Below are 461,373 nucleotides of genomic sequence, written 5' to 3' on the forward strand. Positions count from 1 at the left end.
ATGACCGTACCCTACGCAAGCCCCGAACAGGTGCGCGGGGAAGCCGTGACCACGGCGACGGATGTCTATGCGCTGGGCGTCCTGCTGTATGAGCTGCTCACCGGCTGCCTGCCCTTTCATGTCGAGAAGGTCAGCGAAGGAAAGCCATCGTTGGAGTACCTCATTCAACAGGTCGAGCCGCCGCCGCCCAGCGTGGCGGTGCGGCAGCCGGAGAAGATGCTGAAACCGTCCAGTTCACCAGCCGAGGTCCGGCCAGCGTCCAGCCGGGAACTGGCCGGCGACCTGGATGCCATCGTTATGCGGGCCATGCACAAGGACCCACCGGCGCGGTACGCCTCAGCGGAACAGTTGGCCGCCGACATCGAGCACTATCTGCAGGGATGGCCCGTGCTGGCGCGCGGTGCGTCAGCGCGCTACCGGCTGCGGAAATTCCTGCATCGCCACCGGGTCACAGCCGGACTCACGCTGGTGTTCATCACCGCGCTGGCCGTCACCACCGTCATTTCACTCCGGCAGGCCCATCTGGCCGTGCTGGCCGAGGAGCAGGCCAAACGGCAGTTTCAGGAAACGTGGTCGCTGGTGCGCTCGAACATCTTCGAGCTGCACGATGCCATCGAGCGGCTGCCCGGCTCGACTTTGCCAATATGGGAGAAGACGCAGACCATCCGGCGGAAGCTCTCGCGCAGTGGCAGCGTATCGAAGCCTATCGGCAAAAATTGCAGGAAGTCGGTTCTGTGGCAACGGAAGCTCAGGGGCTTCAGGCGGAAGTGCCCCTCAACCTGGCAAGATTGGCCGTGCAGTGCGATGCGTTGGCTGTCGGCTGGCAGGCGGTCCAACGGCTGGAAGCCATCATCCCCAACCTGCCGGATGACCTCCAGCGGGTGCGGTATTGGCGCACGCTCGTGGAAGCCTACCGACGCCTCGGCAATCCCGGCGCGTCCCTGGCGGCCAAAGCCCGGTTGGCGCAATGGCTGGCGCAGTCCGGGACCGAAGGGGCATCGCCCGCGGTCCTTGGAACGGCGGCTGATCTGTATCTCGATACGTCGCTGGGGCTGACCAATCCCCACCGGGCGCTGACGCTGCTGCGCACTCTGGCAGCATCTGACGCACTAGGGAAAGAAAGCATCCAGCCCTTGTTCATCAAGGCCCTGGAACAGGTTGGAGATGAAGCCGGAGCCAACCGTTACTGCCAGACGTACGCAGAAATCACACGGGCGCTGGTACAGGACGCGCCGTAGCGGGGCGCGCCTCTGCCCCGCGTCGCCCGTCCGGTTCAGCTGGCAGAAACGGCTGACCAGTGCACCGGCAGACTGGACTCTCCGGAAGCAGGAACAGAACACGCGGCCCAGACCCGCCCGGCACAGGTGTGGCCGCTGACGACGGCGCTCTCGATGGTGGCCGGCAGCCCGGTATCCGTCCAGTCACCGGCCAGGTACAGCCCGGCGATACCGGTTTCGTGCGCCGGGCGGAGCCTTTCGGCCGCCGGGGTCGCTGCAAAGGTGGCGTGCTGTTCCTTGATGACCCGCGCGTGCACCAGATGCGCTTTATTGACCTTTGACATAACCCGGTTGAGATCAGATAAAGCCAAATCAATCAAGGCTTTAGATGGCAATTGCGCCGTTTCGCGGGCGGCGCTGATGACGAGCGAAACGTGATAGTAAGGTGAAACCGGCGTCGTCAGCGCGCGTTTGTCGAAAGCCCACTGCATGGTTGTGCCCAGCAGTCCGACGAATGGCGCTTCCAGCACCGGACGGTCAAACCACAGGTTGACCGAAACGATGGGTGAACTGGTCAACTGCGCGGCGGCCGGAATGAGTGTCCCGGCGTACCGGGCGACATCGTGGTAGGGGGCCGTACTGATGCAGGCATCGCCGGGCAACATTTCACCGTTGGCCAGAATGACGCCCCGGAAGCGCCCCTGCTCGACGGCAAGGGCTTTGACGGTGGCCTGGCAGCGTACGCTGCCGCCCCGCGCCTCGATAAAACGCTGCGCCTGCCCCGTGTAGAGTTCACTCAAACCCACCGTCGAGACGGCCAGCCTGGCATCCTCAAAGCTGCCTCCGAAGCCCTGCTGGAGCACCCGCATCAGCAGGACGGCGGCCGCCCGTTCCGGGGTTTCATTGAGTGTGGCCATGATGAGCGGGTCCCAGAAGCGTCTTCGCATGCGCGCCGACTGTCCGCAGTCGTCCAGCCACTCGGCTGCGGTGAGATCGGCCAGGCGCGTCCGGTAGTGGTGTTTGTGGCGGTACAGGTTCCACCCCAGCCGCAGCAGTCCGAGCTTGTCACGCAGCGACAGCCCGCCCAGTCCGAGCAACCCGCCCAACAGGTGCAGCGGCGCCGGAAGCGGCGGGCACCGGAACGACGCCGCGCCTTCCGGCGCAAGGAAGTCCACCCGTGGGGCGTCAAAGGTGCGTACCAGGTGGCGGCTGCCGATGCGTTCCAGAAAGCGCAGCGTTTCGTGGTAGCAGCCCATCATCAGGTGCTGCCCGTTGTCCACGGTGTCGCCGGTCACTTCATCCCGGAACGAATAGGCGCGGCCGCCCAGTCGTGGGCGGCGCTCCAGTACCGTGACGCGCACGCCCCGTTCGGCCAGCGCCGTCGCGGCGCTCAAACCGGCAAAACCCCCGCCAATGACAATGCAGTGAAATGGTCGCATCACCATGTTGCAGGAAAAAGGCGCGCCACATTGCGGAGCGCGCCCTGCCCACGTTCAAGCGGTAAACGTCTCTGCTCAGGGAATCCGAATGACCTGTCCGGGATAGATCAGATCGGGATTTTTGATGGTATCGCGGTTGTGCTCATAAATGTTTTGCCAGGTCGTCCCGTACTGTGCGGCAATCCTGCTCAGCGTGTCGCCGGGCTTGACCGTGTAGGTCTGTCCGCTGCCCTGACCGTCGGCCGTGATGGCAAACACCAGATCGCCTGCACTCAGGGAGGGGTCAATGATCTGCCAGGCCTTGAGCATTTCCTGCTGGACGGCGTCAGTTGTTGAGCCGGAAAGCGTCAGGACGCCATTTTCCTCCGAAGCCGAGAAATTGGCGACGCCGTGCCGGTACGCCATATCAATCAGCGCGCGGTATTTTTCCGTTGCAGACATGATGTGCCCTCCTTGATCCCTTATTGTTCAGTCAGCTCGTCGGAAATGACTTTTTTTGGCTTGGCCGAACCGACGGCGGCCAACGCCTGTGCCTTTTTGCCCTTTGGTACGGTGCCCTTGACCGTCGCCTCACCATTCATGACGGTGACGGTCACGCCCGTAATTTTTGCCTTTTGCAGGGCAGCCTCAATGGCGCTTTGGAGCTGGATGTCTTCGGGAGATGGTTTTGGCGGTTCTGGTGCAGGGGGTGGCGGTTCCGGGGCCTTTTGTTGCGTCGGTGGTGGTGCTTCCGGTTTCTTCTCTTCGGAAGAGCAACCGCTGGACAGCACCAATCCGGCGGCAACAACCAGCCCGAGTGTGGCGGTTGCCAGTCCTGAATGGCGACGAATAAGCATGGGTTCTGCTGGCTCCTGAGGCAGTGATGAGGTAAAGCGGGCGCACGCTAGCATGGCTGTCAGACTTTGCCTAGCGCCGGGGAGAGAAGGTAGGGAATGGTATGAGGAGAGAGGGGCTCAATCTTCTTGGGTTTGCTGTATGGAAGCCACTCAGGTCGGAACCAAAAACTCATCAAAGTCCGCCCCATTCGCCTTCCCAACCCTTACCTCCTCACGCGGAGCTTCGGAGAGGTGATTCTCCACGGCTCCGCATGAGGAAGTCAGTCTGGCGGAGCGGATGGCGTGTCATGACTGTGGTTCAGTAGGGATTCGGGACGCCCGCCACACAGCGCGCCGTGTCGCGGGCAATGAGCAACTCTTCATCGGTCGGGATGACATAGGCCGCCAGACGGCTGCCTTCGCGGCTGATGACGCCTTCCCTGCGGTTCACGAGCGCCTGGTTTTGCGCCGGGTCGAGTTCGAGACCAAACCACTCCAGCCCCTCACAGATGCGTGTGCGGACTTCAGCCGCATTTTCCCCGATGCCACCGGTAAAAACGACGGCATCTGCGCCGCCCATTGCAGCCAGGTAGGCTCCGATGTACTTCCTGGCCCGGTAGCAGAACATTGCCACCGCCAGTTTGGCGCGGCGGTCGTCATGCTCGTGGATTTCATCGAGCAGGTCGCGCATGTCGTTGGTCAGCCCGGAAACACCCAGCAACCCCGACTGTTTGTTGAGCAGCGCCTCGATTTCCCGCGCCGTGAAACCTTCTTTCATTTCAAGGAAATCCACAATCGAGGGGTCAATGTCGCCGGCACGGGTGCCCATCATCAGCCCTTCAAGCGGCGTGTAGCCCATGGAGGTGTCCACTGACGCCCCGGCCTTGATGGCACAGGCAGAACACCCATTGCCCAGATGGAGCGCGACAATGTTGGTTTCTTCTCGTGATTTCCCAGTCAGTTGGCGGTAACGATAGGCCACATAGCGAAAGGAAGTTCCATGGAAACCATACCGCCGCAGCCTGTGCCGCCGATAAAGCTGGTAGGGCAGGGCATAGAGATAGGCCACTTCGTTCAGGGTTTGATGAAAGGCTGTGTCAAAGACGGCCACCTGGGGAAAACCAGGACCGAACACTTCCGCCCCGGCCCGAATGCCCTTCAGATTGGCCGGGTTGTGCAGTGGCGCCAGATCAATGCAGGCCTCGATGCCACGGATGACCTCATCCGTGATGAGCGTCGAGTGGGTAAAGCATTCGCCGCCGTGAACCACCCGGTGGCCGATGGCGTGGATGTCCGCAACGCTCTGGACTTCCGCAATCCCTGATTCGCCGGAACAGGCCCAGCGCAGGATTTGTTCGACAGCCTGGCGATGGTCGCGGACCGGGGCGGTTTGGCGTGAAACCTTGCCGTCCACGCGGAAGGTCAGCACGGCCTCGCCGCCGATGCGTTCGATGATGCCGGAGGCCAGCCGGCGGTCGGCGTTGTGCTCGATGGCGTCCACGTCGGTGGCGATGATTTGAAACTTGACCGACGAACTGCCGCAGTTGAGAACGAGAATGTTCATAGTTCCAGGCCCTTCGGAAGGAGTCTGTCAGAGGAAGATGTCAGAACGTGCAGTATGACCGGCGCCGCCTGGCAGACTGGACGGTTGCCTTCCAAAGTCGCTGTTCTCCAACCGGAGGCGGGAACATAACGGTCGCTTTGGTGCATGGCCCGTGGTGGGTGGCTTCCTGCGCGGTGTCGTTGGGGGGTGCCCATAGCAACCCCTCGTTGCCATTCTGTTTTTCAAGTAGGATTGAAGGCAACGTCTGCCCGCGCAGGCACGTCCACGTACCTGTGTGTCACCGACCTTCACCGAACGACAGTCTCGAAAGCGGCGACAAAGAAAAGCGGCGACAAGCGACGAGGAAACCATCCCATGCGTGCCCTGATCCTGCTTTGCATGACCCTGTGGCTCGGCGCTCCGGCCGTTGCCTTCCCGTCCCTCCCCGGCGCTCAGGGGGCGGCCGCACCGGATGCCCTTGCGGCCTACAACCAGGCCACCCAGGCGCTGTCGGCCGGAAAGTACGAAGAAGCCATCCAGTTGTACACCCAGGCCATCGAGCGGAAGGCAGACTTCCCGGAAGCCTACAACTGGCGCGGATTCGCCTACCGTGCCACCGGACGGCGCGAAGAAGCGCGCCGGGATTTCGACCGCGCCATCCAGTTACGCCCCAACTACGCCAAAGCCTATGAGCTGCGCGCCCTGACGCTCTATGAACTCGGCCAGTACGCCGATGCCGTCAAGGACTACACCGAGGCGTTCAAGCTCGATCCCAAGTCCCAGTCCAATATCGGCTACCGCGGCCTGTGCTATTTCGGGCTGGAGCAGTACGACGAGGCCATCCGTGACTTTGATGCCGCCATCAAGGCCAGCCCCCGTGAAGCGCTCTGGTTTGTCTATCGGGGCCGGGCTTACGAGGCCAAACGCGACAGCAAGCGCGCCCTGTCGGATTATGAGCAGGCGTTGCTTCTCGATCCGAACAACGTCCGGGCGCGGACGGCGCGGGGTGTGGCGCTCTATGTGCAGGGGCAGTACGAACGTGCCATCGCTGATTTCGATGTGGCCCTGCGCGCCGAACCGAACAATCAGGACCTGCTGGCCTACCGCGGCCAGGCCCACATTGAACTCAAACGCTTCGACCGGGCGGTAAAGGACTTCGATGAACTCGTACGGCTCGATCCCAACAACGCGCGCGGCTACGTCGGACGCGGTTTTGCGCGCTACCAAGTCAAGGACTATGCACTGGCGAAAGCGGATTTTGACCGCGCGCTGGAACTTGACCCCAACACGGGCAAGGTCTTTTGCTACCGCGCCATGACGCACCGTGAGATGGGGCAACTTGAAGCCGCCGATGCTGATTTCAGGCAGTGCTTCACGCTCGATGTCGGGCAGAAAACTGTGTACGGCAAGGCTGCTGAGGATGTGGCCACACAGCTTGAGGCGGCCACCCCACCGCCCGACCCACCCCGCCGCCAGCCGCCGGATGACCGTGCCGAACCGCCGGACGACTCTGCCGGGCGGCGTGGGCGTCCACGGCGGGTTGTAACCGGGATGCCTCCCGGCCAGGATACCGAGCCGCTGCCGGATGACCAGCCGGCGCGTCCGGCTTCGCCGGGGCGTTCCACGCCGCGCCCGAACCCCGCCCCAACCGATCCGGACCCGCTGCCGGGCGGCGGGATGACCACCGGTGGCTCATCTGCCGGCATGGTATCAAGCATCGGGAACACTCAGGCATTGGCTTTTCTGCGGGCGATTCGGGACGGCAACGAAGCGCGCGTGCGGCAGATGCTTCAGCAGGGGATGTCGCCCAACGTGGTGGCAGCCAACGGCATGACGGCACTGATGATCGCGGCCGATAGTGGCTACGGGCGGATTGTCCAGGCATTGTTGCAGGCGCAGGCCGATGTCAGCGCGGTGGACAGCCAAGGACGAACGGCGCTCATGTATGCCGCGCGCACCGGCAACATCGAGTGTGTGACGGCGCTGCTCAGTCGGGGTGGCATCGGGGTTGATGCGCAGGATGAAGAAGGGATGACGGCGCTGATGCACGCCGCTGACCGGGGCCACCGGGCGGCCGTACGGGCGATTCTGGCCCGGCGTCCCAACATCAATGTGCGCAGTCGCACCGGGATGACGGCCTACACGCTGGCCGTGCGCAACGGCGACATCGAAATCGTCAACGCCATCCGCGCTGCCGGCGGCCGCTAGTGGCTGCCGGCTCTACGGGGCGGCGGCGGCTTTCCGCGCCGGCTGGGCCGTCAACTCCCGCAGCAGGGCCACAACACCGGGTTTACCTTCGCCGATGAGTCGGGCGCGGCGCGCGCGGTAGTCTTCCAGTACCGCCAACGCCCGGGTGCGCAGGTGTTTTTCCTCGTCGGTTTCCGCGCTTCCTCTGGGAACCGCCCAGGTAAATCCGCCGGTAGCCCGCGTCTGGGTCGGGATGTGCCGGAAATCCCGTTCGACGAACTTGCCGGTTTCCGCCTGAGAGATTCCGGCCGTGACGAAGAAATCCACGGCGGCGTCGGGATAGCCGAAAAGATAGCCGTAGCCCCGCCAGCGGGCGGCCGGCTCCGCCTGCTCAACGGTGTGTACAACGGCCATCGGGTGCGCGTTGGGCGTCAACCCGAAAGAGGCAAAATAGGTCGGATGGGCCCGGATGGCCCGCTCCAGAGCCGCGCGGTTGAAGACCACACCTTCAGCATAGCGCTTCCCGTCATACACGGCCGCAAAGGTGAGCACATCGGCATAAAAGCGGTCGCCGCACCGGAAACGGGCCAGCAGGGCGCGCGTTGTCTCGATGTCGGCCAGTTCCGGCTTGGCAACCTCGAACTGAAAGCGTACGTAGCCACTGCTCATCGGCTTGAGATCGGCGGCAATGGTGTACAGGGCTTCGGAATCCAGCATGGCCAGAAACAAAGCCTCGGCGCGGGCGCGTTGTTCCGGCAGCAGGCCGTCCAGCGAAAAACAGTCGGCCCACGCGGCCGCTTCTTGGGTGCGGGATTGGGCCTGAAAGCCCTGTTGATGTTCCTGAGCGCGGGCCGTGCTGGGGGCTGGCCACGCGCCGAACGACGCCAGCAGCAGTGCCAGCGCTACGCATAGCCAAGTGCGGTGCGGAAAGTGGTCGGAACGGTTCATGAGCATGGGGCAGAACCAGCGGGCGAGGCCGGGTCAGTGTTTGTGCGGCTTTCCGCCTTCGTGGCCTTCCCTGGAGCTTTCTTTGGGACTGTCCTTCTGAACCCAGAGCACGCGCCCGGTGCGGTCAATGTAGGCCGTCCGCTTGTCCACCACGACCTGCGCCACCCCGCCCATGAAGCGGTGCGTGTGGGAAAACTGGGGCGGAATGACCATCTTGCCGGTGCGGTCAATGTAGCCGTAGAGATTGCCGACTTTGACCGCGGCCAGTCCCTCGGAAAAGTCTTCGGCATCGTCAAACTGCGGTGGAATGACCATCTTGCCGGTTTTGTCAATGTAACCGTACTTGCCGTCCTGTTTGACCCACGCCATCCCTTCCCGGAAGGCATAGGTGCTGTCAAAGATGGCTGGAATGACGAGCCTGCCCGTGCGGTCAATGTAGCCGTGCTTGCCGTTGATGCGTACTCCGGCCAGCCCTTCCCGGAAGCCAAAGGTGTTTTCGTACTGGACGGGAATGACGACCTTGCCGGTGTTGTCAATGTAGCCAAATTTGCCGTCTTCCCGAATCCAGTAGAGCATGTCTTCCGTGGATGACGTTGGCGCCGTTTTCTGTTCCGAAGCCGCTTTTGCAGCGGCAGCTTTGGGGGAACGGGGTTTTTCCTGTGCCGTGGCGGCCATTGCCGGCAGCCCGATGAGAATGACCGATGTCAGTACACGATGCAGGAAGTGATGCATGGGACAAAGACCTCACCAGAGACGTATGTTGGTTGTCATTCGCCGGCTGCCCACTATAAAGCCGATGTTTCTGGATGGGAAGTCACAGAAACAGGAAAGATACGAAATACAGCCGCGCTTGTGACCCCCGGGGCAACGTGGCAGACTCCACGACCGCTATGGCAAAGGTGACGGCTGTTCTGGAAAAAGCACTCCGCTTTGAGCCACTGATGCCGGCGGAAGCCCGGTTGTTGCTGGGGACGACGGATTCGGCGGCGCGGCAGGACATTTTTGCGGCCGCGCAGGCGTGCAAGCAGGCGCTTGTGGGGCCGCGTGCGACATACGTTGTCAATCTGAACCTCAACTTCACCAACATCTGCGCCCTGCACTGCACCTTCTGCGCCTTTCGCCGCGAAGCTGACGCCCGCGAAGCCTATGCCCACAGCATTGACGCCGCCGTGGAGAAGGTTGTGTGGTATCGCCGGGAGTACTCCATTACTGAAGTGACGATTCAGGGTGGACTCAACCCGGCCCTTCCGGTCAGCTACTACTTTGACCTGCTGCGTGCGCTCAAACAGACGTGCCCGGACGTGCACCTGCACGCCTATTCGCCGCAGGAAATTGACTTCATCCAGCAGCGGAGCGGCTGGACGCTGGGCCGGATTTTTGATGCCCTGCGCGAGGCCGGGCAGGGCACGCTCTGCGGGACGGCCGCCGAAATCCTCGTCGAACCGACGCGCCATAGAATCTGCCCGGAGAAAATCAGCGGGGCGCGCTGGCTGGAAATCGTCCGGGCGGCGCACCGGGCCGGCACACGCACGACATCCACCATGCTGTTTGGGCACATCGAGTCGCTGGACGACCGGGTGGCGCACTTGGATACCCTGCGCCGGTTGCAGCGCGAGACCGGCGGTTTGACGGAGTTCATCCCGCTGCCGTTCATTGCCGCCAAATCACCCCTGGGGCGCGCCGTGGGTCGCCGTGAAATTGACGACGAAGAAGTGCTGCTTGTGTTGGCAGTGGCCCGGCTGTTCTTCGGATGCGATCTCATGCATCTGCAACTCGGATGGGTCAAACGGGGGCTGGCGCTGGCCCAGCGCAGCCTGCTCTGTGGCGCAGATGACTTGGGCGGCACGTTGCTTGAAGAGGAAATTTCCAACCGCGCCGGATCGCGGTTTGGCGCATACGTCCCGGCCGAACGCCTGGCTGCAACCATTGCTGCGCTGGGGCTGGAGCCGGTTCAGCGGACAACCACCTACGGCCGGGTCAGGTCGTGGTCATCGGCCAGCACCCAGGTGTCTTTGCTGCCGCCGCCCTGTGAGGAGTTGACCACCAGCGAGCCACGGCGCAGCGCCACGCGCGTCAGTCCGCCGGGCAGCACGAAGATGTCTTCGCCATAGAGGATGTACGGGCGCAGGTCCACATGGCACCCCTCGATGCGGTCGCCGACAATCGTTGGGACGCGCGACAGGCGCAGCGCCGGCTGGGCAATGTACTCCTCCGGCCGCGCCAGGATGCGTTCCCGGAAGGCATCGCGTTCCAGCGCCGTCGAAGTCGGGCCGACCAGCATGCCGTACCCGCCTGAGCCGCCGGTCGTTTTGACCACAAGCTGCTCCAGATGATCGAGAACGTAAGCCCGCGCTTCCGGGTCGCGGCACAGGTAGGTCGGCACGTTTGGCAGGATCGGCGTTTCGGACAGGTAATAGCGGATGATGTCGGGAACGTAGGCGTAGATGGCTTTGTCGTCGGCGACGCCCGTACCGGGGGCATTCGCCAGTGCGACCCGGCCGGACCGATAGACCTGCATCAGGCCCGGGACGCCCAGCAGGGAATCCGGGCGGAAGGTTTCGGGATCGAGAAACGTATCGTCAATCCGGCGGTAAATGACATCCACCGGCTTGAGGCCGCGGGTCGTCCGCATCTTGACCAGCCCGCCGTCCACCACAAGATCGCGTCCTTCCACCAGTTCGACACCCATTTGCTGCGCCAGGAAGGAATGCTCGAAGTAGGCAGAGTTCGCCACACCCGGCGTCAGTACGACCACAGTTGGGTCAAGGATGTGCTCCGGTGCCAGCCGCTTGAGCGTTTCAAGCAGCTTGCTGGGGTAGGTTGAAACCGGGCGAATCGTGGCCGCTTCAAAGAGCTGCGGCAGGGTGTACTTCATCACCGAGCGGTTGCCGAGCACATACGACACACCCGACGGACAGCGCAGGTTGTCTTCCAGGACGTAGATTTGCCCGTCGCGGTCGCGGACCAGATCGGTGCCCGTGATGTGGCACCAGATGTCGTGCGGCGGACGCAAGCCACGGCAGGCCTCGAGATACGCCGGATTGGTGAGGACAAGGTCAGAGGGGATGACGCCATCGCGCAGAATCCGCTGTTCGCCGTACACATCGGCAATGAAGGCATTGAGCGCCCGAATCCGCTGCTGGAGACCGGCTTCAATCCAGGCCCATTCACGGGCAGCAATGACACGGGGAATGAGGTCGAAGGGAAAGATTTTCTCGACGCCGTCCGGGCTGCCATAGACGTTGAAGGTGATGCCCAGGTGCAGCAGGGACTGCTCGGCCGTGGCCTGCCGCCGGAGGATTTCCTCATCGCGTAGCAGGGACAGCGTTTGCATGAGGAAGGCCGCTTCCGGGCGCGGCACACCCGGCATCAGGAACATTTCATCATAGAAGTCACCAACATCGTAGTCCTCGAACATGACCGTGACCTGATCGTGCCGGGCGCGCCGTCCAGGCGCGGAACAGGGCGTCCCCTGGGTCGGGGCCGGATTCTGCGCCGACTTGGGGCTGGACGATCTCTCTGCCAAGGGTTGCCGGACAACCATAGCGAACCCGCTGCTTTGTCGTCCAGTCAGCGAACGGAGCTGCCACGGTGGGCTGTCCGCTCAGTTCAGCGGTGGTCGCTCCTGCATACGACGCATGAGATCGTCCATCAGGTCAGGGAAATGGGCATTGACACGCTTTGTGGTCACTTCGCCGCCGAGGTCTATCAGTGTCGGAACGCAGTCGGAAAATTTCTGAAAAGCCGGAAGGCGGGAGAAAACCTTGTACTGTCTGGTTTCCTCCTCATCAAAGAGCTGAAGGTAGTTGGCATCGTTGAGTCGCTCTACGTCAGGCAGATTTTCAAGAGTACTGAACATCTTCTGTCCGGCGCTGGTGTTCACAATGGCCTTGAGCTGAAGCAACTCGCGTTCTGAAAAATTTTCAACCAGATACCGTGCCATCTCTTCGGACATAAGCGATGCTGAAACATGCTGCTGGAAGAAGTCGCGGAAGATATCGGTATAACCACGCATTTCAGGTGTGGTACGTATTTCTTTGAGTAAAACGCTCATCATTTTGCGTTCGCAGATGGTGGGTAGCTTTGTCAGGGCGAGCAGTTCCTGCGCAAGCGGAAGATTCCTGGCACGTTGTTCCGGGGCAGGCTCCGCCGGGGAGGTCGGACGGGGAGGTGCGTCCGGCTGAACAGAGGAGACCGGCGGACGCACCCGGCGCGGCCGGACTTCCTGCTGCGCAGGGATTGTGGCGTACAACAGCCAGACCAGCCCAAAGCTTGCGAGCCACGTCACAGATGCCCTGAAACGACAACCGGAAGACGGAAGCGTAGAAGCTGACATGGGACGCTCCTTTCAGAGGTCGAGCGGGTTGGTAAGGATGTATCTGGCAGTCATCAGGGGGAGCCGCCGGAAGAACATTCGTTGCCGGGCTGAACACTCCCAAAAGGGAAATGTCTATGGTTTTGGCTGTTGTTCCCGAGGCTGGAGGACAAGCTCCTTGACAAAATCTTTTTCCTGAAGCTTGAACTGCTCCTGAAAGCTCTGCATTCCAATCCGAAGCAACATTGAGGTGTAGTCAGAAAATCTCTGAAAGACGGTGAGCCGGTAGAACGTTTGAAACTCTTTTTTCTCCTGTTCATCAAAAAGGTCAAGGTAACTGGCTTTCCGGACCCGATCATCTGTCGGCAGGGTCTCAAAGCTGGTAAACATTTTGCGTCCGGTGCTGGTATCCAGGATAGCTTTGAGTTGGCGTAGTTCCTGCTCGTCGAATCTGTCAGCCAGATACTTGGCCATTTCTTCTGAAATGATTTGTGTCGAGATGCGATCTTCGAGAAAGTCACGAATGATGTTTCCCGCTTCACGCATTTCGGGACGTTTACGTATTTCCTTCCGCAGGATCCTGATAGAGGTCTGCTTGACAAGGGAAGGGAATCCGGTCAGTTCAAGCAGTTCCTGTGCGGCCATAAAGTTGATTTCACCTTGGGTCCGGTTTGGCGTCGCCCGACTATCGGCGGGAAGGCTGGAGACTGGCGCTGGCGAGCCGGTTGGTTGACTGGAGGTGGTCACGGAACGTGTTCTTGACGGCTGGCGGCTTTCCTGTTGGGCTGCAACCGGCAGGGACGGCCAGAACAGACCAAGGAAAACCAGACCGAGGACAGGCTTTGCCGGGGTATGTAGGGACACCATGGCTTCAGTCTCGGGGCAAAGGTTGTTCCTTTTGGTAACGGTACATCTCGTCGAGCATCTGGCGGAACAGTTCATCGCGGTTCGACTCAAGCTTTCCCGTGACGATTTCTGCGCTGATACCAAGCAACATGGCAGACCGGGCAGAAAACTTCTGAAAAGCGGGCATCCGCAGGAACATCTCAAACTGTTTGAGTTCCTGTTCATCAAAGAGACGCAGGTAATCCGGGTCGTTGAGTCGCTCTGCCTGGGGAAGGTTATCAAAGCGATAAAATAGCTTCCGCCCGGCACTGGTCTTCGCAATGGCTTTGAGCTGGAGTAATTCCTGTTCTTCGAAGTTTCGCGCCAGGTAAGCAGCGATTTCTTCGGAGAGCGCTTCATCTCCCGCACACTGTTCGATGAAGTCCATAAAAATGTCGGCTTGCGCCTGGTACTTGGGCGGTTTTTTACGGAGGTACTCCTCAAAGGCATCCAGGATCTTTCGGACACAGATGGTCGGCAATCCCGTTGCAACAACGAATTCACGGGCGGCGATGAGCCTCTTTTCGCGCTGGTCACGGCTGAGTGCGGACGGACTGGCGGCAGGTGAAGTGAAGTCCGGCTGGGAGACTGGGACTGGCTGGCTGGAAGAGACCGGCGGACGCACCCGGCGCGGCCGGGTTTCCTGCTGCGCAAGGTCCGTAGCGTACAACAGGCAGACCATCCCGGCACCAACCAGCCATGTCGCCGCTGGCTGGAAACAACGACCGGAAACCTGAAGCAGGATGGGCGGCACGGGGCTACTCCTTTCCAAAGGGCAACAGGCGCGACTTGAGCAAAAGCGTTGCCGCAATCAGCGCTTTCTGAAGCTTGGACAGACGTGGGCGATGGTGAAAAACATTAAACCGCATCGCCTCCATCTGGTCGAGCAGTTTGAAGTAAATCGTCGCCATGATTTCAGCCGCCACCATGGCGGGCCGGTCTTCACGGCGCAGCGCTGCCAGGGCCTGAAAGCGAAAACGGCGCGCCCGCGCCGCCTGCTGTGCCGCCAACTGGATGAAGGATTCGTCGTAAACCCCGGCCCGCAAAGCTTCTTCCGTCACGCCAAACCGGGCCATTTCATCGAGCGGCAGATAGACCCGCCCCCGGGCCGCATCTTCCGGTACGTCCCGGACGATGTTGATAAGCTGGAGTGCCTTGCCCAGATGGATAGCATAGTCGCGGGCGCTGGCGTGCCGGTAGCCGAAGATTTCAATGCACATCAGCCCAATGACCGAGGCGACGTGATAGCAATACTCATCCAGTTCCGCAAATGTCGCGTAGCGGCGGCGCACCAGGTCCATTTCCATGCCACGGATGAGCGCCAGAAAGTGCTCTTCGGGGATGGGAAAGGTCTGCAGGATGGCTTTGAGTTCGCGGGCTACCGGATGGCGGGGGGTTTGTCCGTTGAAGCAGGCATGGATTTCGCCGCGCCAGCGGTCGAGTTCCCTTTGGGGGTTGGTGGTGTCCACACTGTCGCCATCCACGATGTCGTCCACGATGCGGCAAAACGCATAGACAGTTTCAATGGCACGCCGTTGCGCCCGGGGCAGGATGAGAAACGAGTAGAGGAAGTTAGTACGTGAACGGTGGGTGATGCCTTCCGCAACAGCCGTGACCGAAGGCTGGAGTGTATGGTCCATTGGTGAACATCAATCAGGTTGGTATCTGAAGCGTCGTCGGTGGGGTGGTGGCCGAAAACGTTGCCCGGCGAAAGGCGCCCAGGGCCAGGGACGCCTTGGCGCGCAGGTCAAGCGTCGGTCGCCGCTCAAAAACGTTGAACTCTATGCGGCGCAGCGCCTGCAGAATGTGCATACCACCCAGCCAGATAAGGCGCAGTTCAAACCCGAAGCGCCCAGGGACGAGTCCGCATAAGGGGCGGCCGCGCTCAAACAGCGCCTCGGTGCGCGCCGCCAGGCTGGACATCAGGTTCACAAAGGCCGGTGTGTAGCGCTGTGCCTGCAAATCGGCTTCGCAGTAGCCATGCCGTGTCATCTCCTCCAACGGGAGATACACCCGGTTCTGACGCAGGTCCACGGCCACATCCTGCCAGAAGTTGGTGAGCTGGAGCGCCGTGCAGATGGCATCCGACATCTCGTGCCACACCGGATCGCGGTGGCCGAACAGCAAAAGCATGAGCCGCCCGACCGGATTGGCTGAACACCGGCTGTAGTCCAGCAGGTCCTCGAACGTCGCATGCCGCGCGCGGCGGACATCGAGTTCAAAGGCGTCAAGCAGGTCGTGGAAAAGCTGTTGTGGCAGGTTGTGCGTTTGAATGGTATGGCCCAGGGCCAGAAACACGGGGTGCGTGGGGCGGCCCACGGTGCAGGCTTCGAGCTGGCAGCGCCAGTCGGTCAGGTTGGCGAGCCGCTGGGCGGCCGGCGTTGTCCCCTCGTCGGCAAAGTCATCAGCAGCGCGGGCGAAAGCGTAAATGGCATAGACGTGCGGACGCACGTTCTTGGGCAGGATCAGTGAACCGACAGGGAAGTTTTCGTAATGGCCAAGAGCGACGCGCTGGCAATAGGCATAAGCCGCTTCAAGGGAAGGGGCGCCAGGGGAAAGCTGGAGCGATGAAGATGACACGATGCAACCTGCCGCCTTAATCAGCGATAAGGAACCGTGGGGCCAGTCAGGAGAGCTTGCGGCCAAACCGTTGACCGGCTCTTTCCCCTACCACGGACGATATTTGTTAATGCTGCTTGCCAACGTCAAGTCTGTTTCAGCAGGTCGGTTGTGATCAGAAAGCCACACTGCACTGGCAGACGCAGCGCTAGCCACGCGGCGGAGGGGCAGCGGCATCCGGCTGCAGCGTTTCATCAAAGGCACACTTGGTAGCCGCAAGCACTTCTTCCACAGCCCGGAATTGCTCGGGCCACGTGCTGGTGTCCGGTGTTTTTTCGAGGCGTTTGAGCACCTGTGCCAGTTGGCGTGCGCCAAGCTGGGCGGCACTGCCGTAGAGACGGTGGGCAATGGCGCGCACCTCTTTGGCCTCCTGCCGTTCAATAGCGGCGCGCAATTGCTGCATCTGAGCTGCGGCATCGGCCTGAAACGTAGCGATAATCTGCTGTGCCAGTTGCTGGGCGCCGTGGCTTCCGGGGGTGATGCCGGTGCCAATCCAGAACGCATCCGCATCCAGCAGGGCGGCCTCACTTTCCGCGTTTTCAGTCGGGATTTCTCCGGTGCGGTGTTCCAACTGTGCGGCTGGTGTCGGCTGTGAAGCCGCGCCCAGTACCCGCTGCATCACCTCTTCGAGGTCTTTCATCCTGAAGGGTTTGGCCAGGTAGTCATCCATCCCGGCGGCCAGGCAGCGGTCGCGTTCGCCGGCCAAGGCATTGGCCGTCAGTGCAATGATGGGCACGTGGCGTCCCAGTGTGCGTTCCTGCTCCCGAATGTGCTGCGTGGCGGTGTAGCCGTCCATTTCAGGTAGCTGACAGTCCATAAGAATGGCGTCCGGTGGCTGGGTCTGGAGCCGTTCGAGGGCTTCAAATCCATTGACCGCCACACAAACCTGGTAGCCGAGGATTTCCAGCATGCGGCGCACCACCTGCTGGTTGATGACATTGTCTTCAACCAGCAGGACGGTTTTCGGCTGGCCGCCCTGGGGGGGGGCGCCCCTGGGTTGGGCGACATCGGGCCGGGGTATGCTCGTGGGTGTCGTGATGGTGGGGCGTGGGGTTTCCTGCGAGTTGGTCTTCGTGGCAGGCAGGCGGGTTCGGCCCAACGCCGTCCGAAGCGCTTCCTTGAGTGCCGTCATCCGTACCGGCTTGGCAAGGCAGGCCGCTGCCCCCAGCCGCTGGAGTTCGGCCGGGTCGGGCAATGGCGGCGGTGTGAGCAAAATGCAGTCCAAGGTGTCAAAGGCCTTTTCCGCCCGAATACGCTGTAGCAGCGACAACCCATCTATCGCCGGCAGGTAGGCATCCAGCAGCGCCACCCGGAATGGCTCGCCCTGCGTCACAGCTTCCTGTAGAGCGGCGAGAGCTTCCTCTGGGCTGGCCACGACTTCGCAAAACATGCCAAAGTCGGTCAGCAGTTGCGCCAGCACTGTGCGGTTGGTGGTGTTGTCGTCCACAACCAGCGCCCGCAACCCAAACCACATTTCGTAAGTGGAGAGCGGCTGCCCCGCCTCGGCTTTTTCGAGCGTGGCGGTAAACCAGAACGTTGAACCCTTGCCCACTTCGCTTTCCACGCCTATCTCGCCGCCCATCATCTGGACGAGCCGTTTGGAAATAGCCAGTCCCAGACCCGTCCCGCCGAAACGGCGTGACCGCGAGGCATCCACCTGGGCAAATGCCTCAAAAATGTCTTCCTGAAACTCTTTGGGGATGCCAATCCCGGTGTCGGTTACGGAAAACTTCAGGGTGACGTGGGTTGCGGTTTCAGCCTGCTTTGTCACCCGCACGACGACTTCGCCCCGGTCGGTGAACTTCACAGCATTGCCCACGAGATTGAGCAACACCTGCCGCAGCCGGCCGGCGTCGCCACGAAGCTGTTCGGGCACATCGCGGTACACCAGCGTGACGAGTTCAAGGGATTTCTTGCGGGCCGTGGCGGCCACAGTCTCCACGGCCTGCTCCACAGTGGCCCGCAGGTCGAAGTCGCTCACCTGGAAATCGAGCTTGCCGGCTTCAATCTTCGAGAAATCGAGAATGTCGTTGATGATGACCAGAAGCGACTCGGCGCTGTAGCGGATGGTTTCAGCCAGGTCTTTCTGGTTGGGAGCCAGGGGCGTACGCAGGAGCAGTTCGCTCGTGCCCATGATGCCGTTCATCGGCGTACGGATTTCGTGGCTCATGTTGGCCAGGAAATCGGATTGCCGGCGTGCCAGGGTCAGGGCGGCATCACGGGCGTATTCGAGTTGGGAAAGAAGTGTGCGGCGCTTGTTGAGTTCACGCGCCACGATGAAGTAGGCCACAACGAGCAGGGCTGCGATGATGCCCACGCTCGCCAGGATGAGCCACTCCAGGGCTTCGGCACTGCTGCGCGCCAGCGCCAATGCTTCCCCCAACTGTTTTTGCTCGATCTGCACAATAGCTTCCAGCGGTTGATCCATGCGCTCGGCCAGGGCGTTGCCGGTAGGGCCGGGCACCGCCTCGAACGCTGCTTCACGGTTGGTCCGCCGCAGGGCAATGACCCAATCCAGGTAGTCCTTGCCTTCAAGTATGACCTGTTCGAGTTGCCGGATGTATTCCCGTTGGGAGGGATGATCCCCAACCTTGGCCTGAAGTTGGAGCAGGATGTGCTGAATCTGAAAAATCTGCTGGGTGGCTTCCGCGACGTAGGTTTCTTTGCCGGTGATGACATAGCCGCGGACGTGAAGGCGCGTACGCAACGCGGCTTCACGGGCATCTGCCGTCAGGTGCAGTACTTCCAGACTTCGTGCCACCCGGGCCTCGGCTGCGCGCAACTGTCGCACGAGGTTGGAGCAGGCCACGGCCAGCCCGCCGATGATGAGCACCACAAGGGTAAACCCGGCCATCAGGCGACGGCTTGTAAAGCGAAGGGCTTTTTGAAGTGTTGGCGACATACAAGCTCCGGGTCGAACCGACCCCGTTACCGGTCAATTCAGCCGTGGAATCCTGTCCGCTCCAGCCGGTTGTCAGCCAGACCTGTCATTCATACGGACCAGGAAAGCGTTCGCCGTTGAAATGGATAATGTGACCTGGCGCTTCTGCGACCCAAACCTCCGTCTCCCATGCGATTTCGGAGAGATACCTGGCCATCGCCCGACGGGTAGGGAAGGCGGTGACGGAAACCAGGCCAGCCGGGACCTTTTTGAACAGCTCCCTGAGTTCGTGCTGACGCTTGACGTTGATGGGACCATGACTGGTGACGGCCTCGATGAGAACAAGCCAATGCTTCTTCGGCAAATGAACGATAACGTCTGGCATTTTGCCATGCTCATCAAGCACCGCTCTCCCTGGTGTCAGCCTGCTCAGCCACGGTTCACCACCTCCCTCACCAGGCGGTCAACCTCCGCCTGGTCAGGAAAGGTTGTGCCGATGTGCTGGCCAATCCGCACCAATTTGTCTCTTGCCGGATAGCGCAGTGAGCGGAGGTCAGTGGCGTTGACCTGGGTATGACCGCTGAACTGGCGAAAGTAAGTATCCACGAGGGTCGAATTGAGAAACGCGGCAAGCCCCCTGGCCAGGTTCACCGGCAAACCAGCGCCTCGTACGTGGTAGAAGTTCAGATGGTTCTCGAAGGCGACCTGTTCTGCTGGAGGAAGACGGAGATAGGGAATCAGCCTGGGATCGATCTCAAAGGCTGTAATGGAGATGGCCTGCGGACGGTGCTGCTATCAAGAATGTGCGCAAAAGTGCGCACGGTTCTCTTCCTGCCCCGACGTGTCTTGTTGACCACCGTCGTATCTGACAGGCGTGACTTTCCCGACTGCGGCGGGGACGGTCCCCGCCGCAGCGCCGCCATTGCTGGACGGACTCGCCACGGGTAGGGCAGTTTCGGTTGCCAGCCGTTTCAGGTTCAGCGCCGCATTGAGGTCACGGTCATGGTGCGCACCACATTGAGCACACACCCATGTTCGCTCTCTCAATGTCAGCGCCTCGTTCTTCCAGCCACAGATGGAGCACAGTCGGCTGCCTGGATACCAGCGATCAGCGATGGTAAGCTGAGTACCGTAGCGCCGGGCCTTGTATTCCAACTGCGAGCGCAACATCCCAAAACCCACGTCAGAGATGGCGCGGGCGGGTTTCTCGTTCTGCAGCATCCCTTTGACGTTTAAATCCTCGATCACTAACGCTTGGTTTTCGCGGCAGAGTCGAGTCGTGAGCTTGTGGGTGAAATCCGCCCGGATATTGGCCATGCGGGCATGGAGCCTTGCCAATATCGCAGCGGACTTCTGCCGGTTGTTCGATACCGGCAGGCGCGTTCCTTCAGGCAGGCGGGCAGGGCGTTCAAATCCTGCTGCCTTCCTGGCGGCTTCCAGCTTGCGGCTGAGACGTCGGCTACGGATTTCCAGACGGCGCAGCGCTGCTTTGAGCGGCTTTGGCGCCTCGATGACTTCACCGCTGGAGACCGTTGCGGCAGCCTTGATGCCCAGGTCGATGCCGTTGACCTCGTGCGACGTGCGACGCCGATAAAATTGCGCATCAGGCACCTTGACCTGTATTGCCACAAACCAACGATCCGCGGTGCGAGAAACCGTTGCGCCCAAAATCTTGCCCGCGAAGCGCAGCTCCTTGGTCATGGCGACTTCGCCGATCTTGGGTAGGCGGATCGTCTTACCGACCAGACGGAACTTGTCGTTGGCAACATAAAAGCTGTCGCGGCAACGGCCCTTTTTCTTGAGCCGTGGCTTGTGCGCTTCTTTGCCCTCCTTGGCGAAGAACCGTTCCCATGCTTTGGCGAGATTCCTGAACGGCTGGGCGTGAGCATCCCGGTGAATGTCTTGCAACCAAGGCCGACCGTTCTCATCGAGCCACTGCGGGTCGGTGTACTTGATGGCGTTGAACTGTTTTTTGAGCGCCATGGCGTTTTGCCTGCCGCCTGCTGCGTATTGCCTGTTCCACTCATTGAGCGCCCAGTTCCAAACACGCCGCGCCGTGCCGCAGGCGCACTTGAAGTAGTCCACTTGCTCAGGAGTCGGACAAAGAGCGATCTTGTGGGTTAGTTGCATTGTTGGGCCTTTTTGCTGCAACGTCTTGACTGAGACACCAAGGAGTTTTGCCGCCTTGCCTGTGCTTATAGTGCTTTCCACAAGCATTATTATACACTATCGCATACTATACGGCAAGCCAGAGTCCGGCTTCACCGTCTCCAGGAGACGCTCGTCCACCTGCTGTTCGTCTGGTTTCCAAAGTGTCGCGCTGGCCCTTTGCATCACAGCTTCATGCCTGTAGATTTGGCTTCTGACAACCATCCTGCCCGACCAGTGAACTATGGCAGGTCATCCCCCTGCCACGGATGATATTCCATGCCGTTTATTGTATCTCTGAGATGGATTTCTGGCGGTGGTGTTGAGCCTGTCCGCCGTATTTTGCCACGTCCATGCTGAGCCGGGTTGCCGATTCGATCTTCTGGATGAGCCGCTACATCGAACGGGCGGAAAACATTGCCCGCTTCGTGGATGCCACCATGACGCTGACGCTCGACCTGCCGGCCGATGACACGGCCGCCTGGGTCGAACTCGTCGCCAGTGTGGGCGACCCCGTTGACTTCGCCGCCCGCTACGGCACGCCCACCCCGGCGGCCGTACTGCGCTACCTGACCTTCGATGAACAAAACCCCAACTCCATTCTGACCACGCTGGCGCGGGCGCGGGAAAATGCCCGCTGTGTGCGCGACACCATTTCCTCGGAAATGTGGGAGCAGGCCAACCGGTTCTACCTCGATGTCAAAAGCGCCGCCACCCAGGGGCGGTTCGGTGCCATGCCGCATGCCTTTTTCACCCAGGTGAAAATGTCCAGCCACCTGTTTGTTGGCGTGACGGATTCAACGATGTCCCACGGCGAAGCCTGGCACTTCAACCGGATCGGACGGCTGCTCGAACGCGCCGACAAAACGGCCTGCATTCTGGGGGTTGAGCGCTTCAACGCCACGACCCTCGCCGGCAGCTCCCTCATAGACGATCTGCACTGGTCGGGCCTGCTGCGCGCTGCCAGCGCCCTTGAGATGTATCGCAAACGCTTCGGCCGCATCGAACCACGCCGGGTTTTTGAATTCCTGTTGCTGAGCCGGGAGTTTCCACGGGCGGCGCACTACTGCCTGCTGCGCTGCGTGGAATCCGTCCATGCCATTTCCGGCACATTGCCCGGCACCTACACCAACCTGCCCGAACAACGGCTGGGACGGCTGGCGGCGCAGCTCGACTACGCCGGCGTCGAGGATATTCTTCCGCCGGAGTCACCCCGCGACGCCCGTCCGTTTCTGAACCGCTTCCGGCGTGACCTCTATGCCGCCGGCGATGCCATTGCCGCGACATTTTTTCCCAACTGAAGGATTGTGCCTATGACCTTTTGCCTCGGTATCAAGACGGTGGAAGGGCTGGTTGCCGTCGCCGACACCCGCATTACTTCCGGGACCGAGTGCCGTACCTCGCGCAAGCTGACCATCCACCGCGCGGCTGCCGCGCCGGTCTTCGTCATGACTTCGGGCCTGCGTTCCGCACGCGACAAGGTGGTGACGTATTTTGACGAGTGGCTCCGGGGCGAAACCGTCATCCACCGCCGGCTGTATGAACTCGTCAATGCCTATGGCGAGCAGGTACGGCGGGTCGTGCGCGAAGACCATGCTATGCTGGAGCGCGACGGCCTGCGCTTTGACCTCTTTTCGATTATTGGCGGACGGCTGCCCGACGACGGTGAACACCGGCTGTTTCTGGTCTATCCCCAGGCCAACTGGGTCGAAATCGGCGAGTCATCGCCCTACGCCATTATCGGCAATGCCTTCTACGGCAAGCCCATTCTCGACCGGATGCTGGATTACGGCTGTTCTCTTGAAGCGGCCCTCAAGGCGGCGCTGCTGGCGTTCGACTGTACGTTGACGAGCGCCAGTGATGTGAGCTATCCGCTGGATGTGGCTGTCCTGCGCGCCGGAGCTTCTGATTTCATTGAGCATCGCTTCACTGAGCCGGACATGGCAAGCTATGCTGTCTGGTGGCGCACCAACCTTCGCCGTCTCGTCGCTGACGCTCCTGGAAACTGGCTGAGCTTCCTCAACCTGGAGTCTGGCTTATGAGTTCGCTCAACCCGGAAACCATCGCGGCGCTCAAGGCCCTCGATGACGGCGACGGCTTTTTCGCTGAGATGGTGAACACGTTTCTCGACAACGCCAAAGTGACCTTCGAGCAGCTCTACGCTGCCCAAGCCGCCAATGACATCCGCGCTCTGGAGCGGGCGGCGCACAAGTTACGCGGTGCCGCCAGCACCATTGGAGCGCAGAATCTCATGGCCATGTGCGAAGCCTTGGAAACGTCCGCCCGTGCAGAGCACGTCCCGGATGTGGCTGGCTCGGTGGCCGCCATCGAAACCGAGCTTCAGCAGGTTCGCCTGGCGCTTCAGGCCGAAATGCAAAACTGAACCCCTCCCCACCCACAAGGAGAATCACATGCCCCCCAAGGTGGACATCGGTGAAGTGTTGCAGGGACAAGTGGCGCTTGTGACCGGCGCCAGTTCCGGTATTGGCGCGGCCGTGGCGCGTGAACTGGCCCGGGCCGGCGCGGCCGTGGCCGTCAACTACGCCGGAAACCCGGCCGGCGCGCAGTCGGTGGCCGACGCCATTACGGCGGCTGGCGGTCGGGCCATCATCGTCCGGGCTGATGTCAGCGTCGAAGCCGAAGTGACCACCATGTTTTCCGCCGTGCTCGACGCCTTTGGACGACTTGACATCCTCGTTGGCAACGCCGGCCTGCAACGCGATGCGCCTTTTGTGGAGATGACGCTTGAAGCCTGGGAGCGCGTCATGGCTGTCAACCTGACAGGGCAGTTCCTGTGCACCCGCGCAGCCGTCCGGCAGTTTCTCGCCCAGGAAGCGCGCCCGGAGGTGTCGTCCGCTCTGGGCAAAATCATCTGCATATCCAGCGTTCACGATGTCATTCCCTGGGCCGGGCATGTCAACTACGCTGCCTCGAAAGGCGGTCTGTCGCTGCTCGTAAAATCGCTGGCGCAGGAAGTGGCCGAGAAAAAGATTCGCGTCAATGCCGTCTCGCCCGGCGCCATTCGGACGCCCATCAACCGCGCCGCATGGGAGACGCCCGAAGCCGAGGCAGCGCTGCTCAAACTCATTCCCTATGGCCGGGTGGGCGAGCCGGAAGATATTGCACGCGCCGTTGTCTGGCTGGCGTCGGATGCTTCGGACTACATCACCGGCGCGACACTCTACGTGGACGGCGGCATGACGCTCTACCCGGAGTTTCGTGAAGGCGGCTGATGAACGACTGGACGTTTTCAGAAGCCGAACGGGCGGCCGTCTATCGGGCCATCCACACCCGGCGGGACATTCGCTCCACCTTTCTGCCACAACCCATCCCCGATGCCATCCTGTGGCGGCTGCTCGGCGCGGCCGCTGCGGCGCCATCCGTGGGCTTCATGCAGCCGACAGAGATCATCGTCATTCGGGATGCGGAAGTACGGCGGCAGATTCACGCGCACTTTGAAAGCGTCAACCGGGCTGCGGCTGAAGTTTATACGGACGCCGACCGCCGCGCCTATGATGCCCTCAAGCTGGCGGCCATTATCGAGACACCGCTCAACCTGTGCTTCACCTGCGACACGACGACCCAGCGCGGGCGCGGTCTGGGACGCCAGACCATGCCCGAAACGGCCGTCTTCTCGACGGTCTGCGCCGTGCAGAACGTCTGGCTGGCAGCGCGCGCCGAAAACATCGGCGTCGGCTGGGTCAGCATCCTTGAGCCGGAAACGGTCAAAACCCGGCTCGACATTCCGGCGCACCTGACGCTGGTGGCCTACCTGTGCGTCGGGTATGTCAGCGAATTTCCCGCCCAACCCGAACTTGAAACCAAAGGCTGGGAACATGCGCGTGACCTGACCGAAATGGTGTATTTCGACCGCTACGGCGTTCGCCAACCGTGAACCCTGACTCCCCCCACGACAACCTCTGACACTTTCTGTACAGAACACGACTGACCATGAAACCAAGTTCTCATGCCAGTTCACCGGCGCGCGTCCGGTGGTGGCTCGCCCTGTGGATTGCCGCTCTGTTGACCGCAACACCGCTGGTGCGGGCGCAGCAGACGGCGGCCAAACCGTCCGCCGGTGACAAACCGGAAGCCAAAGCCGAGGCTTATACCCAACTCAAGTACCGCCTGATCGGCCCCTTTCGCGGGGGACGGGTGGATGCTGTGACCGGCGTCCCCGGACAGCCCAACCTGTACTACTTTGGCGCTACCGGCGGCGGTGTGTGGAAAACGACCGATGGTGGCGTCAACTGGCAGCCGCTTGGAGATGGCTCGTTCCGTACCGGCTCGGTCGGTGCCATTGCCGTTGCCCCCAGTGATCCGAATGTCATCTACGTCGGCATGGGCGAACACACCTGGCGCGGCAATGTCTCGCACGGCGACGGCGTTTACAAATCCACGGACGCCGGCCGGACGTGGCGGCGCGTGGGGCTGGAAAACACGCGCCACATTGCCCGGATTCGCATCCATCCGACCAACCCGGAGGTCGTCTATGCGGCTGCCATGGGACACTGTTTTGGGCCGAATCCTGAACGTGGCGTCTATCGTTCGACCGACGGCGGCAAAACCTGGCAGCGCGTGCTCTTTGTCAGCGACCGCGCCGGTTGCGCCGATCTGGCCATGGACCCGACGAACCCGCGCATTCTCTACGCCGGGATGTGGGAGGCACAGCGCGGGCCGTACTTTTTCAGCAGCGGCGGTCCTGGAAGCGGCCTGTGGAAAAGCACCGACGGCGGCGAGACCTGGCAGGAACTGACCCGCAAGCCGGGGCTGCCCACGGGAGTGCTGGGAAAAATCTGTGTCACCGTTTCGCCGGCCAACCCCGACCGGCTGTGGGCCAGCGTTGAAGCTGAAGAAGGCGGTATCTTTCGCAGCGACGACGGCGGCGCCACCTGGACGCGCACCACGGGCGACCGCAACCTGCGCCAGCGCGCCTGGTATTTTTCCCGCCTTCAGGCCGATCCAAAGGATGCCAACGTCGTCTATGTGCTCAACGTGCAGTGGCATCGTTCGAGCGACGGCGGGCGGACGTTTTCCCCCATGCCCACGACCCACGCGGATCATCACGACCTGTGGATTGCGCCCGATGAGCCAAACCGCATGATTCTGGGCAATGACGGCGGCGCGGCCGTCTCCACCGATGGCGGCCGCAGTTGGACGGAAACCGATCAGCCCACGGCCCAGTTCTACCGGGTCGCCCTCGACAGCCGGTTTCCATTTTTCATCTACGGCGCACAGCAGGACAACACCACGGTCGGCATTGCCAGCCGCACAATCCGTGGCTTCGGTATCGGCCTGCGCGACTGGGAAGATGTCGGCGGCGGCGAGTCCGGCTGGATTGCGCCACACCCGGCCAACCCGGACATCATTGTTGCCGGCAGCTACGGCGGCCTGCTGACCCGTTACGACCGGCGTACCGGACAGGTGCGCGACATCACCGTGTATCCTGAAAATCCGATGGGTGCTGGCGCGGAAAGTATGAAGTACCGCTTTCAGTGGAACTTTCCCGTCATCTTTTCCCAGCATCCACCGCATCCGCTGTATGCCGCTGGCAACCGGTTGTTCCGCAGTGATGACGAAGGTGCAAGCTGGAAGCCCATCTCACCCGACCTGACGCGCAACGATCCGACGAAGCTGGGGCCATCGGGCGGCCCCATCACCAGGGACAACACCAGCGTCGAGTATTACTGCACGATTTTCGCCCTGGCTGAATCCCCGAAAGCGGCCGGCCTCATCTGGGCGGGAACGGATGACGGTCTGGTGCACCTGACCCGTGATGGCGGAACAACCTGGGAAAATGTCACGCCCAAGGGACTGCCCGACTGGATTCAGATCAACGCCATCGAAGCCTCACCGCACGAGCCGGGCGCGGCGTACCTGGCGGCGACGATGTACAAGCACAACGACTTTGCGCCCTACCTCTACAAGACGACCGACTACGGCAAAACCTGGACGAAAATCGTCAACGGCATTCCGGCCGATGCCTTCACCCGCGTCATCCGGGAAGACCCCCGGCGGCGGGGACTGCTCTACGCCGGGACGGAAACCGGCATGTACGTTTCCTTTGACGACGGTGCGAACTGGCGGTCACTGCAACTCAACCTGCCGGCCGTGCCGATTACCGATCTGGCCATTCAGCCGCGCGACAACGTGCTTGTGGTGGCCACCCAGGGACGTTCCTTCTGGGCGCTCGACGATCTGACCGTATTGCAGCAGTACGCCGCCCAGCCAACCTCCCAGCCAACGGCTGCGGGCGTCAGGCTGTACGCGCCTGAAAAAACCTACCGGTTGCGCGGGTTTGGGGGCTTTGCGCCGCCGCCTACGGCAACCGTCGGGGCCAACCCGCCGGTGGGGGCGGTAGTCTTTTTCGAGCTGCCCGACAAGCCCTTCAAACAGGTGACGCTCACCTTTGAAGACGCCGCCGGCAAGCCCTTGCGCACGTTCACCGGACGCGCCAAGGCAACCGCCGAAACGACTCCGGCCAGGCCCGGCCGCGACGAAGGGCCGACCGACACCTTCACGTATGAACCAGGCCTCAACCGCTTCGTGTGGGACTTGCGTTTGCCGGGGCCGACGCGCGTACCGGGCATGGTGCTGTGGGCGGCTGACTTGCGCGGCCCACGGGTGCTGCCGGGAACCTATCGCGTCACACTTCGGGCCGATGACGTACGACAGACCCAGACCTTTGATCTCGTCGCCGACCCGCGTGTGGCCGTGCCGCCGGAAGACCTCCAGGCGCAGTTTGACCTGCTGGTGGCCATCCGGGACAAGGTTTCAGAAACGCATCAGGCCATTCTGAACATCCGGGATACCCGGCGGCAGGTGGAAGAGGTCGAAAGCCAGTTGCGCGGACGGGAAGAAGCCAAGCCACTGCTCGAACTGGCAAAGGCCCTCAAGGAAAAGCTCACCGCCGTTGAGGAAACGCTGGTACAGACGAAGATTCAGAGCAGCCAGGACCCACTCAACTATCCCATCCGGCTCAACAACAAGCTGGCGGCGTTGATCGGTGTCGTGGACAGCGCGGACGCGGCTCCGACCGCGCAGGCGCGGGAAGTCTTTGCCGATTTGAGCGCAAAGACAGACGCCGAACTGCAAAAGCTGCGCGAGGTCATGTCGCGCGATCTGGCAGAGTTCAACGCGAAGTTTCAGGCGTTGAACCTGCCGCGCATCGCACCCCGGGCCACGGCGCAGTGATGGACATCAAGCTCTGTGGGAGCCTTCCTGCCTTGTCTCTCGTTGGGACAGGGCAGGAAGGGTTCCGGTTACGTGTCGGCCATCATGGCGTAGCCGTGGCGCTTTCGAGTTCGGAAGGTGGCGGCAGAATCAGCTCGACGCGCCGGTTGGCGGTCCGGCCGCGGGGCGTGGTGTTTGGCTGGCGCGGATTGGTGTTGCCCATGGCAAACGCCTGGACGCGCTCGGTTGGAATGCCGCGCGCCGTCAGGTAGCCCAGCACGAGTTGCCCGCGCTCACGGCAGAAGTCCTGGCGGCTTTGTTCCGTTCCGGTGTTGTCGCTGTAGGCTTCGATGCGGACAGCGGCTTCCGTCAGGCGCAGAAACTCCACCAGCCGGTCGAGTTTGGCCATTGCCGCTGGCGTCAGAGCCATAGGCTGGCGGGGCGTAGTGATGAAATCGCTGTCCGGCAGTACGAGCACCGAGCCGCGCGCTTCAAACCGGGCATCGCCAAAGAGACGGGCCAGTTCTTCCCGCAGGGCTTTGATGCGCGCTTCGCGGGTTGCGGCCTGGGCGCGGTCGAGTTCGCTGCGCAGGCGGCGGATTTCCTCGCGCAAACTGGCTGTATTGGCATCCCCCTGCGTTTTGTCGGCCGCCAGCCGGTTGTAAGCATCGCGCAGGCGCTCCCGGTCGGCCTCGACTTCGCGCCGCAGCCGCCGTTCGTTGTCGAGCTGCGCCTGCAGGGTGGGAATCTGCCCGACCCGATCCTGAAGTTCGGCAATGACATCATCCTTGGCTGCCAGTTCCTGACGGCGGCGTTCGGCAGCGCGGCGCGCCGTGGCAATGCGACGCGCCCGCTCGGCCAGCCGGATGGCCGTATCGGCCGTTTCGGCGGCTTCATCGCGGCGGCCGCGGCGGTAGAGGTCTTCGGCGGCTGCAAAGGCATCGCCGGCGGCGGCCATCAGTTGGGGGGCAAGCTGATCGGCCTCGTAGTAGCGGGCAATGTCGCGGGCGCGCTGCGCCTGAAGCAGCTCCGGCGGATAGCGCGGATCGCGCCCAGCCGCTGGTGGCTCCGGGCTGACGATGCGGTTTTCCACGTCGGCATCGCCGGAGAAGTCAATTTCGTTGTCGGCAACGAAAACCTGTCCGGTACGGACTTCGGCATTGGCTGCCACAACGAGGCGCGAGGGCGACGTGACCAGATAGTGCGGTTCGGCCGTGACGATCAGGCTGAAGTTGCGGTGACGGGTCGTGGTGCTGATTTCCGAGCCGAACCAGCCGTCGAGTGTGTCGCTCTGCCGCTTGCGGTATTCGCCTAGGTTGTCGCAGATGCCTTCGGGCGTCACGGCCCACATGACGTATGTGGCGGCCATCGGCCCGACCGTGGCCGGGCGGGGCAGCCGTTTGAGCGTCAGGGAGATTTTCGTAATGCTGCTGCGCCGTTCGACGACGGCCTCGCCGCTGACATTTGCCCCGAACCGTTCGGTGCCCACCATTGGGATGCGCACTTCGCGGTCGAACGGATAGCGGATGGTGACGGTGCGAAAGGTGACATCGCTGCGCGGCACGGGCGGAAGCTGCTGCGCCGCAGCCGGGCACAGGGCAGCGAGGCTAAGGGCCGCGGCCAGGAACAGCCGGCCTATCCTGTGGTGCATGGTCGGTTCTGTCATGGGGTGTCGTACTCGGAAGTGTATTCGGTTTGGGAAAAGACCCGCAGCCGCCGGTCGCGGGGACGAACCTCCACCGTCCGCCGGGCGGCTGCGCCGGGCGGCCCCGTCGGGCGATAGACGGCAATGTACTGCCCGCTGAGATCGTCCACGATGCGTTTGAAGCTCCGTTCCAGATCGGCTTCGTCAGTCGGGAAGAATGCCTTGCCCCCGGTGGCGGTGCAGAGCTGTTCGAGGGCGTCGCGGTCCACGTCGCCGAACCGGAAGCGGTCGCCGAGACCGAGCGCATAGACGACAATCCCGCGCCGGCGCAGACTGGCCGCCACGCGCCCCGGCGAAAGCTGGCTGGCGGTGTCGCGGCCGTCGGTCAGAACGCAAATGGCCCGGCGAATGGCGCGGCGCGCGCCGCCGCTGCCGATGACCCGCCGGGCGGTGCGTCCTTCAAGGATTTCGCGCCCGGTGATGTCGAGGGCGTCATAGAGCGCCGTGCCGAGGGGCGGTGTGCCGTTGGCTTCATCGCGGAAAAGCTGTTCGCGTTCGATGCGTCCGAGGGCGGTTTTGAGTGATTTGAGGTGGCTGGTCAGTCCGTTGACGAGATGGACTTCGCCGCCAAAGGTCGCCAGCGCGCCGTAGTCTTTGCCGGGGCGGAAAAACGCATCGAAGAACACATCCACAGCGCGTTTTTCGGCCGGCAAAAGCGACGCCTGGCTGTCGCTGGTGTCCAGCAGGACGGCCAGCATCAGCGGCAGTTCGTTGCTTGTGCGAAAAAGGTCAATGGTCTGTCGCTGTCCGTCTTCATAAAGCTCGAAGTCAGAGGCTTGCAGGTTGGAGACGATGCGCCCGCGCTCGTCCACGACACTGAACACAACACCCCGCGAGTCAGCAACGAGGGCGATTTCATCGCCGGGGTCGGGCAGCGGCGGTGTGGCCGGGCGTGGGCGTCCGCCGTCCTGGGCCGGATTGAGCAAGGGAAACAGCAACGTGACCAGAAGCGCCGGAAAAAAGCCAGGCCAGCGTAGGGACATAGGGGGCAACTCACATGATGACGCGCAGGTGACTCCACCCGCCCGTCAGGAGGTCTTCTTCGGAGAGGCCGTCTTCGGGACTGCCCGGCATGACGAACACGGCGTCGGCCAGAATCGTCTCCGGGTTGACGTACAGAATGCCGTTGACGAGCGAGCGCAGGGTTTCACGCTGCCAGTAGCGCCGCTCATCGGTGACGGCCTCACCGGGCGGGTATGGGACGCTCAGCAGCAGCAGAATGGTTGCCGCGACGTAGTCCTTGCGGTTGGAGAGACGGCGCATCTGGTCCACGTCGTCGCCGACTTCTTCATCTTCGGTTGCCGAGGAAGCCGCCAGTTCTGCCGACCATTCCTCGAACATGGTCTGTCCTTCCTCGCCGGTAACATATTCCCAGTAGGCGTGCGTCCAGTAGGGTTCCTGTTCGAGCAGCAGGGCCACAATGCGCTTGAAGTAACGCTGCTTGGCGGCAACATCCTGAAGATCGCCATCCGGGTCGGCCACGACCGTGGCCAGCCGCCGGCGGAGGGTGTCTTCGCCGAAGGCGCGAATGACGAGCTGGACGCCGAAGAAGTAGAGTTCCTCATCCTTGAGGAACAGCCTGGCAAACCACGAACGGCGCGACATCCGTTTGTTTCCTCGTTTCCCGGTACATCAAAAATTCTGGCCCTCAAGGACAGTCCCAGGGCGGGTAGCATGTAGCATATTTTGGCAGTTCCTTGCCGTTGGCCTTCGGGGCTGTCCTGACTTCATATCAGCGCTGCTGGCAGTAAGCACCAGGTATGTCAGGTCAGGTGTGAGGCTCTCAGGGGTGTTTCATTTTTGTATCGTGAGCTGCTGTAAAAGCCCTTTCTGTAACCTCTGGTTTACTTTCCTGTTGGGTGCCTAACTATTTTTCCAGAAAAGACTTAGCCAGACGCAACACGCGCCTGGCCGGGGCGATAACCCCATGTGGAACGCCCCTGTGTGGGGCCACCCGGCGCCGGAGCCGTTACCTGAATTTTTTATTCGCCCCTGTGGTCTTTTTGAAAGGTTTGTCATGTCGCGCATCGGTAATCCCTTCGCTGCCCTTGTCTCCCGTCTGCAACGTGCGCGGGTGGAAGACCAGTCCATTGCTCCCCGGACGCGCTCCCAACCGGCGCCAACCCCCTCCGAAACAACGCCGGCACGCCCGACAACGTTCAGCCCGACTTCGCTCGATGCGGCCCACACAGCACGGGTAGGTTTCAACCAGGCTGACCGACTGCGTGCCAACCTCTTCTCGATGTTCCGTCCGGCTGCTGCGCCTACGGCCGCGCCCACGGCTGCCACGTCTGCGGCTGCCACAGCCGGCAATACCCAGACGGTAACGGCCTCAGCCGCCCCCAACGCCGCCATCCGTGACTTCCAGACAACAACTTCCACGATTGCCATCACCGAGGATTTGAAAACAACCGGCGTGCGCGTGGATGTCAACATCGCGCACAGCTATGCCAGCGATCTGGTGGTCAAGCTGCGCTCGCCCGAAGGGCGCGAAGTGCTGCTGCGCAATCGTGAGGGCGGACGCGGCACCGGTACGGTCAGCTTCACAGCCAACCCCACCGATTTCAACGGGGTTTCAACCAAAGGCAACTGGACGCTGGTGGTCGAAGACCGCGCTGGCGGCGATGTCGGCACACTGCGTAACTGGTCGCTGGCACTGACCGGCATCCGTCCCGCGCCGGAGCCGCCACCGGCAACCGGCGGCCGTACCGTGATGCAAACGGCCACGCCGAATGCGTCCATCCGTGACTTTCAGACAACAACCTCGACGATTGCCATCAATGACGACCTGAAGACAACCGGCGTGCGCGTGGATGTCAACATTGCCCACACCTACGCCAGCGATCTGGTAGTCAGGCTGCGTTCGCCTCAGGGACAGGAAGTGACACTGCGCAACCGTGAAGGCGGGCGGGGCAACGGTACGGTCAGCTTCACGGCCAACCCCTCCGATTTCAACGGAACGGACGCCAAGGGCGAATGGACGCTCATCGTGGAAGACCGCGAGCGGGCCGATGTGGGAACGCTGCGGAGCTGGTCGCTGTCGGTCACGGGCACGGACCGCACGCCGCCGCCGGCGCCCCCGCGCCCGACGCCGCCACCGGACAACAGCCCGCTGCTGCTGGGCAATCCCTCGAATGCCGTCCCGGATGTGCGCCAGGAAAACAACTACCTCATCGTCCGCGATCAGTTCACGGCTTCGTACAACCGGGCCGATGCCAAACCGAACTGGGTGGCCTGGCACACCGACCGGTCACACCTCGGACGCGAAGGGCGCGGCAAGTTCGATGAAAACAGCACCGACAACCAGCTTCCCGAAGGCTGGCGGCGCGTTACGACGTTTGACTACACCGGCAGCGGCTATGACCGCGGGCACCACCTGCCGAGCGCCGACCGTACAGCTTCGCGCGCGGCCAACAACGGCACATTTCTGATGACGAATGTCCTTCCCCAGGCGCCGGACAACAACCAGGGGCCTTGGGAGCGGATGGAGCGGTACGTCCGCGATCAGATTCGCCAGAACGACATGGAAGCCTACACCATCATGGGCAGCTACGGTGAGATTGGCCGGATTCCGGGGCAGGGAGGTGATGCCAACATCGCCATTCCCGAACGGGTCTGGAAAGTGGTGGTGCTCATCCCACGGGGCGACAATGACTTGGAGCGCATCAACCGGGATACGCAGGTCATCGCGGTGGACATGCCCAACCGCCAGGGCATCCGTAACGACAACTGGGAAAACTACCGGGTGTCGGTGGCTGACATTGAGCGTGCCACCAACATGCGGTTCTTCACGAACCTGCCGCCAGAAGTGCAGGCGGCGCTGCGCGAGAAGGGGCGTTAGTTCGGTGATTGGCTAGGCCGCACTATTTGAGCCGCACGGTGAAAAATGAGCCACCGTGCGGCTTTTTCCTATAGTTCTCCTATTCCGGGCTGGAACTCTTCAGAAAGATAGAGACATAGGTAACGTTTGGATCGTAGCGTGAGGCCTCACGTGCGGCTGAAGTAGTGTTGCCCCACGCAAGCAACGGCTTTAGCTCTGACCGAGCAGTCTTTCTGGTAATGCCCCTACATAATCGCACCAAAACTGCTGATCTAAGGTTGGGACTTTTGCTATGTTATCAGTGTAAAAAAACAAATGTACCGTCACAGTTTTGCCGTTCCACATCAACGGGTGCAGTTGTCCTTTCTGCAGAAAGACACCGCTATAGCCGTCAATTTTCCGCCGGTAGTCCACATGCTCTGTGCCTTTAGGATCGACAAAGGCAATCCGGTAGCGTTTATCTTTGCACAGCCAGAAGATAAAGTCGGGCTTGAAGCGCGCTATGCGGTTCGTCTTCGGGTCATAGTAGGGAATGTACACTTCGTCCAGACTCTCGTCCAACTTGCTGAAAAACCACCAGTCAAACTGCTGGAACTCATTGTTGGGTTGGCTGAGGTACGCCTCTAAATCCTTGATAAACTTCACCTCGCTTTCGGTCTTGATGATGTGTCGGATGTAGTCCGCCTTGCCATCTTCACTCAACACGATGGGGAGGTAGTAGTGTCGGGCGATGTGCTTGATCGTGATGCGCTTGCCGTCACGTGTAAACTCCTCCACACGACTGATTTCTCGAGACCGCTGCTCATACTCCTCTGGGGAGACTTTCCCGTACAGTTCCCGAACCTCCTTTACTTGGGTGGGGTAGTCCTTTACCCGCTTCACCTTCGTTTCCAGTTCGCTAATGTCTTCTTTGCTAATGTCCTCCAAGCTCACGGTGATGTGCTTGAAGTGGCGGATTTCGTCTTCCAGTAACTTGAGCCTGTCTACCTCTTCGGGGGTGATGCCGAGATAGTCCACCACACGGCGCAGTAATCGCCGTAGGTCGCCATACTGTCGCCCGTTGTTGGTGAATAGGCTGTTTTGCTGCAGTGCGCCGCGCAAGACCTTCACCTGTTTCGGCTCAGCGTCCGTAAGTGCCAGCAGCACACGGTCATCCGCGCCCTGCACAAACGCTCGAAGTGCATCAAGCTCATCCCGCGCGATCTCGAACTTGGCGATAAGGTTCTGCTGTGCCCGCGGCGCGCTGGCGGGCTTGTAGACGGGAATGAGCAGGCACGCCTTTTCCGCTTCTGGGTTCACCTTGAAGACATCCAGCGTCCGCCACTGCTCTTTGGGGCGCTCCTTCTGCAGGTTTTCCAGAACGGTCTGCAGCGCAGTGCGGTTCGTGCCGAAGATGAACAGCGTCTCCAACGGCTGCACAGCGTCCTTGAGCCTTTGGAACAGATTCTGCTCTACTTCCCCTGCGTTGTAGAGGGGGAGCAGTCGCTTGCGCTTGTTTTTGATTGGCTCAATCCGCACCCCGCGCCCTACCGACTGCAGAATGAACTTCTGGGCGTCCGCGCCTGTGCCGATGTTGATGTAGCAAAGCACATTCGGGCGGTTAGAGTCCCAGCCTTCATAGAAAGAGCGCGAGCCCATCAGGATGTTGATGTCCGAGTCGTCTTCGTTCAGGCGTGCAAAGAGGCTTTCATCATCAAATCGCTCGGCAATCTCGTAACCGGAGAGTTTCTGCTTGAGCCATGCGGAGATGTCGCCAATCTTGATGAGGGCGAAGGGACGGTCAGCCGCCTTGAGCTTGAACGCCATTTCTTGACGGTTGGAGGGACGCAGAAGAACCTCAATCTCCCCCCCGCCGCCAGCGTTGAACACATAGCAACGGATGTCTTCAGGCGAGAGCCCATCCCACACGCTACGGTCAACTTTCACGCGCTCGTCCTCAAAAAGGAACGCAGGCGATTGTTTGAGTTCTTGCCCAAGCTCATCCTTAGCTGACTGCCAGGTGGTTTTATCTACTCTCTGGCGGGCAATTTGTTCCAGTTCGCGGAAGAACAGCTCCAAATCAGCGTCTTGTGTGTTGACGGAGTTGACCAATACCAGCATGAGGGGGCGGTGGTAAAGTCCGTTGCCAGCAGGCACAACCTTCTCTTCACGCATCTTCCGCGCGTACGCCAGCAACATCAGCATCTTCAGTACCAACTTGCGTTTCTCGTCGCCTGTGTAATCTTCTGATTTGTCTTTGAAGGCGCGTAGCTCTTGTTGCAGCACCAACAGATGCTTGCCGTAGCCCCTGCGGATGTACTCCGAAAGATTGAAGTTATAGACCGTAGTGGCAATATCGCGTGGGTCGGTAAAGGTGGCCGAGAAGTTGAACAGAAAGCCATTGCGCGAGAGGATCGAGTAGATGTGTTGGCGCTTGGAGTCTTCGCGGTCGCCTTTGTGGGCCTCGTCCAGCAACACAAACCATTTTCCGTCATTGTCGTAGTTGCAGAAGTCTAAAATCTTTTCCTTCTGCTGGGCGCTGAGGTTGTCAGAACGGTAGTAAAAGACGGTGATCCCCTGTTCCTGGAACAGGGAAGATTGCTCGCGCTTGACCGCGGCGTAGTCTTTCAGCTCATGCAGCACAATCGGCGTGTCACTGTGGCTTGTATTGAACTCCGCCACATGGCGCCTGAGCTGTTCGATGAGGTCGTTGCGGTGGGTGAGAAACAGAATATCGCACGGCGGCACTTCGCCAAGACGCCGCAATCGCCCCAGCAGCTCGATAAGCTTCACGATGACCAGCGTTTTGCCGCTGCCCGTCGCCATCCAGAAGCCCATGCGGTTGATAAACTCTTCGTAGGCGATTTTGGCGATTTTGCCCGTCTGCGCGTCGATATAACCGGCGTAATACTCTCGGAGCAAGTCAGCGAAGGTGGATTTCGGCTCTATGGAAAGGTCTTCCGAAAGCCCGTTGTCGAGATACCATTGCCAAAATTTCTGGTTGAGTGGGCGCGTTGTGTGAATCCCCCCACTCCCTGCACCCTCTCCCCCCTTAGTAAGGGGGGAGAGGGCTGGGGTGAGGGAGGATTCAACGCCCCAGTAATACTTCCACAGCGCTTTGAGCGCGTTGCACAGGGCTTGCTGCTGGTAGTCATACAGGCGTTTCGTGTGGGAGAAAAACGCAAGGTCGTGGTCCGCCCATGCTTCGGGCAGAAGGTCGTCAGGAATGTCCTCTACCATCTGTTGGAGATAGATACGCATCATAGTCACCACCAAATCAGCGGCTTAATCCGACGCCAGTCCAGCGAGCGCAATTCTACCCGCTCGCCGTCAGCGAACTCGACCGCGACAGGCACGCGCGGGTCGTTCGGGTCAGGCTCGATGCGCCGTATCCACTTGCCTGTGAGATTTGAGAGGGTTTCCGGCAGGTCGATGTTCTCGTACAGCTTGCTCAAGTCCAGCTGCACCGTGCCCTGTTCCAGATTTACTTCCAACGCCTCCAGCATCTTCAGGTCGCGCAGGAAGATGTACTGGCAGGGATCTTCGTTTGCAGGTGGGGTAAAGAGGTCGTCCTCCGCATAGCGCGTGCGGCGCAGCGCGTCTTCGAACTGTTCGAGTTCGTAGTATTTCACGAAGTGGCTAATTCCCTTACCGTCGGGCTGCGCCTTGCCGTCTTTCCACTTGTCCGAAAAGACCACCTTTTTGACACGCGGTAGAAGCACTGTGTAGAAGTAATCCGCCATCTCCACCAGAATATACTTCCGCCTACCACCGTCTTCACGATTCAGATTGATAACGGCGTGGGCAGTCGTGCCTGAGCCTGCGAAGAAATCAAGGACATGGGCATTTTTGTCAGAGGTACAGACACGGATACAGTCGCTCACAGCATAAACAGATTTCGGGAAACTAAATGCTTGTGGTTTACCCATAATTTCACGCAGTAAAGAAGTCCCATAAGCGGTTGCATTATAAAGTTTGTTGTCCCAGATGGTTTTCGGTAAAACACCATCACTATCGGGACGAAACTTTATCTCAATTATTACACTCCTATCTTTGCTCGGTTGGCGAACTCGTAGATCGGAGAGCTTCTCTCTCAGGGTTTCGATGCCTAGTCTCCATGTGTATTCAACACCACCGGCATTGGGATAAACAACTTGTTCATCTGGTGCTAGACTATCTTTCATGACCCATGAAGAATTTTGATGATTCCATTCCAAATTAGGTATGCGAATTGTTTTTTTGTTTTTATCAACTACTAATGGATAAAACAATTTTGGACGTGCAGCGCGAAAATCATTTGCCCCACCAGCACGCATAAAATTACGCCACTGATATGGTCCTTTTTTATCTTCCAACTTATATTGTGATTTCTGTTCTTCAGTTCTTGGAAGCATTCCAATCATACTATGCTCTGAGTCACCAACGAAGATAGCGTATTCGTTTGCAACAGAAAATCCCTTGACCGTTGAACGACCCGATGGATTATTTACGATTGATACCAGCCCAAGTACATTGTCCTCCCCAAATATTGCGCTTATGAGACAGCGAGCATTGTGCAGCTCAACATGGTCTATTGTCATGCACAGTAACCCGTTATTGGTTAAGAATTGCCTACCTATTGTAATTCTGTTTTCAATCATCGAAAGCCAAGAAGAACTTTTGAACCTGTTAATATAATCTATCTCTGAAATGCCTGTATTGTACGGCGGGTCTATGTAAATCGTCTGTACCTTCCCCCGAAACTTCGGCAGGATTGTATTCAACGCCTGATAGTTTTCGCCCTTGATGAGCCAGCCGTCGAGTGCCTCGTCGAGATTATCAAAGAGGGCGACAATCGGCAGCTCCAGGTCGGGGAAGTGCTTGGTGTCAATCGGCAGGTAGCGGTAGCGGGGGTGCAGGTGTTTTCCGTCCACCAGATTATGCTCCCAGACATGCTCCTTCTGGAATTTGTCGTCCACCATCCCCAGCTCGCGCCACTCTTGAAGTTGCGTCTCCATATTCGGGTGCGCCCACAGCCGCTCCAGCATCGTCATCCCACCAGGTTGTGCCGCTATCCGATCCAGCGTAATCACATAGTGGCTGTTCAGCACGAACTTCGGCTTGTTCCAGATTTTGACCAGCTCGTCCTCAAAGGCGGCGATGTAGTCAATCACGCGGTAAGCGATGCGCTTGAGGGCTTGCAGCTGCGCAAGACGGCTCTCTGTCCACTTGGTTTGTGGCTCTTCGCCAGGCTTACCCAGCAGGTACTGCCACATCCACAGGTCGAACTGCTCGCGCAGGAAGCTTTTGGCGTCCTTGCACAGAAAGTAGTCCACCTCGCTTTGACGCTCGAAGATTCGGAACGCCCTCTGCAGGGTCTCTTCGGTGGGCACGGCGTCGGTATAGTGTTCCAAGCCCAGCGCGTCGCGAATGGCGCGGCGGATGTCGTCGATCTTGGTCTTCCGTCCCTTCTCGGAGTAGTGAACCGTGAAGACGATGGCGCCATCTTGCTGGCGCTCCTTATAGGCGTAGATGAGTTCGCGCTTCTCGTTGGCGCGTTTATGCTCCAGTTGCGAGACATCGAAGTGGAAGCGGAAGCCGTCCACTTCCACCGTCATGCTCTGGAACAGGCGGTCGGTTTTGACATAGTAGAGGCGGGCGGTCTTCCAGAACAGCACCACATCCTGCTCGTTGGTGTAGACCTGCTCGTAGACGCTTTGGTGGTAGGGGGTGAAGAAGAAGCCGATGGAGCCGCTTTCGGTGAAGTAGCGTCGGAAGAAGGTGTAGAGTTTGTCGAACAGCTCTTCGCGGAAGTCGGGGAAGGGTTTGAGGGCGTTGTCTATCTCTTTTCGCAGGCGTGGCTCCATCACTTTTTCGAAGTAGCGCGCCTTGATGCGCATCAGGTTGATATAGCCTGATTCGCCTTCTACCGGCACACCTATGAATACTTCTCTCAGCTTCTCAAAGAACTTGTTTTCGTTTGTGTTTTGCATGGATTTTTTCCTTGAGCTAATTCGGCTAGCGCTGTATAGACAAGCCTGTATGACTCGTTCAGGCAAACCTGCAATGTGTACTTGTTTGTCGCTCTTGTTTCCTGCCTGTTCTTAGGGCTTCAAATTATCTGACTTATCTTTTTTCTTTGCTACATACCTACCTGACCAGCAGGGTTTCTGCAATGAGAATACTGCATTTCAATACTCAGTCGCCAATACTGCGGCGATTATGCGCAGCTAACAAGCCAGGTAAAGCCTGAGATCGAACGGTTCTAGCTTGGTATATTCCCGTTCAAACACACTGTAATGGCTGAATGCTTTCGGTACGATTGGTTGGCTTGCAATGACAAGCAAGTCCGCAGCAGCATGGAACATAGTGTATTAGGCACGGAAGCCAAAAAATCAGGGTAACTTTGTGCAGGAAAATTCATGCTGTGTCAAGACTTTCCTTCGCCTTTCCCAACAACGCTTCGGCCTCGTTCATACGGTTACACTCTCATGGCGAATATTCATCAGAAACGGGTATTTCGTGTCTGATACTCCTGGGAAAGCACGAGCGCGGTAGAAATAGCCACATCGTAATTGAGACTGATCCGTGCGGCAGCTTCGCGGTTTTCCCAATCAGTGCGCCGTAGTCAAAAAGGAGACGCGGTGCGCACAGGGATGTCAATTCGGACCTTCCTGGGCATCTCGGCACGCATCGGGAAGCCATAGACCACAACAGCTTTCGATGCTTCACCCGGAAGCTTGGCTGGTGATCCCGCTACTCCTAAATGATTGATGCGTCCGATTGGGCTTGACCATCTTGCCTTCTTCAATCCATTCGGAAGCGTGGTTTTGTGCAATATTCCTGAATGCCGCACGCTGCCTGCCGGGTGTTTGTCAGGCTCGAAGAACTCTGCTCAGCCTTGCCCGGCGCGGCCGAACACATCGGGATAACCGGCCAGTGCTTCCCGGATGTCGCAATCATAGCGCACGACGAGCACGCGGTAGCCACAGCGCACGAGTTCCGCGCGTATCTCACGGTCCCACGCAGCCTGGGCTGGCTCGTCGTGCACTGAGCCATCGCAGAACACACAGACATTGGGTTCATAGAAAAAGTCTGCCACACAGGCCGGCTCGGCAATCCGCTTCTGCGCATCGTCAGGTAGCCGGTAGCCGCCTTCGGCAAGCGCGTCAAGCAACCGCCGTTCAAGTTCGGAGCGGGAATCGGTGAGGGACCGCAGCCACGCCAGGTGTTCGTTGCGCGTTTTGCCTCTCACCCGCGGCTCCGTACGGCCGGCGGCCAGGTTGAACAGCAACTCCCGGATGTGGTGCCGGTTGAGTTTGAGCGCTTCATGCTGGTTGGCGAAGCTCAACAGGCACTCGTAGCACGCCGCGCGGCAATCCGGTCGGGTGTCGCTCAGGCCGTCCTCCCGGAGTTCAAAGTGACAAATCTCAAGCGCGGCACGCGCCACCTCAGCCAGCGTGGTTGCCTCTTCCACAAATCTCCGCAGGACACCTGCTCCGCCTTCGGCTGTTTCGTACAGCAGCATGGCCCGGTGCTCCCCGTCGCCGATGGGCTCGGCCGCCAGTTCCGTCTCTTCCAGCTCGAAGGTCTCTTCAATGCCCCGCTTGAGGGCGTAGCGCAGGGTGGCTTCCAGCGTCTGATCCGCGCACTGTTCGGGTTGGGCCGGGCGTACGATCAGGACGTTCTGCGTCATGCGTACCGCCAATCGGATGCGTTCCAGACGGTGCGGACGGGAAGGATGACTCGGCTTGTCAGCCGACGAAATGACCTCGCCACTTTCAAAGTCAACCAGGAAGCCTTTGACTTCTGAGCCGCGCCAGCCGTGATTGACGCGGAGCAGCGTCGCCGACGGGGCATAGACCAGGCGCAGCAGCGGCGTTTGTCCGCTGACCACATCGGCTTCCTGGACACGGTGGCCGGAACCTTCCGGGGCAAACTGGAAAAACGTTTGCAGCTCGTACCCCCGCCGGCGGCGTTCCTCCTCATCGGCCGTAATGCGCGCGCGGCGTTTCATCCGCACGTTGGGCATATCCAGCAAAGGGGCAACCAGACTGTTGGAACCGTCGAACCGGGTGTGGCAGACGGGACAGCCATCGTCGTGCGGGTCGGCAAAAGCGCCACAGGTCAGACATAGTTTCTGGCTGTACCGGCGTTCATCCAGTCCGCCCGGAGGCGTCTGGAAGGCCACTGATTCCCACTGGCGTCCCTCGTGATAGAGAAAGTTGTGGGGCGCAAACTCCCGGATCGCCAGCGACCGCGGCCGGGCAATGAATTCACCTTCACTGCTGCGTGGCACCCAGGCGCGCACCGGCAGCGCCGGAAAGTTGTAGCCGGGCAAAAAACCTTCACTGGCCAGATACCGGTAGGGATAAAAGTCCCCTTCTTCATACCTGGTTCCGATCTGCAGGAGCAGGTTGCGCTGGCGTACGGCTTCCTGCTGGCGGCGATTGGCTTCCTGCTGGTCATCGTTGCTGCGGGCGCGCTCCAGGGCAGCCTGGGCCGCCTGCAACTGGCGGGTGGCCGCCCGGTAGAGTTCCCGCCAGCGGTCAAACGCCCGGTCAAATTCGCGGGGGGCCTCTTCGATGACATGCCGCACCCAGCGGTCGCTGAACCAGCCGCTTCTGGCGAGAACTTCACGGTCGGCCGCGAGCAGGGCGCGCACGCGCTGCCCGATGTGCTGGCGGATCGGTTCAGAAAGCTGAATCTGGGCTTTTACCTCTTCGTGCAGAGGCAGGTCTGTGATCTGTTCGGTATCAATGACGGTTTCAATCGAGTTCTTCAGGGGCAGGCGTACGTGCGCCAGCCAGACCGCATGGATGTGCGCGCGCAGCAGCGACTCGTTGGCCAAATCCAGCCGTGGCGGTCGCACTCGCCCGGCTACCATTTCGGCACGGCGGCGGAAAAAGTACTGGTCATGGCTGTTGAGCGCGCCGCAGTAGGTCACGATCAGCCCGGGTTGTCCCTGCCGTCCGGCACGTCCGCTGCGCTGTGCGTAGTTGGCCGGTGTCGGCGGAACGTTACGCAGATGCACCAGCTCCAGATCGGCAATATCCACGCCCAGTTCCATGGTCGGGGAGCAGACGAGGTAGGGCAGTCGGCGACCCGTCTCCGCCTCTTTTGTCTGGTCCTGCCCCTCCCAACGGAAGCGCCGTTCGCGGCGCTCCCGCTCGCCGGGCCTGACCACCTGCGCCGTGTGTTCTCTGGCTTCGAGCGCCGCCAGGCTGGCGGCCGCCGACTGGTAAAAATGCTGGAAGAAGGCGTTGACAGGACGGGAAGGGACCGCGTAGCCCGCCGCTTCTGCGCGTCGTGAGTAGAGGGGATCGGGAGCTGGCGGCGTCCCCTGTCCCAGACACCAGCGAAGACATGAGGCATCGAGTCGGTAGCACGGCTGGCTGCCTGCCGTTTCGATGGCGAGCAGTCCGTGGCTGACCAGAAGCGCAAGAAGTGCGCCGAGAAACTCGTCGTACGCCTCGGCGTTCAGCCCAAGGCGCTTGATGAGAAAGCGGCCAATGAGACTGCGCGCGCTCAGTCCAAAGCCTGGTCCCTGACGGCTTGACGGACGGTGCCGGACAAAGCGGTTGGCCGGGCGCAGTTCGTCATCCTCCGGGTCAAGTCCCCAGAACTCGTTGAGGTATTGCCCGGCACGCCGGCGCAGGCTTTTCTGGAAATCTTCCTCCAGTGCGCGAACCCGGATGGCCAGTTTGCGCCGGAATTGGTCCAGCACCGCCCGGAGAAGAGTTTTCCGTTCCTCACCAGCGGCCTGCCTGAACCACGGATGAAGGTCAACCAGCTTTTGGCTTTGGCAGAGCGTCTCCAGCCCGTAGTACTCGATGCTGAGCAACCCGACCTGTTCGAGGTTGGGGTGTGTCACCCGCCAGCCCCGCCGCAGGTCATCATAGAGCCGATATTCCGTCAGGTCGGTAAACGTCTGCCAGACTTCCCTGGCCGCCGGGGTTTCCGGGTCAAGGCCCGGATTCTGGGCGATGTCGGCCAGACCAAGCCCCGATGCACGGACGACGGCTTCCGCCACCCGGTCAAAGGCAAGTTCGGGGGATTGGCGTAGTGCCGCATACAGCGCCGCCCGGAGAAGCGCCACGTGGACGAAATCATTGAAGTGTCCGGCCTGCAGTGAGGCGTCCTGGCGGTTGTCCGTAAACGTGAGCAGTTTGTCGCGTGCCGCTCCGGTGCGCGCCGCATGCCGCAGCAGGGAGTTGGCAAGGATCGTCGTGGCGCTGGAGCGTCCTTCGCTTGAGAGTGAGGCAAACTTGACAAAATCGCGCTCCCGCCCGGTGTAGTACTCACCACAGCCAAGGCACAGGGAAAACGGGTGTGGCTGCCACCACATCTTCTGCGCTCCATCCTGCGGGAAGGGGGAATACGCTCCGTCCGGCCGGACCCAGACCGCCTGCGGCACCCGCTCCTTCCAAGTCGGACTCAGTTTGCCGTCAGCCTTGAACCAGTCTTCGGGAAGCTGTTCCCGTGACCAGTCACCCTCGCCGGGGGCCAGCATCAGATACCCAGCCTGCGCGTCGTCCCCATCCGGTTCTGTCCCTACCGGATGGGGCAAAAATCGCTCTTCCTGCTGCACGGCATGGTAATAGTCCTGCCCGCACTGGCGGCAGAATTTGACTGGAAAAAACAGCTTGTCTTCGCCGGCCTGGACCTGCCCTTCAAGTGAAAACCGCCGTGCTTCGTGTGTTTCCACGGTGGCATAGAGCGTCCGACCCTGAGCGATGAACTGATGGAGCTTGAACGCTGGCGCCCGGGTGCGGCCCTCCCGTTGGAGGCGGCTGGCGTGCGCCAGCAGTTTGCGCAGGGCGTCGGTGCAACGCTGGACATCGCCGCCGGTCAGCGCGGCAAGTTGTTCGGCTACTTTGGAAAGCTCGCGTGGCGTACGGCGCTTGAGTGTGCCATCGGGGCTTTGTTCGATGCCGAGTTCATATTCCAGCCAGCGCATGAGGGGGTGGCCGCGCAGCGCGGACATGTCGCCGGGCAGGGGCGTCCCGACGGCAGCTTTCAGTTCTTCCGCGGTCGGCGGGCCGCCTTCGGTGAAAGGCGCAAGGGTTTCTTCGATGACATGCTCCGGCCCGAAATGATGACCGAAGAAGCGCTTGGCAAAATCGGCGACGCTTTGCCGACGCTCTTCGGCGGTGGCATCCGGCCGCGAGATCATGGTGGCGCTGGTGCCGATGTGTAACAGGCCGTCCCCGGCACAACGTTCTTTGAGCCGGCGAACGAGCATGGCCACGTCCGCCCCCTGCCGGCCCCGGTAGGTGTGCAGTTCGTCGAAGACCAGAAAGCGTAAACCCCGGTCGGCGAATGGTGCGTGGCGAATCGCCGGTGGCAGTGTGGCTTCTACCTTGCTCTGCCGTTCGCCATTCGCGATCTGCTCCAGAAACCGCTGATCTTCGGGCCGTACCAGCAGCAGTTCCGCCATGACGTAGTTGGTGAGCAGAATCTGTGGCGGGTTGAGCCGTATCTTCTCGCGCGCGGCTTCAGAAGTTTCTCCCGTGTATTTGGCAAAGTGCACCGGAAAGGGGCGGCCGGAGGTGCGTTCATAACGCTCCTTGAGCGCGTCCAGGGCCTGGAACTGGGAATTGACCAGCGCATTCATCGGGTAGATGACCAGCGCCGCGGCTCGCCCGCCGGTGTCGGGATGGCGGATCAGGCTGTCAATGATGGGCAGAAAGTAGCAGAGACTCTTTCCCGAACCGGTGCCGCTGGTGACGACAAAGCTTTCGCCCCGTGCGGCTTTGTCAATCGCTTCTTCCTGGTGGCGGTGAAGGCGAAAAGGGTGTCCGTCCTCAAGGCGGAAGATACGTGCTGTCTCCCGCGTGATGTGACCGGTGCTGGCCAGTTCATCAACGGTCGGCCCGGAAGCGTAGGCGGGGCTCAACTGCACCAGCGGTTCGGGCCAGAGATAGCCCTCTTCTTCCATTGACCGGTCCACGAATGCCCGCGCCCGGTCATCGGCAATGAGGAAAAACGAGCGGACGAAGTTTTGGTAGTCGTCCAGAACGGCGGAGTGGAGGTCAAAGATGGTGGACATCGGCACTACCCTGCGAAGCCTTTTCTACAGCGACGCCCATGGCCTTGGGATGGGTCCGCCGCGCTATGGTGTCGCAAAGACTTCTTCGAGTGTAGCGGCCGTGGCGGCTTTGGTCAGCAGACGTTCCAGTTCGGCGTCAGTGGCAGCGTCCAGGCGGGACTGGTAGGGCGTCAGGTCGGCTTCTGGAAACCGTACCCGGAGCAGTTGCCGCAACGCCCACAGCTTGCCCTCGTGCTGACCACGATGGACGCCCTGCTGCATGCCCTGTTGTAGCCCCTGCTGCAAGCCCTGCTGCACACCTTCCCGCAACAACGCTTCCGCCCACTTCTGTACGTTCGTCGCCAGCATCGTCCCTTCTCCCGTCTCCAAAGTCTCCTCCACCGCCATCATCGCCCCAGGATGCACCCGCTGCAAGTACCGCTTCACCCACTGCGTCAGCACCCGGTCAATCCGCTCCCGGTTCGGCAACGCCTGCAACGCCTCCCCTATCCGCCTCACCACCGCCAGCGCCTCTTCCTTCCCCTCCGCATTCTCCAACGCAAATATCCCCGCCACCACGTTCCGTACCGCTGCCAGTTCGTGGTCGCTGTACGCCCCCTCGTCCAGCAGGTAGTACCGCAGCCGCGGCTGATACACACGCAACACCGGCGGACACTCAATCACCTCCCCAATGTCCGTCGCCACCCGCCACCGCCGCTCCCCGTTGTACAACACCACCGGCAACACCGGCGGCAGCCGACGCGGGTCAACCCGCTTCTCCTTGATGAGTGAGTCGTACAGCGCCGCCACGTACTGCACCATCCGCACCGGCATCGCCGCGTCGGGCGTGGACTGAAACTCCAGCAGCAGGTACAGGTACAGCATCGTGTCGGCCATCTTCACCCGCCAGACGACATCCTCTTCCCGCGACTGCATCGCCGGGGTGACAAAACTGCCCGCCACCAGTTCCAGCGTGGAGAAGTCGAGGAGTTGGGCGATGTCCGGGGTGACAAAGCCTTCAATCAGTTGCTGGACAAGCTCCGGCAGGCTGAACAGCGCCTTGTAGCCGGTGTCGTGAAAGGGGGCGTCGGTCATCGGCGGGCAGCCGCGTGCGGTTATTCCGTCGCAAAGACCGCATCGGGGGTGGCGGCGGTGGCGGCTTTGGTCAGCAGACGTTCCAGTTCGGCGTCGGTGGCAGCGTCCAGGCGGGACTGGTAGGGCGTCAGGTCGGCTTCTGGAAACCGTACCCGGAGCAGTTGCTGCAACGCCCACAGCTTGCCCTCGTGCTGACCTCTGTGGATGCCCTGCTGCAGCCCCTGCTGCATGCCTTCCTGTATCCCCTGCTGCATGCCCTGCTGTCTGCCTTCCCGCAGCAGCTCTTCCGCCCACTTCTGTACGTTCGTCGCCAGCATCGTCCCTTCTCCCGTCTCCAAAGTCTCCTCCACCGCCATCATCGCCCCAGGATGCAGCCGCTGCAAGTACCGCTTCACCCACTGCGTCAACACCCGGTCGATCCGCTCCCGGTTCGGCAACGCCTTCAGCGCCTCGCTGATGCGCCCCACCACCGCCAGCGCCTCTTCCTTGCCCTCCGCATTCTCCAGCGCAAATATCCCCGCCACCACGTTCCGTACCCCGGCCAGTTCGCGGTCGCTGTACGCCCCCTCGTCCAGCAGATAGTACCGCAGCCGTGGCTGGTACGGACGCAACACCGGCGGACACTCAATCACCTCCCCAACATCCGTCGCCACCCGCCACCGCCGCTCCCCGTTGTACAGCACCACCGGCAGCACCGGCGGCAGCCGACGCGGGTCAACCCGCTTCTCCTTGATGAGTGAGTCGTACAGCGCCGCCACGTACTGCACCATCCGCACCGGCATCGCCGCGTCGGGCGTGGACTGAAACTCCAGCAGCAGATACAGGTACAGCGTCGTGTCGGCCATCTTCACCCGCCAGACGACATCCTCTTCACATGACTGCATTGCCGGAGTGACAAAACTGCCCGCCACCAGTTCCAGTGTGGAGAAGTCCAGCAGTTGGGCAATGTCCGGCGTGACAAACCCTTCAATGAGTTGCTGAACCAGTTCCGGCAGGCTGAACAGCGCCTTGTAGCCGGTGTCGTGAAAGGGCGCGTCGGGCATCGGCAGGAAATCCAGGTGTCAGTGCGATGCACCAGCCGCGCATGCGCATCGGCGATACGGAACATCGTCAGCCATTCCCGCTGCCGGTGAGTCTTGCCCATGCTTCCAACACCAGCCGCCGGGTGCGATACTCGCCAAACTGCCGGATTTCCTTTTCCTTCAGCACCCGGAAGGTTTCGCCGGGGAAGGTGTGGGCGGATGGCGAATGGGAAGTTGGCGAATGGCGAGTGGCGGAAGGAGCGAGTGGCGAATGGCGAGTGGCGAGTGGTTCAGGAGCGAGTGGTGAGTGGCGAGTGGCGAGTGGCTGCTCGCTACTCGCTACTTCGCTATCCGCCCCTCTCTCTTCCCACGGGTCGAGGATGTCTTCCAGTTCGCGTTCCGTCAGGTCAGCCGGATCGAGGATGTACCGCAGTTGCTTGCGTGTCAGGCCGTACAGCCGGGCGTAATACGCATCGAGTTCGGCGCGAATCTGCGCCCGGCGGGCAGCGTTCCAGATGAAGGGGGCGAGTGGTTCAGAGGCGAGTGGTGAGTGGCGAGTGGCGGAATTGGCGAGTGGCGAATGGCGAGTGGCGGAATTGGCGAGTAGTGAGTCGCGAGTAGCGAGTGGTGAATTACTACTCGCCACTCGCTGCTCGCTACTCGCTTCTCTCCCACTCGCTACTCGCCACTCGCCATTCGCTTCCCTGCGGTTGGCTTCCCATTGGGTACGGATGGCGGCACGCAGCGTATCATCGGCTTCCTGCCACACATCGTCGGCAAAGGGCTGCATGTCCCAGGCGGTGTACGTCAGTTCCAGTACGCGCGGGACGATAAAACGCAGGTCTTCCGGGGTGTAGGCCGCAGGCGGCAGGACAGGAAGTTGGCTCACAAGGAAAAAGTTCATGTGTACCCCGGCAATTTTCTGCCGTGTTACGTAATCGAATACCTGAGTATTAAGATTGCATAATAGACAACAGACCAGCACGTGGTTGCTCTCTTGGCACAGGAGTATTGGCAGATTGTTCCCTACCCCAACTCTGGGCAGCAGGCTGAAGATGGCGGTGCGTTCGTTGGTGGCGTTGGTCACATCGCGGAAGCCAAGCAGCCAGCCGCGCTGCCAGTCGCCCAGACGGGCCGCGACTTCTTCCGCCGGCACCCAGTACCACGGCTGCACCACAAACTGCGGGTCGGCATGTTGAGCATCACTTGGAGTTGGTAATTGCGTGCCGGAACGTGAACTTACCCCTTCATACGTGCCGTAGCGATGGTCGTAGTGCCAGATCATCTTGGCTTCGTAGAGGGGAAGATAGGTGTTGGCGAGTGAGGAGTGGCGAGTGGCGGAATTGGCGAGTAGTGAGTCGCGAGTAGCGAGTGGTGAATTACTACTCGCCACTCGCCGCTCGCCACTCGCTTCCTTACAACTCGCTACTCGCTGCTCGCGACTCGCTTTCTCACTACTCGCTACTCGCTGCTCGCCACTCGCTTCCTTCACAAACCGGTTCCCAACCAGCCGGTAGCCCTCTTTTTCCAGTTCCGTGCGGGTGCGGAAGAGGTGCGAGTCGTTGGACATGTCAAACATGCGCAGAAAACGCACGCCCCAGGGATTCGGCTGGGCGGCTGGGCGAATGGCAGATGGCGAATGGCGAGATGGGCGAATAGCAGATGGCGAATGGCGAATGGCTGTTTCGCTATTCGCTACTTCGCTATTCGCTACTTCGCCCTTTTCGCTATTCGCTATTTCGCCATTCACCACTTCGCCACTCACCTCACGCTCATTGATCAGCACCGGGACCCGCTCGTAGATAGCCCGGGTCAGGTCGGCATCCTGCCGGGTACGGAAGACCGGCAGGGTGCGCGTGTTGGGGTTGATGCGGGCGATGTCGGCCGCGGTCAGGCTGAAGACGCGGCGCGGGTCGCGGAGATGTTCGGCGCGGGTGGCGAAAAAAGCGAGTAGTGAGTGGCGAGTGGCGGAATTGGCGAGTGGCGAATGGCGAGTGGCGAGTGGTTGATCGCTACTCGCTACTCGCTGCTCGCTACTCGCTTCACTCGCTACTCGCTGCTCGCTGCTCGCTCCTTGCTCGCTACTCGCTACTCGCCGCTCGCTACTCGCTCCCTGTTCGCTACCCACTTCCTCACTCCCGCCGGTCAGGGTAAGCAGGCAGAACTTGTAACTGCGGTGCACGGCCGGGAAGATGGCTTCCCGGTTTTCAAAATCAAACAGACTGACAAGATGACCTTTTTCCACAAGGTCGGCGAAGAAGGATTTGTTGGTGTCGTCGGTGGCAATGCCGGTCGGCAGGATGATGCCGGCCCGCCCGGCAGATGACAGCAGACACCGGATGCGCTCGGCAAACACGGAATAGGTGTTGATGTCGCCGCGGCCGGTCAGAGGGTACTGTCTGCTCCCGCGCAGGAAGCGGCTGGCGCTTTCCGCCATGTGCAGGGCGCGCTGGTAGGCGTGCCAGAGGTCCGGGTTGGTCGTGGGCAGCCCGGCAATCAGTCGTTTGCGGGCGGCCGCGTTCGGCGCCTGGGCAATCCGGGCGTCGCGCCCGGCAAAGAATTCCTCTTCCTGCAGCTTGATGCGCTCCCATGGCGGATTGGAGAGCACCACATCGAAGCCGGTGGAAGATGCGAGTGGTGAGTGGCGAGTGGCGGAGGGAGCGAGTGGTGAGTGGCGAGTGGCGAGTGGTTGATCACTACTCGCTACTCGCTGCTCGCTACTCGCTTCCCCTGCTACTCGCTGCTCGCTAGTACGGGCAGTTCCCGGAACTACCCCTACGACTCGCTGCCCGCTAGTACGGGCGACCCGCGAGTCGCCCCTACCACTCGCCACTCGCCACTCACCACTCGCTTCTGAACCACTCGCCTCCCCACCACTCGCCACTCGCCATTCGCCACTCGCTTCCCCGCCAAACACCTCCGGGAACTCCAGCGGCCAGTGAAAGAAGTGCTGCTGCACGGCGAGGGCTTCCGCGATGGCCACCGCCTGGGGATGCCGCCGGTCGGCGAGATGGTCCGTGATGACCTGGGTGGTGATGGCGGACGGGGCGGCTCCCGGCTTCAGGCGTTGAAAGAAGGCGGCGGTCCACAGGTGGCACGCTTCAGCCAGCTTCCGGCGCTGCGGGTCCCGGTCATAGTCATCGTAGAGGCTTTTCTTGCGGCGTACGTCGGCGGGCGAGTCATCGGCGATGGCTTCGATCTGCTGGCGCTGCTCCCGCAGCCCGGCCAGCATGTCGGTCGGGTCGAACGGAAGTTGCCCCTGCCTGGTCTCCAGATCGTGACGTTCCTTTTTGTTCTGCTTTTTGAGAGCGGCAGCCGCCGATTTGTCATCGGCGCTGACCGGAGCGAAGGCTTCATCGGGGATGCCCCTTTCCAGAACCGCCAGATCAAGGACACCAACCAGCGAGTCGCCGCACTTGATGTGGTGGTCCAGAAAGGTGAGAGGCTTACCCACACAGTGCGCTTCCAGCCACAGGGCCACGCGGCACAGCTCCACGGCCAACGGGTTTTTGTCCACGCCGTAGAGGCAGCGGGCCACCACGTCGCGGATCGCCTCGCGGACGTGATCGGGATCAGGCTCGTCTTTGCCGGTACGGATTCTGGCCAGTTCCTTGCCCAGCCGCCGCGCCGCCGCCAGCAGGAAATGTCCCGAACCGCAGGCGGGGTCAAGGACGCGGAGGGAGAGCAGGGTGTGTTCGGCGAGGGCTTGGGCGAGTGGTGAGTGGCGAGTGGCGAGTGGCGAGTAGCGAGTGGCGAGTGGTGAGTAGCGAGTGGCGAGTGGGGATGAGGCGAGTGGTGAGTGGCGAGTGGCGAGTGGTTCAGGGGCGGGTGGCGAGTGGGGAACTAACTCCTCCTGAGACTGCGCTGAAGATTCACCATCTGTTTGCTGAGTACATGAATCCAGTCCAGTATCGGCTGGGTTGTCACCGGAGCCGCCAGTCCCACCCGCTGTGCCAGCAAAGTGTAAGTTTCCAGCTCTCTCAGGCTGCCCGCCGCGATGTTGAGAAAATGAAGAAACTCCTTCGTTCCCCGCCGGGCCCACCCCTCCGCGATGTTCGCTGGAACCGAGGCTGCTGCCCGCCGCATCTGGCTCGTCAGCCCGAACAGTTCCTCTCGCGGGAAGCTCGCGGTGAGCTGATACACCTGTTCTGCCAGGTGCATCGCTTTCTGCCAGACTTCCAAGTCTTGATAGGATTGAATTGCCATGGCGTTCTCCAAAGCGTTCGATAATCATCTGACGCACCACTCGCCATTCGCCATTCGCCACTCGCTGTAGCTCATCCGCCATTCGCCTGGCCTCGGCCAGCCGTTCTTCCAGTACCGGTTCGAGCGCCGAACGGATGAGTTCCGCCACGAGTTCCGGCGGGGTGTAGTAGGAACCCGTACTCTTGCGTTCTGACCCGGACGCCAACTCAAAGCGGGGCACCCTTCCCGACATGTCAATCTGCGGGTGGTAGTCGAGCAGGCTCTCATAGACCGAACCGAGTTCTTCGACATCCAGCGCGGCATAGTTCACGCGCCGGGGCGGCGCCGAAAGCTCTTCCCGGTAATACGCCAGATGCCAGAAGGCTTCGAGGAAGTCGCGGTTGCTGATGCTGCACTGGTCGAGGTCGAGAGGCTCGAAAAGCGCCCCGTTGAGGGGGGACATGCCCAGGCACGCGGCAAGGTTGTCGTCGGAAAGTACCTTCCACAGCACCTTGAGGCTGCACCAGATGTCTTCATGGTCGGTGTAGGCGCTGTGCCGGTCGAGCAGCCGCCGCAGCCGCCCTACGCCGTAGTGTTCCTGTAGTAGGGACGGACGGCCATCCGCCCGTACCAGCAACCCCCGGTCTTCGGAAACCAGCAGGAAGAGCAGGCGATAGACCAGACGTAAGAGTTGCCGGTAAAAGTCGTGGGGGGCGAGTGGTGAGTGGTGAGTGGCGAGTGGTTCAGGGGCGAGTGGTGAGTGGTGAGTGGCGAGTGGTTGATCACTACTCGCTACTCGCCATTCGCTACTCGCTTCACTTCCACTCGCTACTCGCCATTCGCTACTCGCTTCTTCCTCCCCTCTCAACCCCGCGTTGGCCGGATGCGCGAGAAAGCCGTTGGCGAGGTGTTTGATACAGGCTTCCACGCCGGCGCGCAGTCCCTCCCGGACGCGCCCGCCCTGTTCTATGGCGTCCCGGTAGTACTGCTCCAGCAGGCAGTCCGGGGCATCTTCGGCCGTGCGCGGCAGGCGGGTGCGGTGCAGCAGCCGGTAGAGAACAGCAAAGTCTCCGAACCGCTGCTCTTCAAGAATCTGGCGCAGGTCGAACTCGACATAGGCCTGCCGGCGCACAAAGGTGCTGTTGCGCAACAGGCGCACCACGAGACCGTTGGTGACAAGTCCCCAGACGTGATCGGTCCGGTTCAGGTATTCCTGCACCAGCGAATGCGGCGCAAGGCGTGACCGGCTGCCCGGGGCCAGCCGCCCCAGTTCCTGCCGTACGCCCACGAGGTGGACCGGCGGAGCATCCTCCGCTTCGCCGGCCCGGTGCGAGATGGCGAACGTCGCGCCGTCTATGTCATGGGCGCGCGCGTTGTAGCGCAGTTCATAGCCCAGCAGGCTCAGAAACGGGATCAACCAGGCATCACGGGTGACGGATGTGGCCGGGTCGTCCTTCGGCAGACGCTCCAGCCGGCGTTGGAAGACCTCCCACTGGGTGCGGGCATCAGCAAAGACGCTGGCTATTTCATCCGTCAGGCTGCGCCGGCCGTCCAGCCCGAAGTCTTGCAGCTTCTGTCCGGGAAGCTCGCCGGCAAGGAGCTTTTCCAGCGTATCGGGGCCCAGAAGCCCCCCTTCAATGCGTACGGCGGAGAGCTGGCTCATCGTGACACCATGGGTTGCAGAACAAGAATTCCCAGAAGATCAGGGGGAAACTGTGGCTTGACCGCAAGCCCGCGTATGCGCAGCGCCACGGCCTGCCGGATGCGCTTGTGGGATTCAGTCAGTTCATTGGCGCGGCGGGCAACGTGCTCCCGGATAGCGCTTTGCAGCGGGTGCGCGGCGCCCCAGCGTTCAGCCGACTCCGCCTGCCATGCGCCCAGATTGTCAAGGATGTGCGTCACCAGCTCCCGTTTCTCCGCCAGAGAGAGGTTGGCGTCGGGTTGGGCTTCCGCCAGCAGCCGGAGGGCATCACTGGTGTCCAGCCAGCGGGTAGTACCGGCTTCCAGTCCGGCGTAGGCCAGGACCAGAACTTCCTCGGAGAGCAGCGCTGGGGCCTGAAGTTGCTCGACCAGATAGCGTACGCGCAGCAGGAGGATGGTCGTCAGTGCCGTCACGGCACGGGTACGGATGGCCCCGCAGCGGGAGACCGTTGCGTTGCCGGGCTGGTTCAGCGCCGCCTCGAAAAGATACCGGGCAAGTGTGGCCACAAAGCGGTGGTTGCGGCCGATGTATTCGGCCCCTTCGGGCGTGGGCGAGTCGAAGCTGATGAGCCACCGTTCGCCCTTGGGGGACGGCAGGGCCAGCCTGATCGGTTCGGGCAGCGTCGCGGTTGCCTGCCGGCTGACACTCACCCGGAAAACGCCCGGCTGTTTTTCCTGGGCAACGGCCAGCCCGAGGCGCTGCGCCGCCGCAAGAAAGAAATGACGCACGGCAGTGGGGTCGCCCAGGACGGCATCCGTGGCCTCGACTTCGCGCTGGACTTCTTCGGGCTTGAGCGCCCGCTGCGCAAACCGGGTGCGGTTGAGCCGCTCGCGTTCGGCATCCTGCTGCCACCGCTGATGAAACGCCTCCACTTCCGGTACGCCAAGATTGAGTGCAAGCTGGCGCTTCAGCGCCCGCGGCCCCTGGCGCAGGAAGAGGGCCTGGAGAACGGCCTGGGTGACGCTTTCGCTTTCTTCGGGCACGGGCACGTGCGTGCCGAGCGTACGATGGATTTCCCGCGCCTTGTCGAGCAGCACCTCCAGCACCACGCCGTCTATGGGGTTGTCCTGCCCGAAGAACCGGATGACCCTGACCCGCCTGGCCCTTTGGCCGTAGCGGTCCACGCGCCCCTCGCGCTGCTCCAGCCGGTTGGGGTTCCACGGCAGGTCGTAGTGGATGACGGCCGTGAACAATTCCTGGAGGTTGACGCCTTCGGAGAGGCAGTCGGTGGCGACGAGTACCCGTGGGCGTTCCGCGTCGAGGTCGGCGATTCTGGCCTGGCGCTCGTCATCGCCCATGCGGCCGGTGACGCACACGACCTGGGCGGCGGTTTCCAACGCCTGGCGCAGGTGGTCGGCAAGGTAGTCGGCCGTGGCGACGTATCGGCACCAGAGGATGGGATGGAAGCCTTCCTGCAGCAGCCGGCGCACGATGGCGATGACCCGCGCCAGCTTGGTGTCGTCGTCCGGGCCGTGGAGTTGTTCGGCCAGCCGGGCGAGTTCGCGCAGCCGGCGGCGGTCGGTCTCCGGCAGGGTCGTGTTGGCGGCCTCAACGGCTGGGGCAGGGGATTCGTCGTCGGTGCGGTCTTCCGCCGACTCGAACACGAGCCGGCCAAAGGCTTCCGCTTCGGCTTCTTCTTCGGGCGGCACGCCGGCGCGGTTGGTCAGCGCCGTGCGGGCGGCCGCCGGGCTGGACATCACACAGCGCAGCAGTGCCAGCGCGCCCCAGTAGCGCACCCGCCGCTGGCGCTTTTCCAGATGCGCGCCGGTACGCACGATTTCTGAGCAGAACGCATAGGTGCGCTCAAACAGCTCACGGTGCCGGTCGGAAAGGGCGTAGGTTTCATCCGTGGATTCCCGCGTGGGGAAACAGGCGGTTTCCTGCCATGTCTGCGCGATGTCGCGCCGGGTGCGCTGGACGAAATGCCGGGCGAGTTCGGTGCGCTGGGTTTCGGTGAGCGTCTGGAGATTCCACGTTCCGAACTTCGGGTGCAGCAGGCCGAGCAGCGAACGGAAGGCGTCTTCGATGCCGCTGTGCGGCGTGGCCGTCAGCAGGATCAGATGCCGGTCGGCTTTTCGGGCGACGGCGCGCAGGAGTTCGTGCCGTTCCTGCTGGTTGGTGCCCGGAGCGGCGGCCGCGCCGTGGACTTCATCGGCAATGACCAGTTCGGGGCAGAACTGCAAAAACTGGCTGCGGTTGCGCTCCGTTTTGACGAAATCAAGGCTGGCCACCTGGATGGGGAAGTGTTCGTAGAGGCTGCGTCCGGCCGGCGTCTGGCGGTCAAGCTGCCCGACGGTTCCCGACCGGATGATGACCGGTTCAAGGTTGAACTTTTCGGTGAGTTCCTGCGCCCATTGTTCGCACAGGTAGGGCGGGCAGAGGACACAGAAGCGCCGGATTTCGCCACGGTCGAGGAGTTCGCGGGCGACGAGCAGGGCTTCGATGGTTTTGCCCACACCCACGTCGTCGGCAATGAACAGCCGCACGGGGTCGAGGCGCAGGGCCATCAGCAGGGGTACGAACTGGTACGTCCGCGGCCGGATGGAGATGCGGCCGAGCGAGCGAAACGGCGTCGCGCCTTCGCGCAGGGTAAGCCGTGCCGCCTGCCAGAGCAGATGGGCGCTGGTGGCGTCGGAAATGTCGTCGGTGGTGGGCAGCGGGAAGGACGCGGGCGTAATGCGCTCAAACGGCAGGGCCCCACCCACGAGGTTCATAAGTTTCCGGTGAATGTGAACCACGTCGTCCGGCGTGCCGGTGAGGGGCCGCAGGACGATGACTTCGTCCGTGTCGGCGGGCATCACGACCCATTCGCGGTTTCGGCAGCGGACAATCGAGCCGGGGTGCATAGGGGGCCTCCGTCAGAAGCTTGCGGGTGGTGAAGGGCATCCTGCCGTCGCATAAAGCTGCGGGGTGGCGGGCATCAAAACACATGACCAGTTGCCGTGGCAGCGCGTACCTGATGCCCGGCCTGATGCCGGGCGGATGCGCGTGTGCTTGGCTGTCCGGGAGTTCTGCGTATTGACTCCAGGTTTACTCCAGGGCGTCACCGCCCAGCGCCTTCAGTAGCATGGCAATCTGTTGTTTGAGGTTGGGAAGGTCATTTTACACTGTCTTCCAGACCTCATGCAGATCAATCGCAAAGTACTCATGAATGAGCAGGTTGCGCATGGCCACAATCCGCGACCAGGGTATCTCAGGGTGAGCCTCGTGAAAGATTCTGCCGAGTCGTGCAGCCGCCTCCCCGATAAGTTGAAAGTGGTACAAAACCCAAGTCTGAATCAGTTCATCCTGCTCAAACGCTTCTTGTCCCCGAACGGTGTAGCGCTCGATGTTGGTAATGGCTTCCAGAATGTCCTTCAGGCGTTCTTCAGGGACTCTCATAGCGGGACAGCCTCGTGCAACACCCGCTCACGGATACGGGCTTTGAGTCCGCGACTGCTCACCACGTCCACTTTGACTCCCAGCCGTTCCTGAAGCTCAAGCCAGAGGCCGGCGTGGTCGAGAAGGCTCCGGTTCGGCTCGAAGTCCACAAGCAGGTCAATATCGCTCTGTTCATCGGCTTCTCCGCGAGCGACTGAGCCAAAGACACGCACGTTGTGGGCGCCGTACCTGGCGCACGTCTGTAAAATCTCTTCCCGCCTGGTTCTCAAGACTTCTTCAGGTGTCATCGCCCACTCCTTTCCCTTCGGGACTGTCTGCGAGGGCGGCGGTGAGCTTCGTCGGGGCTTTCCTTCACCTTTCCCAACAGCGCCCCGGTCCCGTTCATACCCTCACGGCGAACATTCATGAGAAACGGGGTGTTTCGTGTCTGATACTCTTCGGAAAGCACGAACGCGGTAGAAATGGCCACATCGTACTTCAGGCTGATCCGTGCGGCAGCTTCGGCCGTGTTCCTGATCAGTGTGCCGTAGTCAAAAGGGAGACGCATCACGCACAGGATGTCAATGTCAGAACCTTCCTGTGCGTCTTCACGCGCATGGGAGCCGTAGAGCACAACGGCTTCCAACGCTTCACCCAGAATCCTGGTCAGTTGATCCCGGTACTCCCGGATGATCGGTTCGATCCGGTCGGGCTTGACCATCCCGCCTCCTTCAATCCATTCGGAAGAGGGTTTTTTGCATGTCTCCGAATGCCATCCTGAATCAGGCATTATCCATGCGCGGCTACTGGTTCAGAAACAGGCGGATGGGGTCGGCCACCGGCAGTGGCGCGGCGGTGACGAAACCTTCCGCCGCCGCAACGCCAATCAGGCTGCCACGGTGGATGTCTGCTGCGCGCCGCTGGCGGAGAAAATCCGGCGCCGAAAGGTACGTCTGCGGCTCCCGGCTGCCCGGCTGGTGCAGTTGCGAAGCGTAGGCGCTGATGACCTCATACTTGGCCGTGAACTGGGCGCTGATGTCCACGAGAAAGGTCGGCACGACCGCCGGGTTGAGCGGTGGCAAAAAGTGAATCAGCGCGCGCGTCCGCCAGCGCGGCAGGCCGCTTTCGGCGTCATAGTTGGCGAGCCGGGCGTGGTGAACGGCTGCTGCGACGAGCCGGGCCAGACACTGGTGGTCGGGATGTTCTTCCGCCGGATGGTGTGTAAACACGAGCGTCGGCCGCGCCTGGCGGATGACGCGCACCAGCGCGCGGCGGGCAGCGTCATGGTCGGTGAAGTGGCCATCGGGCCAGCCCAGATTGACGCGAAAGCTCGCGCCCAGTTGCGCAGCCGCTTCGGCAGCTTCGGTGGCACGCTGCTCCGGCGTCCCACGGGTGGCCAGTTCGGCGCGGCTGGCATCCACGAGACCCGTGCGATAGCCCTCGGCGACCAACTTCAGCAGTGTGCCGGCCATCGCCAGCTCGATGTCGTCGGGATGTGCACCGATGGCCAGGGCGTCCACGGCACACACCGCGTCCGCAATGGCTGACATCACTTTTCAGCCGGTTTGAAGTCCATGGAAATGGAGTTGATGCAGTAGCGCAGGCCGGTTTTGTCGCGTGGGCCGTCATCAAACACATGGCCCAGATGCGAGCCGCACTGGGCGCACATCACTTCGATCCGGCGCATGCCGTGGCTGAGATCGAGTTCGGTCACAATGGCCTCTGGACTGATCGGCGCCCAGAAGCTCGGCCAGCCTGAGCCGGAGTCATATTTGGTTTCAGAAGAAAAAAGTGGCGCGCCACAAGCCACGCAGTGGTACGTCCCGGTACGCTTTTCGCGGTACAGCTTGCCGCTAAAGGCCCGCTCCGTGCCTTTCAGGCGGGTGACGTAGTACTGTTCGGGTGTCAATTGCGCCTGCCACTCGGCTTCGTTTTTCTGAACGGGAAACGTTTTCATCAAGGAAACCCTCCATGCCACGACATGGCATCGGCGAAATGGCATTGAACGACCCTTCCGCCGCGCCTTGCTTGTCATGTGCGCCGCACATCTTTCATGTTCCGTGGTGTACGCTCAAGCCCGCGTAGCCGACGCCTTTCTGGAGATGCTGTGATGATGTGGAGACCATGGGTTGTCGCCGGGTGGCTGCTGTTCGCCGGTGGTTGGGGCAACGGCCAGTCCGTCCAGGCTTCGGCCCCCCAAGAAGCGCCTGTCAAAGGCGCGCCCGTGAAAGAAGCGCCTGTCAAAGGCGCGCCCGTGAAAGACGCATCCGTGAAGGATGCGTCCGTAAAAGACGCGCCGGTGACGATGCCGGTCGAAACCGGCAGCTTTCGGCCCAGTGAACTCGTGGAGATTGTCCAGCTCGATCCGAGCATCAAGCTCGACATCCGCTATGCCACGGCCAACAACTTCGTCGGGCGTCCGGTGTATGACGAACCGCGCGCCTTTTTGCAGCGTCCGGCAGCGGAAGCCTTGGTCAAGGCGCATCGGTGGCTGAAGGCGCACGGCTACGGTATTGTGGTCTTTGACGGCTACCGGCCGTGGCGGGTGACAAAGCTGTTTTGGGAACTGACACCGCCCGACAAGCGCGACTACGTGGCTGATCCGTCCAAAGGGTCGCTGCACAATCGTGGCTGCGCGGTGGATGTGTCCCTGTACGATCTGAACACCGGCGAACTCGTGACCATGCCGAGCGACTATGACGAAATGAGCGAGCGCGCCCACCCGGATTACACTGGCGGAACGGAAGAACAACGCCGTTTGCGCGACCTGCTGCGCACCGCCATGGAGCTTCATGACTTCAAGGTGTACCGCTACGAGTGGTGGCACTTTGATCACAAGGACTGGCGACAATACCGCGTCCAGGACATTCCCTTTTCTGAAATTCCCGCGTCCGGTTTGCCCGTGCAGCCGGGGGAGCCGCCACCATCCAATCCGCGTCTATGAATCCGCTGAGTCCGGGGACAGTCCTTCAGCAGCGCTATACCATCGTGAAACTGCTCGGCAAGGGCGGTATGGGCGCGGTCTATCAGGCGACGGACAAAAAGTTCGGGAGCACGGTCGCCCTCAAGCAGATGATCGTGACCGGCGAGGCCTTGGTTTCTGCCTTCGAGCGCGAGGCCATCCTGCTCAATGGTCTGCGGCATGCCGCCCTGCCGGTCGTCTTCGATCACTTTGCCGAGGCAGGCGGGCAGTTTCTGGTGATGCAGTTCATTCCCGGCAAGGATTTGGCCGAACTGCTCACGGAGCGCGGTGGTCCCTTTCCGCTGACGCAGGTGGCCAAGTGGGCTGATCAACTCCTTGATGCGCTGGAGTATCTGCACGGACGGACACCACCCATCATTCACCGGGACATCAAGCCACAGAACATCAAGCTGACGCCGGAAGACAGCCTTGTGCTGCTCGACTTTGGTCTGGCCAAGGGGGATTTATCCGGGGATGCCGTCCAGCAGCGCAGCCTGGTGGGGTTTACGCCGGTGTTTGCCTCTTTGGAGCAGATGCGCGGCCTTTCCACAGATCCGCGCAGTGACCTCTACTCGGCGGCGGCCACGATTTACTGCCTGCTCACCGGGCGGCCTCCGGTGGATGCCCTGGCGCGGGCCGATGCTTTGCTGGCAGGCAAGCCTGACCCGCTGCCGCTGGCCAGTGATGTCAATCCCCAGGTGCCACGGGCGGTCGCTGAAGTTGTACGACAGGCGATGACGGTTTCGCGTGACGAGCGGCTGGCTTCCGCCAAAGAGGTGCGGCGGCAGCTCCGGGCGGCGTTCAAAGCTGCGCGGGTCGTGACCGATGACCTTGATGCCACTGTCGTACAGGCCAGTGCCCCACCCCAACTGTCCGTTCCGCCGTCGGCTGCGCCAAGTCAAGTTCCCCCGGCAACACCGAGTCGTTTCTGTGTGGCCTGTGGGGCACCGCTGGCAGCCTCGGCGAAGTTCTGTATGAAGTGCGGGCGGCCCAATCCGGGTTTCGCGCCGCCAGCGCCGCCGCCAGTGCCACCGTCCGCCCTGCCATCGTCAGGGCCGCCGCCTTCCGGCCTGCCCCTGCCCGGCTCGCTTCCGGCCGGGCCTTCAGTGCCGCCGCGCGTCCCGGCCGCCTCGCCGGTGGCTGGCATGGCTCCCTCCCAATTTCCTTCTGGACCACCTTCGGTGGGCGGGCTGGCCGCCAGTGAAATCATCCTGCTGTTTGGAGATTACTTTGCGCCGCCGGCGGTGGGGGCGGACCCATGGGCCAGGCTGCTGCACGTGCCGACGCGGGTAAGCGCCGCGATTCTGGCCCAGGCCATCTGGGCTGCGGCCTTTCTCGACTGTGAGCGTCAGGGAGCCATTACGCTGGTGCCGGTTGGCGCCCAGGGCAATATTGCCGAGATGACCTACACGCTCAAGTCGCCGACCGTCAGTTTGGTGTCCTACAGTCTCGAGGCCAACATCGTCGAGATAGCGCGGCTACGGCTGGATCAGAGTGTGCCGCTGCCGGTCGCCTCCGCTGTGGCGGACATCATCCGTTTTGATTCACGCAACGCCTGGCGGCACACCGTCGGGCTGGTCAAGCTGGGCCTCAACCGCCGGCATCTGCTGATGATGACGCCCAGTTCGCTGCCGGGGCCGTTCCCGTCCGGGCGTTTTGCCCTGACGCCACAGGTCGTTGACCTTGCCCGCCGCACGTCGCCTGAACCCGTGCAACGGTTGATGGCCACGGCGCAGGGGCAGTCGGCGCGCTGGACACTGCTCATCAAGTCCATCAACGCCGGTCTCCAGCGCCGAACCAATCCGATGCTGAATCTGCCAGAACTGGACCAGGATTTCTGACCCCGGACAGAAACCGCAACCATCCTACCGATTTCAGTTTCTGGACATATCTCCGTCACATAGCTCGCCTATACGAAAGTCCCGACGCAGGGAATCACGCCTTATGCCTTGAACCGTCAAGGTTTGTCCGTGTGATTCCGCCTGCCGTCCGGGGTATTGCCGCGTCCCGGACGGCGTGTTGCTGACAGCTTCCGCAACCGAAAGGGACGTATGTCGCACAATACAACGCTGAGCATCGTCAAGCCGGGGAGCGTCTTCCGCCATGGGTTGCGCACCGGCGTGTCACTTCACTGTCACACCAAATTCTCCCGCGAAGTCCTGGATTTCATTCCGCACTATGCCGCAAAGATTCCCCTTGTGGCCGGACGCTTTGCCCGCCTGTGCCAACGCTATGAAGCGCGGCATGGGCGTCCGCTGGATTTCACTCAGGCGTGGTGGACGCCGCCAGTGACGCCCCGCGTGCTGCACGATGCCGAAGTGCGGCACATGGAAGCGACCCTCGGCGTGCGGTGCATCGTCTCCATCACCGACCATGATGAAATCGAAGCCTGCTGCGGCCTGCGCGCCATGGGGGAAGATGTGCCGATTTCGACCGAATGGACGGTGCCGTTTGGCGTGGCCTACTTTCACGTCGGTGTGCACAACCTCCCGCCTGACCATGCCCGCGCCATTGCCGAAGAACTGTTTGCCTTTACCAAAGACCCGGAAGCACGCGCCAGGCCCGATGTTCTGGAAGAACTGTTCGCGATGCTCAACGCGCTTCCGGGCGTGCTGGTGGTGTTGAACCATCCGCTCTGGGACATTGAAAACATTGGCCAGGCGCAGCACATGACCGCCCTCAAGGATTTTCTCGACCGCTACAAACGCTGGCTGCACGCCCTGGAAATCAACGGCTTCCGCTCGTGGCGCGAAAACCTTAGCGTGGCGCGTCTGGCACGTGAGCTGGAGCTGCCATTGGTTTCCGGCGGCGACCGCCACGGGCTTTCCCCGAACACGGTGGTGAACCTGACCGATGCTGAGACCTTCGAGGCCATGGTTGAGGAACTACGGGTGATGCGCCGCAGTCATGTGGTCGTGCTGCCGACGTATCAGGAAAACATGGTGTTGCGCGTGTTCGAGGCCGCCGCGCAAATTCTGGACGATTACCCGGACTATCCCGAAGGACAGCGCCACTGGACCGAGCGCCTGTTTTTTCTCGATGAGCATGGGCAGCCCCAGTCGCTGCGCCAGTGCTGGTCTGATCACAGCCCGCTGTGGGCACGGGTGGCTACGTGGGTCTTCCGGCAACTCGGACGCCGGCATTGGCGCCCGGCACTGGAAAGGGTTCTCCCCAAACCGCAGTTCGAGCTGGGGGAACTGTAAACCAACACCAATGAAAGCCATTGGCATCTGCGCTGCGTGGACGCTTCAGGGCCCGGCCGGTAAGCTGGCTGACTGATGGTTCTCACCCGGAGTCACCATGACCAACTTCCTGCGCGTTGCCTTGTTCCCCGATGCCTACCATGAAGCCAATGGCGTGGCCCGTACCTTTCGGACGCTGGAAGGCGTGGCTCGTCGCCGGGGGCTACCGCTGTTGCTCGTGCGCTGTGCCGCATCTTCCAGCAGCCACCAACCCCAGACCGATGGCTCCGTCACCACCATCGAACTCCAGCGGGGGGGCTGGTCATTTCCCCTGGATACTGACCTGAGTTTTGACCTTTGGCTGTGGCGCTACGCCCGCGAAGTCCGCGAACAGGTGCGTGCTTTCGGCCCGCAGGTCATTCATGTCACCGGCCCCAGCGACATCGGACAGCTCGGCGTCTATGTTGCCAAGTCGCTCCGCCTGCCGTTGGTGATGTCCTGGCACACGAATCTGCACGAGTATGCCGGACGGCGGTGGTTGCGTCTGCTGGACTACGCCTTTATCTCGCCACTGGTGCGGGAGCAGACCAGCCTGTGGGCGGAAGCCCAATCCCTGTGGGCGACGATGAAGTTCTATGAATACGCCGATGTGTGTCTGGCGCCAAACCCGGAACTCGTCGCCCTGGTGGCGCAAAAGACAGGCAAACCCACCTACCTGATGCAGCGGGGCATAGACGCTGAGCAGTTTCATCCCCGTCATCGCACGCGGCCCCGGCTGCCTGCCGTCGTCCGTCTGGGGTTTGTCGGGCGGTTGAGCACCGAGAAAAACGTCCGTTTTCTGGCCGAACTGGAGCGGCAGTTGTTGGCGCAAGGGCTGACAAACATCGAATTTCGGATCGTTGGCGCCGGGAGCGAACGCGACTGGCTGGCCCAGACGATGAAGACGGCCACCTTTGCCGGTGTGCAGCAGGGGGAGCGGCTGGCGCAGGAGTACGCCGACTTTGACATCTTTGTGTTCCCGTCCCGGACGGACACTTACGGCAATGTCGTTCTGGAAGCGGCGGCGTCCGGCGTTCCCTGTGTGGTGACAGGGGAAGGCGGGCCGAAGTTTCTTGTTGATCCCGACGAGTCAGGCGTCGTGGCCCACGATGATGCCGCCTTCGTGGCGGCTGTCGCTGAACTGGTGCGTTCCGCCGAACGCCGCCAGTCCATGGGGGAAGCTGCACGGGCGCGTGCGCAGCGCGCCTCATGGGATGCCGTTCTCGATGAGGTCTGTCTGGCATACCGGGCCGCCTGCACCAGGGGGCACTTGGTGGGTGAGTTTTAGTACGTTTTTTCTGGAGAAAAATCGGGTTTCGGGTGGAAAAAAATCCGGCCTGCTACCGTATTTTCACAGTTTTGTAACCCGGCCCTGTCATACGTCTTGGATGACTCAAAGATGACCGGGTGTAGCGGAAGCCCGGCTTCCCGGCATCGTGATTTGTTTGTAGGGACTGGGTAAAGACCAACATGGCCGTAAAAGATGTCAGAAGTGTGTCAGGTGGCCGTCTGCTGCGGCTGTTTGTTTGTGTGAATTTCCTGGTAATGCCTTTTCTGTTCGGTTCCGGTTCGGCGCCAGCGCAGGAGCGGGCGCTGACCGATAGCGAAATTGTGGCGTCATTACGTGCGTTGCGCAGTGAGATGCTCGATTTGTTGTCGCAGGTGGCCGGAAAGGGGGCGGCGATGACCCGCCCCAGCCGGCGCACCATGGATTATGAGTCGTACCGCCGAACCTTTGAGTCCTACAGCGCCAAGATTGATGACTGCTACCGTCGTCTGGCTGCGTATTACAGTCAGATTGACCGGGTCTATCGGACGGGTTCCAGCACGCCGCTGTACAAGCAGATGGTGCAGACCTACCTGGACACCAAGGGGGTTTTCGACAATTTGAAATCCACCTTCAGCACGCTCGAACCGCCTGAAAAAGTGGTGACAGAAGCCGTGGTTTCCAATGACCAACGCCTCAACGAACGGATTGCGACCTCTGTGCGCACGGCCGCTGTTCCGACAGCACCGCCACAGGCCGCCAAGGAAATCGTGGATGCAGATGACTCCCGCTTCATCGGCACGTTTGACGCCGTTGAGATGTTTCTGCTCGTGCGTGGTGACAGTGCCTGCTACGTGCTGTTCGGTTGGAAGGATGTCGTGGAAGATGAAAACGGCAAGTCGCTGGAGGAATACCACCTGGCCGTTGCCCGGTCGGAGTCGTTTCCGATGACACCGGAAATACGCACTCTGACCCCGGAGCAGCACCTGGAACATGCTTTGAAGCTCAAGATTGCCATGGTCGAGGCGCAGGGCGAGATGATGACCGACCTCAAACAGTTTTTTGCCCGCACGAAATCGTATGCCCGGACCAACTGAACCCTGGGTGGGACCTTGCCCGTCCTTCTGTCCCGGCAGCCTTGTCACCCGGAAGACGCGGAGAGAAAAGGCTGGCTGTGTGAAGTAGGTAACAAGCCGGGTTACATTAATCTTGCTTCAATTCAGGGAAGTGCGGTTTGATAGTGACATAAGTTCAACCGGGTGCTGAATTTTTAGGGTGCAGGCGCGGTGATACCTGGTTCCCGTTCTCTCCCGTGTTGCGTCACGCCAAGTTAATTCATCGATTGGAAGGGTTAGAAGAATGCGACCTCCACTTCGTCAGTTTCGGGATCGGTTCACCTTGCGGTCCTTGGCCGTCTGTCTCCTGTTGGGCCTGGGCTGGGTGTCTGGCGGCACGGATTCGGCCTCGTGCCTGGCCAAGACCCAGGGGCAGGTGATGAGCGATAGCGAAATCATCGGAAACCTGAAAGCACTGCGCAGCGAGATGTTTGACCTGCTTTCGCAGGTGGCCGGCAAGGGGGCCGCTGCCGGACGGCCAAGCCGTCGGACGATGGATTATGAAGCCTACCGCCGGACCTTTGAGGCGTACAGCGCCAAGATTGATGACTGCTACCGTCGCCTGTCGGCTTGCTACGCCCAGATTGACCGGGTTTATCGCACCAATCCCAACTCGCCGTTGTATAAGCCCATGACCCAGGCCTACCTGGATGCCAAGGCGGTCTTCGACAACCTCAAGTCCACCTTCAACACCATCGAGCCGCCGGACACCCTCCGCACGGAAGCGGTTGCCGTTGCCGACCGGCGGCTGAACGAGCGGATTGCCACCTCAGCCCGGACGGCCACACTGCCACCGGCCCCGGCTGAAGCGGCCAAGGACATTATCGAATCGGATGACTCACGCTTCATCGGCAATTTCGATTCGGTGGAGATGTTCCTGCTCGTCAAGGGCGATATGGCCTGCTACGTCATGTTTGGCTGGAAAGAAGTCACCACGGACGATACCGGCAAGTCCAGCGAGCAGTTTCATCTTTCTGTCGTGCGCTCAGAGATGTTTCCGTTCACCCCAGCGGTGCGCGCCTTGTCGCCGGCCCAACACCTGGAAAACGCACTCAAGCTCAAAATCGCTGCCGTGGATGCTCAGGGTGAGGTGCTCAGTGATCTGAGTGAGTTCTTTGCCCGCGCAAAGTCCTACAGCCGCATGAATTGATGCATTGGATACAAGCCTGGAAGGCGCTTGGACGGGGCAGTTCAGTGCGTGAGCTGCCCCGTCAACGTTTTTGACGCACGGATTCCTGTGCGTCAGTCCCTCGGAAAAAGGCTGTTTACAAAGTGACAGCTTTCATGTTTCACTACTTACCCATCAATGATTCCAGTCTGAGTCGTCTTTTTTCCAAGACAAAGGCTTATTTTTCAGGTTGCCCCCAGAGCTTTGCACCCCGTGGTTGAGGTTGCTGTCATGACGCAGTTCGCAAGATGGCTGGCTCGTGGACGGTGTTCAGGTTTTCCCGCAGTTGGCTGGAAGCCCTGTCTTTGTCTGGTGTTCCTCACGATGGCCCTGGCCTCTCCGGGTTGGCTGCACCAGACCGGTTATGCCCAGTCGTCAAGGGTGCTTTCCGAAGCCGAACTGCTGGGGGCGTTACGCGCGTTCAGGGCCGAAATTGAAGAGATGCAGAAGCAACTGGCCGCCTCACCACTGAGCCAGCCGGTGGGGCGGCGGACGCTGCGTTACGACGAATACAGCGCGCTGTATGCCAACTGGAGCAGCCGAGTCCAGGAGCGGTACGGTGTCCTCAACGGGTACTATGAAGAGGTCAACCGCATCTATCGGGCCAATCCCAACTCCCGGCTCTATCTCGACATCAGGAAGGCCTACCTCGACGCCAAAACCACCTTTGACGCACTCAGTACCTCTCTGGCGCAGTGCGCCAAACCGGAAGATACCCGGACGCCGACGATTGTTGTCACTGATGGACGCCTCAACACGCACCTGACCAAAACCGTGGCTACGGTCAAGACCGAGACGACCCCGACGGTGGACATTGGTCAGGCTGATGAGCTGCGCTACATCGGCAAGTTCGATGCCGTCGAGCTATACCTGCTTGTCCATCGCAACCTGGCCTGCTACGTCATGTATGGCCTGCACGAGCGCAAGGTGGATGACTCCGGGCAGGTCGTGGACGAGATTGACCCACGGGTGGTTTTTTCGCGGACATTCGATGTCAGCAAAGTTCAGAAGTTCACGCCACAGGAACACCTCGATTACGTGCTCACGCTCGATTTGACGCCGGTGCAGGCGCAAGTCGAAACCTGGCGGTTCATCACAGAATCCCTGGCGCGCGCCAAAAGCTATGCGCGTGGTGACTGACGGGCGTCAGGTTGTACAAACTGCTCCCTTGGGCGGTGCGGCACCAACCGGGCTGATGCCTTCCGGGTGTGGAATTCTCATTGCTGTGGCACATCTGAATCCTCTACGCTGAGGGCGTCAGTCATTCCCCTTTGCTTTGACTGACTGCGAATGTCCGCCGTCCTCGACGTACTTCCTTGTCAGCTTCCCGTCAACGTTTTATCGCTGCCATTGGATCAACCCCGTTCCTCGGTCGCCTGGCTTCGGCCCTGCGCCAGTCCGGGTTTTTGGTAGGTCCGCTACCGGTGCAAACTCCGCACTGGTGGTTGCAGACGGATGCCATTGTGCTGGATGCACCAGCGGCGGCCACGCGCCCGCTGCCGGACTGGTGGCAAACAGCCCGCGAACAGCAGGTGCCGTTGTTGGTCTGTACCGGGCGTCTGGGTGAACCGGAACTGGCCGGTTGGCTCACGGCCGGGGTGACGGATTGTTTTGATGAGCAGATGCCCTTGCCGCTGGTGCTGCACCGTATCCAGCAGGCCGTAGAGGCCCGGCGTCAGGCAACCGAAGGCCGGCTGCAGGCTGCTTTTCTGGCCAGTCTCTCCGTTTCTGCACCGCTGCGCCTGGCCGTGATGGAGAGCGTCGGCGCAGGGTTTGTCTTTCGGTTTATCAACCGCACATTTGCCGCTGATTTTGGTCGCTCCCCGGAGCAATTGGTTGGGGTGCCGCTGGAAAAACTGGGGCTGACAGAAACCCAGTTGGCCGATGTGGCCGTCTGGCAGCGGTGGTGCCGCGAAGCCCTGCGGTTGGGACGTGCCGTTTCCTTCGTTCACCAGTCGCTGCAGTCTTCCCGCTGGTTCTCGGCAACATTTGAGCCGCTGCGTCAGCCGGGTCTGGTCACGGAGGCTGTATCCATCTATGTCGAAGACATCACCGACCAGCAGGCCGCCAAGCTCCGCTCAGTGGAGAGTGAGGAGCGCTTTTACCGCGTCTTTCAGGTGATTCCGATTGCCACCGCGATTCAAACCATTCCCGATGGGCGCTATCTCGATGTCAATGCTGCCTTCACCAGGCTGTTCGGCTACAGCCGCGCCGAGTTGATTGGCCGTACGGCGCTTGAACTGGGATTGTGGGTCAAGCCTGAAGAACGCGAGCGCTACTATCACGAGCTGGAGGCACATGGCCGGGTCCTGGACTTCCGGGGCAGTTACCGGACACGCGATGGTCGGATTGGGGAAGCTGTGCTCTCGGCCGTGACGCTCGTCATCGGAGACCTGCCCTGCCAACTGGCACTTCTGCAGGATGTGACCGAAGCCCAGCACCTGAACGAACGACTGCGCCAGCGGGAGGAGTGGTTTCATGCCATTCTCAACGCGACCCTGGATGGCATTATCGTCGAAGATGACCAGCGGATCGTCTATGCCAATCAGGCCGTGGCGCGCCTCTATGGCGTGGAAACGCCAGAGGCCCTTGTTGGGCAGGATTTTGCCGTTATGTGCGCGCCGCACGAGGAAGGCCGGTTGCGGGATTACACCCAGCGCCGTATGCGGGGAGAAGTCGCTCCGGCTACCTACGAGTTCACGGCCCAGCGTGCTGACGGAACGACAGTGACCCTCGAAAACTCGGTTTCCGAGTTTTTTTCCGGCGGCAAAAAGTACCTCATCGCCGTCATGCGCGACGTGGAAGAGCGCAAGCGCCTGCAAGCCACGCTCCAGCAAATCCACAAAATGGAAGCTGTGGGACGGCTGGCTGGCGGGATTGCCCATGACTTCAACAACCTGCTCAACAGCATCCTTGGGTTTTCGCGGCTGGCCCACCGCAAGTCCAGCCAGATGAATGACCCGACCCTCGATGAATACTTCCGGGCCATCGAAGATTCCGCTGAGCGCGCGGCACAGTTGGTATCCAAGCTGCTGGCCTTTGGCCGTCAGAAGGAAGCCTCGCGCCAGACGGTGAACCTGAATGCCGTGGTTGAAGACAGCCTGTTTTTCGTACGCAGCCTGTTGCCGCCCAACGTCGAGTTGGTGACGAGCCTGCTGCCGGATTTGCCGCCATTTGAGGGCGATCCCGACCAGATTCAGCAGGTCATTATCAACCTGTGCCGCAACGCCTGCGATGCCATGCCCGACGGAGGAACACTGACTCTGGGCACCCGGGCCGATGTCTTTCCTGTGCAACGCGATGGACGTACCCTCAGCGGCCAGCTTGCCGGACACTGTGTGTGTCTGACCGTGGCCGATACCGGCGTCGGTATGGATGAAACCACCCGCCAGCATATCTTCGACCCGTTTTTCACAACCAAAGACTTGGGCGATGGGGCCGGACTTGGCCTCTCAGTCGTTCACGGGATCGTCACGGCGCACGGTGGAACCGTTGGCGTCAAGAGTGTTCCCGGAAAAGGCAGTTGCTTCGAGGTACGGTTTCCGGCGTTGCGGTCAGGCAGAACCGGCGAGCAGCCGGTGGCGGAAAACCTGCGGCGGACGCCCGGAGGAATCCCTCTCCTGCCGGAAGCCGCAAGGCTTGTCCTGGTCGTCGAGGATGACAACCTGATTGCCCAGCTCTTTACGGAAATCCTGCACGAAGTCGGCTACGACGTGGTTGTGGCCACGGACGGGCAGCAGGGTGTCGCCCGCTTCGCCGAACAGCCTGACGCCTTCGAGTTGGTCATCCTCGATGCCCTGCTGCCCAAGCTCGACGGGTTGGGGTGCCTTCAGTCCATCCGCCAGTACAAGCCACAGATTCCGGTACTGGTCGTGAGCGGTTACAGCGAAGAAGTCACCTCCGGCGAGTTGTCCGCCCAGGCGACCGTGTTTTTGCAAAAGCCCTTTACCCCGGAAGTGCTGCTGTCGGCCGTGGCCCGGGCAGTTGGTTCCACCAAGGTCATGTGACCTGCCTGCCTGCTATCAAGAATGTGCGCAAAAGTGCGCACGGTTCTCTTCCTGCCCCGACGTGTCCTGTTGACCACCGTCGTATCTGACAGGCGTGACTTTCCCGACTACGGCGGGGACGGTCCCCGCCGCAGCGCCGCCATTGCTGGACGGACTCGCCACGGGTAGGGCAGTTTCGGTTGCCAGCCGTTTCAGGTTCAGCGCCGCATTGAGGTCACGGTCATGGTGCGCACCACATTGAGCACACACCCATGTTCGATCTCTCCATGTCAGCGCCTCGTTCTTCCAGCCACAGATGGAGCACAGTCGGCTACTTGGATACCAGCGATCAGCGATGGTAAGCTGAGTACCGTAGCGCCGGGCCTTGTATTCCAACTGCGAGCGCAACATCCCAAAACCCACGTCAGAGATGGCGCGGGCGAGTTTCTCGTTCTGCAGCATCCCTTTGACGTTTAAATCCTCGATCACTAACGCTTGGTTTTCGCGGCAGAGTCGAGTCGTGAGCTTGTGGGTGAAATCCGCTCGGATATTGGCCATGCGGGCATAGAGCCTTGCCAATATCGCAGCGGACTTCTGCCGGTTGTTCGATACCGGCAGGCGCGTTCCTTCAGGCAGGCGGGCATGGCGTTCAAATCCGGCTGCCTTCCTGGCGGCTTCCAGCTTGCGGCTGAGACGTCGGCTACGGATTTCCAGACGGCGCAGCGCTGCTTTGAGCGGCTTTGGCGCCTCGATGACTTCACCGCTGGAGACCGTTGCGGCAGCCTTGATGCCCAGGTCGATGCCGTTGACCTCGTGCGACGTGCGACGCCGATAGAATTGCGCATCAGGCACCTCGACCTGTATTGCCACAAACCAACGATCCGCGGTGCGAGAAACCGTTGCGCCCAAAATCCTGCCCGCGAAGCGCAGTTCCTCGGTCATGGCGACTTCACCGATCCTGGGCAGACGGATCGTCCTGCCTTCCAGGGTGAACTTGTCGTTGGCAACATAAAAGCTGTCGCGGCAACGGCCCTTTTTCTTGAGCCGTGGCTCGTGCGCTTCTTTGCCCTCCTTGAGGTCGGCGAAGAACCGTTCCCAGGCTTTGGCGAGATTCCTGAACGGCTGGGCGTGGGCATCCCGGTGAATGTCTTGCAACCAAGGCCGACCGTTCTCATCGAGCCACTGCGGGTCGGTGTACTTGATGGCGTTGAACTGTTTTTTGAGCGCCATGGCGTTTGGCCTGCCGCCTACTGCGTATTGCCTGTTCCACTCATTGAGCGCCCAGTTCCAAACACGCCGCGCCGTGCCGCAGGCGCGCTTGAAGTAGTCCACTTGCTCAGGAGTCGGACAAAGAGCGATCTTGTGGGTTAGTTGCATTGTTGGGCCTTTTTGACGTCATGTACATCCTGTTTCAGCGCTTCATTCAACTTCTTTCGATAGTTCCTCAAACCGTATAGCCGGGACGAAAAACAGTGCACGATGGTCATTAAGTCCTGCACCATTTCCTGTTCGGGAGACAGCCGTTCCTGGTTCAGTACCAGCACTTCGCAGCCATGGGTTTGGGCGTCATGTTCGAACCACTCAAAGCCGAAACGGGTGAGGCGGTCCCGGTGAGCGAGGATCAGCATCCTGACTTCCCGTCGCCCGATCTCGTCCATAAGGGCCAGAAACCGCTTGCGCCTGAAGTTCAGCCCGCTGCCCACTTCCTCGATAAACTCGACCCCCGCCAATCCCTTCGCCACCACGAACTCTTCCAGCACTTTGCGCTGATTCGCCAGGTCCGGCTTCTGCGCCGCACTCGATACCCGACAGTAGGCGACAAGCTTTGTTGGCGCATGGTTGGCCTGCCGCAAACCGATGAACTCACGGATCTGCGTCTCAGTGTAGAGGCGGCGGTTGCTGTCCGTTCGGGCCACCGGAATCAGCCTTCCTTCGCGTTCCCAACGCTGCAACGTCTTGACCGAGACACCAAGGAGTTTTGCCGCCTTGCCTGTGCTTATAGTGCTTTCCATGAGCATTATTATACACTATCGCGTACTATACGGCAAGCTAGAGTCCGGCTCCTGCGAAGTTGCATGGTCAGTCGGTTGCCGGGACGTGTATAGATGTGTACAGCCTGGTCAGCGGCTTTGCCCCTAGCCTGACTGGGGCCGAAAGCCGATGCTGTGCTGCCAAAAGCTACAGGCCAAAAGCTACAGGTTTGTGAGGTCTTACACTAATGGCTGAAGAAATTCCCTCCCGGCTGTCACCCTACCGCAGTTCATCGGATATTCCCGAAGGACGCAAGTTGTCGCGCAACTTTTATGCAGCCCGGGTTACTTCCCCGCCAGTCATGAATACAACCCCACCGGCGCCAGCAGGTGGCTTTGGACGTGAAATCCCACGGGGGCGAAAACTTCCGGCCGGTTTTTACGCCAGCCGCCGCACTTCCGCCTTTCAGCCGGAGCAGTACACCAAGCCCATCCCACGGAAAACGCCACGGATTACAGGCCGGCCCACGACGGATTGGTACGATCCACGGTAGCCCCGGCCGTTTCCGGCTTTACTCCGGCAACGCGCTGCTTTCCAGCCTGGCCAGCCATTGGCGGACACGCACGACATCGTCGGGGGTGTCCACGCCAATGGCGCGGTGTTTTGTCTCCACGACGCGAATCCGCAGGCCATGGGTCAGCGCGCGGAGTTGTTCCAGTCCTTCGGCCAGTTCGAGTGGCGCTGGCGGAAGCGCCGTCAGGTGCAGCAGTGCCCGGCGGCGGTAAACGTACAGCCCCGTGTGCTTCCGCCACAGGGTCCGGGCGATGTCCGGCTGGCGTGGATAGGGAATCGGGGCGCGTGAAAAATACAGCGCGTTACCCTGGGCATCACACACCACCTTGACCACGTGGGGATTTTCAGCATCCGCCGCCTCCAGCGGCTCGCAAGTCGTTGCCAGGGGCAGGTCCGGCTCGGACTGCACCGGGTGCAGGGCTGCCGTAATGGTTTCGGGTGCGATGAGCGGTTCATCGCCCTGGACGTTGACGATGATTTCGGCATCGAGCGTCGCGGCCACCTCGGCAATGCGGTCAGTGCCGCTGAGGTGATCGGCGCGGGTCATCCGGGCTTCACCGCCAAACTGCACAACGGCATCCGCAATCCGGGGGTCGTCCGTGGCGACGATAACCCGTTCAATCTCCGGTACCTGCCGAACCCGGGCATAGACGCGCTGAATCATCGGCTGCCCAGCGAGGTCAATGAGCGGCTTGCCGGGCAGGCGCGTGGCGTCGTAGCGGGCAGGGATGATAGCCACCGTTGACGGCAAGGCGTTGACTCCGTTTTCGTCCTAAACTTTTTCCGGGGCCGTCGTGCCGAGCAGACCCGTGGGGCGTACGAGCAGCACCGTGACCAGAATGGCAAAGGCCACGGCGTCCTTGTAGGGATTGAGCGCCGCTGGCAGGTAGCCGGTCGCCATCGTTTCCGCCAATCCGATAATGACGCCGCCCAGCACCGCGCCGGTGACGTTGCCAATGCCGCCCAGAACCGCCGCAATGAACGCCTTGAGTCCCGTTGTGATGCCAATCAGCGGGTCGAACTTCGGATAACGCAGGGCCACGAGAATGCCGGCCGCCGCCGCCAGCGCCGAGCCAAGGGCAAAGGTCAGGGCAATGATGCGGTTGGTGTCAATGCCCATCAGCTTGGCCGTGTCCAGGTCATGGGCCACAGCGCGCATGGCGCGTCCGAAAGCCGTCCGGTGGACGAGCTGGTGCAGCCCTACCGTCAGCAGCAGCGATGCGCCCAGAATGGCCAGGTCGGGAGTGGTGATCCGGGCCGCGCCATAGACCGGAAACTGTCCGGGTGGAAGCAGTTGCGGGAAAAACTTGGGGTTGGCGCCAAAGACAATCTGCCCCAGGTTTTCCAGAAACAGCGATACGCCAATCGCCGTGATGAGCGCCGTCAGGCGGGAAGCCTGGCGAATCGGACGGTAGGCCAGCCGCTCAATGGCCAGCCCAACCACGGCGCACAGCAACATAGCCACCAGCAAAACCACGGCTGCCTGCAACCATGACGGGTTGACTTCGGAAAAACCCAGCCGCAGCGCCGTGTAGTAGCCGGCAAACGTCCCCAGCATGTACACGTCTCCGTGGGCAAAGTTGATGAGCCGCAGCACGCCATAGACCATCGTGTAGCCCAAGGCAATGAGCGCGTAAATGCTGCCGAGCGCCAGCCCGTTGATGAGTTGTTGAAGGAAGGTTTCCATACGGCAGAGCAGGTTGGTTTTGGTGGGATAAACCGCTTCAATGCGGCCCGTCTGTCATCCGGCAGAACACACCCCGGCCGGAAACAGCCCCGGCTGTTTCCTGCGCCTTGGCCGCAAGGAGCCGTTCGCCTTTGTCACGTACGCTTGAGACGCTGGTCTTCGACAATACATACACCACCTTGCCGGAAGACTACTACAGCCGGGTGGCACCGACGCCGCTGCGTAGCGCCCGTCTGGTGGCCTTCAACCCGGAAGCCGCCGCCCTGCTGGACCTGGACCCTTCCGAGGCGGCCCGCCCGGACTTTGTGGCGTACTTCAACGGCGAAAAAGCACTGCCCGGCGCCGAGCCGCTGGCGGCGCTCTATGCCGGCCACCAGTTCGGCGTGTATGTGCCGCAGCTTGGCGACGGCCGCGCCCTCCTGCTTGGCGAAGTGCGCAATGCGCGCGGTGAGAGGTGGGACCTGCAAGTCAAGGGCAGTGGCCGTACACCCTATTCCCGCATGGGCGACGGCCGCGCTGTCCTGCGCTCGACGATTCGGGAGTATCTCGGTAGCGAAGCCATGCACGCGCTTGGCATCCCCACGACGCGCGCCCTCTGCATCATCGGCAGCGACGAGCCGGTGTACCGGGAGACGGTCGAGCGGGGGGCGCTGCTGGTTCGGCTGGCCCCGACGCACGTGCGCTTTGGTTCGTTCGAGGTGTTTTTCCATCGCCGTCGCCCGGCGGATGTGGCGCGTCTGGCCGATTACGTCATCGGGCAGTTTTTCCCGGAACTTCAGGCGCTCAGTGAAGAAGACCGCTTCGCCACCTTCCTGCAGGAAGTCGTAAACCGGACGGCGCGGCTGGTTGCCCAGTGGCAGGCTGTCGGGTTTGCCCACGGCGTACTCAATACCGACAACATGTCCATTTTGGGCCTGACGCTCGATTACGGCCCCTTTGGTTTTCTGGATGACTACGACCCGCACTTCATCTGCAACCATTCGGATGTCACCGGGCGCTATGCCTTCAACCAGCAGCCGGGGATTGCCCTGTGGAATCTGCGCTGTCTGGCGCAGACCTTCCTCCCCTGGGTGCCACGCGAGCGGCTGGTGGACAGCCTCAACGCTTTTCGGGACGTGTTTTTTGACGAGTATGAGCGGCTGATGTTCGCCAAACTGGGGTTGCACCACCCGCAACCGGGAGACGCCGAACTGCTGGCCGACTGGTTGGAACTGCTGGCACAGAACCGGGCCGATTACACCCTTGCGTTCCGGCGGCTGGCGGAAACCGTCCCGGAAGACCCGGTGCATCCCGCGAATGCACGCCTGCAGGACCTGTTTGTGGATCGGGAGGCCGTGGCTGCCTGGCTGGCAAAATACGGCCTGCGGCTGGCTCAGGAAGGCGTGCCGTCGCCGGAGCGCCAGGCGCGCATGCGCAGCGTCAACCCGAAGTACATCCTGCGCAACTATCTGGCCCAGATCGCCATTGAACGTGCCGAGGAAGGTGATTTCTCCGAAATCGAGCGGCTGCTGACCGTCCTGCGGCAGCCCTATGCCGAACAGCCGGAGGCGGCCCGGTATGCCGAACCACCGCCGGACTGGGGGCGGCGTCTCAAAATAAGTTGTTCTTCCTGAAGATATTTTGGGGCTGCCGGCAGGCTCCGCAGACCACATCCGGGCTGGACATTCCACCGGGCATCATAGACAATCCGGCTGGAATGTTCTGACAAGGCATAGCGCACCAACCAGGTCAAAGCCCGGAAAGAGAGGAGTCTGGCTCGCATGCTGACGTATGCCGCGGTCTTCTGCGCGTCCCTGGTGGCGGCTTTTCTTCTGACGCCGCTGATTCGCAACTGGGCGCGCCACTGGGAACCGCTTGTGGATACGCCATCGGCGGCACGCCACGTCCACACCCTGCCCATTCCGCGCGTCGGCGGCATTGCCATTTTTCTGGCTTTTCTGGTGGGAGTGACCACAGCGTTCGGATTTGAGGCCGGCGGACAACTCAGCGGCACAGTGGCTCTGTCGGCCAAGTTCCTGTTGCCCACGCTGGCAATGTTCATCCTGGGTCTGGTGGATGACATCTGGCGGTTGCGGGCCGGTGTGAAGTTTGTCATCGAGGTTCTTATTGCCACCTGGTTTCACTTCACCGTTCAGGGCATTACGAGTCTGCCCAATCCCCTGACCGGCACGCCCATCGAACTTGGTATCTGGGGGCTGCCGGTCACGGTGCTGTGGCTGGTCGGCATCAGCAATGCCTTCAACCTTATTGACGGTGTGGATGGGCTGTCGGCCGGCGCGGCGCTGTTTTCGACGCTTACTCTGGCTTACGTGGCGGCGGCCAACGGCAATGTGCCACTGGCGCTGCTGCTGTGCGCGCTGGCCGGCGGTACAGCCGGTTTTCTGAAGTACAACTTCAATCCGGCGACGGTGTTTATGGGTGACTGCGGCAGCCTGTTCATTGGCTTCACGCTGGCCGGGCTGGCGCTGCTATATGCGCAGAAATCCGCCACCACCGTGACCGTGGCCATTCCGCTGCTGGCCTTCGGACTGCCCATCATGGAAATGGCGCTCTCCATCGGGCGGCGGTTCCTGGCCGGCAAGCCCATTTTTGAAGCCGACCGCCGGCACATGCACCATCGGTTGCTGGCGCAGGGCTATTCACACCGCACGACGACCATCTTTCTGTACGGCCTGTCCGCTTTCTTTGCGCTCATGAGTCTGCTGGCGTACAACTCGCCCAACCGCCTGCTGGGGTTGATTCTGCTGACGCTGGGCATTGTCATCTGGATTGCTGTGCAGCACTTCGGCTACCACGAGTTTGGTGAAATCGGGCGGGTCATCCAGCGGTCGCTCAACCAGCGGAGCGTCATTGCCAACAACATCCGCATTCACGAACTGACCGAGTCTCTGCTGGGTTCAGAGAGCTTCGAGGCGTTTTACACCCACCTGAGCAAATGCTTCGAGGCGACCGATTTCACCCAGGTCGAAATTCACCTGCCGCTCAAGTATGCCTGGCACGTCCAGGAACACCCCGGCTTTCGGTTTGCCCGCCGGGGGGGCGCTGGTCATTGCCACCTGGACGGCGGCCACAGCCACCGAGGAGGAGGATTGTCCCGTTGTGAAGCTGGTGATTCCCCTGCGGTTTGAAGATGGTCAGTCGGGATGCCTCGAACTCCACCGTTCCCCCGAACGTCCCCTGCTGTTTGATGTCAACCTTCTCTTTGGCAAGTTGCGGCGGGTCATCGAGCAAACTGTCTCCCGGTTGCCGGTCGAGGCTCCCGATCCCCGGCGGCTGCACGAGAGTTTCTTTGACTCCGGCAGCACCTTGCTTCCCAAAATAACACGTCCGTGACAACCTACCGGTGGCCGCGCGCCTGCGGCCTGTTGTTGCACCCCACCTCGTTGCCCGGGCCGGATGGCATTGGCACGCTGGACGGGCATCTCGAACAATGGCTCGATTTTCTTGCTGCTGCGGGCCAAACCTACTGGCAAATCCTGCCGCTGGTGCCCACCGGCTACGGCGACTCGCCTTACGCCGGCCTGTCGGCCTTTGCCGGAAACCCACTGCTGATTCCATCGGAAACCCTGGTTGAACTGGGTCTCGTGCCGCGCCAACGGCTGCACGAACGTCCGCCTTTCTCCGAACAACGTGTGGATTACGGCGCGGTCATCACCTGGAAGCAGAGGCTTCTGGCGGAAGCCTTTGAGCGTTTCGTGGCTGCCGCCCCGGATGCCTGGCGAGCCGATTTCGAGGCGTTTTGCGCGGCTGAAGCCGACTGGCTGACCGATTATGCGCTCTTCCGGGCGCTCAAGGATGCCCACGGCGGCCGCGCGTGGCATACGTGGCCGCCAGAGTTGCGCGACCGGAAGCCAGCGGCGCTGGAAGCCGCCCGGCGCAACCTGAGTACGGCCGTGGCCTCGCACCAGTTTCAGCAGTGGCTTTTCTTCCGCCAGTGGCAGCGCACCCGTGAAGCCTGTCACCGCCGTGGCATCCGCATCATCGGCGACGCGCCAATTTTTGTCGCCTACGACTCGGCCGATGTCTGGGCCAACCGGGAACTGTTCAAGCTCGATGCCGAGGGGCGGCCCACGCATGTTGCCGGCGTACCGCCGGACTACTTCAGTGCCACGGGACAGCTCTGGGGCAATCCCCTCTACCGGTGGCAGCGCATGGCGGACACTGGTTTTGGCTGGTGGCTGGCCCGGATGCGCCATCTGTTCCGGCTCGTGGATGTCGTGCGGCTGGATCACTTCCGTGGTTTTGCTGCCTGCTGGACCATTCCGGCCGACGCGCCGACGGCGGCTACCGGCAGGTGGGTCAAAACACCCGGACGCAAGCTGTTTACGGCAATGAGACGCACGTTTGGCGTCCTGCCCATCATTGCCGAAGACCTGGGTGTGATTACCCCGGATGTCGTGGCGCTGCGCGATGCCTTCGGTTTTCCCGGCATGCGGGTGTTGCAGTTTGCCTTTGGCGGCGATCCCAACAATCAGGACCTGCCGCATAACTACGTTCCCAATGCCGTGGTTTATACCGGAACGCACGACAACGACACGACGGTTGGCTGGTATGCCAGTCGTCCGGGCGTCGGTTCGACGCGCGACGCCGAAGGGATTGAGCGGGAACGGGCTTTCTGTCGGGCGTATCTCAACACCAATGGCGCTGAGATTCACTGGGATTTCATCCGGGCGGCTTACGCCAGCGTGGCCCATACGGCGATTGTTCCGATGCAGGATGTCCTGGGGCTGGGGAGTGAAGGGCGCATGAACCTGCCAGCCAGTGAACGCGGCAACTGGTCCTGGCGCTGCCGGCGGGAGGACTTTACGGCATCAGCGGCCAAACGCCTGCGCGAGCTGGCCTACCTGTACGGCCGGTTGCCCGGTTCATCCGGCTCGGATTGACGCACCAGCCGGCCCTGGCTGTTTTCCCGATGACACCCGGCGCTGATCGGTACGTCGGACGCGGCACGGTGCTGAAAAAAAGCGGAAAATCTGTGGACATGATGCGCTATTGTGGCCCAAATCACCTGGCTGGCCATTCATCCGGGAATGGCCGCCGCGCTCCGAGGTAATGCGGTATGTCCGTTCGCATCGTCGTTATCAGCGATACCCACGGCAACCACGACTTTCACGTGCCGGAGGGTGACATTCTCATTCATGCCGGCGACTTCACGCGGCGTGGCACCATGGATGAACTCCGCCTTTTCGACGCTTTTCTGCGCCGGCAGCCACATCCGCACAAGTTCGTCGTCTCCGGCAACCACGATCACTGCGCCCAGGAAAACCAGGGAGCACCCCATGCGCTGCTGGAAAACGCCGTCCACCTGCTGGACGCCTCGGCTGTGGCCTGTGGTCTCAAAATCTACGGCAGCCCGTGGCAGCCCTGGTTTATGAACGGGGCCTTCAACCTGTGGAAAAAAACGGCCCTGCGGGAAAAGTGGGATTTGATTCCCGAAGGCATTGACATCCTGATTACCCACACGCCGCCGTATGACATTCTCGACCGCACGCAGTTTGGCTGGCGGGTTGGCTGTGACGAACTGCGCGCGGCCGTGGAGCGGGTTGCCCCCCGGCTGCACGTCTTCGGCCATATTCACGAAGCCTACGGCCGCATGCGGAAGGGAACGACCGAGTTTGTCAACGCGGCGCTGTGCAACCTGCGTTACCGTCTCGTCAATGCCCCGGTTGTGGTTGACCTGGAAGTGTAGCTGTTCATGACGCAGCGGATAGCCATTCTGGGTGGCGGGCAACTGGCGCGCATGTCGGCTGTGGCCGCCTACCGTCTGGGCTGTGAAGTGGGTATCGTGGCGCGTCCGGGCGACGACAGCCCGGCCCTGCGGCTGGCTACGGAACGCTTCGTGGGTGACTGGTCATCCCCGGCGCTGCTCGATGCCGTGGCTGCCTACGCCGACGTCGTGCTGCTCGAAAACGAGTTCATTGCGCCCGACATCCTGCGCTACCTCGAAGCCACCGGCAAGTGTCAGGTTGTACCCTCTTCCCAGACCATTGCCCTTGTGCAGGACAAGTTTTTCCAGAAAACGGCGCTGGCTCAGGCCGGGCTGCCCGTGCCCCGCTTTACGGCCGTGGACACGCCCGATGACGTGCTGGCCGCCAGCCACCGCTTCGGCCTGCCGTTGGTGCTCAAGTGCCGGACAAATGGTTATGACGGCTACGGGAATGAACTCATCCGGGGAACCACCGACATTGCCCCGGCCTTTGAGAAACTGCTCCGGCGCGGCAGCCCCCTGATGGTCGAGGAATTCATCCCGTTCACCAAAGAGCTGGCCGTGATGGCCGTACGCAACCAGCGCGGGGAAGAGGTGATTTACCCGGTGGTGGAAACCATCCAGCATGCCCACGTGTGCCACACGGTACTGGCTCCGGCGGCGGTTTCCGAAACGACGGCGGCGAACGTGACCGCGCTGGCGCGACAGGTGCTCGAAGCCATCCACGGGACGGGCATCTTTGGCATTGAGCTGTTTCTGCTCAACGACGGCGAAGTGCTCATCAATGAAATTGCGCCGCGCCCACACAACTCGGGCCACTACACCATTGAGGCGTGTGAAACCTCGCAGTTTGAAAACCACATCCGGTCCGGGTTGAACCTGCCCCTGGGGTCGCCGCGCATGCGTACGCCCGTGGCCGTGATGGTCAATCTGCTCAGCGGCTTTGAAGCGCCAGCGCAACCGACGGGCCTGGAAACGGCGTTGCAGGTGCCGGGCGTGACGGTGCACCTGTACGGCAAAAAGGCTTCCCGTCCAGGACGCAAAATGGGGCATGTCACGGCCCTGGGCGCTGACCTGGTGGAAACCCGCGAGCGGGCGCTGCGGGCGGCACGGGCCATAGCCATCTAGGAGCCACGTTCGGTCGGTTCCGGGAGCCTGCCGGCGGCCTGCCAGGCGAGCAGCCAGCCGGTGACTTCGCCGTAGTTGGCAATGCCCGACGAGACGCCGTTGGCCTGAAGGTAGGCATGGTTGAGCCGGGCCGAGACGCGCGCCAGCCGACCGGAAGCGTAGCGCGACCAGTAGCGCCGCTGCGCCTGCCAGTCCGCGCGCAGGCCGTCACCGGCTAACGCCATGACAGCCGCATAGCGCTCGGGTGTCCGTGCCAGGTCACGGAGGGCATACCGGGCGGCGCCGGCCCAGCCGCTATACCGGATGTAAGGGTGATCTGACCGCAGGCACACCACGGCGGCGACGAAGTTGGCTTCGCTTTCAAAGGCAAAGCCACGCTGGTGCGCCATTTCGTGCGCCAGCGTGAACGGCAGGCTGCTGGCCGGCTGGTGCGCGTCGTAGTGCGGCTCACCAGTGAAGGGGATGAAAATGCCGGAAATACCGGCGCGCGCCATCAGGCCCGACGCCCAGGGAGCCTTGGGCGGCGCAAAGGGGATGTCGGCCAGATGGGAAAGCTCCGGGCAGCGGCGGAAACTTTCGGTCAGCAGGCTGGCCAGTTGGGCCGGTGACATGGGAAGCCGGCTGCCCTGCTCGGCATCCATCACCGGCGCTGCAGCCGCCAGCTCGGCATTGGCCCGTTCAATGCAGGTGCGGGCAAACTGTTCGAGGGCCACCGGGTCGGGCGGTGGCGGCGTCAGCGCAAAGGTCTGCCGCACGGCCGACCGCGCGTAGTGATAGCCGAACAGAAGCAGAAAAACGTGTGTTCCCAGCCCGACGACGAGCAGGATGACCGGCACGCCGCGCCCCAGCAGGATACCGGGCCGTGGGCGCTCGCGCCGCCCGCGCCACAGCGCCCAGCCCAGCAGACCAAGCCCCCCCAGCCCCAGAAACCCCACGAGGACTTCGGCCAGCGAGAAAGGCACGAGCCGGGCCGGCCACCCTACCCAGGCGGCCAGGAGGGGATACAGCCGCCGGGCATACCATCCTTCCACCCAGTCTGGACAGGCCTCCGCCAGCCGGCGCAGGCCATAGGCGCTGCCGCTCACGACGCCCGCCAGCAGCCACAGGCTCCAGGTCAGGGCAGCGGGGCGATGCATGGCAGAGACCGGCCGGGGCGTGTCCGTTCAGTCCTCGGCATCATCGGCTTGCGCGGGTTTTTTCCGCCGGCTGGCAGCTTTGCGCGGTGCAGCCGGTGGTGGCGGTGGTTCGGGCTGGTGTTCGGCCATTTCTTCGAGGCGCTCCCGGAGCGCTTCAAGCTGGTCAGCAATGGCATCGAGCTGGCGGCTGAGCTGCTTGTAATCGTCGCGCGTCGGAATGTTCATCGTGCGCAGGCTGGCGCCGACGAGTTCCTGTACGCGGTTGGCCAGATTCATGGGCTGTTCGAGCGCCGTGGCCAGCGCTGTGGCAAACTGCGGATTGTGAACCAGTTGCTCCCAGCGTTCGGTGGCCTGCTCAACGACGTTCTCGAAGATGGTCGGTGGGGAGGTTTTGCGTTTGTCCTTGAGTTTGTCGTGTTTGTCGTCTTTTTTGTGTTTGCTCACGGGAAGCGGCCTCAGTCGAAAGAAAGTTGCGCAGCAGATGCGCCGGATGTCGCACGAAACATAGCACGAACGGCAGGGATAGCCGCGAAGGGAATCAGCCCGGAGCTGTTTCCACACCAGCCGGTTTCGTTCCCACCGATTGGGCGAGCCGCCGGGCCAGACGTGTCAGCGGAAGTGCATCGAGTTCATCCGGCGTCACCCAGCGCACTTCGGCATCTGTCGCCGCGCCGGGTGTTTTAACCGCCGCCGGAAACACGTGCAGTATCTGGCGAAAATGGGTGAAGTTGTGGGTGAGGACGGGTCCCGGCAGGCCAGGGCCGGGTGGGAGTCCCAGCCTGTGCCGTCCACTGGCGGCTGTCTCGGCCGGCAACTCGCCTTCCCGGCAGGGAAAGGTGGGAAACTCCCACAGCCCGCCCAGCAGTCCCTTCTGGTGGCGGCGAACGACCAGGTAGCGCCCCTGCCAGGTGACGAGCAGGCACGCGAACATCCGGGTCGGACGTATCCGGCGGGGCGGTCGGAGCGGATAGTGCGCCGTCAGTTTGTAGCGTTGCGCCATGCAGTCGGCCGCCAGCGGACACGTGGCACACTGTGGCGTGCGCGGGCGGCACACCGTTGCGCCTAGCTCCATGAGCGCCTGGTTGACATCACCCGGACGCGCGCCGCCGACGAGCGCCTGGGCTGCCGCCTGCACCACCGCTGCCTGTCGTGCAGGGTCGTCGCCGATGTCCGTCGCGCAGAAGCGCGCCAGAACGCGCCGGACGTTTCCATCAATGGCTGCGACGGGTTCGCCAAAGGCCATCGAGGCCACGGCGGCCGCTGTGTAGTCCCCGACGCCGGGCAGCGTTCGCCATTCGGCAAAGGTTGCCGGAAGCTGTCCCTGCCGAAGGGTGCAAATCTCTTGGGCCGCGCGGTGCAGCCGCCGGGCGCGCTGGTAGTAGCCCAGTCCTTCCCACAGTTTGAGCACCGTGTCGAGGTCGGCGGCAGCCAGATCGGCGACAGTTGGAAAGTGCGCCATGAAGCGGAGGTAATAGGTGGCCGCGCGTGCCGCTTGGGTCTGCTGCGCCAGCGTTTCGGCCACCCACAACCGGTAGGGATCGGTCGTCTGCCGCCAGGGCAGATCGCGCCGGTGGCCGTCAAACCACTCCAGCAGCCGCCGTCGTACGGTCACTGGCGTGGCTTTCATGTGACCGTGCCGCCGTCGAGAATGATGACTTCGCCGTTCATGTAGGCGTTGCGGTCGGAAACCAGAAAGGCCGCCAGTTCGCCGACTTCCTGCGGGTTGCCCAGCCGCCCGACCGAACACCACATCTCATAGATTTCGCGGAAGCGGTCCGGCAGGGTGTGTCCCAAATCCGTGTCGAAAATACCGGCGGCAATGGCGTTGACCAACACGCCGAACGCCGCCCCTTCCCGCGCCAGCATCTTCGTGAAGCCGATGACGGCGGCCTTCGAGGTGGCGTAGTGGACGCTGGTCGGCACGCTGCGAATGCCGGCAATCGAGCTGATGTTGAGAATCCGTCCGTAGCGCCGCCGGGCCATGTGCTTGAAGACCGGTTTGGTGACGTTGAACAGGCCGTTGAGATTGACGCCCATGACCTCATCCCACGCCTTGTCGCTCATGGTGAGGAACATGTCGGGCCGGTTCACGGCCGCGTTGTTGACGAGAATATCAATCCGTTCAAAGTCGGCCAGAACTTCCTGCACGACCCGTTTCATCGCCGGGCGGTCGGCAACCGAGGCCCGGTAGGTGACGACGCGCCGCCCCAGAGCGCGAATGGCCGCAGCCGCTTCTTCGGCCGCCGCATCGTTGGTGTGGTAGTTGAGGGCAATATCGCAGCCTTCACGGGCAAACACTTCGCAGATGCCACGTCCGATGCCGCGCGAGCCGCCGGTGACGAGCGCCACTTTGCCTTCCAGCAGTTTTGACATGGAGTAAGCCGTTGTTGTTTTTCAGGAACTGGCGGGGACAAGTGCTGAAAGTTCGTTCACGATGCGCTGAGTGGCATCGGGGACGCCGAGCGCTGCCGCTGCCTCGCGCATGGCCTTGAGCCGGGACGGCGTATCGAGCAGTTGCCGCAGCGTGGGCACGATGTCCTCGGCCCGGCGCAGCAGCAGGCCGGCATTGTGCTCTTCAAGCAGCACTCCCGTGCCGGCTTCCTGCGGCATTGGCGGCGTCACGGCGTCGGCAATGATGGGCAGCCGGGTGGCGAGCGCCTCGAAGGTCGTCAGCCCGCCCAGCTTCGAGACCATGACATCCGAGGCGCGCATCAGCCGCTCCATGTGGTTGGAAAAGCCCAGCACCTTGACCGGAAACCGCGCCTGCCGGGCCAACGTGCGCGCCTCGTCCGCCAGACGCGCATTTTTTCCGGTCAGAAACACCACCTGCAGGTCGAGGTCCGCCGCCACCAGGGAACGGTAAATCCGTGGAATGTTGCCGCCGCCAATCCAGCCGGCATTGACGAAGACGGTGAACTTCTCCGGGTCAAGACCGAGTTCCTTCCGCAGCATCCCGGGGTCGAGGTTGTTGACCTCCTGAAACTTCGGGTGGATCGGCATGCCGATGACCCGAATCCGATGCTCTTCCACACCGTATTCGAGCAGTTCGGCTTTGGCGCGTTCGTGGGCGACGATGTAGAGGTCCACATACGCATCGCTCCACGCCCGCCAGGAGTTGCCGCAGGGATCGGTGACGACGGTGACGAAGGGAATTTTACCCCGCAGGTTGAGGTCGTGCAGGATGCGCGCGATGGGGTACTGCAACATCGGGTGCACCGACACGATGAGATTCGGGCAGTGCTTGTCGAACAGCCGCTCCAGATAGGGCTTGGCGTAGCGTTCGATGATGACCCACCGCTCCGGGTGATAGCGGTTGATAAAGCGGTGGTAGTACTTGACGTATTTCTGGTGAGACCGCAGCAGAAAGTTATAGACGTTGCCGGCGGCCCGTGTCACCGCACTGCATTCTTCCAGGGCATGGGCTGTATGAACCAGAAAATTGACACCTTCGGCAACCTTGGTCAGTCCCGCTTCGAGCGCGCGGGCGGCGCTGGTGTGACCTCCGCCGGTATCGGAGGTCAGAATAAGAACCTTTTTTTCCACTCGACCCTCACGCGGTGCGGGATGTGACGCTTGCCGGAGCCACACTATAGTGACGCCCCTTGGCTGGAAACAAGCCCCTGACGCAGCGCGTTACCGGGTAGTCTGGTCGGGAACGATGGCAATACATTCAATCTCCACCCGGACATCCTTTGGCAGCCGGGCCACTTCAACGGTCGAACGCGCCGGCGGCGCACTGGGAAAGAACGTGGCATAGACTTCGTTCATCGCCTGAAACTCGTTCATATCCTTGAGGAAAACCGTCGTTTTGACGACGTGGGAGAGGTGGCTGCCAGCGGCCTGCAGGACGGCGGCCAGGTTGGTGAGCACCTGGCGGGTTTGGGTGGCAACATCCTCGCCGACAATGGTCATTGTGGCGGGGTCGAGGGGGATTTGCCCCGAAGTGAAGATGAACGGTCCAACCTGTACCGCCTGGGCATAGGGGCCAATGGCCGCCGGGGCCTGGTCGGTGGCAATGCGTGTGCAGATCATCGGGTGGTCTCCTGGAAAGGCATTTCCGGCGTGGAGGAAGAAGCCAGCTTGGCTTCAAGGTCAGCAAAGTAGCGCCGGGTGTGACGTTTTCCAATGTCGAGGTTGTCCCGGCAGGAGTGCGTGTTGCCCACGGTGCCGGCTGATTCGCTGAAATCCCGCCCCAGTACGCGGGCGGCAGTTTCGGCGTGATGCCGTCGCCAGTCCAGCAACTGACGGTCAAGGGTGACGAGTTCCCGCTCAAGCGCCAGCAACTGGTCGGGCGCAGTGGTGGGTGCAATCCGGTCGTAGTTCTGGCGCAGGTTGCCGGTTTGCCCGACTTCGCGCAGGACCTGTGCCAGAAGGCCATCGGGGCCGCCGTATTGGGCCAGAAAGTCTCGCATGCCCGGGCCGGCGATGAGGTGGTGGTAGAGCTGCTCCGCCGTGCGTCCCACCAACAGTTCGATCACCGTAAGCTGAACGCTTTGCAGTCCCGAAGTGTGCTGAAGCGCACCCCGGAACGCCAGGAAGCTCTCGCGGGTCAGCGTCTTCATCACCTCGAAGCCCTGGGTGGCGAGGGCAAACTCGACGTTGCAGCGGTGCAGCAGGGCTGTGCCTGAAGCAACTTCCGGTGGGGTGAGGCGGAAGCGGCGGATGATTTCCCGCAGATCGCGGATGACTTGGGCAAACCAGAACTCGAAGTGCTGGTGGACAGCGATGAACATCACCTCGTCGTAGCAGTCGGTCTGGCGCCCGGATTGCAGGGACTGAATGGTGTCGAGCTTGACGTAATCCCAGTAGGTGAGCGGTGTGCTGGTCATCAGGGTTGTTTGTCCTGCGGTGAGTCGGTCAGCCCGGCGTGTCAGCCTGAATATAACGTTTCGCCTGTGTTGCTGTCTGTCTTTTTCACGCTTCCCCAGTGGGGGTTGGGAGCGGGAAACCGCGCTGGCGGCCAGGGGTACGAGGGGTTGCCCTGGAAGCGGCGAGGCCTTTTGCCCCGGCCGGGGGACGTTCTATGCTTGTGTTCTGAACGTTGGCGCAATAACGATCTGTACCGGACGAAGTTGCTGTTGGATGCCTATGCCTATGCCTGCGATGTTCACCAAAGACCTGCAAACTGCACTCACCGCCGCTGTCAATGAGGCCATGGCGCGTGGGCATGAGTATCTCACGCTGGAACACGTGCTGTTTGCCCTGCTCGATGACCCGACTTCGGCGGACATCCTGCGCGCCTGCGGCGGCGACCTCGACGCGCTCCGCCGCGACCTGGAGCGGTTTTTTGCCGAGCGCCTGACGCCGGTGAAGCCGCCAGCCGGCAAGCTGCCCAACCCGCCGGAGCAGACAGCGGCGTTTCAGCGCGTGCTGGAACGGGCTTACGCCCAGGCACAAGCTTCCGAACAGCGCAAGATTGACGGCGGCAACATTCTGGCGGCGATGTATGGCGAGGAACACTCCCACGCCGTGTATCTTCTCAAGCGCCAAGGCATCGGGCGGCTGGACGTACTCAACTACATCTCGCATGGCATCTCCAAAGTGACGGAAGAGGAAACCGACGACGCGGAAGGGGATGAAGCTGCTCCCGCCCGGAACCCACTCGATATTTACACGGTCAATCTGGTCAAACGGGCCGCCCAGGGGTTGATTGACCCGCTCATTGGCCGGCAGGCGGAACTCGAACGTACCATCCAGGTGCTCTGCCGGCGGCGCAAAAACAATCCCATCTACATCGGTGACCCCGGCGTGGGCAAAACCGCCATTGCTGAAGGGCTGGCGATGAGGATTCACGCCGGCGACGTGCCGGACCTGCTCAAGGATGCCGAAGTGTATGCCCTCGATATGGGGGCGCTGCTGGCCGGGACACGCTACCGGGGGGACTTTGAGCAGCGCCTCAAGCAGGTCATTGCCGCGCTCAAGAAACGGCCCAACGCCATCCTGTTCATAGACGAAATCCACACCATCGTTGGCGCTGGCGCGGTCAACGGCGGCACGATGGATGCGGCCAACATTCTGAAACCGGCGCTGGCCGCCGGCGAACTGCGGTGCATCGGTTCCACAACGCATCAGGAATACAAGCAGTCCTTTGAGCGTGACCGCGCCCTGGCGCGCCGCTTCCAGAAGATCGAAGTCGGCGAGCCGACCATTGACGAAGCCGAGCAGATTTTGCTTGGTCTCAAGTCGGCTTATGAGCAGCACCATGGTGTGACCTACACGCGGGAGGCGCTGCGGGCCGCCGCCGAACTGGCAGCAAAACACATCACTGACCGCTGCCTGCCCGACAAGGCCATTGACGTGATGGATGAAGCTGGCGCGGCGCTCCGGCTGCTGCCGCCGGATGAGCGTCCCAAGATCGTTGGAACGCATGAGATCGAAACTGTCGTCGCCCGGATGGCGCGGGTGCCGGCCAAATCCGTTTCTGCCGCCGAGCGGGACCGGATACAGACGCTGGAGGCGGACTTGAAAGCCGTCATCTACGGTCAGGACAAAGCCATCGAGCAGGTCGTCAATGCCATCAAGATTTCCCGCGCCGGACTGGGCAGCCCGACCAAGCCGATTGGCTGCTTTCTGTTTTCCGGGCCGACCGGGGTGGGCAAAACCGAACTGGCAAAGCAACTGGCGCTGGCGCTGGGGGTGACGTTCCTGCGCTTCGACATGAGCGAATACATGGAAAAGCACACCGTGTCGCGGCTCATTGGCGCGCCCCCCGGTTACGTGGGCTTCGATCAGGGCGGTCTGCTGACCGATGCTGTGAACAAGCACCCCTACTCGGTCGTCGTCCTGGACGAAATCGAGAAGGCGCACCCTGACGTGTTCAACATCCTGCTCCAGGTCATGGACAGCGCCACGCTGACCGACAACAACGGCAAAAAGGCCGATTTCCGCAACGTCATTCTGATTATGACGACCAACGCTGGCGCAAAGGAAATGAGCGCCGCCGCGATTGGTTTCAAGAAGGAAGCCGGCGGAGGGCGTACCAAACAGGCCGTGGAGCGTACCTTCGCGCCGGAGTTTCGCAATCGCCTGGATGCGTGGATTGTGTTCGAGCCACTCTCATTTGAGCACATCCAGCAGGTTGTCAGGAAGTTTCTCAATGAAGTCCAGGGGCAGTTGGCCGACCGGCAGGTGACGCTGGAGGTCAGCCCGGCGGCAGTCGAATGGCTGGCCAAACGGGGCTTTGATCCGAAGTATGGGGCGCGTCCGATGGGCCGGCTCATTCACGAGAAGATCAAGCAGCCGCTTGCCAACGAGATACTCTTTGGCACGCTGACCAAAGGTGGCCGGGCTGTGGTTGATCTGGCCGGTGAGGACCTCAGCCTCCACTACCACCCGGTTGAGTCTGCACCGTGAAACCGGCAGCGGTCATCATCATCGGGAGTGGCATTGCCGGCACAACCTTTGCTCACCGCTGCGCCCGCGCTGGCATGGAAGTGCTGGTTCTGGAAAAGGACGCCGAACCGGGCGGGGCGCTGCGGTCACACCGCTTTGCCAGAGGTAACGGCTTCTGGACGGAACTGGGTGCGCATACCTGTTACAACAGCTACGGTACGCTGCTTTCCGTCATCGAGGAGTGCGGGTTGCTCCCAGCGCTGCGCCCACGCGCCAAGGTGGGCTTCAAATTCCTGGTGAACAACCAGGTCAAGTCCATTCCCTCCCAACTGCATTTCCTTGAGGCGCTGCGGCATCTCCCCTTCGGCCTGCGGACGCCCAAGGCCGGCCGCAGCGTGGCGGACTACTACACCCAACTGTTGGGCGCAAAGAACTACGCCGATGTTCTCGCGCCAGCGTTCAATGCCGTGATGTGTCAGGCGGCCGGCGGCCTGCCGGCGGAGATGTTGTTCAAAAAGCGTCCCCGCCGCGCCGATGTGCAGCGGACCTACACGCTGCCCGACGGTTTGCAGGGCATCGTCAAGGCTGCTCTGGCACAGCCGGGCATCCATCTGGTGACCAACTGTGAAGTGTTGGCTGTGGAACGTGCCGACGCTGGCTTTGAAGTCACCACGGCCACCGGCGCGACCTATCAGACCAAGCTGCTTGTCGTGGCGACGCCGCCCCACGTGGCGGCCCAACTGTTGCGTCATGCCTTTCCTTCGGTGTCCGAAAAACTGTCCCGGATTCGGGTTGAGACCATCGAGACGGTGGGGGTGCTCGTCCCCCGGGCGGCTGTCAACATTCCTCCAATCGCAGGCTTGATTGCGCGGGATGATGTGTTTTATTCAGCGGTATCACGCGATGTTGTGCCGGACGCAACATGGCGTGGTTTTGCGTTTCATTTCAAGCCGGGCAAACTTGACGCAGAAGGCAGGCTGCGGCGCATTGCGGAGACACTGGGCATTGCTCCGACAGACATCGTTGAGTCAGTTTTTCGGACGAATGTGCTTCCCTCGCCCAAAGTCGGTCATGCCGCCCTCGTCGAAAGCCTGAACGCGACCCTTGCCGGCATGCCACTGTTTCTTGTCGGTAACTATTTTGAAGGCGTCTCGATTGAGGATTGCGCCCTCCGCGCCGTGCAGGAGTTTACCCGGCTGACCTCACTGAAGTGAGCTTTGGGTATGCTCCTGCAAACGCTCGGTAAGTTCCTTGCCTTCGGCGTGGGCGGCGGTGCGCTCGGCGTTGTGGCCGCAGTGGTAGGGGGCTACGCACTGCAAAACTACATCGGGGAAGAGATGCTGCCGCTCCTGTGGCTGATCGGCGGTCTGGGAGGCATGATTGTGGGAGTTTCCCAGGTGCCGTGGCGCAAGCGGCGCCGGAGACGCCGTCGCCGTCGTCCGCAGGTTGTGCTGCCGCCGATGAAACCGGCATCCGGCGGTATTCCGGGCGCGTTGTCCAGCCCGTCATCGGCGAGTGCCGACGGTCAGCCGGAGTTGATTCCCGGAGAACCCGCCAGTCTTTTCCAGCAGGCTACGGGCGCAACAACCGCGGAGTTGGCTAACGTCCGCGTCTGTGACGTGCGTCTTGATAGCGATGGCGAGCCGCTCGGCGTGCGGCTGTCGCAGAACGGCCAGGAGCGCGAGGTGTTTCTCGTCCATGACCACCACCGCGCTGTTGTTGCTGAAGCTCTTGAGGCTGCCCTGCGGCGCGAGCCGGGTAACCGGCGGGCCAGGCTGTTTCCCTGAAAGTCATTTTCCTTTGGCCTGGTTGGTGATAGCTTCCACCGCCACACGGAGCCTGTTCCTGATGCCACCTGGCAGTTGACCCTCTGAACGTCTATGCCTACTGCTGAAGAGTTGCGGCTTGCAGAATCGGCGGCCCGCACGAAACACTGGAAACGCTGGGGCCCTTACGTCAGCGAACGGGCCTGGGGCACCGTCCGGGAGGACTACAGCCCCCACGGCGATGCCTGGAAATACTTTCCTTATGAGCACAGCCGCTCAAAAGCCTATCGCTGGGGCGAAGACGGGCTGGCCGGAATTTGTGACCGGCGGCAAATCCTGTGCTTTGCGCTGGCACTGTGGAACGAACGCGACCCGCACCTGAAAGAACGGCTGTTCGGCCTGACCGGCCCGCAGGGCAACCACGGCGAGGATGTCAAGGAGTATTACTTCTACCTCGACTCGACGCCGACCCACAGCTACATGAAGTGGCTCTACAAGTATCCCCAGGCGCGGTTTCCCTACGAGGAACTGCTCCACTTTGGACGCGCCCGTTCCCGGCGCGAGCCGGAATACGAGCTGCTCGACACCGGAGTGTTTGCCGAACAGCGCTACTTCGATGTCTTTGTCGAATACGCCAAAGCCGACGTGGATGACATCGTCATCCGCATTACGGTCGTCAACCGGGGGCCGGAGCGCGCACCGATTCACATTCTGCCGACGCTCTGGTTTCGGAACACCTGGTCGTGGCAGCCGATGTCCGGCGAAAAGCCCTACATCCGGCAGGCGCCGGACCTGAACCGGACGCGCGTCCTGGCCTGTGATCATCCCACGCTGGGCAATCGCTGGTTGTACTGCCCTGATGCACCTGAATTGCTCTTTACCGAGAATGAAACCAACCTGGAGCGGTTGTACGGCGTTCCGAACCGCACACCTTACGTCAAGGACGGTATCAACGAATACCTCGTCAACGGGCGAACGTATGCTGTCAACCCGGCGCGCACCGGGACGAAAGCCGCCGCCCACTATCACTTCGAGCTGGAAGGTGGCGCGGCGACAACCCTGTGGCTGCGGCTGTGCAACTACGACCCGGACACACTGCGCGGGGAGCCGTTCGGGCCGGCAGCACGGGTGATGGCCGAGCGCCAGGTCGAAGCCGACGAATTCTATGCCACCCGCATTCCCGAAACGCTTTCAGCCGATGCCAGAAACGTCATGCGGCAGGCTTTTGCCGGCCTGCTCTGGACGAAGCAGTTTTACGCCTACGAGGTTGACCGGTGGCTGACGGGCGACCCGCTCCAGCCACCGCCGCCGCCGAGCCGCCTGCGCGGGCGCAACCGCAACTGGAAGCACCTCCACTGTGAGGATGTCATTTCCATGCCGGACAAGTGGGAGTACCCGTGGTTTGCCGCCTGGGATTTGGCCTTCCACTGCGTCCCACTGGCGCTGATTGACAGCGATTTTGCCAAGCAGCAGCTCATTCTTATGCTGCGCGAGTGGTACATGCATCCCAACGGCCAGCTTCCGGCCTACGAGTGGACGTTCGACGATGTCAACCCGCCGGTGCATGCCTGGGCGGCGTGGCGCGTCTATAAGATCGAAAAGAAGCGTACCGGGCAGGGGGACACGGCTTTTCTGGAGCGCGTCTTTCACAAGCTGCTGCTCAACTTCACCTGGTGGATCAACCGCAAGGATGCCGACGGCAGCAATATCTTCGAGGGCGGCTTTCTGGGACTGGACAACATCGGCGTGTTTGACCGGAGCGCCAAACTGCCGACCGGCGGCACGCTGCAACAGTCAGACGCCACGAGCTGGATGGGGATGTACTGCCTCAACATGCTGGCCATGGCGCTCGAACTGGCCCGGTACGACCGGGTGTATGAGGACGTGGCGAGCAAGTTTTACGAGCACTTCCTCTACATTGCCGATGCCCTGAGTCATCGCGTGGGTGTGGAAGGGGATGCGCTCTGGGACGAGCAGGATGGGTTTTACTACGACGCCATTGCCTTTCCCGACGGGCGGCGGCTGAAACTGCGCGTCCGGTCCATGGTGGGACTGATCCCACTCTTTGCCGTACAGATGATGGAAAGCTGGTGGCTGGAGCAGTTGCCCGGCTTTCGCCGGCGCATGGACTGGTTTGTGCGCAACCGCCCTGAACTCGTCAACAGCATCGTTTCGGTGGATGAGCAGGGTAATGTCGTCCAGCAGTTGCTTTCGCTGCCAAACACAGCCCAACTGCGGCGCGTTTTGCGCATTATGCTGGATGAAAACGAGTTTCTTTCACCCTATGGCATCCGGTCGCTATCGCGTTACCATCGGGACCATCCCTACGTGCTGCACGTGAACGGGCAGGAGTACCGGGTGGATTACGACCCGGCTGAATCTTCCATCCCGATGTTCGGGGGCAACTCCAACTGGCGCGGCCCGGTCTGGTTTCCGCTCAACTTTCTCATCATTGAGTCCCTGCAGAAGTTTCACCACTTCTACGGTGACAGCTTCAAGGTCGAGTGCCCAACGGGTTCGGGCAAGCTGATGACCCTGTGGGAAGTGGCTACTGAGTTGTCCCGGCGGTTGTCGCGGATTTTTCTGCGTGACGCCGATGGGAAGCGGCCCGTCTATCGGCATCCAGGGATGGAATGTTTCGACACCGATCCGCACTGGCGCGACCTGGTGTTGTTTTACGAGTACTTTCACGGCGATACTGGCGCGGGCCTGGGCGCGAGTCACCAGACCGGATGGACGGGACTGGTGGCCAAACTGCTGGCCCAGAGCGGCGAAGGGTAAACCATGACTGTGTTGGAGCATCTTGGGGACTGGCAGCGCACGCACCTCAACGGGACGTTGCGCGTCCAGCATGTTGGGCAGACTGTGACCCTGATGGGGTGGGTCGGACGGCGACGCGACCACGCCACGGCAACCTTTGTTGATCTGCGGGATTACAGCGGTTTCGTACAGGTTGTTTTTGACAGCGCCCGGGGCGACGGGGCGGTGTACGCCAAGGCGCGGCCGCTGCGTACCGAATATGTCATTGCTGTCCGGGGCGTCGTCGTACGGCGTGCGCCCGATGCGGTCAACCCCAAGATGGAGACCGGCGAAATTGAAGTCCATGCGGACGAACTGCGCATTCTCAACGATGCCCAGACGCCGCCGCTGCCGCTCGACGAGGAAAAAACCTCGACGCTGGCTGGCGAGGATGTCCGCCTGAAGTATCGCTACCTCGACCTGCGGCGGCCAACGATGCAGGCCAACCTGCGCCTGCGGGCCCAGGTGACGGCAACCATCCGGCGCTGGATGGAAGCCCATGGCTTTCTCGAAGTGGAGACGCCCTTTCTCATTCGCTCCACGCCGGAAGGGGCGCGGGATTTCATTGTTCCCAGCCGGCTGCATCCGGGCAACTTCTTTGCCTTGCCGCAGTCCCCACAGCTTTTCAAGCAGTTGTTGATGATCGGCGGCTGCGACCGCTACTACCAGATTGCCCGCTGCTTCCGGGATGAAGACCTGCGCGCCGACCGCCAGCCGGAGTTCACCCAGCTTGACGTGGAAATGTCCTTTCCCCAGACCGAAGTGTTGTTTGACATCATCGAGGGGCTGATGGTCGAGCTGGCGCAACTGCGCGGCATCCAGGTGGCGCGTCCGTTGCCGCGTCTGACCTACGACGAAGCCATGCGCCGCTTCGGCTCGGACAAGCCTGACATCCGCTTTGGTATGGAGTTGCAGGATATTTCCGAGGTCGTCCGGCCGGCAGATTTTCCTCCGTACCAGGCTGCGCTGGCGGCCGGCGGGTGTGTCAAAGCCATTGTGGCGCGCGGCAAGGCTGACTACAGCCGCAAAACGCTCGACGACTTCACCGACTGGTTGCGCAAGGACCACCGCGCCGGCGGCCTGGGGTACCTGAAAGTGCTGTCCGACGGCGTGCAGTCGCCGCTGGTCAAGTCGCTGGGCGAGGACGTAGCCCGGTCGGTCGTTCGTACGGTGGGCGCCGAAACGGGCGACATGGTGTTCATTGTCGCAGGAAGCCAGCCGGTGGTCGCGGCCAGTCTGGGGGCGCTGCGGGTGGAAATTGCGCGCCGGGAGCGGCTTTTTGACCCGCAACACTTTGCCTTCCTCTGGGTGACAGACTTTCCGATGTTTGAGTTCGACCCTGATGAGCGCCGGTGGTACGCCATGCACCACCCGTTCACTTCGCCGCGCGAGGAAGACCTGCCGCTGCTTGCCGCCGGCCCGGAGCAGTGGGGAAAGGTACGCGCGCAGGCCTATGACCTCGTGCTCAACGGCGTCGAAGTCGGCGGTGGCTCGATTCGTATTCACCGGGCGGACGTGCAGCGCCAGGTCTTTGACGCACTCGGTTTCAGCGCGGAAGCGGCGCGGCAACGTTTTGGGTTCTTCATTGACGCGCTCACCTACGGCACGCCCCCGCACGGCGGGATTGCCCTGGGGCTTGACCGGCTGGTGATGCTGCTGGCCGGGATGGAATCCATCCGCGATGTCATTGCCTTTCCGAAGACGGCACACGCGACCGACCTGATGTGCGACGCGCCGAATGTCGTTGACCCGGTGCAGTTGCGTGAGTTGCGTCTGCGCCTCGACCCGTGACGACGGCTGATGTGACGCTCCCCGACCTGCTGACTGTCCCGACACCGGCGCTGCTGCTCGACCGGCACCGCCTGGAGCGCAACCTGGCGCGGATGAGCGCCCATGTCGCCCGGCTGGGCGCGCGATTGCGACCTCATGTCAAGACGCACAAGTGCCCGCCGATTGCCCGGAAGCAGGTTGCCGGGCAGTTTGGCGGCATCACCATCTCGACGCTCGCCGAAGGCTTTGCCTTTGCCGAAGCCGGCTTTGACGATCTGCTCTATGCCGTGCCGGTGGAGCCGGGCAAATTCGGGCGCATCTGCCAGCTTGCCCGGCAGGTGCGCCGGTTGGCCGTTCTGACCGATGAGCCGACGTTGCCGCCGTTGCTTTCGGCCGCGGCAGAAGCCGCCGGGGTGTCGCTGGATGTTTTCGTCGAAATTGACTGCGGCGACGGACGCACCGGCGTGCCTTTTGACCACCTTGACCGGATTGAGCAGGTGGCGCGTGCGGTGGTGTCCGCCGGACGGCTGACGCTGGCCGGTATTTTGACCCATGCCGGACAGTCGTATGCCGCGCGTACGACGGCCGAGCGGCGGACGGTGGCCGGTCTCGAACGCGACCGCATGGCACAGGTGGCGGCAGCGCTGGAACAAAGGGGATTGGCGGTGCCCTGTATCAGCATTGGCTCGACGCCGACGGTGGTTGCGCTCGATGAGCCGCTGCCGCCCAACTTTGAGGTGCGGCCGGGCAACTACGTTTTTTTCGACGCCTTTCAGGCGCAGTGCGGCGTCTGTGCCTTTGACGATTGTGCCCTGACGGTGTTGACCGCCGTCGTGCACCGCAGTGAAGGGAAGGTCGTGGTGGATGCCGGTGCCATTGCCCTGTCGAAAGACATTGGCGCAGCGGATTTCTTTCCCCACAGCGGTTATGGGTTGGTTGGCGACCTTGCCGGACGGCCGCTGGGCTTGCGGGTGGCGGCGGTGTCGCAGGAACACGGCCGGATTCCGGTGGCTGACCCGGCCCTGCTGGAGCGGCTGCCTGTCGGGACGCGCCTGCGCGTGGTGGTCAACCATTCGTGCCTGACGGCAGCGCAGCATACTCACTACTGGGTGGTTGATGACGGAACCATTGTTGCCCGGTGGCCGATTGTGCAGGGCTGGTAGTCTGGGCTTTGTGTGGCGGAAAACGGTAGGCTGGCGCGGGGCAGGACTAGATTGGCAGGTGCGTCCCCAATATCAAGCTTTTGCGCCGACCGGTCATCCGGTCGCGGTAAGGTTGGCCATGAACTGGAAAGAAATCAGTTGGAAGATGGCGATCATCTACGCCCTGCTGACCTACGTTCCCCTGCTTGTTTTCTGGGTACTGACGGTGGCTTTTGCCGATGCGCTGGGCGGTGTCAGCCATTTCATCCTGATCATGGGAATGATCTTTGCCATCATTGGTGACATCAAGCGCCGTTCGCCGGGCTACTCGATTTAGTGGTGCGCGTTTCCGCCGTTGCCTGAACCGCCCCGAACGTCCGGGGGGCACATCCCGTTTGCGTCGCAGCCGGTATCCGTCACACCCCGCAATGCCTGCCCTGCCGTGTGGTCAAACCACACGGCTTTGTTCTTTTGAGCCGGTTGTACCTTGCGGTGCCATCACGGCTGGCTGGGCTGGATAACAACCAGTCGAGATTTGTCGGGAAAATGTTACCGTTATTTTACGTCCTGTTCAGGTCTCATTAACTTCAACGGCGTTCTTTGTTGCAAAACCTAGCTAAATGAGACTGCTTCTCTTTGCCCGGTGAGAGCAGTGTAAAAGCGAGCGAGGCTACAATGAACCCTGGTGAACAGTTCGGTACACAAACCCCTGAGACCATTGGCAACGGTATTACTAAGTTAAGTGATGGTGTACTTGTCTATATCAATAAGGGCAAACTAGTCATAGAAAGTAGGTATAACTCACTCGTTAGGCCAATTGGCTGCATTTCATTTTTATTATTTTTTTTGCTCGGCTCTATCAGTTCTATCATTCCCATAACTGCTTTTTTTATAATTGCTTTTTCTTTGTCTGTTATTTTATTTGTAATTCTTACACCTTTCTCGAAAAGTTTACCTAAGAATACTATAGATAGAGTAATAATTGATAACAACATAGGCTCCGTTAAATTTGAAAGGGAAAGAGGGAAAAAGTCCAAACTTAAGAAACAGTGTAGCATCTCATCTATCAAAAATGTGAGAGTGGATGTTGATGATTATGATAGAATGGACATATATCTGGATTCCACCACTGAGTCTTTCTGTATTATAGGGTATAGGGAGAGTATCGGCAATACAGAGAAACTTAAGCTTGCCCATCGGATAGCAGAGTTTCTGGGAGTGCCAGTGATCGAAAGGACATAAACCAGCCAGTCTCGGCTTAGTGGAGGTTACGTAATTATTGTCCACCGAATAGCAAAACAAGTGAGAAGAATATTCTGACTGGAGATTGCCTGATGTATAAAAATAACATAACTTATGCTAGGAAACTTGGAGGAAAACGAGTTGTCTACATAGGTGATAAAAAAGTAGTTATAGCATGAAAGACCCTGACAATGAGGGAATGATCAAACTTGCCCATCGGATAGGAGAGCTTCTGCGGGTGCCGGTAATTGAAAAGACATGAACCAAGTGGTTCTGGTTTGAAAGGTGCGTTCCATCAATTGTTCCAAGTCGCAAAAACTGGAGCACTCTGGCTACTGTGGGTAGCAAGCGCTTCCAACACAAGAGAAGCTGCCAGTTTGCCTCTGCCCGTCAAACTACATTTTCTGAACAGCCCCAAGGCATTCGAGTGAGTGCACAACGCGTTTGCGCCCCAGCTGGTATCGGTCACACCCCGCAATGCCTGCCCTGCCGTGTGGTCAAACCACACGGCTTTGTTCTTTGGAGCCGGTGTACTGTGCAGCGCCAGCCTGGCCGGCTGAACCGGATAACAGCCAGGCAGGGCTCATCGGGTGGATGTTACTTTTATTTTACGCCTCGTTCGGGTTCCGTTAACTTCAACAGCGTTTTCCACTGCAAAGCCTACCTGATCAAGGCTGCCCTTCGACAAAACTCGAAGGGCAGGGAAGATTGGCACGAGGTGTGTGATGAGTCAGCAGAGACTGCCAAACATGAGCGATGGAAAAACAAGCAGTAATGCAGCAGGTTCCAGCGCAGAGGGTGATATTGTCAAGATAGACAATGTTTTGGTCTGCACAAATAATAACACAATAGTTATAGAGAGTAAATCCAAGCCGATTGGATGGCTTGCCTTTCTTCTTTTCTTTCTCTTGTTAATTCCTGCTTGGTTCACGGATTTATTACTTATTATGATTTATCCTCTATTATTTATTATGATTTATCCTCTTGCATCAAAGTTAGCCAGTGACGTTATTGACAGAAAAATAATAGACAAAAAGAAAATGATAATTAGATTTGAAAAAGAGAAAAAAGGGAAATTGAAAACAAAAGCCCAGTACAGCACTTCAGTTGTCAAGAATGTAAAAGTGGTTGTTGATGATTACAGTCGTATCTATCTGGATTTCTATCCAGGTTCTGTAACTGAGTCCGTTTACATCATAGGAGAAGAAGTCTGGGATAATGCAAAGAAACTTGAGCTTGCCCACAAGATAGCCGAATTTCTAGGCGTGCCGGTAATCGAAAAGACATAAACATATTGGTTTTGGTTCACTAGGGCGTATGTGGCAGGCGGTGGAAAGTTATCGAAGACCAGTCACCAGAGATGATAAACGCTGCCCAATAGTACGGATGCTGCCAGTTGGCCGGGCGTCCGGTTGTCGGCTTGCCGGACGACAACCCGATGGCGCGCTGGGTTTCTTCCGACCGCGGCCGTATGGCTCCGCGTAACAGCCCCAACCGGGCCGCCCGCAGCGCCGCCATCCGGCTTTCACCCCGGCCCAGCCGCCGGTAAAACTCACCCATCAGGGCGGCCGTCGCTGCATCCGAGACCTTCCACAAACTCATCACCTGCGTCTCCGCTCCGGCCAGCACCAGCGCCCGCCGCAGCCCGTACACCCCTTCCCCCTGGCGCACTTCGCCCAGCCCGGTTTCACAGGCCGAAAGCACCACGAGTTGCGTTCCCCGGAGATCGAGTCCGGCGGCTTCGAGCGCCGTCAGCACGCCATCCTCGCCGGCGCCGCTCCGCCCCTGCTGCACTCCGGCCAGAATCAGACCGGACCGCAGCAGCGGATTCTCCCGGACAGCCGGACGGCTCTCCACAACCAGCCCCAACTCCCGTGATTCCGCCGTGCCCTGTCCGGTTGCGTTTTCGGGGAGGAAGAACCCGTGCGTGCCAATGTGGAGATACAGCGGGGCGTGCACGGACTTGAGCCGCGACTCCGTTGCCGCCTCGCCCAGAACCACCTCGGATTCCTGGAAAGTGCGCTGCAAAAGCTGCGCCTCGCGGCGTGTTCCCGGCAGCGGCGGATACACCACCGTCTGGAAATCCACCGAGCGCATCCCGTTGGCAGGTTGTCCGGCTGGTTGCTGTGCGGCCTGTTCGCCCAGATCGAAGCGTAGGTCGGCAATGACAAGTCCACGCCGACGCTCAGGAGGGCGTTTTGCTTCAAGCCGCACAAGGTCACGGCCGCTGGTCAACAGGGTGATGTCGTAACGCTCCACGAGGTAGCGCCCACGTTCGTCCACCAGCGCCTCGAAGGGAATGAGATTGGCGCTGCCATCCGGTGCAATGAGCAGATGCCTGACCTTGCCCAGCCGTGACCGCACCGGAGCCAGAAGTTGCTCATCCAGCGCCCGCGCCAGCGGCCGCACATTCGACTGCGGATTGCCCAATGCGCGACGGAAAGCCGCCAGGCGTGTTTCAATGGGTTCAAGCTCGCCCAACTCGATGAACTGGGGCGCAGGGTCGCCAGCCCGCAGCAGGTAGGCGGCAAGGTGGCGCTTCGGGGCCAGCCGGTCGGTTTGGGACGGGTCGAACGGGCGGTAGATCACATACTCAATCAGCGCCGCCTGCTTTGGCAGTGCCGCCTGAACATCCTCGAACATCACCGCCCGGAGCTGCGCGCCAAGTTGGGCAAAGCGCTCCCCAAGCTGGCTTTCCAACTGCTCGATGGTACGTTCCAGTTGGGCGCGTTCATCCTGGGCCTCCGGTTTTCCGGCAAGCTGGGTCAACCGGTTGCGGGCGGCTTGCAGGTCATCCAGCACCTGCCGGTCGGCCGCCGTCGCACGGCGACGGAGCGCCGCCGTCTGATTGGCCAACACATCCAGTACCCGTCCCTTGTGGCGCAGGACGGTCAGCAGCGCCAGCCGCGCCGCCGTGGCCTCCGCCGGGAAATACCGGACCTGCCAGGCAACGGTGAGTTCCGCCAGGTGTCCGGCGCGCTGGGCATAGAGGATTTTCTGCCGTTCCGAACCCACCACCAGATTGCGCCGGGCGTCGGCTTCCGAAAGGTCTGTGGCGCGGGCCAGCCACTCACCTGCCGTCTGCGCCTGACGGCGCGCCAGATAGAGCAGGGACAGGTGCATCGCCGAGGCCACCAGGTCGGGATGTCCCGGCCCAAGCACCTGCTGCCGAATGCGGAAGCTGCGCTGGTAAAACGATTCCGCCCCGGCGTCGTCCCCACGTCGTCGGCTGAGATGCCCCAGATGGTTGAGGATGCTCGCCACCAGCGGGTGCGTCGGGCCGACGGCCTGCTCGGCAATGGACAACGCCCGGGTGAAATCCTGCCCGGCCGCAGCCAGATTGCCCAGCGCCAGCTCAACTGCGCCAAGGTTCGTAAGCGTTGAGGCAACGACTGGATGTCCCGCGCCAAGGGCTTTTTCACGAATGCCCAGCGCCCGCTCAAGCAGGGGCTTGGCCTGGTCCGGGCGGTCCTGCATCCGGTACAGCTCGCCCAGATTGTTGAGCGCATTGGCAACGAGCGGATGCTGCGGCCCCAGCGCCTTTTCCCAGATGTCCAGAGCGCGCCGGTACAGCGGCTCGGCCGTTGTGTAATCGCCCCGGTCCCGGTACATGGCGGCGGCGTTGTTCAGCCCGATGGCCAGCTCGGAATGCGCCGGCCCCAGCCTGGCCTCGCGGATGGCAATGGCCCGGCGGTACAGCGGCTCGGCTGCCGTGTAGTCTCCCTGTACGCGGTACAGCTCCGCCAGATTGCTGGCCGCCGTGGCCACTTCGGGGTGCTCCGGGCCGAAAATGCGTTCACGCAGGCTGAGGGCTTCCTGGAAATAGGGTTCCGCGCGCTGGTAATCCCCCCGGTCCTTGTAAAGTAACGCCAGATTGGTCAGCACCGTGGCCACGTAAGGGTGTTCCCTGCCCAGGGTTTTTTCCCAGATGGCGCGGGCGCGTTGGTACAGCGGCTCGGCCGCCGCGTACTTGCCCTGGGTGCGGTAGAGTTCCGCCAGGTTGTTGGCCGTTGCCGCCACATCGGGATGCCCGGCACCGAGCGCCTTTTCCCGAATCTCCAGCGCCCGCCGATACAGCGGCTCGGCCGCCGCATAATCACCCTTGGTCTTGTAAAAAAGCGCCACGTTGTTAAGCACCATCGCCAGTTCGGGATGCTCCGGCCCGCGGACGTTCTCGATGATCTCCAGCGCCCGGCGGTACAGCGGCTCGGCCGCCTGGTAGTTCCCCCGCAGCCGGTAGAACATCGCCAGGTTCGCCAGACTCTGCGCCACTTCAGGATGTTCCGCGCCGAAATGCTGTTCGCGCAGCGACAGGGCGCGCCGCAGTGCGACTTCAGCTTCGGGCATCTGCCTGAAGGCTTGCGCCACGCCAAGGGCATTGTAAGCGCGCGCCACCAGCGCCGGCGGGACACCTTCCCGGCCACCGGACCGGGCTGCTTCACTTGCCGTCACGGCTTCCTGTGCCGTCCGCAGGGCGGCGTCATACTGCCCGGCCTGAATGAGGGCGTCGGCTTTCTGCACCAGGGTTTCAATGGATTGCCCGGTGGGGTCGGAAGGGTTTCTGGGCCGCGGCGGGTGCGGCCACGCTCAGCAGGCCGGTCGCCAGCCAGAAGGCGGTGAGCAGAGTTCGGGCAGACGGGATGCGCATGGGGGGGCCTCCACAGGAAATTGCGGCCTGTGCGATGGGTGACAAGTTCAGATCGGACGCAGCTTTAGTGGCGTACAATGACTTCACACACTGCCGGGTCGGTTTCGGGAGGGACTCTGATCTGGCGTTGTGTGTCTTCAATGATGACCTGGGCCTTTGGCGCGAAGCGTTCGACGAGTGTGGCCAGTTCCCGTTGCTGGGCGGCGGACAGCGCCTGTCCCGGACGCAGTCCGTCAAACACCGTCAGTCTGGCTCCCGACAGCACCAGGGTGAAGCGTGTGGCCGCCGTGCGCGCCAGACCAATCGAGGCATCTTTGGGAAAAACAAGCGGATAGCCCACGGCAGAAGGTTCATCCGGGACACGGAACGCCGACAACTAGCCGTTGGAAGGTGCGAAAAGGTAGAGGTAGCCGGACTGGTGCGGCGTCAGGTGAAAGACGATGTCCTTGCCCGGCGGGACGACCTCCTCCGGGCGCAGGAAGCCGGCACCCTGCTGCGGACTGCCGGGCGTCACGAGTTCGATGTTGCAGGTCAGCGCGCTGGCGGCTGCCGGCGGCGCCGGCAATGGCGGGGCGCTGGCGGCGGCCGTCGCTTTGCCTTTGGTCGGTGCCTCCCACCACCACAGCAGGGCGCTGCCGGCCGCGATCAGCAGCACCAGAACGCCTGCCGTCACGGCCATGCGCTCCAGCGCCCGTTCCCGTGGGGTAAGGGTCCGGCGGCGATGGCTCGGCCGTCGTGGTTGAGGTGGGGATGGCCGGCTCGGCCAACGTAGCGGCCTCACCGCCGGCGGGAGGCAGATTGGAAAGCGAAATGGTCGGTTCCTCTTCCACCGCGCGCAGTGACGCTTCCTGTTTCGCTGAAAGCTCCAGCGCGGGCAGAAAAGCCTGGACGAAATCTTCGGCGCTGGCGTACCGCTGACCGGCATCGTAAGCCAGTGCCTTGCGCAGCACCTGTTCGACTTCTTCATCGAGGTCTGGCCGGCGCTGGCGCAGGTGCTGGCCGAAACCGGCGCGCTGCAGGGTGGTCATGGACTGGATGGCACTGCGCAGGTTGGACTGGGCCGGCTTGTAGGGCCGCTCCCCGGCCAGCAGTTCATAGGCAATGATGCCCAGGGCGTAAATGTCCGTCGCAGCCGAGCACCCGCTGGCAAGGATTTGCTCCGGGGCCATGTAGGGCAACGTGCCCACCAGACCATCCGGGCCGTCCTGTTTCACGGCCGAGTTCGCCACCTTGGCGATGCCGAAGTCAATCAGCTTGACGTGCAGCGCCTCATCGCCGAGGTCTTCGAGCATGACGTTTTCGGGCTTCAGGTCGCGGTGATAGACGCCTTCCCGATGGGCGGCGCTCAACGCCCGGCCAATCTGCGATACAACCCCGGCGACTTCAGACACCGACAGCCTGCGCCGCTGCATCACGGCCCGGAGCGTCTCGCCACGGACGTATTCCATGACGAAATACGACTGCCCGGAAAGCAGCCGGCCGCAGTCCAGAACCTTCACCACCCCCGGATGGGAAATGCGGGCCAGGGCTTCGCTTTCACTCTCGAACAGCCGTTGAGCGAGTGGTTCGCTCTGCTGGTTTTCGAGAAGGACCTTGACGACGACCAGCCGCCCATGGAGTTGCTGGTCACGGGCCAGATAGACGATGCCGTTGCCACCGCGCCCCAGTTCCCGCTCCACCACGTAGCGGTCGCTGACACTCGTGCCGCGCGCCTGCTGTCCCGTGTCCAGATGGAAGAAGGATTGCGTCTGGAGCACGGCCTGCTCGGTGGGCAAATCCTCCAGGTCTTCCAGCCCGGAAGCCCGGAACGGCTCTTCGATAAAGCTTTGCGCCGAAGGGTGTACCCGCAGGAGGGATTCCACTTCCCGGCGCAGGGTGTCGTCGCCGGCGCAGAGCGCCGATAGCAGGCCGGAGTGCTGGTCAGAAGGCGACTCGATGATCTGGTTGAAGATTTCCGTTACCCGTTGATATTGCTCTGGTGTCATGGCCGCTCTCCCCCGCAGGCCGCTTCACGCGCCGGACGCAGCTCCCGATACAGAAACGTCTTGACCATGGCCCACTCCCGCTTGACCGTAATGGCGGAAATACCCAGCGCCTCGGCCGTGGCCTCGACGGTCAATCCACTGAAAAAGCGCAGCTCCACGATGCGGCACTGCCGGGGCGCAAGGGCTTCGAGCTTGCCCAGCGCTTCGTCGAGCGCCAGCACATCCACGGCGCCGCCGGATGGTTCCGGCGCTACCAGGTCCGGCATCCCATCCAGCGTGATGATGACGTGCTCGCGACCGCGCCGTTGCCGTTGCCGCCGCCGGACGTGGTCCACCAGGATGCGCCGCATAAGCTGGGCAGCAATCGCAAAAAAGTGCGTGCGGTTACGCCAGTTGGTGCGTTCCTGCTGGGTGAGTCGCAGGTACGCTTCATTGACGAGCGCCGTCGGCTGAAGCGTATGACCGACGGCTTCCCGGCGCATGGCGCGGACGGCAATGCGCCGCAGTTCTGCATAAACAACCGGCATCAGGCGCGCCAGGGCGCTTTCATCTCCGGCCTGCCAGGCATTGAGAAGTTGCGTGATGTCCCCCATACAAACCTGCCGGTCAGGTCACACGTCGGCGTGGGTTCACCGTGGCTTTCACCCTCTGCCAGCACCCTTCACGTGCATTCACTGTTTGACGAGTTCAAGTCCCACGACCAGGGCATCCGCCGCCGACTCACTCAGATGGATGACCGATGGGGCTGCCACATTGGGGCGCAGGCCGATTTCGCGGGTGATCGCCAGCGCCTCGTCGGGAGACTGGAGGCGTCCCAGTTCCTGCCGCACAATCGTGCGCTTGACCGGCTGTTCCATGGCTGTCTCGACTCGTGCCCAGACGTTGCCCGGAGGCGTCCAGACTTCCTGCCCGGACTGACGTACGGCCTGGATGAGCCGTTCATTGGTTGGCACATCCGGCAGTGGTGACCGCGATAGCACGAAGAAGATTTTTTCGCGTACTTCGCCCGGTGTCAGAAAGGCAAACCACTGGGCTTCGGGGTCAGGTTCCTTGGCTGAGGGAATCTGGTAAGGCACGTGCGCCTGGATGAAGTTGTCGCCGTTTTGCAGCCGCGCGTGCGGATAAATCATCCGCAGTGCGCCTTTGGAATCAGCATTGAAAACGTAGAGGTAAGCATCCTGGTTGGCTTCCACCACGAAGCGGATTTCATCGCCCGTGTTGAAAACCCGCCCGGGATCAACCCGCTCCGGGCGTCCCTGCGGATTCCTGGCATAGAGCGTGTAACCCAGGCCGAGTGGCTCCAGGCTGGCGGGATTGGTTGGGCGCTGTTTCGGTGATTTGTTGCGGGCCACAACCGGGCGTGCCTGCTTGACTGACGTTGGGCGCGTGCGGATGAAGGCATCGCGGACTTGATCATCGCCCCCCGGCCCGGACTGCGCCAACAGGAACCCACCAGCAGACAGGGCCGCCGCGATGAAGAAACCGGCTTTGACAGAGACTTTTGCAACCGACATAGGGATAAGCCTGCCTTTCCAGGGGGAAGTGGTTTGTACCTCATGACGCGATGTTTGTCCGGAAACAGTATCACGGGCTGGCGAAAAACAAGGGGGGGGCTGACCGTTGCGGCCGACGTTTGGCGGTCAATTGACGGAACCGCGTCCGGCCGACTAAGTTACGCCAGCTTCAATCCGGCCTGGCCGCCACAGTTTCGCGCCACACTCCGTAAACCCGATGACGAACCCCCACGCCGCGAAAATGGATGCGATGTATCGGCGGCAGCGATACATCTACGATCTGTCCCGCAAATACTTCCTGTTTGGACGCGATCGGCTGCTGGCCCGGCTGCCGGTGCGCCCGGCCGCCCGCGTCCTTGAAATCGGCTGCGGCACAGCGCGCAATCTGGTGATTCTGGCCGGTCGGCATCCCCAGGCGCAGTTCTACGGCATTGACATCTCGAACGAAATGCTGCGCTCGGCGCGTGCCAACATCCGTCGCCGTCGCGTGGAAAACGTCACCGTGGCGCTGGCCGCGGCCGAAGCGCCGGACCACCACCGATTGTTTGGTCTTGAAGTGCCGTTTGATGTCGCCTTTTTTTCCTATTCGCTCTCGATGATTCCCGACTGGCAGGCGGCGCTGGCAACGGCGTTGGCCAGCGTCCGTCCGGGCGGCTGTCTGGCCGTGGTGGATTTCTGGGACCAGAAAGAATTGCCAATGTGGTTTGAAAAAATCCTGACGGCGTGGGTACGGCGCTTCGATGTGACGCCACGCCCCGAAATTCTCGATGTGCTGGCGGCCCGCCGCGACCGGGGCGAGGGAAAACTCACCGTCGAATCCGTCGGCGGACGCTACGCTTTCATCGCGCTCTTTGAGACGGCCGCTCCCGGCGCAGCCGGAGCGGTTTCCTGATCCTGAAAACGACTTCCCTTGTGAGGCATTCATTCGTGGCAACCGATACGGCCCAACTGCTGCGCGCCGCCGTTCACCAAAGCCCCATCACCTCAAAGCAGGGCCTGCTGGAACGGCTTTTTACGGCGTACTTCGATGCGTTCGTCTATAACCAAATCTGGGAAGACCCACGGGTTGACCTGGCGGCGCTGGAACTCACGCCCGAAAGCCGCATCCTGACGATTTCTTCTGGGGGCTGTAACGTTCTCAACTACCTGATTCACGGCCCGGCGCAAATCACCGCCGTTGATCTGAACCGCTACCACCTGGCACTGCTGCGGTTGAAGCTGGCAGCCGTGCGCCATCTGCCCGACCACGAGACGTTCTTCCGCATGTTTGGGGAAGCCAATGACCCACGCAACGTCACGGCGTACGACACCTATCTGAGCGCGCACCTGGACGAGGCCACGCGGGATTTCTGGGAAGGGCTGACGATGTTTGGCAAGCGGCGCATCCACTTTTTCGCCGACAATCTGTACGACCACGCTCGCAACGGCTTCTATCTGCGCTTCCTTGAAAAACTTGCCCACCTGATGGGCATTTACCCGGACCGCATGGTGCACATCACCGACCCGGACGAACGCGCCCGCGTCTTTGATGCCACTATTGGGCGTTACTTCGACCACTGGCTGGTACGCCTGCTCTCCAAGCTGCCGTTCATCGTCTTTGGCTTGGGGATTCCACCCCGGCAGTACGAAGCCATGCGCCGCGAAACGCCGGAGAACATTCTGGCGATGTACCGCCGGCGCGTCCGGCGCTTCATCTGCGATTTTCCCATCGAGGAAAACTACTTTGCCTGGCAGGCGCTGGCACGGCGCTACGATACCGCACACCGCCGGGCGATTCCCGAATACCTCAGAGCCGAACACTTTGGGACGCTGCGCGCCAACATTGCGCGGGTCACGACCGAGGTGACTTCGCTGACGGACCACCTGCGCCGGCAGCCGGCCGGGGCTTACGACCGGTTTGTGTTTCTCGATGCCCAGGACTGGATGAAAGACGAGGAAATTGCCGCCCTGTGGCGCGAAGTGCTGCGGGTTGCCCCGGCCGGTTCGCGGGTCATCTTCCGTACGGCCCCGGAAACTTCGCCGGTGGAACAGGCGCTTCCGCCGGAGCTGCGGGCGCGCGTGCGCTACGAACGGGAACGCTCGGCTGAGTTGTTCACACAGGACCGCTGCGCCATTTACGGCGGTTTTCACCTGTACGTCGTCAACGAAGCCTGAGCGCCGCCCTTTACCCTCGGGCAGAAGGTTTACGGCGTAGGCGACAACGCGCCGGCAGCCAGCCGGCGCAGGCACCGGATGGCGCGCTCCAGGCTTGTAGCCTGGAGCGCGGCGGCGTCGGGATGCCAGTGTTTGCCGGCATACTCGATGATGCGTGACGTGTAAGCCGGGCCAACCCGCCGGCCGCTCCCCGGTTGTGGAGCCATGTCTTCGCGGATGTCCCGGCGATGTGATCCCGCCGCCAGTTCGACCAGCATTGCTTTGGGATCGGGAACCGACTCCGGGTTGACCGGAATGTTGCTGCGCGCCACGCCCAGAAAACCGGCGAGTGTCTCGGCGTCCGCCATCAGCCACGCTTCGACGGCGTGTACGGCAACGCGGAAGCACAGCCCGGAAGAAGGCTCCGGCAGCCAGGCGTCCCGCAGCGACGGCGCACAGCCGTCGCGGTCCAAATCCACCAGAACCAGCCACAGGGAATGCTGGGCGGCCTGGTTGTAGCCGGCAATCCGCTTTTTGAGGTTGGGCTTGCCTTCCGCCACGTACACCGGCCCCGCTTCAGCCCCGACATGCGCGATGAGCCGCTCAACCACCACCTTGTCGGTTTTCCCTTCAACGGCTGCGTAAATCCTCGCCCGCATGCGCTAGCTCTCCCCAAAGAGCATGAGCTGCTCCGCCTGCCTGGGCGCGGTGTGGGGCAGGACGGCATCGGCGAGGGAGAGCCCACCTTCCAGAAGCTGGCGGATGGTTTCGATGGAGCTGGCCGGCGTGACGGTTGTGCCTTCCAGAGCCGGAAGCAGCAGCAGGACTTCATTCAGGCCAATACCTTCATCACGGAGCAGTTCGGGCGAATGGGTGCTCAGGAAAATCTGCCGTCCGTTCTGGCGCTGGACGCGGGCCAGCATCTGCGGCAGGGCACTGACGATGCCCGGATGCAGGGAAAGTTCCGGCTCCTCCAGCAGAAGCGGCCCTGTGCCGTCTGTCACCGCCCACAGCAGTCCCAACAGCCGCAGGGTGCCATCCGACAACTGTTCCTCGGTCTGCCATGCCCCCTGTGGGCGCCAGTGCTGGTAGCGCCCGCGCAGGTGCGGTGTGCCCCGTGCGTCGCGCCAGAGTTCTATGGCCTGCATCTGGGGCACGGCCACTTGCAGCGCCTCCTGAATGCGTTGCAGCCGGGCTTTCTGCGTCTTGGCAGGTGTCTTGGCCACCTGCTCCAGAAAGTCGCCGCCGAAGGGGTCATGGGCACGTCCCACCGAGCGGTCGGGTTCCCTGACCAGTTGGGGAACGATGTGCAGGTAGCGTATGGAGACAAAAAACGTGGCTATTTCGCGGAATGGCTGATTGACATTGACCTGCTCCAGGTAGGTTTGCGTCAGTCGTTCGGGGTCGCGCCGATCATCGGCCGTGGGGCGGTCGAGGATGACTTCTCCGTTGCGCCAGACCTGTTCCTTGCGCAGGTGCAGGCGGCCCTGCTTCTGGTTGAAAGCCACCTGGTAGGTCCACTGGATGTGATCGGCCAATTCGAGCGTGGCTGTTATCTCAACATCGGGAAAGCGGCGTGCCGCCAGGCAGCGGAGGGCGCTGACCCCCCCGCGCCGGCGCACGGCTTCCTGCAGGCCGCCGCCGGGAATGGCCAGATCGCGCAGGAACCGGAAGGCATCCAGAAAGTTGGACTTGCCCGCAGCATTGGGCCCGACGAGAAAGAGCCGCCGGCCAATCTCCACGTCGCAGTCGGTAAAATTCTTCCAGTTGCGGAGTTGCAGGCGTGTGAACCGGGGGGTTCCACGTTCGCTCATGATGGTTTCTCCCACATCACCCGTGGCTGCCCGATGGCCGTCACGGGACGACGGGTTTTGGCGCCGGTGGGACGGGCAAAAGTAATCCGGTGCTGCCGCCCGCCCGGCCGTTCCTGTGTCTGACTGGTGCTGCGCTCAGGAGTTTTCCCGGAAGGTTTCCAGGATGAGTCCCGGCGTGATGACCTCCGGCAGAACTTTCGGCTCCCTGCCGTTAGCCGGATAAAACACGTAGAGCGGCACGCCACTGCGCCCGAATTCCGCCAGGGTGCGGGTGATTTCCTCGTCGCGGTTCGTCCAGTCAGCCTTAACCATGACGATGCCGCGCTGCTCGATTTCCTGCCGTACGGCTTCGGTCTCCAGCGCCACCTTTTCATTGGCCTTGCAGCTCAGGCACCAGGCAGCCGTGAAATCCACAAAGACCGGCTTGCCGGCCCGGCGCAGTTCTTCGACCCGGGCCGGTGAGAACGGCTCCCACCGGATGCCGCCGGACTTCGTTTCCGTGGGACCGGTCGCCGCATTGGCGGCTGACGGAAGCTGGTGAATCGTCCGCACTCCGAAGACCGTGCTGCCCACGATGATCAACAAAGCCGTGGCCATGGCGATGCGCCGGATGACCGGCGTCCGTGTCAGGCTGCCCCAGCGTCCCCAAATCCAGCCGCCCAGCCCGATGAGGACGAGCATGCCGAGCATCAGTGCCAGCCCGTCCACGCCAACTTCCAGCCCCAGCACCCACAGCAGCCAGACGACCGACCCCATGAGCAGAAAGCCCATGAACTGCTTGAAACTCTCCATCCACGGGCCCGGTCGGGGGACGAAGCGGAGAAGCTGCGGCGCGGCGGCCAGAATCAGGTACGGCGCGGACATCCCCAGCGCCAGCGCCGTGAAGATGAGCAGCGCCACGGCCGTCGGTTGCGCCAACGCCACCCCCAGCGCCGACCCCATGAACGGGGCCGTGCACGGCGTGGCAACCACCGTGGCCAGCACGCCCGTGAAAAATGACCCGGCCAGCCCGCTCCGGTTCATGGCCGCACCGCCAACCGTGGTCAGCGTCAGTCCCACTTCAAAGACGCCAAACAGCACCAGCCCGAAAACAAACAGCACGGCCACGAGAAAGGCGACAAAGGCCGGTTCCTGCAACTGAAAGCCCCAGCCAAGCTGTTGTCCGCCGGCCCGCAGCGCAAGCAGGATGCCGGCCAGCGCCCAGAACGACAGCACGACGCCGGCCGTAAACACCAACCCGTGCTGCCAGGCCTCGCCCCGCCCGGCCTTTGCCTGCTCGACAAAACCCAGCACCTTGATCGAAAGCACCGGCAGCACACAGGGCATCAGGTTCAGAATCAGCCCGCCGAGAAACGCGCCGCCCAGCGTGACGAGCAGCGCCAGCCAGCCCAGCGGTTGACCGCCCGACGATGACCGGTCAGACCGGGTGCCGGCGACTGGTGTCAGCAGATCGCCCAGCGCCGTCAGCGGTTCAATTGGCACTTCCACCGTCAACCCCGGTTCTGTTCCGGCCCCACGCCAGCCGGTAGGCGTGACAATCACCCCGGCCAGTTGGGTCGGCGTCTTTTCAGCGACCTTCGAGCGCGCCAGGCGCAGGGCATACCCACCTTTGACGCGCAGCAGGCGCTGCGGTTCAGCGCCTTCGATGACGAGTTCCTCGAAAGGAAAAAACGTCACTTCCGTCAGCGGTTCGGCCCCCGGCGGCGGCGTCAGCAACAGCACCAGATGGTCGCCGTCCTGTGCCGCGCGCAGCTTCCATTCCGAAGTCGCCAGCGGCAACTGCGCGCAGGCGCGGGAAAATGCCTCCGTCCACGGCGAAGGCTGGGGCACGTCGTTGGTCACGGGCAACGTCAGGGTCAACTCGGCGTCGCCGGGGATACATTCTTCCCGGCACACGAGCCAGCGCACCTTGCCTGCCAGCGTCACCGGCTTGCCGACCGGGAGCTTGTCTGGCGGCGTGATGCGGATCAGGTGCAGGACTTCCTTTTCATAGCCATAGCCAACCAGGCCGCTGACCTCGATGCGTTTGGGAATCGGCCACTGGATGTCGTCGGCTTTGAAACCGGGCGGCAGTTTCCACTTGATGGACGTGGGCTGCCCGGAATCGCCGGGGTTGCGCCAGTATGTGTGCCAGTGCTCTTCCAGCTCAAAGCGGATGGCCACCCAGAACGGCACGCCGGGCCGGATGGCCGTCGTTTCGGCAATCAGTTCGGCTTTGACGTGTGGTTGTTCCACGGGCGCCGCCATTGCCGGGCTGGTCCACAGCCCACCCGGCCAACCAATCGAGAAGAGTCCCAGAGCAACGGCCGCCAACCACAGCCTGCCGTGTTTCCACCTGTGTTGCATCATCAAACCTCAATCCTCATCAGCGCGGAGCTTTTCGAGTACCGAAAAATCCTCCAGCGTGGTGACATCCCCGACGACATTGCCGCTGGCGGCGATTTCGCGCAGCAGGCGGCGCATGATTTTACCGGAGCGCGTCTTGGGCAGTGCATCGGTAAAGCGGATGTCGTCCGGCTTGGCCAGCGCGCCGATTTCCTTCGCCACATGCTCACGCAGGGCGGCCCGGAGGGCATCATCCCCGGCCCGGCCGCCCTGAAGCGTGACAAACGCCACAATCGCTGAGCCTTTGAGTTCATCAGGCCGGCCGACGACCGCCGCCTCGGCCACGGCTTCGTGCGACACCAGCGCGCTTTCGATTTCAGCCGTGCCCAGCCGGTGGCCGCTGACGTTGATGACATCATCCACCCGCCCCATGATCCAGTAGTTGCCATGTTCATCGCGCCGTGCGCCGTCGCCAGCAAAATAGACGCCTTCGATCTCGCTCCAGTATTGCCGGCGGTAGCGTTCGTCGTCGCCCCAGATGGTACGCAGCATCGCGGGCCAGGGCCGCGTCAGAACGAGATAGCCTCCTTCGTTGGCATCAACCGAGCGGCCGTCTCTCAGACGAATATCGGCGCTGATGCCCGGCAGCGGACGGGTGGCCGTACCGGGCGTCGTCGTCGTGGCCCCCGGCAGGGGCGCAATCATCATGCCGCCGGTTTCGGTTTGCCACCAGGTGTCCACGATGGGGCAGCGTCCTTTCCCCACCACCTGGCGATACCACATCCAGGCTTCGGGGTTGATGGGTTCGCCAACCGTACCAAGCAGGCGCAGGCTGTCGAGGCGATGTTTCAGCACCCACTGCTCCCCCCAGCGGATAAACGCCCGGATGGCGGTTGGAGCCGTGTAAAGAATCGTCACGCCGTGGCGGTCCACGATGCGCCAGAAGCGGTCCGGCTCAGGATGGTTGGGCGCACCTTCGTACATCATCACCGTGGCCCCGTTGGCCAGCGGCCCATAGACGACGTAGCTGTGGCCTGTCACCCAGCCGACATCGGCCGTGCACCAGTACACATCATCGTCCTTGAGGTCGAGCACCCACCGGGCCGTGGCCGCCACCTGTGTCAGGTAGCCGCCCGTCGTGTGCAGGATGCCCTTGGGTTTGCCGGTCGTGCCGCTGGTGTAGAGGATGAACAGCGGATGTTCGGCATCGAGCGCTTCCGGCGGACAGTCGTCGCCTACCGTTTCGAGCATTTCGTGCCACCAGTGATCGCGTCCGGGCTGCATGTCCACCTTCGAGCCGGTGCGTCGCAACACGAGACAGGTTTCAACGGTTGGCGTTTGCTCAAGGGCCGCATCCACGGCCGGTTTGAGGCGGACTTCCGTCCCGCGTCGCCAGCAGCCGTCGGCCGTGACGACAAGTTTGCAGCCGGCGTCGTTGATGCGGTCGCGCAGGGCTTCAGCCGAGAAACCGCCGAAAACGACGGAGTGTGTCGCCCCGATGCGGGCGCAGGCCAGCATGGCGATGGCGATTTCCGGCGTCATCGGCATGTAAATGGCCACGCGGTCGCCGGCCCGGACGCCAAACTTCTTCAGAACATTGGCAAACCGGCAGACTTCGCGGTGCAATTCCCAGTACGTCAGCGTCCGGGTGTCGCCCGGCTCGCCTTCCCACACGATGGCCGCTTTCGTGCGCCGCCAGGTTTTCAGGTGACGGTCAAGGCAGTTGGCAGAAATGTTGAGTTTGCCGCCGATGAACCACTTGGCGTGGGGTGGGTTCCACTCCAGAACGTGCGTCCAGGGCGTCATCCAGTCGAGGGCCTCCGCCTGTTTGGCCCAGAAAGCCTCGAAGTCAGCTTCCGCTTCGGCATAGAGTTGGGCGGCGAGTTCCGGCGTGACGTTGGCCTGCCGGGCAAAGTCCGGCGGCGGTGGAAACTGTCTGGTTTCATGCTGGTGAGACTCGATGGCATAGGATTCAGTCATGGCTTGCGTGACTCCAGATTCAGCGAAATGACGGGGGCCGGCCCGACGGCAAGGCGGGTTGTCGGCGGGACAGGTGAAATGTAGCTTGAAAGGTATGGAACGCGCGAATCCTGCACCACTTTCTAGGTCAGCTACCTATGCCCGCTACTGGCTGCAAGCGGTGTTCTTTCTGCTTGCCGGCGTTGAGTTGGCCAACGCGCTCATGGCGCTCTTTTTTCAGGATGCGGCGGCCAGCTTCTACGGCTGGGAGATCAGGGACCCGGCGATGACGCAGCAGTATGGCCTTGCGCTGTGTGTTGTCGCGGCGGCGTACTTCCTCATCGGGCTTGATCCAGTCGCCAATCGCCGCCTGTTGCTGTTGCCGCTGGTCGAAGTCGGCGCGGCCACCTTCTGGACGTTTTTCCTGTCCCGTGGACAGTATGGCGGGCGCGGCACCGTGCTCATGGCGCTCGGCTACTGCCTGTTCATTGTGGCAGCGGTGGTCGTCCCGACAGCAATGTTGCGGACAGCAGCGGAAGGTGTGGACCCGACACCGCCGGCGGCCTGAGCCGGTTGCGGCGTCTCCGGGCGGCCCTTCTCTGGGGTCACAGGTGCAATCCCGGCAAACGCCTGCATGGCGCGGACAGCCTCCCCCTTGGGCAGGGCAAAGGTCGTGTCGTGATTCCCGCTGGGGATGGTGATCTGCACCACCTGCTGATTGCCGCCTTCAAAGGCCGCTTTGGTCAGCGCCTCGGCCATCCAGAGCGGCACAGTCGTGTCGTTTTCGGCATGCAGGATGAGAATCGGCGCGCGCACCTGCCGGATTTTTTCGACGTTCGGGCAGCGGATGCGCGTCAGGTAGTGGCAGGGAAACATCGGGTAGCGCAGGGCGGCAATATCGGGCAGGGAGGTGAAGGTGGCCAGGGTCATCAGTCCGGCCGGCTGCACCCGCGCCGCCAAATCCACGGCCGGCGCGCCGCCCAGTGAATGCCCGACGATGAAAATCCGCTGCGGGTCAACGTCCGGCCGCCGTTTGAGATATTCAAAGGCAGCCAGCGCCGTGTCATACAGCCCCTGTTCGCTTGGCTCTCCGCTGCTGAGTCCCAACCCGATGTATTCCGGCACCAGAACGTTGAACCCGGCCCGGCGGAAGACTTCTATCTGATTGCGGAGAAACGGATAGTTGAGGTATTCGCCGACGCCGTAGAAGAAAAGCAGGGTCGGGCGGCGGGCGGCATCGGGAAGCACCCGGTCGCCGTGTTCGTCGAGCGCCGGGCCGAACAACGCCGTAATGGTCTCGCCCCGCGCCGCTGAAAACGTGACGTAGCTTGCGCCCAGCGGCGCCGCCACCCGCCGCCGGGCCTGTTCCCCACGGGCGACAGGACGGAACACCATGGCATGCTGACGGGTGTAGAAGTAAACGCCTGCGCCGACATAGCCGAGCAGTCCCAAGGTGAACAGCACGAGGCCTACCCGCAGCAGACGCGCTGCGAAGGGATAGCGCCGGGCAAAGGAAGTTTGTGGAGAGGTTGTTGGTTTCAGTCCTGCCATGCGCTTCTGCACCACTCCGTTCAATGGCGGTTGTTCTAGCGCACGTTACCCATGAGCCGGCGGATGAACGGTGTGAGGGCAAACGCCACCACGGAAACCACGATCCCGGTCGCCGCCACCTGGTAAAACAGCGAACCGACGCTTTCCGGGCGGGTTTCGTCGAAGTGACCGGCAATGAGACCACCAATGTAGTTGCCGAAGGTCGGACCCAGAAACCATATCCCCATCACCAGCCCGCTCAGCCGTTCCGGGGCCAGCTTGGTCATCGTACTCAGGCCCACCGGACTCAGGCACAGTTCGCCCACCGTGTGGATGAGATAGACCGCCACCAGCCACCACGGACTCAGCTTGCCGCCGTTGAGAAAGGCCACGCCCACGGCGGCTACAACGAAGCCGACGCCGACCAGCAGGATGCCGACGGAAAACTTGGCCGGGCTGGACGGCTGCCGGTCGCCCCACTGCACCCAGAGCCAGGCGAAGACCGGCGCCAGGAAGATAATGAGGATGGGGTTGAGCGACTGGAAGTAACTCGAAGGAAACGCAAAACCGAAGATGCGGCAGTCCGTCAGCCGGTCGGCATAGAGGTTGAGGCTCGATCCGGCCTGCTCGAAAAGCGCCCAGAACACAATCGAGGCCAGGAAGAAATACACAATGGCCAGCATCCGTTTGAGTTCGTCTTCCGCCAGGGTACGGAGGAAGGAAAACCAGACCAGGGCAATGATGCCGGCAAAAACCAGCGCAATGTAGGCATAGCCGGCCGCATTGCCCAGACGGCCCACAACCAGCCCGTGGAGTTGCTGAAGGCCCGCGACGACGGCAAACAGGGCAAAGGCCACGGCCAGGTATGACGCCAGCCCCTGCCAGACCGGCGTTGTGTTGCCATCTTCGCGCACCGGACGTTCGCCGACGCCTTCCAAGTACTTGAAGCCGACAATGTACTGCACCAGTCCCAGCGTCATCCCGATGCCGGCGGCGGCAAAGCCCCAGTGCCAGCTTGAACTTGGTTGAAAGCCCCAGCCGGCAATGGTGCGTTTCCACGTGTCGGATTGGGCCAGAAAGCCGCAGGCCAGCGGGGCGAGAAAGGCTCCGATGTTGATGCCCATGTAAAAAATCGAGAAACCGGCATCCCGGCGCTGGTCTTCCGGCCGGTAGAGCCGCCCGACAATGGCGCTGATGTTGGGCTTCAAAAGACCCGTGCCGAGCATAATCAGCACGAGACCGGTGTAAAAGGCCTTTTCCGACTCAAAAGCCATGGAAAAGTGACCGGCGGCAATGATGATGCCGCCAATGAAAACGGCGTATTTCAGACCCAGCAGCCGGTCAGCCGCCCAACCGCCGGGCATGGCCAGCAGATAGACGGCGGAGGTGTACGTGCCATAGACCAGCGCCGCCCGCGCGTTGGAATAGCCCAGCCCGCCGTTTTCGTGGCTGGCGGTCATGTACAAAACGAGGAGCGCCCGCATGCCGTAGTAGCTGAAACGCTCCCACAGTTCCGTAAAAAACAGCGTCATCAGGCCAATGGGATGGCCGAAAAACTGCTTTCCTGACATGACGCCTTCCGGCGTCTCTGCAATGGCAGCCGACATGGTGTGAGCTTCCTTGACGGGAATCGAAATGAATTTGGCTGCGCACAATAACGCATTCACGTCGTTCGTACACGGATGAAATGCATGGCGCAAAAACTTTGGCCGCCGGGCCGGTCTGGCCGGCTATGACAGAAAGCTGCCGGCCGCTATCATCGCTTCAACATTGCTGCCGGAACATTTCTGCCGAAGCCGGAGGCTGTGGAAAGGCCATGGAGACCCTGGCGTTACCGAAACTCGACCTGTCACCCTACGTCCGGGCGCTTGACTGGCTGCCGTCGGTGGAAGTCCGGGGGCGCGTGACGGAACTGGTCGGCCTGCTGGTACGGGCATCCGTGCCGGGCGCCCGCGTGGAAGAGCTGTGCCTGATTCGGTCGCCGCACCGGGCGCATGACCTCAAGGCCGAGGTCGTCGGGTTCCGGGGATCGGAAATCATCCTCATGCCCTTGGGCGAGTTGCAGGATGTCGCCATGGGGGCGGAGGTCATCTCGACCGGCGGCTCCCTCAAGGTCCGGGTGGGCGACAGTCTGCTGGGGCGGGTGCTCGACGGCCTGGGCGAGCCGATGGACGGCAAGGGGCCGATTCCGAATGCCGTGGAGGTGTCCGTCACGGCGCGCCCACCGGACCCGATGAAGCGCCAGCGCGTGACCAGGCGGTTTATGACTGGCGTCCGCGCCATAGACGCCACCCTGACGGTTGGCGAAGGCCAGCGTGTCGGCGTCTTTGCGGCGGCTGGCGTGGGGAAATCCACCCTGCTCGGCATGCTGGCGCGCAATACCGAAGCCGAAGTCAACGTCATCGCGCTCATCGGCGAACGTGGCCGTGAAGTGCGCGACTTCCTCGAACATGACCTCGGACCCGAAGGTCTCAAACGCTCGGTCATCGTGGTTGCCACTTCAAACGAGCCATCGCTGGTGCGCCTCAAGGCCGCGCACGTGGCCACGGCCATTGCCGAATACTTCCGCGACCAAGGCAAAAAGGTGCTGCTGATGATGGATTCCGTGACGCGCTTTGCGCGCGCGCTGCGCGAAGTTGGTCTCGCCACGGGGGAGCCGCCGGCACGCGCCGGCTTTCCGCCTTCGGTGTTCAGCGAGTTGCCCAAGCTGCTCGAACGGACGGGCAATTCCCAGCGCGGCTCGATCACGGCGTTTTACACCGTTCTGGTCGAAGGCGATGACATGACGGAACCCATTGCCGACGAAACCCGCTCGATTCTCGACGGGCATATCATTCTCTCGCGGGCGCTGGCGGCGGCCGGGCATTATCCGGCGATTGATGTACGGCACTCGGTGTCGCGCGTCATGACGGCCGTGGCCGACAAGGACCACATCGCCAAGGCCATGAAACTGCGCGACATCCTCGACGCCTACGAGTCGCAGAAGGACCTCATTCTTATCGGGGCCTACAAAAGCGGCAAGGACAAGCGCACCGACTACGCCATTTCCAAAATTGACGCCGTCAACCAGTTTTTGCGCCAGCCCACGAGCGAGAAAGCCGATTTCCAGGACACGCTCAACCGCCTGACAAAGCTGGTTTCCTGACGCAGGAAGGGCGCGCCCGGCCTACGCAACATCGGCCAGAAAGCGGCGCGTTGCGTCCACGACGGCTTCAAACTGGTCGTGGTGAACCCAGTGGCCGGCGTCGGGAATTTCGACGTACTGCATCCGCTCGATCATCTGAAGCTGCGGACTCTGCGCAAGGTTGGCCGCCCAGCTTTTCGCGCCCCGGATGCACAGTACCGGGCATTTCACGGCCGCAAAGAGTTCCCTGGCCAGTTCGGTCGGCAGTCCCAGCGGCGGCAGGTTGCGCAGGTAGGGATCGAACTTCCAGATGAGGCTGCCGTCGGCCGTACGGTTCGTGCCGTAGCGCGTCAGGTGCGCGGCCATGGCGTCGGAAAGATGCGGGTTGGCTTCCTTCATCCGGGCCGTGGCTTCCTCGATGGAGGCATAGCGGCGCGGCGTCCGGCTTTCGGCCGCCAGCACCCGTTCTGCCCAGGTGCGCAGCCGTTCCGTGTAGGTCTTCGTCCTTGTCGCCGGGGGCGGGCCCCAGCCTTCGATGTTGACGACGGCCGAGACCCGTTCGGGAAACGCGCCGGCGTAGTGCATGGCCACGATGCCGCCCAGCGAGTGCCCGACGATGGCCGCCGGAAACCGCTGCACGACACCGCCGAAGGCCACCAGGTCGAGCATGAACTCCGGGAAGGCATACATCGCACCTTCCACCCACGCGCTGTCGCCATGGCCGCGCAGGTCAAGGGCATAAACGTGGTACTCGCGGCGGAACTCCCGCGCAAAGTCATCCCAGCTTCGCGCGTGATCCTGCGTGCCGTGGACGAGAATGAGCGGCAGGCGGTCGTCGGGCCCGCCGTAGTCCCAGTAGTGCAGCTTGAGCCGGTGCGAGTGGAAGTAGTGTGACGATGGGTTCAAAGGTTGTTCCATGGATGTTGCGTCAGCGCTGTTCCGGCTGGCCGGAACGGGTCCCGGCCGGTTTTGTTTCGGCTTCCAGCGGTTTGGCCGCCTTGACGTGCTCTTCCAGCCAGGTGTGCATCTCCCAGAGCATGTGCAGGATGGATTCGCGCGCCCGGTAGCCATGGCGTTCGTGAGGCAGCATCACCAGCCGTACTGTCCCGCCAAGGCCCTTGATGGCCTGAAACAGCCGTTCGCTCTGGATGGGGAAAGTGCCGGAGTTGTCATCGGCTTCGCCGTGGATCAGCAGCAGCGGGTCGCGTATCTGGTCAGCGTAGTTGAATGGCGACATGCGCTGATACACCTCGCGGGCCTGCCAGTAGGTACGCTCTTCGGCCTGAAAGCCAAAGGGCGTGAGCGTCCGGTTGTAAGCGCCGCTGCGGGCAATCCCGGCGCGGAACAGCCGCGAGTGGGCCAGCAGGTTGGCTGTCATGAATGCCCCGTAGGAGTGTCCACCGATGGCGACGCGGTTGGGGTCAGCGACACCGCGCCGGACACACTCATCAATGGCCGCCTTGGCCGAGGCCACGAGTTGTTCAATGTAGGTGTCATTCGGCTCGCGGCCGCCTTCGCCTACGATGGGAAAGGATGGATCGTCGAGGACAGCATACCCCTGTGTGAGCAGGAAAAGCGGCCCCCAGTAGCTGACGCGGACGAACCGGTAGGGCGACCCCTGTACCTGGCTGGCGGCGGCGGCGCTGACGAATTCCTGTGGGTAGGCCCACATCATCAGCGGCAGGGGGCCGTCCCGCTTGGGATCGTAGCCGGGTGGCAGGTACAGCGTGGCCGTCAGATCAACGCCGTCGGCCCGTTTGTAGCGGATTTGCTCTTTCTGGATGCCGATGAGCTGCGGCGTCGGGTGGGGGAAGTCCGTGAGCGCCGTCATCCGGCCTGTCTCCATGTCCCGGATGAAGTAGTTGGGCGGCGCGGTTGGCGACTCGCGCGTGAGCAGAACGCGCGTGGCGGCGGGGTCAAGCAGGGCTACGGGGTTTTCATAGTAGGGCGGTTCTGACCGCCACAGCCGTGTTGTCTGGCCTGTGGCCACCTCGAAGCGATCCAGAAACGGGCGGTCGCCTTCCGGCGAAGCGCCTTCGCCGGTCAGGTAGAGCGTCCTGCCGCCATCAGGCGAAAGCAGGCGGGGTGTGCCGTTGGGTGCTGTAGCTGTAAGAAAGTTGCCGGGGTCGGCATAGCGGTCTTCGGTTGAACGTTCAAACACAAGCGTTGGTGCCGCGTCGGGGGCATCCGGTTGGAATCGCCAGGTACGGCGCAGGCGCGTTTTGCGCCAGCCTTCGTAGGCAATGGCCAACTGTCCGCTGTGCCACTGGACGGCCAGAAAGCGGTAGGCAAAGCCGAGGCTGGGAGTCGGTGTGCCGGCAAATGGCGCGGACAGGAAGAAGAGACGGTCCCGAATGTCGGCTTTGACGGCCGGGTTGCCCTCATCCTGAGCTTCCACCCAGACGAGCGTGGCCGGGGCATCGCTGCGCCACTGTACGTTGCGGGGGCCTTTGGCAACGGCGTCAAAGCTCGTCGGGATGTCATCCCGCAGCGGCAGGTCGGCAACTTCGCGGACAACTTTCCCGTTTTCGTCCCAGACCTGAATCCGGTTGGGGAAATAGCTTGCCGGCAGGGTGTAGGAATAGGGGCGATGCAGTATCTGCACCAGGAAATACTGCCCGTTGGGTGAGGGCACAGCACTCTGGAAAATGGCCGGGGTGCCGATGGGTTTGGTACGGCCGTTCAGGTCAACCCGGACGAGCTGGGACGCAAGATAGTAGTCAAACAGCGTTTCGTCGTAGGGATTGCGCAGCAGGTCCTGGAAGGTACGGGCGGCCGTGACCCGTCCGCGGTTTTCCTGCACGATGGGTCCGTCCGGCGCGGCTGGCGGTGATGGCGGTGCGCCGCGCTTGGCCGGTACGGTTCGGCACAGCAGCGCCTGGCTGTTGGGAAGCCACTGGAAGGGGCGTCCAGCGATGGCGTTGAGCTGGAAATCACCCAGCCGGCGCACGGCGGCCTGTTCGACATCGAGCAGCCACAGTTCGACACGATCAGTCGTGGTGTGGGTCAACGCCAGAAAGCGTTCGTCCGGCGACCAACTGAGGTCACTCAGGCGCGCCGGGTTGGGAAGTCCGGTCACAGGGCGTTTCGTCCCGTCCGTCAGGCGCACCAGGGTGAGTCCGGTCAGGTAGGACGGTTGGCTGGGGCCGTTGGTCTTTGGGTTGAAGCGGATACCGCCCAGGCGGAGTTCGGGCTGGGCGACTTCGGCAATGGGCGGCAGGGTGGGACGGTCGGCCAGCAGCAGCCAGTTCCGTTGCGGACTCAGCAGAGCCACCGGTGGCAGGGGGGCATCCACCAGGTCGGCGATGGCTTTTGGGGGGGTGCGATAGGGGATTTGGGCGGGTGCTGGAAGCAGGAAAATGCTGCTCAGCCAACCGAGCAGGCAGAGCACAGCGGCCCACTTACGACAGGGAAGCGGTTGATGGTAGGAAGGCATAGCCACACTCATCGGTCGGTGTCATCGCCAACTTCAGGGAGTTCGGCGCAGCCAAAGACGGCTTCAGGGTTGGTGTAATGCTTGAACTCCAGCAGGTTGCCCGACGGGTCTTCCAGAAAGAATGTCCGGTGTTCGGTCGGTTCGCCGGGAAAGCGGACTCGTGGTAGGTGACGGAAGCGTAGCCCCTGCGCTTTTGCCCGTGCTGCAACTTCAGCCCAGGCCGTTTCCGTCGGAAACACCATGCCGAAGTGACGCGGGTAGATGCCGGTCTGTGGCGGCGGTGGCTCATAAACAAGATGGGCGACAAGCTGGTGCCCAAAGAAGTTGAGAATCAGCGCCCGCTCTGAGGTTCGGCCCGGAGTGCAGCCAAGTCCGTCAACATAAAAACGGCGGGTCGCCTCAAGGTCGGTCACAGGGAATGCCAAGTGAAAGCAGGGTGCGTTCAACATAAGCCGTGTTTGGAAAGGTTTTGAAAAGTCTCTGCCGCCTTCTGGGATGGCGTTTTCATCCGGCGGCGTGTTCATCTTAAGCCGCGCGCCAGAGGCGAGACAACCGACGACGGCCAGACCGGGCGCAGTCCCAGGTGCATACAAACCCAACAGAACCTTCCGGTTAGATTATCGTGGGCGGCACATTTCCCTGTGAGGAGCCACGGCTTCGGTTGTCACAGGGATTTTTTCGGGTGCGCTCTTGTCCTGGTTGACGGGCAGGGCGTCGGGAGCCGGACTCTAGCTTGCCGTATAGTACGCGATAGTGTATAATAATGCTCTTGGAAAGCACTATAAGCACAGGCAAGGCGGCAAAACTCCCTGGTGTCCCGGTCAAGACGTTGCAGCGTTGGGAACGCGAAGGAAGGCTAATTCCGGTGGCCCGAACGGACAGCAACCGCCGCCTCTACACTGAGACGCAGATCCGTGAGTTCATCGGTTTGCGGCAGGCCAACCATGCGCCAACAAAGCTTGTCGCCTACTGTCGGGTATCGAGTGCGGCGCAGAAGCCGGACCTGGCGAATCAGCGCAAAGTGCTGGAAGCGTTCGTGGTGGCGAAGGGATTGGCGGGGGTCGAGTTTATCGAGGAAGTGGGCAGCGGGCTGGACTTCAGGCGCAAGCGGTTTCTGGCCCTTATGGACGAGATCGGGCGACGTGAAGTCAGGATGCTGATCCTCGCTCACCGGGACCGCCTCACCCGTTTCGGCTTTGAGTGGTTCGAACATGACGCCCAAACCCATGGCTGCGAAGTGCTGGTACTCAACCAGGAACGGCTGTCTCCCGAACAGGAAATGGTGCAAGACTTAATGACCATCGTGCACTGTTTTTCGTCCCGGCTGTACGGTTTGAGGAACTATCGAAAGAAGTTGGATGAAGCGCTGAAACAGGATGCGAATGACGTCAAAAAGGCCCAACAATGCAACTAACCCACAAGATCGCTCTTTGTCCGACTCCTGAGCAAGTGGACTACTTCAAGCGCGCCTGCGGCACGGCGCGGCGTGTTTGGAACTGGGCGCTCAATGAGTGGAACAGGCAATACGCAGCAGGCGGCAGGCCAAACGCCATGGCGCTCAAAAAACAGTTCAACGCCATCAAGTACACCGACCCGCAGTGGCTCGATGAGAACGGTCGGCCTTGGTTGCAAGACATTCACCGGGATGCCCACGCCCAGCCGTTTGCCCATCTCGCCAAAGCCTGGGAAAGATTCTTCACCGACCTCAAGGCTGGCAAAGAGGCACACGCACCGCGCTTCAAGAAAAAGGGGCGCTGCCGCGACAGCTTTTATGTTGCCAACGACAAGTTCACCCTGGAAGGCAAGACGATCCGTCTGCCCAGGATCGGTGAAGTCGCCATGACCGAGGAACTGCGATTCAAAGGAAAGATACTGGGCGCGACGGTCTCGCGCACGGCGGATCGTTGGTTTGTGGCCATACAGGTCGAGGTGCCTGATGCGCAATTCTATCGGCGTCGCACGGTGCACGATGTCAATGGCATCGACTTGGGCATCAAAGCTGCCGCAACGATCTCCAGCGGCGAAGCCATCGAAGCGCCAAAGCCGCTCAAAGCAGCGCTGCGTCGCCTCAAGATTCGCGGTCGGCGTCTCAGCCGCAAGCTGGAAGCCGCCAAAGAGATGGCGGGGTTTGGACGCCATGCCTGCCTGCCCAAAGGAACGCGCCTGCCGGTATCGAACAACCGGCAGAAGTCCGCTGCGATATTGGCAAGGCTTTATGCCCGCATGGCCAATATCCGAGCGGATTTCACCCACAAGCTCACGACTCGACTCTGCCGCGAAAACCAAGCGTTAGTGATCGAGGATTTAAACGTCAAGGGGATGCTGGCGAACGAGAGACTCGCCCGCGCTATCTCTGACGTTGGCTTTGGGATGTTGCGCTCGCAGTTGGAATACAAGGCGAAACGCTACGGCACTCATCTCATCATCGCCGATCGCTGGTATCCAAGCAGCCGACTCTGTTCCGTCTGCGGCTGGAAGAACGAGGCGCTGACATTGAGAGATCGAGAATGGGTGTGTGCCGAGTGTGGTGCGCACCATAACCGTGACCTCAACGCAGCGCTGAACCTGAAACGGCTGGCAACCGTAACTGCCCTACCCGTGGCGAGTCCGACCAGTAATGGCGGCGCTGCGGCGGGGATGGCCCCCGCCGTAGTCGGGGAAGTCACGCCTGTCAGATACGACGATGGTCAACAAGACACGTCGGGGCAGGAAGAGAACTGTGCGCACTTTTGCGCACATTCTTGATAGCAGGTGTCTTGCGCTACAACTGCCCGTCCCAGTTGCCGACAAGCGGTATGTCGCCATCCGCGCCATAGACCAGCAGGAAGTCAGCCGTGCCGGGCAGGTTGGTGTTGCGCAGGAAGAACGTCGGCACGCGATAGACGCCGACCGTATCCACGCCATCGCCGTCGAAGTCCCCGACCACAACCTTGTCATCGGGGTTGCCAAAGTTGAACACCAGATCGGCATCGCCGCCGGTGTTGGCATTGCGCAGCAGGAAGGTGTTGCCGCGCACCACGCCAACCGTCGTCGTGCCGTTGCCGTCCCAGTCGCCGACAATCGGGCGGTCGCCTTCCTCGCCATAGACCACGACGATGTCCGGGTTGCCGGCCGTGTTGGTGTTGCGCAGGAAGAACGTCCGCGTCGCCGGGCGATAGACGCCAATGGTCGTCGTGCCGTTGCCGTCCCAGTCGCCGGCCAGCGGGATGTCCTCCGCGCCGCCATAGGCAAAGGCAATGTCGGCCACGCCGCTGTCGTTGCTGTTGCGCAGGAAGAACGTGCCGTTGCGGAAGACCCCGACGGTGGTGATGCCGTCGCCGTTCCAGTCGCCGGCCAGGGGCACGTCGCCGTCCGCACCAAACGCGAAAGCCAGGTCGGCGTTGCCCGAAGTGTTCGAGTTGCGCAGGAAAAACTGCCCCCGGCGGAAGATGCCCACGGTGTCGCCCTGTTCACCCCGGGCCCCGTAAGCCCCCAGCGCATTGGAGACACCGCCGCTGCCACGTCCGCCCCAGACGACCATCTGCCGGCGGGTGGCGTCCCAGATCGCCGTGTGGCTGGCGGTCAAATCCGGCGCGCCCTCGGTTTCGACCGGCCGCCAGAAGTCGAACGTCGGGTTGTAGCGTCCGCCGGTGGCGCCGGCGTCACCCCAGACGATCATTTCGCGGCCCGTCCAGACGGCTGTGTGGCCGGAACGCGCCGCCGGTACGCCGTTGGCGGAGGTGGCCGCCCAGGTGTCGGCAGCCGGGTTGTACAGCGCCCCGGAGTTGAACGCCCGGGCGGCGGTGGTCGCCCCGCCCCAGACGATCATCCGGTCGCCCGTCCAGATGGCCGTGTGGTCAAAACGGGCATCCGGCGCGCCGTCCGTCCCGCCGGAGCTGGTCGGATCGGTGCGCGTGGGCGTCCAGGTGTTCGTCGTCGGGTTGTAGCGTCCGCCGGTGCGCAGTTCGGAAAAGCGGTTGTCGGCAAAGGTCACGCCGCCCCAGACGATCATTTCGCTGCCCGTCCAGACGGCCGTGTGCCGGGAGCGCGGCCCGGGGCGACCATCCGCTGCCGTCGCCGCCCACGTATCCGTTGCGGGGTTGTACCGCCCGCCGTTGTCAAAGTAGTTGGTCTCATTGTTGGACGGATTCGTGAAACGTCCGCCCCAGACGATCATTTCACTGCCCGTCCACACGGCGGTGTGTTCTTCCCGTGCCGAGGGGGCATTCGTCAGCGAGGTGGGCGTCCAGGTGTTCGTGACGGGGTTGTAGCGCCCGCCGGCGTTGGTCTGTCCGCCCCAGATGATCATTTCGCTGCCTGTCCACACGGCGGTGTGGCCCACGGGCGGCAGGTTGATCGCCGCGCCGGGCGCGCCCTGGGTGGACGTGGGCAGCCACTGGGCCGTGGCGAGGTTGTAGCGCCCGCCGGTCAGCGTCCGCACACCGGCTGATGCACCGCCCCAGATGATCATTTCCACGCCGGTGTTGACCGCTGTGTGGCCTTCGCGGGCGATCGGAACGGGCGTGGTCGCCGTCGGAAGCCAGGTGTTCGTGAGGGGATCGTAGCGGCCGCCGGTGGCGTCGCCGCCCTGTCCGCCCCAGACAATCATGTACTTCGTGGCGTTCTGGTTCGGTTCGGCGTAGGCATCCGTCCAGATGGCCGTGTGGTTTTCACGTCCCGACGGAGCGCCGACCGTTGTGACCGGCGTCCAGGTGTTCGTGGCTGGGTTGTAACGTCCGCCGTCGTTGAAGCGTACGTCGAGCGCCGCCCCGCCCCAGACAATCATTTCCGTGCCGGTCCAGACGGTACTCTGGTTGACGCGGGGCGTCGGCGCGCCAGCCGTGGCAATCGCTGTCCAGGTGTTGTTGGCCGGGTTGTAACGGGCACCGGCCACGGTTGGCGCTGGCGCGCCGGCCACGCTGCCCCAGACGAGAAGTTCCGTTCCCGTCCACACAGCGCTGGGGGTGAACAGTCCGGGGGCATTGGTCGTGCTTGTCGCCGTCCAGGTGTTGTTGCTGGGCGTATAAATGCCGCCGCTGTTGAGGCGGCCGCCGTCGGCGTTGACGCCGCCGAAGACAATCATCGCCGTTCCGGTCGAAACCGCCACGTGGTCGGTCCGCGCCTGTGGTGCGCCCGTCGTGGCCGTGGCGCTCCAGGCGTTGGTTTCGGGGTTATAGACGCCGCCGGTATTGGTTGGGATGGGAACGCTGCCGACAAAGTTGAGGTTGCCGCCCCAGACAACCATCCGCCCAGCCTGCGCCAGCCAGACAGCAACGTGGCTGAACCGGGCGGCCGGTGCGCCGTCGTTGGCCGTGGATGAACTGGGGTCGGTACGGGTCGCCGTCCACTTGTTTTCGACCGGATCGTAGAGTGCGCCGGAGTTGACCGGCGTGCCGCTGACGCCGCCCCAGACAATCATCCGCGTGCCGGTCCACACGGCCGTATGGTTGACCCGTGGCGCTGGCGCGGCATCGGTGGCGCCAATGGCGCTGGGGGCGACGCGCGTCGGCGTCCAGGTGTCGGTAATCGGGTTGTAGCGCCCGCCGGTGTTGAGCGGGCTGCCGCCGCTGAACGTCCCCCGGAAACCGCCCCACACAATCATTTCGACGCCCGTCCAGACTGCCGTATGGCGGAAACGCGCGGACGGGACACCATCGCCGGCATCCTGCGCCCAGCGGTTGTCGTTGCCGGCAATGGCCTTGGGGAGGGCACTTTCCGCCGTGACCGGCAGCCGGAGTTCTGGAAACGACCCGGAGACTGTCGGGATGACGGGGCTGTAGTTGGCCCTGACCTGCGCCCACCAGGTATCGAAGTCCACCTTGCGCCATTCGGCTGTGACAAGCCGCACCCGGTCGCTCTCAATCGCCTGAAGCTGCTGAATGAAAAACCGCTCGTCGTCTTCACACAGGGGCGTCACCATACCGGGCGCCAGTTTGGCCGGGTGGCTTCCGAAGCGTTCTGCAAGCCGGGCCATTTCGTGTTCCCAGTCCGCGCTGGACACCGGCAGGCGGCGTAGGTCGGCAACCGCGAAGGCTTCAGGCCGGTCACGGCGGATGAACTCGACTTCGGTGCAGACCGCGCCCAGCCGGGAGAGCGTCTCAACGGCGGGCGCGATTTCCAGCGCCTGGCGCACCTGGGCTTCGAGCCGGCCGTGAAACCGCCGGTCACGGGCATAGTCCGCCTGCAACCGCTGTCTGACCAGCACCGGCCGCGCCAGGCATTCGGCAATGGCAATGGGGTCGTTGTCCAGCGCCGCAAACAGCTCCTGCAACACTTCCGGTTGTTTGGAGTGGCGCATCATCCGGCTGACTTCGGCGTGGAGTTCGGCGGGCGTTGGCGCGTGATGCCAGAGCAGGTCCAGTGCGTGCTGCTGGCACAGTTCGTCTGCGACAAGGGCGCGGAGTTGCGGCTGGGAAAAGAGACGGTCGAAAGCCGGCTTGGGTGTCGTGGCCTCCCAGCGCCGCCGTTTCCAATAGACCTGTTCAATGGCCCGGCGGTAACGCACCCGCTCGTCGAGCGTGAGCGTGCGCCACTGCGTGGCTCCCTGAAGGGCAAGGGTTGTCGGAGCCGTTCTGGTGTGCGCTGGGGGTTGGGAAGGGCGCAGTGGCCGTGGTGTTCCACCGGACGCCAGCGTGGGCGGGAGAGACAACAGCAACGGATGCAGGCACAACATCAGAACCAGACCGAGACGGGTCAACAGGCGTGAAGACATCAACAAGGTCATCCTTAAGAGCGTCATCCAACGTATTTGGAAGCGATCCCCCACCAGCATTCGCCGTGGCGGCGCGCGAAAACAAGCGCCCATTCTCACCAAGCACCGCTGAAAGGCCAAGTCGAAAGCCAACGTGCCGGTTTCGCCCGGAGCAGGACGTTTCTGACGCTGGCAGGTGGCGTTGCGCAAGCCCGAAGGCAAAAAATTTTGAAAGGCATGTGACGCCCCTGCCGATAGAAGCGTCTGAGTGAGGTGAGAACTTTTTTTGGGAGACTGTCCTGGACTGACAAGCTGGTGCAACACAATTGCAACTCTTTATGGGTATGAAGTGAAACTCACAAAAAAACAACCCGAAAGCTGGAAAAATCTTATGAGCAACCTTGTCAAAAAACTTCCATGTGTGACGCGCCGCATTGCCGACGAAACCCTGTTGATCCCGATTCGCGGGCAGGCGGCTGATCTGGATGCCATCTACGTCCTGAATGACACGGCTGCCTTGCTCTGGTCACAGCTCGATACAACCGGCGATGTGGCAACGCTCAGCGCCGTGCTTTGTGAGGCCTTCGAGGTGTCACCGGAACAGGCCGCGCAGGATGTCGCTGAATTTCTGGCCGCACTTGAGGAAAGCGGGATCATTGAGGTTCCTTGCGCGGCCAGCTCTGCCGCCTGAGAGGGAAGCCATGGAAAGCGTCTCTTACGCGGAACTGAGCCGCCGGTTGCACGGGCGGCTGCTGGCCGGGCGTATCCCGCTGGAAGCCACCTTTGAGGTAAGCCGCCGCTGCCCGCTGGCCTGCCAGCACTGCTACAACAACCTGCCAATGAATGACCACGCCGCCCGGCGGCGCGAGCTTTCGCTGGATGAATACCGGCGGATTTTCGACGAAATTGCCGAAGCCGGAACGCTGTGGGTGCTCTTTACCGGCGGGGAAATTTTTGCGCGCCGGGACTTTCTGGACATCTACACCGAAGCCAGGCGCCGGGGCTTCATCATCACGCTGTTTACCAACGGCACACTGCTGACGCCGCGCATTGCCGACTATCTGGCTGAATGGCGTCCCTTTGCCATCGAGATCACGCTCTACGGCCACACGCGCGAAACCTATGAGCGGCTGACCCGCGTGCCCGGCTCCTACGACCGCTGTCACCAGGGCATCCGCCTGCTGCTTGAACGCCGGCTGCCGCTCAAGCTCAAGACCGTCGGCACAACCATCACCAGAGATGAAATCTTCGCCATGCGCGATTTTGCCGAAAGTCTGGGCGTGCCGTTCAAGTTCGACAGCATGATCAACCCACGGGTTGACTGTTCGCAGTCACCGCTGGAGGTGCGCCTGACGCCCGAAGAAGTCGTCGAGCTGGACCTGCGCGATCCGCGCCGCATGGCCGAGTGGCGCGCGCTCAACGACCGCTACCGGACGGCTGCCGTGGCCCCGTACGTTTCCAACACCGTCTATGACTGCGGCGGCGGTGTCGGTTCTTTTGCCGTGAATCCGTACGGCGAAATGTCCATCTGTGTGCTGTCGCAGGTGGATACCTACGACCTGCGCCAGGGGAGTTTCCGCGAGGGCTGGGAGCAGTTTCTGCGGCGGGTACGCCTTCAGACCCGGACCCGTCCGGCCAAGTGCACAAGCTGTGAAATCCGTCTCATGTGCACGAGCTGTGCGGCCGTCAACGAACTGGAAAACGGCGACAAGGAAGCCGCCGTGGATTTCTTCTGCCGGACAAATCATCTGCGTGCCTATCTGCTTGGGCTTGACCTCAAGCCCAACCCGCTGTGCGAGTACCGTCCGGGAAGCGAGCGTTACGAGGACATCCAGGCTTCTGTAGCGGCCTTGCGCGCCCGGGCGCGGGAACTCGGTGTTGACCTGTCGTTCAAGCCCCGCCGGACCTTGCCAGTGCTTCAGGGACACCCGACGGCGGCATCCCAGACACTGTAACGTTCAGCCTTCTGTTGTTCACCGCGTTCACGTGTATGTGTCCAGCCCCCGCTCTATCCAGACCCCGCAACATTTAGCCTTCTGAATCACACTTTTGGAGAAGCCATGACCGAACCGTATTCATCATCCGCATCGGCGCCGGAGCCGCAGGAAAAGCCGGCGCGGCGTCCCTACACCAAACCATCCATCGTCCGGGTCGAGTTGCGCGCTGAAGAAGCCGTACTGGGGGCCTGCAAGACCGCCAGCAGCAGCGGACCGTTCAGTGGTTTCAGTGGTCAATGTACGACCCTCGCATGTAGCTCCATTGCTTCCTGAACGTCTCTGTTCCCGGCAAATCCGGTTGATGATTGGCGGGCTGCGGCTTGCCGTGGACGCCAGGGGACTCGACTTGCCCATGCACATCAGCGGCCCGACGGCGCGCTTCGTTACGCCTTGGGAGGACGCGCCGGCGGACGCGGCGATCCGCGTTGGCTGGCTGGACGAAGCCGCGCCGCCGCCGGAGCCAACGGAGTTGCTCTTTGCCTCCGGCGGGATGTGGACGCTGTACCGGGCCGCCGGTGGGTATCGCTACGACATTGCCACGCCGGTTTTCGGCCCTGAACCCTACCGCATTGCGTGGTTTGACCCGGCCTACCAGACCGGCCATGTCTGGTATCGCCGCCTGCCGGCCGTCATCGCCGCCATGCAGTCGCCGCTGGAATATCCCGTGGATGAACTGCTGGTGACAAACCTGCTGGCGCGTGGGCAGGGTGTCGAACTCCACGCCTGCGCCGTGGTGGATACGGACGGGCGCGGGTGGCTCTTTGTCGGGCAGTCCGGCGACGGCAAGACCACAACCGCCCGGCTGTGGACTCCGACCGGGGCGACGGTGCTCAGTGATGACCGGGTCATCGTCCGCCAGTGCGATGGGCAGTGGCTGATGTTTGGCACGCCGTGGCACGGGGAAGGCGAGTTTGCCTCGCCGGCTGCCACGCCTCTCAACGCCCTGTTCATTTTGTGCAAGGGCGCCGAAGACGCGGCCCGCCCGCTGACGCCGGGGCTGGCGGCGGCCCGGCTGTTTGCCCGTGCTTTTCCGCCTTTTTATGACGCGGCGGCGCTCGATTTCACGGCTGGTTTTCTGGAACGGCTCGTGACGGCCGTTCCCTGTTACGAACTCGTGTTTCGTCCGACGCCGGCTGTTGTGGACTACGTACGGAGGATGCAGCCATGACCGATGTCTGCTGGACGACGCTGGTCCGAAGTCTTCTGGCGCAGGGCTGTCCGGTGCGGTTCACCGCGCCGGGGCGCAGCATGGCGCCGACCATTGCCGACGGCGAGACGATTACCGTCTGGCCGCTGGGCGCCGATGAGCAGCCGGGGCGTGGGGAAATCGTTCTGGCGCAGGTGGACGGCCGGCTGATTGCGCATCGCATCATCGCAGTTCGTTCCGCTGCTGATGACACGTGGTTTGTACTGCGCGGTGACGCCCAGGGGCAGGCAACCGATGTTGTGCCGCGCCGGGCGATTCTGGGGCGCGTGCTGTTGCCGCCACGTTCCTGCCGCGCGCGGCTTGCCGGGGCCGTCTGGCGGCTCCGGCAGCGGTGTGCCCGGTGGAAACCTTTTTTGAAGCCTGTATTGGAGAAGACGCCATGAAACCGCAGATGAATAGGACTCGTTTTTGGGCCACAGTCAGACCGCTTTACGTGCTGGTGCTGGTTGGGTTACTGGCAGGGGTGGTGCCGCCGGTGGTCAGGCGGCCGGAAGTGCGGGCGGCCAGAACCCCGCTCAACGCGCAGATGATCACCGTCCGCGACAGCGGCGCACCCTTGGCAAATGGTGATTTTGTGGGCTGTTCGGCTTCGCCCGGTCTCAACACGTACTACTCGGTTTTCATCGAGGTGCCGAGCGGCACTTCGCGGCTGACGATTGACATTTACGACGCTGACTACGGCTCGACGGGCGGACCGGCCGGGGTCAATCGCTTTGACTTTCGGGTAGGAAACATATCAACAAACTATTCCCTGTTTGATCCCGCCGGTACGTCCATCTCTCTCAATGCTTCCCTGAGCGATACAGGTCTGAACTTCAACCAGGGTGACAACTCGGCCGTGGGCACGAACGGCCCCGACACCAGAGCCGCCAACGACCAGTGGAAGAACTTCTTCACGAGGGAAAATCCGGCAGCCGGCCACTGGGAGCTGCGCATCATTCAGCCTGGTGGAGGTAATAGCGGCGTCAATCCCTTCGGGGTGGCGGCGCACACGCTCAATCCCGGACCAAACCGGGATCAGAACCTGGGCGGCCCCACGACCGGTCGCGGGCTGAACATGTACTTCGATCCGGGCATCCATCTTGGTCCGCAGAATACTGAGCGCCAACCTCCCATTACGTGGAACTACTATCCCTACATCACCAGCGGTTGTACGTGCCGCGCCAACGAGTTTGACTGGGACGCCCCCGGTGGCACTGGCGCAATCACCTTCGTGAGTCGGACCGGGGGCTACACCCGCAACATTCCTACTGGTACTGAAACATTGTCTCCAAATGGGGAGTGGAGGAGCTTTGTGGTTGGTCCGTGGACGACCGGCGTCAGCGCCGTGGACTACGGTATCTGGAGCAACAACATCACTATCAACGGCTTCGCCAGCAACCACATCACCTACTACATTGGCAACCACAGTGCCCTCACGCCAACCACTTCCGGCAACAACATCACTCTTGCCAACTGGCGGCAGGGGGACAAGTTCCGGGTTTACTTTCCGGGCGATGCGGGGGCCACAACCGCACCACTCAAGCCCTACATGACGCAGCGCCTGTTTCACATTGGCAATCCGGGGAATGGTCCGAACCCACCGTGTAACAGTCCTCAGACGACCTTCTACCGGGTGCGGGTGGACATCGTCAACCCGACCGATCATGACATCGTGCTGGACGGCACGACCATCACCGGTCCGGTCTTCGGCACGCGGACGCGGCGCGTGGTGGCAAACATCCCCACCGTGACGGGAGTTTCCTACGCCAACGAGCCTATCTACGGCGGGGCGCAGGTGACCCAGGGGACGTTTACCCAGCCGGCCGACGGCGCCACTTCGGGGAGCATCACCTGGACGCCCGGCACAATTGCCGCCAACAGCGCCGCTTCGCTGTTCTACGTCATCCGGGTTTCGCCAACCGGAGGCCCACCCTGTGTGATGAATGTCACGGGGACGCCGGGCGGGACACCGGAAGGCACGACCGCCGTCTGGCTGGATGAGACCGGCAACACGACCCAGGAGCGGGCGACCTACACCTTTGGTCCGCTCTGCGAGCTGGCCGTGAACCGGAATGGCGCTTGCGCTGGCTGTACAGACAGTTCGCCACCACCGACCCCCACAAAAGTTGACCTGACCGGTTTCGAGGCGACGCGCTACGCGACCGGCGACGTGCTGGTGCAGTGGGCGACGGGTTACGAAAGCGCGCATTTGGGCTTTCACCTCTGGCGCGAACGCGACGGGCGGCGTGAGCGCCTGACGCCGGAACTCATTGCCGGCAGTGCCCTGCTGACCAGTGATGCCCTGACGGCCGGGCAACACTACACGTGGCGTGATGAAACGGCGCGGCTGGTAAAGGGCAGCGCCATCTACTGGCTGGAAGCTTACGATCTGGATGGTTCGCGGCAGTGGTACGGCCCTGTCACCCTGCGCCAGACGCGCGAGGCTGTGCCGCTGGCGTTGCTGAAGAACTCGCCGTTGCTGGGACACAGCACGTCCCGGCTGGGGCGGCAGATTGAGGATGATGCCGCACCGGCGGGTGCCGAACTGACCGGCAGCAAGGAGGCTTCCCGGTACAAGGCCGGGGCTGGCGTCGGGCTGGAGCCGCCGGGCGATTTGGAGATGCAGCAGTGGCTGGCGGCGCAGCCGGCGGTCAAGCTGCGGGTGACACGGACGGGGTGGCAGCGGGTGACGTTTGGGGCGCTGGCGGCGGCGGGGCTGTCGCCGACGGCTGATCGGGAGCGGCTGCAACTGTATGCCCACGGGCGGCAGGTGCCGCTGCGGGTGACGGCTGAGGGCATCGAGTTTTACGGCGTGGCCGACGACACGCCGGACAGCGGCGAGCGGGTGTATTGGCTGATTGAGGGGCGGACACCGGGCAACCGGGTGGGGCCGGGCGCTGGCGCGCCCATGCTGCGCCCGACATTGCAGCACTTCCGCTCGCGGGTGACGCGCGCCGACAAGACCATCTACTTTGCGGCGCTGCTCAACGGCGACGAGGACAACTTCTTCGGCAGTGTCGTCACCAACAGCCCCGTAGCGCAGGACATCGTGGTACGTGATCCGGCGACGGCGAGCGGCGAGCCGGCGCAGGTGAGCGTCGAGCTGCAGGGCGTCTCGCTCGGCGCGCACACGGTGAACGTCTTGTGGAACGGGCAGCCGCTTGGCGCGGTGACGTACACCGGGCGGAGTGTGGGGCAGGCGACGTGGACCGTGCCGGCCGAACAGGTCATCAACGGTGCGAATACCGTGACGCTTCAGGCGTCGGAAGCCGGGGATGTCAACCTGGTCAAGACGCTGACGGTCGAGTATGCCCGGCAGCTTCAGGCGGCGGATGACCGGCTGCTGGTTCACGTACCACGCACGGGCGGGCGGCACACGCTGCAGGTGACAGGCTTTACGGCTCCGGCTGTTGCCTTTGACATCACGCAGCCGGAGGCGCCGGTGCAGCTTCCGGTGCGGATGATGGGGCAGACGGCGATGCTGGGGGCCGCGGCAGGGCGGGACATCCTGCTGACGACAACGGGGGCGATGTGGTCGCCGCAGGTGGAAGCCAACACACCTTCAGCCTGGCATCGCACGGACGTGGCGGCGGATTTTGTCATTCTCACCCACGGCGCTTTCCGCCCGGCTGCCGAACGGCTGGCCCGGACGCGGCAGGCAGAAGGGCTGCGGACGGTCGTCGTGGACATCACGGATGTCTATGACGAGTGGGGCTATGGCGCGCCCTCTACGGCCGCGGTGCGGGCGTTTCTGGAGACGGCGGCTTTGCGCTGGGCGCGGCCGGCGCGGTATGCGCTGCTGGTGGGGAATGCGACGTTTGACCCGCGCGACTATCTGGGCTTTGGCGGGCACTTCATTCCGACGAAACTGCTGGCGGTCGGCACGCTGGAAACGGCCGTGGACGACTGGTTTGGCGACTTTGGCGGGACGGGACTGGCGCAGTTGGCGATTGGGCGGTTGCCGGTCAGGACGCCGGCCGAAGCGGAAATTGTCATCGGCAAGATACTGACCTATGAGCAGGCCGGTGCGGCCGACTGGAAGCAGCGGGTGGTGGTCGTGGCGGACAATCCTGACGCCGGCGGCGATTTTGACCAGGCGGCGACAGACATCATCGGTCTGGCGCCCGATCCGGCGCAGGTGACGCCCATCCGGCTGAGTATGCTGGGCGCGGCCGGGGCGCGGGCGGCCGTGCTGGCGGGCTTCAACAGCGGAGCCGGGCTGGTCAACTACGTTGGGCACGGTTCAACGCAGAACTGGGCGGCGGAGAACCTTCTGACCAGCGCGGATGCGGCGGCGCTGACGAACACGGGGCAGCCGGCGATTGTCGTCGGGATGACCTGCCTGAACGGTCTTCACCACGACCTGTACACGACCAGCCTGGGCAAGGCGCTGGTGCTGGCGCCGGGCGGGGCGGTGGCGACGTGGACGTCGTCGTCGCTGACGGTCAGCCCTGACCAGCACGGGGCGAATGTGGGGCTGCTCGATGCCCTGTACGGGCTGGAGCCGGCCGCGCGTCTGGGCGATGCCATCCGGCGTGCGAAGCTGGGGACGAACAGCCTGGAAGTCCGGCGGTCGTGGACGCTGTTGGGCGACCCGACGCTGCGCGTGCGGGAGATACCCCGGCGGTAGCACGACCGGCTGTGGCAAGGCTTCCATTGCTTGATTGAGGCTGGTGAGCGCCGTACGATGGGTGCGGCGCTCATCTTTTGAATGGCGCTCAAGTTGCGCCCTGGATGCAGGGCCCGTGAAGGATGAGAAACCATGAAGTCCCTACCGATGCCATTGCTTTCGATTGCCAACGGCGCTGCCCTGATGGCGTTGAGTGTGATTGGTTACGTACTCAAGGACCCGGCCAACAGCGGCAGGACGGCGCTGATACCGGGCGCGTTTGGCGTGCTGCTTGTGCTGTGTGGCGTGCTGGCACAGCGTGAATCGCTCCGCAAACACGCCATGCACGCGGCTTCGGCCGTGGCCCTGCTCGGTACGGTTGGCGGGCTCGTTCCCATCGTCATGAGTTTGATGAATGGCACATTTGGCGCGCGGCCGCTGGCGCTGGCGCTGCAAATCGGCATGCTGCTGATCTGCGGCGAGATGCTTGCCCTGTGCATCAACTCATTCGTGCAGGCGCGGCGGCAGCGCGCGCAGGAAGCCGCCGGATGACCGGCCTCCGGCTGGCGGCTGGCAGGCTGGATGCCTGCCGGTGGGCATTTCTCGCCCGTCTGGGGTCAGAGACGACCCGGCGGGTCTATGCGGCGGCGCTGGTGCAGTTCGATGCCTGGCTCCGGGAGCAGGATAAGGGCTGGCTGGATGCCACACCGGAAGATGTCAACGCCTTTTGTCAGTTTCTGCTGGCGCGGGTATCCCCGCCGACGGTTGGCGTCCGGCTGACGGCACTGCGGAAGTTCTACGCCGAGCTGGCCGCGCACCATCTGGTGGAGCGTAACCCGGCCCGGATTGTGGGGCCCTCCACGCGCGGTCGTCGGGAGACAACAGTTTGCGATGCGCCGATGCTGACGGCGCTTCTGGCGCTGCCGGACAAGCGTACACTGGTTGGGCTGCGCGATGCCTGTGTGCTGCGGCTGCTTGGAGAGTTGGGCTTGCGCGTGTCCGAAATCTGCCTGCTCCGGCAGCAGGATGTGGTGCGCTGTCCCGCTGTGGAAACCGGCCTGGGGCTTCAGGTGGGACGGGGCACCCGCTGGGCGCGTACGGTGGGGCTGTCGCCGGCGGTCAAGGTGGCGCTGGATGATTATCTGCGGCGCGATCTGCCGTTGCGTCGGTTGGCCAAAGGGTTTGGGCCGGAGGCGGCGCTCATTCAGGGCACGGCAGCCAACCGTCCGGTCGGGGGGCGTTCCCTGACGCCCCGTTTCATCTTCAAGCTCGTGCGGCGGTACGGTGAACTGCTTGACTATCCGGCACTCAACCCCCAGATGATACGCCGGGCCGCGCGTGCCAAAGCACCGGAAGAAGGTTCAGTGACAAACGTATGACAGGTGAACATGAGGGATTGACCGCCGGAGCACCGGCTGAAGACCGGCTGCGCCGTTTTGCCTGGGGCGTGGTCGGGTGGAATGTGCTGGTGATCGTCTGGGGGGCTTACGTCCGGGCGTCAAAATCCGGCGACGGCTGCGGCAGTCACTGGCCGCTGTGCAACGGCGAGGTCGTCCCGCCGGCGGGACAGTTCGCCACGTTCGTGGAGTTTATGCACCGGGCCACGAGCGGCATTGCCCTGCTGGGTGTGGTGGCGCTGGTGATCTGGTCGTTCCGGCGCTTTGCGCGCGGGCATTACGTCCGCCGGGCGGCCGGCTGGTCCCTGGCCTTCATCCTCATCGAGGCGCTCATTGGCGCGTTACTTGTCAAGCTGGAACTTGTGGCCGACAACCGCTCGGTGGCGCGGGCGGTCTATATGTCCGTGCATCTGGTGAACACGTTTCTGCTGCTTGGCGCGCTGACCCTGACGGCCTACTGGATCAGCGGTTTTCCGCCGGTGCGGTTGTCCGGTCACGAAAGGACCGTCCGCCATCTGTTGGCGGCCTTCGTGGCGGCGCTGGTGGTCGGCGTCACGGGTGCGATTGCGGCGCTGGGCGACACGCTGTTTCCGGCCACTTCACTGGCGCAGGGGATTGCCGAGGAGTTCTCAAGCCTGGCGCACTTCACAGTCAAACTCCGCTGGCTGCATCCGGTGGCGGCCGTACTGGCGAGCGCCGTCATCGTGATGGCGGCCGCCCGGCTGCGCACGGGCCCCGCAACGGCGCGGATGTCCGCAGTTGTCCTTGCCATCGTGGGCGCGCAGTTCATACTCGGAATCGTCAACGTCTGGTTGCTGGCGCCTATCTGGATGCAGCTTATTCACCTGTTTTTTGCCGATGCCCTGTGGGTGGCGTTGGTGCTGCTGGCTGCGGCGGCGCTGGGTCAGGATGCCGAGACGGTGACACCGGCTACCCTGGGAGCGCGGGCGTCCCGCCCGCAGGATGATTACGCTGCAACAGGAATCTGAAAGATGATTGGCAGTGCCTGGGAGCGCGGACTTCCAGCCCGCTATTACATTACATGACCACTCTGCGGGCGGGACGCCCGCGCTCCCAGGGGAAGTCACGCCATGCAAGCGACATTGTATCCCTTTCATCTGGCTTTTCCGGTCACAGACCTGGCGGCGGCCCGGCGCTTTTACGTCGGGCTGCTGGGCTGTCGGGTGGGACGTGAAAGCGACGACTGGATTGACTTTGACTTCTGGGGACACCAAATCACGGCGCACCGCATTGCCGGCCGCGCGCCGGTGGCGGGCCACAATCCGGTGGACGGCAAATCCATCCCGGTGCCGCACTTTGGTGTGGTGCTTGACTGGGAGACGTTTCACATGCTGGCAGAACGACTCACTCAAGCGGGCGTGACGTTTGTCGTCCCGCCATACATCCGCTTTGCCGGGCAGGTCGGCGAGCAGGCAACGATGTTTTTCTGCGATCCGGCCGGCAACCATCTGGAATTCAAAGCCTTCCGCCATGCCGCCGAACTGTTCGCGCCCCAGGGGACTGCCGGGGAGCAGTGCGCCGGGGGCGAAACCGTCCGATGAATCTGGCGTCCGTGGAAACTTCCTGAGAACTTTGCGGCGGGTGTTGGCGTACCGTGCAACGATCACGCACACCTTCCACTTGATCAAACGAACTTTCTTCACAAAGGAGCTTTCGCATGCTGCGTCGCACCTCGCTGTTGTCCTGCGGGCTTTTGGTATGTGTTCTGGCGCTGGCTTTTGGCAGCGTCCGGGCTGCCGATGAACCGACGCTTGAAGCCGTCGTTGCCCAGATTGTCAAGGCGCAAGGCGGAGAAAAGCTGAAAACTGTCAAATCCATCAAGACAACCGGCAAGCTGGTCTTCGGTGGCGGGCAGGCCGAGGGGCCGCTGGTTGGTTTCGTGGTGCGTCCCGGCAAAGTACGCCAGGAAATCAGTCTGGGTGGAGCCAGGCTCGTGCAGGCCTACGACGGCACCACGGCCTGGCAAATCAATCCCTTTGCCGGTTCTTCCAAACCCGAAAAAATGTCTGAGGATGAGGCCGGCAATTTGATGGATTCCGCCGACCTGGACGGCCCCTTCGTGGATTCGGCCAAGAAGGGCTACAAGCTGGAGCTGGCAGCAGACGAGGAACTCGATGGCACGCCGGTCCACGTCGTCAAAGTGACCAACAAGCGCGGCAAGGTCGAAACCTACTACGTGGATGCCGGGAGCGGTCTCATCCTCAAGGTCCGGGGCAAGGAGAAAATCCAGGGCAATGAGGTCGAAGTCGAGACGCTGCTTTCCAACTACAAGGAAGTCAACGGGATCATGACCGCCCATGCCATTGACCGGTTCATCGGAGGGCAACCGTTCATCCAGATTGTGTTCGAGCGGGTGGAACACAACGTCGAGGTTGAGGACAGTCTGTTCAAGATGCCCGAAGAATAACCTGACCGGTTGACCGGGCCGGTCATCCGGCCGGCCCGGTCGTTACGCCGACGCACTCTGCTGACTGGCGTTCTTCTGGGCAGCTTTCACCTTCAGTTCAACTCCAGCACGCTGTTTTTTCCAAAGCCTATGTACACCCTCAAGCCACTGTTCAGGGCGGCGCTCGCCCTGTGCTGCCTGTTTTCGCCTGGTAGTCTGGCCCAGCAATCTTCCAACCCGACGCCAGCCGTCACCGCCCCGGCCACGGTGGCGCTGGATGCCTCGATGCTCGGAGCTTTCACCGCACGGGCCATCGGCCCGGCAACGATGAGCGGCCGGATTGCCGCCCTTGATGTCGTCAACACCAACCCGAAAACCATCTATGTCGGCGCAGCCAGCGGCGGCGTGTGGAAGTCGGCCGACGGCGGTCTGACCTTCCGCCCGGTCTTTGACAAACACACCCAGTCCATCGGTGCGCTGACCATTGACCAGAGCCGCCCGGAAACTGTTTGGGTGGGCACCGGGGAAGGCTGGACGCGCAACTCGGTTTCGGTCGGCAACGGCGTCTATAAGACGACGGATGGCGGCGAAAACTGGACGCGCGTGGGGCTGGAAAAAACCGAACGGATTGCCCGCATTGTCATTGATCCGCGCCGTCCCGACACGGTTTATGTGGCGGCGCTGGGGCCGTTGTGGTCATCCGGCGAGGAACGCGGGCTGTACAAAACCACCGACGGCGGCAAGACTTGGACGAAAATCCTCTACGTCAATGCCGATACGGGCTGCGCCGACGTTGCCCTCGATCCCCAGGAGCCGGACATCATCTATGCTGCCATGTGGCAGTTCCGCCGTCAGCCATGGACATTTGCTTCCGGCGGCCCCGGAAGTGGGCTGCATAAATCCACCGACGGCGGCAAGACCTGGAAGAAACTGACCGTGGGCCTGCCCGAAGGCGACCTGGGGCGAATTGCCCTCGCTGTTGCGCCGTCACGCCCGAATGTCGTCTATGCCAACGTCGAAAGCCGCAAGACGGCGCTCTATGTGTCGCAGGATTTGGGTGAAAGCTGGACGAAGGTCAACGATGCCAATGCCAGCGTCAGGTCGCGCCCGTTTTATTTCAGCCTGCTGGTGGTTGACCCGAAGGATTACCGGCGGGTGTACAAGCCGGCCACCACGCTGGCCCGCAGTCAGGACGGCGGCAAGACCTTTGAGACCATTGCCGGCAGCACACACAGCGATCACCACGCCCTCTGGATCAATCCAGCCAATACCGACCACCTGCTGCTCGGCACGGATGGCGGCGTGTATGAATCGCTCAACGGCGGCCGGACGTTCCGCCTGCTGCGCGCACTGCCGGTGGCGCAGTTTTACCACGTGACGGCCGACAACGCGCGGCCGTACAACGTCTATGGCGGCTTGCAGGACAATGGCACTTGGATGGGGCCATCGCACAAGCCGGGCGGCATCACGAATGCCGACTGGCGCAACATCGGGTTCGGGGATGGCTTCTGGGCAGTGCCTGACCCAACCGATGCCAACTTTGTCTATCTCGAATCGCAGGGTGGGAACCTGGCGCGGTGGGACCGGCGCACCAACGAGACGAAGTTCATTGCGCCGTCAGCGCCGCCCGGCGAAAAGCTCCGTTTCAACTGGAACAGTCCCATTGCGGTTGGGCGCAAAAATCCGTCCAACCTCTATTTCGGCGCACAGTACCTGTTTCTGTCACGTGACAAGGGTGAGTCTTGGACGCGGATTTCCCCTGACCTCACCACCAACGATCCCAACAAACAGAAACAGGAAGAATCCGGGGGGCTGACCGTAGATAACACCACGGCGGAAAATCACTGCACGATTTTCACCATCAGTGAGTCGCCGCTGGATGAAAAGGTCATCTGGGTTGGAACTGACGACGGCAACTTGCAGGTGACCCGTGATGGCGGCCGGACGTGGACGAATGTCGTGCGCAACATTCCGGGGCTGCCGCCCAACACCTGGTGCAGTTGTGTCGAGGCATCCCGTTTTGCGGCTGGAACGGCCTACGCCACGTTTGACGGCCACCGCACCGGGGATATGGCGACGTACGTCTATCGGACGGATGACTTCGGCCAGACCTGGCAACGCCTGACGCAAGGGGATGCGACCGGCTACGCACACGTCATCCGGGAAGACACGGTTGTTCGCAACCTGCTGTTTCTCGGTACGGAAATGGGCTTTTTCGTCTCCATTGACCGGGGTGAACGGTGGGTGAAGTTTACCGGCGGGCTGCCGAACGGGCTGCCGATCTATGACCTGTTTGTTCACCCACGCGAAGGTGATGTGATTCTGGCGACCCACGGGCGGGGCATCTACATCGTGGACGATATTTCGCCGCTGCGGCGGTTGACGCCGGAAGTGCTTGGGCGCGAGGTGGCGTTCCTGGAAACACGCCCGTCCCTGTTGCGGACGCCGGTCATTTCCCAGAGCTTCTCCGGCGACGATGAGTTTCGCGGCACGCCACTGCCGGACGCCGCCATCATCACCTACTACCTGAAGGAACGGCACGTGGTCGGCGATTTCCGCGTGGAAATCTACAATCCGGTCGGGGAGTTGATTTCGACGCTGCCCGGCGGCAAACGGAAAGGCATCAACCGGGTGGAATGGCCAACCCGGCTCAAGCCGCCCCGGGTGCCGCGCTCGGAAGCTGCGCCGTTCCCACTTCCGGGCCCGACGGTGCTGGAAGGGACCTATACGGTCAAGCTCATCAAAGACAAGCAGGTGTACACCGGCACGATCACGTTGGCAGCCGACCCGACTTCACCCCATCGCCCGGCCGACCGCGAGCTGCGGCAGCGGACACAGCTTGAACTCTACGCCCTGCTGGAGCGTCTGGCTTATGTTGATGCAGCGCTTACTGAAGCCCGTGATGCTGCACGGGCGCGCGCCAAGGGGCTGACGGCCGAGGACGCACTGGGCAAGCAGCTCACGGCCTTTGCTGACCGTTGTCAGGCGTTGCGGGCGACCCTTGTGGCCACCCGCGAAGGCGGTATTACCGGTGAGGAGCAGTTACGTGAAAAGCTGGCCGATCTCTACGGCAAGCTCAGCTACTACAGTGGGCGGCCTTCAGCCTCGCAGTTGGCGCTCGTGGTGCCTTACCGGCAGGCCGTCGAGCAGGCCGAAGCCCAGCTCAGGAAGCTCACAACGGATGAGTTGTCCCCGGTCAATGCCGCACTGAAGGCCCGGAACCTGGCTGTCATTGAACCCCTGACCCGTGAAGCATTCGACCGCCGCCCCTGATCAGGCCCGGCGCTTTCCAGCCAGGGTAAGCCTTGTTGGAGAAAGGCTGCCCAAGTGCGGAAAGCACGCTTGCCGTTGCTGGGTGCTCTTTCTACGATGAAGCAAAACGCATCCGGCTTTTTGCCCCACGAAGCCGGAGCCAGCCCACCAGGGCTTTGCCGGGGTGGGACAACAAATAGAAAGTGGAGACATTCATTACAATGGAAGCCATATCAGGGGAAGGAACGACGGAGAGCCGTCCGGCCTGGACGATTGAGCGGGTGGCTGAAGCGAATCTTCCCACAGAGTTTGGTCTGTTTCGCATTATCGGGTACCGCAGTCTGACGAGTGATGAGGAGTTTGTGGTGTTGCTCAAGGGGGTGCCATCCCCACACGTACCAACGCTGGTCCGCATTCACTCCCAATGCCTGACGGGCGATGTCTTTCATTCCATCAAGTGTGACTGCGGCCCCCAGTTGCAGCGCGCTATGGAAAAAATTGCGGCGGCAGGTCTCGGTGTCATTGTCTATCAGCACCAGGAAGGGCGTGGCATCGGGATTTTGAACAAGATTCGGGCCTATGCCCTGCAGGATCAGGGCGCGGATACCATTGAGGCCAACGTCCGGTTGGGCTTTGACGTGGATGCCCGCGATTACACCCAGTGCGTCGAGATTTTGCAGGAGCTTGGGCTGAAGAAAATCCGTCTGATGTCAAACAACCCGCTCAAACTGGCAGCACTTCAGAATGCCGGGCTGGAGGTCGTTGAGCGCGTGCCTATAGAACTGGCGCCACGGGCGCCTTCGGTCAACTACCTCCGCACGAAAAAGGAAAAAATGGGACACTTGCTGAGCGTCGTCTGACGACGCCGGCTGGTGTGGACGGGAACGGGCCGACCCCCGGCGGCCCTGTACCGTTTCACCTTTTCCACGTTCCCGCCCAACGACGGCCTCTTTCCCTTGTGCTCTGTTCAGGGAAAAGGGGTCTTTTTTTCAGGTGTTCCCGGCTTGCCACCGGGGGCGGAAGTCTTTGTCCACGAGCCGCGCCCGGACGCCCTCAGCGTAATCCGGGTGCCGGATGGCCTGCCGGGCCAACGCAGCTTCCCGGGCAAAGGCTTCCTCAAGGGACGTTGGCGGTTCTGTACTGAGCAGATGCCAGGCGAGCGCCAGGCTGTAGGGCGAGGCGGCCCGCAGTGCCTGGGCCGCTTTCTGTGAGCGTTCGTCGGCGGCAGCTTCGAGCGAGGACCGGATGGCTTCGAGTGAAGGCTGACCAAAGTGCGTGGCTACCCAGTCGTCATGGACGACCGTCGTCCGGTCCGGCTGGCTGAGCACATCCAGCCAGGATGGGTCGGGATTGGCCTGCAGGCGTTCCATCAGTTCAGCGGTTGGCAGCCTGTCCAGGTAGTGGGTTGCCAGACCGAGCGCCTGTGCTGTTGCGCCGTCAATGCTCTCGCCGGTCAGGGCAAGATACCGCCCCCACGCGCCGGGAAGCTGGTTGAGAAACCAACTTGCTCCGACATCCGGGAAAAAGCCGATGTGGACTTCCGGCATGGCCAGGCGGGTGGTTGGCGTGGCGATCCGGTAGCGCGCCCCGATGGCCAGTCCCAGCCCGCCGCCCATCGTGACGCCTTCCATCAGCGCCACGATGGGTTTTGGAAACCGGTGCAACCGCAGGTCAAGGGCGTATTCAACAGCAAAGAACTCATCTCCGCGTTCCGGCTGACCCTCCAGAACGCACTGCCGCAGCCATTTCACATCAGCGCCGGCGCAGAAACCGCGCGCGCCGGCCCCACGGAGTACCAGGGTGTGGAGCTGTTCGTCGGCAGCAACTTCATCGAGGAACGCATCGAGCCGCCGCAGCATGTCCGTCGTCAGGACGTTGATGACCTGTGGCCGGTTGAGCGTCACAACGGCCAGCCCGGCGTGCTTTTCCAGTTGTACGGATTCTTCAGCAAGCATCAGACATCGTGAACAGACAGGGAAGATGGCGTGGCCACGCCCTGGGGTGAACCACAACCGGCAACCGAGCATGACGGATGGGCGGAAGGTTCGTCCAGCCGCAGCTTCCGGTTCCGGTGTTTTGGAGTGAGTGTGTGCCAACGCACAAAGCGCGTGAAAACCCGCCGGGAGTTGCGCTAGGCTCGGCGCGCGGTGGGCTGTGGCTCGCCACATTCATTTTCCCGGTCTGAGGAAGGTCATCATGGGACGCAAAAAGATCACTGTTGTCGGGGCTGGCAACGTTGGCGCGACGGTTGCCGAACTGCTTGTACTCAAGGAGTTGGGGGATGTTGTTCTGGTGGACATCGTCGAGGGGCTGCCCCAGGGGAAAGGGTTGGATTTGAACGAAATGGCGCCGGTTGAAGGCTACGATGCACTTGTGACCGGAACCAATGGCTACGATGAAACCAAGGATTCCGATGTGGTCGTCATCACTTCCGGCGCGCCACGCAAGCCCGGTATGAGCCGCGACGACCTGGTGGAGATCAACCAGAAGATTGTGGCCAGTGTGACGGAACAGGTCGCGCCCCGTTCACCCAACGCCATTCTGGTCGTCGTCGCCAACCCGCTGGACGCCATGTGCACGGTGGCGCATCGGGTGTCAGGGTTTCCACGGGAGCGCGTCGTGGGCATGGCTGGCGTGCTGGATTCAGCCCGGATGCGCTACTTTCTCGCCGACGCGCTTCAGGTTTCGGTGGAAAACATTACGGCCTTTGTGCTGGGCGGCCACGGCGACACCATGGTGCCGCTGCCGCGTTACTCGACCTGCGCCGGGATTCCCATTCCTGAACTGCTCCCGGAAGACACCATTGCGGCGATAGTCGAGCGGACACGCCATGGCGGGGCGGAAATCGTCAAGCTGCTGGGAACGTCAGCCTGGTATGCGCCCGCTTCGGCAACGGTCGAAATGGTCGAGGCTATTATCAAGGACAAGAAAAAAATCCTGCCCTGCGCGGCGCTGCTTCAGGGCGAATATGGGATCGACGGGCTGTTTATCGGCGTTCCGGTCAAGCTCGGCCGGGGTGGAGTCGAGCAGATCATTGAGATCAAGCTGACGGAAGACGAAGCGGCGGCGCTCAAAAAGTCAGCCGCGGCCGTGCAGGAACTCGTCAATCTGCTGAAGTAAGGCCAGCCGCGGCAAAAAGCAACGTCCACCGGTTTTGAACTGTCCCCGCGATGGTGAAGCGGTCAGTCGTCCGAAGTGAACAACGCGGCGGTCCGACTGGCCGCCATCACTTGGCACACGAGTCCAAACACGTCATCCACCGTGGCCGGACGCGATGGTTGGGCATAGAGCAACCGGCTGTGCCGGTGGCGGGGAGCCAGCCAGCCGGAATCTGACGTGCCATCCATGATGACCACGCCGGGCGTTTGAACGGCGGCGGCCAGGTGAACCGGCAGCCGATTGCTCCCCACAATCACTGAGGCTTGCGCCAAAGCGACAGCGAGTAACGCCAGGCTGGGACGGCGCAGAAAGAGGGGCGCAAGCCGGTGCTGTTTCCAGGCGGCGCGTTGCCGCTCGGTCAGCCCGGTTTCCTCTTCGGTCTCGATGACCAGCAGTTGCGCGTCATACTCGGCGGCGAGACGGACGGCCAGAGGCGGAAACTGCTCGCTGGGCCAGACCTGGGGAGCAAAGCCGACGGTCGGGTGCAGGGCAATGGTGAGCCGGTCGTCACGCCAGCCGAGCCGGGCGAGTTTTTGCTGTTCGGTGGCGCGCACGGCTGGCGGGAGCCGCAGATGCGGAACTGGTGCCGTTTTGGGAACGCCAAGCCGGGCAACAAGCTCCGCAGCCGCATCGGTGAAGTGGCGACGGGGGCGCGCGTTACCGGCCTGAAGCACGAGCCGCCGCCGGGCACGCAACAGCATGGCACTGGCATGTTCCAGAAACGCCCCGGTGAGGCTCACCACCGCGTCAAAGGTCTGCTCGCGCAGGGCTGCAATGGCGCGCAGGCTCTTGAAGACCGACGGTTGAGCGATAGTGGAAAGCGCTGGACCCAGCGCCAGGGTCGTGTCGGCACAATCCGCCAGATGCGCCAGTTCACAGGCCCGGTCCGGCGCCGCCAGCCAAATCTGCGTCCCGTCGAAGTGTCGCCGGGCGGCCTGTATTGCCGGTAGCGCCAGCAGAAACTCAACATTCGTGCCGGTGTGCGTAAAAAGCAGGTGCTGCACGGGGGTGATGATGGAAATGTGGTCAGGTGTAGCTTGTCCGCGCACGCCATGTGACGCGCGGGCGGCGCACGGTGACGCGAATCGTGTGCGGCTGCCCGTCGTAGCCCTGCGGCGGGTAAAAGCCCAGCGTATATTGGGCGCGCAGTTCCTCGACGACTTCCTGAAAGCGGATTTCCAGATGCGCGCCGCCGGGAGACCTGATGTAGCGCCCTCCGGTGGCCGCCGCCAGTTCCGCCAGCCATTCCGCGTGTCGCGCCTGTTCGGGAGTCCGCCCCGGAAAGTTGGCATTCTGGAGGTCAACGGCATACACCAGCACGTCCGCCTGAGCCGCCGTGCGCACGACGGCCGGTGCGCGGGTTTCGCTGGCGGTGTCGGCTCCGTCGGAAATGAGCAGAATGGCCCGCCGCTGCTCGGGACGGGCATCGAGTGCCTCAATGACGGCGCGCAGCCCGTCGTAAAGGCGGGTTTTCCCACGCGCGCGCAGGTGCCACACCCGTGGGGTAACGGTCGGTGACGAAGAAAATTCCTGGAGCCGCTCAATGTCGCTGCCAAAGGCATAGATGGCCACGGCGTCATTTGTACGAACCAGGGACTGGAAATGCGCGGCTGCCGCGCAGGCTCTCCGCAGCTTCGTGCGCATGCTGTCGCTGGTGTCAAGCATCACGGCGGCACAGAAGGGAGCGTCATCGGCGCTGAAATGCTCGATGCGCTGCGGAACACCGTCCTGAAGGAGGCTGAAATCCTCCGCGCGCAGTCCACGGACGTACTTCCCCTGACCGTCCATGACGGTGACATTGACAAGAACCAGTTCCGTCGTCAGGCGCAGGGTGTCTTCTTCTTCAGGGGATGTGGGCCGTTGCGCCAGAAGCGGGCGGCCGCCCAGGGCACAACCCAGTCCAACCCCGCAGGCAGCCAGCCAGGTTTGCAGCCAGCGGCGACGTTCCGGGAAGCGGAGACCACGGTCGTTTGACACCTGCACACCTCACTGCATTGGACTTTGGACGGGCTGGAACGTACGGGGACGAACGGGCCGGCTTCAGAGATCGGTTGCGCGCAGCACGCGCGACAGACGCAGGAGGCGCGTCGTTCGCGCGAGGATGCCGACGGAGACCGTATGGCGTGAAACCTGTTCGGATTGCTGCCGAACTTCCGTGCCCAGTTGCGCCAGCAGCGCGATCTGTTCGCTGAAATCACCTGGCAGGGGCGTGGCGTCTTCGCCATCCCCCCGGGCGCCCTGAAGGTCGCGCACGCGCTTGGCCAGTTTCTCGACCTGCTTGAGGTCTTCGAGGTCCTGCTTCGACAGTTGTGGGCGCGTCCCTTTGGGCACGGCATCGAAGCGTTTGGCCAGGCGGCGGGTCAGCGTTTCGAGGGCGCGGCCGGCTTCCCGCAGATCGCGCAGGGAACGTTCCTCGCGGTCAATCTGCTGCCGCGTTTTCATGTCCTCCAAATGTTCGCTAGGGGTCTGTGCCTTGGGGGCCAGTGTCCTTGTCGGCACCGCCGCCGGGCGCCCTGCTGCCTTCCCAGTTGTCCCCAGCACAGTTGGGAACAAAAGCCCAAGCCCCACCCAGTATGTCGGCATTCCTTTGAACAACACGCTGCGCCTCTCCGTTTCTGCCCGCTGAAATACTACGGTCTTTTTGCACCGGCGCAAGTTGCCCGGCATCCGGTTGCCAGCGGCGGATATTTCACGACTGCTCTCCCAGTCGGGTGACATCGGGTGGAAAAAAGATTGACAAGCCGGAGAATCCTTACCTATACAGAGTCACACACAAGATGTTGTGGAGATATACGGCTTGAGCACAATCAAAGTCACTCCACAGCCGGTTGTGGTTGGCTCCCTCCAGCATCCCAATATCAGGAGATTCTCCATGGCAACCAAACGCAAAGCCGCAGCAAGCAACCCGGAACCCGAAGCGCCGGCCAAAAAGACCGCAGCCAAGAAAAAAGAAGCCACGGTTGAAGCTACCGTAGCGACAACAGCCAAAAAGGCCACGGCCAAGAAAGCCACCCCGCCCAAAGAGACGGCCAAGGCCGTCGAGGTGGAAAAAGCCCCGGCCAAAGCCACGCCGAAAAAGACGAAAGCCCCGGCCAGGACTTCAGACGCTACACCTGCACCGAAGGCAGAGGCTGCCGGGAAGAAGACGAAAGCCAAGTCTGCACCGGTGGCGGAAGCCAAGCCGGCTTCGACGGTGACGGCCGACGCTCCAACGACGAAGAAGGCGGCCACCGGGAAGAAGAAGGCTGCGGCGAAGGCGGAGGCGGAGGCACCTGAGCCAGCACCGGCGGCCCCAAAGAAGGCCAAAAAGAAGGAAGCCGAAGCTGAAACGCCCAAAAAGGCAACCAAAAAGGCCAAGTAGTCCACCATTCGGACTGGAAGCGTTCTTCCGGCGAGTTGCCGGCTGGAAGTGTGGCCAAACGAATCGGTATGATGACGGGGCTGGATTTCCCTGCCTGGCCCGGCGCAGCGCGCCTGTCCCTGCATCTGTTGCGTGGTACAAGTCGAAGCCTTGCGCCCGTGCCTGCCGTCTGAGTTGCCATGAAGCTATGCCCCGTTTGTCACACCTGCTATGAGGACCGCGCCCGGTTTTGTGTCCGCGATGGCACGCAGTTGCTCACCGGATTGCCCGGCCCGACGCTGCTGCCCGGCGACCGCTTCCGGTTTTTGCGTCTGCTGTCCACCGGGCGGATGGGGGATGCCTATCTGGCTACGGATGCCGTTGCCAACCACCACGTTCTCATCAAAGCCCTGCCAGCCCACCTGTTTTCCAATGCGGAGAGTTGTCAGCAGTTCACGGCGAATCTCACGCGGCTGACGACGTTGCAGGTGCCCAACCTGGTGGCTTATCAGGCGGTCATCGAGATGGGGCAGGGGCATGTGGCGCTGGTGACGGAGTATGTCGTCGGGCATGACCTGCGCGAGGAATTGGCCGAACACCGGCCGCTGTCACCCCGCCGTGCGGCAACGGTTACTGCCGGGGTTGCGCAGGGGATGGCCGCAGCCCATGCCGTCGGCATTCCACATCTCGACCTCAAGCCGGAGAACATCCTGCTGTTTGCCGATGCCGAAACCCAGGCGCTGCGGGTGAAGGTGGCCGACGTGGGCTTGGCCTGTCTGAAAGAAGGGCTGGCCGGCTCGGTGACGGATGACACGGGTTCGGAAATTGCGCGTCTGCCCTACTACACCTCACCGGAGGCATGCCACGGCGAGGCACTGGACTGGCGAACGGACATCTACAGCCTGGGTGTCATCCTGTACGAGATGCTGGCTGGTCGTCCGCCATTTTACGCCAAGTCACCGGGCCAGGTTTTGGCGATGCAGACAGGCACGCCGCCCAAGCCTCTTTCACTCATCAATCCGTCGCTTCCCGAAGCGCTCGTTCAACTCACGATGCGCATGCTGGCCAAGCAACCGGCGGAGCGTCCCCAGACGATGCAGGAAGTCGGGGATGTCTGCCAGCGCTGGTTGCAAAGTCAGGAGGGTCCCGAAAGCTTCATACCGCCTTCCCCGCCAGATGGCGCTGCGGCCGCGGCTCCGGCGTCGGCGGCTGCTCCGGCTTCATCCGATGCTGCACCGGGTGTGACTCCGCTGCTGACAGCTTCCTATGACCTGCCGTTGCGGCTGACGATCATTGACGCCGACGACGAAGGCAATCGCTCCCGTACCATTCCGGGGCGGGTACAGGAAGCATCACCGCAGGGGATGCGGATTTTGACCGGCACGGTTGAAACCGGACAGCTCAACATCATTCGCGATCACACGGTGGCCTTCAAGAACCGGCTGGCGATTGAAGTTGACCTGCCGGATGGGACCGTGCGGATGAACGGTTATGCCGTGCGCTACCAGCGCGCCCCGGACGGCCGCAACTGGGTGGTGTACATCTACATCAAGGAAATGCCCCGCGACGACCGCCGTCGTTACGAAGCCTTTTTGCGCGAACGCAGCGCGTGACGGACACAGAGCAGGACCGCTGCCCTTGTCGCCGGCAGCCGTCCTGCTCGCTCCGGCGCAGTCTCTAGCGCGGACCGACAATCTGCCACCGCTGGTCGGGCACAGCCGGCAGCGGCACGCTCTGCACCAGTGACAGATTCTGCAGCAGCCAGATGACATTCTGCCCCGTGCGCTCATTGCGCCACACCACGTCCGGCTGCCCGTCGCGGTTGTAGTCGCCCAGCGCCCCCAGCCGCCACTCCGTCCCCGGCACCGGTAGCGGACGACTCCCCACCGCCGTCGCCCCGATGAACGTCACCACTCGCGCCGTTCCGGCCCCCTGCCGGTGCAGCAGCAGACCCAACTGCCCGTTGCCCTCAAAATCCCCGCTCCCCACAATCCGTTCGTCCGCCGTCAGACCGGGGATGACCAGCGGAATGACGGCACTCCGCGTCCGCCCATTCATCAGCCACACCTCCACGGCATCCGTCGCCAGATTGCGCCGTACGATGTCCGGCTGCCCGTCCCGGTTGAAGTCCCCCGTGCAACTGATGAACCAGTTGCGGTCGGTCTGTTCGGGCGTGACGGGAAGCGCCGCCACCGGACGCAGCCCGGCAAAGCTCCACACCGCGTCAAAGCCGGTGATGTCCTGATTGCGCCACAGCAGGTCGGTCGCCCCGTCGCCGTTGAAATCCGCTGTGCCGCCAATGACCCAACAGTCCTCTACAAACGGCAACGCCTCGCTGCGCACAAAGCTTGTCTCCTGCATCACCCAGATGGCGCTTTCGCCCGTCGTCTGGTTGCGCCAGACCACGGTCGAGTTCCCGGTCTGAAAATCGCCCGGCGGGATGACGGGCGGCGTCTTCCAGCGCCCGGCCAGCGGCAGGTCGCCGGTTTGCCCAAAGCCCACCGCCACGTCAGCAAAGCCCGCCGTGTTGGTGTTACGCAGGAAAAACGTCCCCGCCCGGAATACCCCCACCGTCGTCACACCATCGCCGTCCCAGTCGCCGACCACCGGCAGGTCGTTGGCCAGACCATAGAAGAAACTCAGGTCGGCGTTGCCAGAGGTGTTTTCGTTGCGCAGGAAGAAAAAGCCTGTGGACGGTCGAAACGCCCCGACGGTCGTTCTTCCGTCGCCATCCCAGTCGCCGACCAGAGGCAGGTCAGTGGGCAGCCCGTAGTTGATGACGATGTCGGGTGCGCCGGAGGTGTTTGTGTTGCGCAGCAGGAAGACACCACGCCGGAAGACCCCAATACTGTCAAAGCCTTGGCCCGTCCAGTCGCCTGCCACAGGGATGTCGCCCGCTTGCCCGAAGATCACGGTGGTGAGTGGCACACCGACAGCATTCTCGTTGCGCAGTAGAAACTGCCCGGCGCGGAACAACGCGACGGTGGTTTTGCCGTCGCCGTCCCAGTCGCCAACCACGGGCTGGTCGCCGGGCTGACCCAAGGGAACGGCAATGTCGGGCGGACCGGCGGTGTTGGACTGGCGCAGGAGAAAGCCCTGGTTGGGACGCCAGACGCCGATGGTCTGGGGTGGCACACGGGGGATGACGGTGAAGCTGGTGGCGCTGGTGGCGCTGCCGGCCGGGGTGATGACGCGGATGGGGGCGGTCACGGCGCCGACAGGGACGGTGGCGGTGAGTTGGGTGGGGCTGGTGACGGTGAAGGGCGCCGGCAGGTCGCCAAAGGTGACGCTGCTGACGTTGAGGAAGTTCGTGCCGGTGATGGTGACGGAGGTGCCGACCGGACCGGAGGTGGGTGAGAAGCTGGAAATCGTCGGCGGCAGGATGACAACGAAGTTGGTGCCGCTGGTGGCCGTGCCGGCCGGATTGGTGACGGTGATGGGCCCGGTGGTGGCGCCCGCCGGCACCGTCGCCGTGATTTGCGTGTTGCTGTTGACGGTGAAGGTCGCCGCAACGCCGTTGAAGCGGACATCGGTCGTGCCGGTGAAGTTCGTGCCGGTGATGGTGACGGACGTGCCGACAGGACCCGAAGTTGGGGAAAAACTGGTGATGGTCGGCGGCAGGATGACGACGAAGTTGGTGCTGCTGGTGGCTGTGCCGGCCGGATTGGTGACGGTGATGGGGCCGGTGGTCGCGCCCGCCGGCACGGTCGCCGTGATTTGCGTGTTGCTGTTGACGGTGAAGGTCGCCGCAACGCCGTTGAAGCGGACCTCGGACACCTGAACGAAACCGCTACCGAAGATGGTCACGATTGTACCCACAGGGCCGGACGGAGGTGTGAAGTTGCTGATGATGGGTGGCGTCGGCCCCGTGGTGACGACGAAGTCGGTGTCGCTGGTGGCCGTGCCGGCCGGATTGGTGACGGTGATGGGCCCGGTGGTGGCCCCCGCCGGCACTGTCGCCTTAATGACTTCCGGGTCAACGATTTCGAAGATGGCGCTGATGCCGTTGAAGCGGACCTCGGACACCTGAACGAAACCGTCACCGAAGATGGTCACGATTGTACCCACAGGGCCGGATGTAGGCGTGAAGTCGCTGATGATGGGTGGCGTCGACCCCGTGGTGACGACGAAATTGGTGCTGCTGGTGGCCGTGCCGTTTAGCGTGATGACGGTGATGGGCCCGGTGGTGGCCCCCGCCGGCACTGTCGCCTTAATGACTTCCGGGTCAACGATTTCGAAGATGGCGCTGATGCCGTTGAAGCGGACCTCGGACACCTGAACGAAACCGCTACCGAAGATGGTCACGATTGTACCCACAGGGCCGGACGGAGGCGTGAAGTTGCTGATCGTCGGCCCCTCGAACGTCACGGGCCGATTACAGCCGTTGAGCCGCGGCGTGAAGTTGCTGATGATGGGTGGTGTTGGCGCGGAAGCTGTCGTGACGACAAAGGGGACACTGCTTACGGCAAATTCCTCATCATCCCGTTGCACCTTGATCGGCCCGGTGGTGGCACCACTGGGAACCGTAGCCAGAATTTGCGTGTCACTCACCACTTCAAACGCAGCCGGAACGTCATTGAAGCATACCTGCAGGTCAACAACGGGCTCGGGGTTATCCACGGCATTGCCGACGTTTACCGTACTCACGCCTTCATCCGGCTGGAAACCCGTGCCACTGATGGAAAACACCGTTCCTACCGGGCCGCTGGTGGGTGTAAAGCCGGTAATGGTGATCTCCGTTGATGGGGCGAAGGTATGGGCAGGGGAGGACGAGAGGGCTGGAGTCCATGTCCCAGACGCAACACGGGCGGCGTATCCCTGCCCAGGCCAGATGACGCACGTCAAAAAAGTGATGCCACACAGCAGCAGAACCAGTCCCGGTTTGAAGAAACGCCTGCACATAAGCTGAATGTCCATTCTCTGATGAGGGGGTCGCCGCCTGTGGCACTGTCGTTGCTGCGACTGGGAATGTAACCCCGCCTGGTGACAGGCACCCCAACCCAATCAATAAAGGCTTACCAAAAGCCTGTACAGCATAGCTGAGCCGGGATGGTCTGACTATCCCGGAGATTGCTGGACAGATTTCTGCCGGGCTGTGAATCGGCTCTGGAGGACCACCCGCTTCGGATTTTTGGGATGCCGGGGGTACCCGCCGGTTGGCAAGTGAACAAAGTGGCGGTTCAGGAAGGAAGGGTCAGGCTGGGTGGTGGCGTGGGCGCCGACACCACGGTTTTGTCCGGCGTGCCCTGCCACATACGCCGTACGAAATCCTTGGCATAGGACACCTTTTTGCGCTGCATCACCCGGCTCAGGTAGGCATCAAACCGCTCGGCAAAGACTTCCGCCGCATAGCGCAGGGCCGTGGCGGCCGGCACAATGCGGGCAATAAGTTTGAACCCAACCCGCTTGGCAATCGGAACCGCGTCCCGAATGCTGTCAAAGTGATTGTCGAAGCGGATCGCCACGCCTTCGATAAGTGTCGCCATCCGAAACAGATACACCATCTGCCGGGGCATGCGCAGGTGATGCAGGATGCGCGTTTTCTCGAAAAGCTGCTCGACGGCCATCTGAACCTGGCGCTGGTTGGTACGCGCCAGGTGCCGCAGGTTCATGATGGTTTCCGTCACGTAGGTCAGTTGCTCGGCCGGGGTATCCGGGGCCACCATCTCCAGTTCATAGAGCTTGGCCACTACTTCGTCGTACTGATTGGCGTTGGCGGCCAGGATAAGGCCCAGAAACCGGTCGCGCGTCACCGGGTCGAGTTCGTCCACCATGCCGTAGTCGAGCAGGATGATGTCGCCCCGGCGGTTGATGAGAATGTTCCCCGGATGGGGATCGGCATGGAAAAAGCCGTGGACGAGAAGCTGTGAGAAAACGATTTCGAGCAGGGCTTCGACCAAATCGCCCAAATCGAGGCCATAACTGCGGATGGTCTCCACCGCGTCAATCCGCACCCCCTCACAGAACTCCATCACAAGCAGGTCTTCATAGGTCAGTTCGTGCGCAATTTCCGGGATGACCAGCCGGGGATGCCGGGGCTGTTGGGCGCGCAGACGCTCGGCGTTTTGTGCTTCGATGCGGAAGTCCAGTTCGCCAACGACAATCCGCTTATACTCCGTAAACAGAACCTCGAAACCACGGTACAGGTAGTGCTCGCCCAAAAACGGGCGCAGCCACTCCAGCAGCCTGCTCAGGATGGCGTTGTCGAGGGTGATGGTTTCCACCACGTTGGGCCGCCGGACTTTGACGACGACATCAACGCCCTTGTACCGCGCCCGGTGAACTTGCCCGACTGATGCCGAGGCAATGGCGTTGGGATTGAAGTCGGTGAAGATGTCCTCCGGGTTTTTGCCCGTGCGGCGACGGATGACGGCGCTGACGTAGTCCATGCCGGCCGCCGGGGTCTGGTCAAGCAGCCGGGCAAATTCCCGCGCATAAGTTTTGGGAATCAGGTCCTCCCGTACCGCCAGGATTTGCGACAGCTTGATGTAGGACGTTCCCAGCCGGGCAAAGGTATCCACCAGCTTTTTGGCGCGACGGGCATGCTGCTCCTCTGTCAGTGTGCGCGGAGCGCCCCACTTGATCCACCGCCGCCGGTCGCGCAGAAAGCTGACCAGAAACGGCAAAAGCGCGATGGAGACGACAACAAAGCGTCGCAGATGGCGCAGGTTTTCACCAAGTGATAACGCGCGCGAAAGAACCGGAGCGTCGAGCGTCTGCGCGGACATGGCTACCATGAGCGGGCGAAACTGTGTCCGTACACAACCGTTTCGCCGTGGTGAACATGACGTCGGGTGGGTACGTTAGCAGACATAACCAGCCCGTGCATCACTTTCGCGCGGCATGTCCATCGGGGGCTGCAATGTGGAGACACGACACGCGCTTGACACGGGACAATAGTCACCAACCAGGCTTCTGTCGGTTGGTCTGCGTACCGTGTTCCGCAGGCAGCGAGCCAGCCGGGGATGGTTTACTTGGAATGACCACATAGGTAGAAATTATGGGGAAGTCGTACCTGCTTGGGCGAATCAGCAGGTGTGGGCGGCTGATGTGGGCTGGAGACCGGGGCCGCCAGGGATGTCTTGGCGTGATGTACGGCGATTGGGGATACCGGTCAGGGAAAGGAAACCGATGATGCAGGATTGGATCAGCCTGATGGTTGTCGCCGGGGCAGCCGGTTTCTTGCTCCACCGTGCGTGGCAGGCCGTACGGGCGTGGCAGTCGCCAGCGCCAGGCTGCACCTCCGCCTGTGGCTGCCGGCAGGCAGTCCTGCGGTCAGGGAAGGGCCTCGCGGCCACACCTGCGAAGACCACCGGTGACATCCAGTAGGGGGGAGAGTAGCCATGCCGAAGCTGACACCAGACCGCGATGAGGGCGTGCTCGTCAAAGAGCATACGACAACCAAGGAACCGCCGATGTTTCGCGTCCTGCTCCACAACGACGACTACACGACGATGCCCTTCGTCGTGTACGTCCTCCAGCACATTTTCCATCACTCGGAAAGCGAAGCCACGCGCATCATGCTCAACGTGCACCGGCGGGGCATCGGCGTGGCCGGCATCTATCCGTACGAGATTGCCGAAACCAAGATGATGCAGACCATTCAGCTTGCCCGTGCCAATGAGTTTCCGCTGCTGTGTACCATCGAGCCGGCCGAATAGCGGCAGGCACAGCTTGTAAAGCCTGCCGGGTGCTTTCCGCCGCATCACCGGTGCAGGTAAAAAAGACCGGAATTTTTCTGGAACTTTTCCAATACGTCACAGTTCAACCCGCCTTGAGAGTAACGGTAGCCGGCTGGCCTGCCCGGCACTTGCCCGGCAGACGTGGCTACGGTTGCTCGTGGCGTAGTGTACATTCCTCCTCTCTGCTTGCGCGGTGGTTTCCCCCACCGCATTTTTTGTCTGGAGGTCTCTACGCCCGTGCCAACCGACTTCCCTGAACGACGCGCCACATTGCCCACACCGGAGTTTCGTCCGGCGCTGGCCTTTACGGCTCTGACGCCTTGGTTCGATGTCGTGGCCAGGGTGGCCGTGCGGGATGACTTCCTCAAGCGCCGTCTGTCTGAGCTGCTTCCCCTGGTGCCGGGGCAGTCCGTTCTGGACGTGGGCTGCGGTACGGGCACCCTGCTCCTCCGCCTGCACGAGCGGCAACCTGAAGCCCGGTTGTTCGGCGTGGATGCCGACCCGGACGCCTTGGCGCTGGCCGAACAGAAAGGGCGGCAGCAGAGGGTCAACTGGTCGCTGCTGGCAGCCTCGGCCACCCGGCTGCCCTTTCCCGACGGCTGCTTCGACGCTGTCGTGACTTCGCTGGTCTTTCACCATCTGACGACGCCGCAGAAAGAACAGGCACTGGGGGAAATCCGGCGCGTCCTGCGCCCGGAGGGAAGGCTGCTGCTGGCCGATTACGACGCGCCACGTACCTGGCTGGAGCGGCTGGCTTTCCTCCCGGTGCGTCTCTTTGACGGCTTCGATGCCACGGAAGCGCACGTGCAGGGCGCGCTGCCGGGGCTTCTGCAGGCCGCCGGGTTGACGGCCGTCGAAGTCTGCGCCGAGATTCCGACGGCCTTCGGTTACATTACCGCCTGGCAGGCCCGGTCGCCGGCTCAGGAAGCCCAGCTCAGGACGGCTTGACCGCCGTGATGATGGCGTAGCCAAGTTCCCCCCGCTCGATGGCTGCGGCGGCGCTTTGTGTGACCTGCTTGGCCCTGGGGAAATCCACATCCGGCAGTGTGAGCTTTTTCAGGGCCACCATGAGTTCCGCGCCCAGAATTTTCGCCCGGACACCCGCCACCATGTCGGCCAGCGCCGCGTCGTGGTTTTCCACAAGTCCCGGCGCAAACCCGGCTGCACCGAGCAGCGCCACATAGGTTTCCACCGGCTGCGCATCGGCAATGCAGGCCACCCAGGCGAGCAGGGTCTCCAGTTCCGGGGCCAGCGGCCCGCGCCGCGTCAGATCACTGAGGCCAACCTGCCCGCCGGGTTTCAGCACGCGGAAAAACTCCCGCGCCGCCTGGGGCTTGTCCGGGAAGGTGCAGTAGGCGCACTCACACACGATGGCGTCGAAGCTGGCGGCATCGGTGGCGAGCCGTTCGGCGTCGCCGACGACAAACCGAACCCGGTCGGCCAGTCCGCGCACGGCGGCGGCTTCGTTGGCCAGGCGCACGTTTTCAGCGCCGAAATCCACGCCGACCACTTCACAACCAAAGGTTTCCGCCAGATGCAGGGCGCTTGTGCCGCGTCCGGCCGCGACATCGAGTACGCGCGCGCCGGCCCGAAGGCCAAGCACCTGCCCCAGCCGTTCGGTCAGCGCCAGCCCGCCCGGATGAAAAGACTCACCGAACAGAAAGCGCACCACATCGCTTTCATAAAACTGCGCACAACAGGACTTGACCGCCTCCGGGGCGGTGGACTCTCCGGCAACGGTTCCAGCGACGGTGCTCATGCTTTTGGCTCCTGGGGAAAGGAAAAGGTGATGGGGCGGACCTGAAAGGGTTTGCCTTCCTTGCGCGCCAGCTTGCGCTCCCACTCCAGGGCTTCGAGCTGTTCCCGCGCCTGCTGGCGATAGCCGATGGTGTTGTAGGCGCAGAAGGGCACCTGTTTGCCGCCCGGCAGCAGGAACTCCTTGCAGCACTTCATGAGATTTTTCTGGTTGAAGGTGTAGGGGTCCATGAAGTCCTGGAGCATGATCATCTTCATCCGGTCGGCAATTTCGCCGATGCTCAGCGACTCGAAGCCACAGGCCTGACAGGACATCTGAAGGTCGCGGGCCGATTTGGCCGTGCCGGGGGCCGTCGAAGATGACCACAAGCCCTCCAGGGCAATTTTGATCTCGGCGCTGTAGTCCGGCATGACCTTGTTGGTGATGTAATCCAGATAGTCATACACATTGACGATGCGCGGCAGCGGCGTGACCGTGCCATTCTCGACGAAGGCGTACGTCACCGAGTTGCAGGTCGGGAAACAGCATGGCACGGGTACGAAGTCACTTTTGCGGAACAGCCCGTCGGTTTGCGTTTCGATGAGGGACAGGATGTCGGGAATCGTCATCCGCTGGAGCGGATCGTGTTCCAGGTGGCGTCCGGCGTGGAAGGCCGGCTGGAAGTTGACGCCGCGCACCGCCGGGTGCTCCATGGCGAATTTGACGATGCGTCCGACTTCGTGGTCGTTGATGCCGCGCTCAATGGCCGGCACGAGGACGGCCGTCAGCCCTTTGGCTGCCAGACGGTCGAGAGCACGGATTTTTTCTTCGAGAATATCCGGCTCACCCCGGATGATGCGGTAGGTCTCCCGATCAAAACCGTCAAACTGGAAGTACAGCGCCGGCTGAATCTCCGCCAGTTCGTCAAGGAAGGCGTCGTCGCGGGCGATGCGCTTGCCGTTCGTGTTGAGCATGATGAGGTTGATGGGGCGCTTCTGGGCTTCGCGCAGAAAGTCCAGAATCTGCGGATGCACCGTCGGCTCACCGCCGGAAAACTGCACCACCTCGGCGCGGCCTTCCGCCCGGACGAAATCATCCAGAATGGATTGGACTTCTTCGAGCGTGAGGCTGAAGCCCGGCCCGGCCTCGGCAAAGCACAGCGGACAATCCATGTTGCAGACGCTGTTGACTTCGATGATGCCCAGACAGGTGTGCTGCTGGTGGTCAGGGCACAGCCCGCAGTCGTGCGGACAGCCCGCCACGACTTCACTGTTGAAGTGCAGCGGGATGGTGCCGGGCTTGTTGTAGCGTACGTTGGTGATATACGCCTGCGCGTCACTGTAAATCAGCGATTCGTAGAGTTTCCCTCTGGCACGTTCACAGTCGCAGCGTTTGCGCATGAACACCTTGTTGTCGCGGACGATGATGTGGGCATCCACCACCTTGGTGCATTCGGGGCAAATGCTGCGGGTGAGTTCCAGAAACACATAGTTGGCATCCCGCTTGCGCGGCGGTTCTGCAGAAGGCGGGGAAGTGGCCGTGGCAGGTGAACATTCAGGAACGGTCGTGGTGTCGCTCATGGCGGTGATTCTCTCCAGTCAGAGGCATCGGTGAATCCTTCGCCGGGCAGTCAGACAGACCCAACCCGGCGAAACGTATTCCATCGCGGCATCGTCAGGAACGGGCTGGCAGGTCATAGGGCATACGGTGTCCGGGGGCGGCAGGATGCGCCGCCTAGCGCATGATTTTCGACAGGCTCTGGATGACCTTGCCGGCCGTGCCGGTGAGGAAGTTTTCGACCGCTACGCCGGCGGCCAGTTGCTGTGCCGCCGTTGAGTAGGTCGGATAGGCATGGATGGCGTTGGCCACATCCGTCACCTTGAGCCGGTGGTTGAGCGCCAGGGTGAACTCCGTGATGGCTTCTCCGGCGCGCGGGGCAACCATCGTCGCGCCAAGCAGTGTGCCATCGCTGCGCGAGATGACCTTGAGAAAGCCATCCGTATCGGCATCGCACACGGCCCGGTCGGTGCGGCTCATCTCCCACCGGCTGACCTTGAGGGTGTCTCCATACCGGGTGCGGGCCTGGGCTTCGGTCATCCCGACGTGGGCCACTTCCGGGTCGGTGAACGTCACCCAGGGCACAATGTCCGTAAACCCGGTCGTGCTGCCGAGCAGAAGCGCATTGCGTACGGCCAGGAACGCCTGCCAGCCGGCAAAGTGCGTGAACTGGTGTCCGCCCAGCACGTCACCAGCGGCAAAAATGTGTTTGACGTTGGTGCGCAGACTTGTGTCCACCGGAATGCCACGGGCATCGGCCTGAACGCCGGCCCGGTCCAGATCAAGACCCGCGATGTTGGGACGCCGGCCGGTAGCAATGAACAGCAGGTCGCCTTCGGCCGTGCCGGCTTCACTTTCCACGCGGATGGTTCCGTTCTTCCGGCTCGCGGCCCGCGCCCGGCCGGGGATGAACTGCATGCCCTCCCGCTCGAAGACCGTTCTAAGCGTCTGGCTGACTTCGGGTTCTTCTTTCGGTAGCAGCCGTTCTGCAACAAGGATGACCTGCGCGCCCAGCCGCTGGAACGCCTGCGCCATTTCGCAGCCAATCGGGCCGCCGCCAACGACGATCATCCGCCGGGGAAGTTCGTCGAGGTCGAAAATGGTTTCGTAGGTGAGAAATGGCACCTCGTCCAGCCCGGCCAGGTCAGGGCGGACGGGATGCGCGCCGGTGCAGATGAGAAAATACCGGGCCGTCAGGGTGCGCTCGCCGGCCGCCAGGGTTTGGGCGTCCAGAAAGCGCCCCGGCGCCAGAATGACGTCAATCCCGCTGCGCCGCAGCTCATCCGGCGCTTCGTGGGCGTAAATCTCATCAATGACACTCCGCACATAGGCCCGCACCTGCGCCATATCCGTCCGGGGCGGTTCGGCGACAATGCCGTAGTGCCCGGCCTGGCGCACTTCGTGGGCCACTTTGGCCGCTTTGAGCAGAGCTTTGCTCGGAACACAGCCCGTCCAGGTACAGTCTCCGCCGATGCGGTGCTTTTCGACCAGGGCCACCCTGGCGCCAAGCTGCGCCGCAAAGCCGGCCGCGGTCAACCCGCCGGAGCCGGCCCCGATGATGACGATGTCAAAGTGTTCGGTCATGGCTTCCGGTCAGGCGCCAAAGTGTGATGTCCGTACCGGCGTGTGGCGGCAGGTCCGGCGGGTAGGGGTGAAACGGACGCCAGTGTAGTCGAACGTACAAAACTTGGCACGCGGAAATTGTGCTGCCCGACGGATGCGCGGAAGCCACGTTCGGCCGGCGGGGTTTTTCGGCCCCGTGATTTCCCAAGGTTGCGTTGCGCCGGGCACTGTGGGGCGTGTAGTTTCAGATTGCCCGTCAAGCGTTGGCAGCCTGCTTTGTGTCGTCTTTGTGACCTGCTTATGACTGATGTTTCCGCCCAGCTTGAACGCCTGTACCGTGGGGAGCGCCCGCCAGCCGAGGTCTGGCTGGAGGTGATTTACCGCGCGCCGCTCGATGAGTTGTTGTATTGGGCCGACCGCCTGCGGGCTGACTGGCACCCGGATAACGTCGTGACCTATGTCATTGACCGGAATATCAACTACTCGAACATCTGCACGTCGGTGTGCACGTTCTGCGCCTTTTACCGCAAGCCGGGCGACCCGGAAGGGTATGTCCACGACTACGAAACGCTGTTTCGCAAGGTGGAGGAAACACTGGCGCTTGGCGGCAGCGGCATCCTCATGCAGGGCGGCCTGCATCCCGACCTCAAGCTGGAGTGGTACGAAGAACTGCTGCGCCAGTTCAAGGCGCGCTATCCCATTCACCTGCACTGTTTCTCGCCGCCTGAGATTCTGAACTTCGCGCGGGTCAACCGGCTTTCCGTGCGTGAGGTGTTGCAGCGGCTGCGTGCGGCCGGGCTGGATTCGATTCCGGGCGGCGGCGGCGAAATCCTCGTGGACGAAATTCGCATGCGCCGCCGGACGGAGTGCAACAGCCAGGAATGGCTTGCGATTATGGAAACGGCCCACGAGTTGGGCATCCCGACCACGGCCACGATGATGTACGGCATGGGTGAAACCGACGCACACCGGCTGGAGCATCTGCGCAAAATCTATGAACTCCAGGCGCGGACCGGTGGTTTCATCGCCTTCATTCCCTGGACGCTCCAGCCGGATTCCGTGCCCATCGGCAAGGTATTTCCAGACCGCATCGCGCCGGACATCTACCTGCGGTGGTTTGCAGCGGCGCGGCTGTACCTGCGCAACATTCCCAACCTGCAGGTGTCGTGGCTGACGCAGGGGTTTGACGTGGCGCGGCGTGCCCTGCGTGGTGGGGCCAACGACATGGGCAGCATCATGATCGAGGAAAATGTCGTCTCGGCGGCCGGTGCCAAGTATCGCGCCGACGAAGCCCGGCTGGTGCAAATCATCCGGGAAGCCGGTTTCATCCCCTGCAAGCGCAATGCGGCCTACCGCCGGCTGGAGACTCCGGCCGCGGCAGAAGCTGTCGCATAGAGGCTGACACGGCATGATACTGGCTCTGGTCGATCCGCTCTGGACGCGCCTCATCCAGTTCTTTCGTACGTCCTACCTCGAATTGCTCACTGTGCTCGCCTGGGCGGCGCTGGTCTGGGGGCTGGTCCTGCTGCTGACCCACGGCATCCGGGCGCTCGTGCGCCGGGCGGCAGCGGAGCTGGAGCCATCCTACAACGCGCTGCGCCATCCGGTGCGGGCGTTCCTGTGGCTGCTGGTGTTGCCGTTGGGGATGGAGTTCATCGAACTGCCCCGGTCGGTTCAGAACCGCATTGAAGCCGGTTTCAAGGTGACGCTGACACTGGTCGCCCTCTGGCTGGGTTTTGAGCTGGTGGCCGTGGCAACGGAGTTTGCTCTGCAGCGCCTGGCGGCAGCCAACAGCACGGATGAACAACGGCGCCGCTCGGCGGCGACCCGGCTGGCGATTCTGCAGCGGCTTATCCAGGTGGGCATCATCGTCGTCGGCGCGGCGCTGTTTCTGATGCAGTTTCAGGTTGTCCGTACGATTGGGGTTTCGCTGCTGGCCTCGGCCGGTCTCGTGGGTGTTGTGGTCGGTATTGCCGCCCAGAAGACGATTGGGAACTTCGTCGCCGGCATCCAGATTGCCATTACCCAGCCCATCCGGGTCGGCGACACAGTGATCGTCGAAAACGAGTACGGCCAGATCGAGGAACTCACCTTTACGTTCGTTGTCGTCCGGCTGTGGGACAAGCGGCAGCTCATTCTGCCGGTGTCGTACTTTCTCGAACGCCCTTTCCAGAACTGGACGCGCTACACGCCGGAACTCATCGGCGCCGTGTTTGTGCAGGCGGATTTCGGCGTCCCCGTGGACGCCATGCGGGCGGAGTTGCAACGGCTCTGTGAAGCGGACCCGAATTGGAACGGACAGGTCTGCCGGTTGATTGTCAGCGATGTCAACGAGCGTTCCATCGTCGTGCGCGCCACCGTATCCGCTGATGAGCCGGCCAAGCTCTTTGACCTGCGCGTAGCCGTTCGGGAAGGTCTCGTCCGCTGGCTGGCGACAACCGAAGACGGTCGTTACCTGCCGCGCATCCGGCAGGCCGACCTGCTGTAAGTGCCGGCAGGGTTTGGAATCCGTCCGGTCAGGCGGTTTACCTCTGGCTACAACAGCCAGCCAATGTCGGGATGATAGACCCGCCCCAGCGTGCGCCCTTCCAGGCTGCGGTGGCGCTGGTGATCGTGCATGCGCCGGACGCCCGTGTTGGAAGCCTTGAGTCCATAGGACAACGACTGGGGGCGGACGTAGTACGTCCCGAACACGGCCGGAACAAACACGATCAGCCTGTCGTCGCTGGCCAGGTGCAGGAACAGCTCCCAGTCCTCCTCGATGCTGTTGATGACGGGTTCGACCTGAAAGCCGCCGCACTGCCGGAGCTGGGCGGCGTCCCACAGGCTGCACAGGTCAACCTGATTGTTCTGAAAGATGGACGACCGGTAGGCCACGTTGGAGTACAGGCCCGTGATCCGTCCGGCTTCGCGCACAATGAGGTTGCCATAGACAACGGCCGCTCCGGTTTCCCGGATGGCACGGTAAAACAGAAACAGGTTGTTGCCCTGAAGCTCATTGTCGGCATCGAGCCAGCACACATACCGGTAGAGGGCCAGATGCAGGATGCGGTTGCGCACGGCGGCCGGGCCCTGCTGGCTCTGACCAAAGCCAACCCGCAGGGTGATGTCCGTGAGGGTTGCCTGCGCCTGCGCCAGCCATTCCACCGAGCCATCCCGTGAAGCATCATCCACAATGATGAGTTCGCCGGGGACGCCACAGGCGGCCAGACTGTGAAGCGCACGGCGGGCGGAAGCCACGCTGCGCGGCAGAAACAGCCGGTGGTTCCAGTTCGCCATGCCGATAGTGACGCCGTTGGCGTTCCACGGTTGCGTTACAAGTTGCGTCATGCCAGCCATCCAACGTCGGGGTGATACATGCGCCCCAGCAGGCGGCCTTCCCGGCTGCGCAGTTCGTTCTGGTCAAATATCCGGCGCAGCCGCTGGATAAGTGGCTCCGGGGCAAGGGTATGCAGGCCGCCGGGCAGGCGGTGGTAGTACCCCAGCACGGCCGGCACGAACACGATCAGCGCACCGCGCGCCAGCAGGCGCATCATCAACTCCCAGTCTTCCAGCAGGCCGCGCGTCGTCTGGTAGCCGCCGGCCGCCAGCGCCGCCGGGATGTCGAGCAGGGCAAAGTTGTCCACGTAGTTTTGCCGATAGACCCGCGCCTGAAGCGGCTCGTTGGAAAGCACATCGGGTTGGGTATCGCCCAGCACGAACAGGTTGCCGTAGGTCAGCGCCGCTCCGGTTTCCAGCGCAGCGCGGTAAAACAGCCACAGGTTGGCGGGTTCGAGGGCGTTGTCGGCGTCGAGCAGGCAGGCGTGGCGGTAGGCGGCATGGATTAGCCCCGTGTTGCGGGCCGCGCCCAGCCCGAGGTTGCGCGGCAGCCAGACGACCCGTACGGCCACATCGGGGTAGTGCGCCGCAAGGTTGAACAGGTACTTCTGCGAGCCGTCGCGGGAGGCATCATCCACGACGAGCAGCTCGCCGGCGACGCCCTGCGCCTGAAGGCGGCGCAAGCCGTCCAGCGCCGAACGTACAGCGCGGGGCAAAGCGAAACGATGGTTCCAGTTGGGGATGAGAATGGACAACCCGGCACGCTGGACCATGACCGCCCTCACCACAGTGCCGCAAAGGCCGCCCCCAGAGGGGGACGCGCCAGAAGCTGCGCACAGAGCGTTGTGATAAGCCGCGCCGGTGCGTCCGTGGCGGCAAACCGGCGCAGTACGGCCACGTCGGTCAAAACGCAGCCCGGTGCTTCGGGGCCGTCCGCCTGCCGCGCATCGAGTTTGATGGGGCAGGCGCCGGACAGCAGGGCCTCCAGCGCCCGGAACGCCTCGAAGTGGGAGTGCGCGTGGCGCGAAACCCACACGTAAAACCGGGTCTTCGCCAGCAGGCGCGCAAGCTGGGCGCGGCTCAGCCGTCCACGGTCGGGACGACCCTGCCAAGGTTCATCCGCCGGCAAAAAGGCCACGCCATCCGGTTCCCAGTCGGTCAGCTCTGCCACGAGCGCCGCCCGCCCGGCCGTGGCTTTGCCTACCACGGCCCATGGAATCGGGCGCAACGGGAACTGTTCGGCAGCCGTCGCCTGCACCTGCGCCAGCACCGCCCGTTCGGCCCGGGTTGGCGTGTGGTACAGAAACCGGTAGGGCAGGGAAGCCAGCGCCGCCGGCAGGGTTTGGGGGTGCCAGCCGACATCCACCAGGGCTGTCCACTCCGGGCCCTGGAACTGGCGCTGAAACGAGTCCGTGCCGACACACTCGGCGATGAGCAGGATGCGTTCCGCCGCACTATTGACCTTTGACATAAGCACCACAACATCCCGCTGTGACAGGCGTGGGTCATTGACCAGCCCGGCCCAGTTGACCGCGAGCACCCGGCGCGCCGGGGCCGCCGCAAGCCAGTCGGGAACGTCCCACAGCCGCGCCCGTGGCCGCCAGTCGTCCGGCAGGTCAGACCACAGGCGTGTGGCCAGATTGCCGTAAAGCCAGTCCGTGGCGCGGCTGTAGAGGATGTCAAGATCAAACGGGCTGGACATGGTTGGCAGGCGGCTGCCCCGCAACGATGGCGGCAAAAGCGTCTCCAAGGGCCGGCCGGGTGAGCGCGGCGGCATACATGGCCGCCAGCAGGCCGGCCCATCCCGACGTTGCCAGGGCTTCCTTCAGAGCGTCCAGGGACGGAAACACACAGGGTACGGTAGCAAAGCTGTCCGCATGGTTGGGGTCAATCTTGACGGGCAGCGCCCCGCACCGCAAGGCATCGTGGACGCGGAATGTCTCAAAGTAGGGAACCGAATGTTGGGTGCGCCAGATGTAAAGCCGCGCCTGATGCAGCAGCCGCTCCAGTCTGTCGCCTGTCAGGCGGCCGCTGCCGGGGCGCGCCGGGCCGGGTTCGGCCAGAAGAAGCAGGCCGTTTGGCTGCCAGCGGACGAGTTCCCGGGCAAATGCAATGCGCTCCGGCGTCCGCATCCCGACAAAAGCCCAGGGAAGCGGGCGATGGTCGCCCTGCGCCGGAAGTTGCTCCAGAGCCAGGCTGAGCTGCCGGAACTGCTCCTGTTCGGCACGGGTCGCCACCGTGCCAAGGACGTGATAGGGTAGCGCGCCGTATGGCTCCGGTAGTGGATAGCCGAACCATCCGACTTCGATGAAGTCTGTCCAGGCAATGCCCTCGGCGAAGTGCAGTTCAAACCAGGTGGTGCCAACGCATTCTGCCGAAAGCAGTGTGCGCCGGGGGGTATGGGCAACGCGGGCGCACAGTTCGGCAACGCGCGGGCCGAGCCGGGGTTCGCGCACGGCTTCCTCCCAGTTGACGACAACGACGTGGTCGGACGGCTCGCTGTCCAACCACTCGACCACGTTCAGCAGCCGTGCCGTGGCGCGGAGCGGGTCTGGCAGGTCGGCGTGAAGCCGCCGGGCAAAGTCTGCGTGATACCAGTTGTTGGTGTGGCTGTAGATGATGTCCATAGACATGATGGCTGACCGCCGGGTGCGTCTTGGCTGGGCCGTCCTGTGGATGCTGCTGTTGGGTTGCGGCGCAGCAGCCCAGTCAACGCTCGCCCGGCTGACCGGCAGTGTTGTGGATGGCGAGCGTTTGCCGGTCGCCGGCGCAACCGTGGTGGTTCACGATACGCGGCGCAACGTCGTTCGGGAAGTGACAACCGATGCGCAGGGGCGGTACGTCTTCACGGCGCTTGAACCGGCGACGTACCGGGTGGCAGCGCGCCATCCCACGGTGGGGGCGGCCGTCGAGATGCTCATCACCCTGCAACTGGGGGAGCAGCGGGACGCCCTGCTGGTGCTCGTGCCCACGCCGACGTTCGATGCCGAAGTGCGGGCCGACACGACGGCCATCGAGACGACCAGCGCCGGGCAGAGTCGCACCGTGGATGAGCGGAGCATCCAGGCGCTGCCGCTGTCCGGCCGCAACTTCGTGGACCTGGTGAAACTCTCGCCCGGCGTCACGCCCGGCCGCGAAAACGTGGGCGGCGGGCCGTTCAAGGAGCCGGACATCGGCGTTGGCGCGGCCGCCGCGCCGCGCATTGCCTTTGGCGGCCAGACCGAACTCAACACGCTTGTGCAGCTTGATGGACTCGACCACATCCAGACCGTCACGGGCCTGCCACGGGCAACCCCGCCGACCGAGGCCGTTGCGGCCTTTCGGGTAAGCAACGCCACGTTTGAAAGCGAGTACGGACGCTCGCTGGGCGGTTTTGTCAACATCCTGACGAAATCCGGCACCAATGACCTTCACGGCAGCCTTTACGGCTATGGCATCCACGACGCGCTCAGCGCCCGGCCGCTGCTGACCGGCTCGCAGTGGGTGCTGCGCCAGTTCCAGTACGGCGCCACGCTTGGCGGGCCGCTGCGCCGGGACCGCTGGTTTTTCCTGACCAGCTACGAAGGGCAGCGCCGGGCCGAATCGAACCGGTTTTCGCAGGTCATCCTGTCGAATCTCGATGCCATCAATGCCGTCCGGCGGCACTACGGCCTGACGCCGGAAACGTCCAATCAGATACGAACCGGGGACTACGACTTGGGCTTTGGGCGCGTGGACTGGCGGCCGAACGACCGCCATACGCTGGCCGTGCGGCTGAATGCGCTGGCCGGCACGGCGCGCGGTTTTCTGGGCGGCGGCGGCCGGGCGTCACCGGCTTCGACGACCGCCCGCGACAACCGGACGACGGATGTGACCGTCAGCGCCACCTACACGGCGGTGCTGACGCCGACGCGCGTCGGCGAAGTACGCGGGCAGTGGGCGCGCCGTGACTTCACCTTTCGCCCGCGTTTTGCCGAACCGGCGCTGGAGCTGCCCAACCTGATCGTCATGGGCAAAAGCACGTCCGACGTGGATGACTACCGCGAAGACCGGCTTCAACTCGCCGGGGTACTGACGCAGTTGAAGGGCGCGCACACCGTCAAGGTCGGCGGAGACTGGTCGCGGCTGGACGACACCGCGCGGTGGGATTTGTTCTTTCCGGCGCGCATCATTTTTGGCGGACTGCTCCCGGCGTTTCTCAACCGCACGCCCGACGGGCAGCCAAATCCGCAGCCGAGCACCTTCTGGTTTCCCTTCGTGACGGGCGCAACGACGGCGCCGCCAGTGCCCTTTCCCTTTACACGCGCCGTGCCAGAAGCCCTGCGGCCGAATGTCACCACGCAGCTTGTCCACGCGCATTACGGCCTGTTTGGGCAGGATCAGTGGCAGGCCGCGTCGTCGCTGACCGTCACCTTCGGTCTCCGGTACGACGTGGAAACCTATCCCCGCCGGTTTTTTGACCGGCGTGACCGCAACAACTTCCAGCCACGGGTGGGGGTGGCGTGGGCCGTGGGGCGCGGTGTCGTCCGGGCGGGCTACGGGGTGTTCACGGACCGGATAGCGTCCAGTGTCGGGCAGGTCATCTTTGGCGCGGAATGGATTTCACGCGGCGACGTACCCACCGCGCCCCAGGTCTTTGCCGATGTGGCGCGCTTTGCCGGGCGTTTCCGCCAGGCGACGATCAGCGGCCCCTCCTCGGCCACCTCGCCGATTGGGGCTGCGCGGGCAACCGATATTTTTCTGCGCGGAACGGCCAGCGCGCCGGCCGGCTATGGCGTACCGGTCGGGCAGCCATTGCCGCCGGGCACCCTGCCGCTGCCAACAGCGGAAAGCGGTGCTACGGCCAGTTTTGCCGACAACCTCAGCCGCCGGTTGCGCAATCCCTACGCCCAACACCTCACGCTGGGCGCGGAGTATCCGTGGTGGGGGGTGGTGTGGTCGGCGGCGTACCTGCGCGTGCTGGCGCTGAAACTGCCAGGCCACACCGGCAACCTCAATGCCTTTCAGACGGGCATGCTGCCGACGGGCAAGCCCATTCTGGCCGGCCGCCGGTTTGCCGAACTGGGGCACTTTTTTGTGACCGACAACCTTGGCGCAAGTGGCTACCACGGCGGCTTTTTTGTGGCCCGCCGCACCTGGCACCGGGGCTGGTCGTTGTCCGTGGCGCATACGTGGTCGAAAACGCTGACGACGGTGGATGCCGTCAACAATCTGGCCGACTACCCGGAGGGACTGACCCTGGAGCGGTTTTTGTCGCGCCAGCATGCGACGCATCGCCTGGCCGCGACCGTTGCCGGAGAAGCGCCACGCCCGACCGGCTGGCTGGGCGGCTGGCAGGGAGCCGTGGTCATCGCGCTGGAAAGTGGGCGTCCGTTCAACGTTTTTGCTGGGGGAGACTTCAACGGCGATGGCAATCCCAACAGTGACCGTCCGGGGCTGCTTCCGCGTAACAGCTTTCGGGGACCGGGATTCGCCACGGTGGATGTCCGCCTTGGCCGCCGCTTCCGGCTGAGTGAGCACCGCGGATTGGAAGTGACACTCGATGCATTCAACGTGGCGAACCGGGTCAACATCCGCGACCTGAATCTGGCTTATGGAGGAAGCAGTCTCGCTGTGCCGCCGAACCCACTGTTGCAGTTCGGCGCTCCGCGCGATGTGTTTGGGGCACGGCAGCTTCAATTAGGCGTCAAACTACGGTTTTAACCGCGACTTCCCGTGGTGGAAGCCATTTTGGGTGTCTGTTTGTGCAGGTGCTGACTTGCAGACCGGAACAAAATCAACAATCTTTGCCCCACATGCGCCCCGTACATTCAGGGAACGGCTGGTTTCAGGTGGTTTCCGGTCGTCCCGCATGACGTTCGGTTGGGGTGTCAAATCGGTCAGGTTGGTCATCACGGTTTGCAAAGGAGAGAACCGGTTGTGCATTGGCGGTGGAACTGGACAGGCAAGGGCTTCCTCTGGGTGTGGTTACTCGGTGTGGTTGGATTTGCGCCCGTAGTGGCGCTGGCGCAGCAGGATGGCGGCACGCGCCCGATACGGGCGACATCAGTGCACACCCTCGTCGGGGGGCGGGTACGGATACAGTTCACCGATGCTTTCCGTGGCTATCTGCGCCGGGCGCATGTGGCGTACGATACCGTCGGGGCCTCGGCCGCCGATGGCGACGCCGTAACCTTGCCGGTGGCGGACGGCCTGCTTGATCTGGCGTCGGGACGCGGCACGGCCGTATGGCGCGGCGGACTGGCGCTGGAAACGCCCAAAGCCGATGTCGAACTCCGGGGCTTTCGGCTGGATACCGTCGGCAAACTGCCGCTGGTGTGGGCCACTCTGGTGACCGAGGGTGAGCTCGACCGGACGGTGCCCATGTTCACGGCAACACTTCCCTCCGAACAGCTTCCCCTCCGGTTGATCGGCGGTCGTGTGACGACGCTCCGCAATGTCGAACTGCGCCTGACGGCGGAAGGCGCGCTGCTTCTCAACCAGCTTTCCGAACGTGAGATCTTCTCCTCAAACCAGATGGTCGGTCTGGTCAATCTCATTGCCATCGTCGAGTAGCCCTCTGCCCATTGGCGCGCGCCCATGAAGGTTTTTGTCACAGGCGGCACCGGCTTTGTCGGCGCCAGTGTGCTGCGCGAACTGCTCGCCGGTGGGGCTGAAGTCCGGGCGCTGGCGCGACGCAACAGTGACCGGCGCAATCTCGAAGGTCTGAACATCGAAGTTGTCGAAGGCGATCTCGACGATGTGGCGCTGCTGACCCGCGCCATGGCCGACTGTGAGTGGGCCTTTCACGTGGCCGCCCACTACAGCCTGCTGCGGCGTGACCGGGACGCCATCTATCGCGCCAATGTCGAAGGCACGCGCCACGTCCTGCAGGCAGCGCGCGCCGCCGGCATCAAACGCCTTGTCCACACCAGTTCGGTGGCGGCCATCGGCGTACCGCCCGAAGGCGAGGTCGCCGACGAGACGTTTCAGACCACCGTCAGGGAACTCGTCAGCGATTACAAGAAATCCAAGTTTCTGGCGGAACAGCTTGCCCGCGACGCCGCCCGCGAGGGGCTTCCCGTCGTCATCGTCAATCCCAGCACGCCTATTGGGCCGTACGATGTCAAGCCCACACCGACCGGCGACATCGTGTTGCGCTTCCTGCAACGGCGCATGCCGGCCTACGTGGACACGGGGATGAACCTGATTCACGTGCGGGATGTCGCCATCGGGCATATCCGTGCCGCCGAGAAGGGGCGCGTCGGCGAGCGGTACATCCTCGGCCACCGGAACATGACGCTCAAGGAAATTCTGGACACCCTGGCGGCCATTACCGGGCTGCCGGCCCCAACGCGCCGCCTGCCCCACTGGTTGCCTGTTGTCGTTGGCGCAGTGGATGAATTCTTCCTGAGTCGGCTGACGGGAAAGCCGCCGACGGTCGCCTTTGATTCAGCCCGCATGGCAGCGCATCCGATGTATTATGACGCAACGCGCGCCGTGACCTACCTGGGCCTGCCCCAGACGCCCATCGAGACGGCGTTGCAGGAAGCTGTAACCTGGTTTCGGGACCATGGCTACGTCTGAGCGAGACGGTTGCATGAACCTTCTGGAATCCGTACCTGCTGTCGTTCCTGCAGTTCGGGAGTGCGCCGAACCGGCGCTTCCAACCCCATCTGACCTGGCCGTGTGTGTGTGGGGCTGGCTTGATGTTGCCGAATGTGCGCGTCTGGTCGAGGGGGTCTATGCCGCTCGTGACCACTGGGTGGAAGCCTTTGGTGGATTGCAGTTTTCCCTGGGGCGCGCCTGGTACACCGACCTCGAAATGGAACGCGAGGCGGACTACTTTGCCGAAGCCGCCGAACGCAATGCCCTGGTCGAAAGGTATGCCCCGGGCCTGCAGCGCCGGATGCGCCGCCTGCTGCGCGCGGCGGTCAGGCAGCCGGTCATTCAGCGGGAGGGTTGGTGCGGGGCCGGGGTGCACATCTTCCCGGCCGGCGGTTGGGTGGCCCATCAGGGCGGCGAAATCCACTTCGACATCGAAGGGCTGCGGCCCGAACAGCTTGCCGCCCGCGCGCCGGCGCTCACCGTGGTCGTCATGCTTCAGCCGCCACAGTCCGGCGGCGGTCTGCGATTGTGGGACGCCCGTTTCGATGGCGATGAAATCCCGTCGCCAGCGCAGTTGGAGCAGCCCAGTGCGTCCGTTACCTATGGCATCGGCGACGCACTGATCTTCGACAGCTACCGCCTGCACTGGATTGAACCCTTTGACGGCGACCGCGACCGCATCTCCGCAACGGTGCATGCCGTCCGGGTGGGCGCAGTCTGGGAGAGCTGGTTCTGACCGCGCCCGGCGCGGCCCGCCAGGCAGAGTACCGGCCGCGTTACAGTGGCAGGTACTTGCCGATAATGGCCGCCAGCCGCCGGCGCGTTTCGGGAAACACCAGGTCCGGGCGCGTCATAATGGCGTTTTTGAGCGCGGAAGCGTAGGGCGAGGTGGGATTGGTTGCGGCCAGGCGGCGGAGCGTTCCCCGCACGATGCGCTGCGCGGTGGCCACGTTGCGGTTGAGGTAGTCAATGACCATTTCCACCGTCACATCGGCATGACCCGGATGCCAGCAGTCGTAATCCGTGACCATTGCCAGCGTGGCGTAACTCATTTCCGCTTCGCGTGCGAGTTTGGCTTCCTGGAGGTTGGTCATCCCGATGATGTCCATGCCCCATTGCCGGTACACATTCGACTCGGCACGGGTGGAAAACGCCGGACCCTCCATGCACAGGTACGTGCCGCCCCGGTGGACGGTCACACCGTCCAGTTCGCGTCCGGCTGCTTCCAGCGCGTCGCACAACACCGGGCACACGGGGTCAGCAAAGGTGATGTGGGCCACGATGCCTTCGCCGAAGAAGGTGGATTCGGCGGTTCGTCCGCGCGTCCGGTCGAAAAACTGGTCGGGAATGACGACATCGAGCGGCTTGAGTTCCTCCCGCAGTGAGCCGACGGCCGAAATCGAGATGACAAACTCGACGCCCAGCATCTTCAGGGCGTAAATGTTGGCGCGATAGGGCAGTTCGGAAGGCAGCAGGAGATGTCCGCGACCGTGGCGCGGCAAAAAGGCCATGGGCACGCCGTCCAGCCGTCCGGTGATGATGGCGTCGGAGGGTTTTCCAAACGGGGTGTCGAGAAACAGCTCTTCTGTTTCCTCAAAGGCTTCCATGCGGTAAAAACCACTCCCGCCAATGACGGCATACTTGATGGGCGACGAAGGTAAGGTGGTCATACAGGCGTTGTACACTCCACAATGAAATCACCAGGTGAGCCGTACGATAGCATGACTGTAACCGATGGCATTCAGCGCCGCGCCCCGGATGGGAGCGCGTCCGTTGTGTCACCGGAGGCGACCAGACCGGAAACCGGCCCGGCTGCCTGGCATGTGCTTGACCGGCGGATTGCCTACCTGGCGCGCGCCTGTGGGTTGCTCCGGGGGACGTTCGTCCTGCCTGTGCCGGAAACGGCTGACCCGCCGGATACCTCGCCCGAAGCCCTCAACCACTGGCCGGCGAGGTTTTTGACGGCCGTCGCCCAGGAAGACGATGCCGCCTTCGTCCGGCGCTATGCTGCTTTGTTTGCTTCTGAGCCAGCGGCCGAAGCGCCACAGGTTGGGTTGTTTGACCGTTTGGCGGAGGTACCGTCGCTGGCAGCCTACGACGGCATCCTGGGGCGGTGGCTTGACGCGGAGGATGTCATCCACGTCGGCGACCTGATGGCCGTCCGTCGCCAGCAGGGGGGAAGCCCGCTGTTGCTGACCATGGCCGATGTGCATCCGGCGCTGGCGGTGTCCCGCTGGTGTCTGGTGACGGACGTGCAGCACCGGGAACGGTTCGAGCCGTGGCTGCGGCTGTTGCGTACGCTCGGAACGGAAGACTTCGATCCCCTGGCCATGCAGTGCCGGGTGCTGGAGCTGCGCGAGCGTCTGCGGGAAGTCCAACTGGAAGCCGAGCGGAACCTTCAGGCGGAACTTCAGAAAAAAGACCGGGAGGTGGCCGCCGTCTGGCAGGCCAAAGACGAGGAAATTGCCCGCCTGGGGGCGCAGTTGCACAACGTCCAGATGCAGGCGCAGACTCAGGCGGCGCAGCTTGCGGCCCGTCTGGCTGAACTGGAAGCCGCAGTGCAGTCGAAGGAAGAGGAGCTTGTCCAGGCGCACCAGCAGCTTGCCGAAGCCGTGGAAGGACTTCATCGCACCCAACAGCAGGCGGCGCAGCTTGCGGCCCGTCTGGGGGAACTGGAAGCCGCAGTGCAGTCGAAGGAAGAGGAGCTTGTCCAGGCGCACCGGCAGCTTGCCGAAGCCATGGAAGGACTTCATCGCACCCAACAGCAGGCGGCGCAGTTTCAGCACCAACTCCAGGCCATTCTGGCATCGCGTTCGTGGCGGCTTACGGCTCCGCTGCGGCGGTGGTTCGGCCGCGGGACGCCGTGAAATCTCCAAAATGCAACGCAGCCCTGCCCGCCAGAGCCGGTTGCCCCTGTGCTCTGGACTCGCGCGAAGTCGCCCCGGTGTGATATGTCATCGGAAATGTTCTCAAAAATACAAACTGGCGAAAACCTATGGACCTGACGGCACTGACTCAAACCTTTCCCCTTGGCAGCGGTGGTACGGGGCGGCTGGTCTCGCTCCCGGCGCTGGCGGCGGCCGGCTTTGGCGATATTGCCACGCTGCCGGTCTCACTGCGCATCGTGCTGGAATCTGTCGTGCGCAACTGCGACGGAAAACGCATCACCGAAGACGATGTACGCCGTCTGGCGCAGTGGGAGCCGACGGCTGAGCGGACGGCGGAGATTCCCTTCGTCGTTGCGCGGGTACTGCTTCAGGATTTCACCGGCGTGCCGCTGCTGTGCGATCTGGCCGCCATGCGCTCGGCGCTCGAACGCATGGGCCGCGACCCGGCGCTCATCGAGCCGCTCGTGCCCGTGGATTTGGTCATTGACCATTCCGTGCAGGTGGATTTCACCGGGCGCGAACGAAACCTGCCGACCCTGGGCGGCAACGGGCTGGGTGGCAACGGCACGCCGGCCGATCCGCTGACGCTCAACATGCAGTTGGAGTTTGAGCGCAACCGGGAACGCTACGAGTTTCTGAAATGGGGCATGCAGGCGTTCAAGACGTTTCGGGTCATTCCGCCGGGCATCGGCATCTGCCATCAGGTCAATCTGGAATATCTGGCGCAGGGCGTACTTTCCCGCGATGACCTGTACTTCCCGGACACGCTCGTGGGGACGGACTCCCACACAACCATGATCAACGGCCTGGGCATCGTCGGCTGGGGCGTGGGGGGCATCGAAGCCGAAGCCGCCATGCTGGGTCAACCCGTGTCGTTTCTGACCCCGGACGTGGTTGGGGTCAACCTCAAGGGCCGCCTGCGCGAGGGCGTTACGGCCACCGACCTCGTGCTGACCGTTACGGAAATGCTGCGCAAGGCGGGTGTCGTCGGGAAGTTCGTCGAGTTTCACGGGGAAGGGGCGGCGGAGTTGAGCGTTCCCGACCGGGCTACAATCGCCAACATGGCGCCGGAGTACGGCGCGACCATGGGCTTTTTCCCGGTGGATGAAAAAACCTGCGCCTATCTGCTGGCCACGGGCCGCTCGCCGGAGCACGTCGCCACGGTGCGCAACTACTTTGAGGCGCAGGGCATGTTTGGCATCCCGGCCGCGGGGGCCTGCCGCTATTCAACCGTTCTCGAACTGGATTTGGCGACTGTGGAAGCCAGCGTGGCCGGCCCGAAGCGTCCCCAGGACCGGATTGCCGTCGGGCGGTTGGCCCCGGCCTTTGGGGAGAGCCTCCAGAAGCCGGTCAAAGAAGGCGGGTTTGGGATTGCACCCGATGCGGTTGCCACACGTTATGCCGTAAGCGATCCCTACTTTGGCGACCTCGGCCACGGGGATGTCGTCATTGCCGCCATCACCTCCTGCACCAACACATCAAACCCCAGCGTGATGCTGGCGGCCGGCCTGCTGGCACGGAAGGCCGTGGCGCGCGGGCTGCGCGTGCGCCCCACGGTCAAGACTTCGCTGGCCCCCGGCTCACGCGCTGTCACAGCTTACCTGGAAAAAACCGGCCTGCTGCACGACCTGCGGCAGGTGGGCTTTGATGTTGTGGGTTATGGCTGCACGACCTGCATCGGCAACTCAGGTCCGCTCGATCCGGCCATTGAGGAAGCCATCACCACGCACAGCCTGGTGGCCGCCAGTGTGCTTTCCGGCAACCGCAACTTCGAGGCGCGGGTGCATCCCAATGTCAAAGCCAACTTTCTGATGAGTCCGCCGCTGGTCGTTGCCTTTGCCCTGGCCGGGCGGGTGACGCTCGATCTGGCGCAGGAGCCGCTGGGGTATGACGATGCCGGTCAGCCGGTGTATCTGCGTGATATCTGGCCGACGGACGAGGAGATCGGTGCGGTTCTGGCGACGGCTTTTGACCGTGACACCTACCAGCGGCTTTACGCTGATTTCACCTCTGAACATCCGCTGTGGAATGCCATTCCTACCGTCACCGGGCAGGTCTATCGGTGGCAGGCGGATTCGACCTACATCCAGGAGCCGCCGTTTTTTGCCGACTTCAGTCTCGAAACGGGTACGTTTGCCGACATTCATGGCGGGCGGGCGCTGGCGATCTTTGGCGATTCCGTCACGACCGATCACATCTCCCCGGCGGGCAGCATCAAGCCGACCTCCCCGGCCGGGCAATACCTTCAGGCGCGACAGGTGGCCGTGGCCGATTTCAACAGTTACGGCGCGCGCCGGGGCAATCACGAGGTCATGATGCGCGGCACGTTCGCCAATGTCCGCATCAAAAACCTCATGGTGCCGGGGACGGAAGGCGGCATCACGGTGCACCAGCCCAGCGGCGAACGGATGCCCATCTATGACGCCGCCATGCGCTATGCCGAAACCCGGACGCCCCTCTTTGTTTTGGCCGGGAAGGAATACGGCACGGGCAGTTCCCGCGACTGGGCGGCGAAGGGCACGGCGCTGCTGGGCGTACGGGTGGTGGTGGCGGAAAGCTTCGAGCGCATCCACCGCAGCAACCTCGCCGGCATGGGCGTCCTGCCGTGCCAGTTCACCGGCGGCGTCACGGTACAGTCGCTGGCGCTTGACGGCAGCGAAACCTATGCCCTGGAAGGTTTGTCCGGTGGCGTCAGCCCGCGCCAGATGGTGACGCTCGTGATTGAACGGGCTAACGGGACGGTGGAGCGCATCCCGGTGCAGCTCCGCCTCGACACCCCGGTGGAGATTGACTATTACCGCCACGGCGGAATTTTGCCCTACGTGCTCCGGCAAATGCTAACGTAGCGGGCTTGGGTGGAACACCGCCGTCAAACGCTGTGGCGGGCTGAACGACGAAGCCGGAGGAAACACGCTTCTTGCAAGACCTGAAGGACATATCGCGGATGCGCCTGACGATTTTCCGCGATTACGGCTGGCTGCTGTATTCCCTCGTCCTCCGCGATTTGCGCGGGCGGTACAAGGGTTCGGTACTCGGTTTCTTCTGGACGTTCCTCAACCCGCTGCTGCTGATGCTGACCTACAGTATCGTCTTCGGGTACTTCCTGCAGGTCAACGCGCCAGCCTATCCGGTCTTTATCCTCAGCGGCCTGCTCCCGTGGATATGGTTTTCGACGGCCCTGCTGCAAGGTTCGACCTCGATTCTGGAAGGCGCTTCGTACGTCGGTAAGACCATTTTCCCCACGCCGGTGCTGCCGCTCGTGCCGGTGCTGGCCGGGATGGTCAACTACCTGCTGTCGCTGCCGCTGCTGTTGTTGCTCCTGCTCGTGTTTCGGCTGCCGCTGGGGTGGGGACTGGTGTGCTTTCCGGTGTTGCTTCTCATTCAGGCGCTGCTGCTGTCCGGGCTGACAATGGCGCTGTCGGCGCTCAGCGTGACGTTTCGGGATACGCAGCACCTGCTCGGCCACATCGTGACCATTCTCTTCTTTATGATGCCGATTATGTATCCGCTGACGGCGATTCCCGAACGGGCGCGGTGGATTGTCGAGCACAATCCGCTGGTGGGACTTTTTTACGGCTACCAGCAGATATTCTATTATGGCGAAGTCCCTGACCCGCGCCGGTTGCTGTGGCTGTTGGTGCTGGCCGTGGCGGTGTTCTACGGTGGGCAGTTCACATTCAACCGGCAGTCGGAGTCCTTTGCCGAACACATTTAGCGAACGCACGCCAGCGCCGGTTGTGGGGCGCGTGGGAGGCGCACGTTTGGGCATCTTTGCCGGCTGCGCCATTCCGTTTTTCAAGTCCAAGGAGAGTGCCAGCTTATGAGTGCACCGACGCCACAGGCTCGCCCTGTCATCAATCCGATTCGTACCCGGTCTGACTGGCAGGCCCAGCGGGCCGCCTGCCAGCAGGACCCCGGCGCTTTCCACGGCGCCATTGCGCGCCGTGAGCTGCACTGGTTCGACCCCGCACACCGGGCGTGGGTGACGTACGACGAAGCCGCCGCACGCTGGACGGGCTATGACGATGCGACCGGTGCGCCGGTGACGCCCGACCTGCCGCCGGATTTCAGCCCGTGGAAGCGGGCGTTTGACGACTCGGAAGCGCCTTTCTACCGGTGGTTTGCCGGTGCGTGGACAAATGCCTGCTTCAACGAAGTGGACCGCCACGTGCTTGCCGGGCACGGTGAGGAGGTTGCCTTCTACTTCGAGGGCGACCGCTGGGACCAGTCCCTGGATGAGGGCCGGGGCGGCCCCGTCGTCTCCTTTGCCGTTACCCGCAAGCAGCTTCTGCTGGAAACCGTCAAGGCAGCCCTGGTGCTTCAGAAGCTGGGGCTGCGCGCCGGCGACCGCATCGCCATCAACCTGCCCAACATCATGGAGCAAATCTATTTCACTGAAGCGGCCAAGCGGCTGGGGGTCATTTACACGCCGGTGTTTGGCGGTTTTTCGGCCAAAACCCTCAGTGACCGCATCCACGATTCGGGCGCCAGAGTCGTCATCACCTCGGATGGCGGCTACCGGAATGCGCAGATTGTGCCCTACAAGGAAGCCTACACCGACAAGGCGCTGGATGATTACGTTCCGGTGGCGGACGTGCTCGACATCGTTCACGACACGCTGGAACTGCTTACGGAGAAATCCACTTTCGGATGGTCGGGTGAGCATTTCCACGATGCCGTCATCGAGCATATCTGCCGGGCCGTACGGGAAGCCATTGCCGGGGACATCACCGTGGAGCGCGCCGACGCCATGCGCGGCGTCGGTGTGGGGTTGAGTGAACTGCGCCTGCTGTCAGCCAAGGCGAAATCCATGATTCGCACGGCCATTGCCAAGGCGCTTGTGACGACGCCGGCCCGCGTCGAAGCTGTCATCGTGGTCAAACACACGGGACAGGATATTGTCTGGCGTCCTGAACGTGACCACTGGGCGCACGACCTGCTGGCTGCGGCCAGCCGGCAACTGCTCGAAACGGCACGGGCGCGCGGGTTGGCCGTCGAAACCGAAGCCGATTTGCTGGCGCTGCCGACTGCGGATTTCATTGCCGTACTCTACGCGCATTCACGTCCGGTGCCGGTGGACGCCGAGTTTCCGCTGTTTTTCATCTACACCTCCGGCAGCACCGGGAAACCCAAAGGGGTCGTTCATGTTCACGGTGGCTATGTGGCCGGCATTGCCCACACGATGCAAATTGCGTTTGACGCGCGGCCGGGCGATGTCATGTATGTCATCGCCGATCCGGGCTGGATTACCGGGCAGAGCTATCTCATTTCGGCGGCGCTGACCACGCGCGTCACCAGCGTCGTGGCCGAAGGCGCGCCGGTGTTCCCCAATGCCGGGCGCTTCGCCTCCATCATCGAGCGTTACCGGGTCAACATCTTCAAGGCCGGCTCGACCTTCCTCAAGGCCATCATGAGCGATGCCCAGAACCGCGCCGATGTCGAGCGGTATGACGTTTCCTCGCTGCACGTGGCGACGTTCTGCGCCGAGCCGACTTCGCCTGCCGTACAGCAGTTCGGCATGGACCTGCTCTGCCGGCAGTACATCAACTCCTACTGGGCCACGGAGCACGGCGGCATCGTCTGGACGCACTTTTACGCCAACGAGGACTTTCCCCTGCGCCCCGACGCCCACACCTATCCGCTGCCGTGGGTGATGGGGGATGTGTGGGTGGCCGAGGAAACGGATGACGAGGGCGTCGTCCGGCGGCACCGCCCGGCCGAAATTGAGGAAAAAGGGGAAATCGTCATCACGCAGCCCTACCCCTATCTGGCGCGCACCGTCTGGGGCGATGTCGGGAAGTTTGCTGTGACGACGACCCCCGTGGGCAATGGGCGGGAAGCCGTGGCTGTTACGCCCGCCTGGCGCGGCGATTTCGAGCGTTACAAGAAGCTGTACTGGACGAAATGGGCCGGGACACTGGCCTACACCCAGGGCGATTTTGCACGCAAGTACGCCGACGGCAGCTTCAGCCTGCACGGCCGCTCTGACGATGTCATCAACGTGAGCGGGCATCGCCTGGGCACGGAAGAAATCGAGGGCGCCATTTTGCGCGACAAACAGATCAACCCCAACTCTGTTGTCGGCAACGTCATTGTCATCGGTGCGCCCCACCGCGAGAAGGGACAGACGCCGGTGGCCTTCATCCTGACGGCCGCGGGACGCAAGCTGACGACCGAAGACGAACGGCGGCTGTCGGAACTTGTCCGCCAGGAAAAGGGGCTGACGGCTGTTCCGTCGGACTACATCCCGGTCACGGCGTTTCCTGAAACGCGCAGCGGCAAGTACATGCGGCGTTTCCTCAAGAACCTGCTCTTTGGCGAGCCGCTGGGCGACACCACGACGCTGCGCAACCCTGAAGTGCTCGCTGACATTGCGGACAAAATCAAAGCCTGGCGCGAGAAGGCACGCCTGCGCGAAGAAAGCCGCGTGTTTGAGACCTATCGTTACGTGCGTGTGCAGTACTTCGACGTGGTGCCGCCCAAGGCCGGACAACCGGCCCAACGGATTGCGCTGGCCACGATTACCAACCCGCCGGTCAATGCGCTCAACGAACGGGCGCTGGATGAACTCATTACGGTCATCGAGCACCTTGAGCGCCGCGAGGATGTGAAAGTCGTCATCTTCACCGGCGAGGGCACCCGCTCGTTCGTGGCCGGGGCCGATGTCAAGCAGTTGCTTGACTTCAAAACCGTGGCGGAAGCCCTGCCCCTGCCCAACAACGCCCACCTGGCTTTCGGCAAAATCGAGCGGATGCACAAGCCGGTGATTGCAGCCGTCAATGGCGTGGCACTGGGCGGCGGCAATGAGTTTCAGATGGCCTGCCACTACACGGTAAGCGAGCCGACGGCCATCTTTGGGCAGCCCGAAATCCGGCTGCATCTCATCCCCGGCTACGGCGGCACGCAGCGGCTGCCGCGCCTGCTGGCGCTGCGGCGTGGAAACTGATACTGCCGGATGCTGTCAGCGATGCCGTCAGCGCCCGTCCGCATCAAAATCTGCGGTGTCACGTGCCCTGCCGATGCCGAGGCGGCCGTGGCCGCTGGCGCTGACCTGCTGGGGCTGATCTTTGCCCCTTCCAGCGTACGGCGTGTGGAAGTGGAAACCGCGCGCGCCATTGCCGCAGCCGTCCAGGGACGCGCCGAGACCGTCGCCGTGTTTCAGGATGCGCCTGCTGACGCCATCAATGCCGTCGCAACGCACATCGGTTGTGATTTCGTCCAGTTGCACGGGCAGGAAGCCCCGGCGCTGGCAGCCAGGGTCATCCGGCCGGTGATTCGCGCCGTGGTGGTGACGGCCGCCACGGCAGAAACGGAAGTCAGGCTGTGGGCGCAGACAAAGAACGTCGCCCACCTGCTGTTTGACCGCCCCAAGGCGCAACCGGAAGCCGACTGGGAAGCCTGGCTCGACCGCCTCTGGGCGGCGGTCACTTCCGGGACCGACCGCTTTCCGGGGAGTTTTGTCGCCGGCGGGCTTTCTGCCGAGAACGTGCCGGAGATGATTCGGCGGTGGCGTCCCTATGGCGTGGATGTGGCTTCCGGGGTGGAGTCTGCGCCCGGACGAAAAGACGCCCGACGGATGCAGGCCTTTTGCCAGGCCGTCCGGCAGGCGCTGGAACCGGTCTGAGTCCGGTCGTAGCTGCCAAAAACGAACGCCGACCCGGAAGGGGTCGGCGCATCCCTTTGGCTGTGCTTTCCGGTTCTGCCCTAGAAGGCTTCGTCGAAGGCGACTTCTCCGGTGACGCCGACCTGATAGGCCGCCACACGTCGTTCAAAGAAGTTCGTCACTTCCTGCACATCCTGCAGGTCCATGAAGGGAAACGGATTGCGGACGTAGAAGCGTCTTTCGCAGCCGAGTCGCGCCAGGCGCTGGTCGGCCACAAACTCCAGGTACTGCCGCATGTCGGCCAGCGACAACCCGGCCACACCGCCCGAAAGCAGGTCTTCCGCAAACTGCATTTCGCAGTCCACGGCTTCCTCAATCATCTGCACCAGGGCGGCTTCCATCGCGTCGTCGAACAGTTCCGGTTCTTCCTGCCGTACCTGGTCGGCGACGGCAAAGGCAAAGTTCATGTGCAGGCTTTCATCCCGGAAAACCCAGTTCGTCCCCGAAGCCAGCCCGTGCAGCAGCCCCTTGGAGCGCAGAAAATACACATAAGCAAAGGCCGCAAAGAAGAACAGACCCTCGACGCAACTGGCAAAGCACAGCAGGTTGAGCAGGAATTTCCGGCGGTCTTCACGGGTGTGCAGTTCATCGAGCAGGAAGATCGAATCAATCCACCGCTGGCAGAACTGTGCCTTGCGCGCAATGGAGGGAATGTTGTGGACAGCAGCAAAGGCGCGCTCCCGCTCAGCCAGGTCGGGAATGTAGGTGTCGAGCAGCGTCAGGTAGAACTGGACGTGGAGCGCTTCCTCGAAAAGCTGCCGCGAAAGGTACATCCGCGCTTCGGGCGCGTTGATGTGCTTGTAGAGGTTGAGCACCAGGTTGTTGCCCACAATGGAATCGCCGGTGGCAAAAAAGGCCACCAGGCGGTGAATGAGGTGGCGTTCCGCTGGTGTCAACCGGCTGTGCAGGTCAGCCACGTCGGTTGAAAAATCCACTTCCTCAACCGTCCAGGTGTTTTTGACCGCATTGCGGTACATCTCATAAAACAGCGGATACTTCATCGGCCGCAACGTCAGGTTGAAGCCGGGGTCGAGTAACATAATGAGTCCTCCTTACATTTCAGGCGCGCGGCGAACCGGTGCCGCGCCGCCCGAAGTACGAAACATTCTGCCCCTGGCCAGGTATGACGGGGATGGCTGACCGGGGTTACTGGCAGGCTTCACAGCTTTCCGGGTTGGCCAGCGAACAGGCCAGCGCCGCATCGTCCGATGGGGTGGGTTGTGGCGCGCCGGGGCCATTCCCGCCCGTACCGGCCGCGGTCGGCGCGACGGTTGCCTTGGCAATGGTCGTTGCCGGACGCGAGCGCAGGTAGTAGGTCGTTTTGAGGCCCTTCTTCCAGGCGTACATGTACATCGAAGACAGCTTGCCGATGCTGGGCGATTCCATAAACAGGTTGAGTGACTGGGACTGGTCAATGTAGGCCCCACGTGCGGCAGCCATATCAATGAGCGTCCGCATGGGCAGTTCCCAAGCCGTGCGGTACAGCCGCCGGAGGTCTTCGGGAATCGCGGCAATGCCCTGAATGGAGCCATCGGCCAGCTTGATCTGGGTACGGATGTCTTCGTTCCACAGCCCCAGCCGCTTGAGGTCTTCCACAAGGTAGCGGTTGATTTGCAGGAAGTCGCCCGAAAGCGTCTCGCGTTTGAAGAGATTGGACACTTGTGGCTCGATGGCTTCGTAGCAGCCGCAGATTGAGGCAATGGTGGCCGTTGGCGCAATGGCGATGAGCAGGCTGTTGCGCAGTCCCGTCGCCCGAATGCGCTCGCGCAGGGCCTTCCAGCGTTCGGGATCGGGCGGCGTAACGCCCCACAGATCGAATTGCAGAATGCCCTGGGCCGCGCGGGTTTCAGGAAAGGCCGGGTGCGGGCCATGCACTTCGGCCAGGTCACAGGACGCCGCCAGCGCGTGGTAATAGACCTCTTCCTGGATGCGGGTGGAGAGTTCCAGCGCTTCGGGCGAATCAAACGGCAGGCGGAGCTGAAAGAACACATCCTGCAGGCCCATCAGTCCCAATCCGATGGGCCGCCACCGGCGGTTGGATGCGGCGGTGGAGGGGATGGGGTAGAAGTTGATGTCAATGACGCGGTCAAGTTGGCGAACCGCGATGCGGACGTTGCGCGCCAGCTTCTCGAAGTCAAACCGGCCGTCCGTGACATGCCGGGCGAGGTTGAGCGAGCCGAGATTGCACACAGCGGTTTCCGTTGGGGAAGTGACTTCGATGATTTCCGTGCAGAGGTTGGACAGATGCACGACCCGGCCAGGCTGGGCCGTCTGGTTGCACTTGCGGTTGGCCGCGTCCTTGAAGGTCATCCAGCCGTTGCCGGTCTGCGCCAGCGTCCGCATCATCCGCTGGTAGAGGTCACGGGCGCGTATCTGGCGGGTGTAGAGTTTTTCGCTTTCGGCCTTGAGGTACGCCGCCTCAAACTCCTCGCCATAGAGGTCGGGCAGGTGCGGCACGAGCTTGGGGTCAAACAGTGACCACGGGCCGTCTTCCTCAACGCGCTTCATGAAGAGGTCGGGAATCCAGTTGGCCAGATTGAGGTTGTAGGTACGGCGCGCTTCATCCCCCGTGTTGTCACGCAGTTCGAGGAAGTCTTCGATGTCGGCGTGCCAGGGTTCGAGATAGACGCAGCAGGCCCCCTTGCGCTTTCCGCCCTGATTGACGGCTGCGACCGAGGAATCCAACGTTTTGAGCCACGGGACAATGCCGTTGGAGTGCCCGTTCGTGCCCCGGATGAGCGACCCTTTCGACCGGACGCGGTGATAGGCCAGCCCGATGCCGCCGGCAAACTTCGACAGCAGCGCCACATCCGTATATTTCTGGTAAATCGCCGCCAGGTCATCTTCCGGCGAGTCGAGCAGGAAACAGGAAGAAAGCTGCTCGTGGCGCGTGCCGGCATTGAACAGCGTCGGGGTGCTGGCCATGTATTCCAGCGAGGACAGCAACTGATACAGCTCAATGGCTTCGGCCACCGTTTGCGCCAGCCCGCTGGCCACGCGCAGGAAGAAATACTGGGGCGTCTCGATGACCGCGCGCGAGGTGGGATGCTTGAGCAGGTAGCGGTCATAGACGGTGCGCAGACCGAAATATTCAAATGCCTGATCGCGCTCGTCGCAGATGGCTTCGTCGAGCTTGCGCCGGTTCTCGCTGACGAAGTTGCGAACGCGGTCATTGATAAGGCCGAGGTCGTAACCGGCAGTGATGGATTGCGAAAAGGAATAAATGTTCTGGTTGCGGACTTCCTTGTGAATGTAGGTCGCCAGCAACCGGGCTGCGAGGCGCGAATACTCCGGCTCCTCGACGATGAGCGAGGCGGCCGTGTTGATGGAAAGCTGGTCAAGTTCGGCCGTAGTGGCCCCATCGTACAGTCCACCGATGGTTTTGGTCGCCACCCGGTAGGCGTCTATATTCGTCAGCCCGGTACAGCACCGGCCGACGGCGCGGATGATCTTGTTCACATCCACCGGCTCGTAGCTGCCATTGCGTTTTCTGACACGCATGCTCGAAGGGATGGTCTCGGTTTGGCGGGCCGCAGCGGATTCGTTCATGGCAGTGACTTCTTTATAAGCAGGGACAACAAGGGCAGTGAGTGCGTCAACGTGCATGGGCGGAAACGCCGCAGATGTCGTCGTCGGACCCCGGTGCGCCAGCTTGTTCCCGTGAAGGATTACCTGGTTGGTGAGTTATCCGGGCAACCTGCCCGGTGAACGAGCGCGATTGTGGGCTGGAGGCGGCGGATTTGTCAAGGCGTCCGATACAAGATGTTGTGGCTTTTGCCCGTAAACCTACCATCCGTCGTAAGTTAAACCGTGCGCAAGGCCCCGCCGTCGCCCGGAACCCGGGCGAACCCTGGAGGCAAATCCTGGGCTGGACGGACGTCGCCCCACGAGCGCCAAGCTTCAGCGGGTCAGGGCGCGGGCGCGCATGGCCGCATGCAGGGCAAGCACCTGCTGGCGGGTCGGCTCGAAGCCTTCCGAGGTGTCAATCTCGAAGTCGGCGTAGCGCCGTTTTTCTTCCGACGGCATCTGGGCGGCGATGCGCTGGGCGGCTTCTTCACGGCTGAGGCCGTTGCGTGCCATCAGGCGGGTGAGTTGGATTTCGGGGCGGCACCAGACGACCACCACCACGTCAAAGCGCCGGTAGCCGCCGGATTCAATGAGCAGCGCCGCATCCACGACGGCAATGCCCTGTGGGTCACGGGCTTCGACTTCGCGCAGCAGGCGGTCCTGTTCGGCGTGGACGCGCGGATGCACGATGGCATTGAGCCGGGACCGCGCTTCGGCGTCGGCAAACACCAGGCGACCGAGTTTGGCGCGGTCCAGCGTGCCGTCGGCGGCCAGTACGTCCGGGCCAAAGGCGTCCACGATGTCGTTCAACGCCGGCATGCCGGGCTGCACAACGGTGCGGGCAATGTCGTCAGCATCGAAGACATGGCAGCCCAGTTCGCGCAGGAGAGCGGAAACATAGGATTTGCCCACAGCGATGCCGCCTGTAAGTCCGACGCGAAGCATAGGGCCACCTTGCCGGGACGGTTTGCGGGAGGGTTCAGTTGATGCCCATCAGCATGTCGGCGGCCTGCTGGTAGGAGGCAAAGACGCAATCGGCTGCGGCGTTTCCGCCACAGATGAGCGCCACCGGGCACTCGTACTTGCTTATTGGGACGCCGCCATCCAGCAGGGCAGCTACCACGGCGGCCCCAGCCGGCTCGACAATCTGGTTACATTCCGCCCACAGCCACCGCATCGCCTGGACCATCTGGCGGTCATCAATGAGGTGTACCGTATCCACGTACTGGCGTGTAACGCCGAAGGTCAGCTCACTCACGCTGCGGGGGGCCAGCGTATCGGCGATGGTACGCACCTGTTGGACGCCCGTCCGGCAGCCGGCTGCCAGGCTTTTGCTCATCGAAGGCGCGCCGACCGGCTCGACGCCGATGATGGTCACGCCGGGCTTTTTCTGGCGGATGGCTGCCGATGCGCCGGCAATCAGCCCGCCGCCGCCGACGGCCACCAGCAGGCAGTCCATGTCGGGCAGGTCTTCGAGCATCTCCAGTCCGACGGTGCCCTGTCCTTCGACGACCGAAACGCCGTCGAAAGCCGGGACGTACGCCAGACCTTCCGCCGCAGCATGTTCGAGCGCCCTGGCGTTGGCATCGTCCCAGGCTTCGCCGTGCTTGATGACTTTGGCCCCGTAGCGCGCAATCCGCATGACGCGGTCTTCGCTGGCGCGTTCGGGCAGGTACACAATGGCCGGCACGTCGAGACGGTTGGCTGCATACGCCAGCGCCAGCCCGTGATTGCCGCCGGAGGCCGTAATCACGCCGCGCTGACGCTGGGACGGATCGAGCTGGAGCAGGGTGTTGAACACGCCGCGCGCCTTGAACGAGCCGCTGACCTGCATGTTTTCAAGTTTGAAGTGAATGCGTGGGTGCACGTCACGGTGCACCAGGGGCATCGGCAGCATCGGGGTATGGCGGATGTAAGGGGCAATCCGCTCCCGCGCGGCCACGAAGGCTTCGAGGGGAATCGAGTACGACATAAAACGACTTGAGCCAAGGGTAAAATCAGTGCTAACCGCACTCAGTAGTGTCGGGCGTTTGGCCGCGACTGTCCAGTAAAATCTCTCTCCCGAAGACGACCGGGGGAGAAACCGCCGGGCGGCATGTCTGGCGACCACGATGCATGTCACGATGCACGTCAGGCGCGGGTGCGACTGCCTCGCGCCGGAAAGTCAGGAAATGATGTCCAGGCCAGAGAAGAATGGGAAGGTTGCCCAACCGTCACGCTATGCCTATCGGTTGACCATCGAGTACGACGGCTCACGGTATGCCGGATGGCAGGAACAGCGTCAGGTGCGTACGGTTGCCGGAGAGTTGCGCCGGGCATTGAGCGAAGTGCTTGGCGACCCGGCGCTTGACCTGGGCGGGGCCGGGCGGACGGATGCCGGTGTGCATGCGCTGGGGCAGGTTGCCCACCTGCGAACGGTAACGCGCCTGGACCCGGATGAACTGCGTCACCGGGTCAATGACGCGCTACCGAGCGATATTTGCGTTCTTGATGTCGCACCGGCCCCGCTGAGTTTTCACGCGCGGCACGACGCCATTGCGCGCTATTACCTCTACCAGATTGCGTTGCGGCGGATGGCCTTTGCAAAAAAGTACATCTGGTGGGTGCGGGACCGGCTCGATGTGGAAAAGATGCGCGCGGCAGCGGAAGTCCTGCGGGGTTTTCACGACTTCACGGCGTTTTCCCAGAAGGGCCCAGTTAACCACAGCCTGACGCGCGACGAGCGGGCCCGGACGGAATCGAAGCTCGTGGATGTGCATGAGCTGACCGTGAACCTGCGGCCGGGGATGATGGTCGTGCGGATTGGCGCGTCGCACTTTTTATGGCGGATGGTACGCCGGATTGTCGGGGCGCTGGTGGCCGTCGGCGCTGGAAAGCTGACGGTGGAGGACATCCGGCTGGCGCTGCGGCGGGCGCAGCCGAATGAGACCATCGCGCAGTTGACGGCCCCGGCTTCGGGCCTGTTTCTGGAAAAGGTGGAGTATCCGCGTGAGTTGGTTGACCCGCAGCCAGTGGATGTCCTGGCGCGGCTGGGACTGCCGGCCGAGCGGGAAGCAATGGTGCAGAAGTACCGGTCGGAGCCGAAACGCCGTTCACCGCCGCGGCCGGCGCGCCCCGGCCGCCCCTAGCTCCTGTCCGTCTGGTGGACAGCCTTGGCGGCGGTATAGCTGATGTTGAGATTTTTGCACCGATTCGTGCAGACTGAACCTCTTTCCGACCCCGTTGCGCGCCGTTGCCGCCTTCTGTCCCCCCGGAAGATTTGTCGGCAGCGGCGACGAAAATGCCGCGGCCGCAGTAGTGGCTTGTCGCCAGAGCAGAAATCGTTGGAGCTGAACATGAAGGCTACCTTTCCTCCGTGGAAATTGGACGTGCCCACTGCTTTGGCAGCGCTCGTTGCTGGGGGACTGGGTTTTGCTCTCAATGCCTTCCCTTTGCCGATTGGCAGGGACCTGCACCTTATCTTCGGCCCTATCCCTGCGCTCATCGTCGCTTTGACCTTCAGCCCGCTGTACGGGATGGTCGCGGCCCTGCTGGCCGGTCTCGCCACGGTGTGGTTGTGGGGCCACGGGCTGGCGCTGCCTTTTCTGGCGGCTCAGGCGTTTGTTGTCGGGTGGTGTGTCCAGCGCTGGAAGTGGCGGGCGCTCTTTGCAGATGCCGTCTTCTGGGTCGGTATCTCACCCCTGCTTTACTTCCTGCATGTCCGTTCCGGGGTGTACCCGGATGGCCTCGGCCCGGCTGTGGCCTTCAAGTATGTCGTCAATGGGTTGCTGTGCACGACCCTGGCCGATTCATCTCTTGGCTGGCCGGCATTCGGACGTCTGTTGGCACGGTATGGCGCCAGGCTGCCGGAAAACACCATGGCTGCCCGGCTGACACGGGTGCTGACGCTGGTGGCCGTCGTGCCAGCGTGCGCTCTGGCCGCCTGGTATGCCCACGCTGCATCGGACCAGCAGGAGCAGGAAGTACGCGCTGAGCTGACAACACAGACCAGGTTTGTGGCCAATGTGCTCAGTGACAAGCTCCTGGTAGCGCGGCAGGATGTGACCATACTTGCCGAACGGCTGTCCGAGATGCCAGACGACCCAGCCGCCGTCGCGCGCAGGTTGCAGCGTTATCACCAGCACGCTTTTCTGTTCGAGACACTTCTGGTGGCCGACACGGCCGGCAAGGTCATCGCCAGCAGTCCCGTGGTTTCCGAACCGCAGTTGAATGTTGCCGGCCATCCCTACCTGCAGGCGGCACTGTCCGGGCAAAACGTTGTGATTTCAGATGGTTTGCACTGTCCAGTCCCGGCGGGGAAGGACCCCTGCATAGCATTTGCCGCGCCGATTCGGTTGCCGGATGGCAGCGTGCGAGGCGTCGTCGAGGGGCGGATGACGACCACCCAACTCTCACGGCTGCTGTCGGGCAGTGTCGCCCATCGGGGTGAACCGTTCCACCTGGTCGTCCTGGACCGGCAGTCGCAGGTTCTGGCGACAAACCGCCCTGACCTTTTTCCACTGCTGGCCAAAACGAGGCTCTCCGACATCCGGGCGTATGACCGGGCGCTGTGGCTTCCGGTTCCTGCCTCCGGGCAAGAAGCCCGCTTCTGGGTCTGGCAGGAACGGGAGCCGGAGACCGGCTGGCGATGCTATGCCCTGGTCCCCTTCGCGGTTGTCCATCAGCGGGCGGCGACGGTGTTCATCCCGTTCCTGCTGGCTATTCCGTTTGTGTTGTTTGTAGTGGCGTGGGCGTCGGGTGTGACCGTCCGCCGGGTGATGCGGCCGCTGGACGAGTTGACCGCCACAGCGCGGGTGCTTGCCACCGATCCAGAGCGGGCACCAGACATCCTGCCAGACAGCCCGAACGGGCAAACCCTGCCGGCGACGCAACTGCCGGCAGAGATTGCCCACCTGACGGAGGCTTTCCATGCCATGGCCAGACAGGTGGGAAAGACGATGTCCTACCTGCGCGCCACGAACATCGAGTTGGAAATTGCCCGGCAACGTCTGGAGGACGCGCGTGACAACCTGGAGCGTGAGCTGGCGGCGCGGACAGCCGAAATCGAACGCCGTGAAGAAGCGCGTCTGCGGTCGCAAAAGCTGGAGTTGCTGGGGCACCTCACCGGTGGCATCGCCCATAACTTCAACAATCTTCTGACCGTGATTCTCAGCTACAGCTCGCTTGAACTCAGCCGGCGTGCCCCCGATGATCCGGCGTGTAAGGGGCTTCAGTCTATCCGGCGGGCGGCCGAGCGCGGGCGCGATCTCGTCAAGCAGTTGATGGCGTACAGCCGCGCCAGCGAAGCCAGCGCCGCCCTGTGCTTCCCGCTGCACGATGCCCTGCGAACGGTGCAGGGGATGGTGGAACGGCTTTTCAACGAGGAGGTCGAACTGACCACAAACTTCGCCGCTGGCGAAGTCTTCGTGTACGCCATCCCACAGGAACTGGAGCAGGTTTTTCTCAACCTGCTGGTCAATGCCCGCGACGCCATGCCTAACGGAGGCACGATCAGTCTGGAAACCACCCTGGTAGCCGATACTGCGGCGGAAGCCGGCGGCGTGGTCTTTCCGGCCGGAAGCCGCCTGGAGGAGTTGCTGGCGGCGCAGCCGGTCGTCCGCATCTCCGTACGCGACACCGGAACCGGCATCCCGCCGGAAGTCATGGCGCGGCTGTGTGAGCCGTTCTTCACGACGAAGGAACAGCACAAGGGCACCGGACTTGGGCTTTCAACGGCCCTGGGGACGATCACTTCCGCCGGAGGGCTGCTGCGGGTTGAAAGCGAAGTCGGGAAGGGGACAGCCTTCCACGTGTACCTGCCGGTGGCTGAGCAGCCAGCCTCTGGCGTTCCAACCTCTGGCTCACATCGGTTGTCGTTCCTCAAGCCGTCGGCGCAGGCGCAGCGGGTGCTGGTCGTTGAGGATGACCCGGACGTGCGGGCGACCGTGGGGGCAGCGCTTCTGGCGGGTGGTTTTGCCGTTGTCGAAGCCAGAGACGGGCAGGCGGCCTGGAACATAATCCAGCAGCAGGCCGGGCGCTTCGATCTGGTTGTCACCGATGTCCGCATGCCGAACGTCAACGGCGTTCAGTTGGCTTCCTCCATCTGGGAGACTTATCCCGACCTGCCGGTGCTCTTCATTTCGGGCTACGCCGACAGGGATGACACCAGACAGAGCTTTGCCTTCCGGGATAACCTCATTTACAAGCCTTTCACGGCAACTGAAATTGTCGAAAAGGTCAAATCCATGATGGACAAAAACACCGCCGAGCAGCCAACGAAGGTTGGCTAGCTGTGTGCAACAGCTAGTGTGGAAGGGCCCTTTCGGTCTCGGTGGTGGGCATTGCCTGGGGCTGTGGCTTGCGCCGGTAGTCGCCACGGCTGAAATACTTCTCCAGCCAGACGTAACAGCAGATGAAGAAATACCGGCTGCCCATTTCCTTGATCTTGAGCTTGGCCAACCCCGTACGCCGGTTGCGCCAGGTAATGGGAATGACCGTCCAGGTGTAGCCCCGGACAATCGCCTTGAGCGGCAGTTCCACTGTCAGGTTGAAGTGCGGCGACAGAAAAGGCCGGCAGCCCTCGATGACTTCCCGCCGGTACGCCTTGAAAGCATTCGTGGTGTCGTTGAGCCGGATGCCAAACAGCAGCCGCAGAAATGTATTGGCCAGCCGGTTGAGCACCCACTTGATGGGTGGGTAGTCAATCGTTCCCCCGCCTTTGACGAAGCGGCTGCCAAAGACGCACTCATAGCCCCGGTTGAGTTCCCGCCAGTAGCGGACGACATCGCGGCAGTCATCCGATTCATCCGCCATCATGATGACGACCGCATCGCCCGTGACGTGCTCAAAACCAAAGGTGATGGCGCGCCCAAATCCGTGCTCACCCGTGTTCTGCAACGGACGCAGGGTGGGAATGTCGGCACAGGCCGCCTGCAGGACTTCCCACGTGGCGTCCGTACTGCCGTCGTCCACGACGATGATTTCGTGTGGAATCTGGTGCAGCCGCAGTTCAACGTACAGGTGCTCGACGGTCGAACGGATACACCCGGCTTCATCCCGCGCCGGAATGACAACGGACAGGCGCTTCAGGGGCGGCAGGTTCGGGTCGGGTGCAAACATGGCTAGTCCTCGGAAAGCCGCAGCCACTCTGGATGTTGCCGGGCATGCTCTGCAATTTCAGCAAAGATGGCTTCGCGTGTGTACGTCGGCCGCCAATCATAACGGGTCCGGGCCAGACTTGCATCCAGCACCAGCCAGCCGACGTCGAACGGCCGTGGCGTCAGGTCGGCCGTGACCTCGTGCGGGCCGAAGCGGTCGGCACACCAGGCACTAAGTTCCGCCAGAGAAAAGCTGCTGTCCATGCCGCCCCCGACGTTGACGACGCGCGGAAGTCCGGCGTCCTGTCCGGCGTTCATCTGCGCCACCAGCAGCGGAACGAGGTCGGCCGGGTGGAGGCAGTCGCGTACCTGGCGTCCACTGCCGCCAAAACCAATGTAGCGCAGCGGCCGCCGCGCCGCGTAGGCGCGAATCCAGAAGGAAACAATGCCCTGATCAGCCTTGCCGAACTGTTCCGCTCCGGCCATAACCCCACAGCGATTGATGAAGACCGGCAAACCAAACGCCGCGCCGTATTCGAGCGCCAGCACTTCCGACGCCAGCTTGGCGCTCCCATACAGCGACAGCGGTGGCGTCGTCGAAAAGGTTTCCGTAATGCCAGCCGGCGTGAGTCCGTCCGCACCGGCGTTTGGGTCAGGGACAAACCGGTTGGCCTGTTCGCGCAGCGGCAGGGCGCACAGGGCCGCGATGGAATAGACCCGGCTCGTGCCAAGCAGGATGAAGCCGGCGTTCCACCGGCGGGCCAGTTCGAGCAGGTTGAGCGTGCCGACAAGGTTGTGTTCGAGCAGTTGGCGGGCGCCGGTTTTGCCATCCACGCCGGCCAGCACACTGGGGTTGGCGGCCGCATCAATAATCCAGTCACAGGGGGGCAGTCCTTCCAGATCGCTGGGCAGGCGAATGTCGCCGTGCAGGAGTCGAAAGCCGGCCTCGCGCAGCCGTTGCCGGTTGATTTCGCTGCCGGGGCGCACGAGGTTGTCCAGTCCGACCAGTTCCACACCGGTCAGCCACTCGCGGAGCACACGGGCCACGACACTGCCGACAAAGCCGCACATGCCGGTAAGCAGAATCCGCATCAGCAGGTCTCCATTTGAAAATGAGCCGGGTGGCCAATAAGGTTGTGATGACGTGAGAACCATAACACTGAGCGAGGAACCTGCACGTGCCTGCTCCGGTTTGCCTGGTCACCGGCTCTTCGGGACTGATCGGTTCGGAAGTCGTCGAGTACTTTCACCGCCGTGGCTTTGTGGTGCACGGCATTGACAACAACCAGCGCGCCGTATTTTTCGGCCCGGCCGGCGACACCCGCTGGAACCAGCAGCGGTTGATGGCGACGCTGGCGCACTTTCATCACCACGAGCTGGACATCCGCGACCGGGCCGGTGTCGCGGCTCTGATTGCTGAGTTGCGCCCCAACGTCATTATCCACACGGCGGCGCAGCCCTCCCACGACCTGGCCGCGCGGGTGCCCTTTGATGACTTCGACGTGAACGCCGTCGGGACGCTCAACCTGCTCGAAGCAGCACGGCAGCACTGCCCGGAGTCGCCTTTCATCCACATGTCCACCAACAAGGTCTATGGCGATGGGCCGAACCATATCCCGCTGGTCGAACTTGAAACCCGGTGGGACTACGCCGACCCGGCCTACGCCCATGGCATTCCCGAAACGTTTTCCATTGACCACACGCTGCACTCCCTGTTTGGAGCCTCGAAGGTGGCGGCCGATGTGCTGGTGCAGGAATACGGACGCTATTTCGGCATGCCGACGGTCTGCCTGCGCGGCGGCTGCCTGACCGGCCCCAATCACGCCGGCGTCGAACTGCACGGGTTTCTGAGCTACCTCATCAAGTGCAATCTGGAAGAACGGGAATACAAAATCTACGGCTACAAGGGCAAGCAGGTGCGCGACAACATCCACGCCGAAGATGTCGCGGCTTTTATGTTTGCCTTTTACGAGCACCCACGGGCCGGGGCGGTCTATAACCTGGGCGGGGGCAGAGAAAATGCCTGCTCAATTCTGGAAGCCTTCCAGATGGTTGAGGCGCTGACCGGCAAGCCGCAGCGGTACAGCTATGTTGACCAGGCGCGCATTGGCGATCACATCTGCTACTACAGCGATCTGCGGAAGATGAAAGCCGATTATCCGGGCTGGAACATTGAGCATTCACTCGCGGATATTTTCGCCGACATTGTCAAGGCCTGGGAAATACGACTCAAAGCCAACCTGTGACCTCTTGCTCACACAAGGGGGACGAAATCCGGGTATCTCTTTGCGCCAGTGCGGAAGCGCCCACAGGTGTTCGTCGTTTTCGGTTGTGACTGAATCTGCCTTGCGACGGAAGCGCTGGCCGCGTATCAAACCTTGAAGCACAGCCCGTTGCTCCTGGTGGTCACCCATGGATGACATCATCAGCACAGCCAAATCCATTATCACCGAGGAAGTCGCGCGGGCCGGATACCAGGTGGTGCGCATTCTGCTTTTTGGAAGCCGCGCACGCGGCGATGCCCGTCCTGATAGTGACTGGGACTTTTTTGTTATCACCGACCGGGAACCCCTGCGGGAAGAAAAACAGACTATTGTCGCAACGCTCAGCCTTCGGTTTGCCGCACTTGGCTTCTATGCGGATGTTATTCTTCAAGCGGAAGCCTTGGTACAGGCCCGCAAGGCAAATACTGGCTTTCTCGCGTACTACGTGCTCAAAGAGGGACTGCCGATATGAATGAGGATGCCGTGTTGCTCCGGGCTTGGTCCATGCAAATGCCAGCTTTTGCTTCCTCAAAAAGGTGCATTCCAGAGACAAGCCTCTCTCTTCTCGTAGAGCTAGAAGTTGACATTGAAATCAATCCGGTAGAAGCGCCGGTAAACGGCAAAAAAGGTGCCGAACTGGGGCGCACCCGTGTTGGCAAACACGTTGCGCGGATTGAAGTGGTTGGTCACGTTGAAAATGCTGACCGTAAAGCTGGCCGATTCGACGCCAGCCTTTTTGCCAAAAAGCGTCGGCTTGAGCCATTCCGGCACCTTGAAGGTTTTGGTCACAGCCAGATCAAGCGCCACAAAACGCGGGAAACGGGTGTTGTCCGCATTGCGCTGCCCGATGAAGTTCTGATTTTCGTCGGTGACGCTGAACGGGAAGCCGTCCCGCCACTCGAAAATGGGTGCCAGCTTGACCTTCCACGGCAGGGCAAACACCCCACGGGCAAAAAAGCGGTTGGGTGCGTCAATCGCGGCATTGCCGAACTGATCGCGACGAATGACCGGATTGGGAATGTCGCCAAAGTAGCTGATGAAGTCGTTGAGCTGCGCCCGCGTCTTGCTGCGGACGTAGGAAACCGTAAGCGTGTGGTCGCGCGTGAAGCGGATGTCGGTCGTGGACTCAAAGGCCCGGTAGGTGGCCCGCCCGGTGTTGAACAGCCGGATAATGCCGTCCGTCGGGAGGAGGATGGGTTCGACGAACAAATCATTGAACGTCCGGCTGTCGAGGTAGGCCAGCTTGGTCAGGACGTGCTTCGTGATGCGCTGCGCAAATTCCACCCGAAGCGTCCGGTTGAAGGGAATGCGGAAGTCGCCGCCCCGGCCGGGATCGTTCGTCGGGTCGCGCGCCAGGTCATAGATGAAGGCGCGCACCGGCTCGCGCAGACTGCCGTCCGGGTTGAAGGTGGCGACAATCGGCCGCGGCATGCTCCGAAAGGCCAGGGCGTTGAGGGGGAGTTTGTCGTAAAACAGCCCGAAACCGGCCCGCAGCACGGTATCATCCGTGCCCCGTGGTGAATAGGACAGGGCAATGCGCGGGGCCAGGTTGATGCTCGTGGCGGCCTGCTGGGTCTCGATGCGCAGCCCGAAATCGAGTTGCAGATTGGGGCGGATGAGCCACTGATCCTGCGCATAGCCGGAAACTTCGATGTTGTCGGCGCGCAGATCGCCCCGGTTGGCATAGGTGATGCGTTGCAACAGAAGACCGTTCGTGCGGCGCAGTTCAACCGGGCGGCTGGTCATCTCCCCCCGGTTGCGCATGGCGTTGACATCGAAGCCAAACTTGATGCGGTGCCAGCCCATGGCCTCGAACGCCGCCATGGTGTTGGAGAACTGCAATTGGTAGCGTTCCGTCGTGCGGTCGGTCGCCGTGTAGAAACGGCCCAGCCGCCCGACGGGTGTAATCACCATGGTGTCTTCGCCCTTGCCAAAGGTTTCGACGCCAATCCGCTTGTAGTTGAAGTGCGTTTCGAGCGTCGAACCGGCCCCGGTGGCGTAGCGGTGCGTTGCTGCCAGGGCCAGGTCGGTCGTCCGCTGGTTGGGCGACACCGGTACGGGGTTGAAGAAGTCCAGTCCGACGTTGCGTACCAGCCGCCGGGCGACATTGACCGTCGTCGTCAGGGTCTGGCGGTCCGTCAAAAACACATCAAACTGGCTGAAACTGCGGAAGGAATACTTGCGGACTTCGTTATCGGGATTGGGCAGCCCACGCACCACGGCCTTGTCCACGATGACTTCAAACGCCTGGGCGAAGAAAGCCTTGTCGCGGACGATGGGGCCGGAGACATTCACCCGGGGCGAGACATTGGCAAAACCAAACAACTGGCCGCTCCGAAAGCGCGGTTCGGGGAAGAAATCGTTGATGCCAAAGGTCCATTTGTTGCTGCCCGGCCGGGTCTCGATGCGGGTGACGCCGCCGGTGAATTTGCCAAACTCCGGCAGGTAGGGGTTGGTGAACACCTCGGCCTGCTGGACGGCTTCAAGCGGAATCTCGACCTGAAATGTTCCCGTCGCCGGGTCATTGCTGATGTTGCCGTTGACCAGCACGGCGCTCTGGTCTTCCCGTGCGCCCTTGATGCTGGTGCGCCCGTCGTTGGAGCGGATGACGTTCGGCACGGGCGGAAACGAGGTGAGGATGTCGCGTCCCCGCGCCGGCAGGATGCGCACTTCGGCCGGTGTAATCCGGTCGGTCGAAGCACTTCCCTGTTCGACCAGCGGCCGTTCGGCGTCGCCGCGAATCTCCACAACTTCGCCGCCGGTCAGGCTCAGGCCAATCGGCTGCTCGGCAAGAACCCCCGGTTCAACCACGTAGTTGTCGTCGGTCAGGGTGTCGTAGCCGGCAGCTTCGATGTTCAGGGTGTAGGTTCCGCCGGGCACGTCGGCAAAGGTCGCTTTTCCAGCGGCATCCGTCGTCCGGGTGAGGGCGCGTGCGCCGGGTGCCGCGTCCTTGGGGGCAAGGGTGATGGTGGCGCCGGACAGAGGCTTCTGGGAACTGGCGTCCGTGATGGTGAAGACGACCATGCTCGTCTGTTGTCCGTACAGGCTGCTGGCAAACAACCCCAGCCACAGCGCAATGATGAAGCCAAAATATCGTGTGTGCATAACAGCTTGTCAGGACGCTTCAGGAACGCCTTTCAGGATAAATCCGTCAAACAAACGTCGGCCACCTGGCGAAGTTTCAGCAGCGCCTGGCGCAGATGGCGGAGAAAACGCGCTGCGGCAAGCGGATGGAACAGCAGGGTGGCAGACATCTCCAATGGGCGGAGCGCATAGTTCGGGTCGAGTCCGGCGTTGAGATTGGGCAAATCCTGCTGCGCATCATCGCTGATGATCCGCACCAGCAACAACGGGAGTTCAGAACGCTGGGCGGCCCGGGCAATGGCATGGCTTTCCATATCCACAACCAGCGCCGTCGTTTGCGCGTGAAGCCGGCGTTTTTCTGCCGCATGACAAACGACCTGGGGCGTGGTCAGATGGTCGCCCTGATGCACTGTGAAGCCGGCCGCCGTGAGCCGGGCAGCAGTGCGGGCAAGCGTGGCAGGGCAGCCGGGCAACGGGTCGCCTTCCACCAATCGGGTGTGAACGCCCAGCACGACATCCCCAACGGCCAGCGCTGGCGACAGCGCCCCGCCAATGCCGAACACGGCCACCAGCGGACGACATGCCGGCGGCAGTGCCGTCAACGCGCGCTGAGCGGCACAGGCCGCATTTGCCGGCCCGATGCCGGTACACACAACCTGCACGGCCCCCGGCGCTGCGCCCTGGACGGCCCGCTGCTCGCCTGGTGTGGCGACGAACAACAACAAAGTTGGTGGCTGCGGTTGGGCTTGTTTCAGCATAAGCCGCTGATTATAACCTAAAACTTTGTGCGTTGGCTGTCCTGATGTCTGGTGAGGGAGTGCCCGTGTCCTGGTTTCGCCTTGGATTGCAAGCGGTGTTGGGTTTGGCCGCGGCGGGAGGACTGGCTTACATGCTTCTGGCTTTATGGTCGGCGGCCACGTTTCCCTGTCACCGGCTGGCCCGGAAACGGCTCTCCGGGAAGCGGCAACCGCCGGTGTCGTTGCTCAAGCCCCTACGCGGTGCTGAAACCGGGCTTGAAACCTGCCTGGGCAGCTTTTTTCAGTTGAAGTACCCACGGTATGAACTGCTTTTTGCCGTCCGTACGCACGACGACCCGGCCGTGGAGGTCGTCCGTCGCCTGCGCGCCCGTTTTCCGGGGGTGCGCGCCCAACTGCTCGTGACAGGCGAGCCGCCCTACGCCAACGCCAAAGTGTTCAGCCTTGAAGCTCTGGCCAAAGCCGCCGCTTACGACCTGCTGGTGGTGACGGACAGCGACACCAAGGTGGCGCCCGACTATCTCGACAGCATTGCCCTGGCCTTTGCCGAACGCGAGGTCGGTGTTGTGACCCATCCCTACCGTGGCGTCGCTGGCGGCGATCTGTGGTCCCGGCTCGAAGCCCTGGGCATGACAACCGAGTTTATGGCCGGGGTGGTTGTCGCCGAACGGCTGGAGGGGATGAAGTTTGCCCTGGGCCCTTCGATGGCCGTCCGGCGGAGTTGCCTTACGTCCATCGGTGGCTTTGCCGCCATGAAAGATTACCTGGCCGATGACTTTGTGCTGGGCGCGTGGGCGGCGCGCGCTGGCTGGAAAGTGCTCCTGTTGCCCCAGGTCGTCGAGCATCTCGCCACGGCGCAGGGCTTTCTGACGAGCTTCAGACATCGCCTGCGCTGGAACCGGAGCAGTCGGTTTTCGCGTCCGGCGGGCTATATCGGGCAGGGCTTCACCTACGGACTGGTCTGGACGCTGCTGTTTACGGCCGTGGCCCCGTGGCCGCTCAATCTGGCGACGCTGATCGCCGGTTGCGTGCTCCGGGGGAGTTTGGCTCTGGTGCTGGCCTGGCGTCTGAACGACCCGACGGTGAAGCATTACCTATGGCTGATTCCGCTTCAGGACATACTGAGTTGGGTGTCCTGGATAGGCGGTTTTCTGGGCAAAACAATTGAGTGGCGTGGCGAGCGTTACGTGCTGTGCGATGGCGGCCGGTTCGAGCCGCTGTCGCGGCCGGCTGTGATGGGAGAAATGCGTGCTGCCAAGTGAACGTCCGGTGTGGCGCGACGAGCTGGTGGTGCTGGCTGTGGCGTCCATCGTGTTTCTGAGTGCCTGTTTCGCTCCACCACATCTGATGGATGACGTGGATGCAGCCCAGGCGCAGATTGCCCGCACGATGCTGGCAACCGGTGACTGGGTGACGCCCCGGCTCAACGGCATTGCTTACCTGGAAAAGCCGCCTCTCAAGTACTGGCTCATCGCGCTTTCGTTCTGGATATTTGGCGTGTCGGACTGGGCTGCCCGGCTTCCCATTGGGCTGGGCGCGGTAGCGCTGTGCTGGCTCACCTTCCGCATGGGCGTCTGGGCGTTTGGCGCGCGCGCCGGTTTCCACGCCGGCCTCGTACTGGCCACGAGCATCGGGCTGTTTCTCTTCACCCGCATTCTCATTGCCGACGTGCTCCTGACCCTGAGCCTGGCCCTGGCCATGTGGTCCTTTTTGCGGGCGCTCGACCCCGCTGAACGCCATCCCCGGCGCTGGGCCGTGCTGCTGGCCGTGTGTCTGGCGGCCGGGTTTCTGTTCAAGGGCTTCATTGGGCTGGTGTTTCCACTGGCAGCCATGGGGCTATACGCGGTCTGTACCGGACAGTGGCGGCAGCGGGACTTCTGGCAGCGCCTTCCGCCGGTGACATTGGGACTTCTCGTTCTGGGACTGACGTCGCCCTGGTTCATTGCGGCCACGGTGGCCAACCCGCCTTGGTTTGACGTGGCCCTGACCAGTGAGCCGGGCAAGTACCGTGGGTTTTTCTGGTTTTTCGTCTTCAACGAGCATGTGCTGCGCTTTCTGGGCCGCCGCTACCCACGGGATTACAACACTGTGCCGCGCCTGTGGTTTTGGTGTTCACACCTGATCTGGTTCTTTCCCTGGAGCCTGTTTCTGCCCGGCGTGGCGCGGCTGCGGTTGACGCGCCGACCGGACGACCGCGCCAGCCGCATGACCCTGCTGGCCGTCCTCTGGATCGGCTTCGTCATGCTGTTTTTTTCGTTTTCGACCACGCAGGAATACTACTCACTGCCGATTTACCCGGCGGTAGCCGTGCTGCTTGGCGTGGTGCTGACTCATGACGGACGCTTCCAGTCGGTTGCGCGCTGGCTGACCGGTAGTCTGGCGGCGCTGGCGGCGCTGGCGGCCGGCGCGCTCATCGTCCTCAACTGGCAGACGCCGACCCCTGGCGACATTGCCCAGGCGCTGGCCAAAAGCACGGATGTCTATGCCGTGTACACCCTGTCGCTCGGCCACCTGGGCGACCTTACGCTTCAGTCATTTGCCTACCTGCGGCCGCCGCTGGCGCTGGCGACGGCGGCCTTTCTCACCGGAGCTGTGGGCGTGGCCCTGGTCCGGGCCGGTTGGGTCTGGTTGCCGGTGACGGTCATGCTGACTCTGCTTCTCGTGGCCGCCCGCCTTGCCATGGTCACCTTTGACCCCTACCTGGGGTCTTATCCGCTGGCCCAGGCGCTCATTGCGGCCCGGCAGCATCAGCCGGGGCAGGTGGTGGTGGACAATCAATACTATGCCTTCTCATCGGTTTTCTTTTACGCCGACCTGCGCCACGCCTGGCTGCTCAACGGACGGGTGACGAATCTCGAATACGGCTCCTATGCTCCCGGCGCGCCGCAGGTGTTTCTCGACGATGAAGGCTTTGTTGCTCTGTGGCGCGGGGCGGAGCGGGTGTACCTGCTCGTCGAGGATGTTCACCTGCCCCGCATTGAAACGTTGGTTGGAGCGACGGCTTTGCATACGATAGCGTCCAGTGGTGGAAAGTTTTTGCTGTGCAATCAGCCCAAAGTACAGCAAAACCTGGCTTCACCAGCGTACAAAAACCAGCCGAAGGTGCTAGGCTACATGGGCCCTGTCCCAAGCTGTGCGATTGTTCAATGAAAACAACCCTTTTTTCGGTAACGCTCAGGCGACGTGATGTGTGGCACGCGGATGCCGTCCGGTGAAGTATGACAGACGAAGCTTTGCAGCCAGCCATTGAGGATTTCAGGGGGTTTCTGGCAGGGCAGCGCGCACCGGCCCTGGTCGCGGCCTCCCTGGTGACGGTGTTACAGAGCGACATCCGTACCGTAAGCTGGTTGGTGCTCGACTGGGCAGCAAAAATGGCCCAGCAGCAGCCGGGCAGCAATCCGCTGGAGATTGTCCTGGCGGCGCGCAACAAGGTCTTCGACATCTTTTTTTACCGCGTCGTCCGCTTTGACCAGGTGTATCGGTTCTTTCCGCGCTTCGAGGAGCACCTGCTGGAGTTTTGTCCGCCGGCCTACCGCCCCCATCTTCAGGCGTTGTTAGCCCAGTATCCCTGGCAGCAGATCCGCCCGATTGGGGAAATGCGGGAACGGGCAATGTATGCGCTCGAAAAGCGCATGGAAGTACCGGTTCAGGAAGAGGCCTTCAACGAGAACATCTACCGCAACGTCACCCACAACGTGCTGTCGGCTGACCGGCGCTTTGAGTTTGCCGATGAACAAACCAGCGCCGATGTGCTGTCGTACCAAGGCAAAGTCAGCAGTCTGATGGGCGAGGTCGTGGGCCTGGTCACGGACAAGCGGGTGCGCCAGGAAATCATCGCCGCCAACGAAGCCGACAAGGAGGCGGAATACGAAACCAAACGGCGCTTCAATCTGGAGGATTACCTGGCGCAGTCGGTGGATTTGGCCGTGGCCTTCTTCAATGACGACTTCCTGCCGCAGTCCTGTCAGATGATGGACCTGGTGGTGGAACTGGCCCGGGCCCGGGACTTTTCCATCGAGAAAAGCCAGCGCCTGCAAAGCAAGGGAAGTCTGTTCAGCAGCCGCAAGATAGACGAATACTGCGCCTCGAAGCTTTCCCGGTTGCTGGTGGGCGATATTCTCACCAGGTTTGCTGTCTGGGACCCGGAAAAGCTCTTCCAGCAGCTTTTCGAGGAACCCGACCGGCGCATGCGGCGGGTGTTGCTCAGTGTGCTGGAAGCCAATGGGGAACGGATTTACCCCATGCTGTTGCACCAGCTTGAGCACTGTCGGCCCGAAACGCCCTGGTACTACATCCGTAACCTGATTTTCCTTCTGGGGCGCATCGTTTCGCCCAAGCCCGCCGAACGGGCCCGGGCCGTGGTGCTTGTCGGGCAGCATTTCCACCCGCGCACCGTACGGCAGGTCAACAGCCAATGTATTGCCACACTGAGTTTTATCGGCGGAGAGGCGGCGGGCGAATGCCTGCGCGCCAAGCTGGCGGAATTCAAGCGCCTGGACGATCCAGTGTCGCGCGACATCGCCGACAAAATTGCCATGGCTTTGATCGCGCTGGATGATCCCCTGTCCATGGAGGTTTCACTCGACCACGCCCTCAAGCACTGGAGCGATGAGTACGTCGAGCGCTTTGCCCAGACCCTGCTTTCTCCTCCAACCATCAGTTTTCTCATCGGGCGGGTGCGCGCCGAACTGACCAAACTCCGCCGTTCGTTCGCCTTCCTGGGCAATACGGAGGCGGCGACGCGCATCCTGCGCTGCCTGGCCTATCAGTACACGGACGAGGTGCGCGAACTGTGCCAGGAAATTGTGTCGTCACTGACGCCACGCAACGCCCTGCACGTTGCGGCCAAACATCTGCTTGACACGGCGACGCCGGCCCCGCTGCCGATGGCTGTGGACCGGACACTCAACCGGCTCCTCGTGCAGAAGCACCTGCCGGAGGCTTTTGTCTATGCCTGGGAAGCCGGTCTGACTGGGCACTTCCACATCACACTGACGGACAACACCGAGTGTCGGGTGGATTGGTCGCTGGGGCGGGTCGTCCATGCTTCTGTGCCGGCCTGCTTTCTCGAATCGGATAACGCCTTCTACTGGCTGTTCATGCTCGATCCGCGTGAAATTGCGCTGGCGTATTTCGACACCAAAACACCACCGGCCAGCCAGAACATCACGCTCGACACCCCGCTACTGCTGCACGAGGCGTTGTTGCAGCGCAGCGAGCTGAAGCAAATCTCAAGCACGGCCATCAAGCCGGATTCCTCATTTACCCGGCGTTCGATCCATGAGGCGCTGCTCAACCTCAAGGACAGCCCCGATCCCAAAACGTGCCGGATGGTGTGGGACGCGCTGGCCGAGCCGGCCAACATCGAAACGCTTCAGCAGCGCACAAAGCTGGGCAAGTACGACCTTTACAAACAGCTTTTCTATCTCATCCGGCAGAACTACGTCGCCGTGGATGCGCTGCGGGTCGGCACGGATGCCGCCGCTCTGGCGGATGGACTGAAGATGCTCGATGAGAACCTGAAGCGTATCCGGCGCAAGCCCCTGTTGTTTGCGCCGTACAAGGCCGTGGTTGAAATCTGCGCCGAAACGTCCCAGGCCACGCCGGACGAAGCGCTTCAGCTTACCTTTGCGACGCTGGGCAACTACTTCAAAGCCGCCTATGACGAGCGCCGGTTTCTGGTTGCCGCCATGATTGATGCCTGCGAACGGGCGCTGGAACTCGTCAACCAGTACCTGAAAACCAAGCAGGCCGGAGACAAAAAGGCCCTGCTCGACTACATGGGCTTTACCTTCCAGGTCCCGACCGAGGTCACACCGGTCGCGCCAGCGGCGGTTGCCGAAGCCACAACGCTCCAGAAACTCGAAAACATCCAGCTCATCAACGATGCTTTTGATGATGCGGCGGAAGCCCTGTTTGATGAGTCCTCAGTGGATGACCTGTTCGAGAACCTCGACGCCGTACTCACTGCACAGGGCCTGAGCGGGGGCAGCGCCACGATTGACAGCGGACTGACCGAACACGAAGAGTCCATGCTGATGGAACTCTACGACAACATTGCCGTGGCCTACGTCAAACCGCTCAAGGACTTCATGCGTGAAATCCAGCTCAACCAGAAGATCAAACGCCGGACTTCGCTGGAATGGATTGAAATGGTCGAGCCATCGGTCAACCTGCTCTACGGTTCGGCCGAAAAGATGGGCTACCAGAAAATCTGTGCGGCTCTGAAAGACATGCAGCAGGCGCTTCAGTCGCAGAAAAGCGTTCCCGACCAGGCATATTTCACCGAAGCGGCGCTTCAGCAGGTGCAGGCGAGTTACGAACGGCTGGCGCAGATGTTGCCCCGGACGTTTGCGCTCGATTTGTCGGCGTCAGACCTCAACAGCAAGAAGGAAGTGCTCATCGTCAAGTTCATTCTCAAGCAGATTCCAGAAATCAACGAAAAGCTGATGAACCGCATCATCCTGGCGGGGCTGTCCACCTTCGACAAGTTCATGCAGAGTTCGCCGGATGAGATCGCGGCGGTGACAGGGCTTTCCAAGCGGCAGGGCGAGGATGTGTTCATGAAGTTTTACCAGTACCGGCACATCTACTACCGCCACGACGATGAAGCCTACCGCGAGCGGTTTTACAGCATGTTTGATGTCAAGCTCAGTCTTCTGCGCGAGTTGCACCTGGAGATTGAAGCCCTGACCGAAGAACACCGCCGTACCAAGAAAGCTGAGCTGGAAGCCCGCATCGAGAGTCTCCAACAGGACCGGCAGCGTATGCTCTGGGGGCTGTTCATCCTGCTGTGCATCAAGGAAGAGTACGACCTGATCGAGTCGGTACAGCAGTCCATCTACGATGTGCGCATTCAGAAGCTCGAAGACTATCTGGCCAGGCTGGCCAAGCAGGCCGCCTGAAGGTTTTCCGGTCGGCTGCGGCGGCGCCTGAAGCTGTGGCGGCACGGCGCGCCGCTGATGGCTGTGAAAGGATGGAGGTGCCGTGTCAGACCGTCTCCTGATTGCCCTGGGCACTTCCAGCCAGGTGCCCACCCGCGAGCGCAACCACAACGCCTATTTCGTCCGGTGGGACGACGCCGGGTTGCTGTTTGACCCCGGCGAGGGCACACAGCGCCAGATGACGCACTTTGGCGTGGCGGCCTCCGACATCACGGCCATCTTTCTGACGCACCTGCACGGCGATCACTGTCTGGGCCTGCCGGGCGTCATCCAACGCCTGTCGCTGGATGGTGTGGCGCATCCCGTGGATTTGTACTACCCGGCGTCAGGTGCGGAGTACGTTCAGCGTCTGCGCCGGGCCTCCATTTTCACGGAGACGGCCGTCATTCGGGAGCATCCGGTTGATGCCCCCGGCGTCATCTGTGAGACGGCGCGCTTCCGCATCGAGGCACAGCCGCTCGACCATACGGTTGAAAGCTGGGGCTATCGTCTGGTGGAGCCGGACACAGTGACGCTGCTGCCGGAAAAGCTGGAGGCGCTGGGGTTACGCGGCCCGGTGGTAGGGCAGCTCAAGCGGCAGGGCTTCCTTGACCTGCCGAACGGGCATCGCCTTCAGGTGGCTGAAGTGGGGCGTGCCAAACGTGGCGGCTCGTTTGCGTTCGTGATGGACAGCCGACCCTGTGCCGGTGCCCTTGCCCTGGCAGCGGGAGTGGACACCTTGTTGTGTGAGGCGACCTTTCTGGAAAGTGAAGCGGCCGAAGCCGAACGCTACGGCCACATGACGGCCCGCCAGGCAGCGACGGTGGCCCGCGAAGCCGGAGCAGGGTTGCTCGTTCTCACGCATTTTTCGCGGCGCTACCGGCAGACAGACGGCTTTGTACAGGAAGCCGCAGCCGTGCACCCCAACGTCATCGCCCTGTCAGATGGCATGACCGTTCCACTGCGCCACACCGCCCGTCTGGCACGCTCCGGCGTGGCAAACGTGGTTCGGCAGAGAAGTTGATGACCACAACAACAGCCTCACAGCTCTGACCTGTACCTGTTGTCACAGCCGGGTTTGTCTGCGTCCGGGCGGTTTCAACGAGGCGATGGTGCGGCTGTGAGTTGACCCGATTTCCGGTATCGTTTACAAAATCTCCGTTTTATTGACGGTCAGACACGCCAACCCGCAACCTGAACAGAGGTGATCAACCATGGAAACGGCCATTTCACTCCCGCGCATCAACGATCCCGCGCCCGACTTTGAAGCCAAGTCCACGCATGGGGTCATTCGACTTTCGGATTACAAGGGCAAGTGGGTCGTGCTGTTTTCACATCCGGCCGACTTCACCCCGGTCTGCACGACGGAGTTTGTCGCCTTTGCTGAGCGGGCCGCCGACTTCGAGCGGCGACAGGCGCAGCTCATCGGGCTGTCGGTGGATTCCGTCCCGGCGCACATTGCCTGGGTACGCGACATCGAGCGTCACTTTGGCGTCAGGATCACGTTTCCGGTCATTGCCGACCTGGATATGAAAGTCGCCCAGAAGTATGGGCTGATTCATCCCGGCGCATCGGAGACGGCGACGGTGCGGGCCGTCTTCATCATTGACGACAAAGGCATTGTCCGGGCCATTATTTACTATCCGATGAACCTGGGGCGGAACATAGATGAAATCCTCCGGGCGCTGGAGGCCCTGCAGACTGCTGACGCCAACGCCTGCTCGATGCCGGCCAACTGGCGGCCGGGCGATAAGGTCGTCGTCCCGCCACCCCAGACCGTGGCCGATGCCGCCGCGCGGGTGCAGTCCGGTGAATATGAGGTCATAGACTGGTATCTCTCGAAAAAAGCGGTCTGAGGGCAGGGAGCAGGCAACGTGGCTGAATCACCCGGAACCCTGGCGGCAGCGATCGGTAACACGCCGCTCATCCGGCTGCGGCGCGTCACCGCCGGCCTGCCGGAAGGGGTGGAAGTTTACGCCAAAGCGGAACATCTCAACCCTGGCGGTTCGGTCAAAGACCGGGCCGCGCTCAACATGATCCGGGACGGGGAACGGCGCGGGGCGCTTTATCCCGGCAAGACGATTCTGGATGCGACCAGCGGCAACACTGGCATTGCTTACGCCATGCTCGGCGCATCCCTGGGTTACGCCGTCACGTTGTGCCTGCCCAAAAATGCCAGCCTCGAACGCAAGAAAATGCTGCGCATCTACGGCGCGGAGATCATCGAAACCAATCCACTGGAGGCCACGGACGGTGCCCAGCGCCTGGCCAGGCAGCTCGCCGCCGAGTACCCGGACCGGTATTTCTACCCCGACCAGTACAACAACGATGCCAACTGGCAGGCGCACTACCAGACCACGGCCAACGAGATTTGGGCGCAGACCGGGGGCCGTATCACGCATTTCATTGCCGGGTTGGGCACGTCGGGGACATTCATCGGCACATCACGCCGACTCAAGGAACTCAATCCATCGGTTCAGTGCATCTCCATGCAGCCGGACTCGCCGCTGCATGGACTGGAAGGGATGAAGCACATGGCGACGGCGCTCGTACCGGGGATTTATGACCCCCACCTGGCGGATGCCAACGTCGAGGTCGGTACGGAAGCTGCCCAGGCCATGATGCGCCGGCTGGCGCGCGAAGAGGGTTTGTTCGTCGGCGTAAGCGCCGGAGCCAACGTCGTGGCCGCACTCAATCTGGCCCAGACGCTCCCGCCCGGCTCCGTGGTGGTGACGGTGTTGTGTGATTCGGGAACGCGCTACATGAGCGAGGACATCTGGCAGGAAAAACCCCCGGAAGGAAAACACCCCTAGACGATGCTGGTGCTGACGACCGAACAGGAAGCGGCCATCCGCGCCCATGGCGAAGCCGATTACCCTTACGAATGCTGTGGTCTGCTGCTCGGCACTTTTGCTGCCGATGGCCGCAAAACGACGGTGGAGGTGATGCCGATTTCCAATGCGCGGGAGGAGAGCGCCAAGCGCAACCGCTTTCTCATCACGCCACAGGAACTCATGCGTGGCGAACGCTATGCGCGCAGCCGACAGCTCGACATCATCGGCTTTTATCACTCGCATCCCGATCACCCGGCCGTCCCATCGGGTTATGACCTTGACCATGCCCTGCCGGTGTATTCCTATGTCATCGTGTCGGTGGCGCAGGGACGCGCCGGGGAGGTGCAGTCCTGGGAACTGGAAGCTGACCGCAGCCGCTTCAACCCTGAGTCCATCGTGAAAGGATGACATACCATGCCTGTCACTGTGTTGATACCAACGGCGTTACGTGGCTTTGCCGGTGGCAAAGCGGAGATTGAAGTGACGGCCGCAACGGCTGGCGAGGCCCTGCTGGCGCTGGGCAACGCGCATCCCGAACTCAAAAAGCACCTCTTTGACGAGCAGGGTGCCGTACGCAGCTTTGTCAACGTTTACGTGGGCGATGAGGACATCCGCGCGCTCCAGGGGGCGGACACGCCGGTGCAGGACGGCGACACGCTGATGATTGTGCCTTCGATTGCCGGGGGCGCACCGGATGGTGATACGGCCGGGCGTCCGCTGCCTGAACTGACCCCGGAGGAATACACCCGCTATGGGCGCCATCTCATCCTGCCCGAAGTCGGGTTGGAAGGCCAGCGCAAGCTCAAGCAGGCGCGCGTTCTGATGGTGGGGACGGGAGGGCTGGGCGCGCCGTTGGGGATGTATCTGGCGGCGGCCGGCGTCGGGACGCTGGGCATTGTGGATTTTGACGTGGTGGATGCCTCGAACCTGCAACGGCAGATCATTCACGGCACGAAGGACATCGGCCGTCCGAAGGTGGCTTCGGCGCGCGACCGGCTTCAGGACATCAATCCCAACGTCAAACTCGAAATCCACGAAACCCGCTTGACGAGCCGCAACGCACTGGACATCATCCGCGAGTACGACATCGTCGTGGACGGCACGGACAACTTTCCCACCCGCTACCTGGTCAATGACGCCTGCGTGCTGCTCGACAAACCCAACGTCTATGGTTCGATTTTCCGCTTCGAGGGGCAGGCAAGTGTCTTCTGGGGATCGCGTGGCCCGTGCTACCGCTGCCTGTATCCTGAACCGCCGCCGCCCGGACTCGTGCCGTCCTGCGCTGAAGGGGGGGTGTTGGGTGTGCTGCCGGGCATTGTCGGTGCCATTCAGGCCAATGAGACCATCAAGCTGATTCTCGGCGCTGAAGGCGTGCTGCTGGGGCGGCTGCTGCTCTTTGACGCCTGGCGGATGAAATTCCGTGAACTCAAACTGCGCAAACATCCGCAGTGCGCGCTGTGCAGCGACCACCCGACGATTCGGGAACTCATTGACTACGAGCAATTTTGCGGTCTCAAGCCGCCAGCTTCGACGGAGAAACCGGCCATGGAAGAAATCACTGCGGTGGAACTCAAACGCCGTCTCGATCTGGGTGAAGACTTGCAGATCATTGATGTCCGCGAGCCGCACGAGTACGAAATTGCCCGCCTGCCAAACAGCAAGCTCATTCCGTTGGGGGAAATCGTCGCCCGCCGGGATGAGATTGACCCAACACGCACGACGATTGTCCACTGCAAGATGGGTGGACGCAGCGCCCGCGCCATCCAGGCACTGAAAAATGCAGGTTTTCCGGGGGAACTCATCAACCTGGCCGGCGGTATCACGGCCTGGTCGAATGACGTTGACCCCAGCGTGCCAAAATACTGAACCACACCACAGTTGTCCCAGTGCGTATGGGATGCCCACTCAGGTGGCATCAGCACCGGTTTCCTGCCGAAAGTGCTGGTCAGCGCAGGCTGCTGGGAGGCAGGACGTTCCGGTGTGAGGGGCACAAGCCAGGCCGGTTGCCCTTCCGGTCATTCTGGTGCTGTGGGCTGTTGCCTGCTGTCCCGAAGTCTGGCAACCCGTAGGGGGGCAGGCGGGCACGCCAGCGACTTTGGAACGTCCGCTGTCGCCGGTGGTTTGGGCTGGCTGTGGATGAGGTTGCGGGTGACACGCTCATCGTTCACAACATTGGCACCAGCGCATGTCTGCGCAAGTCTGGAAGATGTGCTGTTTGCCTGGCGGGTGATGGGGCCACTACCAGTACTTTCCGTAATCCGGGCAAAACATGGCGTGCTACGTGCTGCCTTGAAATCCTGAAACAAAAGACAAACGCACCCGCCTTGGGAGGCCAACCTCCCAGGGCGGGTGCGAAAAGTATCCCCGGCAACGCGCTGCCTTCCGGCGGCGGGAACCGGGTTTTCCCGTGTCGTTATTGGCCGTTTATTTTCCGTTGGTTGGTCGCCTAGTTGGCAGCAATGTCCTTGGTGTTGGCAACGACAAACTTGATGATGCCCCACAACGCGGCATAACCACCCAGGACGAACAGGCAGGCAAGCAGAATAGCCGTCATGGTCGTGACCCTCCTCTGGATACGTTTCGAGCGGGGAACACGCTTATACGTTCCAGCTTACAAAACCAACATAGCGCATCAGCGTCGGTTTTTGTACGTTGGATAAGGATTTCACTCACCATCATCTCCGGGCTGGCAGGCTGTCGCCCGGCAAAGGAGTTCCCTATGTCAAGTCCGGTTCCAGCGGCCGCCGAACACTCGGCCGATGTGCGTGATGATGCGCTCTATGAGCAGTATTTGCGTGCGTGCGATATGACTTACCGTGGCACGGTGGATATGTTCGTCCTCAAGGCCGCCTATGAGCTTGGCCTGTTCAGTCATCTGGCCGGGGAACCCCAGTCGGTTGAGGCGCTGGCGACCGCTACCGGAAGCCGTCTCAACCGGTTGGTCAAGTTTACGGACATGCTTGTGGAAATGGAGCTGCTCACCAGGGATGCTGAAGGCCGGCTGGCGCTGACGCCCTTTGCCCGCCAGTTTTTCCTGCCGCCCAATCCGGCCAACGAAAACCTGACCATGGAGCCTTTTGTGCGCTACGCCGTCACGATTATGGAGCGGTATCACCTGCATCTGGCCAAGGTCATCCGGGGCGAGATGGACTTCACGGCGCTGACGCCCTGGCCGCCCAGAACCCGCGAAGACAGCGCGTTTTACGAGGAAATCCACCGCAGCAACAACCATTTCGTCCGCAACCTGCTCGTGGAGGAAGCCGATCTCGAAGGCGTCACGCATCTGCTCGATGTCGGCGGCGGCAATGGCGACATTGCGATTGCTCTGGCCAAGCGGTTTCCGTCTATCGAACGCATCACGCTGGTCAACCTGCCGTCGGCGCTGGAAATTGTGCGGGACAACGTGGCCGCGCACGGATTGTCTGACCGCATTGTGCCGGTGGCCCTGGATATGTACCGCGATCCGTACCCGGCCTGCGACGCCGTACTGTTTGCCCGCATTCTCTATCCCTTCAACGCCCAGGTGTGCGCCATGCTGCTGGGGAAAGCGCAGGCGGCGCTGCCGTCGGGTGGGCGCGTCATCGTGGCTGACATGCTGCTGCGCGACGAACGTGGCTTGGCCAACTACGACTATCTGGCGCACTTTCTGACCAGCGTGGGGGTTGATCCAGCGATGATGACCTTCAAGCGGCAGGATGAATACTTCGATGTGTTCGGGCAGCTTGGCTTTGTGGACGCCCGGAAGGTCGCGCGCCACGGTCATGTGCTCTATCAGGCGCGCAAGGGGTGATGTGCGCCGATACACAAACCGCCTCAACCCATGGCCCTAACCCGTGTAGGGACAGGTTCAAAACCTGCCCCTACACGACTGCTCCCACATAACCTGCCTCTATGCATCCACATACATAAGTCGCCCTTATGATGGAGCACCACGGTGGGGCAGGTTCAGGAACAGGGCCGGTTTGCCGCAGGTTTAGCGCAGGGGCAGGTTTGGGAACCTGCCCCCACGTCAATTGTGTTCGGTGGATTCAGGCCGTGGTTGGGGTTTCCTGGGTCAGGGTGCGCTCCTGACTCATCCGCTGCCAGCGTTTGTAGGTCTCCATCACGATGAACACGATGGTTGCCAGTGCCGCCAGTCCAAACCACTTGTCCAGAGACAAGGGTTCAAGGCGCAGGACCGACTGCATCACCGACCAGTTCATTGAAAGGATGTGAACGCTGAGCGCCGTGAGCGCCCCGCCAATGAGTACCGGGTTACGTCGCCAGGAAATGCTGAAGGCTGAAGCCGTTTCTGACCGGCAGGTAAGCACGTAGAAAAACTGAATCAGCACAAAGAATGCCAGCAGAATGTTGCGCGCCGAGTTGACTTCCACACCGCTGTTCATCAGGTACACCCACAGCCCAAAGCACAGCACGGCCATGGTTATGCCGCCGAGCAGCACGTGGGTGATCATGCGCCGGTCGAAGATGCCCTCTTTCGGGTCGCGTGGCGGCTGCCGCATCGCACCCTCCTCGCCGGCCTCGAATGCCAGCGCCACATCCTGAATGCCGTTCGTCACCAGGTTGAGCCACAACCACTGCACGGCCGACAGCGGCATAGGCAGTGCCAGGGCGACCGTGCCGCCGATGAGAATGAGCGAAGCCGCGCCGGTCGAAATGAGAAACCAGGTGACTTTGCGGATGTTGGCGTAGGCGTAACGCCCTTCCTCGATGCCGGCCACAATCGAGGCAAAGTTGTCGTCGGTGATGATGATCTGCGCTGCTTCCTTGGCCACGTCCGTGCCGGAACCCATCGCCACGCCAATGTTGGCCCGGTTGAGCGCCGGAGCGTCGTTGACGCCATCGCCGGTCACGGCCACGATTTCACCGCGTGCCACGAGCGCATCCACGATGGCCAGCTTCTGGTCTGGCGTAACCCGGGCAAACACCCGCACCTGCGGATGGGCATCGAGCCATCGCCGGAGTTGTTCGCCGGTCATTCCGGCCAGTTCCTTTCCGGCAACGGTCTCCTCCTTGCTTTGCGCCAGTCCCAGGTCACGGGCAATGGCCAGCGCGGTCAGTGGATGATCGCCAGTAATCATCAGCACCTTGACGCCAGCACGCCGCGCCTGGGCAACGGCGGCTTTGACCTCCAGGCGCAGCGGGTCAATGAAGCCCACGAGTCCAACGAGGGTGAGTCCTTTGACCTGCGTCAGGTCGGGCAGTGCATCGCCTGCCGCGGCTACCGTGCCGTGGGCGATAGCCAGCACGCGGTAGCCTTCGGCCGCCAGTGCGTCGGACTGCTGCACCACATGGTTGAGGTCCAGCGGGCGTTCGCCGTCGGCGGCCAGCATGGTCTGGCAGAAACCGGCCACGACCTCGACCGCCCCCTTGACGGCCACCTGGATGTGGTCGCCGCTGCGGTAGGCAACAGCCGCATAGCGCCGTTCGGATTCAAACGGGATTTCTTCCAGAAGCGGATGGTTTTTCCGTTCCGTTTCGGGTGTCAGATCGAGTTTGTGGCCCAGGGCCAGCAGGGCCACGTCCATGGCGTCGCCACTGTGCCGCCAGCCCTCGGCAGTGCGTGTCAGCGCCCCTTCATTGCACAGAATGGCCGCCCGTCCCAGGCGGCGCAATACCTCGCGTTGGGCGTCGGTCAGCGGACGACCATCAGCCAGCGTGACTTCACCTTCCCCGCAGTAGCCCTGACCGGTGGCTTCAAAGCGTTGCCCGTCCGGCAGGATGATCACCTGCGCCGTCTGCTCGTTGAGGGTCAGCGTTCCGGTCTTGTCGCTGGCAATGACCGTGCAGCTCCCAAGACTTTCCACGGCCACCAGGCGCCGCGCGATGACCTTGCGGTTGGCCATCCGCGCTGTCGCAATGGAGAGTGCCACGGTGAGCGCCACGGGCAGCCCTTCTGGAATGGCCGCCACGGCCAGCCCAACCATGACGAGAAACACCTCCCGGGCGGGCAAGCCCTGCAACACCGACACCACGCCGAGCAGACAGGAGCAGGCCAGAATGATGATGCCGACCTGATGGGAAAACTGCTCCATGCGCACGAGCAGCGGCGGTTTGGCGCTGGAGACCTCGATGAGTGACTGGGCAATGCGGCCGACTTCCGTGCGGGTGCCGGTTTCGACCACGACCCCCATACCGCGCCCCGTCACGACCAGTGAGCCGGCAAAGACCATGTTCGTCCGGTCGCTGACCGGTGTGGTTTCAGCCAGCGGTGCGACGGACTTGGTGATCGGCATGGATTCGCCTGTCAGCAGTGCCTCATCCACGCCCAGGTTTGACACCTGAACCAGACGCACGTCAGCGGCCACCTTGTCGCCGGATTCAAACAGCACGATGTCGCCCGGCACGAGGTCTTCGGCCGAAACGGTGAGCACTTCGCCTCGCCGCCGGACTCGCGAGCGGATTTCGAGCAGGCTCTGCAAGGCGTAGGCGTTTTGTTCGGCCCGCCATTCCTGATAGGTTCCAATGATGGCATTGAGGATGACGACGCCAAAAATGAAAGCGGCATCCTTGAAGTCGCCGATGGCGAGGGCGACCAGGCCGGCAATGAGCAGAATGTAAATGAGCGAATTCGTGAATTGGTGCAGAATGACGAGCCAGAGCTTGGGCGGCGGCTTGGTGGGGAGCAGGTTCCGTCCATACTGGCGCTGGCGGGCCGCCACGTCGTCGGGAGTGAGACCGTCGGGAGTCGTTTGCAGGCGGGCGTAGATGTCTTGTGCCGAAAGGGCATGCCACGGAGTGGGCGGCAGGGCATTGGTGGCGGCCGAGTCGTCTCGCTGCATGAGGCATTCTCCTTGGTTGGAACATCAGAACATCGCGCCAGGAGCAACCGGATGAACGCGGGCAGGACTTCTGACCCGGCGCGGTCCGCCACGGGAAAGGGCGGAAGTTGGTCGGCGCCAGCGCAACGCGGTGTGGGGCGCCGAGCTTGGGCGTCTATCGTAAGCATTTTGCCAGCGGATGACTACCCGGCGGGGCGTTGCTCCGGGCTGGCGGCCGGTTGGTGTATCGTCCCGCGTCATCCGGGCCGCGCAATGGCAGAGAGACCCTGCCGACGGCTGCGGCCGACTGTCACCTGTGGAGTCTGGTGCTGATGAGTCATCCCGGAAGCCGTGAGACCGTGGCCTACTGGGCCGTGTGCCTGCTGATGCTCGCGGCGCTCGTGGATTCGCAGCTCATCGGGGCCATTGCCCCAAGCATTGCATCTGGAATTGGCGCTTCCAAAACAGCCGTAGCCCAGAGTGCGGCCGTATATTCGCTGGCCAATGCGGCAACGGCCTTCTGGCTTGTCGGGCCCGGCCGCACGTTGCATCCTATCCGCGGCCTGCCGCTGGCGGCGCTGTTGTCCATCGTGGCATCCGTCGTGGCTGCCCTGTCTCCCAACCTGTGGGTGTTTTATCTGGCGCGGATGATGGCTGGCTTTTCGGGCGGTCTTGTCTCCGCTCTGGCCATTGCTGCCTTGGCCAACACTTCGAGCTATGCGGCCCGTGGGGTGCAGATGAGCGGCGTGGCGGTGAGTTACTTTCTGGCGCCGGTCATTGGCGTGCCGCTGGGCGCTTTTCTCGTCGGACGCTTCGGCTGGGCGGCCGCCTTCTGGTTTGCGGCGCTGGCCACGGCTTTTTCCGGGGCGCTGGTGCTCCGGTTTCCGCTTTCGGAACCATTGCCGGTTGCGCCCAACCCGACGCCAAAAGCCGGAGGCATGCGAAGCCTGTGGCAGATGGCCAACCGCTCCCGTTCGACCCGGCTGGCGCTCGTCAGCGCGGCTTTCGTTTCCGGTGGTCTCGTCGCCTTTTCTGCCCTGCTGGGCACGTGGCTGTCCGATGCCTTTCGCGCCGATGAGTTTCGCATCGGGCTGATGTTTGGCCTCACCGGGATTGGGGCGGTCATCGGAGGGGCCGTGGGCGGCAAACTGGCCGACCGCTACGGCAAGCGGCGGGTGGCTGTTCTCGCCAGTGGCTGGATGGCGTTGGGGCTGCTGCTGGTGCCTACCTTTGCCTGGACGTGGGGCCTCTACGTCTCTGTGGCGTTTGCAGCACTGTGCGCGGCGGTGCGCGTAGCGCCCCTTCAGGCGCTCACCAGCGAGTTGGTCGCCCCGCACGAACGCCCGGCTTTCATTGCCCTGCGCAATGGCTGCTCGCAACTGGGCATCGTGGCCACGGTGGCGCTGGCCGGTGTTGCCTACCGTGCCGGTGGCTTTCTGGCCGTGGCGGCCGTCTGCGCTGGCGTCACGGTGGTTGCCTGGGCCTGCCTGCGCGCCCTCGACGATCCACAGGTGGAACGGGTCTCCAGGGACGTGCCCCGGCCGCGGCTCTGGCCGCTTGTCCTGCGGCGCGTCATGGTGTGGGCGCTCATCCTGGGACTGGGACTGCCCTACCTGGTGAGTGTCGCCGTAACCAAGGCGCGGACGCGCCCGGATGAGCGCCGGCGCACGGATACACCAGCGGCGCTCGGTGCACAGTATGAGAATGTGGCTTTCGAGTCGGCCGGGATTCCACTCACGGGATGGTACCTGCCGGCCCGAACCCATCCGGTCACGATTGTCATCACCCACGGGCTTTTCCGCTCCCGGTATGAAACGCTGGAGCGCGGCGTGGCCCTGTGGAAGTTGGGCTATGGGGTGTTGCTCTATGACGTACGCCGCCACGGGCGGAGTCGTGGCGAGTTTTCGACCGTCGGCTACACCGAGCGGCGGGATGTACGGGCGGCTGTGGAGTTTGTCCGCCAGCGTGCGCCCTACGACCGCATTGTGTTGTTGGGCGTTTCAATGGGAGCTGCCGCGAGTCTGCTGGCGGCGGCCGAAACCCCGGAAGTCGCGGCGGTCATCAGTGACAGCAGCTTTCGGTCATTTCAGGATGCAGTGGCCAATGACGTACGCTACCTGGGGCTGCCCCGGTGGCCGCTGGCGCCGGTTTTGACCTACACGACCGCCTGGCGGATGGGATTTGCGCCTGGTGACTTTGACGTTGAACGCGCTGTGCGCCGGCTCACCGTGCCGGTACTGTTCATTGGTGGCCGCCAGGACCGGCGCATGCCGGTGGAAACGACGCTCGAACCGCTGTACCAAGCGGCCCGGCATCCGGCAAAACGCCGGCTCGTCATCGAAGAGGCCGCCCACGGGGAAGCCTACCCGGTCGCTCCGCAGCGTTATATTGAGGCAATTGATGGCTTCATTCAGGAAGCACTCATGCTACCGTAGGGAAGCGTGTGAGGTGTTTGATGAAACGCCTCGAAAAAACTTCAATCCATTCCGAGAGGAAGCAATCCAATGACCGTTGTTCGTACCGGAGCGTTGACCCTGGTGGCCCTGCTGGGCTTGAGTTCTGCCGGAACCTTCCCGCCTGCGGCCCTGGCGCAGCCGGCGGCCCCGGCGCAGATGGGGCAAGGGCAGATGGGGATGGGTGAAAACGATCCCCGCAAGGCGACGACCATTCAGACGACCTCAGCCAGGCTCGGCAACGTGGCCGATGCGGTGATGGTTCGCTATCTGAATCTGCCTTGGGGGCCGCAGACCTTTGGCTACATTGAAAATGGTGGCAACCAGTTCTACAGCACCCGGACCTGGCCCGTGGCCCATCTGACCCTCAAGACCCGCGTCAAGTTTTTCGGTCGGGAATTTGAGCCGGGCGACTATGTTCTGACCATCGTGCCCAAGGGGCTTGCTCCCAAAATGGGGATGCAGGTGCGCAGCTTCCAGCCCAGCGGCGAGGGCGGAACGTTTCTCGTGCCGGGCAACGTCTTTACCGAGACGCCCGATGGTCCCATCGTGGCTTCGCGCCCCATTGAATTCACACCCGGCGCACCCCAGAGCGACGCCATGCGGATTTCGCTTGTGCCCAGGAAGAACATGGTCGAGTTGACCATCAACTACGGCGACCGCTCCTTTACCGAAAAACTGGAACTGGTGAAGACGAAGTAAGGTTCACGGCGGTGAGCCGGCGGGCTTGCCGCCGTTCGCGTCCCGCCGAACCGCCTGCCGGCAGTCGTTTTGTGCGCTGGCGTCACCACGACTGGCTCGCCCGGAGCCAGGCCTACAGGGGAAAGTAACGTTCATGTCTGACACGCAGGAGCCTTTGATTCCGACCGCCGGAAATGCCCCGACCAAGTCCTACTCCATGCTCGAACCGCGCATGAAGAAAGTCTATGGGGCTTACTACAAGGAGTTGTACTACACCCCGGAGCGGCGGGTGCTCGATCCGAAAATCCAGGAACTCATCTCGATTGCGGCTTCGCTGGTGGCCAAGTGCGAAGGCTGTCTGGACGGTCACATGAAGAAAGCCCTCGAACTGGGGGCGACCAAGGAAGAAATCAGCGAAACCATCTGCATTGCGGCCGCCATCAATGCTGCTGCCATGATTGACCTGTCGGATCGCTGCGCCGAGCGCCTCAACCTCAACCACTTTCCCACGACACCGCCTGCCGCTGGCGCGTCCTCGTCAGGCTCCGGTGCGTCATGAAGCCCATCCGAAGCCTGAACCGGCTGTGGTTTCTGGGTTGGCTGTGGCTTCTGGGGTGGGTTGGCCTGTCTGGCACGGCGGCGGTGGGGCAGGCGGTTCAGAGGCCGCCAGAGCCGCTTCCGGGAAAGACGGACGCGATGGACTACGGGGTGTTTCACTCGGCCAGCCTGGGGCGGGAGGTGCCTTATGCGGTGTCGCTGCCACCGTCATACCGCACGTCGCCGGAGCGGCGTTACCCGCTCGTCATTTTTCTGCACGGCCTGTTCAATGACGAGCGTGACTGGGAGCGCCGGGGGGTCCAGGCGGCGCTGGATGCCCTGCGCGCCAAGGGGCAGGTGGGCGAATTCATCGTGGCCATCCCACGCGGTGAAAACAGCTTTTACATCAATGCCAGGCAGGGCGAACGCTACGAGGATGCCATCGTGCAGGACTTCCTGCCGTTCATCGAGCGGCGCTACCGCACGCTCGGCACACGCGCCGGACGCCTGATGGCCGGCATTTCCATGGGTGGCTATGGCGCTTTGCTGATTGCATTCAAGCATCCGCAGCTTTTTGCCGGTGTTGCCGCGCACTGCGCCGCCATCTTTACCGAGGTGCCGCGGCCGCCCCAGGGAGCCGATGACCGCATCGGAACGTGGCGCTACGGACTCGCCACCAAACTGTATGGCGATCCGCCGGACCCGGAGTTTTTTGACCAGCACAGTCCTCTGACGCTGGCGCGCCGGCAGGCTGCGGCCCTGCGCCAGCTCAAAATCTACTTCGACGTTGGCTCGGAAGACCGCTACCGCTTCGATGTGGGCAATCAGCGGCTGCATGAAACCCTGGAGTCCCTTGGCATACCCCACGAGTTTACGCTGGCTTCCGGCGGTCACGGCTGGGCTTTTCTCCTTGCGCGCAGCGAGGCGGCCTTTGGCTTTTGCTGGCGTACGCTGTCACCGTCTGTCCTGCCCCGTCCGGTAAAGGCTCTGAAATGAGGTATTCCGCCATGCGCAAAGGCAGACCTGGTTGGGTGGTGTATGCCCTCATCGGATGGTTCGTGTTGGGAGGCGCGATGTCACAACAAATCCAAGGTCAGGCAACCTCGCCGCCATACCGCATTTACAAGCCGGACGGCCAGCCGGCCACGCTCGATGACATTGTGGCCGCCCTGGCGCGGGTCGAGGTGGTGTTCATTGGTGAGTCCCACGATGACCCCGGCGCGCATGCCCTCCAGCGCGACCTGCTTCAGGCTGCTTACGCGCACTACGGTACGGATGCCGCCGCCGAAAAACGGCAGGTGGTGCTCTCGCTGGAGATGTTCGAGCGGGACGTGCAGCTTGTTCTCGATGAGTATCTGGCCGGTCTCATTCCCGAAACCCAGTTTCTGGCGTGCAGTCGTCCGTGGAACAACTACCAGAGCGACTATCGTCCGTTGGTGGAGTTTGCCAGAGCACAGCACCTGCCGGTCGTGGCGGCCAATCCGCCCCGCCGCTACGTGAACCTCGTCGGACGTGAAGGGCGCGACGCCCTGACCAGGCTTTCCCAGCCGGCCCGGGCGCTGCTGCCGCCGTTGCCCTACGGGGCTGCTTCGGCCGATTACGAAGCCAAATTCCGCAGCCTGATGGCCGGGATGCACGGCGCGGCAGGCGGCGACGGGGAACGCCAGATGCCGAACCTTTCGCGCATGCTCGATGCCCAGTCGCTGTGGGATGCCGGGATGGCCCATGCCATTGCGGAAACCCTCGCCCAGGTGCCACGCGCCCTTGTCATTCACCTCAACGGACGCTTCCACAGTGAAGAAGGTCTGGGGATTCCAGAGCACCTGGCGACCTACCGCAAAGGTACCCGCATGCTCATGGTGACGGTCGTCGCCGATGCCGATGACCCGGAAACGTTTGACGTGGCGCGCTTTGGCAAACTCGGCGACTTCGTGGTGCTCAGTGTCAAACCCAAGCCCTGAAAGGGCTGTAACCAACCGTGGCCCATTCCTGATGAAACCCTGTTCGATACCGCTGTTTTGGAAGCTGGCCGGACGCAGCTTCCTGATCCTGGTCTGCATCGCCGCCCTGTTGCCGCCGCAGACAAAAGGGCAGGTGGCGCGGCAGCCGGTGCGTGCCAGGCGTGCCATGGTGGCCTCGGCCAGCTCGTTTGCCTCGCAGGTCGGGGTGAAAATCTTGCAGGAAGGCGGCAATGCCGTGGATGCCGCCGTAGCCGTCGGGCTGGCGCTGGCCGTGACCTTCCCGGTTGCCGGCAACATCGGCGGCGGCGGCTTCATGCTCATCCGCATGGCAGACGGCCGGACAACGGCCATTGACTACCGGGAAACCGCGCCGGCCCGGGCAAGCCGCGACATGTACCTTGACGCCAACGGCAATCCCATCCCGGAGAAATCAACCCTGGGCTATGCTGCCGTGGGGGTTCCCGGTACGGTGGCCGGTTTCGATCTGGCACTGCGCAAGTACGGGCGGCTGAAATGGGCGCAGGTTGTGGCCCCGGCCCGGCGGCTGGCACAGGAGGGGTTTCCGGTCAGTTACGCTTTCTCCCGCGGCCTGCGTATTGCCGAGCGGTTGGAGAAGTTTCCCGACAGCCGCCGGATTTTCCATCGGGACGGTAACTACTATGAGGAAGGCGAAGTGTTCCGCCAGCCGGAACTGGCGGCCACGCTGGCACGTCTGGAAAAGCGCGGACCACGCGAGTTCTACGAGGGCGAAACCGCCCGGCGGATTGCTGCCGCCATGGCCGCCAATGGTGGTTACATCACCCTCGATGATCTGAAGAACTACCGTCCGGTGGAACGCGAGCCACTCCGGGGGACGTACCGGGGGTACGAGATCATCACCTTCCCGCCACCCAGCTCCGGCGGCATTGTACTGCTCAACGTGCTCAACCAGCTCGAAGGCGACAACCTGGCCGCCCTTGGGGCCGGCTCGTCGGAAGCCAGCCATCTGCTTATCGAGGCGATGCGACGCGCCTTCGCCGACCGCGCCACCCTGATGGGCGATCCCGATTTCGTCACCGTTCCGGTTGCGGAACTCATCTCAAAAGACTACGCCCGGGCGCGCCGCGCGACGATTGATCCGCAGCGCGCCACACCCAGCGCCGACATCCGTCCAGGACTGGACGCGCCAGTTTCGGAAGCCGCCGAGACGACGCACTTCACCGTCGTGGATGCCGAAGGCAACATTGTGACAAATACCTACACGCTCAATGGCCCCTATGGGTCGGGTGTGACCGTCCCGGGGACAGGCATTCTGCTCAACAACGAAATGGATGATTTTGCGGCCAAGCCGGGGGCACCGAACTACTACCAGTTGGTGCAGGGAGAAGCCAACTGCATTGCGCCTGGCAAGCGGCCGCTGTCGTCCATGACGCCGACGATTGTTCTGAAAGAGGGCCGGCCCTGGTTTGCGATTGGCAGTCCCGGCGGGCCGACCATCATTTCCACGGTGTTACAGGTGGTCATCAACATCATTGACCACCGGATGAACCTCCAGCAGGCCATTGATGCGCCGCGTCTGCATCACCAGTGGCTGCCGGATGTGGTGATGTGGGAGCCTTATGGGATGACCGCCGACACCAGACGCGCGCTGGAAGCCAAAGGGCACCGGCTGGACATCGTGCCGCGCTACAACGGTGATGCGGAAGGCGTCATGATTGATGAAACCGGCATCCGGTTGGGCGCCAGTGACCCCCGCAACCCTGACGCCCTCGCGGTTGGCTACTAGCGGCTGGAGCACATCATACGTTTGCCTGGCTTCGTAGGACTGGGTCTGAAACATGTTTGCGCACCGGTACGGTGGTACGCAGCATGTTACTCGTGGCATGGGCAAGCGGCACGCCTGCCGCATCGTGCAACCAGCACTCAACATTGATGATGGTTTTGCCTTGGCGTACGACCTGAGTGGTTGCTGTGATGGTCGCCCCAGCCGGTGCGCTGGCGAGAAAGTCAACGGTCAGGTTGACTGAGGTGTAGAAAAACTCTGTCTCAAGTGTGCCGTGAACCGTTGCTCCAATGACTTCATCTATGATGGCTGCGGCCGCACCCCCGTGCAGGATGCCGGCCGGGTTGGTCATTTCTTCGCGGACGGTAAAGACGAACGTGGCCTTGCCCGGTTCAGCGTGTCTGAGTGTTCCCCCCAGCCAGCGTGCCAGTGGCGAGGGGCTATGTTCAGCCATGGTGGTGTTGATGAGGCGTTGGAAGCGTTCCAGGTTGGTGGGTGGCATACGGTTCCCTGTGGTTGAAAGCATCTGACTTGGGGGGAAGGGAAAGCGTTGGCATGGCATTCCCAAGTTGTGAAGGTCATCAAGTCTTGGCATTCATTTTGAAGTGCCTGGGCTGTGCCCGCAAATGTGGAAATGGAGTGTGACCATGAACCGGAAAGCCGGTTTGGCTCGTATCCTCGTTGTCATTCTGGGGGCGGTGTGCCTCAGTCATTCACTAGCTGGAACGCCCGGTGGGGTGCCGGGGCGTCCGGTGCCGGGAGACCGCATTACGGGGCGCGCCTTTGCGACGCGCTCGGAAGTCATCGCGCGCCACGGCATGGCCTGCACCAGTCAGCCGCTGGCGACGCAGGTGGCCGTCGAAATCCTCAAGCGGGGCGGCACGGCTGTGGATGCCGCCATTGCCGCCAATGCCGTGCTCGGCGTGGTTGAACCGACCGGCTGTGGCATCGGCGGCGACCTGTTTGCGCTGGTCTGGGACCCCAAAACAAAGCGCCTGCACGGACTCAACGCCAGCGGGCGGTCGCCCAAACGCCTGACCCTCGATGAGTTCCGGCGGCGGAACCTGACGCGCATCCCGTCCTACGGACCACTGCCCGTCACCGTGCCGGGCTGTGTGGACGGCTGGTTTGAACTGCACGGGCGTTTTGGCCGGCTGCCGATGAAAGACCTGCTGGCGCCGGCCATCGGTTATGCGCGTGACGGGTTTCCGGTCTCCGAACTCATTGCCTACTACTGGGAGCGCAATGTCGCAGCGCTGGCGCCGTTTCCCAACGTCCGTGACGTGTATGCCCCGAACGGTCGCACCCCACGCAAGGGCGATGTGTTTCGCAATCCCCAACTCGCCGCCACGCTCGAAAAGATTGCCGCCGGGGGGCGGGAAGTCTTCTACCGGGGAGAGATCGCGCGGGTCATCGCCGACTTCATGGCCCGGCAGGGGGGCTTTCTGGATGCCGAAGATTTGGCCGCCCATCGCTCCGACTGGGTGGAACCAATCTCGACCAACTATCGCGGCTACGATGTCTGGGAGTTGCCGCCGAACGGGCAGGGGCTGGCGGCCCTGCAGATGCTGAACCTGCTCGAAGGCTATGACCTGGCGAAGTTCGGCTTCGGCAGCCGCGAGCACATCCACTACTTCGTCGAGGCCAAAAAGCTGGCTTATGAAGACCGCGCCAGGTTTTATGCAGACCCGGACTTTGCCCAGGTTCCGGTTGCAGAACTGCTGTCGAAGTCGTACGCCGCAGAGCGCCGCAAGCTGATTCATCCCGTCCGGGCCGGCGCGCGGTATGAAGCTGGCGAGCCGGCGCTCAAAGCTGGCGACACCATTTACCTCACCACGGCCGACCGGGACGGCATGATGGTTTCACTCATTCAGAGCAACTACCGGGGCATGGGGTCAGGGATGGTGCCCGACGGCCTGGGATTTATGCTGCACGACCGGGGGGAGATGTTTTCGCTCGAAGCCGGTCACGCCAACGTCTATGCCCCCGGCAAGCGTCCGTTTCACACCATCATTCCAGCTTTCGTCACCAAAGACGGGCGTCCGTGGATGAGTTTTGGGGTGATGGGCGGCGGCTTCCAGCCGCTGGGGCACGTTCAGATACTCATCAACATCATTGACTTTGGGATGAATCTTCAGGAAGCGGGCGACGCACCGCGCATAGACCACCAGGGTTCTTCGGAGCCGACCGGCGAGCGCGCCACCGGGGTCGGCATGGTGACGTTGGAAACGGGGTTTTCGTATGAAGTCGTACGGGAACTTGTCCGGTCAGGCCACCGCGTTGGTTTTGCCGTTGGGGACTATGGCGGCTATCAGGCCATCCGGTGGGATGCCGAACAGGGCGTCTATTATGGAGCTTCCGAATCCCGCAAGGACGGACAGGCTGCCGGGTATTAGAGCCGGGTATTAGATCGGTTCCAGCCGGATGGGGTGGGGGCAGCGTTGCGTAACCCTTCCAATCGCCATACAATCGGCTGCACAGCGGCTGTAGCCAGCCGGTACAGTTGAAGGCACAGGTCTGATTGGTTGTGTGCAGCGCCTATTTCCCCGGGGCGCGGTCAAAGACGCCATGCCGTCCACCGAACTGCACGAATTGCTTCGGCAAGCCATTGAGTCGGCCAAGTCTGGCGACAAGGCGCGCGCGCGTGGACTCCTCATCGAAGTGACCGAAGCTGACCCAAACAACGAAGTCGCCTGGATGTGGCGGGCTTCGGTATCGCTGACGCCAAAGGACGCTGCGTGGTGCCTGACCAAGGTGCTGAACATCAACCCGGCCAATCGCCAGGCTCAGGAATGGCTGGATAAAATCCGGCAGTTACAGGACCAGCCGCCAGCCGTGACCAGACCACTCGTGACAGGTTCCCCAGAGCCACCTGGGCGTTCGGGTTCGACCGGTGCGCACCAAGTTACACCCTCCCCGGATTCGCCGACGGTCAGTGAGCTGTCCTCATTTTCGGCACCGCCTTCGGTTTCGCCGGACCGCCCCCCATCGCCCATCCCACCACGGGCGGCAACCACGGTGCAGACGATGCCGGCGGTCACATCTCCGCGTCCGGCACCTCCGCCAGTGCGTTCGGTCTCCGGGAAAACCGGTGAGATGGAAAAAGTCGAGCGCAGCCTCCGGCCCGAACCGCCTCCCGGAGCCAAAGTCATCCTGGCCGTGGATGACAGCCTGACGGTGCGGCGGGTCATCACCCAGGCTTTGGAAAGCCATGGCTATCGGGTCATCACGGCAGTGGATGGCTACGAGGCACTGGCCAAGCTCAAGGACATCACCCCCGATCTCGTGATTCTTGATGCGGCCTTGCCGGGAGGGATGGATGGCTACCAGCTCTGCAAACAGATTCATGCGGAGAAATCACGGCGCGGGATTCCGGTGATCATGCTCTCCAGCCGGGAGAGCCTTCTGGACAAGGTGCAGAGCCGGCTGGCCGGAGCAGCACAGTACCTGCCCAAACCTTTCAAGACGGAAGACCTGCTGCTGGGTGTCCGTCGCCACCTCAAGCAGTGATGCGCCCCAAGCCACTGGCTCTATTGACGTTTGGAGACCCCAAGGAAACACGTGGCTACTTCTGGAAACCTTGCTGACCTGGACCTTCTGACGCTCACCCAGATTCTCTGCCGCGCCGGTCGCCTGGCGGCGCTTGAACTCGTACAGGATGAACAACGCGGCTGGATATACTTTGAAAACGGCCGGGTGGTGCACGCCACACTGAATACGCTGGCCGGCGAGCCAGCGCTCCTTGCCCTGCTCCGCTGGAAGACCGGGCACTTCCGTGTCAGGCCCGGCTTTTATGCTCCTGACCAGACATTGGAGCTGTCCTGGCCCGAACTGACGGCACTCGTCCTGAACCTGCCGTCGGGGAAGTGGAATGTACCGTAAGTAGCGAGTAGCGAGTGGCGAGTGGTGAGTAGCGAGTGGCGAGTAGCGAGTGGTGAGTGGCGAAGCGAGATTACTCCACGCGGGCGTAGCTGCGCGCCTTGAGCAATTCATCCAGGACCAGATTGGTCGTGTTTTCATCCTCTGCCAGAAGGGTGAATTTCTGTTGCAGCACGGCCTCAAAGTGCTGGTCAGTCTGGCGTCCGGCAGTCTGTTTGGATGGGAAGGCGTCAGAGTAAAGAATCGTCTGCCGTACGACCTCGGTGACACGTCCGTCGGCTTCAACGGCTCGTTCCCGAAGACCTGTCAGCACGTAGTACGCAGTGTCCCTGATGGTGATGAGATACACTTCGACCGAGTCGAATTTGCCGATGTAGCGTATGTCGTCAGCTTCGAGGAACGCCCGCCCGATGCTTTGTTCAGGCTTGACCGGGGCTGGCTCCGGGACCGTCTGCGCAAGGTGCTTGGCCAGCCGTCCGTCCGTGACCCGGACTTCTGCAATCTGGAGGGTCTCCGGGCGCGGGCTGCTGGAGAAGTTTGAAGCCAGGGTGTCAAAGTCCTGCTTGGCATCGGCGTAGGCCTGCCGGGCGGCAAGATAGAGCGAAGAGGTGGGCATGGTGCGGTAGAGCCGCGACACCTGCTCGTGAAAATACTGCAACCGCTCACGACAGCTCGAAATCTTGCCACCGAGCGTCTCGAATTGCTTGCGGTAAGCCTCAAAACCCTTGCCGCGACGCGCCTTTTCACCCCCCTGCAACCCGGCGACATAGCTCGCAAGCTCGCCCTGCAGAGCCGCGATTTCACCCCGCAGCGCCTTGATGGCGGCTGGCAGTTCACTGTCGGACGCGCCCTCGGCCTGCGCCCAAGCCGGCTCGACCGTGACCAGATTGACAGTAAAGAAAAGAAACAGGAATGGCACAGCCGTGAGCCATTTCATCCACGACATTGCAGCTTCCTCGTCAGTTTGGGAAGTTGGTCGCACGCTGAAGACCGGTGCCAAGCCGGATGCAGCGGAAACGCCAGAATTTACTGCCGTGACATTTATGTTACGCCGCGCTTTACGACAGTGTAAAGGCTTATTTATCTGGTCGGGTGAACCGTCCATGGCGGCTGATGCGGCACGGGTGCCCACAGGGGCGCTTCACCCTGCCCCCGGGAACTGACCGTGCTGCATGCCGCCAGAGGTGGCGCTAGAGGATGAGATTGCCGGTGACGCTGAAGGCCCCGGAGGGCAGTTGCAGGGCTGCGGCCGACATAATCGGCAACCGCACACCAAAGATGGTCATATCATCGCGCTGTGGCTCGTTCTGCTGGAACTGGCTCATCTCCTTTTCGAGTACAAAGCGCTGACCAGGGCAGGTCATCGAGGCGACTTCGCGCAACTTGTCGCGCAGGCGCCGCGCCCCATAGCGTTCGGACTGCAAGTTGGACTGGTCAGCATAGCCGTCCGTCGTCAGGTAGAGCATAGCCCCACGTGGCAGTTCGAGTTCGTGGTTGGTGTACCGCCAGCCTTCCCGTCTGCGACCGCCGCCAATCGTACGCCGGTCGCCTTTGATTTCCCTGAAGTCCCACCGCCGCTCGTCCTGTTGGGAGACGACGTACAGTGGGCGGCGCGCCCCGGCAAACGTGACTTTGGAGCCATCCAGCCGGCAGAGGCAGATTTCCATTCCGTCGTCAATGTCGAGCTGCTGGCTGGTCTGGCGCAGTGAGTGCAGTAGCCCATCGTGCAACTGTTCGAGAATCGTGCCGGGTGGGTGATGCGGGTTCTGGGCGACGATCTGGTTGAGCAGCGTCGTGCCCACCATCGAGAGAAACGCCCCCGGCACGCCGTGCCCGGTGCAGTCGGCCACCGCCAGGTAGAACACGGTGTGTTCTTCGTCCTTGACGATATGTGTCCAGTAGAAATCACCCGATACAATATCCCGTGGTTTGTAGATGAGAAAATACTGGGTGATAAGCGCGTCCAGTTTGGCCTCGGAAGGCAAAATGGCGCGCTGGATTCGCTCGGCATTGCGGATGCTGTCCAGCATGCGCATGTTCTGCCGACGGTATTCATCCCGTTCCTGTGCGACCTGTTTGACCCGCTCTTCCGAGGCTCCGCGCAGCGTCGCCAGATACCGCTCCAGATCGTGGATGAGCGTCTGGTTTTCCTGCCGCAGCGCGGCGACTTCGGCCGCAGCTTCCAGCGTCTGACGCGCGGCGAACACATCCAGCGGCAGACCGATGTAGCGGAAATCGCGCAGGGCATCCGGCGTTCCGAGCGCGCTGACGATACGGTTGGCTTCAATGAGCAGGATGCCTTGGGCGGTTTTGTGCCACTTGGCAAGGCCCCCCCACGATGGCTTCGCCGGAGACCACGCCGGGGCAGTCGCCACACAGGATGATGGGGGCTGTGGCCCGGCCGGCCTGCTCCCGCAGGTCGGCTTCATTGGCCACCGACACGAACCTGAAGCGCGAGCCGAACGCCTGGCTCAGCTCGCGCCGGACACCTTCCGAGACACTAATGGTAAAAACAGTGACAGGTTGCGGTTGTTGGGATGGATGGTTCATCAAGCGCTCTGGCTGCCAGGGGTCACTGCATGGGGAACGACTCGCCCGCTTCCGCCATGGCGAGCAGGCGCGCCGGCGGGGTGAACCGTTCTCCGTACCTGGCGGCCAGGGCCTGGGCGCGTTCGACAAAAGCCCGAACACCGTAGCCGTTGATGAACTGCAACGTCCCGCCGGTGTAGGCCGGGAAACCCCAGCCAAACAGGCTGCCGATGTTGGCATCCGCCACCGAACGCACCACGTTTTCTTCGAGGCAGCGAACGGTTTCAAGCGCCTGAATGAACAGCAACCGGTCACGAATATCCGCGAAGGGCAGAGGTGCCTGGGGCGGAAACAGTTCCCGCAGACCCGGCCAGAGGAACTTTTTGCCTTCGGGCGGATATTCGTAGAAACCGGCTCCGGCCGCCTTGCCAGCGCGCCCTTGGGACAGCATGGCGTCGAGGACGCGATTCGACGGCTGCTCCGGGATGGGTTTGCCTTCCGCTGCCAGATCGCGTTCCGTCTGCTGGCGCACGTAGTGCATCAGCTTCAGGCTCACTTCGTCCGAAACGGCCAGCGGGCCAACCGGCATCCCGGCCTGCATCCCGGCGGCCTCGATGACGCTGGCCGGCTGGCCTTCAAGCAACAGCGTCATTCCTTCCGAGGTGTAGGTGGCAAACACCCGCGAGGTGTAAAACCCACGCCGGTCGTTGACCACGATGGGCGTCTTTTTGATCTGCCGGACGAAATCAAAGCTGCGCGCCAGGGTTTCCGGCGAAGTCTTTTCGCCGACGATGATTTCAACCAGCGGCATTTTGTCCACGGGCGAAAAGAAGTGCAGCCCGATGAAGTTTTCCGGCCGCTCGGACACCTGAGCCAGACTGGTAATCGGCAGGGTGGACGTGTTTGAGGCAAAAATGGCCGTTGGCGCCAGTTGCGCTTCGGCTTCCTGGGTGGCTTCCTTCTTGACGGCCCGGTCTTCAAAGACGGCCTCGATGATGAGTTCACAGCCGCGCAGGTCTTCGGCCCTGGTCGTCGGGTGGATGCGCGCCAGTGTCGCCGCCAGGTCGGCTTCCTTCATCCGCCCTTTCTCAACCCGTGGGCGGAGGACCTTTTCCGTGTAGGATTTGCCCCTTTCGGCCTGCTCCAGCGTGACATCCTTGAGAACGACCTCCAGCCCGGCCGTCGCGCAGGCGTAGGCAATGCCGCTGCCCATCATCCCGGCACCCAGGATGCCGACTTTGGAAAAGGTTGCCGGTGGAATGTCAGCCGGACGACTGCCGCCGCCATTGATCTTGTTGAGCTGAAACCAGAAGGCCGCGATCATGTTTTTGGCGACCTGCCCTGTAGCCACGTTCGCCAGGTAGCGCGATTCAATGCGGTCGGCCGTGTCGAAATCCACCAGCGTCCCTTCCACGGCGGCGCTCAGAATGGCCAGCGGAGCCGGGAAGTTCCCACGGGTTTTCTTGAGCAGCACGGCCGGAGCGGCCGTGATCATCTGCGCTACTTTGGGCGTCCGCACATCGCCGCCGGGCAGCCGGTAGCCCTTCGTATCCCACGGTTGGCGTGGTTCTGGATTGGCCTGAATCCAGGCTTTGGCCTTGGCAATGAGTTCTTCAGGTGTTGCCGCCAGTTCGTTGACGATGCCCAGCGCCCTGGCTTCCGCCGGAGAGAGCCGTTTGCCTTCGGTCAACAGCGGGAGCGCCGTTTCAAGCCCCAGCAGGCGCGTCAGGCGCGTGATGCCGCCGCCGCCGGGGATGAGTCCCAGGGTCACTTCCGGCAAACCCACCTGCGCGTCCGGGCGGTCAATGAGAATGCGGTAGTGGCACGCCAGCGCCAGCTCCAGACCGCCGCCCATCGCCGCACCATTGATAGCCGCGACAAAGGGTTTTCCAAACGTTTCCATGCCGCGAAAAATGCGCTTGACCTGCTGAATTTCCTGAAACAATGCCGCCGGATCACGCACTTCCAGCATCGGCTCCAGGTCGGCACCGGCCAGGAACGTCTTTTTGGCCGAGGTGATGATGACACCCGTCAGCTCGGTTTCGGCCTTGAGCCGGGCGAAGGTTTCCGCCAGCGCTGCGTTGAACTCGGCGTTGATGACGTTGGCCGACCGCTGCGGCATGTCCATTGTGATGGTAACAATGTTATCCGTGTCCTTTTCGTACCGAAACACCATAGGCTCCCTTTCTGGTCAGATTCTCCGCCTGGTCAGACCCGTTCAATGATGGTGGCAATACCCATGCCGCCACCGACACACAGGGTGATGAGCGCCGTGGCCTTTTGGCGACGTTCCAGTTCGTCGAGCGCCGTGCCGAGCAGCATCGCACCGGTCGCGCCCAAGGGGTGCCCCATCGCAATTGCCCCTCCGTTGACGTTGATCCTGTCGAGATCAACGTTCATATCGCGGGCAAATTTCAGGACAACCGAAGCAAAGGCTTCGTTGACTTCAAAGAGGTCAATGTCGGCCGTCGTCATCCCGGCCTTGGCCAGGGCTTTGCGCGTGGCCGGCATCGGGCCGGTGAGCATAATGGTTGGCTCGCTGCCGGTCACGGCCGCCGCGACAATCCGGGCGCGGGGCTTCAGACCAAGGGCTTCGCCCTTTTCGCGGCTGCCCACGAGCACCAGCGCCGCACCGTCCACAATCCCGGACGAGTTGCCGGCCGTGTGCACGTGCCGAATCCGCTCGACGCCGGGATAGCGCAACTGCGCCACGGCGTCGAAGCCAATCTCACCCATTTCGGCAAAGGAAGGCTTAAGCTGTGCCAGGGCTTCGAGCGTCGTGTCCGGGCGGATGTGTTCGTCGCGGTCAAGCACCAGCATCCCATTGAAGTCCGTAACCGGAATGAGTGAACGCTGGAAGTAGCCATTGGCTGTCGCCTGGGCTGCACGCTGGTGCGAACGCAAGGCATAGGCGTCCACGTCTTCACGCGAAAAGTTTTCGAGTGTTGCAATCAAATCCGCCCCGATGCCCTGTGGCACAAACCGGAGCGTGGCGCTGACTTTGGGATCAAGCATCATCGGGCCGCCGTCGGAACCCATGGGCACACGGCTCATGGACTCCACGCCGCCAGCAATGACGAGGTCTTCCCAACCGGAGCGCACCCGCATGGCGGCGTGATTGACGGCCTCCAGACCCGAAGCGCAGAACCGGTTGATTTGCTGTCCGGCAACGGTTTCGGCATAGCCGGCATAGAGCGCCGCCGTCTTGGCAAGGTTGGCACCCTGGTCGCCAATGGGCGTCACGCAGCCAAGGATAATGTCGTCCACTTCGTCAGTGGCGAAGCCGTTGCGCCGCTGAAGCTCCCGCAAAAGCTGGGTGACAAGATCAATTGGCTTGATTTCGTAGAGCGCACCGGAAGCTTTGCCACGGCCGCGCGGGGTACGAATCGCGTCAAAGATGAAAGCGTCGCGCGTCATCAAAAAAGCAACCCCTTGTCGGTGAAGATGATTGAGGTCAAGGCAGCGGCTATCCTACACGAAGCCGGACCGCACAAACAGTCCTTTCACCCCATAATTCAACACTCCGGCATCAGGTGCGGGTCTGTCCTTCGCCCAGGACGACAAACTTCTGCGTCGTCAGTTCGCGGGCACCCATCGGGCCAAAGGCATGGAGTTTGGTCGTGCTGATGCCGATTTCAGCGCCAAGACCGAGTTGTTGCCCGTCGGCAAAGCGGGTTGAGGCATTGACCACGACGGTGGAGGAGTCAATGTCGCGGAGAAAGCGCATGGCTGTCGCATGGTCGCGGGTGATGATGGCTTCGGTGTGCTGTGAACCGTAGGTCTGAATGTGCGCCACGGCGGCGGCATAGTCGTCCACGATTTTGACGGCCAGAATGTTGTCCAGAAACTCGCAGCCAAAGTCAGTGGGCTGTGCCGCCACGATCCGGTCGGACGCATAGCCCCGCTCGCGCAACGCCTGTTGGGTACGCTCACAGACGCGCAGCTCGACGCCGGCCGCCACCAGCGCCTGAACTGTCGGGAGCAGGCAGGTCTCGACGGCAGCCGCGTGAATGAGCAGGGTTTCGGTGGCATTGCACGTCGCCGGGCGCTGCGCCTTGGCGTTGACCACAACCGGGACGGCGATGGCCGGGTCGGCGCTGGCATCCAGATAGGTGTGGCAGACACCTTCATAGTGCTTGATGACCGGAATCCGTGAGTGCCCGGCAACAAAGCGGATGAGTTCCTTTCCGCCGCGTGGAACCACAAGATCAACGAGGTCATCACAGGCCAGCAACTCAGCCACCACGGCGCGGTCGGGCGTGGGGATGACCGTCACCAGCGCCGGCGGCAGACCGAACGATTCCAACACCGCGCCCATCAACTGCCCCAACGCCTGGTTGGAATGAAACGCCTCCGAGCCGCCGCGCAGCACGACGGCATTGCCGGCCTTGAGGCACAGCGCCGCCGCATCCACGGTCACATTGGGGCGCGATTCATAGATGATGGCCACAACCCCCAGCGGAATCCGCATCCGTCCCACGAGCAGGCCGTTGGGGCGCCGGCGCAGTTCGGCAATCTCGCCAACCGGGTCGGGTTGGGCGGCTATCTCCCGCAAACCTTCGACCATGGCGGTCAACGTTTTGTCGGTCAGCGCGAGACGGTCCCGCAGCGGCGCGGCCAGCCCGGCGCGTTCAGCCGCAGCCAGGTCTTCCGCATTGGCGGCCTGCAGGCTGGCGCGCCGGGCGTCAATGGCATCGGCCAGCGCCAGCAGGACCTGATGTTTGAGGTTGGCATCGAGGGTGGCGGCCCGGCGGCTGGCTTGTTTCGCAGCTATGAGGTGGTGGCGTAGTTCAAACATACGGCAGGGCAAATCCAGATGGGTCAGTCCAGAAGACCAAGGGTGCGCAAATCGGTGCGTGGTTCGTCAAAGGAGCAGGAGCCGTAAGAGCGGCAAAAACTCTGCCGCGCCGCCGCGATAGCTTCGGTCGGAAGGGTCTGGCAGTGCCAGGTCACACCGGCGTCCGTGAACTGAAAGTTCGACACGTCTTCTTCGAGGAGCACCCGTTCGACGTTGTCCGGGGCCATGCCGTGCCAGGCGAAGGCGGCGGCCAGAAAGACGTTCAGAAAACCGTGCATGAGGCCCTGCGGGCTGTCAGGGGCGTAGGTCAGGGGATACATGGCGCGGATGGGATGATGGAGTCCGGCCGTGGCCTTGAACGGCACCCGCCAGTCAGCAGCGCGGAGGATGAAGCTCGCCACAGTTTCAGGCGAAGGGAACGCCTCGGCTGTCAGTCCGCCGGTGCGGATTTTGGCCCCAGCCCCCAACTCGCGCAACGTGCCCCACATCACTTCGCGCTCGTCCGTCGGATTCAGTTCGATGAAGACCTGAGCTGTGGGCCAGCGTTCCACGAGCCGCCGTACCACGGCCGGATCGTTGGTTTTGGCTTCGACCGCCACCACATGCAATCCGTCCGGGGGCAGATCGGTAGCTTCAACGAGCAGGCTGACCGGCCAGCGGAACGGTGGGTCGTCCGGCGAGGCCGCCATCTGGGTTGCCGACTGGAAAGCGCTGACCTGGCCGGCCGGGAGCACAAATGCCCCCAGCATCCAGGCATCGGCCGAGGTGCGGAAACGCCGGTAGTTCTCCACGGCGTTTGCCAAATCCAGCGCCGCCGGCGGAAACAGCCCGGCGTAGTCAATGAGCCGTGACAGCAGTGCTTGCAGCGAGGCGGTAGTCATGGATGGAAGGCCCTGGAAGCTGAGAATTTGAGGACGAAGCGTGGTTGATGGCGCGCCGGATGAACGCCGCCGTCGCCGCCAGCGTGCGCCGTCCTTCCGGGATAAGGCGGCAGAAAATCGGCCACACGTGCGGCAGGTCGGCTTCGATGTGCAACTCGACCGAAACACCGGCGGCTTCCGCACGTGCTGCCAGGCGGCGGGCATCGTCAAGCAGCACTTCGCTGGAACTGGCAAAGACCAGCAACGGGGGAAGCCCATGCAGGTCAGCGTAAAGCGGTGAAACCAGTGGGTGGTCGGGCGGTGTGTCCCCGGCATAAATGCGGCCGGCAAGGCGGATACCCGCGCCGTAAAACATCACATCCCGGTCGGTATTGGTTTCGAGCGTTTCACCCGTGCCGGCCAAATCCGTCCAGGGCGAGTAGAGCACCGCGCCAGCCGGTTGGGGCAGACCCAGCTCACGCAGCCGGACCAGGGTGGAGAGCGTCAGCCCCCCGCCTGCCGAGTCGCCGGCCAGGACGAGTTGGCGCGGTGCCATCCGCTGCCCTTCAATCAGCCAGCGGTAGGCGGCAACAGCATCATCGAGAGCTGCCGGGAAGCGGTGTTCCGGGGCCAGCCGGTAATCCAGCGCGAAGACCCGTCCGCGCAGAAGCGTGGCCAGCGTTACGGTGATGGGGCGATGGGTTCGTGGCGAACAGGCGACATAGCCTCCGCCGTGGAGATACAGCACTGTGGCGGGCGGATAGTCCGTCTTCCAGGCCAGCCACTCGCCCCGGATGACGTCGCCGTCCAGCGTGGTCAGGGATACGGTACGGATGTGCAGGTCTGCAGGAATCGCCGGCTGAACGTAGCCGGGCATGTGTCCCAGCTTCTGTCGCGCCTGACGCACGATCTGCATTTCGTCCTGCGAGGTCGGCTTGCGCTTGATTTTGAGGGCGATGAAGCGCGCGAGCGCTGCTGCCTGCCAGCTTGCCATAGGGGTTTTCGATACTCCACGTGACGGGCAATGGTATCGGCGCCTGGGGGGCAGACACCGCACGGGTACGGCCAGCGATCCTAGTCCGTTTCAACCAAACTTGCACCCTGTGGGGAAGTTGGTGCCGGTTCGGGAGCGGCCGGTACACCGGCTGGCTGTTCATGAGTCAGGCAGTGCAGGGTGCCCAGCCCCCAGACCAAATCCACGGCATGGATACCGCACACAGTCCGATTCGGAAAGCACTCACCGAGAATGCCAAGCGCCACGCGGTCGTTGGGATCGTTGAACGTGGGCACGAGAACCAGCCCGTTGGCGATGTAAAAGTTGGCATAACTGGCCGGCAATCGCTGGCCGGCAAAGATGAGTGGGCGCGGCATCGGCAGACGGATGACCTCGGGACGTGAGCCGTCGGGCAGCCGGAAATCCTGCGCGCGCTCGTGGTTTTCCTTGAGCGCTGCGTAGTTGGCATCGCTGGCATCGGTTTCATCGCACAGCACCAGTGTCGTCGGATTGACGAACCGGGCCAGATCGTCCACGTGGCCGTGGGTGTCGTCACCGGCAATGCCTTTCCCAAGCCACCAGACGGTCGAAACCCCCAGGGTGTCGCGCAGTACGGCCTCCACTTCCGCCCGTGACAGGTGCGGGTTGCGCGGCTGCGTCACCGTATCGAGCAGACACTCTTCGGTCGTCATGACCACGCCCTGCCCATTGACATCTATGGCTCCGCCTTCCAGCACAACCGGTTGCCCTTTGGCATGCGGAACGAACACCGGAAAGCCAAGCTGCTTTGCCAGCCGCAGGGCCAGCTCGTCGTCGAGCCGGAAATCCGGGTATTTGGCCCAGGCGTTGAAACGAAACTTGCAGATGGCGGCTTCGCGTGCGCCGTCCCGGTCACGGACGACAAAGATCGGCCCGGCATCGCGCAACCAGCCGCGATTGGTCGGGACGCGAAAAAAGCGTACCTGGGCGAGGTTGGCCCCGACGCGCCGCAGCATATTCCGGGCCTGCGCCTGGAGCGTCGTATCCTGAACGACCACGTGAACCGGCTGCCGGTCGGCCAGCTTGCGGATGATTTCCCCGTAGGCCCACTGCACGGGCCGCAGCTTGCCCGGATAGTCCGTACGGTTGTGGGGAAACGCCAGCCAGGTGGCCGCCTGGGGCTCCCATTCGGCCGGATGACGAAAACCAAGGGCGGCCGGGGCCGCATCAAGGAGTTGCATGGGTGGTGCTTCCATTCCAGCGAACCAGTGAGGCATCAAGCCGTAAACCGACAATCGTGATGTCATCACGTTGCGCGGTGTGGCCCTGATGTTCGTCCAGCGCCGTTTCGAGCGCCGCCCGTTGCTGCCCGGCCGGGCGGGTGGCGATGTCGCGCAGGAGTTGCATAAGTGGACCCGTCTTGAACCGTTTGCCCTGGGCATCCGGTTGGTCGGCGAAACCGTCCGTGGTCAGGTAAAGCATCATCGGCGACGTGATGGCAACGGCGACGTTCTCGAAGTGACGTGGCTTGCGCGCCCGTCCCCCGATGGGATGCCGTGAGCTGGCATATTCGGTCAACTGTCCGTCGGCGACGGCATACAACGGACGGCGCGCGCCGGCAAACGTCACTCCGTCGGCCGTAAAGCGACAGATGCCGATGTCCATGCCGTCTTCCACGCTGACCGACCCGTGGCTGCCCTGCTTGAGGACGCGCTGCACACCGGTGTCCAGTTCGGCCAGAATGCGGGCCGGGTCGTCAATCTTGCGCTCGACGACGATCTGAGTGAGCAGATCGTTGCCGATAAACGACATAAACGCGCCCGGAACGCCGTGGCCGGTGCAGTCGGCCACGGCCACCAGACAGGCCCGTTCGGTCTGGTGAAACCAGTAAAAGTCGCCGGAGACGATGTCACGTGGTTTCCACAGTGCAAAGGCCTCGGCAAAGGTCGCGTGCAGGTTTTTGATGTCCGGCAGTACGGCCTGCTGCATGGTTTGTGCGTAGCGCAGACTGTCTTCGATGTCCTGATTTTTCTGCTCCAGTTCATCGCGCTGCCGCTGCACCTCGACCGTCCGCTCAGACACCAGACGTTCAAGATTGCGGTTGACCGCGTCAATCTCGTCCCGGTAGCGCCGCGCCACAGCCCCGGCCATGGTCAGGAGCAACGCCCCGAAACTGATTTCCACCAGGTAGCCCGCAACCGGGCCGGCGAACCACATGGCCACCGCCGACTGGAGTTCAACCATGGGCAGGACGATGGTTTTTGTAATCTGGACCGCTTCGGCCAGTATGATCAGCCCCATGGAAAAACACAGGGTTCGGGCGGCCACGTTGCCCCGCCACGCCTCACGTCCGACCAGAATGCTCGTGAAGCCCAACAGGGCGGCCACGGGAACGGCAAATATCAGACTGCGGACCAGACCTTGCAAAAACCAGCCGGGCAGGGCAAGCGTGCCCAAAATCACCAGGCCCAGCGTGATCTGAAACCAGCGCACCCACCGCGGCGGGGGAAGCTTGAGAAAGCTGAACAGGAAGCCAGTGCCCGTGATGAGCTGAAACTGGATGGAGACCACGTTGAGCTGGTTGTAGGCCAGCAGGGAGACGTACTGCTATCAAGAATGTGCGCACTTTTGCGCACATTCTTGATAGCAGTGCGAGATGGCATGGACGACCAGGAGACCCAACAGGGACTGGTCGGCAACAACCACCGTGGTGCGATACCAGCCGGGCCCGGAGCGCCACCCGGCTTCGGTGAAAGCCTGGGTGTCGAGGTGCAGCACCTTCCAGTCCCGGTCATCCAGGTTGGGGTCCGCCCAGCGCGGATCATCACCCGGCCGGTATTTCCAGACAGAAAGCTTCACCGGTTCATCCAGGGAGAGCGGCGTCTCCGGCGGGGTCTCCGGCTGGGCCACACCCGAAAAGACGAGCCACAGCACCCAGAAGCCCGCCAGCCAACCCCTGCGCCACATGCTTTGCATCACGAATCGAGAAAGCGCCGGGTCAGCCCGTCGTAGGCTTCAATGCGCCGGTCACGCAGAAAGGGCCAGTTGCGCCGTACGTCTTCCAGTCGGGAGGGGTTGACCTCGGCGAGCAGGATGGTTTCTTCATCCGTCGGCGCCTCGGCCACGATCACGCCCTGGGGGTCGGCCACAAAGGAACTGCCCCAGAACTCCAGTCCGCCCAGCTCATCGGTTGGCGACGGTTCAAAGCCAATCCGGTTGACCGCCGCGACATACATCCCGTTGGCAATGGCATGCCCACGCTGCACCGTCCGCCAGGCGTCGCGCTGGGCGGCCCCGTGGGTTTCCTTTTCGTAGGGATGCCAGCCGATGGCCGTGGGATAAAACAGCACCGTCGCGCCGCGCAGCGCCGCCAGCCGTGCGCCTTCGGGAAACCACTGATCCCAGCAAATAAGCGAGGCTAAGCGTCCGTAGGGCGTGTCGAAGGCGACGAAGCCCAGGTCGCCGGGCGTGAAGTAAAACTTTTCGTAGTAGGCCGGGTCGTCGGGAATGTGCATCTTGCGGTACAGCCCACGGATGTCGCCCCGGTCATCCACGAGCGCCACGCTGTTGTGGTAGAGGCCGGCCGCCCGCCGTTCAAAAAACGGCACGAAGAGGTACGTCCGCGTCTCCCGCGCCACAGCCTGCATTGCCCGCAGGGAAGGACTGTCGTCGAACGGTTCGGCGCGGTCAAACAGCGCCGTGTCCTCCATCTGGCAGAAGTAGGGCGACTGAAAGAGTTCGGGCAGGCAGATCACCCGTGCGCCCCGGTCGGCCGCTTCCCGGACGAAATGCGCCGCCCGGTCGAGATTTTCCGTACGGTCGGCAGCGCACCGCATCTGCACGAGACCAATCGTAAATGGCTGGACTTTCATCGTTGGTAACTCAGTTGGTAACTCAGGGCGCACGACTTATGGCGTCGGCGGGGGAATGGATTTCAGGAGGACGGGCCGCTTGGTGCTGCCTTTGGGCCGCCCGATAAACGGCACGTGAAACCGGTAGGTGGCCACCGAACAGAAGCCTTCGTCGCCTTCCTTGCAGAAGGTGACGGAAACCACAACATCGAACGCGCCCATGCCGTTGGCCGTCACCGTGTAGGGGATACTGACGGGAAACCGCAGCTTGGACGACGTGACCGCCATGGCCTTGGCCGGAATGGTCAGGCCTTCGGTGCCGGCCTCGATGCTGACAAAGTACCGCTGCTCGGCCGTGGGCGCGTACTTGAAGCCCGGCGGAAGCTGGATGTCCACGACGATTTCACCTGCGCCGGGCGTGAGGCGCTGGGTCGGGACGCCAATCTGCTCTTCGTTGGGCAGGGCGTCATCCTTGAGTTTGATGGGCGTCGGGGCCGTGAGTTTGTCAATGGCAAAGGTGCTTACCCGCGTCGGCTCAAACTCCACAAGCCGGATGACGTGGTTGTTCGTGTCGGCGACAAACAGTTTTCCGGCGGCGTAGGACAGCCCGCCGGGTTCGTGAAACAGCGCCGGCAGGTCATTCTGAAGCCCCGGCATGCCACTGCCGATGAGGTTCGAGACGAACCGCGTGCGCAGGTCAATGGTGCGCAGTTTGTGGTTGTAGGTGTCGGCGACATACAGCTTGCGCTCGGCGGCCGCCACGCCCAAAGGATGTTGGAACCGGGCATTTTCGCCCTTGCCATTGGTGTCGCCGAAGTCGAACAGATCGCCGCCGGCCAGCGTTGTCACCTGCCCCGTTGCCAGATCGATGGCCCGCACGGCGCTGATTTCACTGTCGGCCACGTAGAGCCGCTTGCCGTCGGTGGACAGCCCCGACGGCTGGGCAAAAACAGCCGTCTCCAGTGTGCCGTCCTGCCGTCCTTCGGCGCCTGTGCCGGCATAAGGACCAACCACGCCGGTATCGAGGTTGTACTGCCAAATCTGATGCGCGCCGGCCATGGCGATGAACAGGGTGCGCTGGTGAATGGCCAGGTCCCACGGGGAACTCAAGCCGACACTCGTTCCTGGCCCGGTCTGCCGGCTGCGTTCGTTTTTGCCGGTGCCGGCAACGGTTTCAACCATCCTGGTTTTGAGGTTGACGCGCCGGAGGAGGTGGTTGCCCGTGTCGGCGACGTACAGGAAATCACCATCAAGCGCCATGCCCTGGGGATACTGAAACTCGGCAAAGTTGTACGGCCCGTTCCGCGCGCCGGGTGCGCCGGAGCCGATGGTGTCGAGCACCTTGCCGTCGAAGCCGGCAACGACAATGCGGTGGTGGTTGGTGTCGGCAATGAACAGCCGCTGGCTGGCGGCGTCGGCATACACCTTGCCGGGAAAGCGAAGCGGGCTGTCGGTTTCCTGGAATGGCCGCGGTGTGATTTCAACCGGGTCCAGCTTGAGCGTTCCCTTTTTCCGGGCTTCAGCAATCAGGGCGGCAATGTCGCGGTCGAGTTCCTCGCGGTGGCCTTCGCCGGCGTACCGGCTGGCCACGTAGCCATCCGGCGAAATGAGCACCAGCGTCGGCCAGGCGCGAACGGCATAGGCATTCCAGATGGCAAAGTTGGCGTCGTTGACGACGGGATGCCGGATGTCGTAGCGCACGATGGCCTGCTGAATGCTGTTCGTTTCCTTTTCGGTCTTGAACTTGCCCGAATGCACGCCAATGACCACCAGTTCGTTGGGATATTTGGCTTCGAGGGCCTTCAGGTCGGGGATGACGTGCAGGCAGTTGATGCAGCAGTAGGTCCAGAAGTCGAGCAGGACGACTTTCCCGCGCAGTTGGGCGAGCGACAGCGGGCCCGGAACGTTGAACCAGGCCATGCCGCCTTCCAGTTCGGGCGCGCGGACCGGGCCCATTTGCAGGGTCGGACGAGACAGGGAAGGTGAATCCGGCATCGGTGAAAACGCGGCCGCCGGCAGGACGACGGGCAGCGTCGGCAGAACAAAACCCAGGAGCGTGATACAACATACCAGCCACAAGCGTTTCATGTGGCGCATGGTGCTGTGCCGCCGCCGGTCTGACAAGGCCGGAAGTACATCCGGGGAAGTGAAAGCCATGCACGAAGAAACCATCGAAATTGAAGGCATGAGTTGCAGCCACTGCATACAGGCGGTCGAAACGGCGCTGCGGTCGCTGGCCGGCGTCGAAGTGCGGCGGGTGGAAATCGGGCGCGCCGCCGTAGCCTATGATCCGGCAACCGTCAACCGGGCGCAGATTGTGGCGGCCGTCGAGGACGCCGGCTTTCAGGTGGTGTGATGTTGCCGCTGACTTCTGCGGCACCGGCGTCGTCAAACCCAGCGACACCGGCGGCCGAAATTGAAACGGCCGTCATCGGCATCAACGGCATGACATGCGCTGCCTGCGCCAGCCGTATCGAGCGCGTGCTGCGGCGGGTGGAGGGCGTAACGGCGGCGGCGGTGAGTCTGGCTGCCGGGCAGGCCGTGGTGACGTTCCAGCCGGGGATGACCGACCTGCCGGCCCTGCATGCCGCCATTGAAAAGGCCGGCTACGAAGTCGTCCCACCGACAACGACCGAAGATGAGACAGCGGCCGATGAGGCGGCGATGCTGGAGCTGCGTCAGCTTGGCCGGCAGGCGCTTGTTGCCGGGCTGCTGGCGCTTCCGCTGTTTGCCCTGGAGATGCTGCCGATGCTCATCCCGGCGTTGCATCACGCCCGGCTGGCCGTCGTGGATGAAGGCACGTGGCGCGGAATCGGCCTGCTGCTGGCGACACTGGTGCAGTTCGGTCCGGGATGGCGTTTTTACCGCGCTGGCTGGGCTGCGGCGCGCGTCAGGTCGCCGGATATGAACACGCTGGTGATGCTGGGGACGACGGCGGCCTACGGCTACTCTGTCGCCGTCGTGTGCTTTCCGGCGGCCTTTCCGGCCGGGACGGCGCACGTGTACTTCGAGGCATCGGCGACGGTGGTGGCGCTGGTGCTGCTTGGCAGGTATTTCGAGGCGCGCGCCAGAGGGCGAACGGGTGCGGCCATTCGCCATCTGCTGGCATTGCAGCCGAAAACGGCCCAGGTCAGGCGCGGCGGGCAGACCTTCGAGCTGCCGGTGGCGCTGATTCATCCGGGTGATGAGGTCATCGTACGTCCCGGCGAGCGCATCCCCGTGGATGGGACGGTTGTGGAAGGCGCTTCCTTTGTGGATGAGTCCATGCTGACCGGCGAGCCGCTGCCGGTGGACAAGACCGTTGGTGCGGAAGTCATCGGCGGAACGGTCAACGGCCAGGGCTATCTCGTGGTATGCGCCAGTCGCGTCGGCGCAGAGACCGTGTTGCAGGGCATCGTCCGGCTGGTGCAGGCGGCGCAAGGGTCCAAGCCGCCCATTCAGGATGTCGCCGACCGGGTGGTACGGTGGTTCGTACCGGCGGTTCTCGGCGTGGCATTGGTCACGTTCGGTGTCTGGTGGTGGCAGGCCACCTTTGAGCTGGCGCTGGTCAACGCCGTGTCCGTTCTCATCATTGCCTGTCCCTGTGCCATGGGGCTGGCAACGCCGACCTCCGTTCTGGTCAGCACCGGCCAGGCGGCACGGCTTGGCGTTCTCTTTCGCAAGGGCAGCGCCCTGCAGATGCTGGACGAACTGCGGGTGGTCGTCTTTGACAAGACCGGCACGCTGACGGCCGGCCATCCCCGGCTGACTGACCTGCACGGTTGTGACCTGCCGCCGGAAGTGTCGGAAACCGACCTGCTGGGCTGGCTGGCGGCGGTGGAGAAGCCTTCGGAGCATCCCATTGCCCGGGCCGTCGTGGCGGAGGCCGAGGCGCGCGGCCTGCCGCTGCCGACGCCAACCGACTTCACGGCACTGCCGGGGCAGGGCGTCACGGCAACGGTGGCCGGGCATCACGTGGCGGTGGGCACCGACCGGCTGATGGCGCATCTGAACGTGGCGACTGAAGCTGGCGCGCCGGTCATCGCTGAACTGGCGCGCGCCGGGAAAACGCCCATGTACGCGGCGCTGGATGGTCGCCTGGCGGCGGTGCTGGCCGTAGCCGATGAGATAAAGCCAACGGCGGCCGCGGCTGTGGCCCACCTGCGCGCCCAGGGGCTTGAAGTCGTCCTCGTCACGGGCGACCATCCGGCAACGGCCCAGGCGGTTGCCGCCCGCCTGGGGATTGATGAGGTGTTTGCCGGGGCGCGTCCGGCCGACAAAGCTGACATCGTGCGGAGGCTTCGGCAGCGCGGGCGGCTGGCTTTTGTCGGGGATGGCATCAACGACGCCCCGGCGCTGGCCGTTGCCGACGTGGGCATTGCCCTGGGCACCGGAACGGATGTGGCCATCGAGGCGGCAGATGTGATTCTCATGTCCGGTGATCCGGTCGGCGTTCTGCAGGCACGCGATCTGGCGCGGGCGACGATGCGCAACATCCGGCAAAACCTGTTCTGGGCTTTTGCCTACAACGTCGTGCTCATCCCGGTGGCGGCAGGCGTACTGTACCCTGCGTTCGGTCTGCAACTTTCACCTGTTGCGGCCGGCGCGGCCATGGGGCTGTCAAGCCTGTTTGTGCTGACGAATGCGCTGCGGCTGCTGAAATGGCGGCCGCGGGCCGTTGCCGCCCCGCTTCCCTGATCGGGGTCACTGTCCCAAGCCGAGCCACCGCCCGCCCTGATAGACAAGCAGGCTGCCGACGTAAGCCAGCACCGTCATGTAGGCAAACATCACAGCGGGCCAGCGCCAACTGTTCGTCTCCCGCCAGGCGACGGCCAGCGTGGACATGCACTGCATCGCCAGTACGAAAAAGACCATCACCGACACGGCCACGAGAGGCGAAAACACCGGCCGCCCATCCGCATGGCGGTCAGCTTGCAGCGCCGCATGCAGCGCCTGGTTGCCGGCGGCGTCTTCGTCATCGCCGATGCCATAGACAATAGCCAGCGTTCCCACGAACACTTCCCGCGCCGCAAATGCCGAGATGATGCCGACGCCGATTTTCCAGTTGAATCCCAGCGGCGCAATGACCGGCTCGATGAGCTTGCCGGCCTGCCCGATGAAACTGCGTTCCCGCCGTTCGGCTTTTTCGAGCCGTTCGAGCACCTGAAGCCGGTCGGCCGCTTCTTCCCCGGACATCTGCCCGGTCTGGGTAATGGCTGCGCGCTCAGCGGCGTAGTCCCGGCTGAGTGTCACCGACCGGGGATGCGTTGCCAGAAACCACAGGACAATCGAGATGGCCAGGATGACCGTCCCGGCCCGGTAGAGAAACTGGCCGCCGGCGGAAAACATCGTCAGCAGGACGGTCCGTGGGGAAGGCAGCCGGTACGGGGGCAGTTCCAGAATAAGCGGTGGCGATGCTCCACGAATCAGGGTTTTCTTGAAAAGCCAGCCCATCGCCAGCGCCGCCAGGATGCCGAGGGCATACATGGCAAACAGCACGACGCCGGGCAGGGAAAACACCCCCCACAGCCGCCGGTCGGCCGGAAAACAGGCCCCAATCATCAGGGCATAGACCGGCAGCCGCGCGCTACAGCTCATCAGCGGCGCAATGAGAATCGTCACCAGCCGGTCTTTGGCGTTTTCTATGGTGCGCGTCGCCGTGATGCCCGGAATGGCGCAGGCAAAGGAACCAAGCAGTGGGATGAACGACTTGCCGCTGAGTCCCACCCGGCGCATCAGCCGGTCCATGATGAATGCCGCCCGCGCCATGTAGCCTGTGTCTTCGAGCAGGGCAATGAACAGGGTCAGGATGAGAATCTGCGGAAGGAAGGTAACAACCGCGCCAACGCCGGCAATGACGCCGCCCACCACGAGGTCGTTGAGTTCGCCGGCCGGGAGATGTTCCCGGACGAGCGCGCCCAACCGGTCCATCATCCAGCCGATGGCATCCATCGGCACCTGTGCCCAGGTGAAGATGCTCTGGAAGATGAACAGCATCAGGCCGGCAAACAGTACCGGCCCCCACAGGCGATGCGTGACGATGGCATCAATCCGGTCGCTGGTGGTGCGTTGAAACTGGCCCGGTTGCTGGATGGCCGCCCGGCACAGGGTTTGAATCCAGCCGTAGCGCCCTTCGGCCTCGGCGCTCCACCACTCGATGCCCATGGCTTCCAGCCGTTCCCGCGCCGCCGCAACAGCCGCCTGGATGTCCGCCGGTGGCGGCGTGTCGTCTTCGGCCGGCTCGTTGAGCAGCAGCCGGATGGCTTCACCTTCGGCGGCGGCATCCGTTGCCCACCGGCGCTGGCGCAGTTGTTCCGCGAGTGCCGAAACTTCGGCTTCGATGACCTGCGGGAGTCGCCACTGCCGGGTGGGTACCGCAGGCAACGGCCCGACGAGTTTCCGGCGCAGGGTTTCAAGCCCGATGCCCCGGCTGGCGACGATGGGCACGACGGGAATTCCCAATCCCTGGGAAAGCCGGTCGAGATCGAAGACGAGACCTTTGGCTTCTGCCAGGTCCATCATGTTGAGCGCCAGCCAGACGGGCCGCCCCAGTTCCATGACCTGGGTGACAAGGTACAGGTTGCGTTCCAGGTTGCTGGCATCGGCAATGGCCAGAATGCCCTCCGGCGGCGGCGTGTCGGTCTGTCGTCCCAGAACAACATCGCGCGTGATGCGTTCGTCCAGCGAACGCGCTGAAAGGCTATAGACCCCCGGCAGGTCAATGAGGGTGACTTCCGTTTCGCCGACGGTCAGGCGGCCTTCCTTTTTCTCGACCGTGACGCCCGGATAGTTGCCGACCTTCTGGCGCAGGCCCGTCAGGGCATTGAAAAGCGTCGTTTTGCCAGAGTTGGGGTTCCCGACCAACGCCAGCCGGCGGGAAGGTGTTTCGTCACTCACGAACGTTACTCACCTGGGGAGACTTCAATGGCAGCGGCCTCGTCCTTGCGCAGCGACAGCCGATAGCCCCGCAGCTCGATTTCCAGCGGATCGCCCAGCGGGGCAATGCGGATGAGTTTGACCACAACGCCGGTCGTCAGACCCATTTCCTGGAGGCGCTGGGCAACGGCCCGCCCGCCCCGGACGCGCTCGACGCGGGCCGTCGCACCGATGGCCAGGGCATCGAGTGTCATGGCAGGCGCTCCACGAGAATGCCCTGCGCCGTATGGCGGTTGAGGGTCATCCGTACGCCGAGCACGGAACACACCAGCGGATCGCCGTCCGCAATGACACGCACTTCAGAAGTCTCACACAGCCCGCGCTCCCGCAGGGTTTCCGCGCCGTCCATGTCCAGCAGCCGCCGGACGCGCACGCGCTCGCCGGCCGGGACATCGGCCAGGGTTTGGGGTGTGGCGGAAGTTGCCGAGGAAGGGCGTAAAGCGGCAAGCCAGCGTTTCATAGGTCAGGGCATACCTCGGTCGTCGGCATCACGTGGCCGGAGGCCACCATGGCAGTCGTCAACCGTAAGTGAAATGAAAACTGTTTTCAAGTTTTTCCGACGCGGCTGTGTCAGCGTTTGGGGTCGAGGCCCAGGGTGGTGAGTTGCTGTGCCCGCAACCAGCGATAGACCAGCAGGAGGCCGACGATGGCGGCAAAGGCCAGCGGCATGGTCGTATCGGCTTTGACAAACAGGTAGAAGTGGATGACGCCAGCCACGGCTGCCACGTAGGTCAGGCGGTGCAGGCGTTTCCAGCGCGCCGCGCCCAGCCGCTTGATCATCCGGTTGGTGGATGTGGCCGCCAGCGGAATCATGACGAGAAAACCCAGCATGCCGAACAGGATGAACGGCCGGCGCAGGACATCCACACCCACGGCCGCCAGGTCAAACATCTTGTCGAACCAGACATAAGCCGTGAAGTGCAGGCTGGCATGGAAAAACGCCAGCAGTCCCAGCGTGCGCCGCAGCCGGATGAGCCAGGGCGGACCAAACCAAGCCACCAGGGGGGTTACTGTCAGGGTCAGGGTCAGAAAGACCAGCGCCAGCCCACCGGTCAAGCGGAGGATGAACTCCAGCGGGTTTGCCCCAAGCTGGCCCAGGAATCCGTCCCATCCGCACAGCGCCAGCGGAAACAGTCCGTTGAGCAGCACCAGCCGCTGCGCAAAGGCTGGGTCAAACAACGTTGCTGTCGTCGGTTTTGGATTGGATGGCTTCAACCGATCAGCTGCTATCAAGAATGTGCGCAAAAGTGCGCACGGTTCTCTTCCTGCCCCGACGTGTCCTGTTGACCACCGTCGTATCTGACAGGCGTGACTTTCCCGACTACGGCGGGGACGGTCCCCGCCGCAGCGCCGCCATTGCTGGACGGACTCGCCACGGGTAGGGCAGTTTCGGTTGCCAGCCGTTTCAGGTTCAGCGCCGCATTGAGGTCACGGTCATGGTGCGCACCACATTGCGCACACACCCATGTTCGATCTCTCCATGTCAGCGCCTCGTTCTTCCAGCCACAGATGGAGCACAGTCGGCTACTTGGATACCAGCGATCAGCGATGGTAAGACGAGTACCGTAGCGCCGGGCCTTGTATTCCAACTGCGAGCGCAACATCCCAAAACCCACGTCAGAGATGGCGCGGGCGAGTTTCTCGTTCTGCAGCATCCCTTTGACGTTTAAATCCTCGATCACTAACGCTTGGTTTTCGCGGCAGAGTCGAGTCGTGAGCTTGTGGGTGAAATCCGCTCGGATATTGGCCATGCGGGCATAGAGCCTTGCCAATATCGCAGCGGACTTCTGCCGGTTGTTCGATACCGGCAGGCGCGTTCCTTCAGGCAGGCGGGCATGGCGTTCAAATCCGGCTGCCTTCCTGGCGGCTTCCAGCTTGCGGCTGAGACGCCGACCGCGAATCTTGAGGCGACGCAGCGCTGCTTTGAGCGGCTTTGGCGCCTCGATGACTTCACCGCTGGAGATCGTTGCGGCAGCCTTGATGCCAAGGTCGATGCCGTTGACCTCGTGCGACGTGCGACGCCGATAAAATTGCGCATCAGGCACCTTGACCTGTATTGCCACAAACCAACGATCCGCGGTGCGAGAAACCGTTGCGCCCAGTATCTTTCCTTTGAATCGCAGTTCCTCGGTCATGGCGACTTCGCCGATCCTGGGTAGGCGGATCGTCTTACCGACCAGACGGAACTTGTCGTTGGCTACGTAAAAGCTGTCGCGGCAACGCCCCTTTTTCTTGAAGCGCGGTGCGTGTGCCTCTTTGCCAGCCTTGAGGTCGGTGAAGAATCTTTCCCAGGCTTTGGCGAGATGGGCAAACGGCTGGGCGTGGGCATCCCGGTGAATGTCTTGCAACCAAGGCCGACCGTTCTCATCGAGCCACTGCGGGTTGGTGTACTTGATGGCGTTGAACTGTTTTTTGAGCGCCATGGCGTTTGGCCTGCCGCCTGCTGCGTATTGCCTGTTCCACTCATTGAGCGCCCAGTTCCAAACACGCCGCGCCGTGCCGCAGGCGCGCTTGAAGTAGTCCACCTGCTCAGGAGTCGGACAAAGAGCGATCTTGTGGGTTAGTTGCATTGTTGGGCCTTTTTGACGTCATTCGCATCCTGTTTCAGCGCTTCATCCAACTTCTTTCGATAGTTCCTCAAACCGTACAGCCGGGACGAAAAACAGCGCACGATGGTCATTAAGTCTTGCACCATTTCCTGTTCGGGAGACAGCCGTTCCTGGTTCAGTACCAGCACTTCGCAGCCATGGGTTTGGGCGTAATGTTCGAACCACTCAAAGCCGAAACGGGTGAGGCGGTCCCGGTGAGCGAGGATCAGCATCCTGACTTCCCGTCGCCCAATCTCGTCCATAAGGGCCAGAAACCGCTTGCGCCTGAAGTCCAGCCCGCTGCCCACTTCCTCGATAAACTCGACCCCCGCCAATCCCTTCGCCACCACGAACGCTTCCAGCACTTTGCGCTGATTCGCCAGGTCCGGCTTCTGCGCCGCACTCGATACCCGACAGTAGGCGACAAGCTTTGTTGGCGCATGGTTGGCCTGCCGCAAACCGATGAACTCACGGATCTGCGTCTCAGTGTAGAGGCGGCGGTTGCTGTCCGTTCGGGCCACCGGAATCAGCCTTCCTTCGCGTTCCCAACGCTGCAACGTCTTGACCGAGACACCAAGGAGTTTTGCCGCCTTGCCTGTGCTTATAGTGCTTTCCATGAGCATTATTATACACTATCGCGTACTATACGGCAAGCTAGAGTCCGGCTCCCCGGTGGATTTGGCCCGGTGGCGTCGGGCCAGCGGCGATGTGGCCTGGAGGGCTGCCACCAGATCATGGACTGTGAAGGGCTTGCACAGGTAGTCGTCCACGCCGGCGGCAAAGGCGGCGCGGCGTTCTTCCTCCAGCACCGCCGCCGTGAGCGCGATGAAGCGTGGACACATATCTGGCGCCAGTGCCGCCCGCACTTCCCGGACGGCTTCCAGTCCGTCTTTTCCCGGCATTTGTACGTCCATGAAGACCAGGTCGTAGGGTTTTTCACAGGCGACCGCGCCCAGGATGGCTTCCACCCCCTCGATGCCATCCGAGGCGGTATCGGGCTGATACCCCAGTTTTTCGAGCATTCGCACAGCCAGCTTCCGGTTGACGACATTATCTTCGACGACAAGCACCCGCAGGGGATGCTGCTGCCCAAGAGTGGCATCAAACAGCGGTTGGGGCGTGCTGGGCGCTGGTTCGGGACGCGGTGCAAGCAGCTCTTCCAGTTGGCGCTGAAAGCGCGTCAGACGGATGGGCTTGGGCATCATCGCGGACGGCGCAAACGTGCTGAGCTGCGCCTTGAGACTTTCTTCCATCGTTGAACCGAAAAACAGAATCGGCGTCCGGGCATAGGCTGGTTGCCTGCGGATTTCTCTGGCCAGGGTCAGACCGTCCATGTCGGGCAACTGCACATCGAGAATGAAGATGTCCACTTTGGTGCCCGGTTGTTGCAGGCAGTGCAGGGCTTCGGCGGCCGACGCTGCCATCAGCGGCGTGGCGTGCCAGGCGCGAAGCTGGTACTCCAGAATGTGCCGGTTGGTCGCGTTGTCATCCACCACGAGGGCGATTTTGTTTTCGAGTTCGGGCAGCGAGCCGCGGACGTACACCCGTGGCTGGTTGGGAGCGGATTCACACAGTAGGGTGAAGTGGAAGGTCGTCCCCCGTCCGACTTCGCTTTCAAACCAGATGTTGCCGCCCAGCATTTCGACCAGGCGTTTGGAGATGGCCAGTCCCAGACCTGTGCCGCCATAAACCCGGTAGGTCGTCTCCGTCGCCTGTTCGAAATCCTGAAACACCCGGTCGTGGGCTTCGGGCGGGATGCCAATGCCGGTGTCGCGCACATCCACCCGCAGTTCGTAGCGCCGGGGTCGGTCGTTGGCGGTAAGTTTGGTCAGGCTTGGCTCGTCATCGTCGAGTGGTTCGGCGCTGACCGTCACGACGACTTCGCCCTGCTCGGTGAATTTGATGGCGTTGCTGAGCAGGTTGAGCAGCACCTGCCGGAAGCGTGTCGGGTCACTGACAATCGTGGTCGGGACGTTGTCTTCGATGAGGTAGGCCACATCCAGCCGCTTGCGGCTGGCCGGTTCGGCAATGACATCCAGTGTGCTTTCAATGCACTCACGCAGATCAAACGGCGTCTGCTCGATTCGGAGCGCGCCGGCTTCGATTTTCGAGAAGTCCAGAATGTCGTTGAGGATGACGAGCAGGCTCTCGGCGCTGGAGCGGATGGTTTCCAGGTATTCGCGCTGTTCGCCGGAAAGCGGCGTGCTGGCCAGCAGGTTGGACATGCCGATGACGCCGTTCATCGGCGTGCGAATCTCATGGCTCATGTTGGCCAGAAAAGCTGATTTGGCGCGGGCTGCGGCCTGGGCGGCATCACGGGCCTGTTCCAGCCGCCGGTTGAGGCTGGCCAGACGGTCGCGCGCCAGCGAAATTTCACGGATGACGGCGGTCGTCTGTTTCAGCGCCCGGCGGACGATGAAATTCCCCTCCAGCGTGAAGATGACCAGCACCACGCCCAGCCAGACCCACCCAAAAACCTGCAACTGCACGCGGCACGCATTCGATCCGGCTTCGAGTTCGTCAACGACGGTTTCCATCCTGGCCAGAAACAGCCGTTGGTGTTTCAGGACAGTTTGAACCTGCTCCGGTGTGGGTGGGCGGGGCAGGCCCGTGGCATCCGTCGTGGCCAACACCTGCTCCAGCGTGCTGACCATGGCGTTGAAGTGGGGCAGGGTGGACTGAAGGGCCGCACGGGAGGCCGGCGTGCTGCACGCCGTCAGGCCGGTTTCGGAGTTGCCATCCTGGAGCGTCTGGTGGGCCGCTTTCCACTGCTTGAGGGTGTCCCGCAGTTCGTCAATGTAAGCCTGGCGTTCCGCTGGCGTCGCTGCGACCTGCCAGGCCAGAAGGCACTTGGTCAGCCGTTGGCTGCGCATGCGCTGGCGACCGGCAATGTTGATGATGCGGGCGTCGTCGCGCTGCCGGTGAATGAAGGTCTGTACGGCAACCTGCCCGGCAATCATCAGAGCCGTGAGCGTCAGCAGCAGAACGGCATACAGCCACCGAAGCCGCCGCACCTGTGCCAGGTTACGTTGGAGAGCCGCACTGTCGGGAGTCCAGGAGGGATCGGAAGGCATAACGGGCAAGGTGTGCGGCAGTGAAGGCAGGGCGGGTGTATCTGGGGGGACTGTAATCCGCCATAGTAACCTACGGCGCAAGCTGCCGCATCAGCACCTCGAAGGCTTGCAGTGCCTCCCTGAAAGCCGCCTGATACTGTTCGGCATAGATGGCCAGCGACAGCATGACGATGAAAATACCGAGCGCCATCTTGACCGGCATGCTGAGGAAAAACACGTTGAACTGCGGTGCAACGCGGTTGATGAGTCCGAAAAACACATCGGTCAGCAGCAGGGCAGCCATGGCAGGCGCGGCCAGGCGGACGCCAAGCGTCAGGATTTCACCTGTCAGCAGGATGATGCTGGTCAGTGCCGGCGACAGGCCCGTGCCCAGCTTGGGAAAGTCCGTCACGGGGATGAGTTCAAAGCTGCGAAACAGGGCTTCGATGACCAACCGGTGCGCGCCCAGGGCCAGAAAGATGACAATAGCCACCTGAAGCTTGAACTGCCCCAGTTCGGAGACCTGTTCCTGAAGCATGGGGTTGAGCATCTCGCCCATCATCGCGCCCCGCTGCGCGTCAATGATGCGCCCGGCAACCTGAATGGCCTCAAAAACCAGCGAGGCGACAAAGCCCAGGGTAAACCCCACGGCCACTTCCTTGATGACGAGAATGGCAAAGCCGAAGGGCCCGCCGCGCAGGGCAAGTTCCGGCACGCTGGCGCTTAGGCCCGGCACGATGAGCAGGACGAATGCCACAGCTTCGGCAACCTTGACCTGGTTGGGCACGCTCTGTCCGCCGAAAAAGGGCACGACGGTCACAAAGGCCAGCATGCGGGCAAAGACCAGTCCGCCCAGCACGAGCAGCGCCGCCACTGACACCTGCACGTCGAGCAGGCGCAACAGTGCATCAATGAAGCCAATGGGGTCCGTCATACCTCATGCGCCGGCCCTCACAAGTTGGCGCATCACCAGCCCCATGAGCCGGGAACGCCTTTGAACGGCCCAACGATGTCTTTGGTAATCCAGCCGCCGTAAAAACCGCCCGGCTGGGGAACGACCGGTTCATCGTCCACGTAGCAGGCGTCCATGGCAGCAGCGTAAAAAGCGACGTAACCGGCAATGGGGGCAAATGGAGGCGTCGGCCGGGGATAACTCCAGGCCGCATCCGGTGCGATCCGCTGTCCGACCCGTACGCTGTGGTACTGAGCCATGCCTTTCCACTCGCAGTAGGACGTGCGCGGTGTGGCCACAAGGACATCAGGAAGGATATCCGCTGGCGGAAAGTAATAGACTGGCGGATGGCTCGTTTCGAGGACGCGCCAGCCCTGGGTCGTTTCGGCAATGGTTGTGCCGGCAAAGACGACGCGCAGCCGCTTCGCCGTGCGTTCCAGCCGGGGTGGGCGCGGATAGTCCCAGACAGATTCCTGTCCGGGTTGTGGCGGAATGGGTTTTGGAAGCATAAGCCTTAGCGTACAGGAAAGAATGGCTTGCCAAACGGAGGCTAACGCGGAACAGTTACAGCCCCTGCTGGCACAGTCGGGAGTTTGACAGCGCGATGGAGAGTTGAACCGTATGCCGACGACACGGCCCGTTCCGTCCCTATTATTGACCGATTTGTATCAGCTCACCATGGCGCAAGCCTACTGGAAGTCGGGGCGCGGCGAAAAAGAAGCTGTCTTCCAGATGTTTTTCCGCCGGCACCCGTTCGACGGTGGCTTTACCATTGCCTGTGGGCTGCACTCGCTCATCGAAATGCTGGTAGAAGCTACTTTTGATGACAGTGACCTGGCTTATCTGGCCAGCCTTCCGGGGCGGGATGGTCAGCCGCTGTTTGAGCCTGACTTTCTGGCGACGCTGCGCGACTTTCGGCTGGTGTGCGACATCGACGCCATCCCCGAAGGCACGATTGTCTTTCCCTTCGAGCCACTCGTGCGGGTGACGGGGCCGCTCGTGCAGGCCCAACTGCTTGAAACCATCATTCTCAACATCATCAACTTCCAGACCCTCATCGCCACGAAAGCGGCGCGGATTTGCCTGGCGGCGCAGGGGGAACCGGTCATCGAGTTTGGGCTGCGCCGGGCGCAGGGACCGGATGGGGGGCTGTCGGCCAGCCGGGCGGCCTATGTCGGCGGCTGTGCGGCGACCTCGAACGTACTGGCTGGCAAGGTGTATGGCATTCCGGTACGCGGCACGCATGCCCACAGTTGGGTGATGTCCTTTGGCGACGAGCTGGAGGCATTTCGCACCTATGCGGCGGCGATGCCCAACAACTGTGTCTTTCTGGTGGATACCTACGACACGCTCGAAGGCGTGCGCCATGCCATCGAGGTTGGCCGCTGGCTCCGCGAGCAGGGCCATGAAATGATCGGTATCCGGCTTGATTCGGGAGACCTGGCCTACCTGAGCATCGAAGCGCGCAAAATGCTCGATGCCGCCGGCTTCCCGGACGCCAGCATCGTTGCCAGCAATGACCTCGATGAAACCATCATCAACAGCCTCAAGCAGCAGGGAGCCTGCATCAACGTGTGGGGCGTGGGCACGAAACTCGTGACCGGCTACGACCAGCCGACGTTGGGCGGCGTCTATAAGCTGACGGCGCTGCGTGACCGTGGTGACGACTCCTGGCGCTACTGCATCAAGCTGTCGGAGCAGTCCATCAAGATTTCGACGCCAGGTATTCACCAGGTGCGGCGCTACAGCGTGGATGGCGAACTCATCGGCGACGCCATCTATGACCTTCCCTCACCGCCGGCTTCCGGGTGCGTCATTATTGACCCCCTCGATCCGACCCGGCGCAAGCGCATCCCGGCTGAGGCGACGTACGAAGACCTGCTCGTGCCTGTGTTTCGGCGGGGTGCGTGTGTGTATGGGATGCCGTCCCTGGAAGCCGTCCGGCAGCGGGCGCAATCAGGGCTGGCCCGGCTGGCGCCGGGGCTGAAGCGGTTTGTCAATCCGCACATCTACCCGGTAGGGCTGGAACAATCCCTCTACGACCTGAAGATGCGGCTGATTCTGCAGGCGCGCAACGGTGGTCACTAGCCGAAGCCAGGGACAGTGGACAGGCTGCCGTGGCTGCCGGTCGTGTCGCTAGGTTGCGCGCCCGTAGTCGTCCTGAAGCCGGATGATGTCGTCTTCGCCCAGGTAGTCGCCACGTTGAACTTCGATGAGCACCAGCAGGATGTCATCCGGGTTGGCAATGCGGTGCGCTGCGCCTACCGGCACATCCACGGCTTCGCCGGTGTGGACAAGGTGTTCGTGGCCGTCGAGTGTCACCTGGGCGCGTCCCTGCACCACGATCCAGTGCTCATGCCGCCGCGTGTGCTTCTGGTAGCTCAGGCGCCGGCCCGGCAGAACTTCGATGCGTTTGACCTTGTAACCTGGGCCTTCGTCGAGAACAACATACTGCCCCCAGGGGCGCCGGTCGTATTCCAACGCGCGTTCCAACCCGCGTGGATGTTCAATGGCAGGGATCACGTCACTCATGAGGTCTGGTCATGTGATGTCTGGCTATGCCGTTGGGGTTTGAATACAGCGTTCAATAAACTCGTCCGGGCGTTTTGGATGGCAGGGGCGTTGGTTTCCCATCCGGGGGCCTGTGCTAGACTTGCATACCGCCGGGAAACCTAGCTGAAAGCCACGGAGCGGTTCAAGCATGGGCCTGTTTGACAAGGTTCGCTCGATGCGCGAACAGGTCGTTGGACTCATTGCCGACATCCGCCAGCGACACGACATCGAGGAACTGGAGCGGAAACTGGCGGCTGCCCCGGAAGACACTTTCCTGATGCAGCAGTTGAGCGATGCCTATCAGCAGGCCGGTCAGAGCCGGCAGGCGGTGGACCTGCTCTGTCGCATTGGGGAACTCTATCGGTTGCAGGGAAATCCTGAGACGGCGTTGGCTTACTTCCGGCGCGCGGAGCGCCTGGCCACCAGCGACGAACGCCTGCGGCTTCTGCGGTTGATGGTGGAACTGATGATCCAGTTGGGGCGCTACAGTGATGCTTTTGAGCGCGCACAACAGGTCGTCGAACTTCTTCTGACCCACCACGAGTTGGCCGCAGCCCGTGGCTATGTCGAAACTCTGCCGCTGCTGGGCGAGCAGGATGCCAAGTACCGCAAGGAACTCGTTGATCTGGTCAACATCAACCGGCAGGAATGGGCCCAGGGAGCGCGTGGTACATGGCTGGACCCTGGCGGGGAGCGGTCATTCAGCTCCGAACACCGGGAGCAGTTTCCTGACCAGACCATTCTGGTGGTGGATGATGAGCCGGGCACCTGTGAAGTGCTGAATCTGTGTCTGCGCCGCCTGGGCTGCACCGTACTCACGGCCGAGGATGGCGAGGCTGCGCAGGAAGTCGCGCTGCGACACCAGCCCTCACTCATTATCTGCGACCTGCTGATGCCCCGGATGGATGGCCGCCAGTTTTTCGATTGGACGCGCCGGCATCCCACGCTCCGGGACGTGCCCTTCGTGTGCCTGTCATCCAAGGGACAGCCGGAGGAGCGGCTGGCCGCTTTTGAGCGGGGCGTCGAGGATTACTGGGTCAAACCTTTCAGTGCCGTCGAACTGACCTTTCGTGTCAAGAACCTGTTGCGTCGGCTGCAACCCAATGCCGATTTTCGCGGCAGGCTTCAGGAAGTCTCCCTGCCTGAAGTGCTCCAAATCATTGAAGGGGGGCGTAAAACCGGGCTGCTCAAGGTGACTGCCGCCGGGCGCGAGGCGCGGATATACATCCGCGAGGGACAAATTCTGGATGCTGAGCTGGCGTCGTACCAGGGGGCGCGCGTGGTGTACATCGTCATCGGCTGGGTGCGCGGTGAGTTTTCCTTTCGGAGCACTCCTGTGGAACGCCCAGCCCAGATTTGCCTGACAACGCAGCAGCTTTTGCTGGAAGCTGTCCGCCGCTATGACGAAACCCAGTCCCTGCTCGATGCCGAGCCGGACCTGGACCGTCCATACATCGTGAGTGACACCTTTGCCTCTTTGGTGGTCCCGGAGGATTTTGCTTCGGAAATCAGCTTTCTCAAGGCGTTGTTTGACGGGCAGCGCACCTTCCGGGAGTGCTTACAGTCGCTGGAGGGGGATTTGGAGTCTATGCAGATGGTGGTTGAGTTGCGCCGTGAAGGCCTGCTCGTTCCGGCTCCAGCCCGGCTTTAGTCACACCAGCGCGGCTCACAACCGGGTTCAAAACAGCCTGCACATCGGTGTGGCTTCATGGTATCGTCGCGCCCAAATCCGCTTCATCCCGTCCCATTCATCTTTCCCCTGGAGACTCATACATCTGTGCGTAAACAAGTCCACCGTTGGTTTAGTCCACACCTTGGCAAGGAAATGCCAATTGCCGTGTATGGCCACTATGGCAAGCCGTTGCTGATGTTCCCCACGGCGGCGGCCGACTTTGAGGAATACGAGCGTTTTCTGGTGATTGATGTACTGCGTCCCTACATTGATGCCGGGATTGTCAAAATCTACTCCATCAACAGTATCAACCGTGAAAGCTGGATGAACGAGCACCTGCATCCAGCCCAGCGGGCAGCGCGCCAAACGGCCTACAGTTACTATGTTGCTCGTGAAGTATGCCCATTTATCCGCAGCGACTGTGGTGGCTCGCCTATCAAGATTGCTGCGACTGGAGCCAGTTTTGGTGCCTACCACGCGGCTAACTCCGTGTTCCGAAATCCAGACCTTTTTGACACCCTGATCGCGATGTCCGGTTCGTATGACATCCGCCCGTGGTGTGATGGGTTTCACAACGATGATGTGTACTTCAACAACCCCATTGAGTACCTGCAGAATCTGAACGACGACTACTTCCTGCCGTTGTTGCGGTACCATACGGATATTCACATCATTTCAGGGCAGGGGGCTTATGAGGCACCGGAGCGGTCGCGTGACCTGTCACGGGTGCTGTACAGCCGTGGGATTCCGCACTCGCTCGATCTGTGGGGCTATGATGTCAATCATGACTGGCCGTGGTGGCGGCGCATGCTGGACCTCTATGTGCCACGCCTCTTTCATGCCTATGGTCCGAAGTGACGGCGCCGGCGGCTGTCTCCCTTGCTCCCGGTGACAGGCCGTGACGCCAACCAACCGTGGCAGTGTTCTGCCCAAGTGAGGTTTGCATCCATGGTGAAGCGTTGGATTTCAGGCAGGTTTCCCTGCGTCGCTGCGTCGCTGGGGCTGTTAATCGCCGGGTGGCTGTCTCTGCCGGTAGCGGCTCAGGTGGCAACGGGAACCTCAACGAAGATTACAACCATCAAGCAGGTTCTGACCGGTGATACCGTTGTGCTGCAAGATGGGACGATTGTACGCCTGATTGGCATCCTCGCCCCTCCTTCAGGGCCGGCGGCCGAACAGGCGCGGGAACGAGTTCGGCAGCTCGTTCTGGGCAAGAGTGTTGAGGTCTGGCTTGAAAACCAGAACCTCGATCTGGGACACCGGGACAAGTATGGGCGGCAACTGTCCTACATCTACTTGCTGCCAAGCCGGAAGCTGCTCAATGCCGAAATCCTGCGCAATGGCGATGCCTACTACTTCAGCCAGCACTTTATTGACGTGCGGACGAAAAACATTCTGCTGGCTGCGGAATATCAGGCCCGGAAGGCCAGGTTGGGCGTCTGGGCGCAGGCTACGGAATCACCCGAAGCCATCGCCAAGCGCGAAGGGCGTGTCTATGAAGAACCGGCCTTTATGCCTCCAGAGAAAGAGGAAGCTCCGGCTGATGGTGGGTATTCTGAGGCAGCATCTGGTATGGCCACGACGGGACGTGAGATAAGCGGCAGCGCCCTGGGTCCGTCGGTGTCCGGGGTACCAACTGCGCCCCTGGCCCCGGAACTTGACCCTAAAGCGACCTACAGTGACATACGGGTTGAAAGCTGCGCGGTGCTCGATGTGCCGACGCTGGGGCCGGTTGCCCTCATTGGAGTCCAGAACAGCACCGCCAAAGCTGGTGAAGCGGCCCGGCTTGAAACCGTCAAACTGGTGCAGGGCAAGCGCCTGCGCTTTGAGTATGATCCGGTCAATGCCGCCCGTGGCCACCGCGACCGGGAGGGACGGTTGCTGGTGTATGCCTTCCTGCCGGATGGTGCCCTGCTGAACCTGCAGATTGTGGCGCGGGGCATTGCTGACGTGGATATTGACTACGACTACAAATACAAGATGGAGATGGTGACGGCACGCGACAATGCCCGCATCCGGGAGCTTGGGCCGCGCTGGCGCAGTGACATTCCACGGACGGTCTCCCTCGACCGTGTTCGGGCTTCGTTGGTCAGGCTTATGAATGAGCAGTTCGGACGCGCCGGCGCGCGGATTGAGCTGGTTGGCGACGCACAGGATATCCTGCGTATTATGCATGACTCGATTGACGAACCGACGGCCGGGCAGTTGTATCGTGCCCTGTCCATCAGTGAAGGCGGCAACCTACCGCTGCTGCGCAGTAGTGGCATCCGGGAAATCCAGTTCACGGATACCAGGGCGACAAAGATTTTTCGATTCCCACTATGAGCTGGTGGGGGGCGCGCCGGGCGTGAACCTGCTGCCGGCCCATGGTCATTCCGAGGGCTGAGATGTCCAACCCACGCCGTCAAAACCTGTCTGACCCCTATCACCTGGTGGGCACCGTCATCAACGGCAAGTATCGGTTGGATGCGGTGCTGGGCATTGGGGGTATGGGCATTGTCTATCTGGCCCAGCACTTGGGAATCAACCGCAGCCTGGCGCTCAAGGTGCTCAAGCCTGACGTTGCTGCGGCGGATACGACCATTGCGGAGGCTTTTCACCGGGAAGCCAGAATTTCCGGCGGACTGTCTCATCCCAACATCATCTCCGTCACCGATGCCGACACCCTGCCGGATGGCACACCCTTCATGGCGATGGAGTTGCTGGAGTCGCCAACGCTTGAAGATGAACTCCAGCGGAGCAGGAAGTTTCCGCTTGACCGGATTGAGCGCATCCTGAGTCAAATCTGCGATGCCCTCCACTATGCCCACCGGTCGGGTTTGGTGCACCGCGATCTCAAACCGGCCAACATTGCCCTCGTCGGAGCGGGCCAGCCGACCGAGCAGGTCAAAATTCTCGACTTTGGGATTGCCAAATCGCTGGATGAGGGCGTCGGCAAGGTCAGCCAGGCCATCGGAACGCCGCTCTATGCCTCCCCGGAACAGTTTATTCACGGCGGCGACATTGATCCCCGCGCTGACCTCTACAGTCTGGCCGTGATTCTGTATCGCATGCTGACCGGGGTACTGCCGTTTCAGGGCAAGACAATTGGTGAAATTGTTTCCATGCATCTGACAGCGCCGCCGCCGCCGCTGCGGACGCACGCGCCGGAGCTGCCGGAGTCGCTGGAGGCCTTTGTCATTGGGGCATTGGCCAAAAAGCCGGACGGGCGTCCCGCAACGGCTTTGGATTTTCTGGCTGGCTTCCGGGCGGCACGGCAGGGCACTCTGATTGGAGAGACGAGCGCACCGTTGCTCGGCAGCGGGACCGACCTCATCGCGGCGGTGCTCGATACGCCCCTGCCCACTCCGCCATCCACAACGCCGCCCGGCATCGCTGAAGCAACGGGCAATATCACGACTTCACGGGTGTCGCCGACACGTCCCTCCGGGCTGTCTCCAACGCTTCCTGCGGCTGGCAGCCCAGACCAGCCATCGCTGGTCTCCAGGACGCTCACCCTGAGCCAGACGGCCCACCGGGACGCTCTACCTCCCCCGACTGGATATGCCACACCCGATGCCGCCCCCTCGCCTTCACGGTTGGGGATTCCCGTGTGGGCTGTAGCGGTAGCAGCTTTGCTGGTTGTTGGGCTGTTGCTGGGGATAGGGGTGTATCTCATGAAGGGTCGTGCGGCCGGTTCAGGGGTTGAAACTTCCAGTGCAACTGATGGAGGCTCCTCTCCCTCTGTAACGGACAAAGCCCCCTCTCCGGTATCGGCGTCAGTGTCTGATGCGCTGCGCACCCGCTTTGACCAGGTCTCACAACAGGTTTACCAGGCAGTTGAACCACTTGCGCTGGATGGGCAGGAAGACCCACTGCTGCGTGAACTGCAGCAGGCGACCACCTTGCATCCGGCAGCCATTGACTCACATCGCCAGCGGGTTGAGATGGCTGAAAGCCAGGTGGCGCAGGCCGCTGAAAAGTGGTCGCGCGCCACGACGCCAGACACATGCGCAGCAGAGTACCGCACTTTGGGAGAGCGCTACCAGCAGCTTCGGGATGCCCTGCACAACTACGGTGTTTCGGTCCGCAACCTGGGAAATGCCTTTGCGCGAAGGGATTTCGATATGTCCCAGCCTCCTGACCGGCTTGCCGAATCAGAACGGCGGGAACTTGGACGTGACCGCTCGCTGCTGGAAGGTGCCTGGCGCGATACCCGCCGGGCGGAGAGCCGGTTTCGCGACTGCACAGGGTTATAACACCAATGTCTGGTGCCAGGTCTGGTTGTAATGGGCTTACCCTCTCACGCCGGACGAAAATGCCTTGTTTCGGGTGTTGTGGGTCAAGTATTTTCCCGTGGGCTTTGACCCTGGTGCTTGGTGAGCCGAATCTCTTGAATGCCTGGAGGGGCTTCCGATTATGGAAGACAACACGACCCCTGACGTACCTTCAACGGAGGACCCAAATGAAGTCCCGAAAGATGACCAACCCTTTGCTGGTTTTCCACGGGAAGAGTTGCTGGCCTTCGTGCGCGGTGTGGCCAACATCATAGCCGCCGATGGCAAAGTAGCCGAGGAAGAGCGCGTGATGCTCTACGGACTCATTCACCAGACTGGTCTTTCCATTCTCGATGACGATGTCAAAGCGGCTGTCGAAGCCGAGCTTGCGGGTCCATCGCCGATTGAAAAAGTCATCAAGCCTGTTACCAACCCGCTCCTGCGCCGGGCGTTGTATCAGACCTGCGTTGAAGTGGCCGTCGCAGATGGTCACCTGGCGGACGAGGAGCGTTTGAAGCTCGTTGAAATTGCCGGATTGTTTGGCCTGAACACCGACGCAGCGCGCGATTTTATCCAGTGGACGCTCGACAGCATAGCCATTGAACAGCGCGGTCGGGAAATTATCGCCAAGCTTTGAAACCTCTTGGACAGATTGCCCGCAGCAGAAAAAGCGCCAAGGTAACTTCCCTGGCGCTTTTGCACTTGAGCCTGATGTTGGGTTGATGTTTTTTGTCGCAGTTGTGGAAGCCGGTTCAGCGCTATACCGTAAACGAAGAACCACAGCCACACGAGCCGGTTGCCGAGGGGTTCTTGAACGTAAAGCCTGAACCCATCACGCTCGACACATAGTCAATTTCCACGCCTTCCAGGTACTGCCCGCTGAAGGGGTCCACGAACAGGCGGATGCCGCCGTTGCTTTCGTGGACGATGATTTCATCATCCTCACGTGGGGCATCTTCCACGTCGAGTCCGTACTGAAAGCCTGAGCACCCGCCAGGCATGACGCGGACCCGCAATCCGCCTTCTGCCCCAATGTTTTCGGATGCCATAAACTTCTTTACTTCTTCAACTGCCCTGGCTGTCAAAAAAATCATGACCGCACGCCTCATCCAAAATAGAGATTCGGTGACCTGATTGGTCTTTACTGAATTTCAGCCGACTGTGTCAACGAACGCTCCCGACACAGCTTTGAGAGAAAAAACCGGCCGAACCCCGGCAACGTGTGGGATTGGGGGCAGCCTGTCCCTTCCGTTACGCTGGGGTGCAGCAATCGACCTGGGGAACACTCCCAAGCCTTCGCTAAGATTTTGAAGTGAGGACGATGCGCTTTGGCTCCTCGCTGGCCGCGCTCTTGGCGGCTGGTGCAGCGGTATCCGTCGTGGCTGGCGTCCCAGACAAACCCGCCATGATGCCGCGCATGGCAGAGACGGGCAGCGCCGTCAGTTCGCCAATGGCATCAAGCCCTTTGAACGGGAGGCTTGGGATGAACTTCAGCACCGAAAGCGTGGTTTCGACGCCAACCTGGTGCAGATGGAAGACTTTTTCCGACAGGGGAAGATTTGAGAAATTGCCTTCAGTCGAACTCATGTGAGACTTCTCCGTAAACGCGAGGGAGGTGAATGCCTGTCAGGAGCATACACGATGATGGGTGTTGGGCGAAACCTTCATTGGCATGGCCGGTTGTGGTAAACAACGGTCTGGCAAAGCAGTCAGACCGGTCCTGCTGTGACACCGCGCCACGGCTGTGGAATAACCCACTGGCTCAGGGCAGATAGCCGCCCCGCCTGCCGCCCAGTCGTCGCTCTCTTTCCTGCTTCCCGACCAGCCAGAACAGCGGCCAGAACGCACCGGCCAGGGCTGCGGCGACCAGGTTGCCCGGCATCTTGAGCGCTTGGATGAAGGTGTAAATCCCAACGGCGAGATACAGCAGCAGCAGGAAGCTGATGAGCCAGTACATGTGAGTTCTCCAGACTTCGGTTGCGCGTGACACCGACGTGCATTCATTTCCTGGGGACGCTCAAACCATACCACGTCCGGCCTGTACGCCAAGCCACACCGCTCATTCGTCCGCCCACGGGGGAGCGTCGGTTGCCGGCGCGCGTTCGTGGTCCAGATGCCATTGAAGGGGGTTGTCCAGGATGTAGGCGCGGATGCGGTTGAGGGATTCCGCGTGGCGGATGATGTGCTCGTAATAATTGCGTTGCCAGATGATGGCGCCGGCCGTGCCACGGTGTTCGTTGATGCGTTTGGTGGATACCGTTTTGAATGCGCCGATCAAACGGCCGAGGGGTTTGCGTTTTCCCGCAGGAACGGTCGGCGTGGTGGGGGTGGTTGGTGCGGCGGTCGGTGCCATGGTGGTAGGGGCGGTTCGCGAACCGCCCCTACCATGCTAACCGCCCGTAACATCAAAACCGTCCGCAACATCATCACCGCCCCTGCCATCGGAACCGTCCGTGCCGCCGGAACCGTTCCGGCCATCGCCCGTGATCACGATGATTCCGTGCAGGTGGTTGGGCATGACCACCCATTCGTCCAATTCCACATAATCGTATTGCGTCGCCAGCCACCGCCAGGATTCGGCAACAATTTCCCCGTATTCATTCAACCGCATTTCACCCGCCACGATCTCCCCAAACAGACACACCCGCCCCTGCGTGCAGAGGGTGACAAAATACGCCCCCATCCGGGTGTAATCGCAGTCCTTCAGGCGGATTGAACGGCGGTGATGCCTTTCAGGGTCATACCGCATGCTGCCGGCTCCCTGCCTTTTCCAGCCCTGCCCGCGCCAGCGCCATGACGGCTCCACAGGCGGATGAGGCGGTCGTCCTACGGCAGTGCACTGACCTTCGGAATGTAGGACATCACCTGCTGCGTAAAGGTGATGAGTTGGGTAAACGTCCAGCTTCCAAAGAAAATCAGCGTCAGTACGGTAGCAATCATCTTGGGCACGAACGTCAGCGTCTGCTCCTGAATTTGCGTCAGGGCTTGCAGCAGGCTGATAACCAGCCCCACGACAAGACTCACCACCAGCGCCGGCAGGGACAAAATGAGAATCAGCCAGAGGGTTTGGTTGGCCAGCGTCAAAAATGTCTGCATAGGCGCACCTGTTGCACGAAGCCGTCAGGCATACACGAAGCCGTCAGGCATAGCTGAGCACGAGATTCTGGATGAGCGTCACCCAGCCTTTGACCAGCACAAAGAGCAGCAGTTTGAAAGGCAGGGAAATCATCGTCGGCGACAGCATGAACATCCCCATCGCCTGCAGGATGTTCGACACGAGCATGTCAATGACGAGGAAGGGAATGAACAGCAGGAAGCCAATCTGAAACGCCTCGGTCAACTGGCTGGTGACAAACGCCGGCACGACGACGCGGAAATCCCGTACCGTAATGGCATTCGGGTCCTTGCCGTTTTTCTGCGCCAGACGCTGGGCCAGCCCCAGAAACAGACGGCGGTCGGCTTCGTGGGCATTGCGTTCGAGAAAGGCACGGAGTGGCTCCTTGCCCTTGTCCAGCGCCTTGAACAGCGTATCCGCCCGCATTTCCGTGAAAACCGGCGCGGTGGCGTCCGACAGGCCGGCTTCCTCCAGCATTTTCTCAGCGACAGGCGCCATGATGAATATCGTCAGAATGAGCGAAATCCCGGTGATGACCTGGTTGGGCGGCACCTGCTGCGTGCCCAGCGCGTTTCTGAGGATGGAAAGGACAACCGAGATTTTGACGAACGAGGTCATCATGATGAGCGCAAACGGAGCCAGCGCCAGCGCGCCCAGGGTGACAACCAACACCACCGGGTTCGCCTGAAGCGCCCCCTGCGCCGTCGCCACCAGAGACGAACTGATGCCCATCCCGGCAAAGAGGGAAAGCGTCGCCACGGCTTTCACAAGACCAGAACGCAATGCCATCCGCGCCTCACTTTCGCATCAGCCACCGCCCGACGGACTGCGCCAGCAGCGGCGGCGGTTGGGAGGTCTCACGTGCTGCCAGGTGCTTCTCGACGGCAGCCGCATCGAGGGTTTCCATCACCTGAAGTCCGGCTTCCGACACGCCGACCAGCAGGTACTTTCCGTTGACTTCAACGACATACAGCGTCCGGCGCGGTTCGAGCGGCAGAACGTCCACAATGTGCATCAACCCGGTCGGCCGGCGCAGACCGAGGCCGCCCAGTTTCGGCAGGACAACCCGCAGGGTGACATAAGCGACGCTACAGACAATCCCCAGCGCGACGAGGGTCTGGAGCAGTGCCCAAAAGAAACCGCCGCCGGTTGGCGGAAGCGGTTCAGTGGTGGCCTGCCATCCGATGAGCGCCAGCATGGCTTAGCTCCGTGCCTGGGTGATGCGTACCCCCAGACGGCCCTCGACATCCACGAGTTCACCGCGCGCAATGGGACGGCCATCAATCGTCAGCGTCACCGGATCGGTCGGCTTGCAACCGAGTTCAAGGACGTACCCTGTGCGCAACTGGGCCACTTCCTCAAGGCGCAGGCGGCGCGCCGCCAGCTCGATGCGTACCGTCACGGCAAGGTCATCCAGGGATACGGCCGGTGGCGTGGCCGTTTCTTCAGTCGGCATGGAAGTTTCCTCAGACGAAAGCATGGGTAATGTGGGAACGATGTCCTGGATGGTCAAGCGAAATTCGTCATCCAGTTCACCGAACAGCATCAGGGTTTCTGGAACGCCTACCGTGACGCTCCCGATGCCGCCCGGCTGGAGCACCGACTGGATTGTTTCGAGGATGACAAAGTCGCCGATTTCGAGCGTGCGAAGCTCTCCGTAGGTCGCTTCGACCAGTCCGATGACCAGTGCGGCGGAAAACGTCGGCTGCACCCTGGCCAGCTCAGCCACGTGCTTCTGGCGAATGAGCGCCAGTGTGGGGTCGGAAACCGGCCGCGCCAAGAGGTGGCTGCCCACCTGGCGAAATGCTTCGAGCGTTGCCGCGTCCAGGATGAATTCGGCAAATCCGACGGCTTCGGCAAACTTCAGGCTGACGGTGCCCACCAGATAGCGGGTCGGGGTGTCGGACGTGGCGGCCGACTGGAAATGTCCAAAGGACAGCCAGCGCGCGCAGGATGTCAGCCGCAGCGTCGGCTCGCCAAGCAAGGCGTTGACATCCCAGGCCAGGGTAAGCAGCAAAAACTCCAGCGCCGCTGCCTCGGCTGAAGTGACCTGGCGCAGACCGTCCGGTGGTGTGCCGTTGCCGCCCAGCATCCGTTCCACAAGCGCCGCCGCAAAGCTGGCGTCCGTTTGCAGAAACAGAGTCGCTCCCGGTTGACCAACGCCAAAAGTGGCGCAGAAACGGTGACTGTCTGTGGTTTGCCCAAGTTCGGCTGCGCTGACTTCAGACCAACCGAAGGAAGTCATCCCGAACAGTTCCGGCGGCGTACGGAGAATGGTCAGCAGCCGGGGCGCTGCCGCCCGGAACATCGCCCCGAAAAGCCAGGTCGGCACACTGCCCAGTCCGCGGCTGGCCTCGACTTCGGCCCGGGAGCATTTGGGCAGGGTGTCCGTCCAGTGCCGCTCGCGGGCAAGCGGCTCCTCTGTTGGCGGGGGCATCGCCGCTTCCGGTTCAACCGGGGCTACAGGCTGGGCAAACAGATCAAAAGCAAAGGGATCATCCAGGGTTTGACTCATGAGCGGTGTTTCCTCAATTCCACTGCTCGGCCACCCGCGCCGGCGCGAGGCTACAGGGTGCGCATGACCAGAGCCAGGATGTCCTCGCGTTCACCTTTCACCGGATTGAAAGACAGGCAGATGTCTTCCAGGGTCAGGTCGGTAATTGCCGCCGCCGTATCGGCATCGGTTGGCACGCCGACTTCCCGGTATTGCATCGGGACGCCACACCGTTGCTTCAACTCACGTACGGCGGCAATGGCGGCCGCTGCCAGAGCCTCGGTGGATTGCCCCGTGTCGGCAATGCCCATGGCGCGGGCAACGGCGGCGTAGTAGGTCGCCACCGCCGGCAGGTTGAACTCCATGACAAAGGGCAGGGCAATTGAGTTGGACAGCCCGTGATGCACGCCAAACAGCGCGCCGACGGAGTGGGCAATGGCATGCACCGCGCCGACTGGCGAGTTGGAAAATGCCATGGCGGCCATAGTCGCCGCATACTGCATTTTGGCACGGGCTTCGGTCGGCCCCGGCTCCCGGACGGCCGCTTCCAGATTGTCGGCAATGAGTTCAATTGCGCCCAGAGCCAGGGCTGCCGAGATGGGTTCGCGCTCAACGCAGGAATAGGCCTCGATGGCATGGGTGAGCGCGTCAAATCCCGTCCAGGCAACGAGTTTGGCCGGCAGCGTCGCCACCATGTTGGGATCGAGGATGGCCATGCGCGGAAACATGAATGGGCTGGCGATGGTGAGTTTGCGGCGCTGAACGTTGTCTTTGACAACCGCCGCCAGCGTGACTTCACTGCCCGTGCCGACTGTGGTGGGAATGGCCAGAATCGGTGTGATGGGTCCGGGCACCATAAAGCCCCCTTCGTACTCACTGACCTCGCCACCGTAAGCAGCAATGATGGCCGAAACCTTGGCCGTATCCATGACACTGCCGCCGCCCACGGCCACAATAAGCGACACCTGCGCTTCGTTGAGTTTGGCTGCCGCGCGCTTGACATACTCCGTATCCGATTCGGCCGGTACGTCATCCATGACGGCCACAATGGTGTAATCCGAATCGGCAAAGGCCTGCCGGACAACATCGAGCAAACCGGCTGCCGCCACACCGGCGTCGGTAAAGATGGCGAGGCGGGTGCGTTCGGCCAAATCGGGAGCAAGCTGGAGTTCAACGGTCAAATTGCTGACTTTGCCAATCCCGTACTTGATTTCGGTCGGAACGGCAAACGTGGCATCAGGGCGGGTCAGGGGTGGATTGCCGGAGATGAAGCCCATCAGAGAAGGTCCTCGGTTGTGTGGAGATGAAGTTGGGAGCGCAGGCAGGTCACACCTGGCCCGGTCACTATAGCGTAGCGTCCGGCCGGACGCACGAGCACCGCTTATGTCTCTCCCGCCAGCCTGTTCCGGCAGCCTTTCGTTTTCCGAACCGGTGTCATTCAGCCAGAGTTTCCACGGGGTCAAGCCGCGCCGCCCGCCAGGCCGGATACAGCGCGCCCAGCGCCGTACTGAGCAGGCTGATGAGTGTCGCCAGGCCCAGCCAGCGGAGTTCGATTTCCGGGCGCAGAGCGGTAAAGGTCGTGATACCGGCAACAGCCAGATACGCGGCTCCAATTCCCAGCAGCAGACCGAGCAGTCCGACAAACAGCGCCTCGGCTTCGATGGCCTGAATGATCCACCACGGCGACGCCCCAAGTGATTTCAGAATCCCGATGTCCCGCTTGCGTTCGGCGATCGTGGTGTACATCGTCAGAAAAACAAACGTGATGCCGACGGCCACCGCCAGCCCGATGACCAGTTTGAGAAAGGTGTTGAGCGCCGGAATGCCCTGCTCGTAAGCCGCCGGCAGGTCGCGGATGAGAATCACCGTGTTGTCGGGCAGTTCCTCGACGATGTGGGCGGCGACGGCTTCCTGTTCGGCCGGGTTGATGCACTTGACGTAGATAAACGTGCACCGTTCCGGGGCGGCGAGCAGCTTCTGCATCGTGGCAAGTTGCATTTTGAAGCGGGCCGTACCGGCTTCCGGCACATACACGCCCGTAATCCGAAAGGGGCGTTCAAAAACCATGACCGTATCGCCGATGGCCACCCGCCGGGTACGGATGAACTCGGCATCCACAATGGCGTCGTATTCCTCAACCGGCGGCGTCCCGGCCTGAAGGCGGATACCGGTCAGGCGCTGGTAGCTTTCCCACTCGATGCCCTCGATGATTTCCACGCCGATGCCATAGTCACTTGGTTTGAGATACTGCCCTACCGGAGCCGCGTCGGCCACGCCGGCAATCTGCCGCAGGCGGTCGGTGTACTGGATTGGCATAACCAGCGCCGAGGTGGAAGTCAGGTTGAAATCGCGCCAGAACATCAGTTCCGCCCGGACGTTTGTTTCCCGCTGGGCGCGTCCGCGCTGGGAGCCGTTGACCAGACCGGCATTGACCAGAATGAGGGTGACGGCCAGCGCCACGCCAAAGGCGCTGAGCGCCGTCCGCACGGGCCGGTGCCGTAGATTTGACCAGACAAGTTGAAACAGCATCGGGAAAGGTCAGGGTTTGCGTCCGATGAGAATGACCCGGCGCGAAGCATCTGCCACGTATGCCGAAAGGTCATAGTCGCCGAAAATGGACTGGACGTGCAAACCGGCGGCTGCAAAAAAGTCCTTCAGCATGGGCAGGCGGATGTCCTTGACGCGCTCGACAAAGCGGAACGACCGGCCGCCATCTTCAAAGGCAATCGTCTTGAGGATGAAGCCATCCCGGTATTCGCGTTGGATTTCAAAGCGGATGCCGCCGATGACCTGTACGCTGAAGGGCGTCAGGCGGGGAACAACCCAGTGGGCGTTGAGAAAATCGAGGACGAACCAGCCACCCGCATCAAGCGCTTGGGCGGCAGCGGCAACGACGCGCGCATTTTCGTCGTCGTCGGCAAAGTAGCCAAAGCTGGTGAACATGTTGAAGGCGCTGCGGTAGCCGCCACGGGCAAAGGGCAGCCGCATGTCGTGGACGTGGAACCGCAGGGTTGCACCAGCGTAGCGCTGGGCGACGGCAATACAGTCCGGGGAGATGTCGAAGGCGTCCACTTCGAGGCCGTGTTCGTGGAGGCAGGTGGCGTGGCGGCCGCGTCCGCAGCCGATGTCCAGCACGCGGTCGCCGGGGCGCAGCTCCAGATGTCGTACGAGGTTGGCAATGAAGAAACAGGCTTCGGTTTCGTCCCGGTGGTGGTAGAGCAGGGCGTAGTATGGGCTTCCGAACCAGTCTTCACCGACCAGGGCAGCGGAGGTTGGGGCAGTAGATTCCGGCTGCGTCATAGGTGGAAAAGCTAATGACGGCCGGCGGGAAAACGCAAGCCGTAGTGGTGTCGTTCCTGAAGCTTTCCCGTTGTCGGCCTGGCTTGCCGGTCGGGTCACGGTTTTTCCGGCGCCGGGAGGTTTCTCCGGTTGTATCCGTCTTGTCCCTCCGTCATAATGGCAACACATTTCCAGCTTGTACTGGGCGAAGTTCAACGCTCGCGGGCACGGCCCGGAATCATCCTGAAAGGAAACGGCTATGCGCGGAATACCTGGACTGATCGGCATCGGCTGCTTTTTGGCAGGTATTTACGGACTCGGACGCAAAATTGTCCTGACAACCGGCAGCGGGGGCTTGTTTTACAGCAGCGGCCGCGGCTGGTGGTATGGCTGGTGGTATGGCATTGCCGCCGCCGGCACGGTGCTGCTGGCGCTGGCCGGACTGCTGGCCGTGGTGTTTTTGCGCGGGCAGGCCCGCTGGATTGGAGCTGGTCTTTTGGGGCTGAGCGGTATTCTGGTCGTCTTTTCCGGGCGCGCCGTGCTGCTCCCGACGACACTTTTTGAGTTTCTCGTCTCTGCCTTCCTCATGGCGATAGGCGTCAAGCTGTTTCTGAATTCGGCGCTGGCGAACCGTGGGCTTGGCTACTGACCCGGACTGGCAAGGGAACGGCATCTGCCATGAACCCCTACTTCTGGAACGGGCTGCAACACGCGCTGGCTGGTCTGGCGTGCGCGTGGGGCTTTTTTGCGCTGGCGAAGAAACTGAAGGCGACCGCATCACCACGGTCAGAGCCAGCGTCAGAAGCCGCCTCCGCACGTGCGGACGCAGACCCCTCGCCCGTACTGCTGTCACAGGCAGGGTTCTGGCTGGCGCTGCTGATGGGGTCCAGTGCGCTGTTTTTTCTGCCGGGGCACATTGACCGTCCGGGGACGTGGGCTGACTGGCTCTGGCAGTTTACCCACTACCCCATACCGGACTGGGACATTTTGTGGCTGGGAATGCCCTGGCACCGGTGGTTTCTGACGCACTCGGTGCTCATTCCGCTGGTCGTCGTTGGGCTGACGTTCGAGCATCGGCTGTGGCGTGCGGTCGGCTATGGTCTGGCCGTCGGTGTGGCCAGTCACCTCGCCTGGGATGCGATGACGCAAAGCCCCGGCACGCCGATTGTCTTTCTACCGGATGTGTTTCTGATTCGGGGTGACACCGCCCGGACGTGGCTTCTGGTCCAGGCGGTGCTGGCCTTTGGATTGGCCCTTCTGGCTGAACGGCGGCATCCAATGGATACCTAGCTGGGAATTCCCTGTGGCGAATGGCCGTTCGCCCGTGCGGTTTGCGTTCCGCCGTTTGTCCCGCTGCTCAAAACCGGAGTGGCTGTTGTCCGGTCTTTCTGGTATGGCGTTGGGTCGAAGCTGGCCCACGTGATGCCTTCCACTCCGTCAAACCGCTGCGCCATCACCGCCAGCGCCTCCGGGTTGTTGTCCACGAGCAGGAAACGGCGGCCGAGTTCCAGCGCCGCCGCGCCGGTTGTGCCGCTGCCGGCAAAGAAATCCAGCACCAGCGCGCCGGGCAGCGATGACGCCTGAATGATCCGCCGCAGAATGCCCAGCGGCTTCTGGGTCGGGTAGCCCGTCTTTTCGGCACTGTTCGTCGGCACAATCGTGTGCCACCACGTGTCCGTGGGAAGCTTTCCCCGCGCCGCCTTCTCCGGGCCAACCAGTCCCGGCGCCATGTAGGGAATGCGCTCAATGGCGTCCTGATTGAACACATACCCTTCCGGGTCCTTGACGTAAAACAGAATGTTGTCGTGCTTCGCGGGCCAGCGGCGGCGCGGACGGCCACCGTAGTCATACGCCCAGATGATTTCGTTCAGGAAGTTCTCCCGCCCGAAGATGCCATCGAGCAGGATTTTGCAGTAGTGGACTTCGCGGTAGTCCACGTGGAAATACAGCGAGCCGTGCGCGGCCAGCACCCGGTGCGCTTCCACCAGACGCGGTTCCAGAAAGGCCAGGTAGTCGTCGAATTCGTCGCCAAAAGACCGGCGGCCGATGACCAGGCTGGCGTAGCGCCGCCCCTGAAAACCAGTCCGGTCGCCTTCGTCCGAGCGTACCGTCCGCAACTGGGTCCGGCGCTGAACCCGGCCGGTATTGAACGGCGGGTCAATGTAGATGAGGTCCACCGAAGCCGACGGCAGGCGCGCCAGCACGTCCAGGTTGTCGGCCAGATAGATGCTGCCTTTCGCGTCGGATTCCAGCATGCCTGCCTTCAGTCCCGCGAATCCACAGGATGCGGGGATTTGGAATAAGCCCTGTGGCGGACGCACACCAAATCCTGACACATCCGATGATTATCGGAAACTGGCGCTATTTCCGTTCCTTGAACTGCTCGTAGAGTTCCGTGTGGCGGCTCGTCAGTTGCGCCGGACGGCCGTCAATGAAGGCATATTTGACGCGCGTCCGGGGTTCGAGCAGATCGCCATCGGCGACCACGACGTTCGCCATTTTCCCCACATCGAGCGATCCCAGACGGTCGCTGACACCCAGCACTTCGGCCGCCGAAAGCGTCACCGCCCGCAGCGCCGCCTGTGGGCTGAGGCCAAACGCCGCCGCCATCCCGGCGTGATAGGGCAGGTCGCGGACATGCGCCCCGTTGTCACCCGTCGAGATGCAGAACTTCACACCCGCCTGGTGCAGCTTGGCTGCATTTTCATAGAGCACATCGTAGGGATCATCTTCCCGGCTGGGCAGGTCGAGCACACCCGTCAGAATGACCGGGACGTTTTTGGCTTTGAGTTCCGTCGCACACATCCAGGCGTCATTGCCCCCGACAATAATCGGGCGCAGCCCCATGTCCTCGGCAAAGGCCAGCACGGCGCGAATGTCCTGCGCCCGGTCAGCCCGGAAAAACACCGGCATTTCACCGCGCAGCGCCGGCAGCAGGCTTTCATACACAACGTTTGTCGCCGGACGCGGGATGTTCGGGTCGGCGGCCGCGGCGGCTTTGGCGCGGCCGTAATCCGCGGCTTCGCGCAGCACCTGCCGGAGTTCCTCGACACGCCGGTTGCGCGTCGCAATGGCCTCGGCAATGTTGGCCGGCGGCGGCTGGCGAAACGCTGCAAACGGCCCCCCGCCACCGGTGTTCAGCCGTGGAAAGTTGATGACCAACCCCAGCGACGGTACAACCGCCATTTCCTGCGGCGACGTTCCGTAGAGGTTGATAAAGGTTGCCTGTCCACAGATGACGCCGCCATCAGGCATTGTCGCCACATTCGTGATGCCGTTGTAGCGTGTGACGCGCACGTGGGCGCTGTGCGGATTGACGGCCACGATGGCGCGCGCGTTCGGGTTGTAATCGCCGACTTCGCCCTGATCCACCGTGGCGGCTACAGCCGGGATTTCAACCAGGCCCAGAGACGTTGCCGCGTCAATCATGCCGGGATAGACCGTCAGCCCTTTGCCATCAATGACCTGCGCCCCCGGTGGAATGGAAACGGTTGGGCCGATAGCCGCAATCCTGCCATCCCGAATAACCAGCGTCCCGCGCTCGATGGTTTCTCCACTGACCGTTACCAGTCGGGCGTCGCGGATGGCCACGGTCACGCGCGGCGCAATATCAAGCTTTTGCTGGGCAAGGGCGTCAAGTGTCAGGGCCAGGCAGAAGCCAAGGCCCGCTACCAGCCGAAACCAACGAAGTTGACCAACAGCTCTCATCGTCGCGCTTACTCCTTTGTCATCTGCATGCAGTTGTCGCCGAAGCTGTAGGCCGGACGGCGGCGGGCCGGCACCGGCGGCGGTGCGCCGCCACCCTGTGGACGGTTGACTTCCGCCGCTTCAAGCTCGGCGCGCTCCCTGGCCAATGCCTCGCGTCGCGCCAGGTCGGTTTGCCGGTCAAAAAACACTTCGCCGTCTATGAACGTCGTCTCAACACGGGCATAGACGCTCAGAGGATGCGCCGTCCAGATCGCCAGGTCGGCATCCTTGCCGACTTCCAGTGAGCCAACCCGCCGGTCAATGCCCAACTGAATGGCCGGGTTGATGGTGATGAGCCGCAGCGCCTCGTTTTCGGTCAGGTCGCCGTACTTCATGACGCGCGCGGCTTCCATGTTGAGCCGGCGCGCGCGTCCGTCATCATCCGAGTTGAGCGAGACAATGACACCGGCGCGGGTCATCAGGGCGGCGTCATGCGGAATGGCGTCGTAGGCTTCGACCTTGTAGGACCAGAAATCGGCAAAGGCGGAAGCGCCGGCGCCGTGTTTGGCAATTTCACGGGCAATTTTGTAGCCCTCCAGCACGTGCTGGAGCGTCCGCACCCGAAAGCCGAACTCCTCGGCCAGATTCATCAGCATCAGGATTTCCTCGGCGCGGTAGCAGTGCGCGTGCACGTAGCGTTTGCCTTCCAGAACTTCAACGAGCGGCTCAAGCTGCAAGTCCCGCCGGGGCGGTACGACATTTTCGCCACGGGCTTTGGCGGCGTTGTAGTCATCCCACTGGCGCTTGTAATCCCGCGCCCGCACGAAGGCATCACGGATGGTTTCCTCCACGCCCATGCGTGAGTTGGGATACCGCTGCGTCTGGCCCGGAAAACGGAAGTTCGACCGCTTGGGATTTTCACCCAGAGCAAACTTGATGCCCGGCGGAGCATCGGGGAACAGGAATTCCTCAATGGGCCGCCCGTACTTGATCTTGACGACCTGGTTTTGTCCGCCAATCGCGTTGGCCGAACCGTGCAGCAGGTTCAGCGTCGTAACACCGCCAGCCAGAGCGCGGTACAAATCCACGTCGTTCGGGTTGAGCACGTCGCGGATGCGGCACATGGAAGTCACTGAAAGCGAACCCTCGTTGACCGCGTCAATCATCGAATGCGAGTGACAGTCAATGATGCCCGGCAGGACGTACTTCCCCGTGGCATCAATGACCCGCGCGCCGGCTGGAGCTGTCAGACCCTTGCCGATTTTGGCAATCTTGCCGTTCTCGATAAGCAGGTCACTGTTTTCCAGCGTGCCTTTGGTGACGGTCAGCAGGGTGGCGTTCCTGATGAGCGTTGGTGTCTGGGCCTTCTGCTGGGCTGGCGTCCGGGCCGGCGTTCCGAAGCCGAGCGCCGTTGCCAGCCCACAGGCGAGGGCAAAGCGTAAGGGTGTGGTGTTCAGCATACAAACGTCCTCAGACCTCCGAGCGGGGTGATGGCAGGTTGCCGACTGGGGCGGTGTCGTGCCGCCACGTGGGGCCGGCCGGTTCGTCAGGCGGTTGACAAGCTCCCTCATTCGACGGCTTCTCCGCGCCGGAAGCTGTTTTCTTCTTCCGGGAGCAGGGGGTTTTCGTACAGGTGTGCGCCATTCCATGTCCAACGCCTGGGGATAACCTCCGGCGCGCGGCGGTCGCGTGGGTAGGCGCGCAGCGATGAGTAGTGCGTCACGAACGATTTGCGCGTCAGGTTGGGATTGTTGACCTTCGTCCCGCCGTGGGCCAGCGCAGCGTGCCACACGAACATGTCGCCCTTCCTGGGAAGAAAAACCTGGCGTTCGATGCCCCGTGCCGCGCAGTGTCTTTCCAGGTGTTCCCGGAAGGCATCTTCCCGGAGCGGCGATTCCGGCGTCAGAAAGAGACCGTTCCCGAAGTTGAACTTGGGCAGCCGGTGGGAACCAGGGAAATAACCGAGCGGGCCGGCGTCCGGGTGCACGTCCTCCAGCGCAATCCAGGAAGCAGCCAGGTGGCTGGGAATCTGCGCCACGACGTAGGGAAAGTCCTGGTGCGTCCATTGTTCCGAGCCGTGGATGAAGGTCAGCGACTGCATGGCCACAACCTCGTCCTGAAACACATGGCGCAGAAACGTCACGGCCTTGGCGTTGAGGGCCAGTTTCTTCCCGGCCACCGAGTGGTTGTGAAAGTCCATGAGCCGAAGGTGATGTTCGCCTTCGAGTGTTTCCCGGGACAACGCCTGCACCGGCTGGACGCCAAAACTTTCTCCCAGAACGAGCGCCCGCCAGCGCCGCTGTGCATAGAGTTCTTCGATGTCGGCCAGGTAGGCGTCAATCAACTCGTGGCTGACCGCCTGGGGAAAGATGGCATAGCCCAGATCGCGCCACGACCGCAGTGCCGGCCCGAACATGTCCTGTTCCGCCTTGGAAAGGCCGCGCAGATAGCCTTCGAGATCGGCTTCCGGGCGGTCAATCCAGGGCAGCGTCTGGGGATCAAAGTCAGGTTCCGCCGCCTTGTCCGGGATGCTGCGGCGTCCGGGGAAAAACGTTTTCAGCCACGATCCAAGCATTGCTCTCTGGTTTGCGGGCGGCTTACCCGTCATTACTGGGGGCGTGTGCCGCTGAAAGCCGCTGTACCTTGCGGAGAAGTCACCGTCCCTTCGAGGCTGTTGCCGTTGCCGGTGCCGCTGAGCTGGAGTTCGATGCTGCGGCCGCCGAAATCCACGCGGGCCGTGGCTTCCATGCGGTTGCCGGTGACACGTCCGTTGCTCAACTCCACGGTGCCGACCGGCCCCAGGCTCAACGTCCCTGACACATTCGTGCCTTCCTGCCGGAGCGTCATCGTTGCCGGAAGGCTCTGCGGTCCGAAGGAGATGGTGAGGTTCCAGGTACCGGTAAAGTCAAAGACCGCTCCCGACCCATTGGCTGTGCCGGTTGCCGCTGCGCCCGGCGTCGCCGGCGGAGCCGTGCCCCGTTTGAACAGGCGTTCGGGTTCGGCTTTCCCGTCCACGGTGAAGGTTCCGCGCAGTTCGTCACTCGTGTACTTGCCGGTAAAGATCGCCGCCCTGGTTGCGCCATCCCGTGGCAGGTCAGCAACGAATCGTACTGTGGAAAGAGAAGCGTCTTCATCCAGACCGAGACGCAGTTCACGTACCTCGATGTCGGTGTCGCCTATGCGCACCTTGCCCTTGAGTTCGTTGTTCTCACGGCTGAAGGTGAGCTTCAGGTCTTTTGTCTCCCACGTGCCGGCGATCTCGCCTGGCGTGACGTTGGAGCCGCGCAGGTTGACCATGGCCCCGTCAATGAAGACGAAGGCCACTTTGCGCCTGGCATCAAAAAGGTCGCCCCGCACGGCAACCAGGTTGGCAACCTTACCGGCTTCAAGGGTTCCAAGCCGGTCAGCCAGGCCAAACATCTCTGCCGGTTGGAGTGTCAACGCGCGAATGGCCGCCTCAGCCGGCAGGCCATTCTCAATGGCCTTTTTGACGTTTGACAGGGCTTCTGCCGGGGACAGCCCGCCGGTCTGGAAAGCAAAGGGAATGCCGGCGCTGTGCAGTGCTGCCGCCGTTTTGAGCGCTGCTATGCGCGCCCGGAGCAGGGAAAGCGGTTCCGGATCAGCTTCGGGCGCAAAGGCCGTGGTGCGCTTGGGGAAATTCAGCGACAGCAGCACAGCCGCCTGGGCCGCCTTCAGGCGGTCGGCCACCTTTTCGGCTTCACGCCCACCAGCAATGATAGGGCGCAGGTTGAATTCGCGGGCAAAGTCGAGCGCCCGGATGATTTCGCGTTCGGTGTCGGCGTGGAAGACCACGGGCAGTTCGCGGTTGAGCGCCGGAAGCAGGGCTTCGAGCGACGGGTCATCCGCCGGCCGCTTCATGCCCCGTGGGTTGGCGCGGTAGGCCGCCCAGTGTGCCTGATACTGCTGGGCATCGAGAAATGCCTGCCGCACCATGGAAAAAACGCCCATAAGGGAGTTGGGATAACCGCTGCCGGAAACCACCCGAAAGGCAATATGCAGCGCCACAGGCGTGCGGATGACCATTTCGCGGGGCGAGTCGGCCGCCAGGGCAATGACAGCCGACCGCCCCAGAACGATGCCGTCGCGCGGAATGGTCAGCGCCGTGGTGAAGCCGGCCTGCCGGGCGGCTTCCAGTCCGTCCCCGTTCGGGCGGACAAGTTCGGCCGCCAGAAGCTCCGGCTGGAAACCGTTTGGACGGGTCGAGTTGGCCAGCCCGCCAACCGGTACGGCTGGAGGCGTCGTCCCCGGTGCGGCCCGGACAGGTCCCGCTGGTGGCGGCGTGGCCGGCGGCGCTGGTGCAAAACCAAGGTGCCCAACGGCTTCCATGAGACCGGGATAGACCGTCAGGCCCGTGCCATCCAGTTGGCGCGCATCGGCTGGCGGTTTGACATCCGCGCCAACGGCGACAATGAGGCCATTCCGCATGACAACCGTCCCCCGTTCAATGGGCGGACCGGCAACTGGAACAAGACGGGCGTTGACGATGGCATAGCTGCGCGCCGGTGTAACCTCACCGGGTCGCTCGGACTGAGCGGCGGCCGGCGTCAGCAGGGCACTGCCAAACGCCAGACAAAGCACAACAGAGAGCGTGAATTTGAGCATTGACTGTGAACAGGAGAAAAAACCGGAAGTCAGCCCCGTCTTCGGTTTGGACAGGGAGTGGGAAACACCCAATATGGCGCAATCAATTCTCCCTGACCAGACCGAAAACATTTTTTTACAACGGCGCGCTTTCCGGTGAATGTCAGCCAACTGCGGCCTGTGGCAGGTAGCGTTTGGGCAAAACGTTCAGGATTTGGCGCGGCGGGCAAACTCGCCGGTCGTGGTATCCACGACGATACGTTCTCCGACTTCGATATACAGCGGCACTTTGACGCTCGCGCCGGTGCTGATGCGCGCCGGTTTCGTCACCTTGCCGGCGGCCGTGTCGCCGCGCGCGCCGGGTTCGGTTTCCACAACCTCAAACTCCATAAACTGCGGCAGTTCCACACTGACCAGGTTCCCTTCGTAAAACAGCGCCTTGAGCTGCGCGTTTTCGGTCAGATAGGGCGTCAGCCGCTCCATCGCCGAAGCCGGCAGGGTGTACTGCTCATAGGTTTCCTGGTCAAGAAAGACATACTCGCCGCCAGATTCGTACAAAAACTGCACTTCCCGCTGGTCAATGTCGGGTTCGTCGAATTTGTCGCCTGATTTGAAGGTTTTTTCCAGGACGGCCTGGGTCAGAACGTGGCGCACGCGCGTGCGGACAAGCGTTGCCGCGCCCCGCGCCGAGGGCGTCTGAACCGTCCAGTCCAGGACGGTGTAGGGTTCACCATCCACGAGGATGTAGGCCCCGCGTTTGAAGTCAGATGTTGAAAGCATGGCAACTCCTCCCGTGCATCCATCAGGCGTCGTAGTCAAGGGAACGGGCCCAGCTTTCATGCTGCGCCAGTTCGGCCAGTTGGCTTTCGAGCTTGTTCCGAATGAGGTCCACGGCGCGGTTGCCCATTGCCAGCCGCAGAGGTGGGTTCTCCATAGTGACCAGTTCCAGCATGGCACGCGCGGCTTTGACCGGATCGCCTGCCTGCCTGCCATTCGCCTGCTCAAAGTAACGGCGCATGGCACCGGCCGTGGCGGCGTAGTCCGGGATGGCCGGCGCAACAACCAGCGAGCGCCCGGCAAAGTCCGTCCGAAAGGGACCCGGCTCGATGATGACCACCTTGATGCCCAGCGGCGCAACTTCCTTCGCCAGCGCCTCCGAGACGGCTTCAAGGGCAAATTTGCTGGCGCAGTACAGCCCCAGTCCGGGATTGGCCAGCACACCGGCAATCGAAGACAGGTTCAGAATCCAGCCCTTTCGCTGGCGGCGCAGGTAGGGCAGAAAGGCCCGCATCACGGCCAACGCGCCGAAAAAGTTGACCTCCATCTGGCGGCGAATCTGCTCGTCGGTGACTTCCTCGATGGCACCAGCCGTTCCGTAGCCGGCATTGTTGACGACAACATCCACCTGTCCGAGCCGTTCGATGACCTGGGCAACGACCCCCGGCACGGTGCCAGCTTCTGTCAAATCGAGATGGAACGCATGGGCGCGACCGGGCGCGAGTGCTTCAAAGGCGGCCAGGTCAGCAGGTCGCCGCGCCGTTCCGGCCACGGTGTGGCCCTGTTCAAGGGCAAGTTTGGCAAGTTCCAGACCGAAACCGGTCGAAACGCCGGTAATGAACCACGTTTGCGGTGAAGGCATCGCTTTTCCTCATCCACGGGCGTAGGGGCACGGGAGTAAGGGAGGCATCCGTCCGGGTGTCCCTGATGTATGGCGCGCATCGTCAGTCGGCCGGCGGTTTTTGGCAACCGAATTGCACCAGCGCCGCCAGACTCAGGATGCCATGGAGCGTCCAGGCCAGGGTACGCCACCAGTTTGTGGCCACCAGCGTCTGGAGCGTCGTCGCATCAAAGCCCGCGGCCAGCCGGTCATGGCACGGTACGGAAACCAGGGCCGTGACGCCAAATGCCAGCCCGACACAGCCCAGTCCGCCCCAGAGCAGCCCGCGCGCAACGCCGGGCGGCGGCTGGAAGGCAAGCCACGCCGCGGACAGTCCTTCGATGAGCATGGGCAGGGCGACGACCGGGAAAATCGCCGCCACGTGCCGGTGATGATAGTCGGTGAAGGCGTCCGTCCCGACGTGGCGCAGCAGCGGATAGTGAACCTGCTGCACGAGCCAGATCACGCCCGTCATGTAGAGCGCCGTTGCCGTATTGAGGCTCAACACCCACCACGCCAAGTTACTGGACATCGGCAGACCTCCGGCAGGCTACGGATGGGAATCTCCCCGCAAGGCCGCATTTGGCGGCCGGATGTGTTAGTTTCGTCACGGAGCATGAGTTCCTTTCCTGACGCTTCAACCCCTTACATCCCACACGGAGGCATTATGGCAGTCAAAGTCGGCATCAACGGGTTCGGGCGCATTGGGCGCAACATTCTGCGGACGGCGCTGGGGCACACAGACATCGAGTTCGTGGCGGTCAACGACCTGACCGACGCCAAAACCCTGGCACACCTGCTCAAGTACGATTCCATTCTGGGCAACCTGACCAACCACACCGTGACGGCGCCCGATGAGAACACCATTGCCGTGGATGGGCATCCCATCCGGGTGTTCAAGGTGCGCAGTCCGGGCGAGATTGACTGGGCTTCGACCGGGGCGCAGATCGTCGTCGAGTCCACGGGTCTGTTCACCAACAAGGACAAAGCCGTGGGCCACCTGCGTGACAGCGTCAAGAAGGTCATCATTTCGGCCCCGGCTAAAAACGAAGACCTGACCATCGTGCTGGGGGTCAACGAGTCGGCTTACGATCCGGCGCAGCACCACGTCGTCTCGAATGCGTCCTGCACGACGAACTGCCTGGCTCCAGTGGCCAAAGTCATCCATACGGCATTTGGTATCGAAAAAGCCATCATGACGACCGTGCATAGTTACACGAACGACCAGCGGATTCTCGACCTGCCGCACGACGACCTGCGCCGGGCGCGGGCCGCGGCGCTTTCGATGATTCCCACCAAGACGGGCGCGGCCCAGGCCGTCGAACTCGTCATGCCGGAACTCAAGGGCAAATTCGATGGCATTGCCGTGCGCGTTCCGACGCCAAATGTCTCGCTCGTGGATGTGACGTTTGAAGTCGCCAAGGCAACCGACAAGGCCGGCGTCAATGCCGCGTTGCGTGAAGCCGCCGAAGGTTCACTCAAGGGGATTCTGGGTTACTCCGAAGAACCGTTGGTTTCGATTGATTACCGGGGCGATGACCGTTCATCCATCGTGGACGGCTCTTTCACCCGCGTCATCGGCGGTCATCTGGTCAAGGTGCTGTCGTGGTACGACAACGAGTGGGGCTATAGCTGCCGCGTGCGCGACCTCATCAAGTTCATGGCTGAAAAGGGTCTCTAGGGCTTAGGCACGGTCGGCACTGCCGTCTGCGCCAAGTTGGGGAAACGGAAAAGCCAGCCGTTTCCCCAACGACATTTGGGTGACTTCCGGGCCGGTCACTCGTCGTCTTCGGGCATCAGCGCGTGCCCATCGAGCATTTCCACATAGTCGTAAGCCGCCTGTTTGACAACCCGCGGGCGGCTGCCGTCAATCGGGCCGATGAAGCCTTCCCGTTCCATCATGTCGAGAATGGCGGCGGCCCGGCCGTAGCCAATCCGCAACCGGCGCTGAAGCACCGACGTGGAGGCTTTCCCCATCTGGACGACAATGCGCACAGCTTCGTCATAGAGGGCATCGCGCTCGCCCACGCCGGCTTCGGCTGCTTCAACTTCCTCTTCCGACATCTGCACGCTTTCATCGTACTGCGGCGCGCCCTGCTGCTTGAGAAAGTCCGTGATGCGGTTGATTTCGGTTTCGCTGACATACGCTCCGTGAATGCGGATGAGCCGTGAGGAGCCGGGTGAGAAGAGCATGTCGCCCTGACCGAGCAACTGTTCGGCCCCGTTGGTGTCGAGAATCGTGCGGGAGTCCACCTTGGAAGAAACCCGGAAGGAAATCCGCGCCGGAAAGTTGGCTTTGATGAGGCCGGTGATGACATCCACGGAAGGCCGCTGCGTGGCAATGACGAGGTGAATCCCCACGGCGCGTGCCATCTGCGCCAGCCGCGCAATGGCGGTTTCGACTTCGTTCGAGGCCACCATCATCAGGTCGGCCAGCTCGTCAATGATGATGACGATGTAGGGCAGGCGCGGCGGCGGCCCGTCGGGAAAGCGCGTCGGATCGGGGGCTTCCGTCACGGCGCGATTGAAGCCTTCGATGTTCCGTACGCCGACGCTCGCCAGCAGTTTGTAGCGGTTCTCCATTTCGCCCACGGCCCAGTTGAGTGCATTGGCGGCCCGCTTCGGGTCGGTGATGATGGGTGTCAGCAGGTGTGGAATCCCGGCGTACAGCTCCAGTTCGACACGCTTCGGGTCCACCATGATGAGCCGTACATCATTGGCCGTGGATTTGAACAGGATTGAGCAGATGAGCGAGTTGATCATGACGGACTTGCCCGAACCCGTCGAACCGGCAATGAGCAGGTGGGGCATTTTGGCCAGATCGGTCGCGTATGGCTCGCCGTTGATGGTTTTGCCGAGCGCGATGGGCAGGCGTCCGGGGTTGTCGCGGAACACGTCCGATTCGATGATTTCGCGCAGGTAAATGGTGTCGCGGCGCGCGTTGGGGACTTCAATCCCGATGGTGGCCTTGCCGGGGATGCGATCAATGCGTACCGACTCCGCCTGAAGGCCCAGACAGAGGTCATCCACCAGTCCGGCCACCCGGCTGTACTTCACGCCGGGGTCGGGTTTGAAACCGAAGGTCGTGACCACAGGACCCGGCTCGATTTCGAGAATTTCACCGATGACATTGAATTCACGGCACTTTTCCGCCAGCAGGCGGGCCCGTGCGCGGAGTTCTTCATCCGACTGGCTGGTTTGGGGCGGCGCCGGGGTCAGCATCTCCACGGTCGGCAGGGCATAGGCCGGCTCTGCACTGGCCCTGGCTGGAGCGGCTGCGGCCGCACCCATGGACACCGGGCGTTGGCCGGCAGCCGGGACGCCAGCCGGTACGGCCGGTGCTGATGTTGGCGGCGTCGGTTGGCGGCGGACGATGTGCACCGCCTGTACCATTTTGGCCACTTCCTGCTCAGCGTTGGCCGTAAGCTGTCGTTCGGCTGCGGCCAGCCGGCGGTGGGCGGCAGAAACTTCGGCCGGACTGCCGTTTTTGTCGCGGTCTTTATCGCGGACAAGGGGGTTGTTGCCGCTGTTGCGCCGTTCGATGGCTTCGCGGGCCAGCCGCCGGACTTCCGAAACGGTGCTGCGTGATGGTTCCGGCTGAGGTTGAGACGACACTGCCGCCGGGACGGGCGGAGCGGCCGGAGGCGCGTCCGGCAGGGGGTGGTTGGGTGGCTCACTGGGTGGGGCATCCGCTGGCGCAGCCGTTGCCGGAGGCGTCGCCGGGGTTTCCAGATCAACCGCCGGTGTCCCGTGTGGCGTCCGTTTGACCGGAGAGACGATACCGGGCGCTTCATCGCCATAGAGGGCTTCGGCAATCCGCTGCTCATCGCGGCCCTTGTCCTCTGTCGTTTCCGGGGAAGGGGTGGCGGCATTGGGCTTGGCGCGTTGGCGTGTGGAAGACAGCGGATGAACGCCGTTGGTCATGGCGGTTGCCGGGTGGTCGTTTGTCTCCGGGGCAGGCTTGACCCGGCGCAACGGGAGTTCCTGCCACCACCGTAGCAACCAGCGGCGGGGTGAGAAGGTCGTCGCCAGCATCAGCGACAGCACTGCTGTCCCACTCAGAAGCAGGCCCGTGCCCACCGGGTTGAGTGCGGATTCCAGCCACTTTTCAATCGCAAAACCAATGAAGCCCCCCAGACGGATGCGGTCGTAAAACAGCGGCAGTTCCTGAAACAGGGACAAAAAGCCGGCCAGCGACAGCAGAACACCGCAGATTCCGGTTGCCTGTTCGGCAGACACCAGCAGGGCTTTCCCCCGAAAGACCTGCACGGCATGCCAGCCGAGCAGCACCGGCAAGCCGTAGGCTAACAGCCCCAACCCCTGAAAGAGCACGTCGGCAAGATTGGCGCCAACAACGCCGACGGCATTGTGCCGCTGGTCAGTCCGGGCGCTGACGCTCCAGGACACGTCATCGGGATGAAAGGACAGCAGGGCAATGGCCAGGGTTAGGGCGCACAGTCCAAGGACGATGCCAAGGGCTTCCCCAAAGCGTGAGGAGAAGAAACCGGTCGGCCCTTTGTGCGCTACAGGAGGTGAAAAGCTGTCCGTCGTCGTTGCACTCATCATCGTCATACGACCGCCAAAGGGGACCCCAACCACGATTGAGGCTCATTCGTCATCGCCAGCCACGAGGACGCCATCGGGTTGGCGGCTCCTGGCAACCAGGTATTCCTTGATGAAGTCATCCAGATCGCCGTCGAGTACACTCTCCACATCGCTGCGCTCCAGCTTGGTGCGGGTGTCTTTGACCAGGCGGTATGGGTGTAGCACGTAATTGCGGATTTGGGAACCAAAGGAAATGTCCCGCTTGGCGGCCTCCAGCTTGGCGCTCTCGGCCCGCCGGCGTTCGAGTTCAAGTTCATAAAGCCGTGATTTGAGCACTTTCAGGGCCACTTCACGGTTCTGATGTTGTGACCGCTGGTTCTGGCACGAGACGACGATGCCGGTCGGCAGGTGGGTGATGCGAACGGCGGAATCTGTGACATTGACGTGCTGACCGCCGGCCCCGGAGGAACGATACGTGTCAATCCGCAGGTCTTTTTCGTTGATTTCAATCTCGATGTCGTCTTCGACCTCCGGGGTGACGAAAATGGAAGCAAAGCTCGTTTCGCGCGTCCCGGAGGAAGAAAAGGGTGAAATCCGCACCAGCCGGTGCACGCCGCTTTCACACGAAAGCAGGCCGTAGGCATAGTCGCCTTCCACTGTAAACTCCGCCGAAGTGATGCCGGCTTCCTTGCCCGGCTGGACATCGAGCAGGCTGGTTTTGAAGCCACGGCGTTCGCACCACCGCAGGTACATGCGCAGCAGCATTTCGGCCCAGTCTTGGGCATCGGTGCCGCCTGCGCCCGACTGAATGCGGACGATGGCGTTGTTGGCGTCATTCGGCCCCGATAGCAACATCTGGGTTTCGTCCGCTTCAACTTTCTGCTGGAGCACCCGCAGGCGTTGTTCCAGTTCTGTCAGCGAGGCCGGGTCGGCTTCGGCAAACTCGAAGAGCACCTCCAGGTCGGCTGTCTCGCGGTCATAAAAGGCCGCGGTTTCGATGGCCTGGGCCAGTCGGCGACGTTCCTTGAGGATTTTCCGGGCCTGCTCCTGGTCATTCCAGAAGTCCGGCTGGGCAATCCGCGCTTCTACCATTTCCAACTGCGGACGCTTGCTTTCCGGGTCAAAGAAACCTCCGCAGGTGGGTGATGCGTTCAAGCAGCGCGTCGTAGGTGTGACGAAGTTCCAGGGTGTCGGGCATAGGTGTTGCGTAACCTTTCTGTGGCGTCCGTGTAAATCGAGGCTAAACCAAACCGCTGCTGCTGAAAACCGCACAGGGCTTGGAAAAAACCGTGAAAATACACGGAAAACCGAACTTTTCAACGTTTCGTGGAACCATGTATCACCCGGAACGCCGGGGCTGGCGATTTGCCTGTTCAGAGGAATGTTGATTCGCTACCTTGGCGCAGCGCCGCGTCTGGTTCCAGCGAAAGGGTAGGAAACGCCGGCCCTAATCTTTCCCAGTCCTTGTGCAAAGTTTGTCTGTTTGATGAGTCAGCCCGACGACGAGGTTCTTGGAAAAGCCTACGATCACCGCCTGGCACGGCGGCTTCTGACCTATTTGAAGCCCTACCGGGGGCGGGTGGCGCTGGCCATTCCGCTCATTGCGCTCACGGCCGGTTTCGAGTTGCTGGCGCTGAACCTGACCATGGCGGCGATTGACCTGTTTTTGCTGCCGCCGGCCCCGGAGCGGCTGGGGTTGTTTTCCCGCCTGTTGGCGGCCGGGTTCGAGGCGTTGGGCGGGCGTCCCGCGCCGATGGACGGCGTGGCCGTCATCGGCAGCCTGTATCTGGGCCTGATGCTCGTCGTTTTTGGGCTGACCTACTGGCAGACGTTGCTGTTGAACGGCACGGGGCAGTTTGTGATGTATGACCTGCGCCGGGAGCTGTTTGCCAAATTTCAGCGGCTGCCGCTGAGTTACTACGACCGCACGCCGATTGGGCGCATGACGACCCGCCTGACCTCGGATGTGGACGCCCTCAACGAGCTGTTCACTTCGGGTTTCGTCACCCTGTTGAGCGATGTTGTGGTGCTGGTCGGGCTGCTGACCTTTCTCTTTCTGGTCAACTGGAAGCTGGCTCTGGTGAGTCTGGTCGTTGTGCCGCTGCTGACGGCGATCACGGCCTGGTTTCGTCACCACGCCAGTCGTACCTACCGTGAAGTGCGCATCCGTCTGGCCCGCATCAACGCCTTTCTGCAGGAACATCTTTCGGGCATGGCAACGGTACAGTTGTTCAACCGTGAAGCCCGCGAAGAGCAGGCGTTTGAAGCCATCAACGATGCCCACCGGCGGATCAACATCGAGACGATTTTTTACTACGCGGTGTTTTATCCGGCGATTGGTTTTGTCAGCAATCTGGGCGTGGCGCTTGTCATCTGGTACGGCGGCGGGCAGGTTCTGACCGGGACGCTTTCGCTGGGCGCGCTTTTCTTTTTCATTCAGGCGATGCAGCGTTTTTACGAGCCGATTCAGGACATCAGCGAGAAGTACAACATCCTTCAGGCGGCGATGGCTGCGGCGGAGCGGGTGTTCAAGGTGCTCGATGAGCCGCTGGTGATAACTTCTCCGTCGGCGCCCAAACGGCCGGCCGTTATGCGTGGCGAAATCGAGTTTCGGAATGTGTGGTTTGCCTACAAGGGGGAAAACTGGGTGTTGCGGGACGTGTCGTTTCGGGTTGCACCGGGACAGACCGTGGCGCTCGTTGGGGCGACGGGTGCCGGAAAGACCTCCATCACGAGTCTGCTGATGCGTTTTTACGATGTGCAACGTGGGCAGATTCTGGTTGACGGCGTGGACGTACGGGAGTTCGACCTGACAGAACTCCGCCGTTACTTTGGGGTGGTGTTGCAGGACCCGACGCTGTTTGCCGGGACGATTGCGGACAACCTCCGGCTGGGCGCGAAGGATATTTCCGAAGACCGGTTGATTGCGGCGGCGCAGGAGGTGCAGGCGGATGCGTTCATCCGGCGTCTGCCGGGTGGGTATCAGGCGGAAGTCAAAGAACGGGGCGCAACGCTGTCGGTGGGGCAGAAGCAGCTTCTGGCGCTGGCGCGGGCGCTGGCGTTCGATCCCCGGATTCTGATTCTCGACGAAGCCACGGCGAGCATTGACAGTGAAACCGAGGCGCTCATCCAGTCAGCCATTGAGCGTCTGCTGGTGGGGCGCACCTGTGTGGTCATTGCCCATCGGCTTTCCACGGTGCGCCGGGCGGATAACATCATTGTGCTGCACCGGGGTGAGATTCGTGAAATGGGGACGCATCAGGAACTCGTGGCGCGCGCGGATGGGATTTACCGCCGGTTGTACGAGTTGCAGTACCGCGAGGCCACGCCGCCGCCACGCGCCGCCAGCGCAGCCACAGCCGCCCGGTCGCCCGTATGAGGAGCCTGTCCATGAAACCCGGCAGGATACTCTGTTTGAACCCAGCGCGAAGAGCCAGTGTCACGGCGTCAGGTATTCAAGACGGATTCCAGCTTTTTTCGGATGCTTGCCGCCGGTGTTGTTGGTGCCCGTGCAGTGCAACAACATTTGAATTCCCTTGGACATAACGTTGTTGAACTGGAGCGGGGAGCGCTCTCAACCCGGATTTGGCGCAGTGTGAAGCGGAAACGGGTCCGCATCCCGGACCTGTGTTGCGCACGATGTGGCGTTCGTATCGAATCGCGAGCAAAGACAAAGACAGAGTTGAGCAGGTCGCACTCACCTGGTGAGGCGGAGCGGGCCTGGCACTATGGGATGCTTGACTCGGACTGGGTTGCCTTTCCCATTCTGTCAGCGGACGAAAGCGTTTGGAGCGCAGGCCGTCTGCATAAACAGCGTTCTCTCTGGAGAGAACGTCACTTGACGGCCTGGCAGGTCGAAGACTGGATAAACCTGTTCACAGTACAGTCTTTCAAGCAGGTCACACCGGAACAGCTCAAGCCGAAGGGAATTAGCGAAGGGGCAGAGGTTCAGGTGAAGTGGAAAGCCCGCTTCGCATCCGACAGCGGCTGCGTTGTTGATGTAAATGAGAAACACCTTGAATATCTGTTGGACAACAACCCATGCAGGTGCCGGCATTTCAAGCTTGCCGAAGACGTACGCCCATTCCTGGCGGCCGGGGACAGCTTTCAGCGTCACCAGGTACTTGCCGGTCAGGTTAAGCCCCTGACAACCGACGAATCCCGCTGTGTGGGCATCTGTGACGTAGCGAGACTGCTTGCTTCACGCGAGCGCACCCTTCGTTTCACCGGTTGCAAACTCGCCAGGCTGGCAAAGGCCACTGAGCTTGAGGGTGTTGTCAGGGCTTTGGCAGAAGACAGGGAAGAAGATGCCTATGTTCGCATGGAGGCGAAAGCTTACCTCTGTGAAGTGGTTGGAGACTCTGCTGAAGAACAGTTCGATGCCATCTTGAAAGACACTGATGAGGAAATGCGATTGGAGGCCGTCGTAACCTTGGCTGAGACGCACACACCGACGGCTTTTGATCTTTTGTGTACCGTCCTTCACGACACCAATCAGCCACTTTTTCTGCGGAGTGCCTGTGCGTGGGGAATCGGATGTCACGGAACCAAAGAAGCCGCAGAGGTTCTTAATCCAAGCGTTTGCAGATGTGGCTTCTGAAATTCGTGAGGAAGCACTCCATGCACTCCAAGACCTTGGGGCTATCGGATTTGACCCGCTCGTGAAAGGGTTGGAGAACCCCTCTACTGACATCGCTGCGGGAGTTGCCGAAGCCTTGCGCCGGATTCCCAATGTACCAGTAGGGAGGATTGCGGAACTCGCAGAGCAAACCAGCTCGACTTGGCCCGCCTGGACTCTGGCACATCTTCCGAAGGAAGCCGTCACACCCTACGTCGCCGCCTTGCAAAGCAGGCGGCCGGATGTTCACTACGCCGTCTCCGTGCTCTGGAATTTCCTGGAGAGCTGGATTGCTGCCGACTGGACGCCGGGAGCCATGCCATGACCGGAATTGCCGCCACGACACCTTTCCGGCTACTGCCGACGCCGGTTTACACTACCCGGCAGGGTGCTTGCTATCTTGGTGACGCCATGGACCTTCTTCGGCTTCTCCCAAACGACTGCATAGACCTTGTGGTGACTTCTCCGCCATTTGCCCTCCTGCGCCAGAAAGCTTATGGCAACAAGGAACAATCCGAATATGTCGGGTGGCTGTGTCGGTATGGTGCTGAAGTGCGGCGGGTGCTGCGTGAAACCGGCAGCTTTGTACTTGACCTGGGTGGGGCCTATCAGCGCGGCGTTCCAGTGCGTTCGTTGTATCCGTACCGCATTCTCCTGAAGATGTGTGATGAGGTTGGTTTCTTTCTTGCAGAAGAATTCTTCTGGTACAACCCGTCCAAACTGCCCTCGCCTATTGAGTGGGTGAACAAGCGCAAACTCCGCGTGAAGGACGCCGTCAACACCGTGTGGTGGTTCTCGAAATCCGAGTGGCCGAAGGCGGACGCCCGACAGGTTCTGGTTCCTTACTCCAAGCGTATGAAAACACTGCTGAAGAATCCACAGGCATTTTACCAGCCCAGGGAGCGGCCTTCTGGCCACGACATCAGCCTGGGGTTTGCCGTGGACAACGGTGGTGCCATCCCCTCGAATCTGCTCCAGATTCCCAATACCGAAAGTAACTCTTCTTACCTGCGCCTCTCGAAGCTTGTAGGTGCGGAACCCCATCCAGCCCGTTTCCCACCTGCCTTGCCTGAATTCTTCATCCGGTTCCTCACAACGGAAGATGATCTGGTGCTGGACATCTTTGCCGGATCAAACACCACAGGAAGTGTGGCCGAGCAGTTTGGACGGAGGTGGATGGCGATGGAAATCAATCCGCAGTATGTTGCCAGTTCGGCGCTTCGGTTCCTGAACCATCTTTCTGAGCGGGAGGTGAGGGACTATTTTGCCCGGCTGTCCGCAGGTCAGAAGTCTATCCCGGTGGACCTGTCGGGTGCGCCCAAGTTATTTGAGCAGGCCGCCACGGGCGAACCATAGTCAATCCATGGGGATGAACCGTGTTGTGTCTTTGGAGATTTCGTCACATGGGGACGCATCAGGAACTCGTGGTGCGCGCGGATGGGATTTACCGCCGGTTGTACGAATTGCAGTACCGCGATTCCGCAGCGCCGCCGCCACGCGCCGCCAGCGCGGCCACGGCCGTCCGGTCGCCTGTATGAGGAAGCTGTCCATGAAACCGGGAGAACGGTTGAAAGCCCAGCGGGAAGAAATACTGCGTATTGCGGCAAGGCACGGCGCACGGTATGTGCGGGTTTTCGGCTCCGTTATCCGGGGTGAGGCTGACGAACGAAGCGATATTGATTTTCTCGTAGAGGATTCGGCGCTACACCCGCGCCAAGCAGAAGCTGATCAAGCTGCTCGAAGAATACCGTCAGGCCCTCATCCACCAGGCCGTCACCGGCAAGATCGACGTCCGCACCGGCAAGCCGTACCCGGCCTACAAGGACTCCGGCGTCCCGTGGCTGGGCCACGTGCCGGAGCATTGGGAGGTACGCACAATCAAGAGCCTTGCGGGAAAGGGATACAAGACCTTTGTAGACGGCGACTGGATCGAGAGTCCATATATTAAGAGCTGAAGGAATCCGACTGATTCAGACAGGAAACATTGGTATCGGTCACTACAGGGAGAAGGGATTCCGCTTCATCGACGAAGAGACGTTTGTTGCATTCAGGTGCACTGAGATCATGCCGGGAGACGTTCTAATTTGCCGCCTCGGTGATCCGGTTGGGCGAGCGTGTTTGGCGCCCAACCTCGGAGTACGCATGATCGCGTCGGTCGATGTGTGCATTCTGAAGCCGAACGAAAGTGCAATCGCGGCATTCCTGGTGTATGCGATGTCATCACCAGTCTACCTAGAGTGGATAGGCTCGCTTGTTCGCGGAAGTACTAGAGACCGTGTCAGCCGCAGCATGCTTGGCCGATTCTGTGTGCCTCTTCCCCCCCTCCCCGAACAAACCGCCATCGTCGAATACCTCGACGCCGAGACCGCCAAGCTCGATACCGCCATCGCCGTCGCACGCCGGGAAATCGAACTGCTGCGCGAGTACCGCGAGCGGCTCATCGCCGATGTGGTCACCGGCAAGGTGGATGTGCGCGAGGTCGCGGTACAGTTGCCCTATGAGCCGCCTGAGGAGGAGGCTGGAACCGAGGAAGAAAAGCCTGTTGCCGATGAGCTCGCAACCGTAGATTCGCAGGAAGAGGCGAATGGCGAAGAGTAAATCAACATCGAAGCATCAGGTGATCCGAGAACCGCTGGCTGCCCAGGGCGGCGAGATTGTGCTTTATCAGGCGCCCGACGGCTCGGTCAAGCTGGACGTCCGCCTGGAAAGGGATACTATTTGGCTCAGCCAGAAGCAAATGGCTCTCCTTTTCGATACGGAACGAAGTGTTATCACAAAGCATTTGCGCAACATCTTTCAAAGCGGAGAGCTTGAAGAAAAAAGCAATGTGCAAAAAATGCACATTCCCGGTTCGGACAAGCCTGTCGCGTTCTATAGTCTGGACGCCATCATCTCTGTCGGTTACCGGGTCAACTCCAAGCGCGGCACCCAGTTCCGTATCTGGGCTACTCAGGTGCTGCGCGACCACATCCTCAAGGGCTACATGGTCAATGCACGACGGCTGCAGGAACTGCAACAGACAATCCGGCTGGTTTCCACGCTTGCGGACCGGCGAGCAATGAGCGGCGAGGAGGCAACAGGTCTGTTGCGGGTGGTGCATGACTACGCCGTGGCGCTCAAGCTTCTCGACGACTACGACCATGGCCGGATTCCGCTGCCGAGATCGAACCGATACCCACTGCGGGTGGTGGGCACAAGCCTGAACCAGAACTCGACCGGCTTTCCAACATCATTAAGGCGTTCAACGATCAGTTCGGCAACATTCCGTGGACTGATGCCGATCGGGTGCGCAAACTCATTACTGAGGAAATTCCGGCGCGTGTTGCTGCTGACTCCGCCTATCAGAACGCTCGGAAGTTCTCGGACAAACAAAACGCCCGCATCGAACACGACAAGGCGCTCGTTCGCGTGATGACAGCGCTGCTTCAGGACGATACAGAGCTATTCAAACAGTTCAGCGATAACGATAGCTTCAGACGCTGGCTGACCGACACTGTATTTGCACTTACGTACGGCGAAGGCCGCAGCGTGTGATTGCCAGTGCGACTTCAGCCATGGCTTCGCGCGCCACATGCGGGACGCCCTGCCGCACGCCTCGTTCATAGGTTTCACTGGCACGCCGATCGAGCTGGCCGACGCCAACACGCGGGCCGTGTTCGGCGATTACATCAGCATTTACGACATTCAGCGCGCGGTCGAGGACGGCGCGACCGTGCCCATCTACTACGAAAGCCGCTTGGCCAAGCTCGATCTGCCGGAGGAACTCAAGCCGCGGCTTGACGCGGAATTTGAGGAGGTGACCGAGGGCGAGGAAATCGAGCGCAAGGAAGGACTCAAGACGAAATGGGCGCAGCTCGAAGCAGTCGTCGCACACGGCGAGCGACTCCCGTTTGCCGACGCTACGTTCGACTGTGCTGTTGCGTCCGAAGTCATCGAACATCTCCCAGAACCGGAGCGAGTGCTCGACGAGATGTGGCGTGTTGTCCGGCCGGGTGGACGTGTGCTCATCTCCACACCGTATCGGGAGCGCATTCGCTACGTCCTCTGCATCCACTGCAACCAGCCCACACCGATCCACGCTCACTTGAACAGTTTCGACGAACACCGACTCGCCTCGTATCTGCGCCAGGGACGGTTCGGCTATACAACGTTTGGGAACAAAGCCTTGCTCATTGCACGGACGCATGTTCTGCTCGGACGCGTTCCACACTGGCTATGGCGACTCGTCGATTGGCTCGCCAACAGGATTCTCCCCAAGCCTGCCCACATCGTTGCCTGGTGGGATCGTGCATAATCGTGTTCTGCTCGCGTAGAGTGCGCCCTGTTCGGAAGGGTCGCGTCACTTTCCCACCGCGTGCGATTTCCTCCCGCCGTCGGGTGCAACATCCCCTTCCATTCGGATTGGCACGTGCCTACTTGCGAAATTCTCTTCATGTTCGGGTAATTTTGCCTGTGGAGTACCCTTTCGGTCAGCATCAATGCCGGTGAGCGTTTTCATTTTGCCAACGCACAGAGCACAACCTACTGCGGCATATCCACGCTGCTCCTATCGGACAATGGGTGCGAAAGCGCTCTCTCAATGGAATCCTACTCCGTTCGTTTCACTATTGCCATTCTCGTTGTTCCACCATCTGTTTGCATAGCCATGAAACCACCCAAAAAGCACAAGGCTGAAATCACCATTTCCGCGCGGTTTGAGGAGATGGAATTTTTTGGCGCCTACATTCGAGAACTTAAGCTCTCGCTCACTACCCGTGACTCCCAAAGGCACCAGACAACGATCACGAATCGGTTGACAACCTACGACACCACGGTAGATGATGGCCGAGCGCTCAACGTTGAGATTCAGCATCCACAAATGCCTCACGGTGACGACATTTATAGCCAAAGCCACTTCAGTGATAAGCACACCCACTTTTAATTCTCGCGCTTGGGCTACAGCATTACCTTAGTGGTGCGGGACAGCACCATCTCGGCTGCATCCCCATAGTCCTGTGCCCGAAGTGGGAACAGCAATAGCTCTTGTGGCGAAATTTGCTTTGCACTTCGAGGAAAACACACCATGAAATCGCAACGTAATCGAGATGGAGCCTCAAGCACGGCGACGTTGGGCTACGAAGCACAGCTTTGGCGGATGGCCGACGCCCTGCGCGGCTCGATGGACGCCGCCGAATACAAACACGTGGTCCTGGGTCTCATCTTCCTCAAATACATCTCCGACGCCTTCGAGGAACGGCACGCATACCTCGAACGCGCGGTCAACGATCCCAAGGACGACTACTACATCGCGCCCTCGACCCTCAACCGCAGTCACTCTGTGGCCAAGCTACTGAATGACCGCGACCAATACCGCGCCAAGAACATCTTCTGGGTCCCGCCCGAGGCGCGCTGGGCGCACCTGAAGGCCCAGGCGAAGCAACCAACGATCGGCCAGCTCGTGGACGACGCCATGGCCGCCATCGAACGCGACAACCCGGCCCTCAAGGGCGTGCTGCCCAAGGACTACGCCCGCCCCGCGCTGGACAAGCAACGCCTCGGCCAGCTGATCGACCTCATTAGCAACATCAAAGTCGGCGATGAGGAAAGCCGCGCCAAGGACGTGCTCGGTCGTGTGTACGAATACTTTCTCTCGCAGTTCGCCAGCGCCGAGGGCAAGAAGGGCGGCGAGTTCTACACCCCGCGCTGCGTGGTGAAGCTCCTTGTCGAGATGCTCGAGCCCTACCGTGGCCGCGTGTACGACCCCTGCTGCGGCTCGGCCGGCATGTTTGTGCAATCGGTGGAGTTCATCCGCGCACACGCCAGCGGGAACGGCAATGGTGGCAAAGCCAAAGCTGACATCTCCATCTACGGCCAGGAATCCAACTACACCACCTGGCGGCTTGCGAAGATGAACCTCGCCATCCACGGGATCGATGGTCGCATCGAGCAGGGCGACTCCTTCCTGAACGACCGCTTCCCCGACCTCAAGGCCGACTACATCCTCACCAATCCGCCCTTCAACATGAAGAACTGGGGCGGGGAGCACCTCCGGAAGGACAAACGCTGGAAGTTCGGAATTCCGCCCGCGGGCAACGCCAACTTCGCCTGGGTCCAGCACATCATCCACCACCTCGCGCCCACCGGCGTCGCCGGCTTCGTCCTCGCCAACGGCTCCATGTCCTCCAACCAGTCCGGCGAAGGCGAAATCCGCAAGAACATCATCGAGGCAGACAAGAACATCATCGAGGCAGATTTGGTGGACTGCATGGTCGCCCTGCCGGGCCAGCTCTTCTACTCGACGCAAATCCCGGCGTGCCTCTGGTTCCTGGCCCGCGACCGTAGGGGCGGGTCAACGACCCGCAACCGCCGCGGCGAGATTCTCTTCATTGATGCCCGCAAGATGGGCCGCATGGTGGACCGCACCCATCGCGAGCTGACCGACGACGACATCGCTCGTATCGCCAACACTTACCACGCCTGGCGCACCGTAGGGGCGAGGCATGACTCGCCCCTACCGGAATATCGGGACATCCCCGGTTTTTGCAAATCTGCCACGCTGGAAGAAGTCCGCAAGCACGGCTACGTGCTCACGCCGGGCCGCTACGTCGGCGCCGCCGAACAGGAAGAAGACGACGAACCGTTCGACCAGAAGATGCAACGGCTGGTGGCGCAACTGCGCGAGCAACAGGCCGAAGCCGCCAAACTCGACGCCGCCATCGCCGCCAACCTCAAGGAGCTGGGCTTCTGGGAGATGAAACCATGACACCTGAGAGGCTCCAGGAACTGATCGCCGCTGGCGAATCTATCGACGTCGAGTTCAAGGGTGAAGAACGCAGCCCCTTGTCCGACGACGATTTAGTGGAGTCGGTGGTCTGCCTGGCCAATCGCGGTGCCGACACACCCGCTTGGCTACTCATCAGCGTGGAAGATGACGGCCGCGTTACCGGCGCCCGACCCCGTCACGAATCCGGGCGAACCGACCCAGTCCGCCTGACGGCCCTCATCGCCAACCGAACCCGGCCGTCGCTCACCCCGCGCATTGAGGTCGTTCCTTGCCAAGGCAAGGAAGTCATCGTCGTAGAAGTCCCGCCCCAGTTCGCTCCCGTGGGCACGACTTCAGGCCGTTACCTCCGCCGGGCGCTCGGCGGCGATGGCCGCCCTTGCTGCCTGCCGATGTTCTTCCACGAGATGCACGCCCGCCAGGCCGACCGCGGCGCGCAGGACTACTCGGCCCTGGTCATCCCCGAGGCCTCCTGGGATGACCTGGACCCGCTGGAATTCGAGCGTTTCCGCCGCAGCATCCGCGAGCACCGCGCCGGCGACCAGTCCCTCCTGAAATTGCCCGACCTCGAACTGGCCAAAGCCCTGGGTGCCGTGGAAGCCAACGGGCAGGTCCGCAGCATCCGCGTGCTGGGCTTGCTCCTGTTTGGCAAGGAAGATTCGCTGCGGCGTTTCCTACCCACCCACGAGGCCGCCTTTCAAGTCCTTCGCGGCCAGAGCGTCGAGGTCAACGACTTCTTCCGCTGGCCGCTGTTGCGCCTCATGGAGGAATTCGAGCAGCGGTTCGCTGCCCGCAACCGCGAGCAAGAGATCCTCGTCGGCATGGTGCGAGTGGCCGTTCCGGACTACCCGTCCGCCGCGTTCCGCGAGGCCCTCGCCAACGCCCTGATTCACCGCGACTACACCCGCTTGGGCGCCGTTCATGTCCAATGGCACGACGACCGCCTTGAGATTTCCAACCCTGGCGGCTTCCCGGAGGGCGTGCGGTTGGATAACCTGCTGGTGACCGCGCCCCGCCCACGTAACCCTCTCCTGGCCGACGCCTTCAAACGCGCGGGCATCGTCGAACGGACCGCCCGCGGCATTGATACCATTTTTTACGAGCAATTGCATAACGGCCGGCCCGCCCCCTCCTACGACCGCAGCAACGAGTCCAGCGTCGTAGTGGTCCTCCCCGGAGGGCAGGCGAACCTTGACTTCGTCCGCTTGGTGGTCGAAGAAGATCGCGCCGGTCGCAAGCTGGGTCTGGATGAACTTCTGCTCCTGAACGCCCTCTGGCAAGACCGACGCTTGACCACCGAAGAGGCAGCCCGCCTCATCCAGAAACCCGAATCCGAGGTTCGTGTCGTGCTCAACCGCCTGGTGGAAGCGGGACTGGTGGAACCGCGCGGGGAGCGCAAAGGCCGCACCTGGCACCTCTCGGCCGCCACCTATCGCCGTTTGGGCCAACCTGCCGCCTACGTTCGCCAGCGCGGCTTCGAGCCTTTGCAGCAGGAACAGATGGTGTTGCAATACGTCGCGACTCACGGGCAGATCACCCGTAGGGAAGCAGCGGAACTATGCCGGCTCGGTCCTTATCAGGCGACGCGTCTGCTTGGCCGGTTGGTGCAAGATGGGCGCCTGGTTCGCCGAGGTACGCGCAAGGGGACGTACTACGTTACGAGCGGAGGCAATAAAATATGAGCGTGCACAAATGGAATATGAGCGCGCTCATAAATATGAGCGCCAGGTTGACGGCGACACGCTGTTATCCGAAAAGACAACCCGGCATAGTGCGCGAGCAGCATGCCGAAGCCCGTCGGCTGGACGAGGCGATCTGGAAAAACCTCAAGGAACTGGGCTATGACGCTTGAGGAGCTGTTGCACGTCAAACGCGAGGAAATCCTGCAGGTGTGCGCCAGGTATGGCGCCCGCAACGTACGGGTTTTTGGCTCCGTTGCGCGTGGCGAGGCCGATGAACAAAGCGACATTGACCTGATTGTTGACTTCGAGCCGGGACGCAGTCTGCTCGACCATGCCGGGCTTTGGCTTGAGCTTCAGGAGCTGCTGGGAGTCAAGGTGGACGTGGTGAGCAGTCGCGGCATCAAGCCCCGTATCCGTGAGCGAGTCCTACGAGAAGGCATTCCACTATGAGGAACCCGAAGGGGCGATTGAAGGACATTCTGGATGCCATCGCGAAAATCGAGCGTTACGCCGCTCGGGGCCGAGAAGCGTTTGAACAGGAAGAACTGATTCAAACCTGGGTCTTGTACCACATTCAGCTCATCAGAGAGGTGGCGGCGCAACTTGGCAAAGCCTTTCATCAGGCCCACCCTGAGATACCCTGGGCGCAGATAGTCGCCATGCGCAACGTGCTCGTTCACGAGTATTTCGGGGTGGATTTGCAGGAAGTGTGGAGAACCGTGGAAAGAGACCTTCCCGCTCTAAAAAACCAGATAGAGGCACTTGTAAAACAGTTGGAGGAGCCAGGCTGCTATGGCGGGTGAAGTATTGCCAACTGGCTATGGCGAGTTGTTAGAGAATCTCAAATCGCGCATCCGTACTGCCAGGGTACAGGCGGCGCTGGCGGTCAACCGCGAACTGGTACTGCTCTATTGGCACATAGGCAAAGAGATTCTCCAGAAGCAGCAGCAGGAGGGCTGGGGCGCCAAGGTCATTGAACGCCTGGCCGATGACCTGCGTCGCGAGTTTCCCGATATGAAAGGGCTTTCCCGGGCGAATCTGTTCTACATGCGGGCGTTTGCCGAGGCGTACCCCGACCGGGAATTTGTCCAGCAGGTTGCTGGACAATTGCCCTGGTTCCACAATGTCACGGTTCTGACGAAGGTCAAAGATCCCAGCGAGCGGAAGTGGTACCTGCGGGCTTGTGTGGAACACGGCTGGAGCCGGGCGGTCCTCCTGCACCAGATCGAAAGTGGCCTTTATCATCGCCAGGGAAAGGCTCTCACCAACTTTGCCCGCACCCTGCCCGCGCCGCAATCGGAGCTTGCTCAGCAACTCCTCAAGGACCCTTACAACTTCGATTTTCTCAGCACACACGATGCTCTGCTGGAACGCGACCTGCACAAAAAACTCGTAGAACACCTGCGCGACTTCATGGTGGAGCTAGGCGTTGGGTTTGCCTTTGTGGGATCGCAGGTTCATCTGGAGGTGGGCGGCGAGGACTTCTACCTGGACCTGCTCTTCTATCACTTGAAGCTCCGCTGCTTTGTGGTCGTGGAGCTCAAAACCACGGAGTTCAAGCCTGAATACGCAGGCAAACTCAACTTTTACCTGTCAGCTGTGGACGACCTCCTGCGCCATCCCCAAGACAACCCCACAGTGGGTATTCTCCTATGCAAGGAGAGAAACCGTGTGGTGGTGGAGTACGCCCTGCGGGATGTGAGTAAGCCCCTCGGCGTGGCGGAGTACCGCCAGGCGCAGGCACTGCCTGCCGAACTCCGAGGTGCCCTGCCTTCGGTTGAGGAACTGGAAGCCGAGCTGGCTAAATTGGACGAAGGAAATTTGGAGGAAGAAGGCTATGGCGGGTGAGTGGGTGAAACGAAAGATTGGCTCCCTTGGGCGAGTTGTGACCGGGAAGACGCCGCCGACCGCGGATAGCTCCAACTTCGGCGGACCTTACCCATTCATTACAATTCCCGACCTTGATGGGCGCGTCCTAATCGACCGTACCGAACGCACTCTGTCTGAGAAGGGTGCAGAAATACTCCGTTCCTGCCTGTTGCCAGCTGGTTCGGTAATGATGTCGTGCATAGCGACGGTTGGGAGATGTGGCATCACTACTCGACCAAGCTTCACCAATCAGCAGATCAATAGCGTCATACCGAACGATGAGGTTGACTCCCGCTTCCTTTATTACGTGTTCACGCGACTTGGACATGAACTGGAATTCGCCGGTGCAGGTGGCTCTGTTTATACGAACGTCTCAAAGAACCGCTTCTCTGGCATTGAGGTCGTGCTTCCCGCCGATTTAAACGAACAGCGCGCCATTGCCCACATCCTATGCACGCTGGACGACAAGATAGAGCTGAACCGGCGGATGAGCGAGACGCTGGAGGCGATGGTGCGGGCGCTGTTCAAGTCGTGGTTCGTGGACTTCGAGCAGGTCCTCGCCAAATGTAGGGGCGAATCGGCGACTCGCCCCAATAAGCCTCTACATTCTGGCCAATTCGCCTCTTGGTTAGACTGACAATAGGACCTAACACTATGAAAAACGAAGCTGACACCCGCGCAACGCTGATCGATCCTAAGCTGAAGTCGGCTGGCTGGGCTGACACGCAGATCACTCGCGAACATTACTACCAGCGAGACCGACAATACACAGAAGGGCACATCATCCTAATCGGTGATCAAGTGCGCAGAGGAAAAACGCGCAAAGTGGATTATCTCTTAAGAGTGACAGACGCTTTTCCCATCGCCGTAGTGGAAGCCAAAGCGGAATCTGAACAACCCGAAGCGGGCCTCGAGCAAGTCAAGCGCTACGCTCAAGAACTCGGCTTAGCTTTTGCTTACTCAACGAACGGTCACCAAATCGTTGAATACGATTTCTTCACCAATTCGAGTCAAAATCTCGATCGCTTTCCATCACCGCAAGAGCTTCTTGAAAGATGGACGCGAAACGCTGGTATCTCAACTACCCCAGGAAACATAAACTTTACCGATAAGCGCTCCAATCCGCTGCTACACCCTTATTGCGCGGAGAGCGTCTGCGGCAAACAGCCCTTTTATTTCCAAGAGGTGGCGATTCGAGAGGTTATCAAGCGCCTGATGTGGAATCGAAATCGTCTGCTCCTGACAATGGCTACAGGGACGGGCAAAACTTTCGTCGCTTTCCAAATAGTCTGGAAACTCGTCAAGTCTGGGTGGCTTGAGCGCCTTCATCCGGGACGTCCCGGACGCATTCTCTTTCTTGCCGACCGCGTGGTTTTGCGAGATCAAGCCTATGACACATTTGCGCCTTTCGCCGATGGCACGAGCGAGCCGCGTTTTAAGATCGAAGGTCACCCTGAGAACTTGAGCCGAGACATTTACTTTGGCATCTATCAAACGCTTTGGAGTCCCGATGACAAGGGCAAACGGTTATTTGAAAAATTTCCTCGAGATTTTTTCGATCTCATCATCATTGACGAATGCCACCGATCGGGCTTCTGCACTTGGCGAGAGATCCTGGACCACTTCGGGACCGCCATCCACCTCGGTATGACCGCCACGCCTAAGCAGGACGACAACGTGGACACCTATGCCTACTTTTGCGCTGAGGAAGAAGAAGTCGCCATTGACCCGGATAACCCGAATCGCGGTACTTGGCGGCCACCTGCTTACCAGTACAGCTTGGGCCAGGGCATCGAGGATGGCTTCCTGGCCACCTACAAGGTACATCGGGTGCGCACCACGGTGGATGCGACAGGGCTGCGCCTGAAGGATGCGATCGAGCAGGGCGCGGAGGTGTTCATCCCAGAGGATGTCAAGCCGCGGGAGGTCTACACTACTCCCCAGTTCGAGCGCGAAATTGCCGTTCCCGACCGCACTCGCGCCATGGTCGAGCATCTTGCCGGACTCCTGAGTCAATTTGGGAATAGGGAAAAGACGATGGTCTTTTGCGTGGATATGGAGCATGCGCGCCTAGTCGCACGCCTCCTTCAGGACAAGTTCGGCCCGGAGACGGGGCTTTCTAACTATGCCGTGCCTATCATTTCAGAGGAAAGAGAAGAAGGGCGGCGAGCGCTTGAAGCCTTTGCCGATTCAGATAAAACTGCGCCGGTGGTGGCAACAACGGCAGAACTTCTTTCCACCGGAGTTGATGTCCCCTCCTGCCGAAATATCGTGTTCATGAAAACTCTCTCCTCGCCCATCCTCTTCAAACAGATCATCGGTCGTGGAAGCCGCCTGGACCCTGCGACCGACAAATATTGGTTTCGCATCATTGACTACACCGGAGCAACCCGGCTCTTTGATGAGTGGGATCGCCCCCCGCTGCCACCGCCCGAAGCTCCAACCGGTCCCCAAACCGCCGTTCTCGAAGGCACGGTTTTGCACGCCGAGACAGAACAACTCATTGTCGGCGCTAAAGTGAGCGTCCGCACCGGACCGAACAGCCAGCGAGGACCTATCCTGACCGATAAAAAAGGTCAGTTCCGGTTCGATCAGCTTCCTGCCGGTCAGCTACAACTGATCGTCGACGCCAGCGGCTTCGCTGGTCGCACCATCGGGGTTGAAACGGTAGAAAACGAAACCGTCACAGTAACAGTCGGTCTCAAACCAACCAAGGAAAAAGGCGGCAAGATTCGAGTAGAAGGGTTGGAGGTGACCATCGACGATGAGGCAATCTTTTTGATTGAGTCCACTGGCGAGCAGCTCACTCTCGAGCAATACCGGGATTACACAAAACGGCGCATCATCGAAACTGCCTCGACTCGTCAAACTTTACGGGACATCTGGGTTGACAGTATTCGCCGCCGTCGCTTTCTGGAAGACCTTCGCCGATCCAGCATCCATCCAGAGGTAATTGCTGAGGTGCTTGGTCAGAGTGATGCGGATGCTTTCGACCTTTTAAGCCATATCGCCTTCGACTCTCCCATCCACACTAAAAGCGAGCGTGCTACCGCTTTCCGTAATCGTGAACAAGCCTTCATCGCCAAGCACGGAGAAGATGCCCGCAAGGTGCTCCTTGAACTTTTGGAAAAATACCGCATCGGTGGCATCGAACAACTCGAACCCGAAATCTTCAGCGTATCTCCATTTCAAGAATGGGGCGGCGCTTTCAAAATCAGTAGCTGGTTTGGTGGGAAGGATTCTTTAAGGCAGTCCTTACACGAAATGCGAGGACGAATCTATGCTGAGGAGATGACTATATGAACGGAATGCAAACCCGTGAGGCCTTAGCCAACGAGATCTGGCGGGCTTGCGACATCCTGCGCCGGGACAACAACTGCGGCGGCATCATGGAGTATATCGAGCACCTCTCCTGGCTCCTCTTTCTGCGTTTCCTGGACGCCCAGGAAGAAGAATGGGAGACCCAGGCGCAGCTCGCCGGACACCCCTACACTCGAATATTGGATGGAGATCTGCGCTGGAGTGAGTGGGCAACAAAGGACTGGCCCGCCGACCGTCTGCTGGAGTTCGTCCACGGCCGGCTAATCCCCTACCTCCAAAGCCTGGGCGGCGACTCTCTGCGGGAAACCATTCGGAGCGTGTTCGCCGAACGGAACGTGATCGTCTGCGCCTCGGGCTACAACCTCAAGGAGGTTCTCGCCATCATCAACGGCATCGACTTCCACAGCCAGGACGACATCTTCATCGTCTCTCAGGTATACGAAGAACTCCTCCGTCGCCTGGGCAGCGAGAACCGCCTGGCAGGTGAATTCTACACGCCACGTTCGGTGGTGCGGTTCATGGTGGAGGTAGTAGACCCCAAGATTGGAGAGACCGTTTACGACCCGGCCTGCGGGACCTGCGGATTTCTTGTCCAGTCCTACCTGTGGATGAAGCAGTATGAGCGAACCCTGGATGACCATCGGACACTTCAGGAGCACACCTTCTTCGGCCAGGAGAAGAAGCCCATCCCCGCGCTGCTCGGCCTGATGAACATGGTCCTCCACGGGGTGACCGCACCGCGGGTGGTCCGGCGGAATACGCTGGAAGAAAACATTCGAAGCGTCACCGAGCGTTTTGATATGGTCCTGACGAATCCCCCATTCGGCGGCACAGAGGGGCGGCACATTCAAGCGAATTTTCCCATTCAGGCGACGGCCACGGAACTGCTCTTCCTCCAGCACATCATGAAGAAGCTTAAGCCCAGAGATGGCATGAAGAAGCTTAAGCCCAGAGATGGCGCGCGGTGTGGTATGGTCGTGCCCGAAGGCACCCTCTTCCGGGGCGGGGCGTTTGCCGAGGTGAAGCGGAACCTGCTGGATCAATTCAACCTGCACACGGTGGTGAGTCTTCCGCCGGGCACGTTCGCGCCCTACTCGGATGTGAAGACCGCCCTCATCTTCTTTGAACGACCGGGACCAACCCGGGAGATCTGGTATTACGAACTCCCGCTCCCCGAGGGTCTCAAGAAGTTCAGCAAGGGGAGTCCCATCCAGGACGAACACTTCAAGGAGGCCCGCGAACTCTACAAGGCCTGGGACGCCTACCGGAAGGGTCAGGGTCCCTGTGAGGCTTGCCTCTCCGAGCGCTCCTGGATCGTGCCGGTCAAGGAGATCAGGGCCCGCGGCTATGACCTCACCGCCCGCAACCCCAACCGCAAAGAGACCGAAGCCCTGCCCGCACCCATGGAGATCGTCGCCAGCCTCCTGGAGCGGGAACGCGAGATTCTGAACATCGTGGAAGAACTGGACATGATGTTGAGTAACGCAAACGGGGAGGGCGAAGCATGACCGAAGGACCCTACAAACTCCCCGAAGGCTGGCGGTGGATACGGTTGGGGGAGGCATGCGAGTATGAACGTCGGACAATAGATCCCTCCCGTCTCCCTCACCACGGATTTCTTGTTTATAGCATCCCTGCCTACGACAATAATAAGCAACCCGAGGTGCTCAAGAGATCCGCAATAGGTAGCGCAAAGTTAGTTATTCAACCCAATGTGTGCCTTTTCTCCAAGCTGAATCCGCGCATTCCTCGTGCTTGGGTTGTAAAGAGAGGTACTGTCAATTCTGAAAACCGGCTCCTTGCTTCTACCGAATTCATGCCGTTGCGGCCGCGACCTGCGCGACCTGAAATGCTGGATGTGGACTATCTTGGAATGCTTCTTTTAACGAGCACTTTCCTTGACCAAGTTCGCACCGACGTAACAGGTGCCACTGGGAGCAGACAAAGGCTGAAACCCGAGATCGTGCTTGATGCTTTCATCCCCCTCCCACCCCTTGCCGAGCAGCGGCGCATCGTGGCGCGGATTGAAGAGCTGATGGACCGGGTGCGGGAGGCACGGCGCTTGCGGCAGGAGGCCCAAAAGGACGCCGAGCGCCTCTGGCAGTCCGTCCTCGCCCAGACCTTCCCCCGCCCCGGCTCCGACCTGCCCAAAGACTGGCGATGGGTGCAGTTGGGGAAGGTGGCATGTCGCGACTCAGTAACGCTACAGCCAAACAGTCAGCCAGACACCGTGTTCCATTATCTAGGCATGGAGCATGTCGCACCCGGTCAATGGGATGAACCCACACCCGTTGAGCTTCCGGGGGCGGAAATCAAAAGCCAAGTCATAGTGTATCGTCCTGGACTTGTCCTTTATGGGAAACTCCGTCCCTATCTCAACAAGGTTGTTGTGCCTTCTGCGGAGGGTGTCGCCTCAACGGAGTTTATCCCTTTAGCAGTAAAGGAGGACGTGCTGGAACCACAGTATTTGGGAGCCTATCTTCGCTCGCCTTCGTTCGTTGCTTACGCCACTCAGAACACAACCGGAAGCCGTCAGCCCCGTGTGTGCCTTGATGCATTGTGGGGTGCGCCCATCCCCCTCCCACCCCTTGCCGAGCAGCACCGCATCGTAGCGCACCTTCAAGCAGTGCAGGAAAAAATCCAGGCTCTCAAGGAGGCGCAGGCGGCAACAGAGGCAGAACTCAAGCGCTTAGAGCAGGCGATCTTGGAAAAGGCGTTTCGTGGAGAGTTGTAAGCGCATGCAGGTAGACCTGTGGGGCAATCCCGTGGTACGTCGCACCTCATATTGGGTCTTCCACGATGAAAGCATGAGCATGCCTAACAGACGGTGGCTTCTCATCGGCTTGCTTTTCGTGAGAGCGGAGCACTTGGAGCAAGCCCGTGGGCTTCTGTACACCTGTCGCAAGCAGGGGAACTACTACGGGGAAATCCACTTCTCTGCGTTGCCGAAACGGTTCGAGGGAAGATATGGCGCCAAAGCCCGTGTCGCTCGACGCTGGCTTCAGGGGTATGAGCAAGGGCTTTCGGAGATTGCTCGATTTACCGCCTTAGCAGTTGACCGCCACAGCCCTGCCTTTGAGCATAATCGCTTTGCAAAAGAGTACCTTGCTTACAACCGCTTTACGGCTATGGCATTGAAAGCGGGTATCAGGTGGTTCCTTGGACCGGAGGACTGGGACAGTGTCACCATTACCTTCGTGTCAGATGCAAAGGACCGGATGAGCCGCCCGGAGCAAGGATGGACAGATAACTTCGAAACCTACTTGCCCTACCGCGCGGAGCTGGACGCGTTTTTGAGTCGAGAAGAAGGAAAGCCGTATCCCGGCGTGTCGCTGCAACTCCAGCTTCAGGATTCTGCAGCCTGTGACCTCCTTCAGCTCTGCGATGTATTGCTGGGTGCCACCCAGATGGCCCTCGTGGCAGGCTCACACCAACCGACAAAGCGGGAACTCGGCGCGGTGGTTGTTCGCTGGTGCCGCGATCTGCAGGAAACACGCTGGAAGCAGCAATTCGGGCTTTACCGGAAGTTCAACCTTTGGGGATTTCCGGACAAAAAAGATGCTACGTATAGCCCGGTGCCATTGCAACTTCAAGTAGGCACGAACCATCCGACGCTGTTTTGAGGGGGAACAGCTTGGTCTTTCCGAAGAGGAACTTGCCTTTTACGACGCCCTGGAGACCAACGACAGCGCGGTCAAGGTGCTCGGCGAGCCGACGCTGCGGCAAATTGCCCAGGAACTGGTCCGCACCGTCCGCGCCAACGTGACGATTGACTGGACGCTGCGGGAGAACGTGCGGGCGCAGTTGCGCGTGCTGGTCAAACGTATTCTTCGCAAACACGGCTACCCCCCAGACAAGCAGGAGAAAGCGACACAGACGGTGCTGGAGCAGGCGGAGGTGCTTTCGGCAGAATGGGCGGTGGCATAATTTCGGAGAAGGTCGAGAGCTGGACGTTCATTCCAGCATTGCTCTTTTCTCTGTAAACCTTCTTGTGAAAGAATATTCGCGATGCGCTACTCAGTCACTCCGCATCCCATTGAAACCCTATTGACCTGGGTGAAATCCGGCGAGATCGCCATACCCGAAATCCAACGGCCCTTCGTCTGGGATGCCATCAAGGTGCGCAACCTGCTTGACTCCCTTTACCGCGGGTATCCGGTTGGCTACTTGATCACCTGGCGCAATCCCACGGTCAGGCTCAAGGATGGCACGTTTTCGGCCGGCAAGCGCATCCTCATTGATGGCCAGCAGCGGATCACGGCGCTGATGGCCGCCCTCTTGGGCAGGGAGGTACTCACCAAGGACTACGATACCGTCCGCATCCGGATTGCTTTTCATCCGCAAGAAGAGCACTTTGAGGTCAGCAACCCCGCCATCGCGAAAGATCCCGCGTGGTTGGCAGATATTGCCGAGCTGTTCTCGCCCACTGCGAGTGTTTTCCAGATCGTGACAGATTATTGCCAACGGAACGCGGGTACCTCACAAGATGCCGTGTTCGCCACCCTCGAGCGACTGCGGAAGATCATTCACAACCACGTCGGCGTGATCGAGCTGGCTGACGATTTGGACATCGAGACGGTCACCGAGATTTTTATCCGTGTGAACTCGGCGGGTGTGGAGCTTTCCCAAGCCGACTTTGCCATGTCCAAGATCGCGGTGAACGAGAAATACGGGGGTAACCTCCTGCGCAAAGCGATTGACTATTTCTGCCACCTCGCAGTCGCTCCCGAATTCGCCTCGAAGATCGAAAATGGTGATCCGGATTTCGTACGGTCCGAGTTCTGGCCGGCCATGCGCTGGCTCAAGGACGTCAACGACGACCTCTACGACCCCACCTATACCGACATGCTGCGCGTGGCGTTCACCTACGAGTTTGGCCGCGGCAAGCTGCAGGACCTGGTGGCGCTGCTTTCGGGGCGCAATTTCGAGACCAAGCAGTATGAAGAATCAATTGCTGAGGAGTCCTTCGCTAAACTCAAGTCGGGCATTCTGGCCTTCATGAACAAAACCCATTTCGATCGCCTGACCATGATCCTGCGGTCGGCCGGCTTTGCCACCAGTGACCTGATCACTTCCCGCAACGCGGTCAATTTCGCCTACATTGTCTACCTGCGCGGCCGGTGCGAGGGGCTCCCACCTGACGAAATCGAGTGCTTGGTGCGCCGCTGGTATGCGATGTCCATCCTTACCGGCCGCTATACCAGCGGTCCCGAGTCGACCTTTGACCTCGACATCCGCCAGATCGAGGCGCAAGGACTGCGAAGCTATGCCGACGCCGTCATCGCAACCAAACTGCCGGACAGCTTTTGGACGGGAATGTTGCCTCAGCACATGGAGACCTCTACGGCTCAGTCCCTATACTTCATTGCATATCTTGCCGCCCAAGCGCGGCTTGGCGACAAGGGTTTCCTCTCCAAGGACATCACCGTGCGCGATCTCTTGCTCAACCGCGGCGACAAGCACCACATTTTCCCGCGGCGATACCTTCAGCAGCAGGGCTTGAGCCGTGGCCAGTACAACCAGATCGCCAACTTCGTCATGGCGCAAAGTGAAATCAATATCGCGATTGGCGACAAGTCCCCCGAAATCTATTTCAAGGAAATTGTTGAGCAGGTGAACGGCGGCCCGAAGCGCTACGGCGGCATCACCGACCCGGAGGTTCTGCGGCAAAACTTCGAGGAAAACTGCCTGCCGGAGAGTCTGCTCAACGGCCAGGTGCCGGACTATGAAACGTTCCTTGCCAAGCGACGCCGGCTCATGGCCCTTCGCATCAAACGCTGGTTCGAGGTGCTCTGATGACCGAGGAACTCAAGCCGTACCCCGCCTACAAAGACTCCGGCGTGCCGTGGCTGGGCGAGGTGCCGGAGCATTGGGAACTCAAGCCGCTCAAACGGTTGGTACGGTAAAATGCGAGTGTCCTGCCAGACACTACTCCTGCTGACTATGAATTCCGGTACATTGACATAAGTACGGTGGGCACAGGTTTTCTAACCAGAGAGCCACAACGGCTGCGATTTGGTAACGCCCCCTCCCGCGCCAGACGAGTTCTCCATATGGGAGTTACCATTATCTCAACCGTTCGAACTTACCTGAAGGCGGTCTATTATGTGGACAGAGACGCAGAGGCTCTAGTGTACTCGACCGGCTTTGCTGTTTTGACGCCAGGACCCAGCACACAGCCGAAATACGTGAGCTACTTGGTGCAGAGCAATACTTTCACTGATCGTGTAACTGCCGAATCGGTTGGCACAGCTTACCCGGCAATTGCCGAGGGGCGACTTGGGTCATTCTATGTCCCTGTTCCACCCCTCCCCGAACAAACCGCCATCGTCCGCTTCCTCGATTACATGGACCGGAGTTGGAAACCGGACGGTCGCTTTTTGATCTCGGAGGGCTCCAGTATGACCTGGAGCAGCTTTTGGGTTGCCGCGTGGATGTGGTGACGGAACGAGACTTGAAGTCACGCATTCGGGAGCGCGTCCTTCAGGAGGCCGTGCCCGTATGAGGGATAGCAGAGAGAGAGCGACTGCGCGACATACTGACATCCCTTGCTGCCATTGAGCGCTATGCGGATCGCGAACAGGAAACCATTTGAGCAAGATGAACTCTTACCGAAAAAACGCCGTAAAGCCCTGCACTTTAGGGCAGGGATATAAGGCGCACGCTGTTTTATCAAGCCAAACCTGTGATAAAATAGCAGTATGAGAGTCATGGAAGCCAAGCTACTCAACGGGACAGCAGAGCAGTATCAGGCTCTGGATGAAGCCATCCGTACCGCACAGTTTGTCAGAAACATACGTGTGCGGTACTGGATGGACAACAAGAGTGTAAACAAAGCTGTTCTCTATGCCCACTGCAAAGACCTGGCCAAAGAGTTTGACTTTGTCAGGAAGTTAAACTCAGCGGCAAGGCAGGCAAGTGCAGAGCGAGCCTGGGCTTCCATTTCTCGGTTCTATACCAACTGCAGAAACAAGGCGGTCAGGAAAGGCTATCCGCAGTTCAAGAAGAACTGTCGGTCGGTCGAGTACAAGCTGTCCGGCTGGAAGCTGTCTCCTGACGGCATGTCCATCACGTTCACCGACGGCTTCAACGCAGGAACATTCGCCTTGTACTGCAATGGTGAGGCAAGACACCATATCCTAAACTCCAAAATCAATCGGGTGCGGGTGATACGCAGGGCAGATGGGTACTATGCCCAGTTCTGCTTGGATGTGGAGCGCAAAGAGCAGGGAGCATACACAGGCAATGTGATTGGCATTGACTTGGGCTTAAAGGCTTTCTACACCGACCAGAACGGCAACCCTGTAGAGTGTCCTAAGTATCTGCGGAAAGCAGAGAAGCGGCTAAAGCGCCACCAGCGCAGGTTGAGTAGGAAGTTCAAGAAAGGGGCGAAACCTCAATCTAAGAACTACCACAAGCAAAAGAAAAGACTAGGCAAAGCACATCTGAAAGTCCAACGCCAGCGTAAAGACTGGGTGATTAAGTTAGCTCGGTGCGTGGTGGCATCTCACGATGTCGTGGTGTACGAAGACTTGCAGGTGAAGAACCTAGTCAAGAACCATCATCTTGCCAAATCCATTCATGATGCTAGCTGGTCGCAGTTCACCCAGTGGTTAGACTACTACGGTAAGGTATGGGACAAGGCAGTAGTCAGCGTACCACCGCAGTACACCACACAGGACTGTAGTAACTGTGGGCGTATGGTAGTAAAAACCCTATCCACCAGAACCCATAGTTGTCCTCAATGTGGATTTGAATCAGACAGAGACCAGAATGCGGCTTTGAACATCCTCAAGAAGGGACTAAGCATCTTGGGAATGGAGTGGCAAAACAGTACCTTTGGGCAAAAGGGAACTGCCTCGAAAGAGGGAACGCTTGGGGAGAGATGCACCGCTGCTTTAGAGGGGCAACCTGATGAAGTAAGTGCGCTCGCAGAACCAAGAACAAGAATCCCCTGCCTTTAGGCAGGGGAGTATGTCAAAAACGTGGTTTCTTCGGCATCTTCAAATCATTGGTGAGGCAGCCCGCGCCTTGCCAGAAGAGGTTCGGATGCTGGCGGCTGAGATTCCCTGGACCAAAATCATCGGTATGCGCAACGTCCTGGTGCATGGTTACTTCGAGATAGACACCGACGTTGTTTGGCATACCGTGCAGCGTGACATACGGCCCTGAAATCAGCAGTTGAGCGATTCTTGCAGCGCCTCGAAGCTGAAGAACCCTGAGCAACGATTTCCAATCCCAAAGCGCACAGTCCTGCCATGACCCGAACTCTTACGAGATGCGGATGCCAACCAGCGTGACATCATCCCGCTGTGGCTCGCCGCTTCGGTGCGTGTCAAAGCACCATTCGAGGTGCCGCTGCTGCAAAGGAAGCGCCTGGGAAGCCACTTCCTGAAGCGTTTGTTTGAGCGCCGAAGACCCGTAACGCTGTCCCTGGGGATTGTTCTGGTCGGCAAAACCATCCGAACTCAGATACAACATCGCGCCGGGAGGCAGGTGGAGGCGGTGCCCGGTGAAAAGACGCTGCCGTTTGCTGCTCCCGACACCGCCCCGGTCGCCGCGTATCTCGCGCAAAAGCCCCTGTTCCACGACGTACAGCGGACGCCCGGCCCCGGCAAAGGTCACAATGCCGTCTGGTTCAAGCCGGCACAGCACAACGTCCATGCCATCGCGCTGCGCATCCTGACGCGCGTCATGACGCAATGCCGTACGGATGCCGGTATCCAGGGCTTCCAGAATCGCCGCCGGCGACTCGATGCCCCGTTCAATGACAATCTGGTTGAGCAGTTCATTCCCAATCATGGACATCAGCGCACCCGGTACGCCATGGCCTGTACAGTCCGCCACGGCCAGCCAGCGTGTCTCGCGCCCGGCGGTGCACCAGCAGTGCAGCCAGTAGAAATCGCCGGAGACGATGTCCCGCGGTCGCCAGAGAACGAAATGCTCGGCAAAGGCCCGGGTGAGTTCTTCGGGTGTGGGCAGGATGGCGCGCTGAATGCGCTCGGCATAACGGATTCCATCCAGGATTTCGGTCGTGGTCTGTTCGAGGCGCCGGTTTTTTTCAGCCAGTTCCTGCGTCCGCTGCCGGACCTTTTCCTCGAGGTTGGCATAAAGACGGGCATTTTCCAGCGAGACCGCGGCCTGGGCGGTGAGAATCGTCAGGGCTTCGCGGCGTTGGGCATGAAAGACATTGGCGACGGCGCGGTTTTCCAGGTAGAGCAGGGCGCGTACCTGCCCCCGATGCCGGGCCGGGAGGCAGAGCGCTGACCGCAACCCGACGGACTGAACGTAAGGGTCCTGGCTGAAATCCGGGGATTCCGTGGCATCTTCGAGGAAAATACCTTCACCGGTGCGCAGGACGACGTGGATGATGCTCAACGGCAGCGCGTCAACTTCTTCCAACGGGCGCGGCGTCGGCGTGGCCGGCGCCGGGCGGTGGACATCCCGCTCCGCTTCGACGTACCAGCGGCCATCTTCCCGGGGGAGCATCAGGACGCCACGGGTGGCGCCGGCATTTTCCAGGGCAATTCTCAGCAGGGCATCGAGGAGGCGTTCCTGGACGATTTCCCCGGCCAGCACGCGGGCCGCTTTCATGACGCTGGCCATATCGAGTGAGCCGCCACCGCTGGTCGAGGAGGTCGGGATGCTGGTGGTGGTCAGCGCCACGTGGGTGCCGGTTGAGCGCATGAAGTCCGGCTCCGTCAGCAGCGCGCCGTACTGCTCATCGAAATACCGGACCTTTTCCGTCGCCCCCCACCGGACATAGGCGCGGCGTGCATCCTGGGCATAGGCGCGCGCGATTTTGGTGCGTTTCTGGTCGAGGAAAAAGCGCGCGGCACACTCGTTGGCCAGGGCTTCCTCGTGGATGAAGCCATTTTCACGCGCCGTGGCAATGGCCCGGTCGTATGCTTCCAGGGCGGCTCCGATGTCACCCCGCAGCGCGTGGAGTTCCGCGTCTATCAGGTGAAGTTTCTGGCCATAGTTCATCGGCGCCAGCTCGGCCCACCGGGCCATGCGGCGGCGGGCATCGTCGATCCATCCCCACATGGCCTGGGCTTCCGGCTCCGCCACACGGCCGGTGCGCAACCGGGCCAGGCGAGTCAGCGCGCCGAACAGATACACGTTTGGCTGGAGGCAGGATGACTGTAAACCGGTCATGTTGGCTTCGCACAGCAGGGACTGTTCATAGGCCCGCTGGTCGTCGCCAAACAGATAGGCAAGCTTCATCCGCAGATAGGCCAGGGTGCCAAGGGTTCCCTGGTCGCCGGTGGCCGCTACGGCGGCATCGTCCATGGCCTGGTCGCCCTCGCCCCACGTGATCTGCATCGGGTCAGCCGTCTGGGTGCGCAGGTTGCGGACGTAGGACAGGCAGAGGTTGTTCGTCCGGTAGTTGCGTTCCTGGCGCAGGGCGCGGATGGCTTCGCTATGCTTTTGGGCGTCGCGTTCCAGGCTGTCGAGTGGTTGGCCGATAAAGATACCAAGCCAGGTGACCCCCAGCAGCGCCGTCGAAGCAAACTCCAGGTCGCCGGTTTCAACCCCTTCCTGATAGGCCACGCGGAGCGGCGTGATCGAATCCCGGGCCGGTTCCCGCCAGACGCTGAGAAAGAAATAGTAGGAAATCAGCGCCCGGGCGCGGGCTTCACTCGTGGGCCGCTGATCGAGCAGGCGGCGGGCAAAGCGCCCCGTGGCATACCCCTGCGCCGGGTCGTTGAAACCACTGCACAACACGAGTCCCAGTGCCACAAAGGACGAGGCCGCCAGGTCGTTGAGGCCATGTTCGAGAACGAGTGCCACGCGCCACAACACAACCAGCGTAAACAACGGGCTGTTGCTGAGAAACGCCGGCACCGACATCCGGTACAGCAGACGGGAGGCCGCCAGCGCCTGATGGTCCTGCATTTCCGGCAGGTTCAGCGGCGCATCCGTGTCGAGGGAGGCGATACGGGGGCCGAGGCGTCCCCAGACGGCACCAATGTCGGCTGGCGTCGGGTGTTCGGGCAGGGGAATGCCAAGCTGCTGCAAAACCGTCCGGGCATGGTCCAGCGCCACGTGGAATTGGTACTGGGCCGAATGGGACAGGATGGCGATTTCATGCGCCAGAAGGGCGTCAGGCAGCGTCCGGGCATGATGGAACACGGTCTGCGTGAGCGTCTGGGCAACCTTTGGGTTGGCGCTGAAAAAGGCTGTCTCGGCCGCTTCGAGGTGCAGATGCAGGGCGAGTTCGTAGTGGTGTTCCCAGGCATCCGGGGGCAGGAGTTCCAGCCCAACCTGCAAATACTCCAGCGCCGGCGCAAAGGCGGCCGCGGCTTTGGCGGCGCGTCCGGCGTGCAGGTTGAGGTGCGCCAGTTCTTCACGTTCTTCTGCAGTGGCTTGCTCACGGCCCCGGTTGAGGTGGTTGACGATGTCAAAGAGGCGGGTCGTGAAGCTGGCCAGCGAAGTGTCCGGGGTGAGGGGGTGGGCCGCGGCCAGCAGGCGCCGGCCGGTGCGCCAGTGGCGTGCGCGCCGTTCCGCTTCCGGCGCCAGTTCGTAAGCCGCCTGCTGCACGCCGTCATGAACGAAGGCAAAACGGTGCGTCCGACGCCCGGCGGTGGCTTCGCCCAGCACGAGGTCGGCGGCAACCGCTGCTTCCAGGGCAGCCTGTGCGGTGGGTACATCGGTTTCCGCCGCCAGCGCGGCCTGTGCCACATCAAAGGTGCTGCCAAGACAGGCGGCGGCATGCAGTACCTGCTGGACGGAAGCCGGGCAGCGGTGGAGTTTTTCGATGAGAAAGGTGACGGCATTTTCCGTCAGCGCAGCCGTGGCGATGCCTTCCAGGTCAGCCCGCCAGCCCTGGCCCGGTTGAAAGGTCAGCCAGCCATCGGCGGCGAGGCGCTCCAGCAACTCACGGACGAAGAAGGGGTTGCCGCCGGTTTTGCGATGGACGATGGCCGCCACGGCCGCAACATCCTCCGTGGCACCCATGGCCGCCGCCGTAAGCTGTTCCACGCTGTCGGATTCCAGCGGCTTGAGGGGGATGTAGGTCAGGGGAATGCCCGTGCTGCGAAAGGTGTCCAGGGCCAGCGTGAGCGAATGCCCGGCGCTTTCTGCCTGCTCACGGGAGGCCAGAATGATGAGCGCCTGTAACCGCTGCCGGTTGCGGGCCAGCGCCGCAAGGAGTTCGAGCGAGGCGGCATCGGCCCACTGGACATCATCCAGGAACAGCACCAGCGGGTGATGTCTGGCGGCAAAAACACTCAGCAGCCCTTCAAAGGCGCGCTCCAGGCGGTGGCGGGCTTCCATCCCGGAGATTTCATACGCCGGCATGTTCTCGCCCACGATGAGCGCCAGATCAGGAACAATCGGCAACAGCATGGCGGCGGATGCGCCAAGGGCCGTGCGGATGGCTTCCCGCCAGCTTTGGAGTTCGGCGTCACTGCGCGCCAGCAGTTGCCGGACAAGCTGCCGGAGCGCCAGTCCCAACCCCGAATAGGGAGTGCTTCCCCGCAACTGCTCATATTTGCCAGCAATGAAAAAACCGCGCCGCGCCGTGACGGGCACGTGCAGTTCGGCAATGAGGGCGGTTTTCCCAATCCCGGAAGGCCCGGTGACGAGAACCATTTCACATCCGGTCTGGCTGATGCGGTCGAAGGCTTCCCGCAGGAGGGCAACTTCGCGCTCGCGTCCATACAGCCGTTTGGGGATGACAAAGGTGCGGGCGTCATGCCGTCCCAGCGGAAAGGGATGGATGGTGGGCGGCGGGTACTCGCCGTCGCCGGCGAGCTGGCGCTGACACTCAAGCAGGTCGGCCCGGACGCCGGCGGCCGTCTGGTAGCGGTCGTCGGGAGATTTGGCCAGAAGCTTGGCCACGATGTCGGAGAGGGGCGCCGGTATCTGGGGAGTGCGCTGCCGGACGGGCGGCGGCACGAGCGCCAGGTGCGCATGGATGATTTCCAGTGGGTCGTGCGCCCGAAACGGCAGGCTGCCCGTCAGCAACTCGTAGAGCAGCACGCCGAAAGCGTACAGGTCGGCGCGCGCATCAATCGGGCAACTCATGCGGCCGGTCTGCTCCGGCGCGAGGTAGTCGAGCGTGCCCTCGAACATATCTGTCGCGGTATGCCGGGCTACGAAGCGACGGCTGCGGACGGCAATGCCGAAGTCAATGAGTTTGACCTGCTTGGTGGTGCGATTGACGATGACATTCGAGGGATTGACATCCTTGTGAAGGATATGGTGCCGGTGGATGACTTCCAGTGCGTCCAGGATACCGATGGCAATGACAAGCCGTTCGGTCAACGGCAGATGTGCGTATGAGGCCACCAGGTGGCGCAGCGCCTGTCCGCCGAAGTCTTCGACAATGAGAACGGGGCGATGTCCGACGCGCGTCAGTTCATGGGCGCAGATGATGCTGGAACCTTCCCCGGCCTGGGCGGCCAGCGAGGAAAGCAGGTTCCACTCGTGGTCGTAGCGTTGCATCAGGGCGGCCGGCGGCATGGCTTCGGCCGTCGTTTTGAGAACGACAGCCGCGCCCGTGTCCGCCCGCTGTGCCCGCAGCACCAGGGTCCGGGTGCTGCGGTACACTTCGGCAGCCACGATATAGCCAGGTGGTACGCAGTCGTAAACCGACATCAGGCAGGTGGGGCTGGCACAAGGTACAACCGCCAAAGTGTAAAGCTTGTTCTGAATGAAAGCTACAGAAGTTTGGCAGTGCTTCTGGGGCTGACAGGGCGTTGGGGGCCAGCGCACCGGGCCGGACGCCGCACTTTCGCGCCCACCGTTTCGCCCCGGTTGTGATACAGTGCTAGCAACAGGTATTTCTCTCTATCAGGAATGAGGCGGCTCCCGCATGGCGACCCATGAAGACGCACAACTGATTCTGAAACTCTACGAACTGCGCCGTGACCCGGTAATGCGCGAGGCGCGGGATTTCGTGGCTTTCAAGTTTTTCCCGGAATCGGCCCAAGACATCAAAGACCTGCTGTTTGACAAGCGCAACCCGGTGTATGGCGCTTACTGGCGGCAGGTGACGACGTACTGGGACATGGCCGCCGCGCTGGTCAACCACGGAACGCTGGACGAAGCCTTGTTTTTTGACACCAACACGGAATGTTTTGCCGTGTTTGCCAAACTGGAGCCGTTTCTGCCGGAACTGCGTGACATGTTCGGACCGTGGTACATGGTCAACCTCGAAAAACTCATCCGGCGCTATCCGAACTACAGTGAGCGTTTGGCAAGCCTGCGGACGCGGCTGAAGTTGTACGGCGAAGCCTACAAGAGCCGGAAAACCCGTGGCTTCCATCCCGAAGGTGGCAGTGACGAATAAGGACATTGACGAGGGGGACAGGCTGTGAACCTTGCCAAGCTGCTGGAGCTGCCTTTCAAGGGAAACTTCATTCCCTATCCGAGCCGGTCGGTTGTGGAACTGGGGCAACTGGCGCCTGACTTTACATTGCCCGATATTCACGGGCAGCCCTTTACGCTGTCGGCGGTGGCGCCCCGGTGGTGTCTGCTCTACCTGACCCGCATCGTGGACCGGGGATTCATCTGACCGTTCTGCTATCCGCGACTGGTCGAGTTGCGCGAACAATACCCAGCTTTTCAGGAACGAGGAGCCGAAGTGGTGGTCGTGACCACAACCGATGTGCCAACGTCCAAGCTTATCGCCGGGGATTTGGCGTTGCCCTACCCGTTGCTCAGTGACCCGGAGTGGGTGGTCTTCAAGGGCTATGGCACGGGAGCCGCTTTGGGTGTGCCACTCCCGGCGCAATTTCTGATTGACGGCGATGGCCGGGTCGTTGAACGTTATCTCTGTGATCTCGTACCGAATCACCCGCCGCTGGATGTAACTTTGGGACAGATACCCACTCGTTGAGTGCTTAGTCTCGCCTGGTGCCGGCCGCGTCTATGCTGGACGGCCGGCACCGGCAAGAGAGTGGATACCCTCATGAAAGCCTGTCCAAAGTGTGAAAACCCCTGGGATGACGGCAAGCGGTTTTGTCCCTATCACGGGTTGCCTCTGGTGCCCCTGCCAGAGCCGGTGGCTGTGCCTGCGGATACGGAAGTGACCGCCCGTATGAGCGAACAGGAGCGGGCACAGCTTTTTACGCCGCAGTTTCCCATTGCGGAGTCGCCTTCGTCGGGTCGGTTGGCCGCCCCGGCGTCAGCCACGCCGTCTGAAACGACAGCTTCATCGGAAGCGGCAGTTTGGTCCGTGGATGACCCGCCAACACTCAAGTCGCAGCGTCAGAAGCCGCCGCCGGAACTTGACACAGTCATTCCTCCAACCGTCATTGTGTCGCCAGCAGCCGCTCCGCCCGAACAAGTGGAAGCCGCGCCGAACCCTTCCGTGACGGATACCTTCATTCCCCCAACGGTCGTCGTTGCCCCGGCCGAAGTGGAGGCTATCCGGCAGTCCCAGGCTGGTGTATCGCCTCCGGCCACGTCCCGTACAGAGGTGGAATCCCTCTCTGGGACGATCAAGGTGGAGGCTACACACACAGTGCTCGTGGACCCTTCCGCAACACACTTTCTGGGACTGATGGAGATGGAACCGGCAAAGTCACCTGCCTCGGTGCCACCCCCGGCGGCAGCCGCCGGTGACGATGTCGGGTTCATTCTGAACCTGGAAAAAAGCAGCACCCGCCTGCCGCCCCCGCCCCAAGCAGCGGAGCCACCGCCGGGTGGAACAGCGTCACCGGTTGGGCGGAGTCTGACGCCTTCGGCTGTTCCGTCGTTGGTGACGCCCCCTTCTCCAACCCTCAAGCGGCGTACTGCCGTGCAGTATTTCAAGCTGTTCAATGAGCGCAAAAAAGTCATGCAGCAGTTTGTCCATGGGCTGGACCCAAGGCGCGTGCACATCACCGAGGGGCACAGCAATCAGGAAGAGTTGCTCATGCACCGTTATGACCTTACCTTTCGGTATCTGGTGTCACAGCGCACCTTTCCGCTGGTTATCATTTTGCAGCGCAAGCCGGTCTATGATCTGATGACATCGGTTGACCTTTACGAGATTGGCGAATCGCCCCGGCTACGCGAAGAACGTACCAAGCTTCTGGGTGGAGAGTGCAAACCAACGCCAAATGGTGTGGTCTATCATGTTTCCTACGCCGAGGATTTGCCCACCGAACAATTCGGCGATTGGCTTCAGAAAACATTTCAGGAGATCGCCAAACTCCTTCCGGGTTTGAGCTTCCCGTAATGGATGCAGACCCTTCCACTGTCAGCGCCTTGGACCTGTCGGCAGCCGAGACAGTGCTGTGTCGGGTGCCGGAGGCATCTGCCGGTCTCCGGCTCGATGTGTTTCTGGCCGAGGTTCTGGCCGTCAGCCGGGCGCGCATCCAGCGGGCCATTGCCGACGGCGAAGTACGGGTCAACGGACAGGTGCGGCGCGCAAGTTACCGCGTGGGGCCGGGCGATGAAATTGAGGCGGATGTTCCAGCGCCGGTGACAACGGACCTTGTACCGGAAGACTTGCCGCTCACGATTCGGTTTGAAGATGAAGCGATCCTGGTGCTGGAAAAACCCGCCGGGCAGGTCGTCCATCCGGCGGCAGGCGTGATGCACGGGACACTGGCCAATGCGCTGGCGTTTCACTTCGGCCACCAGCGGCCGGGGGCTGAGCCGTTGCGTCCGGGAATTGTACACCGGCTCGACCGGGATACTTCGGGTCTGATGGTCGTCGCCAAAACTGACGCGGCGTTGGAACACCTCGCCGGGCAGTTTCGCGCCCGCACGGTTGAAAAGGGCTACCTGGCGCTGGTTCACGGCGATGTCGTCGGGACCGGCACAATTGACGCCCCCATTGCCCGTGACCGCAAACACCGCCTGAAGATGACAGTGGACCCCGGCGGACGTCCGGCGCGTTCCCACTACGTGGTTCGGCAGCGGTTCGGGCCGGTGACGCTCCTTGAGGTACGGATTGAGACCGGGCGGACACACCAGATTCGGGTTCACTGCGCCCACATCCGGCATCCGGTCGTGGGCGATCCGCTCTACGGTTTAGGGTGTGACCGGCAACTGCGCCATCCGTCCCAGCGTCAGGCCGTCGAGCGGTTGGGAAGGCAGTTTCTCCACGCGGCGCATCTGGCATTTGTGCATCCCGTATCGGCGCAGCCGATGCGTTTTGTGTCGCCGCTACCGCCAGACCTTCAAGGCTGTCTTGTGGCCTTTGCCGGCTCGGAAGCCCACTTGTCCTAGCCGCACGTTTCGGCTGGTTCCTTCCGGCCTGTCAGCCCGGACGGGCGGTGTGCAACAAGACAAAACGCGCGGGGGAGCGCCCCCGCGCGTGGAAAAGAGATGAAAACGAAAGGCTCGGTTGCGGATGCCGGCCGGTTCAGCGGGTGGTCTTCCTGGCCACCTTCTTGCCGGCTTTGCACTGCCCATCCACACAGCAGTCGCTGCCGGGCGCACAGCAGTCCGCACCCATGCCGCAGGCCTGATCGGCGCAGCAGTTGGGCTTGGCACAGCAGGAAGCCGTTTCTTTCTTCTTGGTGGCGCAGCAGGCGGCCGGGGCTTTCTTCGTGGCCTTCGGGGTCTTGGCCGTGGCCAGGTCACCGCCGAAGAACGTGGTCATGAGGAACAGGGCTGGAACGATAACTTTCAGCATGATGTGTCTCCTTTTTGTGTCAACGAAAGTGTGAAGTCCAAGCGCTCATCGTGGAGCGCATAAGCCGTCAAAGCGAAGGACAATCCACTTCCGAAGACTAAATCCTGAAGACACAGCACCTGAGATAGGTGTCCCGGCGGGAAGGCTGGTACGCCACGACCACCGGCCGCTGTGAAGCCGTGGGACGCCGGACAACGGGAAGGCGAACCGGCAGGCAGGTCGTTGCGGCCAGCGGTGCCTCAAAAGTAAAGAGCGACGCCACCGTGAACCGGTCTGGCGTTTCGGCATGGTGGCAGCCGCAACACGCATCATCAGCGCCAACGAGGGCCGCCGTGTTTCCGGCCGTCAGTCTGCTTGTTTCCAGACGAAGCATTGACTGCCCGGAAATGGCTTTCGCTGCCAATGCGACTGATGCCGGTGTGGCTGGCGTCGCCGGGGCTTCAACCCCCGGCTGCGGGAGCCGCTCCTGCTTTTTGACCGCACAGCAGTGGTGTTTTGACCGAGGTACGGCTGGCGTGGGGGTGAGGGTGTCCGGTGTGGCTGGCGTCGTCGTGGCAACGGTGCCGCCGACGGGCAGGGCAATGTGGGCCGTTGCCGGCTGGGCTTGCACCTGAGCCGCATGCATGCAGCCACCCAGCAGGCAGTTCAGCACACAGGCCAGTGGTGTCACGCACAGCGCCGACAGCACCACCATCGTTACCAGAACTGACCAATGGGAACGGGACACACGCACCATACCGGGTACTGTAAAGCAGAAACGCCCACAGTCAACAGATCAGTTTTCAGTGGCATCGGCCGGCTGGAAGACCTCCAGGCGCAGATGATGACCGTTTTCCGTGACTGGCCGGCACTGCACCGGCAGGTCGGCAACTGTGGAGATGAGGGCTTCAAAAAAACCCGCCAGAAGCGGGAGGGCATCGGGTTGCCCATCCTGAATGTGGATGGTCAGGGTCGGTTCCTGCGCGGCGAAGTCGCACCGCCCAAATCCATGCGCCTGCAGGTAGTCGCAGCACAAGCCAAGAAAGGGTTCAACGGGGGCTTGCGCCAGTGGCAGCGTCCGTCCGGTACGCTCGGCCAGGAGTGCCGGAAAGCGTGCAACCATCCGTTCGCCCCAGTTCTGTCCAATCTGGCGCAGGCAATCGGGGAGGTCTTCGTCCGTTTCGCGCAGCGCGGCCAGCAGGTCGGAGAGTGCCGGTGCCAGCATACCCGGCGCACCGGTCGCATCCACACAGATGCCGTGCTTCCCGTCACTCTGGAGAAAAAGCCCGTCGGTTGGTGTGCTCATCCGGTTGACCTACCCAAGGCAAAGCATCCCTGACAGACAGCCTGTGTCATCATCCGAAGCCGAAGCCGCTGCGCCCAAACGAGCCGGAGCGGCCGGCGCGGGTACCGGTAATCCGTCCGCCGGAGCCAACCCGCACTGTGCTGCGACCAAACCCGCTTGGCTTGCTGCGTCCAATGCCCCGCGCGCCCCCTATCCGTGAGGATGAAAACATGGTCTGCCGCGGAGCCGGCGTGTAGCTTGGCACACGCGAGACCATCGGGTTCGTCGCCGGAGAGACCATGCGGTAGTAAGGCGTACGGCTGACATAGACCGGCGAGGGAACATAGTAGGGGTACGAATAGAAGAACCACACACTGCCCATCGGGTGCCCACCGTAGTAGTACCGGGGACGACTGGTACCCGCGCTTTGGTTCGGGGCAGGCATGAACTCGCTGGCCGGCAGGATGGCCACACTGATGCCGGCGTTTTTGTAGTCCACGAAATCCTCGTTGAGGTCGTCCATCTCCACCTTCCGGGAACTGTCCGGCGTCACGTAGATGATGTGCTTGATTCCGGCTTCAGTGAGCTTGGCCGCTGGCGGGACCTTGGCCAGATAGCGGTTGTCAAACTGGTTGTCAGCATCCTTGTAATCGTTGAGCCGGTAGGCGTCGAGCAGAAAGACCGGCGGGGCATGTTCCGGGAGGGTCGCCTGTTTGGCGGCAATTTCGTCAGCGTAATAGAGCATCGCCGCCAGAGTTTCATGCGACGGGACAACCCCAAGTGGGTGCGGATAGTTATCAAACGTCGTAATCAGGCGTCCGTGGGAGGCCAACCCGGCTCCGTAGGCAATGCTGTCGCGCCCGATGAGGTCCACAATAATCGCCGTTTCGCCAGGGTTGGCAGCATTGGCGAGGATGTCTTCGGCCAGCGCCTGTCCGCGCCCGTAGCTGGCATCCATACTTGGGCCAAAGATGGGCTTGAGCTGGCTTCTGAGTGACTCCGCCTGAAGGGACTGAATCAGGGTCGGCACAAAATACGGCTGCCATTTGCCGCGCGGCTCAAACGCTGCCAGCATGGCGTTCGAATCGAGATACTTCTGCCAGGCCTGGCTGTTTCGGGAATCAAGTTGCGTTGTCGGAACGCTGAAGGTCAGCGGACGGTTTTCCGAACCGATGTTCCAGCCACTTTTTTTCTGGAGTTCAAGCGAATCGGTGTCAATTTCGTCCTCGCTGAGCAGGGCGACAAGGGCCGCGACACCGCCGATAGTCACAGCCCCGGCGGCTGCCCCGCCAATGATCCAGCCCCGGCGTGAAACCTTCTGCCACCAGGGCTTGGAGGCGCTGGCATAACCCGCGGCGTAGGGACTGGCTGCCTGACCAGGTGCGGCATAGTTGACGCGCCCCACGCCCCCCGGCCCGGAAAACTGCTCGCCAAAGCTGGCCCCGGCTGTCCCGGATGAGGCTGGCCCGAACTCCGGGAAGTAGGGCGATTGGGAGCGGCCGGGCGGCACTTGAACCGGTGGCCTGCGGGAAGATGGCGGAACAGATTGCTCTGACATAGACAGATTCCAGGAATGACCTTTGAGGGCTGAGGCTGGCTTGAGGACAGCGGTCGTGAGCGCAGGCTGCGCATGGTTACTTAGCACACTTTTCGGATGCGGTGAATTGTCTTTCCTGAACTTTGCCCTGTGACATTTCGCGTTGTTTTTTCGGATTCGGTAGCGTAAAAGCCGACGTTAGGATGCGTTGCGCGCGCGTCTGACCTGACTGCATCAGATTGAGGTACTGGGTATGCCGACCACGGTGACGATCAATGGTACGAAACAAACCTGTGACGCGCCGCCCGAAATGCCCCTGCTGTGGGTGCTGCGTGATGTCCTGGGTTTGACCGGAACAAAATACGGCTGCGGTGCCGGTCTCTGCGGAGCCTGTACCGTCCACCTGGACGGTGTTGCCGTGCGGTCGTGCACGCTGCCGCTGTCACGGGTTGAAGGCAAGCGCGTTACAACCATCGAGGGGCTGTCGCCGGATGGAACGCATCCCGTCCAGCAGGCGTGGAAGCTCGAAGATGTCGCCCAGTGCGGCTACTGCCAGCCCGGCCAGATGATGGCTGCGGCGGCCCTGCTGGCGGCCAAGCCCAAGCCTACCGAAGAAGACATTGCCAGCGCCCTGGCCGGGAATCTCTGCCGGTGTGGGACGTACCAGCGCATCCGGGCCGCCGTACAGCGCGCCGCCACGTTGCAGAAAGGGGAAAAACGGTCATGACGCTGATTGTCAACCTTTCCCGACGCGAGTTTCTGGCCGGGGCGACGCTGACCGGTGTGGCTTTGACACTTGGCTGCCACGTCGAGTCGAACGGGGTGCGGGCGGCGGATTCCACCGCCCCGGTGCTCGCTCCCAATGCCTTCGTGACCATTCGCCCTGATGGGCGCATTCTCGTCACTGTCAACAAGACCGAAATGGGGCAGGGCGTACGTACCAGCCTGCCCATGCTGGTGGCCGAAGAACTGGACGCTGACTGGTCGCAGGTCACCGTGGAGACGGCATCGTTTGATCCGTCGCGCTATGGATTTCAGGGCACCGGCGGGAGTGGCAGCCTGCGGGGAGCCTGGGAGCCGCTGCGACGGACCGGCGCCACAGCGCGCGCCATGCTGGTCGAGGCGGCCGCCCGCCGCTGGAATGTCCCGGCCGATGCCTGTCGGACGGAAGCTGGCTTTGTGTTGCATCCTTCGGATGCGACGAAAAAACTCAGCTACGGCGAACTCGTCGCTGATGCCGCCAACCTTCCCGTTCCTGATCCCAAGGCGGTCAAACTCAAAGACCCCAAGGATTTCAAGCTCATCGGGCGGCGTGTGCCGCGCTACGACAACCCGGACATTGTCACCGGCAAGGCCGTCTATGGCATGGATGTGCGCCTGCCGGGGATGCGTTTTGCCACGATGGTGCATCCCCCGGTTTTTGGCGGCAAGGTCAGGCAGGTCGAGGACACTGAAGCCAAACGGGTGCCGGGCGTTGAACAGGTCTTTGTGACGGACCGGGGGGTGGCCGTTGTGGCCACCAACACCTGGGCGGCTTTTGAAGGCGCGAAAAAACTCCGCATCACCTGGGACGACGGCCCCCATGCGAAGTTTTCCAGTGCGGACATTCGCGCCATGTTCATTGAGAAATCCACGTCGCCGGGGGATGTCGCCCGGCAGGACGGAGACTTCGACAAGGCATTTGCTTCAGCCGCAAAACAGCTTGAAGCCGTTTATGAAGTGCCGTACCTGCACCATGCCACCCTTGAGCCGCAAAACTGTACGGCGCGGGTCAGCGCCGAAGGTTGTGAAATCTGGGCCCCAACGCAGTTCCCGAACTTTGTTATGGATGAAGCCCGACGCATTACCGGGCTGGATGCCGGGCGCATCAAAATTCACGTCACCCTGCTCGGCGGCGGTTTCGGGCGGCGGATTGAAGCCGACTATGCGGCGGATGCCGTTGAAGTCGCCAGGCGGCTCAATGGTGTCCCGGTGCAGGTGACGTGGACGCGCGAGGAAGACATGCAGCACGGCTGGTATCGCCCGGCCAGCCTGCACGTGGTCAAAGCCGGCCTGGCCGAAAACGGACAGCCGGTGGCCGTACTGCATCGGCTGGTGGCCCCATCCATTCGGGGGCAACGCCAGCCGGACGGGGGCAAAGGCGTCGATCCGGGGGCCATGGCTGGTATCACCACAACAGCCTACGAACTGCCGAATTTTCGGGCGGAGTATGTCCGCGCCAACACCGCCGTGCCGATTGGGTTCTGGCGCGCGGTGTTCGATTCGCAGAATGCCTTTGTGCAGGAATCGTGGATGGATGAGTTGGCCCATGCGGCCAAAGCCGATCCGGTCGAGTTCCGGCTGGTGCGGCTGGGGAAAGCACCGCGTTTGAAGCGGGTACTGGAAGTTGCGGCAAAAGCAGCCGGGTGGGGGCAGCCCTTGCCCAGGGGGCGCGCCCGTGGCGTGGCAGCCCATTTTTCCTTCGGCGCGTTTTGTGCCCAGGTTGCGGAAGTGTCCGTTGAGGATGACCTGCCGCGTGTTCACCGGATTGTCTGCGCCATGGATGTCGGTACAGTGGTCAACCCAAGTCAGGTCGAGGCGCAGATCGAGGGTAGTATCGCCTTTGCCCTGAGTGCGGCGCTGTACGGCGCGATCACGGTCGAGCAGGGACGGGTCGTGCAGTCCAATTTCAATGATTATCCGCTGTTGCGGATGGCCGAAATGCCCCGCGTCGAAGTCCATCTCATTCCCAGCAGCGAGTCTCCGTCAGGTGCCGGCGAACCGGCGCTGCCGCCCGTGGCCCCAGCCGTTTGTAATGCCCTGTTCGCTCTGACCGGGAAGCGGATTCGGAAACTTCCCATTGAGCTGGATACATGATCTGGTCGCAACGACGCCTGTGGTGGCTGGTTATCTGGTGGTTTGTAGCCAGCCACTGGGCTGTGGCGCAAAAACCCGCGGAAACGGCCCCTGAAAAAGCCCCTGAAAAAACGCCAGTGCCCACGTCGTTTGAAACCTACGATGTGCTTATCACGAACGCCCGCGTTGTGGACGGCACGGGCAATCCTTGGTTTCGGGCCGAGGTGGCCATCAAAGATGGTTACATCGTGCGCGTGGGGCGCAAGCTGACCGGCCGGGCCACGACAGTAGTGGATGCCAGGGGACACATCCTTGCGCCGGGCTTTATTGATGTCCATGCCCACGTGGAAGACATCTTCCGCTACCCGGAAGCCGAAAACTTCATCCGCATGGGCGTGACGACGCTTGTGACCGGAAACTGTGGGAGTTCGGTGACGGATGTCGGAGCATTTCTGGGGGGCTACAAAGAAACACCGTTGACGGTCAACCTGGCAACGCTCATTGCGCACGGTTCAGTCCGGGCGGCCGTGATGAACTATGCCAACCGCGAGCCGACCTCCGAAGAACTGGATGAAATGAAACGTCTCGTGGCCAAGGCCATGGACGATGGCGCAGTGGGGCTTTCCACGGGACTGATCTACGTTCCGGGGAGTTTCGCCAAAACGGATGAAATCGTCGCGCTGGCGGAAGTTGTCGCGGCGGCTGGCGGGCTGTACGTGACCCACATGCGCAATGAAGGCAATGGTGTGCTGGAAGCCATTGCGGAAGCCATCACCATTGGTGAGCGGGCCGGTCTGCCGGTGGACATCTCCCACCTCAAGGTGGCCACGCCCCGGCTGTGGGGGCAGGCTGACCGCGCACTGGAACTGATCCGGGCAGCACGCGCCCGGGGGCTGGAAGTGACAGTGGATCAGTACGCTTACACAGCGTCTTCGACTTCGCTGGAGAGCCTGCTGCCGGACTGGGTGCTGGCCGGTGGGCGCGAAGAGGCGCTCCGTCGCCTTGCGGATGCCACGCTCCGGGCGCAGGTCAAAGAGGAACTCAAAGCCAACCTGAAGGCCAAGACCCGCGAGGATTTCAGCTATGCCGTGGTGGCGTTTTACGGCGCAAATGTGGACTACAACGGCAAAAATCTCGTGGAAGTGACGCGCCTGGCCCGGGGCACGGATGACCTGGATGCCCAGACCGAGCAAATCCTGGTGATGTATGAGCAGGGCGGGGCCGGGATGATCTACCACACCATGCGGGAAGATGATGTGGCCACCATCATGCGCGAGCCGTTCACGATGGTGGCGTCTGATGCCGGCGTGCGCAAACTGGGCCTTGGCGTACCGCATCCGCGTGGCTATGGCAACAATGCGCGGGTGCTGGGGCGGTTTGTACGCGAGTTGGGGGTACTCCGTCTGGAAGACGCCGTACGCAAGATGACGAGCCTGCCAGCGCAGACGTTCCGGCTGGGGCGGCGGGGTCTGGTTCAGGAAGGTTTCATCGCCGACTTGGTGCTGTTTGATGACCGGACGATTCAGGATAACTCCACTTATGACGATCCCCATCACTTTCCAACCGGGATTCAGGCGGTGTTTGTTCGTGGAGTGGCCGTTCTGCAGGATGGCAAGCTGACCGGTGCGCGTCCGGGACAGGCCATCCGGCGGGCGGCCGCCGGGGAAGCCAGATAGACCCGGAGGGGCCGGATGAACGCGGAAGGGATTGAGCTTTCGGCGGAAGTGGCGACGGCGCTGGCACAGGGGCAGCCGGTGGTGGCGTTGGAGAGCACCGTCATTGCCCACGGGCTGCCCTATCCGGTGAATGTGGAGACGGCTTTGGCGATGGAGGCCGAAGTGCGCGCTGGTGGAGCTGTCCCGGCGACAGTGGGCGTAGTCGGGGGGCGGGTGGTGGTGGGGATGGACAAGTGTCTGATAATGCAATTTGGTGAATTTGCGTGTTGTGATACGCCCTCTGCTGAGGGAGATGTATCGCCCAATAAACAAACGGTGGCCAAGCTGGGGGCGCGTGATCTGGCGGCGGCCGTGGCTTTGGGCCGGGATGGGGCTACGACCGTCGGGGCAACCGCACGGGTGGCTGCCCTGGCCGGCATCGAGGTCATGGCCACCGGCGGGATTGGCGGGGTTCATCGCGGTGCTGCCCAGAGCTGGGACATCAGCGGCGACCTGACCGCCCTCGCCCGGTATCCGGTGCTGGTGGTCTGCGCCGGAGCCAAAGCCATTTTGGACATACCGGCCACCCTGGAGTGGCTGGAAACCCATGGTGTGCCGGTTGTGGGGTGGCAGTGTGCGGAATTTCCGGCCTTCTACACGGCGCGCAGCGGGCGGCGGCTGGGCTTTACTTTTGAATGTCTGGATGACCTGGCGCGTCTGTGGCAGGTGGAGCGTGCCTGGGGGGGAGGGGGCGTTGTTGTGGTGCAGCCGCCGCCGGAGGAAGTCCCCGGTGTCGAGGTCGCCATCGAGGCGGCCCTGTCACGCGCTGAAGCCCTGGGCATCCGGGGGGCGTCCGTCACACCCTACCTGCTGGCGCAGGTGAGTTCATTGACGGATGGCAAAAGCCTGGATGCCAATGTCAAACTGTTGAAGCGAAATGCCCAAACTGCTGCCAAAATAGCTTGTGCAATCGCGTCCAAAAAACGGAAAGACTGAGTATATATCCCAGTAAGAAAAACATTACAAACTGGCTAAGCTTTACTTGCAAAAAAGAAAAAAACGCCCGGAAGACCGGGCGTTTGCGCTTTCTGTTGAGCAGAAGAGGCTTCGTATTGTACCCAGGCTTATTGATTGGGAGCTGCCTGGGCGCTCGTCACGCTGAAGCGCTCACGTGAGCCATCGAACTTGATGCTCTTGAGCACGTTGGTGTCACCATTCTGGGTGAGCGCAATTTCATCACCGTTTGCCTTACGCTCATCGGTGGTAAGGCTAACTGTTGTCCTGGTAATGACTTCCTTGCCGTTGAGGATCGTCATTTCGCCAGTTTCCTTGTTGATCTTCACCTTGTAGGTGCCCTTTTTCACGACGGTGCCGTTGACCGATACATCCCGGTTGAGCGTCAGGGTTTTGGTCACTTCGCCTGCCAGAGCGGAAACGCCAAGCAGGGCCGTCAGGGTGAGACCAAGGACAAATGTCTTTCCGAAGAAACGCATAGGAACTCCTGTAAAAACTTTCCGAAGGTGGCGGTATGGTCGAACCTTCCAGTTCATTCCACACCGTTGTCTTTCGACGCCTTCTATAACGACGGAAGGGTTCCCAAGGTTCGGAAAAATTCCCGAAGATTTCCGTAATGCCCGAAGTGGACAAGATAACCGGCGGGGTGGCATCCGACGATCAGGCGCCAGGCGCCGCACGGGAACATCACCCGTTGGCCAGAAGCTGAACATCCGGTGTGACGACGGCTTTGGGAATCAGCGTCGGGAAGTAGGCGACGACTTCCTCGACTTTTGGCCGCCCGGAGCCAAAGCCCGTGACGGTCGGCGGCCCGTTGAGGGCCAGTGGGGCCAGCTCTTTGGTGAACCGCTCGACGCTGGCCTGGTCAGAGGAGCGGACAGCCACCCGCAGGACGACTTCCGGCAGGTCGCGGGACGGTTCTCCGGCCAGTTGCAGACCGTGGCACGCGCCAGCGCCGACGTATTCCGTCCAGATTTCGTCAAAGTGCAGTCCCAGGTCGTGCAGCCGTTGGCGCAGCATGGCGTCGGCCCGGCGGGCTTTGGCGTAGGCATCCGGCCAGGCGTAGATGAGGCTGCCCACGGCCTTGTATCCGGCAAAGTAACTGGCCGAGACCTTGTAAAACTCCGTAGCCGGCCGGCCCTGAATGCCCCAGACCCGGACGCGATCGGTGTCTTCCTGGGCAAGCTGGATCGTCGTGAAGTCGGCAATGCAATCCGGCGTGATATAAGTCGTCGGATCGCCCATTTCATAGACAAGCTGTTCCTTGACCGTGGCCACGGTGACACGTCCGCCGGTGTTGGGGTGTTTGGTGACGACAAACGTCCCGTCTTCGTGCATCTCGATGATGGGAAAGCCGATGTTGGCGTAGTCCGGGGTCGTCTCCCAGTCCACAAGGCAGTTGCCGCCAGTGCACTGCGCTCCACACTCGATGATGTGTCCGGCGACCGTGCCGGCGGCGAGCCGATGCCAGTCATCGGCTGCCCATCCAAACTCGTGAATGCAGGGGGCAAGCGCCAGTCCGGTATCGGTGCAGCGTCCGGTGATGATGACCTGGGCCCCCTGGCGGAGTGCCTCGGCAATGGGCTGGGCGCCGAAATAGACGTTGGCGCTCTGGAGATGTGCGCGGACGGTGGCCAGCGGCTCGCCGGTATCGAGATTTTCAAAGGTGTGACCGGCTGCCATGAGTTCGTCGAGGCGTCCCAAAATGTCGTCTCCGGCGACGATGCCAATCCGCAGTTGGTCGGCCAGTCCATGCCTGGCCGCGACCATCCGCACAGCTTCGGCACAGGCCTGGGGGTTGACGCCCCCGGCGTTGGCAATGACGCGCACGTTTTTTGCCAGAACCTGCGGCAGGATGCGGTCCATCAGGGCCACGAAGTCAGTGGCGAATCCGGCCTTCGGATTCCGGGACTTCTGCTTCTGCATGATGGACATGGTGACTTCGGCCAGATAGTCGAGCACGAGGTAGTCCACGGGTCCGCCTTCGATGAGCCGCACCGGTGCTTCCAGCCAGTCGCCCCAGAAGCCCTGCCCGCAAGCGATACGAATGGTTTTCATGGCAACAATCCAACCTGTTCCTTTCAGATGTTTGGCGTACGCCGGGCATGGTAAGCCAGTTGGCCTGCCGGCTGGAAGCGCAAATGAATCAGCAGTGTGGGCGGTTCCGGGCGGTTGGAGGTTGCGGGGGCTGGAAGGGAATCGGGGGCTGAACAGGCGCTCTTCCCGAAAAAAAATGGAACCTGCCGGGATGTGGAAGCGTATAATTACCTACTGCCTCAGGCAGCAATCACTTCCTGGGGAGAGAATGCATGAAGCTCAGAGTCATTAGCAGCAAAAAATGTGGTGGGCGGCTTGTTGTGACGACAGCGTTGCTTTCAACCGGTACCTCGGCCCGGGTCGGCTGGTGGATCAGCGGAAAGAGCCATGAAGACCTGATTCAGGTTGATGACGATCCCGTTGCTTGGGATGACTACTATACAGAGGGACTTACAAGGACGAGTATTGGGAGACCTATGAACTGGCCCAGGAAGTAGCTTATTGGTGCAGTCAGAAGGGCCTCAACTGCACTCCGAATTTTTACCGCCGGATTGTGCGCAAAATTGCACACCGGAACTGAGGAACTGACGGGCTACCGGTTGCACGTGCAACCGGCACGAAGACCAAAGGCATAGAAACCACAGATGCACGGGCTGGCAGTGGGCTTGTACGGTACCACTGCCAGCCCGAAATTTTCATGGGCCTCCGTCCCCTTGGCGGCGCGCCAGCCTGTCAACCCCGGTGCTGAAGGCTTCCCCCGCCAACCTGTGGAAAACACCGCTGACGGCGGCCGTCAGAGGAAGTCCAGACCGGATGTGGTTGATGTTGCAGTGGTTGATGGTCCAGTGGTTGGAGGTGTGACAGGCGGAGTAGCAGCGCGGGCCGATTGGATGGTCAGCACCCGCTCGGCAACGAGCGGGTCGAGGGCTTGCAGCAGCGGCAGCTCATTGCCCTCGTTCGTGCTGAGTTGACATACTCCCCTGCCTAAAGGCAGGGGATTCTTGTTCTTGGTTCTGCGAGCGCACTTACTTCATCAGGTTGCCCCTCTAAAGCAGCGGTGCATCTCTCCCCAAGCGTTCCCTCTTTCGAGGCAGTTCCCTTTTGCCCAAAGGTACTGTAGTGGCGAGTAGCGAATAGCGAACAGGGAGCGAGTAGCGAGCAGCGAGTAGCGAGTGAAGCGAGTAGCGAGCAGCGAGTAGCGAGTAGCGATCAACCACTCGCCACTCGCCATTCGCCACTCGCCAATTCCGCCACTCGCCACTCACCACTCGCCTCTGAACCACTCGCCACTCGCCACTCGCTTCCTTATTGAGGACAACTATGGGTTCTAGTGGATAGGGTTTTTACTACCCTATGCCCACAGTGACTACAGTCCTGTGTGGTGTACTGCGGCGGTACGCTGACGACTGCCTTGTCCCACACCTTGCCGTAGTCGTCCAGCCACGCAGTGAATTGAGACCAGCCAGCATCATGAATGGATTTGGCAAGATGATGATTTTTGACCAGGTTCTTCACCTGCAAGTCTTCATACGCCACGACATCGTGAGATGCCACCACGCACCGTGCCTGACTGCCCAGTCTTTACGCTGGCGTTGGACTTTCAGATGCACTTTGCCTAGTCGCTTTCTTTGCTTGTGGTAGTTCTTGGATTGGGATTTTGCCCCCTTCTTGAACTTCCGACTTAATCTGCGCTGGTGTTGCTTTAACCTTCTTTCACTACGCCTCAAAAACTTAGGATACTCTACAGGGTTGCCGTTCTGGTCGGTGTAGAAAGCCTTTAAGCCCAAGTCAATGCCAATAACATTGCCTGTGTATGCTCCCTGCTCTTTGCGCTCCACATCCAGGCAGAACTGAGCATAGTACCCATCTGCCCTGCGTATCACCCGCACCCGATTGATTTTGGAGTTTAGGATATGGTGTCTTGCCTCACCATTGCAGTACAGAGCAAAAGCACCAGCATTGAAGCCATCAGTGAAGGTGATAGACATTCCATCTCCTGACAGCTTCCAGCCAGATACCTTGTATTCCACAGAACGGCAATGCTTCTTGAACTTGGGATACCCTTTCTTGACCGCCTTGTTTCTGCAGTTGGTATAGAACCGAGAAATGGAAGCCCAAGCTCGCTCTGCACTTGCCTGCCTTGCCGCTGAGTTTAACTTCCTGACAAAGTCAAACTCTTTGGCCAGGTCTTTGCAGTGGGCATAGAGAACAGCTTTGTTGACGCTCTTGTTGTCCATCCAGTACCGCACACATTTGTTTCTGACAAACTGTGCGGTACGGATGGCTTCATCCAGAGCCTGATACTGCTCTGCTGTCCCGTTGAGTAGCTTGGCTTCCATGACTCTCATACTGCTATTTTATCACAGGTTTGGCTTGATAAAACAGCGTGCGCCTTATATCCCTGCCCTAAAGTGCAGGGCTTTACGGCGTTTTTTCGGTAAAACGGCGCTCCGAGCACCACGCCAAAGCGCACGAGCACGTAACCCAACGTGACAAAGAGCGTTATAACCAACAGGCCGCGCAGCAGCCAGGCGATCCACGCAGGCCAGCCTTCCACAAGCACACCGATGAGGTGAAAGCCGGCCAGCAACAGCGTTGTGTACAAAACGACTCCCACCAGAAGGTTGAGTCCAACCGGAATGGCAACGTAGCGCCAGAGCACCGGTTGGCGAACCAGCAGACGAATGGCGCGCCAGGGGCAGCCAGCGCCACACAAGAAGGCATACATAGGTGATGCCCGCCGGGACAGGGCCGCGCGCCGAAGCCGGTTTTTTCAGCGGACGCTCGGATCAACCATGACCGATGTGGGACTGCCCGGTTCCGGCGCCGGTGTCACATCGGAAAGAACGGAGTCCAAGTCGGCTTCGTTGAAATCCAGTTCTCCAACGAATGGCCGCAACAGTTCTGACAGCCGCTGGCGTTCGGCGTTGAGCCGCGCCTCAAACTCCCGCGCCTGACGTTCGGCTTCCTGGGCTTCCTGAACCAGGCGTTCCTTTTCCTCTTCCTGCCGCCGGATGAATTCCAGGCGCTCCGCCTCCATTTCCTTGAACCGCTCAGCATTCCGACGTTCGAGACTGTCGGCCCGCTGAAGCAGCGTTCCGTGGTACGCATCGAGCGCCTTGACCTTGCGGGCCGCATCGGCCTTTGGTTCTTCGATGGTGTGCCCTTCGCGGTCAAGCGCAAACTTGAGGGCAATGACCTTGGTTTCCGGCGGTGCATTGGCGATGATTGGGTTGGCAATCATCTTTTCCAGCTCTTCAACGCCACAGGGCGAGACTGGAACGCGCGCACTGCGATAAATGGACTCAAAGCTGCGCAGGTGCGGGGGTACGTCCTCTTCCGGTGGACGTGGCGGCTCGTGCGTCCGTTCCTCATGATGATGGCGACGGTCGCGCTCATCGCGGTTGCTTTCCGGTTTCGAGCCAAAAAACCTACCGAGCATGCCAGTTCCGTTGCTCATAGACGCCTCTTTCGACCGGGAAGATCATCCCGGCGCATCCGAAGTCAACTGCACTTGGGTACTGGCCTATTGTGTGTGAAAGCCGGACCGGAAACAAGCCACTCCGGGACAACTTCCACCCAGCCGTATGTTGCATCACGCTTGGCTGTGCAGGTCAGCCCGCATAATCACGTTGTCCCCCCGGCTTCCATCCTTTGCGTGTAGGTAAAGGCTTATGACATCACCCCTGCCCGCTGCCAAGCTTGGCGACATCGTGGCGCGTTTTTCGGTTTTCACTGGCTTCTGGGCAATTGCCTATTTCTTCATGTGTCTGACCGCCTTTGCCATTGCGCATCCCCGGTGGACATTCACAGTGGAGGTTGGGGCCTTCCTGACGTGGTTTGCCATCTATTTGACGGTTGCCCTGACGCTGGGGAATCTCATCGGCGTGGTCTCCAATCTCCTCCGTCCCCATACCGGTACAGTGACCCATGGTGACTTCGATGGGCGGTTTGCTGGGAACTGGCGGCAAGTCATCCAGTTCTGCTTCGGAACGCTCGTCTCCGGCCTTGTCTTTCTGGCGCTGGCCAGACTGACGGGCAGCCTGGCACAGCAGTGGTTTGACGCTCCGTTGGACATCCTCAACGGCACCTCGCTTGGTGTGGCTGCCCTGGCGGTGGCCATTGAGAGCACAACGACGACCCTGCTCGTGCTGGGCATTATCTTTTATGTCAAAGGTCAACTCGAAGCCGGTCGCCTTGCCCATCAGCCTGGCACGAACGGCACGCCCGGCACGGTCGGAACGCCCGTGCCGAGCTAGCTTTCCTGCTGGCTGTTACTGGGTCAGAAGGCAAACTTGAAGGCAAACTGCACAATGCGCGGCCCAGTGGTGGCTTCCAGAATGCGCCCGAAGTTGGGCGTTCCCACCACGTTGCCGGGATTGGCGAAGTTCGTCTGGTTGAAGATGTTGAAGAACTCCGTCCGAAACTCGGCCCGGTAACGCTCGCGGAACACAAGAAACTTCACAACGGAGAAATCCGTGTTGCACTGCGCCGGCCCCCGCAGGGTGTTGCGACCGACCGTGCCAAAGTTCCCAACACCAGTTGAAGCAATAAACCGGCTCGTATCGAAGTACCGGTCGAGGCGGCGGCGCACATCGCCAGAGAGACGACCATTGCCCTGTCCGACCAGAGCGTAGGAGGCGCGTGCCCCGTCGCTCAGCCCGGTACTGCTGGTAATGGTGAAGGGCAGCCCGGTCTGGACAATCGAAACACCGGAAAGCTGCCAGTTGTTCGCCAGCGCCTTGAGGGCAAAGTTGTCACCGCCATAAAACTTGGGCAGGTCATAGACGAAGCTCACCACGAGTCGCTGCCGCCGGTCAAAGTCCGCTGTGGCACGGTTGCCACGGAAGGTAGCCTGGTCGCCAAAATCCGGCGACACATCGCTGGTTCCCAGTGACGAAAGCTGACCGGAGTACTCATCAATGGCGTGTGCCCATGTGTAGCTGACCAGCGCCTGAAGTCCCTTTGACAGCCGCCGCGTCACCGTGGCCTGCAGGGAGTTGTAGCTCGCTACAGCCGACGATTCCTGCACCGTGACCGAAAAGGAGTTCAGGCTTGGCTGGGTAATCTGGGACAGGATCGTGCCGAACGGACTTACCGTGCCGCCGGGGGCAAAGGGCTGGTTGACATTCTTGAAGCGTTGCAGCTTGCGCGTCTGGGAGCCGACGTAACTGACTTCAAGCTGGGTGTCCTTGATGAACTCCCACTGGAAGCCGAGTGAATACTGCTGGACGTAAGGCGTCCGCAAGTAGCGTCCGGGGTAAATGCCCTGGACGGCTACCTGCCGTCCGCCCAGGCAGAAGGGAAGTCCACGGTTGGGTCCGGGTGCGCCGGTGCAGCTTGTGCCGGGGAAAAACGACGGATTGCCGGTGTCAATCGGGCCCTGCGCGGTCGGGATGGGAGCAAAGGGGTTGGAAAGCCCGCCACCGGCTACGGCGGGGAAGAACGGCACAAGCGGAAAGACCGGAAAGCTGAAGCTGGAGTTGATGACCGTGCGGGCGTTGAAGCGGTCATAGTAAACTCCATAGCCGCCTCGCACGACAAACCGATCCGTGGGCAGTGGCTTGAACGCCAGCCCAATGCGCGGTGCAAAGTTGTTCCAGTCCGGGTCAGTAAAGCCACGCCGGCTGTCGCGGGTAATGCCCGGCAGTCCCACGCGGTTGTTGGACGGCACAAAGAAGCCGGCAAAGGTGCCTGCCAGGTTGGAAACGCCATTGGGCCCGACGCCAACAGCCGACCGCGCTACAGCTTCATCAAAGGTGGCCATCAACCCGTCCACTTCATAAAACGGGCCAAAGTAGTCATAGCGGACGCCCAGGTTGAGGGTCAGCCGGTCGTTGACCTTCCAATCGTCCTGGAAGAAGAACGTAAAGTCGTTGGCGCGGAAGTCACGTTTGGCCCCGCCCGGCGAGATGACCGACAGGAAAGGTGAGGTCAAACCGTTAGCAACCGACGACAGCCCCGGATTGACGCCGGTAATCAAAAACTCGGTAAAGGGCAGGGTGGGCAAAAACTGGGGTGCGCGGTTGACCGAGCCGGGAGGAATGCCCAGCGCCGCAAAGGCTCCCAGTCCCGCTGCATTGGCAAAGCCGCCGGTAAACTGAAGCAGTCCCCGCGCGCCGACATTGAAAAACACCCGCTGGCGGTAGGGACGCACTTCGCCGCCAAACTTCATCGAGTGCGCTCCGGCCGTCAGCGAGAGCGTGTTGTTGAACGTCCAGCCTTCCGTGGTGTTGAAACTGTCGGACGTTGTGGCCGGGCCAACCGAAAACATGTTCGAGAAGACAAAGCCCGGCAGACCCGGAAAGCGCGCGCTGCTGGGCGAGTTGATGCCAAAATCAGCCGCCCGGAACGGTTCGGTGGGTTTCCCCTGGGTAATGAGGCGGTTGTAGCCAAACCGGAATTCGTTGATGAGCGTCGGGGTGATGATGCTCGTCCACGAAGCGGTTGTGACGCGGTTGTTGGTGATGGCATCCACCGGATAGCCCGGCAACTGCAGGGCGTTCCCACCGCCGAACTGACGAAACAGGCCCTGTTTGACCGTGTTGTTGGCAAAGAAGAACTTGCCCGACACGCGGTTGTTGTCGTTGATTTGCCAGTCGCCGTTGGTGTTGAACTGTTCTTCCCGGAAGGTGGATTCGGCTACTTGGACGCCAGTCGTCCGCCCGTTGCCGCTGGGGATGAGAAACTCCCCGTTGGGATAGCGGGCCTGCAGCAAACGCACCTGTGGAGAATTGGCAAATGCCGCTGAGTTGATGAAGGGGGCAAAGCCAGGGGCGCGACTCAGGGCAATGGCCCGGATGGCTGCCAGGGAGCGGTCGTCGGTCAAATCCGGCGCCGGATTGAACGGTGCAATGCTGTTGTTAGTGGACGTGCCATTGGTTTCACGTGTTCCCTGGTAGGAACCAAAAAAGAACAGGCGGTTTTTGACGATAGGACCGCCAATGGTCCCGCCATACTGCTTGCGGTTGTTGGCCTGACGCGGAATCCCGCCCCGTTTCAGAAAGAAGTTGTTGGCGTTGAGTGCCTGATCGCGCAGGAAGAAGTAGGCGTTGCCGTGAAACTCGTTGGTGCCGCTCTTGGTGATGGCGGCCACGATCCCCCCGGCGTTGCGTCCGGCCGAGGCATCGTACTGGCTTGTCTGGACGATGAACTCCTGCAGGGTGTCGGTGGCCGGAACGGCCAGATTGGCAAAGGAGTTGGTGCCAATCGAGTTGGCGTCAATGCCGTTGATGATGATCGAGTTGCTTGTGGTGCGCTGACCATTGACGTTGATGGCCGTGTCGCCGCGTCCCACCTCCGATGTGTTGAAGATGTTGGCGGCAGTACCGGCAGAAAGCGCCAGAAGTTGCTGGAAGTTGCGGGTCGGCAGGGGAAGCTGGCGGATGTTGCGCTCATCCACGACGCGCCCATGCGCGGCCGAATCAGCCTGAATCAACGGCGCTTCGCCCGAAACGTTGATGACCTCCGATGCTGCTTCTCCGATTTCAAGCGAAACATCATTCGTTGTCACTCCGGTAATGTTGACCGTGATGTTTTCGGTCACGCTCGTCTTGAAACCCGACGAGCGGACTTCCAGCCGGTACTTTCCGGGCGGGAGCAGGGTGAACACGTAGTCGCCGTTGCCGCCGGTCGTAACTTCGCGCTTGCTGCCGGTGGCCTGCTCAATGAGCGTGACCGTTGCCCCGGCAACTACTGCCCCCTGGGGATCGCGAACTGTGCCGCGTAACTGCCCGGTGCTGGCTGATTGCGCCAGTCCGGGAAAGACGGCAAAACCCAGAATGAAACACAGGGCCAACATCACACCTGCCAGTGCTTGTCCACAACACAGTTGCGTCAGACAGCCGTTTTGCGGGGCAGACCATCGGCTGTCCATCACCCGGTTTTGACGCAACCTTCCGTTACACCACTCGAAGGCCATGGCTGCTACCTATCCTTTTTCCAGAGGGAAATTGCGTGCCGCCCATGGATGATGCTGCACTGTAAGTGTGGCGCATCCTGCACAGAAGCAAGCATTTTGAGCGACGTGACGCAAAGATAGCCCGCGTCTGAAACAGCGTCAATTGCGTGCTGGAATAGGTCTATGGAATGCCGCCTGCCGAAACCCGATTCATCCGCCCGCCAGCAGGTTCATTGCCTGCTAGCTGTTGACAAGTTCCCGGGCCCGCTCAGCAGCGCGCACCACAGCTTTGATGAGCGTGACGCGCAGCTTGCCCTCTTCGAGTTCAAGCAGCCCGTCCACGGTGCAGCCGGCCGGTGTCGTGACGCTGTCCCGCAGCAGCGCCGGGTGCTGTCCGGTTTCCAGCGCCAGCTTCGCTGCGCCGAGCATGGTCTGCGCCGCCAGCAGGGTCGAAATGTCACGCGGAATGCCAAGCTTGACGCCCGCTTCCGACAGGGCTTCAAGCACCACATAGATGTAGGCCGGGCCACTTCCCGACAGACCCGTAACCGCATCCATGAGCTTTTCTTCGAGAAAGGCGGTGCGCCCGACGGCGCTGAAAATTTCCTCGGCCAACCGCTGATGCTCCGGCGTGGCGCGGCGGCCGGCGCACAGGACGGACATGCCCTCGTTGAGCAGCGCTGGCGTATTGGGCATGGCGCGGATGACAGCCGCCGGAACCGGCAGGCGTTCTTCAATGAAGGACGTACTGACCGATGCCGCCACACTGATGAAAAGCTGTGACGCGGAAACCGCCGGGGCAATGCTTTCAAGCACGGCGGTCATGTTCTGGGGTTTGACGGCCAGGATCACAATGTCGCGCCCGGCGACGGCCGCAGCATTGTCGGTCGTGACCGGGATGCCAAGCCGCAAATCCACCCGCGCCAGGGAAGCCTGCCGGGCTACGGAGCCGATAAGATTGGTACGCTCAACATCCGCCCGGCGGACGAGTCCTGAAACCAGTGCCTCACCCAGTTTGCCGACGCCGAGGATGGCAATTTTTTTGTCGTAGAGCATAAGCTGACGCCATGTGGTTGAATGGTTTTGCCGAACTTTCGGATGTGATGTTGTAGCACACCAGACGGGGGGTGCAGCGCCGGATGGCACAACCGGGGCGGAGGGGCATCCGCCACGTGCCTTTTCCGGTTTTGGCACGCAGATGCGCGGATGCACATCAGGCCGTACCTGAAGACGACCTCCGGGCCTGAAGACGACCTCCGGGCCTGAAGACGACCTCTGGGGCTGTTGCGGGTTGATTGGAAAACTGGCCGGGCAGTCTGGTGTCGGAATCGTTCCCCGGTCTATGCTGTCCGGCAAAAGAATGTTGAACAAGTCGTTGCGACGTGACGTGCCTTCAACCGGCTGAGCCTGCGGGCCGTTGGGGAAATGCGTCCGCGACTACGGAATGGATGAGAAGATGCTGGAGACAGATGCCGCCCGGCGGCTGATCGCAGCCCACCACTGGCACCACGATTTCGAGGTGATCCCTGGTGTTCGGACGCATGGCACGTACAACCCGGAGGGACTGTGGCTGGAGCTGGAACTGCCGGAAGACCTGACCGGTATCCGCCTGGCGGACGTGGGGGCCTCGAACGGGTATTTCAGTTTCCGGGCGCATCGGCAGGGAGCCTCCGTTGTTGCGTTCGACTACCGCCACCGGGATAACTCCGGCTTTGCGCTGCTGTCCATGATTCAGGGCGTGGACATCCCACACCATCAGGTCAATGTTCTGGACGCTTCGTTGAGCGCCTATGGGCCGTTTGACATCGTGCTTATGCTGGGGCTGCTCTACCACACGGCCGACCCTTACCGCGCTCTTTCCAACGGCGCGGCGCTGGCGTCGCATCGGCTTCTGATTGAGTCCTATTGCATAGATTCCGAGTTGCCGGAAGCCCTGCGGTCTGAGCCAGTGATGCGCTTTCTCCCAGACCCTGAACGGTTCCCGGACCGGGGACAGCCGAATGCAGACGCAAGCAACTTCTGGGGATTTACTTCCGTGTGCCTGAAAATGATGGTCGAGGACGTGGGCTTTGCCGTTGATCGGTTGCGGGTCAGGGAGCAGCGGGTGCTGCTCGATGCGCACCGGGTTGGCGGCGAGGAGCGCCGCCAGCGCCTTGCCTACCGTTGCATGGACCATCATCCTCCGGCTGGTGATCCCTCCGAGCCGTCTTCCTGGACGATTTTTTAGCCCCGCCCCCGGCTACCTTCCATGCTGTTTGCCCTGCGTATGTTCTGGCGCGAGATGCGGGCCACCTGGCGTCAGATGGTCTTTTTCCTCGTCTGCCTGGCTGTGGGGACAGGGCTGGTCATCACCCTCCGCTCGGCCATTCAGAACCTGCGCGTGGCGCTCGTCCGGCAGTCCCGTGGCTTTCTGGCGGCCGATGTGGAAGTCCGGTTGCCTTACGGGCGGCTGGCGGTGTTGCGTCCCCGTCTGGATGCCGTCCTGCTCACCTTTCCCGATGTCACTCGCACCGATGCCATCGAGCTGGCGACGGGTGTTGTGACTGACCGGGACGAAGCGACGCGCGTGCTTGTGCGCGCCGTGGATGAACGTTACCCGCTCGATGGGCAAATCCTTCTGGAAAGCGGAACGTACCACTATGACCTGCTGACCGGGCGGGGGATTATCGTGGCGGCATCCCTGCTGGACCGCCTGGACACTGCCGTGGGAAAGCCGCTGAAGATTGGCAATCAGACGTTCACCATTCGCGGCACCTTCCGCCGCGAGGATACGCCGACGGCCATCGGCGCGTCACCGCTCGTTCTGATGTCGGCGGCTGATATGAAAACGACGGGACTGTTGACACCTGACGCACGCGCCACCTATGCCGTACGGTTGCGCGTTGGCGACCGTCCCGACCGCATCGCCGACCTGGCCCGTGCCCTGCGCCAGGAACTGCCGACGAACAGCGGGGTGTCGGTCGAGACCGCCCGCGCCCGTGAAGCCCGTGTGGCTGCGCCGCTGGACGAAACCGAAAACTTTTTTGGACTGGTCGGCATTGCCGTCACGATGCTGGGCGGCGTCGGTATTGCCAGTGTCACCTACACCATCATCGGTCAGCGCATCCGCGCCATTGCTGTCCTCAAGTGTCTGGGCGCTTCCAGTTCTCTCGTATTTGGCGTCTATACCCTCCAGATGGCCATGCTGGGGCTGCTGGGCAGCGCCTGCGGCTGGGGACTGGCGGCGTTGTTCGTCCGGGGGCTGGGACCAAAGGCCGCCGGACAGTTTCCCTTTCCGGTGGTGTTCGAGCTGACCTGGTCTGCCATTGGGCAGGGCTTTGGTGTCGGACTCATCGTGGCGCTGGCCTTTTCGGTCGTCCCGCTGGCCGGTGTGCGCAATGTCAAGCCCAATCTGCTCCTCCGCAGTCGGGTCGAACCGCTGGCACTGCCGCTGCGCTGGGCGCTTCCAGTGGGACTCGTCGCTTTGGGCGGGCTGTATGGACTGTTTCTCTGGCAGGCAGGTTCATTCAGTCTGGGCAACACCGTGTTCCAGGCCATGGCCGTGACCCTGCTGGTGCTCTACGCCGTCAGTTGGGTGGTCATCCGGCTGGCAGGTCTGGGGCGGCACGTGCCCCTGTTCACCCTCCGGCAGGGACTGGCGGCACTGCGCCGGCCCGGCAACCAGGCCGCCGTGATTGTGATGACGGTCGGCGTGGGACTGTTCTTTGCCCTGACCGTGCGCCTGGTGGAGCGCAATCTGCTCTACAGCGTCAATCTGGCGGCCGCCGAAAACCTCCCGAACCTGTTGTTGTTCAACGTCCTGCCTTCCCAGACCGACCGGGTCGGGGCCGTCGTGGAACAACATCTGCAAACCCGTCCGACCTTTATTCCGCTCATCTCGGCGCGGATTACAGCCATCAACGGCCGGCGGATTGACTTCGCCGCCATCCGGGAAGCCGGACGGCGGGCGGCCGTTGACCGTGAGTTTCGCCTGACCTACCGGGCCGAACTCGATGCCGGGGAAACCGTCGTGGAAGGGAAGTGGTGGGCCCCCACGCCCTCGGACACCCTGGAGCTGTCGCTGGAGACCTTTCTGCAAAACAATCTCGGTGTGCGTGTCGGCGACCGCCTGACGCTTGACATCCAGGGGCGGGAAGTGACCGGCATCGTGAGCAGTATCCGGCGCATCGAGCCGCGCCGCAGCCAGCAGTTTTTTGCCATTGTGGCCCGGCCGGGGAAGGTTCTGGAGCAAGCGCCACAGACCTTCCTGGGAACGGTCAAAACGGATGTCCTTGACCGCTCGCCCGACGCCTACCGCAAGCTGACGGCAGCGGTCACCAGGGTGTCTCCCAACGTTCTGGTCGCGCTGACGAGTGAGTTCCTGAAAACGGTGCGCACGATTCTGGAGGGCCTTCAATCGGCACTGACCACAATTGGCAGCCTGGTTGTGTTCAGCGGCGTGGCCATGCTTATCGGGGCTGTGACCCTGACCCGCTATCAGCGGCAGTATGAAACCGCCCTGCTCAAAACCCTTGGGGCGCGTTTCGTGACGCTTATCGGGCTGACCCTCATCGAATACGGTGCGCTGGCTGTGGCGGCCGTCATCATCGGCGGCGGCGGCGCGCTGGGGGCAAGCTGGTACATCACCCGCTACGTCCTGCGCAGCGAGTGGCTTCCGTTCTGGGAAGACTGGCTCATTGGTGCCGGGGGAACGTTTCTGCTCGTCCTTCTGGTGGGGGGCGTGGCCAGTTGGGACATCCTCCGCAAAAAACCACTCGGCATCCTGCGCAGCGGAGACTAGCGCACGCCCTGGCGGCGGCTTTGTTTCGCTCAGTTTGGCCAAACTGCGAAATGCTTTAGAATGCTGTCCCGGAGCGGTCGTCAGGGCTTCAGGCACAGGCCTGACGACTGAAAAATGTATGTTACGCACCATTGTTCGGTTCAGGGCCTGGTTTCTGGAAGGCGCGCGTGATCGGACGCTTTCCGCTGCCAAGGCCCGCGTCCACACCCATCCCACCAAGCCCTGGTGGCAGGTGATGTGTCTGACCGGTGTGGATTACTTCTCGACTCTGGCGTATCAGCCCTACATCGCTTTTCTGGCCGTGGGCGCGCTGGCGCCTGTTGCCACGCTGTTTCTGGTGGCGCTGACATTGTTCGGGGCGGTGCCCATGTACTGGCGTGTGGCCCGCGAAAGCCCAAACGGGCAGGGCAGCATCGCCATGCTCGAACAACTGCTGCCGGGCTGGCGGGGAAAGACCTTCGTTTTGTGTCTGCTGGGTTTTGCCGCCACGGATTTCGTCATCACCATCACGCTTTCGGCGGCCGACGCCGCCGAGCACCTGATTGAAAATCCCTTCGCGCCGCACTGGCTCGACCACCGGTTGCTGCTGACCTTTTTCCTGCTCGTCCTGCTGGGAGCCATTTTTCTCAAGGGCTTTGCCGAAGCCATTTATCTGGCTGTCGGGCTGGTCATTGCCTTCATGGGGCTGAATGTCATCGTCATCGGCCGGGGGCTGTACGAAATCATCACCCACCCGGAGGTGTTTCCCCGCTGGCAGCAGGCATTGGCGGCGGGTGCTTCCCACGGCAATGTGTGGCTGATTTTCGTGCTGTCACTGCTGGCTTTCCCTAAACTGGCACTTGGTCTGTCCGGTTTTGAAACCGGTGTGACCGTCATGCCCCTCATCAAGGGCGATCTGACCGACACGCCCGACAACCCGGCCGGGCGCATCCGCAATGCGAAAAAGCTGTTGCTGACGGCGGCGGTCATCATGTCGCTGGCGCTCATTGGCAGTTCGCTGGTGACGACCCTGCTCATCCCGCCGTCCGCGCTCGAACCGAACGGCAAGGCGGCCGGGCGCGCGCTGGCCTATCTGGCGCACGAGTTTTTCGGCGTCGGTTTTGGGACGCTCTACGACCTGACGACAGCGGCCATTCTGTGGTACGCCGGCGCTTCCGCCATGGCCGGGCTGCTGAATCTCATTCCGCGCTACCTGCCGCGCTACGGCATGGCCCCGGAGTGGGCGCGGGCGAATCGTCCGCTGGTGGTGGTCATCACGGGCGTAACACTGTTCGTCACCTGGTTTTTCGACGCCAGCATTGAAGCCCAGGGCGACGCCTATGCCACCGGCGTGCTCATGCTGATGCTGTCGGCCTCGATTGCCGTCGTCATCTCGGCCCGCCGCGATGGAGGCTGGACCTACGCCGGTTTCATTGCCATTGCGTTGGTGTTTGCCTACACGACGCTCGAAAACATCCGCGAACGTCCAACGGGGCTGAAGGTCTGCCTGGCGTTCATTCTGTCGCTCATCTTTGTTTCGCTGGTGTCGCGGGCGCTGCGGGCGACAGAGTTGCGGACAAAGCGGGTCGTTCTGGATGACAAGGCCAAAAAGTTTCTGCACGAAGCCGTCCGCAACAACATGCTCCGCATTGCGGCCAACCGCCCCCAGACCGGCACCGAGCGGGAATATGCCCGCAAACGCGCTGAACTCAAGCGCGTGCACCGCATCAACCACGATGAACCGGTGCTGTTTTTCGAGGTGCAGATCGTCAATCCCTCCGAGTTCAATGATGAGGTGCTTGAAGTCCACGGGGTGGCGGTGGGGAAGCACCGTGTTCTGCGCTGTGACAGTCCGGCCGTGCCCAACGCCATTGCGGCCTTTCTGCTCCATGCCCAGAAGGAAACCGGTGTGATTCCCGACGTGTACTTTGGGTGGACGGAAGGCAGCCCGATTGGCTACGCCTTCAAGTATCTGTTTCTGGGCGAAGGCGACACGGCTCCGGTGGTTCACGAGGTGCTGCGCAAAGCGGTTGATAACCCGGAAAAACGCCCCTGTGTCCATGTTGGTTGAACTGGAGCCGACGGATTTGCCGATTGAGGGAGGCGGGGCCGCTGATACAGTGGGCGGGCTTTGCGGCAGCAGCTTGTGTATCACCGGCCTCCGGCCGGGCAGAAGGCACCGTTGCCCGACCTGCTGGATTGCCATCAGGACGGGCTGCCGCAGCGGGATGACATTCGGGATGACACATTACCGTGGTAGGCATCCGCTTGGGTGACTGGGATTGATCAGCCCTGCCGGTGGTTGCCGGGACGCCAAGCCGGTTACTTGCCTGACGGAGCCAGCCGGCAAGATGCTCGCGGCCGGAATCGAACCGGCGACCTACCGCTTAGGAGGCGGTTGCTCTATCCACTGAGCTACGCAAGCACATCTGCCGTCTGCCGGACAATCGCTACCCGGAAAGAAGCTGCGCTGTCAAGCCGCCGGAGGATGGAAATGATGTCTGGCAGGTTTTGAATGGCGCCGAACCGGGGGGTGTGGGAGTCCGCGTGAACCAAAACGATGCGTGACGCACGCCAGTTTTCTCCACAGAACAATCAGATGGACGACGCCGACGAGCCGGTTCATAACTGGTATCGCTTCGTACTGTCGTTTCCACCTCACCTGGTGCGCCACTACCTGCACCGGTTTGGCGTTTCGGAGCACCACTGTGTTCTCGACCCATTTTGCGGAACGGGGACGACCCTCGTCGAATGCAAGAAGCTCGGCATTCCCAGCGTCGGCATTGAAAGCAATCCCGTGGCCTGGTTTGCCAGCCGGACCAAGGTGGATTGGCGTCCAGACCCGGATGCGTTGTCAGTCCACGCTGAATGGGTTGCCGGCAAGACCTGGGCGGCACTTCGGGCGTCTGGCATTGCCGATGAGGCGTTTGGACTGTTTGCTGCGACGAATGGCAACCGCACTCCACCGCCTCTGGAACTCAGAGAGCTTCCACCGGAACAGATGGAGTTGCTGCTGACCAACTCCATAAGTCCGCTTCCTCTGCACAAAACCCTCGTTCTTCTCGAACATTTGCAGTCCTATGCCGATAGCCGTTGGCGCCACCACGAGTTGCTGGCGCTCGCCAGGGCCCTGGTTGAGTCCATCAGCAACCTCCGTTTCGGCCCGGAGGTGGGCGTGGGAGCCGTCAAGCCGGATGCGCCGGTCGTCAGCAGTTGGTTGGAGCGGGTCAGGTGCATGGCGCAGGATTTGCGCCAGATGCGTGGACGCGACACTCCGGCCCGGGTGTATCTCGCTGATGCGCGCCAACTTTTGGATGTGCTCCAGCCACAGTCCATTGATGTGGTCTTTACGTCACCGCCCTACCCGAACGAGAAGGACTACACCCGGACGACGCGCCTGGAGTCCGTTGTACTGGGTTTCATCCGGGATCGCGCCGATCTCAAGGCCCTCAAGCGCGGGTTGATTCGCTCAAACACGCGCGGAGTGACCAGCGAGGACGATGACGATAGCTGGGTCGCCGCCTGTCCGCACATCCAGGCCCTGGTGGAGAGCATCGAGGCACGCCGGCTGGAACTTGGCAAGACCAGCGGTTTTGAACGGCTCTACGGCCGGGTGACAAAGCTGTATTTTGGTGGAATGGTGCGCCATCTGTCCGAGTTGCGTCAGGTGCTGCGTCCTGGTGCACGCCTGGCCTATGTCGTTGGCGACCAGGCTTCGTATCTGCGCGTGCTGATCCGTACGGGACAAATCCTGGCCGAACTGGCGCAGGACCTGGGCTACGAGGTGGAAAGCATCGATCTCTTTCGCACGCGGCTGGCAACGGCAACCCGCGAACTGCTGCGTGAGGAAGTCGTTGTCCTGCACTGGCCAGGTGCGCGGAATGCCTTCGGCAGCACATCCAAGGCCCGGAGCCTGCCAAACGCGCGCAACGGAGGCGTCATGACGAAAGAATACGCCAGCATTGTGGAACATATCTTCAGGGAGAATTACAAGCCGGGGGCGACGGAATTCAGCTTTACGCGGGCTGACATCGTCAGGGCAGCTCAGGCGTCGGGGGTGGAACTGCCGAAGAATCTGGGTGACGTCATCTACAGCTTCCGCTACCGCACCCCCATGCCGCCATCGGTATCCAGCACTGCACCGCCCGGCAAAGCATGGATGATTCGGCCGGCTGGAAGGTCACGCTATCGCTTTGTGCTGGTGAACGCTGATTTGGCACGCATTGTGCCTGACCCGAACCTCACGGAGACAAAAATACCTGATGCCACGCCGGGACTGGTCAGCCGCTATGCTTTGGACGACGAACAAGCCCTGTTGGCCAGGGTGCGTTACAACCGGCTGATAGATATGTTCACCGGTACGGTTTGTTACTCCCTGCAGAATCACCTGCGCACGACTGTGCCAGGCATCGGACAAATCGAAACCGACGAACTGTATGTCGGTGTGGACAAGCACGGCGTGCATTACGTCTTTCCCGTTCAGGCCAAAGGCAGCCACCCAAAAGGCCGTCAGGAACAAGCCAGCCTGGTTCAGGTTGAGCAGGACGCTGCGATGTGCGCCAGAAAGTTTCCGGGCCTGCTTTGCCGGCCGATCGTGGCGCAGTTCATTCAACCCGATCTGGTTGCCTTGCTGATGTTTGGCAGGACGGACAGCGGTGAGTGGGTCCTGATGGCGGAGAAACACTACCGCCTGACGCCTGCTGACCAGGTGACACCGGAGGATTTGCAACGCTACCGCGAGCCGCTTGAAAACTGAAGGAACCGGACTGTGCCGTTTTGCCGGGTTGATGCCCGTGAACATGCGCTACGTTGGGAAGCCAGGCTTTGAATGATAAGCTCTACGCCGCGAATGCCGTTTGGAACCTGCCGGGGAAGTGTGGCTGCTCGTCATTGCATCATCAGGATCATCGGGTGTGCCGGACTGGCGCTGGTCCTGACCGTCCTGCCGGGGTGTCTGCCCTTCGCGCCGTCGGCTTCGGGAGAACGGGCGTCTGAAGGGAAGGCGTCGCCAACCCGTACCGTGACGGACAGCAGCGGCCGCCAGCTCGTGCTGCCGGCCAAACCGCAGCGCATCGTGTCGCAGACGGTGGCAACCGATGAAATCCTGCTCGCGCTGGTCGCACCGGAACGCCTTGTGGCCCTGAGTCATCTGGCGGACGATGCGCGCTACAGCTACTGCGCCGACCGCGCCAGGCTCGTCGCCGGTCGCTGTGGATCCAGCGCCGAGGTCATTCTTCAGTTGCAGCCTGATCTTATCTTTGTCGCCAGCTACAGCCGGGCGGAACTCGTGGAACTGCTGAGCGCTGGCGGGGCCCCGGTCTATCGGTTGACCAAGTTCGGCGGTCTGGCCGACATCCGAGCCAACATCCGTGCCATTGGCGAAGCGGTTGGGGAAACGGCGGCGGCCGAAGCCCTCGTGGCCGGGATGGACCGCCGCTTTGCGGCCCTTGGCGAACGGGCGCGGCAGCGTGGACGGCCGCTACGGATGCTGTCCTTTGGCGGGTCACACTTCACCGCCGGCACGGAGACAACCTTCGATGACCTGGTACGCGCCGTTGGAGGCGTCAACGTCGCCGCCGAACAGGGCATCGTCGGTTTTCGCCAGATCAGTTCCGAGCAGCTTCTGGCGTGGCGGCCCGATGTCATTGTGGTGAGCGCCGAGTCGGGCAAGGAAGATGCGGTTCGCCGGCAGTGGCTGGAAGACCCGGCCGTGGCGGCGGCCGTCGGCCGGGACCCCAACCGTCTGGTGGTGGTGGAAAGCCGCGCGCTGACGACCGTCTCCCAGCATCTTGCCGACGCCGCCGAGCATCTCGAAGCCCGGCTTTTCCCATCTGCGGAACGCCCCTGACAACTGTCCTGCAACCTGGCCGCACCATGAGATTCCCACTGAAACTTCGCCTCTGTTGCCTGTGGATGCTTCTCTTGGCCGCTCTCTCCGGCCTTTCTGTGACGGTTGCCCGGGGACAGACGCCCACTGCGCCTGTCAGCGATACCACGCCGGCAGGCACGCCGACCGTTGCGCCGCCCTTTCCCATCCAGCCGCCATTTCCGTTTGCCGTAGGCGAGAAGCTGACGTATGAGTTCAGTCTTTCGCGCTTCCCGCTGTCCGGCAAACTGGGGGAGTTGGTGCTGTCTGTGGTTTCACTCGATCAAGCCCAGCCTGCAAGAGCCGCACTTGTGGCCCAGCTCAAGCCGGAAATTGGGCCGTGTCCACTGCCGTCAGCGGGAATTGCCTTCCACGCCCAGGCCCGGACGCGCGGATTTCTTCCGGCGCTGCTGCGGTTGGACGTGCGGAATGAATACCTTTCCGTAGTCGAGTCCACTGATCTGGGGCTGCTTTATAACCAGCGCACACTGCGCGAGCGCGAGCGCCAGCGCCTCCAGATGACCTGCCAGGCCCGCACGGACGGAAAGCGCGTGGTGCTGGAACAGAACGGCGAAGGGGCGGTCAACACCCGGACGCTTCCGGCCCGGAGCTGGACGACCGACCTGCAAACCTTCTGGTACGTCCTGCGTACGCATCCGCTCACACCCGGCGCGGTCATCCCGATGGTGTTGACAGAAGATGACCGCATCTATGACCTGCCGGTGGTGGTGACGCCAGAGGTGGCACGTATCCAGACCAGTGCCGGAACCTTTCGCGCCCGCAAGCTGGAACTCAAGGCTTACGAGTCCGGCTTTACCCGTTACAAGGGAAGCTTTCTGCTCTGGGTGTCAGAAGATGCCGCGCGTCTGCCGGTGCAGGTACAGTTCAAGGCGCGGGGCGTGACGGTGACAGGCGAGTTGGTAGGCTATACGCTGCTCCGCCCGGAGCTGCGTCCCGAACGGCGGCGCTAGTTCCGGTGGCGCTGCCAAAATCCGGCCGGAGAAACCGAAAATCTGAATGCCTGTCCGAATTTTCGGTCAGGGAAGCCCGGTCTCCACGTGGCTTCCGACGCCGACCGACAGGCCCGCCTGCCCGCCGTACTGTCTGGGATACGTGTGTTTGCTTACCTTTTGCGGCGTTTGGTCGGCTGGGTTATCGGGGGGGGCGCGTTTTGGTACTTGATTTGCCTGCTTATAAGGTATAAGTAAGTTGTCCCTGCAAAACGTATCGCTTGGCCGGTTTCCGGCGTCAACCTTCCCTCAGCCGCCAGGGAAACCGCCATTTCTGATGTGGGGCAACCGAAATCCACAGTTTGAGGACGATTTAGATGACCACCTGTGCATCTCCTTTCACAACACGGTGGGGGCGCTGGTCCTGGTTATTCCTGCTGGCGCTGTGCTTGGGGACATTGGGCTTCAGCGCCGTGGCCCAGATTGGGACGGGGACCATCCGCGGCACCGTGACCGATGAGCAGGGTGCGGCGATTGCCGGGGCAACGGTGACGCTGACCAATCCGGCAACGGGCACGACCCGCACCCAAACCACAAACGAGGCCGGCACCTTTTCCTTCACGGGCGTTCCGGCGGCAACCTATACGCTGAAAGTCGAAGCCACAAACTTCAAAGTCTATGAACAGCCGGACATCCGCGCGCGGGTGGACGGCAGTACAACCGTGGGCGTGGTGCTGTCGGTGGGTGAGGCGACGGAAACCGTCACCGTGACGGGCAGCGGCTCCGAAGCCATCGTCAACCGCCAGGACGCCAGTATCGGCAACACAATTGCCCAGCGGCAGATTCTCGAACTGCCCCTGGCCGCGCGCAACATTGCCGGTCTGCTCAGCTTGCAGCCGGGTGTGGCCCCGGACGGCTCGGTGAGCGGGTCGCGCAGCGACCAGGGCAATATCACGCTCGATGGCGTGGACATCAACGAGCAGCAGAACAACAGTGCCTTTGCGCCTGTGCTGCGCACCTCGCCGGAATCGGTTGAGGAGTTCCGGGTCACGGTGAGCAACCCGAACGCCAACCAGGGACGGTCGTCGGGGGCGCAGATCTCCCTCGTCACCAAGAGCGGCACCAACGAGTTTCACGGCTCGGCCTTTTTCTTCCACCGTCCGACAATCGGCAACGCCGGCAACTGGTTCACCAACGCCATCGGGCAGCGGACACCACGGGTGTTGCAGAACGTCTTTGGGGGTGCGATTGGCGGGCCCATCGTCAAGGACCGGTTCTTCTTCTTTTACAACTACGAAGGACGGCGTGACCGCTCGCAGCAGTCAGTGTTGCGCGTCGTTCCCCTGCCGCACCTGGGACGGGGCGAACTGCGGTTCAATGCCGTCATTGCGGCTACCGGGGCGCCAGTCGGCATTCAGACGTTGACGGCGGCGCAGATCAGCCAGGCGTTTCCGGCACTGGCGGCCGCAGGCGGCGGTTCGGCGCTGAATCCGGCAGCGGTGGCGTACCTGGCACAGGCGGCCAGTCGCTATCCGGCAAACGACGCTGGTGCCGGGGATGGCGTCAATACTGGCGGTTTTCGTTTCAATGCGCCGACGCCATTTGACTTCAATGCCCATATCGGACGGCTCGACTGGAAGGTGGACAACGCCGGCCGGCACACGCTGTTTGCCCGCGCCAACGTGCAGTATGACGTGCAAAACCAGACCTCCTTTTTCCCCGACACTCCGGCGCAGCGTCTCTGGTCGCACCCGGTTGGCATTGCGGCCGGCTACACGTGGAACATCAGCAACCGCTGGACAAATGTCTTCCGCTATGGTCTGACCCGCTTCGCCACCAGTCAGCAGGGTGATACGGCGCAGAACTTTATCAATTTCCGGTTCGTGTTCCAGCCAACCTTCAATGCCCGGACGCTCGACCGGATCGTACCGACACACAACTTCACGAATGACACGACGTATGTGTTTGGCGACCATACGTTTCAGTTCGGGACCAACATCCGCATCATTCGCAACCGGCGGACGGGTTTTGGGCAGGCTTTTGATTTTGGGGTCATCAACCCGATTTTCTACGCCCAAAGCCTGACAGCTCCCATCAACACCTTTGCCATCAACAACCTGGGGCTGGCCATCCAACCCGGCCGGGCCGTGCCGGTGCGGGATGCCGTCAATGCGCTCATCGGGCGCATCAACCAGTACACGGTTTTCCTGACCTACGATCAGCAGGGGCGCCTGCTTCCGGCCGGCACCCCTACGGAGCGGTCATTTGCGGCTGAGGAGTATGACTTCTACTTCCAGGACATCTGGCGCATCCGGCCGAACCTCACGCTGACCTACGGCATCCGCTACGGCTTGAGCCGGCCCGTGTATGAGCAAAACGGCTTCCAGGCCGGCACGAACATTCCGCTGGGTGATTTCCTGCGGGGACGGGCGATTGGCGCTGCGCAGGGGCGGCCATTCAACGACCTCATCACCATCCGGCTGGCTGGCCCGGCCAATGGCGGCGATCCGCTCTACCAGTTTGCCTACAACAACTGGCAGCCACGGGTAGCCATAGCGTGGACGCCCGATTTCAAAGAAGGTTTCTGGGGCAAGCTCTTTGGCAGCCGCCAGCAGTCGGTCTTTCGCGCCGGTTTTGCCCTGACCAACGACTACTTCGGACAGCAGATTGCCGTGCAGTTTGACCAGCGCAACACGCTGGGCTTTGTCCAGCAGCAGCAGACATCCTTTGCGCAGTTCCGACTTACAGGTCCGCCTTTTGCGCCACTCTTTACGGCGCAGGGGCAGAACTTCCGCAACTTCCCCGGCATCAACCCGCTGCCCCAGTTGCGTTTTCCGCTAACCCAGCCAGACGATGGCCAGCAGCGGATCGAGCAGTCCATTGACCAGACAACCCGCCTTCCCCGCAGCTTCAGTTGGAACTTCTCGTATGGGCGGGAGCTTCCAGGCGGTTTGTTCTTTGAAGCCTCGTACATCGGACGATTGGGGCGGAATCTGCTCGCGCAGCGCGATGTCATGGCGCTCAACAACCTTGTCGATCCGCGCACCGGTGTGGACTGGTACACTGCGGCCGGTCAGCTTGAAGACCTCCGCCGTAACAACACGCCGATTTCGCAGATTCCCAACATTCCGTACTTCAACAACATTCTCTTTCCGGGAATTCTGGCCAACCTCTTTGCTGGCTTTGGCGGCATCCAGGCCGGTATGACGAACAGCCAGGCCATCTATGCCATGCTTCAAAATCCAAGTGCGTGGGGGCTGCTGGGTCCGGCTGACTGGACAACCATCCAGCTCATTCTCAACAACAGCCCGCGCCCTGGTGGCTACGGCATCAGTGGCATCTCTCCGTTGGGTGAGGACCTGTTTTTCCATCCGCAGTACGGCGCTCTCAACACGATTGGGAGCTTCGGCACGTCGGATTACCACGGGTTGGCCATCACGGTCCGCCAGCGGTACAAGAACTACCTGACGTGGGATTTCAACTACACGTTCTCGAAGTCGCTCGATGATGCCTCCGGGCTTCAGACGGCGGGCTTTTTCGGCGGGGGCGGGTTTGTGCTCAATCCGTTCCGGCAGCGTGACAACCGGGCGGTCTCGAACTTTGATCTCCGTCACGTCATCAATGCCAACTTTGTTGTGCAGCTTCCCTTTGGGCGCGGGCGGGCCTTCTTTGGGAACGTTTCGCGCCTTGTGGATGCGTTCATCGGTGGCTGGCAGCTTGGCGGTATTGCCCGGTACAACTCCGGGCGGGTGGCCGGCGCGGCGACGGGCGACGGTACGGCCTATGCCACCAACTGGCAGGTGCCGAGCAATGCCGTGCGCATCCGGCAGATTTCATCTTCGCCGACGCGCGGCAACAACCCCAACCTCTTCCGCGATCCGGTCTTTGCCTCCCAGAGCTTCCGCAGCGCCAGACCCGGCGAGACCGGCGAGCGCAACATCTTCCGGTTTCCAGGCTTCGCCAACCTCGACGCCAGCCTGGCCAAGAGCTTCACCATGCCGTGGAGCGAAAACCAGTCACTTCAGTTCCGGTGGGAGGTGTTCAACGTGACCAACTTCCAGCCGTTTGACGGAGTGCAGACTTTGGCGACGCCAACCGATCCCTTCCGCAGCCAGCCGCTGCCCAACTTTGGGCGGCTCACGTCCGTGCAGAACCCACCCCGGTTCATGCAGTTCGTGCTGCGGTATGTGTTCTAAATCCAGAAACAATGGCCACTGACTCTGTCGGGGGTGCTCTGCACCCCCATTTTTTTCTCTGGTTCGATGCGTCAGGAAGACAGCCTGATTCCGGGCCACCGTGGCCGACCAGCCCTGGTTGACGTGTCCAACCGCTTGCCTATAGCTTATTTCCCAGCCATCGTAAAAAACCCTCAGTGCTGTACGCCACCGCTCACCTGACGCTATCCCGACGCCCCTGCTTTGGCGGACGTGTTTGTTATGCCTGCTCTTGGGACGTTCCTTGCCCACTACGAAATCTATGAAAAGCTCGGCGCCGGTGGGATGGGGGAGGTCTATCGGGCGCGCGACACCAAGCTCAACCGGGATGTGGCGATCAAGGTTCTGCCGCCGCACCTGGCCAGCGACCAGGAAATCCGGTTGCGGTTTGAACGCGAGGCCCGCGCCATTGCGCAGTTGTCGCATCCCAACGTACGCGCCATCTATGACTTTGATGTGGTAGGGGAGACGGCCTTTGCCGTCATGGAATATCTCGAAGGGGAATCCCTGCGTGCGCGGCTGCGGCGCGGTCCGATTCCCCTGGCCGACGGCGTCCGTCTGGGTGTGTCCATTGCCGAGGGGCTGGCGGCCATCCATCAGAAAGGCATCATTCACCGCGACCTCAAGCCGGAGAACATCTTTCTGACGACCGACGGGCAGATCAAGATTCTCGATTTCGGCGTGGCCCGGGTGGTGAAGTCAACGGCCATTTCTGAAGATGAAGAAACCCGGCATGACAGCGATACCTTCAGCACCTTGCCGGGCATGGTCGTCGGCACGGTGGGGTACATGTCGCCGGAGCAGGTGCGCGGTGCGGCGCTTGACGGGCGCAGCGACATTTTCGCGCTCGGCTGTGTGCTCTTTGAAGTCTTTACCGGGCAGCGTGCCTTTCAGGGCGCAACCCCGGTGGAGGTCACGGCCTCAATCCTGCGGGATGATCCCTTTGAGCAGCTCGATAACACGAAATCGCTTCCGGCTGATCTCAGGCAGGTGCTCGTCCGGTGTTTGCAGCGCCATCCGGCACAGCGCTTCCAGAGCGCCCAGGATTTGGCTTTCGTCCTGCGAACCCTGCTGCTGAGGCTTTCCGAAAAAACCAGGCTGGACCTGTCCACACAGCCCGCCGACAAGTCAGCGTCACCGCTGCCGACGACGCGCAGGCTGCTCCCGGCAACGGCGCTGAACCGCTCCCGGACGCTCTGGTGGATGGGTGGTACTCTGCTGTCGGTTGTGTTGCTGGGGAGCATGGTGGCGTTTCTCTGGAGCGGCCGGTCGAGGCCGCTGTTTTTGACCTATGCCTACCTGACCAACGCCGGAAGCGACACGTCGCCGGCGTGGTCGCCGGATGGGCAGAGCCTGGCTTTTGCTTCCCGGCGCGATGGACGGCAGCGCATCTGGGTCAAGCGCATCACCGGTGAGTCCGTCGAGGTGGCCATTACGGACGGCGATGACAGCCGCCCGCGCTATTCGCCCGACGGCCAGCAGATAGCCTTCATCCGCCAGATGGATGATGGCGCGGCGGCGCTTTACGTCGTGTCGTCGCTGGGCGGTGAGCCGCGCCTAATTGCGAGGGAAGCCGTGGATGCCGACTGGGCACCGGATGGCCGCCGGTTGTGCCTGACCCGGTGGGTGCGGGGGCAGGGCGTCACCTCGACCCTGCTGGAACAGGTGGAAAGTGACGGAAGCAACCTGCGCACCATTGCCCGATTGGAGGGCTTGCGGCTGCGCTGCCCGCGCTGGTCGCCGGATGGACAGTACATTGCGCTGGTCAAGGATGTGGTTGCCGGCAACGTCTTCTCGCCGGTGGTTCTGGTCAAGGTCTCCACCGGCGAAGCGCGCCAGCTTAACCCAAAGGAGCGTGGTGGCTATCTGTCGAGTCCGGCCTGGCTGGAAGACAGTTCGGCCGTGGTGGCCATCCAGGCCACGTCACCGGAAGCGCCGAACATCATCACCCCGGCGCGGGTGCTGGTGTTTGACGTACGGACGGAGGAGTGCCGTACCGTTGCCGCACTCCCGCACGATGCACCGGTATGTGATCTGCGGAATGGAAAGCTGGTTTATGAAGCGCGCTCGCGGCGCGGCAATCTCGTGGAGGTACGGCTTGGCACCCGCCCCAACGACATGCCCCAGATGCGGGTCCTGGCCCGGGGCACAAGCATTGACCGCCAGCCGCGCTACACACCGGACGGCAAAGGGTTGGTGTTTACGTCCAACCGCACCGGCAACAACGACATCTGGCAGCTTGATTTCGGCAGTGGACGCCTCCGCCCGCTGACCACCCACCCGGACACCGACTGGGACCCCGCAGTGGCGCCGGATGGCACGGCCCTGTACTGGAGTTCCAACCGCAGCGGAACATTTGAAATCTGGACGGCCAACCCGGACGGCACGCGCGGCCGGGCGCTGACGGCGTTTGGCGCCAGCGCCCAGAACCCAACCGTATCACCTGACGGCAAAGAGGTCTTCTTCACGGTGAGCGATCATCCCCAGTATGGTCTGTGGCGCATGAAAACCGATGGCTCCGGTGGCCAGCGTCTGGTGGCCGAGATGCCCGCCCGGTGGCCGGAAGTCTCCCCTGATGGGCAGTACCTGCTCTACGTGACCACTATGAAGGAAGGCACCGGCAATGCCATCCGGGTCGTCCGCACGGCAGATGGCGAACAGGTCTTTTCCATTGAGGTCGGACTGGGCGGTTTGAGCCACGGGCGGGCCCGGTGGTCCCCGGATGGAAAGCAGATCGCCTGGGTTTCAACCATCGGCACTGGCGGTATTTTCATTCAGAATTTTCGTCCCGGAACCGACACCAGCCGCACGCGCCGCCAGCTCGTTGGAGACATCTTTGGGTCGCCGCCGGAAAGTTTTGCTTTTTCACCTGATGGCCGGGCGTTGGTTGTCGCCGCCAGTGATGATGCCCCCAACCTGATGCTGTGTGTCGGGCTTCCAGACCTGACACCCTCCGGGGCACTGGGTCTGCTGAGCCGATGACCGCACTCGATTGGGCTGTCATCGCCGCCTACTTTGCCTACCTCATTGTGGATGGCCTCCGCGCCGGCCGGCGTGGACAGACCTCGGACGGCTACTTTCGGGCCGACCGGAGTCTGGGCTGGTGGACGGTCGGGCTGTCGGTGATGGCCACCCAGCTTTCGGCCATCACGCTCGTGGGCGCCACCGGACAGGGCTACACTGATGGACTGCGCTTCGTACAGTTTTACTTTGCGCTTCCCATCGCCATGGTCATCCTGTGCGTCACCGCCGTACCGGGCTTTCACCGGGCCAATGTCTTCACGGCCTACGAGTTTCTGGAACGGCGCTTCGATGCGCGGACGCGCGCGCTCACCAGCCTCTTTTTTCTGCTGTCGCGGGGGTTGGCCACTTCCGTCGTCATTGCCGCGCCGGCCGTGGTGTTGTCCGTCGTGCTGGGCTGGCCGGAAACCTTCACGGTTTTGGCTATGGGCGTCGTCACGACGCTCTACACCGTTCTGGGTGGCGTGCGCGCTGTGGCGTGGAACGATGTCAAACAGATGGTGGTGATTCTGGTCGGGCTGGCGGCGATGCTGTTGGTATTGGTTGCCAAGCTCCCGCCATCGGTTTCGTTGTGGGATGGGCTGCACGTGGCCGGGGCTACGGGACGCCTCACGGCTGTGGTCTGGTCATTGGACTGGCGCGAGAAGTACACCGTCTGGTCAGGGCTGCTGGCCTCGCTGTTTCTGTTTCTGTCTTACTTTGGCTGTGACCAAAGCCAGGTGCAGCGGTATCTGGCCGCGGCTTCGGTGGATGCCGCGCGCCGGTCGCTGCTGCTCAATGCCTTCGTGAAAATTCCCCTCCAGGCAGCCGTGCTGCTGATTGGGGTGCTGATGTTCGTTTTTTACGTCTTTGCGCCGGCGCCGCCGCTCGTGTTTGCCGGAAACGTGGAACTGGCGAATGAAGCCGCACGCCAGACCTACGCCCAGCTTGCGGCCGACTACGCTGTAGCAACGGATGAACGGCGGCAGGCGGCCCTTCGCTACGTGGCCGTCCGGCGGGAACATGCGGCGGCGGCAGCCTCTGCTGAAACAGCTTTTCTGGAAGCGCAGGCGCGGTGTGACGCTCTGCACCGGGCGGCTACGAAGCTTCTGTCCGAGGCGACCGGCCGCCCCTACGACGACACCAACCACATTTTCCCGACCTTTGTCCTGTCCCAGCTTCCGACGGGGCTGGTGGGGTTGATGCTGGCGGCCATCTTTGCCGCGGCCATGTCCACGAGCGCCGGGGAACTCAACGCACTGGCCACGACAACGGCGCTGGATATGTACCATCGGTGGTGGGCGCCGGAAGCGTCTGAGGCCGAGCTGGTCAGGGTTGGCAGGCTGGCAACGGCATTCTGGGGCGGCTGGGCCTGTGTCGGCGCGCTCTATGCGACGCATCTCGGCTCGCTCATTGAAGTTGTCAACCGCTTTGGCTCGTGGTTTTACGGGGCCCTGCTGGGCGTTTTTGTGCTGGCCGTGGCTGACCCACGGGCCGATGGACAGGGTGCTATCAGCGGGCTTTTGCTGGGGATGGGCGTCGTCTGGGTGTTGGCGGCAACCGATCTGGTCGCTTTTCTCTGGCTCAACGCCGTGGGCTGTCTGGTAACGTGCGTCGTTGGCGTCATCGTCAGCCGCATCCGCTGGTCTGGCCGGCGGGAGAAGCAGTAGCCGGGAGAAACCATGTGGAGATCAGGTTTTCAGAAAACCATACCGGCTCGCCGGTTGGTTGCTTGTCCGTGGGTTGGCATCCGACATTCCCGTGACTGGGGATTGGAACGGGGATGGTGTGGAAACAGTGGGGATTTTTCGTCAGGGGCAGTTCTTTCTCAGAAACAGCAACACCCCCGACTTTTGCCGATGTGCCGGTGGTGGTCATCACCGGAACGCAGCCCGGAGACCTGCCTCTGGCGGGCGACTGGGACAGCGATGGACGCGATACGCCAGGTGTTTTCCGGGCAACGGCGCAGAGCGCCCAGTTCTTTTTGAGCAGTGCCAATGCTTCGGGGCCACTGCCGGTGCCAATCAACTACGGGCTGGTCAGTGACCGCCCGGTGGTTGGTAAGTGGCGGTAGGGGAAATGTAGCCTGGTGGCTGGACATCCTCCCCGGCTTGAAGGCCGAGGCTTGCCGCGCAACTGGTCAGGCAGGCTCCAGTTAGGTTCAAATTCAGCCAAGAAATCAAACGCTGCCTGCCTGGCCTTTCTTCATCAGAAAAAAGCACCAAACCAGTTTTGTAACTTGCTTGGAACAGGGAAGAATCTGCTGTTCTGTAAAAAATCAAAACAGACCAGAATTAATTTACTTTTCTTGGACTCAGAGAAAAAACGAGAGGATGTATGCGAGGATATATGCAATGATTAGGAAAACTATAGACAGGATATTTCTTGCCTCGATATTGTTAACAAAAAGAACAGGAATCCCAATAATCAATAAGATTAACATTACTGCTGTCACACCAGAGGAAGAAAAAGTTTGCGTTTTTTTTACAGGGTTATTTTTCTCCATCATCAATTGTTTTTCTGTATAGAGAACTACCTTTTCTTTTTTTGCCAAATGCCCTGTAATCCCTATGAAAGTAATGAAAGTAAAAAAATTGAAAATATATTGAGCGATAAAAAAGTATACAACATTCGCTGTGTTACCGAAGAACAGAATCATAGAGATACCGAAGAAAATAAAAGAATTAATCAAAGAAAAAATTAATGTGAGAAAACTTAGCCGTTTAGGCTTTTTCAGTTTTGCCTCTGTCGGAGCTCGAAAGACAACCTCCCATCCCGACTCCACCAACTCCTTAATGCGCTGATCAAGCAAGGGTGATGTGGAGCCTGTGAATTGAACTACATTAGCAGCCGTAGAGAGTGATTGACTGGTCTGTAAGTCCCTGCCGCAAAACTGGCAGACAATGGCTTCGGCTTTGATGGTTTCCGCGCAATATGGACATTTCCTTACGGCTTCATTTTCCTCTGCCTTGTGTGCTGGTTGTAATGGAGTCTCAAATTGCTGCGGAGGAGTAGGATAGGGATCAACCTGAATATCAGTTGCCGGAGATACCAAAGGCTTCAGTTTGGCCAGGCTGTTTTGTGCAATTTCGTTGTCGGGATTGATGGATAGCACATGCTCCAAAATCTTCTGTCTTTCCTCATCTGAGCCAACAACAGTGGTCATCCATAACCAGGCTGTCTCATTCCGGGGATCGGTTTGCAGTACCTGATTGAGCAGTTGCCCGCCAGTGTTTTTGTCACCGGCTTTGATAGCCGCAATGGCTTGTTCGAGAGTGTCTGACATTGGGCAAACTCCTTCCCGGTTCGATGTTTCAATCCAATTCCCGATGACACGTTCTTTGTAAGCAAGGCTATCGTGTTTGCCTTTGGTCATCTTCCCGGCTGTGAAGCCCGGTCCTTCCAGTCAGCAGGCGTGCACGGAAACCGAACGCCTGCTGCTTCTGCAGGGAGGCACTTCAGCCGCCTTCGATACCCAAAAGCGAGGGAGCAACCAATGCTGTGAGCTGGACGGCGTTTATTGTTATTGCCCGTTATCCTGGTGTCAAGGGCGGATTTGCCCGGACGCTGCGGCGTGCCGTTGTTGACAGGGGCCAGTCCGGCAACCAGAGGTCAGCCGTGCTTGTCCGGGCATGGCAGTAGTCCGCTTGGCTGCCAGCCCATCAGTTGGATGGATTTCGCTGTGATGGCTACTGGTTGACGAAGCGGTACTTGATGTCCATGGTCGTCGTGACGGGTTGCCCGTTTTCCTGGGCCGGGGTGAACCGGATGCTCCGCGCGGCGCGCATGGCTTCCTCATCAAGACCACTGCCCAGCCCGGAAACCAGCTCGACGTTGCCAATCCGCCCGTCAGCGCGAAACTCAACCCGTACCACCACCACGCCCGTGACGTTCCGCATGGCGGCTTCCCGCGTGTAGCGCGGTTTGTCCTGTGACAACAGCACAACACCCGTACGATTGCCCGCCCCGGCCGATGGCTCCGACGGTTCAGTACGGGACGGCGCAGTACGTGAAGGTTCGGTACGGGAAGGTTGACGCTCCGGTGCCGGTTCCATCCGTGACGCCGCCCGCCGGGGTCGGGTTTGCGGAACGTCGGCCTGTGACCCGTTGGCCGCCTGAACCGGCGGCGGTCCATCCGCAGGCGCAGAAGGCGGCGTCGTGGCCGGTGGCGTCGGCTCCGTCCGTACCGGACGCGCCAGATCACTTTCAATCCGCTGGACGGCCGCCGCCGCCAGCGGCCGCAGGTCGGGGTCGTCACCTGTCGTCAGCGCGCGTAGCGCCGGCAGCGCCGGAGCTGCATAGCCGCCCAGTCGTCCCAGCGCGGTGACGGCCGCCTGGCGGACATCACGGCTCTGGTCAGTCGTCAGGCGTACCAGGGGCGTCACGCCGGAAAGTGCGGATGCTCCAAGTGCACCAAGGGCCAGCGCCGCCGCCCGCCGCAGTTCGGCGTCGCTGCTGCGGGTGGCTTCGATGAGGGCTGCGGCCGGTTCGGCCTGCGACGGTTTCAGCAAACCCAGAACGGCCGCTGCCGTGACGCGGTTGGGTTCATCCACATCCCGAACCATGGCCGTCAGGGTCGGAACGGCGGCCAGTCCCGGCGAACCGATGAAAGCCAGCGTCCACATCGCCTGTTCCGCCACACGCGGGTCCTCGTCCCGCAGCGCCTTGACGAGTTCGGCTGCCGCTGGCGCGGCGGCCGGCCCCAGCTTCCGCAGGGTGAGCGCGGCACGCAGCCGGGTTTCCACATCGGCATCCGAAAGCTGTGCCGCCAGTTGCGGCACCGTCAGCCGGTTGCCCGCCGTGTTCCCCGGCGGGGACTGCCCCTGGACGGATGCGCCGGCCAGCATCAGCCAGCCAGCCAGCGTCAGGGCCATAAAACACAACATGGAACTGGAACCGTGCCGGAACTTCACGACCGACATTGCATCCTGGCCCCCGGTGTCACGAGAAAGCCGCCATGAAGGTCTTGAGTGCCTGTGGGTCATTGGACTTGATGCGTCCGGTGAAAAAATCGCCGGCGCCGGGCTGGTATTCGCCGCGCCACATCTGCAGGAACAGGTCAGATGATGTTTTCAACACCACATCGGCCTGATCCGTCACCTTGCCCCTGGTCACGCGGCAGGCCCTGGCATCCAGCGTCACCGTCCATTTCTCGTCGTCCAGCGAGAAGTAAAACGTCGTCGGTTTGGTGTAGGCCCCGGGGCGGTATTTCTTCTCAAGGTTGCTGAAAATGGCTGCAATCGGCGAGCTGGGTTTGTCCGGCATGACGCCCTCCCTTGACATGCATCACCCGCCAATGCAGGACATCGTGCGGCTCGGCGGGATGAAATCGGGTTCGTTGATGCGGTGCCCGGCTTCTTTTTGGGCAACCGCCGTCAGGATGCGCTCAGCCAGTTCCCGCTGCCCGGCCCCGGCCCGCAACGCATCGCGTAAATCATACTCAACGACCGAAAAAAGGCATGTCCGAAGTTTGCCGTCGGCGGTCAGCCGCAGGCGACTGCACGCGCCACAGAACGGCTCGGTGACAGGGGCAATGATGCCGATTTCACCCGGCGCACCATCGGCGAAACGGTACCGCCGGGCCGTTTCGCTGGGTGACTGTCCGGCGATGGGGATGAGCGGATAGCGCGCCTGAATGCGGTCGCGGACTTCCCGGCCGGGCACGACCAGCGTCGGTTGCCACTCGCCCGGCCCATCGAGCGGCATGTACTCGATGAACCGCAGGCTCACATCCCAGGCGCGGGCAAAGTCGGCAAAGTCTTCAATTTCGCCATCGTTGACGCCACGCATGAGCACGCAGTTGACGCGCACCGGCGTGAGCCGGTAGCGATGCGCCAGCTCGATGGCGCGCAGCACGCGGTCCAGCGCCCTGACGCGCGTCAGGCGGTGAAAGGTTTCTTCGCGCAGCGAATCCAGGCTGATGGTGATGCGTTGCAGTCCGGCTTCGGCCAAGGCGGCCGCATACTGCTCGAACCGGTAGCCGTTGGTCGTCAGCGCCAGGTCTTTCACCCCCGGTAACTGGCGCAGGGCGCGCGTCAGCGCCACAACGTCGTCACGCAGCAGCGCCTCGCCTCCGGTGAGACGGATTTTCTCGATCCCCAATCCGACGAACACCCGCGCCAGCGCCAGAATTTCATCCACGGTGAGCAGTTCTTCAGCGGCTTTCCACGTCACGCCTTCGTCCGGCATGCAGTAGGTGCAGCGAAAGTTGCACCGGTCCGTGATCGAAATGCGCAGGTCGCGGATGACGCGCCCGTGGGCATCGCGGAGCAGTGGGTGCAGGTGGACGGTCCGGGGATGGGCGTAGGTCATAGGGTGGTAATCCGGCGGCAAAGCCCCGTGGCCGGAAGCCTAGCGGTTTCCCGGCCCGCAGGAAATGCCGCCTGCCGTCACCGGCCCATTACCCGTCATCGCGGTAGATGCCGACAAAAAGCCGTCCGTCCGGGTCAATGCTGGCGCGATGCATGCCCGGTGAATTGAAGGGCAGGGCGATGTTGCCCTGCCGGTCAAGGGCAATCGCACCGCCAATGCCGCCCATGGTGACGAGCTTGCGCAGGATGACTTCTTCGGCGGCTTCCTTCAGGGACAAGCCCTTGTAGGCCATCAGGGCGGCAATGTCGTAGGCCACAACCGACCGGATGAAATACTCGCCATGCCCGGTGCAGGAAACGGCGCAGGTCGCATTGTCGGCATAGGTGCCAGCGCCGATGATGGGTGAGTCCCCGACCCGCCCGAAGCGCTTGTTGCTCATCCCGCCGGTTGAAGTTCCGGCCGCGAGGTTGCCCTGGGCATCGAGCGCCACGGCGCCAACTGTCCCGAACTTGGCTGCTGCCGCCGGTTCAGATGGAAACTGCCGGGCGACTTTCTTGCGCCTGGCTTCCTCGGCCTTGATTTTTTCAAGTTCGCGCCGACCTTCTTCCGTCCCGAAGTACTTTGGCGAAACGAGTGTCAGTCCGCGCTCGGCGGCAAAGGCTTCGGCACCGCTCCCGACCATCAGCACGTGCGGGGAATGCTCCATCACGGCCCGCGCCGCACGAATGGGGTTTTTGATGCGTTTGACGCCGGCCACGGCCCCGGCCGCCCGGTTGGCCCCGTTCATAATCGAGGCGTCGAGTTCACACGTGCCGGCGCTGGTGAACACAGCCCCCTTGCCAGCATTGAAGATGCCCGAATCTTCGAGCAGGACGATGGCCGTCACCACGGCATCCAGTGCCGTGCCGCCACGCTTCAGCACCTGGTGGCCGGCCGTGACGGCTTCGGTCAGTTTCAGCCGGTACTGGGCTTCGCGTTCCGGCGTCATGGAACCTTTCTCAATGACGCCAGCTCCGCCGTGAATGGCAAAAGCAATGGGTGGTGATGGGACGCCACGGACCATTGCCGCCGCCGTTGCGGTAAGGGCCGTGGACAAAAACGCACGGCGTGACCAGATGTGGTTCATAGGGCTTGAACAGTTTGCAAGATCGTTGGTCAAGGTTGCGTAGCCTTATATGACTTGGGCCGGTCTCGCAAGCGCATTCCAGCGTCTGCCCGGACTGGCTGTCCCGAACGCAGAAACATTGACCCTTCCGGCATCCATCCCTAATGTATAGCCAGCCGGAGCACTTGCCCTCACACCTGTTCCGGCGCGACGATAAACGTCCCCGCCCGATGCTTATGGCTCACCATTGTCGCTTCGATTTTCCGCCCGAAAAGTGCTTCGATATGGGGTGCGAGCACTTTTACACCCAGGTGCAGGTACGGTTCGAGACCATATCCGAGCTGCTGCTGCACGTCCCTGTCACCGATCCCGTCCTGCACAGCAAGCTGAGTCAGGAACTTGAAAGCTGTCTGCGCCTGCTCCGGGACTTCCACGTGATGTTTCCAGAGTGCAGTGCCTCGGATTGCCTGACGCACGTTCCGAAACGGGCCGAAACCTCTGTGCCGGCGGGTATGTAGTCAGCTCCTGCACGCCACCGGACGCGGGGAAAGACCTCTGGAGTGATGCAAAAAACCATGACGAGCGTAACGATTGTTTACCACAGTGGCTACGGCCACACGGCGGCGCAGGCGGCCGCTGTTCTCGAAGGCGTCCAAAGTGTGCTGGGGGTTTCGGCGCAGCTTATCCGTGTCGAGGACGTTGAAAACCACTGGGAAACCCTGGATAGGTCGGATGCCATTGTGTTTGGTTCGCCAACCTATATGGGGAGCGTGTCGGGGCCATTCAAAACCTTTATGGATGCCACGTCGCGCCGCTGGCTTCAGCAGGCGTGGAAAGACAAAATTGCCGCCGGGTTTACCAACTCCGGCAGCCTGAGTGGTGACAAACTCAATACGCTCGTGCAGTTGGCCATTTTTGCCGCCCAGCACGGCATGCTGTGGGTTGGACAGGCAGAACTGCCAGCCGGACGCGCTGACGACGCCATCAACCGGATTGGAAGCATGCTCGGCGCGGCCGCCCAATCCGATCACGGCAGCACGGGGCCGTCCGAGGGCGACCTGGCCACGGCAAGACGGTTTGGTGCGCGCGTGGCCCAGGCTGCCCAACGCTGGCAACGCGGCGCTACCACCTGAACTGCGGACTGCACTACCTACCTGTCCCTGCCCCCCGGATGTCCCGGCTGAACAAGCCTGTGTCACTGTGAGGAGCATACTTTCGATGACTGAATCCCGACGCACATTCCTGAAGGCAACCGCCCTGACGACCGCTGGCTTTGCCCTGGGAAGCACCTTTGAGGCACTGGCTTCTGCGGTGGACGACGACAAGCTGGCTGCCGCCAGCCGTCTGACCGATGCTGAAGGGCAGTTTGTGCTGCCGCCGCTTCCGTACAAGTACAAGGACCTGGAGCCGGTCATTGATGAAGCGACGGTACGCCTGCACCACGACGTACATCACAAGGCGTATGTTGATGGCGCGAACAAGGCGCTGAAGCAGCTTGCCGCCGCCCGTGCCGAAGGGAACTTCGATCTCGTCAAGCACTGGTCGCGCGAACTGGCCTTTCACGGTTCGGGACACGTCCTGCACACGCTCTACTGGACGAGCCTGACGCCGACCAGGGGCAGCGAACCCAAAGGTGAGCTGAGCCGCGCCATTGACCGGGATTTTGGCGACCTGGCCAAGCTCAAAGCCCATCTGACCAAGGCAACGGTGGCCGTTGAGGCATCGGGCTGGGGCGTGCTGGCCTACAACGTGCTCGACCGGCGGCTGATGGTGTTGCAGGTGGAGAAGCACCAGGACCTGACCGTGTGGGGAGCAGTTCCGCTGCTGGTCATTGATGTCTGGGAGCACGCCTACTATTTGAAGTATCAGAGCCACCGCGCCGAGTATGTTGCCGCTGTGTGGGATGCGCTCGACTGGACGGCTGCCGGTCTTCGCTTCGAGGCGGCCCGGAAGGCCGCCTGAATGTGTGCATCGAACGGCGGCCGTCGTTTCAGCGGCGGGGATAGTCTATCTTGTCGAGTGCGCCGCCAAATGCGAATTGCCGGACGGTTTCTCCCTGGAAAAACCGGTGTGGGAAGCCCAGCTCGATGGCACTGGCTTCAGTCAGCCGCGCCAGGTGTTCTTCGCTGAGGCTGAAATCCAGACAGGCAAGGTTGTCCTTGAGCTGGGGCAGTGTCCGTGCGCCCAGAATCGGAATGATCGGCTGGGGGCGCTGGCGCAACCAGTTCAGGGCTACCTGCGCTGGTGAGCGTCCGATGTCCTCGGCAATCGTCATGACAAGCTGAGCCAGTTCCCGGTCGCGCTCCTTGGTGGTTTTGAGGCGTCCGGGAAGGGGATCACCTTCCTTGAGATTGTTGTACTTGCCGGTCAGTACGCCACCGCCGAGCGGACTCCAGGCCGTGACGCCAATGTTGAAATGCGCGGCCATTGGCAGCAGTTCGCGTTCGGGGGTTCGTTCGCGCAGGGAGTATTCAATCTGAAGGCCGACGAAGGGCGTCCAGCCCCGAAGCTGAGCCAGAGTGTTGGCGGAAGCCACAATCCAGGCGGGTGTGTCGGAGATTCCGGCATAGAGCACCTTGCCCTGGCGTACGAGGTCGTCAAAACCACGCATGACTTCTTCAATGGGCGTGGTGAAGTCCCAGACGTGCAGCCAGAGCAGGTCAATGTAATCCGTCTGGAGACGGCGCAGGCTGGCTTCGACCGCCTGCATCATGTTCTTGCGGTGGTTGCCGGAGGCATTGACTTCACCACAGCCGCTCGTGTCAAGGCTGTACTTGGTCGCAATGACCCACCGTTCGCGTTCGCCCCGGATGAACTCCCCGATGAACGTCTCACTTTCGCCTTTGGTGTAGAAGTTTGCTGTGTCAAGGAAGTTCCCCCCAGCTTCTGCATAGGCTTCAAACATCGCGCGGCTTTCATCCTTCGAGGCACCGGTTCCCCAGGCCTCGCCGAAGGTCATTGCCCCCAGGCAGAGTTCGGAAACCCGCAGTCCGCTGGCGCCAAGCAGTTTGTATCGCATCATGGCTTTTCCTCAGTTCAGAGACATCGGCCGCACCCGACCGTGGACGCCGGGCGTGCCGTCCCTGCTTCATAGACCAAACCGGACGGGCATGGAATGACCTTTCGCTGAAAAACGGCCCGGCCAAAAGGGCGTTACGTTATAGACTCATGACAGAAACCCGATCCGTTACGGCGTTGCCCTCTGCGGCCCCGTCCGGGTGGACTGTATTCAAAGGAGATGCCCTCATGCCTGCTGACTACACGGTTCGTAAGGTTTTGGTTGCCACGGATGGCTCCCCGGCGAGCTTTGCCGCCATTTCCGACCTGGTTCACGCCGGATTGCCGCCGGAGGGTGAAGCCGTTGTCCTTTCCATTGCCGACCGGGTGCCACTGTTTCCACCACGAACCCCAGAGGAAATTCTGTATCTCGAAGACGCCCGTCTGGCTGTGCCGCGCCACTGGGCACGCAGCGCTGCGGACATTCTCCGCCGCCGCTTTCCGCAGTGGGTCGTGCGTGAGGAAACCCGCGCCGGTGCACCGGCCCGCGAGATTCTCAAATTTGCCGATGAGTGGTCGCCGGATTTGATTGTGTTGGGTTCCCACGGGCGCTCGACCCTGGGGCGGCTGTTTTTCGGAAGCGTGTCACGCAAGGTCATGCTGGAGGCACGCGCAGCCGTGCGGATTGGCCGCCGGCTGGAACGTCCTGACAGTGAGCCGCTGCGCATTCTGGTCGGCGTGGATGAAACCCCGGCTTCGGAAGTCGTTGTGGCGGCGCTGGCGGCACGCCATTTTCCACCCCAGACCCAGGTCAAGCTGGTGACGGCAACCGGCGTCTTCGAGTATTTCAGCAGCGACATCCTGGGGAGCAGCGTGGCTGTCGTGCCATCCGACACGATTGATGAACTGCGCCGCACCGCGGCCGAGGCCGCGACGGCAGTACAGGAAAAACTGCTGGCAGCCTATCCCGATTGGAAAGTGACCCTGTCGCGGGAAGTCATCGAAGGCGATCCCAAGAGTGTTTTACTGGACATCGCCGAGAAGTGGCCCGCCGATGCCATCATGCTTGGTACGCGCGATCTTTCCGGGGCAGAGCGGTTTTTCATCGGGAGTGTGTCGTCGGCCATTGTCGCCCACGCGCCCTGTACGGTTGAAGTTATCCGTCGTCGCCGGGACGAAGCAGACAGTTCCACGGCTTCCTGAGCAGAAGTGCTGGATGAAGCTGAAAGGCGTCACTCACTGCCGATACAAGGGGTTGTCAGTTTGCGCAGGTTTCACGCATCATAGGGCAACCCCTATGCCCCAGGTGTGCCTGGCTCTGTTTCCTGGCGGGGTCGCGCCGTCTGGGCTTGTACGGAAGGAGAGTGCGAGCTTGATCATTGCGCAACGGAAAGTCCTCCTGCTCAATGCCTCGTATGAACCGCTCGGTCTGGTTTCGGTGCCACGCGCTTTACGTATGGTCTGGCAGCGGACGGCCGAGGTCCTCGAAAAGGATGGCGACCGGGTTTTGCGAACGGTACGCTTTACGTTCGCCTGTCCCTCGGTGGTGCGGTTACACGAGTATGTCAACGTCCGCAAGCGGCGGCGTTCGGCAGGTGGGTTGCGGGCGAAGATACTCATCCGCGACCGGTATCGGTGCCAATACTGCAACAAGCGAGGCACGGCTGCTGACCTGACGCTGGACCACATTGTGCCCCGGTCGCGGGGTGGGCAGTCGGTCCCGGAAAACCTCTGTGCCTGCTGCCATGATTGCAATCAGCGCAAAGGCGACCGGACTCCAGATGAGGCTCGCATGCCCCTGCTGTCAAATCCGGCGGCTCTGTGGCACGACCTTGATCTGACGGCGCTGCATCATGCTGCGGCGTCCCGTCCGGAGTGGCGTAAGTATCTCTACCTTGACGATGCGGCGGCCGCCTGACAGCGCGCGTCGGACGTATCCGATGCGCGCTGTTTCGTTTTTGCCCATTCATTGGTGAGGGTTCAACGTGTTGGTATGCACCGGCTCCCGTCTGATGTGGCGGGTCAGTCTGATTCTGGTCTGTTTTAGCTTGTGGAGTATCACTGGCAGGTTGTGGAGCAGTCTGCCGACATCGGCTCTGGCACAGTCCGGCGCGGCTACCGCTGGAGCGGAGGCGCCAGCGGTGGAGCGTCCAGCACGCCAGACGGCTGCCATGATGCGCCGCCTGCAGCGTCGGCTGGCGGCTTTCAAAGGCAAGGTCTTCTGCTTCGCCAAAAATCTCGATACCGGTGAAACCTTCGGCTACAACCCGGATGCCAGGGTGCGGACGGCAAGCACCATCAAGGTGCCCATCATGGTGGAAGTCTTCGCCCAGGTGGCCGAAGGCAGGCTGCGTTGGGATGACAAGCTGACCGTCGTCCGGCGGCATGAGTATGAAGACGGCGGCGTGCTGTTTGAGCTGACGCCGGGCACCCAGATCACCGTCCGTGATGCCGTGCGGCTGATGATTGTCGTCAGTGACAACATCGCCACCAACATCCTGCTTGACCGGATCACCACGGATGCGGTCAATGACCGCCTGGCAAAGATGGGTTTCGAGCACATCCGTTCCCTGCGCAAGATCGCCGGTGGCGGTGAAAGCACCTTCCGCGAGAGCAACCTCGAAGAAAACAAAAAGTACGGCATCGGCGTCGCGACCCCGCGCGAGATGGTCCGGCTGCTGGAAGGTCTGGAGCGCGGGACGATTGTCAGCCCGGAGGCGTCACGGGAAATGCTGGCCATTATGAAACGCCAGCAGTATCGGGAGGGCATCGGCCGGCGCCTGCGTGGTGTTGAAGTTGCCAACAAGCCGGGCGCACTGGACCATCTGCGCAGTGACATCGGCATCGTCTATACGAAACACGGACGCATTGCCATGGCCATTACGGTTGAGGACATCCCGGTCGTGGACTATTGCAGCGAAGCCGAAGGCCACCTGCTCATTGCCGACATCGTTGACCTGCTGCTGGAAGGTCTGGCCGCGCCGGCTTCGCCTGCAGAACGGCGCGCCGAGCGCAAACCGCCCTCCCGCTGATGCCTGCTGCTGAGTCAGCCCACAACACGCCGTCTATTCTTGCCCTGAGTCCGAAGGTGGCAGCGTCTGCCAGCCAGGGAAAAAATAGCGTGGCCGGCTTTGCCGTCCTATAATGGAGGCGTTACCAGGTTCAAGACAGCCCATCGGAGGGGACACGGAACACAACGCCTGCACGGCCGGGAATTTCCAGTCCCTAAGCGGAACGGATGTCAACTCAGGAGTTTTTTCGTCAACAATGAAACTTGACTTTACTGTACGGCACTTCACCCTGACACCTGCCATCAAGAAGTTTGCCCGCGAGCAAACCAAGAAAGTTGCCAAACTGCTCGATGACCGGGACCATATCCGCCTGCATCTCACCATGGCCATCGAGAAACACCGTAACCTGGCAGAACTCGTGCTGACCATGGGTGAGCAGGTCCTGACCGGCAAGGCCACGACCGACGACATGTACCAATCCATCACCCAGGCGACGGAAAAGCTGGCCCGCCAGGTCAACAAGCTCAAGGAAAAGGTTGAGACCAAACGGAAGACCCGCGCCAGCGTCAAGGAAGTCACGGCGGCAGCCGAAGCGGCCCGTTCGGAAGCCGAGGGGACGGCGGACGAAGCTGCGCCAGAGGCCACGAAAAAACCACGCATCATTCCGACGCGCCGCTATGCCATCAAACCCATGACGCCGGATGACGCGGCGGCCAGTCTGTCGCCGAAGGACCAGTTTGTTGTTTTCCGCAACATGGTCACGGATCGCGTTGGTGTGCTCTACCGTCGCCCGGATGGCAATTTCGGCCTCATTGAACCGTAAGACCTGCGCCTGAAAGCGTGTCCGGCCGGACGCAAAGCTCCCAGCTCCGTGTTGCACTTGGAAAAGCTGCGCGCAGGAAAAAAGCCCGACGTGGCTGTGCCACGTCGGGCGACATCCGGCCTCTCACCTCCGGCCCATCAACTGTGGCTCTGGTCAGAGGGTGGCGGGCTTGGAATCTGGTTTCCTGAGTCCCGATGATCGCAACAGATCGCGCAGGTACAGCTCGCAGACCGGTTCCTGCCGGAAATGCGAACCCAGAAGCTGGCGCAGCCGCTGGATGGCTTCGTAGCGTCCGATGCCGGTGCTCGCTTCGTAGCGTTCCCAGAAGTCTTCCCACCAGTCTGTTGGCTGCACCTTGGCACCCTCGTACTCCGTGACCCGTCCGGTCTTGCCGCCGGTCACAAGGCTGCCGGCATCTTCGCTCTGGACGTAGATGCGCTCGATGTTGGCCTTGATAGCCGCAATGTCGGCTTCCGTGGCAACGCCGTTCGAGGTCGCTTTGTAAAACTGAACCGTGACGCGCACCGGGAAGCGTTCATCGCGTTCGATGGCGAGGTTGTCAATCTCGGTAAAGGGCCCTTCCAGATCGCCGTGTCCGATGACGGCATTTTCGATGTCGCTGGCGCGCGGGGCGGGCATGCCTGCTGCCTTTGACTCGTAGGCAATGCCCGGAACCATTGGAGGCTTGCTTCGGGGAAGTGTCCGCTGTTTGAGTGGCACCTGGATAAGCAGCACCAGGTTGAGTCCTGAAGTCTGACCCGGCGCGCCCGGCGTCGGCGATGTCCGATCGCCCCCCTTCGCCACAAAGTCACTCTCCCGTTCGCCCGTCAGACTTGCCCGCTGCCCATTGGCATTGAAAAACAACCGCTGCCCCCACACACTGCCGCTGCGAAACGCATCCCGTTCATTGTCAATGATGGTGACGCTCGTCCCTTCCCGTGTGGCCAGAATCGTCAGCACCGCCGGGTCGCCTTTCTTGGACTGGTAGTTGAACAACACGGGGTTGAACGTCGCCTTGCCGCTCTTGGGAATCGGCAGGAAACACGCCTGGGCGCTGACGAGCACCTTGCTGTCGCGCGGAGCCAGCAGGCTGTGCTTTTCGCCGCGCCACGAAGCCGGGTTGGTCAGATACGAACGCGGATGGGCGAGGAAGTCGTACAGCGAGATGCGCCGCAGGGGTTGCCCGTGGTGATTGCCCACAAGCAGGGTGAAGTCGCGCGGGTCGAGGTCGCAGGTGAGGTCCCGGAAGTTGGGGTAGCGGATGACCGGCATGCAGGTGACTTGGAACTGTCTTGTAGTGGGGTCTTCAAAGCCGACCTGGATGGTCATGTCGCTGATGTTGGGGCCGACGGCGGAGTTTTTGTAGCGTCCGGTGTCTTCCCAGGTGAGGTTGACGATGTCGAGGCCGTATTTTTGGGCCAGGGCAATGGCTTGGGGTCTTGCACCATGCCGGCTGTGGCGGCAATGGCGCGCTGGTACTCCGCCGCTTCCTTCGGGGAAAGTTTCGGTGCCGGGGCCGATGTTGCTGGATTTTTGGATGGCTTGCTTTTGGGCATGACATTGTCCTCCAGGCAGGTTGCGTGTGGGGCACATGGCGGCGGATGAATTCCGTCACCGGTTGGTTTGGGCAAAAACGCGCGCGTCAGGTCAGGCCAAACGCCAAGAGATGGACGCCGCTGGAGCTATGGCCTGACCAAAAGAGGCTTACTGCTGGCGTCTCTTACAATGCGTCATAAAACGCAGCACAACGCGCATAACCGTGACACGCGAACATGATACGTGACCGTGTCAATCCCTGAAGAAGTGGAGTTCAGCCTTACTTTGCCTTTTATGCAGCAACGACAGTGGCTCGGCATCATGTGCGTCATCGCGGCTGCGGCGCTTTGGAGCCTTGGCGGTGTCGGCATCAAGTCGGCCCAGGCCGATGCGTTTGCCATCGCCGGTGTGCGGAGTTTCTTTGCCCTCTTCGTGCTGGCCGCGGCGCTGCTCTGGCAGCAGGCATCACACCAAGGCAATCTGCTCCAGACGACGCTCGCGCGGCGCTACGTGTGGTGGGGTGCGGCCAGCTATGCGCTGACCATGATTGCCTTTACCTGGGCCAACAAGCTCACCACGGCGGCCAATGCCATTTTGCTGCAATACACCGCGCCCATTTTTGTTGCCGTACTGGCGCGGCCGCTGCTCGGTGAACCCATCCATCGCCGCGACCGCTGGTCCATCGGCGGCTGTTTCTTTGGCATGGCGTGGTTTTTTCTGGACCGGCTCAGTCCGTCCGGGATGTTCGGCAACCTGCTGGCCATTGTCTCCGGGATCGGCTTTGCCGGGATTGCCATCTGCCTGCGGGCTGATGCCCGCACCCAGCCGCCGACCGGCGGCACGCCGCCCTCAAGTCTCGTCCTGATTGCCCTGGGCAATGCCCTGACGGCCCTGTGCTGCGCTCCGGCTATTGTGGCTTCGCTTCCGTTGCCAGTCACCACCCTCTGGCTGCTCGCCGGTTTGGGAATACTTCAGATTGGCGTGGCTTACGTCCTGTTCGCCATCGGGGTCAATCGCGTCTCGGCGCTGGAAAGCACCCTGCTGGCGATGCTGGAGCCAATCCTGAATCCTATCTGGGTCGCCTTGGCCACCGGTGAACGGCCGTCCGCCATGGCGCTCATTGGCGGGGCCATCGTGGTCGGTGTCATTATCTGGCGTCAGCTTGGAAAAACCGCAAACACTTGAGGGCACAAAAACGCCCGACGTGGCCACCACGTCGGGCAATGGCCGGTTTGGCCTTAGCTGGCTGGCTTGCGGTTTGGGTGCTTCCTGCCTGCTGAGCGCAGCAGATCGCGCAGGTACAGCTCGCAGACCGGTTGCTGCCGGAAGTTCGTTCCCAACAGCTCGCGCAGCCGCCGGATGGCTTCGTAGCGTGAAATGCCGGTGCTCGCTTCGTAGCATTCCCAGAAGTCTTCCCACCAGTCCGTCGGCTGTACCTTGACGCCCTCATATTCCGTCACCCGCCCGGTTTCGCCACCGGTGACGAGGCTGCCCACATCGGTGCTCTGGGCGTAGATGCGCTCGATATTTGCCTTGATAGCCGCAATGTCGGCTTCCGTGGCGACGCCGTTCGAGGTCGCCTTGTAAAACTGAACCGTGACGCGCACCGGAAAGCGTTCATCGCGTTCGATGGCGAGGTTGTCAATCTCGGTAAAGGGCCCTTCCAGATCGCCGTGTCCGATGACGGCATTTTCGATGTCGCTGGCGCGCGGGGCGGGCATGCCTGCTGCCTTTGACTCGTAGGCAATGCCCGGAACCATTGGAGGCTTGCTTCGGGGAAGTGTCCGCTGTTTGAGTGGCACCTGGATAAGCAGCACCAGGTTGAGTCCTGAAGTCTGACCCGGCGCGCCCGGCGTCGGCGATGTCCGATCGCCCCCCTTCGCCACAAAGTCACTCTCCCGTTCGCCCGTCAGACTTGCCCGCTGCCCGTTGGCATTGAAAAACAACCGCTGCCCCCACACACTGCCGCTGCGAAACGCATCCCGTTCATTATCAATCACCGTGACGCTCGTCCCCTCCCGCGTCGCCAGAATCGTCAGCACCGCCGGGTCGCCTTTCCGGGACTGGTAGTTGAACAGCACAGGGTTGAACGTCGCCTTGCCGCTTTTGGGAATCGGCAGAAAACACGCCTGGGCGCTGACGAGCACCTTGCTGTCGCGCGGAGCCAGCAGGCTGTGCTTTTCGCCACGCCACGAAGCCGGGTTGGTCAGATACGAACGCGGATGGGCAAGAAAGTCATACAGCGAGATGCGCCGCAGGGGTTGCCCGTGGTGATTGCCCACAAGCAGGGTGAAGTCGCGCGGGTCGAGGTCACAGGTGAGGTCCCGGAAGTTGGGGTAGCGGATGACCGGCATGCAGGTGACTTGGAACTGTCTTGTAGTGGGGTCTTCAAAGCCGACCTGGATGGTCATGTCGCTGATGTTGGGGCCGACGGCGGAGTTTTTGTAGCGTCCGGTGTCTTCCCAGGTGAGGTTGACGATGTCGAGGCCGTATTTTTGGGCCAGGGCAATGGCTTGGGCGTCTTGCACCATGCCGGCTGTGGCGGCAATGGCGCGCTGGTACTCCGCCGCTTCCTTCGGGGAAAGTTTCCGTCCCGGATCGGAAGCCGGTCGTGGAGTGGGCTGGGGTTCGGGTGGCAGGTCGTCAGCTTCAGGGGGCTGGGGGGTGGTGATGGGCACAGGAGTTGGTGAGGTGCGTTCCAGGTATCCGGCCACGGCTTCCTTCGGGGAAAGTTTCCGTCCCGGATCGGAAGCCGGTCGTGGAGTGGGCTGGGGTTCGGGTGGCAGGTCGTCAGCTTCAGGGGGCTGGGGGGTGGTGATGGGCACAGGAGTTGGTGAGGTGCGTTCCAGGTATCCGGCCACGGCTGCCGTGCCGATGGTAAGTCCGGCCAGGACAAGTGAAAACAGGCGCGTCATATTGGCTGACCTCCACGAAGTTGGGTGATATGCGGCGCTGTGGACGTATCACACGCCCAAAGGTTCCCAACCCAACGTCCTTGGTGTCAGCTTCCTGTGAGTAGACGGCTGCCCGGCCATTCTGCTATCAAGAATGTGCGCAAAAGTGCGCACGGTTCTCTTCCTGCCCCGACGTGTCCTGTTGACCACCGTCGTATCTGACAGGCGTGACTTTCCCGACTACGGCGGGGACGGTCCCCGCCGCAGCGCCGCCATTGCTGGACGGACTCGCCACGGGTAGGGCAGTTTCGGTTGCCAGCCGTTTCAGGTTCAGCGCCGCATTGAGGTCACGGTCATGGTGCGCACCACATTGAGCACACACCCATGTTCGCTCTCTCAATGTCAGCGCCTCGTTCTTCCAGCCACAGATGGAGCACAGTCGGCTACTTGGATACCAGCGATCAGCGATGGTAAGACGAGTACCGTAGCGCCGGGCCTTGTATTCCAACTGCGAGCGCAACATCCCAAAACCCACGTCAGAGATGGCGCGGGCGAGTTTCTCGTTCTGCAGCATCCCTTTGACGTTTAAATCCTCGATCACCAACGCTTGGTTTTCGCGGCAGAGTCGAGTCGTGAGCTTGTGGGTGAAATCCGCTCGGATATTGGCAATGCGGGCATAGAGCCTTGCCAATATCGCAGCGGACTTCTGCCGGTTGTTCGATACCGGCAGGCGCGTTCCTTCAGGCAGGCGGGCATGGCGTTCAAATCCGGCTGCCTTCCTGGCGGCTTCCAGCTTGCGGCTGAGACGTCGGCTACGGTTTTCCAGACGGCGCAGCGCTGCTTTGAGTGGCTTTGGCGCCTCGATGACTTCACCGCTGGAGATCGTTGCGGCAGCCTTGATGCCCAAGTCGATGCCGTTGACCTCGTGCGACGTGCGACGCCGATAGAATTGCGCATCAGGCACCTCGACCTGTATGGCCACAAACCAACGATCCGCGGTGCGGGAAACCGTTGCGCCCAAAATCCTGCCCGCGAAGCGCAGCTCCTCGGTCATGGCGACTTCACCGATCCTGGGCAGACGGATCGTCTTGCCTTCCAGGGTGAACTTGTCGTTGGCAACATAAAAGCTGTCGCGGCAACGGCCCTTTTTCTTGAGCCGTGGCTCGTGCGCTTCTTTGCCCTCCTTGAGGTCGGCGAAGAACCGTTCCCATGCTTTGGCGAGATTCCTGAACGGCTGGGCGTGGGCATCCCGGTGAATGTCTTGCAACCAAGGCCGACCGTTCTCATCGAGCCACTGCGGGTCGGTGTACTTGATGGCGTTGAACTGTTTTTTGAGCGCCAGGGCGTTTGGCCTGCCGCCTGCTGCGTATTGCCTGTTCCACTCATTGAGCGCCCAGTTCCAAACACGCCGCGCCGTGCCGCAGGCGCGCTTGAAGTAGTCCACTTGCTCAGGAGTCGGACAAAGAGCGATCTTGTGGGTTGGTTGCATTGTTGGGCCTTTTTGACGTCATTCGCATCCTGTTTCAGCGCTTCATCCAACTTCTTTCGATAGTTCCTCAAACCGTATAGCCGGGACGAAAAACAGTGCACGATGGTCATCAAGTCTTGCACCATTTCCTGTTCGGGAGACAGCCGTTCCTGGTTGAGGACCAGCACTTCGCAGCCATGGGTTTGGGCGTAATGTTCGAACCACTCAAAGCCGAAACGGGTGAGGCGGTCCCGGTGAGCGAGGATCAGCATCCTGACTTCCCGTCGCCCGATCTCGTCCATAAGGGCCAGAAACCGCTTGCGCCTGAAGTTCAGCCCGCCGCCCACTTCCTCGATAAACCCGACCCCCGCCAATCCCTTCGCCACCACGAACTCCTCCAGCACTTTGCGCTGATCCGCCAGGTCCGGCTTCTGCACCGCACTCGATACCCGACAGTAGGCGACAAGCTTTGTTGGCGCGTGGTTGGCCTGCCGCAAACCGATGAACTCACGGATCTGCGTCTCAGTGTAGAGGCGGCGGTTGCTGTCCGTTCGGGCCACCGGAATCAGCCTTCCTTCGCGTTCCCAACGCTGCAACGTCCCCAACGCTGCAACGTCTTGACCGGGACACCAAGGAGTTTTGCCGCCTTGCCTGTGCTTATAGTGCTTTCCATGAGCATTATTATACACTACCGCGTACTATACGGCAAGCTAGAGTCCGGCTCCGCCGGACAGGTTTCGCTGGGCTTGAAGTACGTGACGGTTCCATCCCGCCGGCCACGAATAACAACATCGGGCAGGGCGTTGACGAGGGTACGATACTGCTGTTCACGTTCGCGGAGTGCCGCTTCATGACGCGCCGCGCGCAATAAATAGTACAAGCGGCGTTCAAGCAGCCTGAGATTGACCGGCTTGGGAATGAAGTCAGTAACTCCAGCTTCAAAGGCTTCAACAATGACCGGCTCGATGTCGTAGGCCGTCAACAACAGAATGGGCAGGGGTTGGCCCTCCGCGAGTTGGCGAATCTGCCGACACACATCCAGTCCCGAGCCATCGGGCAGCATGGCGTCGAGCAGCAGGGCATCCGGCAGCCCAGGCTGTATGCACGTCAGCGCCTCGCTAACATTCGACGCGCTGATGACTTGGTAGCCCTGCTGCTCCAGAAAGAACCGGAGCAGCCGCTGCTGCACAGCATCATCCTCAACAACCAGAATCGTCATGGGTGAATCGGAGCGCATATTGGACAGAATGTTTCGCTGTGGAGTGTAGCACGCAGCGGTGGATTGGTTTTTCACGTCCGAATGGCATTTCTGATGTGGAGGCTGGCGTTATGTTTCAGCGTCTGAGTTGGTGGTTGGCTGTACTGTCCGTCTGGCTGGTTTGTCTGGGCGGGTGTGGCACATGGGCGGCCCCGCCTGGTGGAATTGCGTCCCGTTCCGCCGTGGACACGCCTGCGGCCACAGAAACCTTTGAGCAAGTGCGCACCAAGGGCTTCAATGCGCTCTACAACCTCGACTACCGTGGGGCGTGGGCGGCTTTTGAACAACTCACCCGGATTGACCCGACGCATCCAGCCGGCTACCTCTACCTGGCCAACTGTATGTGGGCTGAAAAGCTCTACCGTACGCGCCGCCTGCAGGCGACAACCTACGCTGGCGAGACCTTTTTTGCCGACACGAAAGACGCTTTCGACAAGGACTTTGACCGCCGCCTCCGCGAGGCTGTGGACCGTGCCTTGCACGTGGCGGATGCCCGTCTCCGGGAGAATCCGCGCGATACGGTGGCGCTCTACTACAAAGGCATGGCGCACGGTCTGCTGGCCGCTTACGAGGCCACCATTACACGGGCCTTTCTGGCGGCCCTGAGCCAGAGCAACAAGGCCGTTGCCCTGCACCGCGAGGTGCTCAAGCTCGATCCCGACTACGCCGACGCCAACCTCTCGATTGGCTTGTACAACTACGTGGTTGGCTCACTGCCGCTGCCGGTCAAGGTCATTGCGGCACTGGGCGGTGTGCGTGGTTCCAAAAAGCGGGGGCTGGCATTGGTGGCCAAAGCCGCCGACGAGGGACGGACCGCACAGGACGCGGCGCGGCTGCTGTTGATTGCACTCTACAAGCGCGAGAAACGATATGCGGATGCGATGTCTTACCTCGAAACGTTCACCCGTCAGTATCCGTCCAACTATGTTGCCCGTCTGGAGCTGGCCGACACGTTGGTGCGCCTGGGGCGTCTGGAGGAAGGCATGGCGCGCTTCGAGGAACTGACGAAAGAGGATGCGGCCAGCCCTTACCGTGATGCCATCCACTACCAGTTTGCCGATGTGTTGTTTTCGGTCGGCCGGGTGGCCGAAGCCGTGCCGCATTTTCGCAGGGTGCTGACACTTCCCAACGCCAATGCCGACCTGGCGACGCTGGCGCAGTTGCGACTGGGTGAAGCGCATGACGCGCTGGGGCAACGGGCCGCGGCCGTGCAGGCGTACCGGGCTGTTCTCAAGCGGCCGAATGTCTTTGATGTCCACGCCCGGGCGCAGGCACACCTGAAAAAGCCCTATGTGGCCACAACGGCGGCTGTGTCGCCGGTTTCCCCGGATGAGGCAGAAGAAAGCCAGCCATGACCCACAAAAAGCCCTTTCTGCCGGAAAAGATGTGTCCCGTGTGCGGTCGGCCTTTTCGTTGGCGCAAAAAATGGCGCAACACCTGGGAGCAGGTCATCTATTGCTCGCACGCCTGCGCCGGACGCAAACGCCCGGAAGGATTATCTTCCGGCGCGGGCGCGAGAAAAGGGCAAAGAGGTGAAACGTAAGCCTGACTATGCCTTGGCTGCGGAGCTGCGGAGCAAGGATTGGAACAACCATCACTCTATTTGAAAGGCATTTTGGTAGCTCTGGAACGCAGCGGAAGATGTATTGCGGAAGATTCATTCGGTTGGAGCAAGCCGGTGCTGTTGCCGGATGTAGGTCAGCAGGTTGCGTGCGGCTATTTCCAAGGCGCGGTACACCAGCTCGAACCCTTCTTCACCACCGGCATAGGGATCGGGGACTTCAGCAATCCCGATGGCCGGTGCAAACTCCATCATCAGGAAGATTTTGTGTTCACAGCCGCGCGGACACAGGGAGCGCAGGTAGGCATGGTTGGTGCGATCCATAGCCACGAGGTAGTCAAACTGGTGAAAATCATCCCGCCAGACTTCCCGCGACCGCAGACCGCTGATGTCAATGCCGCGCTTGAGTACCGTCCGCTGGGCGCGTGGGTCGGGCGGTTCGCCAACCCGCATCGGCGAAACGGCGGCGGAGTCCGTTTCAATCTGGTCAGAGAGTTTGGCTTCGGCCACAAGGTGGCGAAAAATCCCTTCGGCCATCGGGGAGCGACAGATATTGGCTGTGCAGACAAACAAAACGCGAATGGTCATCGTGGTTTCCAAAAAGGTATAGGGAATATCGGAACTTGATATGGAGAGCATCGCAATTGCAAGTGGGGGGACAGTCCATCGGTTGTTGGCTGCGACGCGCCGGTTGCCCGTGCTGTTGCCTTTTCTGCTGTCCCTGCTGGCCGGGAGCGCTGCTTTACCGCCACAGACCACACCTGCACCGGAAGCCGGCGAGCGGCTGCGGGCCGCTGCGCTGCAAGCTGGCGTGCCTTTTCCGCTCAAGGCGGTCTCCCTGCGGGTGTACAAGTCATTGCGGCGGCTTGAACTATGGTCCGGCCAAACCTGTGTCAAGGCTTATACTGTCGCTCTCGGTGCAGAACCAGAGCTGGACAAGGTCCGCGAAGGTGACCACCGCACGCCGGTCGGTACGTTTTATGTCTGCACCCGCAATGATCGCAGCCGGTTTCACCTGTTTCTGGGGTTGAGCTATCCGAATGAGGAAGACGCTGAACGGGGGCTGCGGGATGGCCTCATCAACCGTCGCCAGTACCGTGCCATCCGGCAGGCACAGCAGCAGCAGGTGCGTCCGCCGTGGAACACACCCCTGGGCGGGGAAGTCGGCATTCACGGAGGCGGGACGGGCAGTGACTGGACGTGGGGCTGCGTGGCGTTGAGCAACGACGACATCGAGGAACTGTGGCTGGCCTGCCCGCTCAAAACGCCGGTGACGATCCATCCCTGAGCCATCGTCCGGGTTGACTTTCTGCTCTGTGTCGCCAAGCTTAGCGGCAGCATTGACCGGCAACGCCCAGACTCCATTTGCACGACCCATCGGGAGTTCGTATGTCTTTTGGTTTCCTTCGTCCGCTGGCGCCGGTGTGGCGTCACGGCTGGCGTCAGACCTGTCGGCGCTGGCCCGTGCTGATCGGTTTGTGGTATGTCCTGCTGCTGACCACCGCCTGTCAGAAGCAGGAAGCGATTGTCACTGTGCTGACGGAGACGGAAGCCAACGAAATCATTGCGGTACTCCAGGACCGGGGCATCGAGGCCAAAAAGGAAGCGGCCGGCGGCGAAGACCAGAAGGGCTGGCGCATTCTGGTTGTCGAGGACGCCTTTGCCTCCGGGAAAGCGGCGCTGGCTATTCGCATCCTGCAGGAACTGGGGCTGCCGCGCCCGACCGGGACAGGGCTTGGTGAGGATACCGGCGGGGGGACGTTTGGCGGGTTGTCGCCGACGGCCGAGGAAGCCAGGAAAATCAAACAGATCAAGACGGAAATTGAGCGCCAGTTGCGCCAGTTGCCCGATGTGGCGCGGGTGAGCGTCAACATCGTACTGCCGGAAAAAGACATCGCCAGCTTGCAGCCCACTCCCGCCAAGGCCTCGGTGCTGCTGGTGACAACCGCGGCCGAAACCCGTTTCAAGGAAGAGGATGTCCGGCGCCTGGTGACGGGCGGTGTCCCCAACTTGGATGCCAACAATGTCGTCGTCACGATTTTCCACGAGCCGCCACGCCAGCTTCAGACACAACTGGCCGACATCGAGAAGCGCGCCAAGGTCAACAAACTCATTGCCTTTGTCAGTATTTCCGTTGCATTGATTGCTTTGGGCCTGGGTGGGCTGCTGTTTTATGTCAAACGGCGTCAGGCAACGCCGGCCGCGGCGGAAGCCCCGGCCGCAGCCGAGGGCAGCGAGCGCAAGCAGCTTCAGGCCTGAAACTTCAGGCCTGAAAGAAGCCGGTTGAGTGTCTAACTGATCCTGCCCGGTACGGGCATCGCTTCCAGCCAGGGCGTAAAATCATCAGGCGGCGGCGCGCAGAAGTGCATCGGGCGTTTTTCGAGCGGATGCCAGAGTTTCACTTCGGCGGCATGCAGCATCTGCCGGGGCGCACTGCGGCCGGTTTCAGCCGTCAAGTTCTGGTTGGCCCGCCGGCCATAGACCGTATCGCCCAGGATGGGATAGCCCAGGTGGGCGGCGTGGATGCGTATCTGGTGCGTCCGGCCCGTCAGGGGCTGAAACTGCACCAGTGCCCACTGCGGCCCACACCACAGCACAGTGAAACTGGTCTGCGCCGGTTTGCCATCCGGCAGGACGCGCCAGCGCGGCCACAGGGACGGCGACCGTCCAATCGGAGCGTCAATCGTTCCAGTCTCGGCATCGGGATGACCCACCACCAGCGCCAGGTAGGTTTTGGCGATGTCGCCGGCCTGAAACAGCGGTGCAAAGGCCCGCGTGCCACGGTCATTTTTGGCCACCAGCACCAGACCTGACGTGTCGCGGTCCAGCCGGTGAAGCAGCATCGGGCGGTTGGTTCCAGTGGAAAATGCCGGATAGGTGAGCAGGCGGTTGAGCAGCGTCCCGGTGCGTTCTTTGGGCGTCGGATGGGAGAGCATCCCCGGCGGCTTGGCGACGACGAGCAGCACATCGTCTTCGTACACCACCGGCAGGGTGAAGTCGGCGGCTGGCAGGCGGACGTGCGGCGGCGCAACGAGTTGCCAGCGGACGCGGTCGCCGGCGCGCAGTCGCCAGCCGGCGGTGCGCGGGCGGGCGTTGACCCGGATTTGCCCTTCGGCTACCGCCCGGCGAATGGCCGTCAGGGGCCATTCGCCGAGTTGAGCCCGTACAAACTCGTCCAGGCGTTGCCAGTGTGCCGTTGGTGGAACGGTCACTTCCGCTTCCAGCCGCAGCTCGCTCATCGCCACCGCCCCACGATGGGAATGTCGCCCGGACTGCCGTAGTTGACCTGAATATCGGCAAAGCCAGCGCTGTTAGAGTTGCGCAGGAAAAAAACACCCTGGCGGTAAACCCCAATGCTATCAAAACCTTTGCCTGTCCAGTCGCCAGCTACAGGGATGTCCCCGGCCTGACCATAGAAAAAGTCGCTGTCGGCAAAGCCGGAGGTGTTGCTGTTGCGGATGTAGCAGAAACCGTTCGAGGGGCGGAAACAGCCGACAGTTGTCGTACGGTTGCCGTCCCAGTCGCCGACAATCGGCAGGTCGGTCGGAGTGCCGTAGTTCACTATGATGTCGGGATTCCCGGCACTGTTGGAATTGCGCAGGAAAAATGTCCCGTTGCGATAGACGCCGATGGTATCCACCCCATCGCCATCCCAGTCGCCGGCCAGGGGAATGTCCCCTGCGCTGCCATACGCGAACGACAGGTCGGCAAAGCCCGGGGAATTGCTGTTTTTGAGGAAAAAGGTGCCGTTGCGGAAAATGCCGACCGTGTCAATGCCATCCCCGTTCCAGTCACCGGCAATCGGGCGGTCGCCCGCCTGGCCATAGAAGAAGCTGTTGTCGGCAAAGCCCGGCGTGTTGCTGAAGCGCTGATAGACAAAGCCATCCGAAGGACGGAAGCAGCCGACCGTGGAAGGCGGCGGTGGTGGCGCACCACCAGTGACATTGAGTGACATCTGATAGGTGTTGCGCGTGTCGTTGAACAGGAAGACCCGCAGGAAAAAGAGGTTGGCCGGGCCAGTGTTGGTGAAATCAATGGTTTCACTGTTGCTGGTCGAGTTGGAGATAGCAATAGGCTGGGATTCCTGGTTGCGGTAAAGCTGCATGTTAATATCGCCGAAGTTGTGCGTGAAGTTGATCGTTGCGAGGATGCGTGCGCCGGTTGTGGCCTGAATGGCATACCAGTCTTCGGAAACTTCCTTGACGACGAGGTTATTGGCGTTGACGGGCAGGGTGACGAAGCGCGCCTCGGCCCGGGAGTTGTTTGGCTCAAAGGCATCATCCGAGCCGCCGTCAAGGAAGCTGTTGATGCTGGGGGCAAAGACGGAAAACTTGCCGTAGTTGTCAAACCGTTGGCTGGGTGGCACACCGCAGGCGGCCGGCCCGCAGCTCAGCACGCCGATGAGAAAGCTGCCTTGGCTGGTTGAGTACCAGATGCCGGAGCCGCTCGAACCGGGTTCTGTGACGCCCTGATTCCAGTTGACCCGGTAGCCGCCCTGCAATCCGGTACTGCCGCCACAGTTGGTGTTTTGCCCGGCGAGTGTGCCCAGCGACCGCCGCAGGAAAGAGAGTTGGGGCTGGGAAATGGGCGTCCCCCCATCCGGGTGGTGCAGGGCAAACACGTTTGTACCATCCGGGCGTGGATTGATGTCCCATCCGGCGTGGAACAGGTTGCGCGGAATGACGCCGAGAATTTCAAGCAGCGTGTGGTCGCTCGGCGCGTTGGTTTGGAGCAGCGTCGCTCCGGTCGGGGAACGGAAAAAGTTGCTGCTGACAACGCCGCTGTTGCAGGCCGTGGTGCGGTAGAACCAGAATGCCTGCACGCTCTGGGCTTCGGCTGCTGTACTGACACAGTGGTTGGCCGTCAAAAAGAAGGGTGCAAAGTCGTTGCTGCGCGTGGCAAGGACTGTCCCGGTACAGACGGATGTGCCGCCACTGGTCTGAAAGACAATGCGCGCCACGCTGTCTTTTTCCGGTTCAGGTCCGCACATGGCGTCGAGATTGCAGGCCCCGGCTTCGGGCCCGCTGCCCTCCACCTTGCCGGTTGTCTTGACCGTCGGGGGCAGGGGACTGTCCCAGATGTGCGCCACTTCCGTCACCCGGAAAGGCGCTGTCCGCCCGGCCGGTGCAAGCCATTCGACCACAGCGGTCTCTCCGGCCAGGACATCCGTCCAGAACTCGCCACTGCCGAACGGTCCCCTGCCGGTGTAGGGTCCTGAAACGGTATTGTCAGCAGCGCCATACACGTAGAGTTCAGCGCCCGGTGGCAGGTCAACGCCCTCGAAGTGCAGACGCAGGGCTGCGGCACGGGGCGAAGTCAGGGCAGCGGCATAGCCGGTCAGCATGTCGCCGCCGGTTTTGGAGCGCACGGTGCCCAACTGGCGTGGTTGTGCCAGCCAGTCCTCCCGCACGGAACGGTTGGCGCCAATTTGATTTGGGGCAATGGACAAACCTTCAGTGGTAAAGGGTGGCAGTTGGCGGGCCAGCGCCGCACAGGTTGCCGCAGAAAGGCGTTCGCCGAGCAGGCGCAGGCTGGGCGGGGCGGCTGGACGAAGATGGTTTTCCCCCCGGTTGGCAACCGGAAGCTGGATCGCCAGCGGTGACGGGACAGTGGCTGACTGGGTGGCCGCCGGCCGGGGCGACAAGCCCAAAAACAGCGCGCCGGCCAGCATACAGATGCCAGGGATGACCCAGCGGAAATGTTGTCGCGGCATGACAAGCTCCTTTCAGGGTCTGCCGTCGGAAGCCGACAGCAGCAAAAGGTGAAGTGGGACGCAGGTCAAGCGTACCTGTCTGGTCGGCGATGTTTTTAGCAAGGTGATGTTACAGTTGTGAGCCCCCAGCTTCAGTTGTCCGGGTTGTCCGTCAGGCGGGTGGCAATGGCTTCGGTAAACTCGGTGGTGGTCGCCGTACCGCCCAGATCGGGTGTTTTGATGCCGTCTTCACCCAAAACCGCAAACAGGGCCGCCTCGATGCGGTCAGCCGCCTGGTTTTCCTCGATGTAGCGCAGCATCATGGTGGCGCTCAGGATCATGGCCGTCGGGTTGGCCAGCCCGCGACCGGCAATGTCCGGGGCGCTGCCGTGGACGGCCTCAAAGACCGCCATGCCGTCCCCGATGTTGGCGCCCGGCACCACACCCAATCCGCCGACCAGTCCCGTGGCCAGGTCGGAGAGAATGTCGCCGTAGAGGTTTTCCATCAGCAGAACGTCATAGCGTTCCGGGTGCATCACAAGCTGCATGCACATGTTGTCCACAATTTTTTCTTCGGGCTGCACTTCCGGGTAGTGCTGGACGACCTTGCGGAAGCAGTCCAGAAACAGCCCGTCCGAAAGTTTCATGATGTTGGCCTTGTGGACGACCGTGACTTTCCGGCGGCCGTGCTTGCGGGCGTAATCGCAGGCAAACCGGGCAATGCGGGTCGAGGCGCGCTCGGTGATGACCTTGAGGCTTTCCACAACGCCGGGGACGACAACGTGTTCCAGCCCGGAGTACAGGTCTTCAGTGTTTTCGCGCACAACGACCAGATCAACGTTCTCATAGCGCGTTCTGACGCCGGGAATGCTTTTGACCGGCCGGACGTTGGCATAGAGGTCGAGCGCCTTGCGCAGCCCGACGTTGACGCTGGTAAAACCGCCGCCGACCGGTGTCGTCACCGGCCCCTTGAGCGCCACCCGTGTGCGGCGAATGGAAGAAAGCAGGGCGTCGGGGAGGGTCGTTCCGTGTTCGGCCAGGGCCTGTGCGCCGGCCGGGAAGCGTTCCCAGGTGATGTCCACGCCGGCCGCGCTCAACACGCGCAGCGTCGCAGCCGTGACTTCCGGGCCGATGCCATCCCCCGGAATAAGCGTAACGAGGTGTTTCATGGGGTTGCCCCTTCGACTGGATTGGCGACAGCGAAGGTAACTTTGTCGTATATCTCCGCCAGCGGCAACTGGCAGCCAATCGAAGTCAGCATCAGCACAGCGGTCAGGTCGCTTGTCTCGTGAAGCAGCCAGCACCCGTCGGCCTGGCGGGTGTGGTGTTCGACACAGGGCGCGGTCTGGGCCACCACGAGGTATTCCTGCAACGACGCGAGCCGGCGGTACTGGGCAAACTTGCCGCCCCGGTCGTAGTCCGGCGTCGAATCCGAAAGCACTTCAACGATGAGGATGGGGTTGAGAATCGTGTCCCGGTGGTCATCCGCGTAAACAGGTTCGCCACACACCACGACCACATCCGGGTAGAAGTAGTTGCCGGCCGGAGTCCCGACCCGTAAATCCGAAGCGTGAACTGTACAGTCGCGCCCCTTGAGGCGTTGCCGCAGCTCTGCCGCAATGTTGGTGGCGATGAGCGAGTGCCGGAGGGTTGCGCCCGACATGGCAAATACCTCGCCGGCGACGTACTCGCTTTTGTACGTCGCCCGGCGTTCGGCGGCCAGGTATTCGTCCGGTGTCAGACGGATGTGCGGCAGGCTCGACATCGGGTTTACTGCTATCAAGAATGTGCGCAAAAGTGCGCACGGTTCTCTTCCTGCCCCGACGTGTCCTGTTGACCACCGTCGTATCTGACAGGCGTGACTTTCCCGACTACGGCGGGGACGGTCCCCGCCGCAGCGCCGCCATTGCTGGACGGACTCGCCACGGGTAGGGCAGTTTCGGTTGCCAGCCGTTTCAGGTTCAGCGCCGCATTGAGGTCACGGTCATGGTGCGCACCACATTGAGCACACACCCATTTTCGGTCTCTCAATGTCAGCGCCTCATTCTTCCAGCCACAGATGGAGCACAGTCGGCTGCCTGGATACCAGCGATCAGCGATGGTAAGATGAGTGCCGTAGCGCCGGGCCTTGTATTCCAACTGCGAGCGCAACATCCCAAAACCCACGTCAGAGATGGCGCGGGCGGGTTTCTCGTTCTCCAGCATCCCCTTGACGTTTAAATCCTCGATCACTAACGCTTGGTTTTCGCGGCAGAGTCGAGTCGTGAGCTTGTGGGTGAAATCCGCTCGGATATTGGCCATGCGGGCATAGAGCCTTGCCAATATCGCAGCGGACTTCTGCCGGTTGTTCGATACCGGCAGGCGCGTTCCTTCAGGCAGGCGGGCATGGCGTTCAAATCCGGCTGCCTTCCTGGCGGCTTCCAGCTTGCGGCTGAGACGTCGGCTACGGTTTTCCAGACGGCGCAGCGCTGCTTTGAGCGGCTTTGGCGCCTCGATGACTTCACCGCTGGAGACCGTTGCGGCAGCCTTGATGCCCAGGTCGATGCCGTTGACCTCGTGCGACGTGCGACGCCGATAAAATTGCGCATCAGGCACCTCGACCTGTATGGCCACAAACCAACGATCCGCGGTGCGAGAAACCGTTGCGCCCAAAATCCTGCCCGCGAAGCGCAGCTCCTCGGTCATGGCGACTTCACCGATCCTGGGCAGACGGATCGTCTTGCCTTCCAGGGTGAACTTGTCGTTGGCAACATAAAAGCTGTCGCGGCAACGGCCCTTTTTCTTGAGCCGTGGCTCGTGCGCTTCTTTGCCCTCCTTGGCGAAGAACCGTTCCCATGCTTTGGCGAGATTCCTGAACGGCTGGGCGTGGGCATCCCGGTGAATGTCTTGCAACCAAGGCCGACCGTTCTCATCGAGCCACTGCGGGTCGGTGTACTTGATGGCGTTGAACTGTTTTTTGAGCGCCATGGCGTTTGGCCTGCCGCCTGCTGCGTATTGCCTGTTCCACTCATTGAGCGCCCAGTTCCAAACACGCCGCGCCGTGCCGCAGGCGCGCTTGAAGTAGTCCACTTGCTCAGGAGTCGGACAAAGAGCAATCTTGTGGGTTAGTTGCATTGTTGGGCCTTTTTGACGTCATTCGCATCCTGTTTCAGCGCTTCATCCAACTTCTTTCGATAGTTCCTCAAACCGTATAGCCGAGACGAAAAACAGTGCACGATGGTCATTAAGTCTTGCACCATTTCCTGTTCGGGAGACAGCCGTTCCTGGTTGAGGACCAGCACTTCGCAGCCATGGGTTTGGGCGTAATGTTCGAACCACTCAAAGCCGAAACGGGTGAGGCGGTCCCGGTGAGCGAGGATCAGCATCCTGACTTCCCGTCGCCCGATCTCGTCCATAAGGGCCAGAAACCGCTTGCGCCTGAAGTTCAGCCCGCCGCCCACTTCCGCGATAAACCCGACCCCCGCCAATCCCTTCGCCACCACGAACTCTTCCAGCACTTTGTGCTGATTCGCCAGGTCCGGCTTCTGCGCCGCACTCGATACCCGACAGTAGGCGACAAGCTTTGTTGGCGCATGGTTGGCCTGCCGCAAACCGATGAACTCACGGATCTGCGTCTCAGTGTAGAGGCGGCGGTTGCTGTCCGTTCAGGCCACCGGAATCAGCCTTCCTTCGCGTTCCCAACGCTGCAACGTCTTGACCGGGACACCAGGGAGTTTTGCCGCCTTGCCTGTGCTTATGGTGCTTTCTATGAGCATTATTACACACTATCGCGTACTATACGGCAAGCTAGAGTCCGGCTCCGGCTCAGGCAGGGAAAACGTTTCGAGGGAATGGTTCAGAACTCGATGCCAATCTGCGCCACGACGCGCCGGGTGGTGAAGGGATGCTTGACTTCGCGCATTTCTGTCACCAGGTCGGCCATCTCGATGATTTCGGGCGGCGCATCCCGTCCGGTCAGAATGACGTGCATGTGCGGCGGACGGTTCTGGATGGCTTCGATGACTTCGGCAGTGGTGAGCCAGCCGAAGGTGAAGGCGTAGGTGATTTCGTCCAGTGCTACGATGTCGTATTCCGGCGACTGGAGTTTGGCCTTGCAGATTTCCCAGGCGCGGCGGGCCGTCTGCCGGTCGCGTTCGGGGTCATTGGTGTCCCAGGTGAAGCCGTCGCCGAGCGGCAGAATTTCAAAGCCCAGCTTTTGGGCGCTCTGAATTTCGCCGTAGATGCCAAACCGTGGGTCTTCGGTCGTCTTGATGAATTGCAGCATGATGACCTTGAAGCCGTGGGCGACGGCGCGCATCAGAGTTCCCAGTGCGGCTGTGGTTTTTCCTTTGCCGTGACCGGTGTTGACGATGACGAGGGGAACGCGCTTGCGCTTTGCCGCGCGCGCTTCCGGGGTGGGTGTGTCCGATGGGGTCATACGGTGGTGTGTGCCGGAGGGGTGGATTCAGGAAAAATGGGGGTGGGGCGTCCGTCGTCGCTCATCGCCACATATACCACATCAGCTTCAGTCACGCGCACGACGGTGTTCGGTTCACGCATCCGCTCGGCATCCACCGTGACACGTATGGTGATGGATGTGCGCCCAATCTTTTCAACCTGGGCGTAGAAGCTCACGGTGTCACCCACGTACACCGGCGCGACAAAGACCACTTCGCGCATGGCGACGGTGACGTACCGATGCACAGCAATGCGGCGGGCTTCGATGGCACCGGCGAGGTCAATGTAACTCAGAATGACGCCACCGAAAATCGTGCCCAGCGCGTTGGTGTCGCGGGGCAGCATGGTTGTCCGAATGGCCGGGGTTGCCGGAAGGGTTCGTTCGGGCATGGGTTGCAAGCCACCGGGAGAAGTGGGGAGACGCGCCGCAAGCTAGTCCATTCATTGAAACCCGGTCAACGGTTGGTTAGCATCGGCTCCCCTATGCGCTTTTTTCATTCACTGCTTGTGCTGTGGTTGGCGGGATGGGTGGTGGGCCTCTGGCTGCCAGTGCAGGGGCAGGACCGCTACCTGGCTGATTTGACGAGTCCCGACCGGCGCACACGTCAGCGCGCCGCCGTGGCACTGGGCGACCGCCGGTTGCAGGCGGCCGTCCCGGCGCTGCTGGAGGTGCTCAGGAACGATCTTGACCCACAGGTGCGGGCCGAAGCCGCCGTGGCGCTGGGGAAAATCAAGGACCCACAGACGCTTCCACCGCTCATCGAGGCCCTGCGCGAGCCGGACGCCGACGTACGGCGGGCCGTACTGCGCGCCCTGCTGCTGTTTTACATCGAGGAAGACATCGAGTTTGTCTTCGCGCGCCGGCGCGGATTAGACCGGTTCAATCCCTTTCTGGAAACTGACGATCTGACCATGGTTCTGCCGGGTACGGAGGTTGCTCCGGCTGTCCTGCAGGCCTTGGCTGACGCCATGCGCGATGACGCCCGGGTGGACAACCGGCGGGCGGCCGTGCGGGCGCTGGGCGTTTTGCGGGGCGAGAGCATGGTGAGCGCCATGGTCGAGGCGCTGGGCGATGCCGACCTGCGTGAGGACATTTTCCGCGTACTGGCAAAGTTTGGCCGTCCTGAATATGGCCTGCACGTTTTGCCCTATCTGGATGACCCGGATGCCAACGTGCGTCAGGAGGCCGTCAGGACGCTGGGGCGGCTGCGGACCCGTGAGGCGGTGACGCCGCTGATGGCGCGCTACCGTGCTGCCCGGCCCGGACGGGATGCCGACCAGCAGACGCGGATTCTCGCGGCCCTGGCGCGCATTGGCGATCCGATGAGCGAGTCTGTTTTCAGGGAAAACCTCGACCATCCAAGTGCGGAGCGCCGCCGCTTTGCCGCCGAAGGGCTGGGACGCTGTGAGGCTACGGCCTACTTGGATGAGCTTTCCAACCGCCGTCTCGCCGAGAAGGACGAACGGGTACGGCTGGCGCAGGCGTTTGCGCTCTACCGGCTGGGACGCCGGGAGTTTCTGCAGGATGTGATAAGGCAGCTTGACTCACGCCGGTATGGGGAGCAGGCCGAAAGCTACCTGCTTTCACTGACGCGGACGGCCGATCTGCATCCCTACCTGCGCATAGCCGGACCACGTGGCACAGAGCGGATGCTGCGCGCGCTGGGACAGGTAGGGACACGCGATGATCTTCCGGCGTTGCGTCCATTCCTCAGTGACCGTGACCGCCGGATTGTCAATGCTGCCAACCGTGCCATCCGGCAGATTGAGACCCGTGCCGGTGCTGTTCGTGACTAGTGACCAGTAAATAGTGATTGGATGTGGTGAAGGGTGGCCAGTCCGGGTGCTTTTGGTTTTCGGGTTGCGGACGAAAACGACTTGGGCTATAAACACTGACTTTTGGATCTGCGCGGGAAGCGAGGTGAGATGTCATGGCCAAGGTTTGTCAAGTGACCGGAAAGCGCCCGATGTCGGGCCACAACGTATCGCACGCGAACAACCGTACGAAGCGGCGTTTTCTGCCCAACCTGCAACGGCAGCGGTTCTGGGTGCCGAGTGAAAACCGGTGGGTACGGCTGCGTCTTTCGGCGCGCGCCATCAAAACCATCAACCGGTATGGGATTGAGTACGTTCTGAAAAAAATGCGGGAAGAGGGCAAGAAAATCTGACGCAGGAAAAGCCCAGCTTGCGGAGGACTTTCCCGGCTGCTTCTTCCGCCTGAAAACCAAAAACCGCTGCGCCAGGTGATGTTCCCTTGCGCAGCGGTTTTTGCGTCATACGAAACCCACTGCCGTCAACAACCGGTCAGACGCCAACACCATCGTTGTGTCCCGGAAGCCAGTTGTCAGCTTCCCGCTCGCGCTTCCTGATTTTGCATCAGAATGTCACGTATTTCGCCGGGGCGATGCGCCACTGCCCACCGCCAGCGTCCGAATTCTCCGTGCGTGTTCACAGCCTGGCACCATTCGTCCAGATAGTGGCGTTTGACTTTATCCTGCTCGGTATCCTGCCCCTTCGTTTCAAGTACCAGCATGTCGCCGTTGGCAAGCCGCACAAGAAAATCTGGCCGGTACTTCCGCACCACGCCACGATAGACGTAGAACACCTCAAAGCCCAAGTGGTCATTCTTGACCCAAGCGGCCACCGCGTCGCTGTCATCGAGCACGAAGGCGTCCGATGCCTCCCATGTGCTGTCGTAGACACAGACGTTGATGTGCGACCGGCGCGTGCGCTCGCACGGCTTGCCGGTATACCAGGGGCGCATGCCACCTGTTGATCGGATCGGGTGGTCGCGATCAAACACCGGCACGAGTTTCTCAGTGTTCTCCTGCTGCACCGCCTCCCAGAGGTGTTGGACGACCCGCGACATGTTGAGCGTGATGATCAAGCGCCGGCCCAGTTCGTCCTGATAAAACAGCGGCGGCGAAATCGAGATACGGTCTGACCGAATGAACTGCTCAACGATCCGCACCAACTGCGCCAGCAAGACCTCGCGGCTGCCCTGCCAGGTATGTTTCATCTGGTCGAAGACGTCCCGGGCGGTCTCGAAGATGATCCGCTGGGTGCGAAACTCTTTTGCAAGGCGCTCCAGTTCGATGCGCTCGATCCTGGTCACATCGGGCTTGCCTTCGAGGATCGGCGCCAGCTCGGCCACCTGCGCCGTCTGTGCCGCGTCCAGCTCCAGCGGACGCACTTTCGACCAATCCAGCGTCAGCCTAGGTTGAAACACGCGCTCGATGCGCACCACGTTCGGCCAGCGGATTTCAAACTCGGCCTTGGCAGGGTCTGGCTCAACGGCGGTCTTGGGCGTGGGGGGAGGTGGCGGGCCGCCTGCAGTGCTTTCGTGCGGCAGGAACGTGAACGGCACGCCGAAGATATTGACATACTCCGGCTCGAACAGGCCCGTCTCCGGGTTCACCTCGTAGGACGTGCGCCGTAAGCCGCGCCCCACCACCTGTTCGCACAAGAGCTGGCTGGTGAAGGCGCGCAGGCCCATGATGTGCGTGACCGTCTTGGCGTCCCAGCCCTCGCTCAGCATGCCGACGGAGATAACGTTCTGAATCTTCTCGCCGGGCTGTCCAGCTTTGCCCACTGTGTCCACAGTCTGGCGCAGCAGCTCCGCCTTTTGGGCAGCCGTGAGTGAGCTGTGGCGAGTGGATGGTTGGGCTTCCTCTGATGCCGCTTCTTCATCACCATCTGCTATCCACTGTCCACTACCCACTATATTGACTTCCTCCTTCTCTTCTGCCTCATCCAGCACCTTCGAGTCAATGTGCAAGATTCGCTCCGGGTCGCACAGCTCCTCAATGCGGATGCGCCGCGAGTCGAAGGCGTGCTTGACCCGCGCCGCGGTTTCGGTGCGGTTACAGACGGTGATCATCACCGGCAGGGTGCGCAGCCCGGCCTCGCGCCACGCCTTCAACGTCTCTTGCCAGTCGTAGCCCAGCAAGTAGTAGGCGTTCAGCACCAGGTCGGGCAGCGGCTCCTCGGGGTTGGCCTGGCGGTTGAGGTCGTCTTTGACCTCCGGATCGTTGTAGATGTGATAAAGCCGCGACTTGTAGGTCTTGGCGTCCGGCACGGCGTCGTCGCGCACCACCACGCGCGGGGTCTTCACCAGCCCGGATTCAATCGCGTCGTTCAGCCCGAAGTCGCTGACGATCCAGCCAAAGAGTGACTCTTCGCTGCTCTTCTTTCCCGACGGTGTGAAAGGTGTGGCGGAGAAGTCATAACAGGTGAGAATGCCGCGCGAACGGTGCAGCCGGTCCAAGCCGCCGATCCACACCGTGGCCTCCTCGGCGCTGTCTTTCAGATCGCGCTGGCGCAGATACTTTCCTTCCGCCTCCCAGTTGACGCGCCAGGCGTGGTGGGCTTCGTCGTTGATCACCAGCAGGCTGTGGGCGTTCGCCATCTCGCCCAGCACCTCGCGCGTGTAGGCTTCGTCTCTCTTGGCGCCGCGCTTGTCCACGCTGCGCCGCTTCTTGATCTGCGCCTCGCTCTCCCAGGCCAGGGCGTGCCAGTTGCGAATCAGCACTTTGCCCTGCCGCAGCTTGTCCAGCAGGTCAGAGGGCACAATGTCGAACGCCTCGTAGTAGTTGCCCGCGCCCGCCGGTTCCAGAACGGCCAGCCGTTTCTTGACCGTCAGCCCGGGCGCAACGACGAGCACGTTCTTCGAGAAACGCGCGTCCTGCGGGTTCGCCACCTTGTTGAGGATATGCCAGGCGATGGCCATCGCCATGACGACGGTCTTGCCCGTGCCGGTGGCCATTTTGCAACACCGCCGCAAGAACGCGCCGCCGTCGCCGGGAATGTCGATCCCCACCCGGTCGGCGTCGGGCGCTTCGGTGAGCCAGATCAGCGTCTCAACCGCCTCCAACTGGCAGAAGAAGAAACGCCGTGAATCGAACGCCTTCGGATCGCGCCAGTGCTTCAGGAGCCACTTGGTGATGCTGGTCGCGCCCGGATAACCCGCCTCGCGCCAGGCTTTGACGCGCGGGCGGATTTGGTTGACCAGCGGGATCTCCACAAAGATGCCGGGGTCATCGAAGGATTTTGAACCGGGCGTCGCCACCACGTAGCCTGCCGGCCGGCGGCCTTCGGCCAGCTCGAAGGCCCGCGTCTCGCGGTCGTAGCGCCAGTGCTTCTTCGGCTCCTCGTAGGGCGAATTGATGATCAGGCGGTCAATGGTGGTGCGGGGCATTCCGATAGCCACTCTAGATCAATATCGCTGTCCGGACCGAAATCGGCGCGTAGCGCCGAACCGAACACTGCCAGCCGACGAATGCCCCGCTCACGACAAAACTTGGCCAGGGCATCCTTGGGAAGGAATACTTCTCTGTTCATGCTTCCACCTCCATGACCTTCAGGCTCTCGATCCCCCGGTCATCCACGATCTTAATTGCGATGCGCTTGTGCTCGCCCGGCGCGAAGGGCAACGAGGCCGTGCCCCGGTAAGCCTCGATCCGTTCCTCGTCAATCTCGGCCTTGAGGTTCTTTGCCAGCTTCGCCCAGCCTCCGTCTTCGCCCGCCATCGGGAAGAAGACCTGACGCGGGTAGAGGCTGCGCCCGTCGTAGTCGGTGTCGAGCAGCCAGACGGCGATCTTGTCTGCGCCGCCCGACTCGATGCCGCCGGTCTTGGTGTTGTAATAATCAAAACCGTGCACCACGACGCGCAACTTGTCTTTGTCGGGACCCGAGGTGATCCGCTGCACTTCCACATCAGGTTGCCCAATCAACCAAAAGGATTCGTTGCTGGCGCGCTTTTTCTTGAGGTCGTCGGTGAGCAGGTCGGCGTTCATTTGGACTTTGAGGAACTGCATGCCGGCCAGCTCGGGCTTCATCTCGTCAATATCCTTGGCAGCTTCGGGGTCGAACTGGAAGGCGGCGAAGAGCAGCAGTGCGGGTTTGGGAACAAGCATCCGTGCTTCTTCCCAGGCGCGCTCTACCTGGCGTTGTTCCAACGGCGCATGTTCCGGGCCGAAGGAGACCACCACGCGCATGGGGTCGTAGGCCGGGCCTGTCTCGCGCACGGAATCCGCCCCTTCGTGGCTGGGCCGTGTCTCGCCCTCGGCATGCAGCCAGCGACAGCCGGGAAGCGGCTCCAGGCGGGCAAAGCGGATATATTGCCCGTTCTTCCCGCGAATGCCGGCGCGCAGGAGTTCGTTGCGCCACTCGGCCTGGCGCAGCGTCTCGCCGGAGCGGGCAATGGACGTATCGGCTTGCAGGGGCGACTGGCCAGTTGCCCCTACGTCGGCCAACAATTCGTCCACTGATTTCACCGCCGGCGCAGGCACCGCCTCGACCGTGAACGGGCCGGTGACGCGCACCTTCTTCTTGTCTACGAAGGGCTGGTCGTAGAGCGTCTCCTGCGGCGCGTGGCGGGCGATGGCGGCGTCAATCTCCCGTTGAAGGGCGCGGCGGGCCTGATGGAAACGCTCGAAGGGGCCGCGCGCTTTCTCCGGCCAGTCGGCGGGAAACTCAAAGGGCACTTCCCATTCCAACAGCGCGTTGACCCTGACCACTTGGCCGGCGGGCATGCTGAAGGTTGCCGTGTCGGGCGCGGCGAAGTCCACGAAGTGGCCGGAGCGCCCGCCGGTGGTGACCTTGAAACGCGGATAGCTCTCACCCCCAGCTCCTCTTCCATCGGGAGAGGGGAGTTTTAACGCCGCGTTGAGGTCAGCCAGAGCCGCCTCCACCGCCGGGTGCAGGCGCGCGTAGATGCCGTCAATGTCCGGGTTGTTGGCGATGGACTTGAGGGTCACATGCGGCACGGTCTTGTACTTGAAGCCGCTGCCGACGCCCTCTTCGGGGTGTGCCAGCTCGTAGTAGTCGAAGACGGCCGTCATCAGGCGCTGGCGGGCGATTGTGATCGCGACGCGCGAGGTGTCGCAGGTGATCCAGCGCCGGCCCCACTGCTCGGCGACGTAGGCCGTCGTGCCGCTGCCGCAATTGTGCACAACGCACAGCTCCGTGATGAAAGAGTGCGCATCTTCCACTTCCAGGTCGTACAAGTCCTCTTCGGTTTCTTGGGTGTGGATTTCAGCGATGCGCACAGCGACCCGTTGCGGACCAAAAAAGACCCAATCACCCACAGCCAGGTCCTGCGCTTCCACCCACTCGGCCTTTTCGACGCTGAGCTGAAGGTGACAGGTGCGTCGAATGGTTTCGTAAACGCCTTCCAGATTGGACAGCACCTCCAGGCCCAGCCCGCGGAGATAGGCATCGCGCGCCTGATCGTGAGCCAGCGTCTCTTGGCTGCTGTGGGCCGCCGCGCCGTCCACCTCGACGACGAGCTGGGCATCGCGGCTGTAAAAGTCCGCTATGTACCGACCGATGGGATGCTGGCGTCGGAAGGTGAAACCGGTTTGGCCGTTGCGCAACACCGTCCACAGCTTGCGCTCCGACGGGGTCATTTCACGCCGCAGCGTTTTGCTCCGGCCTCGTAACACTGGGGGAATGCCCAACCAGTCGTTATGCCCTCCCAGTGAGCGCGGGCGGCGTTTGGCGAGCACCTTGTGGTCGGCAGAGAGCCAAAGCGTGGCGTCGGCTTTTTCGTGGCGGATGCCGATCATCCTGCCGCGGTATGGCCGACGGATCACGCGCACGACGCGATGCGGTTGTCCGTCATGCCCCAGAACCCAGTCGCCGGGTCGGATGGATTCGATGGGGATCAGTGTGGCCCCTTCCTGGTTGGCCTCTCCTCGACCAGCCCTTCCCCGGCTAGCCCCACCCCAGCCCTCCCCGTAAACGGGGAGGGAGCGTCCCCCCGCGTGCGGGGGGACAATAGGGGGGCTGCCCCCATCCCGCACACACCACACCCGCGTCCCTTTCCGCACACACGTCGGGTCGAACACCAGGTCGCCTGGGTCGGTGGTCATCAGAAGGCAGCGTTGTATGACAGTAGTTGTTGTCTGAACCGCGTAGCTTTTGTCTATCTCGCCTCGTGTGTCGTTCCAAACATTCGACAGTTCTTGAACGGGATAGTCCTCATGCAACAGCAAATAGTACAGATTATTACCACTAGGAAAGAGGCGATTGCTCCTTGCAAGGGTTTCCATCCCTGTGAAGTTCGTCTTCCAGCTCTTGCCTCGCGTTGGCCGAAACACTTGCCCCTCGTACTCAACGTCGAACACACAGCTCTCGGTTCGACCTGCAGAGTTTAGATTCTCCGCAACGAACGGCCTTGCACCCGTTGGTATAGCAGCACTCCCCCTTTTCTCTTCTGGCGTCATGGACCGTCGAGAACAATCTGGCATTAGAAGTAAACTGAATCGGCCTTCATCCCCAACACCTTTCTCGGTATACAGCTTTCGGAACTTCATGCGACCCTTGGTGCGTGCATACCATAACAAATAATCATGTACATTCGCAATCAAAGTCGTTCTTAGCGGTATCTTTGTCCGGAAGGAAAGCTGACTGACAAAGTTGGCTGCCCCAAAAACCTCATCCATCAAGCAGCGCACCAAGTGGACGTTCTCGTCGCCGATCTGCACAAAACATGAGCCGCTCTCCGCTAACAACTCCCGCGCCAGCAGCAGCCGGTCGCGCAGGTAGGTGAGGTAGGAGTGGATGCCCAACTCCCAGGTGTCGCGGAAGGCGCGGATCTGCTCCGGCTCGCTGGTTAAATCCTCGTCCTTGCCGTCCTTGACGTCGCGCTTGTTGACGAAGGGCTGGAAGTTCGAGCCGTACTTGATGCCGTAGGGCGGGTCAATGTAGATCATCTGCACCTCGCCGGCCAGGCCCTCCTTTTCCAGCAGTGAGTTCATCACGAGCAGAGAGTCGCCGGCAATCAGGCGGTTGCTCCAGTTGTGCTTGTGTTTGTAGAACTCAATTGCCTGGTGCAGTCCTTCTTTCCGCTCCTTCTCAAAAAGTCCGGGCTGCGTCGGCTGACCGTTGCCGTTGCGCCTGCGTACCGCCTCGATGATGCTGCGCGGATCAATGCGTTCGTGGACGTGCAGCGAGACGGTGGGCACCTCAAAAGACGTATGTTCGGCTTTACCTGCCCACTGAAGCTGCGGGTCGAGGTGCGGGTCGTAGGTGTAGCCCTTTTTCTGCTGCCCGATGTCCAGGTCATTTTCAGGTCTCACAAGCCCTACCGGTGGATTATTGGGTCGCTCTCTATCTTTGTGCTCGTAGGTTTCGATCGCGCGTTTGTTGCCGGTCTTCTTCTTCCGTGCCATCAAGTCCTCCCGGTTGGTTCATGTGCCGGTTTGGGAAGCTAACATTCTGCGCTACACCGGCATCAGGTTATCTGGTAGGGAATACCTTGTTGCTTTGCCCATTCGCTCAGCTTCACCTCGCTTGAGCAGGATTTGGGCCTGGCGTGTTTCAGTGCGCTTTTGTTGTCTACCTTCTAACCGTGCCGGTCGCCATTTTGCAACGCTGCCGTGCGAAGGCTCAGTCGTCGCCAGGGTTTCGATGCTCGTGCGCTCGGCGGCAGGTGCTTCGGTGAGCCAGATCAGCGTCTCGACAGCTTCCAACTGGCAGAAGAAGCGCCGCGCGTCGAAGTCCTCCGGGTCGCGCCAGTGATCGAGTAGTTGCTTCGTGATGCTGGTGACGCCCGGATAGTCCTCCTCACGCTGGGCTTTGCGGGCGGCTCTGGTTGACCAGCGGAATCTCCACAAAGATACCGGGGTTGTCGAAGGCCTGGGAATCGCTCGACGCCACCACGTAGCTCGCCGGGCGGCGGCCCTTCACTAGGTCAAAAACGGGGTCTCGCACTCGCCGCGCCAGTGATGCTGGGGTTCTTCGTAAGGTGAATGGATGATGAGGCGGTCAATGGTGGTGCGGGGCATCGTGATGGCCGCGTCCTGTTCTGTTTCAGGCGACTTCCAGCACGGCCTCGAACAGGAATCGCCGGAGATCGGTCTTCGGCAGTCGCCTCGACAGGTAAGTTCAGGTACAGAGGGTCAGCTTGCTCATCAATCTTCAGTTTCATCGTTTCGTCGCGTCAGCGCTTCGTTTTTCCAACCGCAGCCGAACACACGCACCTGCTCGGATGCCAGGGATCAGTAATGATGAGCCGTGTACCGTACCGTTTGCCCTTGTATTGCATCTGCACGCGGAACATCCCAAAAGCCCATCCCCAGTCACTAGCCACCAGTTACCAGCCACTAGCCATACAGCATGTAGTCGCGCCCCGAAGCGGCGTCGGCTGGGAGGCCCATGTTGGGTGGCAGGGCGGGTATTTGCTGATTTTTACTTGAGAAGCCGTTCATATTCGTCATGCGTACCAATCCAAAACCACGTTACCGTATCACCTCTCAGCAATCCAAGCGCTCTGTATCCCAAACCAATGCGTATTGAGTAAACTGGCTGGCTTTCTTTCACTCGCTTGAAGAAAAGGCTTGGATGGGCTGGATTATCTCGCCACAATTTGTAAACCTGCCGTGCTCGCTGACGGATTTCTGGTGGCAAAGCCCAGTAATGTTTCCAGAATGACGGAGTGGTTTGTGAATTCATTGATGCTCGATGAATTCACCGTGTGCATCGAACATCGGCAATACTTTACCTTCATTTATCCCGGCTTCGACTGCCACTACCAGCGCCGCCAGCTTATCATCGTTGGTTGCCGCAAATTGCGTATCCCATATCGCTTCATCCGCTGCCACTTCTTCAAAGGTTTCTTCGCCGGGCAACGGATGTGTTTTGAGGAAGAGCGCAAATTGATAAAGTTGTACCGTGCGCGCCAGGGGCATGGCCGCAGCAATCTCTGTGATGGCCTTTATCAAATCTGCGTGAGTCTGTCGTATGTTTGTTTCCATAATTTTCACTCCGTCGAAATGTGGATAGCCGTCAGTGACGCCGTGCTTGCACAAGCCTGATCGGCTGCTTCCCGATTTCGTCGCAGGCGCTCAAGGGACTGTTGACGTTCTCTGACAGCAGGAGATTCGAGTTCCCGCACAAAATCAGCAGTGTCTCCAGGTTCGGCCAGGGAACCTCGCGCCACGCCCGGAAAGTGCAGAAACTTCCCCGTCCCGTGACTCGCCTGTTTCTCCACACCGGCGCTCACGTCAGTTGCGAATACATCCCAATACGTCTCTTCTTTGGGCAAGCGCAGGGAGCAACAATAGATCGCCTCGGCCAAGGCCATTGATTTCTGCCAGGCGATCAACTCCCGGTAACGTTGCAACAATGCCATACGGCGCCAACACTCCCTGGCTGCTGCCCACTACCCACCATTCACCACTCGCCACTCGCCACTCACCACTCGCCATGTTGCTACCCCTCCACGACGGGAAACTGCGTCGGGAGCGGCGGTTGCGGCACGATGGACCGGTTGGACACCTGGACGCCCCGCAGATGGCGACGTATTGGACCGCGATAGACAGCCCCGCAGCGGCGGCACCGGTAGTAGGTTTCTCCAGGCTTCAACTGCTTGCGCAGCTCGTCCGGCACGGTCAGCCATTCCCGCAGGTGACCGTTGCAGACACTTTCCTTGCCTTTGTCATCCACTTTCTTGACCGTGCAGTTGTGTTGAATGTCAGGGTTTTGCAGGGTTAGAATTTCCATCACCGTTTCCTCCCGGATTAGGGTAACGTCCCGCAGCACACTGTTGACTGGAAAGCCTACGGTACACTGTATGCGACCACACGCCAAGCACGCACCTGCGCCAGGGCGCACCAGTGGTAGAGATGGCTTCAATCCTGTTCGTGGAGTTGCGACGTGCGTCTGCCATTTGAACCGGCTTCCTTCCCGGATGTGCTGAACACACTGCTTCAGTACGACCTCACGCCAGCCATCATCTTCCTTCCAAGTCGCCGTGGGTGTGACGAAGCCGTGGACAGCTTCCGCCGGACGCGCCTGCCGGATTTGTCCAGCGAGCAGCAGCGGCGCATTGCCAATATCGTTGCGGAGTACCCCGACGAAGCCACCTACGTCGAACAGCACCGGCAGTTCTTTTTGCTGTTGCGAAAGGGCATTGCCGCCCACCACGCCGGCCAGTTGCCGGCCTGGAAACACGTCGTCGAACGGGCGATGGCGGCTGGCGCGCTGCGCGCCGTTTTTGCGACCTCGACACTGGCCGCCGGAATTGACATGCCAGCGCGCTCCGTGGTGATTACGGCTTCCAGCCTGCGCTCCGATGACGGCCACCGGGACATCAAGGCCTTCGAGCTGGCCCAGATGACCGGCCGCGCCGGCCGGCGGGGACGTGACCGGGTCGGGTTTGCCATTTTCGTGCCCGGCCCCTTCCAGGATATGCACGTCATTGCCGAAAAACTGCTCAGCCCGCCGGAGCCGGTCGAAAGCGCCTTTGATGCCAACTACACCATGGCGCTCAACCTGCTTCAGAAAATGTCGCCCCAGGCAGCCCGCAGTCTCATCGAGCGCAGTTTCCGGCACTTTCAGAACCGGAAGCTCGCTGACCGCCTGCGGCCACGACTTCAGGAAGTCAAAGCCCTGCTTGATGCCGACGCCGAATTGTGCCCGGCCGGCGACCGCGCCCAGACCTTTGCCGCGTACCGTCCGATTGCCCGTGAACTGGCGGCAGCACGCAAGCAACTGCGCCGCTGGCAAAATGCCAAACGGCAGCTCGATCTTGATGATCCCGACACCCGCGCCGATTATGAAGCGGCTGTGAACACGGTAAGACGGCTCGAAGCCGCCGCCGCCGATTTTCCCTGTTCCACGTGCTCGCAGGTCAGCAACTGTGCGCCCCGCGCAGCGGAAATGCTGGAAGCCCAGCGGCGCTATGAGCACCTTGCGGCCCGTTGCTCTGAAATCGAAAACGGTCTGTGGGAACGCTTCAAAAAATGTGTCGCTGTGTTGCAGCACTACGGTTATCTTGACCAGCATTGGCAGCCGACGGCCGATGGGCGGTGGGCCGCACAGTTGCGGGTGGACAATGCGGTTTTCGTCGGTGAGCTGATCCGGGCTGGCATCCTCGATGTCGAAAGCCCGCGTCACCTGGCCGCCCTGTGTGGAGCCATTGCCGCCGAAGACCGCGAGTTTCCGCTCTATGAAGAAACCCGCGCCGAATATCTGCGTCCGCTGCGGCAGGTGCGCGGTATTGCCTACGCCATTGCTGATGTGCAGGCGCGCTATGACAACTACTGCACGATGACGATTGACTACGATGCCGGCCGGTTGCTGTGGACATGGGCCGATGGACAGTGCACTTGGGAGGCCCTGCTGGCCATGACCGAAGCCGTTGAAGGCGATGTGGCGCGGCTGTTGCTGCGTACCTCAGATTTGCTGGGGCAGTTGGCCGGCCTTTCGGCTTCGCATCCCAAGCTGGCGGAGCAGGCGCGGGCGGCCATCTATGCCATTCGCCGTCCGCCGGTTGAAGACTGACCATGGACGCTGCGCGGAGGGAATGCCGCCGGCTCGATGTGGGTTGCGGACGACGGAAGCTGCCGGGGGCAATTGGATTAGACCAGGTGGCTTTGCCCGGTGTGGATGTCGTCCACGATTTGAACGTCATCCCCTATCCGTTTCCTGACGGGGCGTTTGATGAAATCCACGCCCGGCACGTCATCGAGCACGTGGCCTCGGTTCCGGCCTTTCTGGCTGAACTGCACCGCATTGCAGCACCGGGGGCGCGGCTCTACATCGAGACGCCGCATTACTCGTCGCTCGGTTCGTGGAATGACCCGACGCACCGCTGGCACCTGAGCGCCTACAGCTTTGACTATTTCGCCGTCGGGCATCCGGCGGCGCACTACGTTGGCGGCGGCTTTCGCCTGCTCCGCATCGAGATTACCTTCCTGCGCCTGTGGCGCTGGCTGGGCGTGGCCTGGCTTGTCAATGCCGTCAACCGGCATCCGCGCTGGCGAATCTTTCGCAAAACCTGGGAAGAATACCTCAGTTTCATCATTCGGGCGCGCGACATCCACGCCACGCTCGAAGTCGTCAAGCCGGAGACGGAGGCAGCGTCCGGCTTGCAGGCCGCGCGGCAAAACGTATAGCCTAGCCGTTGTGCCACAGCACCGGGCAGATGCTGGTGCCGGGGAGGCGTCGGGTCGGCCCCAAGGTGGTCGCCGACGGAAGCCTTGCGCAGGTTTTGCAGGGGAAGTCAATGAAGTTCCGGTCGTTCGGGATAACCTGGTGGTTGGGAGTGGCCTTGTTCACCGGCCTGGCCGCCGCCCAGGAAACGGCGCTGCCAGCCGCGCCACCCCGCGACCTTGTCTTTCCCGGAATGAACCTTCCCGGCGATGAGCCGCCGCCGGAGTGGGTCCGTGCCCTGACCGAACGGGCGGAGAACTACTTTGTCCTGGGCACACGGGCGTTTGATGCCAACCGTTCGGAGTCGGCGCGCGAATACTTCAACCTGGCGCTGGATGTGTTGCTGGAATCCCCGACCGGCGCGCGGGCGCATCCGGCGCTCAACGCCTATTATCGCCAGTTGATTGAGCGCATCCGCTACTACGACCTCCAGATGCAGCAGACCGAAGTGGGCTGGGGTGAGCAACGTTTTACGCCTTCGCCGCTCGATCTGCTGCGGGATGTTGTGGTCTCCGATGCTGATCTCGCCGACGTTGAAGTGCGTGGTGAACTGGACTTCACGGCCGTGGCGGCGACGCCTGAAGTCCGGCGGTTTCTGGCCTACTTCACCCGTGGTGCCGGACGGGCGACAATCATCAATGGTTTGCGCCGGAGCGGACGCTATCTCGACCTGGCCCGGCGCATCTTTGCTGAAGAAGGCGTGCCGCAGGATTTGGTATGGCTGGCTCAGGCCGAATCCGGGTGGAATCCGGGCGCCCTTTCACCGGCTGCTGCCTATGGCATCTGGCAGTTTATTCCTTCCACCGGAGCGCGGTTCGGACTGGTGCAGAATGCCTGGATTGACGAGCGGGGCGGCATCGAGCAGCCCACCCGTGCCGCTGCCCGCTATCTGAAATGGCTTCACCAACGCTTCAATGGTGACTGGCTGCTGGCGATGGCGGCCTACAACTGCGGTGAAGGCAATGTCGAGCGGGCGCTGGCACGCAGCCGTTACCAGGATTTCTGGTCACTGCAGCGGCAGGGGTTGTTACCCCGTGAGACGCAAAACTATGTGCCGATCATCCTTTCGATGATTCTCATCGCCAAGCACCCGGAACTCTACGGCTTTCACAATGTGCCGCGTGAAGCGCCACTCCGCTACGACGTGTTGCCTGTCACCTCCACGGTGGACCTGCGAACTGTTGCCGCCCAGGCCGGTCTCTCACCGGAAGTCATCCGCAGTTACAACCCGGAACTGCTGACCTATACCGTCCCGGCCAACTATCGCCTGCGGGTTCCGCCCGGTGCGCGGTCAGGAGTGCAGACGGCACTTCTGGCCCTTCAGGCGACACCGCCGCGTCCAGACGGGACGGTTCGGACGCGCCTGGCGCGCCGGAAACGTCCGTAGCCGTAGCCGATGCCCTTGCCAGTCCCGACCGACCTTCCGCCCTCTGTGTTTCCAGAGGTGCTGCCACCACATGCCGGCGCCTGGCTGTGCGTGGTGGATGTGGAAGGGATGGTGCGGCAGTGGTCGGTCGGGGGTGTGGACGGCTGGCGTGACCGGTTTGCACTCGGCTCCGTCGCCAAGCTCGTCGTGGCGCTGGTTGTACAGTCCCTTGAGGAACATGAGCAGGTGCGGCTTGACGAGCCACTGCTGCCTGGTTGCCCGGTCACACTGCGGTGTCTGTTGCGCCACACGGCCGGGCTGCCGGATGTACTGCCTTCGTCTTCACTTGACCTGGCACAGGCACTGTCCAGCCGTCTGTTGCCGCCGGAGACTGCCTTTTCCTACAGCAACCTGGGCTTCGCCGTCATTGGCGCCTGGCTGGTGTCGCGCACGGGACAGCCAGTATCAGCACTGGCGGCACGCCACGTCTTTGCGCCCCACGCCATGGATCGGGCCAGCCTGCGCGATGATGTGTTGGGGGCAGCGGGTGGGCTGACGGCGACCGGCGAGGATGTCGCCCGGCTGCTGAAGGGGCTGCTGCATGCGCCGTCGCTGCTCAAATCGCTGGTGACGGCAACGGTCAATGTGCCGGGGCAGCCCGGTCTGTCGGCCGGGCTGGGCTGTTTTCGGCGCGTTTGTGGAGATACCTGGCTGGTGGAACACGAGGGATTCACCGGCGATGCCGCCTGCGTGGTGTGTCTGGCACCGGAAGCCGGCTGGGGCTATGCCATGTTGACCAAAGGCTGGCCGTACCGCCTCCGCCGGACACGCAACCAACTTGAAAGCGCCTGGTTTGGGCCCCTGCCGGCAGCCGAAATGCCGCTGCGGCGGCTGCCGGCCGAAGCGGCGGTGCGGTATGTCGGCGACTATGTGAACGGCCCCCGGCACGTGCGTATCGTCAGCCGGGAGAACGGACTCCACCTTGAGCGCGCAGGGCAGCGTTTCCCGCTCGTGCAGGCAGGTGAAGAGCACCTTGCCGTGGCCGTGCCGCTCCGGGACAGGCCCCCGACGATTGCCGTCGTCACCGGGGCCGATGGCTGCGCCGTTGCCCTGTATCCGTTCGGCTCGCTGCGCGCCCTGTGCCGCTCATTCGGTTGAGGCTGCCGGCTGGTTTTCCAGCGCATTGTGCAGCGCATGCCAGGGCAGGCTGGCGCATTTGACGCGCACCGGATAGTGGCTGACGTTCTCAAACATGGTGAGTTTGCCGAGGTGATGAGGTTCACGCGCGGGGTCAAGCTCACCCTTGACAAGGCGGTGAAACTCCTCAAAGAGCTGTTCGGCCTCGGCCCGCTTCTTGCCCTTGACGCTGGTGGTCATCATCGAGGCGGACGCCATGCAGATGGCACAACCGGCCCCCTGGAAAGCCACATCTTCCAGCGTGTCATCGGGCCCGACGTTGACATAGACCGTCACCCGGTCGCCGCACAGCGGATTGGCCCCTTCGCACTTGTACTGTGCGTTCTCGATAGCCCGAAAGTTTTTCGGGTGCTTGCTCAGATAGATGATTTGTTCGCCGTAAAGACTTTTGTTGCTCATGGTGGTGACGCCCTAAAGGGCAAAGACAGCAATGGTCTTTTCAATGGCCGCACCAAGGGCTTCGATCTCCGACGGCAGGTTATAGAACGCAAAGGAAGCCCGCGCCGTCGCCGGGACGCCATACCGCGCCATGAGAGGCTGCGCACAGTGGTGTCCGGCACGGATGGCAATGCCTTCCTGGTCAAGCAATGTGCCGATGTCGTGGGGATGGATGCCGTCAATCACGAAGGAAATGATGGCCGCTTTGCGGGGTGCCGTTCCGATGATGCGGACGCCAGGGATGGCCAGCAGCCGCTCTGTGGCCTGTTCGAGCAGTTGGTGCTCGTAGGCTGCAATGGCTTCCAGTCCGATCCGGCGCATGTACTCGATAGCCGTCCCCAGTCCGATGACCTCGGCAATGGCCGGTGTGCCGGCCTCGAACTTGTGGGGAATCGGCGCGTAGGTCGTCTTTTCAAAGGTGACGGTTTCGATCATATCGCCGCCGCCGAGAAACGGATTCATCCGTTCGAGCCACGCCGCCTTGCCATACAGAATGCCGACACCGGTTGGGCCGTAGGTTTTGTGGCCGGAAAAGACATAGAAATCACAGTCAAGCGCCTGGACATCCACCGGCATGTGGGGCGCGGCCTGCGCGCCGTCCACGAGGACGGGAACCCCTTGGGCATGGGCCAGCCGGATGATTTCCTCCACGGGATGAATCGTGCCCAGCGCGTTGGAGATGTGGCCGACAGCCACGAGCCTGGTGCGGTCGGTAAGGAGTTTTTCGTAGGCTTCCAGAATCAGTTCGCCCCGATCATCCACGGGGATAACCCGCAGGTGTGCGCCTTTTTCCTCACACAGCATCTGCCACGGGACGATGTTGGCGTGGTGCTCGGTGGCCGAAATGATGATCTCGTCCCCTGCGCCAACGAACTTCCGCCCGTAGCCGTGCGCCACAAGGTTGATGCCTTCGGTTGTGCCTTTTGTGAAGATGATCTGGCGTGCTTCGGGAGCGTTGATGAGTTGCGCCACCAGGTGGCGCGTCTGCTCGTAAGCCTGAGTCGCCTTGGCTGACAGCAGGTGAATGCTGCGCCGCACGGTCGAGTATTCTTCCGTGTAGAACCGGTTCATGCGGTCAATGACCACCTGCGGTTTCTGGCTGGTGGCGGCATTGTCGAGATACACAAGTGGGTGGCCGTTGATCGTCCGCCGGAGCGTCGGAAAGTCTGCCCGCAAAGCGGTGACATCGAGCGCGGGTGGCGTTGCCAGAACTGCGTGAGCCGTCATAAGACACAATCTCCAGAAGCCGATGGTTCGACGCGCTTGGCCAGCGCGCCGTCGAGCCGAACCTTGAGGGAGGGGACGGGAAGTTTTTCGCTGACCTCACGGGCAAAGCCGAACGTCAGCAGGCGGCGGGCCTCGGCCAGCGTCAGCCCCCGGCTGCGAAGGTAGAAAATTTCGTCTTCGTCAAGTTGTCCAACGGTCGCGCCGTGACCGCATTTGACATCATCGGCAAAGATTTCGAGCTGGGGTTTGGTATCCACCCGCGCCTTTTCAGAGAGCAGCAGGTTTTTGTTGGTGGTGACGGCGTTTGTCTGCTGGGCGCCGTGGCGGACGATGACCCGTCCGTCAAAGACACCGTGGGCCTGTTCGTCAAAAATGCCCTTGTAGAGCACTTCACTCGTGCTGTTGGGAACGGCGTGGTCCACCGTCACGTGGGTATCGGCAAGCTGCTGTCCACGCAGGGCCTGGAGACCATAGAGCCGGCATTCGCCGCCTTCATCCAGAAACCGGGCACGGATGTCCTGCCGCGACAGTTGTCCGCCCAGGGCGTGGGCGTGTCCCGTGAAAGCTGCGCCCCGGCCGATGTCCACCCGAAGGTCAGCAATGTGATAGGCGGCAGAACCTTCAGTCTGCACCTTGATGTGGGTCAGGTTGGCCCCCTGGCCCAGCCGTACATCCGTCACGGCATTGGTCAGGTAAGGGTGTGTGCCGAACCGTCCTTCCTCATCGCACAGCACGGTGTGAATCTCGACGACGGTCGCAATGGCGGCTTCATCGAGTTCGATGATGACGCGCGGATGTGTCATGCGGTCATCATCAGTCGGCGCGGTGACAAAAAACAGTCCAATCGGCGCGGCCACGGCTCTGCCACGTGCGACCCGAATGGTGACGCCATCGGACAGAAACGCCAGATTGAGCGCCCGGAAGGAGGAAGCATCGGCTTCCGGCAGGGGTGCCGGGCCATCGAGACGCCGGATTTCGACGCCTGCCGGCAGTCCGCTGAGGTCAGAGAGCGCCGCCTGGAAAGCGCCGTTGACGAAGACCATCCGTGTCGTTGCCGACTCATCGAAGAAGGCAATCCCGGATTGCAGGTTGGCGGCCATTAGTCCGTCCGCCGTGGCGGGGCGAAAGGAGCGTTTGGTCAGGGGGGCAAGGTTTGTGTAGCGCCAGGCTTCGTCCCTGACCGTCGGCAGACCGAGCCGCTCGAACGTGGCAAAGGCGTCTTCCTGCACCCGTCCGTAGGGCGAGGCGGCGCGTACTGGTGCCAGCGCAGCAAAGGCTTCGGCAAAGGGATTGGGCGTTTTGGCCGTTTCAGCTTTCATGGTCAGTCCCCCACTCCGGCCGCTTTGGCTTCGACTTCTTCCCGAATCCAGTCGTAGCCGCGCTGCTCCAGTTCCAGCGCCAGTTCCTTGCCGCCGGATTTGACGATGCGCCCGTCGAGCAGGACGTGGACAAAATCCGGCTGGATGTAATCCAGCAGCCGCTGGTAGTGCGTCACAAGGATGATGGCGTTGTCGTCGGTATGGAGCCGGTTGACGCCATTGGCCACGATACGCAGTGCGTCAATGTCCAGCCCGGAATCGGTTTCATCGAGCACGGCCAGCTTTGGCTCCAGAATGGCCATCTGCAGGATTTCATTGCGCTTTTTCTCGCCGCCCGAAAAGCCCTCGTTGACGGACCGTTCGATGAAAGTGCGGTCCATCTCCACGATTTTGATCTTTTCCTGAAGCAGATCGTCGAACTCCAGCGGGTCGAGTTCTTCTTCGCCACGGTGCTTGCGGAGCTGGTTGTAGGCCGCGCGCAGAAAGGTGGCGTTGCTGACGCCGGGGATTTCCATCGGATATTGAAACGCCAGAAAAACGCCCTCGCGTGCGCGCTCATCCGGTTCAAGTTCGAGCAGGTTTTTCCCGAAGTACAGGACTTCACCGGCCGTGACCGTGTAATCGGGATGCCCGGCCAGTACCTTGGACAGCGTGCTTTTGCCTGAACCGTTAGGGCCCATGATGGCGTGAATTTCGCCGGCCCGCACCGTGAGGTTGACCCCACGCAGAATGGGACGGTCTTCAACGACCGCGTGGAGGTTTTTGATGTCAAGTATGATTGGGGCTTCTTTCACTGCCGTATCCCTTTCTGTACCTTGCCCTGTGTCTTGCGCCCTGGCTGTCAAAAATGGCGCGCGTTGTGTCTAACCAACGGAGTTTTCGAGCTTGAGGCCGAGCAGCCGCTGGGCTTCGACGGCAAACTCCATGGGCAGTTCCCGGATGACTTCCTTGCAGAAGCCGCTGATGATCATCGAAATGGCGTCTTCCTGCGGGATGCCGCGCTGCATGAAGTAGAAGATTTGCTCTTCGCTGATTTTGGAAGTCGTGGCTTCGTGCTCGACGCGGGCGGTGTGGTTCTGCACTTCAATGTAGGGAAAAGTGTTTGCGCCACAGTCGTGACCGATGAGCATCGAGTCGCACTGGGTGTAATTGCGGGCGTTTTCAGCGCTGGGCAGGATTTTGACCAGCCCCCGGTAGCTGTTGTTCGACCGCCCGGCAGAGATACCCTTCGACACAATGCGCGACCGCGTGTTTTTGCCAATGTGGATCATTTTCGTTCCGGTATCGGCCTGCTGGCGGTGGTTGGTCAGTGCCACGGAGTAAAACTCGCCCACTGAGTTGTCGCCGATGAGCACACAGCTCGGGTACTTCCAGGTGATGGCCGAGCCGGTTTCAACCTGCGTCCAGGATATTTTCGAGTTGCGTCCCAGGCATTTGCCGCGCTTGGTGACAAAGTTGTAAATGCCGCCGCGCCCTTCTTCGTCTCCGGCATACCAGTTCTGGACGGTGGAGTACTTAATCTCGGCATCCTCCAGCGCAATGAGTTCAACAACTGCGGCATGCAACTGGTTTTTGTCGTATTTGGGAGCGGTGCAGCCTTCGAGATAGGAAACCGATGCTCCTTCTTCACAAATAATCAGCGTCCGCTCGAACTGTCCCGATTCCGCGTTGTTGATGCGGAAGTAGCTCGACAGCTCCATCGGGCACTGGACGCCCCTGGGAACGAAGACAAAGGAACCGTCGCTGAACACCGCCGAGTTGAGCGCCGCGAAGTAGTTGTCGGTGATGGGCACGACCGTGCCGAGATACCGCTGGATGAGTTCCGGGTGTTCCTTCACGGCTTCTGAAAAGGAACAGAAGATGACGCCGTGCTCGCGGAGTTTTTCCTTGTAGGTTGTGGCCACCGAAACGCTGTCGAAGATGGCATCCACGGCCACATTGGCGAGCATTTTCTGCTCGTGCAGGGGAATGCCGAGCTTTTCAAAGGTGGCGAGCAGCTCCGGGTCAACTTCGTCGAGGCTGTTGAGCTTCTTCTTTGGCTTCGGCGCCGAGTAGTAGATGATGTCCTGATAATCAATGGGCGGATACGTCACGTTCTGCCAGGTTGGCTCCGTCATCTTCAGCCACTGCCGGTAGGCTTTGAGCCGGAACTCCAGCATAAAGGCCGGCTCTTCTTTCTTGGCCGAAATCAGCCGGATAATGTCTTCATTGAGGCCACGCGGGGCAACATCGGATTCGATGTCGGTTGTAAAACCGTATTTGTATTCCTGTGTGGCCAGGGTGGCAGCAAGCGCGCTCATGACGATATTCCTTCCTCGTGGTTGACCAAGTGTGTGTGCCGGGGGACAGCCCGCACCGATGCCCAATCGCTGGCGGTCAGACGGACATCGCCGCTGAAGAGCGTGCCGGGCGCTGGATTTGAAACAGCCGTTCACTCACTTCACATTCGTGGTGGACGAGCTGGGCGAGGGTAATCCGGCTGAGAACCTGCTTGACGGTCTCATTGAGTATCTGCAGCACCGGACGGATGCCGCAGTCTGTGTTGTGGACGCAGACTTCCTGAATGCCTGAAAAGTTCTTGCAATGTTCTTCCAGATCGGCATGCTCGAAAACACTGATGACTTCGCTGACCGTGATCTGGTCGGCCGGACGGGCCAGCATGTAGCCGCCCTTGATCCCGCGCGCCGACTTCACAATACCGGCGTTGCTCAGCAGCCAGAGAATCTTGCCGGCATTGGCCGTGGAAATCCCTTCCCGCTCGCCAATCTGCTTGAGGGTCAGCCCTTGTCCCTCGGGCTGGCGGGCAAGCTGGATAAGGCAGCGAAGTCCATATTCTTCTTGCGCCGTAATTCGCATCGGTGTGAAACTCTACTTCATGATCCGGGGCTTTCCCTCGGTCGGATTCCAGTGCCATCCACCTTACCGAATACTTTACTTTTTCGTCAACAATGTCTGCCTGGCTTCGACCGAGTGGCGAACAGCTCGTTCACAGGTGGGCGATGAGTCGTGAAACCAAGGTCAAAAGTATCTGACCATGAAAAGGTTACGGCCTCCGAAGCGCTTGAGCTGAAGCGGCGGGTGGGGAGCAATCTCGAACTGCTCCGCCGGCAACGTGGGTTGAGCCTGGAGCGGCTGGCGGCGCAGTCCGGGGTGAGCCGGGCCATGCTGGGGCAGATCGAGGCAGGCGAAAGCGCGCCGACGATTGCCGTCCTGTGGAAGATTGCCCGTGGGTTGGGCGTGCGCTTTGCCGATCTGCTGGGCGATGAGCCGGAGCAGGCTGTGGTGGTGTTGCCGCGCGCTGCCGCCAAGGTGCTGCGTTCCCAGGATGGACGCTTTGAGAGCCGCGCCCTCTTTCCCTTTGACCGCGAGCGGCGGGCCGAGTTTTATGAACTGCGGCTGAGTGTGGGGTGCGTCGAAGTGGCCGAGCCGCATGCCGACGGCACGTACGAAAACCTGGTCGTGCAGCAGGGCTGCCTGGCGCTGACGATTGGCGACCGCGAGACGATCCATCTTCTGCCCGGCGATGCCATCTATTTTCGGGCTGATGTACCGCACGTCTATGCCAATCCGGGCGCTGAAGAAACATTGGCCTATCTGGTGATGACCTACGCCAGCCCGCGCCTGTAACGCATCTGTAAAGCCGGGGGCGCCTGGGTATTATCGGCCGGCGTGCGAACAAGTACCAAAGTGTGTAAACTTTCTCACGCACGGGTGACTTGGCGCGCTCCGGCGAGTTGCGTATAGTCCCTCGTGCCCTACCCCCGCGGCTGCCTGCGTTGATTTCTCCGGGAATTCATCACCAATGAACATTCGACCTTTCAAGCGTCCCCAACCTGTGCGCCTGGGTGTTTTGCTGCTCAACCTGGGCGGGCCGGAAAAGCTGGCCGATGTTGAGCCCTTTCTGCGGAATCTCTTTTCTGACCCTTCCATCATCCGTCTGCCCATTCCTGCGCTCCAGCGGCCGTTTGGCTGGTTGATTGCCCGGCTGCGCCGGGGCAAATCCCGGCGGTTGTATGAGAAAATTGGCGGTGGCTCGCCACAGCGGCGTATCACCACTGAGCAGGCTGCGGCGTTGCAGGATGAACTGGCCCGCCAGGGGGTTCAGGCGCGCGTGTATGTCGGGATGGTGTGCTGGCATCCGTTGATTGAAAGCACGTTTCAGCAGGTGCTCCAGGACCGCATCACGCACCTCGTTGTGCTGCCCCTGTTTCCCCACTTTTCCGTGACCACCACGGGAGCGGCTGCCAAAAAGCTCATTCGCTGCTTTGACCAGCACGGCGGCGTCCGGGAGATGCGGCGCAGCTACGTCACGCATTACGAGACGGAGCCGGGCTACATTGCGGCGCTGGCTGATCTCATCGCGGAAGAAATGCGCCGGTTTCCCGACCCGCGCCCGGAAGCGATTCAGTTGCTGTTCAGCGCGCACAGCATTCCGACCAAGTATGTTGAGCGGGGCGACCCCTACCTGCGGCACCACGAACAGACCATTGCTGCCGTCATGACGGCGCTTGAGCGGCGGCTTGGGACGCGGCCGCCACATCGGCTCTCCTTTCAGAGCAAGGTCGGCCCGGTACGGTGGCTGGAACCCTCCACGGAAGACACCCTGCGGCGGCTGGCCGGCGAAGGCCACGAACAGATATTGACCGTTCCCATCAGCTTTGTTTCCGAGCACATCGAAACGCTGTACGAACTCGACATCCAGTACCAGGCGCTGGCCCAGGAGGTCGGCATTCCCCATTTCCGCCGTGTTCCGGCACTCAACTGCCACCGGGCTTTCATCCGTGGTCTGGCCGGGTTGGTACGCGCCCGCCTGGCGGCTGGCTATCCGTTGCAGGCAGCGGAACAGGCTGCCGGGGGATAAACCAGGGCGGAACTCGTCATGGAACGCCTGCTTGTCATTGATGATGACACCGAACTCTGTGAACTCGTGGTGGAGTACCTGACGGCTGAAGGGTTTGCCGTCGAAGTCGTTCACGATGGCGAGTCGGGAGTGAGGCGGGCGACGAGCGAACCGTATGCGCTCATCATTCTTGACGTGATGCTTCCCCGGCTGGATGGTTTCGAGACGCTCAAGCGGATTCGGGCCGTGTCGCACGTGCCAACCCTGATGCTGACGGCGCGTGGCGACGATGTGGACCGCATCGTGGGCCTCGAAATCGGCGCGGACGACTATCTCTCCAAACCTTTCAATCCCCGTGAACTGCTGGCGCGCATCCGGGCCATTCTGCGGCGGACCAAACCGGAGTTGCTGGCTGAAAAACTGGTTGTCGGGGATGTCGAGCTGGACTTCGGTTCGCGCAGCCTCCGAAAGCAGGGGCAGACCGTGGCCGTGACATCCGTTGAGTTCGACCTGCTGGCCGTTTTGCTGCAACACGCCGGCCAGATTGTCTCGCGCGATGATCTTTCGCTGCGGGCGCTGGGAAGGTCGTTTCATCCGCTCGACCGCAGCGTGGATATGCACATCAGCAACCTGCGCAAGAAACTCGGCCCGCACGTGGATGGCAGCGAGCGCATCAAGTCCGTCCGTGGCGTCGGGTATCTGTATGCCGTATGTCCACCGGCGGGAACGCCTGCGTCTTCTGCCTAGCGCTTCATTATGCGCACCCTGTTCATCAAGATTTTCCTGTGGTTCTGGCTGGCGATGGCCGGGCTGACGGTTCTGGTCACGGCGGTCAGCTCCCTGACGGCTTCCGATGTCGTCTGGCCTGGCCGCCGGACCCTGACCGCCGCGACAACCCTGTATGCCGAAACGGCCGTGCTGCTCTACGAACAACAGGGGCCGGAAGCCGTTGCCGGTTACTTCCGGCGGGTGATGGAAACGTCCAAGTTGCAAGCCGCACTGCTCGATGAACAGGGACAGCCGCTTGTGGGTACGATGCCGCCAGCGTGGCCGATGAGTCCTGACGGCAAGCGCCGCGAGGAATTTGCCATCGTGGAAAGCCGAACCTTCCTGCTGCGGACAGTGGAAGGTGCCAGCGGCCGGCGCTACCTGCTGGCGACCGTGTTTGACCGGAATCTGCTGCCGATGCCGCCTTTCTGGACGCGGGCACGCATCATCCGCCTGTCTGTTTTTGTGCTGGGAAGTGGCATCGTCTGCTACGGGCTGGCCTGGTATCTGACCCGTCCCATCGGCCGCCTGCGCCAGGCGGCCCAACGGCTGGCGGCCGGCGATCTGACGGCCCGTACCGGAGCGCGGCTGGGGCGGCTGACGGATGAAATTGGCGGTCTGGCGCGCGACTTCGACGCGATGGCTGAACGCATTGAAGCCCTGGTAACAGCCCAGCGCCGGCTTTTCGGGGATATTTCACACGAACTGCGCTCACCGCTGGCACGCCTGCGGCTGGCGCTTGAACTCGCCCAACGCAAGGCCGGCCCTGAAGCCCAGTTGCACCTGGCACGTATCGAGCGGGAGTCCGAGCGGCTGGATGAACTCGTCGGGCAACTGCTGGCGCTGTCGCGGCTGGAAAGCACGGCGTCCCTGGATGCGACCCAGTGGCTGGATGTGGCGGCGCTGACCCAGCAGGTGGCTACGGACGTGGATTTTGAAGCCCAGGCCGCTGACCGGACCGTGCAGTGCCGCATTCTGACCGATGACGCCCACCGGCCCATTCTCGGCGATGCCGAACTCCTGCGCCGTGCCCTGGAAAACATCATGCGCAATGCCGTACGCCACACGCCACCGTCATCCTGTGTCGAAGTCGAGGTCAGGGCTGTTCCCGACCGGCTTCACATCACGGTTCGGGACTACGGCAAAGGCGTCCCACCGGAGGCGCTGGAGGACATTTTCAAGCCTTTCTACCGGGTTGAAACCGCCCGTGACCGGGCCAGCGGAGGTGTTGGTCTGGGGCTGGCCATTGCCGCGCGCGCGGCGGCGCTGCACGGCGGGCAAATCCGGGCTGAGAATCTCCCGGATGGCTTTCAGGTTACGCTGACGCTTCCGGCGATCCCGGCAGGCGGGACGCCCACGCTCCAGGACGCTTCCGGTTAGTTGGTGTCCTGATGGCGGAGAATTTCAACATCGAACCGGATGACCAGGCCATCCTCGACCAACTCGTCTATGAGGGGAAGCAGACTGGCAATCCGCTCCGGTATGTCAATCACTGTCACCACCAACGGGAGGTCGGTTGCGCCGCCGAGCCGGTCGGCCGCCCGGATTTGCCCACTCAGTCCGAAACCGGCAATGCCGCGCGTCACCGTCACTCCTGCCACGCCGGCCAGGCGCAGACGGTGAACGAGCACCCGATAGAGTGGTTCGGTTTCCCACATGTCGTCGTCACCAATGAAGATTTGCAGGGCCTGTGCCGTGCCTTCAAGCTTGCGTGCTGCCATGACCAGATCGCATTCCGTGAACTACGCTGGAATCAGGGTGTGCCAATGTGGCCGAAGACAAAAACAAAAGGCAAGCCGAAGGTGAGCCGGCTTGCCGGGTGTCCGGTGTCGCTGGTCGCGGTTTCAACTTGTCGCGTGAAACTTGACCATCCGCAGTTGCCAGTAAGCCGTCAGGTCTTTACAGCCGAAATGGCCATACGGAGCCGACGAAAAACTGCGCTCACCGGTCTGGCCCGGAATGCGGCAGGTGTTGCGGCCATACACCAGACAGCCATAGCCGATAACCTCATCCACACTTGACCAGATCGAGTAGCGATAGGCCCCTTCGTAACCGGTACTGGAGTTCAGTTCGGTGAGAAACGCCGATACGCCATACGGCCCGAACCCACCCAGCAGGTAGCCCGGATAAAACCCATTCGTGTTGCCGCAGGTCGGCGTGGTTGGGCCGGAGAGATAGCAGGTGGCCAGCCCCTGGTTGCCGCCGGCAATCCCCACGAAGGTGTCCACGATGGAAGTCAGGCTTGGGCCGAGGTTATAGCTCCCACCGGCCAGCGCATCAGAAGCCGGGCCGCCCTTGATGGCCTTGCGGGCCAGCGTCACGCCCATCGAGTGCGCGATGATGTCCACCTTGGCCGCTCCGGTGTACTGCCTGACCGCCTGGATGAAAGCACGCAGCCGGGTGAGGTGTTCGCGCGAGTGGTACTGCTGCGCCGAAAAGAGGGCATTGGCCGGACCCCAGGTGGTGGCATACAGCTCGCTCGTCTTGTAGCCCTGCGAGAGAAAGTACTGAATCGAGGCGTTCCAGCCGGTTTGACCCGGAACGCCCGTGCCCACGGCTTTGTCGGAGTTGCCGTGAATGAAGATGACCGGCTGGTTGACGACCGTATCGGCGTCATTCTGCCGTCCGCCATAACTGCCCCCGGCCAGGTCGGCCCGGGCAAAATCAAAACTTCCGTAACCGTTGGCGACAAGCCAGTTGCGGAAATGGGGCGTGATACCCGACGTGGAAACCTGGGCGGCCGCCGGCGCGGTGGCTTGGCCCCTGGCCTCCACCGGCAACCCCAACAACCCAAAAAGGATGGCACTGAGGAACAGGCTGGCTGCCAGCCAGCGGCGATGCAGTGGTGTGTGACGCATGGTTTTTTCGGCAGAGCGTGAAACTGTGCTGATCAAGGCAAGAGCAAAACTGTGGCGCAACAGCGAAACGGAAGGAAACGGCAGTGTATTCACCAGACCACCAGGCAGCAACACCGGCCGCGATGGCTACCGGGGCAGCCGGGAAGTCGTGAGAAATCCTTCCCGGCCGCTGATTCGCTATAACCACTACCATCCCCGCCGGGACTGGCATTTGATGCCGGCCCCTACTCCTGCAGGTACTTCCGAAACTCCTTGGCGAAGTACACGAACGTTTTCATCCACTCCTTGACGTTCTGTTCCGTCACGCCGCCCGTCAGTTCGTAGTCGCTTTCGAGTACCGGATCGTTGTCGTTGTCGAGGTAGGCTTTGGCAAACCGCTTGACGCGGTTCCATTCATTGATGCGATTGAGCGTCATGGGCTGTCCGCCCCAGACAGCGGCCAGCAGGAGGCTTTTGTCGCGTTTGACAAGCCGCATCTTCAGACCGTCTGTAAGCTCGATGAGGTAGGTGTTGTTGTCCAGTTCACGCCACTTCACGTCAGTGAACGAGCGAAGGATGCGCTCGAGGCGTGTTGTCGTCATCACATCAAAAACTTCAACCTGTTGGGGTGATGCGGATGAAACCGGTTCGCCAACAGCGGCCAAAGCCGTCGGTGACAACAGGGGAGCACCAGCGAGCAGCACCAAGGCCAGCCCCAGCCGCAACGTCTTTCGTCCGGGCGGGACGTGCGTGGGGGAAGCCGGGAGTGTTTTGTCATCAAATGTCATTGTGAGGGTCCTTCAAATGGAATCAAGGCACTGGACGGTTGACAGGACAATGAACAACCTGGGCCAGTCGTGACGGAGGGGCTGGATGCCGGGCATCATACGCAAGTCCCAGAACCTAAGAAAACAGTTGACAAGACTTGGACTGATGCATTCGCTATAGGGTGCATTTATGAGCACATCCGGGCTTCCATCTGATTTCCCTGCGTCATCCAAAACACCCTTGAGTGGCATCCAAAGTTTCCCTGAAAACAAAAAACCTGTTTTTCAAACCGAGGCTATTTCCATGAACTCCCTCATCACTTGCTCACAACGGCGGTGCCTTGCGTGGCTGTTCCTTGGGCTGTGGTTTCTCATGCGCCCGCTGTTGCCCTGCGTTGGGTGGCAGGCCCAGGCGCAGACGACGACCGGCACCATTCTCGGCACGGTTATTCAGCGCGACGCCACGCCCGTTCCCGGAGCCATCGTCCGTATTCTCAACAAGGTCAACGGCCTGACCCGTACAGCGCGGACAGACACCCGTGGTGTCTATCGTTTCGACCTGATTTTGCCGGGGCTGTATGACATTCGCGCTCAGGCCGACGGCTTCCGGGAAAACGCCATTGAGAACTTCATCGTCGAGGTCAACCGGGAGAAAATCATCCAGCCCCCCCCGATCATCCTGGAGCCACCAACCGCCCCTGCGCCTGCACCGACGCCGTCACCGACGGTGCCTAGCCAGCCGCCCGCGCCGACACCTGGGACAACCCAGGCCAACATTGCCGATGCAGCCTTGCGCGGCAGTGCCACGGCCGAGTTCATCCTGGCGCTGCCGCTGCGCGGTATCCGCAACTTCGACACCTTCGCGTTGCTTGCGCCAGGCGTGGCACCGCCGCCCTTTTCTTTTGGCGTCAGTGGGCCGGGCATTGGGCCCAATGTGGGCGGGGGCGAATTTGTGGTCAATGGTGTTCGGGCGCGCGGCAACAACTTCACCATTGACGGTGCCGACAACAACGACCAGGACGTGGGCGGGCGGCGGCGCGGTTACGTCGCCACGGCACCCCAGCCCATTGAGAGTCTCCGGGAATTTCAGATCACCACCCTGCTGGCCGATGCCGAAAGCGGGCGCAACGGCGGCGGGCAGATTAACGTCGTCTCGCGCACCGGCGAGAACGAGTTTCACGGCAACCTGTACTCGTTCTTCAATGACGCCCGGCTCAATGCGCGCGATGCCTTTGATTTTCGTGCCGGTTCGGTACGGATTGGCAAGCCGGCCTTCACCCGTCACCAGTCAGGGGCCACGCTGGGCGGCCCGTTCCGGCAAAACCGGTGGCACTTTTTCACGGCGTTTGAGCGGATTGGCGTCAATCGCACCCAGGCGACACACTTTGCCGTCCCGACGGCGGCCGAGCGGGCGGCGGCACTGGCCATCGGTAGCGTTCCCAGCCTGCTGGGGCGCGACCTGCTCGACCTCTATCCGCTGCCCAACAATCCGGGTGGCCCGCATGGCTTCAATACCCTGACGCAGTTTCTGGCGGGCAATGGAGCAGCAACGCTGTTTTCATTTCGGAGCGACTATCAGTTCAGCCCATTTGACCGTCCGACGCTGTTTACGGCGCGCTACAACCTCAGTGACGACCAGGGGCGGCTGCCGAACGTCGGGGACGCCATCAACTCCGGGGTGGATTCCCGGACGCGCACCCACAATGTCGCCTTTGATTTCACGACCCGCATCTCCGACCGGTTTTCAAACCAGATGCGCTTGTCGTACGGCCGGCAGCGGCTTGGCTTCGATGAAATCCCCGGCAGTCCGTTCATCTTCCAGACCCGCTCGATTGGAGTGGATTTGACGGGCGATGGATTGCCCGATGGACGCAGCGGCCCGCTGGGTCGGGTGAATGTGCTGCCCTACAGCAGCATCGGTGTGGACCCCAGCATCTTTCCGCAGGGGCGGGTGACGAACACGATTCAGCTCGCCGATACCTTCATCTGGAATCACGGACGCGGAACGCTCAAGGCCGGTGCCGACATCCGCTTCATTCGCTCCAACAGTTTTGCCGACATCAACTACCGGCTGAACCTCAGCTTTGCGCCGGGGATTGTCATTCCGCCGGGCGGAAACTTCCGCTACGCCAGCGGGGTGGACTTCGTGGGACTGGGGCTGCCTTCCGATATTGGACAGACCTTTGTCACCGATCCCAACTCGACCCTGGGGCTGCGGACGACCGAATACAACTTTTTCATCAACGAGACGGTCCGCCTTGGCTCACGGGTCATCGTCCGGGGTGGGGTGCGGTATGAACTCAACACGGTTCCCGATACCGGCGATGAGCGGCTGCGCCGTGGCCTGGCCGTGCGTCCAGAGGATTTTCCCGTCGCACCGGCTGACCAGCCCCGCGCGGCAGCCTTTTTTGCTGCGTTCAACAACTACCGGGGGTTTGTCAACGAGCGGGAGGGCATTTACGACTCCTCACCCCGAAACTTCGCCGGCCGGGCCAGCCTGGCCTGGGATGTGTCTGGCAACGGGCGCACGGCTGTGCGGGCAGGGTATGGAATGTTCTACGACATCATCCCGCTCACCATCACCGGGCAGTCCCGTAATCTGTTCCCCAACAGCGTGCAGTCCAACTTCCGGTCCGGCATCGTGTTTCCCGACATCCTGCGTTCCAATCCGGCGATTCTCCTGTGTCCTCCGGGGAGCGGCCGGTGTGGGGCGCGTGTCCCTCCGCTGCCCGACTCCATCCCCGGCAGTGGCAGTCCCAGTTCAACGGCGGCACCTATTATCGTTGGCTCGCCCCCGTTGTTTCTGGGGGATTTGTTCGACCGCCAGAACTTCAGTCTGGCCTATACGCTGCCACGGCGGAATATGAGCGTAGCGCGGGTGCATCAGGTGTCACTGTCGGTGGAACAGGTGCTGGCCGACCGACTGACGGCTTCCGTAGCTTACGTCGGCACGTTTGGCAGCAACATTATTCGTCCCGGCACGCCCAACGGAGGGCCACTCACGCCGCTGTACTTCTTCCAGGCCACGCCAACCAGTCCCTTTGACCAGGTGCAGGTCCTGCAGCGGCGGAATGACAGCGCAGCGGGAGCCATTTCGGGCTTTTCGACCGATGCCGACGCCACCTACCATGCCCTGCAAATCAGCGTCCGGCAGCGGTTCACCCGTGGGCTGACATTCCAATCCGCCTACACGTGGTCGCATGCCATTGACAGTACTTCGGAACTGTTTGACACCGCCGGCAATGCCAACCGGTCGCAGATCGAACTTGACATTCCCAACATCGTACGGCTCGAACGGGGCAGCGCGTCGTTCGACATCCGGCACCGGTTCACGACGGGCGTGCAGTATGACCTGCCCTGGCTGGCCTCCAACCCGTGGCTGGGTGGGTTTCAGGTGTCAGGGATCGTGACCCTGCAGACCGGGCAACCCTTCACGGTGATCACAGGGCTGGACACGAACCGCGACGGCAACCGCACTGACCGTCTGGCCACAACTCAGGGGCTGGTGCTCCGGCGGCGCGGCGCACAGCAGATTGCACTGGCGCCGGGTGTCAACCCGCTGACCCTGACTTCCTTCAACTTCACGGCACCGGGCGAGGGCCTCGTCGGGCGCAACACGTTCCGCGCGCCCGGCGTGGCGCTGGTGGATGCGGCGCTGACCAAGCGGTTTGTCTTTGCCGAACGGTATGCCCTGCTGCTGCGGGTTGAGGCCTTCAACCTGTTCAACCGCACCCACTTTGCGACGCCAATCAGGATTCTGGAAGCGCCGGCCTTTGGGCGGGCCGTAGCGACGGCCGTCCCGCCCCGGCAGTTCCAGTTTGCGCTGAAGTTTCAGTTCTGAGGGGTGGCTCAGTTGAGGTGAAGGGGCAGGCGCACGGTGAAGGTCGTGCCCTGCCCCTCGCTGCTTTCAACGGAAATCTGTCCCCGGTGGGCGGTGACAATACGCTTGACGATGGCCAGACCGAGACCGACGCCCAAACTGTGGTGTTTCCCACCTTGGCGGTAAGGCTCGAACATCGTTGCCTGTACCTCTGGCGCGATACCGGGGCCGGTATCGGCCACGCTGATGACCACCCATTCACCATCCGTTGCGCCGCTGACCGTGATGCGTCCGCCTTCCGGCGTGAACTTCAGGGCATTGGAGAGCAGGTTGGAGACGACCCGCTGCTATCAAGAATGTGCGCAAAAGTGCGCACGGTTCTCTTCCTGCCCCGACGTGTCCTGTTGACCACCGTCGTATCTGACAGGCGTGACTTTCCCGACTACGGCGGGGACGGTCCCCGCCGCAGCGCCGCCATTGCTGGACGGACTCGCCACGGGTAGGGCAGTTTCGGTTGCCAGCCGTTTCAGGTTCAGCGCCGCATTGAGGTCACGGTCATGGTGCGCACCACATTGAGCACACACCCATGTTCGCTCTCTCAATGTCAGCGCCTCGTTCTTCCAGCCACAGATGGAGCACAGTCGGCTACTTGGATACCAGCGATCAGCGATGGTAAGCTGAGTACCGTAGCGCCGGGCCTTGTATTCCAACTGCGAGCGCAACATCCCAAAACCCACGTCAGAGATGGCGCGGGCGAGTTTCTCGTTCTGCAGCATCCCTTTGACGTTTAAATCCTCGATCACCAACGCTTGGTTTTCGCGGCAGAGTCGAGTCGTGAGCTTGTGGGTGAAATCCGCTCGGATATTGGCCATGCGGGCATAGAGCCTTGCCAATATCGCAGCGGACTTCTGCCGGTTGTTCGATACCGGCAGGCGCGTTCCTTCAGGCAGGCGGGCATGGCGTTCAAATCCTGCTGCCTTCCTGGCGGCTTCCAGCTTGCGGCTGAGACGTCGGCTACGGATTTCCAGACGGCGCAGCGTTGCTTTGAGCGGCTTTGGCGCCTCAATGACTTCACCGCTGGAGACCGTTGCGGCAGCCTTGATGCCCAGGTCGATGCCGTTGACCTCGTGCGACGTGCGACGCCGATAGAATTGCGCATCAGGCACCTCGACCTGTATGGCCACAAACCAACGATCCGCGGTGCGAGAAACCGTTGCGCCCAAAATCCTGCCCGCGAAGCGCAGTTCCTCGGTCATGGCGACTTCGCCGATCTTGGGTAGGCGGATCGTCTTACCGACCAGACGGAACTTGTCGTTGGCAACATAAAAGCTGTCGCGGCAACGGCCCTTTTTCTTGAGCCGTGGCTCGTGCGCTTCTTTGCCCTCCTTGAGGTCGGCGAAGAACCGTTCCCAGGCTTTGGCGAGATTTCTGAACGGCTGGGCGTGGGCATCCCGGTGAATGTCTTGCAACCAAGGCCGACCGTTCTCATCGAGCCACTGCGGGTCGGTGTACTTGATGGCGTTGAACTGTTTTTTGAGCGCCATGGCGTTTGGCCTGCCGCCTGCTGCGTATTGCCTGTTCCACTCATTGAGCGCCCAGTTCCAAACACGCCGCGCCGTGCCGCAGGCGCGCTTGAAGTAGTCCACTTGCTCAGGAGTCGGACAAAGAGCGATCTTGTGGGTTAGTTGCATTGTTGGGCCTTTTTGACGTCATTCGCATCCTGTTTCAGCGCTTCATCCAACTTCTTTCGATAGTTCCTCAAACCGTACAGCCGAGACGAAAAACAGTGCACGATGGTCATTAAGTCTTGCACCATTTCCTGTTCGGGAGACAGCCGTTCCTGGTTGAGGACCAGCACTTCGCAGCCATGGGTTTGGGCGTAATGTTCGAACCACTCAAAGCCGAAACGGGTGAGGCGGTCCCGGTGAGCGAGGATCAGCATCCTGACTTCCCGTCGCCCGATCTCGTCCATAAGGGCCAGAAACCGCTTGCGCCTGAAGTCCAGCCCGCCGCCCACTTCCTCGATAAACCCGACCCCCGCCAATCCCTTCGCCACCACGAACTCTTCCAGCACTTTGCGCTGATCCGCCAGGTCCGGCTTCTGCGCCGCACTCGATACCCGACAGTAGGCGACAAGCTTTGTTGGCGCATGGTTGGCCTGCCGCAAACCGATGAACTCACGGATCTGCGTCTCAGTGTAGAGGCGGCGGTTGCTGTCCGTTCGGGCCACCGGAATCAGCCTTCCTTCGCGTTCCCAACGCTGCAACGTCTTGACCGAGACACTAGGGAGTTTTGCCGCCTTGCCTGTGCTTATAGTGCTTTCAATGAGCATTATTACACACTATCGCGTACTATACGGCAAGCTAGAGTCCGGCTCCGCCAGTGGCAACTGGCAGCCAATCGAAGTCAGCGTCAGCACGGCGGTCAGGTCGCTTGTTTCCTGAAGCAGCCAGCGCCCGTCGGCCTGGCGGGTGTGGTGTTCGACACAGGGCGCGGTCTGGGCCACCACGAGGTATTCCTGCAACGACGCGAGCCGGCGGTACTGGGCAAACTTGCTGCCCCGGTCGTAGTCCGGCGTCGAATCCGAAAGCACCTCGATGATAAGCGTCGGGTTGGTCAGGGTGTCGCGGCGGTCATCGGTGAAGCGCGGCGCGCCACAGACGACGGTGACATCGGGATAGAAAAAGTTTTTTTCGGGGTTCACCACCCGCATGTCGCTCGGATACACCCGGCAATCGCGTTGCCTGAGCTGCTGGTGCAGGGTGGCAATGAGGTTGGCGACGATGAGGTTGTGCGCCTCACTCGCGCCCGACATGGCAAAGACCTCGCCAGCGATGTACTCGCTTTTGTGCGTCGCCCAGCGTTCGGCGGCCAGGTATTCGTCCGGCGTCAGACGGATGTGCGGCAGACTGGACATGATGAATCACCCCACGTCCAGTGTATCAACTGGCAAGAGTTCGTGGAAATTATGCCCGGTCTGACGGTGATGATTCGGAAGATGGTTTGGCGTTCACGAGGGCGTAGCGTTCAGGGCCGAGACGTTCGAGCCGTCCGGCCGCAACTTCGCGTTCAAGCCAGCGGCGCGTTTGCGTGGCGCTGAGGGGGGTGCGGTCTTCAATCATCTGAACGGTGATGACCCCGTGTTCCGCCGCCAGCCGGGGCAGCCAGGCGGCGGCTTCCGCTTCACCTCGGCGGCGACGGCTGGCGTTGGCCATCTCGATAACGGCCGTGCCTCCCAGAAAAGCCGCCACCCCGCCGATGAACATACCGGCGATGAGTCCCCAGTGGCGGTTGGGTTGGAAAGCGTCATAGAGCGCCAGAAAGGCGACCACCAGCCCGCCCAAGGCGAGAAACGATGAACATCCATACCGCAGGAAGTTCATGGTCGTCCGGGTGGCTCAGGGCTGAATGTCCGGCGACAGGCTGGTGGCTGTCAGTGCCGGACGACGGAAGACATACCACCGCACAAGGAAATAGATGCCAAGGAGGGCAACGATGACCCCAACGCCAAGGAAAAACCAGCCGGTATGCTGCTGAAGCAGGCTCATGGCTTCACTGCCGTAACGCATGCTCAGGTAGGCCAGCGTGCCGTAGCGGATCGCCCGCCCGATAAACAGTCCGACAAACAGGCGTCCCTGGTGAAACTCCAGCAGTCCGGCGCAGATGACGAAGGGCTTGAAGGGAAACGGCGGCGGCATAACGGCCGCGGCCGCGAGCGCCACGATGTCATACTGCCGGATGAGCTGCTCAATCCGCGCCTGCCGCTCCGGGGAAAGCCGCCGCGCCAGTAGGCTTCTCCCCAGAAAACGCTGCCGCAGGCGGCGGACAAGCCAGTACACCGTCATGCAGCCGAGCGATGAACCCAGCGCCGCCAATACTGCCGCCCACCACCACAGCGTACCCTGGGCACAGACCAGTGCGAGCGTGGCATCAGGGATGGGCGTCAGGGGAATGACCGAATCCACGTAGGCCAAAAGCAGAACCCCGAACACACCAAAGCCGGCCAGCCACATGCCGAACAGTTGGAGCTTGCCCAGCAGGGCTTTCCAGAACGGCGCAGAGAAACCAGCCAGGGTCATCGGGAGTACTGGGAAGGGAGCCACGGCAGCGAAGGTGGTCGGGGCGGCAAGATTTGAACTTGCGACCCTTCGCTCCCAAAGCGAATGCTCTACCAGGCTGAGCCACGCCCCGACGTGTTCATGTTGGTAATGGACTTGTGCGTGCAAGTCAAGCCATCACATCCTGTTGTGCTCTCCAGTTGTGCTCTCCAGCGGGCTGGCGCACTTGCGCCGTCAACCCCCGGCCTGAAATCCTGGGTCACTTTGAATGTAACCTGAAAAGTAGTGGACACCGGCACGCCCGCGCGATTGAATACACCTACGACCGTCTGCCCGTGTGATGTTGTGGATGCTGCCAGCAGAAGCAAGCTGTTGGCCCCGGCGGCCCGGACCGGCCCGCCTCTGTGTGTATGGATTGGACAACTGCCCCCGATGCCTTCATCGAACGCTGCATATTAGCCATCGGTGGACGAACCGCGCTCTACGGCGTACGCACCTTGCTGATGCACGTCCGCCGGACGGTGATGCAGCCGCCGGAAACCATCGAACTGGAAATCCTCCGCGCCTTCGGTGGGCGCATCCGTCTCATTGAACGCCGTCCCGGCTGTGAACCCAGGGTGATTGTGATCAACGGTTTTGCCGGCCAGGTGATGATGCAGGGGCGGCTGGCGCCGTTGCCAGCACTCCAGCTTGAAGCCATCAAGCGGCGCATCCGGCTGTATCCGCGCAATTTCCTGGCCCATGCCGAGGAATATGATTACGCGCCGCCGGTGGCCGACCGGGACACCGATGGCGATCCCATCTGGCGACTTGACCTGCCTTCCGAGGACGTGAGTTACGGCTTTGACGCGGCCCATTTCCAGTGCCGCTTCCTCGAAGACCGCGAAACAGGCGAGCGGATCACCTACAGTGATTATGTCGCCACGGATGGTATTCTCACGGCACGGCGGGAACAGTGCTGGCAGGCCGGGCAACTCGTCCACGAAGACGACATCCTTTATCTGGCTTTCAACGTTCCGTTCGATGACGCCGATTTCACCGTTTTGTAAGTGGTTCTTCCCTATGACGTACGCTTGGCGACGAAGACCGGCCGGACAGGCGCCCGGCCACCCGGCCGGGCGGTGGCTGTGGTGGGGGCTTGCTTTTGTTCTGTCGTTATCGCTGGTGGCTTCGGTGGAAGTCGCTGCCCAGCGGCGGAAGCCCTCCCGCCGGACGCCGCCACCGCCGGTCAGCCCGATGGTGGGCAAAGACATCCGCATCAAGCGCACGGACGGCCTCGAAATTGTCGGCAAGCTGGTCAAGCTCGATTTGCAGGGCATCACCTACATCAATGCCGGCGGCGAGCAGGCCACGATTGCCCTTGAAAACGTGGCCGTGCTGACCTTGGGTGAACCCGTCAAGCGCATTGACCAGCGTTTCGTCAGCGATGCCCGCCAGGCGGTGGACGCCCTGAGCCGCATCAACACGCTGGTCAATGGCAACCCGACGTTCAGCCAGTATGACGGGTTGGTCGTAGATGCGCGGGTGGCAGTGGAGTCGTTCCTGGCCAAGTACAACGACTATGAGGAACAGACGGACTTTTTCGACAGCCTCCGCAGCGTGCTGCGCAGTTACGAACTCGTCCGGCCGCTGTGGGCCACGATGCAGGGGGCTGACCGGCGTATCTCGCTGACGGAGTCGGCGCCGGAACTCATCCCCATCCTCCGCATGTATCCTGACCTGCGCGCCACGGAGTACAACCAGAATGGGCGCTATCCGACGGACAAGGTGATTGCCTACGTCTGGAACCGGACGGCGCAGCGGTTGCGGAGCGTACGGGCGCAACTCGACCAGCTCGCGTCCAAGGCCACGTAGTCCGCCAGTCTGGCGTCCGCCAGTCTGGCCTGCGTCGCCTGACGGATAGCCGCCGCTAGCCGGGTGTGTGCCGTGCGAGCCATTCGACGCCGGCCGCGGCCCCCAGGGCGAGCAGGACGGTGACGGCGATGAGGCCGTCCATGGCGGCCCACTGCGCTCCCAGTCCACCCAGCAGGGCCCCGGTTACGGCTCCGACGCCGAGCAGCACCGAATACACCCCCATCGTGGCACCCCGTCCGGCCTGTTCGCCGACGGCTTCGGCCAGCAGCGCCAGCGCCGTCGGCGTAAAGCCGCTTTCGACCATAATGGCCAGTGCCGTGCTGCCGCCAATGAGCCAGCGGATGCTGGACGGCTGCCCCCCGGCGTGATTGAGCGCATAGAAACCAAGGCAGGCAACAAACAGCCCGCCCAGCGCCAGGCGCAGAACCGTGATGCGGCGAAACCGGTGCAGGATGAAACTCCATCCGGTGACGCCAGTACCAAAAATGACGGCGTAGCCCAGGAGCGCCCAGCCGACGCCCTCCGGCCGGTCGGCAAAAATGCCGGTCAGGAACTGACCCCGGCGTTCCGGCAGGGTCAGCAGAAACGGCAGGGTTGAGCCGAGCCAGACGCCGACCATGGCGTTGATGCAAATCCAGGCCGGAGCCAGACGGCGCAGCATGGGGGCGGCCAACGCTGCACGCAGACCTGCCCAGGCGTTGGTCGCTGTTCCGCGTCCCTGTGCGCCGGAGAGGAACAGTCCGGCGGCGGCAACATACAAGCCCGCTACTGCCGAAAAGCCCCAGACGCCGATGGATTGCCACAGCAGGCTGGCCAGAAGACCGCCAAAGGCCAGCCCGCCCAGCAGGGACATCTCGAAAAAGCTCATGACCTTGCCGCGCCGGACGGCATCCGTCGCCGTAGCTTCAGTGAGAAAGGCGAGCACAGAGGGCGTGGTAGCGGCTACAGCCAGACCTTCGCCAGCGCGCGCCAGAAAAAACACGGCCACAAAGCTGCTCAGTCCGAACATCTGGACGGCGGCTGCCCCCAGCAGCGCCCCGAACACCATCATCGTCCGGGGCGTCCGGGCGTCGGCGAGCAGTCCCATGGGCAGGGCCCCGACGAGTTCAACGCCAAAGGCCACGGCCGTCAGCGCGCCGACCAGCCCGGCATCGAACGTCCGTCCTTGGGCGACGAGCGCCGCCAGGTACAGGCCGATGAGCACGCCGCCCGTGGCCCCGGCAATCCGCATCAGCGCGTTGCCAAGCAGGACAGCCGCCAAAGCCGGGGTTGGCACGGACGTCATGCTTTTGCGGCCAGACCCTCCCGGATGAAGCCCAGGTGCATGGCCATGTGGCGCGTCTGAAGGTCAAAGACCTCGCCAATTGTGGCCAATCCCCACGGCACCGGCATGGAGCAGGCAAGCTGGTCATCACTCGTGCGGTCGAGCAGATCCAGCGTGTGAGCGCGCGTTTCGCGCGCCATGACCACGAGTTCGGCAAAGGATTTGTCGCGGTGCTTCAGAATCCACTGGTCGTTGAAAGCGTGCACGGCAGCCATGGTGTCTTCACTGGGGCGGTTCGGCGCGTTGGCATAGGGCTGGGGACGGGCTTCCGGGTTCTCAGTCAGGGCTTTTTCAATCTCCCGTTGAAAGTACCGCTCCGTGCCGATGAGGTGGGCGAAGTGGTCACAGGGCGTCCAGACGATGTCAGGATTGGCACGGCTGGGTTTGAGCGGGCAGGTACGTTGGGCGTCGGAAAGGGCTGTGAGTTCACGAATGGCGGCTTCAAGGCTGTGCGTCAACCGCTCCCGAAGTTGCACCCGCAGTGATTCCTGGGTGGTGTCCATGGGGTCATCCTTTATCTGAAGGGTTCGTCTGTGCCGCGTGTGATGGGTGCGCCAACCGGCGCATCTGGCAGCAGCAGCGCCATCCTAGCCGGTTTTTGTCTGGTCATCACAAGCCTTTTATCCGTTCGTGAAATCCCCGCAGCCGTGTGTTTCATCCGGTCCAAACTACTGTTTGACACCCTATGAAAGGTGTGATTGCTTACAAACTCAAATGAGACATCGCCTGTGCCACTTGATGTCCCAGTTGCGACGCCCGGCGCCCAAGGGGTCGCTGCACTTCACCAGGCTGACAGGAGTTTTGGCATGAACCAGACTCGCCGTTTGGTCGCGCTCATCGTTGGGTGGGGGATGTGGCTGGGCTGTTCCGTTCCGGCCCAAAATCTGACGACGGTTTCCGAGGCGGCGCTGGCTCCTGTCGTTCAGGAGGCCCAGTCCCGGCAGGATGGGGCGCGTGTGCCGCGCACAGCCGACGCCATTCCCGAACTGCGCGAGTTGACCGTGCCCGGCGCGGAAGGACCCAGCAGCGTCAAGCCCCGCAGTGAGCGCCGCGACAGCGACGTGGGCGTGCCCATCGAGGACCGGTGGCGGATTGGCTTCCCGGAATGGAACCGCTACGAAAAGGGCAGTATTCTCAATCCGTACCGGCTCAATGTCCTCAAAGGCGACTATCCCATCCTGGGGCAGCACACCTTTCTCGTCCTGACCTTCGAGAGCATCACCTTCGTGGATGGACGGCGGACGCCCCTGCCGCAGGACATCAACGCCCGCCGGCCCGGCGCAGCCGAGTTTTTCGGACGCGGCGGACAGTTCCTCAACCAGCAGAACTTTGTCACCTCGGTTGAGCTGTTCCACGGCGATACAGCCTTCAAGCCACCTGACTGGCGCATCAAGTTCACGCCGGTGTTCAATCTGAACTACCTGGCCGTACGGGAAAACGGCATTGTCAACCGGGATGTCCGCAAGGGGACGACGCGGTTTGACACGCACATCGGCTTCCAGGAAGCCTTTGCCGAAGTCCGGCTGGGTGACACCCCCAGGCTGTTTCCGTTTCTGCGGGGGCGCGGCAGCCGTGGCGGGCACAGTCCGTTTTTTGATTCCACTTCGCTGCGGGTGGGCGTCCAACAGTTCAACAGCGACTTCCGCGGGTTGATTTTTGATGACTTCAACCTGGGCGCGCGCCTGTTCGGGAATTTCCGCGACAACAAGTGGCAGTTCAACGCGGCGTTTTTCTACATGCTGGAAAAAGACACCAACAGCGGCATCAACACCTTTGACCAGCGAAATCAGCGGGTGTGGGTGGCCAATCTCTACCGGCAGGATTTCATCAAGCCCGGCTACACGATGCAGTTGAGCGTCCACTACAACGACGATCAGCCGAGCATCAAATTCGACCAGAACCGCTTTCTGGTGCGCCCGGCACAGGTTGGTCCCGTCACGCCGCACAGCGTCAAGGCAGGCTATATCGGCTGGACCGGCAACGGTCACTTCCGCCGCCTCAACATCAACCATGCGTTTTACCAGGTGCTGGGGCGCGACTCGCTGCAACCGATTGCCGGGCGTCCGACGCGCATCAATGCCCAGTTGGCGGCGCTGGAGTTGTCCTATGACCGCGACTGGCAGCGGTTTCAGGTGTCGGGCTTCTTTTCCTCCGGCGACGCAAACCCGACCGACCGGGTGGCGCGCGGCTTCGACTCGATTCTCGACAATCAGTTTTTTGCCGGCGGCGAAAACAGCTTCTGGAACAGCCAGGAAATCCGTTTGACGCGGGCGGGCGTGGCGCTTGTGACCCAGAACAGCCTCATTCCGAGTCTGCGGAGCAGCAAGCTGCAGGGGCAGGCGAATTTCGTCAATCCGGGCATCATCGTGGCCAACCTGGGGTACGAAGCCAATCTGACGCCCAAGCTCAAGCTGCTGGCGAATCTGAACTACCTCCGTTTCCACCACACGGAATCGTTGCAGTTGCTGACGTTCCAGCGTCGCATCCGCAACAACGTCGGGATTGATTACGGAGCAGGTGTCGTGTACCGCCCGCTGCTGAGTGAAAACATGATCGTCAAGGGCGGCTTTTCGGTCATGAATCCGCTCGATGGTTTCAAGGACATTTTCACGTCAAACTGTTCAGGGCTGAACTGTGGTGCACAGTCACGCTTCCTGTTTTCGCTCTACGCCAAAGCCATCTTTACGTTCTGATGCGATGCGTCTGTGTGACAGGCCCTCCCCAAGCCTGTCTCCCGGACGGAAGGGTATGTGACCATGGCGATTGCCTTCAGAATCAAAGTTGTGACCCTTTGTGCCGCCGTCAGTACGGCCTTCATTGGTTTCAGTCTCCTGCCGGCGTTTCGTCCGGTGGCCGGCAGCGATACCGCCGCTCCGTTTGTGGAGACTTCCGCGCAGGATGGGCCGGCCGCAGGTTCGGGAGCGTCCAAACCCTCCGCGCCGGTTGACCCGGCTACGGCACGCGCGCGCATTTACCGGGCAGCGAAAGACAAGACCGAGGATGACTGGCGGCTTCAGAACGGCAACGACAGCGGTTGTATAAGCTGCCACACCGGCTACGAAGGCGGTTACAAAACGGCCCACATTGCGCCCGACGGCAGCGCCCTCAACATCGGACGCAACATCACCTGTGTGTACTGCCACGGCGGAAACGGCGAGGTCATGAAGCCTGCCGGGAGTGAGAAGGGCCAGCCGGCGTACATCAAAGCCCAGAACGAAGCCCATCCGCAGCCCACCAACCCGAAGCTGTGGAAGCGCAAGGACGGCTCGGCCAACTCCGCCAACCCGGAGCTGTCCTACACGGCCCTGCTCAAGGAAAATCTGGACTTCGTGCGGTTCGTCAATCCGGGCGACCTGCGGGTGGCGGACATCACCTGCGGCGAATGTCACAACAAGGAGGCGCGGCTGGACGGGCAGGCGTTCATCGTGGACAAGGTCAAGACCAGCATGATGACCCACGGGGCGATGCTGTGGGGAGCGGCGCTCTACAACAACGGGGCGTACCCCTACAAGGACACCCGGTGGGGTGAAAGCTACAACCAGGACGGCGCGCCCCAGGCGCTGATGTCCCTCAAGCCGCCAACGCCTTCCGAACGGAAGTATCGCGGCATCATCCCGTTCATCACGCCGCTGCCCCGGTGGGAAGTCACGCAGCCGGGCAACATCCTGCGCGTCTTTGAGCGCGGCGGCCGGAAGCAATCCGAAGTGGGGAATCCGAACCCGGAGGCCGACCTGGCCGGGTTGCCCGAAGTCAAGCTCAGCCCACGCGGGTTTGGGACGGGGCTGCGTACTGACCCGGTGTTCCTGGGACTGCAAAAGACGCGCCTGCTCGATCCGCTGACCTCCCTGATGGGCACCAACGACCATCCCGGCGACTACCGTTCCAGCGGCTGCACGGCGTGTCACACCCCCTACGCCAACGACCGCTCGACGGTGCATTCCTCGACCAAATTTGACTATGCCCATACGAATCGCGGCACGACGAAAACCGCCGATCCCACGATTCCCAAGGATGAGCCGGGCCATCCGGTGCGCCACGTCCTGACCAACGCCATCCCGACCAGCCAGTGCATGGTCTGCCACATGCATCCTGGGACGAACATGCTCACGACCTACCAGGGCTTTATGTGGTGGGATAACGAAACCGATGGCCGCCCGATGTACCCGGAAACGCCGCTCAAGCGCAGCGACGAAGAACTGGAAAACATTGCCCGCCACAACCCGGAAGGCTCAGCCCAGCGCGGCAAGTGGGGCGACCGGGCTTTTCTGGGTGAAGTCTGGACTGAGGTCAACCCCAAAGCCAAGCGCACCCAATTTGCCGATTTCCACGGTCACGGCTGGATTTACCGGGCCGTTTTCAAGCAGGACCGCAAGGGTCGCTACCTGGATGAAAATGACCAGCCTGTGCCGAATGTGACGCCGGAGGCCTTGCGCCAAGCCGTGGCATACACGTCCGAAGGCGTTGAGGTCAACAAAACCACTGTGCGCAGCGGCGTGCCGGTTCACCTGAAGGACATCCATCTGGAGAAGGGCATGCACTGTGTGGACTGCCACTTTTCGCAGGATGGTCATGGCGACCGGCTCCTTTATGGCGAGCCACGCGCTGCCATTGAGATCAGTTGCCAGGATTGCCACGGCTCGATTTACGCCTATGCCAATCCAAAGTCGCTGACGACTGGCTTTGCCGGGGGCGCACGCAAAAAGAGCGCCGATGACGCACTGGTGACAGGCAAGTTCACGGCGCGTAACAAGACGGATGCGGAAGCGCCGGGCGGCAGCAACTCGCTGGATGGCTACAAAACCCGTACCGTTTATGAGCGCGACCCCTCAAAACGCCGCGCGCGTGGTTTCCGGCAGGCATCGGTGCTCGAAATCCCGACAGCCGGCCCCTACAAAGGCAAGGTTATTCAGTACTCGATGGTGGACCCGGAGAAATTCTGGGTAGTAGTGCAGACCAAAGATACGGTCACGCCCGGCCACGAGCACTACAGCGAAAAGTCGCACTACGCCAAGCTGCTTATGAAAGGCAATGTGTGGGACCCGGCGGCCAAGCCCGATGAAGGCAAGGACAGCCAGCTTGCCCACAGCGACCAGCGAATGACGTGCTACGCATGTCATTCGGCCTGGATGACGAGCTGTTTTGGCTGTCACCTGCCGATGACAGCCAACCGGAAGCGCCCGATGAATCACAACGAAGGCGGCCCGGAGACCCGCAACTGGACTTCCTACAACTTCCAGGTGCTGCGGGATGATGTGTTTATGCTCGGTATTGACGGCACCGCCACCGGCAACCGCATTGCGCCAGTGCGTTCATCTTCAGCCGTCATCGTCGGTTCCCAGAATGCCAACCGGCTGTGGCTGTACTCGCAGCAGCAGACGATTTCCTCCGAGGGCTATTCAGGACAAGCCATGAACACGCACGTTCCTCACACGGTACGCGCGCGGGAGACCAAAGGCTGCACTGATTGTCACATTTCCAAGGATAACGACAACAACGCCATCATGGCGCAGTTGCTGCTGCTGGGGACGAACTATGTCAACTTCATGGGGCGCTACATCTACGTTGCTGAAGGCAAACACGGCATCTCGGCTGTAGTGGCAACGGAACGCAGCGAGCCACAGGCCGTCATCGGCAGCACGCTGCACGAAATTGCCTACCCGAAGGAATACAAAAAGCACAAGGCGGGTGGCGACAAGCTGCACGAGCATTACCACCACCACGGCCATGCCCTGAGCCTGCAAATGCGGGGCGAGTATCTCTATGTGGCTGAAGGCGAGCATGGCGTCCACATCTATGACATCGCCAACATTGACAACAAGGACTTCTCCGAGCGCATCACGACCGCGCCGGTGTCACCGCTGGGGCAGCGGTTTTATGTCAAGACGAAATACGCGACAGCTATTGCTTCGCCCACGACGTTGGGCGTTGACCCGACCCGGCAGCGGTTTCCCGAAAATGAGGAACAGCCCATCAGCCCGGTCTATGCGTATCTCTACGTCAGCGACCGGGAAGAAGGGCTGGTCATGATCAACGCCGCCACCCTGCTCGATGGCGACCCGACGAACAACTTTCTCAAGAAGGACTACACCTTCAACCCGAACGGTCTGCTCAACGGAGCGGAAAATCTCACCGTGGCTGGCGACCATGCCTACATTCTGTGTGACCGGGGACTGGTCATCGTCAATGTGGCCAATGCCGCTGCGCCGAAGGTGGTCTCGATTGTCGAAGGCTTCAGGAAGCCCAAGGGGATTGCCATTCAGTTCCGGTATGCCTTCGTCACGGATGCCGTTGGCATGCACGTCGTGGACATCACGCTGCCGGAAAAAGCCCGTCTCGTGCCGGGCGCGACGATACCGCTGGAGGACGCCCATCAGGTTTATGTGGCGCGCACCTACGCCTACATTGCGGGCGGTAAGCAGGGGTTGGTCATTGTGGATGTGGAACGGCCCGAACAGCCGAAAATTGACCAAATCTTTACGGCTGGCGGCGTCATCAACGATGCCCGCGATGTGAAGGTGGGGATGACGAATGCCAGCGCCTTTGCCTACATTGCCGACGGTAAGAACGGCCTGCGCGTCGTACAGCTCACCTCACCGGAGACCATGGCGACCAACGGTGGTTTCAGCCCGCGGCCGGAGCCACGGCTGATTGCGACGCATCCCACCAAGGGTGAATCGCTGGCGGTGTCGAAGGGGCTGGACCGTGACCGGGGCGTGGATGAAAGCGGTCACCAGCTCGTCGTCTTCGGACGGCGGGGGGCCCGGCCCTTCAATCTCGAAGAAATGCGGCGGCTTTACCTCAAGCCTGACGGGACGATCTACACGGTGTCCAACGAGGTTCCGAAAGGCCCGACCAAAGGCTGGTACGCTGAAGCCCAGCCGCCACCCTCGAAGTCGGTTTCGTGGTGGCCGCTGGGATGGCTGGCGCTGTTTGCCGTTATCACCCCGTTTGCCCTGCGGCGGCGGCGATAGCCTCTGCCGCCGGGTGAACGGCTGAAAAAACGCCGTGCAGGAAGGAAGGACGTGGCGGTTACTGTCTGTGCTGTGGTTCGGCGTCTGGAAAACGTGAAGTGCCGCCTGATGTAAACAGCCCTCGACTGAAGTCGAAGGCTTTATTGTGGGACGCAGCCAACATGGTTGACATCCCCAACATGAGGCGTGTTTACGGCCGCCCTTGGCAGCGGGGCACCGCTGCCAATCCGGGCAAGGTTTCAACTGGCATTGCCGTCGGCGTGCGCCCGGAGACCACACTTTTTGCACACGAAACGATGCCTGACGCGCTCGCCGATACTTCCACAACTGGAGCACGTCTGGCTGGTAAAGGCCGGATTGACGTATTCGACGGCGATTCCAACCGCCCTGGCTTTGTATTCGACAAAGGTCTGAAGTTGCCGGAAAGCCCAGCCGTGCAGCCTCGCTCTCACGCGCTTGCCCGCCTGGATGCGGTCGCGGATGTGGCACAGGTCTTCCATCACGATCCTGGAAGCCCCGATGCGCCGCGCCTCGGCGACGATCGCCTTGCTCGTTTCGTGGTTGATGTGCGTGACACGTCGCCGCTCTTTGCCAGAGACCTGCCGCAGCTTCTGTCTGGCGCTTTGGCTGCCGTTGGACTGCAAGCGACGACGAAGGGCAAGGTAGCCGTTGCGCTTGTGGCGCAGTTCCCCGCCACCCCATACCTTGCCTGTGCTGGTGGCAGCGAGATGGTTCTCTCCGACATCCACGCCCATGACGGGGCCGGATGCGATTGGATCCGAATCTTCAGACTCGACGACGAGATTGAAGTACCAGCGTCCCTTGCGACAAACCAACTCGGCCTCTTTGGCCTTGCCCGACGCCATGATGCGACGCTGATGCTCGCCCAGCACCATCGGGACGGCGATGCGGCCAGAAAGGGTGTAAAGGCTCAGGCACTCCCCCTTTATGGCGTAGGTTCGCTTGTCGAAATGGACGCTGGCGCGGTTGAAGTGCACTGCGGGTACGGGGGCGTCCTTCCTGATGCGGCCGAGTTCCTTTTGTGCTTTGTAGGCTTTGCAGACCGAAAAGATGGCGTTGCAGACCATTTGCGCGCCCAGCGGCGTTTCCTTGCGCAGCCGGGCATAGGCCAGATGGTGCAGGGCCACGCGGTTCCAGCAGCGATGCTCCACCACCGTCGGCACCAGGCGGTTGCAGGCATCGGCATAAGCCGACTGCAACGCCATCAAGGCCGCCGCTTGCTCCGGGTCAACATTGAGTCGAATCGAGGCGGTACGCAGCATGGTTTATCGCCGTTTGGTGAGGTGCCCGGTTGACAGTGATGTCAACCATGTGGTATATCCACACCACATGGTGCGCTTCGCGCAAGCGCCATTCCTCCCGCGACTCAAGTCGCAGGTTTCCTGGCGGAGGTTCTATGAAAAATCCGATGAAAAATCCGACGTCCGATGTTTCCCGGCTTCCGTCTTCCCGGAAAAGGTGGGAGGGGGATATGACAACACCACCACCCTCTCCGGTGGATGTCATCTGGAATGAACTCTGCTCCTGGATGGTTTCGCAAACACTCCGGGAAACTTCGGAAATGACGCAGGAAACTGACTTCCGCCTTCTGCCTGCCCTGCTGGAACACTTCTGGGGCAAAGATTGCCCGGCTCCCTTTCTGCAGGCATTGACCGTTAGACTGATGCAACACGGCCCATTTCAGCGGTGGCGGAAACAACCCCCCGGATTGCGGAAAAGACTTTTTTCCGCCCTGCTGCGTCTGGATGCCGGGCGCGGATTGGTTCTGCCCTTCGTGGAAGCCTGTCTTCCACATGAAAACCATCCTGAAGTACTGGCCGGGTTGATCGAGTCATGGCCGCCCGGTCTCGTCTGTCCGGAGACCATCTGGCAGCAGTGGTGTGAAAAAACGCGCCCCCCGGTCAACGCCGATGAGGATGATTGGGACCAGCAGCAGTTGCGCCAACTGGCCTGGAAGGCCTTGTTTCAACTTCCCGCCCCGGAAACAGACCCGAAGGGTTCTCCGCGCTGGCTGTCTTTTCTGCGTCAGCAATTGAAGTTCGAGACCAGTTCCTGGGTGCTGAAATCCATCTGGTACAGCTTGGACGAGCTGGGAATGTGGCAGACTTCGGCCGAAGAACGGACCGCCTGGCTGGCGGAACTGGAACGGCATTCCCCGTTTGGCAGCGGAGAAAAGAAGGTATCGGATCAGTTCGTCACCCGCGATGCGCTTCTGCGTGAGGCCATCATCTGGCGGGTGTTGTCTGGAATGCATGCATCTGAAACTGACGCCTCTGTTCTTTCCCGGGAGTTGTTGTCGCGTTATTTGTCAGATTACCTGAATTGCCTGAAACCCCGCTATCTGCACAATGAGGATACTCCTTCACTGCTTCTGCAGACCATGGCGATGTTACCTGCCATGGAACATGACCGTCCGGCATGGCTGGCCACATGGGGAGAGACGGGGGCGATGACAGGAGGTTCATACGTGTCCCGGAAGTTGTTCTGGGAAGTGATGGTTCGGGCGCAGAAGGCCGGATTATATCCGGCAGAAGAAACCATGGAGGCCGCCATCCGGGCCCTGGGCAGTGAGACGGATTCCGATGTTTTTGACACGGCTGCTTCCTGGGTGCCGCCTGCGGGGCGGCTGCAGAAATTGTGGTCTGACATCTGGGAACGGCATCTGTTGAAGACGTTTTCGTACGCGGCTTGGGAGGTATGGTATCCGGTAAGTGTTGAAACATTCTGTTCCCGGTTGATGGGAACCCCCGACGAGTTTCGTCGGAGGGCCGCCAGGTATCTGTTCAGGCGGCACCGGACGGAAATAACGCAGGAGCGGTCGCACGCCTGGTGGGCGCAATGGGTGCGTCAGGAATCAGACCTGGAGAATCTGGAAGAACTTTCGCGGGGGATGCGGCATTGGCAGCCCTTGCCGGAAGTTATTTTGTCCGCCTGGCGGGAACGCGGGCAGAGCGGAGAACGCGATGCAAGGGTACGTCGGCTCGCGTGGCAGGTTCTTGCCTCCCAGCCCGTTGATCTCAGCCAGGACATTATTCGTCATCTGCCCTGCGAGACTGACCCGAAAGTGCTTGAGACCATGGCTGGATGGTCTCCGGCAGCCACGCCGGTCCCCGCTGATTTCTGGAAGGAGTGGGGACAGAAATTCCCCACACTTTCCTCTGGCGACCGCTCTTTTCTGCTGGATCGGCTGTTCCTTTGCTGCCTGAAGTGGCGTCCCGCAACACCGGATCAGATTCAGGAGATGTGGACGATGTGGGAACAAATATCTCCACATTGTCCCACGGATCGGGTCAAGGATACCTTGAAACTTCTGAAACTTCTGTCCCACGCTCCATTTCTTGCGCCTCCTGCCTCCCCCTATCTGTTAAATCTGTTTGCCAATGAGCAGTATAAATTTAATGATGTAGTCGGAATACTCTCCACTGTATACAAGGATTCTGCCCCGTCAGAGGGGGAGTTGATGGAAAAGATATCTTCTTTCACAGGTAACATTTCCGATCCATCATGGTGGGAACAGCAGGCTGAGGATATGATTTCCCAAGTGACCGAGTATAACTACTATAACTACTGGAGAACCACTGCTCGTCCCGAAAGGGATAATTGTCTGAAAAATTTGCAATGGATATGTGAACAGTCGCCAGCACGGGGACGGGGGTTGCTTCCGGGATGGAATAAACTTCGGCCCGTGCTGGAGGACCGGTCCGCCTCGCCGGAAGTGGAATCATTTTTCTTTTCTCTGGTTCGGAAGTGGGGTTCGCCGGAAGGATGGCAGGCGTGGTGGGAGATGGCCGCTGCCATAGAGAACCGCTACCACTTTGTCATTCCCGGGGGCTGTTCTGGAATGATACGGCGGGTGTATTTGGTGGAAAGGCTGGCTGCCAGCCTGTCCTCCTGTGGAGAACAGGCTGATGAGACAACACTGCAGCGGTTGTTGCGCCATCTGAAACAGCAGTGGTGGCGGGCAGAGGATGTGAAACTGTGGCAATGGTTGGGTGAACTGGTGGAAAAGGCAGGCGCAGCTGGTGAGGGTCCGGGTTTCCGGCAGACCGGTTCGGCGGTTCTTTCGGATGGGATATGGCCGCTAAGTTCAGGGTTGCCGGCGTGGGAATTACGGTCCACCTCCGGACAGGTTTCTGACTTCCCTCCGGCACGCCCGGCTTCTCTTTCCCTGACATAAGGATCTGCCCGGAACCAGGAAAACACCGGAGAGGAACTTTGCCCCCCTGTTCCAACCGGTCATCGGGTGAAAAAGTTTGGTCGCGGGTGATGAAAGACAAGGCATTTGACCCATTTCCCCGCCGGTCTTCAGGTTCACGGAAGGTGGCCGGTCATGTCGTCCGGACAGGGCGGCTAGGTTCTCCGGTCGATATTCTGTGGAATGAAATCAGGTCTGGCACAGACCTTGCCGGTTACGCAGGACGATTGATGCGCACCAATTGCCCAGCCATTTCAGGTTGAGCCAAAAGTGCGTCATGAATGCGCTGTGCCAAAGCCTTGAAGTCTGGATCAAAGGTACAGACGATAATGCCCGCATGATCCGCGTGCATTTGGTGCAAGTGAATAAAATGTTTGCGATTGAAGGTTATCAAAATGCGCGTTTCCGTCACAGCAAACGCCAGCACATCTTCATCGGCTACTGCCTGTCCCGCCTGACCGCTTTCGTAGCTGGTTAGCACATCATGGCCTAACCGTCGCAATTCCCTGACGGCTGGGAGAGGAAAATTCTCATTGGCGTACAACCGTGCCATCTACGCCGCCTCATTCTCAGCGATTTGTTGTTCAATCTCTTCCCGATGGAGACGGTAATAAGCCCAAGCGTTCACCAAATCTTCTGAACGCAAGCTTGGGTAACTGTGCAATAAATCCGCCTCACTCGCTCCCAGTCTTCTGGCTTGTACCAACACCCACACAGGGATTCGCGTACGCACAATGCATGGTTCACCGCCACAGACATTTGGTATGCTTTCAACTCCAGGAAAAGCATCACCCAAATCGCGCACAATCCACTGCAACACCTGCGCTTTTTCTGCGCGTGTGGTCTGTGTAAGAAGTTGTTCAATCTCCTGAAGGACCTTCATAAGGTTTTTCTCCATACATATCTCGCTGCCTACATAGCGTACCTGAACGTACACCCAGTGGTCTGAGGTTCAGCCGCATCGCGAAGCGCAACAGCGTCGGCGGAACCGCAGGTTATACAGTTCGCGGGTAAGCCAGCCACCTTGCCCACCCCGCCACCTGACCGGCACCCACACGTTCCCACGATAAGCACCGTACCCCTTTCACTACTTGCCTGCGCCCCTTCCCAGGTTGCATACATTGCGTGATGGCCCCAAATCAACTGTGCCACCGCAGACAGCGTTGGCTGGAGCGGGTGCTGGGCAGCCTGGCTAGAGGAACGGATTGCGTATCTGAAGTTTCTCCTCAATCGTCAATCCGTGTTGCATATCTTCAGAGTACAAACAGGCACACCAGCAGTTGAGGCCGTTGCCATGATGGTACTGTCCCAAAAAGATAACGAATACCGCTGGCGTAATTGGGACGCCGCCAGCAAGCATGACTCGGCTAACTCAACCACTCGACACTTTTCATAAAATGATTTGATCAGTTGACGAATTTGGTCTTCGGTAAAGTTTGCCCGTCGCAACAAGTTGACACGCACTTCATTGATAACCTGAACACTGACGACAGGTTCGCTCTCCTGAATCAGCGTACGCGCTCTTTCAGACTTGTTCGTATCATCTGATAAAGGCATACGGCCAGATATTGGTGTCAACGAAGCAGTTGGTAGCTTGATTACCTGGCATGGACTTCTCCGCGAGTCAAAGGGTAGAAACCTTGCACACACACAGGGTGAGCAAGGAGCTGGTCAATGAAATTCACAGCAGTTTCAGGTGTTTGTTCAACCAACAGGATCACACGTACGCGGTCGAAAGCTTGCCCAAATACTGATGAGGAATCTCAATGACACCGTTCTTGATTGTGGCTTGGACTCTATGGCTTGCATGATCTGCCTCTCCTTTCTGAATAAGGTTCCAGGTCAATGTTGTCCAACAGATTGGCACTTCACCTGCGCCGCGAAGCGCAGCTAAACTCACCCAAGATTACAGCCCAGGTGAATAGCATGGCGAGTGAGGGCCGGAATACCTTGCCTATGAATGCCGGCTCCTTTCGTGAATGGGAAACGATGAAAACCGCACGCCTGCGGCGCAGCCGGTGGATGTGCCGCAGGCCCTGCCCTGACACAGCCGGCCTCCACAGCCGGTCGGCCCCCACGACTCAGTGAATAGTGAAGTCTTGCGACTGGACTGCTGTTTTTTTGGTTGTTTCCTCGTACGCTACCAGTTTCAGCCGGTATTGACCAGCGGCCAGCCCTTCAAGGGAGACCTGTCCGGCATAGGTCAGGGTGCCGTCCGCGTTGGGCGGAGACTGTGTACGTTGCAGAGGACTGACATAAACGGCTTCCTTGTCACGGAAAATCTGGGTCTGAAAGGCCAGATTGGACTTTCCGGCCGTTGGTTTTCCCTTGGGCACGTTGTGGGCCGTGACGACGAACACGAGTTGCGCCCCGGCCGGATAGCGGCGCACCGCCTGATTGATGGGTGCCAGATTGGGGGGCAGAGCCTGTCCCGCCACCGGCTGGGAGTCGCCCGGCTCGGTTGCCGTCGGTTGGGCAACCTGCAGAAAGATGATGTCGGAAAGCATCATCCCGGCCTTTGACACATTCGGAATCTCAATCCACCGGTTGACAGCGCCCCGGTGCTCCGTGATGGGGTCATAGATGGCGGCGCGGACGTTGTACATCCCGGGCGCGAGTTTGAGCGACTTGGTCTGCGATCCCCACCCGGCCTGCGCCAGCGCCAACCGCTCCGGCAGGATGTTCAACGCAATAGTGTCTTCCTGCGCCATCAGCGCTTTGCCGTTGAGGTCAAAAACGACAAAGCCCATCGTCAGGGTATTGGACTTCCGCCCCTTGACATCCCGGAAGGCAATGTCTTTCAGGGGAAACGCCAGGGAGAAACTCGTTTCGAGATCGTTGGAAACGAAGGTCGAGGCCAGCCGCAGAGGGATGTCGCGCGGTGGCACCGGCGCGCCGAGCGCCGCTTTGACTTCACGCGCCGCCAGGGCTTCGGGGCTGAGTTTGGCGTCCTGCTTTTTCTTTTTCCCGGCGGCTTTCTGGATGGACTTTTCGCTTGGCGAGAAAAAGCCCTGCTGCGTGCGGATGGTGAAGCTTCCAGGGAGGTTGAGTTTGACTTCGATTTTGTGAAAGCGGCCATCCGGCTTTTTGTCCGGGTAGTAGGCGAGCGCGTAGTAGGTGGAGGCATCAGCCACCGCCTTGCTGAAAGCGCCGGACAGATCATTCGTGTTGACAAAGGTCAGCCCACCGGTGGCTGCGGCCAGTTCACGGAAAGCATCCTGGCGGGCCTGTTGTGCCTGCGAGGCAAGACTCAGCCCAATTCCGGTCGGATCAAAGCGGCCGGGTTGGCTGGCGTCAAAGCCCGCCGCGACTTCCAGACCGGCGCTGTGGATGGAGTACACCGTAACACCAGCACGGGTTGCGGCATCGAGTACCCGCTGGATGCGAAAGCGTCCGTTGCGGTTGAATTCGTCGTTGATGAAGCCATCCGTGGCAAGGAGAAGCGTTTTCCGCCCCGGATAGTTGCCGAGTGCCAGTGCCGCTGCGCGGATGGTCTCAAGGGTGCTGGTCGTCAGGTATTCCGTCCGCTGGGCAATGCTGCGCGCCGAAGCGCGCACGAGGGTTTCAGCCTGGTTTGGCGGGGTGCCCGGAGAAGAGCGGATGTACAGTTGCGTCAGAAAGTCAATGGTCTGACGGTCATTGCGCTCAACCAGAAACGCCTCGTAGTCCGTCATGGTGAATCCAAAGCCGAAGCTGCCCTGGTCAACGGCCTCATTGCGTGGCGTCAGCCGCTCGATGGCGAGCCGCATGATGCGCCTGTCGTCGGTCATCTGCTGGAGAAAGCCCAAGGTTCCGCTCGTGGACAACACAAGCAGGTGATCACCTTCCACGATGTTTTTTTCGACAAAGTTGAGCAGGGCGTTGCGCAACGGCAAAAAGTTGCCCGGCGCAATGTGCAGATCATCTACAACGAGCGCAAAATAGCGCCCTTCCGGTGTCACGGCCGGCGGTCGCAACCGGTTTTCCGGTTCAGTGCTGGCCTCCGGGTCATCAGCAAGCACGCCATTGGCGACCGCCGAAAAAAAGGCGATGTCCTGTGGCTTACCATCCTCCCGAAGCACAAAGTGTTCCCGCTGGAGATTGTTGACCGGCCGGCCCTGTTTGTCAGTGACACTGACGTAGAGCTGAAGCAGCTCCGTGCCAAGAGTAATAACGTCTTCTTCGTCTTCTCCCTGACCTGGCGCCGGTTCCTGCCCCGCTGCCTTGGGGGCATCCGCCGGGGGCGTGCCGGGGGCTGCCGGTGGGGCTGGCGGTTTCTGGGCAAGAATCGCCAGGGGAAGCCACCCGGCCAAAAATAAGGTCAACAGCGTGGGTTTCAGTCCAGACGCTTTCAGCATGCCACTTCCTCCACGAAAAACCATCCGGTATGGACATGGCAATGGAAGCCTGTCCCCTTTTCATAAAGGTATGGCGCAGGGTTTACAGTTTTTGCAAGTTGTAAAGATCACCAACTCCGGCCGCCTTCCGGAAGTGACACTTATTGTGCCGGGAAAGCCGGAAGCCGTGGTGGTGGATGGCTCAGGAAAACAGGGCTGAATGGGGTATGCGCCGCCGTCTGGGCGGCGGCAACGGGATGGGCGGTTGGGCAATGGCCTGTTTGAGCCGCCGCATGAATTCGGCCCGTGGGATTTCCTTTGCGCCGAACAACGCCATGTGGGGGGTCATCACTTCGATGTCAAACCAGGTCATCCCATGCTGGCGGAAAAAGGTGACGGTCTGCACGATGACGAACTTTGACGCATGGGGTGCGCGAAAGAACATGCTCTCGCCCGAAAAGGCGCGCCCGATCATGACGCCATACATGCCGCCGACGAGTTCACCATCTGGGGTACGCGCCTCAAAGCTGTGGGCGTGGCCGGCTTCATGGAGCGCCGTGTAGGCGGCTTCGATTTCCGGTGTAATCCAGGTTCCCTGCTGGCGCTTGCGCACGCTGGTGCGGCAGGCGTGGATGACCGCCGCGAAGTCCGTGTTGATGTGGAAGGTATAGTTGACCTTTTTCAGGTAACGCGCCAGGCGGGAAGGGATGTGAAAATCATCAAAGTCCAGAATGGCCCGTTCTGCCGGCGCAAACCAGAGCATGGGGTAGCCTTCGTGTGGCCAGGGGAAAATGCCGTTGCTGTAGGCCAGCAGCAGGGAAGACACGTGAAGGTCGCCCCCCACCGCCAGCAGTCCATGTTCATCGGCTTCTTCGACCGGTGGAAACTCCAGAATGGGCATGAGGCGTTTCTGACCTGTGTCGTGGGTAGGGAATCATAACTGATATGTGGCGTCCGGTTGACAGAGGCATTCTGATACTGACGCCAATGGACGCTGGAGTTCAACGATGATACTGCAAGTTACCGTCAAGCCCAACGCGCGCCAGCGGCGGCTGGAACGCCTGTCTGATGGGACCTGGCGCGCCTATGTCATGTCGCCGCCCCACGAAGGCCGGGCGAATGCCGAGCTGATTGCGTTGCTGGCCGAGCATTTCCACTGTCCCAAGTCCGCAATCACCATCCAGCACGGCGTAACGGGACGCCACAAGCGCATTCACCTGGATGTTCGCGGAGATGCGCCCAAAGCCGGCCGGGGAGGAAGTGGGTAAGCCAGTGCGTCATTCTGCGTCATCATCCGTGAGTTTCAGGTCTTCCGCCAGAATGGCAACCCGCAGTCCGGTGCCGCCGGTGCAGGTGATGCAGGGGCCGGTGCGTTCGGGTTCGGCCCGTCCGCGCATGGCGCAGCGGCACAGCTCGGCCTTGTATGTGGAGCTGCCGCCGCGCCGTACGCGATAGATTGGATTGACGACATCGTAGGCGCTGCCATCCGTCGGCGCATTATCGTAATCCTCGACAAAGGCATCCTGGCACCATTCCCAGACGTTGCCGTGCATGTCAAACAGTCCAAAGGCGTTGGCAATGCCCAGCGAGCCGACCGGCAGCAGGCGTCCGGCCGTGGGCGTCACTTTGGCGGCACCGTAGGGCACTTCGCCGTTGATGTTGGCGACGCGCGTCGTGAGGGTGTCGCCAAACGCAAAGGGCTTTGTGGAGCCGGCCCGGCAGGCATATTCCCATTCCGCTTCGGTCGGCAGCCGGAACCGTTTGCCGGTGATCTTTTCGAGGCGGCGGCAGAACTCCACCGCCTGCGACCAGGTGACGTTTTCCACCGGGAGCATGTCCGTATTGTCATTGTTCTGGGGCGCGCGGGGCGAGCGCCGTCCACGCGGCGCTTCCGGCTGGGAGGGATTCGGCGGCAGGTCATCCCTGACCTTGGGCAAAGCCGCCACAAAGGCCCACTGCCGGCGGGTGACTTCATAGCGTCCCATGTAGAACTCCGGCACAGCCACCTCGTGGAGTTTTTCGTTGGGCAGGCGTCCGGCTTCGGATTCCGGCGATCCCATGCGGAACTCTCCACCGGGAATGCGAACCAGTTCCAGGGCAATGCCTTTCTCCCGGTCGAGCTCGATGGCGACGACTTCCGACTTGAGAATACGCGGGTTGACGATGTTGCCTTCGGGCGTGAGGTCCACGGTCTGAAACTCATCAAAGGCCAGTTCGCGCATGATGAGTGGAGCATCTGTGTATCGCCTGTCCCGGCCGCGCAGGCGCTCGATTTCAGCATTTTCGGCCAGTTGTTCGGCGAGGCGGCCGTACTTGCTGCCAGAGCCGTACTTGGCCAGGAACGTTTTGAACGCCTGTGGATCGTTGCTGTTGCGGATGGCGTTCCACTCCCGGTCTTCTTCCGAAAGCCGTATGACGGTTGCCACCCGCTTTGGTGTGACCCGCACGACGCGCACGGGCTGCGTGTTGCCCACCCGCGTACTGATTTCCTGGCTGGGGGCCGTCCATCCGACCGGCGTGGCAAGGCTCAGCACGACAGTCAAAACGCCACCCAAAGCGAGAGGAACGGCGATACTACGGCGTTTGTGAATGGTGTGTGGAAAGGCAAAGCGTCGGGATATATACCGGAGTGATGTCATGGCTGGTTGGCGGATATGTCAGGTCAGCATCATGCCAGAGTTGCCAGAGGCGGCGGAGGTTGCTCTGGATGCAAGCCAAATCAAATTTCAGCTCAAGCCAAGGTAATGCATCCCGGCAAGGTGAGGGAAAATGCTGATGTTGCTGTGGCCACTGTGAATGATAGCGATTTTATCGTAGATTAGAGACACTTCCACGACCACAGGCAGGTCGCTCTGGCATTCTCGCTGGCGAGGAAAAGCGCACATGAAAGGTCTTCCCGTCCTCTGGGTCCTGTTTGCTTCGTTTTGCACGGCGGCGGCAATTGTTCTGACCATACGGTGGCTCTACCGACGGGCAGCACAACCACGCCGGCGTCCCTTACGTGAGATTCTGGCGAACCTGGAGCATGCCCGCCCGACACGTCGGGTACGGGCGGCCGGTGAGTTGTCTGAGCGTACCGGAGCGGAAGCCAGGGAGGCCGTGGATGCGCTGTTGCGGCGGCTGTCTGACCCGGAGCCGGAGGTTCGGGCCGTTGTCGTGGATACGCTGGGCAAACTCGAAGACCCACGGGCCAGTGAGCCACTGCGGGAGCGCCTGCACGACGACTCGACGGAAGTGCGCGGGTTGACAGTTTCAGCGCTGGTGAGCCTCAGAGATTTTGCGGCGCTGCCGGAAATCATCCGCCTGCTTGACGACGAAGACTGGACGATTCGCGCCTGGACGGCTTCGGAAATGGTCCGGCTGGGTCGTGAAGAGGCGCTGGAGACCCTGCTGGCGGCGCGCAACCGTGAAGTCTGGCGTGCACACCTGCGGCTCTGTGACAGCGCGCCCCGTGTTGTGGATGAGCGGGCGGTCTCACCCTTGCTCATCGAGATGCGCAAGGCCAAGGAAATGGGTATCCGGGTTGAGGCGATGCTGGCGCTGGCGAGCTTCGGTTACATCCCGGACGAAGAAGCCCGGCTGGTGGAGAATCTGGTGGCCTCGACGGAAGAAGAGCATCCCAACCTGCGATTTCAGGCCATTGCCATGCTGGGCACGATGGAGATGCGGCGCATCGAGCCGTATCAGCAGGCCCAGCGCATTCTCGAACGTCTGGCCGTGCGGGACGAAAATGCCTTGGTGCGCGCTGCCGCCCGGCATAGCCTCAAAGGCTTCACCATTGTCCGCGAGCGGACGATTCGCTCGCTGCCACCGCCGGACACGATGCCGGCGGTCTCTCCGGTCCGGGTGGAGATGCAGTCGCTCGACATGCTCACGTCCAACCTCAAAAACACAGCCCTGCCGATGCGCTGGCGCTACGTTCACGCTCTGGCGGCAACGCGCCATCCAAAGGCTGTTGTGCCGCTGGTTGAAGCGACACACGACAAGGAATGGCGTGTACGGGCGGCGGCGGCGCGTGGTCTGGGGTTGCTTGTGGGCGTTGGCGAAACCGATGTGCGTCCCACGCTGGAGCGGGCGGCCATTGAGGACGAGCATTTCAGCGTCCGGGAGACGGCCGAGCTGGCGCTGGCACGGATTACCCCGACTTCGACGCCACGTTCCCGGTAAAAGCGGGTTTTCACAGGCGCAACTGCAACCAGGGGTTGTACCAGTGGTTGTCCGGGTTGACACTGTACCGTCTGGACGGTACAGTACGCGCCATGCGTCGTCCTTCAACCAAATCCGCAACTCCAGCCCAGGTGACACGGGATGAACTGCTCCGCGCGACGGTGCGGGTCGTCGCTGAAGAGGGGTTGCCTCGGCTGACCCTTGACGCCGTCGCCCGCGCGGCCGGCGTCAGCAAGGGGGGACTGCTGTACCACTTCCCAACCAAGGAGGCGCTCATCCGGGCGCTGATTGAGACGTTCATTGCCGAGTGGGACCGCGCCATGGCGCGGGAGTATGCCCGTGATCCAGAGCCGGAAAAGCCGGGGCGCTGGTTGCGGGCTTACGTACGGGCTTCCTTTGCCGAGGTCGATCCGAACGAGTCGTTGACCTTGGGCCTGGGGCAGGGCGATCTGGCGAGTTTCCTGGCGGCGCTGGCCGTCAACCCCGAACTGCTGGGACTGATTCAAACGGCCTATGACCGCTGGCATCGGCTGCTGGTGTCCGATGGTGTGGATGAAGTGACGGCCACGGCTGTCCGGTTTGCCGCCGATGGCATCTACTTTGCCGAAGGCTTCGGCCTGGCGCCGCCCGTCGGCCGCCAACGGCAGCAGGTGTGTGACCTGATCCTGGCCTGGAGTGCAGCACCCGGCCGCACCGGTACGGAAATGGCAGGGGCGTGACATGGGGCGCAGGGAAGGGGAGCGGCTTTCAGTGTGCCGATGCGGTGACAATGGCATAGCGGCCTGGGTTGTAGGCGGGCTGTGTCTGGTGGCGTTGGTTCTGGGGGGTGGGTGTCAGCGTCCAGCCCAAAACCAGGCATCGGCCGCAACGGAAGTGCCAACGCCCGTGACGGTGGCGCGCGTGCAGGTGCGGATGCGCCCGCAGTCCATCCTGGCGACGGGAAACGTTGTCCCGTGGCGGCAGTCGGCAGTGGCTTCGGCGGCAATGGGGAAGGTGGTGGACATCCCGGTGGATGTGGGCGCGGTGGTACGGGAAGGGCAGGTGCTGGCGCGACTCGATGACCGCGAAGCGCGGCAGCGGCTGGCACAGGCCGAAGCGGCTCTGGCACAGGCTGAGGCGGCCGAAGCCCAGCTCCGGGCCCGGCTGGGACTCTCCGGCGAGGTGTTTGACCCACGTCAGACGCCAGAGGCCGAGGCGGCCCAGGCGGCATTGACCGCAGCGGAAGCCGAGGCGCGGCTGGCCGGGGCCACCCTGGAACGCTACGAGCGGCTGGCCCGCCATGACAACATCACCCGCGCGGTGCTCGACGAAGCCCGCACCCGGCTGGAAGCCGCGCAGGCGCAGGTTCAGGCGGCGCGCCGCCGCTACGCGGCCACCCTGGACGGGTTGCGGGCCGAATATGCCGGGTTACGGGCGGCACAGGCGCGCATTGCCGAAGCGCGGGCGGCCGTGGCACTGGCGCAGAAAGCCGTGGAAGACACCACCGTACGGGCGCCTTTTGCCGGGTATGTGGCCGAGCGGTTTGCCAATGTGGGCGAGTATGTCACGCCGGAGAAGCCCCTGATGGAGTTGGTGGTACTGGAACGGTTGAAGCTGGAGCTTCAGGTACCAGCCGGGGAAGCCGGGCGGGTCCGGCGCGGGCAGGCGGTTGAGGCCACAACCGACGCCTATCCCGACTGGGTCATTCGTGGCGAGGTCACGACGATTCGCCCGCTGGTGGAAGCTGATGCGCGCCGTCTGCGCGTTGAGGTCATCGTGTCGAATGGGGAGCAGCGGTTGCGTCCGGGGATGTTCGTCACGGCGCGGCTGCTGCTGCCGGAGCGTACGCCGTGGGTGATGGCCCCGCGCGCGGCTGTCCGGTGGCATCCGGGTCTGGGCGCGCAGGTGGCGTATGTCGTTGAGGGGGATCGAGCGCGGCTGCGGGTGGTTCAGGTGGGGGAAAACGTCGGGGAGGAAGTCGAAATCCGGTCTGGTCTGGAGGCCGGCGAACGTGTCGTTGTGACCGGTCTGGAGAAGCTGGAGGACGGGAAAGCTGTTTCCAGTACAGATAGATGAAGGCTACTCCGGGCTGTAGTTTTTTCTTTTGAAGCCACCGGCAATGCCTTTTTCTTTGTCAATAAGCTCGATGTCTTCAAGTGAAAACTCTGACCATACTTTACCCAAAGAACAGGGTAAAGGTGAGTAACCACAGGAAATGGAATTTTTGGGAAAGAAGAACTTGACTCCATTGATGTCTTGGCTCGTAAACTGGCGTTTCAATGAAGAAACTTCCGGGAGCAACAGGAGATTTGTGTTTGTAGAAGAGTAAAAGGTAAGCGCAGTACAGTATGCCAAATGTAGGACAAGTTTATGCGTGTAGGCTGTAAGGAAAATAAATTGTTTATACTTTTCTCTGTAAAGAGTGCTGGAGATGACCAGTAACAACAGCAGCAATGCCTGTATCAGTCCGAGCTTGCGATTGGCAACCATTATCTCTGAAATGGAAAAAGATGCCACGAGAGAAAGAGAAGAGAGGATAGCGTCTTTTTGAAAAGTTGCAAGGAGAAACATGGATGCCATTGTGAGTATGTAAGGTCCCATAAACCTGACCGTAGGTGCATTGATGAAGATGTATAAAACACCGACAGCGGCAAAAAGTAACACGCTGGTATATTTTTTGCAAAAAATCAAAAAATCCTTCTTCAAAACCAGGATGCAGGAAAGAATCAGTATCATCAGGAAAATGAATAAATAAATCACACCTTTTCCGCCCCAGGTTTTAGACCAAGGAAAAATCCAATTCAGGTGATTGATATTCTCTGGAGCTTTTGTCACCTGCAGGCGTGCGAACGTAGTGATAAGTTCAATTACCTCCTTTGAAGAGTTTTCACCAATAAACCACGGAGCTTGAAGATGAAAAAGGCTGGAAGGATACAGAGGACACCCGGAAGTTAAAGCCGAAGCAGTTAACTTGGTCAACACCAAAATAGTAGTTATGATACCCCACCTCAGATGACTTTTGTTCAGTTTGAACCCAAATCTATGGATGAAGAGATAGATACCAAACAGAAAGACAGGGATGCCGGTAAGTTTGAGCGCAAAGCCGAATGAAGGAAAAATAACTGCTGGCCAGAAAAAAATGTGTTTTACTTCAGAATCCGGTGTTTCATCCTCTGATGAAAAATACCTGAGTGAGCAGAAAACAGTCATGCCAATGATGATATTAAGTGGCACTTCTACAGAAGTAACGTCGACCAGTGCATAAAAGGCGACAAAACTTAAAAGAAAAAAGCACACCAAAAAAAATTCATAAATGTCTTTATTGATTCGAGACAGGCTTCTGAAAAATTGGCAAAATGAAATAAAAAGCGAAAATCCGCCTACTATCAAACTGGAGTAAATTCCCAGAAAATCTTCAAAAGGTGCGGGTAATGCAAACCATATAGATTGATGTCCGAGTTGCGGATGGATAAGTGCAAGACCTGTAACCAATCCATATTCATGAAGATATTTCGCCATTTGAATGTGATAACCAACAATATCTGAGCCTTCGTGGTGAGGAATGCTGATGAGAAAAAATGACAATGCTGATGAGATTAGCATTGTCAGAAAATTTTCTCTGAGGATGCCTGCCAAAGTTTGAACATCCTGCCTTGTGAGTGAAAAAAAAGTGTAGGATAGTACTGCGATTGAGACAACAACAAGATGTGTTATTCTCAATGAAGAAAAGAAAGCAAGAATCATGAACAAGTTGGACAAAGCCAATGTCCCAATGAATGATGTCAAAAACGGCTGAATACCAAGCAATTTTATTATTTCTTTCTTTTCGAGAAAAATGGAAAGTAATGAAAAAGCTGAAAATACACTGAGAATGGAAATAAAAAACCACACAATGAGACAGACAAACATTTTATTCCTCAACCTGGAATATTCAGACTAGAAAATGCAGTGGTTGGCTGAAGTCTGTATCCGGCGTCCGGTTTTCACAACCATGCTCATCGTGGCCATTGCCGTCTTTGGGCTGGTTGGCTACGGAGCACTTGGCGTGGACAGATTTCCCAATGTTGATTTTCCGGTTGTCACCGTCGTCGTCACCAATCCCGGCGCATCGGCCGTCGAAATCGAGCGCGACATCACGGAGAAAGTCGAGTCAGCCGTCAATGCCATCAGCGGCGTCAAAGAAATCCGCTCCACTTCAGTTGAAGGCATCTCGCAGGTCAATATCCAGTTTTCACTCAACAAGGACTTCGACGTGGCCGCCCAGGAAGTCCGCGACAAGGTCAACCTCGTCATCCCTGAACTGCCCAAAACCATTGAACCGCCTACGGTTCAGAAGTTTGAAACCAATGCCTCGCCGGTCATCCGGCTGGCCGTGTCCGCTCCCTATCCGCTGGTTGAAACGACACGTCTAGCACGACGCCAGATCAAGGAACAACTGGAAACCCTCGATGGCGTCGGGCGGGTGGCGCTGCTCGGTGGGGTGCAGCCCGAAGTGCGTGTCACACTTGATCCGCTGCGTCTGCGCGCTTACGACCTGACGCCACTCGACGCCGTTGCCGCCATCGAACGCCAGAACCGTGACGCCCCGGCCGGGACGCTGGAGCAGGGAGCGCGCGAAACCGCCCTGCGCGCCCCAGGCAAAGTCCCGGATGCGGCCACCCTGCGCCGGTTGCCGCTGGCCTACCGCCAGACCTATCCCGTCTGCCTGGAGGAGGTCGCCCACGTCGAGGAAACCACGCCGCTGCCCCGTACCATCACGGCGCTGGACGGACGTTCGGCCGTCATCGTGCAGGTCTCCAAACGGGCCGGTGGCAATGCCGTGGCGCTGGCTGCCGCCGTCAAGGCCAGGCTGACCGAAATCCGTGCCAGTCTGCCCCCGGAAGTCACCGTGACCGAAGTCGGCGACAAGTCCATCTTCATCGAAGCCGCTGTCAACGATGTCAAAACCCACCTGCTTGAAGGCAGCCTGCTGGCCTGTCTCGTGGTGCTGGTGTTTCTCCGGCGCCTGGGGCTGACCCTCATTGCCGCCCTTGCCATCCCAACGTCCATCATCGGTGCGTTTGGCGTCATAGCCGCATCTGGCTACACGCTGGACACCATCACACTGCTGGCACTGACGCTCATGGTGGGCGTTGTCATTGACGATGCCATCATCGTGCTCGAAAACATCGAGCGGTTCATCCGTGAAAAAGGACTGCCGCCGTTTGAAGCCGCAGTCGCGGCGACGCGGGAAATCGGACTGGCCGTGTTGGCCACAACCCTGTCGCTGCTGGCCGTCTTCCTGCCGACGGCCTTTATGGGCGGCATCGTCGGACGCTTCCTCGCGCCGTTTGGCATCACGGCCGCGGCCGCCGTCGCCATTTCCATGTTCGTTTCCTTCACACTGACGCCCATGCTGTGCGCCCGCATGGCGGTTTCGCACCGGGACCGGCCCGCTGCCGCCGGTTGGACGGCACGCTATTACGGGCCGCTGGTGGCCTGGTCAGTTCGTCGGCGCGGATGGGTGGCCCTGACGTGCCTGGGGGTGGCGGCTTCCGTTGTTCCGCTGTTTATCGTCATCGGCAAGGACTTCATCCCCCAGGATGACGAATCGGAGTTCGAGGTGACGCTCCGCGCCCCGGAAGGAACGTCCCTCGCTGCCATGAGCCTGCTGGTTGAGCGCATCGCGGCCGATCTGCGTACCCTGCCCGGCGTCGCCCACACCCTGACGACCGCCGGAAGCGGCGATCCACCCGTGGCTTCCCGTGGCTACATCTACGTCAAGCTGAGACCTCTGGCGGAACGCACCGCCTCGCAGGTGGAACTCATCGGGCTGGCACGCGAACGTCTGCGGCCCTATGCCGCACAGGTGCGTACCAGTGTGCAGCCGATTACGCCTTTTGCCGGCGGGGGCTATGAAAACGCGACGATCCAGTACGTGTTGCGCGGCCCCGAACTGGAGCCGCTGGCGCTGTACGCCGAACGTCTCATGGAAGCCATGCGCCGGATGCCGGGGGTGGTGGATGTCAACTCGACGCTCGTGCTGGGCGCGCCGGAACTGCGCCTGGTCGTTGACCGGGCGCGGGCGGCTGATCTCGGTGTCGCTGTCGAAGACGTGGCCACCACGCTCAACCTGCTGGTGGCCGGGGTGGAAGTCGGTACGCTGGCAGCCGACGCCGGAGCGGCCGCTGACCGGCCGCGCATCCGGCTGCGCGCAACGGATGCCTTTCGCAGTCTGCCGGAACGTCTGGGGGCAATTGCCGTGCCGACGGCCAAGGGTGCGCCCGTGCCACTGTCCGGCCTGGTGCGCCTTGTTGAAGGGACGGGGCCGGTGGCCATCGAGCGCCTCAACCGTCAGCGTTATGTCACTGTTCTGGCGAATGTCGCCGCCGGGTATTCACTTTCGGCGGCCACCGAACAGATTGATGCCGCGTTCCAGGCGTTGGAACTTGCCTCCGGCTACGAGCGGGTCTTTGCCGGGGATGCCAAAGACATGGCGGAATCCGCCTACTACTTTGCCATCGCTTTCGGGCTGACTTTCGTCCTGATGTATGTCGTTCTGGCCGCCCAGTTCGAGTCGTTCATCCATCCCGTGACCATTCTGCTGACGCTCCCGCTGGCGCTCCCGTTTGGCCTCGTCTCCCTGCTGGCTGTTGGGCAGAACGTCAATCTCTTCGTCGGGCTGGGGGTCCTCGTGCTGTTTGCCGTCGTCAAAAAGAACGCCATCCTGCAGATTGACCACATGAACGGCCTGCGGCGGGCCGGCTGGGCGCGCGATGCGGCCATCGTTCAGGCGAACTGTGACCGGCTGCGCCCCATCCTGATGACCACGCTGGCTTTTGTCGCCGGCATGTTCCCGCTGGCGCTTTCACGCGGGCCCGGCGCAAGCAGCAACCGTTCGATTTCCGTTCTCGTCATTGGCGGCCAATCGCTGTGTCTGCTGCTGACGCTGCTGGCCGTGCCGGCTTTCTATGCCCTGTTTGACGATCTGGCGGCCTGGCTCGCCCGCCGCCGCTGGTTCCGGCCACGCCGAAGCCTGGGCAGTGAGCCGTCCGTGAAATCGGCTGCCCACGACTGAGGAGGTAAACATGTGGAGGCAAGAAACGGCCATGTTCCTGTCCCGACACGTCTGGCTGCCTGTCATCATTGGGGTGGCCCTGTCCGGCAACAGCGCCCCGGCGCAGCACCTGCCGCCGGTACGCCGTCTGCCGGTGCCGGGCGTCGTGTATCCGCCGGCTGGCGGTCACGCCCCACGTCCACTGTCCCCGGCGCGCGCCGTGGAAATGGCGCTGGCCGGCGAAACTTCGGTGCGCCTTGCCGCCGAGCGCCGGGAGGAAGCCAGGGGACGCGCCCTCGAAGCCCGTGCGGCGCTGCTGCCCAACCTCAGTGGCGTGGTGACACGCGCCAATTCCGCCATCAACCTGGCCGCACAGGGATTGGGCGGTTTCCTGCCGGGCATCAGTTCCATCATCGTCTTTGACACGTTTGACGCCCGCTTGCAGCTTACGCAGCAGTTGTTTGACTGGTCGGCCGTGCAGCGCCATCGCGCCACGCAGACGGCCCGCCAGGCCGCTGAAGTGGAAGCGCAACTCGTGCGGCAACAGATCACCGGTGAGGTTCTGCTGGCCTATCTGGAT

The 461,373-nt window shown here is 61.6% G+C and carries 361 protein-coding genes, 2 tRNA genes and 13 pseudogenes (1 of these 376 only partly in view); 184 read left to right on the forward strand and 192 right to left on the reverse strand.

What is annotated here, in order from left to right; genetic code table 11:
* Complete coding sequence (locus tag J8C01_RS11245; RefSeq protein WP_211432994.1) at positions 1-1,056, forward strand: serine/threonine protein kinase; 1,056 nt, start codon at positions 1-3, stop codon at positions 1,054-1,056.
* A 217-nt stretch (positions 1,057-1,273) separates the two neighbouring features.
* Here J8C01_RS11245 and hpnE read toward each other — a convergent pair whose 3' ends face one another.
* The 4 genes from hpnE to J8C01_RS11265 all read right to left on the reverse strand — a co-directional run bounded on the left by hpnE (position 1,274) and on the right by J8C01_RS11265 (position 5,035).
* A complete protein-coding gene (hpnE, locus tag J8C01_RS11250) occupies positions 1,274-2,662 on the reverse strand; it encodes a hydroxysqualene dehydroxylase HpnE (RefSeq protein ID WP_305879283.1) in 1,389 nt (462 codons plus the stop codon).
* Positions 2,663-2,731: 69 nt separating this feature from the next.
* Entirely contained in the window at positions 2,732-3,097 is a 366-nt protein-coding gene (locus J8C01_RS11255; RefSeq protein WP_211432995.1) for a LysM peptidoglycan-binding domain-containing protein, read from the reverse strand.
* Between the two features lie 20 nt (positions 3,098-3,117).
* The gene (locus J8C01_RS11260) at positions 3,118-3,492 is read right to left on the reverse strand and encodes a hypothetical protein (protein WP_211432996.1); all 375 of its coding nucleotides are present in this window, start codon (positions 3,490-3,492) and stop codon (positions 3,118-3,120) included.
* Between the two features lie 298 nt (positions 3,493-3,790).
* Positions 3,791-5,035 carry an acetate/propionate family kinase gene (locus tag J8C01_RS11265; protein ID WP_211432997.1) on the reverse strand — a complete coding sequence of 415 codons (1,245 nt, stop codon included), beginning with the start codon at positions 5,033-5,035 and terminating at the stop codon, positions 3,791-3,793.
* Positions 5,036-5,389: 354 nt separating this feature from the next.
* On the opposite strand from J8C01_RS11265, the gene J8C01_RS11270 reads away from it, so the two are divergent.
* Positions 5,390-7,222 carry a tetratricopeptide repeat protein gene (locus J8C01_RS11270; protein WP_211432998.1) on the forward strand — a complete coding sequence of 611 codons (1,833 nt, stop codon included), beginning with the start codon at positions 5,390-5,392 and terminating at the stop codon, positions 7,220-7,222.
* Between the two features lie 12 nt (positions 7,223-7,234).
* On the opposite strand, the gene J8C01_RS11275 is transcribed toward J8C01_RS11270, so the two are convergent.
* A complete protein-coding gene (locus J8C01_RS11275; protein ID WP_211432999.1) occupies positions 7,235-8,155 on the reverse strand; it encodes a hypothetical protein in 921 nt (306 codons plus the stop codon).
* A 27-nt stretch (positions 8,156-8,182) separates the two neighbouring features.
* Entirely contained in the window at positions 8,183-8,881 is a 699-nt protein-coding gene (locus J8C01_RS11280) for a WG repeat-containing protein (protein WP_211433000.1), read from the reverse strand.
* A 209-nt stretch (positions 8,882-9,090) separates the two neighbouring features.
* Between J8C01_RS11280 and J8C01_RS15385 the strand changes: the two are divergent.
* Positions 9,091-10,065 (forward strand): annotated as a pseudogene (locus J8C01_RS15385) (CofH family radical SAM protein); the annotation flags it as partial.
* 50 nt (positions 10,066-10,115) lie between these two features.
* On the opposite strand, the gene J8C01_RS11285 reads toward J8C01_RS15385, so the two are convergent.
* The 9 genes and pseudogenes from J8C01_RS11285 to J8C01_RS11325 form a co-directional block, all read right to left on the reverse strand.
* On the reverse strand, positions 10,116-11,567 hold the full coding sequence (locus J8C01_RS11285; protein WP_211433276.1) for a circularly permuted type 2 ATP-grasp protein: 1,452 nt from the start codon (positions 11,565-11,567) through the stop codon (positions 10,116-10,118).
* Positions 11,568-11,753: 186 nt separating this feature from the next.
* On the reverse strand, positions 11,754-12,356 hold the full coding sequence (locus J8C01_RS11290; protein ID WP_211433001.1) for a hypothetical protein: 603 nt from the start codon (positions 12,354-12,356) through the stop codon (positions 11,754-11,756).
* Positions 12,357-12,599: 243 nt separating this feature from the next.
* Positions 12,600-13,211, reverse strand: a complete 612-nt coding sequence (locus J8C01_RS11295; protein ID WP_211433002.1) for a DUF2059 domain-containing protein — start codon at positions 13,209-13,211, stop codon at positions 12,600-12,602.
* Positions 13,212-13,335: 124 nt separating this feature from the next.
* Positions 13,336-13,974, reverse strand: a complete 639-nt coding sequence (locus J8C01_RS11300) for a hypothetical protein (RefSeq protein WP_211433003.1) — start codon at positions 13,972-13,974, stop codon at positions 13,336-13,338.
* A 133-nt stretch (positions 13,975-14,107) separates the two neighbouring features.
* Positions 14,108-14,989, reverse strand: a complete 882-nt coding sequence (gene hpnD, locus J8C01_RS11305) for a presqualene diphosphate synthase HpnD (protein WP_211433004.1) — start codon at positions 14,987-14,989, stop codon at positions 14,108-14,110.
* A gap of 13 nt (positions 14,990-15,002) precedes the next feature.
* On the reverse strand, positions 15,003-15,929 hold the full coding sequence (gene hpnC, locus J8C01_RS11310; RefSeq protein ID WP_211433005.1) for a squalene synthase HpnC: 927 nt from the start codon (positions 15,927-15,929) through the stop codon (positions 15,003-15,005).
* Positions 15,930-16,116: 187 nt separating this feature from the next.
* Complete coding sequence (locus J8C01_RS11315; protein ID WP_211433006.1) at positions 16,117-18,870, reverse strand: response regulator; 2,754 nt, start codon at positions 18,868-18,870, stop codon at positions 16,117-16,119.
* 85 nt (positions 18,871-18,955) lie between these two features.
* Positions 18,956-19,545, reverse strand: a pseudogene (locus J8C01_RS11320) (BsuBI/PstI family type II restriction endonuclease); the annotation flags it as partial.
* Positions 19,546-19,644: 99 nt separating this feature from the next.
* Entirely contained in the window at positions 19,645-20,979 is a 1,335-nt protein-coding gene (locus tag J8C01_RS11325) for an RNA-guided endonuclease InsQ/TnpB family protein (protein ID WP_211433007.1), read from the reverse strand.
* Between the two features lie 371 nt (positions 20,980-21,350).
* On the opposite strand from J8C01_RS11325, the gene J8C01_RS11330 reads away from it, so the two are divergent.
* Genes J8C01_RS11330 through J8C01_RS11355 form a run of 6 tightly spaced genes read left to right on the forward strand, consistent with a single transcriptional unit; the run spans position 21,351 to position 28,191 of the window.
* A complete protein-coding gene (locus J8C01_RS11330; protein WP_014101465.1) occupies positions 21,351-22,298 on the forward strand; it encodes an alpha-E domain-containing protein in 948 nt (315 codons plus the stop codon).
* 12 nt (positions 22,299-22,310) lie between these two features.
* Complete coding sequence (locus J8C01_RS11335; protein ID WP_014101464.1) at positions 22,311-23,039, forward strand: peptidase; 729 nt, start codon at positions 22,311-22,313, stop codon at positions 23,037-23,039.
* Positions 23,036-23,380 (forward strand): Hpt domain-containing protein, encoded by a 345-nt coding sequence (locus J8C01_RS11340; RefSeq protein ID WP_014101463.1) that lies wholly within the window; start codon positions 23,036-23,038, stop codon positions 23,378-23,380. The genes J8C01_RS11335 and J8C01_RS11340 overlap by 4 nt, the downstream gene beginning before the upstream one ends.
* 28 nt (positions 23,381-23,408) lie before the next feature.
* Positions 23,409-24,230, forward strand: coding sequence for an SDR family oxidoreductase (locus J8C01_RS11345; RefSeq protein ID WP_211433008.1), 822 nt, complete (start codon positions 23,409-23,411; stop codon positions 24,228-24,230).
* Positions 24,230-24,892 (forward strand): 5,6-dimethylbenzimidazole synthase, encoded by a 663-nt coding sequence (bluB, locus tag J8C01_RS11350; protein ID WP_211433009.1) that lies wholly within the window; start codon positions 24,230-24,232, stop codon positions 24,890-24,892. Before J8C01_RS11345 ends, bluB begins: the two co-directional genes overlap by 1 nt.
* A gap of 56 nt (positions 24,893-24,948) precedes the next feature.
* Positions 24,949-28,191 carry a VPS10 domain-containing protein gene (locus J8C01_RS11355; RefSeq protein WP_211433010.1) on the forward strand — a complete coding sequence of 1,081 codons (3,243 nt, stop codon included), beginning with the start codon at positions 24,949-24,951 and terminating at the stop codon, positions 28,189-28,191.
* A gap of 82 nt (positions 28,192-28,273) precedes the next feature.
* Here the strand turns inward: J8C01_RS11355 and J8C01_RS11360 are convergent, their stop codons facing one another.
* Genes J8C01_RS11360 through J8C01_RS11370 form a run of 3 tightly spaced genes read right to left on the reverse strand, consistent with a single transcriptional unit; the run spans position 28,274 to position 31,480 of the window.
* Positions 28,274-29,836: an OmpA family protein gene (locus J8C01_RS11360; protein ID WP_211433011.1), complete on the reverse strand. Its 1,563-nt coding sequence runs from the start codon at positions 29,834-29,836 to the stop codon at positions 28,274-28,276.
* The gene (locus tag J8C01_RS11365; RefSeq protein ID WP_211433012.1) at positions 29,833-30,858 is read right to left on the reverse strand and encodes a VWA domain-containing protein; all 1,026 of its coding nucleotides are present in this window, start codon (positions 30,856-30,858) and stop codon (positions 29,833-29,835) included. Before J8C01_RS11365 ends, J8C01_RS11360 begins: the two co-directional genes overlap by 4 nt.
* A 10-nt stretch (positions 30,859-30,868) precedes the next feature.
* Entirely contained in the window at positions 30,869-31,480 is a 612-nt protein-coding gene (locus J8C01_RS11370; protein WP_211433013.1) for a DUF1517 domain-containing protein, read from the reverse strand.
* 412 nt (positions 31,481-31,892) lie between these two features.
* Between J8C01_RS11370 and J8C01_RS11375 the strand changes: the two genes are divergently transcribed.
* Positions 31,893-33,716: a DNA/RNA non-specific endonuclease gene (locus J8C01_RS11375; RefSeq protein WP_211433014.1), complete on the forward strand. Its 1,824-nt coding sequence runs from the start codon at positions 31,893-31,895 to the stop codon at positions 33,714-33,716.
* 189 nt (positions 33,717-33,905) lie between these two features.
* On the opposite strand, the gene J8C01_RS11380 is transcribed toward J8C01_RS11375, so the two are convergent.
* The 14 genes from J8C01_RS11380 to J8C01_RS15635 all read right to left on the reverse strand — a co-directional run bounded on the left by J8C01_RS11380 (position 33,906) and on the right by J8C01_RS15635 (position 59,433).
* Positions 33,906-36,938, reverse strand: coding sequence for a DEAD/DEAH box helicase family protein (locus J8C01_RS11380; protein ID WP_249355515.1), 3,033 nt, complete (start codon positions 36,936-36,938; stop codon positions 33,906-33,908).
* Between the two features lie 2 nt (positions 36,939-36,940).
* Complete coding sequence (locus J8C01_RS11385; protein WP_211433015.1) at positions 36,941-39,646, reverse strand: site-specific DNA-methyltransferase; 2,706 nt, start codon at positions 39,644-39,646, stop codon at positions 36,941-36,943.
* 902 nt (positions 39,647-40,548) lie between these two features.
* Positions 40,549-45,705 (reverse strand): DEAD/DEAH box helicase, encoded by a 5,157-nt coding sequence (locus J8C01_RS11390; protein ID WP_211433016.1) that lies wholly within the window; start codon positions 45,703-45,705, stop codon positions 40,549-40,551.
* 63 nt (positions 45,706-45,768) lie between these two features.
* Entirely contained in the window at positions 45,769-46,779 is a 1,011-nt protein-coding gene (locus J8C01_RS11395) for an Rpn family recombination-promoting nuclease/putative transposase (protein WP_211433017.1), read from the reverse strand.
* Positions 46,780-46,799: 20 nt separating this feature from the next.
* Positions 46,800-47,822, reverse strand: a complete 1,023-nt coding sequence (locus J8C01_RS11400; protein ID WP_211433018.1) for an Rpn family recombination-promoting nuclease/putative transposase — start codon at positions 47,820-47,822, stop codon at positions 46,800-46,802.
* Positions 47,823-47,889: 67 nt separating this feature from the next.
* Positions 47,890-51,705 (reverse strand): DNA methyltransferase, encoded by a 3,816-nt coding sequence (locus J8C01_RS15630; protein WP_371821119.1) that lies wholly within the window; start codon positions 51,703-51,705, stop codon positions 47,890-47,892.
* A complete protein-coding gene (locus tag J8C01_RS11415) occupies positions 51,645-52,007 on the reverse strand; it encodes a four helix bundle protein (protein ID WP_211424028.1) in 363 nt (120 codons plus the stop codon). The genes J8C01_RS15630 and J8C01_RS11415 overlap by 61 nt, the downstream gene beginning before the upstream one ends.
* Positions 52,008-53,645: 1,638 nt before the next feature.
* Positions 53,646-56,534 (reverse strand): helicase-related protein, encoded by a 2,889-nt coding sequence (locus J8C01_RS11420; protein WP_211433019.1) that lies wholly within the window; start codon positions 56,532-56,534, stop codon positions 53,646-53,648.
* Between the two features lie 256 nt (positions 56,535-56,790).
* Complete coding sequence (locus J8C01_RS11425) at positions 56,791-57,069, reverse strand: HepT-like ribonuclease domain-containing protein (protein WP_211433020.1); 279 nt, start codon at positions 57,067-57,069, stop codon at positions 56,791-56,793.
* Complete coding sequence (locus tag J8C01_RS11430; protein WP_014101444.1) at positions 57,066-57,356, reverse strand: nucleotidyltransferase family protein; 291 nt, start codon at positions 57,354-57,356, stop codon at positions 57,066-57,068. The genes J8C01_RS11425 and J8C01_RS11430 overlap by 4 nt, the downstream gene beginning before the upstream one ends.
* Positions 57,353-57,769: a nucleotidyltransferase domain-containing protein gene (locus J8C01_RS11435; RefSeq protein WP_211433021.1), complete on the reverse strand. Its 417-nt coding sequence runs from the start codon at positions 57,767-57,769 to the stop codon at positions 57,353-57,355. Before J8C01_RS11435 ends, J8C01_RS11430 begins: the two co-directional genes overlap by 4 nt.
* A gap of 82 nt (positions 57,770-57,851) precedes the next feature.
* Positions 57,852-58,598, reverse strand: coding sequence for a bacillithiol biosynthesis deacetylase BshB1 (bshB1, locus tag J8C01_RS11440; protein WP_211433022.1), 747 nt, complete (start codon positions 58,596-58,598; stop codon positions 57,852-57,854).
* Positions 58,598-59,005 carry a peptide-methionine (R)-S-oxide reductase MsrB gene (gene msrB, locus J8C01_RS11445; RefSeq protein ID WP_211433023.1) on the reverse strand — a complete coding sequence of 136 codons (408 nt, stop codon included), beginning with the start codon at positions 59,003-59,005 and terminating at the stop codon, positions 58,598-58,600. Before msrB ends, bshB1 begins: the two co-directional genes overlap by 1 nt.
* 74 nt (positions 59,006-59,079) lie before the next feature.
* The gene (locus J8C01_RS15635; RefSeq protein ID WP_371821113.1) at positions 59,080-59,433 is read right to left on the reverse strand and encodes a pentapeptide repeat-containing protein; all 354 of its coding nucleotides are present in this window, start codon (positions 59,431-59,433) and stop codon (positions 59,080-59,082) included.
* On the opposite strand from J8C01_RS15635, the gene J8C01_RS11450 reads away from it, so the two are divergent.
* The 8 genes from J8C01_RS11450 (at position 59,354) to J8C01_RS11485 (ending at position 70,788) form a co-directional block, all read left to right on the forward strand.
* Complete coding sequence (locus tag J8C01_RS11450) at positions 59,354-59,992, forward strand: M15 family metallopeptidase (protein WP_371821114.1); 639 nt, start codon at positions 59,354-59,356, stop codon at positions 59,990-59,992. The genes J8C01_RS15635 and J8C01_RS11450 overlap by 80 nt on opposite strands.
* The gene (locus J8C01_RS11455) at positions 59,989-61,851 is read left to right on the forward strand and encodes a protein kinase domain-containing protein (RefSeq protein ID WP_211433025.1); all 1,863 of its coding nucleotides are present in this window, start codon (positions 59,989-59,991) and stop codon (positions 61,849-61,851) included. The genes J8C01_RS11450 and J8C01_RS11455 overlap by 4 nt, the downstream gene beginning before the upstream one ends.
* A 210-nt stretch (positions 61,852-62,061) precedes the next feature.
* A complete protein-coding gene (locus J8C01_RS11460; RefSeq protein WP_211433026.1) occupies positions 62,062-63,213 on the forward strand; it encodes a PHP domain-containing protein in 1,152 nt (383 codons plus the stop codon).
* A gap of 97 nt (positions 63,214-63,310) precedes the next feature.
* The gene (locus J8C01_RS11465; protein WP_211433027.1) at positions 63,311-64,519 is read left to right on the forward strand and encodes a glycosyltransferase; all 1,209 of its coding nucleotides are present in this window, start codon (positions 63,311-63,313) and stop codon (positions 64,517-64,519) included.
* Positions 64,520-64,776: 257 nt separating this feature from the next.
* Positions 64,777-65,595 (forward strand): hypothetical protein, encoded by an 819-nt coding sequence (locus J8C01_RS11470; RefSeq protein ID WP_249355516.1) that lies wholly within the window; start codon positions 64,777-64,779, stop codon positions 65,593-65,595.
* 262 nt (positions 65,596-65,857) lie between these two features.
* Complete coding sequence (locus tag J8C01_RS11475; RefSeq protein ID WP_249355517.1) at positions 65,858-66,763, forward strand: hypothetical protein; 906 nt, start codon at positions 65,858-65,860, stop codon at positions 66,761-66,763.
* Between the two features lie 330 nt (positions 66,764-67,093).
* Positions 67,094-67,921 (forward strand): hypothetical protein, encoded by an 828-nt coding sequence (locus J8C01_RS11480; protein WP_148264137.1) that lies wholly within the window; start codon positions 67,094-67,096, stop codon positions 67,919-67,921.
* Positions 67,922-68,205: 284 nt separating this feature from the next.
* Positions 68,206-70,788 carry a hybrid sensor histidine kinase/response regulator gene (locus J8C01_RS11485; RefSeq protein ID WP_211433028.1) on the forward strand — a complete coding sequence of 861 codons (2,583 nt, stop codon included), beginning with the start codon at positions 68,206-68,208 and terminating at the stop codon, positions 70,786-70,788.
* A 15-nt stretch (positions 70,789-70,803) separates the two neighbouring features.
* On the opposite strand, the gene J8C01_RS11490 is transcribed toward J8C01_RS11485, so the two are convergent.
* Both J8C01_RS11490 and J8C01_RS11495 read right to left on the reverse strand, forming a co-directional pair.
* Positions 70,804-72,144 carry an RNA-guided endonuclease InsQ/TnpB family protein gene (locus J8C01_RS11490; protein WP_211433029.1) on the reverse strand — a complete coding sequence of 447 codons (1,341 nt, stop codon included), beginning with the start codon at positions 72,142-72,144 and terminating at the stop codon, positions 70,804-70,806.
* The gene (locus J8C01_RS11495; protein ID WP_211433280.1) at positions 72,135-72,779 is read right to left on the reverse strand and encodes an IS607 family transposase; all 645 of its coding nucleotides are present in this window, start codon (positions 72,777-72,779) and stop codon (positions 72,135-72,137) included. The genes J8C01_RS11490 and J8C01_RS11495 overlap by 10 nt, the downstream gene beginning before the upstream one ends.
* A gap of 206 nt (positions 72,780-72,985) precedes the next feature.
* On the opposite strand from J8C01_RS11495, the gene J8C01_RS11500 reads away from it, so the two are divergent.
* On the forward strand, positions 72,986-73,291 hold the full coding sequence (locus tag J8C01_RS11500) for a hypothetical protein (protein ID WP_014101431.1): 306 nt from the start codon (positions 72,986-72,988) through the stop codon (positions 73,289-73,291).
* A gap of 18 nt (positions 73,292-73,309) precedes the next feature.
* On the opposite strand, the gene kdsB is transcribed toward J8C01_RS11500, so the two are convergent.
* Positions 73,310-74,050 carry a 3-deoxy-manno-octulosonate cytidylyltransferase gene (gene kdsB, locus J8C01_RS11505; RefSeq protein ID WP_249355518.1) on the reverse strand — a complete coding sequence of 247 codons (741 nt, stop codon included), beginning with the start codon at positions 74,048-74,050 and terminating at the stop codon, positions 73,310-73,312.
* Positions 74,051-74,083: 33 nt separating this feature from the next.
* Positions 74,084-74,998 carry a branched-chain amino acid ABC transporter permease gene (locus J8C01_RS11510; protein WP_014101429.1) on the reverse strand — a complete coding sequence of 305 codons (915 nt, stop codon included), beginning with the start codon at positions 74,996-74,998 and terminating at the stop codon, positions 74,084-74,086.
* A 131-nt stretch (positions 74,999-75,129) separates the two neighbouring features.
* On the opposite strand from J8C01_RS11510, the gene J8C01_RS11515 reads away from it, so the two are divergent.
* From J8C01_RS11515 to J8C01_RS11540, 6 genes are all read left to right on the forward strand, one after another.
* Positions 75,130-76,611, forward strand: a complete 1,482-nt coding sequence (locus J8C01_RS11515) for a protein adenylyltransferase SelO (RefSeq protein WP_211433031.1) — start codon at positions 75,130-75,132, stop codon at positions 76,609-76,611.
* Between the two features lie 147 nt (positions 76,612-76,758).
* A complete protein-coding gene (locus J8C01_RS11520; RefSeq protein WP_211433032.1) occupies positions 76,759-78,126 on the forward strand; it encodes a glycosyltransferase family 4 protein in 1,368 nt (455 codons plus the stop codon).
* The gene (locus J8C01_RS11525) at positions 78,098-78,331 is read left to right on the forward strand and encodes a hypothetical protein (protein ID WP_211431019.1); all 234 of its coding nucleotides are present in this window, start codon (positions 78,098-78,100) and stop codon (positions 78,329-78,331) included. The genes J8C01_RS11520 and J8C01_RS11525 overlap by 29 nt, the downstream gene beginning before the upstream one ends.
* A complete protein-coding gene (gene malQ / locus J8C01_RS11530) occupies positions 78,328-79,881 on the forward strand; it encodes a 4-alpha-glucanotransferase (RefSeq protein ID WP_211433033.1) in 1,554 nt (517 codons plus the stop codon). Before J8C01_RS11525 ends, malQ begins: the two co-directional genes overlap by 4 nt.
* 176 nt (positions 79,882-80,057) lie before the next feature.
* Positions 80,058-80,687: a metallophosphatase domain-containing protein gene (locus tag J8C01_RS11535; RefSeq protein WP_014101425.1), complete on the forward strand. Its 630-nt coding sequence runs from the start codon at positions 80,058-80,060 to the stop codon at positions 80,685-80,687.
* A 6-nt stretch (positions 80,688-80,693) separates the two neighbouring features.
* Positions 80,694-81,833, forward strand: a complete 1,140-nt coding sequence (locus J8C01_RS11540; protein WP_014101424.1) for a 5-(carboxyamino)imidazole ribonucleotide synthase — start codon at positions 80,694-80,696, stop codon at positions 81,831-81,833.
* On the opposite strand, the gene J8C01_RS11545 is transcribed toward J8C01_RS11540, so the two are convergent.
* The 7 genes from J8C01_RS11545 to J8C01_RS11575 form a co-directional block, all read right to left on the reverse strand.
* Positions 81,830-82,969, reverse strand: coding sequence for a DUF3810 domain-containing protein (locus J8C01_RS11545; protein WP_211433034.1), 1,140 nt, complete (start codon positions 82,967-82,969; stop codon positions 81,830-81,832). The two genes, J8C01_RS11540 and J8C01_RS11545, sit on opposite strands and share 4 nt — an antisense overlap.
* Before the next feature lie 27 nt (positions 82,970-82,996).
* The gene (locus J8C01_RS11550) at positions 82,997-83,413 is read right to left on the reverse strand and encodes a hypothetical protein (protein ID WP_211433035.1); all 417 of its coding nucleotides are present in this window, start codon (positions 83,411-83,413) and stop codon (positions 82,997-82,999) included.
* A 94-nt stretch (positions 83,414-83,507) separates the two neighbouring features.
* Positions 83,508-84,596 carry an A/G-specific adenine glycosylase gene (gene mutY, locus J8C01_RS11555; protein WP_211433036.1) on the reverse strand — a complete coding sequence of 363 codons (1,089 nt, stop codon included), beginning with the start codon at positions 84,594-84,596 and terminating at the stop codon, positions 83,508-83,510.
* Positions 84,593-85,342, reverse strand: coding sequence for an SDR family oxidoreductase (locus J8C01_RS11560; RefSeq protein ID WP_211433037.1), 750 nt, complete (start codon positions 85,340-85,342; stop codon positions 84,593-84,595). The genes mutY and J8C01_RS11560 overlap by 4 nt, the downstream gene beginning before the upstream one ends.
* A gap of 21 nt (positions 85,343-85,363) precedes the next feature.
* A complete protein-coding gene (locus tag J8C01_RS11565; RefSeq protein ID WP_211433038.1) occupies positions 85,364-86,512 on the reverse strand; it encodes an MGDG synthase family glycosyltransferase in 1,149 nt (382 codons plus the stop codon).
* Between the two features lie 90 nt (positions 86,513-86,602).
* Positions 86,603-87,001, reverse strand: a complete 399-nt coding sequence (locus tag J8C01_RS11570) for a RidA family protein (protein WP_014101418.1) — start codon at positions 86,999-87,001, stop codon at positions 86,603-86,605.
* Complete coding sequence (locus J8C01_RS11575; RefSeq protein WP_014101417.1) at positions 86,998-87,798, reverse strand: tryptophan 2,3-dioxygenase family protein; 801 nt, start codon at positions 87,796-87,798, stop codon at positions 86,998-87,000. Before J8C01_RS11575 ends, J8C01_RS11570 begins: the two co-directional genes overlap by 4 nt.
* A gap of 259 nt (positions 87,799-88,057) precedes the next feature.
* Between J8C01_RS11575 and clpA the strand changes: the two genes are divergently transcribed.
* From clpA to J8C01_RS11620, 9 genes are all read left to right on the forward strand, one after another.
* Positions 88,058-90,322, forward strand: a complete 2,265-nt coding sequence (gene clpA / locus J8C01_RS11580) for an ATP-dependent Clp protease ATP-binding subunit ClpA (RefSeq protein ID WP_041570028.1) — start codon at positions 88,058-88,060, stop codon at positions 90,320-90,322.
* Positions 90,319-91,515, forward strand: coding sequence for a protoporphyrinogen/coproporphyrinogen oxidase (locus J8C01_RS11585; RefSeq protein WP_211433039.1), 1,197 nt, complete (start codon positions 90,319-90,321; stop codon positions 91,513-91,515). The genes clpA and J8C01_RS11585 overlap by 4 nt, the downstream gene beginning before the upstream one ends.
* Before the next feature lie 9 nt (positions 91,516-91,524).
* Positions 91,525-92,088: a hypothetical protein gene (locus J8C01_RS11590; RefSeq protein ID WP_014101414.1), complete on the forward strand. Its 564-nt coding sequence runs from the start codon at positions 91,525-91,527 to the stop codon at positions 92,086-92,088.
* 93 nt (positions 92,089-92,181) lie between these two features.
* Entirely contained in the window at positions 92,182-94,848 is a 2,667-nt protein-coding gene (locus tag J8C01_RS11595) for an MGH1-like glycoside hydrolase domain-containing protein (protein WP_211433040.1), read from the forward strand.
* 3 nt (positions 94,849-94,851) lie between these two features.
* Positions 94,852-96,657 (forward strand): aspartate--tRNA ligase, encoded by a 1,806-nt coding sequence (aspS, locus tag J8C01_RS11600; RefSeq protein WP_211433041.1) that lies wholly within the window; start codon positions 94,852-94,854, stop codon positions 96,655-96,657.
* Positions 96,654-97,799, forward strand: a complete 1,146-nt coding sequence (locus J8C01_RS11605; RefSeq protein ID WP_211433042.1) for an alanine racemase — start codon at positions 96,654-96,656, stop codon at positions 97,797-97,799. Before aspS ends, J8C01_RS11605 begins: the two co-directional genes overlap by 4 nt.
* 118 nt (positions 97,800-97,917) lie before the next feature.
* Positions 97,918-98,115 (forward strand): hypothetical protein, encoded by a 198-nt coding sequence (locus J8C01_RS11610; RefSeq protein ID WP_014101410.1) that lies wholly within the window; start codon positions 97,918-97,920, stop codon positions 98,113-98,115.
* Between the two features lie 299 nt (positions 98,116-98,414).
* On the forward strand, positions 98,415-99,020 hold the full coding sequence (locus tag J8C01_RS11615) for a hypothetical protein (protein ID WP_211433043.1): 606 nt from the start codon (positions 98,415-98,417) through the stop codon (positions 99,018-99,020).
* Positions 99,021-99,745: 725 nt separating this feature from the next.
* Positions 99,746-100,309, forward strand: coding sequence for a hypothetical protein (locus J8C01_RS11620; RefSeq protein WP_211433044.1), 564 nt, complete (start codon positions 99,746-99,748; stop codon positions 100,307-100,309).
* A 19-nt stretch (positions 100,310-100,328) separates the two neighbouring features.
* Here J8C01_RS11620 and J8C01_RS11625 read toward each other — a convergent pair whose 3' ends face one another.
* The 5 genes from J8C01_RS11625 to J8C01_RS11645 form a co-directional block, all read right to left on the reverse strand.
* A complete protein-coding gene (locus J8C01_RS11625) occupies positions 100,329-103,541 on the reverse strand; it encodes a CHAT domain-containing tetratricopeptide repeat protein (RefSeq protein ID WP_211433045.1) in 3,213 nt (1,070 codons plus the stop codon).
* 191 nt (positions 103,542-103,732) lie between these two features.
* The gene (locus tag J8C01_RS11630; protein ID WP_211433046.1) at positions 103,733-104,008 is read right to left on the reverse strand and encodes a hypothetical protein; all 276 of its coding nucleotides are present in this window, start codon (positions 104,006-104,008) and stop codon (positions 103,733-103,735) included.
* A gap of 10 nt (positions 104,009-104,018) precedes the next feature.
* The gene (locus tag J8C01_RS11635; protein ID WP_211433047.1) at positions 104,019-105,653 is read right to left on the reverse strand and encodes a serine/threonine-protein kinase; all 1,635 of its coding nucleotides are present in this window, start codon (positions 105,651-105,653) and stop codon (positions 104,019-104,021) included.
* Positions 105,650-106,246: a sigma-70 family RNA polymerase sigma factor gene (locus tag J8C01_RS11640; RefSeq protein WP_211433048.1), complete on the reverse strand. Its 597-nt coding sequence runs from the start codon at positions 106,244-106,246 to the stop codon at positions 105,650-105,652. Before J8C01_RS11640 ends, J8C01_RS11635 begins: the two co-directional genes overlap by 4 nt.
* A gap of 78 nt (positions 106,247-106,324) precedes the next feature.
* Entirely contained in the window at positions 106,325-107,167 is an 843-nt protein-coding gene (locus tag J8C01_RS11645) for a DUF4384 domain-containing protein (protein WP_211433049.1), read from the reverse strand.
* Between the two features lie 217 nt (positions 107,168-107,384).
* Between J8C01_RS11645 and J8C01_RS11650 the strand changes: the two genes are divergently transcribed.
* Both J8C01_RS11650 and J8C01_RS11655 read left to right on the forward strand, forming a co-directional pair.
* The gene (locus J8C01_RS11650) at positions 107,385-108,059 is read left to right on the forward strand and encodes a class I SAM-dependent methyltransferase (protein WP_211433050.1); all 675 of its coding nucleotides are present in this window, start codon (positions 107,385-107,387) and stop codon (positions 108,057-108,059) included.
* A gap of 35 nt (positions 108,060-108,094) precedes the next feature.
* Positions 108,095-109,321, forward strand: coding sequence for a BtaA family protein (locus J8C01_RS11655; RefSeq protein ID WP_211433051.1), 1,227 nt, complete (start codon positions 108,095-108,097; stop codon positions 109,319-109,321).
* 29 nt (positions 109,322-109,350) lie between these two features.
* Here J8C01_RS11655 and J8C01_RS11660 read toward each other — a convergent pair whose 3' ends face one another.
* From J8C01_RS11660 to acs, 4 genes are all read right to left on the reverse strand, one after another.
* Positions 109,351-109,959 carry a hypothetical protein gene (locus J8C01_RS11660; RefSeq protein WP_211433052.1) on the reverse strand — a complete coding sequence of 203 codons (609 nt, stop codon included), beginning with the start codon at positions 109,957-109,959 and terminating at the stop codon, positions 109,351-109,353.
* Between the two features lie 3 nt (positions 109,960-109,962).
* Positions 109,963-111,114: an AAA family ATPase gene (locus J8C01_RS11665; protein WP_211433053.1), complete on the reverse strand. Its 1,152-nt coding sequence runs from the start codon at positions 111,112-111,114 to the stop codon at positions 109,963-109,965.
* 135 nt (positions 111,115-111,249) lie between these two features.
* Complete coding sequence (locus tag J8C01_RS11670; protein WP_211433054.1) at positions 111,250-113,463, reverse strand: protein-disulfide reductase DsbD family protein; 2,214 nt, start codon at positions 113,461-113,463, stop codon at positions 111,250-111,252.
* A 6-nt stretch (positions 113,464-113,469) separates the two neighbouring features.
* Positions 113,470-115,419: an acetate--CoA ligase gene (acs, locus tag J8C01_RS11675; protein ID WP_211433055.1), complete on the reverse strand. Its 1,950-nt coding sequence runs from the start codon at positions 115,417-115,419 to the stop codon at positions 113,470-113,472.
* Positions 115,420-115,513: 94 nt separating this feature from the next.
* Here acs and J8C01_RS11680 point away from each other — a divergent pair, with 94 nt between their 5' ends.
* Positions 115,514-115,966, forward strand: a complete 453-nt coding sequence (locus tag J8C01_RS11680; protein WP_211433056.1) for a hypothetical protein — start codon at positions 115,514-115,516, stop codon at positions 115,964-115,966.
* Here J8C01_RS11680 and J8C01_RS11685 read toward each other — a convergent pair.
* Together J8C01_RS11685 and J8C01_RS11690 are read right to left on the reverse strand one after the other, a co-directional pair.
* A complete protein-coding gene (locus J8C01_RS11685) occupies positions 115,873-116,949 on the reverse strand; it encodes an alpha/beta hydrolase (RefSeq protein ID WP_211433057.1) in 1,077 nt (358 codons plus the stop codon). The genes J8C01_RS11680 and J8C01_RS11685 overlap by 94 nt on opposite strands.
* Before the next feature lie 35 nt (positions 116,950-116,984).
* Positions 116,985-118,535, reverse strand: a complete 1,551-nt coding sequence (locus J8C01_RS11690; protein WP_211433058.1) for a peptide MFS transporter — start codon at positions 118,533-118,535, stop codon at positions 116,985-116,987.
* A gap of 209 nt (positions 118,536-118,744) precedes the next feature.
* Here J8C01_RS11690 and sctN point away from each other — a divergent pair, with 209 nt between their 5' ends.
* The gene (gene sctN, locus J8C01_RS11695; protein ID WP_246840780.1) at positions 118,745-120,073 is read left to right on the forward strand and encodes a type III secretion system ATPase SctN; all 1,329 of its coding nucleotides are present in this window, start codon (positions 118,745-118,747) and stop codon (positions 120,071-120,073) included.
* A gap of 21 nt (positions 120,074-120,094) precedes the next feature.
* Here the strand turns inward: sctN and J8C01_RS11700 are convergent, their stop codons facing one another.
* From J8C01_RS11700 to J8C01_RS11710, 3 genes are read right to left on the reverse strand one after another with little or no spacing between them, the layout of a single operon-like run.
* Positions 120,095-120,970 (reverse strand): alpha/beta fold hydrolase, encoded by an 876-nt coding sequence (locus tag J8C01_RS11700; RefSeq protein ID WP_211433059.1) that lies wholly within the window; start codon positions 120,968-120,970, stop codon positions 120,095-120,097.
* Positions 120,971-120,980: 10 nt separating this feature from the next.
* On the reverse strand, positions 120,981-123,488 hold the full coding sequence (locus J8C01_RS11705) for a S9 family peptidase (RefSeq protein ID WP_249355519.1): 2,508 nt from the start codon (positions 123,486-123,488) through the stop codon (positions 120,981-120,983).
* 8 nt (positions 123,489-123,496) lie between these two features.
* Complete coding sequence (locus tag J8C01_RS11710) at positions 123,497-123,937, reverse strand: VOC family protein (protein ID WP_371821115.1); 441 nt, start codon at positions 123,935-123,937, stop codon at positions 123,497-123,499.
* A 314-nt stretch (positions 123,938-124,251) separates the two neighbouring features.
* On the opposite strand from J8C01_RS11710, the gene J8C01_RS11715 reads away from it, so the two are divergent.
* Together J8C01_RS11715 and J8C01_RS11720 are read left to right on the forward strand one after the other, a co-directional pair.
* Positions 124,252-124,902, forward strand: a complete 651-nt coding sequence (locus J8C01_RS11715; protein ID WP_211433060.1) for an IS607 family transposase — start codon at positions 124,252-124,254, stop codon at positions 124,900-124,902.
* On the forward strand, positions 124,893-126,233 hold the full coding sequence (locus tag J8C01_RS11720) for an RNA-guided endonuclease InsQ/TnpB family protein (RefSeq protein WP_211433061.1): 1,341 nt from the start codon (positions 124,893-124,895) through the stop codon (positions 126,231-126,233). Before J8C01_RS11715 ends, J8C01_RS11720 begins: the two co-directional genes overlap by 10 nt.
* 16 nt (positions 126,234-126,249) lie before the next feature.
* Here the strand turns inward: J8C01_RS11720 and J8C01_RS11725 are convergent, their stop codons facing one another.
* A complete protein-coding gene (locus tag J8C01_RS11725; RefSeq protein WP_211433062.1) occupies positions 126,250-130,179 on the reverse strand; it encodes a Kelch repeat-containing protein in 3,930 nt (1,309 codons plus the stop codon).
* Positions 130,180-130,549: 370 nt separating this feature from the next.
* On the opposite strand from J8C01_RS11725, the gene J8C01_RS11730 reads away from it, so the two are divergent.
* From J8C01_RS11730 to ribA, 13 genes are all read left to right on the forward strand, one after another.
* Positions 130,550-130,849 carry a PqqD family protein gene (locus J8C01_RS11730; protein WP_211433063.1) on the forward strand — a complete coding sequence of 100 codons (300 nt, stop codon included), beginning with the start codon at positions 130,550-130,552 and terminating at the stop codon, positions 130,847-130,849.
* 10 nt (positions 130,850-130,859) lie between these two features.
* Positions 130,860-132,113 (forward strand): radical SAM/SPASM domain-containing protein, encoded by a 1,254-nt coding sequence (locus J8C01_RS11735; protein WP_211433064.1) that lies wholly within the window; start codon positions 130,860-130,862, stop codon positions 132,111-132,113.
* A 105-nt stretch (positions 132,114-132,218) separates the two neighbouring features.
* Positions 132,219-132,428 carry a hypothetical protein gene (locus J8C01_RS11740; RefSeq protein ID WP_211433065.1) on the forward strand — a complete coding sequence of 70 codons (210 nt, stop codon included), beginning with the start codon at positions 132,219-132,221 and terminating at the stop codon, positions 132,426-132,428.
* Positions 132,418-133,323 carry a hypothetical protein gene (locus J8C01_RS11745; RefSeq protein ID WP_211433066.1) on the forward strand — a complete coding sequence of 302 codons (906 nt, stop codon included), beginning with the start codon at positions 132,418-132,420 and terminating at the stop codon, positions 133,321-133,323. The genes J8C01_RS11740 and J8C01_RS11745 overlap by 11 nt, the downstream gene beginning before the upstream one ends.
* Entirely contained in the window at positions 133,320-133,745 is a 426-nt protein-coding gene (locus J8C01_RS11750) for a S26 family signal peptidase (protein WP_211433067.1), read from the forward strand. The genes J8C01_RS11745 and J8C01_RS11750 overlap by 4 nt, the downstream gene beginning before the upstream one ends.
* Positions 133,742-137,974 (forward strand): C25 family cysteine peptidase, encoded by a 4,233-nt coding sequence (locus J8C01_RS11755; protein ID WP_211433068.1) that lies wholly within the window; start codon positions 133,742-133,744, stop codon positions 137,972-137,974. Before J8C01_RS11750 ends, J8C01_RS11755 begins: the two co-directional genes overlap by 4 nt.
* A 132-nt stretch (positions 137,975-138,106) precedes the next feature.
* Positions 138,107-138,505 (forward strand): hypothetical protein, encoded by a 399-nt coding sequence (locus J8C01_RS11760; RefSeq protein WP_211424542.1) that lies wholly within the window; start codon positions 138,107-138,109, stop codon positions 138,503-138,505.
* Positions 138,502-139,332: a tyrosine-type recombinase/integrase gene (locus J8C01_RS11765; RefSeq protein WP_211433069.1), complete on the forward strand. Its 831-nt coding sequence runs from the start codon at positions 138,502-138,504 to the stop codon at positions 139,330-139,332. The genes J8C01_RS11760 and J8C01_RS11765 overlap by 4 nt, the downstream gene beginning before the upstream one ends.
* Entirely contained in the window at positions 139,329-140,339 is a 1,011-nt protein-coding gene (locus J8C01_RS11770) for a COX15/CtaA family protein (RefSeq protein WP_211433070.1), read from the forward strand. Before J8C01_RS11765 ends, J8C01_RS11770 begins: the two co-directional genes overlap by 4 nt.
* A gap of 102 nt (positions 140,340-140,441) precedes the next feature.
* Complete coding sequence (locus J8C01_RS11775) at positions 140,442-140,912, forward strand: VOC family protein (RefSeq protein WP_211433071.1); 471 nt, start codon at positions 140,442-140,444, stop codon at positions 140,910-140,912.
* Positions 140,913-141,028: 116 nt separating this feature from the next.
* Positions 141,029-141,778, forward strand: coding sequence for a LolA family protein (locus J8C01_RS11780; protein WP_211433072.1), 750 nt, complete (start codon positions 141,029-141,031; stop codon positions 141,776-141,778).
* A gap of 129 nt (positions 141,779-141,907) precedes the next feature.
* Positions 141,908-145,030: a WD40/YVTN/BNR-like repeat-containing protein gene (locus J8C01_RS11785; protein ID WP_211433073.1), complete on the forward strand. Its 3,123-nt coding sequence runs from the start codon at positions 141,908-141,910 to the stop codon at positions 145,028-145,030.
* Between the two features lie 200 nt (positions 145,031-145,230).
* Positions 145,231-145,869 (forward strand): GTP cyclohydrolase II, encoded by a 639-nt coding sequence (gene ribA, locus J8C01_RS11790; RefSeq protein WP_014101377.1) that lies wholly within the window; start codon positions 145,231-145,233, stop codon positions 145,867-145,869.
* 129 nt (positions 145,870-145,998) lie between these two features.
* On the opposite strand, the gene J8C01_RS11795 is transcribed toward ribA, so the two are convergent.
* Positions 145,999-146,964 (reverse strand): enoyl-CoA hydratase/isomerase family protein, encoded by a 966-nt coding sequence (locus tag J8C01_RS11795; RefSeq protein WP_014101376.1) that lies wholly within the window; start codon positions 146,962-146,964, stop codon positions 145,999-146,001.
* Positions 146,965-147,205: 241 nt separating this feature from the next.
* Between J8C01_RS11795 and mdh the strand changes: the two genes are divergently transcribed.
* Positions 147,206-148,129 (forward strand): malate dehydrogenase, encoded by a 924-nt coding sequence (gene mdh, locus J8C01_RS11800; RefSeq protein ID WP_211433074.1) that lies wholly within the window; start codon positions 147,206-147,208, stop codon positions 148,127-148,129.
* 62 nt (positions 148,130-148,191) lie between these two features.
* Here the strand turns inward: mdh and J8C01_RS11805 are convergent, their stop codons facing one another.
* The 3 genes from J8C01_RS11805 to J8C01_RS11815 form a co-directional block, all read right to left on the reverse strand.
* Positions 148,192-149,172 (reverse strand): glycosyltransferase family 9 protein, encoded by a 981-nt coding sequence (locus J8C01_RS11805; protein WP_211433075.1) that lies wholly within the window; start codon positions 149,170-149,172, stop codon positions 148,192-148,194.
* 22 nt (positions 149,173-149,194) lie between these two features.
* Entirely contained in the window at positions 149,195-150,145 is a 951-nt protein-coding gene (locus J8C01_RS11810; protein ID WP_211433076.1) for a VWA domain-containing protein, read from the reverse strand.
* Between the two features lie 63 nt (positions 150,146-150,208).
* On the reverse strand, positions 150,209-150,610 hold the full coding sequence (locus J8C01_RS11815; protein WP_014101372.1) for a hypothetical protein: 402 nt from the start codon (positions 150,608-150,610) through the stop codon (positions 150,209-150,211).
* Between the two features lie 430 nt (positions 150,611-151,040).
* Between J8C01_RS11815 and J8C01_RS11820 the strand changes: the two genes are divergently transcribed.
* Positions 151,041-151,529: a hypothetical protein gene (locus J8C01_RS11820; protein ID WP_014101371.1), complete on the forward strand. Its 489-nt coding sequence runs from the start codon at positions 151,041-151,043 to the stop codon at positions 151,527-151,529.
* Between the two features lie 179 nt (positions 151,530-151,708).
* Positions 151,709-153,121 carry a serine/threonine-protein kinase gene (locus J8C01_RS11825; protein ID WP_211433077.1) on the forward strand — a complete coding sequence of 471 codons (1,413 nt, stop codon included), beginning with the start codon at positions 151,709-151,711 and terminating at the stop codon, positions 153,119-153,121.
* Between the two features lie 64 nt (positions 153,122-153,185).
* On the opposite strand, the gene J8C01_RS11830 is transcribed toward J8C01_RS11825, so the two are convergent.
* A complete protein-coding gene (locus J8C01_RS11830; protein WP_211433078.1) occupies positions 153,186-156,425 on the reverse strand; it encodes an IPT/TIG domain-containing protein in 3,240 nt (1,079 codons plus the stop codon).
* 263 nt (positions 156,426-156,688) lie between these two features.
* Positions 156,689-158,236, reverse strand: a complete 1,548-nt coding sequence (locus tag J8C01_RS11835; RefSeq protein ID WP_211433079.1) for an ABC1 kinase family protein — start codon at positions 158,234-158,236, stop codon at positions 156,689-156,691.
* 615 nt (positions 158,237-158,851) lie between these two features.
* On the opposite strand from J8C01_RS11835, the gene clpS reads away from it, so the two are divergent.
* A complete protein-coding gene (clpS, locus tag J8C01_RS11840) occupies positions 158,852-159,169 on the forward strand; it encodes an ATP-dependent Clp protease adapter ClpS (protein ID WP_014101365.1) in 318 nt (105 codons plus the stop codon).
* 258 nt (positions 159,170-159,427) lie between these two features.
* Entirely contained in the window at positions 159,428-160,138 is a 711-nt protein-coding gene (locus tag J8C01_RS11845; protein ID WP_187288451.1) for a class I SAM-dependent methyltransferase, read from the forward strand.
* Here the strand turns inward: J8C01_RS11845 and J8C01_RS11850 are convergent.
* The 3 genes from J8C01_RS11850 to J8C01_RS11860 all read right to left on the reverse strand — a co-directional run bounded on the left by J8C01_RS11850 (position 160,125) and on the right by J8C01_RS11860 (position 164,066).
* Entirely contained in the window at positions 160,125-160,949 is an 825-nt protein-coding gene (locus J8C01_RS11850) for a class I SAM-dependent methyltransferase (RefSeq protein WP_211433080.1), read from the reverse strand. The genes J8C01_RS11845 and J8C01_RS11850 overlap by 14 nt on opposite strands.
* The gene (locus J8C01_RS11855) at positions 160,946-162,505 is read right to left on the reverse strand and encodes a radical SAM protein (RefSeq protein WP_211433081.1); all 1,560 of its coding nucleotides are present in this window, start codon (positions 162,503-162,505) and stop codon (positions 160,946-160,948) included. Before J8C01_RS11855 ends, J8C01_RS11850 begins: the two co-directional genes overlap by 4 nt.
* Positions 162,506-162,659: 154 nt before the next feature.
* Entirely contained in the window at positions 162,660-164,066 is a 1,407-nt protein-coding gene (locus tag J8C01_RS11860) for a dihydrolipoyl dehydrogenase family protein (RefSeq protein WP_014101361.1), read from the reverse strand.
* 279 nt (positions 164,067-164,345) lie between these two features.
* Between J8C01_RS11860 and mqnC the strand changes: the two genes are divergently transcribed.
* Positions 164,346-165,440, forward strand: coding sequence for a cyclic dehypoxanthinyl futalosine synthase (gene mqnC, locus J8C01_RS11865; protein WP_211433082.1), 1,095 nt, complete (start codon positions 164,346-164,348; stop codon positions 165,438-165,440).
* Between the two features lie 13 nt (positions 165,441-165,453).
* A complete protein-coding gene (locus J8C01_RS11870) occupies positions 165,454-166,533 on the forward strand; it encodes a mechanosensitive ion channel family protein (RefSeq protein WP_211433083.1) in 1,080 nt (359 codons plus the stop codon).
* Between the two features lie 47 nt (positions 166,534-166,580).
* Here the strand turns inward: J8C01_RS11870 and J8C01_RS11875 are convergent, their stop codons facing one another.
* Genes J8C01_RS11875 through J8C01_RS11890 form a run of 4 tightly spaced genes read right to left on the reverse strand, consistent with a single transcriptional unit; the run spans position 166,581 to position 169,996 of the window.
* Positions 166,581-167,375: a glycosyltransferase family 2 protein gene (locus tag J8C01_RS11875; RefSeq protein ID WP_211433084.1), complete on the reverse strand. Its 795-nt coding sequence runs from the start codon at positions 167,373-167,375 to the stop codon at positions 166,581-166,583.
* Positions 167,372-168,136, reverse strand: a complete 765-nt coding sequence (locus tag J8C01_RS11880) for a glycosyltransferase family 2 protein (protein WP_211433085.1) — start codon at positions 168,134-168,136, stop codon at positions 167,372-167,374. Before J8C01_RS11880 ends, J8C01_RS11875 begins: the two co-directional genes overlap by 4 nt.
* A gap of 8 nt (positions 168,137-168,144) precedes the next feature.
* Entirely contained in the window at positions 168,145-169,101 is a 957-nt protein-coding gene (locus J8C01_RS11885) for a hypothetical protein (protein WP_211433086.1), read from the reverse strand.
* Complete coding sequence (locus J8C01_RS11890) at positions 169,049-169,996, reverse strand: hypothetical protein (protein ID WP_211433087.1); 948 nt, start codon at positions 169,994-169,996, stop codon at positions 169,049-169,051. The genes J8C01_RS11885 and J8C01_RS11890 overlap by 53 nt, the downstream gene beginning before the upstream one ends.
* Between J8C01_RS11890 and J8C01_RS11895 the strand changes: the two genes are divergently transcribed.
* From J8C01_RS11895 to J8C01_RS11910, 4 genes are all read left to right on the forward strand, one after another.
* Positions 169,995-173,045: a TonB-dependent receptor gene (locus J8C01_RS11895; protein WP_211433088.1), complete on the forward strand. Its 3,051-nt coding sequence runs from the start codon at positions 169,995-169,997 to the stop codon at positions 173,043-173,045. The genes J8C01_RS11890 and J8C01_RS11895 overlap by 2 nt on opposite strands.
* A 216-nt stretch (positions 173,046-173,261) precedes the next feature.
* On the forward strand, positions 173,262-173,897 hold the full coding sequence (locus tag J8C01_RS11900; RefSeq protein WP_211433089.1) for a hypothetical protein: 636 nt from the start codon (positions 173,262-173,264) through the stop codon (positions 173,895-173,897).
* Between the two features lie 24 nt (positions 173,898-173,921).
* The gene (hpnA, locus tag J8C01_RS11905; protein WP_211433090.1) at positions 173,922-174,908 is read left to right on the forward strand and encodes a hopanoid-associated sugar epimerase; all 987 of its coding nucleotides are present in this window, start codon (positions 173,922-173,924) and stop codon (positions 174,906-174,908) included.
* Between the two features lie 13 nt (positions 174,909-174,921).
* Complete coding sequence (locus J8C01_RS11910) at positions 174,922-175,665, forward strand: 2OG-Fe(II) oxygenase family protein (protein WP_211433091.1); 744 nt, start codon at positions 174,922-174,924, stop codon at positions 175,663-175,665.
* 40 nt (positions 175,666-175,705) lie between these two features.
* Here J8C01_RS11910 and mtnP read toward each other — a convergent pair whose 3' ends face one another.
* A complete protein-coding gene (gene mtnP, locus J8C01_RS11915; protein ID WP_014101350.1) occupies positions 175,706-176,599 on the reverse strand; it encodes an S-methyl-5'-thioadenosine phosphorylase in 894 nt (297 codons plus the stop codon).
* 51 nt (positions 176,600-176,650) lie between these two features.
* Between mtnP and J8C01_RS11920 the strand changes: the two genes are divergently transcribed.
* The 5 genes from J8C01_RS11920 (at position 176,651) to J8C01_RS11940 (ending at position 185,441) form a co-directional block, all read left to right on the forward strand.
* Entirely contained in the window at positions 176,651-177,796 is a 1,146-nt protein-coding gene (locus tag J8C01_RS11920) for a hypothetical protein (RefSeq protein ID WP_211433092.1), read from the forward strand.
* 128 nt (positions 177,797-177,924) lie between these two features.
* Positions 177,925-180,663, forward strand: a complete 2,739-nt coding sequence (gene acnA / locus J8C01_RS11925) for an aconitate hydratase AcnA (protein ID WP_211433093.1) — start codon at positions 177,925-177,927, stop codon at positions 180,661-180,663.
* Between the two features lie 98 nt (positions 180,664-180,761).
* Positions 180,762-181,532 (forward strand): ABC transporter permease, encoded by a 771-nt coding sequence (locus tag J8C01_RS11930; protein WP_014101347.1) that lies wholly within the window; start codon positions 180,762-180,764, stop codon positions 181,530-181,532.
* Positions 181,533-181,637: 105 nt separating this feature from the next.
* Complete coding sequence (locus J8C01_RS11935) at positions 181,638-184,763, forward strand: AMP-binding protein (protein WP_211433094.1); 3,126 nt, start codon at positions 181,638-181,640, stop codon at positions 184,761-184,763.
* Between the two features lie 21 nt (positions 184,764-184,784).
* Positions 184,785-185,441, forward strand: a complete 657-nt coding sequence (locus J8C01_RS11940; RefSeq protein WP_211433095.1) for a phosphoribosylanthranilate isomerase — start codon at positions 184,785-184,787, stop codon at positions 185,439-185,441.
* An 80-nt stretch (positions 185,442-185,521) separates the two neighbouring features.
* On the opposite strand, the gene J8C01_RS11945 is transcribed toward J8C01_RS11940, so the two are convergent.
* The 4 genes from J8C01_RS11945 to J8C01_RS11960 all read right to left on the reverse strand — a co-directional run bounded on the left by J8C01_RS11945 (position 185,522) and on the right by J8C01_RS11960 (position 191,019).
* Positions 185,522-186,520 carry a ribonucleotide-diphosphate reductase subunit beta gene (locus J8C01_RS11945; protein ID WP_014101344.1) on the reverse strand — a complete coding sequence of 333 codons (999 nt, stop codon included), beginning with the start codon at positions 186,518-186,520 and terminating at the stop codon, positions 185,522-185,524.
* A 106-nt stretch (positions 186,521-186,626) separates the two neighbouring features.
* The gene (locus J8C01_RS11950) at positions 186,627-189,029 is read right to left on the reverse strand and encodes a ribonucleoside-diphosphate reductase subunit alpha (protein WP_211433096.1); all 2,403 of its coding nucleotides are present in this window, start codon (positions 189,027-189,029) and stop codon (positions 186,627-186,629) included.
* Between the two features lie 351 nt (positions 189,030-189,380).
* Entirely contained in the window at positions 189,381-189,992 is a 612-nt protein-coding gene (coaE, locus tag J8C01_RS11955; RefSeq protein WP_211433097.1) for a dephospho-CoA kinase, read from the reverse strand.
* A 34-nt stretch (positions 189,993-190,026) separates the two neighbouring features.
* Positions 190,027-191,019, reverse strand: a complete 993-nt coding sequence (locus tag J8C01_RS11960; RefSeq protein WP_211433098.1) for a threonine ammonia-lyase — start codon at positions 191,017-191,019, stop codon at positions 190,027-190,029.
* 199 nt (positions 191,020-191,218) lie between these two features.
* Between J8C01_RS11960 and truA the strand changes: the two genes are divergently transcribed.
* On the forward strand, positions 191,219-192,175 hold the full coding sequence (gene truA, locus J8C01_RS11965; RefSeq protein WP_211433099.1) for a tRNA pseudouridine(38-40) synthase TruA: 957 nt from the start codon (positions 191,219-191,221) through the stop codon (positions 192,173-192,175).
* 240 nt (positions 192,176-192,415) lie between these two features.
* The gene (locus tag J8C01_RS11970) at positions 192,416-195,316 is read left to right on the forward strand and encodes a response regulator (protein WP_211433100.1); all 2,901 of its coding nucleotides are present in this window, start codon (positions 192,416-192,418) and stop codon (positions 195,314-195,316) included.
* A gap of 13 nt (positions 195,317-195,329) precedes the next feature.
* Here the strand turns inward: J8C01_RS11970 and J8C01_RS11975 are convergent, their stop codons facing one another.
* Positions 195,330-196,145, reverse strand: coding sequence for a glycosyltransferase family 2 protein (locus J8C01_RS11975; protein WP_014101338.1), 816 nt, complete (start codon positions 196,143-196,145; stop codon positions 195,330-195,332).
* A 2-nt stretch (positions 196,146-196,147) separates the two neighbouring features.
* Positions 196,148-197,215, reverse strand: a complete 1,068-nt coding sequence (locus J8C01_RS11980; protein WP_014101337.1) for an NAD-dependent epimerase/dehydratase family protein — start codon at positions 197,213-197,215, stop codon at positions 196,148-196,150.
* An 86-nt stretch (positions 197,216-197,301) separates the two neighbouring features.
* Between J8C01_RS11980 and J8C01_RS11985 the strand changes: the two genes are divergently transcribed.
* Both J8C01_RS11985 and J8C01_RS11990 read left to right on the forward strand, forming a co-directional pair.
* Positions 197,302-198,369, forward strand: coding sequence for an NAD-dependent epimerase/dehydratase family protein (locus J8C01_RS11985; protein ID WP_211423285.1), 1,068 nt, complete (start codon positions 197,302-197,304; stop codon positions 198,367-198,369).
* Between the two features lie 166 nt (positions 198,370-198,535).
* The gene (locus tag J8C01_RS11990; protein WP_211423284.1) at positions 198,536-198,859 is read left to right on the forward strand and encodes a nucleotidyltransferase domain-containing protein; all 324 of its coding nucleotides are present in this window, start codon (positions 198,536-198,538) and stop codon (positions 198,857-198,859) included.
* Positions 198,860-198,960: 101 nt separating this feature from the next.
* Here J8C01_RS11990 and J8C01_RS11995 read toward each other — a convergent pair whose 3' ends face one another.
* Both J8C01_RS11995 and J8C01_RS12000 read right to left on the reverse strand, forming a co-directional pair.
* The gene (locus J8C01_RS11995) at positions 198,961-201,492 is read right to left on the reverse strand and encodes a TonB-dependent receptor (protein ID WP_211433101.1); all 2,532 of its coding nucleotides are present in this window, start codon (positions 201,490-201,492) and stop codon (positions 198,961-198,963) included.
* Between the two features lie 32 nt (positions 201,493-201,524).
* Positions 201,525-202,229, reverse strand: coding sequence for a phosphorylase family protein (locus J8C01_RS12000; RefSeq protein ID WP_014101332.1), 705 nt, complete (start codon positions 202,227-202,229; stop codon positions 201,525-201,527).
* Positions 202,230-202,273: 44 nt separating this feature from the next.
* On the opposite strand from J8C01_RS12000, the gene hpnI reads away from it, so the two are divergent.
* The 9 genes from hpnI to bchU all read left to right on the forward strand — a co-directional run bounded on the left by hpnI (position 202,274) and on the right by bchU (position 215,773).
* Positions 202,274-203,488 (forward strand): bacteriohopanetetrol glucosamine biosynthesis glycosyltransferase HpnI, encoded by a 1,215-nt coding sequence (gene hpnI, locus J8C01_RS12005; RefSeq protein ID WP_256444042.1) that lies wholly within the window; start codon positions 202,274-202,276, stop codon positions 203,486-203,488.
* A complete protein-coding gene (locus J8C01_RS12010; protein ID WP_211433103.1) occupies positions 203,475-205,376 on the forward strand; it encodes an ArnT family glycosyltransferase in 1,902 nt (633 codons plus the stop codon). The genes hpnI and J8C01_RS12010 overlap by 14 nt, the downstream gene beginning before the upstream one ends.
* 68 nt (positions 205,377-205,444) lie before the next feature.
* A complete protein-coding gene (locus tag J8C01_RS12015; protein WP_211433104.1) occupies positions 205,445-209,131 on the forward strand; it encodes a helix-hairpin-helix domain-containing protein in 3,687 nt (1,228 codons plus the stop codon).
* A gap of 82 nt (positions 209,132-209,213) precedes the next feature.
* Entirely contained in the window at positions 209,214-210,173 is a 960-nt protein-coding gene (locus J8C01_RS12020) for a ribonuclease Z (RefSeq protein WP_211433105.1), read from the forward strand.
* 190 nt (positions 210,174-210,363) lie between these two features.
* Positions 210,364-211,005 (forward strand): peroxiredoxin, encoded by a 642-nt coding sequence (locus J8C01_RS12025; RefSeq protein WP_211424516.1) that lies wholly within the window; start codon positions 210,364-210,366, stop codon positions 211,003-211,005.
* Between the two features lie 18 nt (positions 211,006-211,023).
* Positions 211,024-211,962, forward strand: a complete 939-nt coding sequence (locus tag J8C01_RS12030) for a PLP-dependent cysteine synthase family protein (RefSeq protein ID WP_014101326.1) — start codon at positions 211,024-211,026, stop codon at positions 211,960-211,962.
* A gap of 3 nt (positions 211,963-211,965) precedes the next feature.
* The gene (locus tag J8C01_RS12035; RefSeq protein WP_211433106.1) at positions 211,966-212,391 is read left to right on the forward strand and encodes a M67 family metallopeptidase; all 426 of its coding nucleotides are present in this window, start codon (positions 211,966-211,968) and stop codon (positions 212,389-212,391) included.
* A 6-nt stretch (positions 212,392-212,397) separates the two neighbouring features.
* Complete coding sequence (gene moeB, locus J8C01_RS12040; RefSeq protein WP_014101324.1) at positions 212,398-213,849, forward strand: molybdopterin-synthase adenylyltransferase MoeB; 1,452 nt, start codon at positions 212,398-212,400, stop codon at positions 213,847-213,849.
* An 853-nt stretch (positions 213,850-214,702) separates the two neighbouring features.
* Positions 214,703-215,773 (forward strand): bacteriochlorophyllide d C-20 methyltransferase BchU, encoded by a 1,071-nt coding sequence (gene bchU, locus J8C01_RS12045; protein ID WP_211433107.1) that lies wholly within the window; start codon positions 214,703-214,705, stop codon positions 215,771-215,773.
* Between the two features lie 238 nt (positions 215,774-216,011).
* Here bchU and J8C01_RS12050 read toward each other — a convergent pair whose 3' ends face one another.
* Positions 216,012-218,765, reverse strand: coding sequence for a cation-translocating P-type ATPase (locus J8C01_RS12050; RefSeq protein ID WP_211433108.1), 2,754 nt, complete (start codon positions 218,763-218,765; stop codon positions 216,012-216,014).
* 311 nt (positions 218,766-219,076) lie between these two features.
* On the opposite strand from J8C01_RS12050, the gene J8C01_RS12055 reads away from it, so the two are divergent.
* From J8C01_RS12055 to ggt (J8C01_RS12080), 6 genes are all read left to right on the forward strand, one after another.
* The gene (locus tag J8C01_RS12055) at positions 219,077-221,179 is read left to right on the forward strand and encodes an MFS transporter (protein ID WP_211433109.1); all 2,103 of its coding nucleotides are present in this window, start codon (positions 219,077-219,079) and stop codon (positions 221,177-221,179) included.
* Positions 221,180-221,248: 69 nt separating this feature from the next.
* Positions 221,249-221,899, forward strand: a complete 651-nt coding sequence (locus J8C01_RS12060) for a hypothetical protein (protein ID WP_211433110.1) — start codon at positions 221,249-221,251, stop codon at positions 221,897-221,899.
* A 133-nt stretch (positions 221,900-222,032) separates the two neighbouring features.
* Positions 222,033-222,437 (forward strand): carboxymuconolactone decarboxylase family protein, encoded by a 405-nt coding sequence (locus J8C01_RS12065; protein ID WP_014101318.1) that lies wholly within the window; start codon positions 222,033-222,035, stop codon positions 222,435-222,437.
* Entirely contained in the window at positions 222,434-223,411 is a 978-nt protein-coding gene (locus tag J8C01_RS12070; protein WP_211433111.1) for an alpha/beta hydrolase, read from the forward strand. The genes J8C01_RS12065 and J8C01_RS12070 overlap by 4 nt, the downstream gene beginning before the upstream one ends.
* 11 nt (positions 223,412-223,422) lie before the next feature.
* Positions 223,423-224,376 carry a ChaN family lipoprotein gene (locus J8C01_RS12075; protein ID WP_211433112.1) on the forward strand — a complete coding sequence of 318 codons (954 nt, stop codon included), beginning with the start codon at positions 223,423-223,425 and terminating at the stop codon, positions 224,374-224,376.
* 31 nt (positions 224,377-224,407) lie between these two features.
* Positions 224,408-226,141 carry a gamma-glutamyltransferase gene (ggt, locus tag J8C01_RS12080; RefSeq protein WP_211433113.1) on the forward strand — a complete coding sequence of 578 codons (1,734 nt, stop codon included), beginning with the start codon at positions 224,408-224,410 and terminating at the stop codon, positions 226,139-226,141.
* Positions 226,142-226,154: 13 nt separating this feature from the next.
* On the opposite strand, the gene J8C01_RS12085 is transcribed toward ggt (J8C01_RS12080), so the two are convergent.
* A complete protein-coding gene (locus tag J8C01_RS12085; protein ID WP_014101312.1) occupies positions 226,155-226,640 on the reverse strand; it encodes a PaaI family thioesterase in 486 nt (161 codons plus the stop codon).
* 145 nt (positions 226,641-226,785) lie between these two features.
* On the opposite strand from J8C01_RS12085, the gene ggt (J8C01_RS12090) reads away from it, so the two are divergent.
* The 3 genes from ggt (J8C01_RS12090) (at position 226,786) to J8C01_RS12100 (ending at position 230,020) form a co-directional block, all read left to right on the forward strand.
* On the forward strand, positions 226,786-228,534 hold the full coding sequence (gene ggt / locus J8C01_RS12090) for a gamma-glutamyltransferase (protein ID WP_211433114.1): 1,749 nt from the start codon (positions 226,786-226,788) through the stop codon (positions 228,532-228,534).
* Positions 228,535-228,706: 172 nt separating this feature from the next.
* Positions 228,707-229,648: a response regulator gene (locus J8C01_RS12095; protein ID WP_211433115.1), complete on the forward strand. Its 942-nt coding sequence runs from the start codon at positions 228,707-228,709 to the stop codon at positions 229,646-229,648.
* A 51-nt stretch (positions 229,649-229,699) separates the two neighbouring features.
* Complete coding sequence (locus J8C01_RS12100; RefSeq protein ID WP_211433116.1) at positions 229,700-230,020, forward strand: DUF4388 domain-containing protein; 321 nt, start codon at positions 229,700-229,702, stop codon at positions 230,018-230,020.
* A gap of 70 nt (positions 230,021-230,090) precedes the next feature.
* On the opposite strand, the gene J8C01_RS12105 is transcribed toward J8C01_RS12100, so the two are convergent.
* The 12 genes from J8C01_RS12105 to J8C01_RS12160 form a co-directional block, all read right to left on the reverse strand.
* The gene (locus J8C01_RS12105) at positions 230,091-230,963 is read right to left on the reverse strand and encodes a hypothetical protein (RefSeq protein WP_211433117.1); all 873 of its coding nucleotides are present in this window, start codon (positions 230,961-230,963) and stop codon (positions 230,091-230,093) included.
* 244 nt (positions 230,964-231,207) lie between these two features.
* Positions 231,208-232,392, reverse strand: a complete 1,185-nt coding sequence (locus J8C01_RS12110) for a PP2C family protein-serine/threonine phosphatase (protein ID WP_211433118.1) — start codon at positions 232,390-232,392, stop codon at positions 231,208-231,210.
* Positions 232,393-232,589: 197 nt separating this feature from the next.
* The gene (locus J8C01_RS12115) at positions 232,590-234,722 is read right to left on the reverse strand and encodes a 3-hydroxyacyl-CoA dehydrogenase NAD-binding domain-containing protein (protein ID WP_211433119.1); all 2,133 of its coding nucleotides are present in this window, start codon (positions 234,720-234,722) and stop codon (positions 232,590-232,592) included.
* Positions 234,723-234,754: 32 nt separating this feature from the next.
* Positions 234,755-235,963 (reverse strand): acetyl-CoA C-acetyltransferase, encoded by a 1,209-nt coding sequence (locus J8C01_RS12120; protein ID WP_211433120.1) that lies wholly within the window; start codon positions 235,961-235,963, stop codon positions 234,755-234,757.
* A gap of 112 nt (positions 235,964-236,075) precedes the next feature.
* Positions 236,076-237,344, reverse strand: coding sequence for a glutamate-5-semialdehyde dehydrogenase (locus J8C01_RS12125; protein WP_211433121.1), 1,269 nt, complete (start codon positions 237,342-237,344; stop codon positions 236,076-236,078).
* A 23-nt stretch (positions 237,345-237,367) separates the two neighbouring features.
* Positions 237,368-238,225 carry a hypothetical protein gene (locus tag J8C01_RS12130; RefSeq protein WP_014101303.1) on the reverse strand — a complete coding sequence of 286 codons (858 nt, stop codon included), beginning with the start codon at positions 238,223-238,225 and terminating at the stop codon, positions 237,368-237,370.
* The gene (locus J8C01_RS12135; RefSeq protein WP_211433122.1) at positions 238,182-239,198 is read right to left on the reverse strand and encodes an alpha/beta hydrolase; all 1,017 of its coding nucleotides are present in this window, start codon (positions 239,196-239,198) and stop codon (positions 238,182-238,184) included. Before J8C01_RS12135 ends, J8C01_RS12130 begins: the two co-directional genes overlap by 44 nt.
* 80 nt (positions 239,199-239,278) lie before the next feature.
* On the reverse strand, positions 239,279-240,418 hold the full coding sequence (locus tag J8C01_RS12140; protein ID WP_211433123.1) for an agmatine deiminase family protein: 1,140 nt from the start codon (positions 240,416-240,418) through the stop codon (positions 239,279-239,281).
* Positions 240,405-241,748, reverse strand: a complete 1,344-nt coding sequence (locus J8C01_RS12145; protein ID WP_211433124.1) for a SpoIIE family protein phosphatase — start codon at positions 241,746-241,748, stop codon at positions 240,405-240,407. Before J8C01_RS12145 ends, J8C01_RS12140 begins: the two co-directional genes overlap by 14 nt.
* A 39-nt stretch (positions 241,749-241,787) precedes the next feature.
* On the reverse strand, positions 241,788-242,144 hold the full coding sequence (locus J8C01_RS12150; RefSeq protein WP_211433125.1) for a hypothetical protein: 357 nt from the start codon (positions 242,142-242,144) through the stop codon (positions 241,788-241,790).
* A gap of 8 nt (positions 242,145-242,152) precedes the next feature.
* Positions 242,153-243,049 carry a carbon-nitrogen hydrolase gene (locus J8C01_RS12155; RefSeq protein ID WP_014101297.1) on the reverse strand — a complete coding sequence of 299 codons (897 nt, stop codon included), beginning with the start codon at positions 243,047-243,049 and terminating at the stop codon, positions 242,153-242,155.
* Positions 243,050-243,085: 36 nt separating this feature from the next.
* Positions 243,086-245,116 (reverse strand): thioredoxin-like domain-containing protein, encoded by a 2,031-nt coding sequence (locus tag J8C01_RS12160; protein WP_211433126.1) that lies wholly within the window; start codon positions 245,114-245,116, stop codon positions 243,086-243,088.
* 67 nt (positions 245,117-245,183) lie between these two features.
* On the opposite strand from J8C01_RS12160, the gene J8C01_RS12165 reads away from it, so the two are divergent.
* Both J8C01_RS12165 and J8C01_RS12170 read left to right on the forward strand, forming a co-directional pair.
* Entirely contained in the window at positions 245,184-245,384 is a 201-nt protein-coding gene (locus J8C01_RS12165) for a cation transporter (RefSeq protein ID WP_249355521.1), read from the forward strand.
* Complete coding sequence (locus J8C01_RS12170) at positions 245,384-247,705, forward strand: heavy metal translocating P-type ATPase (RefSeq protein WP_249355522.1); 2,322 nt, start codon at positions 245,384-245,386, stop codon at positions 247,703-247,705. Before J8C01_RS12165 ends, J8C01_RS12170 begins: the two co-directional genes overlap by 1 nt.
* 6 nt (positions 247,706-247,711) lie before the next feature.
* On the opposite strand, the gene feoB is transcribed toward J8C01_RS12170, so the two are convergent.
* The 9 genes from feoB to J8C01_RS12215 all read right to left on the reverse strand — a co-directional run bounded on the left by feoB (position 247,712) and on the right by J8C01_RS12215 (position 257,045).
* Positions 247,712-249,904, reverse strand: coding sequence for a ferrous iron transport protein B (gene feoB, locus J8C01_RS12175; protein ID WP_211433128.1), 2,193 nt, complete (start codon positions 249,902-249,904; stop codon positions 247,712-247,714).
* A gap of 5 nt (positions 249,905-249,909) precedes the next feature.
* Positions 249,910-250,137 (reverse strand): FeoA family protein, encoded by a 228-nt coding sequence (locus J8C01_RS12180; RefSeq protein WP_014101292.1) that lies wholly within the window; start codon positions 250,135-250,137, stop codon positions 249,910-249,912.
* Entirely contained in the window at positions 250,134-250,403 is a 270-nt protein-coding gene (locus tag J8C01_RS12185) for a FeoA family protein (RefSeq protein WP_014101291.1), read from the reverse strand. Before J8C01_RS12185 ends, J8C01_RS12180 begins: the two co-directional genes overlap by 4 nt.
* A 110-nt stretch (positions 250,404-250,513) precedes the next feature.
* Positions 250,514-251,122 (reverse strand): protein-methionine-sulfoxide reductase heme-binding subunit MsrQ, encoded by a 609-nt coding sequence (locus J8C01_RS12190; RefSeq protein ID WP_211433129.1) that lies wholly within the window; start codon positions 251,120-251,122, stop codon positions 250,514-250,516.
* 50 nt (positions 251,123-251,172) lie between these two features.
* Entirely contained in the window at positions 251,173-252,513 is a 1,341-nt protein-coding gene (locus tag J8C01_RS12195) for an RNA-guided endonuclease InsQ/TnpB family protein (protein ID WP_211433130.1), read from the reverse strand.
* Positions 252,504-253,148 carry an IS607 family transposase gene (locus J8C01_RS12200; RefSeq protein WP_211424015.1) on the reverse strand — a complete coding sequence of 215 codons (645 nt, stop codon included), beginning with the start codon at positions 253,146-253,148 and terminating at the stop codon, positions 252,504-252,506. Before J8C01_RS12200 ends, J8C01_RS12195 begins: the two co-directional genes overlap by 10 nt.
* A 15-nt stretch (positions 253,149-253,163) precedes the next feature.
* Positions 253,164-255,605 carry a hybrid sensor histidine kinase/response regulator gene (locus J8C01_RS12205; RefSeq protein WP_211433131.1) on the reverse strand — a complete coding sequence of 814 codons (2,442 nt, stop codon included), beginning with the start codon at positions 255,603-255,605 and terminating at the stop codon, positions 253,164-253,166.
* Between the two features lie 70 nt (positions 255,606-255,675).
* Positions 255,676-256,518, reverse strand: coding sequence for a type III secretion system export apparatus subunit SctT (sctT, locus tag J8C01_RS12210; RefSeq protein ID WP_211433132.1), 843 nt, complete (start codon positions 256,516-256,518; stop codon positions 255,676-255,678).
* A gap of 32 nt (positions 256,519-256,550) precedes the next feature.
* Complete coding sequence (locus J8C01_RS12215; protein WP_211433133.1) at positions 256,551-257,045, reverse strand: DUF427 domain-containing protein; 495 nt, start codon at positions 257,043-257,045, stop codon at positions 256,551-256,553.
* A 112-nt stretch (positions 257,046-257,157) separates the two neighbouring features.
* Here J8C01_RS12215 and J8C01_RS12220 point away from each other — a divergent pair, with 112 nt between their 5' ends.
* On the forward strand, positions 257,158-258,624 hold the full coding sequence (locus tag J8C01_RS12220; RefSeq protein WP_211433134.1) for a nicotinate phosphoribosyltransferase: 1,467 nt from the start codon (positions 257,158-257,160) through the stop codon (positions 258,622-258,624).
* A gap of 48 nt (positions 258,625-258,672) precedes the next feature.
* Here the strand turns inward: J8C01_RS12220 and J8C01_RS12225 are convergent, their stop codons facing one another.
* Positions 258,673-259,068 carry a phosphomannose isomerase type II C-terminal cupin domain gene (locus tag J8C01_RS12225; protein ID WP_211433135.1) on the reverse strand — a complete coding sequence of 132 codons (396 nt, stop codon included), beginning with the start codon at positions 259,066-259,068 and terminating at the stop codon, positions 258,673-258,675.
* 169 nt (positions 259,069-259,237) lie between these two features.
* On the opposite strand from J8C01_RS12225, the gene J8C01_RS12230 reads away from it, so the two are divergent.
* The 5 genes from J8C01_RS12230 to J8C01_RS12250 all read left to right on the forward strand — a co-directional run bounded on the left by J8C01_RS12230 (position 259,238) and on the right by J8C01_RS12250 (position 265,654).
* A complete protein-coding gene (locus tag J8C01_RS12230) occupies positions 259,238-260,740 on the forward strand; it encodes a DUF4388 domain-containing protein (protein WP_211433136.1) in 1,503 nt (500 codons plus the stop codon).
* Between the two features lie 126 nt (positions 260,741-260,866).
* Entirely contained in the window at positions 260,867-261,619 is a 753-nt protein-coding gene (locus J8C01_RS12235) for an esterase family protein (RefSeq protein WP_041570004.1), read from the forward strand.
* A 90-nt stretch (positions 261,620-261,709) separates the two neighbouring features.
* Positions 261,710-263,086: a thermonuclease family protein gene (locus tag J8C01_RS12240; RefSeq protein WP_211433137.1), complete on the forward strand. Its 1,377-nt coding sequence runs from the start codon at positions 261,710-261,712 to the stop codon at positions 263,084-263,086.
* Positions 263,087-263,148: 62 nt separating this feature from the next.
* Positions 263,149-264,999, forward strand: coding sequence for a serine/threonine-protein kinase (locus J8C01_RS12245; RefSeq protein WP_211433138.1), 1,851 nt, complete (start codon positions 263,149-263,151; stop codon positions 264,997-264,999).
* Between the two features lie 160 nt (positions 265,000-265,159).
* Complete coding sequence (locus J8C01_RS12250; protein WP_014101280.1) at positions 265,160-265,654, forward strand: tellurite resistance TerB family protein; 495 nt, start codon at positions 265,160-265,162, stop codon at positions 265,652-265,654.
* Between the two features lie 121 nt (positions 265,655-265,775).
* Here the strand turns inward: J8C01_RS12250 and J8C01_RS12255 are convergent, their stop codons facing one another.
* The 12 genes from J8C01_RS12255 to J8C01_RS12305 all read right to left on the reverse strand — a co-directional run bounded on the left by J8C01_RS12255 (position 265,776) and on the right by J8C01_RS12305 (position 273,926).
* Complete coding sequence (locus J8C01_RS12255) at positions 265,776-266,111, reverse strand: HesB/IscA family protein (RefSeq protein WP_211433139.1); 336 nt, start codon at positions 266,109-266,111, stop codon at positions 265,776-265,778.
* 205 nt (positions 266,112-266,316) lie between these two features.
* Positions 266,317-266,604, reverse strand: a complete 288-nt coding sequence (locus J8C01_RS12260; RefSeq protein WP_014101278.1) for a hypothetical protein — start codon at positions 266,602-266,604, stop codon at positions 266,317-266,319.
* 175 nt (positions 266,605-266,779) lie between these two features.
* Entirely contained in the window at positions 266,780-266,974 is a 195-nt protein-coding gene (locus tag J8C01_RS12265) for a hypothetical protein (protein ID WP_014101277.1), read from the reverse strand.
* A 102-nt stretch (positions 266,975-267,076) separates the two neighbouring features.
* Positions 267,077-267,370 carry a transposase gene (locus J8C01_RS15640; RefSeq protein WP_371821116.1) on the reverse strand — a complete coding sequence of 98 codons (294 nt, stop codon included), beginning with the start codon at positions 267,368-267,370 and terminating at the stop codon, positions 267,077-267,079.
* 36 nt (positions 267,371-267,406) lie between these two features.
* Positions 267,407-267,766 (reverse strand): hypothetical protein, encoded by a 360-nt coding sequence (locus J8C01_RS15645; RefSeq protein WP_371821117.1) that lies wholly within the window; start codon positions 267,764-267,766, stop codon positions 267,407-267,409.
* 77 nt (positions 267,767-267,843) lie between these two features.
* The gene (gene fliQ / locus J8C01_RS12275) at positions 267,844-268,113 is read right to left on the reverse strand and encodes a flagellar biosynthesis protein FliQ (RefSeq protein ID WP_014101275.1); all 270 of its coding nucleotides are present in this window, start codon (positions 268,111-268,113) and stop codon (positions 267,844-267,846) included.
* A 43-nt stretch (positions 268,114-268,156) separates the two neighbouring features.
* The gene (sctR, locus tag J8C01_RS12280; RefSeq protein ID WP_014101274.1) at positions 268,157-268,921 is read right to left on the reverse strand and encodes a type III secretion system export apparatus subunit SctR; all 765 of its coding nucleotides are present in this window, start codon (positions 268,919-268,921) and stop codon (positions 268,157-268,159) included.
* 7 nt (positions 268,922-268,928) lie between these two features.
* Complete coding sequence (locus J8C01_RS12285; protein ID WP_014101273.1) at positions 268,929-269,330, reverse strand: FliO/MopB family protein; 402 nt, start codon at positions 269,328-269,330, stop codon at positions 268,929-268,931.
* Between the two features lie 3 nt (positions 269,331-269,333).
* The gene (sctQ, locus tag J8C01_RS12290; RefSeq protein ID WP_211433140.1) at positions 269,334-270,647 is read right to left on the reverse strand and encodes a type III secretion system cytoplasmic ring protein SctQ; all 1,314 of its coding nucleotides are present in this window, start codon (positions 270,645-270,647) and stop codon (positions 269,334-269,336) included.
* 50 nt (positions 270,648-270,697) lie between these two features.
* Positions 270,698-271,903 carry an iron-containing alcohol dehydrogenase gene (locus J8C01_RS12295; protein ID WP_211433141.1) on the reverse strand — a complete coding sequence of 402 codons (1,206 nt, stop codon included), beginning with the start codon at positions 271,901-271,903 and terminating at the stop codon, positions 270,698-270,700.
* A 157-nt stretch (positions 271,904-272,060) separates the two neighbouring features.
* On the reverse strand, positions 272,061-273,155 hold the full coding sequence (locus J8C01_RS12300) for an ABC transporter permease (protein ID WP_211433142.1): 1,095 nt from the start codon (positions 273,153-273,155) through the stop codon (positions 272,061-272,063).
* A 9-nt stretch (positions 273,156-273,164) separates the two neighbouring features.
* Entirely contained in the window at positions 273,165-273,926 is a 762-nt protein-coding gene (locus J8C01_RS12305; protein ID WP_211433143.1) for an SAM-dependent methyltransferase, read from the reverse strand.
* 238 nt (positions 273,927-274,164) lie between these two features.
* On the opposite strand from J8C01_RS12305, the gene J8C01_RS12310 reads away from it, so the two are divergent.
* On the forward strand, positions 274,165-274,554 hold the full coding sequence (locus tag J8C01_RS12310; RefSeq protein ID WP_014101268.1) for a hypothetical protein: 390 nt from the start codon (positions 274,165-274,167) through the stop codon (positions 274,552-274,554).
* 29 nt (positions 274,555-274,583) lie between these two features.
* A complete protein-coding gene (locus tag J8C01_RS12315) occupies positions 274,584-275,195 on the forward strand; it encodes a DUF5942 domain-containing protein (RefSeq protein ID WP_211433144.1) in 612 nt (203 codons plus the stop codon).
* Here the strand turns inward: J8C01_RS12315 and J8C01_RS12320 are convergent.
* The 8 genes from J8C01_RS12320 to J8C01_RS12355 all read right to left on the reverse strand — a co-directional run bounded on the left by J8C01_RS12320 (position 275,192) and on the right by J8C01_RS12355 (position 284,383).
* Positions 275,192-276,160, reverse strand: a complete 969-nt coding sequence (locus tag J8C01_RS12320; RefSeq protein ID WP_211433145.1) for a DNA-methyltransferase — start codon at positions 276,158-276,160, stop codon at positions 275,192-275,194. The two genes, J8C01_RS12315 and J8C01_RS12320, sit on opposite strands and share 4 nt — an antisense overlap.
* A gap of 106 nt (positions 276,161-276,266) precedes the next feature.
* The gene (locus J8C01_RS12325; protein ID WP_211433146.1) at positions 276,267-277,613 is read right to left on the reverse strand and encodes an amidohydrolase family protein; all 1,347 of its coding nucleotides are present in this window, start codon (positions 277,611-277,613) and stop codon (positions 276,267-276,269) included.
* A gap of 8 nt (positions 277,614-277,621) precedes the next feature.
* Positions 277,622-279,052 carry an amidohydrolase gene (locus tag J8C01_RS12330; RefSeq protein WP_211433147.1) on the reverse strand — a complete coding sequence of 477 codons (1,431 nt, stop codon included), beginning with the start codon at positions 279,050-279,052 and terminating at the stop codon, positions 277,622-277,624.
* Positions 279,053-279,159: 107 nt separating this feature from the next.
* Positions 279,160-280,167 carry a phytanoyl-CoA dioxygenase family protein gene (locus J8C01_RS12335; protein WP_211433148.1) on the reverse strand — a complete coding sequence of 336 codons (1,008 nt, stop codon included), beginning with the start codon at positions 280,165-280,167 and terminating at the stop codon, positions 279,160-279,162.
* A 32-nt stretch (positions 280,168-280,199) separates the two neighbouring features.
* On the reverse strand, positions 280,200-282,215 hold the full coding sequence (locus tag J8C01_RS12340; protein WP_211433149.1) for an amidohydrolase family protein: 2,016 nt from the start codon (positions 282,213-282,215) through the stop codon (positions 280,200-280,202).
* Between the two features lie 186 nt (positions 282,216-282,401).
* Positions 282,402-282,974, reverse strand: a complete 573-nt coding sequence (gene efp, locus J8C01_RS12345; RefSeq protein ID WP_211423958.1) for an elongation factor P — start codon at positions 282,972-282,974, stop codon at positions 282,402-282,404.
* A 22-nt stretch (positions 282,975-282,996) separates the two neighbouring features.
* A complete protein-coding gene (locus J8C01_RS12350) occupies positions 282,997-283,833 on the reverse strand; it encodes an oxidoreductase (RefSeq protein WP_211423957.1) in 837 nt (278 codons plus the stop codon).
* A gap of 82 nt (positions 283,834-283,915) precedes the next feature.
* Entirely contained in the window at positions 283,916-284,383 is a 468-nt protein-coding gene (locus J8C01_RS12355) for a hypothetical protein (protein WP_211433150.1), read from the reverse strand.
* A gap of 135 nt (positions 284,384-284,518) precedes the next feature.
* Here J8C01_RS12355 and gap point away from each other — a divergent pair, with 135 nt between their 5' ends.
* A complete protein-coding gene (gene gap, locus J8C01_RS12360) occupies positions 284,519-285,532 on the forward strand; it encodes a type I glyceraldehyde-3-phosphate dehydrogenase (protein ID WP_014101258.1) in 1,014 nt (337 codons plus the stop codon).
* 95 nt (positions 285,533-285,627) lie between these two features.
* On the opposite strand, the gene J8C01_RS12365 is transcribed toward gap, so the two are convergent.
* Both J8C01_RS12365 and prfB read right to left on the reverse strand, forming a co-directional pair.
* Complete coding sequence (locus J8C01_RS12365; RefSeq protein ID WP_211433151.1) at positions 285,628-288,417, reverse strand: DNA translocase FtsK; 2,790 nt, start codon at positions 288,415-288,417, stop codon at positions 285,628-285,630.
* A gap of 42 nt (positions 288,418-288,459) precedes the next feature.
* A protein-coding gene (gene prfB, locus J8C01_RS12370) for a peptide chain release factor 2 (protein WP_211433152.1) occupies positions 288,460-289,594 on the reverse strand; the annotation gives its coding sequence in 2 pieces (ribosomal slippage) (positions 288,460-289,527 and positions 289,529-289,594; 1,134 coding nt in all).
* A gap of 288 nt (positions 289,595-289,882) precedes the next feature.
* Here prfB and J8C01_RS12375 point away from each other — a divergent pair.
* The 27 genes and pseudogenes from J8C01_RS12375 to J8C01_RS12485 all read left to right on the forward strand — a co-directional run bounded on the left by J8C01_RS12375 (position 289,883) and on the right by J8C01_RS12485 (position 314,818).
* Positions 289,883-291,775: an ABC transporter ATP-binding protein gene (locus tag J8C01_RS12375; protein WP_211433153.1), complete on the forward strand. Its 1,893-nt coding sequence runs from the start codon at positions 289,883-289,885 to the stop codon at positions 291,773-291,775.
* Between the two features lie 459 nt (positions 291,776-292,234).
* Entirely contained in the window at positions 292,235-292,996 is a 762-nt protein-coding gene (locus tag J8C01_RS15390) for a HEAT repeat domain-containing protein (protein WP_249355523.1), read from the forward strand.
* Complete coding sequence (locus J8C01_RS15395; protein ID WP_249355524.1) at positions 292,986-293,339, forward strand: hypothetical protein; 354 nt, start codon at positions 292,986-292,988, stop codon at positions 293,337-293,339. Before J8C01_RS15390 ends, J8C01_RS15395 begins: the two co-directional genes overlap by 11 nt.
* Complete coding sequence (locus J8C01_RS12385; RefSeq protein WP_211433154.1) at positions 293,336-294,370, forward strand: DNA-methyltransferase; 1,035 nt, start codon at positions 293,336-293,338, stop codon at positions 294,368-294,370. The genes J8C01_RS15395 and J8C01_RS12385 overlap by 4 nt, the downstream gene beginning before the upstream one ends.
* A gap of 47 nt (positions 294,371-294,417) precedes the next feature.
* Positions 294,418-294,552, forward strand: coding sequence for a hypothetical protein (locus tag J8C01_RS15525; protein ID WP_256444043.1), 135 nt, complete (start codon positions 294,418-294,420; stop codon positions 294,550-294,552).
* A gap of 11 nt (positions 294,553-294,563) precedes the next feature.
* Positions 294,564-294,707, forward strand: a pseudogene (locus J8C01_RS12390) (nucleotidyltransferase family protein); the annotation flags it as partial.
* Between the two features lie 329 nt (positions 294,708-295,036).
* Positions 295,037-295,612: a restriction endonuclease subunit S gene (locus J8C01_RS12395; RefSeq protein WP_256444049.1), complete on the forward strand. Its 576-nt coding sequence runs from the start codon at positions 295,037-295,039 to the stop codon at positions 295,610-295,612.
* 238 nt (positions 295,613-295,850) lie between these two features.
* Positions 295,851-295,973, forward strand: a pseudogene (gene rhuM, locus J8C01_RS15400) (RhuM family protein); the annotation flags it as partial.
* A gap of 185 nt (positions 295,974-296,158) precedes the next feature.
* Positions 296,159-296,548: pseudogene (locus tag J8C01_RS15405) on the forward strand (type I restriction endonuclease subunit R); the annotation flags it as partial.
* 4 nt (positions 296,549-296,552) lie between these two features.
* Positions 296,553-297,308 (forward strand): annotated as a pseudogene (locus tag J8C01_RS12405) (methyltransferase domain-containing protein); the annotation flags it as partial.
* Positions 297,309-297,593: 285 nt separating this feature from the next.
* The gene (locus J8C01_RS12410; protein ID WP_211433157.1) at positions 297,594-297,935 is read left to right on the forward strand and encodes a hypothetical protein; all 342 of its coding nucleotides are present in this window, start codon (positions 297,594-297,596) and stop codon (positions 297,933-297,935) included.
* Positions 297,936-298,076: 141 nt separating this feature from the next.
* On the forward strand, positions 298,077-299,756 hold the full coding sequence (locus J8C01_RS12415; RefSeq protein ID WP_211433158.1) for a class I SAM-dependent DNA methyltransferase: 1,680 nt from the start codon (positions 298,077-298,079) through the stop codon (positions 299,754-299,756).
* Positions 299,753-301,456: an ATP-binding protein gene (locus tag J8C01_RS12420; protein ID WP_211433159.1), complete on the forward strand. Its 1,704-nt coding sequence runs from the start codon at positions 299,753-299,755 to the stop codon at positions 301,454-301,456. The genes J8C01_RS12415 and J8C01_RS12420 overlap by 4 nt, the downstream gene beginning before the upstream one ends.
* 35 nt (positions 301,457-301,491) lie before the next feature.
* The gene (locus J8C01_RS15530; protein ID WP_256444044.1) at positions 301,492-301,626 is read left to right on the forward strand and encodes a hypothetical protein; all 135 of its coding nucleotides are present in this window, start codon (positions 301,492-301,494) and stop codon (positions 301,624-301,626) included.
* Positions 301,616-301,906: a nucleotidyltransferase family protein gene (locus J8C01_RS12425; protein WP_211433160.1), complete on the forward strand. Its 291-nt coding sequence runs from the start codon at positions 301,616-301,618 to the stop codon at positions 301,904-301,906. The genes J8C01_RS15530 and J8C01_RS12425 overlap by 11 nt, the downstream gene beginning before the upstream one ends.
* Positions 301,903-302,259, forward strand: a complete 357-nt coding sequence (locus J8C01_RS12430) for a HepT-like ribonuclease domain-containing protein (RefSeq protein WP_211433161.1) — start codon at positions 301,903-301,905, stop codon at positions 302,257-302,259. Before J8C01_RS12425 ends, J8C01_RS12430 begins: the two co-directional genes overlap by 4 nt.
* Positions 302,249-303,304: a PDDEXK nuclease domain-containing protein gene (locus J8C01_RS12435; RefSeq protein ID WP_211433162.1), complete on the forward strand. Its 1,056-nt coding sequence runs from the start codon at positions 302,249-302,251 to the stop codon at positions 303,302-303,304. The genes J8C01_RS12430 and J8C01_RS12435 overlap by 11 nt, the downstream gene beginning before the upstream one ends.
* Positions 303,294-303,962, forward strand: a complete 669-nt coding sequence (locus tag J8C01_RS12440) for a restriction endonuclease subunit S (RefSeq protein ID WP_211433163.1) — start codon at positions 303,294-303,296, stop codon at positions 303,960-303,962. Before J8C01_RS12435 ends, J8C01_RS12440 begins: the two co-directional genes overlap by 11 nt.
* 17 nt (positions 303,963-303,979) lie before the next feature.
* A complete protein-coding gene (gene hsdR / locus J8C01_RS12445; protein ID WP_211433164.1) occupies positions 303,980-306,628 on the forward strand; it encodes an EcoAI/FtnUII family type I restriction enzme subunit R in 2,649 nt (882 codons plus the stop codon).
* Positions 306,625-308,154 (forward strand): type I restriction-modification system subunit M, encoded by a 1,530-nt coding sequence (locus J8C01_RS12450; RefSeq protein ID WP_211433165.1) that lies wholly within the window; start codon positions 306,625-306,627, stop codon positions 308,152-308,154. The genes hsdR and J8C01_RS12450 overlap by 4 nt, the downstream gene beginning before the upstream one ends.
* Complete coding sequence (locus tag J8C01_RS12455) at positions 308,151-309,380, forward strand: restriction endonuclease subunit S (protein ID WP_211433166.1); 1,230 nt, start codon at positions 308,151-308,153, stop codon at positions 309,378-309,380. Before J8C01_RS12450 ends, J8C01_RS12455 begins: the two co-directional genes overlap by 4 nt.
* 4 nt (positions 309,381-309,384) lie before the next feature.
* Positions 309,385-310,269 (forward strand): hypothetical protein, encoded by an 885-nt coding sequence (locus J8C01_RS12460; protein ID WP_211433167.1) that lies wholly within the window; start codon positions 309,385-309,387, stop codon positions 310,267-310,269.
* Between the two features lies 1 nt (position 310,270).
* Positions 310,271-310,573, forward strand: a pseudogene (locus J8C01_RS12465) (type I restriction enzyme endonuclease domain-containing protein); the annotation flags it as partial.
* A 72-nt stretch (positions 310,574-310,645) separates the two neighbouring features.
* Positions 310,646-312,442 (forward strand): GmrSD restriction endonuclease domain-containing protein, encoded by a 1,797-nt coding sequence (locus tag J8C01_RS12470; RefSeq protein ID WP_211433284.1) that lies wholly within the window; start codon positions 310,646-310,648, stop codon positions 312,440-312,442.
* A 257-nt stretch (positions 312,443-312,699) separates the two neighbouring features.
* Positions 312,700-313,089, forward strand: coding sequence for a restriction endonuclease subunit S (locus tag J8C01_RS15650; protein ID WP_211433168.1), 390 nt, complete (start codon positions 312,700-312,702; stop codon positions 313,087-313,089).
* 258 nt (positions 313,090-313,347) lie between these two features.
* Entirely contained in the window at positions 313,348-314,610 is a 1,263-nt protein-coding gene (locus J8C01_RS12480) for an RNA-guided endonuclease InsQ/TnpB family protein (RefSeq protein WP_211433169.1), read from the forward strand.
* Between the two features lie 10 nt (positions 314,611-314,620).
* The gene (locus J8C01_RS12485) at positions 314,621-314,818 is read left to right on the forward strand and encodes a HepT-like ribonuclease domain-containing protein (RefSeq protein ID WP_249355525.1); all 198 of its coding nucleotides are present in this window, start codon (positions 314,621-314,623) and stop codon (positions 314,816-314,818) included.
* Between the two features lie 99 nt (positions 314,819-314,917).
* Here the strand turns inward: J8C01_RS12485 and J8C01_RS12490 are convergent, their stop codons facing one another.
* Positions 314,918-320,251, reverse strand: coding sequence for an AAA family ATPase (locus tag J8C01_RS12490; protein ID WP_211433170.1), 5,334 nt, complete (start codon positions 320,249-320,251; stop codon positions 314,918-314,920).
* A gap of 217 nt (positions 320,252-320,468) precedes the next feature.
* On the opposite strand from J8C01_RS12490, the gene J8C01_RS12495 reads away from it, so the two are divergent.
* The 5 genes and pseudogenes from J8C01_RS12495 (at position 320,469) to J8C01_RS12515 (ending at position 323,818) form a co-directional block, all read left to right on the forward strand.
* Positions 320,469-320,945 (forward strand): DUF4760 domain-containing protein, encoded by a 477-nt coding sequence (locus tag J8C01_RS12495; RefSeq protein WP_211433171.1) that lies wholly within the window; start codon positions 320,469-320,471, stop codon positions 320,943-320,945.
* A gap of 24 nt (positions 320,946-320,969) precedes the next feature.
* On the forward strand, positions 320,970-321,170 hold the full coding sequence (locus J8C01_RS12500; protein WP_014101215.1) for an AhpC/TSA family: 201 nt from the start codon (positions 320,970-320,972) through the stop codon (positions 321,168-321,170).
* 12 nt (positions 321,171-321,182) lie between these two features.
* Positions 321,183-321,494, forward strand: a pseudogene (locus J8C01_RS12505) (redoxin domain-containing protein); the annotation flags it as partial.
* Between the two features lie 72 nt (positions 321,495-321,566).
* The gene (locus tag J8C01_RS12510; RefSeq protein WP_211433172.1) at positions 321,567-322,820 is read left to right on the forward strand and encodes a hypothetical protein; all 1,254 of its coding nucleotides are present in this window, start codon (positions 321,567-321,569) and stop codon (positions 322,818-322,820) included.
* Entirely contained in the window at positions 322,820-323,818 is a 999-nt protein-coding gene (locus tag J8C01_RS12515; protein ID WP_211433173.1) for an RluA family pseudouridine synthase, read from the forward strand. Before J8C01_RS12510 ends, J8C01_RS12515 begins: the two co-directional genes overlap by 1 nt.
* Before the next feature lie 136 nt (positions 323,819-323,954).
* Here the strand turns inward: J8C01_RS12515 and J8C01_RS12520 are convergent, their stop codons facing one another.
* The 4 genes from J8C01_RS12520 to J8C01_RS12535 all read right to left on the reverse strand — a co-directional run bounded on the left by J8C01_RS12520 (position 323,955) and on the right by J8C01_RS12535 (position 327,049).
* A complete protein-coding gene (locus J8C01_RS12520; protein ID WP_211433174.1) occupies positions 323,955-324,227 on the reverse strand; it encodes a hypothetical protein in 273 nt (90 codons plus the stop codon).
* Positions 324,228-324,324: 97 nt separating this feature from the next.
* Complete coding sequence (locus tag J8C01_RS12525; RefSeq protein ID WP_211433175.1) at positions 324,325-324,921, reverse strand: hypothetical protein; 597 nt, start codon at positions 324,919-324,921, stop codon at positions 324,325-324,327.
* 81 nt (positions 324,922-325,002) lie between these two features.
* Positions 325,003-325,512 carry a hypothetical protein gene (locus J8C01_RS12530; protein ID WP_211433176.1) on the reverse strand — a complete coding sequence of 170 codons (510 nt, stop codon included), beginning with the start codon at positions 325,510-325,512 and terminating at the stop codon, positions 325,003-325,005.
* Between the two features lie 49 nt (positions 325,513-325,561).
* The gene (locus J8C01_RS12535) at positions 325,562-327,049 is read right to left on the reverse strand and encodes a hypothetical protein (RefSeq protein WP_211433177.1); all 1,488 of its coding nucleotides are present in this window, start codon (positions 327,047-327,049) and stop codon (positions 325,562-325,564) included.
* A gap of 232 nt (positions 327,050-327,281) precedes the next feature.
* Here J8C01_RS12535 and J8C01_RS12540 point away from each other — a divergent pair, with 232 nt between their 5' ends.
* The 4 genes from J8C01_RS12540 (at position 327,282) to J8C01_RS12555 (ending at position 332,514) form a co-directional block, all read left to right on the forward strand.
* Entirely contained in the window at positions 327,282-327,755 is a 474-nt protein-coding gene (locus tag J8C01_RS12540) for a (2Fe-2S)-binding protein (RefSeq protein WP_014101207.1), read from the forward strand.
* Positions 327,752-329,884, forward strand: coding sequence for a xanthine dehydrogenase family protein molybdopterin-binding subunit (locus J8C01_RS12545; RefSeq protein ID WP_211433178.1), 2,133 nt, complete (start codon positions 327,752-327,754; stop codon positions 329,882-329,884). Before J8C01_RS12540 ends, J8C01_RS12545 begins: the two co-directional genes overlap by 4 nt.
* A gap of 116 nt (positions 329,885-330,000) precedes the next feature.
* Positions 330,001-331,539 (forward strand): N-acyl-D-amino-acid deacylase family protein, encoded by a 1,539-nt coding sequence (locus tag J8C01_RS12550; protein WP_249355526.1) that lies wholly within the window; start codon positions 330,001-330,003, stop codon positions 331,537-331,539.
* Positions 331,540-331,554: 15 nt separating this feature from the next.
* Positions 331,555-332,514, forward strand: a complete 960-nt coding sequence (locus J8C01_RS12555; RefSeq protein ID WP_211433180.1) for a pseudouridine-5'-phosphate glycosidase — start codon at positions 331,555-331,557, stop codon at positions 332,512-332,514.
* Positions 332,515-332,642: 128 nt separating this feature from the next.
* Here the strand turns inward: J8C01_RS12555 and J8C01_RS12560 are convergent, their stop codons facing one another.
* From J8C01_RS12560 to J8C01_RS12580, 5 genes and pseudogenes are all read right to left on the reverse strand, one after another.
* Positions 332,643-333,011: a hypothetical protein gene (locus J8C01_RS12560; protein WP_211433181.1), complete on the reverse strand. Its 369-nt coding sequence runs from the start codon at positions 333,009-333,011 to the stop codon at positions 332,643-332,645.
* Between the two features lie 208 nt (positions 333,012-333,219).
* On the reverse strand, positions 333,220-334,590 hold the full coding sequence (locus tag J8C01_RS12565) for an acyclic terpene utilization AtuA family protein (RefSeq protein ID WP_211433182.1): 1,371 nt from the start codon (positions 334,588-334,590) through the stop codon (positions 333,220-333,222).
* 1,284 nt (positions 334,591-335,874) lie between these two features.
* Positions 335,875-336,917 (reverse strand): annotated as a pseudogene (locus tag J8C01_RS12570) (RNA-guided endonuclease InsQ/TnpB family protein).
* Positions 336,914-337,297, reverse strand: a complete 384-nt coding sequence (locus tag J8C01_RS12575; protein WP_211433183.1) for an EI24 domain-containing protein — start codon at positions 337,295-337,297, stop codon at positions 336,914-336,916. Before J8C01_RS12575 ends, J8C01_RS12570 begins: the two are co-directional and overlap by 4 nt.
* Positions 337,298-337,342: 45 nt before the next feature.
* Entirely contained in the window at positions 337,343-338,029 is a 687-nt protein-coding gene (locus tag J8C01_RS12580; protein WP_014101195.1) for a hypothetical protein, read from the reverse strand.
* Between the two features lie 214 nt (positions 338,030-338,243).
* Here J8C01_RS12580 and J8C01_RS12585 point away from each other — a divergent pair, with 214 nt between their 5' ends.
* Positions 338,244-338,828: a hypothetical protein gene (locus tag J8C01_RS12585; protein ID WP_211433184.1), complete on the forward strand. Its 585-nt coding sequence runs from the start codon at positions 338,244-338,246 to the stop codon at positions 338,826-338,828.
* A gap of 23 nt (positions 338,829-338,851) precedes the next feature.
* On the opposite strand, the gene J8C01_RS12590 is transcribed toward J8C01_RS12585, so the two are convergent.
* Complete coding sequence (locus J8C01_RS12590; protein WP_211433185.1) at positions 338,852-342,370, reverse strand: TonB-dependent receptor; 3,519 nt, start codon at positions 342,368-342,370, stop codon at positions 338,852-338,854.
* 339 nt (positions 342,371-342,709) lie between these two features.
* Positions 342,710-343,525, reverse strand: a complete 816-nt coding sequence (proC, locus tag J8C01_RS12595; RefSeq protein ID WP_014101192.1) for a pyrroline-5-carboxylate reductase — start codon at positions 343,523-343,525, stop codon at positions 342,710-342,712.
* A gap of 361 nt (positions 343,526-343,886) precedes the next feature.
* On the opposite strand from proC, the gene J8C01_RS12600 reads away from it, so the two are divergent.
* From J8C01_RS12600 to J8C01_RS12610, 3 genes are all read left to right on the forward strand, one after another.
* Entirely contained in the window at positions 343,887-344,696 is an 810-nt protein-coding gene (locus tag J8C01_RS12600) for a class I SAM-dependent methyltransferase (RefSeq protein ID WP_148264111.1), read from the forward strand.
* Positions 344,697-344,717: 21 nt separating this feature from the next.
* Positions 344,718-347,249, forward strand: coding sequence for an ABC transporter permease (locus J8C01_RS12605; protein ID WP_211433186.1), 2,532 nt, complete (start codon positions 344,718-344,720; stop codon positions 347,247-347,249).
* A gap of 118 nt (positions 347,250-347,367) precedes the next feature.
* Positions 347,368-349,299, forward strand: coding sequence for an APC family permease (locus tag J8C01_RS12610; RefSeq protein ID WP_014101189.1), 1,932 nt, complete (start codon positions 347,368-347,370; stop codon positions 349,297-349,299).
* 281 nt (positions 349,300-349,580) lie between these two features.
* Here J8C01_RS12610 and J8C01_RS12615 read toward each other — a convergent pair.
* Positions 349,581-349,653, reverse strand: a tRNA-Arg gene (locus J8C01_RS12615).
* 135 nt (positions 349,654-349,788) lie between these two features.
* Between J8C01_RS12615 and J8C01_RS15655 the strand changes: the two genes are divergently transcribed.
* The 7 genes from J8C01_RS15655 (at position 349,789) to J8C01_RS12655 (ending at position 363,332) form a co-directional block, all read left to right on the forward strand.
* Entirely contained in the window at positions 349,789-351,984 is a 2,196-nt protein-coding gene (locus tag J8C01_RS15655; protein ID WP_371821118.1) for a DNA methyltransferase, read from the forward strand.
* A gap of 120 nt (positions 351,985-352,104) precedes the next feature.
* Positions 352,105-353,076: an ABC transporter substrate-binding protein gene (locus tag J8C01_RS12630; protein ID WP_211433187.1), complete on the forward strand. Its 972-nt coding sequence runs from the start codon at positions 352,105-352,107 to the stop codon at positions 353,074-353,076.
* Between the two features lie 98 nt (positions 353,077-353,174).
* Positions 353,175-354,065: a DUF3108 domain-containing protein gene (locus J8C01_RS12635; protein ID WP_211433188.1), complete on the forward strand. Its 891-nt coding sequence runs from the start codon at positions 353,175-353,177 to the stop codon at positions 354,063-354,065.
* A 356-nt stretch (positions 354,066-354,421) separates the two neighbouring features.
* Positions 354,422-358,240, forward strand: coding sequence for a TonB-dependent receptor (locus tag J8C01_RS12640; protein WP_211433189.1), 3,819 nt, complete (start codon positions 354,422-354,424; stop codon positions 358,238-358,240).
* Positions 358,241-358,480: 240 nt separating this feature from the next.
* Positions 358,481-361,240 carry a protein kinase domain-containing protein gene (locus J8C01_RS12645; protein WP_211433190.1) on the forward strand — a complete coding sequence of 920 codons (2,760 nt, stop codon included), beginning with the start codon at positions 358,481-358,483 and terminating at the stop codon, positions 361,238-361,240.
* Positions 361,237-362,928 (forward strand): sodium:solute symporter family protein, encoded by a 1,692-nt coding sequence (locus J8C01_RS12650; RefSeq protein ID WP_211433191.1) that lies wholly within the window; start codon positions 361,237-361,239, stop codon positions 362,926-362,928. Before J8C01_RS12645 ends, J8C01_RS12650 begins: the two co-directional genes overlap by 4 nt.
* A 113-nt stretch (positions 362,929-363,041) precedes the next feature.
* Positions 363,042-363,332, forward strand: coding sequence for a hypothetical protein (locus J8C01_RS12655; protein ID WP_211433192.1), 291 nt, complete (start codon positions 363,042-363,044; stop codon positions 363,330-363,332).
* 240 nt (positions 363,333-363,572) lie between these two features.
* On the opposite strand, the gene J8C01_RS12660 is transcribed toward J8C01_RS12655, so the two are convergent.
* The 5 genes from J8C01_RS12660 to J8C01_RS12680 form a co-directional block, all read right to left on the reverse strand.
* Entirely contained in the window at positions 363,573-364,544 is a 972-nt protein-coding gene (locus tag J8C01_RS12660) for a zinc ribbon domain-containing protein (protein ID WP_211433193.1), read from the reverse strand.
* 403 nt (positions 364,545-364,947) lie between these two features.
* Positions 364,948-366,144 carry a TonB family protein gene (locus J8C01_RS12665; RefSeq protein ID WP_211433194.1) on the reverse strand — a complete coding sequence of 399 codons (1,197 nt, stop codon included), beginning with the start codon at positions 366,142-366,144 and terminating at the stop codon, positions 364,948-364,950.
* A 55-nt stretch (positions 366,145-366,199) separates the two neighbouring features.
* Positions 366,200-366,523: an SCP2 sterol-binding domain-containing protein gene (locus J8C01_RS12670; RefSeq protein ID WP_211423892.1), complete on the reverse strand. Its 324-nt coding sequence runs from the start codon at positions 366,521-366,523 to the stop codon at positions 366,200-366,202.
* A gap of 21 nt (positions 366,524-366,544) precedes the next feature.
* Positions 366,545-367,570: a GTP 3',8-cyclase MoaA gene (moaA, locus tag J8C01_RS12675; RefSeq protein ID WP_211433195.1), complete on the reverse strand. Its 1,026-nt coding sequence runs from the start codon at positions 367,568-367,570 to the stop codon at positions 366,545-366,547.
* Positions 367,571-367,658: 88 nt separating this feature from the next.
* Positions 367,659-368,696: an isoaspartyl peptidase/L-asparaginase family protein gene (locus J8C01_RS12680; RefSeq protein ID WP_211433196.1), complete on the reverse strand. Its 1,038-nt coding sequence runs from the start codon at positions 368,694-368,696 to the stop codon at positions 367,659-367,661.
* A 215-nt stretch (positions 368,697-368,911) separates the two neighbouring features.
* On the opposite strand from J8C01_RS12680, the gene J8C01_RS12685 reads away from it, so the two are divergent.
* From J8C01_RS12685 to J8C01_RS12695, 3 genes are all read left to right on the forward strand, one after another.
* A complete protein-coding gene (locus tag J8C01_RS12685) occupies positions 368,912-369,193 on the forward strand; it encodes a hypothetical protein (RefSeq protein WP_211433197.1) in 282 nt (93 codons plus the stop codon).
* A 57-nt stretch (positions 369,194-369,250) separates the two neighbouring features.
* The gene (locus J8C01_RS12690; protein WP_211433198.1) at positions 369,251-369,808 is read left to right on the forward strand and encodes a flavodoxin family protein; all 558 of its coding nucleotides are present in this window, start codon (positions 369,251-369,253) and stop codon (positions 369,806-369,808) included.
* Positions 369,809-369,893: 85 nt separating this feature from the next.
* A complete protein-coding gene (locus tag J8C01_RS12695) occupies positions 369,894-370,637 on the forward strand; it encodes a superoxide dismutase (RefSeq protein ID WP_211433199.1) in 744 nt (247 codons plus the stop codon).
* Between the two features lie 28 nt (positions 370,638-370,665).
* On the opposite strand, the gene J8C01_RS12700 is transcribed toward J8C01_RS12695, so the two are convergent.
* On the reverse strand, positions 370,666-371,694 hold the full coding sequence (locus J8C01_RS12700; RefSeq protein WP_211433286.1) for an aldo/keto reductase: 1,029 nt from the start codon (positions 371,692-371,694) through the stop codon (positions 370,666-370,668).
* Between the two features lie 227 nt (positions 371,695-371,921).
* Here J8C01_RS12700 and J8C01_RS12705 point away from each other — a divergent pair, with 227 nt between their 5' ends.
* The 4 genes from J8C01_RS12705 (at position 371,922) to hpf (ending at position 375,506) form a co-directional block, all read left to right on the forward strand.
* Positions 371,922-372,875, forward strand: coding sequence for a universal stress protein (locus J8C01_RS12705; RefSeq protein ID WP_014101172.1), 954 nt, complete (start codon positions 371,922-371,924; stop codon positions 372,873-372,875).
* 169 nt (positions 372,876-373,044) lie between these two features.
* A complete protein-coding gene (locus J8C01_RS12710) occupies positions 373,045-373,590 on the forward strand; it encodes an HNH endonuclease (RefSeq protein ID WP_041569991.1) in 546 nt (181 codons plus the stop codon).
* A gap of 223 nt (positions 373,591-373,813) precedes the next feature.
* Complete coding sequence (locus J8C01_RS12715) at positions 373,814-374,704, forward strand: serine hydrolase (RefSeq protein ID WP_211433200.1); 891 nt, start codon at positions 373,814-373,816, stop codon at positions 374,702-374,704.
* Between the two features lie 235 nt (positions 374,705-374,939).
* Positions 374,940-375,506, forward strand: coding sequence for a ribosome hibernation-promoting factor, HPF/YfiA family (hpf, locus tag J8C01_RS12720; RefSeq protein ID WP_014101169.1), 567 nt, complete (start codon positions 374,940-374,942; stop codon positions 375,504-375,506).
* Positions 375,507-375,659: 153 nt separating this feature from the next.
* Here hpf and J8C01_RS12725 read toward each other — a convergent pair whose 3' ends face one another.
* On the reverse strand, positions 375,660-377,099 hold the full coding sequence (locus J8C01_RS12725) for a hypothetical protein (RefSeq protein ID WP_249355527.1): 1,440 nt from the start codon (positions 377,097-377,099) through the stop codon (positions 375,660-375,662).
* 192 nt (positions 377,100-377,291) lie between these two features.
* Here J8C01_RS12725 and J8C01_RS12730 point away from each other — a divergent pair, with 192 nt between their 5' ends.
* Positions 377,292-378,227, forward strand: a complete 936-nt coding sequence (locus J8C01_RS12730) for a DMT family transporter (RefSeq protein ID WP_211433201.1) — start codon at positions 377,292-377,294, stop codon at positions 378,225-378,227.
* Between the two features lie 53 nt (positions 378,228-378,280).
* Here the strand turns inward: J8C01_RS12730 and J8C01_RS12735 are convergent, their stop codons facing one another.
* The 4 genes and pseudogenes from J8C01_RS12735 to J8C01_RS12750 all read right to left on the reverse strand — a co-directional run bounded on the left by J8C01_RS12735 (position 378,281) and on the right by J8C01_RS12750 (position 382,623).
* Positions 378,281-379,957: a hypothetical protein gene (locus J8C01_RS12735; protein ID WP_211433202.1), complete on the reverse strand. Its 1,677-nt coding sequence runs from the start codon at positions 379,955-379,957 to the stop codon at positions 378,281-378,283.
* A 127-nt stretch (positions 379,958-380,084) separates the two neighbouring features.
* Positions 380,085-381,425, reverse strand: a complete 1,341-nt coding sequence (locus J8C01_RS12740) for an RNA-guided endonuclease InsQ/TnpB family protein (RefSeq protein ID WP_211433203.1) — start codon at positions 381,423-381,425, stop codon at positions 380,085-380,087.
* Positions 381,426-381,442: 17 nt separating this feature from the next.
* Positions 381,443-382,077, reverse strand: a pseudogene (locus tag J8C01_RS12745) (IS607 family transposase); the annotation flags it as partial.
* Positions 382,078-382,092: 15 nt separating this feature from the next.
* Complete coding sequence (locus tag J8C01_RS12750) at positions 382,093-382,623, reverse strand: response regulator (protein WP_211433204.1); 531 nt, start codon at positions 382,621-382,623, stop codon at positions 382,093-382,095.
* Positions 382,624-382,733: 110 nt separating this feature from the next.
* On the opposite strand from J8C01_RS12750, the gene J8C01_RS12755 reads away from it, so the two are divergent.
* Both J8C01_RS12755 and J8C01_RS12760 read left to right on the forward strand, forming a co-directional pair.
* On the forward strand, positions 382,734-384,017 hold the full coding sequence (locus tag J8C01_RS12755; protein WP_211433205.1) for a tetratricopeptide repeat protein: 1,284 nt from the start codon (positions 382,734-382,736) through the stop codon (positions 384,015-384,017).
* Positions 384,014-384,205, forward strand: coding sequence for a DUF2256 domain-containing protein (locus tag J8C01_RS12760; protein WP_211433206.1), 192 nt, complete (start codon positions 384,014-384,016; stop codon positions 384,203-384,205). Before J8C01_RS12755 ends, J8C01_RS12760 begins: the two co-directional genes overlap by 4 nt.
* 114 nt (positions 384,206-384,319) lie before the next feature.
* Here the strand turns inward: J8C01_RS12760 and J8C01_RS12765 are convergent, their stop codons facing one another.
* Positions 384,320-384,811 (reverse strand): low molecular weight protein-tyrosine-phosphatase, encoded by a 492-nt coding sequence (locus J8C01_RS12765; RefSeq protein ID WP_249355528.1) that lies wholly within the window; start codon positions 384,809-384,811, stop codon positions 384,320-384,322.
* Between the two features lie 40 nt (positions 384,812-384,851).
* Here J8C01_RS12765 and J8C01_RS12770 point away from each other — a divergent pair, with 40 nt between their 5' ends.
* Both J8C01_RS12770 and J8C01_RS12775 read left to right on the forward strand, forming a co-directional pair.
* Complete coding sequence (locus J8C01_RS12770; protein ID WP_211433208.1) at positions 384,852-385,511, forward strand: L,D-transpeptidase family protein; 660 nt, start codon at positions 384,852-384,854, stop codon at positions 385,509-385,511.
* Between the two features lie 101 nt (positions 385,512-385,612).
* A complete protein-coding gene (locus J8C01_RS12775) occupies positions 385,613-386,482 on the forward strand; it encodes a hypothetical protein (RefSeq protein ID WP_211433209.1) in 870 nt (289 codons plus the stop codon).
* A gap of 32 nt (positions 386,483-386,514) precedes the next feature.
* Here J8C01_RS12775 and J8C01_RS12780 read toward each other — a convergent pair whose 3' ends face one another.
* The 8 genes and pseudogenes from J8C01_RS12780 to J8C01_RS12815 all read right to left on the reverse strand — a co-directional run bounded on the left by J8C01_RS12780 (position 386,515) and on the right by J8C01_RS12815 (position 394,742).
* On the reverse strand, positions 386,515-387,462 hold the full coding sequence (locus J8C01_RS12780) for an RluA family pseudouridine synthase (RefSeq protein ID WP_211433210.1): 948 nt from the start codon (positions 387,460-387,462) through the stop codon (positions 386,515-386,517).
* Complete coding sequence (locus J8C01_RS12785; RefSeq protein WP_211433211.1) at positions 387,459-389,936, reverse strand: PPC domain-containing protein; 2,478 nt, start codon at positions 389,934-389,936, stop codon at positions 387,459-387,461. The genes J8C01_RS12780 and J8C01_RS12785 overlap by 4 nt, the downstream gene beginning before the upstream one ends.
* A gap of 131 nt (positions 389,937-390,067) precedes the next feature.
* On the reverse strand, positions 390,068-391,084 hold the full coding sequence (locus J8C01_RS12790) for an isocitrate dehydrogenase (NAD(+)) (RefSeq protein WP_014101130.1): 1,017 nt from the start codon (positions 391,082-391,084) through the stop codon (positions 390,068-390,070).
* Complete coding sequence (locus J8C01_RS12795) at positions 391,081-391,680, reverse strand: Uma2 family endonuclease (RefSeq protein ID WP_211433212.1); 600 nt, start codon at positions 391,678-391,680, stop codon at positions 391,081-391,083. Before J8C01_RS12795 ends, J8C01_RS12790 begins: the two co-directional genes overlap by 4 nt.
* 14 nt (positions 391,681-391,694) lie before the next feature.
* On the reverse strand, positions 391,695-393,029 hold the full coding sequence (locus J8C01_RS12800; protein ID WP_211433213.1) for an RNA-guided endonuclease InsQ/TnpB family protein: 1,335 nt from the start codon (positions 393,027-393,029) through the stop codon (positions 391,695-391,697).
* Positions 393,020-393,670, reverse strand: a pseudogene (locus J8C01_RS12805) (IS607 family transposase). The gene J8C01_RS12800 and the pseudogene J8C01_RS12805 overlap by 10 nt, the downstream one beginning before the upstream one ends.
* Positions 393,671-393,750: 80 nt before the next feature.
* Entirely contained in the window at positions 393,751-394,332 is a 582-nt protein-coding gene (gene cobO, locus J8C01_RS12810) for a cob(I)yrinic acid a,c-diamide adenosyltransferase (protein ID WP_014101165.1), read from the reverse strand.
* Positions 394,329-394,742: an acyl-CoA thioesterase gene (locus J8C01_RS12815; RefSeq protein ID WP_211433214.1), complete on the reverse strand. Its 414-nt coding sequence runs from the start codon at positions 394,740-394,742 to the stop codon at positions 394,329-394,331. Before J8C01_RS12815 ends, cobO begins: the two co-directional genes overlap by 4 nt.
* A gap of 93 nt (positions 394,743-394,835) precedes the next feature.
* On the opposite strand from J8C01_RS12815, the gene J8C01_RS12820 reads away from it, so the two are divergent.
* On the forward strand, positions 394,836-396,149 hold the full coding sequence (locus tag J8C01_RS12820; protein WP_211433215.1) for a HEAT repeat domain-containing protein: 1,314 nt from the start codon (positions 394,836-394,838) through the stop codon (positions 396,147-396,149).
* A 134-nt stretch (positions 396,150-396,283) separates the two neighbouring features.
* Positions 396,284-396,520: a 50S ribosomal protein L28 gene (rpmB, locus tag J8C01_RS12825; protein ID WP_058868416.1), complete on the forward strand. Its 237-nt coding sequence runs from the start codon at positions 396,284-396,286 to the stop codon at positions 396,518-396,520.
* 176 nt (positions 396,521-396,696) lie between these two features.
* Here the strand turns inward: rpmB and J8C01_RS12830 are convergent, their stop codons facing one another.
* From J8C01_RS12830 to J8C01_RS12860, 7 genes and pseudogenes are all read right to left on the reverse strand, one after another.
* Positions 396,697-399,549 (reverse strand): BPTD_3080 family restriction endonuclease, encoded by a 2,853-nt coding sequence (locus J8C01_RS12830; protein WP_211433216.1) that lies wholly within the window; start codon positions 399,547-399,549, stop codon positions 396,697-396,699.
* Positions 399,522-399,692 carry a nucleotidyltransferase family protein gene (locus J8C01_RS12835; RefSeq protein WP_211433217.1) on the reverse strand — a complete coding sequence of 57 codons (171 nt, stop codon included), beginning with the start codon at positions 399,690-399,692 and terminating at the stop codon, positions 399,522-399,524. Before J8C01_RS12835 ends, J8C01_RS12830 begins: the two co-directional genes overlap by 28 nt.
* A complete protein-coding gene (locus tag J8C01_RS15695; RefSeq protein ID WP_211433218.1) occupies positions 399,689-403,528 on the reverse strand; it encodes a DNA methyltransferase in 3,840 nt (1,279 codons plus the stop codon). Before J8C01_RS15695 ends, J8C01_RS12835 begins: the two co-directional genes overlap by 4 nt.
* Before the next feature lie 220 nt (positions 403,529-403,748).
* A pseudogene (locus J8C01_RS15670) lies at positions 403,749-404,143 on the reverse strand (restriction endonuclease); the annotation flags it as partial.
* Positions 404,144-404,806: 663 nt separating this feature from the next.
* Positions 404,807-405,112: a hypothetical protein gene (locus J8C01_RS12850; RefSeq protein WP_014101157.1), complete on the reverse strand. Its 306-nt coding sequence runs from the start codon at positions 405,110-405,112 to the stop codon at positions 404,807-404,809.
* Positions 405,113-405,117: 5 nt separating this feature from the next.
* The gene (locus J8C01_RS12855) at positions 405,118-405,489 is read right to left on the reverse strand and encodes a four helix bundle protein (protein ID WP_211433219.1); all 372 of its coding nucleotides are present in this window, start codon (positions 405,487-405,489) and stop codon (positions 405,118-405,120) included.
* Between the two features lie 80 nt (positions 405,490-405,569).
* A complete protein-coding gene (locus tag J8C01_RS12860; protein WP_211433220.1) occupies positions 405,570-405,860 on the reverse strand; it encodes a hypothetical protein in 291 nt (96 codons plus the stop codon).
* A gap of 153 nt (positions 405,861-406,013) precedes the next feature.
* On the opposite strand from J8C01_RS12860, the gene J8C01_RS12865 reads away from it, so the two are divergent.
* From J8C01_RS12865 to J8C01_RS12880, 4 genes are all read left to right on the forward strand, one after another.
* The gene (locus tag J8C01_RS12865; protein ID WP_014101155.1) at positions 406,014-407,642 is read left to right on the forward strand and encodes a DEAD/DEAH box helicase; all 1,629 of its coding nucleotides are present in this window, start codon (positions 406,014-406,016) and stop codon (positions 407,640-407,642) included.
* A gap of 2 nt (positions 407,643-407,644) precedes the next feature.
* Entirely contained in the window at positions 407,645-408,256 is a 612-nt protein-coding gene (locus J8C01_RS12870) for a class I SAM-dependent methyltransferase (protein WP_211433221.1), read from the forward strand.
* Between the two features lie 110 nt (positions 408,257-408,366).
* Positions 408,367-409,680 carry a lytic transglycosylase domain-containing protein gene (locus J8C01_RS12875; protein ID WP_211433222.1) on the forward strand — a complete coding sequence of 438 codons (1,314 nt, stop codon included), beginning with the start codon at positions 408,367-408,369 and terminating at the stop codon, positions 409,678-409,680.
* Between the two features lie 9 nt (positions 409,681-409,689).
* Complete coding sequence (locus J8C01_RS12880) at positions 409,690-410,817, forward strand: serine hydrolase domain-containing protein (RefSeq protein ID WP_211433223.1); 1,128 nt, start codon at positions 409,690-409,692, stop codon at positions 410,815-410,817.
* On the opposite strand, the gene sufU is transcribed toward J8C01_RS12880, so the two are convergent.
* The 6 genes from sufU to J8C01_RS12910 all read right to left on the reverse strand — a co-directional run bounded on the left by sufU (position 410,806) and on the right by J8C01_RS12910 (position 416,696).
* Positions 410,806-411,255: a Fe-S cluster assembly sulfur transfer protein SufU gene (gene sufU / locus J8C01_RS12885; protein ID WP_014101152.1), complete on the reverse strand. Its 450-nt coding sequence runs from the start codon at positions 411,253-411,255 to the stop codon at positions 410,806-410,808. The genes J8C01_RS12880 and sufU overlap by 12 nt on opposite strands.
* A gap of 12 nt (positions 411,256-411,267) precedes the next feature.
* A complete protein-coding gene (locus tag J8C01_RS12890; RefSeq protein WP_014101151.1) occupies positions 411,268-412,521 on the reverse strand; it encodes a cysteine desulfurase in 1,254 nt (417 codons plus the stop codon).
* Entirely contained in the window at positions 412,518-413,840 is a 1,323-nt protein-coding gene (gene sufD, locus J8C01_RS12895) for a Fe-S cluster assembly protein SufD (RefSeq protein ID WP_211433224.1), read from the reverse strand. Before sufD ends, J8C01_RS12890 begins: the two co-directional genes overlap by 4 nt.
* Before the next feature lie 2 nt (positions 413,841-413,842).
* On the reverse strand, positions 413,843-414,634 hold the full coding sequence (gene sufC, locus J8C01_RS12900) for a Fe-S cluster assembly ATPase SufC (RefSeq protein WP_211433225.1): 792 nt from the start codon (positions 414,632-414,634) through the stop codon (positions 413,843-413,845).
* Positions 414,635-414,703: 69 nt separating this feature from the next.
* Positions 414,704-416,140 (reverse strand): Fe-S cluster assembly protein SufB, encoded by a 1,437-nt coding sequence (gene sufB, locus J8C01_RS12905; RefSeq protein ID WP_211433226.1) that lies wholly within the window; start codon positions 416,138-416,140, stop codon positions 414,704-414,706.
* Positions 416,141-416,216: 76 nt separating this feature from the next.
* Positions 416,217-416,696, reverse strand: coding sequence for an RrF2 family transcriptional regulator (locus J8C01_RS12910; protein WP_014101147.1), 480 nt, complete (start codon positions 416,694-416,696; stop codon positions 416,217-416,219).
* 150 nt (positions 416,697-416,846) lie between these two features.
* Between J8C01_RS12910 and J8C01_RS12915 the strand changes: the two genes are divergently transcribed.
* From J8C01_RS12915 to J8C01_RS12930, 4 genes are all read left to right on the forward strand, one after another.
* A complete protein-coding gene (locus tag J8C01_RS12915) occupies positions 416,847-417,467 on the forward strand; it encodes a helix-turn-helix domain-containing protein (RefSeq protein ID WP_014101146.1) in 621 nt (206 codons plus the stop codon).
* A 175-nt stretch (positions 417,468-417,642) separates the two neighbouring features.
* On the forward strand, positions 417,643-418,701 hold the full coding sequence (gene hemH / locus J8C01_RS12920) for a ferrochelatase (protein ID WP_211433227.1): 1,059 nt from the start codon (positions 417,643-417,645) through the stop codon (positions 418,699-418,701).
* Between the two features lie 18 nt (positions 418,702-418,719).
* A complete protein-coding gene (locus J8C01_RS12925; RefSeq protein ID WP_211433228.1) occupies positions 418,720-419,427 on the forward strand; it encodes a response regulator transcription factor in 708 nt (235 codons plus the stop codon).
* Positions 419,428-419,436: 9 nt separating this feature from the next.
* The gene (locus J8C01_RS12930) at positions 419,437-420,828 is read left to right on the forward strand and encodes an ATP-binding protein (RefSeq protein WP_211433229.1); all 1,392 of its coding nucleotides are present in this window, start codon (positions 419,437-419,439) and stop codon (positions 420,826-420,828) included.
* Here the strand turns inward: J8C01_RS12930 and J8C01_RS12935 are convergent.
* From J8C01_RS12935 to J8C01_RS12945, 3 genes are all read right to left on the reverse strand, one after another.
* Entirely contained in the window at positions 420,825-421,169 is a 345-nt protein-coding gene (locus J8C01_RS12935) for a DUF190 domain-containing protein (protein WP_014101141.1), read from the reverse strand. The genes J8C01_RS12930 and J8C01_RS12935 overlap by 4 nt on opposite strands.
* Positions 421,170-421,292: 123 nt before the next feature.
* Positions 421,293-422,306 carry a lipase family protein gene (locus J8C01_RS12940; RefSeq protein ID WP_211433230.1) on the reverse strand — a complete coding sequence of 338 codons (1,014 nt, stop codon included), beginning with the start codon at positions 422,304-422,306 and terminating at the stop codon, positions 421,293-421,295.
* Between the two features lie 224 nt (positions 422,307-422,530).
* The gene (locus tag J8C01_RS12945; RefSeq protein WP_211433231.1) at positions 422,531-423,073 is read right to left on the reverse strand and encodes a YbjN domain-containing protein; all 543 of its coding nucleotides are present in this window, start codon (positions 423,071-423,073) and stop codon (positions 422,531-422,533) included.
* 283 nt (positions 423,074-423,356) lie between these two features.
* Here J8C01_RS12945 and J8C01_RS12950 point away from each other — a divergent pair, with 283 nt between their 5' ends.
* A complete protein-coding gene (locus tag J8C01_RS12950; RefSeq protein WP_211433232.1) occupies positions 423,357-426,893 on the forward strand; it encodes a TonB-dependent receptor in 3,537 nt (1,178 codons plus the stop codon).
* 8 nt (positions 426,894-426,901) lie between these two features.
* On the opposite strand, the pseudogene J8C01_RS12955 reads toward J8C01_RS12950, so the two are convergent.
* The 7 genes and pseudogenes from J8C01_RS12955 to J8C01_RS12985 all read right to left on the reverse strand — a co-directional run.
* A pseudogene (locus tag J8C01_RS12955) lies at positions 426,902-427,207 on the reverse strand (sensor histidine kinase); the annotation flags it as partial.
* A gap of 15 nt (positions 427,208-427,222) precedes the next feature.
* On the reverse strand, positions 427,223-428,563 hold the full coding sequence (locus J8C01_RS12960; protein WP_211433233.1) for an RNA-guided endonuclease InsQ/TnpB family protein: 1,341 nt from the start codon (positions 428,561-428,563) through the stop codon (positions 427,223-427,225).
* The gene (locus tag J8C01_RS12965) at positions 428,554-429,204 is read right to left on the reverse strand and encodes an IS607 family transposase (RefSeq protein ID WP_211433234.1); all 651 of its coding nucleotides are present in this window, start codon (positions 429,202-429,204) and stop codon (positions 428,554-428,556) included. The genes J8C01_RS12960 and J8C01_RS12965 overlap by 10 nt, the downstream gene beginning before the upstream one ends.
* Positions 429,205-429,213: 9 nt before the next feature.
* Complete coding sequence (locus J8C01_RS12970) at positions 429,214-429,789, reverse strand: Uma2 family endonuclease (RefSeq protein WP_211433235.1); 576 nt, start codon at positions 429,787-429,789, stop codon at positions 429,214-429,216.
* A 49-nt stretch (positions 429,790-429,838) separates the two neighbouring features.
* Positions 429,839-430,255 (reverse strand): hypothetical protein, encoded by a 417-nt coding sequence (locus J8C01_RS12975; RefSeq protein WP_014101128.1) that lies wholly within the window; start codon positions 430,253-430,255, stop codon positions 429,839-429,841.
* Between the two features lie 15 nt (positions 430,256-430,270).
* Positions 430,271-430,975 (reverse strand): DedA family protein, encoded by a 705-nt coding sequence (locus tag J8C01_RS12980; protein ID WP_211433236.1) that lies wholly within the window; start codon positions 430,973-430,975, stop codon positions 430,271-430,273.
* Between the two features lie 11 nt (positions 430,976-430,986).
* Positions 430,987-431,063, reverse strand: a tRNA-Pro gene (locus tag J8C01_RS12985).
* A gap of 277 nt (positions 431,064-431,340) precedes the next feature.
* On the opposite strand from J8C01_RS12985, the gene J8C01_RS12990 reads away from it, so the two are divergent.
* Positions 431,341-431,979 (forward strand): hypothetical protein, encoded by a 639-nt coding sequence (locus tag J8C01_RS12990; protein ID WP_014101126.1) that lies wholly within the window; start codon positions 431,341-431,343, stop codon positions 431,977-431,979.
* Positions 431,980-431,992: 13 nt separating this feature from the next.
* Positions 431,993-432,784, forward strand: coding sequence for a hypothetical protein (locus J8C01_RS12995; RefSeq protein ID WP_211433237.1), 792 nt, complete (start codon positions 431,993-431,995; stop codon positions 432,782-432,784).
* A 55-nt stretch (positions 432,785-432,839) separates the two neighbouring features.
* On the opposite strand, the gene J8C01_RS13000 is transcribed toward J8C01_RS12995, so the two are convergent.
* Together J8C01_RS13000 and J8C01_RS13005 are read right to left on the reverse strand one after the other, a co-directional pair.
* A complete protein-coding gene (locus J8C01_RS13000; RefSeq protein WP_211433238.1) occupies positions 432,840-434,069 on the reverse strand; it encodes an MFS transporter in 1,230 nt (409 codons plus the stop codon).
* Positions 434,066-434,611 carry a DinB family protein gene (locus J8C01_RS13005; protein ID WP_211433239.1) on the reverse strand — a complete coding sequence of 182 codons (546 nt, stop codon included), beginning with the start codon at positions 434,609-434,611 and terminating at the stop codon, positions 434,066-434,068. Before J8C01_RS13005 ends, J8C01_RS13000 begins: the two co-directional genes overlap by 4 nt.
* A gap of 303 nt (positions 434,612-434,914) precedes the next feature.
* On the opposite strand from J8C01_RS13005, the gene J8C01_RS13010 reads away from it, so the two are divergent.
* The gene (locus tag J8C01_RS13010) at positions 434,915-436,801 is read left to right on the forward strand and encodes a hypothetical protein (RefSeq protein WP_211433240.1); all 1,887 of its coding nucleotides are present in this window, start codon (positions 434,915-434,917) and stop codon (positions 436,799-436,801) included.
* A 63-nt stretch (positions 436,802-436,864) separates the two neighbouring features.
* The gene (locus J8C01_RS13015) at positions 436,865-441,079 is read left to right on the forward strand and encodes a hypothetical protein (RefSeq protein ID WP_211433241.1); all 4,215 of its coding nucleotides are present in this window, start codon (positions 436,865-436,867) and stop codon (positions 441,077-441,079) included.
* 239 nt (positions 441,080-441,318) lie between these two features.
* Here J8C01_RS13015 and J8C01_RS13020 read toward each other — a convergent pair whose 3' ends face one another.
* A complete protein-coding gene (locus tag J8C01_RS13020; protein ID WP_249355530.1) occupies positions 441,319-442,362 on the reverse strand; it encodes an RNA-guided endonuclease InsQ/TnpB family protein in 1,044 nt (347 codons plus the stop codon).
* A 209-nt stretch (positions 442,363-442,571) separates the two neighbouring features.
* Here J8C01_RS13020 and J8C01_RS13025 point away from each other — a divergent pair, with 209 nt between their 5' ends.
* Positions 442,572-445,277 carry a hypothetical protein gene (locus J8C01_RS13025; protein ID WP_211433242.1) on the forward strand — a complete coding sequence of 902 codons (2,706 nt, stop codon included), beginning with the start codon at positions 442,572-442,574 and terminating at the stop codon, positions 445,275-445,277.
* A gap of 232 nt (positions 445,278-445,509) precedes the next feature.
* On the opposite strand, the gene J8C01_RS13030 is transcribed toward J8C01_RS13025, so the two are convergent.
* The 4 genes from J8C01_RS13030 to J8C01_RS13045 all read right to left on the reverse strand — a co-directional run bounded on the left by J8C01_RS13030 (position 445,510) and on the right by J8C01_RS13045 (position 449,632).
* On the reverse strand, positions 445,510-445,848 hold the full coding sequence (locus J8C01_RS13030) for a DUF5615 family PIN-like protein (RefSeq protein WP_211433243.1): 339 nt from the start codon (positions 445,846-445,848) through the stop codon (positions 445,510-445,512).
* Entirely contained in the window at positions 445,849-446,193 is a 345-nt protein-coding gene (locus J8C01_RS13035) for a DUF433 domain-containing protein (protein ID WP_211433244.1), read from the reverse strand.
* A 335-nt stretch (positions 446,194-446,528) separates the two neighbouring features.
* Positions 446,529-446,852, reverse strand: a complete 324-nt coding sequence (locus J8C01_RS13040) for a PIN domain-containing protein (RefSeq protein ID WP_249355531.1) — start codon at positions 446,850-446,852, stop codon at positions 446,529-446,531.
* 524 nt (positions 446,853-447,376) lie between these two features.
* Positions 447,377-449,632: a VWA domain-containing protein gene (locus J8C01_RS13045; RefSeq protein WP_211433245.1), complete on the reverse strand. Its 2,256-nt coding sequence runs from the start codon at positions 449,630-449,632 to the stop codon at positions 447,377-447,379.
* Between J8C01_RS13045 and J8C01_RS13050 the strand changes: the two genes are divergently transcribed.
* Positions 449,631-449,831 (forward strand): hypothetical protein, encoded by a 201-nt coding sequence (locus tag J8C01_RS13050; protein ID WP_211433246.1) that lies wholly within the window; start codon positions 449,631-449,633, stop codon positions 449,829-449,831. The genes J8C01_RS13045 and J8C01_RS13050 overlap by 2 nt on opposite strands.
* Here the strand turns inward: J8C01_RS13050 and aat are convergent.
* Positions 449,814-450,512, reverse strand: a complete 699-nt coding sequence (aat, locus tag J8C01_RS13055) for a leucyl/phenylalanyl-tRNA--protein transferase (protein WP_211433247.1) — start codon at positions 450,510-450,512, stop codon at positions 449,814-449,816. The genes J8C01_RS13050 and aat overlap by 18 nt on opposite strands.
* Positions 450,513-450,618: 106 nt before the next feature.
* Here aat and J8C01_RS13060 point away from each other — a divergent pair, with 106 nt between their 5' ends.
* Positions 450,619-450,879 carry a DUF167 domain-containing protein gene (locus J8C01_RS13060; protein ID WP_211433248.1) on the forward strand — a complete coding sequence of 87 codons (261 nt, stop codon included), beginning with the start codon at positions 450,619-450,621 and terminating at the stop codon, positions 450,877-450,879.
* A gap of 9 nt (positions 450,880-450,888) precedes the next feature.
* Here J8C01_RS13060 and J8C01_RS13065 read toward each other — a convergent pair whose 3' ends face one another.
* A complete protein-coding gene (locus J8C01_RS13065; protein ID WP_211433249.1) occupies positions 450,889-452,145 on the reverse strand; it encodes a formylglycine-generating enzyme family protein in 1,257 nt (418 codons plus the stop codon).
* A 349-nt stretch (positions 452,146-452,494) separates the two neighbouring features.
* Here J8C01_RS13065 and J8C01_RS13070 point away from each other — a divergent pair, with 349 nt between their 5' ends.
* From J8C01_RS13070 to J8C01_RS13080, 3 genes are read left to right on the forward strand one after another with little or no spacing between them, the layout of a single operon-like run.
* Positions 452,495-453,778: a HEAT repeat domain-containing protein gene (locus J8C01_RS13070; RefSeq protein ID WP_211433250.1), complete on the forward strand. Its 1,284-nt coding sequence runs from the start codon at positions 452,495-452,497 to the stop codon at positions 453,776-453,778.
* Between the two features lie 56 nt (positions 453,779-453,834).
* A complete protein-coding gene (locus tag J8C01_RS13075; RefSeq protein ID WP_187288474.1) occupies positions 453,835-454,497 on the forward strand; it encodes a TetR/AcrR family transcriptional regulator in 663 nt (220 codons plus the stop codon).
* A gap of 1 nt (position 454,498) precedes the next feature.
* Positions 454,499-455,833, forward strand: a complete 1,335-nt coding sequence (locus J8C01_RS13080) for an efflux RND transporter periplasmic adaptor subunit (protein WP_211433251.1) — start codon at positions 454,499-454,501, stop codon at positions 455,831-455,833.
* 3 nt (positions 455,834-455,836) lie between these two features.
* Here J8C01_RS13080 and J8C01_RS13085 read toward each other — a convergent pair whose 3' ends face one another.
* Complete coding sequence (locus J8C01_RS13085) at positions 455,837-457,666, reverse strand: LIC_10190 family membrane protein (protein WP_211433252.1); 1,830 nt, start codon at positions 457,664-457,666, stop codon at positions 455,837-455,839.
* A 34-nt stretch (positions 457,667-457,700) separates the two neighbouring features.
* Between J8C01_RS13085 and J8C01_RS13090 the strand changes: the two genes are divergently transcribed.
* On the forward strand, positions 457,701-460,814 hold the full coding sequence (locus J8C01_RS13090) for an efflux RND transporter permease subunit (protein WP_211433253.1): 3,114 nt from the start codon (positions 457,701-457,703) through the stop codon (positions 460,812-460,814).
* Positions 460,815-460,845: 31 nt separating this feature from the next.
* Positions 460,846-461,373, forward strand: partial view of a TolC family protein gene (locus J8C01_RS13095; RefSeq protein ID WP_211433254.1) — the start only. It continues 858 nt past the right edge of the window; 528 of the gene's 1,386 nt are visible here — the first part of the coding sequence; the start codon lies at positions 460,846-460,848; its stop codon lies beyond the right edge, outside the window.

Source organism: Chloracidobacterium sp. D (assembly GCF_018304685.1).
Taxonomy (GTDB): domain Bacteria; phylum Acidobacteriota; class Blastocatellia; order Chloracidobacteriales; family Chloracidobacteriaceae; genus Chloracidobacterium; species Chloracidobacterium thermophilum.

Bases quoted from the DNA above. Each gene is read 5' to 3' on its own strand.
- J8C01_RS11245 (WP_211432994.1), top strand. From the start codon at position 1: ATGACCGTACCCTACGCAAGCCCCGAACAGGTGCGCGGGGAAGCCGTG.
- hpnE (WP_305879283.1), bottom strand. From the start codon at position 2,662: ATGGTGATGCGACCATTTCACTGCATTGTCATTGGCGGGGGTTTTGCC.
- J8C01_RS11255 (WP_211432995.1), bottom strand. From the start codon at position 3,097: ATGTCTGCAACGGAAAAATACCGCGCGCTGATTGATATGGCGTACCGG.
- J8C01_RS11260 (WP_211432996.1), bottom strand. From the start codon at position 3,492: ATGCTTATTCGTCGCCATTCAGGACTGGCAACCGCCACACTCGGGCTG.
- J8C01_RS11265 (WP_211432997.1), bottom strand. From the start codon at position 5,035: ATGAACATTCTCGTTCTCAACTGCGGCAGTTCGTCGGTCAAGTTTCAA.
- J8C01_RS11270 (WP_211432998.1), top strand. From the start codon at position 5,390: ATGCGTGCCCTGATCCTGCTTTGCATGACCCTGTGGCTCGGCGCTCCG.
- J8C01_RS11275 (WP_211432999.1), bottom strand. From the start codon at position 8,155: ATGCTCATGAACCGTTCCGACCACTTTCCGCACCGCACTTGGCTATGC.
- J8C01_RS11280 (WP_211433000.1), bottom strand. From the start codon at position 8,881: ATGCATCACTTCCTGCATCGTGTACTGACATCGGTCATTCTCATCGGG.
- J8C01_RS11285 (WP_211433276.1), bottom strand. From the start codon at position 11,567: ATGTTCGAGGACTACGATGTTGGTGACTTCTATGATGAAATGTTCCTG.
- hpnD (WP_211433004.1), bottom strand. From the start codon at position 14,989: ATGGACCATACACTCCAGCCTTCGGTCACGGCTGTTGCGGAAGGCATC.
- J8C01_RS11315 (WP_211433006.1), bottom strand. From the start codon at position 18,870: ATGTCGCCAACACTTCAAAAAGCCCTTCGCTTTACAAGCCGTCGCCTG.
- J8C01_RS11325 (WP_211433007.1), bottom strand. From the start codon at position 20,979: ATGCAACTAACCCACAAGATCGCTCTTTGTCCGACTCCTGAGCAAGTG.
- J8C01_RS11330 (WP_014101465.1), top strand. From the start codon at position 21,351: ATGCTGAGCCGGGTTGCCGATTCGATCTTCTGGATGAGCCGCTACATC.
- J8C01_RS11335 (WP_014101464.1), top strand. From the start codon at position 22,311: ATGACCTTTTGCCTCGGTATCAAGACGGTGGAAGGGCTGGTTGCCGTC.
- J8C01_RS11340 (WP_014101463.1), top strand. From the start codon at position 23,036: ATGAGTTCGCTCAACCCGGAAACCATCGCGGCGCTCAAGGCCCTCGAT.
- J8C01_RS11345 (WP_211433008.1), top strand. From the start codon at position 23,409: ATGCCCCCCAAGGTGGACATCGGTGAAGTGTTGCAGGGACAAGTGGCG.
- bluB (WP_211433009.1), top strand. From the start codon at position 24,230: ATGAACGACTGGACGTTTTCAGAAGCCGAACGGGCGGCCGTCTATCGG.
- J8C01_RS11355 (WP_211433010.1), top strand. From the start codon at position 24,949: ATGAAACCAAGTTCTCATGCCAGTTCACCGGCGCGCGTCCGGTGGTGG.
- J8C01_RS11360 (WP_211433011.1), bottom strand. From the start codon at position 29,836: ATGACAGAACCGACCATGCACCACAGGATAGGCCGGCTGTTCCTGGCC.
- J8C01_RS11365 (WP_211433012.1), bottom strand. From the start codon at position 30,858: ATGTCCCTACGCTGGCCTGGCTTTTTTCCGGCGCTTCTGGTCACGTTG.
- J8C01_RS11370 (WP_211433013.1), bottom strand. From the start codon at position 31,480: ATGTCGCGCCGTTCGTGGTTTGCCAGGCTGTTCCTCAAGGATGAGGAA.
- J8C01_RS11375 (WP_211433014.1), top strand. From the start codon at position 31,893: ATGTCGCGCATCGGTAATCCCTTCGCTGCCCTTGTCTCCCGTCTGCAA.
- J8C01_RS11380 (WP_249355515.1), bottom strand. From the start codon at position 36,938: ATGATGCGTATCTATCTCCAACAGATGGTAGAGGACATTCCTGACGAC.
- J8C01_RS11385 (WP_211433015.1), bottom strand. From the start codon at position 39,646: ATGCAAAACACAAACGAAAACAAGTTCTTTGAGAAGCTGAGAGAAGTA.
- J8C01_RS11390 (WP_211433016.1), bottom strand. From the start codon at position 45,705: ATGTCCACCATCTTTGACCTCCACTCCGCCGTTCTGGACGACTACCAA.
- J8C01_RS11395 (WP_211433017.1), bottom strand. From the start codon at position 46,779: ATGACCGACGCCCCCTTTCACGACACCGGCTACAAGGCGCTGTTCAGC.
- J8C01_RS11400 (WP_211433018.1), bottom strand. From the start codon at position 47,822: ATGCCCGACGCGCCCTTTCACGACACCGGCTACAAGGCGCTGTTCAGC.
- J8C01_RS11415 (WP_211424028.1), bottom strand. From the start codon at position 52,007: ATGGCAATTCAATCCTATCAAGACTTGGAAGTCTGGCAGAAAGCGATG.
- J8C01_RS11420 (WP_211433019.1), bottom strand. From the start codon at position 56,534: ATGCACCCCGGCTCGATTGTCCGCTGCCGAAACCGCGAATGGGTCGTG.
- J8C01_RS11425 (WP_211433020.1), bottom strand. From the start codon at position 57,069: ATGAGAGTCCCTGAAGAACGCCTGAAGGACATTCTGGAAGCCATTACC.
- J8C01_RS11430 (WP_014101444.1), bottom strand. From the start codon at position 57,356: ATGACACCTGAAGAAGTCTTGAGAACCAGGCGGGAAGAGATTTTACAG.
- J8C01_RS11435 (WP_211433021.1), bottom strand. From the start codon at position 57,769: ATGGTCAAGCCCGACCGGATCGAACCGATCATCCGGGAGTACCGGGAT.
- bshB1 (WP_211433022.1), bottom strand. From the start codon at position 58,598: ATGTCAGCCATTGCGGACGCGGTGTGTGCCGTGGACGCCCTGGCCATC.
- msrB (WP_211433023.1), bottom strand. From the start codon at position 59,005: ATGAAAACGTTTCCCGTTCAGAAAAACGAAGCCGAGTGGCAGGCGCAA.
- J8C01_RS11450 (WP_371821114.1), top strand. From the start codon at position 59,354: ATGCCGGTCGAAACCGGCAGCTTTCGGCCCAGTGAACTCGTGGAGATT.
- J8C01_RS15635 (WP_371821113.1), bottom strand. From the start codon at position 59,433: ATGTCGAGCTTGATGCTCGGATCGAGCTGGACAATCTCCACGAGTTCA.
- J8C01_RS11455 (WP_211433025.1), top strand. From the start codon at position 59,989: ATGAATCCGCTGAGTCCGGGGACAGTCCTTCAGCAGCGCTATACCATC.
- J8C01_RS11460 (WP_211433026.1), top strand. From the start codon at position 62,062: ATGTCGCACAATACAACGCTGAGCATCGTCAAGCCGGGGAGCGTCTTC.
- J8C01_RS11465 (WP_211433027.1), top strand. From the start codon at position 63,311: ATGACCAACTTCCTGCGCGTTGCCTTGTTCCCCGATGCCTACCATGAA.
- J8C01_RS11470 (WP_249355516.1), top strand. From the start codon at position 64,777: ATGCCTTTTCTGTTCGGTTCCGGTTCGGCGCCAGCGCAGGAGCGGGCG.
- J8C01_RS11475 (WP_249355517.1), top strand. From the start codon at position 65,858: ATGCGACCTCCACTTCGTCAGTTTCGGGATCGGTTCACCTTGCGGTCC.
- J8C01_RS11490 (WP_211433029.1), bottom strand. From the start codon at position 72,144: ATGCAACTAACCCACAAGATCGCTCTTTGTCCGACTCCTGAGCAAGTG.
- J8C01_RS11495 (WP_211433280.1), bottom strand. From the start codon at position 72,779: ATGGAAAGCACTATAAGCACAGGCAAGGCGGCAAAACTCCTTGGTGTC.
- J8C01_RS11500 (WP_014101431.1), top strand. From the start codon at position 72,986: ATGGCTGAAGAAATTCCCTCCCGGCTGTCACCCTACCGCAGTTCATCG.
- J8C01_RS11510 (WP_014101429.1), bottom strand. From the start codon at position 74,998: ATGGAAACCTTCCTTCAACAACTCATCAACGGGCTGGCGCTCGGCAGC.
- J8C01_RS11520 (WP_211433032.1), top strand. From the start codon at position 76,759: ATGCTGACGTATGCCGCGGTCTTCTGCGCGTCCCTGGTGGCGGCTTTT.
- J8C01_RS11535 (WP_014101425.1), top strand. From the start codon at position 80,058: ATGTCCGTTCGCATCGTCGTTATCAGCGATACCCACGGCAACCACGAC.
- J8C01_RS11540 (WP_014101424.1), top strand. From the start codon at position 80,694: ATGACGCAGCGGATAGCCATTCTGGGTGGCGGGCAACTGGCGCGCATG.
- J8C01_RS11545 (WP_211433034.1), bottom strand. From the start codon at position 82,969: ATGCATCGCCCCGCTGCCCTGACCTGGAGCCTGTGGCTGCTGGCGGGC.
- mutY (WP_211433036.1), bottom strand. From the start codon at position 84,596: ATGAAAGCCACGCCAGTGACCGTACGACGGCGGCTGCTGGAGTGGTTT.
- J8C01_RS11560 (WP_211433037.1), bottom strand. From the start codon at position 85,342: ATGTCAAAACTGCTGGAAGGCAAAGTGGCGCTCGTCACCGGCGGCTCG.
- J8C01_RS11570 (WP_014101418.1), bottom strand. From the start codon at position 87,001: ATGATCTGCACACGCATTGCCACCGACCAGGCCCCGGCGGCCATTGGC.
- J8C01_RS11575 (WP_014101417.1), bottom strand. From the start codon at position 87,798: ATGACCAGCACACCGCTCACCTACTGGGATTACGTCAAGCTCGACACC.
- clpA (WP_041570028.1), top strand. From the start codon at position 88,058: ATGCCTATGCCTGCGATGTTCACCAAAGACCTGCAAACTGCACTCACC.
- J8C01_RS11590 (WP_014101414.1), top strand. From the start codon at position 91,525: ATGCTCCTGCAAACGCTCGGTAAGTTCCTTGCCTTCGGCGTGGGCGGC.
- J8C01_RS11595 (WP_211433040.1), top strand. From the start codon at position 92,182: ATGCCTACTGCTGAAGAGTTGCGGCTTGCAGAATCGGCGGCCCGCACG.
- aspS (WP_211433041.1), top strand. From the start codon at position 94,852: ATGACTGTGTTGGAGCATCTTGGGGACTGGCAGCGCACGCACCTCAAC.
- J8C01_RS11610 (WP_014101410.1), top strand. From the start codon at position 97,918: ATGAACTGGAAAGAAATCAGTTGGAAGATGGCGATCATCTACGCCCTG.
- J8C01_RS11620 (WP_211433044.1), top strand. From the start codon at position 99,746: ATGAGTCAGCAGAGACTGCCAAACATGAGCGATGGAAAAACAAGCAGT.
- J8C01_RS11635 (WP_211433047.1), bottom strand. From the start codon at position 105,653: ATGACACCAGAGCAATATCAACGGGTAACGGAAATCTTCAACCAGATC.
- J8C01_RS11640 (WP_211433048.1), bottom strand. From the start codon at position 106,246: ATGGGGGACATCACGCAACTTCTCAATGCCTGGCAGGCCGGAGATGAA.
- J8C01_RS11645 (WP_211433049.1), bottom strand. From the start codon at position 107,167: ATGTCGGTTGCAAAAGTCTCTGTCAAAGCCGGTTTCTTCATCGCGGCG.
- J8C01_RS11650 (WP_211433050.1), top strand. From the start codon at position 107,385: ATGACGAACCCCCACGCCGCGAAAATGGATGCGATGTATCGGCGGCAG.
- J8C01_RS11660 (WP_211433052.1), bottom strand. From the start codon at position 109,959: ATGCGGGCGAGGATTTACGCAGCCGTTGAAGGGAAAACCGACAAGGTG.
- J8C01_RS11665 (WP_211433053.1), bottom strand. From the start codon at position 111,114: ATGAGCGAACGTGGAACCCCCCGGTTCACACGCCTGCAACTCCGCAAC.
- J8C01_RS11670 (WP_211433054.1), bottom strand. From the start codon at position 113,463: ATGATGCAACACAGGTGGAAACACGGCAGGCTGTGGTTGGCGGCCGTT.
- acs (WP_211433055.1), bottom strand. From the start codon at position 115,419: ATGACTGAATCCTATGCCATCGAGTCTCACCAGCATGAAACCAGACAG.
- J8C01_RS11680 (WP_211433056.1), top strand. From the start codon at position 115,514: ATGGAACGCGCGAATCCTGCACCACTTTCTAGGTCAGCTACCTATGCC.
- J8C01_RS11685 (WP_211433057.1), bottom strand. From the start codon at position 116,949: ATGGCAGGACTGAAACCAACAACCTCTCCACAAACTTCCTTTGCCCGG.
- J8C01_RS11690 (WP_211433058.1), bottom strand. From the start codon at position 118,535: ATGTCGGCTGCCATTGCAGAGACGCCGGAAGGCGTCATGTCAGGAAAG.
- sctN (WP_246840780.1), top strand. From the start codon at position 118,745: ATGGAGACCCTGGCGTTACCGAAACTCGACCTGTCACCCTACGTCCGG.
- J8C01_RS11700 (WP_211433059.1), bottom strand. From the start codon at position 120,970: ATGGAACAACCTTTGAACCCATCGTCACACTACTTCCACTCGCACCGG.
- J8C01_RS11705 (WP_249355519.1), bottom strand. From the start codon at position 123,488: ATGCCTTCCTACCATCAACCGCTTCCCTGTCGTAAGTGGGCCGCTGTG.
- J8C01_RS11710 (WP_371821115.1), bottom strand. From the start codon at position 123,937: ATGTTGAACGCACCCTGCTTTCACTTGGCATTCCCTGTGACCGACCTT.
- J8C01_RS11715 (WP_211433060.1), top strand. From the start codon at position 124,252: ATGCTCTTGGAAAGCACTATAAGCACAGGCAAGGCGGCAAAACTCCCT.
- J8C01_RS11720 (WP_211433061.1), top strand. From the start codon at position 124,893: ATGCAACTAACCCACAAGATCGCTCTTTGTCCGACTCCTGAGCAAGTG.
- J8C01_RS11725 (WP_211433062.1), bottom strand. From the start codon at position 130,179: ATGTCTTCACGCCTGTTGACCCGTCTCGGTCTGGTTCTGATGTTGTGC.
- J8C01_RS11730 (WP_211433063.1), top strand. From the start codon at position 130,550: ATGAGCAACCTTGTCAAAAAACTTCCATGTGTGACGCGCCGCATTGCC.
- J8C01_RS11735 (WP_211433064.1), top strand. From the start codon at position 130,860: ATGGAAAGCGTCTCTTACGCGGAACTGAGCCGCCGGTTGCACGGGCGG.
- J8C01_RS11740 (WP_211433065.1), top strand. From the start codon at position 132,219: ATGACCGAACCGTATTCATCATCCGCATCGGCGCCGGAGCCGCAGGAA.
- J8C01_RS11750 (WP_211433067.1), top strand. From the start codon at position 133,320: ATGACCGATGTCTGCTGGACGACGCTGGTCCGAAGTCTTCTGGCGCAG.
- J8C01_RS11755 (WP_211433068.1), top strand. From the start codon at position 133,742: ATGAAACCGCAGATGAATAGGACTCGTTTTTGGGCCACAGTCAGACCG.
- J8C01_RS11760 (WP_211424542.1), top strand. From the start codon at position 138,107: ATGAAGTCCCTACCGATGCCATTGCTTTCGATTGCCAACGGCGCTGCC.
- J8C01_RS11765 (WP_211433069.1), top strand. From the start codon at position 138,502: ATGACCGGCCTCCGGCTGGCGGCTGGCAGGCTGGATGCCTGCCGGTGG.
- J8C01_RS11770 (WP_211433070.1), top strand. From the start codon at position 139,329: ATGACAGGTGAACATGAGGGATTGACCGCCGGAGCACCGGCTGAAGAC.
- J8C01_RS11775 (WP_211433071.1), top strand. From the start codon at position 140,442: ATGCAAGCGACATTGTATCCCTTTCATCTGGCTTTTCCGGTCACAGAC.
- J8C01_RS11780 (WP_211433072.1), top strand. From the start codon at position 141,029: ATGCTGCGTCGCACCTCGCTGTTGTCCTGCGGGCTTTTGGTATGTGTT.
- J8C01_RS11785 (WP_211433073.1), top strand. From the start codon at position 141,908: ATGTACACCCTCAAGCCACTGTTCAGGGCGGCGCTCGCCCTGTGCTGC.
- ribA (WP_014101377.1), top strand. From the start codon at position 145,231: ATGGAAGCCATATCAGGGGAAGGAACGACGGAGAGCCGTCCGGCCTGG.
- J8C01_RS11795 (WP_014101376.1), bottom strand. From the start codon at position 146,964: ATGCTTGCTGAAGAATCCGTACAACTGGAAAAGCACGCCGGGCTGGCC.
- mdh (WP_211433074.1), top strand. From the start codon at position 147,206: ATGGGACGCAAAAAGATCACTGTTGTCGGGGCTGGCAACGTTGGCGCG.
- J8C01_RS11815 (WP_014101372.1), bottom strand. From the start codon at position 150,610: ATGAAAACGCGGCAGCAGATTGACCGCGAGGAACGTTCCCTGCGCGAT.
- J8C01_RS11820 (WP_014101371.1), top strand. From the start codon at position 151,041: ATGGCAACCAAACGCAAAGCCGCAGCAAGCAACCCGGAACCCGAAGCG.
- J8C01_RS11825 (WP_211433077.1), top strand. From the start codon at position 151,709: ATGAAGCTATGCCCCGTTTGTCACACCTGCTATGAGGACCGCGCCCGG.
- J8C01_RS11830 (WP_211433078.1), bottom strand. From the start codon at position 156,425: ATGGACATTCAGCTTATGTGCAGGCGTTTCTTCAAACCGGGACTGGTT.
- J8C01_RS11835 (WP_211433079.1), bottom strand. From the start codon at position 158,236: ATGTCCGCGCAGACGCTCGACGCTCCGGTTCTTTCGCGCGCGTTATCA.
- clpS (WP_014101365.1), top strand. From the start codon at position 158,852: ATGCCGAAGCTGACACCAGACCGCGATGAGGGCGTGCTCGTCAAAGAG.
- J8C01_RS11850 (WP_211433080.1), bottom strand. From the start codon at position 160,949: ATGAGCACCGTCGCTGGAACCGTTGCCGGAGAGTCCACCGCCCCGGAG.
- J8C01_RS11855 (WP_211433081.1), bottom strand. From the start codon at position 162,505: ATGAGCGACACCACGACCGTTCCTGAATGTTCACCTGCCACGGCCACT.
- J8C01_RS11860 (WP_014101361.1), bottom strand. From the start codon at position 164,066: ATGACCGAACACTTTGACATCGTCATCATCGGGGCCGGCTCCGGCGGG.
- mqnC (WP_211433082.1), top strand. From the start codon at position 164,346: ATGACTGATGTTTCCGCCCAGCTTGAACGCCTGTACCGTGGGGAGCGC.
- J8C01_RS11870 (WP_211433083.1), top strand. From the start codon at position 165,454: ATGATACTGGCTCTGGTCGATCCGCTCTGGACGCGCCTCATCCAGTTC.
- J8C01_RS11875 (WP_211433084.1), bottom strand. From the start codon at position 167,375: ATGACGCAACTTGTAACGCAACCGTGGAACGCCAACGGCGTCACTATC.
- J8C01_RS11880 (WP_211433085.1), bottom strand. From the start codon at position 168,136: ATGGTCCAGCGTGCCGGGTTGTCCATTCTCATCCCCAACTGGAACCAT.
- J8C01_RS11895 (WP_211433088.1), top strand. From the start codon at position 169,995: ATGATGGCTGACCGCCGGGTGCGTCTTGGCTGGGCCGTCCTGTGGATG.
- J8C01_RS11890 (WP_211433087.1), bottom strand. From the start codon at position 169,996: ATGTCTATGGACATCATCTACAGCCACACCAACAACTGGTATCACGCA.
- hpnA (WP_211433090.1), top strand. From the start codon at position 173,922: ATGAAGGTTTTTGTCACAGGCGGCACCGGCTTTGTCGGCGCCAGTGTG.
- J8C01_RS11910 (WP_211433091.1), top strand. From the start codon at position 174,922: ATGAACCTTCTGGAATCCGTACCTGCTGTCGTTCCTGCAGTTCGGGAG.
- mtnP (WP_014101350.1), bottom strand. From the start codon at position 176,599: ATGACCACCTTACCTTCGTCGCCCATCAAGTATGCCGTCATTGGCGGG.
- J8C01_RS11920 (WP_211433092.1), top strand. From the start codon at position 176,651: ATGACTGTAACCGATGGCATTCAGCGCCGCGCCCCGGATGGGAGCGCG.
- acnA (WP_211433093.1), top strand. From the start codon at position 177,925: ATGGACCTGACGGCACTGACTCAAACCTTTCCCCTTGGCAGCGGTGGT.
- J8C01_RS11930 (WP_014101347.1), top strand. From the start codon at position 180,762: ATGCGCCTGACGATTTTCCGCGATTACGGCTGGCTGCTGTATTCCCTC.
- J8C01_RS11935 (WP_211433094.1), top strand. From the start codon at position 181,638: ATGAGTGCACCGACGCCACAGGCTCGCCCTGTCATCAATCCGATTCGT.
- J8C01_RS11940 (WP_211433095.1), top strand. From the start codon at position 184,785: ATGCCGTCAGCGCCCGTCCGCATCAAAATCTGCGGTGTCACGTGCCCT.
- J8C01_RS11945 (WP_014101344.1), bottom strand. From the start codon at position 186,520: ATGTTACTCGACCCCGGCTTCAACCTGACGTTGCGGCCGATGAAGTAT.
- J8C01_RS11950 (WP_211433096.1), bottom strand. From the start codon at position 189,029: ATGAACGAATCCGCTGCGGCCCGCCAAACCGAGACCATCCCTTCGAGC.
- coaE (WP_211433097.1), bottom strand. From the start codon at position 189,992: ATGCTTCGCGTCGGACTTACAGGCGGCATCGCTGTGGGCAAATCCTAT.
- J8C01_RS11960 (WP_211433098.1), bottom strand. From the start codon at position 191,019: ATGTCGTACTCGATTCCCCTCGAAGCCTTCGTGGCCGCGCGGGAGCGG.
- truA (WP_211433099.1), top strand. From the start codon at position 191,219: ATGATGTCCAGGCCAGAGAAGAATGGGAAGGTTGCCCAACCGTCACGC.
- J8C01_RS11975 (WP_014101338.1), bottom strand. From the start codon at position 196,145: ATGTTTGCACCCGACCCGAACCTGCCGCCCCTGAAGCGCCTGTCCGTT.
- J8C01_RS11980 (WP_014101337.1), bottom strand. From the start codon at position 197,215: ATGCGGATTCTGCTTACCGGCATGTGCGGCTTTGTCGGCAGTGTCGTG.
- J8C01_RS11990 (WP_211423284.1), top strand. From the start codon at position 198,536: ATGGATGACATCATCAGCACAGCCAAATCCATTATCACCGAGGAAGTC.
- J8C01_RS11995 (WP_211433101.1), bottom strand. From the start codon at position 201,492: ATGCACACACGATATTTTGGCTTCATCATTGCGCTGTGGCTGGGGTTG.
- J8C01_RS12000 (WP_014101332.1), bottom strand. From the start codon at position 202,229: ATGCTGAAACAAGCCCAACCGCAGCCACCAACTTTGTTGTTGTTCGTC.
- hpnI (WP_256444042.1), top strand. From the start codon at position 202,274: ATGTCTGGTGAGGGAGTGCCCGTGTCCTGGTTTCGCCTTGGATTGCAA.
- J8C01_RS12015 (WP_211433104.1), top strand. From the start codon at position 205,445: ATGACAGACGAAGCTTTGCAGCCAGCCATTGAGGATTTCAGGGGGTTT.
- J8C01_RS12025 (WP_211424516.1), top strand. From the start codon at position 210,364: ATGGAAACGGCCATTTCACTCCCGCGCATCAACGATCCCGCGCCCGAC.
- J8C01_RS12035 (WP_211433106.1), top strand. From the start codon at position 211,966: ATGCTGGTGCTGACGACCGAACAGGAAGCGGCCATCCGCGCCCATGGC.
- moeB (WP_014101324.1), top strand. From the start codon at position 212,398: ATGCCTGTCACTGTGTTGATACCAACGGCGTTACGTGGCTTTGCCGGT.
- bchU (WP_211433107.1), top strand. From the start codon at position 214,703: ATGTCAAGTCCGGTTCCAGCGGCCGCCGAACACTCGGCCGATGTGCGT.
- J8C01_RS12050 (WP_211433108.1), bottom strand. From the start codon at position 218,765: ATGCAGCGAGACGACTCGGCCGCCACCAATGCCCTGCCGCCCACTCCG.
- J8C01_RS12055 (WP_211433109.1), top strand. From the start codon at position 219,077: ATGAGTCATCCCGGAAGCCGTGAGACCGTGGCCTACTGGGCCGTGTGC.
- J8C01_RS12060 (WP_211433110.1), top strand. From the start codon at position 221,249: ATGACCGTTGTTCGTACCGGAGCGTTGACCCTGGTGGCCCTGCTGGGC.
- J8C01_RS12065 (WP_014101318.1), top strand. From the start codon at position 222,033: ATGTCTGACACGCAGGAGCCTTTGATTCCGACCGCCGGAAATGCCCCG.
- J8C01_RS12070 (WP_211433111.1), top strand. From the start codon at position 222,434: ATGAAGCCCATCCGAAGCCTGAACCGGCTGTGGTTTCTGGGTTGGCTG.
- J8C01_RS12075 (WP_211433112.1), top strand. From the start codon at position 223,423: ATGCGCAAAGGCAGACCTGGTTGGGTGGTGTATGCCCTCATCGGATGG.
- ggt (WP_211433113.1), top strand. From the start codon at position 224,408: ATGAAACCCTGTTCGATACCGCTGTTTTGGAAGCTGGCCGGACGCAGC.
- J8C01_RS12085 (WP_014101312.1), bottom strand. From the start codon at position 226,640: ATGCCACCCACCAACCTGGAACGCTTCCAACGCCTCATCAACACCACC.
- ggt (WP_211433114.1), top strand. From the start codon at position 226,786: ATGAACCGGAAAGCCGGTTTGGCTCGTATCCTCGTTGTCATTCTGGGG.
- J8C01_RS12095 (WP_211433115.1), top strand. From the start codon at position 228,707: ATGCCGTCCACCGAACTGCACGAATTGCTTCGGCAAGCCATTGAGTCG.
- J8C01_RS12105 (WP_211433117.1), bottom strand. From the start codon at position 230,963: ATGTCGTGGATGAAATGGCTCACGGCTGTGCCATTCCTGTTTCTTTTC.
- J8C01_RS12115 (WP_211433119.1), bottom strand. From the start codon at position 234,722: ATGGTGTTTCGGTACGAAAAGGACACGGATAACATTGTTACCATCACA.
- J8C01_RS12120 (WP_211433120.1), bottom strand. From the start codon at position 235,963: ATGACGCGCGACGCTTTCATCTTTGACGCGATTCGTACCCCGCGCGGC.
- J8C01_RS12125 (WP_211433121.1), bottom strand. From the start codon at position 237,344: ATGTTTGAACTACGCCACCACCTCATAGCTGCGAAACAAGCCAGCCGC.
- J8C01_RS12130 (WP_014101303.1), bottom strand. From the start codon at position 238,225: ATGACTACCGCCTCGCTGCAAGCACTGCTGTCACGGCTCATTGACTAC.
- J8C01_RS12135 (WP_211433122.1), bottom strand. From the start codon at position 239,198: ATGGCAAGCTGGCAGGCAGCAGCGCTCGCGCGCTTCATCGCCCTCAAA.
- J8C01_RS12140 (WP_211433123.1), bottom strand. From the start codon at position 240,418: ATGCAACTCCTTGATGCGGCCCCGGCCGCCCTTGGTTTTCGTCATCCG.
- J8C01_RS12150 (WP_211433125.1), bottom strand. From the start codon at position 242,144: ATGTGGCGCAGGGGTTGGCTGGCGGGCTTCTGGGTGCTGTGGCTCGTC.
- J8C01_RS12155 (WP_014101297.1), bottom strand. From the start codon at position 243,049: ATGAAAGTCCAGCCATTTACGATTGGTCTCGTGCAGATGCGGTGCGCT.
- J8C01_RS12160 (WP_211433126.1), bottom strand. From the start codon at position 245,116: ATGAAACGCTTGTGGCTGGTATGTTGTATCACGCTCCTGGGTTTTGTT.
- J8C01_RS12165 (WP_249355521.1), top strand. From the start codon at position 245,184: ATGCACGAAGAAACCATCGAAATTGAAGGCATGAGTTGCAGCCACTGC.
- J8C01_RS12170 (WP_249355522.1), top strand. From the start codon at position 245,384: ATGTTGCCGCTGACTTCTGCGGCACCGGCGTCGTCAAACCCAGCGACA.
- J8C01_RS12180 (WP_014101292.1), bottom strand. From the start codon at position 250,137: ATGACACTCGATGCCCTGGCCATCGGTGCGACGGCCCGCGTCGAGCGC.
- J8C01_RS12185 (WP_014101291.1), bottom strand. From the start codon at position 250,403: ATGAAACGCTGGCTTGCCGCTTTACGCCCTTCCTCGGCAACTTCCGCC.
- J8C01_RS12195 (WP_211433130.1), bottom strand. From the start codon at position 252,513: ATGCAACTAACCCACAAGATCGCTCTTTGTCCGACTCCTGAGCAGGTG.
- J8C01_RS12200 (WP_211424015.1), bottom strand. From the start codon at position 253,148: ATGGAAAGCACTATAAGCACAGGCAAGGCGGCAAAACTCCTTGGTGTC.
- J8C01_RS12205 (WP_211433131.1), bottom strand. From the start codon at position 255,605: ATGCCTTCCGATCCCTCCTGGACTCCCGACAGTGCGGCTCTCCAACGT.
- sctT (WP_211433132.1), bottom strand. From the start codon at position 256,518: ATGACGGACCCCATTGGCTTCATTGATGCACTGTTGCGCCTGCTCGAC.
- J8C01_RS12215 (WP_211433133.1), bottom strand. From the start codon at position 257,045: ATGCTTCCAAAACCCATTCCGCCACAACCCGGACAGGAATCTGTCTGG.
- J8C01_RS12220 (WP_211433134.1), top strand. From the start codon at position 257,158: ATGCCGACGACACGGCCCGTTCCGTCCCTATTATTGACCGATTTGTAT.
- J8C01_RS12225 (WP_211433135.1), bottom strand. From the start codon at position 259,068: ATGAGTGACGTGATCCCTGCCATTGAACATCCACGCGGGTTGGAACGC.
- J8C01_RS12230 (WP_211433136.1), top strand. From the start codon at position 259,238: ATGGGCCTGTTTGACAAGGTTCGCTCGATGCGCGAACAGGTCGTTGGA.
- J8C01_RS12240 (WP_211433137.1), top strand. From the start codon at position 261,710: ATGGTGAAGCGTTGGATTTCAGGCAGGTTTCCCTGCGTCGCTGCGTCG.
- J8C01_RS12245 (WP_211433138.1), top strand. From the start codon at position 263,149: ATGTCCAACCCACGCCGTCAAAACCTGTCTGACCCCTATCACCTGGTG.
- J8C01_RS12250 (WP_014101280.1), top strand. From the start codon at position 265,160: ATGGAAGACAACACGACCCCTGACGTACCTTCAACGGAGGACCCAAAT.
- J8C01_RS12255 (WP_211433139.1), bottom strand. From the start codon at position 266,111: ATGATTTTTTTGACAGCCAGGGCAGTTGAAGAAGTAAAGAAGTTTATG.
- J8C01_RS12260 (WP_014101278.1), bottom strand. From the start codon at position 266,604: ATGAGTTCGACTGAAGGCAATTTCTCAAATCTTCCCCTGTCGGAAAAA.
- J8C01_RS12265 (WP_014101277.1), bottom strand. From the start codon at position 266,974: ATGTACTGGCTCATCAGCTTCCTGCTGCTGCTGTATCTCGCCGTTGGG.
- J8C01_RS15640 (WP_371821116.1), bottom strand. From the start codon at position 267,370: ATGGCACCGACCGCCGCACCAACCACCCCCACCACGCCGACCGTTCCT.
- J8C01_RS15645 (WP_371821117.1), bottom strand. From the start codon at position 267,766: ATGCGGTATGACCCTGAAAGGCATCACCGCCGTTCAATCCGCCTGAAG.
- fliQ (WP_014101275.1), bottom strand. From the start codon at position 268,113: ATGCAGACATTTTTGACGCTGGCCAACCAAACCCTCTGGCTGATTCTC.
- sctR (WP_014101274.1), bottom strand. From the start codon at position 268,921: ATGGCATTGCGTTCTGGTCTTGTGAAAGCCGTGGCGACGCTTTCCCTC.
- J8C01_RS12285 (WP_014101273.1), bottom strand. From the start codon at position 269,330: ATGCTGGCGCTCATCGGATGGCAGGCCACCACTGAACCGCTTCCGCCA.
- sctQ (WP_211433140.1), bottom strand. From the start codon at position 270,647: ATGAGTCAAACCCTGGATGATCCCTTTGCTTTTGATCTGTTTGCCCAG.
- J8C01_RS12295 (WP_211433141.1), bottom strand. From the start codon at position 271,903: ATGGGCTTCATCTCCGGCAATCCACCCCTGACCCGCCCTGATGCCACG.
- J8C01_RS12300 (WP_211433142.1), bottom strand. From the start codon at position 273,155: ATGCTGTTTCAACTTGTCTGGTCAAATCTACGGCACCGGCCCGTGCGG.
- J8C01_RS12305 (WP_211433143.1), bottom strand. From the start codon at position 273,926: ATGACGCAGCCGGAATCTACTGCCCCAACCTCCGCTGCCCTGGTCGGT.
- J8C01_RS12310 (WP_014101268.1), top strand. From the start codon at position 274,165: ATGCGCGGAATACCTGGACTGATCGGCATCGGCTGCTTTTTGGCAGGT.
- J8C01_RS12315 (WP_211433144.1), top strand. From the start codon at position 274,584: ATGAACCCCTACTTCTGGAACGGGCTGCAACACGCGCTGGCTGGTCTG.
- J8C01_RS12320 (WP_211433145.1), bottom strand. From the start codon at position 276,160: ATGCTGGAATCCGACGCGAAAGGCAGCATCTATCTGGCCGACAACCTG.
- J8C01_RS12325 (WP_211433146.1), bottom strand. From the start codon at position 277,613: ATGAGAGCTGTTGGTCAACTTCGTTGGTTTCGGCTGGTAGCGGGCCTT.
- J8C01_RS12330 (WP_211433147.1), bottom strand. From the start codon at position 279,052: ATGCTGAACACCACACCCTTACGCTTTGCCCTCGCCTGTGGGCTGGCA.
- J8C01_RS12335 (WP_211433148.1), bottom strand. From the start codon at position 280,167: ATGCTTGGATCGTGGCTGAAAACGTTTTTCCCCGGACGCCGCAGCATC.
- J8C01_RS12340 (WP_211433149.1), bottom strand. From the start codon at position 282,215: ATGCTCAAATTCACGCTCTCTGTTGTGCTTTGTCTGGCGTTTGGCAGT.
- efp (WP_211423958.1), bottom strand. From the start codon at position 282,974: ATGCTTTCAACATCTGACTTCAAACGCGGGGCCTACATCCTCGTGGAT.
- J8C01_RS12350 (WP_211423957.1), bottom strand. From the start codon at position 283,833: ATGCCTTCACCGCAAACGTGGTTCATTACCGGCGTTTCGACCGGTTTC.
- J8C01_RS12355 (WP_211433150.1), bottom strand. From the start codon at position 284,383: ATGTCCAGTAACTTGGCGTGGTGGGTGTTGAGCCTCAATACGGCAACG.
- gap (WP_014101258.1), top strand. From the start codon at position 284,519: ATGGCAGTCAAAGTCGGCATCAACGGGTTCGGGCGCATTGGGCGCAAC.
- J8C01_RS12365 (WP_211433151.1), bottom strand. From the start codon at position 288,417: ATGATGAGTGCAACGACGACGGACAGCTTTTCACCTCCTGTAGCGCAC.
- J8C01_RS12375 (WP_211433153.1), top strand. From the start codon at position 289,883: ATGAGTCAGCCCGACGACGAGGTTCTTGGAAAAGCCTACGATCACCGC.
- J8C01_RS12385 (WP_211433154.1), top strand. From the start codon at position 293,336: ATGACCGGAATTGCCGCCACGACACCTTTCCGGCTACTGCCGACGCCG.
- J8C01_RS15525 (WP_256444043.1), top strand. From the start codon at position 294,418: ATGGGGACGCATCAGGAACTCGTGGTGCGCGCGGATGGGATTTACCGC.
- J8C01_RS12410 (WP_211433157.1), top strand. From the start codon at position 297,594: ATGGAATCCTACTCCGTTCGTTTCACTATTGCCATTCTCGTTGTTCCA.
- J8C01_RS12415 (WP_211433158.1), top strand. From the start codon at position 298,077: ATGAAATCGCAACGTAATCGAGATGGAGCCTCAAGCACGGCGACGTTG.
- J8C01_RS12420 (WP_211433159.1), top strand. From the start codon at position 299,753: ATGACACCTGAGAGGCTCCAGGAACTGATCGCCGCTGGCGAATCTATC.
- J8C01_RS15530 (WP_256444044.1), top strand. From the start codon at position 301,492: ATGAGCGCCAGGTTGACGGCGACACGCTGTTATCCGAAAAGACAACCC.
- J8C01_RS12425 (WP_211433160.1), top strand. From the start codon at position 301,616: ATGACGCTTGAGGAGCTGTTGCACGTCAAACGCGAGGAAATCCTGCAG.
- J8C01_RS12430 (WP_211433161.1), top strand. From the start codon at position 301,903: ATGAGGAACCCGAAGGGGCGATTGAAGGACATTCTGGATGCCATCGCG.
- J8C01_RS12435 (WP_211433162.1), top strand. From the start codon at position 302,249: ATGGCGGGTGAAGTATTGCCAACTGGCTATGGCGAGTTGTTAGAGAAT.
- J8C01_RS12440 (WP_211433163.1), top strand. From the start codon at position 303,294: ATGGCGGGTGAGTGGGTGAAACGAAAGATTGGCTCCCTTGGGCGAGTT.
- hsdR (WP_211433164.1), top strand. From the start codon at position 303,980: ATGAAAAACGAAGCTGACACCCGCGCAACGCTGATCGATCCTAAGCTG.
- J8C01_RS12450 (WP_211433165.1), top strand. From the start codon at position 306,625: ATGAACGGAATGCAAACCCGTGAGGCCTTAGCCAACGAGATCTGGCGG.
- J8C01_RS12455 (WP_211433166.1), top strand. From the start codon at position 308,151: ATGACCGAAGGACCCTACAAACTCCCCGAAGGCTGGCGGTGGATACGG.
- J8C01_RS12460 (WP_211433167.1), top strand. From the start codon at position 309,385: ATGCAGGTAGACCTGTGGGGCAATCCCGTGGTACGTCGCACCTCATAT.
- J8C01_RS15650 (WP_211433168.1), top strand. From the start codon at position 312,700: ATGGGAGTTACCATTATCTCAACCGTTCGAACTTACCTGAAGGCGGTC.
- J8C01_RS12480 (WP_211433169.1), top strand. From the start codon at position 313,348: ATGAGAGTCATGGAAGCCAAGCTACTCAACGGGACAGCAGAGCAGTAT.
- J8C01_RS12485 (WP_249355525.1), top strand. From the start codon at position 314,621: ATGTCAAAAACGTGGTTTCTTCGGCATCTTCAAATCATTGGTGAGGCA.
- J8C01_RS12490 (WP_211433170.1), bottom strand. From the start codon at position 320,251: ATGTCGGTTTACGACTGCGTACCACCTGGCTATATCGTGGCTGCCGAA.
- J8C01_RS12495 (WP_211433171.1), top strand. From the start codon at position 320,469: ATGGCGACCCATGAAGACGCACAACTGATTCTGAAACTCTACGAACTG.
- J8C01_RS12510 (WP_211433172.1), top strand. From the start codon at position 321,567: ATGAAAGCCTGTCCAAAGTGTGAAAACCCCTGGGATGACGGCAAGCGG.
- J8C01_RS12515 (WP_211433173.1), top strand. From the start codon at position 322,820: ATGGATGCAGACCCTTCCACTGTCAGCGCCTTGGACCTGTCGGCAGCC.
- J8C01_RS12520 (WP_211433174.1), bottom strand. From the start codon at position 324,227: ATGCTGAAAGTTATCGTTCCAGCCCTGTTCCTCATGACCACGTTCTTC.
- J8C01_RS12525 (WP_211433175.1), bottom strand. From the start codon at position 324,921: ATGGTGGTGCTGTCGGCGCTGTGCGTGACACCACTGGCCTGTGTGCTG.
- J8C01_RS12530 (WP_211433176.1), bottom strand. From the start codon at position 325,512: ATGAGCACACCAACCGACGGGCTTTTTCTCCAGAGTGACGGGAAGCAC.
- J8C01_RS12535 (WP_211433177.1), bottom strand. From the start codon at position 327,049: ATGTCAGAGCAATCTGTTCCGCCATCTTCCCGCAGGCCACCGGTTCAA.
- J8C01_RS12540 (WP_014101207.1), top strand. From the start codon at position 327,282: ATGCCGACCACGGTGACGATCAATGGTACGAAACAAACCTGTGACGCG.
- J8C01_RS12545 (WP_211433178.1), top strand. From the start codon at position 327,752: ATGACGCTGATTGTCAACCTTTCCCGACGCGAGTTTCTGGCCGGGGCG.
- J8C01_RS12555 (WP_211433180.1), top strand. From the start codon at position 331,555: ATGAACGCGGAAGGGATTGAGCTTTCGGCGGAAGTGGCGACGGCGCTG.
- J8C01_RS12560 (WP_211433181.1), bottom strand. From the start codon at position 333,011: ATGCGTTTCTTCGGAAAGACATTTGTCCTTGGTCTCACCCTGACGGCC.
- J8C01_RS12565 (WP_211433182.1), bottom strand. From the start codon at position 334,590: ATGAAAACCATTCGTATCGCTTGCGGGCAGGGCTTCTGGGGCGACTGG.
- J8C01_RS12575 (WP_211433183.1), bottom strand. From the start codon at position 337,297: ATGTATGCCTTCTTGTGTGGCGCTGGCTGCCCCTGGCGCGCCATTCGT.
- J8C01_RS12580 (WP_014101195.1), bottom strand. From the start codon at position 338,029: ATGAGCAACGGAACTGGCATGCTCGGTAGGTTTTTTGGCTCGAAACCG.
- J8C01_RS12585 (WP_211433184.1), top strand. From the start codon at position 338,244: ATGACATCACCCCTGCCCGCTGCCAAGCTTGGCGACATCGTGGCGCGT.
- J8C01_RS12590 (WP_211433185.1), bottom strand. From the start codon at position 342,370: ATGTTGGCCCTGTGTTTCATTCTGGGTTTTGCCGTCTTTCCCGGACTG.
- proC (WP_014101192.1), bottom strand. From the start codon at position 343,525: ATGCTCTACGACAAAAAAATTGCCATCCTCGGCGTCGGCAAACTGGGT.
- J8C01_RS12605 (WP_211433186.1), top strand. From the start codon at position 344,718: ATGCTGTTTGCCCTGCGTATGTTCTGGCGCGAGATGCGGGCCACCTGG.
- J8C01_RS12610 (WP_014101189.1), top strand. From the start codon at position 347,368: ATGTTACGCACCATTGTTCGGTTCAGGGCCTGGTTTCTGGAAGGCGCG.
- J8C01_RS15655 (WP_371821118.1), top strand. From the start codon at position 349,789: ATGCGTGACGCACGCCAGTTTTCTCCACAGAACAATCAGATGGACGAC.
- J8C01_RS12640 (WP_211433189.1), top strand. From the start codon at position 354,422: ATGACCACCTGTGCATCTCCTTTCACAACACGGTGGGGGCGCTGGTCC.
- J8C01_RS12645 (WP_211433190.1), top strand. From the start codon at position 358,481: ATGCCTGCTCTTGGGACGTTCCTTGCCCACTACGAAATCTATGAAAAG.
- J8C01_RS12650 (WP_211433191.1), top strand. From the start codon at position 361,237: ATGACCGCACTCGATTGGGCTGTCATCGCCGCCTACTTTGCCTACCTC.
- J8C01_RS12655 (WP_211433192.1), top strand. From the start codon at position 363,042: ATGGTGTGGAAACAGTGGGGATTTTTCGTCAGGGGCAGTTCTTTCTCA.
- J8C01_RS12660 (WP_211433193.1), bottom strand. From the start codon at position 364,544: ATGTCAGACACTCTCGAACAAGCCATTGCGGCTATCAAAGCCGGTGAC.
- J8C01_RS12665 (WP_211433194.1), bottom strand. From the start codon at position 366,144: ATGTTGTGTTTTATGGCCCTGACGCTGGCTGGCTGGCTGATGCTGGCC.
- J8C01_RS12670 (WP_211423892.1), bottom strand. From the start codon at position 366,523: ATGCCGGACAAACCCAGCTCGCCGATTGCAGCCATTTTCAGCAACCTT.
- moaA (WP_211433195.1), bottom strand. From the start codon at position 367,570: ATGACCTACGCCCATCCCCGGACCGTCCACCTGCACCCACTGCTCCGC.
- J8C01_RS12680 (WP_211433196.1), bottom strand. From the start codon at position 368,696: ATGAACCACATCTGGTCACGCCGTGCGTTTTTGTCCACGGCCCTTACC.
- J8C01_RS12685 (WP_211433197.1), top strand. From the start codon at position 368,912: ATGGCTCACCATTGTCGCTTCGATTTTCCGCCCGAAAAGTGCTTCGAT.
- J8C01_RS12690 (WP_211433198.1), top strand. From the start codon at position 369,251: ATGACGAGCGTAACGATTGTTTACCACAGTGGCTACGGCCACACGGCG.
- J8C01_RS12695 (WP_211433199.1), top strand. From the start codon at position 369,894: ATGACTGAATCCCGACGCACATTCCTGAAGGCAACCGCCCTGACGACC.
- J8C01_RS12700 (WP_211433286.1), bottom strand. From the start codon at position 371,694: ATGCGATACAAACTGCTTGGCGCCAGCGGACTGCGGGTTTCCGAACTC.
- J8C01_RS12705 (WP_014101172.1), top strand. From the start codon at position 371,922: ATGCCTGCTGACTACACGGTTCGTAAGGTTTTGGTTGCCACGGATGGC.
- hpf (WP_014101169.1), top strand. From the start codon at position 374,940: ATGAAACTTGACTTTACTGTACGGCACTTCACCCTGACACCTGCCATC.
- J8C01_RS12725 (WP_249355527.1), bottom strand. From the start codon at position 377,099: ATGTGCCCCACACGCAACCTGCCTGGAGGACAATGTCATGCCCAAAAG.
- J8C01_RS12735 (WP_211433202.1), bottom strand. From the start codon at position 379,957: ATGACGCGCCTGTTTTCACTTGTCCTGGCCGGACTTACCATCGGCACG.
- J8C01_RS12740 (WP_211433203.1), bottom strand. From the start codon at position 381,425: ATGCAACCAACCCACAAGATCGCTCTTTGTCCGACTCCTGAGCAAGTG.
- J8C01_RS12750 (WP_211433204.1), bottom strand. From the start codon at position 382,623: ATGACGATTCTGGTTGTTGAGGATGATGCTGTGCAGCAGCGGCTGCTC.
- J8C01_RS12755 (WP_211433205.1), top strand. From the start codon at position 382,734: ATGTTTCAGCGTCTGAGTTGGTGGTTGGCTGTACTGTCCGTCTGGCTG.
- J8C01_RS12760 (WP_211433206.1), top strand. From the start codon at position 384,014: ATGACCCACAAAAAGCCCTTTCTGCCGGAAAAGATGTGTCCCGTGTGC.
- J8C01_RS12765 (WP_249355528.1), bottom strand. From the start codon at position 384,811: ATGACCATTCGCGTTTTGTTTGTCTGCACAGCCAATATCTGTCGCTCC.
- J8C01_RS12770 (WP_211433208.1), top strand. From the start codon at position 384,852: ATGGAGAGCATCGCAATTGCAAGTGGGGGGACAGTCCATCGGTTGTTG.
- J8C01_RS12775 (WP_211433209.1), top strand. From the start codon at position 385,613: ATGTCTTTTGGTTTCCTTCGTCCGCTGGCGCCGGTGTGGCGTCACGGC.
- J8C01_RS12780 (WP_211433210.1), bottom strand. From the start codon at position 387,462: ATGAGCGAGCTGCGGCTGGAAGCGGAAGTGACCGTTCCACCAACGGCA.
- J8C01_RS12785 (WP_211433211.1), bottom strand. From the start codon at position 389,936: ATGCCGCGACAACATTTCCGCTGGGTCATCCCTGGCATCTGTATGCTG.
- J8C01_RS12790 (WP_014101130.1), bottom strand. From the start codon at position 391,084: ATGAAACACCTCGTTACGCTTATTCCGGGGGATGGCATCGGCCCGGAA.
- J8C01_RS12795 (WP_211433212.1), bottom strand. From the start codon at position 391,680: ATGTCGAGCCTGCCGCACATCCGTCTGACACCGGACGAATACCTGGCC.
- J8C01_RS12800 (WP_211433213.1), bottom strand. From the start codon at position 393,029: ATGCAACTAACCCACAAGATTGCTCTTTGTCCGACTCCTGAGCAAGTG.
- cobO (WP_014101165.1), bottom strand. From the start codon at position 394,332: ATGACCCCATCGGACACACCCACCCCGGAAGCGCGCGCGGCAAAGCGC.
- J8C01_RS12815 (WP_211433214.1), bottom strand. From the start codon at position 394,742: ATGCCCGAACGAACCCTTCCGGCAACCCCGGCCATTCGGACAACCATG.
- J8C01_RS12820 (WP_211433215.1), top strand. From the start codon at position 394,836: ATGCGCTTTTTTCATTCACTGCTTGTGCTGTGGTTGGCGGGATGGGTG.
- rpmB (WP_058868416.1), top strand. From the start codon at position 396,284: ATGGCCAAGGTTTGTCAAGTGACCGGAAAGCGCCCGATGTCGGGCCAC.
- J8C01_RS12830 (WP_211433216.1), bottom strand. From the start codon at position 399,549: ATGCCCCGCACCACCATTGACCGCCTGATCATCAATTCGCCCTACGAG.
- J8C01_RS12835 (WP_211433217.1), bottom strand. From the start codon at position 399,692: ATGAACAGAGAAGTATTCCTTCCCAAGGATGCCCTGGCCAAGTTTTGT.
- J8C01_RS15695 (WP_211433218.1), bottom strand. From the start codon at position 403,528: ATGGCACGGAAGAAGAAGACCGGCAACAAACGCGCGATCGAAACCTAC.
- J8C01_RS12850 (WP_014101157.1), bottom strand. From the start codon at position 405,112: ATGGAAACAAACATACGACAGACTCACGCAGATTTGATAAAGGCCATC.
- J8C01_RS12855 (WP_211433219.1), bottom strand. From the start codon at position 405,489: ATGGCATTGTTGCAACGTTACCGGGAGTTGATCGCCTGGCAGAAATCA.
- J8C01_RS12860 (WP_211433220.1), bottom strand. From the start codon at position 405,860: ATGGAAATTCTAACCCTGCAAAACCCTGACATTCAACACAACTGCACG.
- J8C01_RS12870 (WP_211433221.1), top strand. From the start codon at position 407,645: ATGGACGCTGCGCGGAGGGAATGCCGCCGGCTCGATGTGGGTTGCGGA.
- J8C01_RS12875 (WP_211433222.1), top strand. From the start codon at position 408,367: ATGAAGTTCCGGTCGTTCGGGATAACCTGGTGGTTGGGAGTGGCCTTG.
- J8C01_RS12880 (WP_211433223.1), top strand. From the start codon at position 409,690: ATGCCCTTGCCAGTCCCGACCGACCTTCCGCCCTCTGTGTTTCCAGAG.
- sufU (WP_014101152.1), bottom strand. From the start codon at position 411,255: ATGAGCAACAAAAGTCTTTACGGCGAACAAATCATCTATCTGAGCAAG.
- J8C01_RS12890 (WP_014101151.1), bottom strand. From the start codon at position 412,521: ATGACGGCTCACGCAGTTCTGGCAACGCCACCCGCGCTCGATGTCACC.
- sufD (WP_211433224.1), bottom strand. From the start codon at position 413,840: ATGAAAGCTGAAACGGCCAAAACGCCCAATCCCTTTGCCGAAGCCTTT.
- sufB (WP_211433226.1), bottom strand. From the start codon at position 416,140: ATGAGCGCGCTTGCTGCCACCCTGGCCACACAGGAATACAAATACGGT.
- J8C01_RS12910 (WP_014101147.1), bottom strand. From the start codon at position 416,696: ATGCGAATTACGGCGCAAGAAGAATATGGACTTCGCTGCCTTATCCAG.
- hemH (WP_211433227.1), top strand. From the start codon at position 417,643: ATGAACATTCGACCTTTCAAGCGTCCCCAACCTGTGCGCCTGGGTGTT.
- J8C01_RS12925 (WP_211433228.1), top strand. From the start codon at position 418,720: ATGGAACGCCTGCTTGTCATTGATGATGACACCGAACTCTGTGAACTC.
- J8C01_RS12930 (WP_211433229.1), top strand. From the start codon at position 419,437: ATGCGCACCCTGTTCATCAAGATTTTCCTGTGGTTCTGGCTGGCGATG.
- J8C01_RS12935 (WP_014101141.1), bottom strand. From the start codon at position 421,169: ATGGCAGCACGCAAGCTTGAAGGCACGGCACAGGCCCTGCAAATCTTC.
- J8C01_RS12940 (WP_211433230.1), bottom strand. From the start codon at position 422,306: ATGCGTCACACACCACTGCATCGCCGCTGGCTGGCAGCCAGCCTGTTC.
- J8C01_RS12945 (WP_211433231.1), bottom strand. From the start codon at position 423,073: ATGACATTTGATGACAAAACACTCCCGGCTTCCCCCACGCACGTCCCG.
- J8C01_RS12950 (WP_211433232.1), top strand. From the start codon at position 423,357: ATGAACTCCCTCATCACTTGCTCACAACGGCGGTGCCTTGCGTGGCTG.
- J8C01_RS12960 (WP_211433233.1), bottom strand. From the start codon at position 428,563: ATGCAACTAACCCACAAGATCGCTCTTTGTCCGACTCCTGAGCAAGTG.
- J8C01_RS12965 (WP_211433234.1), bottom strand. From the start codon at position 429,204: ATGCTCATTGAAAGCACTATAAGCACAGGCAAGGCGGCAAAACTCCCT.
- J8C01_RS12970 (WP_211433235.1), bottom strand. From the start codon at position 429,789: ATGTCCAGTCTGCCGCACATCCGTCTGACGCCGGACGAATACCTGGCC.
- J8C01_RS12975 (WP_014101128.1), bottom strand. From the start codon at position 430,255: ATGAACTTCCTGCGGTATGGATGTTCATCGTTTCTCGCCTTGGGCGGG.
- J8C01_RS12990 (WP_014101126.1), top strand. From the start codon at position 431,341: ATGGATTGGACAACTGCCCCCGATGCCTTCATCGAACGCTGCATATTA.
- J8C01_RS12995 (WP_211433237.1), top strand. From the start codon at position 431,993: ATGACGTACGCTTGGCGACGAAGACCGGCCGGACAGGCGCCCGGCCAC.
- J8C01_RS13000 (WP_211433238.1), bottom strand. From the start codon at position 434,069: ATGACGTCCGTGCCAACCCCGGCTTTGGCGGCTGTCCTGCTTGGCAAC.
- J8C01_RS13005 (WP_211433239.1), bottom strand. From the start codon at position 434,611: ATGGACACCACCCAGGAATCACTGCGGGTGCAACTTCGGGAGCGGTTG.
- J8C01_RS13010 (WP_211433240.1), top strand. From the start codon at position 434,915: ATGAACCAGACTCGCCGTTTGGTCGCGCTCATCGTTGGGTGGGGGATG.
- J8C01_RS13015 (WP_211433241.1), top strand. From the start codon at position 436,865: ATGGCGATTGCCTTCAGAATCAAAGTTGTGACCCTTTGTGCCGCCGTC.
- J8C01_RS13020 (WP_249355530.1), bottom strand. From the start codon at position 442,362: ATGCTGCGTACCGCCTCGATTCGACTCAATGTTGACCCGGAGCAAGCG.
- J8C01_RS13025 (WP_211433242.1), top strand. From the start codon at position 442,572: ATGACAACACCACCACCCTCTCCGGTGGATGTCATCTGGAATGAACTC.
- J8C01_RS13030 (WP_211433243.1), bottom strand. From the start codon at position 445,848: ATGGCACGGTTGTACGCCAATGAGAATTTTCCTCTCCCAGCCGTCAGG.
- J8C01_RS13035 (WP_211433244.1), bottom strand. From the start codon at position 446,193: ATGGAGAAAAACCTTATGAAGGTCCTTCAGGAGATTGAACAACTTCTT.
- J8C01_RS13040 (WP_249355531.1), bottom strand. From the start codon at position 446,852: ATGCCTTTATCAGATGATACGAACAAGTCTGAAAGAGCGCGTACGCTG.
- J8C01_RS13050 (WP_211433246.1), top strand. From the start codon at position 449,631: ATGCCACTTCCTCCACGAAAAACCATCCGGTATGGACATGGCAATGGA.
- J8C01_RS13045 (WP_211433245.1), bottom strand. From the start codon at position 449,632: ATGCTGAAAGCGTCTGGACTGAAACCCACGCTGTTGACCTTATTTTTG.
- aat (WP_211433247.1), bottom strand. From the start codon at position 450,512: ATGCCCATTCTGGAGTTTCCACCGGTCGAAGAAGCCGATGAACATGGA.
- J8C01_RS13060 (WP_211433248.1), top strand. From the start codon at position 450,619: ATGATACTGCAAGTTACCGTCAAGCCCAACGCGCGCCAGCGGCGGCTG.
- J8C01_RS13070 (WP_211433250.1), top strand. From the start codon at position 452,495: ATGAAAGGTCTTCCCGTCCTCTGGGTCCTGTTTGCTTCGTTTTGCACG.
- J8C01_RS13080 (WP_211433251.1), top strand. From the start codon at position 454,499: ATGGGGCGCAGGGAAGGGGAGCGGCTTTCAGTGTGCCGATGCGGTGAC.
- J8C01_RS13085 (WP_211433252.1), bottom strand. From the start codon at position 457,666: ATGTTTGTCTGTCTCATTGTGTGGTTTTTTATTTCCATTCTCAGTGTA.
- J8C01_RS13090 (WP_211433253.1), top strand. From the start codon at position 457,701: ATGCAGTGGTTGGCTGAAGTCTGTATCCGGCGTCCGGTTTTCACAACC.